This is a genomic window from Porphyrobacter sp. AAP60 (assembly GCF_001296025.1).
GTDB lineage: Bacteria > Pseudomonadota > Alphaproteobacteria > Sphingomonadales > Sphingomonadaceae > Erythrobacter.
The window spans coordinates 230,687-682,849 of record NZ_LJHV01000008.1; the positions used below are offsets into that span (position 1 = coordinate 230,687).

At 63.6% G+C, this 452,163-nt stretch carries 436 protein-coding genes and 3 tRNA genes (2 of these 439 only partly in view); 204 read left to right on the top strand and 235 right to left on the bottom strand.

Annotated elements, in window-relative coordinates; all coding sequences use genetic code 11:
• The 3 genes in view from IP79_RS07030 to IP79_RS07040 are tightly spaced (at most 41 nt apart) and all read right to left on the bottom strand, a layout consistent with a single transcriptional unit that may run on beyond the window.
• A protein-coding gene (locus tag IP79_RS07030) for an alpha/beta hydrolase (protein WP_054118550.1) crosses the window boundary here: on the bottom strand, positions 1-415 show its 5' portion. 569 nt of this gene lie to the left of the window's left edge; only the first 415 of its 984 coding nucleotides appear in the window; it begins with the start codon at positions 413-415; its stop codon lies beyond the left edge, outside the window.
• Positions 416-446: 31 nt separating this feature from the next.
• Complete coding sequence (locus IP79_RS07035; protein ID WP_054118551.1) at positions 447-1,316, bottom strand: sterol desaturase family protein; 870 nt, start codon at positions 1,314-1,316, stop codon at positions 447-449.
• Between the two features lie 41 nt (positions 1,317-1,357).
• Complete coding sequence (locus IP79_RS07040) at positions 1,358-1,783, bottom strand: EF-hand domain-containing protein (protein WP_054118552.1); 426 nt, start codon at positions 1,781-1,783, stop codon at positions 1,358-1,360.
• A 169-nt stretch (positions 1,784-1,952) separates the two neighbouring features.
• Here IP79_RS07040 and IP79_RS07045 point away from each other — a divergent pair, with 169 nt between their 5' ends.
• The 8 genes from IP79_RS07045 to IP79_RS07075 all read left to right on the top strand — a co-directional run bounded on the left by IP79_RS07045 (position 1,953) and on the right by IP79_RS07075 (position 12,266).
• Entirely contained in the window at positions 1,953-2,681 is a 729-nt protein-coding gene (locus tag IP79_RS07045; RefSeq protein WP_054118553.1) for a response regulator, read from the top strand.
• A 17-nt stretch (positions 2,682-2,698) separates the two neighbouring features.
• The gene (locus IP79_RS07050; protein ID WP_197273768.1) at positions 2,699-4,054 is read left to right on the top strand and encodes an ATP-binding protein; all 1,356 of its coding nucleotides are present in this window, start codon (positions 2,699-2,701) and stop codon (positions 4,052-4,054) included.
• 1,128 nt (positions 4,055-5,182) lie between these two features.
• On the top strand, positions 5,183-5,737 hold the full coding sequence (locus tag IP79_RS07055; protein WP_054118555.1) for a DUF4402 domain-containing protein: 555 nt from the start codon (positions 5,183-5,185) through the stop codon (positions 5,735-5,737).
• Positions 5,738-5,808: 71 nt separating this feature from the next.
• Complete coding sequence (locus tag IP79_RS15205) at positions 5,809-6,315, top strand: DUF4402 domain-containing protein (RefSeq protein ID WP_197273769.1); 507 nt, start codon at positions 5,809-5,811, stop codon at positions 6,313-6,315.
• Between the two features lie 321 nt (positions 6,316-6,636).
• On the top strand, positions 6,637-7,134 hold the full coding sequence (locus tag IP79_RS07060) for a DUF4402 domain-containing protein (protein WP_197273770.1): 498 nt from the start codon (positions 6,637-6,639) through the stop codon (positions 7,132-7,134).
• 74 nt (positions 7,135-7,208) lie between these two features.
• Positions 7,209-7,739 carry a DUF4402 domain-containing protein gene (locus IP79_RS07065; RefSeq protein WP_197273771.1) on the top strand — a complete coding sequence of 177 codons (531 nt, stop codon included), beginning with the start codon at positions 7,209-7,211 and terminating at the stop codon, positions 7,737-7,739.
• A gap of 76 nt (positions 7,740-7,815) precedes the next feature.
• Positions 7,816-8,805 carry a hypothetical protein gene (locus IP79_RS07070; RefSeq protein WP_054118558.1) on the top strand — a complete coding sequence of 330 codons (990 nt, stop codon included), beginning with the start codon at positions 7,816-7,818 and terminating at the stop codon, positions 8,803-8,805.
• Complete coding sequence (locus tag IP79_RS07075; RefSeq protein ID WP_197273772.1) at positions 8,802-12,266, top strand: hypothetical protein; 3,465 nt, start codon at positions 8,802-8,804, stop codon at positions 12,264-12,266. The genes IP79_RS07070 and IP79_RS07075 overlap by 4 nt, the downstream gene beginning before the upstream one ends.
• Positions 12,267-12,669: 403 nt before the next feature.
• Here IP79_RS07075 and chrA read toward each other — a convergent pair whose 3' ends face one another.
• The 13 genes from chrA to pepN all read right to left on the bottom strand — a co-directional run bounded on the left by chrA (position 12,670) and on the right by pepN (position 27,338).
• Positions 12,670-14,001: a chromate efflux transporter gene (gene chrA, locus IP79_RS07080; protein WP_082337074.1), complete on the bottom strand. Its 1,332-nt coding sequence runs from the start codon at positions 13,999-14,001 to the stop codon at positions 12,670-12,672.
• A 38-nt stretch (positions 14,002-14,039) separates the two neighbouring features.
• Entirely contained in the window at positions 14,040-14,462 is a 423-nt protein-coding gene (locus tag IP79_RS07085; RefSeq protein ID WP_054118560.1) for a Na+/H+ antiporter subunit G, read from the bottom strand.
• Positions 14,459-14,728: a K+/H+ antiporter subunit F gene (locus IP79_RS07090; protein WP_054118561.1), complete on the bottom strand. Its 270-nt coding sequence runs from the start codon at positions 14,726-14,728 to the stop codon at positions 14,459-14,461. Before IP79_RS07090 ends, IP79_RS07085 begins: the two co-directional genes overlap by 4 nt.
• Positions 14,725-15,210 carry a Na+/H+ antiporter subunit E gene (locus IP79_RS07095; protein ID WP_054118562.1) on the bottom strand — a complete coding sequence of 162 codons (486 nt, stop codon included), beginning with the start codon at positions 15,208-15,210 and terminating at the stop codon, positions 14,725-14,727. Before IP79_RS07095 ends, IP79_RS07090 begins: the two co-directional genes overlap by 4 nt.
• On the bottom strand, positions 15,207-16,733 hold the full coding sequence (locus tag IP79_RS07100) for a monovalent cation/H+ antiporter subunit D (RefSeq protein ID WP_054118563.1): 1,527 nt from the start codon (positions 16,731-16,733) through the stop codon (positions 15,207-15,209). The genes IP79_RS07095 and IP79_RS07100 overlap by 4 nt, the downstream gene beginning before the upstream one ends.
• Complete coding sequence (locus IP79_RS07105) at positions 16,730-17,116, bottom strand: Na+/H+ antiporter subunit C (RefSeq protein ID WP_054118564.1); 387 nt, start codon at positions 17,114-17,116, stop codon at positions 16,730-16,732. The genes IP79_RS07100 and IP79_RS07105 overlap by 4 nt, the downstream gene beginning before the upstream one ends.
• On the bottom strand, positions 17,113-19,956 hold the full coding sequence (locus IP79_RS07110; protein ID WP_054118565.1) for a monovalent cation/H+ antiporter subunit A: 2,844 nt from the start codon (positions 19,954-19,956) through the stop codon (positions 17,113-17,115). Before IP79_RS07110 ends, IP79_RS07105 begins: the two co-directional genes overlap by 4 nt.
• A 143-nt stretch (positions 19,957-20,099) precedes the next feature.
• On the bottom strand, positions 20,100-20,651 hold the full coding sequence (locus IP79_RS07115) for an adenine phosphoribosyltransferase (protein WP_420705621.1): 552 nt from the start codon (positions 20,649-20,651) through the stop codon (positions 20,100-20,102).
• A 97-nt stretch (positions 20,652-20,748) separates the two neighbouring features.
• The gene (locus IP79_RS07120) at positions 20,749-21,606 is read right to left on the bottom strand and encodes a cytochrome c1 (protein WP_054118566.1); all 858 of its coding nucleotides are present in this window, start codon (positions 21,604-21,606) and stop codon (positions 20,749-20,751) included.
• A 56-nt stretch (positions 21,607-21,662) separates the two neighbouring features.
• Entirely contained in the window at positions 21,663-23,039 is a 1,377-nt protein-coding gene (locus IP79_RS07125) for a cytochrome b (RefSeq protein WP_054118567.1), read from the bottom strand.
• A gap of 67 nt (positions 23,040-23,106) precedes the next feature.
• Entirely contained in the window at positions 23,107-23,685 is a 579-nt protein-coding gene (gene petA / locus IP79_RS07130) for a ubiquinol-cytochrome c reductase iron-sulfur subunit (protein WP_054118568.1), read from the bottom strand.
• 232 nt (positions 23,686-23,917) lie between these two features.
• Positions 23,918-24,670, bottom strand: a complete 753-nt coding sequence (gene pgeF / locus IP79_RS07135) for a peptidoglycan editing factor PgeF (RefSeq protein ID WP_054118569.1) — start codon at positions 24,668-24,670, stop codon at positions 23,918-23,920.
• A gap of 1 nt (position 24,671) precedes the next feature.
• Positions 24,672-27,338 (bottom strand): aminopeptidase N, encoded by a 2,667-nt coding sequence (pepN, locus tag IP79_RS07140; protein ID WP_054118570.1) that lies wholly within the window; start codon positions 27,336-27,338, stop codon positions 24,672-24,674.
• 52 nt (positions 27,339-27,390) lie between these two features.
• Between pepN and IP79_RS07145 the strand changes: the two genes are divergently transcribed.
• Positions 27,391-28,185: an epimerase gene (locus IP79_RS07145; RefSeq protein WP_054118571.1), complete on the top strand. Its 795-nt coding sequence runs from the start codon at positions 27,391-27,393 to the stop codon at positions 28,183-28,185.
• Positions 28,186-28,293: 108 nt separating this feature from the next.
• On the opposite strand, the gene IP79_RS07150 is transcribed toward IP79_RS07145, so the two are convergent.
• Complete coding sequence (locus tag IP79_RS07150) at positions 28,294-29,241, bottom strand: DMT family transporter (protein WP_054118572.1); 948 nt, start codon at positions 29,239-29,241, stop codon at positions 28,294-28,296.
• Positions 29,238-30,257 carry a threonine aldolase family protein gene (locus tag IP79_RS07155; protein WP_054118973.1) on the bottom strand — a complete coding sequence of 340 codons (1,020 nt, stop codon included), beginning with the start codon at positions 30,255-30,257 and terminating at the stop codon, positions 29,238-29,240. Before IP79_RS07155 ends, IP79_RS07150 begins: the two co-directional genes overlap by 4 nt.
• Positions 30,258-30,322: 65 nt before the next feature.
• Between IP79_RS07155 and IP79_RS07160 the strand changes: the two genes are divergently transcribed.
• Positions 30,323-30,640 carry a GNAT family N-acetyltransferase gene (locus IP79_RS07160; protein ID WP_054118573.1) on the top strand — a complete coding sequence of 106 codons (318 nt, stop codon included), beginning with the start codon at positions 30,323-30,325 and terminating at the stop codon, positions 30,638-30,640.
• On the opposite strand, the gene IP79_RS07165 is transcribed toward IP79_RS07160, so the two are convergent.
• Both IP79_RS07165 and IP79_RS07170 read right to left on the bottom strand, forming a co-directional pair.
• Positions 30,586-32,163 carry a PH domain-containing protein gene (locus IP79_RS07165; RefSeq protein ID WP_054118574.1) on the bottom strand — a complete coding sequence of 526 codons (1,578 nt, stop codon included), beginning with the start codon at positions 32,161-32,163 and terminating at the stop codon, positions 30,586-30,588. The two genes, IP79_RS07160 and IP79_RS07165, sit on opposite strands and share 55 nt — an antisense overlap.
• 10 nt (positions 32,164-32,173) lie before the next feature.
• The gene (locus IP79_RS07170) at positions 32,174-32,704 is read right to left on the bottom strand and encodes a PH domain-containing protein (RefSeq protein WP_054118575.1); all 531 of its coding nucleotides are present in this window, start codon (positions 32,702-32,704) and stop codon (positions 32,174-32,176) included.
• 129 nt (positions 32,705-32,833) lie between these two features.
• Between IP79_RS07170 and IP79_RS07175 the strand changes: the two genes are divergently transcribed.
• The 3 genes from IP79_RS07175 (at position 32,834) to IP79_RS15670 (ending at position 35,793) form a co-directional block, all read left to right on the top strand.
• Positions 32,834-33,481: a glutathione S-transferase family protein gene (locus tag IP79_RS07175; RefSeq protein ID WP_054118576.1), complete on the top strand. Its 648-nt coding sequence runs from the start codon at positions 32,834-32,836 to the stop codon at positions 33,479-33,481.
• 360 nt (positions 33,482-33,841) lie between these two features.
• Positions 33,842-34,291: a hypothetical protein gene (locus IP79_RS07180; protein WP_156318172.1), complete on the top strand. Its 450-nt coding sequence runs from the start codon at positions 33,842-33,844 to the stop codon at positions 34,289-34,291.
• A gap of 32 nt (positions 34,292-34,323) precedes the next feature.
• Complete coding sequence (locus IP79_RS15670; protein ID WP_054118578.1) at positions 34,324-35,793, top strand: lipase family protein; 1,470 nt, start codon at positions 34,324-34,326, stop codon at positions 35,791-35,793.
• Here IP79_RS15670 and IP79_RS07190 read toward each other — a convergent pair whose 3' ends face one another.
• The 4 genes from IP79_RS07190 to IP79_RS07205 all read right to left on the bottom strand — a co-directional run bounded on the left by IP79_RS07190 (position 35,794) and on the right by IP79_RS07205 (position 39,464).
• Positions 35,794-36,285 (bottom strand): hypothetical protein, encoded by a 492-nt coding sequence (locus IP79_RS07190; protein ID WP_054118579.1) that lies wholly within the window; start codon positions 36,283-36,285, stop codon positions 35,794-35,796.
• 124 nt (positions 36,286-36,409) lie between these two features.
• Complete coding sequence (locus IP79_RS07195; RefSeq protein ID WP_054118580.1) at positions 36,410-37,066, bottom strand: hypothetical protein; 657 nt, start codon at positions 37,064-37,066, stop codon at positions 36,410-36,412.
• Between the two features lie 431 nt (positions 37,067-37,497).
• Positions 37,498-38,571 (bottom strand): hypothetical protein, encoded by a 1,074-nt coding sequence (locus tag IP79_RS07200; RefSeq protein ID WP_156318174.1) that lies wholly within the window; start codon positions 38,569-38,571, stop codon positions 37,498-37,500.
• Between the two features lie 71 nt (positions 38,572-38,642).
• Positions 38,643-39,464, bottom strand: coding sequence for a PAN domain-containing protein (locus tag IP79_RS07205; RefSeq protein ID WP_233994150.1), 822 nt, complete (start codon positions 39,462-39,464; stop codon positions 38,643-38,645).
• Positions 39,465-39,853: 389 nt separating this feature from the next.
• Between IP79_RS07205 and IP79_RS07210 the strand changes: the two genes are divergently transcribed.
• Positions 39,854-41,587, top strand: a complete 1,734-nt coding sequence (locus tag IP79_RS07210; protein ID WP_054118583.1) for an alpha/beta fold hydrolase — start codon at positions 39,854-39,856, stop codon at positions 41,585-41,587.
• A 99-nt stretch (positions 41,588-41,686) separates the two neighbouring features.
• Here the strand turns inward: IP79_RS07210 and IP79_RS07215 are convergent, their stop codons facing one another.
• The 3 genes from IP79_RS07215 to IP79_RS07225 all read right to left on the bottom strand — a co-directional run bounded on the left by IP79_RS07215 (position 41,687) and on the right by IP79_RS07225 (position 45,116).
• Positions 41,687-42,946 carry a dicarboxylate/amino acid:cation symporter gene (locus tag IP79_RS07215; protein WP_054118974.1) on the bottom strand — a complete coding sequence of 420 codons (1,260 nt, stop codon included), beginning with the start codon at positions 42,944-42,946 and terminating at the stop codon, positions 41,687-41,689.
• A gap of 102 nt (positions 42,947-43,048) precedes the next feature.
• Entirely contained in the window at positions 43,049-44,353 is a 1,305-nt protein-coding gene (locus tag IP79_RS07220) for an MFS transporter (protein ID WP_054118584.1), read from the bottom strand.
• On the bottom strand, positions 44,325-45,116 hold the full coding sequence (locus tag IP79_RS07225; protein ID WP_054118585.1) for an SDR family NAD(P)-dependent oxidoreductase: 792 nt from the start codon (positions 45,114-45,116) through the stop codon (positions 44,325-44,327). Before IP79_RS07225 ends, IP79_RS07220 begins: the two co-directional genes overlap by 29 nt.
• Before the next feature lie 131 nt (positions 45,117-45,247).
• On the opposite strand from IP79_RS07225, the gene IP79_RS07230 reads away from it, so the two are divergent.
• From IP79_RS07230 to IP79_RS07240, 3 genes are all read left to right on the top strand, one after another.
• The gene (locus IP79_RS07230; protein ID WP_233994116.1) at positions 45,248-46,561 is read left to right on the top strand and encodes an aromatic ring-hydroxylating oxygenase subunit alpha; all 1,314 of its coding nucleotides are present in this window, start codon (positions 45,248-45,250) and stop codon (positions 46,559-46,561) included.
• A gap of 199 nt (positions 46,562-46,760) precedes the next feature.
• Positions 46,761-49,205, top strand: coding sequence for a TonB-dependent receptor (locus IP79_RS07235; RefSeq protein WP_197273773.1), 2,445 nt, complete (start codon positions 46,761-46,763; stop codon positions 49,203-49,205).
• 143 nt (positions 49,206-49,348) lie between these two features.
• A complete protein-coding gene (locus tag IP79_RS07240; protein WP_054118587.1) occupies positions 49,349-50,578 on the top strand; it encodes an aromatic ring-hydroxylating oxygenase subunit alpha in 1,230 nt (409 codons plus the stop codon).
• A gap of 90 nt (positions 50,579-50,668) precedes the next feature.
• On the opposite strand, the gene IP79_RS07245 is transcribed toward IP79_RS07240, so the two are convergent.
• Complete coding sequence (locus tag IP79_RS07245; RefSeq protein WP_156318176.1) at positions 50,669-51,151, bottom strand: hypothetical protein; 483 nt, start codon at positions 51,149-51,151, stop codon at positions 50,669-50,671.
• Between the two features lie 198 nt (positions 51,152-51,349).
• Here IP79_RS07245 and IP79_RS07250 point away from each other — a divergent pair, with 198 nt between their 5' ends.
• Positions 51,350-52,216, top strand: a complete 867-nt coding sequence (locus IP79_RS07250; protein WP_054118976.1) for a sterol desaturase family protein — start codon at positions 51,350-51,352, stop codon at positions 52,214-52,216.
• On the opposite strand, the gene IP79_RS07255 is transcribed toward IP79_RS07250, so the two are convergent.
• The 4 genes from IP79_RS07255 to IP79_RS07270 form a co-directional block, all read right to left on the bottom strand.
• The gene (locus IP79_RS07255; RefSeq protein WP_054118589.1) at positions 52,197-53,633 is read right to left on the bottom strand and encodes a glutamate synthase subunit beta; all 1,437 of its coding nucleotides are present in this window, start codon (positions 53,631-53,633) and stop codon (positions 52,197-52,199) included. The genes IP79_RS07250 and IP79_RS07255 overlap by 20 nt on opposite strands.
• A gap of 22 nt (positions 53,634-53,655) precedes the next feature.
• Complete coding sequence (gene gltB, locus IP79_RS07260) at positions 53,656-58,296, bottom strand: glutamate synthase large subunit (RefSeq protein WP_054118590.1); 4,641 nt, start codon at positions 58,294-58,296, stop codon at positions 53,656-53,658.
• Positions 58,297-58,562: 266 nt separating this feature from the next.
• The gene (locus IP79_RS07265) at positions 58,563-59,477 is read right to left on the bottom strand and encodes a hypothetical protein (protein ID WP_054118591.1); all 915 of its coding nucleotides are present in this window, start codon (positions 59,475-59,477) and stop codon (positions 58,563-58,565) included.
• 7 nt (positions 59,478-59,484) lie between these two features.
• A complete protein-coding gene (locus IP79_RS07270) occupies positions 59,485-60,747 on the bottom strand; it encodes a TIGR04063 family PEP-CTERM/XrtA system glycosyltransferase (RefSeq protein WP_054118592.1) in 1,263 nt (420 codons plus the stop codon).
• 90 nt (positions 60,748-60,837) lie between these two features.
• Here IP79_RS07270 and IP79_RS07275 point away from each other — a divergent pair, with 90 nt between their 5' ends.
• The 5 genes from IP79_RS07275 (at position 60,838) to IP79_RS07295 (ending at position 64,855) form a co-directional block, all read left to right on the top strand.
• The gene (locus IP79_RS07275) at positions 60,838-61,077 is read left to right on the top strand and encodes a hypothetical protein (RefSeq protein ID WP_054118593.1); all 240 of its coding nucleotides are present in this window, start codon (positions 60,838-60,840) and stop codon (positions 61,075-61,077) included.
• On the top strand, positions 61,077-62,459 hold the full coding sequence (locus tag IP79_RS07280) for a DUF5935 domain-containing protein (protein ID WP_054118594.1): 1,383 nt from the start codon (positions 61,077-61,079) through the stop codon (positions 62,457-62,459). Before IP79_RS07275 ends, IP79_RS07280 begins: the two co-directional genes overlap by 1 nt.
• A 113-nt stretch (positions 62,460-62,572) precedes the next feature.
• Positions 62,573-63,022 (top strand): MaoC family dehydratase, encoded by a 450-nt coding sequence (locus IP79_RS07285; protein ID WP_054118595.1) that lies wholly within the window; start codon positions 62,573-62,575, stop codon positions 63,020-63,022.
• Between the two features lie 70 nt (positions 63,023-63,092).
• Entirely contained in the window at positions 63,093-64,274 is a 1,182-nt protein-coding gene (locus IP79_RS07290) for an acetyl-CoA C-acyltransferase (RefSeq protein WP_054118977.1), read from the top strand.
• 62 nt (positions 64,275-64,336) lie between these two features.
• Positions 64,337-64,855, top strand: coding sequence for a pyridoxamine 5'-phosphate oxidase family protein (locus IP79_RS07295; RefSeq protein ID WP_054118596.1), 519 nt, complete (start codon positions 64,337-64,339; stop codon positions 64,853-64,855).
• 77 nt (positions 64,856-64,932) lie between these two features.
• On the opposite strand, the gene IP79_RS07300 is transcribed toward IP79_RS07295, so the two are convergent.
• The 12 genes from IP79_RS07300 to IP79_RS07355 form a co-directional block, all read right to left on the bottom strand.
• A complete protein-coding gene (locus IP79_RS07300) occupies positions 64,933-65,835 on the bottom strand; it encodes an SDR family oxidoreductase (RefSeq protein ID WP_054118597.1) in 903 nt (300 codons plus the stop codon).
• A 13-nt stretch (positions 65,836-65,848) separates the two neighbouring features.
• Positions 65,849-67,057 carry an acyl-CoA dehydrogenase family protein gene (locus tag IP79_RS07305; protein WP_054118598.1) on the bottom strand — a complete coding sequence of 403 codons (1,209 nt, stop codon included), beginning with the start codon at positions 67,055-67,057 and terminating at the stop codon, positions 65,849-65,851.
• Between the two features lie 25 nt (positions 67,058-67,082).
• Positions 67,083-67,838 carry a ThuA domain-containing protein gene (locus IP79_RS07310; RefSeq protein ID WP_054118599.1) on the bottom strand — a complete coding sequence of 252 codons (756 nt, stop codon included), beginning with the start codon at positions 67,836-67,838 and terminating at the stop codon, positions 67,083-67,085.
• A 1-nt stretch (position 67,839) separates the two neighbouring features.
• Positions 67,840-68,628: an SDR family NAD(P)-dependent oxidoreductase gene (locus tag IP79_RS07315; RefSeq protein ID WP_233994117.1), complete on the bottom strand. Its 789-nt coding sequence runs from the start codon at positions 68,626-68,628 to the stop codon at positions 67,840-67,842.
• Complete coding sequence (locus IP79_RS07320) at positions 68,625-69,788, bottom strand: thiolase family protein (RefSeq protein ID WP_054118600.1); 1,164 nt, start codon at positions 69,786-69,788, stop codon at positions 68,625-68,627. The genes IP79_RS07315 and IP79_RS07320 overlap by 4 nt, the downstream gene beginning before the upstream one ends.
• Positions 69,785-70,222, bottom strand: a complete 438-nt coding sequence (locus IP79_RS07325; RefSeq protein WP_054118601.1) for a Zn-ribbon domain-containing OB-fold protein — start codon at positions 70,220-70,222, stop codon at positions 69,785-69,787. Before IP79_RS07325 ends, IP79_RS07320 begins: the two co-directional genes overlap by 4 nt.
• Positions 70,223-70,246: 24 nt before the next feature.
• Complete coding sequence (locus tag IP79_RS07330) at positions 70,247-71,329, bottom strand: acyl-CoA dehydrogenase family protein (protein WP_054118602.1); 1,083 nt, start codon at positions 71,327-71,329, stop codon at positions 70,247-70,249.
• A gap of 5 nt (positions 71,330-71,334) precedes the next feature.
• Positions 71,335-72,576 (bottom strand): cytochrome P450, encoded by a 1,242-nt coding sequence (locus tag IP79_RS07335; RefSeq protein WP_054118603.1) that lies wholly within the window; start codon positions 72,574-72,576, stop codon positions 71,335-71,337.
• Positions 72,577-72,674: 98 nt separating this feature from the next.
• Positions 72,675-73,052: a nuclear transport factor 2 family protein gene (locus IP79_RS07340; protein ID WP_054118604.1), complete on the bottom strand. Its 378-nt coding sequence runs from the start codon at positions 73,050-73,052 to the stop codon at positions 72,675-72,677.
• On the bottom strand, positions 73,049-73,840 hold the full coding sequence (locus tag IP79_RS07345) for a ThuA domain-containing protein (RefSeq protein ID WP_054118605.1): 792 nt from the start codon (positions 73,838-73,840) through the stop codon (positions 73,049-73,051). The genes IP79_RS07340 and IP79_RS07345 overlap by 4 nt, the downstream gene beginning before the upstream one ends.
• Positions 73,840-74,850 carry an NADP-dependent oxidoreductase gene (locus IP79_RS07350; RefSeq protein ID WP_054118606.1) on the bottom strand — a complete coding sequence of 337 codons (1,011 nt, stop codon included), beginning with the start codon at positions 74,848-74,850 and terminating at the stop codon, positions 73,840-73,842. Before IP79_RS07350 ends, IP79_RS07345 begins: the two co-directional genes overlap by 1 nt.
• Positions 74,851-74,965: 115 nt before the next feature.
• Positions 74,966-77,104, bottom strand: coding sequence for a molybdopterin-containing oxidoreductase family protein (locus tag IP79_RS07355; RefSeq protein WP_082337078.1), 2,139 nt, complete (start codon positions 77,102-77,104; stop codon positions 74,966-74,968).
• Between the two features lie 121 nt (positions 77,105-77,225).
• Here IP79_RS07355 and IP79_RS07360 point away from each other — a divergent pair, with 121 nt between their 5' ends.
• The gene (locus tag IP79_RS07360) at positions 77,226-78,230 is read left to right on the top strand and encodes an NADP-dependent oxidoreductase (RefSeq protein ID WP_054118608.1); all 1,005 of its coding nucleotides are present in this window, start codon (positions 77,226-77,228) and stop codon (positions 78,228-78,230) included.
• A 90-nt stretch (positions 78,231-78,320) separates the two neighbouring features.
• Here the strand turns inward: IP79_RS07360 and mobA are convergent, their stop codons facing one another.
• From mobA to IP79_RS07375, 3 genes are read right to left on the bottom strand one after another with little or no spacing between them, the layout of a single operon-like run.
• Positions 78,321-78,884 carry a molybdenum cofactor guanylyltransferase gene (mobA, locus tag IP79_RS07365; RefSeq protein WP_324608184.1) on the bottom strand — a complete coding sequence of 188 codons (564 nt, stop codon included), beginning with the start codon at positions 78,882-78,884 and terminating at the stop codon, positions 78,321-78,323.
• A complete protein-coding gene (locus IP79_RS07370) occupies positions 78,847-79,188 on the bottom strand; it encodes a putative quinol monooxygenase (RefSeq protein WP_054118609.1) in 342 nt (113 codons plus the stop codon). Before IP79_RS07370 ends, mobA begins: the two co-directional genes overlap by 38 nt.
• Positions 79,189-79,193: 5 nt before the next feature.
• Positions 79,194-79,604, bottom strand: coding sequence for a nuclear transport factor 2 family protein (locus IP79_RS07375; protein ID WP_054118610.1), 411 nt, complete (start codon positions 79,602-79,604; stop codon positions 79,194-79,196).
• Between the two features lie 89 nt (positions 79,605-79,693).
• Here IP79_RS07375 and IP79_RS07380 point away from each other — a divergent pair, with 89 nt between their 5' ends.
• On the top strand, positions 79,694-80,539 hold the full coding sequence (locus tag IP79_RS07380; RefSeq protein ID WP_233994118.1) for an SDR family NAD(P)-dependent oxidoreductase: 846 nt from the start codon (positions 79,694-79,696) through the stop codon (positions 80,537-80,539).
• Positions 80,540-80,637: 98 nt separating this feature from the next.
• Here IP79_RS07380 and IP79_RS07385 read toward each other — a convergent pair whose 3' ends face one another.
• Positions 80,638-81,414 (bottom strand): SDR family NAD(P)-dependent oxidoreductase, encoded by a 777-nt coding sequence (locus IP79_RS07385; protein ID WP_054118611.1) that lies wholly within the window; start codon positions 81,412-81,414, stop codon positions 80,638-80,640.
• 196 nt (positions 81,415-81,610) lie between these two features.
• On the opposite strand from IP79_RS07385, the gene IP79_RS07390 reads away from it, so the two are divergent.
• The 3 genes from IP79_RS07390 to IP79_RS07400 are packed head-to-tail and all read left to right on the top strand — an operon-like array spanning position 81,611 to position 84,159.
• On the top strand, positions 81,611-83,236 hold the full coding sequence (locus tag IP79_RS07390) for an FAD-dependent oxidoreductase (protein WP_054118981.1): 1,626 nt from the start codon (positions 81,611-81,613) through the stop codon (positions 83,234-83,236).
• A 21-nt stretch (positions 83,237-83,257) separates the two neighbouring features.
• Positions 83,258-83,791 carry a carboxymuconolactone decarboxylase family protein gene (locus tag IP79_RS07395; protein ID WP_054118612.1) on the top strand — a complete coding sequence of 178 codons (534 nt, stop codon included), beginning with the start codon at positions 83,258-83,260 and terminating at the stop codon, positions 83,789-83,791.
• On the top strand, positions 83,788-84,159 hold the full coding sequence (locus tag IP79_RS07400; protein ID WP_054118613.1) for a hypothetical protein: 372 nt from the start codon (positions 83,788-83,790) through the stop codon (positions 84,157-84,159). Before IP79_RS07395 ends, IP79_RS07400 begins: the two co-directional genes overlap by 4 nt.
• Positions 84,160-84,334: 175 nt before the next feature.
• Here IP79_RS07400 and IP79_RS07405 read toward each other — a convergent pair whose 3' ends face one another.
• Positions 84,335-85,927: a fatty acid--CoA ligase gene (locus tag IP79_RS07405; protein WP_054118614.1), complete on the bottom strand. Its 1,593-nt coding sequence runs from the start codon at positions 85,925-85,927 to the stop codon at positions 84,335-84,337.
• 85 nt (positions 85,928-86,012) lie between these two features.
• On the opposite strand from IP79_RS07405, the gene IP79_RS07410 reads away from it, so the two are divergent.
• Positions 86,013-86,417, top strand: a complete 405-nt coding sequence (locus IP79_RS07410; protein WP_054118615.1) for a PaaI family thioesterase — start codon at positions 86,013-86,015, stop codon at positions 86,415-86,417.
• A gap of 136 nt (positions 86,418-86,553) precedes the next feature.
• On the opposite strand, the gene IP79_RS07415 is transcribed toward IP79_RS07410, so the two are convergent.
• Together IP79_RS07415 and IP79_RS07420 are read right to left on the bottom strand one after the other, a co-directional pair.
• On the bottom strand, positions 86,554-87,093 hold the full coding sequence (locus tag IP79_RS07415; protein WP_054118616.1) for a nuclear transport factor 2 family protein: 540 nt from the start codon (positions 87,091-87,093) through the stop codon (positions 86,554-86,556).
• Positions 87,090-88,091 carry an NADP-dependent oxidoreductase gene (locus IP79_RS07420; protein ID WP_054118617.1) on the bottom strand — a complete coding sequence of 334 codons (1,002 nt, stop codon included), beginning with the start codon at positions 88,089-88,091 and terminating at the stop codon, positions 87,090-87,092. The genes IP79_RS07415 and IP79_RS07420 overlap by 4 nt, the downstream gene beginning before the upstream one ends.
• A gap of 146 nt (positions 88,092-88,237) precedes the next feature.
• Here IP79_RS07420 and IP79_RS07425 point away from each other — a divergent pair, with 146 nt between their 5' ends.
• A complete protein-coding gene (locus IP79_RS07425) occupies positions 88,238-89,185 on the top strand; it encodes an SDR family oxidoreductase (RefSeq protein ID WP_054118618.1) in 948 nt (315 codons plus the stop codon).
• Positions 89,186-89,272: 87 nt separating this feature from the next.
• Here IP79_RS07425 and IP79_RS07430 read toward each other — a convergent pair whose 3' ends face one another.
• The 5 genes from IP79_RS07430 to IP79_RS07450 all read right to left on the bottom strand — a co-directional run bounded on the left by IP79_RS07430 (position 89,273) and on the right by IP79_RS07450 (position 92,725).
• On the bottom strand, positions 89,273-89,659 hold the full coding sequence (locus IP79_RS07430) for a nuclear transport factor 2 family protein (protein WP_054118619.1): 387 nt from the start codon (positions 89,657-89,659) through the stop codon (positions 89,273-89,275).
• Positions 89,656-89,889, bottom strand: coding sequence for a biotin/lipoyl-containing protein (locus IP79_RS07435; protein ID WP_054118620.1), 234 nt, complete (start codon positions 89,887-89,889; stop codon positions 89,656-89,658). The genes IP79_RS07430 and IP79_RS07435 overlap by 4 nt, the downstream gene beginning before the upstream one ends.
• On the bottom strand, positions 89,890-90,876 hold the full coding sequence (locus IP79_RS07440) for an alpha-ketoacid dehydrogenase subunit beta (protein WP_054118621.1): 987 nt from the start codon (positions 90,874-90,876) through the stop codon (positions 89,890-89,892).
• Positions 90,876-91,844: a thiamine pyrophosphate-dependent dehydrogenase E1 component subunit alpha gene (locus tag IP79_RS07445; RefSeq protein ID WP_082337080.1), complete on the bottom strand. Its 969-nt coding sequence runs from the start codon at positions 91,842-91,844 to the stop codon at positions 90,876-90,878. The genes IP79_RS07440 and IP79_RS07445 overlap by 1 nt, the downstream gene beginning before the upstream one ends.
• Positions 91,845-91,960: 116 nt before the next feature.
• Entirely contained in the window at positions 91,961-92,725 is a 765-nt protein-coding gene (locus tag IP79_RS07450) for an SDR family NAD(P)-dependent oxidoreductase (RefSeq protein ID WP_054118623.1), read from the bottom strand.
• Between the two features lie 205 nt (positions 92,726-92,930).
• Between IP79_RS07450 and IP79_RS07455 the strand changes: the two genes are divergently transcribed.
• Positions 92,931-93,773 carry a 23S rRNA (adenine(2030)-N(6))-methyltransferase RlmJ gene (locus IP79_RS07455; protein ID WP_054118624.1) on the top strand — a complete coding sequence of 281 codons (843 nt, stop codon included), beginning with the start codon at positions 92,931-92,933 and terminating at the stop codon, positions 93,771-93,773.
• Positions 93,774-93,824: 51 nt separating this feature from the next.
• Here IP79_RS07455 and IP79_RS07460 read toward each other — a convergent pair.
• Positions 93,825-93,899: transfer RNA gene (locus IP79_RS07460), tRNA-Thr, on the bottom strand.
• An 87-nt stretch (positions 93,900-93,986) separates the two neighbouring features.
• Here IP79_RS07460 and IP79_RS15210 point away from each other — a divergent pair.
• The 9 genes from IP79_RS15210 to IP79_RS07500 all read left to right on the top strand — a co-directional run bounded on the left by IP79_RS15210 (position 93,987) and on the right by IP79_RS07500 (position 101,999).
• The gene (locus IP79_RS15210; RefSeq protein ID WP_156318177.1) at positions 93,987-94,160 is read left to right on the top strand and encodes a hypothetical protein; all 174 of its coding nucleotides are present in this window, start codon (positions 93,987-93,989) and stop codon (positions 94,158-94,160) included.
• Between the two features lie 55 nt (positions 94,161-94,215).
• Positions 94,216-94,902: a 2,3-diphosphoglycerate-dependent phosphoglycerate mutase gene (gpmA, locus tag IP79_RS07465; protein WP_054118625.1), complete on the top strand. Its 687-nt coding sequence runs from the start codon at positions 94,216-94,218 to the stop codon at positions 94,900-94,902.
• A complete protein-coding gene (purE, locus tag IP79_RS07470; protein WP_156318226.1) occupies positions 94,902-95,393 on the top strand; it encodes a 5-(carboxyamino)imidazole ribonucleotide mutase in 492 nt (163 codons plus the stop codon). The genes gpmA and purE overlap by 1 nt, the downstream gene beginning before the upstream one ends.
• Positions 95,393-96,460, top strand: coding sequence for a 5-(carboxyamino)imidazole ribonucleotide synthase (locus IP79_RS07475; protein ID WP_054118627.1), 1,068 nt, complete (start codon positions 95,393-95,395; stop codon positions 96,458-96,460). Before purE ends, IP79_RS07475 begins: the two co-directional genes overlap by 1 nt.
• 10 nt (positions 96,461-96,470) lie before the next feature.
• Positions 96,471-96,974, top strand: coding sequence for a dihydrofolate reductase (locus tag IP79_RS07480; RefSeq protein ID WP_054118628.1), 504 nt, complete (start codon positions 96,471-96,473; stop codon positions 96,972-96,974).
• Positions 96,974-97,909 (top strand): bifunctional riboflavin kinase/FAD synthetase, encoded by a 936-nt coding sequence (locus IP79_RS07485; RefSeq protein ID WP_054118629.1) that lies wholly within the window; start codon positions 96,974-96,976, stop codon positions 97,907-97,909. The genes IP79_RS07480 and IP79_RS07485 overlap by 1 nt, the downstream gene beginning before the upstream one ends.
• Before the next feature lie 145 nt (positions 97,910-98,054).
• Positions 98,055-101,060 (top strand): isoleucine--tRNA ligase, encoded by a 3,006-nt coding sequence (locus IP79_RS07490; RefSeq protein ID WP_054118630.1) that lies wholly within the window; start codon positions 98,055-98,057, stop codon positions 101,058-101,060.
• Entirely contained in the window at positions 101,057-101,593 is a 537-nt protein-coding gene (gene lspA, locus IP79_RS07495; protein ID WP_054118631.1) for a signal peptidase II, read from the top strand. The genes IP79_RS07490 and lspA overlap by 4 nt, the downstream gene beginning before the upstream one ends.
• Positions 101,586-101,999 carry a DUF3035 domain-containing protein gene (locus IP79_RS07500; protein ID WP_054118632.1) on the top strand — a complete coding sequence of 138 codons (414 nt, stop codon included), beginning with the start codon at positions 101,586-101,588 and terminating at the stop codon, positions 101,997-101,999. Before lspA ends, IP79_RS07500 begins: the two co-directional genes overlap by 8 nt.
• A 116-nt stretch (positions 102,000-102,115) precedes the next feature.
• Here the strand turns inward: IP79_RS07500 and IP79_RS07505 are convergent, their stop codons facing one another.
• A complete protein-coding gene (locus IP79_RS07505) occupies positions 102,116-103,423 on the bottom strand; it encodes a hemolysin family protein (protein WP_054118633.1) in 1,308 nt (435 codons plus the stop codon).
• Positions 103,424-103,616: 193 nt separating this feature from the next.
• Between IP79_RS07505 and IP79_RS07510 the strand changes: the two genes are divergently transcribed.
• Positions 103,617-104,312, top strand: a complete 696-nt coding sequence (locus IP79_RS07510; protein ID WP_054118634.1) for an OmpA family protein — start codon at positions 103,617-103,619, stop codon at positions 104,310-104,312.
• Positions 104,313-104,450: 138 nt separating this feature from the next.
• Here IP79_RS07510 and IP79_RS07515 read toward each other — a convergent pair whose 3' ends face one another.
• Entirely contained in the window at positions 104,451-105,227 is a 777-nt protein-coding gene (locus IP79_RS07515; protein WP_054118635.1) for a 3'(2'),5'-bisphosphate nucleotidase CysQ, read from the bottom strand.
• A gap of 126 nt (positions 105,228-105,353) precedes the next feature.
• Between IP79_RS07515 and sucC the strand changes: the two genes are divergently transcribed.
• The 4 genes from sucC to IP79_RS07535 all read left to right on the top strand — a co-directional run bounded on the left by sucC (position 105,354) and on the right by IP79_RS07535 (position 109,452).
• On the top strand, positions 105,354-106,553 hold the full coding sequence (gene sucC / locus IP79_RS07520) for an ADP-forming succinate--CoA ligase subunit beta (protein ID WP_054118636.1): 1,200 nt from the start codon (positions 105,354-105,356) through the stop codon (positions 106,551-106,553).
• A 166-nt stretch (positions 106,554-106,719) separates the two neighbouring features.
• Positions 106,720-107,466 (top strand): electron transfer flavoprotein subunit beta/FixA family protein, encoded by a 747-nt coding sequence (locus IP79_RS07525; RefSeq protein WP_054118637.1) that lies wholly within the window; start codon positions 106,720-106,722, stop codon positions 107,464-107,466.
• A gap of 108 nt (positions 107,467-107,574) precedes the next feature.
• Positions 107,575-108,504: an electron transfer flavoprotein subunit alpha/FixB family protein gene (locus IP79_RS07530; RefSeq protein WP_054118638.1), complete on the top strand. Its 930-nt coding sequence runs from the start codon at positions 107,575-107,577 to the stop codon at positions 108,502-108,504.
• A 72-nt stretch (positions 108,505-108,576) separates the two neighbouring features.
• Complete coding sequence (locus IP79_RS07535; RefSeq protein WP_197273774.1) at positions 108,577-109,452, top strand: energy transducer TonB; 876 nt, start codon at positions 108,577-108,579, stop codon at positions 109,450-109,452.
• A gap of 53 nt (positions 109,453-109,505) precedes the next feature.
• On the opposite strand, the gene IP79_RS07540 is transcribed toward IP79_RS07535, so the two are convergent.
• The 8 genes from IP79_RS07540 to IP79_RS15445 all read right to left on the bottom strand — a co-directional run bounded on the left by IP79_RS07540 (position 109,506) and on the right by IP79_RS15445 (position 118,462).
• Positions 109,506-109,994: a hypothetical protein gene (locus IP79_RS07540; RefSeq protein WP_054118640.1), complete on the bottom strand. Its 489-nt coding sequence runs from the start codon at positions 109,992-109,994 to the stop codon at positions 109,506-109,508.
• Positions 109,995-110,003: 9 nt separating this feature from the next.
• Positions 110,004-111,038, bottom strand: a complete 1,035-nt coding sequence (locus tag IP79_RS15775) for a hypothetical protein (protein ID WP_054118641.1) — start codon at positions 111,036-111,038, stop codon at positions 110,004-110,006.
• 104 nt (positions 111,039-111,142) lie between these two features.
• Complete coding sequence (locus IP79_RS07550) at positions 111,143-112,450, bottom strand: DUF445 domain-containing protein (RefSeq protein ID WP_082337084.1); 1,308 nt, start codon at positions 112,448-112,450, stop codon at positions 111,143-111,145.
• 63 nt (positions 112,451-112,513) lie between these two features.
• Complete coding sequence (locus IP79_RS07555) at positions 112,514-116,065, bottom strand: efflux RND transporter permease subunit (RefSeq protein WP_054118642.1); 3,552 nt, start codon at positions 116,063-116,065, stop codon at positions 112,514-112,516.
• 78 nt (positions 116,066-116,143) lie between these two features.
• The gene (locus tag IP79_RS07560) at positions 116,144-117,334 is read right to left on the bottom strand and encodes an efflux RND transporter periplasmic adaptor subunit (RefSeq protein ID WP_054118643.1); all 1,191 of its coding nucleotides are present in this window, start codon (positions 117,332-117,334) and stop codon (positions 116,144-116,146) included.
• Positions 117,335-117,529: 195 nt separating this feature from the next.
• Positions 117,530-117,796: a GlsB/YeaQ/YmgE family stress response membrane protein gene (locus IP79_RS07565; RefSeq protein ID WP_054118644.1), complete on the bottom strand. Its 267-nt coding sequence runs from the start codon at positions 117,794-117,796 to the stop codon at positions 117,530-117,532.
• A gap of 139 nt (positions 117,797-117,935) precedes the next feature.
• The gene (locus IP79_RS07570; RefSeq protein ID WP_054118645.1) at positions 117,936-118,235 is read right to left on the bottom strand and encodes a DUF1153 domain-containing protein; all 300 of its coding nucleotides are present in this window, start codon (positions 118,233-118,235) and stop codon (positions 117,936-117,938) included.
• On the bottom strand, positions 118,232-118,462 hold the full coding sequence (locus tag IP79_RS15445) for a hypothetical protein (RefSeq protein ID WP_156318179.1): 231 nt from the start codon (positions 118,460-118,462) through the stop codon (positions 118,232-118,234). The genes IP79_RS07570 and IP79_RS15445 overlap by 4 nt, the downstream gene beginning before the upstream one ends.
• Positions 118,463-118,799: 337 nt before the next feature.
• Here IP79_RS15445 and mnmA point away from each other — a divergent pair, with 337 nt between their 5' ends.
• Entirely contained in the window at positions 118,800-119,981 is a 1,182-nt protein-coding gene (gene mnmA / locus IP79_RS07580) for a tRNA 2-thiouridine(34) synthase MnmA (protein ID WP_054118983.1), read from the top strand.
• Between the two features lie 117 nt (positions 119,982-120,098).
• Here mnmA and IP79_RS07585 read toward each other — a convergent pair whose 3' ends face one another.
• Positions 120,099-120,449, bottom strand: a complete 351-nt coding sequence (locus IP79_RS07585; protein ID WP_082337086.1) for a hypothetical protein — start codon at positions 120,447-120,449, stop codon at positions 120,099-120,101.
• A gap of 48 nt (positions 120,450-120,497) precedes the next feature.
• Between IP79_RS07585 and IP79_RS07590 the strand changes: the two genes are divergently transcribed.
• On the top strand, positions 120,498-121,643 hold the full coding sequence (locus IP79_RS07590) for a serine hydrolase domain-containing protein (protein WP_054118647.1): 1,146 nt from the start codon (positions 120,498-120,500) through the stop codon (positions 121,641-121,643).
• Here IP79_RS07590 and IP79_RS07595 read toward each other — a convergent pair.
• Positions 121,634-122,449 carry a PhzF family phenazine biosynthesis protein gene (locus tag IP79_RS07595; RefSeq protein ID WP_054118648.1) on the bottom strand — a complete coding sequence of 272 codons (816 nt, stop codon included), beginning with the start codon at positions 122,447-122,449 and terminating at the stop codon, positions 121,634-121,636. The two genes, IP79_RS07590 and IP79_RS07595, sit on opposite strands and share 10 nt — an antisense overlap.
• A gap of 8 nt (positions 122,450-122,457) precedes the next feature.
• A complete protein-coding gene (gene pdxH, locus IP79_RS07600; RefSeq protein WP_054118649.1) occupies positions 122,458-123,114 on the bottom strand; it encodes a pyridoxamine 5'-phosphate oxidase in 657 nt (218 codons plus the stop codon).
• Positions 123,115-123,252: 138 nt separating this feature from the next.
• Here pdxH and IP79_RS07605 point away from each other — a divergent pair, with 138 nt between their 5' ends.
• Genes IP79_RS07605 through fabI form a run of 3 tightly spaced genes read left to right on the top strand, consistent with a single transcriptional unit; the run spans position 123,253 to position 125,940 of the window.
• Positions 123,253-124,236, top strand: a complete 984-nt coding sequence (locus IP79_RS07605; RefSeq protein ID WP_054118650.1) for a DnaJ C-terminal domain-containing protein — start codon at positions 123,253-123,255, stop codon at positions 124,234-124,236.
• A 15-nt stretch (positions 124,237-124,251) separates the two neighbouring features.
• Positions 124,252-125,133, top strand: a complete 882-nt coding sequence (locus tag IP79_RS07610; protein WP_054118651.1) for a YihY/virulence factor BrkB family protein — start codon at positions 124,252-124,254, stop codon at positions 125,131-125,133.
• On the top strand, positions 125,134-125,940 hold the full coding sequence (gene fabI / locus IP79_RS07615) for an enoyl-ACP reductase FabI (RefSeq protein WP_054118652.1): 807 nt from the start codon (positions 125,134-125,136) through the stop codon (positions 125,938-125,940).
• A gap of 20 nt (positions 125,941-125,960) precedes the next feature.
• On the opposite strand, the gene IP79_RS07620 is transcribed toward fabI, so the two are convergent.
• Positions 125,961-127,601, bottom strand: a complete 1,641-nt coding sequence (locus IP79_RS07620; protein WP_233994119.1) for a beta-3-deoxy-D-manno-oct-2-ulosonic acid transferase — start codon at positions 127,599-127,601, stop codon at positions 125,961-125,963.
• Complete coding sequence (locus IP79_RS07625) at positions 127,594-128,424, bottom strand: inositol monophosphatase family protein (protein ID WP_054118653.1); 831 nt, start codon at positions 128,422-128,424, stop codon at positions 127,594-127,596. The genes IP79_RS07620 and IP79_RS07625 overlap by 8 nt, the downstream gene beginning before the upstream one ends.
• A gap of 239 nt (positions 128,425-128,663) precedes the next feature.
• Between IP79_RS07625 and IP79_RS07630 the strand changes: the two genes are divergently transcribed.
• The 5 genes from IP79_RS07630 to IP79_RS07650 are packed head-to-tail and all read left to right on the top strand — an operon-like array spanning position 128,664 to position 134,135.
• The gene (locus IP79_RS07630; protein WP_197273775.1) at positions 128,664-129,710 is read left to right on the top strand and encodes a KpsF/GutQ family sugar-phosphate isomerase; all 1,047 of its coding nucleotides are present in this window, start codon (positions 128,664-128,666) and stop codon (positions 129,708-129,710) included.
• Between the two features lie 17 nt (positions 129,711-129,727).
• Positions 129,728-130,537, top strand: a complete 810-nt coding sequence (locus IP79_RS07635) for a 3-deoxy-manno-octulosonate cytidylyltransferase (protein WP_054118654.1) — start codon at positions 129,728-129,730, stop codon at positions 130,535-130,537.
• Positions 130,538-130,567: 30 nt separating this feature from the next.
• A complete protein-coding gene (locus IP79_RS07640; RefSeq protein WP_156318182.1) occupies positions 130,568-132,163 on the top strand; it encodes a glycosyltransferase in 1,596 nt (531 codons plus the stop codon).
• Positions 132,160-132,927: a DUF5672 family protein gene (locus IP79_RS07645; RefSeq protein WP_233994120.1), complete on the top strand. Its 768-nt coding sequence runs from the start codon at positions 132,160-132,162 to the stop codon at positions 132,925-132,927. The genes IP79_RS07640 and IP79_RS07645 overlap by 4 nt, the downstream gene beginning before the upstream one ends.
• The gene (locus tag IP79_RS07650; RefSeq protein WP_054118656.1) at positions 132,924-134,135 is read left to right on the top strand and encodes a glycosyltransferase family 4 protein; all 1,212 of its coding nucleotides are present in this window, start codon (positions 132,924-132,926) and stop codon (positions 134,133-134,135) included. The genes IP79_RS07645 and IP79_RS07650 overlap by 4 nt, the downstream gene beginning before the upstream one ends.
• 21 nt (positions 134,136-134,156) lie before the next feature.
• Here IP79_RS07650 and IP79_RS07655 read toward each other — a convergent pair whose 3' ends face one another.
• The 3 genes from IP79_RS07655 to IP79_RS07665 all read right to left on the bottom strand — a co-directional run bounded on the left by IP79_RS07655 (position 134,157) and on the right by IP79_RS07665 (position 137,905).
• Positions 134,157-135,602: a right-handed parallel beta-helix repeat-containing protein gene (locus tag IP79_RS07655; RefSeq protein WP_054118657.1), complete on the bottom strand. Its 1,446-nt coding sequence runs from the start codon at positions 135,600-135,602 to the stop codon at positions 134,157-134,159.
• Positions 135,603-135,645: 43 nt separating this feature from the next.
• Positions 135,646-136,890 (bottom strand): polysaccharide biosynthesis/export family protein, encoded by a 1,245-nt coding sequence (locus IP79_RS07660; RefSeq protein ID WP_233994121.1) that lies wholly within the window; start codon positions 136,888-136,890, stop codon positions 135,646-135,648.
• A 271-nt stretch (positions 136,891-137,161) separates the two neighbouring features.
• The gene (locus IP79_RS07665) at positions 137,162-137,905 is read right to left on the bottom strand and encodes an acyltransferase (protein WP_197273776.1); all 744 of its coding nucleotides are present in this window, start codon (positions 137,903-137,905) and stop codon (positions 137,162-137,164) included.
• Positions 137,906-138,317: 412 nt separating this feature from the next.
• On the opposite strand from IP79_RS07665, the gene IP79_RS07670 reads away from it, so the two are divergent.
• From IP79_RS07670 to IP79_RS07680, 3 genes are read left to right on the top strand one after another with little or no spacing between them, the layout of a single operon-like run.
• Entirely contained in the window at positions 138,318-139,430 is a 1,113-nt protein-coding gene (locus tag IP79_RS07670; protein WP_054118660.1) for a hypothetical protein, read from the top strand.
• 14 nt (positions 139,431-139,444) lie between these two features.
• The gene (locus tag IP79_RS07675) at positions 139,445-140,260 is read left to right on the top strand and encodes an ABC transporter permease (protein WP_233994122.1); all 816 of its coding nucleotides are present in this window, start codon (positions 139,445-139,447) and stop codon (positions 140,258-140,260) included.
• Positions 140,257-141,003, top strand: a complete 747-nt coding sequence (locus tag IP79_RS07680) for an ABC transporter ATP-binding protein (RefSeq protein ID WP_082337092.1) — start codon at positions 140,257-140,259, stop codon at positions 141,001-141,003. Before IP79_RS07675 ends, IP79_RS07680 begins: the two co-directional genes overlap by 4 nt.
• 48 nt (positions 141,004-141,051) lie before the next feature.
• On the opposite strand, the gene IP79_RS07685 is transcribed toward IP79_RS07680, so the two are convergent.
• The 6 genes from IP79_RS07685 to IP79_RS07710 are packed head-to-tail and all read right to left on the bottom strand — an operon-like array spanning position 141,052 to position 155,422.
• A complete protein-coding gene (locus IP79_RS07685; protein WP_054118661.1) occupies positions 141,052-142,185 on the bottom strand; it encodes an NAD-dependent epimerase/dehydratase family protein in 1,134 nt (377 codons plus the stop codon).
• Positions 142,186-142,233: 48 nt separating this feature from the next.
• Complete coding sequence (locus IP79_RS07690; protein ID WP_156318184.1) at positions 142,234-144,153, bottom strand: GSCFA domain-containing protein; 1,920 nt, start codon at positions 144,151-144,153, stop codon at positions 142,234-142,236.
• A gap of 17 nt (positions 144,154-144,170) precedes the next feature.
• Positions 144,171-147,695 (bottom strand): tetratricopeptide repeat protein, encoded by a 3,525-nt coding sequence (locus IP79_RS07695; protein WP_054118662.1) that lies wholly within the window; start codon positions 147,693-147,695, stop codon positions 144,171-144,173.
• A gap of 22 nt (positions 147,696-147,717) precedes the next feature.
• Positions 147,718-149,943, bottom strand: a complete 2,226-nt coding sequence (locus IP79_RS07700; RefSeq protein WP_054118663.1) for a glycosyltransferase family protein — start codon at positions 149,941-149,943, stop codon at positions 147,718-147,720.
• A gap of 26 nt (positions 149,944-149,969) precedes the next feature.
• Complete coding sequence (locus IP79_RS07705; protein ID WP_054118664.1) at positions 149,970-151,523, bottom strand: hypothetical protein; 1,554 nt, start codon at positions 151,521-151,523, stop codon at positions 149,970-149,972.
• Complete coding sequence (locus IP79_RS07710; RefSeq protein ID WP_156318189.1) at positions 151,520-155,422, bottom strand: hypothetical protein; 3,903 nt, start codon at positions 155,420-155,422, stop codon at positions 151,520-151,522. Before IP79_RS07710 ends, IP79_RS07705 begins: the two co-directional genes overlap by 4 nt.
• Before the next feature lie 140 nt (positions 155,423-155,562).
• Between IP79_RS07710 and IP79_RS07715 the strand changes: the two genes are divergently transcribed.
• From IP79_RS07715 to IP79_RS07725, 3 genes are all read left to right on the top strand, one after another.
• Positions 155,563-156,294 carry a hypothetical protein gene (locus IP79_RS07715; protein WP_054118666.1) on the top strand — a complete coding sequence of 244 codons (732 nt, stop codon included), beginning with the start codon at positions 155,563-155,565 and terminating at the stop codon, positions 156,292-156,294.
• Complete coding sequence (locus IP79_RS07720) at positions 156,287-157,366, top strand: GSCFA domain-containing protein (protein ID WP_082337093.1); 1,080 nt, start codon at positions 156,287-156,289, stop codon at positions 157,364-157,366. The genes IP79_RS07715 and IP79_RS07720 overlap by 8 nt, the downstream gene beginning before the upstream one ends.
• A gap of 191 nt (positions 157,367-157,557) precedes the next feature.
• Complete coding sequence (locus IP79_RS07725; RefSeq protein WP_156318191.1) at positions 157,558-158,601, top strand: hypothetical protein; 1,044 nt, start codon at positions 157,558-157,560, stop codon at positions 158,599-158,601.
• Between the two features lie 309 nt (positions 158,602-158,910).
• On the opposite strand, the gene IP79_RS15450 is transcribed toward IP79_RS07725, so the two are convergent.
• Together IP79_RS15450 and IP79_RS15455 are read right to left on the bottom strand one after the other, a co-directional pair.
• Positions 158,911-160,233, bottom strand: coding sequence for a tetratricopeptide repeat protein (locus IP79_RS15450; protein WP_156318193.1), 1,323 nt, complete (start codon positions 160,231-160,233; stop codon positions 158,911-158,913).
• Positions 160,234-160,383: 150 nt separating this feature from the next.
• Positions 160,384-160,623 carry a hypothetical protein gene (locus tag IP79_RS15455; protein ID WP_156318195.1) on the bottom strand — a complete coding sequence of 80 codons (240 nt, stop codon included), beginning with the start codon at positions 160,621-160,623 and terminating at the stop codon, positions 160,384-160,386.
• Between the two features lie 357 nt (positions 160,624-160,980).
• Between IP79_RS15455 and IP79_RS07735 the strand changes: the two genes are divergently transcribed.
• Positions 160,981-161,697, top strand: a complete 717-nt coding sequence (locus tag IP79_RS07735) for a hypothetical protein (protein WP_054118669.1) — start codon at positions 160,981-160,983, stop codon at positions 161,695-161,697.
• Between the two features lie 81 nt (positions 161,698-161,778).
• Entirely contained in the window at positions 161,779-162,615 is an 837-nt protein-coding gene (kdsA, locus tag IP79_RS07740; protein WP_054118991.1) for a 3-deoxy-8-phosphooctulonate synthase, read from the top strand.
• Positions 162,616-162,853: 238 nt separating this feature from the next.
• Here the strand turns inward: kdsA and IP79_RS07745 are convergent, their stop codons facing one another.
• Positions 162,854-163,438: a sterol desaturase family protein gene (locus IP79_RS07745; protein ID WP_233994123.1), complete on the bottom strand. Its 585-nt coding sequence runs from the start codon at positions 163,436-163,438 to the stop codon at positions 162,854-162,856.
• A 231-nt stretch (positions 163,439-163,669) separates the two neighbouring features.
• Between IP79_RS07745 and IP79_RS07750 the strand changes: the two genes are divergently transcribed.
• Positions 163,670-164,449 carry an SDR family NAD(P)-dependent oxidoreductase gene (locus IP79_RS07750; RefSeq protein WP_054118671.1) on the top strand — a complete coding sequence of 260 codons (780 nt, stop codon included), beginning with the start codon at positions 163,670-163,672 and terminating at the stop codon, positions 164,447-164,449.
• Here IP79_RS07750 and IP79_RS07755 read toward each other — a convergent pair.
• Positions 164,429-165,919: an LTA synthase family protein gene (locus IP79_RS07755; RefSeq protein ID WP_233994124.1), complete on the bottom strand. Its 1,491-nt coding sequence runs from the start codon at positions 165,917-165,919 to the stop codon at positions 164,429-164,431. The genes IP79_RS07750 and IP79_RS07755 overlap by 21 nt on opposite strands.
• A 265-nt stretch (positions 165,920-166,184) precedes the next feature.
• Here IP79_RS07755 and IP79_RS07760 point away from each other — a divergent pair, with 265 nt between their 5' ends.
• From IP79_RS07760 to IP79_RS07770, 3 genes are read left to right on the top strand one after another with little or no spacing between them, the layout of a single operon-like run.
• A complete protein-coding gene (locus IP79_RS07760) occupies positions 166,185-167,387 on the top strand; it encodes a capsule biosynthesis protein (protein WP_233994125.1) in 1,203 nt (400 codons plus the stop codon).
• A gap of 24 nt (positions 167,388-167,411) precedes the next feature.
• On the top strand, positions 167,412-167,738 hold the full coding sequence (locus IP79_RS07765; RefSeq protein ID WP_082337138.1) for a hypothetical protein: 327 nt from the start codon (positions 167,412-167,414) through the stop codon (positions 167,736-167,738).
• A 59-nt stretch (positions 167,739-167,797) separates the two neighbouring features.
• Positions 167,798-168,811 (top strand): NAD-dependent epimerase/dehydratase family protein, encoded by a 1,014-nt coding sequence (locus tag IP79_RS07770; protein WP_054118672.1) that lies wholly within the window; start codon positions 167,798-167,800, stop codon positions 168,809-168,811.
• 9 nt (positions 168,812-168,820) lie between these two features.
• Here the strand turns inward: IP79_RS07770 and IP79_RS07775 are convergent, their stop codons facing one another.
• Entirely contained in the window at positions 168,821-169,369 is a 549-nt protein-coding gene (locus IP79_RS07775; protein WP_054118673.1) for a hypothetical protein, read from the bottom strand.
• Positions 169,370-169,548: 179 nt separating this feature from the next.
• Between IP79_RS07775 and IP79_RS07780 the strand changes: the two genes are divergently transcribed.
• Positions 169,549-170,826, top strand: a complete 1,278-nt coding sequence (locus tag IP79_RS07780; protein WP_054118674.1) for a nucleotide sugar dehydrogenase — start codon at positions 169,549-169,551, stop codon at positions 170,824-170,826.
• Between the two features lie 121 nt (positions 170,827-170,947).
• The gene (locus tag IP79_RS07785; RefSeq protein ID WP_054118675.1) at positions 170,948-171,967 is read left to right on the top strand and encodes a phytanoyl-CoA dioxygenase family protein; all 1,020 of its coding nucleotides are present in this window, start codon (positions 170,948-170,950) and stop codon (positions 171,965-171,967) included.
• 54 nt (positions 171,968-172,021) lie between these two features.
• Here the strand turns inward: IP79_RS07785 and IP79_RS07790 are convergent, their stop codons facing one another.
• From IP79_RS07790 to IP79_RS07825, 8 genes are all read right to left on the bottom strand, one after another.
• On the bottom strand, positions 172,022-172,543 hold the full coding sequence (locus IP79_RS07790; RefSeq protein ID WP_054118676.1) for a demethoxyubiquinone hydroxylase family protein: 522 nt from the start codon (positions 172,541-172,543) through the stop codon (positions 172,022-172,024).
• A gap of 22 nt (positions 172,544-172,565) precedes the next feature.
• On the bottom strand, positions 172,566-173,018 hold the full coding sequence (locus IP79_RS07795; RefSeq protein ID WP_054118677.1) for a disulfide bond formation protein B: 453 nt from the start codon (positions 173,016-173,018) through the stop codon (positions 172,566-172,568).
• A gap of 10 nt (positions 173,019-173,028) precedes the next feature.
• Positions 173,029-174,390 (bottom strand): S41 family peptidase, encoded by a 1,362-nt coding sequence (locus IP79_RS07800; RefSeq protein WP_054118678.1) that lies wholly within the window; start codon positions 174,388-174,390, stop codon positions 173,029-173,031.
• Between the two features lie 132 nt (positions 174,391-174,522).
• Entirely contained in the window at positions 174,523-175,755 is a 1,233-nt protein-coding gene (locus tag IP79_RS07805; RefSeq protein ID WP_054118679.1) for a murein hydrolase activator EnvC family protein, read from the bottom strand.
• A gap of 5 nt (positions 175,756-175,760) precedes the next feature.
• Positions 175,761-176,186, bottom strand: a complete 426-nt coding sequence (locus tag IP79_RS07810; RefSeq protein WP_054118995.1) for a 23S rRNA (pseudouridine(1915)-N(3))-methyltransferase RlmH — start codon at positions 176,184-176,186, stop codon at positions 175,761-175,763.
• Between the two features lie 136 nt (positions 176,187-176,322).
• Complete coding sequence (rsfS, locus tag IP79_RS07815) at positions 176,323-176,676, bottom strand: ribosome silencing factor (protein WP_054118996.1); 354 nt, start codon at positions 176,674-176,676, stop codon at positions 176,323-176,325.
• A 174-nt stretch (positions 176,677-176,850) separates the two neighbouring features.
• Positions 176,851-177,519, bottom strand: a complete 669-nt coding sequence (locus IP79_RS07820) for a nicotinate-nucleotide adenylyltransferase (protein WP_054118997.1) — start codon at positions 177,517-177,519, stop codon at positions 176,851-176,853.
• 5 nt (positions 177,520-177,524) lie between these two features.
• The gene (locus IP79_RS07825) at positions 177,525-178,814 is read right to left on the bottom strand and encodes a glutamate-5-semialdehyde dehydrogenase (protein ID WP_054118680.1); all 1,290 of its coding nucleotides are present in this window, start codon (positions 178,812-178,814) and stop codon (positions 177,525-177,527) included.
• A 232-nt stretch (positions 178,815-179,046) separates the two neighbouring features.
• On the opposite strand from IP79_RS07825, the gene IP79_RS07830 reads away from it, so the two are divergent.
• Both IP79_RS07830 and IP79_RS07835 read left to right on the top strand, forming a co-directional pair.
• Positions 179,047-180,219 (top strand): M23 family metallopeptidase, encoded by a 1,173-nt coding sequence (locus tag IP79_RS07830; protein WP_324608179.1) that lies wholly within the window; start codon positions 179,047-179,049, stop codon positions 180,217-180,219.
• Positions 180,220-180,232: 13 nt separating this feature from the next.
• Entirely contained in the window at positions 180,233-180,598 is a 366-nt protein-coding gene (locus IP79_RS07835) for a bactofilin family protein (protein WP_054118681.1), read from the top strand.
• A gap of 6 nt (positions 180,599-180,604) precedes the next feature.
• On the opposite strand, the gene IP79_RS07840 is transcribed toward IP79_RS07835, so the two are convergent.
• The 6 genes from IP79_RS07840 to IP79_RS07865 form a co-directional block, all read right to left on the bottom strand.
• Positions 180,605-182,266: an AMP-binding protein gene (locus IP79_RS07840; RefSeq protein ID WP_054118682.1), complete on the bottom strand. Its 1,662-nt coding sequence runs from the start codon at positions 182,264-182,266 to the stop codon at positions 180,605-180,607.
• A gap of 121 nt (positions 182,267-182,387) precedes the next feature.
• Positions 182,388-183,131, bottom strand: coding sequence for a DUF1013 domain-containing protein (locus IP79_RS07845; protein ID WP_054118683.1), 744 nt, complete (start codon positions 183,129-183,131; stop codon positions 182,388-182,390).
• Positions 183,132-183,234: 103 nt separating this feature from the next.
• Positions 183,235-184,314: a glycosyltransferase family 4 protein gene (locus IP79_RS07850; RefSeq protein WP_197273788.1), complete on the bottom strand. Its 1,080-nt coding sequence runs from the start codon at positions 184,312-184,314 to the stop codon at positions 183,235-183,237.
• Positions 184,315-184,331: 17 nt separating this feature from the next.
• A complete protein-coding gene (locus tag IP79_RS07855; RefSeq protein ID WP_082337097.1) occupies positions 184,332-185,237 on the bottom strand; it encodes a UDP-2,3-diacylglucosamine diphosphatase in 906 nt (301 codons plus the stop codon).
• Between the two features lie 118 nt (positions 185,238-185,355).
• Entirely contained in the window at positions 185,356-186,015 is a 660-nt protein-coding gene (locus IP79_RS07860; RefSeq protein WP_233994126.1) for a glutathione S-transferase family protein, read from the bottom strand.
• Positions 186,008-187,030, bottom strand: coding sequence for an NAD(P)H-quinone oxidoreductase (locus tag IP79_RS07865; RefSeq protein ID WP_420705622.1), 1,023 nt, complete (start codon positions 187,028-187,030; stop codon positions 186,008-186,010). The genes IP79_RS07860 and IP79_RS07865 overlap by 8 nt, the downstream gene beginning before the upstream one ends.
• Positions 187,031-187,130: 100 nt before the next feature.
• Between IP79_RS07865 and IP79_RS07870 the strand changes: the two genes are divergently transcribed.
• From IP79_RS07870 to IP79_RS07880, 3 genes are all read left to right on the top strand, one after another.
• Entirely contained in the window at positions 187,131-187,334 is a 204-nt protein-coding gene (locus IP79_RS07870; protein ID WP_054118684.1) for a DUF1192 family protein, read from the top strand.
• Between the two features lie 131 nt (positions 187,335-187,465).
• The gene (gene clpA, locus IP79_RS07875; RefSeq protein WP_054118685.1) at positions 187,466-189,820 is read left to right on the top strand and encodes an ATP-dependent Clp protease ATP-binding subunit ClpA; all 2,355 of its coding nucleotides are present in this window, start codon (positions 187,466-187,468) and stop codon (positions 189,818-189,820) included.
• Positions 189,821-189,979: 159 nt separating this feature from the next.
• Positions 189,980-190,987, top strand: a complete 1,008-nt coding sequence (locus IP79_RS07880) for a ligase-associated DNA damage response exonuclease (RefSeq protein WP_054119003.1) — start codon at positions 189,980-189,982, stop codon at positions 190,985-190,987.
• Positions 190,988-191,012: 25 nt separating this feature from the next.
• On the opposite strand, the gene IP79_RS07885 is transcribed toward IP79_RS07880, so the two are convergent.
• Positions 191,013-191,321, bottom strand: a complete 309-nt coding sequence (locus IP79_RS07885) for a hypothetical protein (RefSeq protein WP_054118686.1) — start codon at positions 191,319-191,321, stop codon at positions 191,013-191,015.
• A gap of 98 nt (positions 191,322-191,419) precedes the next feature.
• On the opposite strand from IP79_RS07885, the gene IP79_RS07890 reads away from it, so the two are divergent.
• The 4 genes from IP79_RS07890 to IP79_RS07905 are packed head-to-tail and all read left to right on the top strand — an operon-like array spanning position 191,420 to position 194,537.
• A complete protein-coding gene (locus IP79_RS07890; protein ID WP_054118687.1) occupies positions 191,420-193,018 on the top strand; it encodes a cisplatin damage response ATP-dependent DNA ligase in 1,599 nt (532 codons plus the stop codon).
• A gap of 51 nt (positions 193,019-193,069) precedes the next feature.
• Entirely contained in the window at positions 193,070-193,582 is a 513-nt protein-coding gene (locus IP79_RS07895) for a DUF1993 family protein (protein WP_054118688.1), read from the top strand.
• Position 193,583: 1 nt separating this feature from the next.
• The gene (locus tag IP79_RS07900) at positions 193,584-194,225 is read left to right on the top strand and encodes a YoaK family protein (RefSeq protein ID WP_054118689.1); all 642 of its coding nucleotides are present in this window, start codon (positions 193,584-193,586) and stop codon (positions 194,223-194,225) included.
• 12 nt (positions 194,226-194,237) lie between these two features.
• Positions 194,238-194,537, top strand: coding sequence for a (2Fe-2S) ferredoxin domain-containing protein (locus tag IP79_RS07905; protein ID WP_054118690.1), 300 nt, complete (start codon positions 194,238-194,240; stop codon positions 194,535-194,537).
• Here the strand turns inward: IP79_RS07905 and IP79_RS07910 are convergent.
• The 6 genes from IP79_RS07910 to IP79_RS07935 form a co-directional block, all read right to left on the bottom strand.
• Positions 194,534-195,109: a gamma carbonic anhydrase family protein gene (locus IP79_RS07910; RefSeq protein ID WP_233994127.1), complete on the bottom strand. Its 576-nt coding sequence runs from the start codon at positions 195,107-195,109 to the stop codon at positions 194,534-194,536. The genes IP79_RS07905 and IP79_RS07910 overlap by 4 nt on opposite strands.
• The gene (locus tag IP79_RS07915; protein ID WP_054119005.1) at positions 195,106-195,654 is read right to left on the bottom strand and encodes a GNAT family N-acetyltransferase; all 549 of its coding nucleotides are present in this window, start codon (positions 195,652-195,654) and stop codon (positions 195,106-195,108) included. The genes IP79_RS07910 and IP79_RS07915 overlap by 4 nt, the downstream gene beginning before the upstream one ends.
• Before the next feature lie 74 nt (positions 195,655-195,728).
• The gene (locus IP79_RS07920) at positions 195,729-197,951 is read right to left on the bottom strand and encodes a spermidine synthase (RefSeq protein ID WP_054118691.1); all 2,223 of its coding nucleotides are present in this window, start codon (positions 197,949-197,951) and stop codon (positions 195,729-195,731) included.
• Positions 197,952-197,984: 33 nt separating this feature from the next.
• The gene (locus IP79_RS07925) at positions 197,985-198,581 is read right to left on the bottom strand and encodes a GNAT family N-acetyltransferase (RefSeq protein ID WP_233994128.1); all 597 of its coding nucleotides are present in this window, start codon (positions 198,579-198,581) and stop codon (positions 197,985-197,987) included.
• Positions 198,556-199,551 carry a porphobilinogen synthase gene (gene hemB, locus IP79_RS07930; protein ID WP_054118692.1) on the bottom strand — a complete coding sequence of 332 codons (996 nt, stop codon included), beginning with the start codon at positions 199,549-199,551 and terminating at the stop codon, positions 198,556-198,558. The genes IP79_RS07925 and hemB overlap by 26 nt, the downstream gene beginning before the upstream one ends.
• A 45-nt stretch (positions 199,552-199,596) precedes the next feature.
• Positions 199,597-201,363 (bottom strand): M23 family metallopeptidase, encoded by a 1,767-nt coding sequence (locus IP79_RS07935; protein WP_054118693.1) that lies wholly within the window; start codon positions 201,361-201,363, stop codon positions 199,597-199,599.
• 210 nt (positions 201,364-201,573) lie between these two features.
• On the opposite strand from IP79_RS07935, the gene IP79_RS07940 reads away from it, so the two are divergent.
• The 7 genes from IP79_RS07940 (at position 201,574) to IP79_RS07970 (ending at position 207,977) form a co-directional block, all read left to right on the top strand.
• Positions 201,574-204,315, top strand: coding sequence for a helicase-related protein (locus IP79_RS07940; protein WP_054118694.1), 2,742 nt, complete (start codon positions 201,574-201,576; stop codon positions 204,313-204,315).
• Positions 204,312-204,677, top strand: a complete 366-nt coding sequence (locus IP79_RS07945; protein WP_233994129.1) for an RNA-binding S4 domain-containing protein — start codon at positions 204,312-204,314, stop codon at positions 204,675-204,677. Before IP79_RS07940 ends, IP79_RS07945 begins: the two co-directional genes overlap by 4 nt.
• A 10-nt stretch (positions 204,678-204,687) precedes the next feature.
• On the top strand, positions 204,688-205,026 hold the full coding sequence (gene fdxA, locus IP79_RS07950) for a ferredoxin FdxA (RefSeq protein ID WP_054118695.1): 339 nt from the start codon (positions 204,688-204,690) through the stop codon (positions 205,024-205,026).
• 59 nt (positions 205,027-205,085) lie between these two features.
• Complete coding sequence (locus tag IP79_RS07955; RefSeq protein WP_054118696.1) at positions 205,086-205,883, top strand: YihY/virulence factor BrkB family protein; 798 nt, start codon at positions 205,086-205,088, stop codon at positions 205,881-205,883.
• A 221-nt stretch (positions 205,884-206,104) separates the two neighbouring features.
• A complete protein-coding gene (locus IP79_RS07960) occupies positions 206,105-206,638 on the top strand; it encodes a CarD family transcriptional regulator (protein WP_054118697.1) in 534 nt (177 codons plus the stop codon).
• A 123-nt stretch (positions 206,639-206,761) separates the two neighbouring features.
• A complete protein-coding gene (locus IP79_RS07965; protein ID WP_054118698.1) occupies positions 206,762-207,604 on the top strand; it encodes a head GIN domain-containing protein in 843 nt (280 codons plus the stop codon).
• A gap of 121 nt (positions 207,605-207,725) precedes the next feature.
• Positions 207,726-207,977, top strand: a complete 252-nt coding sequence (locus tag IP79_RS07970) for a hypothetical protein (protein ID WP_324608180.1) — start codon at positions 207,726-207,728, stop codon at positions 207,975-207,977.
• On the opposite strand, the gene IP79_RS07975 is transcribed toward IP79_RS07970, so the two are convergent.
• Positions 207,974-208,903 carry an L-threonylcarbamoyladenylate synthase gene (locus IP79_RS07975; protein ID WP_054118700.1) on the bottom strand — a complete coding sequence of 310 codons (930 nt, stop codon included), beginning with the start codon at positions 208,901-208,903 and terminating at the stop codon, positions 207,974-207,976. The genes IP79_RS07970 and IP79_RS07975 overlap by 4 nt on opposite strands.
• A 73-nt stretch (positions 208,904-208,976) precedes the next feature.
• Here IP79_RS07975 and IP79_RS07980 point away from each other — a divergent pair, with 73 nt between their 5' ends.
• Both IP79_RS07980 and IP79_RS07985 read left to right on the top strand, forming a co-directional pair.
• Positions 208,977-210,731, top strand: coding sequence for an acyl-CoA dehydrogenase (locus IP79_RS07980; RefSeq protein WP_054119007.1), 1,755 nt, complete (start codon positions 208,977-208,979; stop codon positions 210,729-210,731).
• 1 nt (position 210,732) lies between these two features.
• Positions 210,733-211,563 carry a DUF815 domain-containing protein gene (locus IP79_RS07985; protein ID WP_054118701.1) on the top strand — a complete coding sequence of 277 codons (831 nt, stop codon included), beginning with the start codon at positions 210,733-210,735 and terminating at the stop codon, positions 211,561-211,563.
• On the opposite strand, the gene IP79_RS07990 is transcribed toward IP79_RS07985, so the two are convergent.
• Positions 211,560-213,038, bottom strand: coding sequence for a PQQ-dependent sugar dehydrogenase (locus IP79_RS07990; RefSeq protein WP_054118702.1), 1,479 nt, complete (start codon positions 213,036-213,038; stop codon positions 211,560-211,562). The two genes, IP79_RS07985 and IP79_RS07990, sit on opposite strands and share 4 nt — an antisense overlap.
• Before the next feature lie 77 nt (positions 213,039-213,115).
• Between IP79_RS07990 and IP79_RS07995 the strand changes: the two genes are divergently transcribed.
• Positions 213,116-213,616 (top strand): GAF domain-containing protein, encoded by a 501-nt coding sequence (locus IP79_RS07995; protein WP_054119008.1) that lies wholly within the window; start codon positions 213,116-213,118, stop codon positions 213,614-213,616.
• A 150-nt stretch (positions 213,617-213,766) separates the two neighbouring features.
• Positions 213,767-214,648, top strand: coding sequence for a hypothetical protein (locus tag IP79_RS08000; protein WP_054118703.1), 882 nt, complete (start codon positions 213,767-213,769; stop codon positions 214,646-214,648).
• Positions 214,649-214,709: 61 nt separating this feature from the next.
• Here IP79_RS08000 and IP79_RS08005 read toward each other — a convergent pair whose 3' ends face one another.
• The 6 genes from IP79_RS08005 to IP79_RS08030 all read right to left on the bottom strand — a co-directional run bounded on the left by IP79_RS08005 (position 214,710) and on the right by IP79_RS08030 (position 220,741).
• Entirely contained in the window at positions 214,710-215,687 is a 978-nt protein-coding gene (locus IP79_RS08005) for a ParB/RepB/Spo0J family partition protein (RefSeq protein WP_054118704.1), read from the bottom strand.
• A complete protein-coding gene (locus tag IP79_RS08010) occupies positions 215,684-216,460 on the bottom strand; it encodes a ParA family protein (protein ID WP_054118705.1) in 777 nt (258 codons plus the stop codon). Before IP79_RS08010 ends, IP79_RS08005 begins: the two co-directional genes overlap by 4 nt.
• Positions 216,461-216,518: 58 nt before the next feature.
• Positions 216,519-217,145, bottom strand: a complete 627-nt coding sequence (gene rsmG, locus IP79_RS08015) for a 16S rRNA (guanine(527)-N(7))-methyltransferase RsmG (protein WP_054118706.1) — start codon at positions 217,143-217,145, stop codon at positions 216,519-216,521.
• Positions 217,142-219,004 carry a tRNA uridine-5-carboxymethylaminomethyl(34) synthesis enzyme MnmG gene (mnmG, locus tag IP79_RS08020; protein ID WP_054118707.1) on the bottom strand — a complete coding sequence of 621 codons (1,863 nt, stop codon included), beginning with the start codon at positions 219,002-219,004 and terminating at the stop codon, positions 217,142-217,144. The genes rsmG and mnmG overlap by 4 nt, the downstream gene beginning before the upstream one ends.
• A gap of 183 nt (positions 219,005-219,187) precedes the next feature.
• On the bottom strand, positions 219,188-220,483 hold the full coding sequence (mnmE, locus tag IP79_RS08025) for a tRNA uridine-5-carboxymethylaminomethyl(34) synthesis GTPase MnmE (protein ID WP_054118708.1): 1,296 nt from the start codon (positions 220,481-220,483) through the stop codon (positions 219,188-219,190).
• A gap of 6 nt (positions 220,484-220,489) precedes the next feature.
• Positions 220,490-220,741 (bottom strand): DUF6489 family protein, encoded by a 252-nt coding sequence (locus IP79_RS08030; protein ID WP_054118709.1) that lies wholly within the window; start codon positions 220,739-220,741, stop codon positions 220,490-220,492.
• A gap of 110 nt (positions 220,742-220,851) precedes the next feature.
• Here IP79_RS08030 and IP79_RS08035 point away from each other — a divergent pair, with 110 nt between their 5' ends.
• From IP79_RS08035 to IP79_RS08045, 3 genes are read left to right on the top strand one after another with little or no spacing between them, the layout of a single operon-like run.
• Positions 220,852-221,550: a dienelactone hydrolase family protein gene (locus IP79_RS08035; protein WP_054118710.1), complete on the top strand. Its 699-nt coding sequence runs from the start codon at positions 220,852-220,854 to the stop codon at positions 221,548-221,550.
• Positions 221,547-222,137, top strand: coding sequence for a hypothetical protein (locus tag IP79_RS08040; RefSeq protein WP_054118711.1), 591 nt, complete (start codon positions 221,547-221,549; stop codon positions 222,135-222,137). The genes IP79_RS08035 and IP79_RS08040 overlap by 4 nt, the downstream gene beginning before the upstream one ends.
• 13 nt (positions 222,138-222,150) lie before the next feature.
• Positions 222,151-222,552, top strand: coding sequence for a nuclear transport factor 2 family protein (locus IP79_RS08045; RefSeq protein WP_054119009.1), 402 nt, complete (start codon positions 222,151-222,153; stop codon positions 222,550-222,552).
• Here the strand turns inward: IP79_RS08045 and IP79_RS08050 are convergent.
• The 4 genes from IP79_RS08050 to hemE all read right to left on the bottom strand — a co-directional run bounded on the left by IP79_RS08050 (position 222,549) and on the right by hemE (position 225,919).
• Positions 222,549-222,941 carry a BLUF domain-containing protein gene (locus IP79_RS08050; protein WP_054118712.1) on the bottom strand — a complete coding sequence of 131 codons (393 nt, stop codon included), beginning with the start codon at positions 222,939-222,941 and terminating at the stop codon, positions 222,549-222,551. The genes IP79_RS08045 and IP79_RS08050 overlap by 4 nt on opposite strands.
• A gap of 51 nt (positions 222,942-222,992) precedes the next feature.
• A complete protein-coding gene (gene rho, locus IP79_RS08055) occupies positions 222,993-224,258 on the bottom strand; it encodes a transcription termination factor Rho (protein WP_054118713.1) in 1,266 nt (421 codons plus the stop codon).
• Between the two features lie 196 nt (positions 224,259-224,454).
• Positions 224,455-224,898, bottom strand: coding sequence for a CopD family protein (locus IP79_RS08060; RefSeq protein WP_054118714.1), 444 nt, complete (start codon positions 224,896-224,898; stop codon positions 224,455-224,457).
• Positions 224,899-224,902: 4 nt separating this feature from the next.
• On the bottom strand, positions 224,903-225,919 hold the full coding sequence (gene hemE, locus IP79_RS08065; protein WP_054118715.1) for a uroporphyrinogen decarboxylase: 1,017 nt from the start codon (positions 225,917-225,919) through the stop codon (positions 224,903-224,905).
• Between the two features lie 322 nt (positions 225,920-226,241).
• On the opposite strand from hemE, the gene IP79_RS08070 reads away from it, so the two are divergent.
• The 10 genes from IP79_RS08070 to IP79_RS08115 all read left to right on the top strand — a co-directional run bounded on the left by IP79_RS08070 (position 226,242) and on the right by IP79_RS08115 (position 232,842).
• Positions 226,242-227,087 carry a pyruvate, water dikinase regulatory protein gene (locus tag IP79_RS08070; protein ID WP_054119010.1) on the top strand — a complete coding sequence of 282 codons (846 nt, stop codon included), beginning with the start codon at positions 226,242-226,244 and terminating at the stop codon, positions 227,085-227,087.
• Positions 227,084-227,674, top strand: coding sequence for a Maf family nucleotide pyrophosphatase (locus tag IP79_RS08075; protein WP_054118716.1), 591 nt, complete (start codon positions 227,084-227,086; stop codon positions 227,672-227,674). Before IP79_RS08070 ends, IP79_RS08075 begins: the two co-directional genes overlap by 4 nt.
• Positions 227,671-228,552, top strand: a complete 882-nt coding sequence (gene aroE / locus IP79_RS08080) for a shikimate dehydrogenase (RefSeq protein WP_054118717.1) — start codon at positions 227,671-227,673, stop codon at positions 228,550-228,552. Before IP79_RS08075 ends, aroE begins: the two co-directional genes overlap by 4 nt.
• Positions 228,549-229,148, top strand: coding sequence for a dephospho-CoA kinase (gene coaE / locus IP79_RS08085; protein WP_054118718.1), 600 nt, complete (start codon positions 228,549-228,551; stop codon positions 229,146-229,148). Before aroE ends, coaE begins: the two co-directional genes overlap by 4 nt.
• 60 nt (positions 229,149-229,208) lie before the next feature.
• Positions 229,209-229,919 carry a DNA polymerase III subunit epsilon gene (gene dnaQ / locus IP79_RS08090; RefSeq protein WP_054118719.1) on the top strand — a complete coding sequence of 237 codons (711 nt, stop codon included), beginning with the start codon at positions 229,209-229,211 and terminating at the stop codon, positions 229,917-229,919.
• A 53-nt stretch (positions 229,920-229,972) separates the two neighbouring features.
• A complete protein-coding gene (gene hpf, locus IP79_RS08095) occupies positions 229,973-230,539 on the top strand; it encodes a ribosome hibernation-promoting factor, HPF/YfiA family (RefSeq protein ID WP_054118720.1) in 567 nt (188 codons plus the stop codon).
• 162 nt (positions 230,540-230,701) lie between these two features.
• Positions 230,702-231,163 (top strand): PTS sugar transporter subunit IIA, encoded by a 462-nt coding sequence (locus IP79_RS08100; protein WP_054119011.1) that lies wholly within the window; start codon positions 230,702-230,704, stop codon positions 231,161-231,163.
• Between the two features lie 12 nt (positions 231,164-231,175).
• Positions 231,176-231,667 carry a PaaI family thioesterase gene (locus IP79_RS08105; protein WP_420705623.1) on the top strand — a complete coding sequence of 164 codons (492 nt, stop codon included), beginning with the start codon at positions 231,176-231,178 and terminating at the stop codon, positions 231,665-231,667.
• Positions 231,667-232,002 carry a DUF1491 family protein gene (locus tag IP79_RS08110; RefSeq protein ID WP_054118721.1) on the top strand — a complete coding sequence of 112 codons (336 nt, stop codon included), beginning with the start codon at positions 231,667-231,669 and terminating at the stop codon, positions 232,000-232,002. The genes IP79_RS08105 and IP79_RS08110 overlap by 1 nt, the downstream gene beginning before the upstream one ends.
• 198 nt (positions 232,003-232,200) lie before the next feature.
• Positions 232,201-232,842 (top strand): cell wall hydrolase, encoded by a 642-nt coding sequence (locus IP79_RS08115; RefSeq protein WP_054118722.1) that lies wholly within the window; start codon positions 232,201-232,203, stop codon positions 232,840-232,842.
• 103 nt (positions 232,843-232,945) lie between these two features.
• Here the strand turns inward: IP79_RS08115 and xth are convergent, their stop codons facing one another.
• From xth to IP79_RS08130, 3 genes are all read right to left on the bottom strand, one after another.
• Complete coding sequence (gene xth, locus IP79_RS08120) at positions 232,946-233,740, bottom strand: exodeoxyribonuclease III (protein ID WP_054118723.1); 795 nt, start codon at positions 233,738-233,740, stop codon at positions 232,946-232,948.
• Positions 233,741-233,867: 127 nt separating this feature from the next.
• Complete coding sequence (locus tag IP79_RS08125; protein WP_054118724.1) at positions 233,868-234,200, bottom strand: HesB/IscA family protein; 333 nt, start codon at positions 234,198-234,200, stop codon at positions 233,868-233,870.
• 53 nt (positions 234,201-234,253) lie between these two features.
• Entirely contained in the window at positions 234,254-234,685 is a 432-nt protein-coding gene (locus tag IP79_RS08130) for a CBS domain-containing protein (protein WP_054118725.1), read from the bottom strand.
• Between the two features lie 158 nt (positions 234,686-234,843).
• Between IP79_RS08130 and IP79_RS08135 the strand changes: the two genes are divergently transcribed.
• Entirely contained in the window at positions 234,844-235,155 is a 312-nt protein-coding gene (locus IP79_RS08135) for a hypothetical protein (protein WP_054119013.1), read from the top strand.
• On the opposite strand, the gene IP79_RS08140 is transcribed toward IP79_RS08135, so the two are convergent.
• The 5 genes from IP79_RS08140 to IP79_RS08160 all read right to left on the bottom strand — a co-directional run bounded on the left by IP79_RS08140 (position 235,152) and on the right by IP79_RS08160 (position 240,392).
• Complete coding sequence (locus tag IP79_RS08140; protein ID WP_054118726.1) at positions 235,152-235,565, bottom strand: (2Fe-2S) ferredoxin domain-containing protein; 414 nt, start codon at positions 235,563-235,565, stop codon at positions 235,152-235,154. The two genes, IP79_RS08135 and IP79_RS08140, sit on opposite strands and share 4 nt — an antisense overlap.
• Positions 235,562-237,721: an alpha/beta hydrolase family protein gene (locus tag IP79_RS08145; protein ID WP_233994130.1), complete on the bottom strand. Its 2,160-nt coding sequence runs from the start codon at positions 237,719-237,721 to the stop codon at positions 235,562-235,564. Before IP79_RS08145 ends, IP79_RS08140 begins: the two co-directional genes overlap by 4 nt.
• A 39-nt stretch (positions 237,722-237,760) precedes the next feature.
• Positions 237,761-238,267: a DUF2497 domain-containing protein gene (locus tag IP79_RS08150; RefSeq protein WP_054119014.1), complete on the bottom strand. Its 507-nt coding sequence runs from the start codon at positions 238,265-238,267 to the stop codon at positions 237,761-237,763.
• Between the two features lie 62 nt (positions 238,268-238,329).
• Positions 238,330-239,793 (bottom strand): TolC family outer membrane protein, encoded by a 1,464-nt coding sequence (locus IP79_RS08155; RefSeq protein WP_054118728.1) that lies wholly within the window; start codon positions 239,791-239,793, stop codon positions 238,330-238,332.
• Complete coding sequence (locus IP79_RS08160) at positions 239,790-240,392, bottom strand: protein-L-isoaspartate O-methyltransferase family protein (protein WP_054119015.1); 603 nt, start codon at positions 240,390-240,392, stop codon at positions 239,790-239,792. The genes IP79_RS08155 and IP79_RS08160 overlap by 4 nt, the downstream gene beginning before the upstream one ends.
• 225 nt (positions 240,393-240,617) lie before the next feature.
• On the opposite strand from IP79_RS08160, the gene fumC reads away from it, so the two are divergent.
• The 3 genes from fumC to IP79_RS08175 all read left to right on the top strand — a co-directional run bounded on the left by fumC (position 240,618) and on the right by IP79_RS08175 (position 244,175).
• On the top strand, positions 240,618-242,024 hold the full coding sequence (fumC, locus tag IP79_RS08165; RefSeq protein WP_054119016.1) for a class II fumarate hydratase: 1,407 nt from the start codon (positions 240,618-240,620) through the stop codon (positions 242,022-242,024).
• Between the two features lie 119 nt (positions 242,025-242,143).
• Positions 242,144-243,427: a sensor histidine kinase gene (locus tag IP79_RS08170; RefSeq protein WP_054118729.1), complete on the top strand. Its 1,284-nt coding sequence runs from the start codon at positions 242,144-242,146 to the stop codon at positions 243,425-243,427.
• Positions 243,420-244,175, top strand: a complete 756-nt coding sequence (locus tag IP79_RS08175) for a LytR/AlgR family response regulator transcription factor (protein WP_054118730.1) — start codon at positions 243,420-243,422, stop codon at positions 244,173-244,175. Before IP79_RS08170 ends, IP79_RS08175 begins: the two co-directional genes overlap by 8 nt.
• 152 nt (positions 244,176-244,327) lie before the next feature.
• Here IP79_RS08175 and IP79_RS08180 read toward each other — a convergent pair whose 3' ends face one another.
• Complete coding sequence (locus IP79_RS08180) at positions 244,328-244,642, bottom strand: UrcA family protein (protein ID WP_233994131.1); 315 nt, start codon at positions 244,640-244,642, stop codon at positions 244,328-244,330.
• Positions 244,643-244,893: 251 nt separating this feature from the next.
• On the opposite strand from IP79_RS08180, the gene IP79_RS08185 reads away from it, so the two are divergent.
• The 3 genes from IP79_RS08185 (at position 244,894) to IP79_RS08195 (ending at position 246,261) form a co-directional block, all read left to right on the top strand.
• Positions 244,894-245,166 carry a hypothetical protein gene (locus tag IP79_RS08185; RefSeq protein ID WP_054118732.1) on the top strand — a complete coding sequence of 91 codons (273 nt, stop codon included), beginning with the start codon at positions 244,894-244,896 and terminating at the stop codon, positions 245,164-245,166.
• A gap of 7 nt (positions 245,167-245,173) precedes the next feature.
• Positions 245,174-245,953, top strand: a complete 780-nt coding sequence (locus IP79_RS08190) for a metallophosphoesterase family protein (RefSeq protein WP_082337102.1) — start codon at positions 245,174-245,176, stop codon at positions 245,951-245,953.
• Between the two features lie 65 nt (positions 245,954-246,018).
• Positions 246,019-246,261, top strand: coding sequence for a hypothetical protein (locus IP79_RS08195; protein ID WP_233994132.1), 243 nt, complete (start codon positions 246,019-246,021; stop codon positions 246,259-246,261).
• Positions 246,262-246,322: 61 nt separating this feature from the next.
• On the opposite strand, the gene rpsI is transcribed toward IP79_RS08195, so the two are convergent.
• The 5 genes from rpsI to IP79_RS08220 form a co-directional block, all read right to left on the bottom strand.
• The gene (gene rpsI / locus IP79_RS08200; RefSeq protein WP_054118733.1) at positions 246,323-246,838 is read right to left on the bottom strand and encodes a 30S ribosomal protein S9; all 516 of its coding nucleotides are present in this window, start codon (positions 246,836-246,838) and stop codon (positions 246,323-246,325) included.
• On the bottom strand, positions 246,838-247,317 hold the full coding sequence (gene rplM / locus IP79_RS08205; protein WP_054118734.1) for a 50S ribosomal protein L13: 480 nt from the start codon (positions 247,315-247,317) through the stop codon (positions 246,838-246,840). Before rplM ends, rpsI begins: the two co-directional genes overlap by 1 nt.
• Before the next feature lie 185 nt (positions 247,318-247,502).
• Positions 247,503-248,246 (bottom strand): hypothetical protein, encoded by a 744-nt coding sequence (locus tag IP79_RS08210; RefSeq protein WP_054118735.1) that lies wholly within the window; start codon positions 248,244-248,246, stop codon positions 247,503-247,505.
• A 51-nt stretch (positions 248,247-248,297) separates the two neighbouring features.
• Positions 248,298-248,663, bottom strand: a complete 366-nt coding sequence (gene cutA, locus IP79_RS08215; RefSeq protein WP_054118736.1) for a divalent-cation tolerance protein CutA — start codon at positions 248,661-248,663, stop codon at positions 248,298-248,300.
• Positions 248,663-249,760, bottom strand: a complete 1,098-nt coding sequence (locus tag IP79_RS08220) for a COX15/CtaA family protein (RefSeq protein ID WP_054119018.1) — start codon at positions 249,758-249,760, stop codon at positions 248,663-248,665. The genes cutA and IP79_RS08220 overlap by 1 nt, the downstream gene beginning before the upstream one ends.
• Positions 249,761-249,939: 179 nt before the next feature.
• Here IP79_RS08220 and IP79_RS08225 point away from each other — a divergent pair, with 179 nt between their 5' ends.
• The 4 genes from IP79_RS08225 to IP79_RS08240 all read left to right on the top strand — a co-directional run bounded on the left by IP79_RS08225 (position 249,940) and on the right by IP79_RS08240 (position 252,335).
• Positions 249,940-250,341, top strand: coding sequence for a MerC domain-containing protein (locus tag IP79_RS08225; RefSeq protein ID WP_054118737.1), 402 nt, complete (start codon positions 249,940-249,942; stop codon positions 250,339-250,341).
• Between the two features lie 70 nt (positions 250,342-250,411).
• Positions 250,412-251,389 (top strand): sulfur carrier protein ThiS, encoded by a 978-nt coding sequence (thiS, locus tag IP79_RS08230; protein ID WP_054118738.1) that lies wholly within the window; start codon positions 250,412-250,414, stop codon positions 251,387-251,389.
• Between the two features lie 177 nt (positions 251,390-251,566).
• A complete protein-coding gene (locus IP79_RS08235; RefSeq protein ID WP_054118739.1) occupies positions 251,567-252,079 on the top strand; it encodes a hypothetical protein in 513 nt (170 codons plus the stop codon).
• A gap of 13 nt (positions 252,080-252,092) precedes the next feature.
• Positions 252,093-252,335: a ribbon-helix-helix domain-containing protein gene (locus tag IP79_RS08240; protein WP_054118740.1), complete on the top strand. Its 243-nt coding sequence runs from the start codon at positions 252,093-252,095 to the stop codon at positions 252,333-252,335.
• Here IP79_RS08240 and IP79_RS08245 read toward each other — a convergent pair.
• Positions 252,329-252,565 carry a hypothetical protein gene (locus tag IP79_RS08245; RefSeq protein WP_054118741.1) on the bottom strand — a complete coding sequence of 79 codons (237 nt, stop codon included), beginning with the start codon at positions 252,563-252,565 and terminating at the stop codon, positions 252,329-252,331. The two genes, IP79_RS08240 and IP79_RS08245, sit on opposite strands and share 7 nt — an antisense overlap.
• A gap of 59 nt (positions 252,566-252,624) precedes the next feature.
• On the bottom strand, positions 252,625-253,905 hold the full coding sequence (gene murA, locus IP79_RS08250) for a UDP-N-acetylglucosamine 1-carboxyvinyltransferase (protein ID WP_054118742.1): 1,281 nt from the start codon (positions 253,903-253,905) through the stop codon (positions 252,625-252,627).
• A 136-nt stretch (positions 253,906-254,041) separates the two neighbouring features.
• On the opposite strand from murA, the gene IP79_RS08255 reads away from it, so the two are divergent.
• Entirely contained in the window at positions 254,042-254,932 is an 891-nt protein-coding gene (locus IP79_RS08255) for a UTP--glucose-1-phosphate uridylyltransferase (RefSeq protein ID WP_054118743.1), read from the top strand.
• A 107-nt stretch (positions 254,933-255,039) separates the two neighbouring features.
• Here the strand turns inward: IP79_RS08255 and IP79_RS08260 are convergent, their stop codons facing one another.
• The 8 genes from IP79_RS08260 to glnE form a co-directional block, all read right to left on the bottom strand.
• Positions 255,040-256,863, bottom strand: a complete 1,824-nt coding sequence (locus IP79_RS08260) for a flotillin family protein (protein ID WP_082337104.1) — start codon at positions 256,861-256,863, stop codon at positions 255,040-255,042.
• A 12-nt stretch (positions 256,864-256,875) separates the two neighbouring features.
• The gene (locus IP79_RS08265) at positions 256,876-257,505 is read right to left on the bottom strand and encodes an OB-fold-containig protein (RefSeq protein WP_054118744.1); all 630 of its coding nucleotides are present in this window, start codon (positions 257,503-257,505) and stop codon (positions 256,876-256,878) included.
• A 117-nt stretch (positions 257,506-257,622) separates the two neighbouring features.
• Entirely contained in the window at positions 257,623-258,915 is a 1,293-nt protein-coding gene (locus IP79_RS08270; protein WP_054118745.1) for a cytochrome P450, read from the bottom strand.
• A complete protein-coding gene (locus IP79_RS08275; protein ID WP_197273789.1) occupies positions 258,912-260,453 on the bottom strand; it encodes an acyl-CoA synthetase in 1,542 nt (513 codons plus the stop codon). The genes IP79_RS08270 and IP79_RS08275 overlap by 4 nt, the downstream gene beginning before the upstream one ends.
• Positions 260,454-260,721: 268 nt before the next feature.
• Positions 260,722-261,465, bottom strand: a complete 744-nt coding sequence (locus IP79_RS08280; RefSeq protein ID WP_054118747.1) for a M23 family metallopeptidase — start codon at positions 261,463-261,465, stop codon at positions 260,722-260,724.
• Between the two features lie 95 nt (positions 261,466-261,560).
• Entirely contained in the window at positions 261,561-262,364 is an 804-nt protein-coding gene (locus IP79_RS08285) for a ferritin-like domain-containing protein (RefSeq protein WP_054118748.1), read from the bottom strand.
• Between the two features lie 6 nt (positions 262,365-262,370).
• Positions 262,371-262,844: a peroxiredoxin gene (locus tag IP79_RS08290; RefSeq protein ID WP_054118749.1), complete on the bottom strand. Its 474-nt coding sequence runs from the start codon at positions 262,842-262,844 to the stop codon at positions 262,371-262,373.
• Positions 262,841-265,600, bottom strand: coding sequence for a bifunctional [glutamate--ammonia ligase]-adenylyl-L-tyrosine phosphorylase/[glutamate--ammonia-ligase] adenylyltransferase (gene glnE, locus IP79_RS08295; RefSeq protein ID WP_054118750.1), 2,760 nt, complete (start codon positions 265,598-265,600; stop codon positions 262,841-262,843). Before glnE ends, IP79_RS08290 begins: the two co-directional genes overlap by 4 nt.
• 132 nt (positions 265,601-265,732) lie before the next feature.
• Between glnE and IP79_RS08300 the strand changes: the two genes are divergently transcribed.
• From IP79_RS08300 to IP79_RS15860, 3 genes are read left to right on the top strand one after another with little or no spacing between them, the layout of a single operon-like run.
• Positions 265,733-267,448: a M28 family metallopeptidase gene (locus IP79_RS08300; RefSeq protein WP_054118751.1), complete on the top strand. Its 1,716-nt coding sequence runs from the start codon at positions 265,733-265,735 to the stop codon at positions 267,446-267,448.
• Positions 267,449-267,455: 7 nt separating this feature from the next.
• On the top strand, positions 267,456-268,448 hold the full coding sequence (locus IP79_RS08305; RefSeq protein ID WP_054118752.1) for an agmatine deiminase family protein: 993 nt from the start codon (positions 267,456-267,458) through the stop codon (positions 268,446-268,448).
• Positions 268,449-268,483: 35 nt separating this feature from the next.
• Positions 268,484-268,618 carry a hypothetical protein gene (locus IP79_RS15860; RefSeq protein ID WP_267886206.1) on the top strand — a complete coding sequence of 45 codons (135 nt, stop codon included), beginning with the start codon at positions 268,484-268,486 and terminating at the stop codon, positions 268,616-268,618.
• A gap of 23 nt (positions 268,619-268,641) precedes the next feature.
• On the opposite strand, the gene IP79_RS08310 is transcribed toward IP79_RS15860, so the two are convergent.
• Together IP79_RS08310 and thrS are read right to left on the bottom strand one after the other, a co-directional pair.
• Positions 268,642-269,046, bottom strand: a complete 405-nt coding sequence (locus tag IP79_RS08310) for a DUF305 domain-containing protein (protein ID WP_082337105.1) — start codon at positions 269,044-269,046, stop codon at positions 268,642-268,644.
• Positions 269,047-269,048: 2 nt separating this feature from the next.
• The gene (gene thrS / locus IP79_RS08315) at positions 269,049-271,052 is read right to left on the bottom strand and encodes a threonine--tRNA ligase (protein WP_054118753.1); all 2,004 of its coding nucleotides are present in this window, start codon (positions 271,050-271,052) and stop codon (positions 269,049-269,051) included.
• A gap of 334 nt (positions 271,053-271,386) precedes the next feature.
• Here thrS and IP79_RS08320 point away from each other — a divergent pair, with 334 nt between their 5' ends.
• The 3 genes from IP79_RS08320 to IP79_RS08330 are packed head-to-tail and all read left to right on the top strand — an operon-like array spanning position 271,387 to position 272,350.
• Positions 271,387-271,563 carry a hypothetical protein gene (locus IP79_RS08320; RefSeq protein ID WP_156318197.1) on the top strand — a complete coding sequence of 59 codons (177 nt, stop codon included), beginning with the start codon at positions 271,387-271,389 and terminating at the stop codon, positions 271,561-271,563.
• Positions 271,560-272,150 carry a hypothetical protein gene (locus IP79_RS08325; RefSeq protein ID WP_054118755.1) on the top strand — a complete coding sequence of 197 codons (591 nt, stop codon included), beginning with the start codon at positions 271,560-271,562 and terminating at the stop codon, positions 272,148-272,150. Before IP79_RS08320 ends, IP79_RS08325 begins: the two co-directional genes overlap by 4 nt.
• A complete protein-coding gene (locus tag IP79_RS08330; protein ID WP_054118756.1) occupies positions 272,147-272,350 on the top strand; it encodes a helix-turn-helix transcriptional regulator in 204 nt (67 codons plus the stop codon). The genes IP79_RS08325 and IP79_RS08330 overlap by 4 nt, the downstream gene beginning before the upstream one ends.
• On the opposite strand, the gene IP79_RS08335 is transcribed toward IP79_RS08330, so the two are convergent.
• On the bottom strand, positions 272,335-273,999 hold the full coding sequence (locus IP79_RS08335; protein ID WP_054118757.1) for an alkaline phosphatase D family protein: 1,665 nt from the start codon (positions 273,997-273,999) through the stop codon (positions 272,335-272,337). The two genes, IP79_RS08330 and IP79_RS08335, sit on opposite strands and share 16 nt — an antisense overlap.
• A gap of 96 nt (positions 274,000-274,095) precedes the next feature.
• On the opposite strand from IP79_RS08335, the gene IP79_RS08340 reads away from it, so the two are divergent.
• The 5 genes from IP79_RS08340 to IP79_RS08360 all read left to right on the top strand — a co-directional run bounded on the left by IP79_RS08340 (position 274,096) and on the right by IP79_RS08360 (position 282,886).
• Positions 274,096-274,830: an alpha/beta fold hydrolase gene (locus IP79_RS08340; RefSeq protein ID WP_054118758.1), complete on the top strand. Its 735-nt coding sequence runs from the start codon at positions 274,096-274,098 to the stop codon at positions 274,828-274,830.
• 7 nt (positions 274,831-274,837) lie between these two features.
• Positions 274,838-275,701: a tetratricopeptide repeat protein gene (locus tag IP79_RS08345; protein WP_233994134.1), complete on the top strand. Its 864-nt coding sequence runs from the start codon at positions 274,838-274,840 to the stop codon at positions 275,699-275,701.
• Positions 275,701-276,696, top strand: coding sequence for an LLM class flavin-dependent oxidoreductase (locus IP79_RS08350; protein WP_054118759.1), 996 nt, complete (start codon positions 275,701-275,703; stop codon positions 276,694-276,696). Before IP79_RS08345 ends, IP79_RS08350 begins: the two co-directional genes overlap by 1 nt.
• Positions 276,697-276,825: 129 nt before the next feature.
• A complete protein-coding gene (locus IP79_RS08355) occupies positions 276,826-281,532 on the top strand; it encodes an NAD-glutamate dehydrogenase (RefSeq protein ID WP_054119022.1) in 4,707 nt (1,568 codons plus the stop codon).
• A 106-nt stretch (positions 281,533-281,638) separates the two neighbouring features.
• Entirely contained in the window at positions 281,639-282,886 is a 1,248-nt protein-coding gene (locus IP79_RS08360) for an NAD(P)/FAD-dependent oxidoreductase (RefSeq protein WP_054118760.1), read from the top strand.
• Here IP79_RS08360 and queG read toward each other — a convergent pair.
• Positions 282,870-283,931 (bottom strand): tRNA epoxyqueuosine(34) reductase QueG, encoded by a 1,062-nt coding sequence (gene queG, locus IP79_RS08365; RefSeq protein WP_054118761.1) that lies wholly within the window; start codon positions 283,929-283,931, stop codon positions 282,870-282,872. The genes IP79_RS08360 and queG overlap by 17 nt on opposite strands.
• Before the next feature lie 46 nt (positions 283,932-283,977).
• Here queG and IP79_RS08370 point away from each other — a divergent pair, with 46 nt between their 5' ends.
• The 4 genes from IP79_RS08370 (at position 283,978) to msrB (ending at position 288,280) form a co-directional block, all read left to right on the top strand.
• The gene (locus IP79_RS08370; protein ID WP_054118762.1) at positions 283,978-285,000 is read left to right on the top strand and encodes an ABC transporter ATP-binding protein; all 1,023 of its coding nucleotides are present in this window, start codon (positions 283,978-283,980) and stop codon (positions 284,998-285,000) included.
• Positions 284,997-286,259 (top strand): ABC transporter permease, encoded by a 1,263-nt coding sequence (locus tag IP79_RS08375; RefSeq protein WP_054118763.1) that lies wholly within the window; start codon positions 284,997-284,999, stop codon positions 286,257-286,259. The genes IP79_RS08370 and IP79_RS08375 overlap by 4 nt, the downstream gene beginning before the upstream one ends.
• Positions 286,260-286,362: 103 nt before the next feature.
• Positions 286,363-287,703: a cytochrome P450 gene (locus tag IP79_RS08380; RefSeq protein ID WP_054118764.1), complete on the top strand. Its 1,341-nt coding sequence runs from the start codon at positions 286,363-286,365 to the stop codon at positions 287,701-287,703.
• Between the two features lie 79 nt (positions 287,704-287,782).
• The gene (gene msrB / locus IP79_RS08385) at positions 287,783-288,280 is read left to right on the top strand and encodes a peptide-methionine (R)-S-oxide reductase MsrB (protein ID WP_054119023.1); all 498 of its coding nucleotides are present in this window, start codon (positions 287,783-287,785) and stop codon (positions 288,278-288,280) included.
• 10 nt (positions 288,281-288,290) lie between these two features.
• Here the strand turns inward: msrB and IP79_RS08390 are convergent, their stop codons facing one another.
• Positions 288,291-288,932, bottom strand: coding sequence for a PilZ domain-containing protein (locus IP79_RS08390; RefSeq protein WP_054118765.1), 642 nt, complete (start codon positions 288,930-288,932; stop codon positions 288,291-288,293).
• Between the two features lie 145 nt (positions 288,933-289,077).
• Positions 289,078-289,159: transfer RNA gene (locus tag IP79_RS08395), tRNA-Leu, on the bottom strand.
• A gap of 73 nt (positions 289,160-289,232) precedes the next feature.
• On the opposite strand from IP79_RS08395, the gene IP79_RS08400 reads away from it, so the two are divergent.
• A complete protein-coding gene (locus tag IP79_RS08400; RefSeq protein ID WP_233994135.1) occupies positions 289,233-290,930 on the top strand; it encodes a cation:proton antiporter in 1,698 nt (565 codons plus the stop codon).
• 258 nt (positions 290,931-291,188) lie between these two features.
• Here the strand turns inward: IP79_RS08400 and IP79_RS08405 are convergent, their stop codons facing one another.
• Positions 291,189-291,467, bottom strand: coding sequence for an integration host factor subunit beta (locus IP79_RS08405; protein ID WP_054118766.1), 279 nt, complete (start codon positions 291,465-291,467; stop codon positions 291,189-291,191).
• Between the two features lie 211 nt (positions 291,468-291,678).
• Positions 291,679-292,017 (bottom strand): GntR family transcriptional regulator, encoded by a 339-nt coding sequence (locus tag IP79_RS08410; protein ID WP_054119025.1) that lies wholly within the window; start codon positions 292,015-292,017, stop codon positions 291,679-291,681.
• A gap of 172 nt (positions 292,018-292,189) precedes the next feature.
• Between IP79_RS08410 and IP79_RS08415 the strand changes: the two genes are divergently transcribed.
• From IP79_RS08415 to IP79_RS08435, 5 genes are all read left to right on the top strand, one after another.
• The gene (locus IP79_RS08415) at positions 292,190-293,755 is read left to right on the top strand and encodes a peptide MFS transporter (protein WP_054118767.1); all 1,566 of its coding nucleotides are present in this window, start codon (positions 292,190-292,192) and stop codon (positions 293,753-293,755) included.
• 90 nt (positions 293,756-293,845) lie between these two features.
• Positions 293,846-295,267, top strand: coding sequence for an amidohydrolase (locus IP79_RS08420; RefSeq protein WP_233994136.1), 1,422 nt, complete (start codon positions 293,846-293,848; stop codon positions 295,265-295,267).
• Entirely contained in the window at positions 295,264-296,583 is a 1,320-nt protein-coding gene (locus tag IP79_RS08425) for an amidohydrolase family protein (RefSeq protein ID WP_054118768.1), read from the top strand. Before IP79_RS08420 ends, IP79_RS08425 begins: the two co-directional genes overlap by 4 nt.
• Positions 296,583-297,095, top strand: coding sequence for an FKBP-type peptidyl-prolyl cis-trans isomerase (locus tag IP79_RS08430; RefSeq protein WP_054118769.1), 513 nt, complete (start codon positions 296,583-296,585; stop codon positions 297,093-297,095). Before IP79_RS08425 ends, IP79_RS08430 begins: the two co-directional genes overlap by 1 nt.
• A gap of 29 nt (positions 297,096-297,124) precedes the next feature.
• Positions 297,125-297,799, top strand: a complete 675-nt coding sequence (locus IP79_RS08435; RefSeq protein WP_054118770.1) for an NnrU family protein — start codon at positions 297,125-297,127, stop codon at positions 297,797-297,799.
• Here the strand turns inward: IP79_RS08435 and IP79_RS08440 are convergent.
• Both IP79_RS08440 and IP79_RS08445 read right to left on the bottom strand, forming a co-directional pair.
• A complete protein-coding gene (locus IP79_RS08440) occupies positions 297,796-298,590 on the bottom strand; it encodes an alpha/beta hydrolase (protein ID WP_054118771.1) in 795 nt (264 codons plus the stop codon). The two genes, IP79_RS08435 and IP79_RS08440, sit on opposite strands and share 4 nt — an antisense overlap.
• Positions 298,591-298,594: 4 nt before the next feature.
• Positions 298,595-299,392 (bottom strand): crotonase/enoyl-CoA hydratase family protein, encoded by a 798-nt coding sequence (locus IP79_RS08445; RefSeq protein ID WP_054118772.1) that lies wholly within the window; start codon positions 299,390-299,392, stop codon positions 298,595-298,597.
• Positions 299,393-299,561: 169 nt separating this feature from the next.
• On the opposite strand from IP79_RS08445, the gene IP79_RS08450 reads away from it, so the two are divergent.
• Complete coding sequence (locus IP79_RS08450) at positions 299,562-300,482, top strand: VacJ family lipoprotein (protein ID WP_233994153.1); 921 nt, start codon at positions 299,562-299,564, stop codon at positions 300,480-300,482.
• Here IP79_RS08450 and dxs read toward each other — a convergent pair.
• From dxs to rpe, 7 genes are all read right to left on the bottom strand, one after another.
• Positions 300,479-302,407 carry a 1-deoxy-D-xylulose-5-phosphate synthase gene (gene dxs / locus IP79_RS08455; RefSeq protein ID WP_054118774.1) on the bottom strand — a complete coding sequence of 643 codons (1,929 nt, stop codon included), beginning with the start codon at positions 302,405-302,407 and terminating at the stop codon, positions 300,479-300,481. The two genes, IP79_RS08450 and dxs, sit on opposite strands and share 4 nt — an antisense overlap.
• Before the next feature lie 112 nt (positions 302,408-302,519).
• Positions 302,520-303,002 (bottom strand): Fur family transcriptional regulator, encoded by a 483-nt coding sequence (locus tag IP79_RS08460; RefSeq protein WP_054118775.1) that lies wholly within the window; start codon positions 303,000-303,002, stop codon positions 302,520-302,522.
• An 80-nt stretch (positions 303,003-303,082) separates the two neighbouring features.
• A complete protein-coding gene (gene msrA / locus IP79_RS08465; RefSeq protein WP_054118776.1) occupies positions 303,083-303,766 on the bottom strand; it encodes a peptide-methionine (S)-S-oxide reductase MsrA in 684 nt (227 codons plus the stop codon).
• Positions 303,766-303,954, bottom strand: a complete 189-nt coding sequence (locus IP79_RS08470) for a hypothetical protein (RefSeq protein ID WP_054118777.1) — start codon at positions 303,952-303,954, stop codon at positions 303,766-303,768. The genes msrA and IP79_RS08470 overlap by 1 nt, the downstream gene beginning before the upstream one ends.
• Positions 303,955-304,299: 345 nt before the next feature.
• A complete protein-coding gene (gene purH / locus IP79_RS08475) occupies positions 304,300-305,898 on the bottom strand; it encodes a bifunctional phosphoribosylaminoimidazolecarboxamide formyltransferase/IMP cyclohydrolase (RefSeq protein WP_054118778.1) in 1,599 nt (532 codons plus the stop codon).
• 9 nt (positions 305,899-305,907) lie between these two features.
• Entirely contained in the window at positions 305,908-307,788 is a 1,881-nt protein-coding gene (locus IP79_RS08480) for a heparinase II/III family protein (RefSeq protein WP_054118779.1), read from the bottom strand.
• Positions 307,788-308,450, bottom strand: coding sequence for a ribulose-phosphate 3-epimerase (gene rpe / locus IP79_RS08485; RefSeq protein WP_054118780.1), 663 nt, complete (start codon positions 308,448-308,450; stop codon positions 307,788-307,790). The genes IP79_RS08480 and rpe overlap by 1 nt, the downstream gene beginning before the upstream one ends.
• Positions 308,451-308,683: 233 nt before the next feature.
• Here rpe and IP79_RS08490 point away from each other — a divergent pair, with 233 nt between their 5' ends.
• A complete protein-coding gene (locus IP79_RS08490; RefSeq protein ID WP_082337144.1) occupies positions 308,684-309,241 on the top strand; it encodes a DUF2141 domain-containing protein in 558 nt (185 codons plus the stop codon).
• Between the two features lie 6 nt (positions 309,242-309,247).
• Here IP79_RS08490 and IP79_RS08495 read toward each other — a convergent pair whose 3' ends face one another.
• From IP79_RS08495 to IP79_RS08505, 3 genes are all read right to left on the bottom strand, one after another.
• Positions 309,248-310,162 (bottom strand): hypothetical protein, encoded by a 915-nt coding sequence (locus IP79_RS08495; RefSeq protein ID WP_054118781.1) that lies wholly within the window; start codon positions 310,160-310,162, stop codon positions 309,248-309,250.
• Entirely contained in the window at positions 310,159-311,208 is a 1,050-nt protein-coding gene (locus IP79_RS08500) for a diacylglycerol/lipid kinase family protein (protein WP_054118782.1), read from the bottom strand. Before IP79_RS08500 ends, IP79_RS08495 begins: the two co-directional genes overlap by 4 nt.
• Before the next feature lie 162 nt (positions 311,209-311,370).
• Positions 311,371-311,447, bottom strand: a tRNA-Arg gene (locus IP79_RS08505).
• A gap of 169 nt (positions 311,448-311,616) precedes the next feature.
• Between IP79_RS08505 and IP79_RS08510 the strand changes: the two genes are divergently transcribed.
• From IP79_RS08510 to IP79_RS08570, 13 genes are all read left to right on the top strand, one after another.
• On the top strand, positions 311,617-312,003 hold the full coding sequence (locus IP79_RS08510; RefSeq protein ID WP_054118783.1) for a hypothetical protein: 387 nt from the start codon (positions 311,617-311,619) through the stop codon (positions 312,001-312,003).
• A gap of 31 nt (positions 312,004-312,034) precedes the next feature.
• Positions 312,035-312,538, top strand: a complete 504-nt coding sequence (locus tag IP79_RS08515; RefSeq protein WP_054119028.1) for an MmcB family DNA repair protein — start codon at positions 312,035-312,037, stop codon at positions 312,536-312,538.
• Positions 312,539-312,610: 72 nt separating this feature from the next.
• Complete coding sequence (locus IP79_RS08520; protein ID WP_054118784.1) at positions 312,611-313,387, top strand: sterol desaturase family protein; 777 nt, start codon at positions 312,611-312,613, stop codon at positions 313,385-313,387.
• Entirely contained in the window at positions 313,384-313,824 is a 441-nt protein-coding gene (locus IP79_RS08525) for a DUF2141 domain-containing protein (protein WP_324608182.1), read from the top strand. Before IP79_RS08520 ends, IP79_RS08525 begins: the two co-directional genes overlap by 4 nt.
• A 95-nt stretch (positions 313,825-313,919) precedes the next feature.
• Positions 313,920-315,656, top strand: a complete 1,737-nt coding sequence (locus IP79_RS08530) for a hypothetical protein (RefSeq protein ID WP_054119030.1) — start codon at positions 313,920-313,922, stop codon at positions 315,654-315,656.
• Between the two features lie 63 nt (positions 315,657-315,719).
• Positions 315,720-317,087: a M48 family metalloprotease gene (locus IP79_RS08535; RefSeq protein WP_054118785.1), complete on the top strand. Its 1,368-nt coding sequence runs from the start codon at positions 315,720-315,722 to the stop codon at positions 317,085-317,087.
• Positions 317,088-317,124: 37 nt separating this feature from the next.
• On the top strand, positions 317,125-317,838 hold the full coding sequence (locus tag IP79_RS08540; RefSeq protein WP_054118786.1) for a DsbA family protein: 714 nt from the start codon (positions 317,125-317,127) through the stop codon (positions 317,836-317,838).
• A complete protein-coding gene (locus IP79_RS08545) occupies positions 317,835-318,881 on the top strand; it encodes a hypothetical protein (protein ID WP_233994138.1) in 1,047 nt (348 codons plus the stop codon). The genes IP79_RS08540 and IP79_RS08545 overlap by 4 nt, the downstream gene beginning before the upstream one ends.
• Before the next feature lie 74 nt (positions 318,882-318,955).
• On the top strand, positions 318,956-320,176 hold the full coding sequence (locus IP79_RS08550; RefSeq protein ID WP_054118787.1) for a sensor histidine kinase: 1,221 nt from the start codon (positions 318,956-318,958) through the stop codon (positions 320,174-320,176).
• Entirely contained in the window at positions 320,173-320,979 is an 807-nt protein-coding gene (locus tag IP79_RS08555) for a LytR/AlgR family response regulator transcription factor (protein ID WP_054118788.1), read from the top strand. The genes IP79_RS08550 and IP79_RS08555 overlap by 4 nt, the downstream gene beginning before the upstream one ends.
• Positions 320,980-321,106: 127 nt before the next feature.
• Positions 321,107-321,982, top strand: coding sequence for a carboxylating nicotinate-nucleotide diphosphorylase (gene nadC, locus IP79_RS08560; protein WP_054118789.1), 876 nt, complete (start codon positions 321,107-321,109; stop codon positions 321,980-321,982).
• A complete protein-coding gene (locus IP79_RS08565; RefSeq protein ID WP_054118790.1) occupies positions 321,979-322,425 on the top strand; it encodes a hypothetical protein in 447 nt (148 codons plus the stop codon). Before nadC ends, IP79_RS08565 begins: the two co-directional genes overlap by 4 nt.
• Before the next feature lie 115 nt (positions 322,426-322,540).
• The gene (locus tag IP79_RS08570) at positions 322,541-323,224 is read left to right on the top strand and encodes a ribonuclease T2 family protein (RefSeq protein WP_054118791.1); all 684 of its coding nucleotides are present in this window, start codon (positions 322,541-322,543) and stop codon (positions 323,222-323,224) included.
• Positions 323,225-323,328: 104 nt separating this feature from the next.
• Here the strand turns inward: IP79_RS08570 and IP79_RS08575 are convergent, their stop codons facing one another.
• Positions 323,329-323,784 (bottom strand): nucleoside deaminase, encoded by a 456-nt coding sequence (locus IP79_RS08575; protein WP_233994139.1) that lies wholly within the window; start codon positions 323,782-323,784, stop codon positions 323,329-323,331.
• A gap of 21 nt (positions 323,785-323,805) precedes the next feature.
• Positions 323,806-324,051, bottom strand: coding sequence for a hypothetical protein (locus IP79_RS08580; RefSeq protein ID WP_054118792.1), 246 nt, complete (start codon positions 324,049-324,051; stop codon positions 323,806-323,808).
• Positions 324,052-324,302: 251 nt separating this feature from the next.
• Between IP79_RS08580 and rpmB the strand changes: the two genes are divergently transcribed.
• Positions 324,303-324,590: a 50S ribosomal protein L28 gene (gene rpmB / locus IP79_RS08585; RefSeq protein WP_054118793.1), complete on the top strand. Its 288-nt coding sequence runs from the start codon at positions 324,303-324,305 to the stop codon at positions 324,588-324,590.
• Between the two features lie 69 nt (positions 324,591-324,659).
• Here the strand turns inward: rpmB and IP79_RS08590 are convergent, their stop codons facing one another.
• The 4 genes from IP79_RS08590 to xseA are packed head-to-tail and all read right to left on the bottom strand — an operon-like array spanning position 324,660 to position 328,215.
• Entirely contained in the window at positions 324,660-325,619 is a 960-nt protein-coding gene (locus IP79_RS08590) for an esterase-like activity of phytase family protein (protein WP_054118794.1), read from the bottom strand.
• 1 nt (position 325,620) lies between these two features.
• Positions 325,621-326,490 (bottom strand): M23 family metallopeptidase, encoded by an 870-nt coding sequence (locus IP79_RS08595; protein ID WP_054118795.1) that lies wholly within the window; start codon positions 326,488-326,490, stop codon positions 325,621-325,623.
• Positions 326,491-326,499: 9 nt separating this feature from the next.
• Positions 326,500-326,703 carry a DUF2093 domain-containing protein gene (locus tag IP79_RS08600; protein WP_054118796.1) on the bottom strand — a complete coding sequence of 68 codons (204 nt, stop codon included), beginning with the start codon at positions 326,701-326,703 and terminating at the stop codon, positions 326,500-326,502.
• Positions 326,704-326,727: 24 nt separating this feature from the next.
• Positions 326,728-328,215: an exodeoxyribonuclease VII large subunit gene (gene xseA, locus IP79_RS08605; protein WP_054118797.1), complete on the bottom strand. Its 1,488-nt coding sequence runs from the start codon at positions 328,213-328,215 to the stop codon at positions 326,728-326,730.
• Between xseA and purD the strand changes: the two genes are divergently transcribed.
• Positions 328,214-329,503, top strand: coding sequence for a phosphoribosylamine--glycine ligase (gene purD / locus IP79_RS08610; protein ID WP_054119033.1), 1,290 nt, complete (start codon positions 328,214-328,216; stop codon positions 329,501-329,503). The genes xseA and purD overlap by 2 nt on opposite strands.
• Positions 329,500-329,940, top strand: a complete 441-nt coding sequence (locus IP79_RS08615; protein ID WP_156318199.1) for a hypothetical protein — start codon at positions 329,500-329,502, stop codon at positions 329,938-329,940. Before purD ends, IP79_RS08615 begins: the two co-directional genes overlap by 4 nt.
• 134 nt (positions 329,941-330,074) lie before the next feature.
• On the opposite strand, the gene IP79_RS08620 is transcribed toward IP79_RS08615, so the two are convergent.
• Positions 330,075-331,076, bottom strand: coding sequence for an adenosine kinase (locus IP79_RS08620; protein WP_054118799.1), 1,002 nt, complete (start codon positions 331,074-331,076; stop codon positions 330,075-330,077).
• Positions 331,077-331,201: 125 nt separating this feature from the next.
• Between IP79_RS08620 and IP79_RS08625 the strand changes: the two genes are divergently transcribed.
• The 3 genes from IP79_RS08625 to IP79_RS08635 all read left to right on the top strand — a co-directional run bounded on the left by IP79_RS08625 (position 331,202) and on the right by IP79_RS08635 (position 333,305).
• Positions 331,202-331,888, top strand: coding sequence for an EI24 domain-containing protein (locus tag IP79_RS08625; protein ID WP_054118800.1), 687 nt, complete (start codon positions 331,202-331,204; stop codon positions 331,886-331,888).
• Complete coding sequence (locus tag IP79_RS08630; RefSeq protein WP_054118801.1) at positions 331,885-332,283, top strand: hypothetical protein; 399 nt, start codon at positions 331,885-331,887, stop codon at positions 332,281-332,283. Before IP79_RS08625 ends, IP79_RS08630 begins: the two co-directional genes overlap by 4 nt.
• Positions 332,284-332,354: 71 nt before the next feature.
• Positions 332,355-333,305 (top strand): hypothetical protein, encoded by a 951-nt coding sequence (locus IP79_RS08635; RefSeq protein ID WP_054118802.1) that lies wholly within the window; start codon positions 332,355-332,357, stop codon positions 333,303-333,305.
• A 6-nt stretch (positions 333,306-333,311) separates the two neighbouring features.
• Here IP79_RS08635 and IP79_RS08640 read toward each other — a convergent pair whose 3' ends face one another.
• The 14 genes from IP79_RS08640 to IP79_RS08705 all read right to left on the bottom strand — a co-directional run bounded on the left by IP79_RS08640 (position 333,312) and on the right by IP79_RS08705 (position 343,016).
• Positions 333,312-333,722: a hypothetical protein gene (locus IP79_RS08640; RefSeq protein WP_054118803.1), complete on the bottom strand. Its 411-nt coding sequence runs from the start codon at positions 333,720-333,722 to the stop codon at positions 333,312-333,314.
• A gap of 42 nt (positions 333,723-333,764) precedes the next feature.
• Positions 333,765-334,130 carry a HesB/IscA family protein gene (locus IP79_RS08645; RefSeq protein WP_054118804.1) on the bottom strand — a complete coding sequence of 122 codons (366 nt, stop codon included), beginning with the start codon at positions 334,128-334,130 and terminating at the stop codon, positions 333,765-333,767.
• Positions 334,130-334,606 carry an SUF system Fe-S cluster assembly protein gene (locus tag IP79_RS08650; RefSeq protein WP_054118805.1) on the bottom strand — a complete coding sequence of 159 codons (477 nt, stop codon included), beginning with the start codon at positions 334,604-334,606 and terminating at the stop codon, positions 334,130-334,132. The genes IP79_RS08645 and IP79_RS08650 overlap by 1 nt, the downstream gene beginning before the upstream one ends.
• Before the next feature lie 5 nt (positions 334,607-334,611).
• Positions 334,612-335,838 carry an aminotransferase class V-fold PLP-dependent enzyme gene (locus tag IP79_RS08655; protein ID WP_054118806.1) on the bottom strand — a complete coding sequence of 409 codons (1,227 nt, stop codon included), beginning with the start codon at positions 335,836-335,838 and terminating at the stop codon, positions 334,612-334,614.
• Positions 335,835-336,590, bottom strand: a complete 756-nt coding sequence (locus IP79_RS08660) for a SufD family Fe-S cluster assembly protein (RefSeq protein ID WP_054118807.1) — start codon at positions 336,588-336,590, stop codon at positions 335,835-335,837. Before IP79_RS08660 ends, IP79_RS08655 begins: the two co-directional genes overlap by 4 nt.
• Positions 336,587-336,973 (bottom strand): hypothetical protein, encoded by a 387-nt coding sequence (locus IP79_RS08665; RefSeq protein WP_054118808.1) that lies wholly within the window; start codon positions 336,971-336,973, stop codon positions 336,587-336,589. Before IP79_RS08665 ends, IP79_RS08660 begins: the two co-directional genes overlap by 4 nt.
• On the bottom strand, positions 336,973-337,728 hold the full coding sequence (gene sufC, locus IP79_RS08670; RefSeq protein ID WP_054118809.1) for a Fe-S cluster assembly ATPase SufC: 756 nt from the start codon (positions 337,726-337,728) through the stop codon (positions 336,973-336,975). Before sufC ends, IP79_RS08665 begins: the two co-directional genes overlap by 1 nt.
• Positions 337,728-338,249 (bottom strand): hypothetical protein, encoded by a 522-nt coding sequence (locus IP79_RS08675; protein WP_054118810.1) that lies wholly within the window; start codon positions 338,247-338,249, stop codon positions 337,728-337,730. Before IP79_RS08675 ends, sufC begins: the two co-directional genes overlap by 1 nt.
• A complete protein-coding gene (locus IP79_RS08680) occupies positions 338,246-338,806 on the bottom strand; it encodes an endonuclease domain-containing protein (protein ID WP_054118811.1) in 561 nt (186 codons plus the stop codon). The genes IP79_RS08675 and IP79_RS08680 overlap by 4 nt, the downstream gene beginning before the upstream one ends.
• Positions 338,803-339,105, bottom strand: coding sequence for a hypothetical protein (locus IP79_RS08685; RefSeq protein ID WP_054118812.1), 303 nt, complete (start codon positions 339,103-339,105; stop codon positions 338,803-338,805). The genes IP79_RS08680 and IP79_RS08685 overlap by 4 nt, the downstream gene beginning before the upstream one ends.
• The gene (gene sufB, locus IP79_RS08690; protein ID WP_054118813.1) at positions 339,102-340,598 is read right to left on the bottom strand and encodes a Fe-S cluster assembly protein SufB; all 1,497 of its coding nucleotides are present in this window, start codon (positions 340,596-340,598) and stop codon (positions 339,102-339,104) included. The genes IP79_RS08685 and sufB overlap by 4 nt, the downstream gene beginning before the upstream one ends.
• Positions 340,595-341,035 carry an SUF system Fe-S cluster assembly regulator gene (locus tag IP79_RS08695; RefSeq protein WP_054118814.1) on the bottom strand — a complete coding sequence of 147 codons (441 nt, stop codon included), beginning with the start codon at positions 341,033-341,035 and terminating at the stop codon, positions 340,595-340,597. The genes sufB and IP79_RS08695 overlap by 4 nt, the downstream gene beginning before the upstream one ends.
• A gap of 96 nt (positions 341,036-341,131) precedes the next feature.
• A complete protein-coding gene (locus tag IP79_RS08700) occupies positions 341,132-341,977 on the bottom strand; it encodes a helix-turn-helix domain-containing protein (RefSeq protein WP_054118815.1) in 846 nt (281 codons plus the stop codon).
• A gap of 118 nt (positions 341,978-342,095) precedes the next feature.
• Entirely contained in the window at positions 342,096-343,016 is a 921-nt protein-coding gene (locus IP79_RS08705) for a helix-turn-helix domain-containing protein (protein WP_054118816.1), read from the bottom strand.
• A 277-nt stretch (positions 343,017-343,293) separates the two neighbouring features.
• Between IP79_RS08705 and IP79_RS08710 the strand changes: the two genes are divergently transcribed.
• The 3 genes from IP79_RS08710 (at position 343,294) to IP79_RS08720 (ending at position 348,080) form a co-directional block, all read left to right on the top strand.
• Positions 343,294-344,337: a quinone-dependent dihydroorotate dehydrogenase gene (locus IP79_RS08710; RefSeq protein WP_054118817.1), complete on the top strand. Its 1,044-nt coding sequence runs from the start codon at positions 343,294-343,296 to the stop codon at positions 344,335-344,337.
• 11 nt (positions 344,338-344,348) lie between these two features.
• Positions 344,349-346,067: a gamma-glutamyltransferase gene (gene ggt / locus IP79_RS08715; protein ID WP_054118818.1), complete on the top strand. Its 1,719-nt coding sequence runs from the start codon at positions 344,349-344,351 to the stop codon at positions 346,065-346,067.
• Between the two features lie 144 nt (positions 346,068-346,211).
• Positions 346,212-348,080 (top strand): AMP-dependent synthetase/ligase, encoded by a 1,869-nt coding sequence (locus tag IP79_RS08720; protein ID WP_233994140.1) that lies wholly within the window; start codon positions 346,212-346,214, stop codon positions 348,078-348,080.
• Here IP79_RS08720 and IP79_RS08725 read toward each other — a convergent pair.
• Positions 348,077-348,574, bottom strand: coding sequence for a hypothetical protein (locus tag IP79_RS08725; protein WP_054118819.1), 498 nt, complete (start codon positions 348,572-348,574; stop codon positions 348,077-348,079). The genes IP79_RS08720 and IP79_RS08725 overlap by 4 nt on opposite strands.
• A 56-nt stretch (positions 348,575-348,630) precedes the next feature.
• Entirely contained in the window at positions 348,631-349,221 is a 591-nt protein-coding gene (locus IP79_RS08730; protein ID WP_054118820.1) for an NADPH-dependent FMN reductase, read from the bottom strand.
• A 134-nt stretch (positions 349,222-349,355) separates the two neighbouring features.
• On the opposite strand from IP79_RS08730, the gene IP79_RS08735 reads away from it, so the two are divergent.
• Entirely contained in the window at positions 349,356-350,102 is a 747-nt protein-coding gene (locus IP79_RS08735) for a helix-turn-helix domain-containing protein (protein ID WP_054118821.1), read from the top strand.
• Positions 350,103-350,280: 178 nt separating this feature from the next.
• Here IP79_RS08735 and phbB read toward each other — a convergent pair whose 3' ends face one another.
• The gene (gene phbB, locus IP79_RS08740) at positions 350,281-351,003 is read right to left on the bottom strand and encodes an acetoacetyl-CoA reductase (RefSeq protein ID WP_054118822.1); all 723 of its coding nucleotides are present in this window, start codon (positions 351,001-351,003) and stop codon (positions 350,281-350,283) included.
• A gap of 238 nt (positions 351,004-351,241) precedes the next feature.
• A complete protein-coding gene (locus tag IP79_RS08745) occupies positions 351,242-352,000 on the bottom strand; it encodes a hypothetical protein (RefSeq protein WP_054119035.1) in 759 nt (252 codons plus the stop codon).
• Positions 352,001-352,381: 381 nt separating this feature from the next.
• On the opposite strand from IP79_RS08745, the gene IP79_RS08750 reads away from it, so the two are divergent.
• From IP79_RS08750 to IP79_RS08770, 5 genes are all read left to right on the top strand, one after another.
• Positions 352,382-352,813 (top strand): DUF3576 domain-containing protein, encoded by a 432-nt coding sequence (locus tag IP79_RS08750; RefSeq protein WP_054118823.1) that lies wholly within the window; start codon positions 352,382-352,384, stop codon positions 352,811-352,813.
• 41 nt (positions 352,814-352,854) lie between these two features.
• A complete protein-coding gene (leuS, locus tag IP79_RS08755) occupies positions 352,855-355,374 on the top strand; it encodes a leucine--tRNA ligase (protein ID WP_054118824.1) in 2,520 nt (839 codons plus the stop codon).
• Positions 355,374-355,886, top strand: a complete 513-nt coding sequence (gene lptE / locus IP79_RS08760; RefSeq protein ID WP_054118825.1) for an LPS assembly lipoprotein LptE — start codon at positions 355,374-355,376, stop codon at positions 355,884-355,886. Before leuS ends, lptE begins: the two co-directional genes overlap by 1 nt.
• Positions 355,883-356,947: a DNA polymerase III subunit delta gene (locus tag IP79_RS08765; protein ID WP_054118826.1), complete on the top strand. Its 1,065-nt coding sequence runs from the start codon at positions 355,883-355,885 to the stop codon at positions 356,945-356,947. The genes lptE and IP79_RS08765 overlap by 4 nt, the downstream gene beginning before the upstream one ends.
• Positions 356,948-357,055: 108 nt before the next feature.
• Positions 357,056-358,459, top strand: a complete 1,404-nt coding sequence (locus tag IP79_RS08770) for a sugar transferase (RefSeq protein WP_054118827.1) — start codon at positions 357,056-357,058, stop codon at positions 358,457-358,459.
• A 32-nt stretch (positions 358,460-358,491) separates the two neighbouring features.
• Here the strand turns inward: IP79_RS08770 and IP79_RS08775 are convergent, their stop codons facing one another.
• From IP79_RS08775 to IP79_RS08790, 4 genes are read right to left on the bottom strand one after another with little or no spacing between them, the layout of a single operon-like run.
• Positions 358,492-359,061 carry an LptA/OstA family protein gene (locus IP79_RS08775; protein WP_054118828.1) on the bottom strand — a complete coding sequence of 190 codons (570 nt, stop codon included), beginning with the start codon at positions 359,059-359,061 and terminating at the stop codon, positions 358,492-358,494.
• Positions 359,058-359,729: an LPS export ABC transporter periplasmic protein LptC gene (gene lptC, locus IP79_RS08780; RefSeq protein WP_082337111.1), complete on the bottom strand. Its 672-nt coding sequence runs from the start codon at positions 359,727-359,729 to the stop codon at positions 359,058-359,060. Before lptC ends, IP79_RS08775 begins: the two co-directional genes overlap by 4 nt.
• A gap of 25 nt (positions 359,730-359,754) precedes the next feature.
• Complete coding sequence (locus IP79_RS08785; protein WP_054118830.1) at positions 359,755-360,375, bottom strand: ribonuclease D; 621 nt, start codon at positions 360,373-360,375, stop codon at positions 359,755-359,757.
• Between the two features lie 23 nt (positions 360,376-360,398).
• Positions 360,399-361,190: a hypothetical protein gene (locus tag IP79_RS08790; RefSeq protein ID WP_054118831.1), complete on the bottom strand. Its 792-nt coding sequence runs from the start codon at positions 361,188-361,190 to the stop codon at positions 360,399-360,401.
• An 82-nt stretch (positions 361,191-361,272) separates the two neighbouring features.
• Here IP79_RS08790 and ung point away from each other — a divergent pair, with 82 nt between their 5' ends.
• Entirely contained in the window at positions 361,273-361,959 is a 687-nt protein-coding gene (ung, locus tag IP79_RS08795; RefSeq protein WP_054118832.1) for a uracil-DNA glycosylase, read from the top strand.
• A gap of 73 nt (positions 361,960-362,032) precedes the next feature.
• The gene (locus tag IP79_RS08800) at positions 362,033-364,084 is read left to right on the top strand and encodes a GMC family oxidoreductase N-terminal domain-containing protein (RefSeq protein ID WP_054118833.1); all 2,052 of its coding nucleotides are present in this window, start codon (positions 362,033-362,035) and stop codon (positions 364,082-364,084) included.
• Here the strand turns inward: IP79_RS08800 and IP79_RS08805 are convergent.
• Complete coding sequence (locus tag IP79_RS08805; protein ID WP_054118834.1) at positions 364,081-365,328, bottom strand: polyhydroxyalkanoate depolymerase; 1,248 nt, start codon at positions 365,326-365,328, stop codon at positions 364,081-364,083. The two genes, IP79_RS08800 and IP79_RS08805, sit on opposite strands and share 4 nt — an antisense overlap.
• A 182-nt stretch (positions 365,329-365,510) precedes the next feature.
• Here IP79_RS08805 and IP79_RS08810 point away from each other — a divergent pair, with 182 nt between their 5' ends.
• From IP79_RS08810 to IP79_RS08830, 5 genes are all read left to right on the top strand, one after another.
• Complete coding sequence (locus IP79_RS08810) at positions 365,511-367,373, top strand: ABC transporter transmembrane domain-containing protein (protein ID WP_054118835.1); 1,863 nt, start codon at positions 365,511-365,513, stop codon at positions 367,371-367,373.
• 139 nt (positions 367,374-367,512) lie between these two features.
• Entirely contained in the window at positions 367,513-369,717 is a 2,205-nt protein-coding gene (locus tag IP79_RS08815; protein WP_054118836.1) for a M13 family metallopeptidase, read from the top strand.
• Between the two features lie 55 nt (positions 369,718-369,772).
• A complete protein-coding gene (locus IP79_RS08820) occupies positions 369,773-370,567 on the top strand; it encodes an undecaprenyl-diphosphate phosphatase (RefSeq protein WP_054118837.1) in 795 nt (264 codons plus the stop codon).
• Positions 370,568-370,637: 70 nt separating this feature from the next.
• Complete coding sequence (locus IP79_RS08825; protein ID WP_233994141.1) at positions 370,638-370,922, top strand: hypothetical protein; 285 nt, start codon at positions 370,638-370,640, stop codon at positions 370,920-370,922.
• 95 nt (positions 370,923-371,017) lie between these two features.
• A complete protein-coding gene (locus IP79_RS08830) occupies positions 371,018-371,287 on the top strand; it encodes a hypothetical protein (protein ID WP_054118838.1) in 270 nt (89 codons plus the stop codon).
• Between the two features lie 81 nt (positions 371,288-371,368).
• On the opposite strand, the gene phhA is transcribed toward IP79_RS08830, so the two are convergent.
• Positions 371,369-372,259, bottom strand: coding sequence for a phenylalanine 4-monooxygenase (phhA, locus tag IP79_RS08835; RefSeq protein ID WP_156318234.1), 891 nt, complete (start codon positions 372,257-372,259; stop codon positions 371,369-371,371).
• A 104-nt stretch (positions 372,260-372,363) separates the two neighbouring features.
• Here phhA and ppk2 point away from each other — a divergent pair, with 104 nt between their 5' ends.
• Positions 372,364-373,137 (top strand): polyphosphate kinase 2, encoded by a 774-nt coding sequence (ppk2, locus tag IP79_RS08840; protein ID WP_054118840.1) that lies wholly within the window; start codon positions 372,364-372,366, stop codon positions 373,135-373,137.
• A 121-nt stretch (positions 373,138-373,258) separates the two neighbouring features.
• On the opposite strand, the gene IP79_RS08845 is transcribed toward ppk2, so the two are convergent.
• The 7 genes from IP79_RS08845 to IP79_RS15680 form a co-directional block, all read right to left on the bottom strand.
• On the bottom strand, positions 373,259-374,119 hold the full coding sequence (locus IP79_RS08845; protein ID WP_233994142.1) for an FAS1-like dehydratase domain-containing protein: 861 nt from the start codon (positions 374,117-374,119) through the stop codon (positions 373,259-373,261).
• Positions 374,120-374,129: 10 nt separating this feature from the next.
• Positions 374,130-375,356, bottom strand: a complete 1,227-nt coding sequence (locus tag IP79_RS08850) for an acetyl-CoA C-acetyltransferase (RefSeq protein WP_054118841.1) — start codon at positions 375,354-375,356, stop codon at positions 374,130-374,132.
• 90 nt (positions 375,357-375,446) lie between these two features.
• A complete protein-coding gene (locus IP79_RS08855; RefSeq protein ID WP_054118842.1) occupies positions 375,447-376,688 on the bottom strand; it encodes a CoA transferase in 1,242 nt (413 codons plus the stop codon).
• Positions 376,689-376,819: 131 nt separating this feature from the next.
• The gene (locus IP79_RS08860; protein WP_054119038.1) at positions 376,820-378,022 is read right to left on the bottom strand and encodes an acyl-CoA dehydrogenase family protein; all 1,203 of its coding nucleotides are present in this window, start codon (positions 378,020-378,022) and stop codon (positions 376,820-376,822) included.
• A 77-nt stretch (positions 378,023-378,099) separates the two neighbouring features.
• Complete coding sequence (locus IP79_RS08865) at positions 378,100-378,321, bottom strand: hypothetical protein (protein ID WP_054118843.1); 222 nt, start codon at positions 378,319-378,321, stop codon at positions 378,100-378,102.
• Positions 378,322-378,333: 12 nt separating this feature from the next.
• On the bottom strand, positions 378,334-378,621 hold the full coding sequence (locus tag IP79_RS08870) for a hypothetical protein (RefSeq protein WP_054118844.1): 288 nt from the start codon (positions 378,619-378,621) through the stop codon (positions 378,334-378,336).
• A gap of 14 nt (positions 378,622-378,635) precedes the next feature.
• The gene (locus IP79_RS15680) at positions 378,636-378,806 is read right to left on the bottom strand and encodes a hypothetical protein (protein ID WP_197273793.1); all 171 of its coding nucleotides are present in this window, start codon (positions 378,804-378,806) and stop codon (positions 378,636-378,638) included.
• Here IP79_RS15680 and IP79_RS08875 point away from each other — a divergent pair.
• Entirely contained in the window at positions 378,805-379,725 is a 921-nt protein-coding gene (locus IP79_RS08875) for a right-handed parallel beta-helix repeat-containing protein (RefSeq protein WP_233994143.1), read from the top strand. The genes IP79_RS15680 and IP79_RS08875 overlap by 2 nt on opposite strands.
• 171 nt (positions 379,726-379,896) lie before the next feature.
• On the opposite strand, the gene IP79_RS08880 is transcribed toward IP79_RS08875, so the two are convergent.
• Together IP79_RS08880 and IP79_RS08885 are read right to left on the bottom strand one after the other, a co-directional pair.
• Positions 379,897-380,556 (bottom strand): response regulator, encoded by a 660-nt coding sequence (locus IP79_RS08880; RefSeq protein ID WP_054118846.1) that lies wholly within the window; start codon positions 380,554-380,556, stop codon positions 379,897-379,899.
• A 70-nt stretch (positions 380,557-380,626) separates the two neighbouring features.
• Positions 380,627-382,501, bottom strand: coding sequence for a sensor histidine kinase (locus IP79_RS08885; protein ID WP_054118847.1), 1,875 nt, complete (start codon positions 382,499-382,501; stop codon positions 380,627-380,629).
• A 242-nt stretch (positions 382,502-382,743) separates the two neighbouring features.
• Here IP79_RS08885 and IP79_RS15460 point away from each other — a divergent pair, with 242 nt between their 5' ends.
• From IP79_RS15460 to IP79_RS08900, 4 genes are all read left to right on the top strand, one after another.
• Positions 382,744-382,896 (top strand): hypothetical protein, encoded by a 153-nt coding sequence (locus IP79_RS15460; protein WP_156318201.1) that lies wholly within the window; start codon positions 382,744-382,746, stop codon positions 382,894-382,896.
• 51 nt (positions 382,897-382,947) lie between these two features.
• The gene (locus tag IP79_RS08890) at positions 382,948-383,922 is read left to right on the top strand and encodes a hypothetical protein (RefSeq protein WP_156318203.1); all 975 of its coding nucleotides are present in this window, start codon (positions 382,948-382,950) and stop codon (positions 383,920-383,922) included.
• Positions 383,923-384,026: 104 nt separating this feature from the next.
• Positions 384,027-384,788 carry a copper resistance protein CopC gene (locus IP79_RS08895; RefSeq protein WP_054118849.1) on the top strand — a complete coding sequence of 254 codons (762 nt, stop codon included), beginning with the start codon at positions 384,027-384,029 and terminating at the stop codon, positions 384,786-384,788.
• A 105-nt stretch (positions 384,789-384,893) separates the two neighbouring features.
• Positions 384,894-385,217, top strand: a complete 324-nt coding sequence (locus IP79_RS08900) for a hypothetical protein (RefSeq protein WP_156318205.1) — start codon at positions 384,894-384,896, stop codon at positions 385,215-385,217.
• A gap of 269 nt (positions 385,218-385,486) precedes the next feature.
• On the opposite strand, the gene ribA is transcribed toward IP79_RS08900, so the two are convergent.
• Positions 385,487-386,626 carry a GTP cyclohydrolase II gene (ribA, locus tag IP79_RS08905; RefSeq protein WP_082337113.1) on the bottom strand — a complete coding sequence of 380 codons (1,140 nt, stop codon included), beginning with the start codon at positions 386,624-386,626 and terminating at the stop codon, positions 385,487-385,489.
• Positions 386,575-387,363 (bottom strand): exodeoxyribonuclease III, encoded by a 789-nt coding sequence (locus IP79_RS08910; RefSeq protein ID WP_054118851.1) that lies wholly within the window; start codon positions 387,361-387,363, stop codon positions 386,575-386,577. The genes ribA and IP79_RS08910 overlap by 52 nt, the downstream gene beginning before the upstream one ends.
• A gap of 122 nt (positions 387,364-387,485) precedes the next feature.
• On the opposite strand from IP79_RS08910, the gene IP79_RS08915 reads away from it, so the two are divergent.
• Complete coding sequence (locus IP79_RS08915) at positions 387,486-388,910, top strand: alkaline phosphatase (protein ID WP_054119040.1); 1,425 nt, start codon at positions 387,486-387,488, stop codon at positions 388,908-388,910.
• Positions 388,911-389,263: 353 nt separating this feature from the next.
• On the opposite strand, the gene IP79_RS08920 is transcribed toward IP79_RS08915, so the two are convergent.
• From IP79_RS08920 to pabB, 5 genes are all read right to left on the bottom strand, one after another.
• Positions 389,264-389,932 (bottom strand): LolA family protein, encoded by a 669-nt coding sequence (locus IP79_RS08920; RefSeq protein ID WP_054119041.1) that lies wholly within the window; start codon positions 389,930-389,932, stop codon positions 389,264-389,266.
• Between the two features lie 84 nt (positions 389,933-390,016).
• Positions 390,017-390,184: a 50S ribosomal protein L33 gene (gene rpmG / locus IP79_RS08925; RefSeq protein WP_017664380.1), complete on the bottom strand. Its 168-nt coding sequence runs from the start codon at positions 390,182-390,184 to the stop codon at positions 390,017-390,019.
• Between the two features lie 153 nt (positions 390,185-390,337).
• Positions 390,338-390,766: an alternative ribosome rescue aminoacyl-tRNA hydrolase ArfB gene (arfB, locus tag IP79_RS08930; RefSeq protein WP_054118852.1), complete on the bottom strand. Its 429-nt coding sequence runs from the start codon at positions 390,764-390,766 to the stop codon at positions 390,338-390,340.
• Complete coding sequence (locus tag IP79_RS08935; RefSeq protein WP_054118853.1) at positions 390,759-391,418, bottom strand: RluA family pseudouridine synthase; 660 nt, start codon at positions 391,416-391,418, stop codon at positions 390,759-390,761. The genes arfB and IP79_RS08935 overlap by 8 nt, the downstream gene beginning before the upstream one ends.
• Positions 391,415-393,232: an aminodeoxychorismate synthase component I gene (pabB, locus tag IP79_RS08940; RefSeq protein WP_054118854.1), complete on the bottom strand. Its 1,818-nt coding sequence runs from the start codon at positions 393,230-393,232 to the stop codon at positions 391,415-391,417. The genes IP79_RS08935 and pabB overlap by 4 nt, the downstream gene beginning before the upstream one ends.
• A gap of 121 nt (positions 393,233-393,353) precedes the next feature.
• On the opposite strand from pabB, the gene IP79_RS08945 reads away from it, so the two are divergent.
• Complete coding sequence (locus IP79_RS08945; protein WP_082337146.1) at positions 393,354-394,940, top strand: helicase HerA-like domain-containing protein; 1,587 nt, start codon at positions 393,354-393,356, stop codon at positions 394,938-394,940.
• 118 nt (positions 394,941-395,058) lie between these two features.
• On the opposite strand, the gene IP79_RS08950 is transcribed toward IP79_RS08945, so the two are convergent.
• From IP79_RS08950 to IP79_RS08965, 4 genes are all read right to left on the bottom strand, one after another.
• Positions 395,059-395,454 carry a cupin gene (locus tag IP79_RS08950; protein WP_054118855.1) on the bottom strand — a complete coding sequence of 132 codons (396 nt, stop codon included), beginning with the start codon at positions 395,452-395,454 and terminating at the stop codon, positions 395,059-395,061.
• The gene (locus tag IP79_RS08955; RefSeq protein WP_054118856.1) at positions 395,451-395,840 is read right to left on the bottom strand and encodes a VOC family protein; all 390 of its coding nucleotides are present in this window, start codon (positions 395,838-395,840) and stop codon (positions 395,451-395,453) included. Before IP79_RS08955 ends, IP79_RS08950 begins: the two co-directional genes overlap by 4 nt.
• 82 nt (positions 395,841-395,922) lie before the next feature.
• Positions 395,923-397,539: a hypothetical protein gene (locus tag IP79_RS08960; RefSeq protein ID WP_054118857.1), complete on the bottom strand. Its 1,617-nt coding sequence runs from the start codon at positions 397,537-397,539 to the stop codon at positions 395,923-395,925.
• Positions 397,540-397,569: 30 nt separating this feature from the next.
• Positions 397,570-399,402, bottom strand: coding sequence for an aminopeptidase P family protein (locus tag IP79_RS08965; RefSeq protein WP_054118858.1), 1,833 nt, complete (start codon positions 399,400-399,402; stop codon positions 397,570-397,572).
• Positions 399,403-399,532: 130 nt separating this feature from the next.
• Between IP79_RS08965 and IP79_RS08970 the strand changes: the two genes are divergently transcribed.
• Both IP79_RS08970 and IP79_RS08975 read left to right on the top strand, forming a co-directional pair.
• Positions 399,533-401,749 (top strand): S9 family peptidase, encoded by a 2,217-nt coding sequence (locus IP79_RS08970; protein ID WP_054118859.1) that lies wholly within the window; start codon positions 399,533-399,535, stop codon positions 401,747-401,749.
• Between the two features lie 88 nt (positions 401,750-401,837).
• Positions 401,838-402,236: an acyl-CoA thioesterase gene (locus tag IP79_RS08975; RefSeq protein WP_054118860.1), complete on the top strand. Its 399-nt coding sequence runs from the start codon at positions 401,838-401,840 to the stop codon at positions 402,234-402,236.
• Between the two features lie 128 nt (positions 402,237-402,364).
• On the opposite strand, the gene IP79_RS08980 is transcribed toward IP79_RS08975, so the two are convergent.
• Entirely contained in the window at positions 402,365-404,113 is a 1,749-nt protein-coding gene (locus IP79_RS08980; protein ID WP_054118861.1) for a diguanylate cyclase, read from the bottom strand.
• Positions 404,114-404,322: 209 nt separating this feature from the next.
• Here IP79_RS08980 and IP79_RS08985 point away from each other — a divergent pair, with 209 nt between their 5' ends.
• From IP79_RS08985 to IP79_RS08995, 3 genes are read left to right on the top strand one after another with little or no spacing between them, the layout of a single operon-like run.
• Positions 404,323-405,384: a substrate-binding domain-containing protein gene (locus IP79_RS08985; protein ID WP_054118862.1), complete on the top strand. Its 1,062-nt coding sequence runs from the start codon at positions 404,323-404,325 to the stop codon at positions 405,382-405,384.
• A gap of 50 nt (positions 405,385-405,434) precedes the next feature.
• On the top strand, positions 405,435-406,589 hold the full coding sequence (locus IP79_RS08990) for a DUF2157 domain-containing protein (RefSeq protein WP_054118863.1): 1,155 nt from the start codon (positions 405,435-405,437) through the stop codon (positions 406,587-406,589).
• On the top strand, positions 406,586-407,146 hold the full coding sequence (locus tag IP79_RS08995) for a GDYXXLXY domain-containing protein (protein ID WP_054118864.1): 561 nt from the start codon (positions 406,586-406,588) through the stop codon (positions 407,144-407,146). The genes IP79_RS08990 and IP79_RS08995 overlap by 4 nt, the downstream gene beginning before the upstream one ends.
• Before the next feature lie 11 nt (positions 407,147-407,157).
• Here the strand turns inward: IP79_RS08995 and IP79_RS09000 are convergent, their stop codons facing one another.
• The 6 genes from IP79_RS09000 to IP79_RS09025 form a co-directional block, all read right to left on the bottom strand.
• A complete protein-coding gene (locus IP79_RS09000; RefSeq protein WP_054118865.1) occupies positions 407,158-408,072 on the bottom strand; it encodes a sugar-transfer associated ATP-grasp domain-containing protein in 915 nt (304 codons plus the stop codon).
• 1 nt (position 408,073) lies between these two features.
• Positions 408,074-409,261 (bottom strand): 7TM domain-containing protein, encoded by a 1,188-nt coding sequence (locus IP79_RS09005; protein WP_054118866.1) that lies wholly within the window; start codon positions 409,259-409,261, stop codon positions 408,074-408,076.
• Between the two features lies 1 nt (position 409,262).
• Positions 409,263-410,177, bottom strand: coding sequence for a hypothetical protein (locus IP79_RS09010; RefSeq protein ID WP_054118867.1), 915 nt, complete (start codon positions 410,175-410,177; stop codon positions 409,263-409,265).
• Positions 410,178-410,336: 159 nt separating this feature from the next.
• Complete coding sequence (locus tag IP79_RS09015) at positions 410,337-412,700, bottom strand: TonB-dependent receptor (RefSeq protein ID WP_054118868.1); 2,364 nt, start codon at positions 412,698-412,700, stop codon at positions 410,337-410,339.
• A gap of 259 nt (positions 412,701-412,959) precedes the next feature.
• The gene (locus IP79_RS09020) at positions 412,960-415,383 is read right to left on the bottom strand and encodes an FtsK/SpoIIIE family DNA translocase (protein WP_054118869.1); all 2,424 of its coding nucleotides are present in this window, start codon (positions 415,381-415,383) and stop codon (positions 412,960-412,962) included.
• A gap of 191 nt (positions 415,384-415,574) precedes the next feature.
• On the bottom strand, positions 415,575-416,132 hold the full coding sequence (locus IP79_RS09025) for a thiamine phosphate synthase (RefSeq protein ID WP_054118870.1): 558 nt from the start codon (positions 416,130-416,132) through the stop codon (positions 415,575-415,577).
• Here IP79_RS09025 and IP79_RS09030 point away from each other — a divergent pair.
• Positions 416,131-416,793: a YggS family pyridoxal phosphate-dependent enzyme gene (locus tag IP79_RS09030; protein ID WP_054118871.1), complete on the top strand. Its 663-nt coding sequence runs from the start codon at positions 416,131-416,133 to the stop codon at positions 416,791-416,793. The two genes, IP79_RS09025 and IP79_RS09030, sit on opposite strands and share 2 nt — an antisense overlap.
• The gene (locus IP79_RS09035; protein ID WP_054118872.1) at positions 416,790-417,260 is read left to right on the top strand and encodes a hypothetical protein; all 471 of its coding nucleotides are present in this window, start codon (positions 416,790-416,792) and stop codon (positions 417,258-417,260) included. The genes IP79_RS09030 and IP79_RS09035 overlap by 4 nt, the downstream gene beginning before the upstream one ends.
• Positions 417,261-417,316: 56 nt before the next feature.
• On the opposite strand, the gene IP79_RS09040 is transcribed toward IP79_RS09035, so the two are convergent.
• From IP79_RS09040 to IP79_RS09050, 3 genes are all read right to left on the bottom strand, one after another.
• On the bottom strand, positions 417,317-419,650 hold the full coding sequence (locus IP79_RS09040; RefSeq protein WP_054118873.1) for a TonB-dependent receptor: 2,334 nt from the start codon (positions 419,648-419,650) through the stop codon (positions 417,317-417,319).
• Positions 419,651-419,753: 103 nt separating this feature from the next.
• A complete protein-coding gene (locus tag IP79_RS09045) occupies positions 419,754-422,513 on the bottom strand; it encodes a [protein-PII] uridylyltransferase (RefSeq protein ID WP_054118874.1) in 2,760 nt (919 codons plus the stop codon).
• A gap of 20 nt (positions 422,514-422,533) precedes the next feature.
• Positions 422,534-424,249, bottom strand: a complete 1,716-nt coding sequence (locus tag IP79_RS09050; protein ID WP_054118875.1) for a class I adenylate-forming enzyme family protein — start codon at positions 424,247-424,249, stop codon at positions 422,534-422,536.
• A gap of 200 nt (positions 424,250-424,449) precedes the next feature.
• On the opposite strand from IP79_RS09050, the gene lgt reads away from it, so the two are divergent.
• From lgt to IP79_RS09065, 3 genes are read left to right on the top strand one after another with little or no spacing between them, the layout of a single operon-like run.
• Positions 424,450-425,346, top strand: a complete 897-nt coding sequence (lgt, locus tag IP79_RS09055) for a prolipoprotein diacylglyceryl transferase (protein WP_054118876.1) — start codon at positions 424,450-424,452, stop codon at positions 425,344-425,346.
• Positions 425,250-427,514: a class I SAM-dependent methyltransferase gene (locus IP79_RS15890; protein ID WP_324608183.1), complete on the top strand. Its 2,265-nt coding sequence runs from the start codon at positions 425,250-425,252 to the stop codon at positions 427,512-427,514. Before lgt ends, IP79_RS15890 begins: the two co-directional genes overlap by 97 nt.
• A 38-nt stretch (positions 427,515-427,552) precedes the next feature.
• Positions 427,553-427,933, top strand: coding sequence for a DUF2147 domain-containing protein (locus IP79_RS09065; protein ID WP_233994144.1), 381 nt, complete (start codon positions 427,553-427,555; stop codon positions 427,931-427,933).
• 113 nt (positions 427,934-428,046) lie between these two features.
• Here the strand turns inward: IP79_RS09065 and IP79_RS09070 are convergent, their stop codons facing one another.
• Together IP79_RS09070 and IP79_RS09075 are read right to left on the bottom strand one after the other, a co-directional pair.
• Positions 428,047-429,585: an ABC transporter permease/substrate-binding protein gene (locus tag IP79_RS09070; RefSeq protein WP_054118878.1), complete on the bottom strand. Its 1,539-nt coding sequence runs from the start codon at positions 429,583-429,585 to the stop codon at positions 428,047-428,049.
• Positions 429,585-430,367, bottom strand: a complete 783-nt coding sequence (locus IP79_RS09075; protein WP_054118879.1) for an ATP-binding cassette domain-containing protein — start codon at positions 430,365-430,367, stop codon at positions 429,585-429,587. The genes IP79_RS09070 and IP79_RS09075 overlap by 1 nt, the downstream gene beginning before the upstream one ends.
• A gap of 125 nt (positions 430,368-430,492) precedes the next feature.
• Here IP79_RS09075 and IP79_RS09080 point away from each other — a divergent pair, with 125 nt between their 5' ends.
• The 8 genes from IP79_RS09080 to IP79_RS09115 all read left to right on the top strand — a co-directional run bounded on the left by IP79_RS09080 (position 430,493) and on the right by IP79_RS09115 (position 436,861).
• Positions 430,493-431,659, top strand: coding sequence for an isovaleryl-CoA dehydrogenase (locus IP79_RS09080; protein ID WP_054118880.1), 1,167 nt, complete (start codon positions 430,493-430,495; stop codon positions 431,657-431,659).
• Entirely contained in the window at positions 431,656-432,273 is a 618-nt protein-coding gene (locus tag IP79_RS09085) for a hypothetical protein (protein WP_054118881.1), read from the top strand. The genes IP79_RS09080 and IP79_RS09085 overlap by 4 nt, the downstream gene beginning before the upstream one ends.
• A gap of 37 nt (positions 432,274-432,310) precedes the next feature.
• Entirely contained in the window at positions 432,311-432,616 is a 306-nt protein-coding gene (locus IP79_RS09090) for an alkylphosphonate utilization protein (protein ID WP_054118882.1), read from the top strand.
• 34 nt (positions 432,617-432,650) lie between these two features.
• On the top strand, positions 432,651-432,935 hold the full coding sequence (locus IP79_RS09095) for a hypothetical protein (RefSeq protein ID WP_054118883.1): 285 nt from the start codon (positions 432,651-432,653) through the stop codon (positions 432,933-432,935).
• Positions 432,932-434,581: a carboxyl transferase domain-containing protein gene (locus tag IP79_RS09100; RefSeq protein WP_054118884.1), complete on the top strand. Its 1,650-nt coding sequence runs from the start codon at positions 432,932-432,934 to the stop codon at positions 434,579-434,581. Before IP79_RS09095 ends, IP79_RS09100 begins: the two co-directional genes overlap by 4 nt.
• A 107-nt stretch (positions 434,582-434,688) precedes the next feature.
• On the top strand, positions 434,689-435,303 hold the full coding sequence (locus IP79_RS09105) for a 1-acyl-sn-glycerol-3-phosphate acyltransferase (RefSeq protein ID WP_054118885.1): 615 nt from the start codon (positions 434,689-434,691) through the stop codon (positions 435,301-435,303).
• Positions 435,296-436,093: a DUF1295 domain-containing protein gene (locus IP79_RS09110; protein WP_054118886.1), complete on the top strand. Its 798-nt coding sequence runs from the start codon at positions 435,296-435,298 to the stop codon at positions 436,091-436,093. Before IP79_RS09105 ends, IP79_RS09110 begins: the two co-directional genes overlap by 8 nt.
• Positions 436,094-436,219: 126 nt before the next feature.
• Entirely contained in the window at positions 436,220-436,861 is a 642-nt protein-coding gene (locus tag IP79_RS09115; RefSeq protein ID WP_054118887.1) for a hypothetical protein, read from the top strand.
• Between the two features lie 4 nt (positions 436,862-436,865).
• On the opposite strand, the gene IP79_RS09120 is transcribed toward IP79_RS09115, so the two are convergent.
• The 5 genes from IP79_RS09120 to IP79_RS09140 all read right to left on the bottom strand — a co-directional run bounded on the left by IP79_RS09120 (position 436,866) and on the right by IP79_RS09140 (position 442,829).
• Complete coding sequence (locus IP79_RS09120) at positions 436,866-437,390, bottom strand: nuclear transport factor 2 family protein (RefSeq protein WP_054118888.1); 525 nt, start codon at positions 437,388-437,390, stop codon at positions 436,866-436,868.
• 47 nt (positions 437,391-437,437) lie between these two features.
• Entirely contained in the window at positions 437,438-438,220 is a 783-nt protein-coding gene (locus IP79_RS09125; protein ID WP_054118889.1) for a M50 family metallopeptidase, read from the bottom strand.
• A gap of 5 nt (positions 438,221-438,225) precedes the next feature.
• Positions 438,226-439,368 carry an AI-2E family transporter gene (locus tag IP79_RS09130; protein WP_054118890.1) on the bottom strand — a complete coding sequence of 381 codons (1,143 nt, stop codon included), beginning with the start codon at positions 439,366-439,368 and terminating at the stop codon, positions 438,226-438,228.
• An 18-nt stretch (positions 439,369-439,386) separates the two neighbouring features.
• Entirely contained in the window at positions 439,387-441,906 is a 2,520-nt protein-coding gene (gene gyrB, locus IP79_RS09135; protein ID WP_054119044.1) for a DNA topoisomerase (ATP-hydrolyzing) subunit B, read from the bottom strand.
• 173 nt (positions 441,907-442,079) lie between these two features.
• Positions 442,080-442,829 (bottom strand): PIG-L deacetylase family protein, encoded by a 750-nt coding sequence (locus IP79_RS09140; RefSeq protein WP_197273780.1) that lies wholly within the window; start codon positions 442,827-442,829, stop codon positions 442,080-442,082.
• Between the two features lie 82 nt (positions 442,830-442,911).
• On the opposite strand from IP79_RS09140, the gene IP79_RS09145 reads away from it, so the two are divergent.
• Entirely contained in the window at positions 442,912-444,474 is a 1,563-nt protein-coding gene (locus IP79_RS09145; RefSeq protein ID WP_082337115.1) for a class I adenylate-forming enzyme family protein, read from the top strand.
• Positions 444,475-444,566: 92 nt separating this feature from the next.
• Here IP79_RS09145 and IP79_RS15465 read toward each other — a convergent pair whose 3' ends face one another.
• Both IP79_RS15465 and IP79_RS09150 read right to left on the bottom strand, forming a co-directional pair.
• On the bottom strand, positions 444,567-444,737 hold the full coding sequence (locus tag IP79_RS15465) for a hypothetical protein (RefSeq protein ID WP_156318209.1): 171 nt from the start codon (positions 444,735-444,737) through the stop codon (positions 444,567-444,569).
• 509 nt (positions 444,738-445,246) lie between these two features.
• Positions 445,247-445,570 (bottom strand): UrcA family protein, encoded by a 324-nt coding sequence (locus tag IP79_RS09150; RefSeq protein WP_054118892.1) that lies wholly within the window; start codon positions 445,568-445,570, stop codon positions 445,247-445,249.
• 268 nt (positions 445,571-445,838) lie between these two features.
• Here IP79_RS09150 and guaA point away from each other — a divergent pair, with 268 nt between their 5' ends.
• The 3 genes from guaA to IP79_RS09165 all read left to right on the top strand — a co-directional run bounded on the left by guaA (position 445,839) and on the right by IP79_RS09165 (position 449,319).
• Positions 445,839-447,440, top strand: a complete 1,602-nt coding sequence (gene guaA, locus IP79_RS09155) for a glutamine-hydrolyzing GMP synthase (protein WP_054118893.1) — start codon at positions 445,839-445,841, stop codon at positions 447,438-447,440.
• A gap of 113 nt (positions 447,441-447,553) precedes the next feature.
• The gene (locus IP79_RS09160) at positions 447,554-448,207 is read left to right on the top strand and encodes a YceI family protein (RefSeq protein ID WP_054118894.1); all 654 of its coding nucleotides are present in this window, start codon (positions 447,554-447,556) and stop codon (positions 448,205-448,207) included.
• 137 nt (positions 448,208-448,344) lie between these two features.
• Positions 448,345-449,319 carry an NAD(P)H-dependent flavin oxidoreductase gene (locus IP79_RS09165; RefSeq protein ID WP_054118895.1) on the top strand — a complete coding sequence of 325 codons (975 nt, stop codon included), beginning with the start codon at positions 448,345-448,347 and terminating at the stop codon, positions 449,317-449,319.
• Between the two features lie 65 nt (positions 449,320-449,384).
• On the opposite strand, the gene IP79_RS09170 is transcribed toward IP79_RS09165, so the two are convergent.
• The gene (locus IP79_RS09170) at positions 449,385-449,852 is read right to left on the bottom strand and encodes a hypothetical protein (RefSeq protein ID WP_054118896.1); all 468 of its coding nucleotides are present in this window, start codon (positions 449,850-449,852) and stop codon (positions 449,385-449,387) included.
• A gap of 69 nt (positions 449,853-449,921) precedes the next feature.
• Positions 449,922-450,170 (bottom strand): zinc-finger domain-containing protein, encoded by a 249-nt coding sequence (locus IP79_RS09175; RefSeq protein WP_054118897.1) that lies wholly within the window; start codon positions 450,168-450,170, stop codon positions 449,922-449,924.
• Between the two features lie 72 nt (positions 450,171-450,242).
• Here IP79_RS09175 and IP79_RS09180 point away from each other — a divergent pair, with 72 nt between their 5' ends.
• Entirely contained in the window at positions 450,243-451,199 is a 957-nt protein-coding gene (locus IP79_RS09180; protein WP_054118898.1) for an ABC transporter ATP-binding protein, read from the top strand.
• A 381-nt stretch (positions 451,200-451,580) separates the two neighbouring features.
• Positions 451,581-452,163 carry the 5' portion of an L-aspartate oxidase gene (gene nadB, locus IP79_RS09185; RefSeq protein WP_054118899.1) on the top strand. Its footprint extends 1,019 nt past the window's final position, so the window shows 583 of its 1,602 coding nt (coding positions 1-583); the start codon lies at positions 451,581-451,583; its stop codon lies off the right edge, out of view.

A 452,163-nucleotide genomic window follows, 5' to 3' on the forward strand; every position in this document is an offset into this window, starting at 1 on the left:
TATCGCCGCTGAGCCGGTAATTGATCGAGACGAAGTTGATACCTGCGGCGGTGATCTGCGGGGCGATGGCGGCCACGAGCTGGTCCTGTTTGTCGCCGAGAATGAAACCGCCGCCGTGGACATAGAAGACCGTGGGACGCGGGGCGGTGCAGGTGGCTTGGGGCTGGTAGATATCGAGCAGCAGGTCGACCTTGCCGGTCGTGGTCGCGCCTTCGCCGTACTTGATGTCCTCTAGCAGCCTCGCGCTGGTCGGGGTGGGCGTCGGGGTGGGCGTGGGCGTTGGGGTCGGCGTGGGCGTGGGGGTCGGGGCGGGTGCGACGGCAACCGGCGCGGTGGTCTCGTCGCCGCCGCACGACGACAGGGCAAAGGCAGCGACGATGCACAGCAGGCTATGCGGGCGAAGGGTGGGGGTCATGGTGGTTCTCCAGGTTTTGCGTGTGGGGTGATCAGGCGGGGGTAAGCGCCTGCTGCGGGGGATCGGAAAGCGGTCTGCCGAGGGGCGCCGCGGGCCGCCCGAACAGCGCACGCCATGCGCTGTGCACCGAGCGCGCCTGCTTCAGGTCGCGCCACAGGTTCGCCCATTCGTGAAAGGCGATCACGAAGGGGTTGTTGCTGGTGACCGGCGTGGTCAGGCCGTAGCGCACTGGCTCGTCCGCCCGCTCGGCTACGAAAGTGCCGAACAGGCGATCGAACACGATCAGCACGCCGCCGAAATTGGTGTCGAGATAGGTGGGGTTCGAACCGTGATGCACCCGGTGATGCGAGGGCGTGTTGAACACCCATTCCAGCGGGCCGAGCTTGCCCACAGCCTCGGTATGCAGGAAATACTGGTAGCGCAGGTTCACCGCCATGAGCGTCGCGATCACCACGGGATGAAAGCCCATCAGCGCCATCGGCAGCAATACCACCCACGCGCCCGAGATCGTCCCGGTCCAGCCAAGCCGGACGGCAGCGGGCAAGGTGAATTCGTTGGGCGAATGGTGCACCGCATGGGACGTCCACAGCCAGCGGATCGTGTGGCTGAAACGGTGCTGCCAGTAATAGAAGAACTCCAGCACGATGAAACCGGCCGCCCAGGTGCGCCAATCATCCAGCGCCCATTGCACAGGCGCTAGCGCGAACACCGCGAACATCGCGGCGGTCACCACGCCGCCATTGATGAGCTTGGAAACGAATTGGCCCACCATCACGCCGAGGCTGGCACCCAGCGAACCAAGATCATACCCTCGCCCTGATCGCCTGCGCCAGACGAACTCGGCCAGCGCGAAGAGGGCGACGACAAGGACGAAGGCAATCGGGGGCTGATCGGTCAGCATGGTGTGCTCCAGCGGATCGGGTGATGGTGGGCCGGCCGGGCTCAGCGGGGCGAACTGAGCGCGGCGATCTCGGTGCGGCTGAGGACATTGTCGCCATTGGTGTCACCGGCAACGAAGGCAGGCGCTTCGCCGTTGGCGAGCTCGGCGCGCGAAATCCGCCGGTCACCGTTTGTGTCCAGCGACGAAAGCATGCGGTAGGCCTGATCGAAGCGCTCGCCGAACATCCGGGGGCGGTCCTTGCTGTCGACATAGCCGTCACCATTGCGATCGAGGCGCGCGAACATCTCGGCGCGGACCCGATCGAATTCGGCGCGGGTGATCTCGCCATCGCCATTGGTGTCGGCACGTTCGAGCAGCTTCCGCATTTGGTCATGCGATTGCGCGTGGGCCGGGACGGCAAGGGTCAGCGCGAGGCCGATCACAAGGCTCGCCACAAGAACGGGGAAATGAATTGAAGTCTCGGTCATCGGGGGTCTCCATCAGTTGCGATGGAGAGAGAATGACCGCGCCGCTTTGCCCTCATTTGCCTGGCACGACACAATTTGTGACGAAATGTTGCCACAGCGCGCGTGTCCAGACACAAATGGTTGCAAAATGGCTCTGGAGCCAAGTCCGGCGGGTGCCTATCATTGCCCCGTGCAACAGGGCCCAACCATCCTCGTCGTTGATGACGATCCCGAGCTTCTGGCCCTCGTTGCCGGGGTGCTGGAACGCAGCGGGATGCGCACCCTGACGGCGCATTCAGTGGCCGAAGCCGAAGCGCCAATTGCAGAGGCGCGGGCCGATCTTGTGGTGCTCGACCTGATGATGCCGGGCGAAGACGGCCTCAGCTTCTGCCGCCGCTTGCGGGCGACCTCCAATATCCCGGTCATCATGCTCACCGCCATGGCCGAGGATATCGACCGGATTGTCGGGCTGGAAATCGGCGCGGATGATTATCTGGGCAAGCCGTTCAACCCGCGCGAGCTGGTCGCCCGGATCAAGGCGGTGCTGCGTCGCCGCGACACTGATACTGCCCCCGCTCCGGCCCCACCGCCGACGCGCGTCTGGCGGTTCGAGGGGTTCACCGTTCTGCCTGATCAACTCGCCCTGAAGGACGCGCGCGGAAACGAAGTCGCGCTGACATCGGGTGAGTTCGCGCTGCTGCTGGCGCTGGTCGAACGCGCGCCGCGGGTGCTCTCGCGCGAGATGCTGCTTGATCTGTCGCGCGGGGTGAACACCAACCCCTTTGACCGCAGCATCGATTCGCAGATCAGTCGCATCCGGCGCAAGATCGAACCGGATCCCAAGCAGCCGCTCTTCATCAAGACCGTGCGCAATCTTGGCTATGCCTTCTCGGCCCCGGTGACGCGCGAAGGGCTGTAAGCAGGCAGATGGGCGGCGTGTTCAACTCGATCTTGGCGCGGGTGCTGGCGCTGACTTTCGGACTGCTGGTCCTGACTCTCGCCGGGCTGATCGTGATCATGCAGACGCCGCTATCGAGCCGCATTTTCGATCGTGCCATCACCGAGAGCGCCGACAGCATTGCCGAACTGGTGTGGCTGATCGAGACCTCACCGCCGGAAGCCGAAGGGGCGATCCTGTCGACCTATGCGAGCCGTTCGCGGATTGCCTGGATCGCGGACGGCTTTTCGGGCGAACTCGCCTCGGATCGCGCCCGGCAGGCGCTGCTGACCGGGACCGACAATGCTGTCGCACAGCGGCTACGGGAGCGGGACATTCGCTTCGATGAAGTCGGCGCGCTTGAACTTGCCCGGCGGAGCGGAGCAAACCCCGACATCTTCTACAACACGTCGAGCGCGCTCCAAATGGCCGTTGCTCTTGAGGATGGCAGAGCGCTCAACATCTGGCTGGCGCCTTCGATATTCTACACCGAGGCAGCCTATGCCCCCTATTTCTTGATCGCGGTGGTGCTGGTGGTTACTGTGCTGCTGGGCTTTGCGCTCCATGCGGTTATCATGCGGCCGATCCGCGTGTTGGAGCATGATGCCGAACTTGTCGGGCTTGCGGAAACCGCGGTGCCCGTCTCGGAAACCGGCCCGCGTGAGCTGCGCCGTCTGGCGCAGGCGCTCAACCGGATGCGGCTGCGGCTCGACGGGCTGATCCGCGAGCGCGAACAGATCATGGTCGCGATTGCGCACGATATTCGCACAGGACTCACGAAACTGCGCCTCAGGACCGATGGCAGGGAGAATGTCCCGGTCGCCGAGATCGAACCCGATCTGGCCCAGATGGAGCGTCTGCTGTCGGACATGATGGCCTATGCCCGCGCCGAACATCCGGTCGCGGAGCACGAATTGATCGAACTGCGCTCCTTCATCGCCGCCCTCGCCAAGGCTTCGCCGCAGATGATTGATGTCACGCAGGACAAGGCGTCGGACCCGTTCATGATTGCCGGGAGCCGTTTGGCAATTGCTCGGATGTTCGAGAACCTGTTCGAAAACGCAAGGCGGTACGGCAAAGGATGGGTGGGCCTTTTCGTCGAGCGGGGCGCTGCAGGGCTGACGATCGCAGTGGAGGACAACGGTCCCGGCATCCCCGAACACCAGCTGGGGCGAGTGTTCGAGCCGTTTTTCCGCGGCGAGGCATCGCGCAACAAGGCGACCGGCGGCACCGGCTTGGGGCTCGGCATAGCCCGCGCCATCGCCCATACCCACGGCGCGCAGATCCGCTTGTCCAACCGCTCGCAAGGCGGCTTGCGGGCCGAAGTGGTTTTTCCGGCTGCGATGGGCATGTAAACGCTCTGGCCGGACTGGGCAGATTTCCGGGACAGTTCGGGGTGGACGAAGATCAACGCGATTAGTTGGGCCGCGGATGATCGCTTGTCGATAGACCGGTTCTTGGCGCATGCTGCGAAGACTCCGATCCGAAACCGGCCTTTCAGCAACCCGCCCAGTTGCTGTAATCATGCCGATCTGGACAGATGAACGCTGGTTGTTCGCTCGAGGCGGGACCTGCCGCTAGACACATCGCAGGGGAACGACCGCAAAGTCTGGGAGCCCGCCTTTCGAGCCGACTGGGCAAGCAGGTCCGCTCTTAGGCGACCAGCTATGACTTACATGGGGCGCAAAGCGGACACCTGAATTCGTCTGACAACCCTGCGCAGGGCGATCCCACCCCCTAGTCTACGCGAAATGTCGATTTCCGCGTCGAGCTTAGAGATTGGTCTCGATCTGTTAAGCTCGAGACATAGGCACACCGTACGCGACGGGTCGCAAGTATATCACGCTGATTTAAAACCTGAAAACGGCGAAAAATGGATGTGGCAGCTTCTCAATCAAATCCGACTAGCCAATCGGATTCGATAATTTGGACACTATATGTCTGAAAAGGCCACACAAATCTGCCAAGCTCGGTCATCCGAATCTGATTGACGATTCCTAACTTCGAATCCGAACCGGACTGTCCCAAGTTTTCCACATGCATCCAGCAAATTTGGGATGCCGGTTGGGGGCCAGAGAGATTTCATAGTCAGAATTTAGCCTTTGATATCCATTAATTAAGCCAAAATTTGGCTTCCCGCTACCCGCTCCACAATTCCCGAGCTGCCGTTGATCGCAGCCGATTAATGCGTCGCCTGTCGCCCCAGACACAGTCGCTCCCGAACATCGGCGATAATGTCTGCTCCCGCCGAAAACCACATGCAGCTTTCGCAATCGCGCCGGATGCATCAGATTTTTATTGGGACCGGGTCTTTCCTTCGACATGACCTGCGAACCGCCCCATTGCGGGAAGACTGCAAAGATCGATGTTGTGTATCAGTTTTCGTTGCGTGGCATTTCCGCTATGCTTTGCTGACAGAACATTCTGTAGACTGCGATATGTTAAGAGCCCTGCTCTGCTGACGAGGAGCCAGATTCGACGCTATGTGCAAGCCCGTCGGCAGCCACGCAATTGTCGCGATGTGCCTTGCGGTGTCATGGCTGATAGCTACGCCAGCAATTGCAAAACCGCAGGAAGTGCGTGTGCGCAGCCAAAGTGAGCTCAGCTTTGGGACATTTATGGTCTTCGGCAGCGGCTCTCGCAGTGTAAGCGCGTCGGGAGCGGTCATTGATTCGGCGATCGTAACGCTGGACGGCCGCCAGCCACGCCCCGCCCGCTTCACGATTGAATATGATCGCGGGAACGAAAGCAAACATGTGCTGGACGTTACGATCGAACTTGTGATGTCGGCCCCCAGCAGTTTGCTGTTCGGAGGCGTCAATGCGCGGTTGTCTGCTTTTGAAACGGACTTACCCGGTCATTCACGCGTCGCATCGGGCGAAGCGATGACCATTCGTCTGACGGGATGCCGCACAAGAGTCTGCTCAAGAACTTTCACCGTTGGCGGACGGCTGGATATCTCACGCAATTTCGGTGGGGCCAGGGTCGATATTCCGATAAGCATCGACGCCAGAATCACGGGAAGAGATCGGCTGTGAGATCGGCAAGGGTGCTTCGTGCCATAAGATTTCCGCTGCTGTTTGTGGCGCGATCCCTACCGATAGTCGTGTTGACCTTTGCACCAACTGCCTTTGCGAAAAATGGCGCGACCACATTAGGCCGCGCTGAAGCCGAAGTGGTGATCCCGATCCGCGCCGTCCCGTTATCCGATCTCTCTTTTGGCTCGATCGTGGTCGGTTCTGCTGGGCGGGGGTCAGTCGAAGTTGCTCCGGATGGATCGCCGCCGCGCTACATCAATACGGCAAGATCGCTGTGTCCGAGCCAATCGGACTGTATGCCGCACCGGGCAAGCTTTGGTGTGTCTGGCGAACCAAGCAGAAGTTACCGCGTCTCCTGGCCCGGACAGATTGTCGCATATGGTGTCAGGACCGGGGCCAGTCTGACCGTTGTCAGTCTGGAAGTGCGCAGTTCCAATGCCCCTTCCGCCATGGGCGAAGGACGTCTCGACATTGCGGGTCGCGATAGTTTTTTCGTGGGCGGAACGCTGCAAGTGCCTGCCGGAACCCGGCCTGATGTGTTCCGCGCCGAACTGCCGGTCATCGTTTCCTACAACTAATGTCAAGGCGCCAAGGTGCTAACGCATAACGCGCTGATGATGCCAGAGCGCAGTAAGGGCTGGGCAAAGGGGCGGTGAGCGAGGCTCATCGTCCCTTCGTGTATCCGGCTACCAAGCGCGCCTTTGGCGTGGTTACACAGTTTCCCGCGTCGTCAATAGTGCGGGCCATATTGGTTAACTAATCACGAATTCGCGATAAGTAAGTTTTTAATCGAACCAGGGTAATTACGGTTTTGACGGGAACGGATCGCTAACCGTGTTTCCCGTTGGCCGTTGAAGACCAGATTCGGCCGAGACCAACGAATTCGAAGGGGAATTACCTTGAAGAAGCTCATCGTTCTGGCTGCCACCGCAGCTTTCATCGCGACTCCGGCTGCCGCTGCTCCGGGCGATACCTCGACCGCACAGGGTGCCGCTACCGCCGAGGTGGTCGCACCGATCACGCTGGTGCACGTCAATGGCGCGTCGCTGAACTTCGGCACTTTCACCACAGGTGATGCCGGCGGCACTGTGACTGTCGATCAGGCCGGTGTCGGCACCGCCGCTGGCGAAGTCACGCTTCTCGGTGGCTCGGTCGAAGCGGCTGACGCCTTTACCGTAGCAGGTGACGCGAACCGCGCTTTCACCATTGCCACCGCCGGTGGTTCGGTGACCAACGGCACCGACTCCATGAACTTCACCACCAGTGCCGCGACCGCCGGCACGCTTGACGCTGCTGGCGCAGCAGCGTTCTCCGTCGGCGGGACGCTCAGCGTCGCTGGCGGCGAATCCGCCGGCACCTATACCGGTTCATACGCCGTCACGGTTGCTTACAACTGAGCCTAGCTAGTGGGCGCGGGTCGCGGTTCGAAGAGCCCCGGCCTGCGCCCCTCATGCCCGCTCAGGAGGTAACCATGCGCTTTTCCAAAATTTTTATGGGGGCTTGCGCCCTCACTGCATCCCTTTTGGCTGCTCCAGTATCTGCGGAACCTGGCGATAGCTTTCAGGGAAGCGGAACAGCCGCAGCCGAAGTTGCCGACCCGATCACGATCCGGCGCATCTCCGATCTGCGTTTCGGCCGCTTTGCCTCACCCGGCAATGCGAGCACGATCCGGGTCAACGTCGATGGCACTTTCAACGCTACGGGCGAAGTGGTGTCGTCAACGAATATGGCACAACCTGCCGGTGGGCGCGGCCCAGCGCAGTTTACTGTCGATCAAGCAGGCAATTTTGGTGGCACGGTGTTCATTCCGAGCACTGTTATCATTACCAACGGCACCGCCAACATGACGGTCAACGCTATTGCAGGGCGGTTGGTTGTAATATCCGGCGTGGGCCGCAACCGCGTCTATCGGTTGGACATGGGGGGCACTCTGCGCATCAACGGGAATCAAGCTCCCGGAGCCTATCGCGGCGAATTCGACGTCACGATAATCTATAACTGATCGCTGACATCCTTACCGAATATTAACCACGTTTACCGTAGAAGAACCTAGGTTTCAAAGGTTCTCAGGCGGTAAAATGACGCACAGAAAATACATTTTCGGCTCGAGCAATTTGTCCGGGGCGATCGGGCTATTGGCATTATGCTTTGCTGCGCCGCTTCTGGGGCAAAGCCTTGCTCTCGAAGCGGCTGAGGACGTTGCCGAAGTGGCTGAAGCCCCTGCCGAACTGCCGGAGGTGAAAGCGGGCGAGGTTCCCGATGGCTCTGTTGGCGGGATGGGCGACATTAACATCTATCCGCGCCGGATCGTGATGGACCAACGCCAACGTGTTGCCTCGGTTGGTCTTTACAACAAGATGCCGTTCGAAGGCGAATACGAGATCTCGGTCGCCAATATGATCATGACTGATCGTGGTCAGATCATTCCATTCAGCAACCTGCCCGCTAACGTTGATGCCAGTGAGGTGAAGACAGCAAGCGACATGCTGCGCTGGTCACCGCGCCGCGTGCTTTTGCTGGGCAGTGAGGCTCAGACCGTCCGCATCATGGCAAGGCCGCCGGCCGACCTGCCTGATGGAGAATATCGTGCGCATTTCACAGTGGTCTCAGTCCCCAGCGACATCAACGATGGCTTCTCGATCGACGATGCGCTCGGCGGCGGCAATCAGGCCGCGGGCAACGTGGGCGTTACGATCCGCCCGCGTTTCGGTATTTCGATCCCGGTGATCGTTCGCGTTGGCAGCACCACGCTTGAGGTTGGCCTTGCGGACTTCAGCATCTCTCCGGGCGATGGCGGCCCACAAGTCTCGCTCACCATTTCGCGCAGTGGCACGAGATCGGCCTATGGCGACCTGATCATCACGGCGCCCGGACAGGAAGCACCGCTCGTCGTGGCCCGCGGGATCGGGGTCTATCCCGAAATCGATGCCCGCAAGGTACAATTGGCCATCAATCCCGAATTCGACATCAGCAAATTGACCTCGGGCATGACCGTCACCGCAACCTTCGTTGATGACGATGTCGCCCCCGGTGACACACTGGCCAAGCAGACCTTTGTCGTGCCGTGACCATTTTTCGCAAGATCGGCGTTCTTGCAGCAATTGCCGCTCTTCCAGGATTGCTGGGTGGGCCGCTCATGGCTCGGCCATGGGATAACGCCGGGGCAAGCGTGCCTGCGCAGCTGGTCGTTACTGCGTCCACTGCCCAGGACACGGTGCCGGTTGCGCGTCTACTGAAGGTCGTGCCGGACCTTCGGCAACCGCCCGAAATCAAGGCCATGCCCCGCCATAGTGCTGTGCCAATGACAGCTTCTCAGCCCGACCGTTTGATCCGCGCCGCCTTTCAGGCACAGCCCGCGGCCGGACGCGCGGCGGTGGGCGTGCAGCCATCAGCAACCCTCGTTACCCCAAAGGTCCAGAAATCGACCGGGTCAGGCGTCGCTCAACTGGCCCCCTGGACCTTTCGCCTCGACAATTCAGACGCCCTGATCGCGCCCGGAGCCTCTGGCCCGATGGTGCGCGGGCCATATGATCGTCTAGCGCCCGATTTTGTTGCCGTTCCCCCGCTTACCGACCGGACGGCTGAAAGTGCACACGATCATCGCATGGGCGATCCACAACCGGCGTCAGCGTCGATTCCGCAGAACGCCGCGGTTTCGGCTGCCGCGCGGCCAATGCCCGCTTCCGATACCGCTCCCGAGAACGACCGGAGTTTGGCGCCGCAGGAATTGTTGGCCAAGGCTGACGCAAGTCCTGCCAGGATCCGAATGATCGAGGCAGGCGCTGCGCTTGCCGCCGCTGTTCCGATCAAGCCCGTTGCCCGGCCGATTGAATCGGCCAGTCCGGCAAGTCTGCCAAATGGCACAGCACCAACGGAACTGGCGGCCCAGCAGCAGCAAAATTACGACATTCGTCCCGGCACCCAAACATTCCCTGCCGAAGAACGCAAACCGGCCTTTACGATTGATGACGAACTGATCTTGCAGCTGAAGATTAAGGGCTTTGATGCCACTGATACGGTGGTTGCCTATGGCACGCGTGAAGCGGTCTTCCTGCCGGTTGGCGAGATTGCGCGCATTCTTGATCTCGCGATCCGGGTCAGTGACGATGGCAACTATGCTAACGGATGGTTCCTGGACGAAGCGCGAAGCCTCACCATCAACCTGCGCGAGCAAACCCTGATCACGCCCGAAGGCATGCGACCGCTGAGGCCTGGCGAGGCCCAAGCCTTTGATGGCGAAATGTTCCTGCGCAGCGAGCTGTTCGGCGAGATTTTTCCGCTTGAGTTGAAGCCGAACCTGAGAGCGCAGGCAATCTATCTTGCCACGCTGGAGCCTTTTCCTTTCGAGGAACGGATGCGGCGCGAGGCAGAGCGGGCGCAGCTGGGGGCACGCGAGGGAAGACCGCAGCAGGCGGCCTGGCCACGGCAGGAAACGCCATGGCTGGCCGCATCAATGCCGCTTGCCGACGTTGAAATGCGCGCGGTTTCGGATTCCCCGATGGGTTCGCGGCTTGAAGGCGATCTGCGGCTTGGCGGGGATTTGGCATTCATGACCGCCCAAACCTATTTTTCCGCCTCGACCAGGGACGGCCTGGTGGCATCCCTCATCCAGCTGGGACGCAGCGATGCGGAAGGCAACCTGCTCGGCCCGCTGGACGCCACCGATTTCCAGTTCGGCGACGTCGCCACATCCTCGATGCCTTTGGGGCTGCGCGGGCAAGCCGGGCGCGGCGCATATATCACAAACCGGCCATTCCAGAACGCATCCGTGTTCGAACAAATCGATCTGCGCGGGATCCTGCCCAATGGATATGAAGTCGAACTTTACCGCAATGATGTTCTTGTGGGCTCGATCGCCAGCGCGGCAAATGATCAATACGAATTCCTCGAAGTGCCGGTCGATTACGGGCTCAACGTGTTTCGTCTGGTGTTCTACGGGCCGCAAGGGCAGCGCCGCGAAGAAATCCGGCGCGTCACAGTGGGCGATGGGCGGCTGGCGACGGGGCAGTTTGAATATGATGTCGGCCTGGTTCAGCGCGGCGAAAACCTGCTGGCTGTTCGAGGCCCGAACTTCAATCCGATCGAAGGTTTTGGAAGTTGGCAAGCTGCCGCAAGGCTGTCTTACGGACTGAACTCAAAGCTCACTGCCGTTACAAGCCTCGCCTATTTCGAAGAGGATGATGGCACCTTGTCGGTTGCTACGGCCGGACTGCGAAGCGGCTTTGGCTCGCTCGCCTTTCGTGCCGACGGGGCCCTTGGAACCGATGGGAGCACTGCAATAGGTGCCGGGATCGGCGGACGCCTGATGGGCGGCGCGTTCTCGCTGTCCCACTTTGAATATGGCGGCGGTTTCCGGGACGAAATCAGGGTCAACACCCGCGATCCCCTACGCCGCGCGACCGAGCTCGATTTCAACGGTAACATCAAGCTGCCTCGACAAGCCATCCCGATCGCCGCCCGCATTCGCCACGTTGAATTCGAGAACGGGCGATCCGATACCAACGCCATCTTCCGAAGCTCCTTTCGCCTGCCCGGCGTGGTGGTGTCGAACACGATGGAATATTCGCGCAACACCAACCCAGACGGCACAGGCTTTTCCCAACTGATCGGCAATTTCGACCTTGCCACTTTCAAGCGCTCACGGGTGCAGATGCGCGCATCGGTGGGCTATGCGCTGTTGCAAGGCCCTGAAATTACCAATGGTTCTGTGCAACTTGCCTATCAGGTCGATGATCGCACCTCGGTCAGCGGGCAAGCCTTCCACTCATTCCAGACGGGCGAATTTGGGCTTGGCGCCTCTGCAGTGCGTGAATTCGACAAGTTCACCGTAGCGATTGACGGAACCTATGCCTTCGAACAGAAAAGCTATTCGGTCGCGCTGCGGCTTGGGTTGAGCTTCGGCCGCGATCCTTACAAGCGCAATGTCTTCGTCGCGCCACCGGGGCAGGCTTCATCGGGGGCAGTCAGCCTGAGAGCATTTCAGGACATAGATGGCAACGGCACCTTCAGCGCAGGCGATGTTCCGCTCAGGGACGTGAATTTCAACGTGTTCAACAACACCGCAACAACCGATGAACAAGGGATGGCCCTGCTCACGCGGCTTGGCAATGGCAACCCGGTTGCAGTTCAAGTCGATCCTGCAAGCCTGCCCGATATCATGATGGCCCCGGCCTCCCGGGGAATTGAGATCGTGCCCCGCGCCGGACGTTTTCACGTGATGGACTTCCCGATTGTTGCTCTGAGCGAGATCGAGGGGACAATCACCTTTGAAGGCGCAGACACAGCGCGCGGGGTTTCCGGACTGCGGCTGCTGCTGCTGGACGACAAGGGCGACGTCGCCGGATCGACGCGGACCGAGCGCGGCGGCTCTTATTTCTTCGAGCAAATCAAGCCGGGTCGGTTCAGGCTCGCGCTAGAACCGGAACAGGCGAAGCGGCTCGGCATCTGCATGGCGGGAAGCGCGACGATTACGGCCGCGCCGACTGGCGACATTTACACGCTGGACGCAGTCATCCGAGAATGTGCGTAGAGGCCTTCGCCGGTCTGGCATTTTGGTTTATCGCTGCCGTATGGACTGACCGTCTCGACCAGGTGTCCGTTTAGGGCGCGCTAGCTGGGCGGCCGCTTTTGTCAGAACCCGAGAAATCTGCCGAACGCGTTCGGCAGATGTGCCAGCGAACACGAACGGTGCAAGCGTTTGTTTTGCTCTTTGGGGCAAAATGGGGAATCGAACCGGTGCCAAAAGCTGGTCCTAGACCTTCTCCCACAGCGGGATAGAAACGCCTTCGCAGACCCAACAACCTGCGGTTTTCGAGATCATGGAAATGTGGCGCCGATTCCCGCTACGCGCTCCAGCCTCCAAATCACTGAAAACCAGATCAAATCTGGCCCTCAGCGGGCAGTATCGCGATTTTGAGCGCTGGCGGCGGCTTTCATGTGGCCCACGCCAGCGCAACTCCGCCCGCCGCGCTGAGCGCCAGAATGCTCAGCACTGACCAGCCGAACCGGAACGCCAGCAGCACAGCAAGCACCGCCAGCACGGCGGCACGCCAATCGAGGCTGGCAATATCGGGCCAATCAAGCCGCACCGGGCCGAAGCTTCGTTCCCCTACCCGCGCGAACAGAACGTGCAGTGCGAACCATGCGGTAAGGTTGGCGATCACGCCCACCACCGCCGCTGTTACCGCTGCCAGACCACCCTTCAACCGCGCCGCATGGCCCAGCCGGTCAATCCACGGCGCCAACGCGAAAATCCACATGAAGCACGGCGCAAAGGTGACCCAAGTCGTCAGGATGGCCCCCAGCAAACCGGCCACCAGCGGCGTGAACGGATCGGGCGCGCGGAAGGCGGCGAGATAGCCGACGAATTGCGTGACGAGGATCAGCGGGCCGGGTGTGGTTTCGGCCAGTCCCAGCCCGTCGGCCATTTCGCCCGGCCGCAGCCAGCCAAAGCTCTGCACCGCTTCCTGCGCCATATAGGCCAGCACCGCGTAGGCTCCGCCAAATGTCACCACAGCCAGCTGCGAGAAAAACACGCCGATGTCCCAAAACACGTGATCGCGGCCCAGCGTGAGCGCAATCAGCACCATTGGCGCTGCCCAGACCGTGCCCCACAGCGCCGCCGCACCGATGGTGCTGCGCCACGGAGGGCGGGACGGGGCAGAGGGCGCCGCAGCGGGCTTCAGCGCCAGCCAACCGGGACGAAACGCCGCCGCGATCACGCCAATGGCGCCTGCCCCCAGCACGATCAGCGGAAATGGCAGGTCAAACAGGAACAGGCCCAGAAACGCACCCAGCGCCAGCCCCCGTTTGAGCGGCGTATCGAGTGCGCGCCCTGCAATGCGCATCAACGCCTGCACCACAATCGCCAGCACCGCCGCCTTTACGCCCAGAAACACCGCCGCGACCCATGCCAGATCAGCCGCCACTGCGTAGAGCATCGACAGCGCAAGGATGATCACTGCGCCGGGAATCACGAACAACAAGCCCGCTACCAACCCGCCGCGCATGCCGTGCAGGCGCCAGCCGATCCAAGTGGCAAGCTGCTGTGCTTCGGGACCGGGTAGCAGGTGGCAGAAATTGAGCCCGTGGAGGAAATCCGCCTCGCCGATCCAGCGCCGCTTTTCCACCAGTTCGTGGTGCATCAGGGCGATCTGTCCCGCTGGCCCGCCAAAGCTCAGCACGCCAATGCGAGCAAACACGCTCACCATTTCGCCAAAACGGACACCCTCGCCCTGCATCGGTACGGTCGTGTCAGGCGACATCTTGTTCACCCTGCCGCTGTGCGTTGGCGCATAGCGCCTCAATCGCCTTCAAGATCGCCCGGCGTGCCCAGTTGGGGGGCTTCATGCGTTGCCCAGTCCACTCCGGCAGCGGGCGGCAAAGGCTCGCCTGCGGGACCACCCGGCTCTGACGCATCGCCCTGGCGAAGCCGCAGCAGATGCACCTTGGCAATCATGTTGGCGCTGATCGGCGCGGTGACGAACAGGAACACGGACACCAGCAATTCGTGCGTGGTCCATTCCCCGCGGACGAACTGGAACCACACGATCGAGGCAACCAGAATCCCACCCAGCCCCAGCGTGGTCGCCTTGGTCGGCCCATGAAGCCGTTCCATCAGCGAAGGCAGGCGCACCAGCCCCCAGCTGCCGATCAGTGCAAACGCACCGCCAAGCACGATCAGCGCGCTGACGACCACCTCGGCCAAGGACACACCGCCGGTCATTCGATGATATCCCCGCGCAGGAGGAACTTGGCATAGGCGACCGTGCCGACAAAGCCGACCATCGCCAGCAGCAGCGCTGCTTCGAAGGAGGTGCCGCTGTTGCCCGCAATTCCGGCAAGTACGATCAGCCCGATCACGTTGATCACCATTGTATCGAGCGCGAAGATGCGATCGGCCACGCCCGGCCCTTTGAACAACCGCCACAGGTTCATCGCCAGCGCCAGACCGAGCGCACCGAAGCCGAAGGCGAGCGCATAGCCGATCATACGAATATCCTCATCAGCCGGGATTCATACCGCGCCTTGACCTTGGCAACCTCGGCCCCTGGCTCAGGCGCGTGGAGGGCATGCACCAGCAGATATTTCCCGCAGGCCGAAACATCCGCTGATACCGTGCCAGGGGTCAGGCTGATCGTGCCTGCAAACACAGTGATCGCTTCGGGCGTGGTCAGATCGAGCGGTACGGTCAGCCATGCCGGGCGCAGATCACGGTTCGGCTTGAACAGGATGATCGCGGCAACTTCGAAATTGGCAATTATGATATCCCACAGCACCAGCCCGACATAGGCGATGCCTGGTGCAAATCGCACGTGGGGTCGCCCCGGCCACCAAGGCGCGGTGAACAGCGGAACCACTATGCCGATCACAATGCCAAGGAATAGCGAGCCGAAGGAGATGTCGTTGACCATCACCATCCACATTGCCACCAGCAGCGCGCTGAGACCGGGGTGTGGAAGCAGGCGGTTCATGACGCGCCCCCTTGCAGCAGCACCACCGCCGCGCTCTGCGTCGGATCAAGCACCTGCGCGGCGGCGGCGTTGGCATAGGCGCTTGCCCAGCCTGCCCCGACCGAAAGTGCCACTAACAGCGCAAGGGCAATAACCGGTGCGGCAAAATCGGCGCGGCTGGTGCCCGGGACTGGCTGTTGGGGCTCAGCAGCGGCAGCCTTCCAGAACACCGCGCTGCCTACGCGCGCAAAACCGATCACACCGATAAAGGTCGTCACCAGGATCACTGTCCATCCCGCCCCCCAGTCCGGCAACGGGGCGAGCGATTTGAGGATCAGCAGCTTGCCGATAAAGCCCGATAGTGGCGGCAATCCGCAAACGGCAATGGCGGCCACCATAAACAACAGTCCGGCGCCTTGCCGATCCGCGAAATCGGCTCCGGGGCTGGCGCTGTCGCCATAACCCCTGCGGCGGCGCGCGACCACATCTGCCACCAGAAACAGCGCAGCAGCCGCAATGGTGGAATGAACGAGATAATAAAGCGCGGCACCAAGGCTTTCGGGCGTCCAGCCTGCAACCGCAATCAGCAGCGTGCCGGTTGATCCGACCACTGCATATGCGGCCTGTTCCGAAAGGCTGCGGGCCACGAAAACCCCGGCAAAGCCGATCACGGCGCTCACTATCGCGGCAGGCAGCAAATAGGGCGCTGGCACCCACGCAGCAGCTCCCGCGCCATCGCCAAACACCTGCGGCACCACCCGGATTATCGAATAGACACCAACCTTGGTCATGATCGCAAACAGCGCTGCAACTGCCGGAGTAGAGACGGCATAGGTGCGCGCCAGCCACAGGTGGAGCGGTGCGACTGCGGCCTTCAGCGCGAACACGCTCACCAGCAGCAGCGCGGCAATCCGCAGCAAGCCCTGATCGGCAGGGGCAATCTCTGCCACACGCAGGCCCATATCGGCCATGTTGAGTGTGCCGGTGAGTGAATAAAGCAGCCCCAGCGCAATCAGGAAGACCGACGAACCGACAAGGTTCACCACCACATATTGCACCCCGGCCTTCAACCGGGCCGAACCCTGCCCGTGCAGCATCAGACCGTAGGATGCGATCAGCAGCACTTCGAAAAACACGAACAGGTTGAACAGATCGCCGGTCAGGAACGCACCGTTCAATCCCATCAGCTGGAACTGGAAAAGCGGGTGGAAATGCCAGCCCTTGCGATCGGCGCGGGTTACAACCGCGTGCAGCAGAGCAATCAGGGCCAGTGTAGCGGTCAGCACCAGCATCATCGCGGCCAGCCTGTCGGCCACAAGCACGATGCCGAACGGTGCGGGCCAATCGCCCATGGCATAGGAAATGATGGTGCCATCGATCACCCGTGCCATCAGAGCCAACGCTGCGCCAAGCATGGCCAGGCACGAGGTCAGCGCTATACCAACGCCCAGTGCCCGCCGCCGCCGCATCACCAGCAGCGCGAAAGGTGCGGCCAGCGCGGGGATCGCCACTGGCAGCACGGGCAGATGTTCGGCCAGGATCACGGCTGATCGCCCCCGCCTTTGTTGCCGCCCAGCCCGTCCTGCGCGTCGCAGGGAACGGTATCGCCATCGACATGGTCGCTGCCGGTTTCAAGGAAGCTGCGCAGGCTGAGGATCACTACAAAGGCGGTCATGCCGAAGGTGATCACGATCGCCGTCAGCGCCAGCGCCTGCGGCAGGGGATCGGTGTATTCGGCAACCGCCTTGTCCCAAATCGGCGGGCGCCCCACCACCAGTCGCCCCGATGCGAACAGGAACAGATTGACCGCGTAGGAGATGAGCGTGAGGCCCAGCACCACCTGAAAAGTGCGCGCACGCAGGGCAAGAAAAATGCCGCCTGCCACCAGCACGCCGATCGCACTTGCGACGAGGAACTCGTAGGTCATGCCCCGGTCTCCCGTTCATGCTGCTCGACCGTCGCACGCGCGGCGCGCTGGGCAATGTTGCTGAGCTTGGCCAGCGCCAGCATGACCGCGCCGAATACGGCGAGGAATACGCCGATATCGAACATCATCGCGCTTGCCAGTTCGAAAGTTCCGATCAGGGGAAGCGTGAAGTATTCGAAGGTCGAAGTCAGGAAATTGGCACCGAAAAGCAGGGAACCGAGACCCGTCGCTATCGCTGCAAGCACACCCCATGCAATCATCTTGTGCTCGCTGAACCGGCGCCGCTCATCAGACCAGTCGAAGCCCGCGGCAAGATATTGGACAAGGAAGGCAATCGCCACCACCAGCGCGGCAATGAAACCGCCGCCAGGCTGGTTATGCCCGCGCAGGAACAGGAATATCCCCACCGTCAATGTCAGCGGCAACACGATGCGGCTCGCCATCACCAGCATCATCGGATGGCGTTCGGGCGACAGGACAGTGTCCATGCGCCACGCCCGCAGCCGCGCACCTGCTGCGCCGACCACAGCGGTATCCAGCAGCGCGAAAATACCCAGTCCGGCAACCCCGAGAACGATAATCTCGCCCAGCGTATCGAAGGCGCGGAAATCGACGAGGATGACATTGACGACATTGGTGCCGCCCCCGCCCGATTTGGCATTGGCAAGGTGATAGGCGGCGATGGTGGTGCCGACATCTCGCGTCAGCATGGCCCATGCGATCCCGCCAACCAGCACGCCGCCGGCAACCGCCAGCGCCCCGTCACGCCACTTGCGCGGCGCGGATGATAGCAGTGGCGGGCTTTTCGGCAGCAGGTTCAGCGCCAGCAGCAACAGCAGGATCGTGACCACCTCGACCGAAATCTGCGTAAGCGCGAGATCGGGCGCGGAAAACTGCACGAAGGCGAGGCTGATCACGAGGCCGATGACGCTGATATAGATCAGCACCCGCAGGCGGTTGCGCGAATCATTCACCACCGCAGCCGTGGCCGCGATCATCAACACCCATGCGATGATGCCGGGCGCAGAAGCGGGCAGACCCGGACGGGCGCCGGTCAACACTCCGCCGCCGGTCACCACCCCATCGATCACTAGGGCCACAATCACGCCGAACGTCGCCAGCAGCATATTTTGCAACGAGGGCGCGTGGGACGCCACGATCGCCTTGCGCGTCCAGCGATCGGCAAAGGCGATCGTGGCTTCAAACATCCGTTTGGCATCGGGCCAGCGCACGCGTTCCCACAGTGCCAGCAATGTTTGGTGCTGCCATAGCAGCAGAGCGCCGCCGGCAACCGCGATCAGGCTGAGGACAAGCGCAAGGTTGACCCCGTGCCACAACGCAAGATCAAACTCTGGTGCAGGCGCACCGGTCACCGCGCCCGTGACTGCGCCTACCAGCGGCGCGGCGAGTGCCATAGGGATCAGTCCCAGCAACACCGCCAGCGCGGTCAGCAGGGCGGGGCCGCCCCACATGCCAGCGCCCGGATCATGCGCGCGGGCAAAAGGTTCAGCCTCGCGCGGCTTGCCTAAGAACAGATGCCCGGCCAACCGCAGCGAATAACCGACCGAGAAAGTCGCGCCCAACGTGGCCAGTACCGGCAGCAGCCATGGCAGGCCCAACAACGCGACCTTTGGCGTTTCGTAGAGCATCAGCTCTTTCGATATGAACCCGCCCAGCGGCGGTAGGCCCGCCATAGATGCGGCGGCGAGTGTCGCAATGATTGCGGTAATCGGCATCGCTTTGGCCAACCCGCCCAAACGCCGGATATCGCGCGTGCCGGTTTCGTGTTCGACGATCCCTGCGCTCATGAACAGCGCAGCCTTGAAAGCTGCGTGGTTGAGTATGTGCAGCACCGCAGCCAGCGCCGCCGCCTTGAGCGAAAAGCCCAGTAGCATCACCAGCATGCCGAGCTGGCTGATGGTCGAATAGGCAAGGATGCTTTTCAGGTCATGCCGGAACAGCGCCACGCCCGCGCCCAGTATCATCGTGATCAGGCCAACGCTGGTAACGATCAGCGTGTAAGCTTCCGTCCCGGCCAGCACCGGCCATAGCCTTGCGAGCAGGAACACCCCCGCCTTCACCATGGTGGCAGAGTGGAGATAGGCGCTCACCGGGGTGGGGGCTGCCATTGCGTGGGGGAGCCAGAAATGGAACGGGAACTGCGCCGATTTGGTGAAGCACCCCAGCAGGATCAGCCCCAGCAGCACCGGATAGTGCGGAGAGGCGCGAACAATGTCACCGCGTTCAAGGATAGTCGCCAGATCGAACGATCCCGCCACCACGCCCAGCAGCAGCAGGCCGCCAATCAGCGCCAGACCGCCTCCGCCTGTCACCGCCAGTGCCATGCGCGCGCCCTGCCGCCCTTCGGCCTTGTGCTGCCAGAACCCGATCAACAGAAACGAGGCGAGGCTGGTCAACTCCCAGAACACCAACAGCAGCAGCACATTGCCTGCGATCACGATGCCCAGCATCGCGCCCTGAAACAGCATCAGGCTAGCAAAGAACCGTCCTGTCGCCTCGCCCGCGTAGAGATAGAAATGGGCAAAGATTACCACCAGCAGGCCAATGCCTAGGATCAGGCCAGCAAACATCAGGCCCAGCGGATCAACCATCAATGCCAGATCAAGTCCGAGCGTTGGCACCCAGTCCCACCGCGCTGTCGGCACTTCGCCCGCGATCACCGGGCCCGCCAGCGTAGCCAGCAGCGCGAGGCCGACGGCGCTCGCTCCGCCAGCAATGCCCGAATGCACGGCACGGCTCGCCCCCGTCACCAGCGCAATGGCCAGCGCGGCAAGGAATGGCAGCGCCACCAGCGTGAGAAGCGTCAATGGTATGGCCATTGGCGGTCTGGCGGTCCCTTGTTACGAAATTGCCCTGTCGAATGCGCTGCTTGCGCTTGCCCGCCATAGACGAGGTTACAGCACCAGCACAACCTGACGCAGCAACCCTGTTTAGGGCCGGTTTGTTCCTCGGTCCGCGCCGGTTACTCGCCTTCGAATGCCATCAGCGCGTTCACAGTAATACCGGCATCGCGCAGCCGCGCTGCGCCGCCGAGGTCTGGAAGATCGATCACGAATAGCGCCTGTTCGATCACAGCGCCCGCGCGGCGCAGCAACGCGGCCGAGGCGAGCGCAGTGCCGCCAGTAGCGATCAGATCATCAACCATCACAACCTTCTGCCCCGGCTCGACCGCGCCCGGATCCATTTCGAGCCGGTCGGTGCCGTATTCGAGCGCATAATCGATGCCGATCGTATCGATGGGCAACTTGCCGGGCTTTCTTACCGGGACAAATCCCACCCCAAGCTGCACCGCCACCGCTGCGCCGAAGATGAAGCCACGCGCTTCCATTCCAGCGATCTTGTGCGCGCCTGCCGCATCCGCCAGCCGGGCGAGGTGATGCACGCTGGCCGCCATGCCCTGATCATGGCCGATCAGCGTGGTGATATCGCGGAACTGGATGCCCGGTTGCGGAAAATCCGGCACGGTGCGCACCAGCGCCTTCAACTCGTCGGGTGACAAATGCGGTGCGATCATGGTGGAAGCGGCCCCTTTCACGGGTCTGAATGCACAAGCACCCCGCCATCCGCAAGGGGATGGCGGGGCGCCTGAAGCTTTCGGGTAATCGGAAAGCTTACTTCTTCTTCGGCTTCATCCCGGCCCAGACCTGCTTGTAGCTAAGGAAAGCCAGCACAGTCGCGAACAGCAGGAACCCGAGCACGAACCAACCGGTCTGCTTGCGTTCGATTAGCGAAGGTTCTGCCGTCCAGGTCAGGAAGGCAGCGACGTCCTTCGACATCTGCGAGACCGTCGCTTCGGTGCCATCGGCATAGGTCACCTGCCCGTCAATCGCGATGGGCGGGGCCATTGCAATGTTCACATTGGGGAAGTGCTTGTTGAAATAGAGGCCCAGCGGCGTTTCAAAACCGACCTTCGCGGCCTTCTCGGGATCGGGCTCGCCATAACCGGTCAGCAGATCGTAGACGTAGTTCGATCCGTCGTGACGCGCCTTGGTCATCAGCGAAAGATCCGGCGGGATCGCGTTGTTGTTGGCAGCCGCTGCGGCGATCGAATTGGGGAACGGCATCGGGAAGTAATCGGTCGGCATCCCGGGACGGGTGGTCGTCTCGCCCGTGTCCGGATCGATCCCCGGCACTGTCCAGCTCTTGGCTTCGGCATCGACTTCAGCCTCGGTGTAACCGAGTTCGCGCAGGTTGCGGAACGCGACAAACTTCAGGCTGTGGCAGGCCGAGCAAACTTCCTTGTACACTTGGTAGCCGCGCTGCAGCTGGCCGTAATCCCACTTGCCGAAAGCGCCATCGAACGAGAAACCGCCCGCCGGGCCTTCGCCATGTTCGTAGAATGCGTAGGAAGGCTGCTTTTCCGGCGCCGGGCCGAACGCAAAATTATAGACGCCGGGCGCAAGCGACCAAAGCACCAGCACCAGTGTGATGGCGAGGCCTGCAATGATGCCTCCGAAACGAATAGACATGACTGAACTCTTTCTAGTTATCGGTTCAGATTGTTTGGGAAGATGCTTCCGGCCGATTACTCGGCCGGTTGCAGCGAACCATCGGTAGCGGTGCCGGGACGACCATCGACCACACTGTCAGGATCGATCTTGCCTCCGCCCGACGTGGTGCCGGGCTTGTCGGAACCAAGCACCCCTTCGGTAATCGAGAAGGGCAGCGGCTTGGGCACTTCAATCTGGCTGATGATCGGCAGGATCACCAGGAAGTGCATAAAGTAGTAAGCTGTGAAGATCTGGCTGAGCATGATGTACGGCTCTTCAGCGTGCGCACCGCCAAGATAGAACAGCGCCGCCATGGTCGGCATCAGGCCAAACCAGAAGAACTTGCGGAACAGCGGGCGATAATGGCCCGACCGCACCGGGCTCTTGTCCAGCCAGGGCAGGAAGAACCACACGAGGATCGCACCAAACATCCCGATCACACCGAGCAGCTTGGCCGGGATTAGCACGATGCCGGTGAACGGAATGGTGAGGTCACCGGTGAAGGCCCGCAGGATCGCGTAGAACGGATAGAAGTACCATTCCGGAACGATCAGCGCCGGTGTCGAAAGCGGGTTGGCTTCGATGTAGTTATCCGGGTGGCCCAGCACATTGGGCAGGAAAAACACGAACAGGGTGAAGAAGATCAGGAACACGCCCAGACCGAACCCGTCCTTGGATGTATAATAAGGGTGGAATGGAACCGTGTCCGATTCCTGCTTCACTTCCACGCCGGTCGGGTTTGACGAGCCGGGAATATGCAGCGCCCAGATGTGCAGGATCACAACGCCCGCAATCACGAAGGGCAGCAGGAAGTGCAGCGAGAAGAAGCGGTTCAGTGCGGCGTTATCCGGCGCGAAACCGCCCAACAGCCACACCTGCAGCGGCTCACCAACCAGCGGGATCGCGCTGAACAGACCGGTGATCACCTGCGCGCCCCAGAAGCTCATCTGGCCCCACGGCAACACGTAACCCATGAAGGCAGTCGCCATCATCAGCAGAAAGATCACAACACCCAGCAACCAGATCATCTCGCGCGGGGCTTTGTAGGAGGAATAGAAGAACCCGCGGAAAATGTGCAGGTAAATCACAATGAAGAAGAAGCTCGCGCCGTTGGCGTGCGCATAACGCATCATCCAGCCATAATTGACGTTGCGCATGATGTGTTCGACTGTGCCGAAGGCAACAGCCTGGTTGGCGGCATAATGCATCGCCAACACAACCCCGGTGACGATCTGGATCATCAGGCAGAACCCGGCGAGCACGCCGAAATTCCACATGTAGTTGAGGTTGCGCGGCACCGGATAACCGGCGCCGACCGCGTTGTACACGAGCCGCGGAAACGGCAATTTCTCGTCAATCCACTTGGTGAATGCGGATTTTGGCTCGTACTGCTTTGCCCAGGCGAAACTCATAGCGTTCTCTCGAAATGATCGATGTTACGGGTCGGGTCGATTATCGTTGTCAGTCAGTTACGCAAGATCAGCCGACACGGACGACGGTATCAGAGCTGAACGCATATTCCGGCACGAGCAGGTTGGTTGGCGCGGGGCCTTTGCGGATGCGACCTGCCACGTCGTAATGCGATCCGTGACACGGGCAGAAATAACCGCCGAACTCGCCCTTGTTCTCGCCTTCTGCAGCGCCCAGCGGCACGCAGCCGAGGTGGGTGCAGACACCCATGGTGATGAGAATATCCTCGTGCCCTTCCTTGGTGCGCGAGGCCAATGTGGCCGGATCGCGCATGTCGGTGGCGTCATCGGCCTTGGCCGCTGCGATTTCCTGCGGCGTCAGGCGCTTCACGAACAGCGGTTGCTTGCGGAAAGTGGTCTTGATGCTCTGACCCGGCTGGATCGCGCTGACATCGATATCGGTGCTGCTTGCGGCAAGCACGTCGGCCGAAGGCGCCATCTGGCTGACCAGCGGGAACAGTAGCGAAGCCCCGCCAACGCCGGCAGTGCTCAGCGCAGCGATGTGAATCCAGTCACGGCGGCGAACGCCGTCTCCGGTTTCCGGTTCAGAGGCAACTGCCGGAGTGGTAGCACCGCTCATCTCAGCCATCGTCAAATACCCTGCTCGTAGTGCCGCGCTGGTGAAACGCCCGGCGCGGCGTGGTGTTCCTGTATCGAAGGCGAATGCCTCCGCTGTGATCCGTCGGATTGAACCCTGCCCCGATCAGCCTGCGCTTCTGTCACGCAGCCCGCCCGGAGCTTGCGGGGGGCAATTAACGGCAATTATTGCAAAAACCAACCGTGTTTTGATCAAGCCCCATTCGCCCACGTGCAAGACAGCCTTACGGCAGCGCGATCATGCTGATCTGGCGGCCATAATTCGCCTCGCCCGCTTGCGTCGAGCGTCGATGCGAATGGTAACGCGCGACCTGCGATAAAGTATCCCGACCAATATCCGCAATTTTGCCGAGGCCTGCACTGGCCAGCCTTGCGACAATGAATCCAGGAAGATCGAAATGCCAGCGCGGGGTACCCTCCCGTTCCGGAGCAGGGCTGAAAAATCTCTCAGCATCCGCGCCGAAATGCGCGCGGAAAGGTGTGTTGACCTCGTAACTGGATTGCGCAATCGTAGGGCCGATCGCGGCGGCGATGTTGTGCCGGCTGGCGCCAAGCGCCTCCATTGCGGCGATGGTGTTTTCCAACACCCCCTCCACCGCCCCGCGCCACCCGGCATGGGACGCGCCGATCACGCCCGCATGCTGGTCAGCGAACAACACCGGTGCGCAGTCAGCAGTGACGATGCCGAGCACCACGCCCCGAGTGGCGGTGACGACCGCGTCGGCCACCGGACGACCTGTGGCGGCATCGTCCCAAGCCGCAGTCACATGCACCACATCGGGTGAGTGGACCTGATGCGGCGCGGCAAGCGCGCCGTCAGGCAGAATTGCATCTGCCGCAGCAGCGCGCAAGGCGCGCACATACTCCGAATCGCCCGGCCCGCCGAAGCCGAACTGGTGCGCCCCGCCCGCGCTGCCGAAAAAACCATGCGGAACCCCGTCCAGCAGCGGTGCGCGGTCGATCTGGAATGCGGCCACTTTACCCCTCCAGCGAGCGGCTGACCTGCTCGAAGGTGTCGCGTGACAGATTGCCCGCCGCCATGATCCGTTCCAGTTCGCCCTTCATCAGGCTCGCGCGCACCGGCTCGATCCGGCGCCACCGTCCGAGTGCTGGCACGAACCGGGCCGCAGTTTGCGGGTTGATCGGATCAAGCGCGAGGATCACGTCGGCCACCATCCGGTAACCTTCGCCGCTCGCGGCATGGAAGCCCTTGGGGTTGCCCGCAAATGCCATGTGCAGCGATCGCACGCGGTTGGGGTTCTTCATGGTGAAATCAGGGTGTTCGGCCAGATCGCGCACGTGCTGGATCACATCGGAGTGAAGCGAAAGTGCCTGCAAAGTAAACCACTTGTCCACCACCAGCGGATTGTCACTGTAGCGTTCGTGAAACGCCGCCAGCTTTTCGGCCCGCGCCGGATGGTCGAGCCCGCACAGCACCATCAGCGCGCCCTGCCGGTCGGTCATGTTGTCTGCCGCATCATATTGTGCCGCCGCCAGCGTGGCGGCACGGGCGGGATCAGCTGCCGCAATCAAGGCAAGGGCGAGAGTTTTGACCTTGCGCGCGCCGCGTCCGGCCGGATCGTCCAGCATCACCGCCGATGCCCGGGCGTGGAGAGCCTGCAATTCGTCCGCGAGCGCCGCGCCGATGGCCGATTTCAACCCCTCGCGCGCGGTATGGATCGCGCCCGGATCGGCTTTGCGGGCCCCGCTGGCCATGACTTCGAACAGGTAGGTTTCGCTGGGAAGCACCATCAATTCGCCGCGCATGGCATCTTCGAGCGCCGCATCGGCAAGGCTGGAACGGAAAGCGTCGATAATCGCAGCCTCGCCCGCAGCCTGTTCGGCGGCGGAGAATTCGCCGCTCGCTATGCCGACCAGATGGCTGACGGCAAGCTCCTGCAAGGCTTCGGAACGGGCGAAGGGATCATTGTCCTGAGCGGCGAGGAACACGAGGTCTTCGCTTTGCAAGGCCCGCTCGATCACCACCGGAGCAGTGAAACTGCGATTGATCGACACCACCGGATCGGGGCCGTCCAGCGGCAAGGTGAAGGCTTGCTCGGCATCGGCAAGAATGATCAGCTTTTCATCGCCGAGGGTGCCGTTTGCGCGTGAATGCACCGCAACCCGCAGCGGAACCGGCATCGGCAGCTTGTCAGGCTGGCCGGGAGTGGCAGGCACGTGCTGGTTGAGGGTGAGAACAAGGCTATCGCCCTCCACCGCTTGACGCACGGTGACACGCGGCGTGCCGGCTTGCGAATACCAGCGGCGGAACTGCGTCAGGTCAACCCCTGCTCCGTCCTCGATCGCGGTGATGAAATCCTCGCAGGTCGCCGCCTCGCCATCGTGACGATAAAAGTAGAGATCGGTGCCGGCGCGGAATCGCTTCTCCCCGACGATGCTGCGCATCATGCGGATGACTTCCGCGCCCTTGTTATAAACGGTGGCGGTATAGAAATTGCTGATCTCGCGGTAGCTGTCGGGCCGGATCGGGTGGGCCAGTGGCCCGCCATCTTCGGGGAACTGGGCAGCGCGCAGGATCCGCACGTCCTCGATCCGCTTGACCGCCTCGCCCCGCATGTCCTGCGAGAACAATTGGTCGCGCAGGACGGTGAAGCCCTCCTTCAGCGATAGCTGGAACCAGTCGCGGCAGGTGATGCGGTTGCCCGACCAGTTGTGGAAATATTCGTGCGCGATCACGCCTTCGACCGCGTCAAAATCGGCATCGGTGGCGGTGTCGGGATCGGCCAGCACATATTTGGTGTTGAAGACGTTGAGCCCCTTGTTCTCCATCGCCCCCATGTTGAAATCGCTGACGGCGACAATGTTGTAGAGATCGAGATCATATTCGCGGCCGAACACGTCTTCATCCCACTTCATCGAACGATGGAGCGATTCCAGCGCGTGGTCGGTGCGTTCGAGGTCTTCGGCGCGAACCCAGACGTTGCATTCGACTTCGCGGCCCGAGCGGGTCGTGAAGGGCTTGGAGTTCGCCACCAGATCGCCCGCTACCAGCGCAAAGAGATAGGACGGCTTGGGCCAGGGATCATGCCACTCGGCCCAATGCGTGCCGTTTTCGCGCACGCCCTCTGCCACCTTGTTGCCGTTGCACAGAAGAATCGGGAAGGCCGAGGGATCGCCCTCCATCAGCACCTGATAGACTGACAGCACATCGGGCCGGTCGGGGAAGAAAGTGATCCGCCGGAACCCTTCCGATTCGCATTGAGTGCAGAGCATCCCGTTCGAAGCATAAAGGCCCATCAACTGGGTGTTGGCGCTGGGCTTTATGCCGTTGAGGATGCTCACCTCGTGCGGCGCGGCGCTGAGGGGAATGACGAGATCGGGGCCGTCCATCTCCCAGGCGTCTGTGTCTTCGCCGTCAACAGTCACCGCAAGAGGCGTAATCCCGTCGCCGTTCAGACGCAGCGTGGCGGCCGCTTCTGCCGCCGGGTTCGGTTCGACCTTGAGCGTGGCGGAAACGCGTGTTTCCTCCAGGCCGAGAAAGAAGGCCAGCTTCGTCGACGGCACCAACCAAGGGAAGGGCTTGTAATCCTCACGCCGGATTACCGGGGGATCTTGCGGGGTCGGGGCGGCATCCGCGATTTCCGGGTTGCCTTGGGGGTTCGTCGGGGTGGTTGCGATATCCATGCCACCCGATTTAGGTTGATTTGCGCGCCAGTCCAGCGGCAGGGACATCTGCATGGCGCGATTGTTCATCTTTGGCCTTGGATACACCGCGAGCCGGATTGCCGGTGCGCTGGAAATGCGCGGGTGGCAGGTCGATGCCACCGGCAGCGCGGGCAATATCGACTTTGACGATCCGGATGCCGTTCGCGCGGCGCTCGATGGCTGTATCCATGTGCTGTCTTCCGTCCCGCCTGCGCGGCAATCCGGGGCCGATCTGGTGCTTGAACGCTATGCGGATGATATTGCAGGAAAGCGGCTCGGCTATCTTTCTTCCACCGGGGTTTACGGCGACCGGCAGGGCGCATGGGTCGACGAAGCAACCCCGACCATCGCGCAATCCGGTGAAGGCCGCAGAAACGCCCGCGCCGAGGCTGACCTCGCATGGCTTGGCATGGATGCGCGGGTGTTTCGCCTGCCGGGCATCTATGGGCCGGGCCGCAGCGCATTGGACCGGGTGCGAGAGGGCAAGGCGCGACGGATCGATCTGCCGGATCAGGTGTTCAGCCGTATCCATGTCGATGATATCGTCAGCGGAGTGGTTGCCGCGCTGGTACAAGACGCAGCCCCGGGCGCCTATAATCTCGGTGACGATCTGCCAGCGAGCGGGAACGCCGTTACCGAACACGCCTGCCGTCTGCTCGGGCTGGAGCCGCCGCCGCTGGAAACGCTGGAGGAAGCCAACCTGTCGGAAATGGCGCGCGGGTTCTACATGGAAAACCGCCGGGTCGCCAATGGCAAGGCCAAGCGGGTGCTGGGCTGGCGGCCGCAATTTCCAACCTATGACGAAGGGCTAGCGGCGCTCGTTTAATAATGGCGCGACGGCCCGCAGGGCCGCAAGGGCGACCGCCCGCCCGCAGCGGGCGCAGTTTTGCTGCGCGTCGAGCGAGGACCGTGCGCCGGAGGGCGCACGGAAAATCTAACGCCGCAGCGCACCGGATTGCTGCACCTGCACCGCCTTCACCCGTCTTGCCCGAAGGGCCAGCCCCATGCCGATCAGCGCGAGCGCCATACCGCCTATCGACAGCGCATCCCATTTGAAGCCTTCGAACAGCGTCGACAGCAGCATCGCCACGCAGACCGTGACGATCGCATTATAAGCCGTTTTCCCCGCGCCAATCTCGCGCACCAGATTGTAATGCAGCGGGAAGGTGACGACCGATCCGATGATCGCGAGATAGGCCGTTCCCGCCCAGAATTGCCATGCCGCCGGCAATGCCGGCGGGCCGGCCGTTACGAAGGCATAAACAAAGTCGAAGATCGTCCCGTAAAGCATCGCCCATGCGAGCAGGCTGACCATCGGCACGCCGCGCCCGGTGGGGTTGGCCTGCACCACGTTGGCAATGGACGCAGCCAGCATCCCGCCGATGGCCAACGCAATGCCGAGGCCCACATTCCCGTCCAGCGGGGCGACGCGCCATTCGTGCACCAGCAGCATGGCTACGCCCGCAATCGCGACTAAGCTCCCGCCAATGAAGCCCGGCTGCACCTTTTCGCCGATGAAGACCTTGGCGAAGATCGCATTAGGCACCATCAGCAGCGCGAACATCACCGCGACAATGCCCGATGTGATGTGCTGTTCGGAATGATAGACGAACAGGAAATTGCCGCTGAACTGCGCAATGCCTACACCCAGCGCGAGCAGATGTTCGGGCCGGTTCAGGCGCAGCCGGTTGCCCATGATCACCGCGAGCACGAACAGTGCAGGCGTCGCCAGCATGAAGCGATAAAATACGCTCCACGCCGCAGGCACATCGGCAATCTGGCCGGTGATGACAAACCAGGTCGACCCCCAGATCGTGCCAGTTAGCATAAAGGGGATCAGCACTTTCGCGCTAAGCATCGACGGCGCGGATACGGTTGTCATAGGGCGGTGATGGCCTTGCCGAGTGCGACGGCGTCTTCGCTGCGGGTGTTCCAGGCAGTGACGAACCGGGCGGAATCGGCGCCCCAGTCATAAAAGGCGAAATCCTGCGAGCGCAGCGCGTCACGCTCCGCTGGGGTCAGGCGCACGAACAGCTCGTTTGCCTCGACCGGGTGCAGCAGGCGGTCGGCGCAACCCGCCGCCACTTCCTGCGCCGCCGCGTTGGCATGAGCCGCGTTGGCGAGCCACAGTCCGTTATCCAACATCGCCAGTATCTGCGCGGCAAGATAGCGGCCCTTGCATTGCAGGTGTCCGGCACGCTTGCGGCGGTAACGCACCTGCATCGCAGCCTCAGGGTCAAACATGATCACCGCCTCGGCCCCCATGCCGCCGTTCTTGATGAAGCCGAAGGCGAGGCTATCGACCGGGCCGCTGGCGCTGCGTGCCGCCGTTTCGGGTGATCCGCCCAGAAACGCAGCCGCATTGGCGAACCGCGCCCCGTCCATGTGCAGGCCCAGCCGGCGCTCCTTCGCAAACGCCCCCAGCGCGCCGAGTTCATCGGGCGAATAGGTGCAGCCATATTCGCTCGCCTGCGTGATCGCGATGGCATGCGGCTGCACCTGATGCACATCATTGCGGATCGGGTCGATCACAGCGGCGATACCCTGCGGCGTCAGCTTTGCACCTTCGCCATCAGCGTGCATCAGCTTGGCACCGTGGAGATAGAACCCCGGTGCGCCGCCTTCATCGACCTCGATGTGTGCTTCGGCATGACACACCACGCCGCCATGGGGGGCGCACATCGTGGCAAGCGCCAGGCAATTGGCCGCAGTCCCCGTCGCCACCCACAAAGCGGCGCATTCCCGGCCGAACAGCGCGGTGAAATGCGCGTCAAGCTCGCCCGAAAGCGCGTCTCCGTCGTATGGATTGTCCGGTTCGTCGGCCTTGCGCATCGCCTCCCACAGCTTGGGGTGGACGGCAGCGGCGTTGTCGGACAGGAAAGGTTTCGCGAGTGTCATCGGCATTCGCCTCTAACCGCCAACGCCGCCAATACAAGCAGCCAAACACCACGGAGCGACCGCAGATGAGCAACGAACCGGCACAGGTGACAATCACCCACCACGTCGCAGGACAAGGCGGACGCTATGTCGCGGTGGTCGAAGGCGAGACCGAGGAAGGCTATCTCGAATGGGAGCCGGGCACGGCACGTGACGGCAAAGAGGTGCGGATCGCCGCGCATACCATCGTGCCGCGCGCGATCGGCGGGCGCGGTGTGGCGGCAGCGCTGGTGGAACGGCTGGTCGAAGACGCAGGCCGGCAGGACTTCCTGATCCGCCCCGATTGCAGCTATGTTGCCGCCAAGTTTTCCGAAAACCCGGATTGGGCCGCGCTGAAAGCCTGATCGCCAGCTTCTTCCAGCGCCCCATCTTCCAACGGCGCATCGAGCCGCGAATAATCGGTCGCCGCAATCGTCTCCAGCACCTGTGCCCGCAGACTGCGCGCTTCGGCCAGAGGCACGCCGGGAATGGCAAAGGTTCCGCCCGCCAGCCCCAGATGCACCGTGGCATAGCCGCGCCAGCGCGCCAGCGGCCCCTGCGCGATTTCGACTGAATGGAGTTTCAGCCGCGTCGCGATCCGGCTGGTGGGTGACATCAGCCCGGTGGTCGAAAAAATCTGCGCCTTGTCGAGTGCAAAGCGCCGGAATTCCCACGCGTAGAGATTGGCCGCCACCGCCACCACGGCCAAGCCCAGCGGAATGAAGGCAAAGCCGAACGGCGCAAAGATCGCGACGGGGATCAACGCAAGCGCAAAGGGCAACGCATCAAGCACGGCCTTGTCAGTGCGCTGGCGCTTGCTCGCGTGCTGCCATCGCGTCGTGTCGTCTGGCAGGTGGAACCCTGCCGCGCTGACAATCGGGGCGATTTCCTCCATCTTTGCAAACGGCGCGACCTCGTGACTTTCGCTTTCGGCATCCTGCGCGAGGCTGACAAAGCTGAGGCCGTGCCAACCGAACCGATACCGCAATAGACCGGTGCCGATCACGATCCCCTGAACCCGGTGCGCGGGCATCACCACATCGGTGCGGGTCAGCAATCCGCGCTGACGCCGGAATCCGCGCGATGACCGGGTCAGCGTGAATCCCCAATCGCGTAAAGCGGTGCGCACCACACCGGTAGCAATGCCGATGAACACCAACCCGATCAGCCCGGCGGCCGCCCCTGCCACCTGCGCATAGCGGCCTAGGCTGGCCAGAAAACTGCCCTGTTCTTCCAGCCAGCCGCGCCACAGATCGACATTCCAGATATCGAGATCGGAGACGGTATCGACATATTGCAGCAAGCCGCCCAGCACCGCGAACACCGCGAGCGAGAATTCGAACAGGCCGAAGGTGAGCAGCCGGCGCGGAGAGATGGCATAAAGCACTTCGCCATCGGCTTCGGCTTCCACCGCAGCGCCGCTGCCAGAGGTTGATGCCGCTTCATCCTCGCGACGTTCCCGCACCAGTTGGCGCAGGCGTTCACCCTCGGCGCTGGCAAGGTATTCCAGTGCGAGATCATCGCCCCCGCCTGCACCGGTTTCAAACTTGACCGAAACCAGCCCGAACAGGCGCGGCAAGGGCTTGGCTTCAAGGCTGACATCCTGAATCCGCTCGAACGGCACAGACCGCGCCGCGCGGCTGAGAATACCGCTTTCCACCCGGATATCGGTTTCCCCAATGGTGTAGGTCAGCCGCCGCCAGCCGATATAGCTGACCGCCATGCCAATCACCGCCGCTGCCAGCCCGACACTAATCGCGACCACAATCCGGCCCGAACCGCCAATGCCGGAAAAAGCGATCGCAATCGCCGGAATGATCGCGCTGCGGATACTGGCAATCGCGCCGAGGACGACGCTGACCGGCGCAGTGCGTTGCGGCTCGTTCATCAGACGAACCTCACATTGACTCGCGGCGGATATGCGCACGGATATCTTCGCGCATCTCGCGCGCCAACGGCTCGCCCAGGCCGGGCAGGGCTACGCTGGAATTATGGTTGCCTGCGGTGTGCAAGGTCAGCGTGGCGATGCCGAAGAACCGGTCGAGCGGGCCCTGGTGCACATCGATGTGCTGCACCCGCCCGAACGGCACCACTGTGTCCGACCGGAACAGAATGCCGCGCACCACCCGCAGCCGGTCGGCACTGATCTGGTATCCGCGCGCGTGATATCGGCGGCTGGGAATGCGGATGATCAGCGCCAGCGCGATCAGCAGCACCGGCCCGGCGATCACTCCGGGCGGAAACAGCGCCTGATCGCGCAAGGCCGTTTCCAGCACCAATGCGCCGATCAGGAACGGGATTGCTGTAAAGGTGGTACGCAGCCGCAAGGCGTGGGCATAATTGGGATGCAGCTTCGTCAGCGCCTCGTCATCGTCAAGCGGCCCGGTGGCGGAGGGGGCAGCGGGCGCGAGGTCGGTCGTTTGATCCATGGTGCATTACTGGCGCAATACAGTGGCTTCGTGCAAGCGATTTTCCTGTCTGGCCTAGCGGATTTATGAGGGCGACGGGTGGCCCGCGCGCCACTAGAACCGCTGCCAGACCATTCGGGAGAGACACGCATGACCATTCTGCATTCCAGCCTCGGCCCCAACCCGCGTCTTGTGCGGATGTTCATGATCGAAAAGGGGCTGGAAGAGGGGAAGGATTTCCAGCGTGTCCACTATGACATCATCTCCGGCCAGAACCGGCAGGATGCGGATTACGTGGCGAAAAACCCGCTCGGCACCACGCCCACGCTGGAGCTGGATGATGGCACCTGCCTGACCGAAAGCTGGCCGATCTGCGAATTCATCGAGGAACATCACCCGGAGCCCAACCTGTTCGGAGAAACTCCGGTGGAGCGCGCCATGGTGCGCAAGTGGGCACGCCTGTTCGATCAGGAGGTGGTGGTGCCGATGACGATGGGCTTCCGCGCCGGTGCAGGCCGTCCGATGTTCGAACCGCGCATGGCAGTCGTCTCGCCCGAAGCGGGCGCGGAACTTTCCTCCATGGCGGACGCAAAATGGCGGATGTTCGACGGGTTTCTAGGGAGCAGAAACCACATCGCGCTGGGCCGGTTCACCTTTGCCGATCTGCTGATCTTCGCTTTCGCCAATTTCGGTTTCACCGTGGGCTGGAAGCTGCCCGAAGGCACCGACAACCTCGCCCGGTTTGTCGAAACGCATAACCGGCGGGCATCTGCCGCCGTGTGGAAAGACGCCGAGTAGCAGCAGGGCTTCAAAGCGACACATTGCCTTTGAAACCGGGCAATCCACAACATTAGCGCCTTTTCCGGTCGACCTGCCCCACCCTGTTCGGCGAAGATCGCGATCATCTGCGCCTGCTTGTCTGCGGCGCCCACCGACCACGCGCGCAAAAGCCGCAGCGAAATGTGTCGCCTAAGTCATATGGTGTATGCGGGGATCGCTTTCGACCGATAAAGCCAAGGCAACGCAGTGGGATGGCTGAAGGGTCATTCTCTCCGTCAACCCGGTGGCACGGTCAGCGACGCTTTGTGGCTCTGATCCTTGTGCGGCCCAAAACGGCGTGCCCCGGCACTCACCCATGGACGTTGCAAGGAGATTGGGATGCAACCGACCGCACAATACCGCACTCATCGCAGGGTGCTGACGCTCAGTGCGCTAGTGATCATGGTTGCCCCGGGGCTTGCTCCGCCCGCCCATGCGCAAGGCCTGTTCGGCAGGATCGGCCGCGCGCTTGAGCGCATCGAGCAGAAAGCCACAGATATCGAGAGCTCGGCTGCGAGCCTCGAACGTTCGGTGACACAGGTCAGACAGGTGGCCGACGGGATCGACCGCACAGCCGATAGAGCCAGCACCATTCTCGGAACCGGCCAACCCGATGATGATCCGACTGACGCGGGTTTGGATGGCAGTCCCATGTCTGCGACGACGGATTGGGAAGCGGAAAGTGCAGGGATGCTGCCAGACCACCCTAACATGGCTGACCCGAATGAGCCGATGCCGATGATGCCCGATGCCCCTGTTCCGAACACCACGCAGACCCCGCGCCGCTGACATAGCCGGGCCACAATCTCTGGGAGAAGCAGATGCATGATTTTCTACAGCCGGTCGCTGCTGCGGTTTGCGTTGTCGCCGCCGTAAGCGCCGCGCCCGTGGCGGCACAGCAATGGCAGGGTGCCTGGGATACGCCCTATGGTCAGCTGCGGCTGGTCCAGAACGACGACCATGTTTTCGGCGATTACAGGGACGGCACCATCGAGGGTATCATCGATGCCTCAACAGGCCGGGTACGGGCGGTTTTCGTCAATCCCGATGGGAATATCGGCTATGCCGAATTCAGGCTTGATCCTGACAACCGCCGCTTCGCCGGGGCGTGGGCGTGGGAATCTGCGCCCTTGCCAGCGCATAATGCAGGGGCTGCCGATCGTCGGTGGACCGGTACGCGCACCGCCGACACCCCACCGCCAATCATCAATTTCCGCCTGCCGGGCAACCGCTCGCGGTTCATCAACGGTGCACCGGCCAAGTATCGCCAGTGGATCACCGGCTTCAGCCGGCCCGCTGCTGCCAGTTCCGCCGCAGGTTCAGGGGCTGGGGCCGATACCAGCCACGGGCTTGTTCATGGACGCGATCTGACCCCTTCGAAAATCGCCACCGCATTCGAAATGCAACGCCACGTCCGGGCCGTCTCGCAAAGGGGCGATCGCCAGACCAGCGGTGATGTAGCTGCTGCGCGGGAATATCAGCGCATGGGCTGGCAATTGCTGGGACGGGGAATCATCAACGATGGCGGTTTGCGCGATTCACTGTTGCGCGCGGCGGTCGCGAAAAAGGGCAATGCCATTGTTGTCGCCTTTCGCGGAACCAAAGGCGATTCGTTCCGTGACACGGTTACAGCTGGAGTGCTGCTGGATGGTAACATCAGGCAGGTCCAGCCATCCTTCATTCCGGCAGCGCAACGCGGTCAGGCCCTGGTCCATGCCGGATTCCAGGGAAGCTATCTCAAGCTTCGCTCGCAGGTGCTACAAGGGCTGAGCGGCCAGACAGGCGTTCACCTGTACATCACCGGTCACAGCCTGGGCGGCGCGATCGCGCAGCTGATGGCCTATGATATGGCCGTGAACCGCGGGGCTGATTTCGCCAGCATCACCGTCATCACATCAGGCGCGCCGCGGGTCGGCAATCCCACCTTCGCCGATGCTTTCGAACGCGCAGTTCCCGATAATCTTCGGATCGTGGTCAATCATGATCCGGTGCCGGCTGTTCCCTATGTCGGCGGCCTGTATCGCCATGCCGGGCGGCTCCTCGTCATCGGGCGTGACGACGGTGTTCTGCTCCAGCATGACGACATGGACGTACGCGGCAATGCGGTCCAGTTCGGCTATCACAAGAACGAAGATTACTTCACCGCAGTGCAAAAACTGCGCGACCGGGCCCCGCGTGCGCGCGCCCTCAACCCCAACGGGAATGCCTGGGCAAGCGCAGCGGCGGACCGCGAGGTTACGCTGTCCGCCCGCCCGCTTGCCGATGGCGTGGTGAAACGGTTGCGGCGCTGATCACCCCGGCCCCGCATAAGTCAGCGCGACATTGACCATGCCTTCTGGCTGGTAGCCCGAGCTGATATTCGCCTGAAAGCCGATATCCACACCGGGTTCGGGCGATTTCACGAAAGTGATCGAGCGCGACTGATCGGACGGCGTATCATCCTGCTTCAGATCAAGTCCCGCAGTCTGGGCCTTGCCGATGTAGAAGCGGGCGACCTCGTCAATGCTGGCCTTGGCCGTATAAGAAATGATCCCCTTGGTGGGCGAACGATCATTCACCATCACCTGCTGAACAGTGCCGCCAGGAAAGATCGGAGCGAAATCAGGCAGATTGTCCGGCGGAGTCATGCCCTTGCCGGTTGTGTCGGTCGAAATTGCGGTGCCATCTTTCATGGTGAAATCGGCGCTGCCATCGGCTGTATCGAGATCAACCGGCGCAGCGCCGCCGCAAGCGGCGAGCAGTGCAAGGATGGTGGGTGCGGTGAAAAGGATCGTACGAGGCATCGGGGCTACTCCTGGTCATTGCTGAAACGGGGCTGGGACCGCCTGACGATCGGCGGGATGCGGCGGCGGCCCCTATCTTCCTTGGCGCGCCGCCGTTCCGCGGCAGCATGGCGGGATACACCCGTCAACGGGCGAGCTGAATGCTGCCATACAGCTCGAAAGTCTGGCCGAACGGACGATAGAGATCGCGGGTTCCACCCGTGTCCGAGGTGTTGAATTGCCAGCGACCCCGTTGGGTGCCCGAGATGCCGCCCTGCGACTGATTCAACCGCGGCAGCTGGTCGAGATAGATCTTGGTCGAGCGATAGCCGAAATTGGTGTCGCGCCGGGCGATGGGCCCGCGCCGTTTCAGGTTTGTCTGGATCTGGATCGAGATCCGGCCATTCGCCAGGCAAGCGCGATCATAGACGAAGCGCCTAGTGCCGCGATTGCCCGAAAGCAGGGATTGCGCGTTGGTGGTCGCCTGCTCGCGCTTGAGGTTGAGGATCTGGTTGGGCGGGGATCCAAACGGGGCGAGTTCGCGCGCGCCGTTTGCGGTTTCGCAATAGGCATAAATCCCCATCTGACCGTACAGCGCGCGCTCGGCGATCTGCAACTGCCCCAGCGCCTTTGCATCATTGATGTGAACGTCGATGAACTTCGGATCGAAGGTCGGCGACATATCGGACGGGAAGGGCCAGCTTTGTTGCGCTGTGGACGCGGTGTTTTGGGCGGCAACCTGGGTGCTCGCGATAACAGCCAGGGCAACGACAATGGCAGAAAAATTTTGGGAAAAAGTCATAATTTTATCCTTCGACTAATTTTCACTTAAATGAATTGGTTCACCGGAGTGAATTACCTTCGCTGTACGTTTGGCTACGCAAATCCAATCAAATTAAAATCAGAATGAAACCAACTGGGTAGTCGACCAATTTTGAGAATTTCGACGAAAGTGCATTCACAGGCGCGAAGTTCTCTATCCATTTTGCGATACTTCTCTGGTGCATTGTTGATGAGGCCCGAGCGATTGGGCGAAGGACTGGAGTTCCTAACAGCCGGGCGCCCCGTTGCTGCTGGCGCATTCTCCTGCGTCCCGCTCGATCTCCGATCCGTGGCGCCTGCGTCATGGCGGGGTGGCGATGATCGCAGTCGCAACGCAGACAACAGCGGCAGTGGGTTGAAGGTATCCGTTCATCATTGACTTCCCGATGTCGCTCAACACTGCGCAAATCATCACAGACCTGACGCGGCGCATTGATCCGAGCCTTGCTGACCCAGAACCCAAGCACGCTGGCTGACACCGATCGCGTTCCACATATCGGCAAAGTGGGTTCCGTCCTGATCGACGGAGGTCAGCGTCGGTGCATCGCTTGCCTTGCGGGTGCCGCGCCAGTTGATGGCGCTGCCTGCGCGTGGCAGGCCGCTGCTGGTCCAGGTCCACTGCCCTTCGAAGAGATCATCGTTCAGCCGGAACTCGATGAAGCCATGCTTGCTGCGCGGGCTGAGGTACTGGAATGTGCCCCGCAAAGTCTGGCCGCTATTGTGCACGCAGCCTTCGAAGAACCCGCGCGCGGCATAATCGCCGAACACCCGGTTCCCGATCTGGATCAGGCGGATATCGCCGTGATTGGTCGAGAATGTGCCCATCCACGGGCCACCGGGAGCGGCAATATCGGTGTAGGCTCCATCGTCGTAGCTGCCGGTGTCGTAGCCATCGTCCGTGTCATCGCCTGCGTCGGCGCCGTCGACATATGTGAACTGGCGGTCTTCGGCTTGATATTCGGCACTCTCCTCGCCGAAATCCTCCATCGCAAAGCTGCCGTCTTCTTCTGCGGGAACACCGGCAAACGACCAGTCGTGCGCCGCGCTGCCGGCGTCTGTCCAGAAATCCGCCCAGTGTTCATCGCGGCCCACAGCGTAGCGGAGCTGCGGTAAGGCCGCGCTTTTCAGGCTGCCTTTCCAATTGCCCTTGGACGCATCGACCGGGCCGCTGCGCGCCCAGTTCCACCCGCCGGTGAAGCTGCTGCCGCTCCGCCTGAATTCGATGTAACCATTGCTGGTGCGGGGGGAATTGTACTGGAACGTGCCGCGCAGGCGCGTGCCATCCTGGGAAACCCGGCCCTCGAAATAGCCCCGCTCGGCATAGTCGCCGTAAACCCGGCTGCCTTCCTGGATCAGCCGCAATTCGCCGTGCTGGCTGTTCCACGTGCCGGTCCAGCTTGCGTCTTGGGCTTGCGCGCTGCCTGCTGCGGCGAATGCGACAAAGGCCAGCGCAGCCATGACTATGGCGCTCAAGATACTACGCATGATGATATTCCCTTTGTGAATGTGCTCGCCAAAACCCGGCTGTGAGGCGCTGTTGCAGCGGGGATGCCTGCTCACTTTTCCCGCGAAGGATCCTTTTCGCCGGGAGAGGTCATTTCGCCCGGGAAGTTCATTTCGCCGGGAAATTCGGTTCCGCCCGTCTGCGGTGCCGGAGTATTGCCGGGAGGCGGGGCGACAGGCGGCTTGATCGCCGGGCGCGCACCAGTAGCGCGCTGCGCGGGCAGATCGCGCGCGGGAACAGCATCGCGGGCAGCAGGCGGCACGGCGGCGCGTGGACGCGCCGGCGCCGCCAGCGCGCCGGACTTCACCCCTGACAGCGCACCGGCCTGCGGCGTCTGCTTGCCCGCCGTCTTGTGCAGGGTGCACATCGCCTCGGCCGCGCGGCCAGCCGTCCTGCGCGGCGGGTTATAGGTAAACGCCTGACAACCGGCATCGCGCGAACACAGGTCGGAACATTCGACCGGATCATTCGCACGCGAAGGCACATTGCGCAGCAGGGCTGCTCCGGTCAGGCTGGTATTGCCGTAAAGCGTGATCTTGTGGACATCCTTGACGTAGGAAATCCTCGTGCCCGATACTACCTGCGCATAGCCATGATCGCGGCGCGCACCGCCGGGCAGAGCGATCAGCCGCAAATGACAGACCGGCTTTCTGTTGGGCGCAGTCTGGGTGTAGCTGAAGGCTCCGCATTCGCTATTGGCGTCGCAGGCCTTTCGGCAGGTGTCGGCATTCTGCCCGGGATTGCTCATCGTGATCGTTTCGATGATGTTGCCGGGGCGCAGCAGATTGCCTTCCTGCACATAGCCGCTCTGCAGCATGCCGATCTGTTGCGCCAGCGCCGCGCCTCCCAAGCTGGCGCACACCAGTGCAACCACGGCCAAGACTTTCCTTCGCATCATCTACTCCACGCATCAGATCGGTCGCAGCGGGGTGTGCTGCCTGTCGCCCCCGGCGGGCGTCTCCGATTCGATAAGCGCGACAGATTTTCCGCGCATAGGTCAAATGACTGATGACCCGGCGGGAGATGAAATCTTAAGGCAAATCAACAAACCCAAGCCGGATGCCCGGCCATTTGAGCTTCCTCATCGATGATTGGACGAACAATTCGCGCAAGCCGAAGCGGATCTATGATGCCTTTGGGGGGATCGAGCTGATCTAGCGCCTGATTGCCTCCTGCTTCCAACCCAAGGACATTTGCAGACTGGCTTGGTCAGAGAAATTATGTAGGCTGCTTGCGTCGACATCCTCGGCGCAGGGGCGGTGCATGCGTTCATATCAGGGGCCGGGCGGCAAGCAGCCGCCCCAACCGGACGGGCAGCCGGAGCTGCCACCCAATCTTTCGGACGATGAGCTTGAAATCGTCGAGGCATCCTATCGGGTGCTGGCAGAACCGCAGGCCTTCGATGCGCTGGTCGAAGCCTGGCGCCAGCGCATCCTCGGGTTTGAACGCTCCAAATCCACACCGCTGGAAAACGGCGCGCTTGAACGGACGAGCGAGGCCGTTGCCGCCATTTTTGCGCGCCTGCCTGCGCCGCAAACAGGCAAGAACAGCATTGAAGCCCATGTCGCCGATCTTGATGCGCCGGCGCTGGTGATGAGCCTTTCCGATCAGGTGATTGCCATCAACGCAGCAGCGGCAGATCGCTTCAATCTGGCAGTGGGGCGCAAGACCGATCTGGACTGGATCGATCCCGACAGTCTGGGCGAGCTTCATGCCTTGCGCCGGTCGGCACGGCTTGGCGGCAATCGCGCGCTGGCCTTGCTGAAGATCCCCCGTGAACGCGGCATTTCCGATCTTGCCGAAGCCGAACTGATTAGCCCGGAAACGGGGCCCGGCGTGATGATCGTGATCCGCGTGATGACTGCCCCGTGGAACCCGCGTGTCGGGCGCTTGCTGCGCGAGGCATTCGGGTTGACCGAAGCCGAAGCCGCTGTCGCAGAAGCCTTGTACAATGATCCCGATCCGGCGCGGATCGCGGCGGACCGCGGCACCAGTATTCGCACGGTGCGCACCCAGTTGCAGTGCATTTTTGACAAGACCCAGGCCACTGGCCAGGTCGAACTGATCCGGCTGATTGCTCTGGTTTGCGCCAATCACACCGGCGCTCCATCGCCCCAGGCGCGCTGGCGTGATCCCTTGGGCCGCGAGCGCTTATGCTTCGATGATGCAGGCCGGGCGATTGCCTATAGCTGGATGGGCAAGGAAGGGGGCCGCCCGGCATTGCTATGCCACGGTCCGCTGACAGGTTATGTGCTGGCACCCGCCATCCAGGAAGCGATCCACGCGGCGAATATCCAGCTCTTCACGATCTGTCGTCCCGGCTTCGGCAATTCGGATATGGGTGACGGGACCGCGCTGGATGACGGCGCGCACGCCATTGTCACCCTTGCCGAGCATCTGGGTCTGCAAGGTTGCACCGGCATCGGACTGGTGAACGGGATCGTGCCCCTGATCGAAGCCGCCGCGCGCAAGCCGGACCGGTTTGCCCGCCTGCTTGGGATCGGTTCGAGCATTCCCATGGATTCCGCCGGGATGCGCCGCTTGCCGCCGATCCAGCGCACTGTGTTTTCGCTGGCACGCGATGCACCCAAGGCGCTGAATGTGGTGGTGGCCGCCGGGTTCCACCTGGCCCGCAAATCCGGCGCCGAATTTGCCCTTCAGCGCATGTATGCAGGATCCCCGGCTGATATTAAGGCGGTGTTCGATCCTGCAAATTTTGCGCTGGTGATGGCGTCGGCATCGATGGTTCTGGCACAGGACGGCAAGGCTTTCGCCAAGGATCTGGCGCTTGTGCATCACGATTTTCGTAAATCGCTGCGCCCGGCCTGCCCGCTGCACTTTCTGTCAGGGCGACTGGACCCCATTTTCAGCGTTGAACAAGTCGATCAATTCGCGAGAGAGGGTTTTTGCACTTACTCGATTTTTGAAAATGCGGGCCAGGCTGTGCATTGTTCGGCGCCTGATCTTGTGGCCAGCGAAATCCTGAAATTCGTCTGAGGTTGGCGTGCAGGGCAGCCCATTGCTGACCTTGCTGTCCGTTAGACGCCGGTTCGCCGCAAGTGGCGCCTGTTTCGATTATCCCGGACAATTGTGCAGTCACACCTGCGGTGCCTCTGCAGACTGTGGTGCCTCGTCCAGTTCACCCTCCATCGCTGCAACGCTGGTAGCCACCGCAAGATCGCCGGTGACGTTGATGACTGTGCGCCACATGTCGAGAATGCGGTCAAACGGCAGCAGAAAGGCGATCACAAGCGCAGTCTGTTCGGGCGTGATGCCGATGACATCGAGAACTGCTGCCATCAGGAACAGCGATGCCGAAGGCACCGATGCCGTGCCGATCGACACCAGCACTGTGGTGAGCGCGATCGTGGCATAATCGCCGACGCCGAGCGGCACGCCGAAAATCTGCGCGGCAAAAACGGCCACTGCCGCCACATACAGGGCCGTGCCGTCCATGTTGATCGTGGCCCCCAGCGGGATGACCGAGGATGCGACGGCAGGGCGGATATGCAGACCTTCCTTGGCTGCGGAAAGAGTCAGGGGAAGGGTCGCGGCGCTCGAACTGGTCGAGAATGCCAGCAACTGCGGCGCACGCGCGACGGCAAAGAAAGCGAGCGGTGAACGACCAGCAAACAACCGCACCATCCCGCCATGCACCAAAGCCATGTGGGCAGCGCCGCCCAGATAGATGACCAGCACCAGCGCAAACACCGTGACGAAAGCCGAGACGCCCTCGCTCCCCATAACCGATGCGACCAGCGCGAACACGCCGATCGGCGCAACCTCCATCACGATATGCGTGACCTTGAGCATCACTTCCGAACCGGCAGCGAACAGGCGGGTGAGCGGCCTGCCCGCCTCGCCGGCCATCAGCAACCCCGCACCCAGCAGCACGCCGAAAAATATGATCGCAAGGATGTCGCCCGCGGCAAATGCGGCAAAGACGTTCTCGGGCACGATGCCCATGAGGCGTTCGCCCAGCGGCACGGGTGCAGCCAGCGCATCGGCTGAAGACCCGCCGTCGAGTGTGACTCCGCGTCCTGGTTGCAGGATCAGCGCGCCTGCCAGCCCGAACAGGATCGCAACAAAAGTCGTCGCCATATAGAGCGCCATCGCTCTCAGCCCGATCGAGCCAAGCTTGGCAGGCGCCGCCATCGACGCCACGCCGGAAACCAGCGTCACGAACACCAGCGGCACGATCAGCATACGGATCATGCGGATGAACAGATCGCCGATCCACTGCAATTGCGCAGCCGCCGGGCCCAAAAGCCAGCCAGCAAGAGCGCCGAGCGCCAGTGCGCCGAGAATACGCTGCCACAGGGGAATGCCGAACCAGATCGCTGCAAGATTTTTCATATGCGGCATCATACACAAATTGGCCGGTCACTCTCCCCGATCGCGCTTCAATGGGGAAAAAATCAGCCAGCAGCCCCGTGCCAGCCCGCGCTGAAGGGGAGTTTAGCCCCCGCGCATCTTCGCCAGATAGCCGCTTGGCCCCATCTGCGCGGCGGTCCACAGGAAAATCGCCAGTGATGCCACCCCTGCGACAAGGCACACCCCGAACACCGCTATCGCCAGCGCGCTTGTCCCTTGCGTCGGGCCAAGCCCATCGCTCAGCGCGCCGATAACGCCGAGGCCCAGCATCTGGCCGATGAGGTTGTTGAAGAACAGCGCAATCGCCACCGCGAACCCCCGGCTCGCAGGCTCCACCGCTGCCTGGATGCCCGAAAGGATCCCCGCCTGACTGGCGACATAGATCGCATAGGCCAGCCCGAACCAGCCGAGAAAGGCACCAAAGCCGCTCGACGTCAGGCTCATCCCCAATGGCACCACGCAGCCGAGGCTCACCACCCCCGGCAACCACGCCCGCCAGCGTTCATCGCGCAGGCACAGCCAGTGGGTGATATATCCGCCAAGGATCGGCCCCGGTATCCCGCCCAGAAAAAAGGTGAATCCGAGATACAGGCCCACATCCCCGGTCGAGATCGGGAATTGCCGCAGCATCACCGCCGCCATCCAGAAGGCGAGGCCATAGCCGATCATGATCTGCACCGCCCAGCCCATTGCCAGCCCCATGAACACGCGGTTGGTCAGCAGGCTGCGGATCGTCTGCCCCAAGGGCAATTGCGCCATATCCGTGCCGACGGGAGCATAGCGCCCGCGCAAGGGCTCGCGCACGGTGAAATAGATCACCGCGCCCAGCAGCAGGCCCGGCAGGCCCATCAGCACAAACGCCCAGCGCCAGTTGAATATCTCCGCCAGCTGCCCGCCGATGATGAGGCCGCCCGCCGTCCCCATGCTCGCGCCGATGGTCAGGAACCCCATGGCCTTGGCCAGTTCGGCGCGGGAAAAGTAATCTGCGACAAGGCTTTGCGATGAAGGGCCGGAACAACCCTCCCCCACGCCCACCCCGGTGCGGGCAGCAAACAGCGTCCAGAACCCTGTCGCCAGCCCGCAAGCAGCGGTCATCAGGCTCCAGAACCCGATCGCCGCCGCAACGATATTCTTGCGGGTCGACCGGTCGGCGAGCCGCGCTGCGGGGAATCCGGCCAACACATAGACGAGGCTGAAGGCCAGCCCGCCCAGCAGCCCAAGCTCGAAATCCGAAAGGTCGAACTCGGCCTTGATGTCCTCGACCAGAATGCCGAACACCAGCCGGTCAGCTACGCTGAACGCGCTGGTGAGTGTCAGCAGCCCCAGCACGTACCAGCGGTAGGCGCCCGGCGCGGGGGCCTCAGTGATGGGGGCGGGCGTAGAGGCCATTGTCCACCGGTATCGTCAGGCCGTTGAGAAACCGGGCTTCGTCACTGGCAAGGAACAGCACGCAGCCCGCCACATCACGGGGGTGCCCCAGCGCATCGGCAGCGAGCGGGCCTTCGGGGATATCCATCGGCTTTTCCCCGCCGCGGCCCGAAATGCCCATCACCATCGGGGTTTCGATCCCACCAGGCGCCAACGCATTGACGCGGACGCCGTAACCCTTGTCCTGAAAATCGACCGCAAGGCTGCGGGTCATTCCGGCGATCGCGGCCTTGGACGCAGTGTAGGCCGGGATATTGCCGTAACCCATCAGCGCCGCGGTCGAAGCCATGTTGATGATGGATGATCCGCCCCCGCCGATTGTCTCGTGCCGGTGCTTCATCAGCGGCAGGGCATATTTGCAGCCGAAGAAGGTGCCGACCACGTGAATATCGAGATGCAGGCGGAAATGCGCGGTCGAACATTCCTCGATGCTTTCGAAGATCACATTGCCGGCATTGTTGACGAGGATATCAAGCCCGCCGTGGCGTTCCTGCACAGCGCGCATCACCTCGGCCCATTGGTCTTCGTCGGTCACGTCGAGCGCCAGCGCATCGCCGCCGATGCTGTCTGCCACCTGATGGGCGAGTTCGGCATCGCGGTCTGTGACGATCACCTTGGCCCCTTCGCGCGCCAGCGCCTCGCAATCGGCCTTGCCCAGCCCCATTGCCCCGCCCGTGACGAGCGCAATCTTGCCCGCGACCCTGCCTGACGCTCCCAGATTCATGGTGCTCTCTCCCAAAAGCCTTGTCTTGTCCGGCCAGCCTAGGCGGCGGGTTGGCGCGTGCCACTGTCGAAAGCGCGAGGCCGCTTGCAGCATCGCGCGATGTATCCTCGCACCAGGAGGAAGCGGCGAGCATGATGGACGCAAGCGAAATCGCGCGGTTGAAGGCGCTGATGGATTGGGAAGGCACGCGCACCGCCCCGCCCGAAGGTTTCCCCGCGCTGCCCGACATGCCCGCCGGGCGATACACCTCGCCCGAATATTTTGCGCTCGAACAGGCGCATGTGTTCCGCAAAAGCTGGCTGTTTGCCGGACATATGGACGAGATTCCCGAACCCGGCTGCTACATGCGCTGGCACAATGCCGGAGATCCGATCGTGATCGTGCATGGCATGGACGGGGTGGTGCGGGCGTTCCACAACACCTGCCGCCATCGCGGCGCGCCGGTGGTGACCGAGGATCGCGGCAAATCATCGCGCCTGATGTGCGGCTATCACAACTGGACTTACAAGACCGACGGCAGGCTGGTGGGTGTGCCGGAAAGGCGCGATTTCCCCGCCGGTTTCGATATGGGCTGCCGCGGCCTGCTGCCGGTGCGCTGCGAGCTGTTCGGCAAGGTGATCTACGTCAATTTCGACATGGCGGCGATGCCGCTGCTCGACTGGCTCGGCCCCATCGCGCGCGAGTGGGAAGAGTTCGCGTTTGACCGCATCCGGCTGGCGGCGCGGCACACCTTCGATCTGCAATGCAACTGGAAGGTAGCGATGGAGGCCAACATGGAGGTCTACCATGTGCCCTTTATCCACCCCGACACCGTCGCCCCGCTGGTGGATAGCCAGCGCAATCTCAACACCATGTACCCCAATGGCCACGCCCGGATGCTCGCCCCGCCGCCGCGCACGACCGACCGCGAGCACGTGCGCGCAATCGAAAGCCCGCCTGGCTGGCAGCAGATCGAGACCGTCGGCGAATTGGGGCGCACCTGCACCCAAAGTTATACGCTGTTTCCCAACTGGGTTTCGCCGCTGTCGAACTATTTCGTGCCGCCGCTAGTGTTCTGGCCGACTTCGCTGACGACGACGCGGATAGAACTGGTGACGATGGCGCCCGACTGGGGAGACGAGCCCGCGCCCGATCTGTGGACGGTCGCCGACACCAGCCAGCCGAACGGACGGCAGATGAGCCCGATCATTCTGGAAGACACCCAGTTCGGCGAAGCAATCCAGCAATCGATGCTGGGATCGGCGTTCCGGTCTGTGCCGCTGTCCTATCAGGAAGCGCGGATTTATTCGTTCCACCAAAGCCTCGATGCGATGATCGGGGAAGCCAGCGTACCGCCGGAACTCAGGGTCGATCCGGTGATCGGGCCGGAGTGGGTGTGGCCGCATGATCCGCGCGACGCGCAGATGGAACGTGATGCATCAAACGCACGACAAGCGGCAGAGTGACGTTACGGCATCGTGCTTTAAGGAGCCATGTGACGTTTTTGTCGCAGTTTGTGCAAGTCACTATCGCTTTTGCGGATGGTGCGCGCGGCGGGGGATCATACACCTGCACCACATACCGAAAGGCGTGAAGGAGACACGCCCCGGAGGTTGGGAAAACAGGGCACGCGGGAGAGCCGCGGTCCGATGGGGAGAGAGGACCATGACTATGCTTCATGCTCGAATTGCATGCCTTGCCCGCTCAGGCGGATTCCGGCGCGCGCTGCTGTGCGGCGCTGCCTTCAGCGGCATGGCAGCAATGCCAGGCGTCGCCTTTGCGCAGGATACCGAAGGCGCCGAACAGGCCCCCGAAGACCGCGTAATCGTGGTGCAGGCGCGCCGCCAGAATGAAACCCTGCAGGAAGTGCCGGTCACCGTCACCGCCATCGGCGGCGAAACGCTGCAACGCTATAACATCGATCAGGTGGCCGACATTACCAGCCGCGTGCCGACATTGAACGTGCAGGTCGGCGGTTCGGGTTCGGGCGGCCAGCTCAGCTTGCGCGGCGTGGGTTCGTCGAACATTTCGGCGGCGTTCGATTCTGCCGTGGCGTTCGAATATGACGGCGTCGTCGTGTCGACCATGCGGATGGTGCAGGCCGGTTTCTTCGATGTCGAACAGGTCGACGTGCTGCGCGGCCCGCAATCGCTGTTCTTCGGCAAATCGGCCACGGCAGGCGTGCTGTCACTGCGCTCTGCCAACCCGACCCCGAACTGGGAAGTGGGGATGCGCGGGTCCTATGAATTCGAGGAAAAGGGCTACCTCGTCAGCGGCTATATTTCCGGCCCGCTCAGCGATACGCTCGGCATCCGCGTGGCCGCGCAGTTCAATGATATCGACGAATTCATGCTGATGCAGGACAACACGCCTGCGGTGAACCAGAAGCGCGGGCTGACCGATTTCATCGGCCGCCTGACGCTAGATTGGCAGCCGTCGGACAGGTTCCGGTCCAACTTCAAACTGCAATATACCAAGCACGAAAACGACGGCGCGCTGGGCACCGGCGAAGTGTTCTGCGGTGCCAATGGCGTGGCGGATTCGATTTTCCTGCTGGGCGGCGCAGTCAATCTTCCGGCGGGTTACGATTGTAACGCCTTTGACCAGCGCTATTACACCACAGATTCTGCAGGGCCGCTGGCGGGCGGTGTGCCAACGCCGTCAAAGGCGGCGGGTCGCAACGGCGTGCCCTTTGGCGAAACCGACATCTGGTTCGGCCGCCTGCAATTCGAACTCGACCTGTCCGACACGCTTAGCCTCACCTCGGTCTCGGGCTTGGTCAGCATGGATGCGGTCGATTTCGAGCCCTATTCCTATGGCGGGTTCATCCCCGGCCCCAACGGCACCCGCCTGCCGGGCGGTGCAGGGTCGTCCGATCCGATCAACAAGCTGGAACAATATACCCAGGAAGTGCGGCTTGCCTCGGACTTCGACGGTGCCTTCAACTTCATGCTGGGCGCGTTCTACGAGGACCGCACCATTACCTTTGATACCTCGCAACAGGGCGTCAACATCTCGTTCCTCGGCCCCGATCCGGCCACCGGCTTCACTTATGACTGGGACAAGACCCATCTTACCAAGACCGAAGCCCTGTCATTCTTCGGCAGCGTGATCATCGACCTGACCGATCAGCTCGAACTTTCGGGCGGGGTACGCTGGACCGATGAAACCAAGGTGCAGACGATTGCGGTGCCTTACGTTCACACCTTCCTGCAAGGGCCGGGCTTCGTGCAGCCGGGCTTCTTCTCCGGCCCGATCCCCTTCAAGGATGACAATTTCTCGCCCGAAGCGACCCTGAAATATCAGGCCAGCGACGACATCAACATCTTCGCCTCGTTCAAGACCGGCTTCAAATCAGGCGGGATCGATAACTCGGCGCTGCCGTCCAACAGCCTCAGCCAGGCTGCGACCAGCGGCGATTTCAGCTCGCTGATCTTCCAGTCGGAAGAAGCCATCGGCGGGGAAATCGGGCTTAAATCACAATTTGCGGATCGCACCGTCACCTTCAACGCGACCGCTTACCAGTACGTGTTCAAGAATCTGCAGGTGCAGAACTTCAATGCCCAGACAATCCAGTTCGTCACCAGCAATGCAGGCGAACTGACCACCAAGGGCGTTGACATCGAAGCCGGTTGGCGCACGCCGGTTGACGGGCTGCGGATATCGTCCAACCTGTCATACCTCGATGCCAAGTACACCGATGACTTCTTCCAGCCGGGCGGTCAGGGCGGGCTGATCAACCTCAAGGGCCGGCGCGGCAGCCAGGCTCCGGAATGGTCGGGCAATATTGCGGTAGATTGGACAGTGCCGCTCAGTGACACTCTCGAACTGTTCATGTCGGGCAACGCTGCCTACAATGATGGCTACATCACTGATGAAACCTCGTTCGACGACTATGAGCAGCCCAGCTTCTGGACGCTGGACACCAACGTTTCTGTCGGTCACCCCGATGGCAACTGGAAGCTGTCGCTGGTGGCGACCAATCTGACCGACAAGATCTTCGTGATCACATCGGGCGGGCGTCCGTTCCTGCCGCCGGGGGGAGATGACCTCATCCTCACCCAGAACCGTGGGCGTCAGGTGTTTGCGGAAGTCAGCTTCCGGTTCTGACCGGCTGCAACAACGGGAATATGGAGGGGCGGGCCAGCAATGGCCTGCCCCTTTGCACGTGGTCCATTTGCTTTTGCCAAAAGTGATCATTGCCGCAGACGCGGCGAAGGCGGATGCTTCGGGCAACACTCGGGAGAATGAGCATGTCACGCGAGACCCTGGTCGAAATGACCCGCAATCTTGTCGCCCACGGCGCGGCCGATACGATGGAATATGCCGATGATGTCGTGCGCGTTCCCGCCAGCGCCTATACCGACCCTGCCCTGTTCGATCTGGAGAAAAAGCAGATCTTCCGGCGCCTGCCGCTGATGGTCGCGCCATCGTGCGAACTGCCCAACCCCGGCGATTTCAAGGCGATGGATATCTGCGGCGTGCCGCTACTGCTCAGCCGCCAGAAGGATGGCAGCATGGGCGCCTTCCTCAATATGTGCACCCATCGCGGGAACCCGCTGGCCAATGGCTGCGGCAATGCCAGCCGCTTCACCTGCGGCTATCACGGCTGGACATTCAAGGCGACCGGTGACCTGATCGGGGTGGCCGACGCGCAGGATTTCGGAAAGATCGACAAGAGCCAGCATTGCCTGACCAAATTCCCGGTTTACGAGAATGCAGGCCTGATCTGGGTGACGCTCGATCCCGCGTCGAAACTGTCGATCCCCGATTATCTGTGCGGCTATGACGAACTGCTAAAGGCGTTCGAATTCGATGGCTGGACGCTGTTTGCCAGCCGCGTGCTCGAAGGGCCGAACTGGAAGACGGCTTACGACGGCTATCTCGATTTCTACCACCTGCCGGTGCTGCACAAAGACACCTTCGGAGCCGATTTCTACAACCGCGCAAATTACTTCGCCTTCGGCCCGCACCAGCGCCTGTCGACCCCGTCGCAATTCGCGATCAAGGTGCAGGGGGACGATGATCAGCAGATGGATCTGGCCGCGATGGCAGATGATGATCTGCCGCAAGAAGTGCTGGTGCAGGGCGTGTGGACGATCTTCCCGCACATTTCGATCGCCAGCTTTTACGGCGGCGGGCAGCGCGGGGCGCTTATCAGTCAACTGTTCCCCGGCGCGGATGTCGGCACCAGCTACACCACCCAATTCTATGTCATGGAAAACCAACCCGAAACGCCCGAGCAGGTGCAGGCCGCGCATGACCAGTTCAACTTCCTTGAAGTGGTGGTGCGCGATGAAGATTATGCGACTGGCAAACGCCAGCACCAGGCACTGCAATCGGGGCTGATGAAAGAGGTCTTGTTCGGCCGCAATGAAAAGGGCGGTCAGGTGTTCCACGGCTGGGCCGAGCGCCTGGTTGCAGCGAGCGACGATGAACTGGTCGACATTTTTGCCCATGAGCAACGGCAGGCGGCGGAATAGGCTTTTCCCCCCGCAGACGGAGCGGCTGCTTTTGGGATTGCCGGGCTTTGGGCTGAATGGTTGGAGCTGGGCGGTTTCCTGCGGTCGCTGTCAATCTTCTGACGAGTGATCAGGTGCGTGCAATTGACCGCGTGACAAGCATTTTGCTTCGAGCAGGGAGAAAACGACACCGCTCGCGAAACCTCCGATGAGATAGATGGCGGTTGGGAGCGGGTCAAACCTCACTCCTTGCAGGCCGATGCCAAAGCCACGCGACCAATATTGAGGAAGCAGTGCCACGACCAGCGCAATGCTGATCACACCTATCACAACATTTGTGGCCACCCCGTGTCCCGCGCCAACCATTCGTGCCGATATAATGAAGGCGCCGAAGAGGAACGCGTAGGACAGCTTCGCGGCCGGCGAAACCTCGTCCGCAACCCGGAAGGTATCAAGGAGCAGGTTTCCACCCGACGCGAGCGGCGAGAGCGATAGCAGCGTGATGGCAAGGCTTGGCAGATAGACGGCTGTTGCCCAGGCCAACACCCAAGCGACAAAAAAGCATTTTGCTGAGTTCTGTCGTGCCGATGGCATGGCGTAGTTCTACCAAATTCGATCAAAGAGTCGATCACGCGGAGCGATTGTTACCGGGTCGCATCCCGAACGCCTGCTTTCGTCCGGTTGCGTTCGATAGCCGATATCGCTCACACCTCGACCCCTTACGCATAATGGCGTATTCTCCGTGTCCGGGTGGCAGCCTTACAGCGTGAGGCGAACATGGGGTGTGATCCGGTGAAACAATTGCTCATCAACCTTCTGCCGCCAGCGACTGTCGCGGCGATCTGGGCTTTCTGGGCCTTTGCGCCCGCTGCGTGGGTCGATGCGCCATGGATGATCATTGTTGTCGGGCTGGCCACCATAGCGTTTGTGCAATTGCTCGAACTGGTGTTCGAACGCCACGAAGGCTGGCGGATCAACAGGCGCGAACTGGCGACGGACATCTTTTACGTCGCGTTTGGTTACGGGGTTATCGGTTTCCTGTCCGATATGCTGGTCAACGGCCCGCTGACCGACCTGAAGCAGGCCTGGGGCATCGGAACTCCGTGGCTGGCCGCCAGTCCTTTCCTCGTGCAGGTACTGGCAGTCATGCTGTTGTTCGAATTCGGCCAGTACTGGATGCACCGCGCGATGCACAACTGGACGCCGCTGTGGCTGACCCACGCGCCGCATCACCACATCACCCAGCTCAATGCGATGAAGGGCTTTGTCGGCAACCCTGTCGAGCTGTTTCTGATCAGTCTCGGCGTGATCGCGCTGCTCGATGTGAACCTCAACGCGTTGTTTGCCTCGATTACATCGGCCGGCGCGATTGCCACCTTTGCCCACGCCAATGTTCGCGCCGATCCGCCGATCTGGTACGGCTTTCTGTTCACCACCATCCGCAATCACAGCCTGCATCACACGGCGCTGAGTTACGAAGACACACGCTGCAACTACGGCAACAGCGTGATCCTGTGGGACCGTGTGTTCGGCACCTATCGCGAAGGCGAATCCGCCATCGTCGGGCAGGATGATCGCAAGCGGTTGTCGATCAGGGAGCAGTGGCTGTTTCCGCTGCGCCCGTGGCTCGAAAAGCGCTCTAGCGCGGAAGTTCGCTGACTCCCATCAGCGCCTGATCCACTGATCTTGCAGCCTGCCTGCCTTCGCGGATCGCCCAGACGACCAGGCTTTGCCCGCGCCGCATGTCGCCGCAAGCGAACACGCCGGGCTCGCTGGTGGCGTAGCTTTCGGTGTCGGCATCGACATTCCCGCGCCCGGAGAGCGAAACGCCCGCCTGTTCGAGCAGGCCTGCCTTTTTCGGCCCGACAAAGCCCATCGCCAGCAGGATCAGATCGGCCGGGATCGTGAATTCGCTGCCCGCCATTTCCTGCATTTGCCCGCCCAGCCATTCGACCCGTACGCATTCGAGGCCGGTGACCTTTTCGCCATCGCCGATGACGCGCTTGGCCAAGACGGCCCAGTCGCGCTCCACGCCTTCCTGATGGCTTGACGACGTGCGCAGTTTCATTGGCCAGTCGGGCCAGGTCAGCGCCTTGTCTTCCTTTTCGGGCGGCTTCGGCATGATTTCGAGCTGGGTGACGCTGAGTGCGCCCTGCCGGTTCGATGTGCCGACACAGTCGCTGCCGGTATCTCCGCCGCCCAGCACCACGACATGCTTTCCGGTGGCGGTAAGGCTGCCGCGCGGCGCGGCGCGCAGTTCATCATCGCCCGCCACCCGCTTGTTCTGCTGGGTCAGGAACTCCATCGCCAGGCGCACGCCCGGCATTTCTGCGCCGGGGATCGACAGCGGGCGCGCATCTTCTGCGCCGCCTGCCAGAACCACCGCGTCGAAGTTTTCCTGCAAGGACTTGAACGAGATATCGACGCCGACTTCCTTCGAGGTTTTGAACGTCACCCCTTCGGCTTCCATCTGCTGGGCACGGCGATTGATGAGATGCTTTTCCATCTTGAAATCGGGGATGCCGTAACGCAGCAAGCCGCCCAGACGGTCGCTCTTTTCAAACACGGTGACAGAATGCCCGGCGCGCGCCAGTTGCTGCGCGCAGGCGAGCCCCGCCGGGCCGGAGCCGATCACCGCTACCGATTTGCCGGTCTTTTTCGCTGGCACCTGCGGTGTGACCCAGCCTTCCTTCCATCCGCGATCAATGATTGCGCATTCGATCGATTTGATCGTCACCGGCTGATCAATGATGTTGAGCGTGCACGCCGCCTCGCACGGGGCGGGGCAGATGCGGCCGGTAAACTCGGGGAAGTTGTTGGTGGAATGGAGCATGTCGAGCGCTCGCTTCCAGTCCGCCTCATAGACGAGGTGGTTCCAGTCCGGGATCAGGTTGTTTACCGGACAGCCATTGTGGCAGTAGGGAATGCCGCAATTCATGCAGCGCGAGGCTTGGCCCGCCAGCGTGCCTTCATCCGGCTGGATGATGAATTCGCGGTAGTTCTTCAGCCGTTCCTGCGGATCGAGATAATCCCGCTCGCGGCGGTCCAGCTCGAGAAATCCGGTTTCCTTGCCCATTTTACTGTCTCGTTCCTGAAATCTATTCGGCTGCGACGCTGGCGGCTTCGTGGCGCTCGGCCTCGAGCCGTTTCAGGGCTGCTGCATAATCGCGCGGCATCACCTTGACGAAGCGGGTCAGCGCTGCGTCCCAATCAGCCAGCAGATCGCCCGCCAGCTTGCTGCCGGTGTGAAGCTGATGGCGTTCCACCAGAATGCGCAGGCGTTCGGCGTCGTGACGCAGCATGTCGCCCATGCCGAAATCATTGACGCTGCGCGGACGCTGCGACGGACGGCCCGTTCCTTCATCGGCATCGGGATCCGCCGAAATCGGCAGCAGATCGACCTGCGCATGATTCACCAGCGCATCAAAAGCGCCTTCCGGATCATAGACATAGGCGACCCCGCCGCTCATGCCCGCCGCAAAGTTGCGCCCGGTCTTGCCGAGCACCACCACCACGCCGCCGGTCATGTATTCGCAGCCGTGATCGCCGGTGCCTTCGACCACTGCGACGGCGCCCGAATTGCGCACCGCAAACCGTTCACCTGCAACGCCGTTGAAATAGGCCTCGCCCGCGATCGCACCATAGAGCACGGTGTTACCGACGATGATGTTGTCCTGCGCGTTGCGGGGCGCAGTTTCGGGTTGACGCACGATGATACGCCCGCCCGAAAGCCCCTTGCCGACATAGTCGTTGGCATCGCCCACCAGATCCAGCGTCACGCCGTGGGCCAGCCACGCACCGAAGCTCTGCCCGGCAACCCCTGTCAGGTTGATGCGGATCGTGTCAGTCGGCAGGCCCTCGTGTCCGTGGGCCTTGGCCACCTCGCCCGAAAGCATCGCCCCGACAGTGCGGTTCACGTTGCGCACTGCGTATTCCAGCTGCACCGGCTGCTTTGCGTCGATCGCATTGCGGCAATCGGCGATCAGCTGGTTGTCGAGCGCGCCGTCCAACCCGTGATCCTGCACGCTGCGCTGGCGCAAGGACGCGCCGTCTTTCAGGGTAACTTGATGCAGGATGCGGCCAAGATCGATCCCGCGCGCCTTCCAGTGGCGCTCCATCCGGTGGGTATCGAGCAGGTCGACCCGCCCGACCATCTCGGCGACGGTGCGGATGCCCATTTCCGCCATGATGGCTCGCAGTTCTTCGGCGACGAAGAACATGTAGTTGACCACGTGTTCCGGCTGACCGGTAAAGCGCGCGCGCAGCACCGGGTCTTGCGTAGCCACACCGACGGGGCAGGTGTTGAGGTGGCACTTGCGCATCATGATGCACCCGGCCGCAATCAGCGGGGCGGTGGCAAAGCCGAACTCGTCTGCGCCCAGAAGCGCGCCGATGGCAACGTCGCGGCCCGTGCGAAGGCCCCCATCGACCTGCACCGCAATCCGTTCACGCAGATCGTTGAGCAGCAGAGTCTGCTGGGTCTCGGCAAGGCCGATTTCCCACGGCGAACCCGCGTGAGTTAGCGACGTGAGCGGAGAAGCGCCCGTCCCGCCGTCATAGCCCGCAATCGTCACGTGGTCCGCGCGCGCCTTGGACACGCCCGCTGCCACCGTACCGACGCCGACTTCGGACACCAGCTTGACCGAAATCCGCGCGACCGGGTTCACGTTCTTGAGATCGTGGATCAGCTGCGCCAAATCTTCGATCGAATAGATGTCGTGATGCGGCGGGGGCGAGATCAGGCCAACGCCCGGCGTCGAGTGCCGCACCGCGCCGATGCGCTTGTCGACCTTGTGGCCGGGCAGCTGGCCGCCTTCACCGGGCTTGGCCCCCTGCGCCATCTTGATCTGGATATCGTCCGAATTGACGAGATATTCGGTGGTCACCCCGAACCGGCCCGAGGCGACCTGCTTGATTCGGCTGCGCATCGAATCGCCATTCGCCATCGGGGTGAACCGGAACGGCTCCTCCCCGCCTTCACCCGTGTTCGAACGCCCACCGATGCGGTTCATAGCAATCGCCATGGTCGAATGCGCTTCGTGGCTGATCGAGCCGAGGCTCATCGCCCCGGTCGAGAAACGCTTCACGATCTCTGCCGCTGGTTCAACTTCGTCCAAGGGGATCGGGGTCGCCGCCTTCTTGAATTCCAGCAAACCGCGGATCGTCAGCAGCCTTTCGGACTGTTCGTTGATGCTGGCTGCAAATTCGGCGTAGTTTTTCGGGTCATTGCCGCGCACCGCGTGCTGCAACTGGGCGACGTTCTGCGGCGTCCAGGCGTGTTCTTCACCGCGCAAGCGGTATTGGTAGATCCCGCCGACATCGAGCATCCCGTCATACAGCGGGTTGTCGCCATAAGCCTGACCGTGGCGGCGAAGGGCCTCCTCGGCGACTTCGGCAAGGCCGATGCCCTCGATGGTGGTGGCGGTGCCAGTGAAATACTTCTGGGTGAAGGCAGTAGACAGGCCGACTGCGTCGAAAATCTGCGCGCCGCAGTATGACTGGTAGGTCGAAATGCCCATCTTGGACATGACCTTGCGGATGCCCTTACCCACACCCTTGATGAAGTTCTGCTGCACCTTGGCGGCAGGCAGATCGGCGTGGCGCTTGACCCGCAAAGCCTCGATCGTCTCGAACGCCAGATAGGGGTTGATCGCTTCCGCGCCGTATCCTGCCAGCACGCAGAAGTGATGCACTTCGCGCGCTTCGCCGGTTTCGACCACCAGGCCGGTCTGCATCCGCAGGCCCTGGCGGACAAGGTGATGATGCACTGCTGCCGTAGCGAGCAGCGCCGGCATCGGCACGCGGGCCTCGCTCTGGCTGCGGTCGGACAGCACCAGAATGTTGTGATCCTGAAGCACGGCCTCGGTCGCGGCCCAGCACATTTCCTTGATCGCCATGTCGAGGCCATCAGCGCCTGTGTCGGCGTCCCAAGTCATGTCGATGGTGGCGCAGCGGAAGGCACCATCCAGCGCTTCCTCGACCGAGCGGATCTTGGCCAGATCCTCGTTGGTGAGGATCGGCTGATGCACTTCCAACCGCTTGTGCGTGCCGGCATCGCGGCCCAGCAGGTTCGGCCGCGGACCGATCATGCTGGTCAGGCTCATCACCAGTTCTTCGCGGATCGGATCGATCGGCGGGTTGGTGACCTGTGCAAAGTTCTGCTTGAAATAATCATACAGCAGCCGCGCACGATCGCTCAAAACCGCGATCGGCGTGTCAGTGCCCATCGATCCGATCGGATCATCGCCGTCCACCGCCATGGGCTCAAGAAAGCGGGCGATATCTTCCTGCGTGTAGCCGAACGCCTGTTGGCGCTGCAGCAGAGAGGTTTCCTCTGCCGGAATTGCCCCCGGCTCTGGCACCACGTCAGTGATATCTTCCAGCTTGTACTGCGCTTGGCGCAACCACTGGGCATAGGGCTGGGCCTGCGCCAGATCGGCCTTCAACTCGTCATCCTCGATGATGCGGCCCTGATCGAGGTCGATCAGCAGCATCTTGCCGGGCTGGAGCCGCCATTTGCGCACGATGTCCTGTTCGGCAAAGGGCAGCACCCCGCTTTCCGAGGCGAGGCAGACGATATCGTCTTTCGTGACGCAGAAGCGGGCAGGGCGCAGGCCGTTGCGGTCCAGCGTCGCGCCGATCTGGCGACCATCGGTGAAACACACAGCTGCCGGGCCGTCCCACGGCTCCATCAGCGCGGCGTGATATTCGTAAAAGGCCCGGCGGGCGGGGTCCATCAGTTCATTGCCGCTCCACGCTTCGGGGATCAGCATCATCATCGCATGGGCAAGGCTGTATCCGCCCGCGATCAGCAGTTCGAGCGCGTTGTCGAGGCACGCAGTGTCCGATTGTCCGTGCGGGATGATCGGCCACATCTTGTCGAGATCGGGGCCGAGCAGTTCGCTTTCCATCGTGCGGCGGCGTGCGTTCATCCAGTTGACGTTGCCGCGCACGGTGTTGATTTCGCCGTTGTGGGCGATGAAGCGGTAAGGATGCGCCAGCCGCCAGCTGGGAAAGGTGTTGGTTGAAAAGCGCTGGTGCACGAGGCCGAGCGCCGACACGCAGGCCGGGTCGCGCAGATCATTGTAGAAGCTGCCCACCTGGGTTGCCAGCAACAGGCCCTTGTACACCACCGTACGGGTCGAGAAGCTGGGGATGTAGGTTTCGGTCACGCCCGGCAGGTCGTGCTTTTCGGCCAGCTGTGCGAGCGGGTTTTGCACCTGCTTGCGGATGGTCAGCAACTTGCGTTCGAACGCGTCCTGATCGGGACAGTTGGGCCCGCGCCCGATTACAGCCATCCGGATTTCCGGCATCGAATCGATAACGGCCTGGCCGAGACCATCCATCGTGACCGGCACATCGCGCCAACCGATGAAGCGTTGACCTTCCTTGACAGTAAAAGCCTCCATCCGCGCCTTGACGAAGGCACGCGCGGCATCATCGCGCGGCAGGAAGCACATGCCGATGGCATAGTCACCCGGTGCAGGCAGATCATGGCAGTTGGCTTCGGCCCAGCGGCGAATCAGCGGATCGGGAATCTGGATCAGGATGCCGGCCCCATCCCCCAGCAACGGATCGGCGCCGACCGCACCGCGGTGATCGAGCTTTTCGAGAATCTCCAGCGCCTGCGCGATAATCGCGTGGCTTTTCTCGCCCTTGATGTGCGCAACCATGCCGACGCCGCAGGCGTCATGTTCGTTGGCGGGGTCATAAAGACCCTGGGAGGAGGGGTATCCCATGGCGTAGGTCCGATCTGTCAGATGCCACCATCCGCACTGTGGCTGTAACAGCCTGACAGGCGCACGGCGGCGATTAATCCGGACAAGGGCTGCCGCAGGCGGCGTGCCTCACCCGATTTCGGCCCCCTCATGCCGACAGGAAGCGGGTTTGGCAATGGGTTTGCGCGAAGCATTATTTCTCGCAGAGGTATTCAAACTATCGATAGATTGCGCTGCATTCATCATCCAGCCGGGTCGGTTGCAGCTTTTGCGTGACTGGCTATGGGTCAGGCCGCTCCGCGCACGCCTTGCAGGCTGGCCAGCGCATCGCGCAGCGGCTCGTCCCGCTCTGCTGCTGCGGACTGTCCAGAGTGTCCGGTCAAGGCGGCGAGCGCCTTTAACGCTTCGGCCAGTGCCGCTTCGCGGGCGGCCAGATCGCGGCGGCCGGGCGCCTTGTCGGGCCCGACTTCGCGGTGTTCGTGCAGTGCGCCTGCGAACCGCTCTACCATTTCGGCAAGGCTCAGCTGTTGTGGCGGGGTGGCGCGCAGGCGTGCCAATGCGGCTGCGCTCGGGTTCACGGCCGCCGGAACAGATCGCAGGGCAACCGGCTCTGGCGGCATTTCGACAGGGGCGGCCGAAGCTGTTTCAGGGGCGTCTTCGACCCACACCGCGTTGCGGCCCGGCAATTGGGCGAATTCCGACAGATCGAGCGCACGCGGCGGCGGCGCTTCCTGAATGGCGGGCTCTTCCTGAATAGCGGGCTGGGGCTGAACCGGCTGCTTCGGCGCAAACGGCACATCGGCAATCGGCTCGTCGAAGCTGGCACTGCCAAGGTCGCGCTGCGGATCGATGGCGTGCACCTGCCGCCTTGCCATGGCAACGAGAGAGGGCGCATCGACACTGCGGCGCCCTTCACGTTTCCCGCCGCCGGCCAGCAGATACATCACCCCGCCCAGCAACAATGCCGCGAGCCCAGCGAGCACGACCTGCGCCTGATCGCCGAGCAGCATCAGACCTGAACCACTGGCCACATTTGCTACGAGGCTGGCGGGCAGCACCATGATCGAAAGCCCGGCAAGCGCCGCGCCCCACAACCCCAGCATCGGAGCGAAGGCCCGATGTTCGGACAATCTCTGCGGCTTGCGCGATGCGGCCCATGCGCCCTTGCGCTTCGGGATGTAATCCTGCTGCCCGATTGTCATTGCCCTGTTATCCCGTTGTTGCCTTGGCAGCGTCTGCGCCCCGCAGGTGCCCGCCTTCGTTTCGGGTTAACAAAATATGGTAAACAGAAAGATAATCACGAGCATTGGCAGCCCAGTCGTGGCGGGCGCGGACATGGGCTTCGGCGCGGATCCGCATCGCATCCCAACCTTCACGATTCGCGAGCAGCCGGGCCAGCGCGGCGGCGCAGGCGGCGGGATCATCCGGCGCAAACAGCGTGCCGGTATCGCCATCGGTGATGAGTTCGCGGTGCCCGCCGACACTGGATGCGGCGACCAGCCGCCGCTGCGCCATCGCTTCCAGCGGTTTCAAGGGCGTGACCAGATCGGTCAGCCGCTGGCCCTTGCGCGGATAGGCAAGCACATCGACCAGCGAATAATAGCGTTCGACCTCGGTATGCGGCACGCGTCCGGTGAAAATCACTGCCGCCGGATCAGGCAGGGCCTTCGCCGCAGCGCGCCAGCTTTCCGTCATCGGCCCTGCGCCTACCAGCAGCAGTCGCGCATCGGGGTGTGACTGGCGCAGCAAAGGCATGGCCGCAATCAGATCATCAACGCCTTCATAGGCATAGAAGCTGCCGATATAGCCGATAACAGGCGCGCCCGGAGCAATGCCGAGTGCCTGCGCCAACGCGTTGTCACGCGGCACCGGCTCGCCGAACATTTCGAGATCGACCCCGTTGCGCATGATCCCGATCTTGCCTTCAGGAATACCGCGCGCGGCCAGATCCTGTTTCAGACCTTCGCAGATAGCAAACAGCGCATCCGCCGATTTCGCCACCCGCGTTTCCAGCGCGCGGGTAAGGCGGTATTTGATGCTGCCTTCGGTGCCGGTCAGATTGCCGACCGCCGCATCTTCCCAGAAGGCGCGGATTTCATAGACAAACGGAATGCCGAGCGTGCGAGCCGCGCGTTGCGCTGCCGCGCCGCACAGGGCAGGCGAATGGGCGTGGATGATATCGGGCCGCCATTCCAGTGCCACCTTGCCGATTGCATCAGCCAGAGCAGCGATCTCACCGATCTCGCGCAAAGCTGGCGGGCCCGAGGGCGTTCCCGGAGTGCGATGGAACATCAGCCCGTCGGCTTCCTCGGGCGAACCGTTCAGCGCCGCTTCGCAATTGTGGCGCTGACCGGTAATTCCGCGCACTTCCAGCCCCAGCCCTTGCTGTGCCTTGAGAATCGCTCGGGTGCGGAAGGTGTAGCCGCTGTGGAGCGGCAGCGAATGATCGAGGACATGGAGCACGCGGGTCATGACAGGGTGCTTATCGCAAGCGTGCTTAACGCCGCGTCAACTGCATGGCGCTATCCTTGCGCATCCCGCCCGGCCCGGAGCCTTTGACCCATGATCGATTATTTCGCGCTTGCCCTCGGCCATGGCCTGCTGGCCATTGCGCTGCTGCGGCTAGTGATGCGCGAAGGGCTGGACGAAGATCCGCTGATCGGCAGCATCAAATCCGAGACCGCCGAAAACCGCAAGGCGACCAGCATGGCGGGCCGCAATGCCGCGCGCCGCGCGCGCCAGTCAGGCGGGCATGACGATGGCGCTGAAGGCGCTGCGCCAGAAGGAGCCGGGCAAGGCTGATGCTCGACCTCGTTTTCCTTGCTTTCATCGGATACGTGCTGGTGCTCGGCCTGCGCCGCCCGTTCCTGTGGGTGCTGCTGTATGTCTATATCGACATTCTTGCCCCTCAGCGGATTGGATATTCGCTGATCGCCAGCCTGCCGGTTTCGCTGATCGCCTTTGCCGCTGCCTTTGGCGGGTGGATCGCGCTCGACCGCAAATCGGGCGCACGCTTCACGGTGCGTCAGGGGATGATGCTGGCATTGCTGCTCTATTGCGGATGGACCACCGGTAACGCCGATTTCCCTCTGGATGCTGCGACCAAATGGGACTGGGTGTGGAAGGCGCTGCTGTTTGCGATTTTCCTGCCGCTGACGCTGACCACCCGCGCCCGGATCGAAGGGCTGGCGCTGGTGCTGCTGCTGTCGATCGCTACCATCGTAATCGGCACCGGGATGAAGACGGTGCTGGGCGGCGGGGGATATGAAAACCTCAAATTCTTCGTCAACGACAATAGCGGAATCTATGAAAGTTCAACCTTGGCGACAGTCGCCATCGGGTTGATCCCGATGCTGTGGTGGTTTGTGCGCCACGGCACGATCTTCCGCCCGCACTGGTTGGTCACGGGTTTCGCGGTGGCGCTGACCTTTGCGTGCCTGCTTGTACCGATCGGCACCGAAGCGCGCACCGGGCTGCTGTGCATCGCTGCGCTGGGCGCGCTGACGCTGCGTTACACCAAGCGGCGGTTTCTGTTCATCGCGGGGGCTGGACTGCTGGGCCTCGCGGCGCTGCCGTTCCTGCCGCAAAGCTATTACGAGCGCATGGCAACCATTGCCGCACCGGGTGGGGACGAGAGCGCCTCGACCCGGGTGGCGGTGTGGAAATGGACGCTCGATTACGTGGGTGAAAAACCGTTCGGCGGCGGGTTCGATGCCTATCGCGGCAACCGGTTTGCCTATGTCATGCCGGTCAAGGAGGTGAACGGAAACACCACCAGCGTGGAATATCGCGAAGTGGTCGACAAGGGCCGGGCTTACCACTCGTCATTCTTTGAAATGCTGGGAGAGCAGGGCTGGCCCGGGCTGATCATCTGGGTGGCGCTGCACCTGTTGGGCTTGTGGCAGATGGAACGCGTCCAGCGCCGTTGGCGCGGCGAGGAGGACGAGGCGACCCGCTGGATCGCGCCCTTCGCGGCTGCGTTGCAGATGGGCGCGGTGGTCTATCTGGTCGGGGCGACCTTCCAGGGGATCGCCTATCAGCCGGTCATGCTGATGCTCGTCGGATTGCAGATTGCTTTGCACACCTATTGCCTGCGGATCGATTCGGCCCGCAGTTTGCTGGGGCGCAGCGAAGTGCGCAAGCAGGCCATCACAGGCAAGATCCGCGGTGCCGTAACGGCATAGCGCCCCCTCCGTCAGAGACGTTGCGCTCCCTGTGATCATCCGCCATGAAGCCGGTCGATAGAGGCGCGGCGGACACGGGATTTCGCCTGCGCGATACAAGGAGGAGGAAGCCTATGACCCCGCAGGAATTGGCCGCCAAGGTTGGCGAAACCATCGGCACCAGCGAATGGGCCGAGATGAGCCAGGAACGCATCAACCAGTTTGCCGAAGCAACCGGTGACCACCAGTTCATCCACGTGAACGAAGAGATGGCGAAGATGACCCCGTTCGGCGGCACCATCGCCCACGGCTTCCTGACCTTGTCGATGATCCCCTATCTTGGCGCCCAAGGCGGCGCGCCGCGCATTGATGGCGTAAAAATGGGCGTCAACTACGGCGGTAACAAGACCCGCTTCATCGCTCCGGTCCGCGCCGGCAAGCGCATCCGTGGCCACTGGAAGCTCACCGAAATGGTCGAAAAGCGCCCCGGCCAGTGGCAGCAGACCTGCGAGATCACTATCGAAATCGAAGGTGAGGAAAAGCCCGCCCTGATGTGCGAGTGGATCACGCAGTACTTCGTGTGAGCTCCCCTTTTCGCCGCCCTGGCACGTGTCGGGGCGGCGGCTGACAAACGACAACAAGGATACCCTAATCATGGCACGTGAAGCCGTAATCGTTTCCACCGCCCGCACGCCGATTGGCCGTGCTTACAAGGGCGCTTTCAACGCCACTCCCGGTGCCACCCTCGGCGCGCTTTCCCTCACCCCGGCCATCGAACGCGCCGGGATCGAAACGGGCGCGATTGATGATGTGGTGTGGGGCGCTGTGCTCACGCAGGGCACGCAGGCCGGCAACATCGCCCGCCAGGTCGCGCTGCGCGCCGGTTGCCCGGTGGGCGTATCGGGCCAGACCATTGACCGCCAATGCTCATCCGGCCTGATGGCGATTTCGACCGCGGCCAAGCAGATCATCGTCGACAACATGGATATCGTCGTCGGCGGCGGTCAGGATTCGATCTCCATGGTGCAGACGCCGGAGATGCGCGTGTCGATGGACAAGTCGCTGCTCGCCATGCACGGCAATGTCTACATGCCGATGCTGCAAACCGCCGAAACGGTGGCCAAGCGTTACAACATCAGCCGCGAAGTGCAGGATGAATACGCCTACCAGTCGCAGATGCGCACTGCTGCCGCCCAGCAGGCCGGCAAGTTCGACGACGAAATCGTCCCCGTCACCACCACCATGAACGTGATGGACAAGGAAACGAAGGAAGTCAGCCAGCGCGAATTCACCCTGACCAAGGATGAAGGCAACCGCCCCGAAACCACCCTGGAAGGCCTCCAGAGCCTGAACCCCGTCATGGGCCCGGGCATGGTCATCACTGCAGGCAATGCCTCGCAGCTTTCGGACGGTTCCTCGGCAAGCGTGCTGATGGAAGCCAAGCTGGCCGAACAGAAGGGCCTCCAGCCGCTTGGCCGCTATGTCGGCATGGCGGTTGCCGGCACCGAGCCTGACGAGATGGGCATCGGCCCGGTCTTCGCGATCCCCAAGCTGCTCAAGCAGACCGGCCTCAAGATGGATGACATCGGGCTATGGGAGCTGAACGAGGCATTTGCGGTGCAGGTGCTCTACTGCCGCGATAAGCTCGGGATCGATAACGACATCCTCAACGTCAACGGCGGCTCGATCTCGATCGGCCACCCCTACGGCATGACCGGCGCCCGCTGCACCGGCCACGCGCTGATCGAAGGCAAGCGCCGCGGCGCCAAGTACGTGGTCGTCACCATGTGCGTTGGTGGCGGAATGGGGGCAGCTGGTCTCTTCGAGGTCTACTAATACGGAACTTTCTGCCCGCCCGGTGTCTTGCGCCTCCCGATCACAAGAAATGGGAGACGACCATGACGAACGAAGCGGAAATGCGGACGAAGTTCTGGGAAGCAGTGAAAAGCGACATGACCATGTTCCTCGGCATTGTCGGCGAGGAAGATGGTCATGCGCGCCCCATGACTGCGCAGCTTGACGAAAATCTTTACAAACGCGGCGAGTACCACGGTCCCGTGTGGTTCTTCACCTCGACTGACAACGCGCTCTACCAGATGATCCAGCAGGGCGAACTTGCCGGCCAGGGCAAGCGTGCCAATGCGCATTTCGTATCCAAGGGGCATGATCTGTGGGCGGCGATCCACGGTTCGCTGACCACGACGCGCGACCGGGCTGTGATCGACAAGCTCTGGAACCGCTTCGTGGCCGCATGGTATGAAGGCAAAGACGATCCGAAGATCGCTCTGATCCGGCTTGATGCCGAGCTTGCGCATGTGTGGATCGACGCGTCATCGGTGGTTGCGGGAATGAAGATGCTGCTGGGGATCGATCCCAAGGAAGATTACAAGGACAAGGTCGCCGAAGTGCAGCTTTGATCCAGCGATAACGCGTACACGCAAACGGCGCGGGAGCTTGCCTCCCGCGCCGTTTGCTTGTCTGGCGTGCAGGGCATTCAGCCGACAGCGCGGTCGGCTTTGTCCTTGTCGTTGGTGCCCTTGATCATGGCGCGCATCTGATCCCATTCGGCATCGCCCAGCGCGTGGAGCATCGGATAGAAGGTGCCGCCATTGGCCTGGAAACCCGCCCCGTCGATGGCGATGGTCTGGCCGTTCACATATTCCGCCCCCGACCCCATCAGGAACACCGCGAGGTTGGCCAGTTCGTGCATCTCGCCTGCGCGGCCCATCGGGTTGAGGTCGTTCTTGGAGTTGCCACCCTGCCCGCCCGGCGAAAGGCGCGAGCTCATCCCCTTGGTCGGGAAAAGGCCCGGAGCAATGGCGTTGAAGCGCAGGCCATAGCGGCCCCATTCGGTCGCAAGGCTCTGGGTCATCGCGTTGATCGCGGTCTTTGACATGGCAGACGGCACCACAAAGGCGCTGCCTGACCAGACCCAGGTGGTCAGGATCGAGAGGAAGCTGGCCTTTTTCTTCTCCGCAATCAACCGCTTACCGATGTCGAGCGTTACGTAAAACGTGCCGCGCATCACGATGTCTGCGATGGCATTGAACCCGTTCACCGAAAGATCCTCGGTGCGGCTGATGAAGTTGCCCGCTGCATTGTTGACCACGCCGGTCAGCGCGCCGCCATCGGCCCAGATGCTATCCACCATCGCATGGATCGCATCCGCATCGCGGATGTCGCAGGCGTGGCCGACAATCTTGCCACCGTGGAGTGCGGCGAGTTCCGCAGCCGTCTCATCCAGCTTCACCTGTCGCCGCCCGCAGATGTAAACGGTCGCGCCCAGCTTCAGGAACGCTTCGGCCATTTCGCGGCCCAATCCGGTGCCGCCGCCGGTGACGAGAATGCGCTCGCCCGTCATCAAGCCTTCGCGGAACATCAGCTTCGATACGTCCATGAGTCGTGTCCTCTCAGAGACCGAGCACGGTCTTGGCGATGATGTTTTTTTGCACCTCGTCCGATCCGCCGAAGATCGTCGCGGCGCGGTTGTTGAGATAGCGGCCCATCGCAGTCTGGGCATATTCGCTGCCGACCGGTTCGGGCGCTTCATTGCCGTAAAGCGGGCGTTCCAGCGGTAATTGCAGCGCGTCCGGCCCCAGCAGTTCCAGCCGCAGCACATCGACCTGTTGGCCGATATTCGAACCCAGTAGCTTGACCAGCGAGGTCTGCGGCCCCGGCGCGCGGCCCTTGGCCAATTCCGCGAGGATGCGCAGTTCGGTGACCTCAAGCGCCTCGGCTTCAAGCCGCACGCGGGCTAGCCGGTCACGGAAACGCGGATCGTGCGCAATCGCGCCGTTGACGCCCGAAGGCTGGGTTTGCGCCAGCGCTTCCAGCCGCCCGATACTCTGGAGCAGGCGGGGGGCATAGCATGATCCGCCGCGTTCGTTCTCCAGCAGGAACTTGGCGATGGTCCAGCCCGCGCCTTCGGTGCCGATCAGGTTTTCGGCAGGCGTTCGCGCGTCGGTGAAGAATACCGCGTTGACCTCGTGATCGCCCGACATCGAATGGATCGGCGTGACGCTGACGCCCGGCTGATCCATTGGCACCAGCAGAAAGCTGATCCCGGCCTGCTTTTTCACCGTGGCATCAGTGCGCACCAGCGCAAAAATCCAGTTGGCGTGGTGGGCGTGGGTGGTCCAGATCTTCGATCCGTTGATGACATATTCGTCGCCATCAAGCCGGGCTGACGTTTTCAGCGAAGCAAGGTCGGAACCGCTGCCGGGCTCGGAGTAACCCTGACACCAGTAATCCTCGCCCGCCAGAATGCGCGGCAGGAACCGCGCCTTTTGTTCGGGCGTGCCGAACGCGCAGATGACCGGGCCGACAAGCCGCAGACCGAGGATTGCGAGCGCAGGCGCGCCCGCCAGCGCGCATTCCTTTTCAAAGATGAACTTTTGCGTTGGTGTCCAGCCTGTGCCGCCATCGGCCTTGGGCCAGTGCGGCGCGACCCAACCTTTGGCATAGAGGATGCGGTGCCATTCCATCCCGATATCGGGCTCGACAAACACGCCCGGCGTACGGCGCGCGCCATCGCGCAGCCGCTCGGGCAGATTGTCATGCAAGAAGGCGCGCACTTCTTCGCGGAAGGCGATGTCCTCAGGCGAAAACTCCATGTCCATGTCAATCGGATCCCGTTTGTCGCAATCAGTTCCCGTCTCTCATGGCCCAGCGGATCGTGCGCCGCAGCAGGTCATAATAGACATCGTAATTCCAGGCGCACATTTCCTTGTGCGGGTAGAAATCGGCCATGCCGGGCAGATCATAATGCCCGCGGCAATGGCCCAGCGCATTGTAAACGATCTGCCCGGCGCCGATATCCCTCGTATAGAGGACAGGTACGGTTGTCGGCCCCCACTGGCTTTGCGTGAAGCCGGTCGCCTCGCCTTCGAATGTCGTCTGCATCAGGGTTTCGATCGGCGCGGTGGTCTTGGAGAGGTAAAGCTCGTCCACCACCTCGAAATCTTCGATGCCTTGGGTCAGTTCATGGTCCTTGTTCACCACCTCGACCGGGAACTTGCCAATCGGCGGGTGCGCCACGAACTGCGTGCCGAGCATTTCCATCACGTCCGGACGATCATCTGGCGCATCGACCAGACCATCTGCGGTGAAGACGAGGATCGAATTGGTGCCATGCAGCGCCATCCACTTGCCGCCTTTTTCCATCCACGCCTTGATCTGCGCGGCCTGCTCGGGCGTCGGCATCAGATCACAGGTATATGTGATCAGGAAGCGGCACTGATCGAGCCGTTCCAGCCCCGAATAATCCGCTGCCACGGTGGTGCGGATATGCGGGTGTTCTGCCAGCAGTTTGAGGATCTCGATCCGCGGAAAGTCGATGTCGTGATATTTGCCCGCAGCGATGAAATGCGCGTCGATACGGGTGGCGGGTTGCTCTGCCATGTCAGCTCCTGATGCTTCCGCCGCCATCGACGGTGAAATCGCAGCCCGTGGTAAAGCTGGCCTCGTCGCTGGCGAGGAACACCACCGCGCGGGCAACTTCCTCGGGCTCGCCGATGCGGTTCATCGGGTGGGTGGCGGCGAAGTTGGTCTCGATATTCTCCGGCGTATCGGCGCCTGAGAACTTGTAGCGGTTATACATCGGCGTGCGGATTGCGCCGGGGTGCACAATGTTGGCGCGGATCGGCAGGCCGCGTTCGGCCAGATCGAGCGCAACGCTTTGTGTAAGCCCTCGCAGGCCGGTTTTGGATGCAGAATAGGCTGCGACGAACGAAGCGGGGCGCATCGCGATCATCGATCCGATGTTGACGATGGCGCAGGCCTCTCCGCTCGCCTCCATCGCCGGGATCGCGGCGCGCATTCCGTAGAACGGCCCGTGCAGGTTTATGTCGATGGTGCGATGCCACACGTCGAGCGTCCCGTCGGGCACGTTGCCGGGTTCGGAAATACCCGCGATGTTGCACAGCACGGTCAGCTTACCGAAGCGTGCTTGTGTGGCCGCCACAGCGGCTTCCCATTGGCTGAGTTCGCGCACATCAAGCGGGCAGGCCGCCGCGTGGTCACCCAGTTCAGCGGCGAGCGCTTGTGCTTTTTCCAGCTGCACATCGCCCAGCATCACGCTGCCGCCTTCGGCGATGATCAAGCGCGCGACCGCAGCGCCGATCCCCTCGGCCCCGCCCGAAGCCAGCGCGACCTTGCCCTGCATACGCCCCATGTTTTCCGTCCGGGTCATTCGCGCTCCAGGATCGCAACGCCCGAAAGGCCGGGGGCGCCATAGACATGGGAGTAGCCGAAGCGCGGTGTGCGCCCATTCTTTTCGGGCACCTGTCGCTCGCCCGCGCGGCCGCGCAGTTGCGTCACGTTTTCATACACCTGCCTGAGGCCTGACGCGCCGACCGGCTCCCCGCAAGCAAGGCATCCGCCATCGGTGTTGACCGGCAGCTTCCCGCCGATCTCGGTCCAGCCATTGGCGAGCCATTCTTCCTGATCGCCATCCTTGCAGAAGCCGTTTTCGGCCATGTGCATGATTTCCGCGCCGCTTTCGGTGTCCTGCAACTGCGCTACGCCGATGTCTTCAGGGCCGATCCCGGCGCGCTCGAACGCGGCCTGCGATGCGAGTACTGTGGGCTTGCCGCCCTCTTCGATGCTGATGCCGGCCTGGAACACCTCGAAGGAATTGGGCGGGCGGGTTTTCACAGACACGGCGCGGATCTTCACACCGTCCGCGCCGAGTTCCTTCATCTTCTTCTCGCTGGCCAAAATAAGCGCCACTGCGCCCTCGGCAGGTGAGCAGAACATGTATTTGGTCAGCGGATCGTTGATCATCGGCGCGTTCATGATCGTTTCGAGATCGACCGGACTGCGCCGCCATGCATGGGGCGTCAACGTGCCGTTGCGAAACGCCTTTTCCGCCACCCGGCCCAGCGCTGTGCGGCTGATCCCGTGCAATTGCATGTAACGCTGGATCTTCAGCGCGAAAAACTGCGTGGTCAGCATCATGCCGGTCTGGCCGTACCATTCGGGCAGGCCGTAATCGGCAGGCTTGGCGTTGAAGGCGCCGCGCGGGTGCTTGTCGAACCCGACCGCTAGCGCAAGGTCATACATGCCGCTGGCGATGGCCTGCTGCGATGCGGCGAGCGCGCTGCCGCCTGTGGCGCAGCCGTTCGCCACGTTGGTAAAGGGAAGCGAAGTCAGCCCCAGCTCGTTCACCATGATATCGGCATTGCCTGCCGCAGCGGAGCCGCCATAGGCGCATTCGATATCGGGCCATTCCAGCCCTGCATCGGCCAATGCCTCACGAACGGCATAGACCCCCTGTTCGCGGCCTGACCGGCCGTCTGTGCGCCCGAAGGGGTGGATGCCCGCACCGATGATATAGACATTCTCGCTCATGCGGCCCTGAACTCCTCTGCGCTTTCTGCTGCGGCAACGGGACGGAAGGCGAAGGTATCGTGCACCGCGTTGAACGGCACGATGCAGAATTCCAGATCCATGCCCAGATGCAGGTCTTCCAGCCGCGCATCCACGATCCGGCTTTCGACGATTACCTCACCGGGTAGTTCGACATAGCCGATCAGGTAGGGCTGGAAATCAGGCGGGCCTTCTCCGGGGCCGGAGCCGGGGCCTTCATAGGGTTCCTTCGGCAGAAAGCCTTGGCTGGTCCACGACCACAGCTTGCCCCGGCGCGAGAGCTTGTAAGGCTCCACGCCCTGCGCTGCATCGCCTTGCGGCATCGGAAAGACGATCTGGCCCGAAGGCAGGCGTCCGCCCATCAAATGCGGCTCAGCCCCGTCGCTCCAAAGATTGGGGTCGATCTTGTCGCCCATATTTCAGTCCCCTCCAGCAGGCCGTCAGGCGGCCAGCGCGTATTCTGCCAGCACGGTGTCGATGTCACCGAACAGGCGGGTCAGCACCAGCACACGCTTGAGCGCATGGCCGATCGCGAGTTCATCTGTGATCCCCATCCCGCCATGCATCTGCACCGCTTCGCGCGCGATGGCATCGACATTCTCGCCGATAAAAGCCTTCGCACCGGCGGCAGCGCGTTGCCATTTCGCGGCATCGGCGCGGTCAGTCAGTGCGGCACGATACAGCATCGAGCGCGCCTGTTCCTCGCGCGCGTAGCAATCGACCAACCGGTGCTGAAGCGCCTGAAACGATCCGATTGCCACGCCGAATTGTTCACGTTCCTTCACATAGGCCAGCGTGTCATCGAGCAGGCGTTGACCTAGGCCTACCATCTCGGCAGCGGCGTAAAGACGCATGTCGGCCGCGATGGCATTGAGCCCGGCGGCATCCAGCGTCAGCCTCGCGGCAGCAGGCGTGCGGGTCAGCTTGATCTCGCCCGCGATGCTGCCATCGGCCAGACGATAGGCACGCACCTCCAGCCCGGCAGCATCGCGCGGGACGAGGAAGCAGGCGGTCTCTCCGTCAAGGTCGGCGGTGACGATGAACAGGTCGGCGATCAGCGCGCCCATCACCATCGTCTTTTCGCCGGTGAGGGCGAAGCCGTCCGCGCCCTGTTCCGCCTTCATGCCCTTGGCTGTGAGACTGTAACGTTGCCCGCGTTCAGTCCAGGCGAGCGTGGCGATAGTGGTGCCTGCCAGCACGCCTTCGAGCGCCTGATGCGCGCCGCTGCGTTCAAGCAGCAGCGCAGGCAGCACCCCGTGTTCCAGCAGCGGATCAGGCGCATTGGCCTTCCCCAAGGCCTCGGCCACCAGCGCGAGATCAACCGCCGATCCGCCCATTCCGCCCGCAGCCTCGCTCACCGCGAGCGCGATCAGACCCAGTTCGGCCAATTGCTGCCAGCGCGCGCGGTCATACCCCGTCGGCGACAGGCGCAGCTTGCGGCGCGCCTCGACATCCACCGGCGCGGCGAACCGCTCCACCGAGGATACGAACATTTCCTGTTCTTCGGACAGGTCGAAATTCATTGTGCTCAGGCTTTCCGGGTGAAAGTGATAGGCAGGTGGGTGACGCCGCGCAGCAGGATGTTGGGCAGGATTCGGATTTCGCTTTCGTCGGCCACTGCGAAATTATCGAGCCGTTCGAGCAGCTCGTCGAAGGCGACCAGCATTTCCTTCCGGCTCAGCATGTTGCCCACGCACATATGCGGGCCCTTGCCGAAGCTGAGGTGCGTGCGGGCATTGGTGCGGTCGATGTCGAAGCGGTCGGGATCGGGGAAACGCTTCGGATCGCGGTTGGCCGCGGCATAGCGCAGTTGCACCACCGCGCCTGCGGGGATCGCCACGCCGCCCAACTCGGTATCGGCCTTCACGATGCGCCACATGCCCGCCGTGGGCGTTTCGTAACGCAGCGCCTCTTCCACCAGATTGCCCAGCACCTTGGGATCGCGGCCACCGGCTGCCGCCTTGGCCTTGGCCATCTGATCGGGATTGCGGATCAGCTGGAGCAATCCGCCCGCCAGTGTTGACGTGGTGGTTTCGTTCCCCGCCACCATGAACTGCTGCATCAGCGACATGATTTCGGGATCTGTCAGCGGGGTTTCACCCTCGATCCGCGCTTGGACCAGATCGGTCAGCAGATCATTGCCGCCATTGGCGCGGCGATCATCGATCAAGCCTTTCATGTAATGCTGGAATTCGACGAGGCTGCGCGCGCATTCCAGCTTGCGGTCGTGATCGACCATCTGGCTGAACCGGTCGACCGCCGCATCGGACCAGCGTTTCACCCGTTTGGGATCATCATCCAGCCCGATCTGGCCTGCAATCATCGCGACCGGCAGTGGCACGCCGAATTCCTCGACGAACTCGCATGCGCCCTTGTCGGCAAAAGCTTCGATCAATTCGATCGACTTCTGGCGCATATCGGCTTCGATCGCATTCACGCGCGGGGCGGAAAAGGCGAGGTTTACCAGCTTACGGTTGCGGGTGTGGACGGGGTGATCGGCGGTCAGCAGAGTGGGAAGATCGGGCCAGCCTTCGGCCAGGATCGCCTGGATATCCTCGTCCGCCTCGCGCCCCATCAGCGCGGTGAAATCGTTCGAGAACACGTCCGGCTTGGCCGCCGCCTCGCTGCACAGATCATAGGAATAGACCACCCAGGTGTTCATGCCTTCAAGGTGCTCGATCGCGATTCCGGCATCGTGGATGGCACGGTAATAGTCGAACGGATCGATCAGTGTTTCAGGCGCGAACACATTGCCTTCAGGCTTGTTCATGGCAGGTGGCTCCAGACCCTTGGAAATTATGCGGAGAGCCTAGCCATGTCGCCCCCCCCGATGCGATGCACGTTTGTGTTAGGGTTGCATCCTCCGCATCAGCCGCCTGCGAATTCGCGCTGGAACTCTTGGCTGTCGAAATAGTCGCGCCAGGCGGTGATCAGACCGTCCTGACCGATTTCAAAGGTGCCCATCACGCGGATCGCGGCCCGGCGGCCGTCGGAGAAGGTGAAACCATCGGAGCGCTCGGTCAGCACGGTGTTGCCGTTTGCCGCGATGGCATGGAGCTGCCATTCGCAGCCGGCAATATCGCCATTGAACCCGTCGACCGCGGCGCGAAACGCAGCCTTGCCCGATACCGGCTCCATCGGGATATTGTGCCACACCACATCCTCGGCGCAGAGCGCATACATCGCCTCCATATCGCCGCTGTTCCAGTGGCCGATAAAGGCCTCGACGGTCGCTTGCGGGGTCATGGCGTTTCTCCTGAGGTGTAATCGAGCGCGTTTGCCAGCAACCGGCGCACGTGGGGGTTGGCGTAGGTTGCGGGGCCATCGCCGCATTGCAGATAGACCAGCGGGGCGGGACAGGTGCGGCTTTCCCACGCAATGCAATTGCTGCCCTGCGGATGGTCCCATCCTTCGCGGCTGAACATCGCACCGGCGACGGCATTGGCAGCGGAGTAGAAATTGGCGGGCGTGAATGCGAAGCCCTCGGCGCGGGCGAGCGGGATGATCGCGGCCTCGTCAATCGGGCAGAGGTAAAGCTCGTCAGTCACCGGGAACCGTTCCGGAACGCCGCTTGTTACCGGGTGATCGGCGACAATCCGCGCTTCAAAGGCGACATCGTGACGATAGCCGGAGTCCGGCCAAGCCTCGCCCTGCCAGTCGCCTGGCTGATACAGGAACCCGCCGCCAAGCCATTCATGCCACTCCGGCCAAAGCGCCCAGCCCGCCAGCGCATGGTGCAGCGCCACTGCGCCTTTTCCCGCCGCAAAGCGCGCCGTAATGGCAGCGCGGTAAGCCTCCGACGGCGCACGCATCCTTACCGCGCCATCGGCAAAGGTGTATCCCGCCATGTCGTAAAACAGCAGCGCGTCGGCTGCGACGATCACAGCTTCCGCATCGGCCTCGCCGCCTTCGGGGTGGACGAGATGGGTGACGTCCCATTCGCCCAGATTGCCGATCAGCGCCGCAAATGGCTCGGCCTCGTAAGGATGCCCCCCGGACAGCACAAGCAGTGAGCGCCGGACAGTCTGGGCCATCAGGCGATCTTGAGGATCATTTTGCCATCATTGGTGCCCGCAAACAGCCGCATGAAGCTGTCGAAGGCGTTTTCCAACCCTTCGTCGATATGCTCGTCGATGGTGAGTTTGCCTTGCGCCGCCCACACGCCCATCTGTGCCGCGCCCTCGGCAAAGCGGGGGACGTAATCAGCCACAAGCAATCCGCGGATATGGGCGCGCTTGACGATCAGCTGCCACAAGTTGCGGATGCCGCGCGGCGCGGTGTTGTATTCGCTGATAAGGCCGCACAGCCCGACGCGGGAATGCAGGTTCAGGTTCATCAGCCCGGCATCCAGAATGATCCCGCCGACATTTTCGAAAATCACGTCCACGCCATCGGGGCAGGCCTCGGCAATCGCGGCGGTGAGCGCCGCTTCATCCTTGCCGCGATAGTCGATGGCGGCGTCGAAGCCGTATTTCTCGATCAGGCGCGCGCATTTGGCCGGGCCGCCCGCGATGCCGACTGCGCGACAGCCGTGGATTTTCGCGAGCTGGCCTACCAGTGAACCGACCGCCCCCGCCGCGCCCGATACCAGCACGGTTTCGCCCGCCTTGGGTCGGCACACTTCGAGGAAGCCGAAATAGGCCGTCATCCCCACCGCGCCGAAGATCGACAGGTAATTGGTGACGCTCGGCACCAGCGAAGGATCAATCGGCTGGGTGAAGCCGCCGACGGCGCTGACCGAATAGTCCTCCAGCGCGTTGAGGCCCATCACCCACTGGCCGGGCGCAAAGCCTTCTGCACGGCTTTCCTCGACCACGCCGATGGTGCTGGCGCGCACCGGATCGCCCAAGGGAATCGGCGGCATGTAATTGCCCTCTGCATCCATCCAGCCGCGCATCGCCGGATCCAGCGAGGCATAGTGGTTGCGGATCAGGAACTGGCCTTCCTCCAGCGCGGGGGTGGGTTCGGTGACGAGTTCGAAGTCGTCTTTGACGGGCGTGCCATCTGGGCGGCGCTGGAGCAGGAAGCGGCGGTTGGTGGGCATTACTGGATATCTCCATTCCGTTCGCCCTGAGCTTGTCGAAGGCCCGCACTTCTCTTCGGGAAAGGAAGATCAGGGCTTCGACAGGCTCAGCCCGAACGGATTCAGGGGTTAGGAATCAGGCCGGTTCCAGCTTCACCGGAATGGCGCTTTGCAAACTCTGTCCGGTGATCGGATCGTAATCGACCACTTCGCTCACCAGCCGGTTGGTGGATGATCCGCGTTCCCGCACATCCTCCTTGGTCGCATCGGCATCGCCGTAAGCATGGGCCATCGACACAAGCCCGCGCCGCACCTTGTCGCTCGCCTTCACCACGCCGTGGATCGTGGCGTGGGGCGATGTGATCGCGACCAACCCACCTTCCGCCAGCCCCAGCGCAGCGATGTCATCGGGATGGATATAGGCCGGGTTGGTGGTGGTCTTGTCCTGCAATTTCTTCAGCGGGTGGCCGATCGAATTGAACCGCGTCTTCGACCGACGGCTGATCAGGCGGAAGTCAAACCCCTCGCGGCTCGCCGGATTATCGGCATATTTCAGGATCTCGGAAGGCATCGCGCCGACCGCCAGATCGAAGCGGTGGAATTCGCTTTCATCCAGCGGTTCAACCTTGGGATGCACCTCGGGATAGATCATCGCCGCGCCGCCATTGGCCTGACAGTCCTTGCGCACGTCGGATGGTTTCATCAGGCTGCCGGTCACCATCAGATCGAGGAATTCCTGCTTCGATGGCTTGCGATCCATCGGCAAAGGCCCGCCGTTCAGCACCATCGTGATCCCGAGATGATGGGCGAGCGTCCAGAACATTTCATATTCGTCGATCACGTCGCCGGGCGCAGCCACCACGGGTTCGACATAGCGGGCGTAAGGTTCCTCGTGCCACCATTCGGAAAGGTTGGTGATGTCTTCGCGTTCCAGACATTGCGAGGGCGCAAGCACCACGGTGGCGCGCTTGGCGCTGGCGCTCATCCACGGGTCGATCTGTACGAAGAGTTCCAGATCATCCAGAGCCCGCACCATCTTGGCCTGATCGGGGAAGCCGACCACCGGATTGCCGCCAACCGAAATCAGCGCCCGCACCTGCCCTTCGCCCGGAGTGAGAATTTCGTCCGCCAGCACGTTGCAGGGCATCTCCCAGCCGAGATGGCCCAGGCCCCGGAAGCGCGATTTGGGCATGCCTTCGGCGCCGAACATCGGCACCGGCGGCGCAACCTGTGCGCGGCGCGCGTCCTGATAGGGGCTGAATACGCCGGGGATCGCGGCCTTTTCGCCTTCCTGTTTGAAGCGGGCGCAGATCGTGTTGAGACAGGTGACGAGATATTCGGTGAGCGTGCCGTTGCCCGCCATTTCCGGCCCGGTGCCGGTGGTGGCGCAGCCTTTCGACCCGCCTGCAAACATCCGGGCAGCGGCGACGAGCTGATCTGTGTCCAGCCCGGCACGTGTCGCCGCGACTTCGGGCGGGAAGGCCTTCACGGCTGCTGCCAGTTCATCGAAGCCATCGACATGGGCGGCAACGAAATTGCGATCATACAGCCCTTCGGAAATGATCACATTGAGCATCCCCGCCAGCATCGCAGGGTCTTCTCCTGGCTTTACCGGCAGATAGATATCCGCGAGCCGCGCCACATCACTTTCGCGCGGGTCGGCGACGATCAGCTTCAGCCCCTTGGCCTTCTGGTCGCGGATGCGGCGCGAGGGGCTGAAGGGCGGCACGCCGCCGACCGGCGCATAGTGCGACACGATCGGGTTGTTGCCGATGAACAGCGCGACGTCGCTCTCGGAAAAGGTGTTCGGCCCGGCCATCCACTTGCCGTAACGCTGGGTGGTGAAGACCTTGGCAGGCTGATCGAGCGTGACCGAGGTGTAGAAATTGCGGCTGCCCACCGCCTGCGCGAAAGATAGCGAAGCGGCCATTGCGGCAGAGTTCTGGAACCCGCCCGATCCCATGAACACCGCCACCGAATGCGGGCCGTGCTCGTCAATGATCCGGCGCAACTCGCTCGCCACATGGGCCAAGGCTTCGGGCATCGGGGTGGAGACGAATTCGCCCGCCTCATTGCGGACAAGGCTATGATGCAGGCGGTTTTCCGAATTGTGCGAATCCGGCAGCTCGCGCCCCTTCATGCAGGTATAGCCGCCATAGGCCGGATCATCGGGATCGCCGCGCACCTCGATCACCTTTCCGTCCGCGACATCCACTTCCATCGCGCAGTTGGCATGGCAGAAACGGCAGAAAGTCTTGTGAGTCGACAGGCCCATGATGCTCTCCCTTTGGACAGGAGATTACCACAGGGCCAAAACCGCTCGACTGATACTTTTGTCCGTGGAGGCGCGCGGGTTGCGCCCGCAATAGGGCAGACGATTTTCAGGAGATTGACCGATGCCCACCACCACCCGCCAATGGCTTCTGAACGGTCACCCGCGCGGTCGCGGGATCGCAATCGACAATGATTTCAAGCTGACCACAACCGAATTGCAAGATCCGGCCCAAGGCGAAATGCTGCTCAAGCTGCATTATCTCGGCTTCGATCCGGCGCAGAAGGGCTGGATGGAGAACATTGCCGATTACGTCGCACCCATGGCGATCGGCGATGTGATGCGCGGCAGCGGGATTGCCGAAGTGGTCGCGAGCAATGGCGGCAGGTTCGCGGTGGGCGACATGGTGTTCGGCACCACCGGCTGGACAGAATATCTCGTCACCGATGGCAAGGAATTGACCAAGGTTGAAACCGATCTGTCGCCCACCGCTGTTCTGTCGGTGCTGGGGACGACCGGGCTGACCGCCTATTGCGGGCTGTTCAAGGTCGGCAAGCCCGTGGCGGGCGATACCGTGCTGGTCAGCGGCGCGGCGGGCGCGACGGGCAGCATCGTCGGCCAGCTTGCCAAGCTCGCCGGTTGCCGCGTGGTCGGCATCGCGGGCGGACAGGACAAGTGCGACTGGCTGGTGCGCGAGGCGGGTTATGACGCCGCGATTGATTACAAGGCCGATAATGTGAAGGCGCAGATCAGGGAACTCTGCCCGCGCGGGGTCGACGTCATCTACGACAATGTCGGCGGCAAGATCTTGAACGATATGCTCGCCTGCATTGCCACCAACGCCCGCGTGGTAATCTGCGGCGGGATCAGCCGTTACGAGACCGGCAGCCTGCCCGCCGGGCCGGAGAATTACTTCAACCTCGTGTTCCGGCGCGGCACCATGACAGGCTTCATCGTGCTCGACTGGGCGGCCGAGTTCCCCGGCATCCGCAAGCGGCTCGAAGGCTTCGTCAAGGACGGCAGCCTGACCTATCAGGAAGACATCCAGCACGGTTTCGAGAATGCGCCACAAACCTTGCAGCGCCTGTTCAGCGGCCAGAACCGCGGGAAGCAGTTGCTGAAGCTGTAAGACACTTTCCCCGTTTTCCCTGAGCTTGTCGAAGGGCCGCACTTCTTCTTTCTTGCGACGGTGCAAAGAAAGGACAGGGCTTCGACAAGCTCAGCCCGAACGATTTTTAGATTGCTCCAAATCTTCGGGCGTGTTCACATTCATCAACGTGGCCGGAAGGTCGATCTGGCGCGCAGCTATCGCGTCGGCAAAGCGGTAGAGCGAGCGCCCGCCGCTGCCCAGAAACGCCTCCAGCGCAGGCAAAGCCGCTACCGGCCACAGCCCCACCACCGGCTGGCTCTCGACAATCGCGGCGCCCTCGCCTGCGAGAATAGCGGCCAGATCACGCGGCAGATCGGGTGCATCGACCCCCGCAGACAGCACATGGGTAAACCCGCCCGCCCCGGCATGGCGCAGCGCTGCAGCCAGCCCGCCAAGCGGGCCGAGACCCGCCTCCGGCCAATCGGCTATGCAGGTGAACCCCGGCTCGTCACGGCCGCACACCACCACCGCATCGCATTGCGCCGACAGCGCGGCCGCCACGCGGTCGATCAGCCGCTCGCCTTGATACAACGCGTGGGCCTTGTCGCTGCCGAACCGCCGCGCCTGCCCACCGGCGAGGATCGCTCCTAGCAGCTTAATCGAACGCCTCTGTCGCCTGTCCTTCGGCGTTATAGACCGGGCCTTCGGCGTCCACGCGGTATTTGGCGCTGACCGCGCCCGTGATCCCGAACTGGCCAATATGATCGCGCATTCCGGTATAGGCGGGATCGCGGAAATGCGCGGCGAGGGCTTCCTCGCTCTCCCATTCCTCGAACACGTTGACCCGCGCCGGATTCATCGAACAGGCGCTCCAGTCGTAATGGATGCAGCCCTTTTCCGCGAGCGCGGCTGCGATATGCGGACGGGCGGTGCGCAGCGCCTCGTCACGCTGCGCGGGATCGAGATCGATCTGCGCGGAAATCAGGATTTTTGCCATGTCGATTACCCCTCCACACCGAATTCGGCGATGATTTTGAAGATGCGGCTGGTGAACACCCAGCGCCCGTCCACCTTGGCCAATTCGTCTTCATACAGCCCGCCCACATGGCGCGCTTTGCCATCCTTGGGCTTGAGGATTTCCTGCGTCTGCACCCGCGATGTCGCCGTGTTTCCGGTGACTTCGATCATGCAGGGCACGCATTGGAAACTCACCGCCTGCAATCCGCCCATCGCCCCGTTCCAGAAGGCGACAATCGCGTCTTTCCCCTTGGTCTTGTGGCCCATCAGATCCCAGTCGGCATCGTCCGCCCACACGCTGCCCCAGGTATCGGCGTCGAACCGCACCACCCCATCGGCATAGGTGCCGTTCAATTCGGTGATCGCGACGCGATCTTCCAGCGGTCCTGTAAACATGTTCGCGCTCTCCCACTCTGTTGCACCGGCTATCCGCCGCACCGCGCGCGCAAACAATGGACACTTTTGGGAAGGGTGGGGCAGCAGTGATGCGTGGTAGTCCCGCCAGCCAGAGGAGAGACATGATGGGACAATTGCAGGGCAAGACCGCGGTGGTGCTGGGGGCGGCATCGCAAGGCAATATGGGGCAGGTCATCGCCCGCCTGTTCGCAAGCGAAGGCGCAAAGGTAATGGTGGCAGGCCGCAAGGAAGCCCAGCTCGCCGCGCTGGCCGAGGATATCGGCGGAGCCTATGCGCTGTGCGACATCACCAGCCGATCCCAGGTCAACGCCATGGCTGACAAGGCCCGCGACACCTTCGGACGGGTCGATATCGCGATCAACACCACCGGCTGGGGGCTGCTCGCCAGCCTTGAGGAAATCACCGAGGAACAGCTCGACCAGATTGTGGCGCTGCAGTTCAAGGGCGTGCACCATTTCCTGCAGGCCTTCGTTCGGGTGATGAGCGCGCAGCAGCCGACCGGCGGATCGCTGATTTCGCTGTCTTCTGCCACCACCAAGGCGATCATCACTAACCACGCCGCCTATATCGGCACCAAGCGCGGCAGCGAGGCGTTGATCGAGTGTGTCGCCAATGATTACGGGCACTTGGGGATCAAGGCCAATACCGTCTCGCCCGCCTTCACCGATAGCCCGATGACGCATGACAGCTTTGCCGTGCCCGGCCTGACCGACGCATTCCTGCCGCGTTACCCGATGGGGCGTTTGAATACGGTCGAGGATGTCGCCCATGCCTGCCTGTGGCTCAGCACCGATCAGGCCTATGTCACCGGGGCGAATATCCAGCCCAATGGCGGGGTGATCATGCGCGGCAATCCGCAGGCGGGCGATGTGGCGGCAGCCGTGGGCGCGGCGATGGCGAAGTTGCAGGGGTAAGCGCAAACGGGAATGTTTCACGTGAAACATTCCCGCCGCCCGGATCAAGCCGGGGTCAAGGCAGGGTCAAGACGGCACCTAGCCCGGCCTAACCCGCATCAATATTGCGCCGTTCCGCCGTCAACGCTGATCTGCTGGCCGGTGATCCCGGCGCCTGCCTCGCTAGCCAGCAGGACTGCCACAGCCGCCACTTCCTCGACCGTATTGGGCCGCTTGATCGCCGAATCGGCAGCGAACATCGCGATCATCTCGTCCAGTTCCATGCCCATCGCCTTGGCAGTAGCGGGGCCGTTGTTCTTGATGATGTCAGTGATGACGATGCCGGGGCAGATCGCGTTGACGGTGACGCCCGACACGCCGACTTCGCGGGCGAGGCTTTTGGTCATACCGTTCACCGCATGCTTGGCGGCGGAATAGGCAGTCAGCACCGCCTTGCCGTGCTTGCCCTCCATCGACGAGATGTTGATCACCCGCCCGTCACCTTTTTCGATCATCGTCGGAAGCGCACGGCGCGTGGCCCAGAAGGTGGAATAGACGTTCCACTTCATCGCTTCGTCAAAGGCGTGATCGGACAGGTTCACCAGCGGCTGCAAATCGCCCGCTCCGCCCGCATTGTTCACGAGGATGTCGATCGTGCCGAAATGGGCGATGGTCTGGTCGATGAAGCCTTCGAGATCGGCCTGCTCCATCACGTCGCCTGCGATGAAGATGGCGCGGTCGCCTGCCTTGAGTTCCTCCAGCACTTTCGCGCCCTTGTCCGCATTGCGGGCGAACAGTGCGACCGTGCCGCCCTCGGCCAGAAACGCCTCGGCAATCCCGCGCCCCATGCCCGCCGTGCCGCCGGTAATCGCGGCGATTTTTCCTGCCAGTTTCATTCCCGTTCCTCTCGTCATTGCGAGGAGCCGCAGGCGACGCGGCAATCCATGGCCTGCCGTCGCTTTCTTGCGCAACCTCGGTCCATGGATTGCTTCGCCTTCGGCTCGCAATGACGAGTAGGGGAGACACGGACGAAGCGCACCTTGCCAAAATGAGCAATTGCCGCAGGCTCCCTCGCAGGCGTCTATGGCTGCCATGCAGGAAACCGACGTCATCATCCTCGGCACCGGCGCGGCGGGCATGGCGGCTGCGCTCGCGGCGCATGAAACCGGCGCGGAGGTGCTGCTGGTGGAACAGCACGACCGCATCGGCGGCACCTCGGCGATTTCGGGCGGGGTGATCTGGGTGGCGGACAACCCGCGGATGCGCGCCGCCGGAATGGACGATACACCCGAAGACGCGCTCGCCTATTTCCGCAGTCTGGATCACGGCGATCTGGTGGATGAAACGCTAGAGGCTTTCGTTGATCGCGGGCCCGAAGCGCTGGCTTTCCTTGAAAGCATCGACGCGCTGAAAGTGGCGGTGCTGCCGGGCTATCCCGATTACTATCTCGACCGCCCCGGCGCGAAACCCGAAGGCAGCCGCGCGCTCGACCATGATCTGTTCGCGCTGGCGGAACTGGGCGATTGGGCCGCGAAAATCTACGCCATCGAAGAACCCAAGCCGCTGATGCTGCGCGAAACCCCGCTGGGCGGTGCTGCGTCGCTGCCGCCTCCGCACGTGCTGGGGCAGCGCATGGAGCTGCGGCAATGCGGTTTCGGTCAGGCGATGGTGGCGCGACTGCTGAAGGCGTGTCTGACGCGCGGGATTGAGCCTATGCTGGGCGTGACGACCAAGCGCCTGCTGCGCGAGGGGGCACGGATCACCGGCATCGAAGCGGAACGCGGCAGCCAGCCGCTGACGTTGCACGCGCGGCGCGGGGTAGTGATCGCCACCGGCGGGTTCGAATGGGATGCAGAACTGCGCCAGACCTTCCTGCGCGGCCCCGTCACCGCTCCCGCCAGCCCGCCCACGGCCAGCGGCGGCGGGTTGAAGCTGGCCATGCAAGCAGGCGCGAAGCTGGGCAATATGACCAGCGCGTGGTGGGCGCCCACGCTGGTCACCCCCGATGCGCCATGGGCCAGCGGCGAGCAACGCGCCCAGATCATTCTGATCGAACGCACCGTGCCGCATTCGATCATGGTCAACCGCTCCGGCCAACGCTTCTGCAATGAAGCGGCCAACTATTCGGCATTGGGCGGCGTGTTCCACCAGTTCGATCCGGCGAGCTACGATTATCGCAACCTGCCCGCTTATCTGATCTTCGATGCGCAATATGCGGCGCGCTATCCGCTCGGCACGCGCCAGCCGGGGCAGCCGATCCCCGATTGGGTGATGCGCGCCGATACGCTGGAAGGGCTGGCGCAGCAGATCGGATTGGAAGGCGCGGTGCTGGCTGAAACCGTGGCGCGCTTCAATTCCCATGCCGATGCAGGCCATGACCCCGATTTCGGGCGCGGCACATCCGCCTATGATCACTTCTACGGCGACCGCAGCCGGGAAGGCACGGCGGTGACGCTGGGCACAATCCGCGAAGCGCCGTTTTACGCGGTGGAGATTCACTCCGGCTTGCTCGGCACCAATGGCGGGCCGCGCACCGATGGGCGGGCGCGCATTCTGGACCATGATGGGGCAGTCATCCCCGGCCTGCTGGGCGCGGGCAATGCCATCGCCTGCCCCACCGGCGGGATTTACGCAGGTGCAGGCGGCACGCTCGGCCCGGCGCTGACCTTCGGCTATATCGCCGGGCGGACGGCGGCCCGCGCCAATGCATCATCCTGACCCTTCAAGGAGAAAACGCCCATGTCCACCACCCCCCGCGTATCATCGGCCATTGCGGGCGAGCCCGCGCATTTCGGCTCGGTTCTGGCGCACCAGCCCGATATCGCCGCGAGTTTCGCCGCGCTTTACGGGCGGTTCTGGGGATCGGACGTGGTGCCTGCACGGATCAAGGAGGTGGCACGGATGCGCAACGCCCGCGTCACCGAATGCGGGTTCTGCCGCAATGTCCGCTTCGACAAGGCCGTGGCGCAGGGCCTGGGCGAGGATGTGGTTGACGATATCACCGATGGTTACGAGGCATCAGCGCGGCTGACCGATACCGAAAAGGCGGTGCTGAAATTCACCGATGCGCTGATCCACGATCCCGAATTGCTGACCGGCGACGCGCGGGCGGCGCTGCAACGCCACCTGACGCCTGCACAGATTGCCGAGCTGGGTCTGGGGGTGACGCTGTTCCTCGCGCTGGCCAAGGCGCTGATCACGATGGGGCTGGAACCGGAGGAAATGACCCGCACCGTGCTGCCCACGCCCGCCGTGCTGGAGGCAGCAGAGTGAGCGGCCCCGTCCACGCAGCGCTCGCCAGCGATCCGGTGCTGGCCGAACATTACGCCGCGTTTCGCAAGCGGGCAGAAAGCGCGCTCGATGCGCGGTTCGTGGCACTGATCCGGCAAGCGATTGCAGCGGTGCACGCGATGGAGGCTGCGGCGATCGATGACGCTGCGCTTGATGAAGGCACCCGCACAGCGCTCGCCTATGCGCGGCGCATCCCGTTCGAACACACCGCGATCACCGATGCCGAGGCAGCGCAAGTGATCGCCCATCTGGGCGAGCCGAAATTCGTCGCCTTTTCGGTGGTGGCCGCGCTGGCCGATGCCGAATGCCGCGCAGCGCTGGTTGATCTGCCGGGGCTGGCGGGGGGTTAGCCCTTGCACTCGTCATTGCGAGGCCGAAGGCCGCGGCAATCCATGGACAATTGGTTCCGGCCGGAAGGACTGGTCATGGATTGGTTGGCCCTTGGCCAGCTTCGCTGCCGCTTTGCTCGCAATGACGAAGTGAGAGCCTTCAAAAACTTCCGCGCCAGACCGTCGACAAAAGTCCCTAATTCACCGCCCGGTCTTTCCCCACCCAGTACGGCGCGCGCAGTTCGCGGCGCAGGATCTTGCCTGACGGATTGCGCGGAAGGGCGGGGATGAAATCGATCGACTTGGGGCATTTGTAACCGGCGATCTGCTGGCGCGCGTGGGCGATCAGTTCGGCTTCGCCCAGCTCCTCGCCCGGTTTCACCACCACGCAGGCCTTCACCGCCTCGCCCCATTTCGCGTCCGGCACGCCGATCACGGCCACATCCGCCACCTTGGGGTGCGAATAGAGCGCGTTTTCGACCTCGGCGGGATAGACGTTCTCTCCGCCGGAAATGATCATGTCCTTCACCCGGTCGTGGATATAGAGATAGCCGTCCTCATCCAGATAACCCGCGTCGCCGGTGCGCAGCCAGCCTTGGGCATCGATGGTGGCGGCGGTGGCATCGGGGTTGTTCCAGTACCCGCGCATGTTCTTGGATGACCGCGTGGCGATTTCGCCCACCGTGCCGGCGGGAACTTCGCAGCCACCCTCGTCGATAATCTTCAATTCCACGCCCGCCAGCGGCTTGCCCACGCTGCGCATCCGCGGGCTGCCTTCGGGCACGTGATCTTCGGGATCGAGCGCGACGATGGTGCCGCTGGTCTCGGTCATCCCGTACATCTGCACGAACCCGCAGCCCATCACCCGCATCGCTTCGCGCATCAGTTCGAGCGGAATCGGCGAAGCGCCGTAGGTGACGTATTTCAAGCGGCTGAAATCGACCTCGCCCACCTTGGGGTGGTTGAGCAGGATCTGGATCGCGGCGGGCACCAGAAAGATTTTCGAGATGTTGAAGTTCTGGATCAGATCGAGCGCTTTGGCCGGATCATATTCGGGCAGGACGATGGCATTGCTGCCCGCCACCATTGTGCCGATCCCGGTGCCGGTGCCGCTGATGTGGAAACACGGCATGGCCAGCAGCGTGACATCGCCGGGGACCGGTTCCTGCCAGGTGCGCATTTCCTCGCCCGATGTCTTGGCATCGCGGCTGGACAGGATCGATCCGTGGGTCATCACTGCGCCCTTGGGCTTGCCGGTCGTGCCCGATGTGTAGAGTTGCAGCGCATCATCCTCTGACCGCACGCGGTGCGCGGGCGCGCTCGCGGGGAAGCCGTCGCGCCAGATGCGGTAATTGGTGCCGGGATAATCGGGCGCGTCGATACCGATGACCTGTTCCAGCGCCGCACAATCGCCGCGGATGCTCGCCAGCACTTCGGCAAAGCCTTCGCCCAGAAACACCACGCGGGCCTGCGAATTGCCGAGAATGTAGGCGACTTCGGGCGGGGCGAGCCGCCAGTTGACCGGTGTCATCACCGCGCCGATCCGCGCCGCGCCCACCAATGCTTCGAAATAGAGCGGATGGTTCTTGCCGAGAAACGCCACCCTCTCGCCCGGCTTCACGCCGAGCGCGACAAGCCCGTTTGCGACCCGGTTTGCGCCTTCATCCAGTGCGGCGAAGCTGATGTCCTCGCCATCATAGGTGAAGGCAATGGTGTCCCCCTGCGCGCGCGCATGTTCGCGCACGACGTCGCAGAAGGATTCGGCGGCGACAGCGATGTTTTCTCCCATGCGCCGGGGAATAGACCCTGCGCGAAGGCCTGTCATTGGCACAATTCATAGCGGCGCGGATGCCGGCGGGCGTTAGGTTGGGGGGATGGATATTCCCGCAGGCTTTGAACCCGCCACCTTCACCCCCGGCTTTCTCGATCACGGCGGGCCTTATTATCTGGGCGCGGCGCTGGACGGGGTGCGGGTGGTCGGCTTGGCTGTCTGTCCGCACCACATCAACTATCAAGACGCAGCCCACGGCGGAGTGATCTCGACCTTCGCCGATGTCGCCCTGAGCCATGCGGTTTACGATGCCGAGCGCCCCCGGCTGACGCCTTCGACCGTGACGCTGACGGTCAATTACCTCAGCGCCGCCAGATTGGACGATTGGCTGGAAGCGCGCGCGCGGATCGACCGGCTGGGCGGGCGCACGGCCTATTGTTCGGGCGGCATCTGGCGCGGCGAGGAGCAGGTCGCGACGATGAGCGGGGTTTTTGCTTTCAAGCGCTAACGTCCCCCTCCCGCTAATCCCGCTTCGTCACCCTGAACTTGTTTCAGGTTCCATCCCTCCACACGCACCGCCGTTTTGGGGCGCGCGATGGATGCTGAAACAAGTTCAGCATGACGAACAAAGGGCAAATGCGGCCCTAGCCCAGCCACCGCGCCACCACCGCCGTCGAAGGATCGCGGACGTCGTGGTATCCCGCCGCGCCTTCCGGCGTGTCGCTGAGATCAACGCCCTCTGCGATCCGGAACTCGCGCCAGTCGTAAAGGCCCGTGCGCATGGCTATGCGCCATTCCCCATTCCGCTTTTCGAAGCGGTCGACATAGCGGCCCGCGACGATGGCGGAGTAGATCACGCCCTTGTCTGGAAACACCGCCGCCAAGGGGTATCCCGGCGGGATGGTGTGCATTGCGGTCATATAGGTTTCGGTGTGGCAGACGCTGTCACTTGCGAAGCCGAATTGCACCTGCCCCAACTGGTGCTGGGTGGCGAGGCATGGGTCGATCACGGCGCGCGCCTGTTCCACAAACCCGCGCCAATCGCCCTCGATCACGCCGAATTTGAACACCGCGTCATCGTGAAACAGGTGCTCCATCATCCCCCACCGCCGCCGGTCGATCGCGTGGGCATAGGCGGCGAGGATATCGCGGATGGCTTCGCGGTCTTCTATCGTGCCTGTCATTGCTCCAGCTCCACAATCACCTTGCCGATATTGGCGCCGGTAAAAAGCTTGGCATAGGCGGTCAGCGTGTTTTCCAGCCCCTGCGTCACGTCATAGGGCATCACCAGATCGCCCGCCTCGACCCATTCACGCAGGCGGCGGGTCAGGCTCGGGCCTTCGTGCATGAAATCGGGCGAGAAGAACCCCTCGATCCGCAATCGCCGCATCAGCACCTGATCGAACTTTTTCGGCGCGGTGCGGGTGCCAGCGGTGTAATCGGCCAGCAATCCGCACACCGCGATCCGGCCATAGTGGTTCATGCGGGTGAGCACCGCGTCGAGCAACGGCCCGCCGACATTGTCGAAATAGACATCGAATCCGCCAGCCTTGTCGAGCTGCGCGCCGACATCAGCAGCCTTGTAATCGACCGCGCCTGCGATCCCCAGTTCCTGCGTCAGGTAAGCGCACTTGGCCGCGCCGCCCGCGATGCCCCACGCCTCGCAGCCGAGCAGTTTGGCGATCTGCACCGCCAGAATGCCGGTTGCGCCCGCGGCGGCGGAGACCAGCACCCGCTCGCCCGGCCGGGCAGCGCCGGTCTGTTCCACGCCCCACAGCGCCGTCCACCCGTTCATCCCCAGCGGACCGAACCATGCGCGGCGATCCTCCACCGTTGGATCAAGCAGCAACGCGCCAGACATCACCGCATCGACCGTGCTGACATCGCTCCACTGCCCGAAGGCGCGCACCAGATCGCCGGGCGCAAAGCCATCGGCCCGGCTTTCCAGCACCTCACCCAGCACCAGCCCTGTCATCGGCCCGCCCACCGGAAGCGGCGGCTGATAGCCATCCTCGCGGCTCGTCAGCCACATGCGCGTGCCTGCGTCCATCGAAAGGTGCGTGTTGCGGATACGGATTTCGCCCATCGCCAACGGGGCGAGCGGTGCGTCCGCCAGCTCCAGCGCATGGGCGAAATCGGTGCCTTCGGGGCGACGGGCAATGCGCCAATAGCGGTTCGTCATGCCCGGCACTGTCCGGCGCACGCAACGCTACGGCAACCCCGCCTTTTCGCTAGGGGTGTCTGGCCCTGCGGCTATCACTTTGGCGCGGTGCGTAGGGACGATGCCCTTCCTAGTCTTCCGGTCAATCAGGATAGGGAGAGACACAAATGGCACTCGTCACAGTAATTGGCGCAAGCGGCAGGCAGGGCCTCGCTCAGGTGCGCCAGGCGCTCGCGGCAGGGTATGATGTGCGCGCAATCTCGCGCCGCCCGGACGCGCTGGAAGGCGCGCCGGTCGAAGGGGTGGAGCGTGTCGAAGTGCGGCCGATGGACCTGTACGACACCGCGACATTTCAGGACGCGCTCGAAGGCAGCGATTACATCTTCTACACCCACCCGCTTCAAGCCCGCGCAGACCGCGCCTACCTGATCGGCGAGGTCGGCAAGGTCGCCGCCCATATCGGGGTCAAGCGTGTCGTCTGGAACACATCGAGCTGGATTCCCGACAAGCCCGGCGATCCCTTCACCTATGGCGAGAACACCAAGGGCATCAACGCGCTGTGGCGCAGCGGCGCGCCGGGGACGGTCTTCGGTTCCGTGCTGTTCATGGATAACCTGCTGACCAACTGGGCGCGGCCCTTTATCGTGGGCGAAGGGCGTTATGTGTACCCGCACAACCCCGATCTTCAGGCCAACTGGATCAGCCTTGATGACGTAGCGCGCTTCATGCTCGCCAGCCTCGAACGGCCCGACATGGAAGGCGCGTGGCTGAATATCGGCGGGCCGGAGCGGCTGGTCGGCAAGCAGGTGACGCAGTACTTGTCTGACGCGCTGGGCAAGGAGATCAAATATGATCCCTGCACGCCGGAAGAATTCGGCCGCTATCTGGTCGAAGCCGCAGGCGACACCATGCCGCCCGAAATGCGCGATGATTTCGCCAAGGGGATTCAGGCGTTCTACGAATACAACAACGAAGCCCCGACCAGGCCCTTCGCGGTCGATATGGACCACGTTTATGAACGCTTCCCCGAACTGGAGGGCAAGCTGGAAAACCTTGGCGACTGGACCAAGCGGCAGGAATGGGGCGAAAGCAATTACCGGCCCGCTTTCGGGTAATCCGCACTCGTGTTCGTCGCCCCGTGTCTGACACGGGGTGACGACGGCGGGTCAAGGTCTCAAGCGGCCCGAAAGCTGGCTTCGGCCTCACGCACGCGCGGCGATTTCGGCGGCGTCGAAATAGTGGATGCGAAGCTCGCGCAGCAGCCCGTCCTCGAAACAACCCGCCTCGCAGATCGTCTGGGTGAAGGGCGCGCTGCCATCCTTGGGATGCATGGTCAGGCGGATCACCATCACCGCCCATGTCTCGCCCCCGGTGCAGTCTAGCATTTCGAGACTGGTATCGGCCCAGGTGCCATACATCGCGGCAGCGCAGCGTTGCAGCGCATCCTTGCCCCGCCATTCACCCGCAAAGGGCAGCGAATTGGCTTCGTAAAGCACGAAATCGGGGTGGATCAGCGCCTCGACCGCATCCCAATCGCGGGTGCCGGCGGTGGCATAGACCTTCGCCAGAAGTTCTCTGGGCGTGCTCACTCTTCGATGGTGCCGATCAAATCGCCGACCTTGTAGACCGCGCCTTCCTCGCCCGTCGGGTGGATGATCCCGCTGGCCTGGGCTTCGATCTCGGTTGTGCTCTTGTCGGTTTCGACGGTGTAGATGATCTCGCCCTTCTCGACGCGCTCGCCCTCGCCGAACATCCATTCGACGAGAGTCATTTCAACCGCGCTCATGCCGAGCTTGGGGATGCGGATTTCCGATGCCATTTAGTGCTTACCTACCGATGCTTTGATCTGGGCGATCATGTCAGACTTCTGCGGAATCCAGGCCTGCTCAAGATGCGAGGCAAATGGCACCGCCGAGAACGTCCCGCCGATGCGCCGGACGGGGCCCTTCAGGCTGTCCCAGCACTTTTCCTGGATATTGGCGGCGATTTCCGCGCCGGTGCCGAAGGGGCGCACCGCTTCGTGCAGGGTAATCGCACGGCCGGTCTTGCGAACGGAGGCCAGCACGGTTGCCTCGTCGTAAGGCGCGATGGTGCGCAGGTCGATCACCTCGACGCTGATGCCCTCTTTTTCCAATTCGCCCGCCACTTCGAGCGCATCGAGCACGGTGCGGCCATAGGTGATGATCGAGATATCGCTGCCCTCGCGCGCCACAGCCGCCTTGCCGAGCGGCACGCGGTAGCCCGGGCCAGGGTCTTCGGCTTTGAGGCCGTAACACAGGATGTTCTCGATGAAGATCACCGGGTCGTTCGCGTCGATGCTCGCGCGCATCAGTCCGCGCGCATCGGCGGGGTTCGAAGGCGTCACCACATGAATCCCCGCAACATGCGCGAACCACGCCTCCAGCATGTCCGAATGCTGCCCGCCGAAGCCGACGCCAACGCCGGTGGTGGTGCGGATCACCATCGGGCACGGGGTCTGCCCGCCCGACATGAAGCGCAGCTTGGCCGCGTGGTTGACGATCTGGTCCATGCACACGCCGACGAAGTTCATCAGCATGATCTCGGCAATCGGACGCTGTCCGGCGAGCGCCGCACCGACCGCCGCGCCGATGATCGCGGTTTCGGAAATAGGCGTCGCGCGGATGCGGTGCTCGCCGTATTTCTCGGTCAGGCCGGATGTGACCTTGAACACGCCCCCGCCCTGCTTGGCGGAGACATCCTCGCCAAGGCAGAACACGCCGGCATCTTCAGCCATCGCCTCGTCGATGGCGAGGTTCAGCGCCTGGGTCATGGTGATCTGGGCCATCAGGCGGTCTCCTCCAGCACGTCTTTGTAGATTTCATCGGTGTCCGGCAGCGGCGCATCAAGTGCGTGCTGCACCGCTGCATCGATCTGGGCATTGATATCGGCCACGATGGCGTCGAGTTCTTCCTCGGTGAACTGGTGATCCAGCATCACCTGCCGCAGCTTGGGCAGCGGGTCTTCGGCCTTCATTTCGGCGATGTGTTCAGGCGGCATGTAGCTGAAGTCGGCGCCGAAGAAGTGGCCCATCATGCGGTAACACATGGCCTCCACCAGCGTCGGCCCTTCGCCCGCCCGCGCCCGCGCAACGGCCTCCTGCATCGCAGGGTAAATCTGGTGGACGTCATTGCCGTCAACCGTCACGCCCTTCATCCCGTAGCCCGCGGCGCGGCTGGCAATGTTGGGGCTGTCGGTATGGTCGGCGTAAGATGTGTGTTCGCCGTAACGGTTGTTCTGGCACAGGAAGATCACGGGCAGCTTGTAGAGCTGGGCCATGTTCATCGCTTCGTGGAAGCCGCCGATATTGGCCGCGCCGTCGCCGAAGCTGACCACCGTGACCCTGCCATCGCCGTTGTTCTGGCTCGCCATCGCAAGCCCGTTGGCAATCGGCAGGCCGCTGCCGACCACGCCTGTCGTCACCATGATGCCGGTTTCCGGATCGGTGATGTGCATGGTGCCGCCCTTGCCCTTGCAGGTGCCGGTCGCCTTGCCGAGGCATTCGCCCCACCACTTTTCCATCGGAATGCCCTTGGCGGTCTGTTCGCCCTGCCCGCGATAGGTGCAGACGACGTAATCGTCCTTTTCCAAGGCCGCCATCGCGGCTGCCGAGACCAGCTCCTGCCCGCGCACGCAGTAATACATCACCGCCACCTTGCCGCCCATCAGCAGCTCGCGGAACTTCTCGTCCGTGCGGTTAACCTTCATCGTGCGGGTGTAGATGTCGAGCAGCTTGTCGCGGTCGATTTGCGCCATGTGTGTCACCTCATTGATCCTGTCCGGATCGCTTCATTGTTCCGTTCGTGTCGAGCGTAGTCGAGACACCTCGAGCTAGCCTCTCGACTACGCTCGAGGCGAACGGAGGTTGGTGTTTAGAACTGCACTCTTTGCGTGAACCCGCCATCGACGACGATATTCGCGCCGGTCATGTAAGGCACCGCCGGGCTGGCGACGAATACGATCGCTTTCGCCACCTCCACCGGCTCGCCAAAGCGGCCCGTGGGCATCTTGGCGAGGGTGGCGTCGTAGAGCGGCTTCATATGCTCCTCGATCACTTCCCAGTTGCCGCCCTTGTAATAGACCGCGCCGGGGCTGACCGTGTTCACCCGGATGCCCTGCGCCGCGAGCGCCTGCGACAATTGCGAGGCATAGGTGATCAGCGCCGCCTTCAGCGCGTTGAACGGGTTGGGCGCGATGAAGGTTTCGAGCGCGGCGGTGGATGAGAGCATCACGATGGAGCCGGTTTCCGATGCCTCGAGATAAGGCGTCAAGGTCTCGACCGCATAGGCCGCGCCCTTGATGTCCATATCAAGGCAGGCCTGCCAGTCCCCCGCCCCGCCGGTGCCCGAAGCGCTGGCGGTGTGGACGAAGATATCGCAGCCGCCCAGTTCCTGCGCGGCCTTTTCCAGCCACGCCTGATAGGCATCGGTGCCGGATGCCATGTCGAACACTTCGGCAAACACCTTGCCCGGCCCGGCGGCGTCGATTTCGGCCTTGGCGGCTTCGATCTTGTCTTCCTTGCGGCTGAAAAAGGCGACATCCGCGCCCTCGGCGGCGAACAGCTTCAATGATTGCAGGCCAAGGCCATGCGCCCCGCCGTTCATGATGACCTTCTTGCCCTTGAGTCCCAGATCCATAGCGCACCTCTCCCTGGTCGCGGTTGTGATCACAGGGGATAGCCGAGTGGGGGGGCGGGGCGTATCGTCAATTTTGGGGGTGGCTGCCTATGCCGCCTGACAGAGCCGAGGTGTGCGCGCCGCACAGGCTTGCAGACAGGGCGGCCTCGGGACGATAGGGACGCACAACGGCAAGACGGACAATCGCAAGGTTCACGCATCCCCCATGAATTACCGCCACTCCTTCCATGCCGGCAACAGCGCCGATGTGGTCAAGCACGCCCTGCTGATCGCGCTGGTACAGGCGTTGCAGCAAAAGCCTTCCGCGCTGACGCTGATCGACACCCATGCCGGCTGCGGGCTCTACGATCTCCAGAGCGACGCGGCGCAGCGCACGGGCGAGGCTGCGGGCGGCGTGATGCGCGCCTTTGCCGATGCAAATCCGTTGCTGGATGACTACCGCGCCGCCGTTCAGGCGGTGAATACGGGCGCAGCCATGCCCGCGGGCCTGCGTCTCTATCCCGGCAGCCCGCACATTCTGGCAGGGCTGCTGCGCCCGCAGGATGCGCTGATCCTCAATGAAAAGCATCCCGAAGACGCCAACCTGCTGCGCGCCGCGATGCGCGGCACCCCGGCGGCAGTGCACGAACGCGATGCCTACGAGCTGTGGCTGGCGATGCTGCCGACGCGCAGCCCGCGCGGTGTGGTGGTGGTCGACCCACCCTACGAGCAGACCGACGAGCGCGCCCGCATCACCGCCACGCTCGCTACCGCGCACCGCAAGTGGGCGCATGGCGTGACGGTCATCTGGTATCCGCTGAAGGACCGCGCGGCACATCTGCGCTGGAAGGACAAGCTGCGCCAGACCGGCATCGCGAAGTTCCTGACGGTGGAGCACTGGCTCTATGACACCGACCAGCCCGGGCTGTATAATGGCGCCGGGCTGTTCATCGTCAATCCGCCCTACGCCTTCACGCAAAGTCTGCCGCTGCTGCTGGAAGCCCTGCGCGCTGCATTGGCGCCCGAGGGGCACAGCGGTACAATCACGGCAGAATGGTTGCGCGCATAAGGCCGCATCTGCGTGGGCCGGTGCCATCGGGTGTGGGGGTGTCTCGGGCGATGGTGCTGCTGGGGAGGATTGAACTCCCGACCTCGTCATTACCAATGACGCGCTCTACCACTGAGCTACAGCAGCCCGGATCAGGCGGGCGCTATTGTCGCGCTTCCGCCACTTGTCAAGCCGGGCTTGATGCCAATCACAGTTAAGGCCAAGGCGTTGCTCATGAATGAAGTCTCCCGCAAGAATATGTCCCCGGCCCAGGCAAGGGAAGACCGGCTGGCGGCCAAACTGCGCGAAAACCTGCGGCGCAGGAAGGCGCAGGCCCGGGCGACTGCCGATATTGGTAGCGATTCGGAAACGACGCAGCCCCTTCCCTTTCCGCCCGGCGAGGGCTAACGCCGCGCGCTCTTGCTGGATACGCAACCGAGCCCAACAAACGCCCGGAGACACAATGCCCAAGCTTATCCTTGTCCGCCACGGCCAGAGCCAGTGGAACCTCGAAAACCGCTTCACCGGCTGGTGGGATGTCGATCTGACCCCGCAAGGCGTGGCCGAAGCGACAGCGGCAGGCGTGCTGCTGAAAGACAAGGGCGTGCTGCCCACCCGCGCTTTTACCTCGCTCCAGACGCGCGCGATCAAGACGCTGCATCTGGCGCTGGAATCGGCAGGGCGGCTGTGGATTCCCGAGATCAAGGACTGGCGGCTGAATGAACGCCACTATGGCGGGCTGACGGGCCTCGACAAGCAGGAAACCCGCGACAAGCATGGTGACGAACAGGTGCTGATCTGGCGCCGCAGTTTCGATGTGCCGCCGCCGGTGATCGAAGCGGGCAGTGCTTTCGATCTCGCGGCAGACCCGCGTTATGAAGGGATCGCGGTACCGCAGGCCGAAAGCCTGAAGCTGACGATCGAGCGGGTGCTGCCCTATTGGGAAAGCACCATCCTGCCGGTGCTGGCCAGCGGCGAGACGGTGATCATCTCCGCCCACGGCAATTCCCTGCGCGCACTGGTCAAGCACCTGTCGGGCATTTCGGATGCGGACATCACCGATCTCGAGATTCCCACCGGCCAGCCGATCATCTATGATTTCGATGCGGCAATGGTGCCGGGGGCGCGTTATTATCTGAAGGACGCATGATGGAAGCCACGGGGGGACGCGTTGCCATCGTCATGGGCAGCCAGTCGGACTGGCCGACCATGAAAGCCGCCGCCGAAGTGCTGGACGAGCTGGAAGTGCCTTACGAAGCGCGCATTACCTCGGCCCACCGCACGCCTGACCGGATGGTGGCTTTCGCCAAGGGCGCGGAGGGCGAAGGCTTCGATGTCATCATCGCCGGCGCGGGCGGCGCGGCGCACTTGCCCGGCATGATCGCCAGCATGACCCACCTGCCGGTGCTGGGCGTGCCGGTGCAGTCCAAGGCTTTGAGCGGCATGGATAGCCTGCTGTCGATCGTGCAGATGCCGGGCGGGGTGCCGGTCGGCACGCTGGCGATCGGTGAGGCAGGCGCGAAGAACGCCGGGCTGCTGGCCGCAGCGATCCTCGCGCTGGGGGACAAGGATTTGTCCGAACGCCTGCAGGATTGGCGCGCTGCCAAAAGCGCTGCCGTGGCAGAGGCTCCGCAAGACTGATGCTGCCCGCAGGCTCCACCATCGGGATTTTGGGCGGCGGCCAGCTTGGCCGGATGATGGCCGTGGCCGCCTTGCAGCTGGGCTACAGGGTGATCGGCTTTGCGCCTGAAGGCGACAATGTCGCAGCCGAAGCCTGCTCCGCCTTCATCACCGCCGATTGGGACGACAGCGCTGCGCTGTCGGAATTGGCGGCGCGCTGCGATGTGGTGTCATGGGAGTTTGAAAACGTGCCGCTGGCCACGGTCGCCGCCCTGCCGCAGGCGCTGCTTGCCTGCCCCTTGCGCGCGTTAGAGGTTGCGCAGGACCGTTTTCACGAGAAACAATTCGTCGCAGACCTTGGCGGCGTGCCCGCGCCCTATGCCAGGGTTGAAAGCGGGGAGGACTTTGACGCCGCAATCATCCGCATCGGCACGCCCGGCATCCTCAAGACCGCGCGCGATGGCTATGACGGCAAGGGCCAGTGGCGGGTCGGCTCGGCGCTCGAAGCTGGCGGCGTGCGCTTTCCCGGCGCGCCTTGCGTGTATGAAGGCTTCGTCACTTACGAGACTGAATTTTCAGTGATTCTGGTGCGCGGCAAGGACGGGGCGATCAGGTTCTGGGATTCCACCGCCAACCTTCACGAAGGCGGGATGCTGGCCCGCTCGATCCTGCCCGCAGGCGCTCTGGTCGAGGCGCAAGTGCCCGCCGCGCGCGAGCTTGCGGCCCGCACTGCCGATGCGCTGGGCTATGTCGGGGTGCTGACGCTGGAGTTCTTCGCCACCCGCAACGGCCCCGTTTTCAACGAGATGGCCCCGCGGGTGCACAATTCCGGCCACTGGACGATCGAAGGCGCGGCCACCAGCCAGTTCGAAAACCATATTCGCGCCATTGCCGGTCTGCCGCTGGGCGGCACCAAGACCCGCTTTGCCGCGATCGAGATGCGCAATATCGTGGGCGATGCGTCCTTGACCGCGCACCAGATCCTGTCCGAGCCGGGCGAGCCGCACCTGCACCTTTACGGCAAGCGCGAAGTGCGCGAGGGGCGCAAGATGGGCCACGTCACCCGTGTGAGCCACGCCATTCGATGAGCATGGGCCGATGACACCCGAAATCGTTCTGATCTACGCCCGCGCCGCCAATGGCGCGATCGGCTATGACGGCGATCTGCCGTGGCGGCTGCCTGCCGACCTCAGGCATTTCAAGGCGCTCACCACCGGCAAGCCGATGATCATGGGCCGCAAGACCTTTGAAAGCCTGCCCGGCCTGCTGCCCGGCCGCCGCCATATCGTGCTGTCGCGCCGCGATGATTTTGCGGCCGCGGGCGCGGAAATGGCCGGATCGGTCAAGGATGCACTGGCGCTGGCGGCCAAGGACAATGATAGCGGCGAAATCGCGGTGATTGGCGGGGCGGCGATCTATGACGTGTTCATGCCGCTCGCCCACCGGATCGAACTCACGCAAATCCACGCCGACTATCAGGGCGATACCTTCATGGCTGAACCGGGCCGCGATTGGGTGCTGGAAGGGCGCGAGGATCACGCGGCAGAAGCTGCGCATCCGGCGTTCTCGTTCCTGACGTATCGCAGGGCGGTCGCGGTCTGATGCGCTGGCTCGATCACCGCGATCCTGTGCCTGATGCGCTGCGGGGTGCCATCATCGCACTCGGCAATTTCGACGGCTTTCATCGCGGCCATCAGGCGGTTGCGGGCGAGGCGATCCGCTGGGCGCAGGCCGAGGGCTGCCCTTCGATCATCGCCACCTTCGATCCGCATCCGGTGCGTTTTTTCAAACCCGATGTTCCGCCTTTCCGGCTCACCACGCTGGAGCAGAGGCAGGAATTGTATCTGGCCGCAGGCGCAACCGCGATGCTGGTGTTCCACTTCGATGCCGATCTGGCCGGCACCAGCGCCGAAGATTTCATCCGCGCCATCCTGATCGAACGCTTCGGCGCGCATGGCGTTGTGACCGGCGGCGATTTCACCTTCGGCAAGGGCGCCAAGGGGAACGTCGACCTGCTGCGGACGCTGGGCGGCGAACTGGGCCTGCAATCACGGGTGGTCGAACCAGTCGCCGACGGGGGCGAGGTGGTGTCCTCCAGCCGCATCCGCCAGGCCTTGCGTGACGGCGATCCGCAGCTAGCGGCGCAATGGCTCACCCGCCCCTTCGCGATTCGCGGCATTGTCGAACACGGCGACAAGCGCGGGCGCACCATCGGCTATCCCACCGCGAACCTCGCCATCGACAGCTATCTGCGCCCGAAATACGGCATCTATGCCGTGAAGGGGCGCATCCTTGCGACGGGCGAAGTGCTGCAAGGTGCGGCCAATATCGGCATCCGCCCGCAGTTCGAACCGCCCAAGGAATTGCTCGAACCGTTCTTCTTCGACTTCTCCGGCGATCTCTACGGGCAGGAGATCGAAGTCGCCTTTCACCACTTCCTGCGCGGAGAGGCGAAGTTTGACGGGCTCGATGCGCTGATCGAACAGATGGACAAGGATTGCGCCGAAGCCCGCCGCCTTCTCTCTTCGTCATCCTGAACTCGTTTCAGGATCCATTTGGCCCCAATAACCGCCGCTTGAAGCCGAGGAATGGATGCTGAAACAAGTTCAGCATGACGAGAAAGGGACGTTGTGCGCGCAAACACTTTATCGCAGGCTCCAATTGCCCTAACGGCGCGAGCCTATGTCTGACGAAACCAAGCGCGATTACCGGGACACCGTCTTCCTGCCGAAGACCGATTTCCCCATGAAGGCCGGCCTCCCACAGAAGGAGCCGGGCATTGCCGCGCGCTGGGAGCAGATCGGGCTGTATAACGCCCTGCGCGATGCGCGGCGCGGGCGCGAGAAGTTCATCCTCCACGATGGCCCGCCCTATGCCAATGGCGACATGCATATCGGCCATGCGCTCAACCATATCCTGAAAGACATGGTCTGCCGCACCCAGAACCTACTGGGCCGTGATGCGCCTTACGTGCCGGGCTGGGACTGCCACGGCCTGCCGATCGAATGGAAGGTCGAGGAACAATACCGCAAGAAGAAGCTGAACAAGGACGAAGTCCCCGCGGCGGAGTTCCGCGCCGAATGCCGCGCTTACGCCCAAAATTGGGTGGATGTGCAGCGCGAGCAGCTCAAACGGCTGGGCATCATGGGTGATTGGAGCAATCCCTACCTGACCATGGATCCGCAGGCCGAAGGCACGATTGTCGCCGAACTGCTGAAGTTTGCCGAGGCCGGAAACCTCTATCGCGGATCCAAGCCGGTGATGTGGTCCCCGGTCGAAAAGACCGCGCTGGCCGAGGCGGAGGTCGAATACGAGGACATCACCTCGACCCAGATCGACGTGGCCTTCGAGATCGTGGAATCGCCGATCCCCGAGCTGGTCGGCGCGCACGCGGTGATCTGGACGACGACGCCGTGGACGATCCCGGTCAACCAGGCTTTGGCCTATGGGCCGGAGGTTGAGTATTGCACTGTCGGCTTCGGTGTTGGGACAGTTGGATGGGGCCCACAACAACGACCCAGTGACTATCCTGTCCTAAACAATTTGATGGGCGCCCGCTTCCTCGTGGCCCGTCCTTTAATCCATGAACTTGCCAAGAGACTGTCTACTTATTTGACAAGCCTATTGGCTGAGAGTGGTGCAGGGACAATCACACTCGCACCGCACATTGAGATGTCTTTCAAAGGCGCAGACCTTGCCGGCACCCTCGCCCGCCACCCGATGCACCATCTCGGCGGGTTTTACGCCGCGCCGCGCCCGCTGCTCCCCGGCGACTTCGTCACCACCGACAGCGGCACCGGCCTCGTCCACATGGCGCCCGATCACGGCGAGGACGACTTCGACCTGTGCAAATCGGCAGGCATCAACCCCGTCTTCGCGGTGATGGACGACGGCCGCTACCGCGACGACTGGCAATGGCTGGGCGGTGCGGATGAGCGGCGCATGAGCGTCATCAACCCCAAGTTCAACGCGCCCGACGGGCCGATCTGTTCGGACCTGCGCGAAACCGGCGCGCTGCTCGCGGCGAGCGCGGACTACGCGCACTCCTACCCCCACTCGTGGCGCTCCAAGGCCAAGGTGATCTTCCGCTGCACCCCGCAGTGGTTTGTGCCGATGGACCGGGTGATGGAGTGGATCGAGCCCAAGACCCGTGCGGAAAAGGGCTGGGAAAACGAGGGCGGCGCAATCGACCCGACCGAGGAAACCCTCTGCGCCTCGCCCACCCTGCGCGAGCGTGCGGTGGAGGAAATCCAGCGCGTGGAATTCATCCCCGAAAAGGGCCGCAACCGCATCGGCGCGATGGTCGAGGGGCGGCCCGACTGGGTGCTCTCCCGCCAGCGCGCATGGGGCGTGCCGATCACGCTGTTCGTGCGGCCCGATGGCACCTATCTGCAAGACGCCGAGGTAAACCACCGCATTGTCGCCGCTGTCATGCAGGAAGGCGTCGATGCCTGGGACGAGGCGCGCAAGGCGGAATATCTCGGCGCGGCGCACAACCCCGATGACTGGGAAATGGTCACCGACATTCTCGACGTGTGGTTCGATAGCGGCTGCACCCATGCCTTCGTGCTCGAATCCGGGCGCTGGCCGGACCTGACATGGCCCGCCAACCTCTACCTCGAAGGCAGCGACCAGCATCGCGGCTGGTTCCAGTCCTCGCTGCTGCAATCCTGCGCCACGCGGGGCCGCGCGCCATACGATCAGGTGCTGACCCACGGCTTCACGATGGATGCCAAGGGCAAGAAGATGTCCAAGAGCCTCGGCAATACCATCAGTCCGGTCACGGTGATGGAGCAGACCGGCGCGGACATCATCCGGTTGTGGGCGCTTTCGGTCGACTTCACCGAGGATCACCGCATCGGTGACGAGATCCTCAAGGGCGTCGGCGACCAGTATCGCAAGCTGCGCAACACCTTCCGCTACCTATTGGGCGCGCTCGACGGGTTTGTGGGCGACATGAGCGACGGCGGGGCACTGCCGGAGCTGGAAGTCTATGTCCTCGCGCTGCTGAGCGAACTCGACGCGAAGCTGAAGGCGGCGGCGGAAAGCTACGACTTCAACCTCTACACCCGCCTGCTGGTCGATTTCTGCAATGAAGACCTCAGCGCCTTCTACTTCGATATCCGCAAGGATTCGCTCTATTGCGACGGGCCGGATAGCGTGACGCGCAATGCCTATCGCACCGTGCTCGATCTCCTGTTCCACGCGCTGATCCGCTACGCCGCGCCGGTGCTGGTGTTCACGGCGGAGGAAGTGTGGCTGACCCGCTATCCCGCAGATGGCGAGGCGGACGAGGACGGCCAGCGGGGCTCTGTCCACCTGCTCGAATGGCCCAGTGTTCTGGGTGTGCGCGCCGATGCCGCCAAGTGGGGAGCGCTGCGGGCGCTGCGGGATCAGGTCAACGAAGCCATCGAACCGCTGCGGCGCGACAAGACGATCCGCTCCAGCCTCGAAGCCGAAGTCGTGGTGCCAGCCAGCGCCGTGCCGGAAGGCGTGACAGACGCGGCTCTGGCCGAATTGTTCATCACCGCGACAGTGACGCGGGGGCAAGGCGAAGGCGTGACTGTAACCAAGACCACCCACCACAAATGCGGCCGCTGCTGGCGGCTGCTGCCCGACGTTGCCGAAGAGGCTGCGCTGTGCGGGCGCTGTGATGATGTGGTCGCCGTGCTGGATACAGCAGCATGAGCGGTCTTCTCACCCGCAACCGCTTGATCGGCCTTGCGCTCGCCGCCTTCATTGCGGTGATCGATCAGGTGGTGAAGTGGTATGTTACCGGCCCGCTGGCACTCCGCCAGGTCGGCAATATCGATCTGCTGCCCTTTTTCGATCTCACCTATACCGAAAACCGCGGAATATCGCTCGGCATGTTGCAGGCAACCAACATGGAAACCCGTTGGCTGCTGGTGCTGATGACGGGCGTGATCGCGGTGGTGGTGCTGGTGTGGATGATGCGTGAAAAGCGTTTGGGCGATATCACCGGCCTCGCGCTGATTCTGGGCGGGGCGATCGGCAATATCCGTGATCGCTATCTGTTCGGCTATGTCATCGATTTTGCCGACTTCCATATCGGCGATTTCCGCCCGTTCCTGATCTTCAACATCGCCGATGCCGCGATTACCATCGGCGTCGTCATAATCCTTGCCCGCAGCCTGTTCGTGCGCGACAAGGACGCAACCGAAACCGGGGATGTGTCCCGTGGAGAGCCCAAAGATGCGTAAGTTTGCACCCGTAATCCTGCTGGCCGGTGCCTCGGCAATGCTGGCTGCCTGTGGCGGCGGCGGCGGCGTGTTCAATCGTGAGCGTCCCGATGAATTCGCCGTGCAGCGGCAGGCGCCGCTGGTGGTGCCGCCCGATTTCAGCCTCACCCCGCCCGCCCCCGGCGCGCCGCGCCCGAACGAAGGTGCCGCATCGGAGCAAGCGCTTGAAGCCCTGTTCGGCGGCCCGGCAGCCCGCAGCCGGATCGAAGCGAGCGTGATCGACCGCGCCGGAAGTGCCGCGCCTGGCATCCGTAGCCAGGTGGGCGATACCGGCACCAACACGGTCGCCAAGGGCCGCGTCACCCGCGACATCATCGCCGCGCCGGAAGGTGACGGCCAGTCGGCTTCAACGGTTATACCTTCTTGATTTGCGCGCGCCCCTCCGGGCGCGCGACTTCCTCGCTCATGCGACCTTGCGGTCGCTGCGCAACCGTTTCTTGCACTGATCTGAGGTGTCGGAGACGAAGGCTGTTGAGCTCTACGCTAGTCCCCGCCCTCGGTAATCCCGCTCACCAGCAGCTTGTCGATCCGGCGGCCATCCATGTCGATGACTTCGAATCGCCAGCCCTGATCGGTGAAATGCTCACCTTCGGCCGGCAATTTCTTCAGCACCGACAGGGCATAACCTGCCGCTGTGCCGAATTCGCGATCCTCGCCATAATCCAGCCCCAGCCGGTCGGCCAGCGCATCGGCGGATAGTGATCCCGACACCAGCAAGGATCCGTCCTCGCGTTCCACCACCGAAGGCAGATCGCCATCATCGGAATCGCTGGCAAAATTGCCGACAATCGCAGTCAGCAGGTCGACCGGGGTAATGATCCCTTCGAAGTGGCCATATTCGTCGGTCACCGCCGCCATCGCCACTTCGGACGATTGCAGCACCCGCAGCGCGTCCATCGCGTCAAGCTGATCGGGCACCACCTCGACGCGGCGCATCATCGCGCGGATGGAAACCGGCGTGCCCGCCACCAGCGCCGCCAGCACATCGCGCACCTTGACCACGCCAAGGATCGAATCGGGCGAGCCTTCGCCCACCGGCAGCAAGGAATGCGAGCTGTCCTCGATCGTCTCGCGGATTTCAGCCAGATCGGCATCGGCCTCGATCCAGTCCACTTCGGTGCGCGGGGTCATCATTTCGCGCACGGGGCGCTCTGCCAGACGCACCACGCCGGTCAGGATCTGGCGCTGTTCATCCTCGATCACACCGGATCGGGTCGCTTCGGCAAAGATCATTTGCAGCTCTTCTGCGGTGACCGATGGCTCGCCCGTGCGGCGGATGCCGAACAGGCGGATGATCGCCGCCGAACTGGAATCGAGCAGCCACACCAGCGGTGCCGCCGCGCGCGACAGCAGCGACATCGGCAAGGCCATGATCATCGCCAGCGGCACCGCGTTGCGCAAGGCAAGCTGCTTGGGCACCAGTTCGCCCACCACAACACTGAGGTAGGTGGTCAGCGCGATGACAACGGCAAACCCCGCCTCGCTGGCATATTGTGCGGGCAAGCCCAGTGCCATCAGCCGCTCGCCGGTCGGCCCGCCCAGACTTGCCCCGGAATAGGCACCGGCAATAATCCCGATCAGGGTAATGCCGATCTGCACGGTCGAAAGGAACTTGCCCGGGTCAGCCGCCAGCCGGATCGCCATCCGCGCAGCGGCCGATCCGCCTTCCGCCTTTGCCTCAAGCGCACTGGTCTTGGCAGACACGATCGCCAGTTCGGACATGGCGAACACACCGTTTATCAGAACGAGTCCGACGATGATGAACAGGTCGGTTACAGGAAATGGTGTCACCCTTTTCCGCTAGCACAAACGCGCTATCTTGCCACCCAAACATCTATGGTAATGGAACATCCGTGAATGCGGCGACTTTGCGTTCATGCGAGGTGAAGGTGGCGAGGGCCATCAGCCCGTCGCACGCCCCGTTCACCCTGTCGCCGTTCAGGCGCCATGGCATGGTCGGCAATTGAAGATAGGGAGAATTATCATGACATTTTCACGGATTTTGCTGTCTGGAACAGCCGCGCTTGCGCTGCTTGGCACCAGCGCCTGCGTTACTGACCCGAACACGGGCGAAAAGAAGATTTCGCGCACTGCGATCGGCACCGGCCTCGGCGGCACGCTCGGCTATCTGCTCGGCGGCGCGATCGGCGGCGATACCGGGCGCATCATCGGCGCGGGCATCGGCGGTTCGGCCGGCGCAGTGCTTGGCAAGCAGTATGACGACCAGATCAAGGAACTGAAGGAACAGACCGCCGGCAGCGGCGTGGATGTGGAAGAAGTGGGCGATCAGGATGCGATCCTTGTCCGCCTGCCTGATGGCGTCACCTTCGCCACCGGCTCGGCTTCGATCAACCCCGGCTTTCTCGACACGCTCAACAACGTTGCCGAAAGCCTGATCCGTTATCCGAACAGCCTGATCGACGTTTACGGGTTCACCGACACGACCGGTTCGCCCGCTGTAAACCAGCGCCTGTCGGAACAGCGCGCGCAGGCAGTGGCAGATTACCTTGCCGCACGCGGCGTAGCCCGGTCACGCATGGCGACGCAGGGTTTTGGCGAGCAGTATGATTATCTGCGCGTGAAGACCGGCGACAATGTCAACGAACCGATGAACCGCCGCGTTGAAATCAAGATCATCCCGGTCAGCCAGGACGATGTAAACGCCGCGCGCGGGAACTGATGATTTCGGGGGCGCCCCCGCGCCCCCGATCCTCGCTCACGCGACCTGTCGTTCGCATCGCTGCGGGCGCGCGGTCGCGCTTGCGGGCTGCCCGAATGGGCAGCCCGTTTGCGTTCTGCACCAGACACCAGGAACGGATCAGCGCAGCGCCGCAGCCCGCTCCGCCAGCCGCGCCACCGCTGCAGCGTGGATCGCGGGCGAGCAGACCAGCACACCAAAATCCCGCGGATCATGCTTGTTGTAGGCCAGCGGCTGGCCGAATGCATCGCTGACCTCGGCGCCGGCCTCGCGCGCGATCAGGGCGGCAGCGGCGATGTCCCACTCGAACCCCCAGCGCAATGTCGCCACCAGATCGGCGCGGTTATCGGCGACCATCGCGATTCGCAGCGCAATCGAATTGGGCTGTTCGACCGCGACCAGATCGGAATCGTCCTTGGGCAGACTGTGGGTCGGCACGCGCGCGCCGGGAAAAGTGCTGCGCATGCTGGCGCGGATCGGCAGACCGTTGAGGGTCGCGCCCTGCCCGGCCACCGCCACCCATTCCTCCCCCCGCGCAGGCGCGGCAAGCATCCCGATCAGCGGTCGCCCTCCGCTGACCAGCGCGACCGACACCGCCCATCCGCTGCGTCCCGCAACGAAATCGCGGGTGCCATCGACCGGATCGACCAGCCAGATCAACCCGCTGGCGGTGCGCGTCTTGTCATCTGCGGTTTCTTCGGAAAGCCAAGCGGCTGACGGCAGCAACCGCGCCAGCTCGCGTTTGAGGAAGCGGTCAACCTCCAGATCGGCTTCGCACACCGGGTTGCCGGGGGTCTTGTCCCAGCTATGCAGATCATGCCCGGCACCCGGCCAGCGCGAATGGGCGATCCGGCCCGCCTCGCGGACGATTGTAAGAAGGCGATCACGGTCTATCATTTTTGGCAATCATCAAAGCCAAGCTGTTGCGCCAGCACACAGCACTTTTCAAGAGGGACGATCCGTGCTTAGGCCCCCCGCAAACAAACCTCTCCCCAGGATTTGAGAAGAAGGGATCGATACGCCATGAACGTCCATGAATATCAGGCCAAGGAACTGCTTGCCGAGCACGGGCTCGCCATCCCCGCCGGTCACGCCGCCTTGAGCGTCGAAGAAGCGGTGGAAGCTGCCAAGAAACTGCCCGGGCCGCTTTATGTGGTGAAGGCGCAGATCCACGCTGGCGGGCGCGGCAAGGGCAAGTTCAAGGAACTGCCGGCTGATGCCAAGGGCGGCGTGCGTCTTGCCAAGAGCCTTGAGGAAGTGGAAGCCCACGCCAAGGAAATGCTCGGCAACACGCTGGTCACCATCCAGACTGGCGATGCGGGCAAGCAGGTTAACCGCCTCTACATCACCGACGGTGTTGATATCGCCAAGGAATACTATCTCTCGCTGCTGGTTGACCGTGCCACCGGACGCGTCGCCTTTGTCGTTTCGACCGAGGGCGGGATGGATATCGAAACCGTGGCGCATGACACGCCTGAACTGATCACCAGCTTCAGCGTCGATCCCGCACAGGGCTTCCAGCCGCACCATGGCCGCGCCGTGGCCTTCGCGCTGAAGCTGACCGGCGATCTCAACAAGCAGGCGCAGAAGCTGGCCAAGCAGTTGTATGATGCCTTCCTCGCCACCGATTGCGAGATGCTGGAAATCAACCCGCTGGTCGAAAGCGAAGACGGCAAGCTGCTGGTGCTCGATGCCAAGATGAGCTTCGATGGCAACGCGCTGTATCGCCACCCCGCGATCGAAGCCCTGCGCGACGTGACCGAGGAAGATCCGGCGGAAGTCGAAGCATCGGAATATGACCTCGCCTACATCAAGCTTGATGGGAACATCGGCTGCATGGTCAACGGCGCAGGCCTTGCCATGGCGACGATGGACATCATCAAGCTGAACGGCGCTTTCCCGGCCAACTTCCTCGACGTGGGCGGCGGTGCGACCACCGAAAAGGTCACGGCTGCGTTCAAGATCATCCTGAAAGACCCGGCGGTGGAAGGCATCCTCGTCAACATCTTCGGCGGGATCATGAAGTGCGACGTGATTGCCAACGGCATCGTGCAGGCCGCCAAGGATGTGAACCTGCAGGTTCCGCTGGTCGTGCGTCTGGAAGGCACCAATGTGGCCGAAGGCAAGGCGATCCTGAACAATTCGGGCCTCGCCATCGTCAGCGCCGATAATCTGGGCGATGCAGCGCAGAAGATCGTGGCGGAAGTGAAGAAGGCCGCCTGATCAAGCCGGCCTTCTTCGGCATATTCATCCCGGGCGGGGCTGATCGCGTATCAATCTCGCCCGGCCTTATCGCGGCCCGCCTCGCTTGACGTTTACGTAAACGCAAGTTAGGCGGGCGGCCAAGGGCTCAAGCGGCCCATGATTCTTTGAGAGGAAGGAACGCCCCATGAAAATCCTCGTCCCCGTCAAGCGGGTGATCGATTACAACGTCAAGCCGCGGGTCAAGGCCGATGGCACGGGCGTTGACCTTGCCAACGTCAAGATGAGCATGAACCCGTTCGACGAGATCGCGGTGGAAGAAGCCATCCGTCTCAAGGAAAAGGGCGCAGCCACCGAAATCGTCGCCATCAGCGTCGGCCCGGCCAAGGCGCAGGAAACCCTGCGCACCGCGCTTGCCATGGGCGCTGACCGTGCGATCCTTGTCGAGACCGATGAAGATGCGGAGCCGCTGGCAGTGGCCAAGATCCTCAAGGCCATCGCCGATGAAGAAGCCCCCGGCCTCATCATCCTTGGCAAGCAGTCGATTTCGGACGATTCGAACCAGACTGGCCAGATGCTCGCTGCGCTGATGGGCCGTCCGCAGGGCACCTTTGCCAACACCGTTGAAGTCGAAGGCGATCACGTCACCGTGAAGCGCGAAGTCGATGGCGGCTTGCAGACCGTGAAGCTCGCGATGCCCGCAATCGTCACCACCGACCTGCGCCTGAACGAGCCGCGCTATGCCAGCTTGCCCAATATCATGAAGGCCAAGCAGAAGCCGCTCGCCGCCAAGACCGCTGCCGATTACGGCGTCGATCTGACCCCGCGTCTCAAGACCCTCAAAGTCGCCGAGCCGCCGGTGCGTCAGGCAGGCGAAAAGGTCGCCGACGTTGCTGCGCTGGTCGAGAAGGTCAAGGCGCTCGGCATCGCTTGAAGATTAACCCCGCCCCCGTTCGTGTCGAGCGGAGGGCGCAGCCCGTAGTCGAGACAGGCTTCTCGACTTCGCTCGAAGCGAACGGGTTTCAATTGAGAGGTAAGTTCAATGAAGACTCTGGTTCTCGTCGAACATGATAACACTGCGGTGCATGATGCGACCCTCGCGGTCGTCACCGCCGCCGCTAAGCTGGGCGAAGTGCACCTGCTGGTAGCCGGCCACAATTGCGGCAGCGTTGCCGAAGCGGCGGCCAAAATCGCTGGCGTGGGCAAGGTCCACGTTGCCGATGACGCCGCCTATGCCAACGGCCTTGCCGAAAACGTCGCCCCGCTCGCAGCGGAGCTGATGGGCGATCACGATGCATTCCTCGCCGCCGCCACCACGCAGGGCAAGAACGTCGCCCCGCGCGTTGCGGCGCACCTCGATGTGATGCAGGTCAGCGAAATCCTGTCGGTTGAAGGCCCCAAGACCTTCACCCGCCCGATCTACGCCGGCAATGCCATCGCCACGGTCGAATCGACTGATGCTAAGCTGGTGATCACCGTGCGCGGAACCGCGTTTGAAAAGGCTGCGACCGAAGGCGGTTCGGGCACCATCGAAGCCATCGGCGGCACGGGCGATGCCGGCACCTCCAGCTTCGTCAGCTCAGAAATCGCCAAGAGCGAGCGTCCCGAACTCACCAGCGCCAAGATCATCGTCTCGGGTGGCCGTGCGCTGAAGGATGCGGAAACTTTCGAAGCGACCATCACGCCGCTGGCGGACAAGCTCGGCGCGGCGATCGGGGCGAGCCGTGCGGCAGTCGATGCGGGCTATGTGCCGAACGACTATCAGGTCGGCCAGACCGGCAAGATCGTGGCACCGGAAGTCTACTTCGCCATCGGCATCTCGGGCGCGATCCAGCATTTGGCGGGCATGAAGGATTCCAAGGTCATCATCGCCATCAACAAGGATGAGGACGCCCCGATCTTCCAGGTCGCGGATATCGGCCTTGTCGCGGATCTCTACACCGCCGTGCCGGAACTGACGAACGCGCTGTAAGCGGTTCATCGCAAAAGACTTTAATTCGAAACGAACCTCCGGCAGTCTCGCATGACTGCCGGAGGTTTCTTTATGCGTCGCACCATCCTTGCCCTTGCCGCCCTCGCCATCACCGCCACGCCGGCATTCGGAGCGGAGCCTGTCGTCGTTCAGCCAAGCAGCGCTTGGAACCTCGATTACGCCGACGACAAGTGCATGCTCACCCGCCTGTTTGGCGACGGCGACAGCACGCACTTCCTCGCTTTCCAACAATATTGGCCCGCGCGCGAAGCCGGAGTGACGGTTGCAGGACCGTCCTTCAGCCGCTTCCGCAGCCTCGCGCGCACCGAAGTGCGATTTTTCGATGGCCACCAGCCGTTCCGAACCACCCCTTTCACAGGTTCGGTCGGAGGTTTTGGTACCGGGGTTATATTTTCGAACCTGCGGCCCGGTAGCGGTGAGCCGGAGGCCAACAAATTGGGAGAAACCGGCCAGCCGGGGCTGCCGCAGTTGGACGTGAATTTCGGCCAGCAAATGCAGTTTGTCGAGTTGCAGCAAGGCGGGCGCACGGTTCGGCTTCAAACCGGCGCGATGGACGAAGCATTCAAGGCGCTCAACCAGTGCACGCTTGATCTTCTCGGCGAATGGGGCCTCGATCCCGAGCGCCACTTGACTGCGCAAAGCAAGGCGCGCTGGCTCAACGAGGAGGCGCTGGTTCGCAAGATCCTCTCCAGCTACCCACGTGATGCACTCGCCCAGGGTGAACAGGCCATCATGCGCATGCGGGTGATAGTCACCGCTGAAGGGGCGGTTGAAAGCTGCACGCTGATCAAGGCCACCAACACCATCCGGCTGGAATCGTCCGTCTGCGACGTGATGCAGCGCGCCCGTTTCGAACCAGCCCGTGATGCCAATGGCCAGCCGTTCCGCTCACTGTTTGCGACGTCTGTCACCTACCGGATCGGGTAGGTCTGGCACGCACCTTCACAGCGCCCCCCTGGCGAATGGCAGCCACATTGCCGTCAGCCCGTGCTATTGCTCTCAAGGTCGCCTGAAAGACCGCGACATGCAGCGGGTGTCGCCGGAACATCGGGCACGCGGCCAACCGCGACCCACACGCCGTAAATACATTCATTGTATCCCCGCGCCTCCAGCTGCCGTCCGAAAACCCAGTGCGCGCCGAAGGGGAGCACGATCACGAAAGGCAGCACACATGCCGTCAGCACCAGCAGGCGCTTGATCGCATCGCTGCGCGCCCCATCGACGTTGGGCCCGTGATGGCGACCGATATACAGGGCGAGGGCCAGCGCGAGCAGCGCGATGGCGATAGGCAGGGCCACCCAGCCTCCATCATCCCACACAATGATCGCGGCTCGCCTCACATAGGCATCGGCAAATTCATAAATCGAGACAGCGGAGTAGCCCAACAGCACCACCCCCCAGATGCCGAATCCCCAGCCCAGAAGGCGGCCGGAATGCTGAGTGCCGCTAGCTTCAGACTTGCTGCCCACGCTGATCGCCTATCGCATCCACGGCAGGCGCGGGAGGCGCGGAACGCTCGGTAGGCTGGGGAGGCTCGGAAAGCTGGGGAGGCTCGGAAGACTTGGGAGTGTCGGAAGGCTCGGAAGGCTCGGGAGGCTCGGGAGGCTCGGGAGGCTCGGAAAGCTCGGGGTGCTAGGGCGGCGCGGCAGGCTTGGCGTGCTGGGCCAGTTCGGCAGCACGGGGAAATACCTGTCGATCTCGCGCAGGAAGCGGCGGCGCGCGCTTTCAGCGGCCAGATCGACCAGTTCGTCGAGCACTTCGGCCGCGCTCCGGATCGCGAACAACCTCGCATCGTCGCGAATTTCACGCAGCTTCGCGTTTACCGCGGCAATCTTGTCGTCGAGGAACCTCTGGAGCTTCTGGGTCCAGCCAAACTTGTTGTCGAGGTAATCCAGCGCCAGCGCCACGCCCACGCCAACAGCCACCGCAACGATCAGCGGGCCGAGGGCAAAGGCGCCGACTGCCGTGCCCACCACCGCTGCGCCGGCGATCGCCCCGACCGCTGCCGATGCCCCGATCTTGGCAATATCGGTCGCGGTCTGGCCGATGAACTGCCCCAGCGTCACGCTGTCGTTGAGAACATAATCGGTGATATTCCACGCGGTGACGAGAATGATCGAAAGAACGCCGCCCTTGCGCACGGCCTGCCGCACGCCCTTTTCGCCAATCCCAAGACTGACGACTTTCGCATTGGTGACACCATAACGCGTTCCCGTCAGGACTTTGCGCAGGCCAGCGTGGCCTTTGAAAATGACGTGCATCTTGCCGTTATAGGACTTGAAGGCGACTTGGCCGAGCGGGGTGCCGAGGTCTCTGGCGAGCCGCGTCAAGGTCAGCACATCACCCGCAGTGGCAAAATAGGTTGCCAGATAACGCGAGCCGCCACGGACGTAATCGTTCCAGAACCGGTTCGCTTCGGCTTGGTTCATGGCACCGCTATCGACCCGCGCTGTCAGCCACAGCCGCACCATCGATGCCTCGTCGAGAACGTAAACTTCCTGATTCTCGGCCACGCCAGCCCCCCGCAGTCCCAATCGATTCAATCGATATCACATATTCGGCTGATCCTGAACGCAGAACCGGCGACCCTGCGAATACACGGCAGGGCTGGCCCGGCTCACATCACCACCGTTGTGATAAAGTGCAGCGTCATGCCCACCAGGCCGCCCACCAGCGTGCCGTTGATGCGGATAAACTGCAGATCGCGGCCCACCGCGCCTTCCACACGATCGGTGATCGTGGTCGCGTCCCAGCGCTTGACCGTTTCCGACACCAGCCGCACGATCTGGTCGCCATAGCGGGTGGCAACGCCCACCATGGTGCGGCGGGCAAAGCGGTTGATCTGGTGTTGCAGCCGCTCGTCCGCTTGCAAAGCCCCACCGAGTTCAGCCAGCATGTTGCGCATTTCCTCGCCCATGCTGCTTTCGGGATCGCGGGCGCGGGTGATCAGGGAACGGCGGATGCGTTCCCACACGCCTGTCCACCACACCGCCACCGCCGGGTTGGCGATCAGATCGCGCTTCATATCCTCCACCTTGGCGCGGGTTTCGGGATCGTGCTGCAAATCCTGCCCCAGCTTCTGCAAGCCTTCCTCGATCTTGCCGCGCAGGGGGTGATCCGGATTCACCAACACTTCGGCGAGCAATTTGTAGAGCCCGTCGAGCACGCTGGAAGAAATGGTCTTGTCGATCCCCGCCCAGCGCAGCACCCCAGCGACGCGCTGGTGGATGATATCGCGGATCGTCTCCTCGTTATCTTCCAGCGTCAGACCCGCCCAGCGCACAAATCCATCGATCAGCGGCTGGTGGCGCTTGTCCGCCATGGTGGTTTCGATCATGCGCCCGGCCAGCGGGGCAATATCGAGCTTTGCCAACTGCCCTGCCAAACCGCTGCGCACCTGATTGCCGAGCCGGTCGGGATCGAGCGATTCGAGCACTTCGGCCAGCAATTCCGCCGCGCCGCTGGTAATGCGCGAGCGGTGATCGATGCCGCCCTGATCCGCGCCGCGTTCCGGCGAGGCCGCCAGAAATTCGCCCGCCGCCTTGGCCACGTTCATTCCCGCCATGCGCCGCGCCACCACGGCGGGGGTGAGGAAGTTTTCGCGCAGGAATTGCGCCATCGTCTCCGCGATCCGGTCTTTGTTCTCCGGAATGATCGCGGTGTGCGGGATCGGCAGGCCCAGCGGATGGCGGAACAGCGCCGTCACCGCGAACCAGTCTGCCAGCCCGCCCACCATGGCCGCCTCGGCAAAGGAATTGACGTAGCCCCACGCCGGGTGCCCTGTCACCGCCAGCGCATGGGTGGCAAAGAACATCACCGCCATGGCTGCCAGCATACCGGTCGCCGTCCAGCGCATCCGGCGCGCACGATCGGTGGTGAGCGGTTGCCCGCCCAACGTCAGAGGCCTCAGGGAAGGTGTCGCCATGGCTTGCCTCTAGCGCGGATCGGGCGTGCCAGTCACGCTATAACCGGCCACGCCCTTGACCCGTCACTCGGCCGGCTCGTGCCCGGGCGGCAGACGCCGCGCCGGAATGGGTGAAGCATTGCCGGGCAGACCGGGGAAAGGCAGATCAGGCTCACCTTCCCCATGCGGGCGCGTATCATCGCCCGGTTTATAGGTCAGCAGCCGGTTCCGCAGCCACGGGCCAACGCGCTTTTCAAAGCTGTCTGCCAGGCTGAAACCGGCTGGCACGATCAGCAGCGTCAGCAAGGTGGACAGCACCAGCCCGCCGATCACTACGATCCCCATCGGCTGGCGCCACGCGCCGTCACCCGTCAGCGACAGTGCCACCGGCACCATCCCTGCAGTCATCGCCACGGTTGTCATGACAATCGGCTGGGCACGCTTGTGGCCCGCATCCATGATCGCTTCGATCTGGGGCACGCCCTTGTTCATTTCCTCGATCGCGAAGTCGATCAGCAGGATCGAATTCTTCGACACGATGCCCAGCAGCAGCAGGATGCCGATATAGACCGGCATGGATTGCGGCTGGCCCAGCAGCCAGATCAGCACCACCCCGCCCAACGGCGCGAGCGCGAGCGAGGTCATGTTGACCAGCGGGCTCATCAACCGCTTGTAGAGCAGCACCAGCACCGCAAACACCAGCAGCACGCCCGAGATGATCGCGATGATCAGGTTGGTGATCAGTTCGGCCTGCCATTGTTCTTCACCCACGACATCGCGGATCACACCGGTGGGCAGTTCCTGAAGCACCGGCAGCGCGTCGATCTGCGCCTGCGCATCGCCCTTCAGCACGCCTGCGGCAAGGTCAGCCCCCACCAGCACGCGGCGGTTCTGGTTGTAACGCTGGATCGCGGTCGGGCCGGAACCGAAGCTGATGTCCGCCACCCGGCTCAAGGGCACCGATCCGCCATTGGCGGTAGGCACCGGCAGGTTTTCGATGGTGCGGAAATCGGTACGCGCCTGTTCGGACAGGCGCACCACAATCGGGATCTGGCGATCCGAGAGCGAGAACCTTGCGGCGTTCTGTTCGATCTCGCCCAGCGTGGCGATGCGGATCGTTTGCGAAAGGGCAGCCGTTGTCACGCCCAGTTCGGCAGCGATCTGGGTGCGCGGGGTGATGATGATTTCGGGGCGGTTGAGATCGGCGCTGATCCGCGGCGCAACCAGCGACCTGAGCCCCTTCATCTGTTCGACAAGCTGGGTTGCGGTCTGATCCAGCAGCACCGGATCGGAACCGGCCAGCATCACAGTCATATCGCGGCCCGAACCGAAACCGCCGCTTTGCGACTGGAACCGCACGCGGGCATCGGGGACTTGTGCCAGCACCGGCGCCAGTTCACGCTCGAATTCGATCGAGGTGCGCGCGCGATCATCCTTCAGCTTGACGAAGATCGACGAGGTTTCCCCCTGGCGGATGCGTTCCAGCAGCCGTTCGACTTCCGGCTCCTGCCGCAGCCGCGCGGCGACGCCGTTTACGATCCGCTTGGTATCGGCCAGCGTGGTGCCGGGCACCATCTCGATTTCGACACGGCTGTTTTCGTCGTCGATGCTAGGCTGGAACTGCGCCGGGGCCTGCCCGAACAGCAGGATCGTCATCAGGAACGAAAACCAGCCGGCGCCCAGCATCCAGATGCGGTGATCGTAGAACCGTGCTGTCATCCAGCGCATGCTGCGCGCAAACCGGCTGGAACCACCGGCAGGCAGTTCGATCAGGCGGAAGGTGAAATAGCCTGCAAGGAACGAAAGCACCGACGTGGTGAGCACGATCACGACTTCGAACACCTTGGCGACCAGCTTGTACACAAATGTGTTGCTGTCCGCAGAAACGGATGCGGCGATCTGCTTGTGCACATCCAGCCCGATCAACCCCTTCCACAGGCCGGTAACAGAGCCGCTGAAGACCTCGAACAGCACCAGTGCGGGCACGACCAGCAGCGTAATCACCACCAGCAGCAGGCCCAGCACATAGCCGAAACGGTTACGCGGCCCTTCCAGCCCGGCGCGCCGCGCGATCATTTTGCCCTTGTCGAGCGTCCACGCCAGCACGCGCATGTAGGATTGCACCATCGGCCCATCGCCATGTTCGGCAAGACCCTTGGCCTTCAGGAAATAGGCCGCCATCAACGGCGTGATCATGCGCGCCACAGCCAGCGACATCAGCACCGCGACCACCACGGTCAGGCCGAAGTTCTGGAAGAACTGGCCCGATACGCCCGGCATCAGGCCCACCGGCAGAAACACTGCAACGATGCAGAACGATGTCGCCACCACCGGCAGGCCGATTTCGTCTGCGGCATCGATGCTCGCCTGATAGGCCGATTTGCCCATCCGCATGTGGCGCACGATGTTCTCGATCTCCACGATCGCATCGTCCACCAGCACCCCTGCCACCAGCGCCAGCGCCAGCAGCGACAGGAAGTTGAGGTTGAACCCCAGCAGATCCATGAACCAGAAGGTCGGGATGGCAGACAGCGGGATGGCGACCGCGCTGATGAAGGTCGCGCGCCAATCGCGCAGGAACAGGAACACCACCACCACGGCCAGCACCGCGCCTTCAACCAGTGCCCACAACGACGACAGGTATTGATCGCGGGTATAGGTGGTGCTGGTCGAAAGCTTGATGAACTTCACGCCTTCGTTTTCGGCCTCGATCTTGTCCATCTCCACCAGCGCGGCATCATAGACGGCAAGGTCGGAAGCCCCGCGCGCGCGGTTCATCAGGAAGTTGACCACTTCCTTGCCATTGACCTCGCTGATCGAGGTGCGTTCGGAATAGCCATCGCGCACCTTGGCGACATCGGCCAGTTTCACAGTGCGCCCGCCGCCAAGCTGGATCTGGGTCTGCGACAGGGCGAAGGCGGTGTCGGAATTGCCCAGCACCCGCAATGATTGGCGCGTGCCGCCGATTTCCGCGAGGCCGCCGGCTGCATCAAGGTTCGATTGGCGCAGCACCGCGTTGATCTGCGAGGCAGTGACCCCCAGCGATTGCATCCGCGCCGGATCGAGGATCACCTCGATCTCGCGATCGACCCCGCCAAACCGCTGGACTTCGGCCATGCCTTCGATCTTCAGCAGCCGCTTGGCGACCGTATCATCGATGAACCAGCTGAGCTGTTCGATCGTCATGTCGTCGGCTTCGACGGCGGTGTAGCCGATCGGTTCGCCCACCACGTTGACCTTCTGCACCCGCGGTTCGAGAATCCCGTCGGGCAGGCTGCCGCGCACACTGTCGATCGCGGTCTCGACCTCGTTGACCGCTTCGATCAGGTTGGTGCCGATTTCGAATTCGACGAAGGTGTTCGAACTGCCCTCGCGCGCGGTCGACTGGATCGAATTGACCCCGTTGATCGAACGCAGCGCGCTTTCCACCCGCTGGGTGATCTGGTTTTCGATCTCGGTCGGCGAAGCGCCCGGCTGCGCGATGTTGACCACCACCGCCGGAAAATCGACATCGGGGTTGTTGGTAACGTCCAGCCGCATGAAGCTGACGATCCCGGCAAACAGCAGGCCGGTGAACAGCACCAGCGGAATCACCGGGTTGCGGATCGACCAGGCCGAGATGTCGCGGAGAGCCATAATTTATCTGCCTGTGCTTCGCGGGACTTGGATCTGAACCCCGTCAGTTACGCGGAACAGCCGCGCCGGGATGGATGGTTACTGCTTGAGCGGCTGCGGATTGACCGTTTCGCCCGGGTTGAGGAACCCGCCGGCGCGCAGCACGACCTGTTCGGTACCCGAAAGGCCCGAGGTGATGGCAATGCCGCTTTCCGTCACTGCGCCGGTTTTGACCGCGCGGCGCACGGCCTTGTTATCCTTGTCGATCACATAGACAAAGCTGCCTTCGTCATCGGCCAGCACCGCGCTTTCGGGCAGGATCGTTGCGGTAAAGGTGCCGCTGTTGATCCGCGCCGTGGCAAAACCGCCGGGCCGCAATTCAGGCGTGAACGACAGCGCGATCCGCGCCGTGCCCTGCCGGGTGGCCTGATCGATCACCGGCGCAAGCTGCCAGATCTGTCCGGAAAAGCTCTTTTCCGATCCGGTCGGCGTGACTGTCGCCATCGTGCCGATCGACAGCTTGGCAAGCTGTTCTTCGGAAAGCTGGGCGAGCATTTCCATCTCGCCGCCGCTGGCAATGGTGAACAGCGCGGGTGAACCGGCGCCCACGGTCTGGCCGGGCTCGACATTGCGGGCCAGCACGTAACCGCTCGCCGGGGCATAGATGTTGAGCCGCTGGTTGCGGGCGCGCTGTTCGGCCAGCTGCGCCTGGGCAACCTTGACGCGTGCGGCGGCGGCATCGCGGGTCGCGGTCAAGCGGTCGACATCGGCCTTGGATACAAACCCGCGCTCAACCAGCTGCAAGGCACGGTCAAGATTGGCCTGCGCCAGATTGGCATCGGCGCGGGCAACCTCGATCTGCGCCGATTGCGCTTCGGCCTGCTGCACCTGCACCGAACGATCGACCACCGCGAGCACCTGCCCGCGCTGCACCCAGTCGCCTGCATCCACAGTAACGCGCAGCACCTGACCGCCTTCTCCAACCACACCGACCGGCATCGGGCGCCGTGCGGCAAGCGTGCCGGGTGCTTCGATCTCGCCCGAAACGGAGGTTTTGCCCGGGGTGACAACGGTGACGGTTGCTGCCTGCGAATTGTCATCACCGACAGCGGCGGGCTCTCCGCCTGCCAGCGCGAACCACGCCGCAATCGCCAGCAGCAACCCGAATACGCCCAGGCCGCCAATGATCAGCCAGCGCGGAACCGCAGGCGCAGCCAGAGTGCGCGAACCGCTGAAATCGGTGCTGACGCCATCCGCCGCTTCGGCCCTGATCGTTGTTTCGTAATTCATCGCCATTCCCTCACTCGGACCGGCCGCGCGCAACGGACACTCCGGCCTCGAAGTGTATTACTCGGATAAGTCACCAACTGCAACGCCTGATAGAATGTCAGGCGCGATGCTGCAATGCACCCATCGACAGGTGACTTTCCGCCTAGACGAAGGGCGCAGCCCTACGGTTCCGAGCGAGGGAGCGACGTGTAGGAATTAACGCACTTTGCCGCGCTGGAACAGGTTGACGATCCCCAGCAATACAACTGCGCCAAGCAAGGCAACCAGAAGCCCGGTGATCGAGAATTCCTGCACGCTTCCGCTGATCCCCAGCAGGGGGCCAGCAATCCAGTTGCCGATAACCGATCCGATGCAGCCGACGATAATGTTCAACACGATCCCCATCGAGGCATCGCGGTTCATCACCTTACTTGCCAGCCAGCCGGCGATCCCGCCGACGATCAGTGCTACTATCCATCCCATAATCTATCTCCGTAACGGGACGGCACATGCAAAAAATCCCCGCGCCGCCCGGGCCGGATGGTGCCGCGAATAGCCGAAAGCCCGCAACGCCTTGATGGCGAAGCGGGCTTTTTGCAGGATGAACGGAAAATCGGGCGGGTCAGTACTTCAGCTGGCGCTCGTAAAGGTCGCGGTAATGCTGGATCTTGGTGACGCGCAATCCGTGCATCCCCGAACGATCGACCGCACGCTGCCACGAGGCGAATTCCTCCAGCGTCAGACCATAGCGGGCCAACGCCTCGTCAAGCGTCAGCAGGCCGCCATTGACGGCAGCCACAACCTCGGCCTTGCGCCGGACGACCCAGCGCTTGGTTTCGGGGGCTGGCAGATCCGCAATAGTCAGCGGCTCGCCAAGCGGGCCGATAACCTGTGCGGGACGGATATCCTGATTCTCGATCATTTCATTTCTCTCGCATCGCCCGGTGCTGCGCCCGCATTCTGGTCTGCTGCATCACCCGGACGGTTTGCTTCGCTTGAAGCGAACGTGACACCGAAGACTTTAGATTGCCCTAAAGCATCAGGGTTAATGTCCGGTTCGCTTTCATCAATCAGTGCGAAATAGCTGGCGGCGGCATCGCCGAAGCTGGCAGACGCGACTTCGATCTGCGCTTGCGATTCGTTGCGCATCAGCAGCCGCAAATCACGCGCGGCATTCAATCTTGCGGTGATTTCGCTCCATTCCACGGCCCGTAGGGCATCGCCGGCCCGCCGCGGGCCACGCGCTTCGAAGCGCCCGGCGGCACTTTCTCCATGACGGAAACCGCCCGCAAGAGCGCGTGACGAGGCGGAAACAGGATTCGCTTTTTCGAACATGACGCCGAGTCATAAGGCGCGCTCGTCAAGATCAGGTAAAACTGCCATTTACCCAAGCTTAGGAAAAGTGCTGTCCCGTTGGTCAGCCTTTCATTGGCGGCACTGGCGAAACCGGGCGGCAATCGCTATAGGCACAAGCATTCCCATGACCATGCCCACTCTTCTTGACGCCGGCCCACTGGCCGCGCTCTCCTCCGGACCTGCGCTCGATGCCGCCGCGCTGTTCGATCTGCCGCGTGCCGCAGCCGAATGCCGCATCGTCGTGGCGATGAGCGGCGGGGTGGACAGTTCAGTGGTGGCCGCGCTGGCCCATGCCAGCGGCGCGGAAGTGATCGGCATCACGTTGCAGCTGTATGATTATGGCGCAGCCACGGGGCGCAAGGGCGCGTGCTGCGCGGGCGACGATATTCGGGATGCCCGCGCCGTGGCCGACAGGCTGGGCATCGCGCATTATGTGTTCGACCATGAAAGCGCTTTTCGCGAAGATGTGGTCGAACAGTTTGCCGACGAATATCTCGCCGGGCGCACGCCGGTGCCCTGCATTCGCTGCAATATGGGGCCGAAATTTACCGATCTGTTCCGCATGGCGCGCGAACTGGGCGCGGATTGCCTTGCAACCGGGCATTATGTGCGCCGCGTTATGACCCCTGATGGCCCGCAACTTCACCGCGCCTTCGATCCGGCACGTGACCAGTCCTATTTTCTTTATGGCACCACCGAGGCGCAGCTCGATTATCTGCGCTTTCCGCTGGGCGGGATGCCCAAGCCGCAGGTGCGTGAGCTTGCCGAAGCAGCGGGGCTGAGGAACGCCGCCAAGCCGGATTCGCAGGACATCTGCTTTGTGCCCGATGGCAATTACGCCAAGATCGTCACCAAGGTGCGGCCCGAAGGCGCGGCGCCAGGCAATATCGTCCACGCTGCCACCGGCGCGGTGCTGGGTGAGCACAAAGGCATCGTCCACTTCACCGTCGGTCAGCGCAAAGGGCTGGAGATCGGCGGCCAGCCGGAACCGCTCTATGTCATCGGGCTTGATGCGGCATCACGCGAAGTGCGCGTCGGCCCCAAGCGGATGCTGGCAGTGAGCGCGGCGCGGGTGACCGAGACCAACCGCATCGGCCCGCTGGGCGATGAGCCGCTTACTGCCAAGGTGCGCAGCATGGCCAAACCGGTGCCGGTGACACTGGAAGGCACACCGGGAGATGGCGCGGCGGTCACGATCCGCTTTGCACAGCCCGAATATGGTGTCGCCCCCGGGCAGGCGGCGGTGATCTATGCCGGGGATAGGGTGATCGGCGGCGGATGGGTCGATTCGACCGAAAAAATGCCGGGTTAGACCCCCGCCAGGTCGCGCCAGACCCCGCTTAGACCCCTGCTTGCCTGCGCTTGACCCTGATGGGAGCAATGTTTCACGTGGAAGCGAAGCTCTACGAAGTAGAAACATTCGGGTGCTTTACCCCTCCCACTGCTCCAGCACGCAGCCGTAACCCTTGCGATAGGTGGCCGTCGCCCCGGCAACCAGGGGGAAGCGCGCAGTGACGCTTTTCGTCTCGGCATCCTCGACCAGCGTCACAGCTTCCATCCCGGCCAGCTTGTCCTTGGCGCAATCATCAAGGCTGCGCCCGGCGACAAAGCGGCACGAACACCCCACCCTTGCCGAATAGGCCGAAGCAATGCTGCCATAGCCGTTGATCGGCTCGCGGAAGGCCCACACGGCTGTGCCCAGCCCCAGCACGATGATTGCCAGCAGCCACAAGCCCCAGCGCGGGCGGCCGGTGGTTGCAGGAGAGTGCGATTTTGCCATTGCCAAGCCCCATTGCAAAACCCGACTGCATCGGGAATTGAGGGCGCGATGACCCTCAGACCCGCCGTCCTTAACCGCGCCATTGTGCTCGCGCCAGCCCTGTTCCTGATCGCCGGCTGCGGTGCTGCGCCGCCTGTCGAAGCGCCGCTGTCACAGGAGGCTTTGGCCGCCGTTACCGACAAGGCCGGTGCGCCAAAGGATCAGCTTGCGCGGCAGATCGATGATCTGTTCACGATCAAGGGCCTCGGCGAAACCCGCGCCGTGGTGGTGATGGCCGATGGCGAAATCGCCGCCGAACGTTACGGGCCGGGCTATAACAAGGACACGCGCTTCATCAGCTGGTCGATGGCCAAAACGGTCACCGCCGTGCTGATCGGGATGCTGGTGGCCGATGGCAAGCTGAGCCTTGATGCGCCCGCGCCGGTGCCCCTGTGGCAGCGCCCCGGCGATCCGCGTGCCGAGATAACCCTGCGCCACCTGCTCCAGATGCGCAGCGGTCTGCGGCACACCGAAGCAGGCGATCCGCCTTATGAAAGCAGCGAAGTGCGGATGCTGTTCCTCGACGGGCGCGACAACATGGCGCGCTGGGCCGAAGAACAGCCGCTTGAAGCAGAGCCGGGCAAGGTGTTCGAATATTCGTCAAACACCACGGTGATCCTCGCCGATATCGCCGCCCGCGCGCTGACCGATAGCGCGGCACCCGAAGCCCGGCGCAAGGCTGTGGCGGAATACCTGCAGGAACGGTTGCTCGGCCCGCTCGGCATGGAATCGATGGTGCTGGAATTCGATGCGAGCGGCACGCTGATCGGCGGCAGCCTGATGCACGCGACCGCGCGTGACTGGGCCAAGCTGGGCGAAATGCTGCGCCGCAAGGGCCGCAGTCCGGGCGGCGAACAGCTGGTGCCGCAGCGCTGGGTTGAAGCAATGGTCACGCCGAGCCCCGCCAGCCCGCATTATGGCCTGCAAACCTGGCTCAACCGCCCGATCCCCGGCACCGAACCTGCGCAGCACCCGCTGTTCCCCGACCGTGCGCCCGATAATCTGTTCAGCCTGATCGGGCACATGGGGCAATATGTGCTGGTTTCACCCGGTCAGCGGGTCACGCTGGTGCGGCTCGGCCATTCGGACAGCAAGGAACGGCCGCCGATGTTGCAGCAGGTAGCGGATATTCTCGAACTCTACCCTCAGAGGTAGAAGCTGCCCTCGACGACCGTGACGCACGGCCCGCCGAGCCATGCTTTTTCGCCCCGTTCGTCTTTGGCCAGCCGCAGCGTCAGATCGCCGCCCCGCGTGCTGGCCTGATGCGCGGTAAAGCTGCCGCGCCCCAGCCGTTTGGCCCAATAAGGCGTCAGCACCGCGTGGGCCGATCCGGTGACGCTATCCTCGTCCACCCCGCCGCCGGGGACGAACACCCGGCTGACAATATCGGTGCGATCCCCCGGCGCGGTAATGATGAACTGGTCTTTGCCCAGCCGCTCCAGCCCACGGATATCGGGCGCAAGGCCGCGCACCGCCGCCTCGTTTTCATAGAGATAGATGTTGTAGCCCAGTTCCGAACGCGCAATGTCCAGCGGCGCGGCCCCCAGCAGCCGGATCGCTTCCGCCTGATTGGCGGCGCTATCGGGCTGCGTGGCGATCGCGGGCAGCGCGAGTTCATAGGCATCGCCCAGGCTCGCCACCTCCAGCACGCCGGACTTACGGGTACGGAAGGTGATCCGCTCACCGCCGTCCCGCGCAAGCAGCACGTGCCCGCTCGCCAGCGTCGCATGACCGCACAGGGCGATTTCATAAGTCGGCGTGCACCAGCGCAGCTCCCATTCCGCCTCTCCGGTGGTGTCGCGCACCACGAAGGCGGTTTCGGCGAACAGGTTTTCGGCCGCGATGGCGACCAGCACATCATCGGGCAGCCATTCGTCCAGCACCATCACAGCCGCCTGATTGCCGCCAAAGGGCCGGGCGCTGAAGGCATCGACATGCCAATAGGGGATTTTCTGGGTCATTCCGGGCCTCACGGGTAGAGCAGTGTATCGGACCACGCCGCATCAGCAGCATCGCGGATAAATTCGCGCCGGTCATGCAACCGGTTGTCGCGATCGATCCAGAACTCGATCCGGCGCGGGCTGAGGGTGAAGCCGGTCCAGTGCGGCGGACGCGGCACCTTGCCTTCTTCCTCGTGCGCAGCCCACAATTCCTGCACCCGGTCGAGGTATGTCTGGCGTTCCGGCAAGGGGCGCGACTGGTCACTCGCTGCGCTGCCGACCTGGCTTTTATACGGGCGCGAATGGAAATAGGCGTCGGCAGCTTCGGGGCTGACTTCGGTCAGCGGGCCTTCGATGCGAATCTGGCGACGCAGGCTTTTCCAGTGAAACAGCAGCGCCGCCTGCATATTGGCGCGGATGTGCTGACCTTTCCGGCTTTCGGCATTGGTGAAGAATGTGAAGCCGCCGCCTGCGATCTGATCCTTGCCATGCCCCTTCAGCAGCACCATCCGAACCGAGGGCGCGGCATCGGGGGTGGCGGTGGCCAGCGCCATCGCATTGGGATCATTGATCTCCCCCACCTGCGCGGCCGCAAACCACTCCTCGAACAGGTCGAAGGGGTCAGCGCCTGCGGGCAGCACCGAGTCGGCCAGCTGGGCATCATCGAGGGGGGCGGCTTCGTTCATGGTGGGTGTCCTTGCTGAACCAGCGCCGGACATAGACACGCTTGCCGCCTGCGCAAAGTGCATCGCTCGCAATTTCGTCATGCACTTGCACCCAGCCCACGCTTGCGCATGGCGACTGTCTCACCTAGCTAATACGCCATGCGCGATCCCTACATCACCCTTGGCGTTGCCCGCACTGCATCCGAAGCGGATATCAAGAGCGCTTATCGCAAGCTCGCCAAGGAACTGCACCCCGATCGCAACAAGGATAATCCCAAGGCATCGGAGAAGTTTTCCGATGCTACCCGCGCCTATGATCTGCTGTCGGACAAGGCCAAGCGCGCCCAGTATGATCGCGGCGAGATCGATGGTGAGGGCAACCCCGCCAATCCTTTTGCCGGGATGGGCGGGCGACCTGGCTATGGCCGCGGCGGGACTTATGGTGCTGGCCCGGGCGGGGCTCAGGGTAACGGCGATTTTGGCGGGTTCGGCGGCGACGAGGTCGATCTTGGCGATCTGTTCGAAGGATTGTTCGGCGGCAAGGCGCGCCAGCAGGCCGGTGCCAAGCGCGGCTTCGGTCGCCAGCCGCCGCCGCCGCCGCGGCGCGGTGCCGATATCCAGTACCGTCTCGCCGTGCCATTCGTCGATGCCGCCGCCGGGCGCGACCAGCGGATCACGCTGGCCGATGGCAAGGCGATCAACCTGAAACTGCCGGCCGGGGTCGAAGACGGCACGATGATGCGCCTGAAGGACAAGGGCCACCCCGGCACCGGCGGGCACGGCGACGGAATCGTTATGGTCGAAGTCGGCACGCACCCGTTCTTCCGGCGCGATGGCGACAATATCCGAATGGACCTGCCGATCACCCTCGACGAAGCCGTGCGCGGCGCGAAGGTCAAATGCCCCACGGTCGATGGTGCGGTAATGCTGACAATCAAGCCGGGCAGCAGCAGTGGCACCGTATTGCGGCTTGGCGGCAAGGGCTGGACGCGCAAACACGGCAAGACCGCCGAAGGCAAGCCCGAACGGGGCGATCAGCTGGTGACGCTGGAAATCCAGCTGCCGGCCGATCTTGCGCCGCTCGAGGAACGGCTCGAAGGCTGGGTCGATATGGCGCGGCCGCGGGAGAAGTTCGGCCAATAGCCGGGCACATTTGTGATGCTTGCCCGGCTTGCCAGCAATTCCTCGCTCAGACACGCCGGACGCGTGGTTCGCCGCGTTGCAGTCGGCACGTTCAACGAAGGCTTTATCCACGCCGGCAATCTTGCCTACCTGTCGATGCTGGCGATCTTCCCGTTCTTCATTCTCGGCGCAGCGCTGTTCGATCTGATCGGCGGGCGGGAGAATGCCCAGACCATCGTCTTTTCAGTCGCCCGCGCAATGCCGGATTCGGTTGCTGCAGTAATTGTGCCCGTCGCCGAAAACGTCATCTACGCCCGGTCTGGCTGGTTGCTGTGGGCAGGCGCCGCGGTGGGCCTATGGACGGTGTCGAGCCTGATCGAGACGATCCGCGATATCCTGCGCCGCGCCTATGATACCAAGACCGGGCGCACCTTCTGGCAAAAGCGGCTGGTGTCGATCGGGCTGATCTTGGGCGCTGTCGTGTTGCTGATGCTGTCGCTGTTCGCACAAGTGCTGATCGGCGGCGCGCAGGAAGTGATTCAGGCGGTTGTGCCGCAGCTTGGCAACTGGATCGGCGCGCTGCGGTTGTCGCGCATCGTTCCCGGTCTGGGCCTTGCCGCATCGCTATGGGTGCTGTTCGTCACCTTGACCCCGCTGTCCTATCGCGGAAAACAGTGGCCCAAATGGCCCGGCGCTGTGTTCACCACGGTATGGTGGCTGGTGGTTGCCGCCGCACTGCCGGTGGTGTTGCGCAGCGTCTTTACCTATGATCTCACCTACGGCAGCCTTGCCGGAAGCATGGTGACGCTGTTGTTTTTCTGGCTCGTTGGTCTTGGCGTCGTTATTGGCGCAGAACTGAACGCGGCGCTGGCGCACGAGGCGTCGGCTCCCGGCGAGCCCCGCGAGGAGAAGGCATAAATGGACGGATTGATGGCAGGCAAACGCGGCCTCATCATGGGGCTCGCCAATGACAAGTCCATTGCCTGGGGCATCGCCAAAAAGCTCGCGGAACACGGGGCGCAGCTGGCTTTCTCCTATCAGGGCGATGCGCTGGCCAAGCGCGTGATCCCGCTGGCCGAACAACTGGGCAGCGATTTCACTTTTGAATGCGACGTTTCCAGCATGGAATCGCTCGATGCCGCTTTCGCTACGCTCAAGGAACGCTGGGACAGTCTTGATTTCGTGGTCCACGCGATCGGCTTTTCCGACAAGAACGAATTGCGCGGGCACTATGTCGATACCAGCCTCGACAATTTCCTGATGACGATGAACATCTCGGCCTATTCGCTGGTGGCGATCACCCAGCGTGCCGCCGCGATGATGCCCGAAAGCGGCGGAGCGATCCTGACGCTGAGCTATTACGGCGCGGAAAAGGTCGTGCCGCATTACAACGTGATGGGCGTGGCCAAGGCAGCGCTGGAAACCAGCGTCAAATATCTCGCCAATGATCTCGGACCGCGCAACATCCGCGTCAACGCGATCAGCGCCGGGCCGATCAAGACACTGGCGGCAAGCGGAATCGGCGATTTCCGCTACATCCTCAAATGGAACGAATACAACGCCCCGCTAAGGAGAAACGTCACGATCGATGATGTCGGCGGATCGGCGCTTTATCTGCTGTCCGATCTGGCATCGGGCGTGACCGGCGAAACGCATCACGTCGACGCGGGCTACCATGTGGTCGGCATGAAGCAGGAAGACGCGCCCGATATCGCTCTGGGTTGATTGCGGGGCGGGGTCGCAGTTCAGCGCCACCCCAGCAGCAGTTTTGCCCGGCCCAACAGCTCGCGAAACAGGATCCGGGGCGTACGGATGTGCGCCTCGCCCTTGTCGATCCGGCTTAGCAGCATTTCGGGCGAACAGGGCAGGCGCGTCACCGGGTCGAGGTAGCGCGGGTACAGGATAAGCGTTGCAGCAACGATTTCGTCGAGCGATCGCCGCCGCGACCGGCGCTCCGGCACAGGGCCAAGATCGCGCGTCAGCCCCCAGCCGGCATAGAACGGGACGCCGTGCGTCACCACTTCGCAGCCCCGCAGCAGGGCTTCGAAACCGGCCAGCGACGTGATCACATGCACCGCATCGACGCGGGCCAGCAATGCGGGCATCGAAGATGTGCGATCGATCGCGTTGGCGAATGCCAGCACCTTGTCATCCGGCACATGGCCCTTGCGGTGCCCGGCCTCGACATCGGGATGCGGTTTGAAGATGATCCATGCGTCCGGCTCCAGCGCGCGGGCATTTTGCAAAAGCGAAAAATTGTCGAGCCATGGGCCGCCGCACAGAACCGAGCGATCATCCTCCACCTGGCCCGCCACCAGCACAACGCGGCCACTTTCGCGGGGCTGGACGGGTGCAGCGTTACGATCCTGCCCGTATTTGCCGATCCCGCGCTGCACGACCTCTGCGCGCAGGCGCGCGGCGCGGGCGCACATGGCCGTATCAATATCCGCATTTTGCAGGATATTTTCCAGCTCGCTGGGCCGGGAAGGGTCGAAGTGTGGGCCGAGGGCATCGACCGCAATCGACAGGGGCGGCACGCAATTCGCGCCAAGTCCGCTTGACCGGATCATACCGTCTTCGATTTCGCCAACGGCAATACCCAGATCGGAAAGCTGCCCGACCGCGTGCTCGTCGGTTCGCGCAATCCACGCCAGCACGGTGTCGCCTGCCGCCAGTTCGCCCGGACGCAGGCTTGAGCGGTGCCGGATCGGGCCCGTGCCGTCCCACAGCAGCGGATCGGTGGTGACCCGTTTCCACCCGGCAACGCCAAAGATGGCAGCAAAGCGGCGGTTGGCTTCGATAAGCTCGCGCCATGCAGCCAGTTGTTCGATGGTTGCAAGCGCGCTTGCGGGCTGACGCGTGAACGGGTCGACGTAACTCCAGCCGTCCAGCACCTCGGCCTGCACGGCACGCTCCAGCCCTCCGGCTTGCGCGAGGTCATGGTATCGCCCCTTGCCCACGATAATGAGATCGCACCCCGCGAGCGCGCCGACGAGCGCCCACTCGTCATCGGCATGGGCGATGATGCAGCGCGCGCGGGCACAAAGCGTCCAGGGATCGCTTGCAGCGGAAAAGGACGGCAAATCCTCCCTGCCTTCACCACGCATCGCGGCACGGCCGATCAACCCTTCGGACTCGGCGGCGGCCAGCACCGCTTGGCGGCCCTGCGGCGTCGACGCACAGAGCAGGACATCGCGATCATCGGGAAGATCGGCGTCGCCAAGCCAGAAAGTCCCGCCCACGCGTGCCCGCCGCAGGGCAGCCACAATGTCACCTGCCGCCTCTTCACCAAAACCGGCACCGGCACCAGCACCGTCACGGGCGAGATCGGTGGATCTGCTGCGCGGAAAAGGGGGAATCCGCAGAAAAGGAATAACGTCAGGCAAGGTGCGCCCCCGCCAGCACCATGCCGGCCGCGTCGAGACACTGCGCGACTTCGTCCCATCGGCGCTGACAGCTGGCGATGACAAGGCCCGCGTCCGGATCGCCGCAATGGTAGGCCATGCCATCCTGCCGCCGCGCAACCCCGCCAGCCTCTTCAAGGAATACGACGCCGGCCGCATGATCCCAGGCTATGGTGCGGGTGAACAGGGTCGCATCATTGCCGCCCGCGGCAACCCGCGGATACTGGTCGGCGGCGCAGCGCGGACTGTCCACGACATCGAAGCGGCCGGCAAGCGCGGCGACAAGCGCATTGCGGCGCTCGGGCTGGGCAAACAGCCGGGTCACCGCGACTGTCGCCCGGTCGCCCTGCCATACGGGTGAACGGAAAGCCTGCCCATCGACCAAGGCTCCGCGTCCGCGATGCGCACTGCACATCCGGTCCGCGACGGGATCGTAGATCCATCCCGCAACCGGACACCCATGTTCGGCCAGGGCCACCAGCATTCCGAAGGGGGCAAGCCCTTTGGCGAAATTCCCGGTGCCATCGAGCGGGTCTATGATCCAGCAGGTTCCCTGGGAAAGCAGTTCCATCAATGCAGGCGCGAAGTGCACTGCCTCCTCCCCCACGACATGCGCGCCGGGGATCAGTGCGGCGAGCCGGTCATGCAGGATCTGCTCGCTCTCGCGGTCGGCTGCGGTAACCGCTTCGTCAGCAACCTTGAAGTCGGCATCGATCGGCCGCCCCGGCGTAAAGCGGGGCAGGATCGCGACCCGAGCCGCTTCGCGCAGAGCTTCACCCACGGCCTTGTCGAGACTTGCGTTCAAGCGTCTGGTTCCGATTGCCTGTTTGCAGGTTTGCATGTTGGGCGCGCTGGGCCCGTCCGGTCAGCTCCGTTACGCCCCTGCACCCTCGCCTGCGCCGCTGCAACCCTTCCCCGCGCTTGCGACAGGGCGCACCTTATGTGCGGCAACGCGAAGTTTCTTTGCGTGTCATGTAGTTGTAACGCCATTCGCAACCGTGCAATAGGCCCGACATTCGGCCAGGGCAATCGAAAGCGAAACCTATGGAAGCCAAGAAAACCGGTACAATCAGTGCTCCGGAAGTGACGCCCCTGGAAACCACCGTTTTGTTGTCGCATTCGGATAGCAAGGCGATCCTGGCGCGGGGCGCCGAAGTCGTGCGGACCGAGCGCGAGGCGCTTTCCATGCTCGAAGATTCGCTCGATGAAAGCTTTGTCGAGGCATGTCGGACAATTCTTGGCGCCAAGGGTCGCGTCATCGTCACCGGCATGGGCAAGTCGGGCCAGATCGGACGGAAGGCTGCGGCCACCTTCTCGGCTACGGGAACGCCTTCGTTCTATGTCCATCCGGGCGAAGCGGCGCACGGCGACCTCGGGATGATGGTGCCCGGCGATGTGCTGCTGGTGATTTCGAACTCAGGCAGCACGGCTGAACTGCAGGCGATCCTGTTCCGCGCCAAGGCGATCGAAGTGCCGGTGATCGGCATTGCCTCGCGCCGGCAATCGCCGGTTATGGGCAGCGCCAAGGTGAAGCTTTGCCTTCCCGCCGCAAGGGAAGCCTGCCGCTCCAACATCGCGCCGACCACGTCGACCACGCTCCAGCTTGCCTTGTGCGATGCGCTGGCAATGGCCGTGATGGACCTCAGAGGCTTTACGCATGAAGGCATGAAGATGCTGCATCCGGGCGGCGCGATCGGCATGCGCCTGCTGCCCGTAAAGGATTTCATGCATTACGGGATTTCCATGCCGCTTGCTCCGGCAGAAGCCCCCATGCACGAGGTCATTTCTGTCATGACCTCGCGCGGTTTCGGCATCGCAGGGATCGTCGACAAGGAAGGCTTTCTGCTCGGCGTAGTGACCGACGGCGACTTGCGCCGCCACTTCGATTCCCTGTCGAGCGTATCGGCCCGCGAAGTGATGACCGCGATGCCCAAGTGCCTCGATGGCGCGATGAGCGCAGAGGCCGCTCTCGAAGTGCTGAACGACCTGAAGATCACAGCGGCGTTCATTGTCGAGACCGACGCGGAAGGCCGCCGCAAGCCGCAAGGCGTTGTGCACATCCACGATTTCGTTCGCATCGGACTCGGCTGACCGATATAGGCAGACCCATGCCGACCTCCAGTTTCGCCATCATCATCCCGGCCCGCTACGCGTCGACCCGGTATCCCGGAAAGCCGCTGGTCTCGCTCCGGGGAGCCGGGGGCGAAGCGAAGACGCTGATCCAGCGCAGCTGGGAATGTGCCGCTGCAGTCGAAGGCTGCTCTGGTGTGTGGGTGGCGACCGACGATGATCGCATCGCCGATCACGTCGCCGGTTTCGGCGGCCAGGTTGTGATGACAGCCGAAAGCTGCGCCAATGGGACGGAGCGCTGCGCCGATGCGATTGCCCGCTTGGGCGATGTGGCGGACATCATCGTCAATCTTCAGGGCGATGCGCCGCTTTCTCCGAGCCACATCGTAAGCGATCTCGTCGCCCGGCTCGATTCCGAACCGGCGCTGACGATGGCCACCCCGGCGGTGCGGTGCTCGCGCTCGGTCTATGCCCACTTGGCCGAAGACGCCGCAAACGGACGCGTCGGCGGGACCACCGTGGTCGGCACCAGCAAGGATCGCGCGCTCTACTTCTCCAAGCGCCTCGTCCCCTACCTGCCCGAGAAGGATGCTCTGGCGGAGTTTCCGCCGATCAGCTTGCACCTTGGCCTCTATGCCTATCGCCCCGATGCGCTGCGGCTCTACAATGCCGCACCCGCCAGCCAGCTGGAACAGCTGGAAGGGCTGGAGCAATTGCGCTTCCTCGACCTTGGGCTCGCGGTAGGCCTCCTTCATCTCGACCCGCTGGCTTGGGACTCGATCGAGCTCAACAATCCCAGCGATGTTCCGGTGATCGAGCGCATTCTCGCCGAACGAGGCATCGCCTGAGGCGGTCTGGCGGGAAAATGGCTTCGTGAAATGAACCTGCCGCGACCGCTGCTGCGTGCGCTGGTGCACCTCGAAGCGCTGGCAGCCCGTCCCGGGGACTATCTGCAAGGCGTCGGCTGGCGCATTCGCGGGCTCAAACTGCGTTCGCGCCACCGGTTCTCGGCCTTGATGGGGCACACCCGCCACGCCTACGACTTGTGGATGGCAAGCCGCGAAGTCCAGCGCATCCGCACAATCCCCGCCGATCCCGGTGTGCCGCCAATCGTCATCGTGATCGATTGCCGCGCCAGCACCAGCGATCTGGCCCGAACCCTGGGCTCGATCGCCGAGACCCGTGCCGAGGCTGTGGATGTCGTGCTGCTTGGCCCTGTGACGTCCGAGGATTGCATTACCCTTCCCGACACCAAGGCACTGGGGCGCTGGCTCGGCGGGCGCCCAGCCTGCTGGCTGATCGCGGTCGAATGCGGCGACCTGCTCGCCCCGTGCGCGATCAGGGCCTATCGTGCAGCGCTGGAAGCAGAGCCGCATGGGCTGGTGTTCTACGCTGACGACGATCTTTGGCAGGAAGGACACAGGCAGTCCCCGCATCTCAAGCCGCTGTGGAACGCCGAATTGGCGCTGCATCACGATTTCGTGTCGCATTCCAGCCTGTTCCTGTGCGATGCCGCCATGGTCGGCCCGGACTGGCCGCGCGGCGCCTTGAATCTTGTCAGCCAGAAGTCTGTCCATGTGCCGCATGTGCTGCATCACCGCATGCGCAGGCCTGCCCCGGTGTTACCGCCCGCACAATTGCCGGAAGCATCCCTGCCGCACGTGAGCCTGGTTATCCCCACGCGTGACCATGTCGCGCTGCTGCGCACCTGCATGGCCGGAGTGCGCGCAACCGATTACCCGTCCTTGGACATAACGGTCATCGACAACGGCTCCAGCGATCCCGAAACCCTCGATTATCTCGAGCAGCTGGAGCGTGAGGGCGTGACCATCGAACGGCAGCCCGGCCCGTTCAATTATGCACGGATGCACAATAATGCCGTGCCCCGCCTTGCGGGCCCGCTGATCTGTTTCCTCAATAACGACATCGAGATGATTGCGCCCGATTGGCTGTCGTTTCTCGCCGCCGCCGCGATGCGCGAAGAGGTTGGCGCGGCAGGTGCGCGGCTGCTTTACCCTGACCGCTCGGTGCAGCACGCAGGCATCGTCATCGGCGTCGGCGGCGGCGCGGGCCACGCCCACCGGCTGCAAAGCGACGGCGCAGAAGGCTATTTCCGCCGTGTCCATCTGCCGCAATATGTCAGCGCGGTCACGGCCGCCTGTCTGGTGCTGCGCAAGGACCGGTTTGAAGCCGTCGGCGGGTTCAACGCTGGCGATTTTGCCGTGGCCTTCAATGATGTGGACCTGTGCCTCAAGCTGAACGAGCGCGGCTGGCAGAGCTTTTACGAACCACGCGCTTGCCTGATCCACCACGAATCCAAGTCCCGCGGGTTCGACCGCGATGGCCCGGGCAAAGCCCGCTTCGACGGCGAATTGGCGGCACTGAAGCGAATCTGGAAGACCGACCGATCGCTCGATCCGTTCCATCATCCCGAGCTGAGTCAGTTCGGCGAGCAGTTCGTGGTGCGATTGTGAGCGAGCGCCTCGCCCTGCCCGACGTCACACTATGCGCGGTTGCCAGTGTCAATCTTGCAGCAAGCCTTGCCGCGATGAAGCGCTGCCTGGCCGTGGCGAACTTCGGCAAGGCGCTGCTGTTCACCGATGCGGAAATCCCCGATTTGCCGCAGGGGATCGAAAAGGTTGCGATACCCCGCGTCGGATCATCATCGGAATATTCCCGCTTCGTGCTGCGCGATCTGGCCGACTGGGTCGGGACCAGCCATTGCCTGATCGTGCAGTGGGACGGGTTCATCCTCAATCCATCGGCATGGGATGAGGCCTTCCTCGCCTGTGATTACATCGGCGCTCCCTGGCCGCAGTTTGGCGACGGGCACGATGTCGGCAATGGCGGTTTTTCCCTGCGCAGCAAGCGCCTGATGCTCGCGGCGCGCGATCCGCAATTCGTGCATAGCGATGCGGCTGAGGATCTCGTCATCGCCCGGATCAACCGGCCACTGCTCGAACAGGGCAAGGGCTTGCGCTTTGCCGACCGGGCCGCCGCCAGCGCCTTTGCGTTCGAACGGGATCGCGATGTGGCAGCGCCCTTCGGCTTCCACGGAGTCTTCAATCTGCCCGAAGCTGTCGGCGTCGACGGGTTCTGGCACATTTATGCCTCGCTGGATGACAAGCGCACGGTATGGACCGATTTCTGGCCGCTGCTGCGCGCTGTGGCACGGGGCCCCAAAGGGATCAGGCGCGCGCTGAAACTGGCTTCGGACCGGATCGGCCTCTCCCGATGAGCCCCGTCCCGATGAGCGGTAACCGCCCCTATATTCTCGACGTCAGCCGGCTGATCTGGCGGTTGAACGGCGCCAGACTGCCGACCGGGATCGACCGGGTTTGCCTGGCCTATCTCACGGCCTTTGCCGATCGCTCGCTGGCTCTCGTCCAATGGAAATCGCTGCGTCTGGTGCTGCCCGCTGCGGAAAGCGATCAGCTGTTTGCCCTGTTGCAAGCGGAGCATGGCGCTGGCTTCAAGGCCCGCCTATGCGCCATCGTGCTGCGCGCGCTGATGCGCCGCCTTGCAGGAAAACCGCCAATTTCCGGCAAGATCCTGCTCAACGTCGGTCATACGGGCCTCAATGCGCCGGGCCTGACGGAATGGACACAGCGAAGCGGCGTTCGCCCGGTTTACCTGATCCACGACCTCATCCCGATCACGCACCCGCAATTCTGCCGCGAGGGAGAGGACGCCCGTCACCGGATGCGGATGCGGCAGGCCTTGCACAGCGCGCATGGGATAATTGCCAACTCGCAGGCAACCCTGGATGACCTTGCGCAATTTGCAGATGGCGAGGGACTTCCCATGCCGGAATCCCTTGTCGCCCATTTGGGTGTTGAGCCGCTCGAGGCCCACCCGAATGACGGCATCCACCCCAAACCCTATTTTCTGGCCACCGGCACGATCGAAGCGCGCAAAAACCACGCGTTGCTATTGCGGCTGTGGCCGCGTTTGCGGGACATCATGGGCGCCGGGACACCCGATCTGGTTTTCATCGGCCAGCGCGGATGGCTGGCCGACGATGTCTTCGCCGAACTGGGGCGGGAACAGCCCCGGCACGGGCGCGTCATCGAGTTGGGCCGCTGCGACGACGCGGCGCTGGCCAGCTGGATCGCAGGATCGCGGGCGGTGCTGATGCCGAGCCACGCCGAAGGTTACGGGCTGCCGGTCATCGAAGCGCTGGCGCTGGGCGCGCCTGTCATCGCCAACAGTCTGGCGGTTTATCGCGAGATCGCGGGCAGCGCCCCCTTGCTGATCGATGTGGCCGACGAAGATGCCTGGCTCAAAGCGCTGGTTGAATACAGCGGCAATTCACCGCAGCGACAACAGCGCGTCGCCGAGGCCGCAGGCCTTAGGCCGCTTGGCTGGCACGATCACATCGAAAAGGTGGAATTCTGGCTGAGCCACCGCCTTGGCCAGTGGCCGGTCGAAGGCACGCCGGTGTGAGCAATACCGGAGGTTCCGGCATCACCGCGGGGCGTGTTGGCTCACCGCTTCACAGCCGCTCACGCGAAGGCCTTCCAGCGAAACCCGCTCAGGGGTGCGGTTGAGCAGGCCCAGGGGGCAGTCCCGGCCGCCGCGCACGGTCACATTTTCAAGCAAAACGCCCGTCGGATAGGCCTTGGCGTGCTGCGCCGGGTTGCCCATGTCCAACTCGACCCCCGCACGCCCTTGCCCCCAAGGGCTCTGCATCGCACCTGCGAAAAATATCCGGCCCGGCTCGTCGATGCGCACCCGCCGGATCAGCGTGTCCCTCACAGGTCCGGAGATCACAACGCCGGCAATGCCTGCACGGCTGAAAACGCTGTCGACAAGCGAGACTGCGTGTGTCTGGTATCCGACCTTGACGGCGTAGTTGAAACTATCCGTGATCTCGGCATTGCTGAGAGCGATATTGTCGACATTGCCCATGTCGATCCCTTCCCAGGTATCGGAGATTCTCGCGTTCTCGATCTGGATGTTGCTGCTGGATTGGCCGACCCCCATTCCGTCGGTTTGCCAGGGAATATCGCCTTCGACAAAGCGTGCACGGCACCCGTCGATGCGCAAGTCGTCGATCAGCACGTTGCTCGAACCCTCGATCGACAGGCAGGTCAACTGCTCCTGCGAGCGCGTTCCGTAAAATCCGTTCTGCCGCGCGCCGCGATCGCCGGCCCGGCGGAACTCGCGGAGGGGAACGCTATTCCAGCCAATGTGCCGTGCCCTGTCCAGCAACAGCGGTGCATCGCCGAGATAGGGGGCCCAGACCATGTCGTGCAGCCACAGACGTCTGATCGTGATATCGGCGGAATCCACGATGATCACGCCATAGCCCTTTCCTGCCCCGGTCACCTCGACATCTTCGAGAACAAGATCCCGAGCATTGCCGATCCAGATACCGGCCGCGTCGCTGCGAGCGCCGGATTCGGGGCTGGCCCCGCGATCAACGGTGACATTGCGTAGCGAAACCTTGATGGGCGGCTCGCCCCGCTCGGGCCGGATCAGCAGGGTGCGGGTGTAGAGATAGGCATCAAGCCCGGCGGGAACCGGATCGGGCATGGCCGGATCCCCGCAATCGGCAAGCGCTTGAGCGTCCTTTTCTACCGGACAATCGCCCCGCATCCATGGCCGCGTGTCGAACGCCGCAACATCCTGCCTCAGGCGGGCATTGGCGAGGCAGAAATCGGCGGCGCCCCGCAAAGTTCCGCGCACCCGGTAGGTGCGCCCTTCGCCATCCAGACAGCGGCCGGAGGCCTGCCGAAATGCCTTTTGCAGCGCCTGCGTATCGTCCGCGCGGTCATCGCCCACGGCGCCGAACGAAGCAAGCGTCAGCGATTGGTCGTCAGCTGCTGTCGCCGGGAAAGGCGACAGCAGCATGAGGCAAGCGAGCATCGGCCGGATCACGCCCCGCGCCGCATAAGGTATATTCTCCATCAAACCGACTTGCAGTAGCCTCACGAAACCCTGGCTGAACCGATCAATTCCCCGGTGCAACGGCATTCGTGATGCCGATGAGCGAGAACGCGATCTGCGAAAGGATCGTCACGAACCTCTGCAAGTCCACGCCGGGTGCGTTCGACACGTAAAGAACGTCGCGATTGTGCATCTGGAAGCTTTGCATCAGGAAAACCCCGCGCGGATCCGAAAGGTCGATGCGATAGATGACCGGCAGCGTCCCGTCAGGCATCAGGCGCGCACCGGAGACAACCGCCGGATCGAGCCGGCTGGGGTCTTCGAGCCGGAAGACGAACACGCCCTTCACGTTTGCGCGGGTATCCTGCAGGCCGCTCACCCTGCCCATGGCCTGCGACAGCGTGATCCCCGTCGCTTCGAAATCCACTTCCGATTGCATGCCCACCGCGCCGAGAGCGGTGAAGCTATAGGGCTGGTAGAGCGCAGTGACGACGTCGTCGGGCTGAAGGCGGATATTCTGCCGCGGATCGCGCACGATGGTGTCCATCGGCATCGTCACGACCTGGTTGTCGCGGGTGATCTGGATCGAGGTCCGCTCCAGCCTTTCAGCCACGCCGCCCGCAACGGCAATCACATCGAGCAGGCGTTCCCCGCGGGGGGTGAGCGGGACACGGCCGTTCGTTACCACCTTGCCGACGACGTTCACATTCGCGCTGGCGTTGCGCATCAGCCCCACACTGACCTGCGGCTGATTGGCAATACCCCTCAACCGGGCAGTGATGTCGTTCTCCAGTTGGCGCGGCGTGCGCCCGGCTGCGGGCAGGCGACCGATGAATGGCAGCGACACAAGGCCGTCGGCATCGACCATCTGCTGGGGAAGGTCAGTCTCCTTGGCGAGCGTCGTATCGGTCGCCGCGGCGGCGCCGGTGGGCTGGCCGAACATTCCGAACAGCGCCGCAGGCGGGGCCTCCCAGACCGACACGTCGAGCACGTCACCGGCACCGATCACGGTTCCGACCGGCGCGCCATCGCCAAACGCCTTGGCGAAAGACTCGCTCCGCGCAGTTGCAGACAGGCCCTGCGCGACCTCGGGGGAGAGATCGACGACGCGGATATCGGCTCCCGCAAAGTCCGCGCCCTGCGCATCGCGGATCGCCCCGGCCGGCGGGCCGCTGCTGCCCAGCGAGGTGCAGCCTGCCAGCGCCGTGGCGAGCAGCAACGCGGCAACGAAACCCGACCTGCGGGTTCGTCTCGCCGCATGATGTGCGGATGCAGCCGGATTATCGAAGCTCATGCGTGTTCCAGTCATGATTCACAACGTCTTGGCCCGGTCGTGTGATCGGGAGCTTGTGGAGGGTTCCTAAAAATATCTTAAGCCATTGCATCGCCGCAGAAAAGCGGTCGCACCGATAATCCTGCGGCACGCAAACATGCCGCAATCCGGAGCCGCCGACCATTCCGATAGCCCAGTGGGGTCTGTGTTTCCAGACATTCGATAGCGCGATCGGATGCGACAGGTCGTTGTCGCACACGGCGGGAAGGACAAGCGGCGGTCTTGGGCTGTACAAAGTGGGCATCGCTCAGTCCGGTTCGTCCTGCACCGCGGCCGCTCGCACATCGGATGCCGCCATCGCCTCGGCACGCTCGCGTTCCGCACGGTTGATCCTGTCGATAGCCGTATCCGCGAACGCCGTGTGGCCGGCGGGGAACTGTGCCTCGAGCATGAACTCGTTCGCGACCCACTGCACCGAGCGTTTCACGACCCGCGCGGGATTTCCGGCGATCACGCAATGCGTTTCCTCGAAGCGCTTGGTCACGACACTGCGCGTGCCGACGATGCAGTCGCCCGGCAAGGTCACCGATTTGCCGATGAATGCCCCCTCGCCCACCCAGACGTGATCGCCGATGAAAATCCCGTCCGAGACATCAAGATAGGCACCGCTTTTCTGATCGAAGACGAGATGCGGATATTCCCCCCCGCGCACGACGATATTGCTGGAAAACATGCAGTTGTCGCCAATCTCGAGAAGGTTGCCCGAATTCGGCAGGATGAAGCGGCCCTGGCTGGCGATCGAGAAGCCGTCACCGATCCTCAACCGCGCGCGCGAGCACAGCCAGCGCGCGCTGCCGATCTCGATCCTCAGGTTCTGCAGAAACGATCCGGTGCCGATCAATATCTCGTTGTCATTCCCGAAAACATGAAGGTTGAGCGTTTGCGGGTTTTCGGTTGCCCCGATTCTGATAAAATTGCCCTGTCCCCTGATCGTCCCGGTCAGAATGATGTTGCTGCCGACTTCGATGTGGTTGCCTTCAACGTCGCCCACGAGTTCGACAATGCCCGGATGCGGGATCCCGGGCGATGCGGAATGGGCCTGCGCCGCCTCCGGATCGAGAGATGCGGCAATCGGCTTGGCCCGGACGGGCTGCCGACCATCCGCAGCACGATCCCGATCCTCCGCCAGGGGATAACCCCCCTTAAAAACAGCCGAAATCGCATTCCACGTCGATCGTAAACCCACTCTTCTCTGATCCTCGTAATTCGGTCCTGCGACTTACATTGCTAACCAAACACTGTCGAGTTGCAGCGTTCGGCCTGTCGCGCAGATGAACCGCAAGGCCGCATTGCAAGGGACTGGTGCCCGAGATTGGGTTTGCTTTCAGGGGCCTTTGAGGCCATGGGCATGATGTAATCACACGACCATCAGCATCAGGTGAGTTCAGAGGCCGTCACACCCCATGGCATTCAGGTTTTCCAATGGATTGAGGGGCCCGGCGTTCCTTTTCAATCTGCTCGTTGTCGCTCCCACACTCATCGCGGTCGTCTATTTCGGTCTGCTGGCCTCGGACGTCTACGTATCGGAGTCGAATTTCGTGGTGCGCAGCCCTGACAGGGGCGCGCCGACGGGGATCGGCGCCGCATTGGCCGGGGCCACCGGCCTGGGGGGTGCCAGCGACGAATCCTTTTCTGCTAAGGCCTATGTCGAGTCCCGTGACGCCTTGCGCGCCATCAACAGGAATGATGCTTTCAAGGAAGCCTACAGCAAGGACAGCATCTGGTTCGGCGAACGCTTCGGTGCCTTCGGCGTCAACGATTCCTTCGAGGATCTCTACAAGCATTATCTGAACAAGGTAAAAATCGAAACCGAGGTGACATCGTCGATTTCGACGCTCACCGTCCGGGCCTACACAGCCAAAGATGCCCATGCTTTCAACGAGCGGATCCTGCGGATGGCGGAAGGCACCATCAACCGCATGAACGAACGCAGCAGGGAAGACCTGATCAAGTTTGCATTGGCCGAGGTCGAAGACGCCAAGGAGCAGTCGCGTCAGGCCGGAGCGGCGCTGGCCAGCTTCAGGAACCGCAATGGCGTGGTCGATCCCGAAATACAGGCCACCGCGACGCTCGAAATGATTTCCAAGCTCCAGGACCAACTCATCACCGCGCGCACGCGGCTGCGGCAGCTGCGCCAGTTCACGCCGCAGAACCCGCAGATCCCCTCTATCGCGTCCCAGATCCAGACGCTCGAAGCGGAAATCAAGGCGCAGAACACGAGCCTTACCGGCAGCAACAAGTCACTCGCCGCCAATTCGGCGGAATACCAGCGGCTTTTCGTCGAGAACGAGTTCACCGACAAGCAGTTGGCTGTAGCGCTCGCCTCGCTTCAGGAAGCACGCAACGATGCGCGCCGCCAGCAGGTCTATGTGCAGCGCATCGCGCAGCCCAACCTCCCCGACTCACCGATAGAGCCGCGCCGCCTGCGCAGCATCCTGGCAACTTTCGCGCTGGGACTGGTCGCCTGGGGTATCGCATCGATGCTGGCGGCAGGCATTAAAGAACATGCGCAATAAGTTGAGACACCAGCGTGGCGAATGATCTCGTCCCCATAGGTCAGGACCGTCGCGCCTTCGTCCGACAAGTCACGGTTCAAGGGCGTGTGATCTGGGCGCTTGTCCTGCGTGAAATCATGACACGCTATGGGCGCCAGAACATCGGCTTTCTGTGGCTCTTCGTCGAGCCCATGCTGTTCACGCTGGTCATCGCCGCGATCTGGACGGCGACCAAGACGATCCACGGATCGGACCTGCCGATCATTGCCTTTGCCCTGACCGGCTATTCGGCGCTGTTCCTGTGGCGCAACCTTCCCAATCGCTGCTTCGGGGCGCTTGAAAGCAACAAGTCCCTGCTGTTTCACCGGCAGGTTCAGATTCCCGATGTCTACTGGGCGCGCATTATCCTCGAAGTCCTGGCGGGGACGACCAGCTTTGTCGTGCTGGGGATCGCCTTCTGGTCGGTCGAATTGCTGCTGCCCCCCGAAGACGCATTTCAGGTTCTTGGCGGCTGGCTTTTGCTGGCCTGGTTTGCTGTGGGTCTCGCCCTGGTGCTGGGGGGGCTGTCGGAAAAGTACGAAGTCATAGCCAAGCTTTGGCCGCCGATGACCTATGCGCTTCTGCCGTTCTCGGGCACCGCCTTCATCGCCGACGCCCTGCCGCCGGATGCGCGCGAGATCGTGCTCTATCTGCCGATGCTGAACTGCGTGGAAATCATCCGGGAAGGCTGGTTCGGGAGCAAGATGACGGCCTATTACGACGTCGGCTATGTCATGGTGTTCAATCTTCTGCTGACATTCGCCGGCCTTGCGCTGGTCCGACAGGTGGGTAAGGGGTCGGATCAGGAATGATCGAAGTCATCGACCTTGTTAAAGTGTACCCGTCGAATGCGGGGCCGCGCACCATCCTTGATGGCATCAACATGGTGGTGCGTCCGGCGGACAGGGTCGGGATACTCGGCCGCAACGGCGCGGGCAAATCGACCCTCGTGCGCATGATCGCCGGAGCCGAGGCGCCCACAAGCGGGATGGTCCGGCGCTCGATGAGCGTGTCCTGGCCACTCGCCTTCACCGGCGGCTTCCACGGGCGCCTTACCGGGCTGGACAACCTGCGCTTTATCTGCCGCATCTATGGCTCGGATTTCAACGCGCAACTGCCTTTCATCGAAGAGTTCACCGAGCTCGGCTCGTACCTGAACGAGCCGGTGATGAGCTATTCGTCGGGTATGCGCGCGCGGCTGGCCTTCGCGGTCTCGATGACGATCGATTTCGACTGTTATCTCGTCGATGAGGTCATGGCAGTCGGTGACGAAAGCTTCCGCGAGCGTTGCCAGTACGAATTGTTCGAGAAGCGCAAGGACAAAACCTTGGTCATGGTCTCGCACAGCCGCGGCTACCTGCAGGCCAACTGCAACCGGTTCCTGCTGCTGCGCGATGGCAAGATCGTCGAATATGCCGACCCGGACGAGGCCTATTGGGATTACAAGCGCATGCTGCTTGGGCCAAAGGCGCTCGAACAACGGGCGCTGGCCAAGGCAAAGGCCAAGGACAAACCATTGCTGGAAGCGCAAACGCACGACAGCGACGACATGTGACGCGCGCCCGGGGGCGGACGATTGCCCCCGATCTGGCCCCGATCTGGATCAGCCCATCAGATTGCGCGCTTTCAATTCCGCGTTGGCCTTGTCGAGCATGTCCTGCGGCACAGGCTGGGTGCGGACCCAGGCGCAAAAACGCTCCAGGCCTTCCTCCAGCGAAATCTCTGGGCGCATACCCGTCGCCGCCTCGAGAGCTGACAGGTCGGCATAGTTGTGGCGGATATCGCCGACGCGGTATTGTGCGCTGACGTGGGGGACGATGTCGGAATCCATGAAACGGGCCAGCAATGTCGCGACCTGCATGATCGACGTGGGCTTCCCATAGCCCACATTCGCCAACGCGCCCTGCGTTGCCGGAGCTTCGACGAAGCCCAGCACCGCGCGGGCAACATCCTCGACATGAACAAAGTCGCGCGTTTCCTCGCCGTCCTCGAACACCGGCAACGACAGCCCGAGACGCAGGCGGGTGGAAAAGATCGAGAGAATGCCGGTGTAGGGATTCTGCAGCGACTGCCCCTCGCCATAGACATTCTGGAAGCGCAGCACCGCATGGGACAGACCCTGCGAGGTGGCTGCGATGCGGATCATCTCTTCCTGCGCCAGCTTGGTGGCGGCGTAAATGGATGCCGGCGACAGCTTGTCATCCTCGCGCGTAGCGGTTTCCACTACGTCCGCTCCGCAATCAGGGCATTTCGGCGTCCAGTCATGCGCGGCGAGCTGCGCGGGTAGCCGCGCTCCGGGATAGCACCGCTTCCCCGCCGGATCGCACGCGTTGCACAGGTAAGCACCTTCGCCATAAACGGATCGGCTGGATGCCAGCACGATATTGCGCACATCTGTTTGCGCATTGGCCAGGATATCCAGCAGCGTGGCTGTGCCCTGCACATTGACCCGGTAATACCTGTCGATCTCGTACATCGACTGGCCGGTTCCGGTCTCGGCGGCGAGATGCACCACCGTGTCGACACCACGCAGCGCGCCTTCCATGTCCTCGCGCACTGTCACATCGCCCAGCACAAATTCCACACCGGGCGGCGGCGTGAAAGCGGGGTTCTCGCCGTGGATCTGCGGAGAGAGGTTGTCCAGCAGTCGCACCGAATGGCCCGCAGCGGCGGCGAGCCGGGTGAGATGCGTGCCGATAAAGCCGGCCCCGCCGGTGATCAGGATAGTCTTGGACATGCAAAATATGCTTTCAATTTTCTGCTTGGGTTTGGCTGTGGGGTGCCTTCACGGATCGAGGCTTTCCTCTTCGCAGACGACTTTCTGTTCCTCGTCCAGCTCGGCCGAGTGATCAGCCGTTCCAGCATCGAAGTTAAGCTGCGAATAGTGTTTCAGAAACACGCTCATGACATGGGCGACCCCCTCGGACTTGACCGAGCGCGCGTCCGCAGGATCGAAGTAGCTCGCTTCGAAATAGGGGTTGGCCACGATTTCGAAACTGGGGAAGTAAAAGACGGACGGATCGTTTCTGCAGACCTCGTCCGCAACACTGCGCAGGATTGCCTTGCTCGCGGTGGTCGAGACAAGCACGTGACGGTTCTCGAAGGTGGCGACTAACGGCACCGGTGATACGGTGAGCAGCACTTTCACGCCCGGGTTCACGCCGCGAAGCTGCGTCAGAAACGCATTCAGATCCTCGAGCACTTCGCTGTGGGTGAAGTTTACCGGCTCATAAGACCCGGCATCAACCTCGGGGGAAACCGCCATCGGGCACAGCGGGAATACCGCCCCATCGACAGTCGAATGCCAAGCCTCGGTCAAGCCGAGCGTGAACACCAGCACATCCACCTCGGCAAAAAGTTTTCGCACTGCTGCCAGGTGCTCCTGCCGTGATGCCGCGACCAGCTCAGGACTGGCGAACCCGTCCGGTTCGATCTCTGGCCGGAAGGGATCGACATAGCGCCCGTCCGGCCGGCGCCAGGTGTGATCCTCCGGCATCAAGCTCCCTTGGGCGCGTTCGAACAGCTGGCGCAGTTGGCGTGTGGTATAGACGTTGCCGTAACGCGCGGAATAGACACCATAGTTCCGGCGGGTGCGCTCGGCCGGATCGAGGCCATCGCCGCCTTCGGTGACGAGGTAATCATGACCGGAAGCCGCAAGCCGGCGGGCAATGTGCTGCGCAAAACAGCTTCCCGCGGTGCCGATCCGCGTGTCCGGCCCGATACGGAACCCCGGCTCGGCCACAGGGTCCAGAGCACCGTGGCCGGGTGCCAGTACCCCCCGCCGCCAGAACTGGTGATCGGGGAAAGAACGATAGGGGTTGTGGGATGGTCCGGTTCCGGCTGGCTTGCCTTCAAGCCCCAGCAGACCTTCTTCCGACAGCCGCGGATGACAGGTGCGGTCGAGCGCGATCTGGCGATAGGCGGCAAATGATCTGGCAATGAATTCATCCAAACCGAAGGTGCTTTCAGGCCTGGGCTTGAACTGGAACACATATTCGCCGCCAGCGACGCCGAAATGTTCGGCAATCTCGGGATAGACAGGCCAGACGATATTGCTCGCCAGCTCGTCCGGCATGAGGTTTTCAGGATAGCGAACCTCCGGTACGATACCCACCTTTGCAAGCAGCAGCCTGGCAAGCATGGCCATCACAGGCAGCTTGGGATGCAGCGTGCTGTGCATGAAGCACCCACCGGCCAGCAGGGGTGCAAGTTCACGTTCGTCCCACAGGCCGAGTTTCTCGAATTGCTTGCGCATGTGAGCATCGGATCCGGCGCGCGCGCGAAAATAGCCAAGCCGCTCGAAAACATCGTGACAAAACAGTGCTGCGGTTTGCGCTTCGTCGTAGCCGGAGAGAAAGCCGTGCAGGATCAGAGCGGAGTGATTGGACCCCATCGGTCCTTGCACCAGCACCTTGTCGACCTTGGGGCGTATCAGGTCGGGCTGGAAGCCTGCATGGACAATTGCCGGAAAATCCAGCGTATCGTGCCTTTGTCGCAGCCCCGCAATGGCATCGGCGAAGGACATCCCCGGATTCCCGACGAGCACCAGCCGCCGTTCCGGACCGCCTGTCTGCGACAACGGATCGACTTTGTCATTGTACCGCACGAAATCTATCGCGACACCCGGCAACATTCGGCGGAGGCAAGCGGCAAGCTGATCGCCCTGGCAGTTGCCAAAGACCGTGATCGCTTCGTATTTCTGCATCGCCACGACCCCTCCCGTCACACCGATGCGAGCTTCGTCTTGGTGAAGGTCTCGAAGTAGCGGTTGTATTCCTGCAGGTAGCGCTCGTTTTTCAGGCGGCGCTTGCCCTTGCCGGTCCAGACTAACGAATCGGCCGCAAAATCCCAGTCGAGCAGGGCCGTCGGCAGTTGCTTGACCTTGAGCTTGAGGCTCGGGTCCGACGGCGCCGCCTTCAACGCGTAACTCAGCGCGATCTGATCAAGAAACCATGCCACATGGCCGGTGTGGATCGCATCGAGGATGTAGCTTGCGGTGCGGTCCATGAAGTCGCGCGCGGATTCGCTGTCAGCCAGCATGATACCGCAGGCCGCCAATGCGAGGTGCGGTTCGATCGAGAAGCGATTGCGGATCAGGACATCGGCCTTCCACATCAGCGACCGGCAGACATTCAGGTCGCCGCGCACGATATTGTCCACGTCCATAACGAAGTATGTTCCGGGTGCAGCCCGCATCATCTCGGCCAGCCGCACGAAGCGGATCGAAGCGAAATAGGTTTTGCGTTGCTCGCTGTCGAACTTGCCGAGGCGAGGCTTCTCGATCCCGTGGCTGACGCGGTCCGGCCCCAGCAGTTTCTCGGCCGCCGCCAGACATTCGAGCGCGGCCTCGGCGGGATCGACGAGATGCACGTGGAGATTCGTATCAGGCGAATTCTTGGCGAGCGAGGCCGCGATGGTTCCCAAGTAAAGCAGGCAATAGCGGGTATCCATGCAGACGAACACAGTGACCCGATCCGCGGCATCCTTCGGCAAGGTGACTTCTGTTGTCTCGAACAGCCAGGGCTTGCGCGGAGCCTTGTCCTTGTCGAACTGGGCGAGCCAGAAGGTCCCGAGGGGATCGGGGCCATACTTGCGCGCCTGATCGATCGCCTTCGCGCCCCATTCGCTGAGGCCCGATCGGCCGATCGCGACACCGAGCGCTGAAATCAGCGCGGGTCTGGCCTCCATTTGAAGAGCCTGGGTCAATACCAGGCGGGCCTTGTCGAATTCGCCCCGCTCGGAATAGGCATTGGCGATTGTGAGCGCGGCATCGTGGTTCGCCGGGTCGCGCTCAAGCAAGGGTTTAAGCCGCTCGATCACCTTCACCATCTTGTCCTGGCAAGTCAGGATCTGCGCTTCCAGAACGACGATGTCGGGCCGGGTTTCGAACAGCGCCGGATCCTTGGCGACCAGTTCGTGCAAAAGCGATTCCGCCTGTTCCAGCTCATAGCATTCCAGCATGACCTGGGCCATGCGGACCGTCAGCTCGACCGGGTCGCCACCCGCCGCAATCGCCGCCCGGTAGGCAGACAGCGCCGGATCGAACCGGCCGCTGCGAAACTGCGAATCCCCGACTACGGTCAGAAGTTCGGCATTGCGCGGATGGCGGGCATGGATTTCGGCGATCAAATCGGTGATTTGACGATAGTCGTAGTCCGCCATCGCCAATTCGAGAGCGTTGCGGAAGAAGTTGACCGAAGGATCGGAGGCTCCCGATTGCTGCGCCTGAACCAGCGGATCTCCAATGGTCTCGGGCAGGGGAATGCCCAGTATCATGCACCCGAGGTACTCGCCGGCGTTCGCCAGGACCCGGCTCCAGTCGCCGCGCTCGCTGGGTGCCTGACGCAGGATCCGGGAATGCGGATACCACACGCAGGTCTCGCCCTCTGCAAGCCAGTGCGCAAAGGGCGAAGAAGGGACAAGGACGAAGTTGGGAATGCCAAGCCCGCCGGCAATGTGGGCAGTGGTGTGGCCGATGCAGACTACGACGTCCATTGCCGCAACGAGATCGCACATGCCCGCAAGATCATCGGTCCGGTCGATGCCCTGTACTTCCAGCACTTGGACCCCTGTGGCGTCGGTGGCCTGCGCAAGAGCCGCGGCGTGATCGCCATATTGCAGGTTGACGAGCGCCACTTCCGGAATGTCGAGGGCATCGAGCAAGGCTGGGAGCGGCACCGACTTCTCGTCGCCCACAAAGGGGTTGCTGGATGTCCAGGAAATCCCGACCAGCAAGCGCTTGCCCCCGCTCGCTTCGTCGAGCTGCGCGCGCAACTTCGCGGAGCGCTCGGCATCGTGGCTCAGAAACGGCTTGGATGAGACATAATCCGTCCGGGTGCGACGGAAGAAACGCACCAGGCTGCCGATCGGCATGTGGCATGCCACCTGCTCCATCCAGTCCCCGCGCTGCGCGTCCGGCGGGACCTGCTCGACCACCTCGATCTGCGGAAAGGCGGCGGCCATGACAGGTACCAGCCGGGCTTCGACCTCGAGCACCACATCGAGGCCGAGCGCCAGGACATCAGGGATGATGGAGGCATGCAACAGGTTCTGGCCGACGCCGAAATTCACCTCCGCCCAGATCAGCAGCTTTCCGCCCGGCTGCAGTTCGCCGCGCCACAGCGGCAGTCCTTCAGGGACGTTGTTGAGCCGTGCGAAAGTGGGTGTGAGCATGCGCCCCTTGTCCTGATCCGCAGCCTCGGCAAATTCGCCCGACAGCATCAGCGCCGTAGCGATCCGCTTGCGCACCAGCGGGGCCTTGGGGTCGCGCTTAAGCGCCTTGCGATAGAGTTCGATAGCCTCCTCGTAGCGCGACAGCCGAACGAGAACATCAGCCTTGATCTGCATCAGCCGGGTGTTGGTCGGTTGCCAGTCAAGCGCAAGGTCCGCCTCCAGCAGCGCCGCCTCGGGCTTCGAGAGGTTGAGGTTGAGCCACGCGATCGTTCCGGACAGGTCGGCGTAGTTCGGACTGCCCTCCTCGAGTACGCGCCGCAGGCGATGGGCCTCAATGAGCGCGCTCTCCCAGTCCTCCTCTCCGATGATCGCCTTGATCCGCCCGTTGCGGGCATCGAAGGCGGCCGGATCGAGCCGGATGGCCTTCTCGAACAGCGCGTCGGCTTCGGCATACCGGGCCAGCTTGAGCAGCACCTTGCCGGCAAGGGATAGCAGGCTATAAGTCTCGGGCATTCCGGACATTGCCTGTTCGGCCATGATCCCGGCCGCCTGCAGATCGTAGTAATCGGCCGCCGTGCGCGCTGCGAGCAGCAACAGGTGGTGATCCGCAAACAGGTCACGGCAATAGGTTTTTTGGAAGACGATATGCGCCACGCCCTGTTTCTGGCGCCGGATCAGAGTGGGCGTCCGGTCTACTTCGGCACGCAGGGTCTCGTTAAGGCAGAGCAGAGTGCCGTCGCCCGCGGCATCGACGTCGAGGATGATTTCACCATCGCCAACGGTCGCACCCTCACCGGTGGACAGGGCGAAGCGGATTTGTCGGCCCCATGCCCGCTTGGGCAGTTCCAGACAGAACGGGTGGCGATCAACGTAGCCGTTGCCTGCCAGCAGAACCTTTCCGGCGTAGTCCACAAAGACCGACGCGGCGCGCTCGCCATCGATCGCCAGGTGCACCAGATCACCCGCGCGGCCATCGGTAGGGACCGGCATCCACCCGCGCACCATCCCGGAGGTTACATAGCGTGACCCCCGCGGATCGATCTTCGCAACAACACCGCCGATGCCGGGCATCATCGTGGGCTACTCCCTGACCGCTTCATGCTGCTACCACACGCTGCGTCCGCACGGCATCGGTTGCTGCCGCTTCGAAAACGTCCAGTACCTGCGCGGTCAGACGCTCGAGGCTGTATCGCTCCCGCAGCTTGTGCTGTGCGGCCGAGACCTGCGCGAAACGCCGATCCGGGTCGCTCGCGAGCAGATTGATGGCGGCCGCCCAGTCGTCCATCGTCTCGACCAGGATGCCGCATCCATCGGCGCAGGCGGAATCATAGGCCGTGCCGCGACTGGCAATCACAGCCGCCCCGATCGAGGTGTAATCCACCCACTTCGTATCGGCCTTCACCAGGTTGAACGGGGTCTTCAACAGAGGGCAGAGGCCGATATCCCACCGCAATTCGCGAAATTTTGCCACAAAGGCATCGTAATCCCCGATCGGCGGCGTGGCCTGCACCCGGTCGCCAAAACCCTCCAGCTCGGGCGGTAACTGCATCGAGCCGAACAGTTCGAACCGCAGACGCGGGTGGCGTTCAAGCGCGGCGGCGATGACGGGGGCGAGCAGTGTCAACTCGGGCGTCTTGTCATTGCCCATAAAGCCGAGAATCCGGGCTTCGCGTTGTTCGGCGGGCGCGATGATCTCGCCCGAGCAGTAGATGTCGCCGGCAAACATATCGCGCGTGATGCCCAGTTCGCCGAACCGTTCGCGCAGCCGCCGGGTCGAACAGTAGACGACGTCGGCTGTGTCGATCAGGTGACGTATCGCCGCAGTGCGCTCTGACCGGTTATGTTCGAGGAACTTCTTCTCGCCGAGTTCGCGCGGGACGTTGAGAAGGTCGTCGTCGATGTGGAATACCACCGGCACGCCGGCCTCCCGCAGCATACCCGCCATGGTCTCCGCTTCCGGACCGCTATAGCGGCAGAAGACGGCAAGGTCGGGGCGCGCCGCCGCGATCCGCTGGCGGACGAAGGCGGACGTGGCATCCGGATCACCCGGCGATACGGAACGCGCCTTCAGGATGTCCTTTTCGGTGATGGTGAACAGGCGGGCCGCACCCGCGCGCTCCAACGCCGCAAGGGGCTTGATGAAACTGATATGCAGCGTGGGTATGATCCCGTTCGCTACCAGCAACACGCGCCGCGTGCCGCCATCGGGCCGCGCAAGCCGCGGCTCGGCAAAGTCATTTGAGCGGGCAAGCATGGCGTCCACCATGCCGAGGAGACGTTTCCTCACGACCTGTGGATCGGCATCGAGGCCGGTGCGGCGCAGAAAGCGCCGCTGCCGTTCGAGGAAAGGTGCGGGGTCGATGCTGGCTGCTTCGGCGAAGGCATCCCACTCCGCCACCGTGCCGACCTGCGCAAGTTCCGCATAGGCGGTGGTATCGAGCACGGCATCCTCATCGCGCCATACCGCCGTGGGGATGCCGGCCAGAACCATGTCGATGAGCACGGACGAAGGGGCGGAAATCCCGAACAGAAAACGCTCCAGATCGGTCTTGAACATCGGCTTGTTTGCCAAAACCACGTTCTGCGGCAACTCGATCTGGTTCTTCACGATGAACTGCCCGCCGGGATGCGGCCGCACCGCAACCTTGCGGCCGCGCCGGGCCTGATCGGCCGCAAAGGTCAGTAGCGTCTCAAGGTATGTTTGCTGGAAATTGCGCGTGGCCCGCATCCGGACGGAGTGCAGATTCTCACACACCAGCCCCGTATCGCGCGGGGTGCCGCCGGGCTGCCGGTCGAACAGACGATTGAGCACCAGCGGTGGACCCAGTTCGAGGTACTTGTCCCTTTCGGACACGCACAGGTGGCGCAGCTGCTCCCGCGCAACCCAGCCGCACAGCACGTCGGCCGCGAACCTTACCGAACTCCCGTGGCTCAAGGTCTGTTCGCGGTTCTGATCGAAGCCGACGCATTCGTAGCCGTGCTGGACGGTGACCCTCACGAAGCTGGCAGGGCTCGAAAGGAAAACATGATGATTGACCGCATGAGCCGCAAGGTTGGACTCGCTGGCCGAGAAGATGATGCCGCGGCGCTCCTGCAGGCGGCGAACCGCACTGAACGGATCTTCGAACCGCGACATGGTCGCCGCTGTCTCCCTGGCAAGTTCGTCCAGCTCTGCACGCCACAGCCATTGCTTGTCGCGCCCTTCGAACTGCCGGGAGACCAGGAACAGCAAATCGGCATCGTCGCGTTCATGCGCGATGGTGCGGATGATCGGGCGCAGGACATTGACGTCCTGGATAAGGTCGAAAAGAAATGCGATCACCGGACGCGAGGCTGCGGAAGAATCCCTCATTGCAACGCCGCCCCGCCACCCTGCGCCGCCCGGCGATCAAGGTGCGTCATTCCCATCAAGGGCGCTTCCAGTTCGGACCGGTAAATCCTCGAATCCCGAAACAGGCGACGCGCAATCCGCTCGATTGAGCCCATCACCCGCGCATAGTGCACCATCTGCCCTGCGCGAGACTTGACCATATCCGGACGCAAGGTGCGCAACGCCTCGCTGTCTGCATCATCCGCAGGCAGAGCGAGAATGAAGGGGTAGGGCCCTTCACTGTTTGCATCTTCCCGGACCAGCGGCTTCATGGAGGGTGCGATCATGTTGGCACCCTGCTTCGACATGCGGAGCTCGATCGGGCCGACACCGTCGCGAAAATCGAAGTGGAGGTTGAACTTGGGTGAAGCGGCGCAGAACGGCGTCCCGATCAGGGCGATACCGCGATCCTGGGCAAAGGCAATCACGGCATAGGGCGTGCGATTACCGTGGATTATGGCAGGGCTCGGACCGGTCGTGCCGTTGCTGCCACGGGAAGGCGAAACCGGAGGAAGTCCTTTCAGAAACTCCAGCAGCCGTCCTGCCTCGTTGGCCGGATCGGCAAGATCGTTCATGCATTCCTTCAGCGCAGGAAGCGTGTCCGGGCGCAGCCGCAGACTTCCTTGATCGAGGTCGACCAGCAGATCATTCGCATCGCGGTACCGGAAAGGCCCGATCGTTTCATAAAGGTCAAAGCCGGCCGAAAGGATCTGGGTCCCGCCAGTAAGAGCGGAAATGCCCCGGTTCAGCGATTTCGCGATGGAGAAATTCTGGTGGTTGACCGGGAGGAACGAAATCAGCGCCTCCTCCATCCCCCGGGCTTCGCCATCCTGGCTCCACTCCTCGACCGCCATGGGCAAGCCGACTGCACGCAGCCTTGCGAGATTCTCGGAATGCAGCGCCGACAGGTTGGTCAGAACCTTCAGCCTGACGTCGTACCCGGCGCGAGCGAACGGTTGCAACGCGCCTGCATAGGCCGCAAGATCGGTCAGGCCGACCGGGAAGACCGGGTTGTTGCCATTGCCGAACCACAGCACATCGATCCGCCTGTCAGCCCGCGCCCTTGCCGCCTTCTCCTCGAGCCGGCTGGCAAGCATCGGCTGGTCCAGCGTGTCGAACGGGTCATTCAAAACGTGGCAGGGCTTATCGGGCGCGAAGTCCGCCGCGACGCCGCGCATCCGCTCGGTCGAGCACAGGAAGAAATCGACCCGCGACGCCATCTCGCGCAGGAATTCGCGATGGCGATGGCAGGGGCTGATACCGGGGCTGAAATAGTCATCGAACATGTCCACCCCGACCATGATTCCGCGTTCGCGCAGGTAATCGGCCGCGTACAAGGCGCGGGCGTCGGTGCATTTGCTGAAGATCACCACATCTTCGTCGATCAGCCAGCGCGCCTCGAGGTTATCGATCTCGTCGACGATGATGCGTGCCCCCTGTCTTTCGAGGTGGGGGGAAATCCGGCGGTAGCGGATGCGGACGCCGGCGCGGTCTAACCACTGGCTCGACTGGACTAGGGCGCGAATCTTCACCGCCGCAGTTCCCTCACCACTGCGACCCGATCGAGCAGGGATTGCCAATCCGCCGGCCGAACCGACCGGTGAGCGAGCGGATCGGGGAAATCGGCGCTCAGGGCCGCCTCATCGACCGCCGCGCGGACGAGCGTCGTGCAGAGATTGGTGTGGCCCGCAGCGAGCGCGCGGAAGCCGAGATCGAGATCGTGCATCGCCATCGGGAAACGCCGCTGATCGAAACCGCCGAGGCTGCGGAACGTCGCCGCGTCGTAAAGGACGCATTTCGCATGGTTGGCGACGACCGGGAATGTCGCAGCGGGCATGATCCGGGCGATGTCGATCTGGTCGAAATCGAACACCGGTTCGCCATGCAGCGAAACCCGCGACGGGAAATAGCCGGCACTGTGCACCTTCGCATCGCCCTCGTCATGCAACTCGGTGACGAGCGCACAGGCAACTGAGGCGGTGGCGGGACGATCGGCCAATCGCGACAGCGCGGCCGCAGTGCGTGGATCGGACAGAAGGACGCCGGGCGCCAGGAACATCAGCCGGTCCGCCCCGGACAATTCGGCTGCGGCATTGAGTCGCCCGGCCAGCGTCAATTCCCGCCCGTCGATCGATCGGACCTGCAGCTCGCAAGGCGGAAGCGGCTGATCATCGGGCCAGCCAGCGAGAATCACGTCGAGGCTTTCGGCTCCGATCTGGTTCTCGAGTGCCGCGAGGCAATTGGCCATACCTTCGGGATTCCGGCCGGAATCGATGACGACGGTGATCGCCTTATCGATGCGGGTGCCCACTTCCACCGGCATCTCGCGATCGGGCGAAACCGGCATCAGCGGATCTGCTTGCCACGCCAGCTTGTTGTAATGGCGCACCGCGAGCGGGAATACCGGACCGCCCCTGCCCGCGTCCCGGTTTTCCGGAGAAAGGACGTGGGGCGCATGGGCAGGCATGTCCGGATGCTGGAACCGCGCAAGGTCTTCATCGAAGGGCAGCGAGACATCGGCGGTGGGGCGAATGGTGGCGGCATCGACGACCACGAAACGCGACAGCGCGGGATCGTGCGGCATCCGCCGGGCCACAAGCGCATAGATCGACGGCACTGCATCGCTGGGCAGCACGAGCACGCCGGTCGCGGTGATCCGCGCTGCGATCGTGCTTGCCTGCCCGGCCGGCTCGAGCATTGCTACCAGCTGATCGCGCTGGGAAGGGTACGAACCTTCGACGGCGCGAACCGGCATCCCGAAATGCCGCGCGATCGAAGACAGCACCGCTGGGCGGAAAATCGGTTCGGTTCCGCTGGCCCCGCGCATGTCGATCTCGATCCGGCCGATCGCATGCCGGTCGGGCCCTTGGTCCCAGCCCAGCCATTCCAGCGCCAGGGTCCGGCTGTATTCGGCGAGGCTCGCCATGCTGCCGGGCGCGGTTTCAAGCACTGCCAGTTCGCCGTAATGGAGACCGCCGCGCAGCAGCGAAGGGAAGGGCACCACCGCGCTGTCAACCAGAACGCCGTCACCCCTGGAGACCAGAACGAGAAGCGGGGCGAGCGGATCGACAGAGCGCACCTCCACATAGTCGGCCTCCCCGCCGCCCGTCACCGCCTCGGCAACACAGTGAAGGTGGCCATCACAATCGGCCTGGAACACGCGCGCTACACTCGACAGCCCGCCCGCCAGCCGCAGGGTCAGGCCGGACCGGCTGTCACACCATCCGTCTGCGAGCAGTTCCAGACCGCACCCGTGATCGGCGAGGATGACGTGCGGTGCCTCAGCCGTCGCCGGCTCGCCCGCCACCGTTACTGCGGCAGCAGCACCCGAACGCATGGCGGCGAACAGGGCGATGCGCGCGAAGGCCGGCCGGGGCGTCTCGCTGGCGAGAACGGCGACGATTTTGTCGCCCACCGCAATGGCACGCGCTTGCGGCTGCTGTCCGAGCCGGTCGAGCGGCATAATCGCAGAAAGCTGGTCCGGGCCGGAAGAGCGCAGGGCTTTCCAGCCGCCGATACGAGGCCGCCATGTTCCTTCCAGCTCGCTGGTCGCCGCCCTGACCTCGGGAGGCGGCGCCGCAACCTGCTCAAGCGCCCGTTGCGATTCCGATGTCGGCGCGGCCGAGGCCTCGGTCCGCGCGCTCGCAATCGTCGTGGAATCTGTCAGCGCGCGGCGACGGCGCCCCTCATCCCGCCCATGTTCAAGATAATGAACCAGCGGATTGAGGCCGCTCTCGCGAATGTCGGGGTATTCGCTCAGATACCATTTGCTGTTGAACGCCGGGCTGGGATGCCGGCCTTCGGCGCCGCCCGAAGAGATGAAGTGATCGAGCAGATCGACACCGGCAACAACCACATCGGGATAACGCGCGGCGTAGAAAGGGGCATCGAACATCCCGCTTTCCAGCACGAGCCGACGCTGCCGTCTGTGCTGCAGCATCTTTTTGCGCGCCTTCGGCTTCACATAGAGAAGCAGCGATTTCACCGATTGGCCGATTGACTTTGATGGGGCAACAATCGCCCGTCCAGAGCCACCCCTCGCCGCGCTTGCCAACTGCGCGTTATGCACACGCTCGATGGCAACTTCGCGCCGGCGCGCTTCGGCGAGCGACTTCTGAACCTCGTCGAATGACTTGCGCAGATCGTCCTGCGATTTACGGAGCGCGGCAACCTCAGAGCGCGCCGCGCCCAGTTCGGCCTTGCCGGCGATCTCCAGCAGACGCAGCCGCTCGACCTCTTTGGCAGCATTAGCGCGGCGCGTCTCGAGCGCTTCAGCCTCGGCCTTGAGCCGCTCGATCGCGGCCTGCAGCACACCATTCTTCTCGGTCAGGACTTCGGCTTCGTGAATCCGCCAACGGAACACCTTTTCCCACCGCGCTTCAGCCGTGCCCGGTTCACCGGCATCTGCGGGAGACGCGGCAGCGGGCCGATCAAGTTTCTCCCCGGGTCGGGCAGGCGGAGCGGACGACCGCATCGCATCAGACTGGCGCTGGAGATCGGCAAGCCGGGCAGAAAGGCCATCAGCCACCTGTTTCTGGAGCCGCAGTTTCTCGCCCATTTCAGCCACGGTCGCGAAAGCGAGGCCGAGCGGTTCGCGCGCCTCATCAAACACGGCGCGAAGTTCGTCCATCTGCGCACGCCCGTGATCGTCTTCGCCATCCTGCGCCCATCGCCACAGGATATCCTGCGCCGCCCGCACCCAGCGGTCGACCTGATCGGCTTGCGGGACCCTGCGAAGCGCCCGGTCATTGGCATCCTGTTCGTCCGGGATCAGTTCGCCTACGATTGCCTTGCGCACCCGCGCGGACCATGCTGGCCAGGTGATCCCGAGCGCCTGCGAAAGCCGCCCCAGCGCGGCTTCCCAGTCATCCAGCAAGGCCTCCCGCGTCAGGTGGGCGCGCACCATGCCGCGACTGGCATGTTCGCACTCAAGCACCCGGGCGAGCCATACCGCGCGGGCGGCACTCCCGCTCACGCCGGATAGCTGCGAAAACCCGCTGGCAAACCGTGCCGGATCGTCATGGTAATCGATGACAACGGCATCGACGCCGCAGGCTTCCAGCACCTTGCGCCAGAACGGTATCAATTGCGCGATTGCATGGTCTTTCAGGACGAACAGCGAAGACGAAGCAAACGCCGCTGATACCAGATCAACCGCACGCTCGTGGAATTCCGCGTGGCGCAGCGATGCATACCAACCGGCATGGAGCGGCTCGATCGAAAATTGGTCGAAACCGGCCGATTCCAGAATCTCGCGGTTGAGAGCCTTCAGCTTGCCGGGAAAATCATCGGGTTCGCCGGCCTGATCCACCCCGAGATGAACGAGGATGCGCGCCAGCCCATCCGCCCCGTCCCCGTGAACACCGGCAAACAGCACACATTGGCGACCGCCGGATGGGGCACCTCCCACTTCAGCCGTAACGGAAACCATATTGCCGCAGAATCCAGTCTATGTGGCTTGAAATATCACGCCAATGCCGCATCGGTGACAGGAGTGTCAATGACTATTGACGCCGCAAGGATGGGCAAGCAATAGCATTCGCCAACTGAAAACGGAGATCATGGAAAATCATGGCGGATCCCCCGCTCAGCGAAGTACCAGTCCTGATACTGGGAGAGAGCCATTCCACCGCAATTTCGCGCGCAATCGATGCAACCCATGATGACTCGTTAGTTAGTATCGATGTCCGGATCGGAAGCGACGCATCGAAGATTAACTTCGATTTATTTAAACTATACAATCCGAATAAGCTCGTTCTTGCATTCGGCGGCACCGAGCACAACATTATCGGCATGATCGAGGGGGAACCGAAGTTCGACTTCTTGTGGCCGCCATTCGAGGATTTCGACACGGAGCGCACCCTCGTTCCAGCCGCCGTGATCGAGGAAGTGCTCCGGTGGCGCATGCAAAGCGGTGTCATCCGCGCCTTGCGGGTCAGGGAGCATTTTGATTGCCCGGCTTATGTCCTCGCGCCTCCTCCGCCGTTTCTCGAGATCGACGGGAAAACCATTCTTCCTAAGGCCTTCTCCGAGCTTTTCGAGGCAGGGATCGCTCCTGCACCGATCCGCCGTAAGCTCTATGCGATGCAATGCACGCTGATGAAGTCGATCTATAAAGAACACGGTATCGCATTCATCACTGCGCCGCCCAAGACCCGCGACAAGGACGGGTTTCTCCATCGCAAGTTCTGGGGCCGCGACCCCACGCACGGCAACCAGCACTATGGCCGGATCCTCATCCAGCACCTGAACGATGCGCTTGAGCTGGATGCAAAATCTCCCGGAAAGAAAGCGAATGTCTAAGCGTCACCCCTATGTCGGCCAGCCCGATTACCAGTTCTGGCGCAAGGACCCTGGCCTGAAGGAGCCATCGCTGTTCGATCCGGTCGGCAAGCCGGCATTCAGTATAGACCCGCAGGACAAAGTGGTGACGGCAGGAAGCTGCTTCGCGCAACATGTCGCGCGCTACCTCGCGCAGTCCGGTTTCAATTTCCTCGTGACCGAACAGCCGCATCCACTGCTTCACGGGCAGGTGGCCCAGAAGTTGAATTACGGCCTTTTTTCTGCACGTTACGGCAATGTCTACACCACGCGCATGCTGCGCCAGTTGCTCGAACGTGCGTTTGGCGATTTCAAGCCAATCGACAGCGCCTGGCGGCGCGAGGACGGTCGCTGGGTGGATCCCTTCCGTCCGCAGATCCTGCCGGGCGGCTACGTCAGTTCGCGCGAGGTCAAGCTTGATCGCAGGACGCACTTCTCGGCTGTGCGCCGCGCAGTCAAGGAGATGAACGTCTTCGTCTTCACCCTCGGCCTTACTGAGACCTGGATGGACCGCAGGGACGGTGCGGTATACCCGCTCGCGCCCGGGGTGGCCGGCGGGGTCTATGACGAGGACATCCACACCTTTTGCAATTTCGACGTCGAAGAAGTGGCTGCCGACCTCCAGTGGAGCCTCGACTTCATCCGTTCGCTCAACCCTTCGGTGAAATTCATCATCACCGTATCGCCCGTTCCACTGAACGCGACCGCGCTGGATCGCCACGTGGCGGTATCGACGGCCTATTCCAAGGCGGTTCTGCGGATAGCGGCGGAAAAAATCTGCAACGCCAACGACATGTGCGACTATTTCCCGTCGTACGAAATCATCACCAGCCCGATAACCCGCGGCGCCTATTTCGAAGAGGATGCCCGCGAAGTGCGCGCCGAGGGCGTGCACCACGTCATGTCGCTATTCCTCAAACACTACGCAGGGATGCAGACCGGCGCGGGCAAGCCTGCGTCCCGGAAAAAGGCGAACAAATTGCCGGACCGGATGGAGCAGGCCGAAGCGTTGATGCAGGCGCTGTGCGACGAAGAAGCGATCGACAACACCTGAGTCAATGGCACCTTTCCGGTCCCGGCCACAGGAAAGATAGCTGACGCCGCCAATTCTCTCTTACCGATTGGCCGGTTTCCGGATCGAATTATCAGGCAGTGGATAAAGTGGCAAAGTTCATACTTCACATCGGTGATGCAAAGTGCGGCAGCACTGCCATACAAAACGCGCTATACCTGTCGCGCGAGCACTTGGCAGATAATCGCGTCTATTATGATACGCATTTCCCCAATTCGGGCCATACGGCGCTTACGCTTCTGTCAGGCCAGCGCAGCAGGGGGGGCAGCGAAGCGCGCGAGGCACGGGCTGCCAAAACGCTGAGGATGCTCCAGCTTGAAGCGCGAAACTTCGATTGGGTGATCCTGTCGGCAGAGAATTTCATCAATCTTTCGCCCGAGATCGTAGCCCGGCTTGCGGAAACCATTACAGCGCCGGTCGAAGCTTTCGAAGCGATTGCCTATGTCCGCAGCCCGGTCGCAATGTATGCGTCCAGCATCCAGCAGATCATCAAGGGCAGCCACCTTTTCCCGGCTCCCGATACCTACCATCGCCGCATCGATCGGAAGCTGGGGGATTGGCAGGAATTCATCGGGCAGGATCGGTTCCAGGTGCGGTTGTTCGAGCGGCAATCCCTGGGCGGCGGGGATGTGGTTACAGACTTCGCGAACTATCTATCCCACGTCACCAGCACCCCGATCAGCTTGCCTCCCGGTTCGTACAACACATCGCTCACTGCCGAACAGGCGCGGGTCATGCAGCAGTTCCGACTGGCCGTGTATCCAGACCAGCCCGGAGCGCTCCTGCCACGCAGCACGGCGCTGGCGAAGTTTTTTGAATCGCTCAACGCAATCAGACCAGTGGGCAGCCCGGTCGTGATTTCGGACCTTGCCCGCGATGTCATCCGTGCCCGCAACGCCGATGTCGTGCGTGCGCTCATGGAGACTTTCCCGAACCTGGCATTTCCCGACTTTACAGATACGGACACGCCCCTGCCTGAGGGGCCGTTCCCATGGACCGGCGATGACAGCATCGAAGCGGTGCTTTCCCGCATTGATGGAGGCGTTGTCGTGCAGCTCGCCAACCTTCTTCCGGAATTGAACGGCGGGCGCGACTTGGACGAACAGACCATGGCTGCCGCCATGTCCGGACTGGGTTTTCACGATCCGGCCGAGCGGCAGGCGGTCCGCGCAGCGGTTGAGGACTATGCGAAGGCGCGGTCGCTATGTCCCCGTTAAGGCTGTTCTCCGATCATGCCAGTTCATGGCGGAGTTATCCGGACAGCAGGACATCCGCAAAAGCCTTTCCCATTTGAGGCCGCGATCCGATTTGCTTGCTGCATCGGACGGAGAAAATTGTGGAACATGCCATTGAGAAAGCGACAATTATCGTCCGCAGGCCGCGCCCAGCGATCCCGCCCATGCGGCAGCAGCGGTCCGACAATTTCCACTCCGCAGCCGACAAGTCGTCGTAAGCGATGATTACTCCTCAAAAACAGTCTTGGATCAGAACATGGGCCGTTTGGGAATTCCTGTCGTCAACACGAACTAGTCACGCCCCCCAAGTGTCTTCCAATTTGCCTCTGTCGTTTTGTAGGCTAGCGAAAAGAGAGGTCTGACGCTTGCTACGGCAGCTTCGTGAGTGAAACAAACATCTGACTTATCAAGACGCAGAATTGATAACCCGGCGACACCTTCGGGCTGCAATATGGACGTATTGCTCGAGCTTTTTATCAACATTTTCAAAACGTCATTGAAACGTGAAGGTCCGAACATTGCGTCAATCGTGGTGTGGTTCTGAGGCAGTCCGTCAAATCTGAGGTTGCGGGTTTGTTTAACTAGCAACTTTATGAAATTGCATGTTGGGTAAGAGAGGAACAACCCATTTAATATCCAGGGTCTATACGCCCGAAAATAGAGCATGGTGTTGCCATGACGCATTGCAGTTCGAAGAATTTCAGCCGCTTCAGGTAGCGGCCACGCGTCGCTGTCAACATAGAGACACGGCTTTCTCGACGCATAAGCAATCCGAAAAATATCCGATTCCATCGCATAGTGGAAAGCTGACGCAAAGGCTTGGGAAAACTCGGGCGCGTGTTCAGCTATCCATGCAGAAGCACTGTCTTTGTTAAAAAGATTTACTTCGCCTAATCCTAGTTCCTTTGCTAATTTTTGCCATTGATTAAAAATGATTGACAAATCTTCAGGCAGCTCCCCCTGACTCCAATACTGGATAAATGTGACAGGAGAGAAATCTTGCTCTGATATCTTTGTGGTCGGCGCACTTCTCATTCCAAGGGCTGCCTCCCAAGACTGGACAAAAGGCGCTGCACGCTCTCGTAGCTCGCCCGTCCAGGCTTCAAAATTAACAGCTTTTTGCAACCCGGGATGAACGGGTTCATTTGTCAACGCATAGGTTCGTACGTCATCATCACGCCCCATGGCCAAATAAGTATGCAACTTAAAGTTGACCATTTTTATATCATCGGGCGATGATGACAAAATTTGTTCAGTAAAGGCTAGCGCTTGCGCCCAGCACCCATGCTGGAACGCGATCGCCCTTGCTGTCCGAAGCAAGCGAGCATCGTCCTGGTGGCGCTCAAGTGCGTCTCGCAAAATATCCAGCGCTTCCAGGGGCCGCCCCAGCCCTGTCATCGCTTCGGCTGCGAGCCTATACCAAAGGACATGAACTGTTTTTTGTTCAACAAATTTGATCGCTATGGAAAGTGCTTGATCAAATTCTCCCGCCGCCAGAAGTTTGCGAACCTCGAAAATTTGCAAATCTCTAGCCCTAGGGGTTTTTATTTCCATGTTGAATTTAAACCTTCGATTAGTCATATGGACTTTGATAAAATCGGCGACATTGTTCAATATATGGCATAACTTTTATTCATTCTCATTGAATTTCGTTGGATTATAATCGTCGTTATACCGAGAAATTCAAACGGGCTCGCGTGCGGGGGCCTGATACGAAAAAAGATTGAGGGTTGTCCGGCGACGCGCGTCAAGCGGTGATACTACTCAGATGTATGGCTTTTTTGCAATAAGCTCTAAATCGGCTGGCGGCCTGAACGAAGAAAATCGTTCATCAACAAGTGCACGAAGCTGATCGACGAGCTTAATGCCGACCACACCAAGGGCGAACTGGAGCCTACCGAGCTCACCCGGACGACCGAAAGCATTGCCTTTTACGACAGCATGGTCGTGTTCGAGAAAGGCAATGTCTGGTGGAAGAAGGGCTTCCGCACCGGGGAAGGCCACGCTCTTCGATGATCGGCTCCTGGATCGCCACGCGCCTGCGGTGCTCTTTGCGGTGGCAACAACAGCACCGCCCCGGTCCGGCTTGACGATGAAAGAAGGGACTTACCGGCTGGTGACGGCAGGATCATATCGGCGGCCCGACCCCGGCAATCTGCGTAGGTTGGTCGAGGTCGTGCATGATGATATCCTTGGCAAAATAGCCGGATATGCTTGACATCTTTACGCCTTGCCAGAGCCGGTGGCGCTTGCGGATGGGTCCGGAAGCCTGCTAGGCTCCCAAGTGGTGGGGCGTGTTGGCCCGGTGCACGAGAGCAACGGGCAGGCAATGGATTTCACCGGCGTTTCAAAAGGTTGAGCATGAGCGAGAATTCTCCCTTCAAGGTCTTTATCGGTTACGATTCACGCGAGGATATCGCCTATCAGGTTGCACGCCATTCGCTGCTGCGTCACAGCAGAGGTGACGTGACGGTTCATCCGATCCGCCAGCCTGCCCTGCGCGAACTGGGGCTCTACACCCGCCCGGTTGACGTGACCGCGACCACCGAGTTCTCGCTCACCCGTTTTCTAACGCCGTATCTGGCTGCGCAGCAAAGCGGCTGGACCTTGTTTACCGACTGCGATTTCCTGTTCACCACCGATATTCGCGGCGTGCTCGCCGGCCTGGACCCTGCCAAGGCCGTCTATGTCGTCCAGCACGAATATGATCCCAGTCATGACATCAAGATGGATGGCAAGAAGCAGACACGCTATCCGCGCAAGAACTGGTCATCGTTCATGCTGTTCAACAATGCCCACCCCGATGTAAAGGCGCTAACGCCGGATCTGGTCAATTCAGCCACGCCGGCGTTTCTGCACCGTTTCGAATGGGTGGCCGACCAATCGCAGATCGGCGCACTCGATCTCGACTGGAATTTTCTCGAAGGCGAATATCCCAAGCCCGCCAAGACGCCGCGCGTGATCCACTTCACCAATGGCGGGCCATGGTTTGCCGAGTGGGTGAATTGCGATTACGCCGATCTGTGGCTGGCAGAAGAAGCCGCCTATCGCGCCACGCCTGAGGCGCAGGCGGCCTGATCACCGCTTCACGGCATGCCACTGATGCTGCGCCCTGCCGGGTGCGGCCGTTTCCCGTTAAAAAACAAGCAAGGTTTCACCATGGACGTTACCCTTGATGGCAACATCGTCTTTTCCAACGAGCGCCCCTTCGTCCTGATCGGCGGGATGAACGTGATCGAGGACGAAGAGATCGTTTTCGAGGTGGCGCAGGCCTATGTCGATGTCACGGCGAAGCTGGGCATCCCCTATGTCTTCAAGGCTTCGTTCGACAAAGCCAACCGTTCATCCATCACCTCGTTCCGCGGCCCCGGTATGGAAAAGGGATTGCAGACGCTTGCCGCTGTCAAGGAACGGTTCGGCGTCCCCGTGCTGACCGACGTGCACGAGCCGTTTCAGGCAGGCCCCGTGGCCGAAGTGGCCGACATCATCCAGCTGCCGGCCTTTCTGGCGCGGCAGACCGACCTCGTGGTGGCCATGGCCCGCACCGGCGCAGTCATCAACATCAAGAAACCGCAGTTCCTCGCGCCGCACGAAATGACGCATATTATGCGCAAATTTGCAGAGGCGGGTAACGAACAGATCATCCTGTGCGAGCGCGGCAGCTCGTTCGGCTACAATAATCTTGTGGTTGATATGCTCGGCATGGACATCATGAAGCCGATGGCGCCGGTGGTGTTCGATGTGACCCACGCCTTGCAGAAACCCGGCGGTCGCATTGACAGCGCCGATGGCCGCCGCGCGCAGGTCGCCGCTTTGGCCCGTTCGGGCATGGCGCTTGGCATCGCAGGCCTGTTTCTTGAAGCGCATCCCGATCCGGACAATGCCAAATGCGATGGCCCTTGCGCCCTGCCGCTGGACGCGCTGGAACCGTTCCTTGCGCAGGTAAAGGCAATCGACGACGTGGCCAAGGCGCTGCCACCACTGGTCACAGGCTGACCATTCTCGCCGGGGCTGGGGAGCGGACAAGGCTCTCCGGCAGTGCTGATCATGTCCTGATGCGGGCCATAGCGGGCCGGGTTGGCGCTGGCGTGACGCCGGTCAGAGGCCGGTGGTCGCGCTTTCCAGCCTCCTGTGCCGGGCTAAACATGCATCGGATCTGAAACTGTCTTTACGGATCGCGACTGTGTGGCGGCGGATGCCCGCCTTGGCCGGCGGCAGCTTTGGCCGCGGCGCCTCAGACCTTGCTGTTCGAGGAGAGATAGGTCGAAAAGACCCGATCCCACAGCATGCCGGTGATCGCGTAATTGCCCTTCGCACGCAGATGGTGGTGGCGCATGTGGTGGGTCTTGAGCCGCCGGCCCAACCCCCCTTTCATCGGGAACTGGTGGCAAGCGTAGTGGACGAGATCATACAGCACATAGCCGGACATGAAGCCGAGCAAAATCCAGCTGCCCGCAGGCCCAGCTATGGCAATCGCAGCGGCCCAGATCAGCAGCCCCACCGGAATACTGACGATCGGGGGCATAAGATTGCGCAACGGATCATTCGAATCGGAATGGTGGTTACCATGAATGATGAAAACGGCACGCTGCAACAGCCGCGAGCGCGGTTCGAAATGGAAAACATGGCGGTGCAGCAGATATTCCGTCAGCGACCATACCAGCCAGCCAAGGCCGATCAGCGCCGGAGCCCACATGGTCGGCGCATAGCTTATCGCAACAAACGTAATCGCGGGCAACAGGATCGCCCACAGCACGACAAAACCCCGCAGCGAGACGACGGTCAGCCGCTCGAGTCGGTTACTTCGAAACAAGGTCACGCGTGGGCGAGAGGATAGAGACCCATCAGACATTTCGACGCTCTTCTTTGCTCCTTCGAAATTGTCAACGGCGTTACGATGTACGACACTGAAATTACGACGATTGGATGGAAAAAATACCCTGCCTGGTTATGAGCGGAGCACGTAGGCCAGCTTAGCTGAGGCGCAGGGCAACTTTTCACACGAAGGTCAATCCTTGACCGCGAGCGATGTTCCCGCCGTATAGCGGACATGACTGTAAAACCACCCTCAGGGCAGATACGTATCTTCATCACGGGCGCCTCAGGGGCCCTCGGGAGCGCGCTCGCGCTCAGGCTGGCCCAGCCGGGGGTGAGCCTGTCAATGTGGGGCCGGGACCGCACACGACTGGACGAGGTTGCAGCCTTGTGCCGCGAGCGCGGCGCGCAAGCCGAGATCCGCTCGCTCGATCTCTCCGATTGCGCAGCGGCGCTGGCTGCGTTGCAGGACGAGGATGATGCAGAGCCCCTCGATCTGGCGTTTCTTGTCGCGGGACAAGGCGATACGCTGCCGGCCGGTAGCATCGTCGAAGACCCGGCCCAGGTCGCTCGCCTGGCTCAGACCAATTTCGCGGCGCCGGCCGCGATGGCCGCAGCACTGGCCGCCCGCATGGCGGGGCGGGGTGAAGGGCGCATCGGCGTGGTGGGAACCGCCGCAGCATCGCATTCGCTTCCGTTCGCCGCTGCCTATTCGGGAAGCAAGGCCGGGCTCTCGCGCTATGTCGACGCGCTGCGGCTTGCGGTGAGGGGCCACGGGGTCACCGTCACCCTGGTATCGCCCGGCTTCTTCGCGGGGGCGGTGCAGCCCGGCGCGGTGCCATCGCGGCCCGGCGAGATATCTGCCGACGAGGTTGCCGAAAAGATGATCGCGGCGGTCAGGGCGGGCCGGGCCGAGCTGGTCGTACCCCGGCGGTTCCTGCTGCTGCGCTGGTTCGACCGGTTGCTGCCCCGCCCCTTGCGGGATCGGTTGCTGCTATCGCTCAAGGCCCCCTAGACGAATGGCATCCAGAATGGCGTGGTGGAGTTCGGCGGGGGTAAGGTCGCATTCCGCTCCGCTGCCGGGCACCGGCGTGCCATCGGCGGCAAAGCGGACCAGCACATAGGGCGTATGCCGCTCCGCACCCGGCTCGCTGGCCCCGGGGATGCTCGGCCGGTGATCGCCGAAAAAGCACAGGATGGTCGGCCGGCCGATGCGAGGCAGGGCGTCCATCAGGCGTTCGAGCATGGCATCGCTATGGCCAAGCAGCCTCAGGTAAGGGGCAGCATTGCGCGCCGCGTCAGCTTCATCCGGTGCCCAGGGGCCATGATTCTCGATCGTTACGGCATAGATCAGGCTCGCGCCCGCGCTGGACTGCTGCGCAAGCGCGATGATCCGGTCGGCAACTGCTGCGTCGGTGACATAGCGCCCCTCTTCCGGTGCCGGGGGAGCGAAAGCCTCGTCGCCGACAAGCTGATCGAACCCGGCTTCGGGCATGAGCCGGTCGCGTCCGTAGAAGCGCATGTCGTGAGGATGCACGAACCAGCTGGTCCAGCCGGACCGGTCAAGCCGCTTGGGAAGGGCATAGCTGGTCTCGCCGCGCGCAGTCAGGAAAGGGTCGAACCGGCGCGTGCCAAGCACCTCTTCACCGCGTCCGAACAGCACGCCGAATTCGGTCCGCATGGTGTAGGCCCCGAAGCCGGAAACCAGCAGCCGGCCGTGTTGCAAGGCACAGCTACGCGCCGCCTCCAGCCCGGGAAGCGATAGCGCGGGATCGCCGAAAACTGCGACCGGATCAGTGAAAGATTCGCATTGGACGATGACGACCAACTGGTCCGGCGCACCGGCAATCAGCGGCACGCGGCAGGGTTCGGGATCGGCGGTGCCGCGCCATGCGTACCAATGTGCAAGCAGGCTTGCCACCAGCCCGTGGCGCATCACGTCACTATCCGGATCCGGCACTTGGCCGGTACCGGGAAAACCGATGCGGCGCAGCGCGGCAGGCAGCCCCGCCCCCGCGCCAAGCCCCAGCCCGAGACCCGCCAGCCGCGGCGCCAGATCCAGGCTCGACAGCGAAGCCAGCACCACGACGAGGGCGGCAACGCCTCCCCCCAAAACCGCAACCTGCGCCGGACGCAATGCGGTGAGGTAGAATTGCGGGTGCTGGAAAACCGCCCCGATCAATGCGAAGTCACTGAAGACCAGCGGTTCTCCCAAGACCCTTCGCTTGATGTTCGAGATCAGCGCAAGCGCCCCGAAGAGCGCCACCACCACCACGCCCGACACCACAGGCGCGCCGGTCAGCACGAGCGCGAGCGCGAAAACCAGCATCGCAGCGAGCACCAGCACTGCCGTGCCGCCAAGGCTTCGCGGTAGTAAGGAAGTCCGCCCGCGAGGAAGCGCGAAGGCATCGGCAAGGATCGCGAACAGACCTGCCAATGGCGCCGCAAGGGCAAGTTCGCGCCATGCCTCGATCACGCGCGCCACACACAGGACGACGCGGGGCGTACCCCCCGGTGCGGAGCATCGCTCCCATGATGCGCAACCGTAATCATGACCGCTCGGCTAGCTGCGAACCACCATGGAAAGCAAAAACAAAATGCTGTTCCAGCATCGACAAACCAGTATCGGGAGGCCTACGGAGGATGCACGCAAACCCTGCACCTATCGAATGATCCTGCGATTTCCCGTGACCGCTCAACCGATCTTGCCGCCGACACATCCGCTTCTGCAATCGGGGAATCCGCGCCGCGTGCTGCTGCTGCAGGGTCTGATGGGACCGTTTTTCCGGAAGCTCGGGGAAGGTCTGCGCAAGTCCGGGCATGAGGTGTTCAAGGTCAACTTCAACGGCGGCGACCGTGCATTCTGGCGGCTGCCCAACGGGATCGACTTTCGCGGGACTCTGGACGAATGGCCCGCTGCCTTCACCCGGCTGGTTGACGACCACAATATCACCGACGTCATGCTGTTCGGCGATTGCCGCGATCATCACACGGCAGCGCTGGCGGTGTGCCGGGAACGCGATCTGACCGTGTGGGTGTTCGAGGAAGGCTATGTGCGCCCCGACTGGGTGACGATGGAGATCGGCGGCGTGAACGGCCACAGCCTGTTGCCACGCGACCCGCAATGGTACCGCACGGTCGCCGCCGAACTGCCGCCAGTGCCCGAACACCGCAAGGTGCCATCATCGTTCCGTCGCCGCGCGACCGAAGGGCTGTGGTACAATGTCGCCGATGTTCTGACGCGCTGGCGCTACCCGGGCTGGCGCACCCACAGGCCGTGGCATCCGCTGGTCGAAGGCATCGGCTGGGCGCGCAAGCTCAGCCGCCGCGAGGAACGGCGCGAACAGGGGGCAAGTCTGATCGCGCGGCTGGCGGAACAGGATGCGCCCTATTTCCTGTTCCCGCTGCAGCTCGATTCCGATGCGCAGATCCGGCTGCATTCGCCCTTCGCCGGTATTGTCGAGGCGCTGAAGGTGGTGCTGCAATCCTTCGCCGAACATGCACCGGCAGGCACGCGCCTAGTGGTAAAGGAACACCCGCTCGATAACGGGGTGCGCGACTGGCAACTTGAAACCGCCGATCTCGCAAAGCGGTTCGGGATCGAGGATCGGGTCGATTATCTGGCATGGGGCGACATCGAGGCGATTGCCGAGCGCGCGTGCGGGATGGTGACGATCAACAGCACCAGCGGGACGCTGGGGCTTGCGCGAGGCATTCCGCTGGTGGTGCTGGGCAAGGCGATTTACGACCTGCCCGATCTCACATTCCAGAACGGGCTCGATCGCTTCTGGACCGAGGCAACTCCCCCCGATGCGGAAACTTTTGCTGCCTTTCGCCGCGTCCTGATCGACCATTGTCTGATCCCCGGCGGGTTCTTCTCCGACGAGGCACTCGATAAGGTGGTCACCCATGCCATCGCCCGCTTCGAAGGGCGCAGGCTGTTGCCCGACTAAGCCGGGCGCAGGCACATGATCGACATGAGCCTTTTCGAACACGCAATTTTCGCGGTCGTGATCCAGATCATCATCCGTCTGCTCACCGGCAACTGGTGGGCGGGCGCGGCGCTCGCATCGGCCTATTTCATCGGGCGCGAGGTGGCGCAGGCAGAGTATCGCTGGATCGAACAGTTCGGCGAGGGCCTTCGCGCCAATATGCCATGGCACGCGGTGTTTGACCGGCGGGTCTGGCAGAATAGCGACCAGTTGGCAGACTGGCTGGGGCCGGTGATTGCCACCACCGGAATCGCTCTGGCAGCAAGCCACCGCAAACGACCCCAAAGCCCTGCAACGCCGCCGCGTCCTTGACCACGTGACGGTTCGCCCATAGCGCACGGCCCAGCAGAGCTTTCCGGAAGGATCCGCAAGTGAAGACCGTTCTCGTCACCGGCTCGGCCGGGTTCATCGGCTTCCACCTTTCCCAGCTGTTGCTGGCGGAAGGTTTCCGCGTTGTCGGCTTCGACGGGATGACCGATTATTATGACGTGCGGATCAAGCAGCGGCGTCACCAGATGCTGCTGCAACACCCGCATTTCACCTGCACGGAAGGGATGCTGGAGGATTTCGATGCGCTGCACGCGCTGGCGCTGGCGGAAAAACCCGATGTGATCGTGCATCTCGCCGCGCAGGCGGGGGTGCGGTATTCGCTGGAGAACCCCCGCGCCTATATCGATGCAAATGTGACCGGCACCTTCAACGTCATGGAATGCGCACGCGAACTGGCGGTCGATCACCTGCTGATGGCGTCAACCAGCTCGGTCTACGGCGCGAACACGCAGATGCCGTTCGATGAAGGGCAGAAGGTCGATACGCCGCTGACGCTCTACGCCGCGACCAAGAAGGCGAACGAGGCGATGGCGCATTCCTATGCGCACCTGTGGGATTTGCCGACCACCATGTTCCGCTTCTTCACGGTCTATGGCCCGTGGGGACGGCCGGATATGGCGTTGTTCAAATTCACCCGCGGGATCCTCGAAGGGACGCCGATCGACATCTACAATGATGGCGAGATGTACCGCGATTTCACTTACGTCGCCGATCTGGTGCGCGGCATCCGTTTGCTGATCGATGCAGCCCCGGTGCGGCCCGCCACGCCGGAAGACATTGCGCAGGGCGACAGCCTCTCGCCGGTCGCGCCGTTCCGCGTGGTCAATATCGGCAATGGCGACAAGGTGCGGCTGATGGATTTCATCACCGCGATCGAAGAAGAATGCGGGCGCGAGGCGATAAAGAACTTCATGCCGATGCAGCAGGGCGATGTGCCGGCGACCTGGGCCGATGCCAGCCTGCTGCAATCATTGACCGGCTATTCCCCGCAAACCCCTTTTCGCGAAGGCGTGGCGCGGTTTGTGGCGTGGTACCGGGAATATTATCAGGTTTGACGTGCCCGTTTATTCGGGCGGCGGCGGAAGTTCACCTTCGCCCGGCAGTTCGGCCTGCCGTTCGCGTTCAAGCCGCTCCATATATTCACGCTCGATCATCTCGACCCGTTCCTGCTCGGCAGCGGCATCGGCATCGATGGTCGAAAGACGTTCGGCCCGTGCTTCCTCGATCAGCAGACCGAAGCGGACACCGTCTGCCTGGGCGCGGTCCTTGTAGGCGGCTTCGATGAACTTCTGGGTGCAGCCGGTAAAGCCGCCCGCGCCCGCCGGATTGCAGCTCATCGCGCCGAAATCGCCGACATATTTGATCTCTTCCACCCGGTTGGCCCAAGCGTTGTTTTCCGGCGAATCGCTGTAACGCAGGTTCGACGGGATGCGATAGCGTTCGGCCTCGACCAGAATCTCGCACACCACCACTTCGCCGGGCTGCGCGACGGGGCATTCATCGGCGCTGTAGGCGATGACCATGTTGACCTTTTCGTTCGCGCTTTGTGCGGCCGCCGGACCGGCAGCAGCAAGAGCGGCAAGAACTGCGGCGGAAGCAAGCAGGTGTTTCATGGCGCGAGATCCTTTGTCGGTGCGCGGGGTGTCAGTGCGCGGAAGTTGGGCCAGCAATGCCCGCCACCGGTGCCGTTTGTCCAGCCCGCGTTACGTTACGTGGTCTGAACCCGTGGTGAAGCCGAAAGTTCACCGGCAGTTAGCGAAAAATTGAGCCGTGGCGGTCTAAGGCCGCGCGCATGAACGAGAATATTGCAGTCGTGGGGCTCGGCTATGTCGGCCTTCCTGTCGCCGTGGCATTGGCCGAGCGGTGCGGAAATGTCGTCGGATTCGACATTTCCGCCAGCCGCATCGCCGCGCTGCGCGAAGGATATGATGCCACGCGCGAGATCGACAATGCCCGGCTGGCGTCATGCGGCCTTGAAGTCTCGGGCGATCCGGCGGTGCTGGAGGGCGCGAGCATCATCATCGTCACAGTGCCCACGCCGATCACGGAAGAACGCCGCCCCGATCTCACGCCGCTGGAAATGGCGTGCGCCACCATCGGCCCACGCCTGCAAAAGGGCGCGTTGGTGGTGTTCGAATCGACTGTGTTTCCCGGTGTTACCGAAGACATCTGCGGCCCATGGCTGGCGGCGCATTCGGGATTGGAACCGGGCCGCGATTTTGCGCTGGGCTACAGCCCTGAACGGATCAACCCCGGCGATTCCGTCCACCGGCTTGAAACAATCACCAAGATCATCGCCGCCGATAGCGCGCCTGCCCTGGCACGGATGCGCAGTGTTTACGGGGCGATTGTCGATGCGGGTCTGCATGAAGCGCCCTCGATCAAGGTGGCCGAAGCTGCCAAGGTGATCGAGAACACCCAGCGCGATCTCAACATCGCGCTGATGAACGAAATCGCGCTGATTTTTGACCGCATGGGGATCGCCACGCGTGACGTGCTGGCGGCAGCGGGGACAAAGTGGAACTTCCTGCCCTTCACCCCCGGCCTTGTCGGCGGGCACTGCATCGGGGTCGATCCGTTTTACCTCACGGCAGCGGCGGAAAAGCTGGGCTACCGGCCCGAAGTGATCCTTGCCGGACGGCGGATCAATGACAGCATGGGCCAAGCCATCGCGCAAAAGCTGGTGAAGCTGCTGATCGCGGGCGGGGTTTCCCCCTGCCGTGCAAAGGTTGGCGTGATGGGGCTGACCTTCAAGCAGGACGTGCCCGACATCCGCAATTCCAAGGTACCCGATATCCTTGCCGAACTGCGCGAGTATGGCATCGCGGCGCTGGTAAGCGATCCGCTGGCCGAACCTTCGGCGGCCTTGCACGAATATGGGATCACCCTGAGCGCGGCTGACGATCTCAAAGACCTTGATGCGCTGGTACTGGCGGTGAACCACGCCGAATACCTCGAAAATCCGGCGGCGCTGACAGCACTACTGCGGCCCGGCGGCGTGCTGATCGACGTCAAAAGCGCGCTGGATCGCGGCCGGCTGCCCGAGGAACTGGTGTACTGGAGCCTCTGACTATCCCGCTGCGAAACGATGCGTTATTGCGGCGACAGGGGGAAAATCCGCTTGGACCCGCTATGTTCGGGGTCTAAGCCCGTCACCGGCAACGGACAGCTTCAGAGACAGACAGGACATCATGATCCGCAAGGCCCTTCTGGCGCCGATTTGGGCGCTTCAGCTGGCCACCGGGGCCAAGAGCTTCCTCGATAATCCGCTGATCGGCTCGCAGCGGCTCAACCGGCGCGGGCTGCATGTGGGCCGGGTGCAGCTGGCGGCAGCGCTGTGCGATTGGCGGCGGCGGCGGCTCGCCGCGAAAGTGAGGCCCGAGTGGCGCGAGGCTTTCGACCGTGACGGTTTCGTCGCCATCCCGGATATCATCCCTCCCGAAAATTTCGCCGCCCTGCGCGAGGCGGTGCTGAATTATGAGGGGCCAGCGCGCGAGATGCGGCAGGGCGATGCGATCACCCGCCGCATGGCGGTTGACCCCGCGATGCTGCGCGCCGTGCCAGCCCTGCAACACTTGCTGGAGCGCGAAGATATCGTCGCCCTGTTCCACTATGTTGCAAGCTACCGCATCGCCCCGCTCCACTATATCCAGACCATCGTCAGCAAGGCGGGCGGGAACGAGCCTGACCCGCAGGAAACCTTGCACGCCGACAGCTTCCATTCTTCGCTCAAGGCCTGGCTGTTCCTCAATCCGGTGGCGGTGGAGGACGGGCCCTTTACCTTTGTGCCGGGATCACACCGCTTCACGCCCGAAAGGCTGGCGTGGGAGCGTGCGCGCAGCCTTGCCGATCCGCGCGCGATCGACCGCCTTTCGGCACGCGGATCGCCGCGCATCGGCGCGCGTGAACTGGCGGCGATGAAACTGCCCGCCCCGCAGGCGCTGGCAGTGCCTGCCAACACCCTGGTGGTCGCCGACACGGTGGGCTTCCATGCGCGTGGCCCATCGCTGCGATCGGGCGAGCGGGTGGAGCTGTGGTCCTATGCGCGGCGCAACCCGTTCCTGCCATGGCTGGGCGGCGATCCGAGTAGCCTGCCGGGCATCGCCGAACGGCGCGTCGGGCTGGTGTGGAAGGTGCGCGACCGGCTGGCGAAACAGATCGGCCAGCCTTGGCAACCGGTGGGATCGAGAACGCCGGTAGAGCGGGACTGATCCGGGATCAGCAGCAGCAGCGGAGATTCGCCCGGACAAGCGCGGGCGCGAAAATCAAAGGCGTTCGCTCACTTTGATCGCAATCCGGCAACCCAGCCGGATCGCACCTGCCAGCAGCGGATAGGCGGGCGCCCGTTCCGCACCATTGGCCATGGCCGAATCAAGATGTTCGCGCTCCTCGGCGCGGAAGGTCTCGATCATTTCCGCGAGTTCGGGATCGGCGCCGGACGCTTCCAGCTTTTCGAGCTGTTCGGTGTAATGCTTGTCGATCTCGGTCTCGACCGCCGCGGTGCAGGCCATGGCCGCCTCCGGCCCGAGCAACGCCGTTCCTGCACCCAAGGCATAGCCGGCTGCCGACCACAACGGATGCAGCGCTGTCGGGCGCACGCCTCGCCGCGCCAGCAGCGCATCGAACTTTGCACGGTGTTCGGCCTCCTGCGCGGCCATGTGGCGGATTTCCGCCGAGTGCGGACCGCGGTCGCCCATCACGGCCAATTGGCCTTCGTAAATCCGGGTCGCGCCGAATTCGCCGGCCTGATCGACCCGGATCATGCGGTGGAGTTCATCGCGTTGCATTGTCTGCTCCTTTGCCCGGTGCTTACTTCTTATACGCGGACAAGGCCATAATGGCCGCACCACTCAGGCTGGAAATGAGGAAATTGAAGCCCGCAAGCGAAATGCCGAACAATGTCCACGGCGCAACATCGCAGCGGATCAGCGGGGCTGCGGCAGGATCCATCACGTCGATATTGGCAGGCAGGGTCGAACAGCCAGTGATCCCTTCCCACCAGCCATATTCCACGCCCGCATGAAACCCGCCGATCAGGCCAGAAGTCAGGATCGCCAATCCCGCCAGCGCCGTCCACACCTGCGCAGGCTTGAGCCAGAAGGCGAACAACCCCACGCCCAGCGCGGCAAAATGCGGGTAACGCTGCCACCAGCACATCTCGCAGGGCGGCAGGCCGAAAGCATATTGCGAAATATAGGCCCCGCCCAGCAGTGCGGCAGGAACCAGCACGGCAAGCCAGCGGGCTTTACCCGGATTGTCCATAGTCTGCGCCCTAACGCTTGGCCGGGCGCGTTGCCGGTCTTAGGGCTACCGTACTCTTGGTGGTGCGGCGCAGGGTTTCTGCAGCGTAATGCAGCTGGAAATCCTTCACGCCCTGTTCTTCAAGCTGCACGGCGGTGAGCTGGAAACGCGGATCGGCGATCTTGTCCGCCTCCATCTCCTCGTCCTTGATGCCGAGTTCGTTGATCAGGTGGCCGCGCAGATCGCTTTCGCGGGTCTGATATTTCTGGCGCAGCACATAATCGGGATCGGAGATCTGCGGCACCGCGATATCCGGCTTGATCCCGCCTTCCTGCACCGATTTGCCCGACGGGGTGAAATAACGCGCGGTGGTGAGCTTAAGCGCCGCATCCCTGCCGAGCGGCAGCAGCGATTGCACCGAGCCCTTGCCGAAGCTGCGTTCGCCCATGATCAGCGCGCGGCGGTGATCCTGCAAAGCGCCCGCCACGATTTCGGAGGCCGAAGCCGAACCGGCATTGATCAGCACGATCATCGGCACGCCTTCGGCCATATCGCCGCGATAGACGGTTTCGGCATCGTACAGCATCGTCTCGCCCCGCGCGCGGCCACGCTGGCTGACGATCCGGCCCGAAGTCAGAAACAGATCGCTGAGCGCGACCGATTCGTCGAGGCTGCCGCCGGGATTGTTGCGCAGATCGAGCACCAGCCCGTTCACGCGGCCACCGGGCGCATCTTTCTTGATCGCCTGCCACGCGGCAAACACATCTGCGCCGACATTGGCGGAAAATTCGTTGACGGTGATAACGCCGATATTGCCTTCGGAAACTTCGTGGGTGACCGGCTCCAGCTCGATCACGCCGCGCGTCACGTCCACCTCCAGCGGCTCCTCACGGCCTGGACGGAACACTGTGAGCCGGATCGACGTGCCCGAAGCCCCGCGCATCTGCGCCACCGCATCATCCAGACTGCCGCCGTAAATCAGCTTGCCATCAAGGTGCGTGATGAAATCACCGGCCTTCAGGCCGGCATTTTCCGCCGGGCTACCGCGAAACGGCGAGACGATCTTGACTGCGCCATCAGCCAGCACGACCGACAGGCCAAGGCCCGAATATTGCCCGTCGATCATCGTTTCCAGCCGTTGGAGATCACCGCCATCAAGATAGGCCGAATGCGGATCAAGCGCTGCCAGCATCCCGTCAATCGCACCGCGGATCAACACGTCATCCTCGACCGGCTCGACATAGCTGGCCTTCACCCGCTGGAACACTGCGAAGAGTTTGGCGAACTCCGGCCCGGCGCGGCCATCGACCTGCGCCATGGTGGCGGTGGTAGCGGGGATCAGTGCGACAGCGGTAACCAGTGCGGCGCTGCGCAGGAGAGCGGCGATTTTCATGGGTGCGAAATGCTCCTTTATCCTCCGATTGTATAGGTTCGCCGGTCTGAACGCCAGATGAGAGGTGCGCGGCATCGGGCAGCGTATCACGACGCGACAAAACGGCCCGGCAAACCGCCGGCAACTCTCGAATTATCGTAGAAACTGCAGCGGGTTGACGGGCGTTCCGTCGCGCCGAAGTTCGATCGTGACAGGGGTGTTGCCGCCATCGGCCACGCCGACCGGACTGCCGCCGATCACGCTGTCGCCCACCGCGACATCGATCCTTTCGAGCCCGGTGACCAGGCTGGTCCAGCCGCCGTCATGCTCGATGATAACGATTCGCCCGAACCCGCGGTAGGCGCCCGCAAATGCGATCCGCCCGCGGCCCGGCGCAACGATCTGCGCGCCCTTGCCCGGGGCGAGCGTCAGCCCGGTGCTGGCGAGCCCGCTGTCCCGTCTGGCGCCGAAACCGGTCAGCGTGCGTCCCTGCACCGGCAACTGGAAATCTCCCGGCGGGGGTGCGCTAGCCGCAGGCGAAGGCACGCCATCGGGTACAGCAGGCAGCGGCGCGGACAGATCGGCAGGGCGCAACACCGGGCCGGGCAAGGCAGACAGTTCGCGGCGCAGCGCGGCCACTTCGTCCAGCCGGTCAACCAGCCCGTCAAGATCGCGGGCTTCTTCGGCCAGCGCCAGCGCCCGTTCGCCCTCGCGCAGAGCCGCTCCGCGCGCGGTGCGAGAGGCGATGCGCTGGCGGTTTTCCAGCGTAGCAAGTTCGCCGCGTCGCTGGCGTAATGCGCCTTCGCTGTCGCGCAATTCATCGAGCGAGCGCGCCGCCTGCCCTTCCAGCGCGCGGCCGCGATCAAGTTCGCTGCGCAGCGCCGCAGTGCGGGCGCGTATCTGCGGAATTGCGCTGTCGAGCACGGCGCGCACATGCACCACATCTTTCAGTGACCCCGGCTGCAAGGCAGACAGTGCAAGCGGGCGGCGGGCGGCCGTCTGCAAGGCGGCGGCAAGGCGTGCGGTCGGTTCCTGCTTCCTGGCGAGCCGCGCCGTCAGCTTCGCGCGCTCGGCCCGCGCGATCGAATAACGGGCGCGGGCGGTTTCGATATCGGCTTCAGCCTGCTGGATGCGGGCGGCAAGCGCGGCGGCTTCGCTGGCAGTGCGCTGGACCGCTTCGGTTGCCGCCTCGGCGTCACGCGAAAGACGGGCGGCGCGGGCTTCGGCGCGGCGGCTTTCGCTGGTGGCACGGGCGAGCGCGGCCTCGGCTTCGTCCGGCTCCATCAGCAGGACAGCAGGCCGCGCCGCGGTGGGCGGCAGTGCCGCCACAAAAACAGCGGAAACTGCGGCCATGGCAAGTACAGTGAGGAGCGCAGGACGGTTCATCACCGCTACCCTGCCCGATGATAGGGATGCCCGGCAAGGATGGTCGTGGCGCGGTAAAGCTGTTCCATCAGCATCGCGCGCGCCAGCATGTGCGGCCAGGTGGCAGGGCCGAAGGCAAGCAACAGATCGGCGCCCTCCCGCTCGGCATCCGAATGGCCATCCGCCGCGCCCAGCATGAACCGCGTTTCTCGCACGCCTTCATCGCGCCAGCGGCCCAGCAGGTGGGCGAAATCTTCCGACGTCATGGCACGTCCGCGTTCATCCAGCAGAACGGTACGGAACGGGGTGAGCGCATCAGCCATCTTGCCAGCCCCGGTATCGGGCCATTCGGTGAGTTTGACGGGCCACTTCATGCGCTTGGCATAGCGATCCACCAGATCACCCTCGGGCGACCGGCCAATCTTCCCGCGCGCGATGATGTGGAGAAGGATAGAAACAACCTCCGAGAAACAGCGATTCCGGCGGCGCAGCCGCCGCAAGGCCGACCGGCCGCCCGCAGGCGCTCAAGCCCGCAGGGTTTGAAACAGCGCCGAGGACGAAGGCGCGGAGGCGCCTTCGAAAGGAAAGTCAGTTACGCCCCAGCATCGACGTTTCCGATCCCTCGAACGACCACATGCGTTCAAGGTTGTAGAAGGTGCGCACTTCGGGACGGAACAGGTGGATCACCACATCGCCCGCGTCGATCAACACCCAATCCGCTGCAGGCAGGCCTTCGACCCGCGCATGGCCGAAACCGGCTTTCTTGATCTCTTCGGCCAGCTTTTGCGCCATTGACGCGACCTGCCGCGTCGAGCGTCCGCTGGCGATCACCATGTGATCGGCAATCGAGCTTTTCCCTTCGAGCGGAATCGTCACGACTTCCTGCGCCTGATCGTCATCAAGCTGCTTCAGCACCAGTTCGTGCAAGGCTGCGGCGCTCATATCAGAGCGCGCCAGCGATTGGGCGGTGTTGGCAGCGGCTTGCACCGCGCCGGTCGGAATGGACGCGATAAACGCCTCGGTAATCGGCAATCGGGTATCTCCAGACTTCAGGGCGATGGGAACGGACAACACGCAACAGGACATGCAGGAGTGCCGAAACGCCGCAAATGCGCTTCATGCGTTCTCCCCTGACCGGATGCTGCGGAATGTCAGCTGATCACGTACCGGCACAGTTCGATCCGGCCCAAGCAAAGCTTCGGCCCACCCGGCATTGGCACGGCGAATGGCCGTGGCCGAGCGGTAATCCGGATCGAAACGCAATAACACCAGTGCCGGTGCGCTCCATTGCCCCCGTTTCCGAAAACTGGCGGCAGACGTTCGATATCGTCTGAACCAGGCCATGGCGGGGCTCGTCATAGCGTCGGCATCATAGCCGGGGCGGGCAATTACCGCAATCGGCATTGTCCGTGCGATCCGCCGCCAGTCTTTCCAGCGGTGCATCTCGGCCAGATTATCGGCCCCCATCAGCCATACGAATCGCTGTTTGGGATAGCGGCGCACCAGTTTGGCGAGCGTATCGACGGTGTAACGGGTTCCCAGTTGCGCCTCGATCGCGGTGGGCACAATCGGCGCGCGCCGGGCCTGCAACTGTGCTGACCGCAGCCGCGCGGCAAGCGGCGCCATCCCTGCCTTGGGCTTCAGCGGATTGCCGGGCGACACCAGCCACCACACCGCATCCAGCCCCAGCGCCTCGGCCGCGAACAGGCTGATCCGTCGATGCCCGCCATGGGCAGGGTTGAAGCTGCCTCCGAGCAGACCGATGGTATTGCGGCGCGAGTGCAAGGCGATCAGGGCCGCGCCTGGCCTTGCCCGCGCACCTGCCACTTGTAAGTCGTCAGCCCCTCCAGCGCGACCGGGCCGCGCGCGTGCAGCCGCCCGGTGGCGATGCCGATTTCGGCACCAAGGCCGAACTCGCCGCCATCGGCGAATTGCGACGAGGCATTATGCATCACGATGGCGCTATCGACCTCTGAAAGAAAGCGTTCGGCAGCGGCATCGTCTGCCGTCACGATCACATCGGTATGGGCCGAGGAATGGCGCGCGATGTGTGCCAGCGCATCATCCAGCCCGTCCACCACCGCGACCGACAGAATCGCGTCGAGATATTCGGTGTCCCAGTCATTCGCGCTCGCCGGAATCACGCGGCGATCAAGCGCCTGGGTGCGGCCATCGCCGCGCACTTCGCAGCCCGCGTCGATCAGGGCACCGACCAGCGCGGCGGATTGCGGAAAGGCCGAATCGATCAGCAGCGTCTCCATCGCACCGCAGATGCCGGTGCGGCGCAGCTTGGCATTGAGCGCGAGGCTGCGCGCCATGTCGGGATCGGCTGCGGAATGGACATAGGTGTGACAGATGCCGTCAAGGTGGGCGAGCACCGGCACGCGGGCATCGGCTTGCACGCGCGCAACAAGGCTTTTCCCGCCGCGCGGCACGATCATGTCGATCAGGCCAGCCGCCGCCAGCATCGCGCCCACCGCTGCACGGTCTTGTGTGGGGATCAATTGCACCGCCTCTGCCGGCACCCCGCCTTCGACAAGACCAGCCACCAGCGCGGCGTGGATCGCGCGGTTGGAATGCACCGCTTCGCTCCCGCCGCGCAGCAGCGCCGCATTGCCTGCGCGCACACACAGCGCGGCGGCATCGGCGGTGACGTTAGGGCGGCTTTCGTAGACGATCCCGATGGTACCAATCGGCACGCGAACGCGGGACAGCTGCAGGCCGTTGGGACGCGCGGCCGAATCAATCACCTCGCCTACGGGATCAGGCAGATCGGCCACAGCTGCCACAGCATCGGCGATGCCGGAAAGCCGCGATTCGTCGAGCGCCAGCCGGTCAAGCATCGCCGGAGCCAGCCCGTTCGCCTTACCCGCAGCAAGGTCTTGCGCGTTGGCTTCGAGCACCGCCGGCATCGCATCGCGCAAGGCCTGTGCAGCCAAATGCAGCGCGGCAGCGCGGGCGGCGCTCGGCATGGCCGCCAGCTGGCGCTGGGCCAGCCGGGCCGCTTGCGCGAGACCTGTTACAAGGGTTTGGGGATCGACCGAATCGGCCGGCGAGGCAGAGAGTGATGTTGCTTTCATGCCGCAGGTTCTAGCAGCGCAGCGGCGTGCTGTCAGGTCGTGCGAATCGGTCAATTTTGCGGGGAAACGGCAGCGGGTTCAGGCCGCCCTACGGAATGTTCCACAACCTATGTTCAATTCACCGCAATTCCATTTCGATTCAGCCGCCCCGGCAAGATGCGGATTCGACCCGCCCGATCGTCGCTGTTAGCGGCGGATCGGGATTATAAAAAAAGAAATATCGGGGCCGCCTTTGTCAGACACCAATACCGCACTCAAGTGGGGCGAACGGCTGCATCAGTGGTTCCCCGACCGAGAGTTTTTCATGCGCGCCGATGGTCAGGTGCGATTCATCAAAATTTCGGCGAAGCTGCAGATGCGCGTCGCGGCGGGTGTCGTGGCAGCGGCGCTGATGTGGCTGATCGCACTCGCGGTGATGGGCTGGGGCCAGTACCGGGCAGAGGCTGATCTGGCCTCCTTCGCCGAAGAAAAAGCCCGCGTCGCTACCGCCCGCGAAAGACTGAACGCCTATGGCGGCAATCTCGACAAGGTCGTTGTCGATCTGCAGGATCGCCAGAAGTTCCTCGAAGAAATGGCGCGGATGCTGCCCGAGGATATGATCGCGGCAGGCGAGGACAGCGGGACCGTCACCGATTCCACCGCAGAAGCGGCCAAGACCATCGACAAGGTCAGCGCGCTGATCCCGCAGGCCCGCGGCCTGGCAGAGATCGAAGCCCGCCAGCTTGCCTTTGTCGAAAAGCTCACCCGCTTCGCTGATGCCCGTGCGGTTCGTGCCGAGGCCGCGATGCGCAAACTGAACCTCGATCCCACGGTTCTCAGCCGCGAAACGCAGCAGGCGATGGGCGGCCCCTTCGAAGCTCTTACCGGCGGCAGCGCAATCGATCCGCGCTTTGAACGCCTTGGCCTCTCCCTCTCGCGCATGGCCGTACTGGAACGTGCGCTTGATGGCATTCCGCGGGTTGTGCCTGCTACGGTTGAGAACATCACCTCGGGCTTCGGCTATCGCCGCGATCCCTTCAACGGTCGCGGCGCGATGCATGCCGGGATCGATTTCAAGGGCGCGACCGGTTCGCCGATTTTCGCCGCTGCCGAAGGCCGCGTGACGTTTGCGGGATGGAAATCGGGCTATGGTCAGGCCATCGAGATCACCCATGGTAACGGGATGTTGACCCGTTACGCCCACTTGTCGCGCATCGGCGTCACGGTTGGCCAATCGGTGGATGCCGGGGCCACGATCGGCGGGCTTGGCAGCACCGGGCGCTCCACCGGGCCGCACCTGCATTTCGAAGTTCGCATCAATGACCGCGCAGTCAATCCGCGCCCGTTTCTGGAGGCCGCCCCCGATGTTCTCAAAGAAGTCCGCAGCCCCGGATCAGGGCGCCCAGCCGTCCCCGCGGCCCGTTAGCAGGAGCAATGTGATGGCTTCGGGTTCGACCTTTTCCGTGATCGGCGCCGATGTGGTGATCAAGGGCGATATCAGCGCCACCGCCGATCTGCATATCGACGGCACGATCGAAGGCGACATCAAGTGCGCTTCGCTGGTGCAGGGCGAAAAGAGCAGCATCAGCGGCGCTGTGACAGCGGAAAGCGCGCGCATGGCCGGCAAGGTCAGCGGATCGATCACCGCCCGCGAACTGGTGATCCTCAAAAGCGCCGTGATCGAAGGCGATGTGCACTATGATGCGCTGACAATCGAACAGGGTGCGCAGGTCGATGGCCGGTTCGCGCCCAATGCGCGCCAGACGGTCAAAGCTGTCCCGACGAGTATACAGGCAGCCGAATAACCCGCGTCAGAGCACCTCGGCGCGCAGCGTCTTGCGGTCGAGCTTGCCGATGATCGTCTTGGGCAGGCTTTCGCGGATCACCACCTGATCGACGCGTTCGTGCTTGCCGATCCGGGCGTTCAGCCAGGTTGCCAGCTGTTCGCCCGTGGCGGTGCCTTCCTCCTGCAAGGTCACGTAGGCGCGTGGCACTTCGCCCCGGTATTCTTCGGGCACGCCGATCACCAGCGCCTCCTTCACCGCAGGGTGTTCGAGAATCACATCCTCGACCACGCTGGGGAAGACCTTGAACCCGCCGACCGCGATCATGTCCTTGATCCGGTCGACGATTTCGAGAAACCCGTCCTCGTCCACGCGCGCAACATCGCCGGTGCGCAGGTAACGCTTGCCGTCGCGCTCCACGAAACATTCACCATCGCTTTCGGGCCGGTTCCAGTAACCGCGCATAACTTGCGGGCCGTGAACGGCAAGTTCGCCCGGCTCGCCTTCGGGGGCGAGCTTCGCGGGGTCTTCCTTGTCGAGCAGAATGACTTCGGTGCCGGGCACAAGCTGGCCGATGGTGCCGCGCTTGCGAGTACCGTCATAGGGGTTGGCCGAAACCACGCCCGCACTTTCGGTGAGGCCGTAACCTTCGACCAGCCGCACACCGGTGAGTTCTTCGAACCGCACATGGACAGGGCCTGGCATCGGCGCGCCGCCCGAAATGCAGATCTTCAGGCTGGAAAGATCGGTCTTGGCGAGATCGGGGTGATCGAGCATCGCCTGAAACATCGTCGGCACGCCGGGAAAGCCGGTGCAGCGGTATTTCTGGATCGTTTCCAGCACCTGTTTGGCCTCGAACCGCGGCACCATCGCAATCGAAGCGCCGGTAACGCAGGCGTGGTTGAGCAACGCGGTGTTGGCGAACACATGGAAAAACGGCAGCGCGCCCATGAACACTTCACTGCGCACATCGCCGAAGGGGTTGATCCCGGCGACCTGCTGCGCATTGATGCTCAACTGGTCATGCCCCAGCATCGCGCCCTTGGGCCGGCCTGTCGTGCCGCCGGTATATTGCAGCAGCGCCAGATCAGCTGCGGTCACGTCAACCTTGGGGGGCGCGGCTTGTGGCGTCATTTCGGCCCAGCGGCGAATGGCAGGGCCATAGGCCACTTCGGCGATCTGGCTGCGCTTGAGCAGCTTCAGCGCCATCCCTTTCACCCACGGCAGCATGTCCGAAAGACGGCCGACCACCAGTGTCTCCAGCGCCGATCCTTCGAGCACCTTGGCGGCTGTCTGGTAGAGTTCGGGCACATCCAGCGTCACCAGCACCCGCGTGCCACTGTCGCCGACCTGCCAGCTCAATTCCTCGACCGAATAGAGCGGCGAGAAATTGACCACGATCGCCCCTGCCATCATCGCCCCGTAATAGGCCGCGGCATAGATCGGGACATTGGGCAGGAACAGGCCGACACGGTCGCCCTTGACGATGCCTGCCGCGTGCAACCCTGCGGCAAAGCGCTGCGCATCGGCAAAGATTTCGCCGTAACTATATGTCCGCCCAAGAAAATGCAGGAACGGCGCATCCGGATTGGCGCGGACGCTGCGTTCCAGCATCGCGGGCAGGCTCATGCCTTCAAACCGGGTATCGAGCGGGGTGGGGTGGTGATAGGAAGTGCTACTGACAGTCATGTCAGTAATAGTGGCGGACAACGGCCCTGCGCACAAGCGAAACCCGCAGCCCGAACCGCGCTTTCTGACCCGTCATGACCGGCGGTTGCCGGGATGCGTGCTGCACCCCGGCCAAGCCAGATCAATCCTTGATGAACCCGCTTTCGGGGTCGATCTTTTCTTCTGCAGCTTCGGCAGCGCGGCGCGCGGCGAGCCAGGCTTCGGCCTCGGCTTCCTGCGCGGCCTTGCCTGCTGCCTGCACATTGGCATCACGCTCTGCGCGCAGTTCCGCGATCAGGTTGGCGCGATCATTGTTCTCGCTTCGCACCGGCGATTCGGCATCTTCGGTGATCCCGGCGCGCTTGGCCGCCTTGGCGACCATCGCATCCAGTTCGCGCTGCGAACACAGGCCCAGCGTGACCGGGTCTTTCGGCGTGATGTTCTGGATGTTCCAGTGCGAACGATCGCGAATCGCGCCGATGGTGTTGCGGGTGGTGCCGATCAGCTTGCCGATCTGCGCATCCGACACTTCAGGATGGCTGCGCAGGATCCACGCGATGCCATCGGGCTTGTCCTGCCGCTTGGACACCGGGGTATAACGCGGGCCCTTGGTGCGGGTCACTTCGACCGGCGCCTTGTGCATCTTGAGCGAATAGGCCGGATCGTTCTGACCCAGTTCGATTTCGCCCTGCGTCAACTCGCCCGAATGCACCGGATCGCGCCCGGTGTACTTGCTGCCAGCAAGATCATCGGCCATCGCCTGCACTTCGAGAATGTGGAGGCCGCAGAACTCGGCAATCTGCTCGAACGAGAGCGCGGTGTTGTCCACCAGCCAGGTTGCGGTGGCATGCGGCATCAGCGGCTTGGGCTGATCCTTGGTCGCCATTGGGGAAATCTCCGTTGAAAATGTAAAGGGCCGCCCCTTCCGGAGCGGCCACATTGGACGCCCAGATAGGCGAAGACGCGCCAAACGGCAAGCAAACCTTGATTCAGAATGCAGCGAGGGCTTGCAGCGACACGGCCTCGCCTTCTTCCAGCGCCGCCAGACCCGAAAGGAACTGCCGCGTTGCCGCCTCCCAGCTATAGCTTGCGCCATAGGCAGCGCAGGCGGCGCGGTCACAATAGCGGGCGGCATCAATCGCGCGGGTAAGGTCTTCGGACAGCGCGCCGACCGCATCGGTCACGATGTCGAGCGGCCCTGCCACCGGGAAGGCAGCCACCGGCGTACCGCAGGCCAGCGCCTCGATCATCACCAGCCCGAAGGTATCGGTGCGACTCGGAAAAACGAACACGTCGGCTCCGGCATAACAGCCCGCCAGCGCCGTGCCGGTCTTCTTGCCGAGGAAGCGCGCTTCGGGAAATTTCGCTGCCAGCGCGGCGCGGGCCGGGCCATCGCCCACCACCACTTTGGTGCCGGGATAGGGGCAGGCGAGGAAGGCCTCGATGTTCTTCTCCACCGCGACGCGGCCGACATAGAGCAGGATCGGGCCTTTCAGCCCGGCATATTCGGGCGGCGGCGGAGCGGCGGGGGAGAAACAGTCGAGATCAACCCCGCGGCTCCAGTGGGTCAGCTGCGTCAGCCCCTGTTCGCGCAACTGGGCGCGGATCGTTTCGGTGGCGACCATGATCGTTTTGGCCGGGCGATGGAACCAGCGGATATAAGGCCAGAAAATGCGCGCCGGCAGCCCGGTGCGGCGCGCAAGGTAATCGGGAAACTGCGTGTGGTAGGCCGTGGTGAAGGGAACCTTGCGGCTGAGGCAATACCGCCGCGCGGCAAAGCCCAGCGGGCCTTCTGTGGCGATATGGACCGCATCGGGAGCGATTGTCGCCAGCCGCCGCCCGACAGCACCGGGCGCGGTCAGCGCGAGCCGGATTTCGGGATAGGTCGGCGCCGGAATCGAAGGATATCCCTCGGGCGAGATCACCGTAACCTCGTGCCCCCATCGGCGCAGCACATCGCAGGTGGTGGAAAGCGTGCGCACCACGCCGTTGGTCTGCGGGTGCCAAGCATCGGTGACGATCGCGATGGAACGCGGCGCGATGGGCGCCGGTGCGCTGTTATCCGGCAGGATCGTGGTGAAACTGTTCACGCCGCCTCGCGCGCGGCATCGGCATCGGCAACGGCTGGCGTCTGGTCTGCTTCGCGGCGCTTGATCTCGTCCGGCCAGTGGAGGATTTCCATGCGGCCGTCGTGATGTTCCACCAGCGCGTTGCAACCTTCGACCCAGTCACCATCATTCCAATATTCGACCGGCTTGCCGTTGTGTTCGAACATCCGGAATTCGGCGGTGTGGATGTGGCCGCACACCACACCGTCAACCCCGCGCTCCCCGGCAGCACGGGCAACGACTTCTTCGTACTTGCCGATGAATTCCACCGCGTTCTTGACCTTGTGCTTGGCCGCTTTGCTCAATGACCAGTAAGGCTTGCCCAGCCAGCGCCGCACGGCGTTGACCGTGACGTTGAGCTTCATCATCAGGTGATAGGCATGATCGCCCACGAAGGCGAGCCAGCGGTGCGACAGCATGACGGCGTCGAATTCGTCTCCGTGCAGCACCATCAGGCGGCGTCCATCGGCGGTGTCGTGGAAGGCCGCGCGGCGGATCTCGATCCCGCCGAAGTTCAATCCGGTGAACTGGCGGAACATCTCGTCGTGGTTGCCGGGAATATAGACCACCCGCGTCCCGCGCCGCGCGCGTTTCATGATCCGCCACACGATGTCGTTGTGTGCGGCGGGCCAGTAGAACTTCTTCTTCAGCCGCCAGCCATCGATGATGTCGCCGACCAAATACATCGTCTCGCTGTCGACATTGTCGAGGAAGTCGATCAGCATTTCGGCGTTGCAGCCCTTGGTGCCCAGATGCACATCGCTGATCCAGATGGTGCGGAAGCTGCGCCGCTCGCCGCCTTCGGGCTCGGGAATGCGTGGGGGTGTGAGCGGAAAGCTCGAAATGTTGTCGCTGATGATGTCGGTGAGGTCGGCAGCCGTCATGGGAAATCCCCGGATGTCATGTCGCTGGCCCACGCTGTGGCAGCGAAATGTTACAGGGGACTCACAGGCCGGTGACAATTTCGGGTCAGTTTCCGGTCAGACCTGCGTCAATTTCGGATCAATCCATCTTCACGAAACCGGGCAGCGCCTGCATCCGTGCAATCCAGCGGACGATATGCGGATAATTGCCCAGGCCGAAACCGCCTTCCTCGGCGACGTGTGTGTAAGCAAACAGCGCGATATCGGCGAGCGTCACGGCGTCACCGCAGAAGAACGCGTGATCGGCCAGATGCCGGTCCATCAGATCCAGCGCCGCGCAGCCTGCCATGCGTTTGGCCATCATCTGCCCGCGCTGCTGTTCGGAAAGGTTGGCCTCGCCCACGAACCGCAGCCAGAACCGCAGCGTGGCGACATTGGGTTCGTGATTATACTGTTCGAAGAACATCCAGCGCAGCACATCCGCCTGCGCAAAGCGGTCCTCGGGAACCAGTGCGCTGCCATGCGCGAGATACCAGCAGGCAGCGTTGCTTTCGGGAAGGAAGCGCGCGCCCGAAGCGTCATCGATCTGCAGCACCGGAATGCGTCCGTTGGGGTTCACCTTGGACAGGAACTCGGTCGTCCGCGTGTCGCCCTTCATGATGTCATAGGCGCGGGTGGCCAGCGGAAGGCCGAGCAGCGCGGCGGTCAGCTTGATCTTGTAGCAATTGCCGCTGCGCGGGTCTTCGTGGAGGATGAGCGCCCCTGCTACTGCTCCTGCCACTGCGACTGCCTCAGCCACCGGCAACCTCCAGCACGATCTTGCCGACATGCTCGCCCGCTTCCATCCGCGCATGGGCGGCAGCGGCTTCGGCCAGCGGGAAGGTCTTGTCCATTATCGGCGAAAGTTCGCCATCCACGAACAGCGGCCAGGCATTGTCGGCGATTTCATCGGCCAGCGCCGCCTTGAAACTGTCCGAACGCGGGCGCAGGGTCGATCCGGTCAGCGTCAGGCGCTTCATCATCACCGCCGCCATGTTCAAATCCGCCTTGGCCCCGCCCAGCACGGCGATGGTGACGTGGCGGCCATCTTCGGCAAGGCATTTAAGGTTGCGCGCCACATAATCGCCCGACACCATGTCGAGCACCACATTCACGCCCTTGCCCCCCGTATGCGCCATCACCGCCTCGACAAAATCGGCCTCGCGGTAATTGATCGCCAGATCGGCGCCGATCCGGGTCGCGGCGTCGCATTTTGCCTGATCACCGCAGGTCACGATCACCTGCATCCCGAACGCCTTGGCCAGCATGATCGCCATCGTGCCGATTCCGCTCGTCCCGCCGTGAACCAGCACGCTTTCGCCATCGCGCGCCAGCCCGCGTTCGAACAGGTTGTGCCACACGGTAAACAGGGTTTCGGGAAGCGCGGCGGCTTCGGAGAGCATCATTCCTTCGGGCACCGGCAGGCAGTGCTGCCAGTGCGCGGCGCAATATTCGGCATAGCCGCCGCCCGGCGTGAGCGCGGCGACGAACTGCCCGATCATCTCGCGCGGAACCTCTGTGCCGACCGCGACGATCTCGCCCGAAACCTCCAGCCCCAGCAGCGGCGATGCGCCCGGCGGCGGCGGATATGCGCCCGCGCGTTGCAGGCAATCGGGGCGGTTGACCCCGGCATAGGCGACGCGGATCAGCACATCGTCAGGGCGCAGGCGCGGCAAGGGGGCGGTTTCGGGCCGCAACACATCGGGCCCGCCCGGCGCATCGAAGCCGATGGCCTGCATGTTTTCGGGCAAGCCCGCCACGTCCCGTGCCATCATTCTCCAGTTCCCCGATCCAACCAGTTAACCACCCTGGCCGGGGCGAATACAGTTCTCCCCGATTGACAGCAAGCCGCTTGGCTTGCGATGTTACCCTTGAATGGACGAACCAGACCGCCCGAGACCATCAGGAGATGCCGCGAGTCGCCTCGCTGCCGAGGATCTCGCGCCCTATTCGCAGGCCGAACTGGGCGAGCGCATCGCGCTGCTTGAGGCGGAAATCACCCGCGTTACCGCGCACCGCGACAAGGCGGCGGCCCACCGCACGGCAGCCGAAGCCCTGTTCGGAAGGCCTGCGGGATGATGCCTGCGCTTTTCCTGTCCGTTTTGTTACCGGCAGATTCGCAATTTGCCCGCTCTGCCCCATATAGTTCGGAAATGGCCTTCCCCGCTCATTCGCCACGAGCACTCACCGCCCGCTGAAAGGCCTCTCCCATGCCCAGCTTCGCCCAGAACCTCGAACGCACGTTGCACAACGCGCTCGGCAATGCGTCCGAACGCCGGCACGAATATGCCACGCTTGAACACCTGTTGCTGGCCCTGATCGGTGACGAGGATGCGGCTGCGGTCATGGCCGCCTGCGGGGTCGACCTGGGCGAGTTGGGCGAGGTCGTGAAACAGTATCTCGATCAGGAATACCAATCGCTCAAGACAGAGGACGGGGCCGATCCCCAGCCCACCGCCGGGTTCCAGCGGGTGATCCAGCGCGCGATCCTGCACGTCCAGTCGAGCGGCAAGGACACCGTCACCGGCGCCAACGTGCTGGTCGCGCTGTTTTCCGAACGCGATAGCTATGCGGTCTATTTCCTCCAGCAGCAGGACATGAGCCGGCTGGATGCGGTGAGCTTCATCAGCCACGGCATCGGCAAGGGCGGCCGCCAGATCGAGCCGAAGAACGCAAGCGGCACCGATAAGGCGGAAGAACCCGCGCAGACCAAGGATAGCGCGAGCAAGAAGGAAACCGCGCTCGACCAGTTCACCGTCAACCTCAACGCGCGGGCCGAAGCGGGCAAGATCGATCCGCTCATCGGGCGCGGGCCGGAAGTTGACCGGACGATCCAGATCCTGTGCCGCCGTTCCAAGAACAACCCGCTTTACGTGGGCGATCCCGGCGTCGGCAAAACGGCGATTGCCGAAGGGCTGGCGCGCAAGATCGTTGAAGGCAACGTGCCTGAAGTGCTGCTGGAAGCGGTGATCTATTCGCTCGATATGGGCGCGCTGCTGGCCGGCACGCGCTATCGCGGCGACTTTGAAGAACGGCTGAAGCAGGTCGTCACCGAACTGGAGGCGATGCCCCACGCGGTGCTGTTCATTGATGAAATCCACACCGTGATCGGCGCGGGCGCGACCAGCGGCGGGGCGATGGATGCATCGAACCTGCTCAAGCCCGCCCTGTCGAGCGGCGCGATCCGCTGCATCGGCAGCACCACCTACAAGGAATTCCGCAACCACTTCGAAAAGGATCGCGCGCTGCTGCGCCGGTTCCAGAAGATCGATGTGAACGAGCCCACGATCGAGGATACCATCGCGATCCTCAAGGGCCTGCGCAGCGCCTTTGAAGATCACCACAAGGTGAAATACACCCCCGATGCGATCAAGACCGCGGTCGAGCTTTCGGCGCGCTACATCAATGATCGCAAGCTGCCCGACAAGGCGATCGATGTGATCGACGAAGTCGGCGCGATGCAGATGCTGGTGCCGCCCAGCCGCCGCAAGAAGACCATCACCGCACGCGAGATCGAAATGGTGATCGCCACGATGGCGCGCATCCCGCCCAAATCGGTCAGCAAGGATGACAAGAAAGCGCTCGAAAGCCTCGAACGCGATCTGAAGCATGTGGTGTTCGGTCAGGATGACGCGATCACGCGGCTTTCCACCGCGATGAAGCTTTCGCGGGCAGGTCTGCGCGATCCCGACAAGCCGATCGGCAGCTTCCTGTTCTCCGGCCCGACCGGCGTCGGCAAGACCGAGGTTGCGCGTCAGCTTGCCAGCATCATGGGGATCGAGCTGAAGCGCTTCGATATGTCGGAATATATGGAGCGTCACTCGGTCTCGCGTCTGATCGGCGCGCCTCCGGGCTATGTCGGCTATGATCAGGGCGGTTTGCTGACCGATGCGATCGACCAGAACCCGCATTGCGTGCTGCTGCTGGACGAGATCGAGAAAGCCCACCCCGATCTGTTCAACATCCTGTTGCAGGTGATGGATAATGGCCGCCTGACCGATCATCACGGCAAGACGGTGGATTTCCGCAACGTGGTGCTGATCATGACCACCAATGCCGGCGCTGCCGACATGGCGCGCCAGGGCATCGGGTTTGGCGATGTGTCGAAGGAAGACGCGGGCGACGAGGCGGTGAAGAAGATGTTCACCCCCGAATTCCGCAACCGTCTGGATGCGATCGTGCCCTTTGCCTATCTCGGCAAGAACATCGTCGCGCGCGTGGTCGACAAGTTCATCCTCCAGCTGGAACTGCAGCTGGCTGAACAGAACGTCCACATCCAGTTCGACAGCGATGCCCGTGCGTGGCTTGGGGACAAGGGCTATGACAAGCTCTATGGCGCCCGGCCGATGGCCCGCCTGATTCAGGAAAAGATCAAGCAGCCGCTCGCCGAGGAACTGCTGTTCGGCAAGCTGGCCGAAGGCGGCGAGGTGCATGTCACCGTGAAGGACAACAAGCCGAGCTTTGAAATGACCCCGGCCCCGCCCAAGGTGAAGGCGGCGAAGAAAAAGGCTTCGGCAAAAAAAGCCCCCGCCAAAAAGCCTGCGCCTGAAGCTGACGAAGGCTGAGGCTTCAAAACTCGTCATTGCGAGCCGCTGGCGAAGCGATCCATGGACCAAGGCTGCACTTTGTGGCGCGGCTAGTCCATGGATTGCCGCGTCGCCCTTCGGGCTCCTCGCAATGACGATAGAATGGAACAGGCTGCGCACCTTTCCCGTTCCCTCACCATGACCGCGCCCTTTTCCTGGATCAGGCCCGAACCGTGGGGCATCCACATTGTCCCTGCGGACATCTGGGTTGACCCGTCACGCCCTGTGCCGCGTGCGCTCGTCACCCATGGCCATGCCGATCATGCGCGCGGCGGGCATGGTGAGACCATCGCCACCCCGGCCACGCTGGCGATCATGGAACTGCGTTACAACACCCGCGATGGGGCGGTGGCGGCGGCGTATGGCGAAACCATCGGTCTGGGCGGAGGGGTGAGCGCGACCTTCATCCCCGCAGGCCATGTGCTCGGCTCTGCACAGGTCCTGCTCGAACATGCGGGCGAGCGGGTGGTGATCACCGGCGATTACAAGCGCGCGCCCGATCCGACCTGCGCACCCTTTCAAGTTACCCCGTGCGACATCTTCATCACCGAAGCGACCTTCGGCCTCCCGGTCTTCACCCACCCGCCGATTGCCGAGGAGATCGGCAAGCTGCTGACAGCGCGCGCGGAAAACCCCGATGCCTGCGTGCTGGTCGGTGCCTATGCGCTGGGCAAGGCGCAGCGGGTGATCGCCGAACTGCGCGCAGCGGGCCACACGGACACGATCTGGCTGCACGGCGCGATGGAAGCGATGTGCCGCCTGTACGAGGATCACGGCGTGGCGCTGGGCGATCTGCGACTGGTCAGCGATGCGCCGTCAAAAGATGCGATGCGCGGCGCCGTCATCGTTGCCCCGCCATCGGCCCTGAACGACCGCTGGAGCCGCCGCCTGCCCGATCCGGTAACCGCCATGGCAAGCGGCTGGATGCGGGTGCGCGGACGGGCGCGGCAACGCGGGGTGGAACTGCCGCTGATCATCTCCGACCATGCCGACTGGAACGAACTTACCCGCACGATTCGCGAGGTGAACCCGCAGGAAACCTGGATCACCCACGGCCGCGAGGAAGCGTTGCTGCGCTGGTGCCAGTTGAACCAGCGCCGCGCCCGCGCGCTGGCGCTGGTCGGCTACGAGGACGAGGATGATTGATCTCCCCGCCCCCGCGCCCGAAACCTTACTTGATCGCGGCGAGATCAGCTTCGATCTTGCCCAGCACTTCTTCAGTGATCATCCCTTGCGAGAACGGGGCGAGCGACTTGAGGCTCAGAGCCTTGAACTGATCGTAGGCCGGGTGCTGATCGATGCCGGGGAGGTGCTTGGCGACGACGGCCTTGGCACGTTCGTCCGCCATCAGCGCTTCGATCGGCATGTCTACGGTGAAGGCCGCGGCGGTCGCGGTGGTGGCGGCGCTGTCTTCGGCAACAGCCGGAGCGGTGATGGCAACAGCAGCAAGGCCAAGAGCGGCAAGCGTAATGAACTTCATATGGGCGAATCCTTGTCAAAGACGCGCAGGTGCGATGCGTCGGATTCGCGCTCTAGCCGATTTGCATGGCACTGCAATGAACGAGCGGGCGGGGGCTGATGGAAGAATTCGCCGCCCTGCTCGATGCATTGGTCTACACCACCAGCCGCAACCGCAAGCTGGCGCTGATCGCGGCCTATCTGCGCGCCGCGCCTGACCCGGATCGCGGCTGGGCGCTGGCTGCGCTGACCGACGGGCTGGATTTCCCAGCGGTGAAAAGCAACACCATCCGCACCCTGATGAAAGAACGGGTGGACGAGGTGCTGTGGGCGCTCAGCCGCGATTTTGTCGGCGATACGGCGGAAACGGCGAGCCTGCTTTGGCCCGAACCGGAAGAACCCGCGCCGCAGGTCGATCTGCCGCTGGCCGAAGTGGTCGCCCGCCTTGCCGCTCTCACACGAAGCACCGCGCCTAAGGAACTGCCGGGCTTGCTCGACCGGCTCGATAGCAAGGGCCGCTATGCGCTGATCAAGCTGGCAACCGGCGGGATGCGGGTCGGCATATCGGCACGGCTCGCCAAGACCGCCTTCGCGCAGGCTTTTGCTGTATCGGTCGAGGAGGTTGAAGAATATTGGCACGCGCTCACCCCGCCCTATGCCGAATTGTTCGCTTGGGGGGCAGATGGCGGAGCGCCGCCCGATCTGGCCGACACACCGCATTTCCGCCCCTTTATGCTGGCCCATCCGCTAGAGGACGGCGAGGTCGATCTCGCCGATTACGCCGCCGAGTGGAAATGGGACGGTATCCGCGTGCAGCTCGTCCGTGCTGGCGGGGAAACCCGGGTCTATTCGCGCTCGGGCGACGATATTTCGGCGACCTTCCCCGAATTGCTGCAAGCACTGCCGTTCGATGCGGTGCTGGATGGCGAATTGCTGGTGCGCGGCGCGGCCCAAGGCGGAGAAGCGGGCGGCGCGGCGAGTTTCAATGCGCTGCAGCAGCGGCTCGGGCGCAAGACGGTCTCGGCCAAGATGCTGAAAGAATCCCCCGCCTTCGTGCGGCTTTACGATGTCCTGCTGGCCGAGGGGCAGGACTGGCGCGAACACCCTTGGAAGTCGCGCCGCGCAACTCTCGAAAGCCTGATGCCGCGCCTGCCGGACACGCATTTCGATCTGTCCGCGCTGGTCGAGGCCGAGGATTTCGCCGCGCTCGCCGCGATCCGCGACACCGCGCGTGACGAGGCGATCGAAGGCCTGATGCTCAAGCACCGGATGAGCCCCTATGTGGCCGGGCGCAAGGCGGCGCTGTGGTACAAGTGGAAGCGCGATCCGCTGCTGATCGATTGCGTGCTGATGTATGCCCAGCGCGGCAGCGGCAAGCGATCGAGCTTTTATTCGGATTACACCTTCGGCTGCTGGGCGGGCGATCCCGACGCGGGCGCCGAATTGCTGCCCGTCGGGAAGGCCTATTCGGGCTTTACCGACGAGGAGCTGAAAAAACTCGATCGCTTCGTGCGGCAGAACACCCTCAATCGCTTCGGCCCGGTGCGCGAGGTGAAACGCGAACTGGTGTTCGAGGTCGCGTTTGACAGCGTCCACGCCTCCAAGCGCCACAAGAGCGGCCTCGCCATGCGGTTCCCCCGTATCCACCGCATCCGCTGGGACAAACCCGCGCACGAGGCCGACCGGATTGAAGGGTTGCGGGCACTGGTAAAGGATTGACGCAGGCTGGTGCGCGGGCGATAAGTTGCAAATAGCAACGGGAGAGAAGCAATGTCCTATGCCGCCGCCGCTCTGGCGACCTATACCAACATGTTCGGTACGCTCGATCACCTTGTCGCCAAAGCCAGCGCGCACGAAAAGGGCGAGGCACTGTTGCAAGCGCGGCTGGCGCAGGACATGTTGCCGCTCCATACCCAGATCCGCTTCACACTCGATCAGGTGGTGACCGCGCTTAACCGGCTCGGCGGCAGCGGGCTGAAGACGGACGAAAGCGACATCACCAGCTTCGCCGATGCCCGCGCCCGGATTGCAGCCGCACAGGCGCAGCTCGCCGCCACTGATCCCGCCGCATGGCCAGATGCGCGTGACACCGTGGAGTTCACCCTCCCCAACGGTATGGCTTTCGCGATGCAGGCGCACGAATACTGCCGCGACTGGACAACGCCGCAGGTCTATTTCCACCTGATGGCAGTCTATTCCATCCTGCGCGCCGAAGGTCTGGCGATCGGCAAGGCGGATTATGTCGGCTACATGATGAAATATCTGAAGCAGCCCGAAGCCTAAGATGCACCGCTACGATCCCGCCCGGCAGCGTCTCGCATTGGGCCTCGCGGGCCTGGCGGGGCTGGTGGATGCGACGGGGTTTGTGGTCGCGGGCGGGTATTTCACCTCGTTCATGTCGGGCAACACCACGCGCATGGGGGTGGATCTGGTCGAGCGGCCCCTGCTCGCGCTTGCCCCGCTGGGGCTGATTGCCTGCTTTCTGGCGGGGGTGATTGCAGGCGCGCTGATCGGGCGGCGGGTGACAGGGCGGCACAAGAGGGTGCTGCTGGGGCTGGTCGCGATGGCGCTGGGCGTAGGCGCGGGGTTGCTGGCGGCGGGCCACCCCATCCCCTTTCTCGCCCTGTCGGCACTGGCGATGGGGCTAGCCAATAATGTTTTCGCACGCGCGGGCGAGGTAACTGTCGGCGTGACCTACATGACCGGGGCGCTGGTGCGCTTCGGCCAGGGGATCGCCGCAAGGCTTGCCGGCCGGCCGCTCGAGTCCACCCGCGGCTATGGCTGGCTGTGGTGTGCGCTGGCGGCGGGGGCGGCAGCAGGCGGGGCGCTGGCGCTGCATCGCCCTTTGGCCGGGGCGAGTGCTGCTGCCGGGCTGGCCGTGCTGCTGTGGATCGCCGCAGCATGGATCAAAACCGCGCCGGAATGACTTGTCCTTTCCATGAAAACGAAAGTCCGTTCCAATTGGTCGCACGCCGTGCTGGTGTGCAAGAAATGTTCGAAAAAGCTGGCGAAGAAAGGCCGCGGGTTCGGCCCCGATGACAAACGCCTGTCCGCCGCGCTCAAACGCGAACTTGGCGCAGGCAAGGGTCGCAAGGCCCAGGTCGGCGTGATCGAGGTGCCCTGTCTCGACATTTGTCCGAAAGGCGGCGTGGTCGTCATCGACAGCCGCCACCCGCAGGACTGGCGTATCCTGACACCCGATACGCCCATTGCAGAGGCCGCCGAGCCGCTGCGTTAGAGCGCGGCGGCGACAGCCTCTGCATGGTGTTTCGCGTTTTCCGCATAATGCGCAACGCCCATGCGCATTCCGGCAATCGCGGCGTCGTTCAGATCCTTCAGCTTCACCGCAGGCCGCCCCGCCCATAACTCGCGCGCGCCCATCACCTTGCGCTCGGTCAGCATCGCCCCTGCTGCCAGCATCGCATCGCTGGCGATCACCGCCTTGTTCATCACAATCGCGCCGAGGCCGACAAAGCCGCGATCATGGATCGTGCAGCCGTGTACCATCGCCATGTGGCCGATCAGCACATCATCGCCGATCACCAGCGGGCACCCGTCAGGATCGCCGGGGCGCGGCGGATCGCAGTGGAGGATGCTGCCATCCTGCACATTGGTGCGTTCCCCGATGCGGATCGAAAACACATCGGCGCGCAGCACGCAATTGTACCAGATCGAGGAACCCGCCCCGATCACCACATCGCCGATGATCGTGCAGCCGGGTGCGATGAAGGCGGTTTCGTGGATCCGCGGCGTCTTGCCGTGGATCGGGATGATGTTGACGCCGGGTCTTTCGCCCATTTTGTGGTTCATTGCTGGCTCTCCCATTCTTCGCGCGTGATCGCGTACTGGATAATCGGTTCGGGGTCAGCCGGATCGCTGAAATCGAGGTCTTCGCGGCGTTCCATGCCAAGCTTTTCCATCAATCGCCAACTGCCCACGTTGGGCTGGCAGGTCAGCGCGACCAGATGCGGCGCGGCGTGGACGGCGAAGCCCCAGTCCACCACAGCCCGCATCGCTTCTACCGCATAGCCCATCCGCCAGCGATCCTCGCGCACCAGCCAGCCGATTTCGAAATCCTGCGGGTTGGGCGCGAGCGGGTGGGCGACTTTGCGCAGCCCGCAATGGGCGACGATTTCGCGGCTCTCGCGTTCTTCGGCGAGCATGAAACCGTAACCATGCGCGGCAAAACTGGCGCGCGCGGCGGCGTGCTTGGCCGCGATCACGGCGCGTGGCTGCACCCCGCCCAGATGCCGCATCACCGCAGGCGTGTTGAGCAGCGTCATGTGCGCATCAAGGTCGCCATCGCCGATCTGCCGCAGCACCAGCCGCTGCGTGGTGAGCACCGCCGCCGTCATGCCGCCTGCCATGCACCACGGCAGGGTCGCGGGTTTCCGGAGAGTTTGATCATGTCGAAGCCCTGGATTGCGTTTCAGTCGACCAGTTCATGCCAGCGAAACTGCGGCAAAGTCGATGCATATTGATCGCTCCACACCGATGGCGCCGGCGCGACAGGCTTGCGCCATGTTGCGGGCGGGCTGTCTTGGGTGATCGCTGTCAGCGTGGTCTCCTGCGGTGCCATCACCACCCACACCGAATAGGTCAGCATCGAAGCGGTGTCCGGCGCATCGGCGCGCACGGCAGCGAACAGCCCGGCATCTTGCGCCAGTGCCGCCAGCACCGGTTCGAGATTGAAGAAGCGGTTGGAAATGTGGATCGCAATCGCCCCGCCATCCGTGATCGAGCGGCGATAGGTCTGCAGGGCTTCGCGGGTCAGCAGGTGCAGCGGGATCGAATCCGACGAGAATGCGTCCACCACAAGCACATCATATTGTCCGGCGGGCTCGCGTTCCAGCGCCAGCCGGGCATCGCCGATCACGGTTTCGCTATCCGGCGCGCAATCGGCGAGGAAGGTGAACTTGCCCGCGGCCGAAAAATCGAGGATCGCCGGGTCGATTTCATAGAAGCGATAGGTCTGATCAGGCTCGCGGTAACAGGCGAGCGTGCCTGTCCCCAAACCCACAACGCCAATGTCGGCGCCTTTGCCCATCACCTGCGATGTGCGGGCCAACAGCAGGCCGACCCCGGAATTGCGGCCATAATAGGCGGTCGGCTCGCGCCGCTTTTCGGGATGGAGGAATTGCCGCCCGTGATCGGTCGTGCCGCTCGCCAGAATGCGCAGGCCCAGCGCCGTGTTCGTGATGACGTTATAGACACCGAAATAACTGCGCACCCGTTCGCCGTGGGCATAGGTGCGGCCGTGTCCGACAAGACTGGTGGCCACCATCATGCAGCAGAACACTGCCACAAAGGCGAAGCGGTTGAAGGCCAGCACCAGCGCGATCGCAGCCAGCCCGCCATACAGCACGATCGCCCACAGCCCGACATCGCCCAGCGTGGCATAGAACAACAGCCACCCCAGCACGAAGGCAAGCAGCAGCCCGGCGCCGAGCAGCACAATCCGCATCGTGCCACCGGAAACAATCCGCGCCTGCCATGTGGCAAACCAGCGCAGCGGGATCAGCGCCGCTGCGGCGAGCACCAGCAGCGGATGTTCCCACACCCAGTCGAACAGCAGCGGTGCAAGCAGCGCCGTAAACAGTCCGCCAAGCACTCCGCCCGCCGACATCACGAGGTAGAACAGCGTCAGGCGCGAAGGATCGGGCCGCAATTCGTACATCCGGCTGTGCAGCGCGACCGCAATGACGAACAATAGCGCCACCGAAGCCGCCAGCAGCCACAGACCGCCGCCCGATTGCGAAACCATGGCCATTCCGCCCGCCAGTAGCACCACGACCGGCGCGGCGCGGGTGATCATTCGCGCCAGCCAGCGCTGCTGCGCAAAGGCCACGCTGAAGCTGAGCAGATACAACCCCAGCGGGATCACCCACAGCAGCGGCATGGCAAAGATATCGGTTGTCAGATGCGTGGTGGTCGACAGCATCAGGCCCGAAGGCACCGCTGCCAGCGCCAGCCACAGCACAATGCGCCGCCAGCCGACCGGATCGGCGGTGTTGGCGGGTTCCGCCTCACCATGTGCGGTGCCCTGCGCGGCGCCCTGTGTCTCACCATGCCAGCGCGCTGCGGCCACCAGCAGCAGCAACAGCAGCATCGCGCCGTAACCGAGGCTCCAGACGAGGCTTTGCTGGACCAGCGGCAAAAGCGGCTCGATCAGCAGCGGGTAACTCAGCAACCCGGCAAAGCTGCCGAGGTTCGAAGCGGCATAGAGCGGGTAAGGATCGCCCGCGTCAGGATCAGCCGAATACCAGCGCTGGATCAGCGGGGCCTGCGCGGAAATCAGGAAGAACACCGGGCCAACCGATGCAAACAGCAGGGCGGGCACCCAGAACACTTCCAGACCTGCGCCAAAGCCGGGCAAATCGGCCAGCGCCAGCGGCAAAGTAAGCGCGGCGAGCAAGAGCAGCCCGATGTGCAGCATCAACTGACGCCGCAACGCCAGTCTGCCAATCAGGTGGGCATAGGCGTATCCGCCAAGCAGCAGCGCCTGATATACCAGCATCGCGCTGTTCCAGACATTCGGCGTGCCCCCCAGCCGCGGCAAGGCGAGCCGCGCCATCAGCGGTTGCACCAGAAACAACAGGAAACTGCCCGCCAGAATGGCCGCAACGAACAGCGAGCGGCGGGGGGAGGTCATTATCGGTCGGTCCATAAGGGGCTATCGTCCGGCCTATCGCCCGGCAGCCCCTGCTTTCTGCCAAATCTGGCGGGCGATGGAATAGGCGATGATGCGCGGGTTTTCGGGATCGAAATCGGCGCTGTCGAAATCCAGATCCTCGCGCCGCTCCATCCCCAGCCGCAGCATCAGGCCCCAGCTGCCGGTATTGCCCTGCACCGTCAGCGCGATCACCTCGTCCGCATCGAACTGGTCGAAGGCGAGATCGAGCGCCGCGGCGGCGGCTTCTTTGGCGTAACCCTTTCCCCAGGCATCTTCGCGCAGCCGCCAGCCGACCTCCATCATTCCCTGCGGCCCGCCCGGCTGGTTGGAGCGTTTCAGCCCGCAAAAACCGAGCAGCGCGCCGTCCTCGCAGCGCTCGACCACCCAGAAGGTATGGCCGTGATCGCGCTGATAAGCTTCCAGCCGCGACCGGGCGGCTGTGCGGGTGGCATCATCTGCCACACCGCCCAGCCAGCGCATGACAGCAGGCGTGTTGGTGGTGCGCCAGAACTCCGGCCAGTCATCCTCGCGCCAATCGCGCAAGGCAAGGCGAGCGGTTTCGTGTCGGAACTCCGCCAAGGCTTCAGCCGCCGAGCAGGCGGGCGACATGCGCGGCGTGATAGGTCAGGATACCGCTGCACCCGGCACGTTTGAAGGCGATCAGCTTTTCCAGCACCAGCGCATCGCGATCCCCGATCCCGGCCGCCTGCGCGGCTTCGATCATCGCGTATTCGCCGCTCACCTGATAGGCGAACACCGGCACATCGAAGCGTTGCTTCACGCGGTAGATAATATCGAGATAGGCAAGGCCCGGCTTCACCATCACGCTATCGGCACCCTCGGCAATGTCGAGCGCGACTTCGCGCAGCGCCTCGTCGCCATTTGCCGGGTCCATCTGGTAGGTTTTCTTGTCGCCCTTCAGCAAGCCTCCGCTGCCCACCGCATCGCGGAACGGGCCATAGAAGGCGCTGGCATATTTCGCAGCGTAGGACATGATCTGCACATTGGCATGGCCGTGCATTTCCAGCGCACGGCGGATCGCGTGGATGCGGCCGTCCATCATGTCGCTGGGCGCAATGATATCCGCCCCCGCATCGGCCTGATTGACCGCCTGATCGACCAGCGCGGCGACCGTATCGTCGTTCACCACGTAGCCTGCATCATTCACCAGCCCGTCCTGCCCGTGAGAGGTATAGGGATCGAGCGCCACATCGGTCAGCACGCCGATGCTGTCGCCGCAGGCATCCTTGATCGCGCGGATCGCCTGGCACATCAGGTTATCGGGATTATGCGCCTCTGCCCCGTCATCGCTGCGAAGCTCGCGCGGGGTGTTGGGGAACAGCGCGACCACCGGAATGCCCAGCGCCGCTGCCTCTTTCGCCCGTGCCACAATACCATCGACCGACCAGCGCGACACGCCCGGCAAAGTCGCGATCGGTTCTTCCACGCCCTTTCCGGCGGTCACGAACAGCGGCCAGATCAGATCGGCGGGGGTGAGGATGGTCTCGCGGTGCAGCGCGCGGCTCCAGCCGGTGGCGCGGCTGCGGCGTAGGCGGGTGTTGGGATAGCTTCCGGTCATGGGGGCAAGGCTTACGCCCAATCGCGCGGGCGCGACAAGTCTTCGTTACAGCTTGCCCGCAGCAACGCTGGCCGTGGCCGGTTTGGCCGCGATGTCGATCTTCTCGATCTCGCGCACGGGTTCCCTGATCTCGTTCGGCAGCGGGGCGAGATCCTGCAATGCGGCGCCAACCTCGATCTCTTTCAGCTTGATCAGCTGGCGGCGGAAATCCAGCAGCTGGGTGCCCGAAAGCTCGGCCCGGGTGACGAATGCGACGCTGGCGGGGTTGATCGCCCGGCCGCCGCGATACATTTCATAATGGAGGTGCGGGCCGGTCGAAAGGCCGGTCGATCCGACATAGCCGATCACCTGCCCGCGCCGCACCTGCTGGCCTGCGCCCACCGCCATGCGGCTCATGTGGCAATAGCGGGTGGAGAGCCCGCCGCCATGCTCCAGCCGCACCGCGATGCCGCAGCCACCTGCACGGCCCGCCGCACTCACCCGGCCATCGGACGCTGCGACAATCGGGGTGCCGTGACGCGCCTTGAAATCCATGCCCGCGTGCATCCGGGTGTAGCCAAGGATCGGGTGGCGGCGCATCCCGTAATTCGACGAGATCGGCCCCGGCACGGGCGCCAGCAGGCCGCGACGCTGCTCGCCCACGCCCGAAGCTTCGTAGAACCGCCCGTCGCTGCCCCAGCGCATCAGCTGCGTGCGCGGCTTGCCCGCCCGGTCAACGCCTGCATACATCAGCTGGCCTGCCTGGCGTTCGCCGGTGGCGGCGCGGCGATAGCCGATGATGATATCGAATTCATCGCTCGCGCGCACTTCGCGCTCCATGTCGATCTGCGCATCGAGCGCTTTGAGATATTCCTGCACAGCACTGGCCGGGACACCTGCCTGCCGCATCGAACGGTAAAGGCTGCTGCCCACCATGCCGCGCACCCTGAGCGGGGTATCATCGACGCGGATGATGTTACGCTTCAGCGCCAGGGGCCCGCTTGGCAGCACCGGGGTGCCATCTTCGGCGGTCTCGCCCACACCGGGCCGGACGAGTTCCAGCTGCAGATCGAACCGCGCACGGAAGGCGAGGCTGTTGAGCGGTCGCGGCTCGCCCGGTGCGGGCCGGCGGCCCAGCAGCACATCCATCTGCGTGCCCGAAGCAATCTCGCCCACCGGCAAGGCCTGACCGACCAGCGCGGCAGCGCGATCGACATCGCCCGCCGACACGCCTGCGCGGCGCAGCATCGAGGTAAAACTGTCACCCGGCGCCAGTGTCACCACCATTGCGATCTGCGGGCGTTCCGGCGCGCTTTTGAGCGGGATTACCGCCTCGGTCGGCCCCATGCGGCGGCCCGAATCCGCGCCCAGTGCCAGCGGCAGGATCATCTGGCTGCGCAATTCGCTGTCGATCGCTTCGCCCTGCGGCATCGCGGGGCGCGCTTCGAGCGGGGTCAGGTCAGGCCAGAAAGCCAGCGCCAGCGCGCCCAGCGCCACCAGCGTTCCCAATCCGCGAAACCAGCGGCGGCTGCCGATGTTCTCGGCCAGATCAGGCGCCAGATCGAGCGCGTCGAACCGGCGCGAGACGCCAAGACGCCACTTGTCATAGCGTTCACCCACCCCGTTGATCCGCGCAACCATCCGGCGCTTTGCCTTTTGCGCCGGTGTCGGCGGGGCCAAGGCCCTGGCATTGCGGAAATAGGGCAGCAGGTCGCGCGCGGTTTCGGGATTGATCGGCACCAGCGCATTGGCACTCTCGCCCGCACGCGGTTCCGCATCAGAGCCGCTTTCCGGCTCCGGCAGATCGTTCAGGTTGCGCGCATGGTCCAACATCAATGCCTCGAAAGCGGCGCCCGTATGTTGCGAGGCTCACTGTCACACAAGGCCACCCCTTGTCGCATTTTGATGCCAGAACAAAGTAAATCCGGCGTTAACCAGCGACCAGCCGCACTGCGGATGCGATAAGGTGTTGTGCGTAGGTGGCAGCACGCCGGACCGCCGCCCTTGCCCGCTGCCCGCAAGCCTGACAGAACCCTGAAAGTCGTGAACAAGCCCCTTTCCCCCCGCCCCGGCGATGACAGCCGCGTGCGCGCCGTGCTTGGGCCGACCAACACCGGCAAGACCCACCTGGCGATCGAGCGCATGTGCGGCCATTCCAGCGGCATGATGGGCTTCCCCCTGCGGCTGCTGGCGCGCGAGGTTTATGACCGCGTGCGCGCCATCAAGGGGGACAAGCAGGTCGCGCTGATCACCGGCGAGGAGCGGATCGAGCCGCCGGATGCGCGCTATTTCCTGTGCACCGCCGAAGCCATGCCGCGCACCGTCGGCGAGGTCGCCTTTGTGGCAATCGACGAAGCGCAGCTGGGCGCAGACCCCGAACGCGGGCATATCTTCACCGATCGCCTGCTGCACGCGCGCGGGCGGGAGGAAACGATGATCCTCGGCTCCGCATCGCTGGAACCGATGGTCAGGGCGCTGATACCCAAGGCCGAAATCACCAGCCGCCCGCGCTTTTCCACCCTCAGCCATGCAGGCATCTGCAAACTTTCGCGCCTGCCCAAACGCAGCGCGGTGGTCGCCTTCAGTATCGAACAGGTTTACGCCATGGCCGAAGCGCTGCGGCGGTTTCGCGGCGGCGCGGCGGTGGTGATGGGCGCGCTCTCGCCCGAAACCCGCAACAAGCAGGTCGAACTGTTCCAGTCGGGCGAGGTCGATTACATCGTGGCCACCGATGCCATCGGCATGGGGTTGAACCTTGATCTCGATCATGTCGCCTTTGCTGCGCTGTCGAAATATGATGGCAGGCGCAAACGGCGGCTGACCCCGGCGGAAATGGCGCAGATCGCGGGGCGTGCCGGGCGGCACCAGCGCGATGGCACCTTCGGCACGCTGTCTGGCATGAGCACGGCGAGCCAGCAGGGTGAACCGCTCGCCTTCACCGATGAAGAAGTCTACGCGATCGAGGAACACAAGTTCGCGCCGCTGACGCATCTGTTCTGGCGCGATGCCACACCGCGGTTCGATAGCCTGCGCACGCTGATCGCCGATCTGGAAGCGCGGCCTGCCGAAACCGTGCTGCGCGGCGCGCCCGAAGCGATCGACATGGCGGTGCTGCGGCGGCTTTCGGAAGATTCGCTCGGGCAATCGGTGCGCGGGGCGGGATCGGTGCGGCGCTTCTGGGAGGCGTGTTCGCTCCCCGATTTCCGCAATCTGGGCGTGGAACAGCACGCAAGGTTTATCGCGCGGCTGTGGCAGGACCTGGGTCAGGGTTATATCGGCGCGGATTTCGTCGCTGCGCGCATCGCGGAACTTGACCGGATGCAGGGCGACATCGACACGCTGCAAGGGCGAATCGCGGCGATTCGCAGCTGGGCTTATATCTGCCAGCGGCCTGATTGGGTGCTGGCTCGAGACGAAATGGCGGCGCGGGCTCGCGCGGTCGAGGCGAAGCTTTCGGATGCGCTGCACGCGCGGCTGACCGAAAGATTCGTGAACCGAAGGACGACACTCTTGATGAAATCGCTGGGGCAGGATGCAAGCGCGCTGCCCGTCACACTCGAACCCGATGGCCAGTTGACGGTCGAGGGAGAAACCATCGGGCGGCTTGAGGGCTTCCGCTTCCATGTCGATCCCGATGCCGGCGTGGCTGATCGGCGGATGCTGCTGGCGGCCGGCGAAAAGGCGCTGCCCGCGCTGCTGGAGAAGCGTGCGGATTGGCTGCTGGGTGAAGGGCTGGCCGAACTGGAGATCAGCGGCGGCGCGATTCGCTGGCGTGGTCAGGGTGGCGGCCGCGCGCTGGCGGATATCACCTTCCCCGGCCACCCCTTCGGTGCGCCCAAACTCGCCCTGACCCGCGATGTGGTGCTGCTTTCGGAAAGTGCCAAGGCAAAGCTGGAGGCGGGCCTTGCCGCATGGCTCGACAAGCAGCTTGAACCGCTTGATCCCTTGCGCAAGCTGGCAGAGGCCGCACGCGATCCCGAGGCGGGGTCGCAGGCACGCGCGCTGGTGATCACCCTGATCGATGCACGCGGGGTGATTTCGCGCGAGGAAGCGGGTCTGGAGCACCTGCCCAAGGAAATGCGCCCCTATCTGCGCAAGCTGGGGATCACCTTTGGCGCGCTTGATATTTTCGCGGCCCCGCTGCTCAAGCCCGCGCCGCGCCGGTTGCTGCACGCGCTGGGGCTGGATACGCGCCCGCTTCAGGACGCGATGCTGCCGGTGCTGGCGGAAGGCAGCTGGGCCAAGGGGCGTCTGCCCGCCGGATACCGCTTTGCCGGGTCACAGGCGATCCGCGTCGATCTGGCCGAAAAGATCCTGCGCGCCGCCTTCGATTCCCGCGCCGTGGTGACAGCGGCCAAGCCGAAGGAGCGCAATCTCCCCTTCCGGCTCGATCTGGCGCTGGCAGTGTCGATCGGGCTGGAGGCGGAGAACGCCCGCCGCCTGCTCGGCAGTGCTGGCTTTCGCTGCGATCGTGCCCGCGTGCTGCCCGAAGGCGCGCAAGGCGCCCCCGCGCCCGATCGCTGGCACTGGCGCCCGCGCCGTCCGGACGAGAAGGGCGATAATGGGCGCGATCAAAGGCCTGCCCGCCGCAAGGGGCAGGACAGGTCGCAAGCCAAAAACCATCCAGCCAAGGGCAAGCTGGCCAACAGCAGGCAGCAGGGGGATGACAGGCGCGGCCAGCGCCCCGCCAGACCCGTCCAGACCCCCGCCAGGCCCCCGGTTGATACCGGCCCGGCCCGCGCTGGCGGCGCTTTCGACAAGTTGGCGGACCTGCTGAAAGGATGACAGCGGGCGGCGCGGCCGGATCGGTGCGGGTCGACCGTCTGCTGGTCTGCCTGCGTTTTGCCCGCACACGCTCTGCCGCGCTGTCACTGATCGAAACCCGCGCTTTGCGCCGGAACAGAAAGCATGTGCTGCGTGGCAGCGAGCAGGTGCGTATCGGGGATGTGCTGACCATTGCCATGGGCCAGCAGGTCAGGGTGATCGAACTGCTCTCCCTCCCCGAACGCCGCGGGCCGCCTGTCGAGGCGCGTTCGCATTATCGTGAGGTTGACGGCTCTGGACTTGACCCTAAAGGGCAAAACACCATAGGCGCGTCGCCGCCTGTGCCGGGCGTTCTGTCCGGCGATTCCGAAGATCGCTTTTGAAAGAGCCGCAATGACTTACGTCGTCACCGAAGACTGCATCAAGTGCAAGTACACCGACTGTGTGGAAGTGTGCCCGGTCGATTGCTTCTATGAGGGCGAAAATATGCTGGTGATCAATCCCAGCGAATGCATTGATTGCGGCGTGTGCGAGCCCGAATGCCCGGCCGAGGCGATCCTGCCCGATACCGAAGACGGTCTGGAAAAGTGGCTGGAACTGAACACCCAGTATTCCGCCCAGTGGCCGAACATCACCAGCCAGAAGGCGCCGCCCGAAGATGCCGATGCGCACAAGGGCGAAAAGGACAAGTTCCAGCTCTATTTCAGCGCAGAACCGGGCGAAGGCGACTGATCGGCCCCTGCCTGCGCCCGGCGATTGGAACAGGCCTGCGCCTACCCTGTTGAAAGGGTATGCAGTCTCTTCTTACCTCTCTCAGGGCCGGCTGGTCACGCGCTAGCGATAGCAATGCCGGCCTGATCGCCGCCGGAATCGCCTATTACGGATTTCTGGCGCTTGTCCCCCTGCTGGCAGCGGCATTTCTGACCTATGGTCTGGCGGTCGACCCGCAAACCATCGCCGCGCACGGCGAAAGCCTTACCCGGACATTGCCCGGCGCGGCGGGCGAACTGGTGGCGGGACAGCTCGACAACGTCACCGAACAACGCGGCGGGAGCAGCGGGCTGGGACTGGTCGTTGCGCTCGCACTGGCGCTGGTGGGCGCAAGAGTGGCAGCGGGCGCGCTGATCACCGCGCTCGACATGGCCTTTGCAGAGCAACCGGACCGCGGCTTTATCGCTGGTAACCTTCTCGCCTTGGCGATCACATTGGGCGCTGTTCTGGCGCTGGGCCTGATGGCGGGCATCACCGCGATGGTTTCGACCATATTTGCAGGATCGGGCGGGGCTTTTGCCAGTTACTTTTTGATGGGGGTAGCAGGATTCGCAGGGGCAGCGCTGGCCTATCGCATCGTGCCGCAGCGGCAAGCCGTAACCCGCGCCCAAGCCATGCGCGGCGGCGCACTATTTGCCACAGGCTGGATCGCGGCCAGTGCCGGCTTCGGTTTTTATACAAGCAATTTCGGCAATTACGACGTGACCTACGGATCGCTTGGTGCGGTGGTGGTGTTCCTGACCTGGATCTGGCTCAGCGCGTGGCTGCTGCTGCTGGGCGCGCACTTTGCTGCGGCGAGCCGGCTTATGAGCGATTGACAGGTTCGACTCGCAATTTTGTTGCGAGCGTGCTATATAATAATGCAACCGCGCAGGCCCGCAGCCCGCGCAGGCGATGAAAACCAGGAAGGCCGCACCACCAGCAACCCCCAAACCGGATGATCCGCTCCCGGCGCTTGCCCTCATCCGAGGTCGGGTCGCGCCGCCGGGATCGTTGTCCGCTCTCACACTGGCAGGACGGCTCACAGAAAGGATCTTGCATGGCAAGCACCGCAAACGCATTCACCGTCGGCGATTATGTTGTTTACCCCAAGCACGGCGTTGGCCGCGTTATCGAGCTCCAGAGCGAGGAAATCGCCGGAATGCAGCTCGAACTTTATGTCCTGCGGTTTGAAAAGGAGCGCATGACGCTCCGCGTGCCGACCAATAAGGTCGAAGCGATCGGGATGCGCAAGCTTTCGTCGGACAAGACGCTGAAGCAGGCGATGGAAACCCTCAAGGGCAAGCCCAAGGTCAAGCGCACCATGTGGTCGCGCCGCGCGCAGGAATATGAAGCGAAGATCAACTCGGGCGACCTGGTGTCGATTGCCGAAGTGACCCGCGATCTGTTCCGCCCCGAAGACCAGCCGGAACAATCCTATTCGGAACGCCAGATCTTCGAAGCGGCCTCCAGCCGCCTCGCCCGCGAACTCGCGGCGATGGAAGAAACCGACGAGCCGACCGCGCTGAACAAGATCCTCGATGTGCTGCGCGAACACGCGCCGCAATATTACGACAGCGCCGAAGAAGCCTGAGGCTTTTCCCGCGCAACGCGAACAAAAAGGGCCGCCCTTCGCCGGGCGGCCCTTTTTCATTGTGCGGCCCGCGTTGGTGTATTATGCGGGCAATACGCTTAAGCATTTCAGGAGAGGCATATCATGATCCAACTGACCGGCCGCCATGCCGCATCGGCCATCGCGGCGCTGGCCGCGCTGTCCACGCTCACCGCTTGCGAGGGCGCGGATATCGAGATCAACGGTCAGAAGGGCGTGCCGCTATCCGAGGTCGAGATCGCCGGGCCAGCCCCGTCGGAGGTGGTGCTCGCCTCGGGCGATACCGTGATCCTTACCGAAGGGGACACCTTTACGCTTAAGGTTGAGGGCAGCAACACGGATTCCCTGCGCTTCGTGCGCGACGACGAAACAATCGGCATCACCCGTGAAGATGGCTGGAACGGCAGCAGCAACGCCACCATCCTCATCACCATGCCCGCGCCCCGCGAAGTGACCATCGCTGGCAGCGGCACGATCAAAGCGGCGACGCTGGCAAGTACCTCGGAAATCTCTATCGGCGGGTCGGGTACGGTCGAATTCGGCACCGTTGCCGCTGAAAGGCTCGGCATCAATATCGGCGGGGCAGGCAAGGTCAGCGGTGCGGGCACCGTGCGCAATCTCGAAATATCGATCGGTGGCAGCGGTGATGTCGAAATGGCCGGGTTAAAGGCTGATACGGCGGAGATCGCCATCGGCGGCGCTGGCGATGTTGCCTTTGCCTCGGATGGCGAAGTGACAGCCAGCATTGCCGGTGCAGGTGACATCAACGTCACCGGCAATGCCAAATGCACCGTTAGCGCATTCGGATCGGGCACACTCACCTGCGCGCCCGGCGCCAGCGGCGCCACCGCTGCGATCCCTGCGCCGGTCGAAACACCGGAAACTTCTGGCGTTCCGATCGCACCCAAGGCTCCAACCGCCCCGATTGTCGCCAAGCCCGCAGAATAGGATTTGCTTTCGGGCGAGGCGTGGGTGAGATTGCGTGACTATGCGCACACCTGCCCTCCTCGGATTGATTCTTGCCGCTTGTACCTTGCAAGGGTGCCTTGCGCGCGCCGCGGCGGATGTCGTGACCCTGCCGGTGCGGGCCGTGGGCAAGGGCGTTGACCTTGCCACCACCAGCCAGTCCGAAGCCGACGAGAATCGCGGGCGCGAAATCCGCAAGCGCGAAGAACGGCTGGGCAAGCTGGAACGCGACTACGACAAGCAGATGGAACGCTGCGCCGATGGCGATGATGCGGCCTGCGACAAGGCCCAGGCGATCCGTGCCGAAATGAAGGCGCTGATGCCGGGCATTCCGTTAGAGCCGGAGCGGGATTAGGCCGCTGCCCGCCGCAACCGGTCATTGATCGCGCGGCCAATGCCCTCGTCCGGCACCGGGGCGACAGCGATGCGCGGCTGCGGGGCATCTGCGGCTTCGTGCAAGGCAGCGTAAAGGCGCGCAGCGGCCTCGGAGAGATCACCGCCCGCTGACAGCGTAACATCACCCGCCACCGCGCCGAAACCGATCAGGAACTCGTCCGGCGCGGCCTCCAGCGCATTCAGCCGCACCGGCTTTCCCGGCGCATAGTGGCTGGCGAGCTGGCCCGGAGCTTCTATCGTCGCTTCGATACCGCCGCCCGCCGCCTGCAACCCGATCTGTATCGGCCCGGGGCGCAGTTCTTCGATCCTGCCATCGGATCGCACCGCGACAATCGTCGATTCCACCCCCGCCATGGTCGCCCCGCCATCCAGCACCATGTTGATCCGCCCGTCGAGCGAGGCGAGCACATGCGCCGCGCAGGTGGGGCTGATAAAGCCGGAACGGTTGGCCGAAGGCGCGGCGAGCGGGAAATCGACTGCCTCCAGCAAGGACCGCATCGCCGGATGCGCAGGCGCACGCAAGGCGATGGTCGGCAGGCCCGCTGTCACGGCGTCAGCCACAATCGCACCGGCGCGGCGCGGCAGCACCAGCGTGAGCGGGCCGGGCCAGTGTTCATCCGCCAGCGCAACAGCTGCCGGTGAAAGATCGGCATATTCCGCCGCTTGGCGCACATCGCGCACATGCACGATCAGCGGGTTGAAATCGGGCCGCCCCTTCGCGGCATAAATCTTCGCTACCGCCCCCGCGCTGTCGGCGCGCGCGGCGAGGCCATAGACCGTCTCGGTCGGCACGGCGACGAGCCCCCCCGATTCGAGGATTTGCGCCGCCCGCGCGATCCCTGCGGCGTTTGCCAGCACCACTTCCGTAACGTTCTTGCCGCTCATGCTCCGGCGCTATATTCAAACCCCCGCCCTGCCAAGTGCGCAGCCCCTTTCCCGACGCAAGGACGCCCCCGAAGTGACCCCCTTTACCCCGCCGACCGCCGACCAATTGCTCGCCATCCGCATCAATGCCGGGATCGAGGAACTGGCGCAGTCCGAACGTTTCGCCCATGCCGAAGCCGATCTGGTCGAAGCCATCGTCGAAGGCGTGGGGCAATTTGCGGCTGGCGAATTCGCTCCGCTGAACCGCAAGGGCGATCTGGAAGGCGCGAAGCTGGAGAATGGCCGCGTGCGCCTGCCCGAAGGGTTCGATGCGGCCTATTCCGCCTATGTCGAGCAGGGCTGGAACGCGATTGCCAGCCCGGCAGAGCATGGCGGACAGGGCCTGCCCTTCACCCTGTCATGCAATGTGCTGGAAAACCTCGGCGCGGCGAACATGGCCTTCACCCTGCTGCCAATGCTGAGCGTCGGCGCGATCGAGGCGCTGGAGCATCACGGCTCCAACGATCAGAAGGCAATGTATCTGCCCAAACTCGTCAGCGGCGAATGGTCAGGCACGATGAACCTGACCGAACCCGCCGCGGGCAGCGATGTCGGCGCGCTGCGATCGACCGCCGAACCTGTCAACGAAGGCCCGCACGCGGGCAAATACCAGATCACCGGCCAGAAGATTTACATCACCTGGGGCGAACATGATCTGTCGGGCAATATCATCCACCTCGTCCTCGCCCGCCTGCCGGGTGCGCCGGAGGGATCGCGCGGGATCAGCCTGTTCGTGGTGCCCAAATATCACGTGAACGCCGACGGCAGCCTTGGCCCGCACAATGATCTGCGCTGCGTCAGCATCGAACACAAGCTCGGCATCAACGCCTCGCCCACCTGCGTGATGAGTTACGGTGACAATGGCGAGTGCATCGGTGAACTGGTCGGCCACGAGAACAAGGGTCTCGCCGCGATGTTCACGATGATGAACAACGCCCGCATCAATGTCGGCAACCAAGGCGTGCAGATTGGCGAGCGCGCCACGCAGCAGGCGCTCGCCTATGCGCGGGACAGGGTGCAGTCCGCCCGTGCCGGTTCGCCCGACAAGACGGCTGTTGCCATCATCGAACACCCCGATGTGCGCCGCATGATCCTGCGCATGAAGGCCCTAACCGAAGGCGCGCGCGCATTGCTCTATTACTGCGCAGGGCAGGTCGATCGCGGCAATCTGGGTGATGAAGCCGCCAAGGCGCGGGCCGAAATCGTGGTACCGCTGATAAAGGCATGGGGCACCGATATCGGCGTGGAAGTGGCGGGCCTCGGCATCCAGATCCACGGCGGCATGGGCTTTGTCGAGGAAACCGGCGCGGCGCAGCACTGGCGCGATTCGCGGATTGCCCCGATCTATGAAGGCACCAACGGCATTCAGGCGGCTGACCTTGTGACCCGCAAGCTCGGGCTGGAAGGCGGCGAAGCGATGGTGGCTTTGTTCGAGACCATCGCCCGCGAAGCCTCAGGCGCCAAAGAGAAAGGGCGCACCCTCGCCGCACTGGCGCAGGATTGCGCGGATATCGCCCGCTGGATGCGTGACGAGGCGAGCCTTGATGATCGCCTTGCCGGCAGCGTGCCCTTCTGCACCATGGCCGCCGTGTGCGTTGCCGGGTGGCAGCTGATGAAGCAGGGCGAAGCCGTGGCCGCAGGCGCAGCGCCCGAACTCGCGCAGTCCAAGCCGGTGACGGTCCGCTTCTTCCTCGACCGGGTCGTGCCCGAAGCCATCGGGCTGAAGGCCGGAGCCATCGCCGGGGCCGAAGGGCTCTACACCATCCCCGCCGCCGCCCTGGCCGGTTGAGATGGAACGGGGGGACGCGCTGGAACGGATCGCCGCCGCGCTCGAACGGCTAGCGCCCCCGCCCCCGCCGCCCACGGACTGGCAATGCGCTCCGGCCTATCTGTGGCAAGATGGTCAGGCACAGGGGCAGGCGGTGCCAGTGCCGGTGCTGGACGCGCTGCCGCTCGATACACTCCACGGGATCGACGCGCAAAAAGTCGCGCTGCGCAACAATTGCGCGCGGCTCGCAAGCGGCGCGGCGGCGCATGATGTGCTGCTTTGGGGCGCGCGCGGCATGGGCAAATCGGCGCTGGTGCGCGCCTGTGTGGCCGATGTGCAAAAAGATGCGCCGCAATCGCTGGCGCTGGTGCAGCTTGCCCCCGGCTCCCTTGGCAGCTTTCCCGCACTGATCGCCGCGCTGGCACAGCAACCGCGCAGTTTCCTGCTGTTCATCGACGATCTTGGCTTCGGCGCGAACGGGCGGGCCGAAATGCTGGCTCTGCGCAGCCTGCTCGACGGCGGCATCGCCCCGCGCCCTGCGCATATCCGCCTTGCGGTGACCGCCAACCGCCGCGCCATTGTCGAACGCGAGGATACCAGCGCCGCGATCCACGAACGCGACGAGCGCGATGATGCGCTGGCACTCGCGGATCGCTTCGGCCTGACGCTGGGGTTCCACCCGGCGGACAAGGATACCTACCTCGCCATTGTCTCCGCCTACCTCGCCCCGCCGGGCCTCGGCTTCGATGCAGAGGAAGCGATGGCTTTCGCGATCCAGCGCGGCAACCGTTCAGGCCGCACCGCGCTGCAATTCGCTACCGAAATCGCCGGGCGGGCGAGAAAGACCCTCTAGTTTGACCTTTGTCCGGCCTGTTCACGCAGGTAATCTTCCTCGAAAGCGGCGCGCGGATCGACCAGTTCGCGGGCGGGCAGGCGTTCGCTTGGCAGCGCCGCAATCGCCGCAGCAGGCGCTGCCGAGGGTGAACGCACGCGCCAGATGATGCCTGCGGTATCGTCCGACACCAGCAGCGATCCATCACCCGCCCATTCCACCCAGGTCGGGCGGCCGCGGGTGGTGCCATCGGCTTTCAGAAAGCCCGTCAGCACCGGCACCGGCTTACCCACCGGATTGCCGCGGGCATCGAAGTCCACAAACACCACGTCATAACCCGAAGGCGGCTTGCGGTTCCACGATCCGTGCCGCGCGATAAAGGCGCCGCTGGCGAATCTCTCGCCCATCCGGTCGCCTTCCTTGCTGAACACCATGCCCAGCGCCGCGACATGCGGGCCAAGCGCGAATTCGGGATTGCGCACATATTCCATCAGGAAGCGCGGCATCGGTGCGTCCACCCGGCGATCGCGGTTGGTTTTGTAATAGACCCACGGCCAGCCATATTGCGCGCCCACCGGCACGTTGGTGAGGTAATCGGGCACCAGATCGGACCCGAGCATGTCGCGTTCGTTCACCGTGGTCCACAATTCACCCGTCCAGGGGCTGAAATCGAGCCCGTTGGGATTGCGCAGGCCCGCTGCAAACTGGCGCTGGCGGCCTTCGGCAAGATCATATTCCCAGATCATCGCCCGGCCTTCTTCCACCGCCATGCCGGATTCGCCGATATTGCTCACCGATCCGACTGCAACATAAAGCCGCTGCCCATCGGGCGAGAGCTTGATGTTGCGCATCCAGTGGCCGCCGCCGCCGGGCAGATCCATCAGCTTGCGCGGAGCGCCGGTGACTTTGTCGCTGCCCAGCGCATAGGGGAAAGCCAGCAGGGCGTTGTGGTTGGCGACATATAATGTGCCATCATTCCAGCTCATCCCCGAAGGCGAATCGAGCCCTTCCTCAAGGATCACAATCGTGGTTTCGGCAGAGCCATTGCCATCGGCATCGCGCAGCAGCACGATCTGGTTGGGGGAATCGCCCGCCGATCCGGCCTTGGCGAACAGGATCCCTTCGATCCAGCCGCGCACCGCGTCCATCACCCCGCCGCCTTTGTCCTGTTTGGCCGGAGCGCGGGTCAGGGTTGCCAGCACATCGCCATTGGGCAGGGCATAAAGGACGCGCGGATGCTCCAGCCCCTCGGCAAAGCGCACCACTTCAAGCCCCTCGGCAGCATCGGGCTTTTCGCCAGCCGCCCAGCCCACCGGCTCGGCAATCTGCACCGTGGGGAAGGATTCCGGATTGGCTTCCTGCAGCACCGGATCGGTGCCGGCGACCTCCTCGACCGAAAGTTCGGCAGTGTCGCCGCGGCTGAGGAACCAGAAGGCACCCACGGCGATCACAAGAATGATCCCGATGGTGATTGCGATTTTGCGTATGATGGCCATGTGAGCGGGAATAGAGCCGGGCTGCGTCAGCGGCAACCGGCAAGATTTGGCGGATAGCAATGAAAGGCTCCCCCACCGTGTATGATTTCAAGCCCGCCGATGGTCAGGATGTGGCCGAACGTTACCGCGAGCTGCTGAACGCGGCCGACGCCTTGACGGCGGACGAGCCCGATGCGGTTGCCAACATGGCCAATGTTGCGGCGCTGATGTGGGAATTTCTTCCCGATCTCAACTGGGCGGGGTTCTACAGGGTGGCGCCCGCCAAGGTTAGCCCGGCGTTAGAACTGGTCTTGGGCCCGTTTGTCGGCCGCCCGGCCTGTATCCGCATACCCATGGGCACCGGCGTGTGCGGCACGGCAGCATCCAGCGGCGCGACCCAGCTGGTCGAGGATGTCCACGCCTTTCCCGGCCACATCGCCTGCGACGCGGCCAGCCAGTCCGAACTGGTGGTGCCGGTGCTGCGCGACGGGCAGGTAGTGGCGGTGATCGATCTCGACAGCCCGCACCCGGCGCGCTTCACACAGGCCGATGCCACCGGGATCGAGGCGCTGGCCGCACTGCTATCCACCCGGATCTGACAGCTTTTCGCCCCCGACTTCCTGGAAAAAGGCTCAAAACGGGCCCGAAACGGGACAGCGCCTACAGCATGGCTTGGGCGCGGGGGTTAGTCGGTGGTAAACCTCTTGCTAACCATATGCCGCAGGTTGCGGCCACAAGGGGGTTTTACCATGCGCCTGCCGCTTCGCACTCTTATCCGCTTTGGCGTTGCTCTGCCGGTCTTCGGCCTTGCCACTATGGCGAACGCCCAGAATTACAGCGACTTGCCGCCGCTCACGCCAATGACCGAGGCCGAGGTGCGCAGCCTTCCGGCCGAATATCGCTCGGCCCCCATGGCAGTACAGTCGGACGAGACGGTGACAGTGGTCAACGGGGTGGAGACAATCACCCGCACCCGCCGCATCGATCTTCCCCGCGCGCCCCTTCCCGCCGCGCAGCAGGGTTACCACTCGCAAGGCTATGCACCTCAGGGTTACGCGCATCATGGCTATGCCCCGGCCTATGCCGCGCCCGCAGTGTTCGAGCGTGACCAATGGATCGAAGAATGCCGCCGCCGCACCAAGGGCCAGAACAGGGACCAGACCGGATTGATCATCGGCGGCCTGCTCGGCGCGATTGCCGGCGGGGTCGCCGGTTACGAGATCGCCGGCGCGGGTGACCGCGTGCTCGGCACAGCGCTTGGCGTGGGCGGAGGCGGCTTGATTGGCGGCCTGATCGGCAGCCTGTTCGGCGGTGACAAGGCCAAGAACCGTTACGATTGTGAAGCCGCGCTCGACAGCTACCTTTCGCAATACGGCACCCCTGGCGGGCGAATCGCCAGCCGCGAGATCGCCTATGCGCCTCCCGCCTATGGTTACGGCTATCCCGGCGGCTACAGCTATGGTTACACCTATGCCCCGCCGCCGCAGATGGTGATGGTGCCGGTGCGCACCGAAGTGCAGCAGCAGGTGGTTGTGCGCGAGACCGAGCGGTTCGAGAGCTACACCGTTCCCGGCGCGGCGCGCGAAATCCCGCAGCGGCCTTCGCCCAAGATGATCAAGGGCGGGCGTTAAGCGCCAGTATCTACATGGGAATCAAGGGGAGTCGCTGCACGCGGCTCCCCTTTTTCCGTGTTCAGAACTCGCCGCCGGTAAGGCGCTGGCACAGCAGATCGAGCTGATCGAGCGTGGTGTAACGGATGGTGATCGCACCTTTGCGCGGATCGCCTTCCTGCTTGATCTTGACGCCCAGGCCAAGAAACTCCTCAAGGTGCTGTTCTACCGCTGAAATATCCGCATTCTCGGTGGTTTGCGACAGCGCCAACGGAGCCTGCGCCGGCGCAGGCGCATCCTTGCGCGACAGCTTGCGCGTCAGCAGCTCGATTTCGCGCACTGAAAGCCCTTCGGCCACCGCGATTTCAGCCACTTCCAGCGCATCATCCCGCCCGATCAGCGCGCGGACATGGCCGGTCGACAATTGGCCCGATTCGACCAGATCCAGCACCCGATCCGGCAAAGTCATCAACCGCATCATGTTCGCGACGTGGCTGCGCGATTTCTCGACCATCTTGGAGATGTCGACCTGGATCATCCCTTCCTGTTCGGACAGGCGGTGATAGGCGCGCGCTTCTTCGACCGGGTTGAGGTCTTCGCGCTGCAGGTTCTCGATCAGCGCCAGTGCCATGACCTCGCGGTCTGACAGATCGCGCACCAGCGCGGGAATTTCGTGCAACCGCGCCTTTTGCGCAGCCCGCCAGCGCCGCTCACCCGCGACCAGCTGATAACCGGTGCCTTCAGGGTGCGGGCGGACAATGATCGGCTGGATCACCCCGCGTGCCGCAATCGACGCCGCCAGTTCCGCCAGCGCGGTTTCATCGAAATACTTGCGCGGGTTGCCGGGCAGAGGCTTGATCTGGGCAAGCGGCACCATCCGCAGCGGCGATGCACCGGGGGCAGGTGGCTCGGCCGGAACATCATCGCGCCGCACCAGCGGCTCTTCGCGCCGGGTCTCGCCCAGCAATGCGCCAAGGCCCCGGCCCAGACGCCGCGGCTTATCGTCCCCGCCGCGTGAAGATGCTGCGATATCAGGGGTTTGCGTTACATCATCGCTCATGCGGCTTGTCTTTCTGCGGGGAATCGCCCGATCAATTCGCGCGCCAAAGCCATGTAGGCGCGGCTGCCGGTGCAATGCTGGTCATAGATCAGCGCCGGCAAGCCGTGGCTCGGCGCTTCGGACAGGCGCACGTTGCGCGGGATCACCGTATCGAACACCAGTTTGCCGAGGCAATCGCGCACATCGTCCGACACCTGATCGGTCAGCCGGTTGCGGCGATCAAACATCGTCAGCGCGATCCCGATGATGCCGAGCGCGGGGTTGAAGCGCTGCTGCACCTGATCCACGGTCTGCAGCAGCTGGCTCAACCCCTCCAACGCGAAGAATTCGCACTGCAACGGCACCAGCAGCGTATCGGCAGCGCACAGGGCATTCAGCGTCAGCAGGCCGAGCGAAGGCGGGCAATCGATGAAGCAGATATCGTGCCCCGCGTGGTTCGCCAAAGCGCGCTGCAACTTGTGCGTGCGCCCCTCCACCGCCACAAGCTCCACCTCGGCCCCCGAAAGATCGACGGTGGCAGGCACCAGATCGAGCCGCGGAATCGATGTGGGGATGATAGCGGTATCCAGCGCGACATCATCGACCAGCAGATCATAGCTGGAAACTTCACGTGCGTCGGCATGAACGCCGAGCCCGGTCGAGGCATTGCCCTGCGGATCGAGGTCGATCAGCAGCGTGCGCCAGCCCGTGGCGGCCATCGCGGTGGCGATATTGATCGCGGTGGTGGTTTTGCCCACTCCGCCCTTCTGATTGGCAATCGCGATGGTTAGCATGGTGGTGTCCCGTCCTTCCCGCAGGCGAATTCACGAGGAATCCGTGCGCTTTCGCGTGTCAGGCCTTCACGATGATCCCGGCTTCGGGATCGGTCAAGGAATGTTTCACGTGAAACATTGCCCGACTCGCAGGCTTCAATGTCTCTAACTCCTGCGCCGCTGACCGCCCCTTGGGCAAGACATAGGCGGTGTGCCTTGTGGAGAAGGGTGCGGACAAGGTGAGGAGTTTCGCCAAGGGGGCAAAGGCACGTGCCGAAATGGCCCGCGCGGGGAAGGGTTCGACCCGCTCAAGCCGCTGGCCTTCGACCCGGCATTTGGGCAGACCCAGCGCCGCGATACAGCGATTGAGAAACTCCACCCGCCGCGCGCGGGATTCCACCAGCACCACCGGCATATTCGGATGCAGCGCGGCGATCACTAAGCCGGGGAAGCCCGGCCCGCTGCCGAGATCGAGCCACGGGCCATTCGCATTGGCGCCGAATGTTTCACGTGAAACATTTTCCAGAAGCTGGGCGGAGTCGGCGATGTGCCGCTGCCAGATATGCGCCTCGGTCGCCTTGGCGATCAGGTTCTGGTGCTGATTCTCCTCCAGCACCAGCGCGGCGAAAGCTTCTATCCGCGCCATGCCTTCGGCGTCGGTCAACCCGGCGACATAGGCGCGGGCTTCGGTTTCGTTGGTGATCATGCCGCCTGCTGCCCGCCGGCAACCCGCCGCGCATGGACAAGCAAGGCCGAAAGCGCCGCGGGTGTCACACCCGCCACCCGTCCTGCCGCAGCCAGCGTTCCGGGGGCAGCCTTTGTCAAACGCTCGATCATCTCGTTGGAAAGGCCCGGTACCTGCGCGTAGGGAAAATCTGACGCCAGCGCCAAAGCCTCGCTCGCGCGCAAATCGCGCAGTTCGCTATCCTGCCGCGCCAGATAGGGCGCATAGGCCGCATCTTCGGCCAATTCCTCGGCCAGCAGCGGATCGCGCGCTGTGGCATCGCCCAGCCAGGGCGCAAGCGCAGCGGGCGTGACCCCGTCGTGGCGCAGCCATTCCGACAGCGGCTTTTCCCCCAGATCGCGGCGCACCGGAAGGCCAAGCGCAGCCAAATCGCGCGAGTGAACGCGCTGCGAATGTTTCACGTGAAACATCTTGCGGGTTTCTTCCCGCTGTTCCCACCATGCGCGGCGCTCGTCGCCCACACATCCGGCGGCGATGCCCAGCCCCGTCAGACGCGTGCCAGCGTTGTTGGCACGCAGACGCAGCCGGTATTCGGCGCGGGCGGTGAGCATCCGGTAAGGTTCGGACACGCCCTGCAAGGTCAGATCATCCACCATGACCGCGATATAGGAATTGGCGCGGTCCAGCGCGGGCGCGGCCTTCCCCAGCGCCGCAGCCGCAGCCGCAAGCCCGGCGACCAGCCCTTGCGCGGCGGCTTCTTCGTACCCTGTGGTGCCGTTGATCTGTCCCGCGCAATAGAGGCCGGGGATCGCGCGCAGCTGCAAATCGGGCGCCAGCGCACGTGGATCAATATGGTCATACTCCACCGCGTAGCCCGGTTGCGCGATCACCGCCCGCTCGCACCCCGGCATGGTGCGCACCACCACCTCCTGCACATCGGTGGGCAGCGAGGTGCTGATGCCATTGGGATAGACCATGTGCGTGTCCAGCCCTTCGGGTTCGAGGAAAACCTGATGGCCTTCACGGTCGCCGAAGCGGTGGATCTTGTCCTCTATCGACGGGCAATAGCGCGGCCCGGCTGCCGCAATCGCACCGGAAAACAGCGGCGAGCGGTGGAGGTTGGCGCGGATCGCATCATGACCCGCCTGCGTGGTGCGGGTCATCGCGCAAAACACCTGCGGGTTGACGCGGCGCGAGGTGAGAGCGGACATCGTCCAGGCCTCATCATCCGAGGGCTGTTCTTCGAGCACGGCCCAATTGATCGTGCGACCATCCAGACGGGGCGGCGTGCCGGTCTTGAGCCGCGCCATTGGCAGATCGGCCCCGCGCAATTGTTCGGCAAGGCACTTGGCCGCGTTCTCGCCGATGCGGCCACCTTCGTAACGTTCCTCGCCGCGAAACAGCACGCCGCCGAGGAAGGTGCCTGTGCATAACACCACGCGCGGCGCGTTCAGGATGATACCATCGGCCAATTCCAGCCCGGCAACCTTGTCGCCCTTGAGAACCAGTGCGGCGGCCTCGCCCTCGATCAGAGTTAGGTTCTCTTGCGCATGGACGATGCCCTGCACCGCCGCCTTGAACCGCACCCGGTCGGCTTGGACGCGCGGGCCCCACACGGCGGAGCCCTTTGATCGGTTGAGCATCCGGTAATGGATCGCGCCCGCATCCGCCGCGCGCCCGATCACGCCGTCAAGCGCATCGACCTCGCGCACCAGGTGGCCTTTGCCCAGCCCCCCAATCGCCGGATTGCAGCTCATCGCGCCGATTGCCGCGAGGTCGAAACTTACCAGAGCAGTGCGCGCACCCATGCGCGCCGCAGCGCAAGCGGCCTCGACCCCGGCGTGACCGCCGCCGATGATGATGACATCAAACTGGTGCATGGCCCGCAGATAGGGGTCCGCAGAGGAATCGTCAAAGCGGATTGTGGCGGGTGAGCGCTGACGAATGTTTCACGTGAAACAATTTGAGAGGTTTTATCGCCACCAATGTTTCACGTGAAACATTGGTTGCCAATTTTGAGCCGAAAATGTTTCACGTGAAACATTGCGCGCCAAGATGCGCCCTCACTTGCCGATGCAGAAGCGCCCGAACAGCGTGTCGAGCATATCCTCTGTCGTCGCACGGCCAATCAGACGGTCGAATGCCACGCGCACTCGCCGCAGTTCTTCGGCCACCAGCAATGGATCGCGCGGCGTCCCGGCTGAAACCAAAGCATCCGCCGCCTCTGAAAGACGGGCGTGCTGGCGCGCATTGAGTGCCACCTCGCCCGGCTTGGGCAGCGCGTCGCGGGCCAATTCCACCAATGCCAGCTTGAGTGCGCCAAGCCCCTCGCCGGTCTCGGCAGACAGCGTGAAACGTGCTGCCATCTTGGGCGCGAAGTCTGGAAGGTCAGCCTGCGCGGCGATTTCCCATGCACCTTCCGGGCCCTCGCCTTCCGGGCCCAGCCACAGCACCAGATCGGCCCGCGCCAATTCGGCTTCCGCACGCGCAATGCCGATAGCCTCGATCTGATCCGCCTCAGCCCCGTCCTTGACCACCCTTAGCCCCGCCGTATCGACGAAAGTGAACGGCACGCCTGCCACCGCGACCGAGCGCTCGATCACATCGCGGGTCGTCCCCGCAATTGGCGAGGTGATCGCCGCCTCGCTTTCGATCACCGCGTTGAACAAAGTGGATTTGCCCGCATTTGGCGGCCCGGCGAGCACCACGCGGAAACCCTCCCCCAGCCGCTCAGATCGCGGGCGGGCGAGCCACTCCCCGATTTCGGCAGCAAGGCTTGCAATGTTCCACGTGAAACATTCGGGCAGATCGGCGGAGTCTTCCTCGTCCGAAAAATCCAGCACCCCTTCCACCTCGGCCGACGACACAAGCACCCGCTCGCGCCAATCCTCGACCTGGCGTGACAAGGCCCCGCCCGCATTGGCAAGTGCGGCGGCACGTTGCAGATCGGTTTCGGCGGCTAGCAGATCGCCCAGCCCTTCGGCCTCGGCCAGATCGATACGGCCATTGGCGAAGGCCCGGCGGGTGAACTCGCCCGGCTCGGCCCGGCGCAGGCCGGGAAGCGCCGCCAGCGCGGCCTCCACGGCTGCGATGACCGCGCGGCCTCCGTGGCAATGCAGCTCCGCCAGATCCTCTCCCGTTGCGGTGTTCGGGCCGGGGAACCACAGCACCAGCGCTTCGTCCAGCAGCGCGCCGTCAACAGCGCGCAGCTTGGCCAGCGAAGCGCGGCGCGGCGGCGGAACCCTCCCCGCCAGCGCCAGTAACGCAGCCCCCGCCTGCGGGCCGGACACGCGGATCACCCCGACACCAGCGGGCGGCGCACCGCTCGATAACGCGAAGATCGTGGCCGCCGCGTTCATCAGTGCTTATTCCGAAGGCTTGGCGCCGGAAGCCGCTTTCATCCCGCTTTCGACAAAGCTCTGGAAAATCTTCAACCCCACCTGCCCCATCGGCGCCAAGGCCTGCGCATATTGCTGCAACTGATCGGGGTTGGACACGCCCTGCATCGCCTTGGTGATGTTATCGACATAGACCGAATTGGCCGCGCTCACATCGGGCAGGCCCATGAAGCTGCGCGCTTCTTCGGGCGTGCATTCGATTTCGATGTTGATCTTCATGGGACTGTTCTCCTCACGCCCTCGTGCCTCCTTCATTTGGGCTTGGCAGCCAAGCAAGGCAAGCGTTAGGGTTCGCCCCGCCCGCTCCCCCAATGACAGAGAGACCCCTGATGACCCTCAACACAGCAATCCCCACGCTTGAAGGCGACACGAAGTTCGGCGCCTATATTGCCCGCCCGCAAGGCACAGCGAAGGGCGCGATCATCGTGATCCAGGAGATTTTCGGGGTGAACCCCGGCATCCGCCAGAAGTGCGACAAGCTGGCCGCAGAAGGCTACCTCGCGCTCGCGCCCGATCTGTTCTGGCGCCTGCAGCCCGAAGTCACGCTCGATCCCGATGTCGAGAGCGAATTCAACACCGCGCTCGATCTGATGGGCAAGTTCGATCAGGATGCCGGCATCCGCGATATCCAGGCCGCCATCAACTTCCTGCGCGAGACCGAAGGCAGCGCCAAGGTCGGCTGCGTGGGATACTGCTTGGGCGGAAGGCTCGCTTACATGACCGCGGCGCGCACCAGCATCGATGCCAGCGTCGGTTATTACGGCGTCGGCATCGACGGGTTGCTGCACGAGAGGGAAGCGATCGCCCATCCGCTGTTGCTCCACATCCCGACCGAGGATGGCTTTGTTTCACGTGAAACACAGGCCGCCATGCACGAAGGCCTGGACGATCATCCGCGCGTGACGCTGTTCGACTACGAAGGTCTGGATCACGGCTTTGCGACCGAACACGGCAAACGCCGCGATGAGGACGCCGCAAACCTTGCCGACAGCCGCACAGCGGCGTTCTTTGCCGAGCATATCGGTTGAGCCTTCTCGCCCTCGCGCTGGCACTCAGCGCCCCTCCCGCCGCCGCGCAGGAGGGGCCACAGGCAGTGCTGGCCGAGGGCGAGCGCCTCGAAGTGGAAACCCGCGCCGATTTCGACGGCGATGGCTTGGCAGACCTCGCCTATGTAGCGGCCAGGGAAGAGACGCGCGAATTGCGGGTGGTGGTGGGCCAGACGGTCCAGACACTGACTCTCGCTCCCTTTCCGCTGGTGGACGCCACGCTGGCGTTCGAGGGCAAGGTACTCCTGTTTGATGAGCTGAACGGCGGCACTACCGCGGTTGCCTCCACCCGCCGCTTTCGCTGGGACGACAAGCTGGGCGCAATGCGGCTGATCGGCCTCGACGCGACATTCTACAGCCGCACATTTGCCCATGACGGCAAACAGGCCAGCTGGAACCTGCTGACCGGCGATTGGCATACCCACACCATGCGACTGCGGAACGACGATAGCGGCATTGCCTATGACGAGGTCGACAAACGCCGCAGGAAAAAACGAAGCAAGCCCCTGCGGCTGGAAGATGCGCCCAGCGGGGATGATCTGCTCGGGTGGCCGGGCGGTGGACGATAAGGGAGAACAGGGAATGACAACAGCACAGGCAGGCCTCGCCCGCTGGCACGATTACATGATGGGCGGGAGCGATCCGGCAGTGCTGTCAGCCCTGCTTGCCGATGATGCCGTGTTCCATTCACCGGTGGTGCACACGCCGCAAGCCGGCAAGGCGGTGGTGATGGCCTACCTCGTCGCCGCGTCGCACGTACTGGGCAATGATAGCTTTCACTACGTGCGCGAGCTGGTGGACGGGGACGAGATGATGCTCGAATTCGTCACCGAGCTGGACGGCGTGACCATCAACGGGGTCGATATCATCCGCTTCAACGAAGGCGGAAAGATAAGCGATTTCAAGGTTATGGTGCGACCATTGAAAGCAATCAACAAGGTCTGGGAAATGATGGCATCCCAGCTTGCGGCGGCCAAAACCTAATTCAGAACCGCGAAGTTCACGATCATCTTGCGCACATCGGGATCCAGATTGTCGGGCAGTTCCTGCTCCAGCATTTCGCGGCGACTGGCGATGCTTTCGGCGATCATCACCCGCTTCATCGCCCAATCCGGGCAGGCCCGCTGGTCGATCCCGCGCCGGTCAAGCACCGATACGCCGCTGTGACGCGGATCGGCGGTGATGGTGTCCATCAACGCCGCAACCTCGCTCTCCTCGCCCTCGAGCAGCTGGAGAAAATTGCGGCCATTGAACAGCAATAGCCCGGTGATCCCGCGAACCGGGTTATTCTGTGCGCTCGCCGAGAGGATAGCTTCCACTTCCTCGCGCGGCAGGGTCGGCGCGGTGCTGATATAGAGATACTGGCTGAGCACTATTCCCGTCCATCCGTCTGCGGCCCGACCCCTCGGCCCGTTGATTTCAACCTACTGGTTCATTGTGGCGAAGAAATCTTCGTTGGTCTTGGAATCCTTCATCTTGTCGAGCAGGAATTCCATCGCATCTACGGTGCCCATCTGCATCAGGATGCGGCGCAGCACCCACATCTTCGACAGGTTGTCCTTCTGCACCAGCAATTCTTCCTTGCGGGTGCCGGACTTGCCGACATCGAGCGCGGGGAAAATGCGCTTGTCGGAAACCTTGCGATCAAGCACGATTTCCGAGTTACCGGTGCCCTTGAACTCTTCGAAGATCACTTCGTCCATGCGGCTGCCGGTATCGATCAGCGCGGTGGCGATGATCGAGAGGCTGCCGCCTTCCTCGATATTCCGCGCTGCACCGAAGAAGCGCTTGGGGCGCTGCAATGCGTTGGCATCAACACCGCCGGTCAGCACCTTGCCCGATGAAGGCACCACGGTGTTGTAAGCCCGGCCAAGGCGTGTGATCGAATCGAGCAGGATCACCACATCATGTTTGTGTTCGACCAGGCGCTTGGCCTTTTCGATCACCATTTCAGCGACTTGCACGTGGCGATTGGCGGGTTCATCAAAGGTCGAGGAGATCACCTCGCCCTTCACAGAACGCTGCATGTCGGTGACTTCCTCGGGCCGTTCGTCGACCAGCAGGACGATCAGGAACACCTCGGGATGGTTGTCGGTGATTGCCTTGGCGATGTTCTGCAGCAGCACGGTTTTACCGGTGCGCGGCGGCGCGACGATCAGGGCGCGCTGGCCCTTGCCCTGCGGCGCGATGATATCGATCACCCGCGCGCTCTTGTCCTTCACCGTCGGATCGAGGGTATCGAGGCTTAGCTTCTGATCGGGATAAAGCGGGGTGAGGTTATCGAAATTGGTGCGCAGGCGGACCGCGTCGGGATCGTCGAAATTGACCTTGGCAAGCGTGGTCAGCGCGAAATAGCGTTCGCCTTCACGCGGGGCGCGGATCTCACCTTCAACCGTATCGCCGGTACGCAGGCCCCATCGGCGCACCTGGTTGGGCGAGATGTAGATATCATCCGGCCCGGCAAGGTAGTTCGCCTCGGGCGAGCGCAGGAAGCCGAAGCCGTCCTGCAGCACCTCGATGGTGCCGATGCCCATGATCTTTTCTTCGTATTCCTCGTCCTCGGCCAGTTCGCGCAGGATGCTGAACAGCAGATCCTGGCGGCGCATGGTCGAAGCGCCTTCGACGCCCAGTTCTTCCGCCATCGCGACCAGTTCGGCCGGGGTCTTTCGCTTGAGGTCTTTGAGATGCATTATGTATTTCCGAAAGTCAGGAGTGGCCGGATGGTCAGTACCGCCAGAAATGGCAGCGCCCCGTTATGGCGGGGCCGGGCTTGGAGAAAGCAGACCTGTGCGGAGCGTATGGCGCTCCGGTACCCGGATAGGTGATAGCGAAATAGGTGGGGTCGCCCGTCAGGTCAATCAGCGATTGCTGCAGGCCATCGCAAGGTCAGAACGGCTTCAGATAAACCAGCGCAACGATGACCACCAAAAGCAGCCCGGGCACCTCGCCGATCATCCGCAAGCGGGCCTCGGTCAGCGGACGCTCCCCGCGCGCCATCTTCTTCGTCTGCCCGACCAGCCAGCCATGATAGCCGGTCAGCACCAGCACCAGCGCCAGCTTGGCGTGAAGCCAGCCAAAGGCGAAATGCCCTCCGGAAATGGCCATCGACAGGCCCAGCACCCAGACGATGATCATGCTGGGGGTGAGGATGATCTTGCGCAGCTTGCCCATCCGGGTCGCCCACTTGGCCTCCCCTTCGGAACCGGGCGCATGATCGAGCATGTAGATGCACTGGCGCGGCAGCATGAACAGCCCCGCCAGCCAGAACACCATGAAGATCACGTGCCCCGATTTGAGGAACAGATAGATCGACAAAAGCGTGTCTTGCACCCGATTAACCCCTTAAAGCGCTGAGCAATTCCTCGACATGCGCGATCGGCGTGAACTGCCCGATCCCGTGGCCGAGGTTGAAGACATGCGGACGATCTTCAAACGCCGCGATGATGGTGCGCAGCCGCTCTGCCATGGCCGGGCCGCCGGCTTCCAGCAGCAGCGGATCGAAATTGCCCTGCACCGGCATTCCGGAAGGCAGGCTGGCATGGGCCCAGGCGGGATCAAGCGTTTCATCGAGGCCCACTGCATCCACGCCGGTTTCGCGGGCATAGGCCGGAAGCTTGGCGCCTGCGCCCTTGGGAAAACCGATGATCGGGGTATCGGGGTGCGATTGCTTGAGCTGCGCGGTGATCGCGGCATTGGGGGCCACCACCCACTTTTCGAACTGGTCAGGCGCAAGGCTTCCCGCCCAGCTATCGAACAGCTGCACGGCTTCGGCCCCGGCATCGATCTGGCCGCGCAGATAGGTGACGGAAACTTCGATGATCGCGTCGATGATCGCCTGCATGTGGGCCGGATCCCGGTAAGCCAGCAACCGCGCCGGGCCTTGATCCTTCGACCCCTCGCCAGCGATCATGTAGGTCGCCACGGTCCACGGGCTGCCCGCAAAGCCGAGCATGGTCACATCCGGCCCGATCAGGGCGCGGGTGCGGCGCACGGTCTCGTACACCGGATCGAACCGTTCAAACGCGGGGGTGAACGAATCGAGCCCTGCCTCCAGCAGCGTTGGTGCCAGATGCGGGCCTTCACCGGCCGCAAAGGTCAGCCCCTGACCCATCGCATGCGGCACGATCAGGATATCGGAAAACAGGATTGCCCCGTCAAAGCCGAACCGCCGGATCGGCTGCACAGTGATTTCGGCCGCCGCCTCGCTATCGTAAACCAGTTCGAGGAACCCGCCCTTTTCGGCCCGAAGTTCCCGATATTCAGGCAGATAGCGCCCCGCTTGGCGCATCAGCCAGACGGGGGCAACGTCCTGACGGACACCTTTAAGCGTATCGAGAAGCGGACCGGGCATAGGGTTCCTTTAAACAAAACAAATCAATTTATAAAAGGATTGATGGAGTCTGTTGGCCCTGTGGATAGTGGGAATTACCGGCTCTTGTCCGATTACCCCCAGCCCAGCCAGCCCCAAGCACCCCCCACCGAATCCGCACGGATTGGACGTCAAGCAGGCTTTATCCCCACTCTTCCCAGCCTGTCGACAACACTTGTCCCGTGTGGGCAAGTACCCTTGGAAAAAGCCTGCCAGCGGGCACGAAATTTGCTCCACTGCTTGTTAGCCGTGCTCTCCCGTGGTTTATGCCGCGTTCTGTCCACAGGCACCCGCGACCGGCACCATGAACCGACTCAACCTGCACCTTGTATCGGATTCGACCGGCGAAACGCTGGAAATGATCGCCAAGGCGGCGCTGGCGCAGTTCGATAATCCCGCAGTGAACCGCCATTTCTGGCCAATGGTGCGATCGCTCCAGCATCTTGACCGGATCGTCCCCGATCTCGCCGCCCATCCGGGGCTGGTGCTTTACACATTGGTGAACCCCGATACCCGCAAGCGGCTGGAGGAGCATTGCCGCCATCTCGGCCTGCCTGCGGTGCCGGTGCTCGATCAGGTGACCGCCGCGCTGGAATCGCAATTGGGGCAGGAAGCGCATGGCCGCCCGGGCCGCCAGCACATGATGGACGAAAGCTATTTCAAGCGCGTCGATGCGATCCAGTACACCATCGCCCACGATGACGGGCTGGCGCATGAAGATTGGGAGGAGGCCGACATCCTGCTCGCCGGGGTATCGCGCTCGTCCAAGACGCCGACCAGCATCTATCTCGCCAATCGCGGTTACAAGGTCGCCAATATCCCGCTGGTGGTGGAAAGCCCGCCGCCATCGGCGCTTTATCGCTTGCGCCATCCGCTGGTGGTGGGGTTGACCACTTCGCCCGAACGTCTCGTGCAGATCCGCCGCAACCGCTTGCTTTCGCTGAACGAAGCGACCGAGACGGCTTACGTCGATAATGACCGGGTGAAGGCCGAACTGCAATTTGCCCGCCGCATGTTTGCCGATAATGGCTGGCCGGTGATCGATGTCACCCGCCGCTCGATCGAGGAAACTGCCGCGGCGATCATCCGCCTCGCGCAGGAGCGCGATCGCAAACCGGCGAGCGAAGGCGGGGTGGGCAAACCGATATGAACAACCTGATTCTCGCCAGCAAATCCGCTTCGCGCCGGGCGATGCTCGATGCGGCAGGCGTTGCTTATGAAAGCATCCCTGCCGATATTGACGAACGCGCAGTGGAGGCGGGCCTCATAGGCGCCTCACCCGCCGAAGTGGCCGAGGCGCTGGCTGTCGCCAAAGCCGCAGCGGTGGCGGCGTTGCACCCGCAAGCGCTTGTTCTGGGATCGGATTCGCTGGTGGTTGCCGAAGGCCGCCGCTTCGACAAGCCGCGTTCGCCCGAGGAAGCGGGCGAGCATCTGCGGTATTTCTCGGGCAAGGTGATGGAACTCCACTCCGCTGCAGCTCTGGTGCAGGACGACGGGTGTCTGTGGAGCCACACCAGTATCGCACGCCTGCATGTGCGCGAGCTGTCGGATGAATTTATCGCGCATTATCTGGCACTTGAGTGGCCCGAAATCAGCCACACCGTCGGCGCGTTCCGCATCGAGGGCCCGGGAGTGCAATTGTTCGAGCAGATCGAAGGCGACCAGTTCACGGTGCTAGGCATGCCGCTGCTGCCCTTGCTGGGCGCTTTGCGCGAGGAAGGGGTGCTGCAGGCATGACCCTTCTCCTTCGACAGGGCTCAGGACAGGCCTATGCTGAAGTCATCGGCGATCCGATCGCGCAGTCGAAGTCGCCGAAAATCCACAATTTCTGGCTCGGCAAGCTGGGGATCGAGGCTGAGTATCGCGCCTGCCATGTCCGGCCCGCAGAGCTGGCGGATTATCTGGCCGCTCGCCGCGCTGACCCCGATTGGCGCGGTTGCAATGTCACCATGCCGCACAAGCAGGCGGTGATGCCGCTGCTGGGCCGGATCGAGGCTCCGGCTGACACGATTGGTGCGGTCAACACCATTCTACCGGGGGTCAAGACGGGCCTAAGCGGCACCAACACCGACGCAAGCGGGTTCCTGGAGCCACTCGAAAGCGTGCTGGCGGAAACGCACTATTTCCGCATGGCCCGCATCATCGGCACGGGCGGCGCGGCGCGGGCGATCATCACCGCGCTGGCAGGCCATGGCTTCACGCTGGTGGTGGCCGGGCGCGATCCTGCCAAAGCGCGCGCGCTGCTGGATGAACTCGCGCCCAAGGGGGAGCATCACGCGATTCATCTGTCGCATTTTGCCGATCCCACCACCTTCGCCTTCGATGACCGTGAGGAATGCTGCGATCTGGTGATCAACGCATCATCATTGGGGATGCAGGGGCAGCCAGCCCTCGCTTTCGACTGGAGCCATGCCCCGCCGGGAAGCATCGCCTATGACATCGTCACCGCCCCGCTCGACACGGCGTTTCTGCAAGGTGCGCAAGACAGGGGCTTTCGCACCATCGACGGCCTCTCGATGCTGATCGGGCAGGCGGCAGCGGCTTTCGAGATGTTCTTCGGTCAGCGAGCCCCGCGCCAGCATGATGCCGAATTGCGGGCGATCCTGGCATCATGACCCGCCCCACCATCATCGGCCTCACCGGCTCGATCGGCATGGGCAAATCCACCGTTGCGGCCATGTTTGCCGAGGCAGGCATCCCCGTGTTCGATGCCGATGCCGAAGTGCGCGCCATGCAGGGGCCGGGCGGCGAACTGGTCCCTGCCATCGAAGCCGCCTTCCCCGGATCGACCGGGTCGGACGGGGTTGATCGTGACCGGCTGGGCCAACAGGTTTTTGCCGACAAGGATGCGCTCGCGCGGCTCGAAGCCATCGTCCACCCGGCGGTCGCGGCCAGACGCGCTGAATTCCTCGCAGTGCATCACGACAAGCCCGCCGTGGTGTTCGATATCCCGCTATTGTTCGAACGCGGCGGGAACGCGGCGGTCGATCTGGTTGTCGTCGTCTCTGCGCCAGAGGCGGTGCAGCGCGCCCGCGTGCTCGCCCGCCCCGGCATGACGCCTGAAAAGTTCGAACATATTTTCGGCCTGCAATTGCACGATTCGGAAAAGCGCACCCGTGCCGATCACGTGATCGATACCGGCACCACTCTCGAAGATACACGGGCGCAGGTTGCCGCCCTGATTGCGGGGCTGCCGCCGCAAGCCGATTGATTCCGATCCGGTTGCAGCCAGCGCTTGCAAGTGCCCGAACATCGGAGGATAGTACCGAAAATGTCGGCAGCAGAACGCGAAATCATCTTCGATACCGAAACCACCGGGTTGGACCCCAAGACCGGGGATCGCATGGTGGAAATCGGCTGCATCGAAATGGTCGGGCGGGTGGAAACGGGCCGCACGTTTCACGCCTATTTCAACCCCGACCGCGATATGCCACCCGAAGCGGAACGGGTGCATGGCCTGTCCGCTGCCTTCCTTGCCACCAAGCCGCGCTTTGGCGAAGTGGCCGATGAATTGCTGACGTTTCTGGGTGATGCGCCGCTGGTGGCGCATAATGCCGGGTTCGATTTCGGGTTTCTCAACAACGAACTGCAATTGATCGGGCGCGACCCCGTCAGCATTGACCGGATGGTCGATACTGTCGCCATTGCGCGCAAACGGCACCCCGGTTCCAAGCTTAGCCTCGATGCCCTGTGCACCCGTTACGGGATTGATCGCAGTCACCGGGTGAAACACGGCGCGTTGCTCGATGCCGAGCTATTGGCGCAGGTCTATGTCGAACTGAACGGCGGGCGGCAGATCGGGCTTGGCCTGGTCGACAGCGATTTTACGCCCGCAACCACCACCACCACCAACGCGCCCTGGCACCGTCCGCCAAGCGACAAGCCGCGGCGTGACCCTCGCCCGCATGTTGCCAGCCCGGAGGAGCTGGAACGCCACAGCGCATTCATTGCCGGGATCGATAACGCGATCTGGAGCCGCTGACGGTTCAGCAGACCCGCGCCCGATCCCATCACCTACGGGAGGACACAGAGCTTATGGATATTCGCATTTCCGGCCACCAGATGGAAACCGGCATCGCCCTGCAGGAACACGCGGCTGACCGGCTGGGCGCCATCGTCGACAAGTATTTCGACCGTGCGCTTTCCTCCCACGTCACCTTCGGCAAGGCGCCCGCAGGCGCTTTTACCTGCGATATTGTCACCCATGTGATGCAGGGGCTGATCCTCAAGGCGCAAGGCAGCGCGCAGGATGCGCATGTCGCGCTGGATGATGCGGCGGCGAAGATCGAAAAGCAGTTGCGCCGTTACAAGCGCCGCCTGACCGACCGGCATCAGGAAGCCAGTCATACGCGCGCCGAAGAAGATGCCGCCTACACCATCTTCGCGATCGAGCAGGACGAGGAAGAAGAAATCACCGCCGATGCGCCGCTGGTGATTGCCGAAACCCGCGTCGATATCCCCACCGCCAGCGTCGCCGATGCAGTGATGATGATGGATCTGCGGAACACCAATGCGCTGTTTTTCAAAAACGCTGGCACGCAGCGGCATAATATGGTTTACCGGCGCGCCGATGGCTCGATCGGTTGGGTCGAGCCGAAATAGAGCCGGGACTTGGCCTTGCCCTAGGGTAAAAAGCCACTATCCCAAGGTTCAGACGGCGGTAGCAGGAGGGGCTGGCCGCCCCGGCCCGGCAATGCTTTTCAGGCATGTCCGGACCGGATTTTCGCCACTATGGGGGCGCACAATTTCGGGATCTGCAACATAATGGACGTTAACCTCGCACTTTCTCCGCAGGCGATTGCGTTTGCGCGGCTTGATACCAAGCCCAAGGTTCTTGCCCAGACCGCGCAGCTTCTGGCTGACGCTTACGGGCTCGACGCGGGCGAAGTGCTGGAAAGCCTTGAAGCGCGTGAAGCACTGGGCAGCACCGGGTTCGGGCGCGGCGTGGCGATCCCGCATTGCCGCAGCAAGACTGTGCGCCGCCCGTCGCTGGCGCTGATCCGGCTGGAGGCGCCGATCGATTTTGCCGCAGCGGATTCGCGCCCGGTCACGCTGGTGTGCGGGCTGGTCTCGCCCGAAAACGCCGGGGCAACGCATTTGCACGCTCTGGCAGCGATTTCGCGGCTGACGCGGGATGAAACGATGATGCAGATGCTCGCCGATGCACCCACGACCGAAGCGGTCTATGCGTTGCTCAACAATGAATTTGACCGCGACGCTGCCTGATCCGTCTGAAGCATGATGACCGGTCGTGAGGAAAATTCGCCCGCAACCGGGGCTGAACAGCATCATCGCGCGCTGGAGCGGCTCTATGTCTCGGCGCCGATCAACCGCAAGTTCACATCAAAGCTGCACATTCCGGGCGAAGGGCTTTCGCGCATTACCTTTACCGTGACGCCGGAAGATTACCACGCGGCAGGGGCGGCGCACGGTACGATCTATTTCAAGATGCTGGATGATGCGGCCTTCTATGCCGCGAACACACTGGCGACCGACCGTTTCCTGCTGACCACCAGCTTCAACCTGCACTTTTCCCGCCCGCTGCGCGCTGGCAGTGTCACCGCCGAAGGACGCTGGGTCAGTGGGCGGCGGCGCGTGTTTGTCGCCGAAGCGCGGCTGGTGGATGCCGAAGGCGAGGAGATCGGGCGCGGCACCGGCACCTTCATGCGATCGCGCATGGCGCTTTCCAGCCTGCCGGGATACGCGGCTGGCGGGCTATCGGGCCTGTAATGGATCAGGCCCGCCTGCCAGCCCACCTTGAAGCAGGCGCGATTTTACGTCTGGCCGAATCGCAGGGCGGGTTCGCGACGGTGCTGGCGAAGGGTGAACGCGATGCGGGGACGGTGATGATCGTTGCCCTGTGTCACGGTAAACATGGCGTGCTTTACGAAAGAATGCCGCAGGCCGATGGTTCGCGCACATTTATTGCTGCAAAGCGGCAAAATGCCGAAAATCCGCAGGAATTTGACGATTATCTGGCCCGCAGACGCGCGCAGGACAGCGATTTGTGGTTAATCGAGGTGGATATCGCGGATCCCGAACGGTTCATCGCGCAATTGGCCTGATTTGCTTGACCCCCGGCGCGGCGCAGCTAACGGCCCGCGCAATTCCTCGCGCAGGCTGGCACGGCGGCAATTCGGCCGTATCGACCAGCACGCAGACGGGGAGCGGCCGGCAGGCTTCTTCGAACCAGCACAATCTTATTGGTGCAAAAAGGTTCCATCCTGCGTCTGGGCCCGCTCACCGCCCGAATAGTGTAGTATATGAGTCGCAAGACTGCCACGATTGCTGCGATTGTCGGCCTGACATTCGCAACCACAATTCTTCCCGGCGGCGATGATGCCGTTGCAATGGCCCAAGACCAGCTTTCCGTTCCCGCAACGGTCGAACCTGAAGAGCTGGTGCCCGAAACCCCCATCACCTTCATCGCCGAGGAAGTGGTACAGCCGCTTCCCGCCAAGCCTGCTGCGCCGGTTGTGACCGAAGCCGGTTCGCTTTCGGAACTGGTGAGCATGATCGACACCGGCGAAGCGCTGTCCGAAGAGATGCGCTGCCTTGCCGGCGCGGTTTACTTCGAAGCCCGCGGTGAACCGCTGGCAGGCCAGCTTGCCGTGGCACAGGTGATCATCAACCGCACCGAAGATGGCCGTTTCCCGCGCAGCTATTGCAGCGTGGTCGCCCAGCCCAAGCAATTCTCTTTCATGCGTGGCAACCAGATGCCGGCGATCCGCACCGGATCAGCCGCATGGACCCGCGCCGTCGCCATCGCCCGCATCGCGCACCAGGGCATGTGGGAATCCGAAGCGGGCGACGCCGTATTCTTCCACGCCCGCTATGTCCGTCCCGGCTGGAGCCAGCGCAAGACGAAGCTGGCGCAGATCGACACGCATATCTTTTATCGCTGATCGCTGATCCTCGCCGCTGTTTCGCCCTTGCGGCGCTGTGCGCCGGTTGACGCGGTTCGCCCTCAAGTAGCGCAGCGGTAGGGCGAAAAAGACTCGGCGAGGACTAATCAGAAAGCTTTACCCACACAGGCGTGTGATCGCTGGCCTTCTCGCGCCCGCGATATTCCTTGTCGACGCCGCAGGCTTCGAGCCGGTCGGCGCATTCGGGTGACAGCAGAATGTGGTCGATCCGGAAGCCGTGATCGCGCTGCCATGCGCCCGCCTGATAATCCCAGTACGTCCACACCCCGCCGCGCGGGTTGTGGGTGCGGATCGCGTCGCACCAGCCATCGGCCAGCATCCGGCCATAGGCGGCGCGGCTTTCGGGCTGCATCAACGCATCATCCTGCATCGCTTTCACCGACCAGGTGTCGTCATCTTCGGGAATGACATTGAAATCGCCCAGCACCACGGCGGGCACTTCCTCGGCCCAGATTTCGGCCATGCGCGCGCGCAGTTTTTCCATCCACGCCAGCTTGTAGGTGAATTTCGGCCCCGGATGCGGATTGCCGTTGGGCAGGTACAGGCAGGCGATGCGCACGCCCGAAACATCCGCTTCCAGATAGCGCGCCTGTTCGTCGTCACCTTCATTGGGGCCGGGAATGCCTAGCCCGCGCTGCACTTCGGCAAGGGTATAGCCCGCCTGCGTGTCCACCAGAATGGCAACGCCATTAAAGCTTTTCTGCCCGTGCCAGATCGCGGAGTATCCCAGTGCCTCGAACTCGGCAGCGGGGAAGCCTTCGTCCTGCGATTTGATTTCTTGCAGGCAGGCGACCGCAGGCCGCGTTTCGGCAAGCCATTCCAGCAGACGCGGCAGGCGCGCCTTGATGCCGTTGATGTTGAAGGTGGCGATTTTCATGGGGCTACCTCGTCATTGCGAGCGGAGCGAAGCAATCCATGAACCGGCAGTGCCGTTTGAAGCGAGGTCGGATGATGGATTGCCGCGTCGCCTTCGGCTCCTCGCAATGACGAGGGAAGATATCAACCTAAATCCCGAAACTCGCGCCGCAGCCGCAACCGGCGGCGGCCTGCGGGTTTTCGACCTTGAACGCCGCACCGCCGAGCGATTCGACGAAATCGACCGTGCTGCCTGCGATCAGATCGAGGCTGACGGAATCGACCACCAGTTTCACTCCGTCGGTTTCGCTGATGCTGTCATCCGCATCCGGCCCATCGGCCAGATCGAACTTGTATTGAAAGCCCGAACAGCCCCCGCCTTCGACGGCAAGGCGCAGGATCGCAGGGCGTGCCTGTTTGGCCGCGATAAACGCCACACGCTTGGCGGCGGACGGGGTGAGGATCAGGGGCGCTGCGGTCATACGCATAACTTAGGGTGTGCTGGGCTGTTCCTCAAGCACTCTCACCCCTGCGATCAAACCGCCTGAATATAGTTGCGCAGCGCATCGGCCTCGTGCTGCACCTCGTCCATCTTGTGCTTCACCAGATCGCCGATCGAGATGAAGGCCACCAGCGCGCCGTTCTCCACCACCGGAAAGTGGCGGAAGCGCCGGCGGGTCATCATGGCCAGCGCTTCGTCAACCGTGGTGCCCGGTTCCACCGTCACGGCGGGCGAGGTCATGATCGCTTCGACCGGCAGATCAAGGCAGGTGCCACCGTGATCGGCAAGGCGGTAGATCACATCGCGTTCGGATACGATGCCGACCACCCGCCCTTCGCGCAGCACCGGCAGCGCGCCGATGCGTTTGGTGGCGAGCGTGCCAACCACCTGCGATACAGGCGTGGTCACATCGCAGGCGATAATGTCGGATGGGCCGCGCGCGGCAATGATTCTGGCAATGGTCATGGCAGACTCCTCTCTCCAGACCGCCAGAGTGACATGAGTAAGGACAAAAAGCGAATCCGCATGATCACGCGGATAGTGCGGTCTCTTGCATCACACGAACGGTCGCTTGCATGCTTTGGGCGTTGCCAAGTGCGCGCGGGAACCCCATGTCGGGCCGCATGGCCCGCAAATCCCCGCTCGACGACCCTGTGAATGCCGCCCATGCCTGGGCGCGTTATCGCCAGATCATGAAGCTGTTACTGGCGGTAACAGTGCTGACCGTTGCGATCGCAACGGCCATCCTGTTTGCCTATAACGGCATGATTTCCGTGCATTTCTACATCGCAGTGGCGCTGGGGATCAGCCTGACCATGCTGCTTGGCGGCGGGCTGATGGGGCTGGTGTTCCTCAGCAACGGCACAGGCCACGACGAATCGGTCGATAACCAGCTGCCCGGCAAGGACGAGTTCTGGTCGCCCAAGGATGATTAGGCAGGCGGGGTAAGGCGGTATTCCGCCACCGGCACGCCGCCTACCAGATGTTCCTGGATGATCCGTTCAAGCACGTCCGGCCCGCAGGAATGATACCACACCCCGTCCGGCCACACGACCGCAACGGGCCCGGCGGCGCAGACCTGCAGGCAATCGGCCTTGCTGCGCTGCACGCCGCCGCCTGACCCGCGCTTGCTTTCCTCGCCCCGCTGCGGGCCGACGAGCCCGAGTTCCTTCAGACGCGATTTGAGGAAGCTCCACGCTTCCTCGCCAGCTTCGCGCGAACAGCATTTCTGCTTGTCCGATACCGCGCACAGCATGATGTGCCGCGTGATCGCCGTGCCTTTTGCCGGATCGCCGTAACACTTGGCCAGCGCAGTTTGCGCTGACAGCAGTTCCTGTCGGCTCATTCAGGCGCTTCCTGCTTCAGCCAGCGATCCAGCCACGCGAACACGGTGCCGTGCCATTGCAGCGAGTTCTTCGCGCCCAGCACCCAGTGGTTTTCTTCGGGGAAGACCAGCAATTGCGCCGGAATATTGCGCTGGCGCAGGATGGTGTAGGCACCAAGGCCCTGCGTGTAAGGCACGCGGAAGTCCTTTTCCCCCAGCACCACCAGCATCGGGGTTTGCCACTTGTCGACGTGGTTGGCCGGATTCCAGCGTTCGTAGGTTGCGGCTGCCGCTTCATAGGAGCCGCCGAAATCCCAGTGCGGGAACCACAATTCCTCGGTCGAATGGGCAAAGGCGCGGGTATCGAACAGGCCATTGTGGTTGACGATGCAATCGAACCGGTCGGCCCATTGCCCCGCGATCCAGTTGACCATGTAGCCGCCGTAACTCGCCCCCATGGCGCAGGCGCGTTCCCCGTCGATCTGCGGGTCAAGCGCGAGCGCGGCTGCGAAGCCTTTTTGCAGGTCTTCCAGCGGCTTGCCGCCCCAATCCTCGCGGATCGCATCGGTGAAGGCCTGCCCGTATCCGGTGCTGCCGTGGAAATCGACCGAGATCACGGCATAGCCCTGCGAGGCGGTGACCCGCGGGTTCCAGCGGGTTGACCAGCTGTCGTTGAAACTGCCCTGCGGCCCGCCGTGGATGTAGAGGATCGCCGGGATCGGCCCGGTCTGCTCTGCCAGACGGGTAATCTGGCCCCACACCGTCGCCCCGTCCGCGCCGGTGAAGCTGAACCGGCGGGTGACGATATTGGCACGCTCCCCCATCAGCGTTGTGGCGACATCGGTCAGCGGGCGGGCTTGGCGCATACCGTCCGACAGGAAGAGTTCCGACGGATTGCCGAGCGAATCGCGCGTGAACAGCAGCCGCCCGCCCGGCAGGGGCGAAAGGTTGGTGATGTGCGCTTCGTTGCCCGCCATCAGGTTGAGTTCGGTTATCGCGCCGGTCTGCGGATCGATCCGGAAAGCGGGCGTATCCAGCACCTTTTGCGCGGTGGCGATCAGGTATTTGCCATCCGCGCTCCACGCAAGGCTGCCGAAGCTGAGATCGGTGGCGGCTGTGACATTGCGGCGCGTGCCGGTTTTCAGATCGAGCAGTTGCACCGCCAGCTTGTCCGCCTCGTAAGTCGGACGCGCCATCGCCAGCCACGCGAGATAGCGGCCATCGGGCGAAGGCACGGGCGCGGTGTCGGTCGCGGCATTATCCGCCGTCAGCAATGTGGGGGCCGCGCCGCTGAGGTCGGACACGTAGATATCGAGATTGGTCGAGGTCGGCTCGTCCGCATCGGCCTTGCGCGCGGTGAAATAGAGCGCGCTGCCATCTGGCGCGAAGGCGATTTCTTCCGCGCCGCCAAAGGGCATGGTGGGCGTGTCGGCAATCAGGCCGGTGGCAGGATCAATGCCATCGACGGGCACTTCGGCGCCTGCGACCTTTCCATCAGCCAGCGGAGCAACGAAGACGCGGTTGTAGGTGCCCGGGGTCTCCCAGCTGTCCCAATGGCGGACGAAACCGTCTGCGCTGTCATACAGCCGCCCGTTGCCGGGGCCGGGGAGGTGCTTTGGCTTGGCATCCGCGCAGCCGAAGGTCGGGCAATCGCGCGGGATGGCGGCCCATATGGCGATCGCCTTGCCATTGGGGGCGAGCTTGAAACCTTCGATCCCGGCAGCGGGAAAACCTGCGACCAGTTGCGGCGGACCGATTTTGCCAGCCTTGTCCAGCGTCACGCGCCACACCCGGCCTATTGCATCCGCGCCATCTTCGGGCGGGGCATCGCTCAGGAAATACAACTGCCCGTCCGGGCCGAAGGCGGGCGATGATGCCTTGACCCCGAAATTCAGCGCCACGGGCGCAGCGCCCGGCTTCGTGAGATCGAGCAGGTAGAACCCTGTGCTGCGCGCAAGGCTTTCGGGATCGGTGGTGGTGACACCATAGACCGCCAGCGTGCCGCCTGCATTCACCGACGGCGCTCCCAGACGCGGTAGAGTGACGAGATCGGCAGCGCTCATCGGCGGGGCGGTCACGCCCGGCACTGATGGGGCTTCAGGGGTTGTCTGCGCGGCCAGCGGCGCGGCGAACAGGGTTGCGGCGATCAATACGCCGGAAGTCATCGGTTTGTGCATGCGGCAGGGTTAGCCCGCCGCGCCGCGCTGCGCCAGCCTTCAGGGGCGCTTGCCGACAATCCGGGCGATTTCCGCCTGCACCAGCTTTTCGACCATGCCCGGCAGGTTGGCCTCCAGCCATTGTGCCAGCATCGGGCGCAGCAATTCGCGGGTGAGCCCTTCGAGCGAGGTTTCACCCGAACGCACGATCTGCGGGCGGGCACCGGGCTCTGCCAGCATGGCCAGCGCGGCGAGGTTTTCGTGCATCGCATCGCGCACGGTTTCAGCAATCAGCGGCGCATCTTCGGCCTGATCGGGCACGGGGCTTTCGGGCTCGGGCGCGCATTCCATATCGGCCAGATCGAGCACTTCTTCGCTCTCATCGCCATCATCTTCGTCGCGCACCATGTGGGGACGTGCGGGGTCAGCCTGCGGGGCGATCACGTGATCCGACACCGATTCGCGACGACGTCGCGTTTCCAGCGCGCCAGCGCGGTTATCGCGGGCGATCACTTTCTTGATCGATTCGAGGATTTCCTCGACCGAGGCTTCGCCATCCTGTGCCATCATGTGCCCCATATTCCCGCCCGATTACCTGTGCCCCGACCTGTCCCGAATCGGGAACGCTCTTACTCGCCGGGCAGCAGCTGCGGACCGATTGTTGCGTTGGCGGGCGGAATGTCAACGGTGCGCGTCGATTTCGCTTCGGCCTTGGGGTCGCGGTCCCAGTCCCACATCTTGCTGCTGACCCGGTCGGCGTTGATGGTGGGATCGTACAGGATGCTGCCTGTATCGAGGTTGAGATCGCGCGCTTCGGCGCGGCCCATCAGCGCCAGCAGGTTGAACCCCGCGACATAGGCATTGCGCCTTGCGGTCACCAATTGGGCGCGGGCGTTGACCAGTTCCTGTTCGGCGTTGAGCACATCGAGGATCTGGCGGTTGCCGATCGAGTTTTCGGCACGTACGCCTTCAAGGCTGAGTTCGGCGGCTTCCACCGCGGTCTGCGCGCTGCGGATCACGCCGTTTGCAGCCTGCCAGTTGGCATAGGTCGACCGGGTTTCGGCAATGATCTGGCGTTCGGCCGCGATCACATCTTCCAGCGCTGCAGATTCGCGCGCGCCTGCCTGGCGTTTCTGTGCGGCGGGGAGACCGCCCTGAAACAGCGGAATGGTAACCCGCACCCCGGCATTGGCGGTGGTTTCGCGCTGGACCAGGTCGTTGGCGAATGCTCCGCCCAGCGTTCCGAAGAAATCGCTGTAATCGCCGTTCACGAACAGGCCGACCGTTGGCAACCGGCCTGCACCTGCTGCCTTGGTGTCGAACCCAGCGGCCTGTGCGCGTTGCTTGGCGGCATCAAGGTTGGGGTTGTTTTCCAGCGCGCTGACAATTGCATCGCCCACAGTGTCGGGCAGACCGGGCAGCGGCGGCGGAGCAGCCAGTTCGCCCGGCGCATTGCCGACCAGCCGGGCGTAGGTCTCACGCGCGGCGATCAGGTTGGCTTCGGCGGACTGCAGATCGCCCTCTGCCACCGCGAGACGCGACCGCGATTGCGCGACATCGGTGATGGTGAGATCGCCGATCTCGAACCGGTCGCTGGTCGCTTCAAGATTGGTGCGCAATACGTCGACATTATTGGCTGCCAGCCCCGCCAGCGCCTCTGTCCGCAACACATCCATATAGGCGGCAACGACCTGGGCAAACAGCGTGCTTTCGGTGTTGCGCAGGTCAGCCTGCCCGGCCTCGACCCGTTCCTTGGCGGCGGCAATGCCGTTGCGCACCGCACCGCCCGAATAGACCGGCACCAGCAACGCTGCGGTCACACCCAGATTGCGATCGGGCGCGGTAAAGGCGTTGGCCGATTGCTGGATGAACTCGATGTGGGTCGCCGTGATATTGGCCGAAGGCAGGCCTTGCGAACGCTGGATCGGTACGCTTTCATCGGTGGCGCGCTGGTTGGCACGCGCGGCTTCGAGCGTCGGGTTGGTGTTATAGGCGCTCGCCAGGGCCTCACGCAGGGTATCGGCCTGCGCAGGTACAGCCAGCGCCAACAGGCTTGCCGATGCCGTCAGCCGCAGGGCGAGGGTGCGGATCACGCGAAAGTCCAGCCCTTGGGCACATCGAAGGCATGCAGCACCGGAATGCCGAGATCCTCCAGCGGCTGGAGCGTGACATTGCCGGCAACCTTCCGGCCCGATGCCAGCCGGGTGACCTGCCGCAGCAGCAGGCCGGTGACGATCCGGCCATCATCGGCAAGCTGCGCCGTCAGCGTATCGGGCAATTGTTCGATCGCACCGTCGATGACGATCAGCGAATATGTGGCAGCTGCCGCTGCATTCATGCCATCGGCGGCGTTTACCGTGGTAAGGTCAGCCACAAGCGGGCGCAGCAGTTCAGCGAGGTAGCCGGTGCCGCCTTCTACCACCAGCACGCGGTCTTGCGGGCCGGGCGCGGCTTCCATCAGCAGCTTGCCATAGAACAATGGTGCGGCAAGGTGGCCGTCAGCGCCGAGCGCAATTGCCCGGTCGATATAGGCGACCGAGGCCTTGTTGGCGGGGAGGAAATCCTCACGCGGGACGGCCAGCAACCGCGCCAGCACATATTCCTCGTTCACGCCGCTGGTGCGCAACTGGCTGTCAATCATCGCGCGGCGCGCAGTGGCAGTAAGGATAGGGGTGTGCGGCATGGTGGTCATATTGTTCACTTTGATGCTCCGCAAACTGTATTAGTAACACAATACAGTCCGTCAAGTCCTTCGTCGGCGCGGCCTTATACTTGCCGTGGCTTTGTTCCAAGGCTTTTGGCAGCCTGTCGGGATGGTGATTTCGGCCTTTGACCTCGCTTGCGCAGAGTGCTTAGGGGAGCCGCAATCCCCACGGGATTCTAATCGACTTATGCAGGGATGGCTTCGATGAGTGACATGACGGTGAGCGGACAGGATGTGCGGATCGAGACGGATTCGCTCGGCGAAGTGGCGGTTCCCGCGCATGTCCACTGGGGTGCGCAAACGCAGCGCAGCATCGTCAACTTCCCGATCGGCGGCGAAAAAATGCCGCCTGCGCTGGTGCGCGCCCTGGGCCTGCAAAAGCTTTCGGCGGCGCGTGCCAACATGAAGCTCGGCGTGCTCGATGCCAGGCTGGGCGAGGCTATCGTTCAGGCAGCGCGCGAGGTGATCGACGGAACGCTGGCCGACCAGTTCCCGCTGGTGGTGTGGCAGACGGGCAGCGGCACGCAATCGAACATGAACGCCAATGAAGTGATCGCCAGCCGCGCCAACGAGATTCTTACCGGCACCAAAGGCGGCAAGGATCCCGTCCACCCCAATGATCATTGCAACATGGGGCAATCGTCGAACGATACTTTCCCCACCGCGATGCACATTGCCGCTGCCGTCGAGGCGCTGGATCACCTGATTCCCGCGCTGACAAAGCTGCACGGCGCGCTGGATGCCAAGGCGCAGGAATTTGCCGATATCGTCAAGATCGGCCGCACCCACTTGCAGGATGCGACTCCGATGACGCTGGGGCAGGAGTTTTCCGGTTACGCCAAGCAGATCGAATACGGCATTGCCCGCGTGCAGGCGACTTTGCCGCGCGTGCTGGAACTGGCGCAGGGCGGCACGGCTGTGGGCACCGGGATCAATTCCAAGGTCGGCTTTGCCGAGGAATTCGCGGCGCAAGTTGCTGCCGAAACCGGCCACGCCTTCGTCACCGCGCCCAACAAGTTCGAAGCTCTCGCCGCCCATGATGCGATGGTCGAGATTTCGGGCGCGCTGAACGTGCTCGCCGTCAGCCTGATGAAGATCGCCAATGATATCCGCCTGCTCGGCTCCGGCCCGCGTTCGGGCCTTGGCGAACTCAGCCTGCCCGCCAATGAACCAGGTTCGTCAATCATGCCGGGCAAGGTCAACCCGACCCAGTGCGAGGCGATGACGATGGTCTGCGCGCAGGTGATGGGCAATAACACCACAGTGACGGTCGCCGGATCGCACGGGCACCTTGAACTCAACGTGTTCAAACCGGTGATGATCTACAACGTGCTGCAATCGATCAAGCTGATCGGCGATGCGAGCCATGCCTTCACCGATAACTGCGTGGTCGGGATCGAGGCGAACACGGGCCGGATCACCCAGTTGCTCAACGAAAGCCTGATGCTTGTGACGGCGCTCAACCCGCATATCGGTTATGACAACGCCGCCAAGATCGCCAAGAAGGCCCATGCCGAAGGCACTACGCTGAAGGAATCGGCACTGGCGCTGGGCCTGCTGACGGAAGAACAGTTCGCGCAGTGGGTGGTGCCGGCGGATATGATCCGGCCAAGGGATTGATTGCCGTTGGTCGGTGATGAACATCCGTTCATCATTCGACCAAGACTAGACCCCGCCCGACGACAAGCGCCCCTGCCAGTGGTCTTTGCCCGGCGGGGGCGTTATCGCTTCAAGCCATAATGACGACGACCCGTTCCAGCGATGTGTCCCCGGCAGGGGCTTCTGCCACCGTTCCGTTTCGCACGGTGCTGATTTCGATGCTCGTGCTGTGGGCGACCTATTTCGTCCTCACCACCTTCCGCAGTTACGTGATGGATTTCGGCCTCCAGTTCGAACTGGGGTGGCGACGGGCGACTGTGACCGGGGTGGGCGTGTTGTTCACGATGGTGCTGTGGCTGCTGTTGCGGCTGGTCGACACCAGAGCGATGTGGGTCAAGATTTTCGCCGCGCTGGTGCTGGCGATGCCGGTGGCGCTGGCGATCGGGCAGGTCAATTACTTCGTGTTCAAGGACATGGAGATCTTGCAGGAGCAGGCCTACGCCAAGAAGTACAATCTCAACTTGCGCCGTGACGAATCCGGCAACCTGCTGGTCGATGTGCCGATACGGCAGGTTTCCCCGGCAGGCGGCATGGCTGCTGGCGCCGCGGCGGACGACGATGTGATTGATTCGCAGCCGGTGATCATCGCGCCGGCGGAAACCAATGTCGATTTCTGGCGCAAGCTGCTGGATGTCGCGCTGGGGCGGTATTTCCTGCTGCTGGCCTGGGCTTCGACCTATTTTGCGTTGCTGGCAGGCGTGCAGGCACAGGCATCGCAGCGGCGCGAGGAACAGTTCCGTTCTGCTGCCAAGGCCGCCGAGCTGCGATCCCTGCGGTATCAGGTGAACCCGCATTTCCTGTTCAACACGCTGAATTCGCTATCGGCGCTGGTGATGACCGGCAAGGCCGACCGCGCCGAACGGATGATCCAGACCATCAGCCGTTTTTACCGCCACTCCCTTGCCAACGAGCCGACATCGGACGTGGCGCTGCGTGACGAATTCGACCTGCAAAAGCTTTATCTCGATATCGAAACGGTGCGGTTCCCGACCCGGCTGGTGACGGTGTTCGATTGCCCGGCCGATCTTGAAGAAGCGCGGGTGCCGGGCATGATCCTGCAACCGCTGGTGGAAAATTCGGTCAAATATGCGGTGTCGCCGGTTGCCCGTCCGGTCACGATCACGCTGGCCGCGCGCGAGGAGTTTGACCGGCTGGTCATCACCGTCAGCGATGATGGCCCCGGCCTGCCGCAGGGCGCCGATCACGGCTTCGGTATCGGCCTTGCCAATGTGCGAGACCGGCTGGAGGCCCGCTTTGGCCCCGACATCGGCTTCACCTCGGCCCCCGTGCCGGGCGGCTATCGCACCGAAATCCGCATTCCCCTGTCCAAACCCCTCGACCCGCAGGCATACCGCCATGGCTGACCGCGAAACCGAACCTACCCCGCTGCGCACCCTGATCGTCGATGATGAACCGCTCGCGGTGGAACGCGTGCAGGTGATCTGCGCCGAGATTCCCGCTGTACGCGTGGTCGGCACCGCCAGTGATGGCGCTGCGGCGCTGCGGTTGGCCGAAAAGCTCGAACCCGATCTGGTGCTGCTCGACATGACCATGCCCGAACTCGACGGGCTGGGCGTGGCGCAGCATTTCGCCGCGCAGGAACAGGCGCCGGTGGTGATCTTCGTTACCGCGCATGATCATTTCGCGGTTGAGGCTTTCGATCTCGAAGCAGTCGATTACGTGCTCAAGCCCGTTTCGGCTGACCGGCTGGAACGGGCGATCGAACGTGCTGCGGCGCGGCGCGGGCAGCGCCGTCAACGCGCCAGCCGCTATCTCGACGAGCTGTGGGTGCCGCACCGTTCGGAACTGCTGCGGATTGCAGTGAACGAGGTTCACCAGATCGATGCCGAGCGCGATTATGTGCGGCTGCATGTCGGCGGGCCCGAAGCGCAGCGTTCCTATCTGCTGCTCCAGACCATCGCCGGACTCGAAGAACGGCTTGATCCCGAACAGTTCATCCGCATCCACCGTTCCACCATCCTGCGGCGCGACAATATCCGCGGGCTGCGGCATGACGGGTTGGGCGTGTGGTCCGCCGAACTGCTCAATGGCGACGCGCTGCGGATCGGCCGCACCTATCTTGCCCGCGTCAAGGCGATGGCGGGGAGATAGGGTTTTTGTGTCTGTGCCACCTTTGGTGGCGCAGGCCCCCCTCCCAACAAAAAACCGGCCCGAACCCCAGGGACTGTAAGGGTTCGGGCCGTATCCGCTGCGCCGCCCATCATACTGCGGGGAATCGGGCGGTGCAGGCGAGCGTGAGCGGTTCAGCCGCCGCGTTGCTCGTTCCGGGAATAAAGGGCCGCAACCTGCTGCTTCACGTCTGAACGCGCCTTGGCGAGGCAGGCGCGGGTTTCCTGGGTCAGCACGCGCGATCCGGTGGTGAGGCTGGTGGTGCGACACACGGTGCGCACCGCTTTTTCCAGCCGCTGTTCGAGCCTTTTCTGGCCCTGCACCGTGGCAAGGTTGATATCGGCGGTGGGCACATTGACCGTCATCCTGTCGATGTTGCCTGCATGGGCAGGGCTGATCGCTGCGCCGGCAACGCCTGCGGCGGCCATACCGTAGGCAATTGTTTTCAAGATAGATTTTGCGGGGGTTTTCATCGGTCATCCTCCATTGGCAGGGTGCCTGTGATCGGGCGGGGTCCCGATGCGGGGGGTGTCAGACGTCCTGCTGGAATCATGAATATGCCGCTTGCCGGCGCCGCGCATTCACCGCTCGACCAACCCGCGCCGCGCATCCGACCGGTGTGGGGGGCACAAGACCAATCGCCCCAATTGGCGGACAAATGGCGGTTCCCAATCGACCGGCGCATCGCCATACTGGCGCCATGAACCTGGCGACGATCATGATCTTCATTCTGGGAATCGCCAATTTCGCGCTGAACCGGGCAGTGTTTCTGAGCGGACATCCGCTGTTGTCGCGCCTGCCCCGGTCAAGCCAGGTGCTGGGCCAGCGGGCAGCTCTGGTGAGCGAATTTGCGGTGCTGTTCTTTGCGCTGCTGCTTTCGGTTGAAGGCTGGCCGGTGTTCGCATGGGCTTACGGCGGCTATACGGCCTTCAATGCGGCCGCGGCTTGGCTCATCCTGAACGGGCGGGTATAGGCCTGCCATGACCACCCGGCTGTTCCATATCAGCGACGTGCATTTCGGGGTCGAAGATCGCGTTGCGCTTGATGCCGTGGCACGCGCGGTTGCGGCAGAGCGGCCCGATGCGGTGGTGTGCACCGGCGATCTGACCCAGCGCGCCAAGCGATCCGAATATGCCGCAGCGCAGGAATGGTTCGCGGCATTGGGCGTGCCGGTGGTGCTGGAGCCGGGCAATCACGACATGCCCTATTACAACCCGTGGGAACGGTTCACCGATCCGTTCCGGCGCTATAATCGTATGAATGCGGCAGTGGGCAGCGCGTTCGATTCGCCCGATGTGGTGTTGGTGCCGCTGCGCACAACAGTGCGGGCGCAAACCCGCATACCGTGGTCTGATGGCGTGGTGAAACCGGCTGCCTTGCGTGAAACGCTGTCCGCGTTGGCAGCGCTGGAAGGCGATCCGCGCACGATCATCGTGATTGCGCACCACCCTTTGCTGGGGCCGGAAGGCAAGCGCAAGAACCCGACTATCGGCGGCGACGAAGCCTTTGCCCGGATCGCCGATGCCGGCGCACATGCGATCATTTCCGGCCATGTCCACGTGCCGTTCGATCAGCAGCGCCGCTCTGCCAGCGGGCAGATAATGCGCACCATCGGCACAGGCACGCTATCCACCCGGCTGCGCGATGGCGCTGCGGCTTCCTGGCGTGAAATCATCTGCGGCCCCGGCGGAGAGATCACGGCGCAATTGCGCTTTGCCGTTCCGGAAGAGACCGCTGCGGGCAGGATAGGTGGTTCTTAACCTTTTCCCGTAGGCCCGCCTTAAGGAATTTTTGATGAAACCCTGCCGCACGGTGCGGGCTTGATGTGGCTGCCCGCAGCATGATCGGTGGCATCAACGGGGGCGGGGCGATGGACTTCATCAAGGCGCTGACATTCGGCGCGATCCTTTCGGCAGTGATTGCATTGGTTATCGGCTCGCAAGGGGTGAACAGCGGGCCGCTGGCGATCCAAGTGGTGAGTGTAGCCGAAGCCAAGGCCTATTGGTCGTGGCCGGTATTTTTCGGCGGCAGCGGATTGGCATTTGCACTCATGCTGCTGCAGCGCTGAGAAACGAAAAGGGAGGCTCCCGCGAAGGAGCCGCCCTTTCTGTAACCCTTGCGGGTAAGTCTTAGCGCTTCGAGAACTGGAAGCTGCGGCGGGCCTTGGCCTTGCCGTACTTCTTGCGCTCGACCACGCGGCTGTCGCGGGTCAGGAAGCCTTCTGCCTTCACGGCGGAGCGCAGCTCCGGCTCGTACTTGGACAGCGCCTGCGCGATGCCGTGCTTCACAGCGCCGGCCTGACCGGAAAGCCCGCCGCCGCGGACGGTGCAGACCACATCGTACTGGCCGCTGCGGTCAGTGATAGTGAAGGGCTGGTTGATCACCAGACGCAGCGTCGGACGCGCGAAATAGGTTTCCTGATCACGGCCATTGATCGTGATCTTGCCGGTGCCTGGCTTGACCCACACGCGGGCAACCGCATCCTTGCGGCGGCCGGTGGCGTAGGAACGGCCCTGCGCATCGACTTCACGGTCGCGCAGCGGCATCGAGACGCGGGCGATTTCGGCAGCATCGCCCTGCGGAGCGTCGCCGGCGATGTCCTTCAGATCGGCGAGATCGGACACGGTTGTGGTTTCATCAGCCATTATGCGGCGACCTTGTTCTTGCGGTTCATGGAAGCAACATCGAGCACGGCGGGCTTTTGCCCGTCATGCGGGTGTTCGGTGCCGACATAGAGGTGCAGGGCACGCATCTGCTGACGGCCCAGCGGGCCGCGCGGGATCATGCGTTCCACAGCCTTTTCCAGCACGCGCTCGGGGAACTTGCCGCCGAGCACCTTGTCCGGGGTGGTTTCCTTGATGCCGCCGGGGTGACCGGTGTGCTTGTAATAGACCTTGTCGCCCATCTTCTTGCCGGTGAACTTCACCTTTTCGACGTTGATGACGATCACGTGATCGCCGCAATCCACGTGCGGGGTGTAGGTCGGCTTGGTCTTGCCGCGCAGGATGTTGGCGATGATCGAGGCCAGACGGCCGACGACGAGGCCATCGGCATCGATGATGTGCCAGTTCTTTTCGACCTCGGCCGGTTTGATCGACCGGGTCTGCTTGCTGAGCGCCTTCATGGCATGTGTCCTTGGTTCAAAACTATCTTGCAGGGGATGCCTGCGAGAATCGCCCGCCGATCAAACAACCGGTGGGAGAAGAGCGGCGCAATTGTCGCCAGACCCCGCGAAAGTCAAGCAAAAGGGCGGTTTTTCGATAGGGTAAAATAATACCGTATAAGTTGCCGGCCCCGGCTCGCCGTCGTTCAGGGCTGGAGCGGCCCCAGAGTCCAGGCCTCGCGGGCGCGGCGTTCAAGCCCTTCGACGCGGGTTACGATCCGGCGTTCGGCCTGCTGCAGCCACGGCGCATCGGGCTGTGGCTGCGCTTCGTATTGCAGCGTGAAACTGCCCGTCAGCCCGCCCGGCAGGGCCACCGTCTCGGTGCGGTTCACAGGCTGCCTGGCCGGGAACAGCAGATCGGCGGGCATGGTATCAAGCTGCCCGCTGCCCGCCGTGTGTACCTGCGCCAGAAATGATCGAAAAGCTTCGCGCTCTTCTGCCGGAACCGGCTGGCTGGCGATCAGCGCTTCTGCCGAACGCAGGGCGGCGGCAACATCATCATCCGTGCCGGGAGCTGTGCCACCCGACAGGATGAGCCCGGCGTCGGACAGCATCATCGGAAACATCGTGGCGGGATCGCGCGCTTCTTCGAGCCGGGCGAACTGCGCCAGATGCGGCGGAGCGCTGACCTTGGCGGCGATCTGCTGTCCGGAAACGATAATTCCGCGGGCCTGCCGATCGAACTGCACCTGCCAGCTGCGCTCCACCGTGATCGCCGCGCCATCGCCAAGTCCGCGTTCAAGCATTCTGGCCAGCCGCAAAGGTGTGTCTGGCAGGCGCAGCGGAGCGGCAGGAGCGGCCTGCAGCGGGGGAAGGGGCAAGCGTAGGCAGCCCAGTGCGCCAGCCCCCAGCACCGCCGCCAGCATCCTGCGCCGGGTGGTTGCGATCATTGCCGTTTACTCTCCCCCGTTCCGGCCCCGACCATAAGGCGTGCAGGTGGCTTAGCCGTTCGCGCCGCCTTCGTCATCGGTAACGGGCGCGGAGCAACTTGCCGCCAGCCAGGCCAGCGTCGCCGGGTGCGCCGCATCGCAGCGCCAGCCGATGATCGCGGGTGTATCATAGGGATGCACACTGCCCAACCGTGCAACGCAATCGGGCAGCAGGACAGCGGTTGTTTTGAACAGCACGGCGGTTTCAGCGCTGCTCGCCCGCGTGCCTTCCCAGACGAAATGCGATTCGATGGTGCCGATGATATTGGCGCAGGCGACCAGACCTTCGTCCAGCAGGATGGCGATAGCGGTGCGGGCGCTGTCGGGATCGGGGAACGGGCACCAAGCCAGCGCGGCGGTAGTGCCATCCGCTGGCATCAGGGCGCCGCCTGCGCTTGCTGGCGTGCCAGCCCATAGCTGTGCCCATAGCTGTGCATCGCCCAAACGGTCGCCGCGACGGTCAGCGCGCCGACAAGCTGGTGCGCCGCCGCAATCCACAGGGAAACCCCGCTCATCACCGTGGCAATGCCGAGCAGCACCATCACCCCGAAGGCCGAGTGCACGGCAACCGAGGCAAAGCGATCGGTTTTGCGCACCTGCCGTGCCAGCCACACCAGCGCCGCCACGGCGACCCACGCCCACCAGCGGTGCAGGAATTGCAGCAGGAAAGGATCATGCGTCAGCGTCCAGACGATACCCTGCGACCAGTCCACTTCGGGCACCAGCCGCCCGTTCATCAGCGGCCAGTCATAGGCGGCATGTCCGGCATTCAGCCCCGCCACCCACGCGCCGAGCAAAAGCTGGACGAACAGCACGATCGCCACCACCCCTGCGCCCATCTTCAGCCGCGCAGGCGTGGCGGCAGGATCACGGGCGAGCTTGCGCAGATCGCGCGCCGTCCACACCAGCCCGGCGAGCAGGAACAGCGCTGTCAGCAGATGTGCCGAGAGCCGGAAATGGCTGACATCGGTGAGATCGGTCTCGCCCACGCCCGATGACACCATGTACCAGCCCAGCGCGCCCTGCCCAAGGATCAGCCCGAACATCGCGGAAAGCCGAATGCCATATCCCGCCGGGATCGCACGGCGCAGCGCGAACACGATCATGGGCAGCAGGAACGCCAGCCCGATCACACGGCCCAGAATGCGGTGGAACCATTCCCAGAAGAAGATGAACTTGAACGCTGCCAGATCCATGCCCGCCGGGCCGCTTTCGATCCGGTACTCGGCGGTCAGCTGATATTTGGCGAATTCGGCCTGCCACGCCGCTTCGGTCAGCGGGGGCAGGATACCCGAAACCACGTTCCATTCGGTGATCGAAAGCCCGCTTTCGGTCAGCCGGGTGATCCCGCCGACCAGCACGATCAGCACCACAAGCGCCGCGACAAACTCCAGCCAGCGCGCCAGTGCCAGCGGGCGGGCGCGGGTGGCGGGTTGCCCTGCAACTCTGTTCGAAACGGAGGCTGATGTGGCCATGACGGGCCGTTCTTTGTGCTCGCGCGCGCCCTTGCGCAAGCTTGTTTGCCGCAATTCCGGGTGCGCAGGGCGCAATCTGGTGGCGAGCGGGCGGCAGGCAAAACCGCAAAAAGAACAGGCGCGAGGCGGTGCATCGCCCCTTGCGCAATGTAACAACATTACATATGTGCCTTCGCGTAATGCCGCACAGCGCTCTTCCCCCCACGAGTCGGACGTCTTTCCGTCGCCGGCTCGATCATGTCGGGATCGGCCTCGCGGGCCTGTGCGCCGTGCATTGTCTTGTGACGCTGGTGGCGGTTTCAGCGCTCGGGTTTGGCGGCGCGCTGGGCGGACATTTCCTGCTGGACGAAAACATCCACCGTATCGGCCTGCTGCTGGCGCTTGTCGTTGGCGGGGTGGCGATCGGCTGGGGGCTGCTGCGTCACCGGCGCATGCTGCCCTTTCTGGTGGCGACGACAGGCCTCGCGCTGATGACCTGGGCGCTGGTGATCCCGCACGGTGCGAACGAGCTGCTGCTGACGCTGGTCGGGGTCACTCTGGTATCGGCAGGCCACCTGCTCAACATCCGCGCCGCACGCTGAGGCGCGCTGGCCGCTGCCTTCGCAAAACAGGCGGGTTGCAGCCTTGGCGTGAACGCCTATGTCTCGCGCCATGACCAAAAGCCTGACCCTGAACGGCGCGCCCCATCGCACGTCTGCCGACACGATTGCCGCGCTGGTTCGTGAACTCGAACTGGTCCCCGAAAAGGTGGCGGTTGAGCGCAATGGCGAAATCGTGCCGCGTTCGACGCTGGAGGAGGCACCCCTGGCGGATGGCGACAAGCTGGAAATCGTACACTTCGTTGGCGGCGGCGATCATGCCGCCGATACGTGGACGGTCGCGGGCCGCACCTTCACCTCGCGGCTGATCGTTGGCACGGGCAAATATAAAAGCTTTGAACAGAACGCGGCGGCGGTGGCCGCCTCAGGCGCGGAAATCGTTACCGTGGCGGTGCGTCGGGTGAATGTCAGCGATCCCAAAGCGCCGATGCTGACCGACTACATCGACCCTAAAAAGATCACTTACCTGCCTAACACGGCAGGCTGTTTTACCGGCGAGGACGCTGTGCGCACGCTGCGGCTGGCGCGCGAGGCGGGCGGTTGGGATCTGGTCAAGCTGGAAGTGCTGGGCGAGGCGCGCACGCTTTATCCCGATATGCGCGAAACCCTGAAGGCGACCGAGGTGCTGGCCAAGGAAGGTTTCCTGCCGATGGTCTATTGCGCCGATGATCCGATTGCCGCGAAACAGCTTGAAGATGCGGGCGCGGTGGCGATCATGCCGCTTGGCGCGCCGATCGGTTCGGGCCTCGGCATCCAGAACCGGGTGATGATCCGGCTGATCGTAGAGGGCGCCAAGGTGCCGGTGCTGGTCGATGCAGGCGTGGGCACGGCGTCGGATGCGGCAGTCGGCATGGAACTGGGCTGTGATGGCATCCTGATGAACACCGCCATCGCCGAAGCCAAAGACCCGATCCGCATGGCCCGCGCGATGAAACTGGCGGTCGAAGCCGGACGCGAGGCTTACCTAGCAGGACGCATGGCGCGGCGGATGTATGCCGATCCCTCAAGTCCGCTGGCAGGGTTGATCTAATTTCTTTCGCTCGCGGCCAGACGGCTGCGCCGTCGCCTCCGCGGGGGGCGGCCTACCGGCCGGCGCGCAGTCGCGCTTGCGGCCCGTCTGTTAGCGGGCCGACCATTCCTCCTTCTTACCTAACCTTAAATTAACCATCCCATGCGACGTTATCTCCGTCCGAAGGAGACATGCGCCATGATGATGTCGATTGCCGAAATGCGGGAATTTGCCGGGTTCGCTCCATGCGAGCAGCGCTATATCAAGCGCAGTCTCGACATCGGCCTGGCCCGCACCGATGCCTTCCGGCGCTGGGGTCGGAGCGAGGTGGAGAACATCGGAATCCGCCGGCAATATGTCGCCTATCAGGATCTGAAGTCGCTGCGTGCGCTGATCCCGCAGGAAGGCACCCCGTTCGAGGTCGAGCGCTTTCTCGGCAAGCTGGTTCGCGTTGCTGCTTTCGATCTGGAGCAGGAACGGCTGGAGAGTTTCTCGGCCTTCCGCTTCCTCTATGAACGGCTGCTCGGTGCCAAGGCGCGGCCCTATCTGCCTGCCGCCTTCTGTGCCGCGAGCGCGCTGCCGGTAATTCGGCCTGAGAGGCGCAAGCTGTTGCTGCAAACCCTGTCCGAAGCCGCCGCCACCGCGTCTGGCTGGTCGGAGCGGGAGCCGGGGTTCTACCCCGAATATGTGGACGATTTCGAAGCGGCCTAATACTGGTTCGGGGATGGAGACGCCCTCGCCTTACCACCCGCCTGTCAAACGATCGCTGTCGATCGCGGGACATGCGACTTCGATCAGCCTCGAACCGCTGTTCTGGGAAATGCTGCGCGCTGCCGCATCGCACGAAGGCGTGGCTATCGCCGCGCTGGTCGCCCGGATCGATGCCGAGCGGATCAAATCACCCACCCCACCCGGCCTTGCTTCTGCAATCCGGGTGTGGCTGGTGAAAAAGATTCAGGATCAATAGTTGCCCGGCGGGTCGCTGGCGGGAAAGCTTTCGTCGCTCGCCTGATCGGTTGCAGACCAATTCTGCCCGCTCGAATCGCGCATGGCATCGGGCCCCGCGTCGCGGACATCTGTGTGACTGCCGCTCGCCTGCCCTTCGGCATAGGCGGAATGAGCGGTTTTGCTGCGGTTGTTGAGGTAGCGCATACCGGCGTATCCGATGGCGCCGAAGGCTGCGAGTTTGAGTAGCATGGGTCGTTCCTGGTGCTGTTGGGTCAGGTACAAGTGGCCATGCCGCCCAATAGTTTCCTCTAGTCGTCCACCCGTTCGATATCCGCGCCGACCAGTTGAAGTTTCTCCTCCAGCCGCTCGTAACCGCGATCCAGGTGATAGAGCCGGCGCACGGTGGTCTCGCCTTCAGCGGCCAGCGCTGCGATCACGAGGCTCATCGAAGCGCGCAGATCGGTCGCCATGACTTCCGCGCCCGTCAGCAGGTTTACACCCTTGACGATTGCGGTGCGGCCTTCGGTGGTGATGTCCGCGCCCATGCGCGCCAGTTCGGGCACGTGCATGAAGCGGTTTTCGAAGATTGTCTCCTTCAGCACGCTGGCGCCTTCGGCCTTGCACAGCAGCGCCATCAGCTGCGCCTGCATGTCTGTGGCAAGGCCGGGATAGGGCGCGGTGGTGAGGTTGGTGGCTTTCAACGCTCCATAGGCCTTTACAGTTACGCTCTTGGCATCCCACGTCACTTCGCAGCCGATGGCTTGCAACGCATGGATCGTTGCCATCATGTCATCGGCCTTGGCGCCCTCAAGCCGCACTTCGCCCCCTGTAATCGCGGCGGCGCAGGCGTAAGATCCCGCCTCGATCCGGTCAGGCATCACGCGATAGGTCGCGCCGTGCAGGCGTTTGACCCCATGGATGGTGAGGTTCGACGTGCCGATCCCTTCAATCTCCGCCCCCATTGCGACGAGCATATTGCACAGGTCGACGATCTCCGGCTCGCGCGCGGCATTGAACAGGCGGCTGGTGCCACCCGCCAGCACGGCGGCCATCAGGGCATTTTCGGTCGCGCCCACAGAAACCACCGGGAAATCGAAATCGCCGCCGGGCATCCCGCCATCGGGCTGGATTGCTCGGACATAGCCCGCGGCCAGTTCGATTTTCGCGCCAAAGGCTTCGAGCGCTTTCAGGTGCAGATCGATCGGGCGGTTGCCGATCGCACAGCCGCCGGGCATCGACACGGTCGCCTCGCCGCTGCGGGCCAGCATCGGGCCGAGCACAAGGATGCTCGCACGCATCTTGCGCACCAGATCATAAGGCGCGACGTTGGAGGTGATCCGCGTCGCCTCCATGCTCATCACCCGGCCGAAATCTTCCGGACGCGTGCCCTGGATCACGGTGGTAACGCCGAACTGGTTCATCAGGTGCTGGAACCCGTCAATATCCGCGAGGCGCGGCAGGTTGCGCAGCGTCAGCGGTTCTTCGGTCAGCAGCGCGCAGGGGATCAGCGTAAGTGCGGCATTCTTTGCGCCCGAAATCGGGATCGAGCCGGAAAGGCGGTTGCCGCCGCGAATGATGAGTTTGTCCATCCGGCCAGCCTTAGCGAAAAGTGCTTTTGGCGCAACTCGCGGTGCAAGGTTCCGATCAGAGATTGACCTGCGTTATGGCGCAAGGCACGGAGACGCGCGACGCGAGGCAACCGAAAAGAACCATTGAGGGCACTGAATGTCTCCCAAGCCGATCCGTAAAGCTGTGTTTCCTGTTGCCGGGCTTGGCACCCGCTTTCTGCCTGCGACCAAGGTGGTGCCCAAGGAACTGCTGCCGGTCGTCGATCGGCCGCTGATCCAGTACGCGGTGGACGAGGCGCGCGAGGCGGGGATCGAACAGATGATCTTCGTAACCGGACGCGGCAAGACCGGGATCGTCGAACATTTCGACATCGCTTTCGAACTCGAACAGACGATGAGCGAGCGTGGCAAGGACTTGTCCGTGCTGGAATGCACCCGCGCCGTGCCCGGCGATGTAATCGCGGTGCGCCAGCAGGTGCCGCTGGGCCTTGGCCATGCGATATGGTGCGCGCGGGCGATCGTGGGGGATGAACCTTTCGCGATTTTCCTCCCCGATGAACTGATGGTCGCGCGCGAAGGTGGCAGCGGCTGCATGAAACAGATGGTCGAGGCCTATGAACAGGTCGGCGGCAACCTCATCAGCGTGCTCGAAGTGCCGATGACGCAGGTTTCTGCTTACGGGGTAATCGATCCGGGCGCGCAGGTTGCCTGTTCCGGGGCAACGCTGACCGAGGTGCGCGGGCTGGTCGAAAAGCCGCCGCAGGCCGACGCACCATCGAACAAGATCGTATCGGGCCGCTATATCCTCCAGCCCGAAGTGATGCGGGTGCTGGAAAATCAGGGCAAGGGCGCAGGCGGCGAGATCCAGCTGACCGATGCGATGGCCAAGATGATCGGCACCCAGCCGTTCCACGCGGTCACGTTCGACGGTGCGCGATATGATTGCGGCAGCAAGGTCGGTTTCGTCGAGGCGACGCTGGCGATTGCGCTGGCACGGCCCGATATGGGTGATCAGGTGCGCGCTATCGCGATTGATTTGTTGAAATAATGCACAAATAATTCCGTCCGGGCTGAGCTTGTCGAAGCCCTGCACTTCTTCTTTCCCGAGGGGGCAGAAGCAAAGGCAGTCCTTCGACAGGCTCAGGACGAACGGGCTCAGGAACTTGCGTTCGAATCTCCCGATTCGCCGCCCGGTACCGGAGCCGCCTCCGCGCCGTCCTGCGCCTTTACGGGCTTGGGCTGCTTTTTCACTGCAGGCTCCGGAGCAGCCGCAGCGGGCGCGGCCTCCGCATCGGCTGCGCCCTTGACCAGACCGGAGAGCGAGGAGCCATCCAGCCCCAGCTCCTTCATCAGCCCGTCCAGCACCGGTGCCTGCGCACGGTAGGCGAGTGCAGCGGACACGGCATCGGTGGCAAGGTTGCCCGATCCGCCGCCCGATCCGCCCGAGCCATTCCCGTCATTGGCCGAGCGCCCGCCACTGGTGAGGCCATCGACCTGTACGATCTTGATCGAATCGATCGCCTCCATCGGCTTGGCACTCTCGCGGATGACTTCGGGCAGCACTTTGAGCAGCGCCAACTTGGTCTGCAGGCTGATCTGGTCGTTCGACAGCAGGTTGGCAGCCTCGTTGATGGCGCGCTGGCCCGCGGCTTCGACTTCGAAGCGCACCCGCGCTGCTTCGGCGCGCAGTTTTTCGGCATCGGCCTCGCCCATGGCTTCAAGCTTGAGCGCCTGTGCGCGGTTGCTGGCTGCGTCCTTTTCGGCCTCGGCCTGCACCTTGACCCCGATGGCTTCACGCTCGGCCTGCTTGGCCGCTTCGATCAGTTCGATCTTCTTCTGACGCTCGGCAATCTCGCTTTCGCGCGCGGTGGCGACGCGTTCTTCGGCCTCGACTGCCTTGGCACGCGCATCATCGGCTTCGGCCTTGGCCTGGCTTTCCTCGCGGGACTTGTTCTGCACCGCGATCTGCTGTTCCTGCCGGGCAATTTCGAGCGCGCGCTGCTGATCGATACGGGCTTCCTCGACCAGACGGTCGGCCTCGATCTGCTGGGCATCGACCTGCTTCTTGGCTTCGATCCGCGCCGCATCGGCCTCGCGGTTGCGCTCGGCCTGCTCGCGGGCGATTTCGGCGGTCTGGCCCGCGCGCCGCACTTCGACTTCGCGTTCCTGTTCAAGCCGCGCATATTCCTGATCGCGGGCAATCTCGAAGCTCTTCTGGCTGGCTTGCAGGTTCTTGGTTTCGATCTGGACGCGGGTGTCCTGTTCGATATCGTTGCGCAGCTTCTTGCGCGCTTCGATTTGCTCGGTCAGCTTGGTCAGACCTTCAGCGTCAAACGCGTTGTTGGCGTTGAAGTGTTCGATGCTCGTCTGGTCGAGCCCGGTCAGCGAGACCGATTCCAGCTCCAGCCCGTTCATTGCCAAGTCGTTGGAGCTGACCTGTTGCACCTTTTGAACGAAATCTGCGCGCTGTTCGTGCAGTTCGTTCATGGTCATGCCCGCCGCAACCGAGCGCAGCGCGTCGACGAACTTGCCTTCGACCAGATCCTTTAGCAGGTCTGGCTGCATCGTGCGTTGGCCCAGCGTTTGCGCGGCCATCGCAATCGCATTCGCGTCAGGGCGGACACGCACGTAGAATTCGGCCTTCACGTCGATCCGCAGCCGGTCGAGCGTGATCAGCGCCTCGCTGTCGCGGCGCACCACTGGAAGCACCAGCGTGTTCATGTTGACCGGCATGGTTTCGTGGAACACCGGGAACACCAGCGCGCCGCCATTCATCACCACGCGCTCTCCGCCCAGACCGGTGCGCACAAAGGCGGTTTCTTTCGATGCGCGGCGATAGAGCCGGGCGAGAAACGCGACGGCGATGATGAAAAAGAGAAGCCCGCCGCCGCCGACAATTGCGTAGGTGATCAGGTCACCGCCCCCGCCGGCGATCAATTCCCCGGACGTGGTCAAATCTTCGGTCGTCGTCAAAGCCATCTGCGCTCCCCTTTAAATATCCAGCCCCAACAGGGGGCTTTCGTAATGCACGCCGTAGAAGGTCTGCCCTTCGCGGCGCACCAGCAGGACGGTATCGCCTGCGTTCAATGCGATTGTCTGGTCATGCGGTTCGACCATGACGAAATGGGCCTGCCCGTGCACGTCGATCACCTTGGCGCGCGCGGGCGATCCGGCGCGGGCGGTGCCGATCTGGATTTCGGCATCGCGCCGCACCAGATCATCCAGGCCAATCGCGGTGGTTTCATCCTTGGGCATGATCGCGCCGAGCGGGCGCATCGCGAGGCTGTTGAGCGGCAGAGCCGCCGCGCCCGCGGCCAGCGCCGCCCAACCGGCCGAAAGCGGCGCGCCAAGCATATTCGCCAGCACCGCCTGCCCGCCCACCCCGATAGTGGCGAACACGAACAACAATGCCGCCAGCCAGATCAGAAACGGCACCCGCCCCAACCCCAGCAGGGTGGTCAACGCCTCGCCAAATCCGCCCATTTCAAGGCCATCAGGCGAATCGAACTCACCCGCACCTTCGACCGCTTCGGACACGCCGGTGAGTTGCAGCAAGGCAATCACCGCCAGCGCCCCGAATGCGATCAGGAACGGCAGGTTGTGCGGTTCAAGCAGGCTCATACCGGCAGCCCCGGAGGTGCGCCTGAGAGTATCGGGCGAAACAGAAATCCCATGCCCCGGAAACTAAGACAGAGCGCGATGAAACAACAGGAAAATCGGACACTCCGATGCCGATTTTCAGGCTGGCGTCACCCGCAGCGGCAGGGTCTTCAATCCGCCCACGAAGGTACTGCTTGCACGCTTCGCCTCGCCCGCCGGTTCCACGCTGGCCACCCGGTCAAGCAGGGCTTCGAACAGGATTTTCATCTCCAGCCGCGCCAGATGCAAGCCAAGGCACTGGTGCGCGCCCGCGCCGAAGGCGAGGTGGCGGTTGGGGCTGCGGGCGGCATCGAACCGGCGGGGCTCTGCGAACTGCGCCGGATCGTGATTGGCCGCGACATAATTGATCATCAGCCAGTCACCCGCCTTGATGCTCTGGCCGCCCAGTTCGCAATCCTTGGCGGCGGTGCGCATGAAGTGCTGCACCGGCGTGGTCCAGCGGATCGCTTCTTCGACGATGCCGGGCAGCAGGCTGCGATCAGCCTTCACCCGCGCCCATTGCTGCGGATCATTCGCCAGCGCCTGCATTGCGCCTGCCGTGCTGGCCGATGTGGTATCGTGCCCGGCGGTGGCGACGATGATGTAATACCCCGCCATGTCGCGCGGCGGCAGTGGCTCGCCATCGACAGTCGCATTGGCGATCACGCTGGCGACATCATCGGTGGGGTTGCGGCGGCGGTCTTCGGCAATCTGCGCGAAGTAATCCTCGAAGGTCTTCACCGCGCCCGCGACGATCTGCACCACTTGCTCCGGTGTCATCTGATCCATGCCGCTGCCTGACAGATCCTTGTCCTGTCCGCCGAACAATTGCTGGGTGAGCATCTGCATCCGCGGCTCGTCCTCTGGCGGTACGCCGAGGATCTGCATCACCACGCGCAAGGGATAGGGGCCGGAGACTTCCTTCACGAAGTCCACTTCTCCACCCTGTTCCAGCATCCGGTCGACTGTCCGCGCCGCCAGCGTACGCAATTCGCCTTCCAGCCGGGCGAGGTTGCGCGGCATGAACCATTCCTGCGTCAGCTTGCGGTATTTCGGATGGATCGGCGCGTCGAACACCACCAGCGAATCGACCAGCATGTTCGAACCCGTCGCCGCCCGGCTGAATTCGATCGCCTGGTTGAAGCTGAACACCACCGGGCGCGGGTTGTTGAGGAAGCCGGCATTGTCCTTCGAAATGCGCATCACATCGTCATAGCCGGTGACCAGCCAGAAGGGATCGAACAGGCCCGGCGTATCGGGCTGCACCTTGGCCACCGGCGTTGCGGCGCGGATCGCGTCGAAGGTATCGAGCAGCCCGTCCCACTGCGCATAGGCATGGGGGTCGATCACCTTGCGGGCAAGCTCGCCCGAAAGCACAGCCTCCCCGTTCACGCGGCGGCTTCTTTCGCCTTCGCCGCATATTCATCGCGCAATTCGCGCTTGTAGAGCTTGCCATTCGCCTCACGCGGCAATTCGGGACGGAAATCGAACAGCTTGGGCATCTTGATCTTCGACAGGCTGGCGCTGAGGAAATCCCGCAATTCCGCCTCCAGCGCAGGCCCGGCGTCGCCCGTCTCCCTGGGCTGCACCACCGCAACCACCTTCTCGCCAAGATCGGGGCAGGGCGCACCGATCACCGCGGCGTCCATCACCTTGGGGTGGGTGACGAGCAGGTTCTCGATCTCCTGCGGGTAAATGTTCACCCCGCCGCTGATGATCATGTGGCTTTTGCGATCGGTCAGGAACAGGAAGCCGTCAGCGTCCAAGTGCCCGATATCGCCGAGCGTCATCCAGCCTTCGGGGTGCATCGCTTCGGCGGTTTTGGCCGGATCATTGTGATAGGTGGGCAGATTGTCGTTTTCGAAAAAGATCAATCCGTCCTGATCGGGGCCAAGTTCCTCGCCCTCCGGCCCGCAGACATGGACCTTGCCGTGCACCGCAACGCCGACCGTGCCGGGCTTGGCCAGCCAGTGTTCCGATTTGACCATCGTCATCCCGATCATCTCGCTGCCAGCGTAATATTCGTTCACGATCGGCCCCCACCATTCGATCATCGCGCGCTTGATCGGCACCGGGCAGGGTGCTGCGGCGTGGATGGCGCGTTGGTGGCTCGACAGATCATAGCGGCTGCGCAGTTCCGGATCGAGTTTGAGGAACCGCACGAAATGGGTCGGCACCCATTGGCTATCGGTCACCTTGTAACGCTCGATCGCCTTCAAGGCCTCTTCGGGATCGAACTTCTCCATCATCACCACCGTGCCGCCCAGCCGGTGAACGATCGAACACCAGCCGATCGGCGCGGCGTGATAGAGCGGCGCGGGGGAGAGATAGATCATCGATCCATCGGCGGGCATCCCCATGCCCATCGTTGCAAGACCAAGCAGTGGAACGGGCGCGGCGGGATCGGGATCTTCGGGCGGAGCAGGGCGGATACCCTTGGGGCGGCCAGTGGTGCCACTGGAATAGAGCATCAGCAGTCCGGCGCGCTGATCGGGGATCGGCGCGGGGCTTTGTGCGGCGAGTGCGGCCGCGAAATCCTCTGCATCGCCCGAGTCCATCACGAGGACTTCAAGCCCCGGGCATTCGGCGCGGATATCACCCAGCAGGCCGGTGAAACATCCGCTGGTGATCAGCAGCTTCGCCTGCGCGTCGCGGATGATATAGGCCGCTTCCGGCGCGGTCAGGCGCGAGGAGATCGGCACCAGCATGGTGCCGGCGCGCTGCGAGCCCCAGATCACGGTGAAATATTCGATGCGGTTTTCCAGCAGCACCGCAAAGGCATCGCCCGCCCCAATCCCGTGTGCACGCAGCAGGTGGGCAAAGCGGTTCGATTCCGCCTCCATCTCGCCATAGGTGATCTGCTTGCCCGATCCGGTCATGATGACAGCGGGATGATCGGGGCGGGTCGCGGCGTGCGCGATGGGGTGCATGGTCATGGTTCTCTCTCCCTTGCCGTATACGCCGCTTGCGGGCGCCGTTCGGCTTGCGGAGAAATTGAACCGCGCGGGGCAACCCCGCAAGCAAAAACAGTATGGGAAATGCTACCGAATCTGGCGGTGAGGGTGTGGCCGGATCAGTAGATTTGCGCAGACGCCGGACAAAAAAAGGCGGCGGGTAAACCCGCCGCCATAATCGGACACCCTCTCCAATGTCCGGCCCGTTTGCACGGGCAAACTCGTGAAGCAGATGAGCTTCGCCTTATTCGCCGCCCTGGCCAGTTAGCCGGGCATCGCGGGCGTAAGCAAGCTGTGCTTCGCTCTCTACCATATACGGAATCGGATTGACTGCAAGACCCTCTACACGGACTTCGTAATGGAGGTGCGGGCCGGTCGAACGGCCGGTCGATCCGACATAGCCGATCAGGTCGCCCTTCTTCACATTGTCACCGGCTGCAACCGCAAGGCGCGACAGGTGGGCATAGCGGGTTTCCATCGAAGCGCCGTGGTTGATGCTGATGTAGAGGCCGTAGCTCGAAAACCAGTCAGCGCGGCCGATCACGCCATCGGCGGTGGCATAGACCGGCGTTCCGGTCGGCGCGGCGAGATCGATGCCGGAGTGCTGGCGGCGGCCACCCAGTACGGGGTGGGTGCGCATCCCGTAGCTGCTGGTCAGCTGCGCGCCTTCCAGCGGCATACGCGACGGCACCGAAATGGCGCGCTGCGGAACCGGCGAGGAATAAGCGGTTACATCGGCGCCCGCACCCAGCGTCGGGCTGGTGCGTTCCATCGCAGTCCAGCTGGTGAACAGCGACTTGAAGCGCTGATCGCTGTTGGCACCGGCATCGCCCTGCGCATCACGCAGCGGTTCGACCATGTCGGCGCTGGAAGTGGCGGAAGTAGCGGAATTGGCGGTGTTGGCGAAGGCAGGCGAAGCGGCGGAAACCAGAAAGGCAGCGCAGGCTGAAGCAGCGACCTTGATTGCGTGGCGCACGACTAATTTCATAACTGACCCGGTTCCCGATTGCGGCTTTTGCCGTTGGAATTTCCGACACGTCTTGATGCGCGCCTTTGCTGGAATGTGGTTATCCGGGTGAGTCGTTAATGTGCAATCACTGCGTAAAAATCACGCGACAAACCGGCTGCAAGACGCGCCGAGTCGTTGAATGGCGGGCGAACAAACCCGTGAAAGTGCAGTTTCACTAAGGATTGCCAGTAGGATTCGGGGTTCTGCTGCGCCATTTCGGCACAGCGCAAAAAGTGCTTTGTGCCGAATCCGACGTGGCGAATTTCGTCGTCAAGAATGCGGCTGAGGATTTTGGCTCCGTTCTGGTCGCCCGCCGCGCGCACCCGATCAAGCGTGGCGGGGGTAACATCGAGCCCGCGCGCTTCCAGCACCATCGGCACAACCGCCAGCCGGGCGGCAACATCGCCGCGCGTGGCGTGGGCAGCCTCCCACAGCCCCGCGTGCGCGGGCAACGCGCCATAATGGCTGCCGAGCGATTGAAGCTTTCGAGCCAGCAGCGCGAAATGCATCGCTTCGTCTGCTGCAACGGCGAGAAAGTCGCTGACGAACTCGCGGCCCATCGTGCCCCCGAATCGTCCGGCCATGTCGAGCGCCAGATCGATCGCGACGAATTCGATATGCGCCAGGCTGTGCCACAGGGCGATTCGCCCGCGTTCGCTGCCGCCCTTGCGGCGCTTTGGCATCTGGCCCGGCGGCAGCAGTTCGGGCGCATCGGGCCATGCGGGTCGATCCGGCATGGCGACATCGAAATCCCATGCCAGCTTTTCCATGCGCCAGTCGCGCGCAACCTGACGCGCGGCAAAGCATTTGGCGCGCGGGTCGTCGGTCAGCAATGCTGCGCGAATGGCGCGGGCAATCGTGGCCTTTGGCGCGGTCATGCGATATTAAAGCGCTTTGGCAGCCGCCAGCACATCCTCGGCGTGGCCGGCGACCTTCACCTTGGGCCAGACCTGCGCGATTTTGCCGTCGGCACCCACCAGATAGGTGGCGCGCACCATGCCCATGTAGGTTTTGCCGTACATCTGCTTTTCGGCCCACACGCCGAGCGCATCGGACAGCCCGCCTTCTTCCGCATCACTGGCAAGCGGCGCGGTGAGCCCGTGCTTGGCGATGAACTTTGCGTGCTTTTTCGCCGGGTCCTTGCTGACCCCGAGCAGTTTCGTGCCCGCGGCTTCGAAATCCGCCTGCAAGGCCGAGAAATCCTTGTTCTCGGTGGTGCAACCGGGGGTGTCATCCTTGGGATAGAAGAAAATCACCAGCTTCGATCCGGCAAAGTCCGATGGCTTCACGCTGCCGCCTTCGGGGGTTTCCATCGCGATATCGGGGATGGCGTCACCTACGCCGGGGAAATTGCTCATGCCGGGTTCTCCTGTTCGGTTTCGAGAATGTTGGTGCCGAGGATTTGTTTCCATACGCCGGCGACCTTTTGCCGCGCCGCGTCAAAAGCCTCCAGCAGCGCGTCGTAACTTGCGCAACCGCAAGCCCGGGCCAGCGCGCGGGCGCCCGACGCCGGCGGTTCGCGGCCATCTGGGGCGAGCAGGCGGCCCGCAACCAGCATCCGGCTCATCAAAGCATGGGGTGCGGCCAGATCGGCGGGCAGCAATCCGGCGTCGGCCAGCCCTGCCAGCGCCGCCGCCAGATCGGGATCGAGCGCATGCGGCACTGCTTCTGCCAGCGGCGCGCCATCGGCCGTTTCGCCCTTGAGTTGCAGGTAGTGAACGAGGAATTCGATATCGACCAATCCGCCGCGGGTCAGCTTGGCATCGACCGGGCCGCCGGGGTGCTTGTGCCGGGCCATTTCGGATCGCATTCCCAACACTGCTGCGCGCAGCTCGGCCTTGTCGCGGGGCGCGTGCAGCACCTGCGCCAGCACCGCGTCCAGTTCGGCCCGCGCTGATGGCGAGCCATAAAGCACCCGCGCACGGGCAAGCGCCATGTGCTCCCACGTCCACGCCGCTTCGCGCTGGTACTTGCCGAAAGCCTCGCAGCTCACCGCTAGCGGCCCCTGATTGCCCTGCGGCCTGAGCCGCGTATCGACTTCATAAAGCGCGCCCTGCGCGGTCGGCACCGAAAGCGCAGCGCTGACCCGGCTGGCAAGCCGATTGTAATAGGTGGTTGCCCCCAAGGGCCGGTCGCCATCCGATTGCGCGGAAAAGTCGCCGGTGAACAGATAGACGATATCCAGATCGGAGGCATGGGTCAGCGCCCCGCCGCCCAGCCTGCCGAGGCCGAGGATCAGCAATTCGCTATCCGCGATCCGCCCGTGCTTGGCCGCAAACTCTTGCACCGTGGCATCCGCCGCCAGCGTCAGCGCGGCCTCTGCCGTGCGGGACAGGCTGCGGGCGATGGCGAGCGGATCGGCCAGGCCTTCGATCAGCTGGATACCCAAGGCAAAGCGGATTTCGCCCGTAATCACGCGGATCGCATCGAGCAGTGCTTCGTAGTCAGCGCGGATCGCCGCGCCGCGCATCCGCGCCATGATGGCCTGCGTGTCGCCCGGCAGATCAAGCGCATCCTTGTCGATAAGGGTATCGAGCAGTTCAGGCTTGCGCGCCAGTTCGTCCGCCAGCACCGGTGTGAGAGTGAGCGCGGCGACAAGGCGCGCGATCAGATCGGGCCGTGCATCGAGCAGGCGAAAAGTGGTGATGGCCGAGGGCACGTTTTCGATCACGCGTTCCCAGCGGGTAATGGCGCGCAGCGGATCGTCGCTTTGTGCCATTGCTGTGATGAGCGCGGGGGCAAGCCTGTCCCATGCTGCCACTGCCTGCGGTGAACGGATCGCGGCGTGCCGCCCATCGCGCCAGCTTTCGATGCGTTCAGCCAGCACTTCGGGTTCGTCAAAGCCCAGCGAGCCAAGCTGCTGCGCCATCGCGCTGGCCGGCATGGCCACGGGGACGGGGGCAGGTTTGCGCGCGCCGATCAGTTCTTCATAGATGCGCCCCGTGCGGGCGGTAAGCTCGGTCAGTTCATCCACCAGCGCCGCGCCGTCGGCCAGCCCGTCAAGCTGCGCGACATTGTCCAGCGCTTCGCCTTCGGGCAGGGCGTGGGTCTGGCGGTCGTGAACCATTTGCAGGCGGTGTTCGACCTCGCGCAGCCGGTCGTAACTTTCACCGAGTATTCGGGCGTTTTCCGCCGTGGTCCACCCTGCTGCCGCCAGCGCATCCAGCGCAGGCCGCGTGCCGCGCACCCGCAGCGACGAGTCGCGCCCGCCGTGGATCAACTGGTGGGTCTGGGCGTAGAATTCGATCTCGCGGATGCCGCCGCGCCCGCGCTTCACATCAAAGCCGGGGCCGGGGAGGGCCGGGCCTTCGTGGCTCTCGCGGATGCGCAAGGTGAGCGCACGGATTTCCTCGACCGCGCCGAAATCGAGCTGGCCGCGCCATACGAAAGGGCGGATGGCGGCGAGAAAGTTCTCGCCCGCCGCAATGTCCCCCGCTGCCGCCCGCGCACGGGTGAAGGCTGCGCGTTCCCACGCCAGCGCCGCGCCCTGATAATGCGCCAAGGCCGAGCCGACGGGAACGCAAAGCGGGCTGATCTCGCTTGCCGGGCGCAGCCGCAGGTCGACCCGCAGGGCATATCCCTCGGCGGTGCTGGTCGAAAGCAGCGCCACCACCCGCCGGGCATAACGCTGCGCTGCCTCGCCCGGATCGTCATTGGCGCGGCGGGCGAGGCGTTCGCGATCAAACAACAGGATCGGATCGATGTCGGACGAATAGTTGAGCTCGCCTGCGCCCTGCTTACCCAGCGCCAGCGCGATGAAGCCATCCGCCGCGTCGGACCCGGTGCGTTCGGCAATCGCGGTACGGATGGCCCGGTCGAGCGCGCGGTCGGCAAAGGCGGTAAGTTCGCCCACCACCTGCGTCAGCGGAAATGCGCCGGCCAGATCGCCCACTGCCAGTGCAGCGGCCAGTGCCAGTCGTTCGCGCCGCAGAGCAACTTCGGCATCCGCGCCATCCCCCTGCGCCCGCGCCCATTGCAGCGCGTTCTCAGCCTTGCCCGCCGCCAGCAATGCGGCAAGATCGGGCTGGCGATCCAGCGCCCGCGCCAGAAACGGCGCGTGGGTGCGGGCGCGGTGCAGCGCGCTGTCCCAATCGATACTGGTGCTCTGTCCCATCACCCCTTCTGTGGCGCTGCCTTGCTGTCCCCGCAAGGGGCGGTGTGCGTTGCGCCGCCAACCTTGCGCGGGCAGCGCACGTCTGCGAGGGAAGCGCTTCGGCTTCGCGTATTTCCGGGAGAGAACCTCGCCATGACGATTAAAGGCTTTGGCAAATATTCCGCGCTCGGCGCGCTGATCGCAGGCACGCTGGCGCTGGCCGCGTGCGACGGCTTGCCCGAAATGGGCGGCACGCCCGCCGCGCTCGACATTCCCGAGGTTGAGGCTGGCGAGATTTCCGAAGCCACGATGAAAGATGTCACCCGCATCCTTTCCAGCGACGAATTCGAAGGCCGGATGCCCGGTACCCCCGGCGAGGAAAAGACCATCGCGCTGCTGGCCGAACGCTTCGAAGCGGCGGGATTGCAGCCGGGCAATAACGGATCATGGGTGCAGGAAGTGCCGCTGATCGAAATCACCGGCAAGGATTACGCTCCGCTGACAATCGCGGGCGAAGGCACGGCGATGGCGCTGGAATTTGCCAAGGACTGGGTTGGCGTCACCTATCGCGAAGAAGCCAAGACCACTGTCGCCAACAGCGAAATGGTGTTCGTCGGCTATGGCATCAACGCGCCTGAACGCGGCTGGAACGATTACGCCGGGGTCGATGTGAAGGGCAAGACGGTGGTGATCCTCGTCAATGATCCCGACTGGCAGACCGATGGCCTCGAAGGCACCTTCGGCGGCAAGGCAATGACCTATTACGGGCGCTGGACCTACAAGTATGAAGAAGCCGCCCGCCAGGGTGCGGCCGGGGCGCTGATCGTCCACCAGACCGCGCCTGCTTCTTATGGCTGGAATGTGGTCGAATCCTCGTGGACCGGCCCGCAGGCCTATGCCCAGCGCGGAGACAATGCCCCGCCGCTGACGGACATGAACGGCTGGATCACCGAAGACGCCGCGCGCAAAGTGTTGAGTGCTGCCGGGCAGGATCTCGACACGCTGACCGCTGCGGCGCAGATGGAGGGCTTCAAGGCGGTGCCGCTGCCGCTCAAGGCATCCACCAGCTTTGCGAGTGATTTCCGCAGCTTCAAATCGCACAATGTCATCGGTATTCTGCCGGGCGCCGGAGCACCGGAGGAATATGTGCTGCACACCGCGCACTGGGATCACCTTGGCCGCTGCACGCCCGCGCCTGACGGGGACGATATCTGCAACGGCGCGGTCGATAATGCCACCGGCACCGCTGCACTGGTTGCGCTGGCTGAAGCCCACGCCAAGGCGGGCGCGCCGCGCCGCAGCCTGGTGTTCCTTGCAGTTACAGCCGAAGAATCCGGGCTGCTGGGTGCAAAATATTATGCCGAAAACCCGGTCTTCCCGCTGGCGCAGACCGTGGGCGGGATCAACATGGATGCGTTTCAGGTAGCTGGCCCGGCCAAGGATGTGACAGTCGTTGGCCCCGGCAAGTCGCAGCTGGATGCCTTTCTGACCTCCGCGCTCGATGCCGATGGTCGCACGATCACTCCCGATCCCAAGCCTGAAGCCGGGTATTATTACCGCTCCGATCACTTTGCCTTTGCCAAGCTGGGCGTGCCGATGCTGTATATCGATGGCGGTGAGGATCTGATCGAGGGCGGGCGCGATGCCGGGGCTGCGGTGGCCAAGGATTACACCGACAACCGCTATCATGGGCCGAAGGATGAATTTAACGAGGCGTGGGACTGGTCGGGCGTGATGGCTGATTTGCAGCTGTTTTACCGCATCGGGCGCACGCTGGCGATGAGCACGAGCTGGCCCAACTGGAACGAGGGTGACGAGCTCAAGGCGGTACGCGACGAGGCTTGCGCGGCTTCCGAAACGGGCTGCTAGGCAGGCAATGGCAGCGCTTATGCCGCCCGAATGGGCACCGCAGGACTGGCTGTGGATCGGCTTTCCGCATCTGGCCGATGAATGGCCCGGCTGGCTTGAGCCTGCGCAGGAGCAGATCGCGGCTTTCGCCTCTGCCGTGGCGGAAAGCGGCCAGCCGGTGCGCCTGCTGGTGCGAGATGAAGCCAACGAGGCGCGCGCGCGCTCGCTTGTCAGCGCCAAGGTAACGCTCGAACAGCGCGTCTATGGTGATGTCTGGCTGCGCGACACCGGCCCGCTGGTGGTATTCGAAGGGGATGGCACCCGCGCGGCGCGGCGGTTCGGCTTCAATGGTTGGGGCGGCAAGTATCTGATGCCGGGTGATCAGGAAATCGGCGCGGAATTGGCGCGTGACGCAGGGCTGGCGGTCACCTCGACTGCGATGATCCTCGAAGGCGGGGCCGTGGATGGTGACGGGACGGGTCTGGTCGCCACGACGCAGCAATGCCTGCTCAACCCCAACCGCAACCCGCAGATGAGCCGCGAGGCGATCGAAGCGCAATTGGCCGCGCAGCTGGGCTTTACCCATGTGTTGTGGCTGGGCGATGGCCTCATCAACGACCACACCGATGGCCATGTCGATAACCTTGCCAGGTTTGTCGGACCGAACCGGCTGGTCGTGCCGCAAGCGACCGGTAAGGATGATCCCAACGCCGCAATCTACGCCGATGCGACGGCGAGGGCAGAGGCCTTTGGGGTCGATGTAGTGCGCATCCCCTCGCCCGGCCTGATGTTGCGTGACGGTGCGATCGAACCGGCCAGCTATGTGAACTTCGCGATCACCAGCCATCTGGTGGTGGTGCCGACCTTCGGCAGCCCGCACGATGCCGACGGGGTAGCTGCGATTGCCGCGCTGTTTCCCGATCGCGCGACCATCGGCCTGCCGGGCGAAGCGGTGCTGGCGGGCGGCGGGGGCTTCCACTGCGCCAGCCAGCAAATGCCTGCGCTGGCGCGGCGGAATTAACCTGTCGTTAGGGAATTGGGGCGAGAGTGCGGGTCATGAACCGCGCCCTTTCTCTCGCCCTGCCATTCGCTGCTGCGAACCGCATCGATTCGCTCGATCTGGCGCGCCGCATGATCGTGATTGGCTGTGCTGCCGCGCTGATCGCGGCCGGGCAGACACTGCCGCTCTGATCTGAAAGGTTGTAGCAGCGCGCCTATTGCGCGCCGCGCGCCTTCAGCCAGGCTTCCATCTCGGCGATTTCTTCCTTCTGCGCAGCGATGACGCGGGTGGCGAGATCGCGGGCCTGATCGTCCTTGGCGTACTTCAGCGCGACTTCGGACATGGCGACCGCGCCCTGATGATGGGCAAGCATTCCCTGCATGAAGGCGACATCGGCATCGGCGGGAATATCGGCCATCCCGGCGTGCATTGTGTCGTTTGCTGCCTTGTAGGCGGCCTGTGCTTCGGTGAGTTCGGTTTTCGCTGCGCCGCCCATGTCGTGGCCGGAATGATCCATCGCCGAATGATCGTCAGCAGCGGTTTCCGCCGGCGTATCGGCTTCTCCCGAACAGGCGGCGAGCAGCAGAGCAGCAGGAAGGAGGGCGGCGGCCAGTTTCATTGTCAGTTCTCCGTTAAAAGATCGGGCGGGGTACCTCCGGCGCGCAGCATCGCGATGGCATCGGCCAGCGGCATCACTTTCTGGTGTTCCGCCCCCAGCGTACGCACGGCGACGGTGCCTTCCTCGCCCTCGCGCTTGCCGACCACCAGCAGCTGCGGAACCTTGGCGAGGCTGTGTTCGCGGACCTTGTAGTTGATTTTCTCATTGCGCACATCGGTCTCGACCCGGATGCCCGCCGCCTGCAATTGCGCGGCGACATGGCGGGCGTAATCATCCGCATCGGAAACGATGGTCGCCACCACTGCCTGCACCGGGGCGAGCCACGCGGGCATGCGTCCGGCGTAATGTTCGATCAGGATGCCGATGAAGCGTTCATACGATCCGAAGATCGCACGGTGCAGCATCACCGGGCGGTGCTTGTCACCATCCTCGCCGATGTAATGCGCATCGAGCCGTTCGGGCAGCACCCGGTCGGACTGGATCGTGCCGACCTGCCAGGTACGCCCGATCGCGTCGGTCAGGTGCCATTCCAGCTTGGGCGCATAAAACGCGCCTTCGCCGGGGAGTTCTTCCCATTCGAGGCCGTTTGCCGTCAGCGCATCGCGCAATTCCTGTTCGGCCTTGTCCCAATCGGCGTCGCTGCCAAACCGCTGATCGGGGCGCAGCGCCAGTTTGATGTCATAGGTGAAGCCGAAATCACGATAGACCGAATCGGCCAGCGCGATGAAGTCCTGCACTTCGGCCACGACCTGGCCTTCGGTGCAGAAAATATGCGCATCGTCCTGCGTGAACTGGCGCACGCGCATCAACCCGTGCAGCGCGCCGTGGGGCTCGTTGCGGTGGCAGCAGCCCATTTCGCCCAGCCGGATCGGCAGATCGCGGTAGGAGGTGATCCCCTGCTTGAAGACCATCACATGCGCCGGGCAGTTCATCGGCTTGATCGCCAGCCACTCGGCATCGTCGGCCACCTTGGGGGAGGCCGCGCCGCTGTCTTCATCCACTTCGGGCACCATGTCGGGCACCGCGAACATGTTCTGCGCGTATTTCCCCCAGTGGCCCGACTGCGTCCACTGGCGCACATCCATCAGCTGCGGGGTCTTGATCTCGCGGTAGTCCGCGCCGTCCATCTTGCGGCGCATATAGGCTTCCAGCTCGCGCCAGATGCGATAGCCCTTGGGGTGCCAGAAGACGCTCCCGTGGGCTTCTTCCTGCAGGTGGAACAGGTCCATTTCGCGGCCCAGCTTGCGGTGATCGCGCTTGGCGGCTTCCTCCAGCCGGGTGAGGTGGGCGTTGAGTTGCTTCTTGTTGAGCCAGCCGGTGCCGTAGATGCGCGTCAGCTGCGCATTGTTCTGGTCGCCGCGCCAGTATGCCCCGGCGACGCGCATCAGCTTGAAGGCGTCGGGATCGAGCTTGCCGGTGCTCGGCAGGTGCGGGCCGCGGCACATGTCGAGCCAGTCTTCGCCCGACCAATAGACCGTCAGCTCCTCGCCCTCGGGCAGTTCCCTGGCCCATTCGGCCTTGAAGGTCTCGCCCTCGCCCGCCCACTTGGCGATCAGTTGCTCGCGGCTCCACACTTCACGGCGCAGCGGCTTGTCGGCGCGGATGATGCGGCGCATTTCCTCTTCGATCGCGGGCAGATCGTCCATGCCGAACGGCTCGCGCGTGTCGGGCGCCTTCACGTCATAGTAGAAGCCGTCGTCGGTCGAGGGGCCGAAGGTGATCTGCGTGCCGGGGAACAGCGCCTGCACCGCTTCGGCCAGCACGTGAGCGTAATCGTGGCGCGCGAGTTCGAGTGCGTCGGCCTCATCGCGCGCGGTGACCAGCGCGAGGTTGGCGTCACCTTCGAAGGGCCGGTTAAGGTCGCGCAGCTCTCCGTCTACCCGCGCGGCAATCGCCGCCTTGGCGAGGCCGGGGCCGATTGCCGCGGCAATATCGGCCGGGGTCGATCCTGCCGGCACTTCGCGCACCGATCCATCGGGCAGGCTTATCTTGAGCAGTTCGGTCATCTTCGCAAATCCGTGTGGTTTGGCGCGCCTTAGGACAAGCAGCGGCGCACCGGAAGAGCGGTGTTGTGCGATTAACGGTCTGGGGAGAACACCGCGCCGCCCCGAACCGGGCGGCGGGCGTCAGGCCTAACCCGCGCGCCGCCGCCCCCGGATGGTAGTCCGGGTAGTGGTGGTGGTGCGGGTGATGGCAGACAGCGTGGTCATCTCCGCAGCCTTTAGCCTGCATGCCGCTGCGAGTCACGCGCAAGCTGATCGGCCATGATGGAAAGCCTCCTTGACAAAAATCACGACTCGAATGTAAAGCACGCTTGCCATTATGAAAAAGGAGCTTTCCATGTCTTCCACCCTCTATGCTCTGCTGATCGCCAGCGCAGCCATCGCTGTCGCGCTGCTGGCTGTGTTCGACATCATCCCTGCAACCGTCGCGCAATACGTGCCGCTTGCGGTGGTTCCCTTTGTGGTGGCGCGCCGCGGTGCCTGCACCCTGCGCCGCACGGCACGCGGCGCATGACGTCCGCCGAAACCCCCGCCGGGCGCGGGCCGCGGTTCTGGGGCGCGCTCTATGTCGGCTCGATTGCGATTATTGCCGTGCTGAGGATCACCGATGCGATCCCCACGCCGGTCGGGCTGATCCTGTTCGTCGGGGCGATGGGGCTGTTGATCCCCTTCGTCCGCTCCTCCGAACGCCGGAGTGCCGCCAACGGCTGCATGAATCCTGTGATCGTGCGTTACAACCGCCGGATCTTGGCCGCTTCGATGGGCTATGTCTTTGGCCTCGGCATCGCGCTCGCGCTCTGGAACACCTATGAGCTATCCGGCGCACTTGCCTTCGCCATAGCTCTCCTGCCGACCCTCCCGACCTTCGCAATGATCTGGGCGATGGGCCGCTATCTGGTCGAGGAGACCGACGAATATCTGCGTTACCGCATGGTGCGCGCGGCGCTCATGAGCCTTGGCATGGTGCTCGCCATCGGCATCTTCTGGGGCTTTCTGGAGACGTTCGAATTGGTGCCGCACATCTGGGCGTGGTGGGTGCTGCCGGTGTGGGCGATCGGCCTCGGCCTCGCGCAATTGTGGATGAAGGTGCGCGGCGAATGAACAACCGCCTCAAGGTGCTGCGCGCCGAACGCAATTGGTCACAGCAGGATCTGGCCGAACGTCTCGGCGTGTCGCGCCAAAGCGTCAACGCGATCGAGACCGGTCGTTACGATCCTTCGCTCCCACTCGCCTTCACCATCGCCGATCTGTTCGGCCTGCCGATCGAGGCGATCTTCAGCCGCGATCAGACCGAAAGCTGACCGGAGCCCTTGTCGGTCACGATCCGCTTGGTCCCCGCCAGCTTGGTCGAACGTTGCCTGATCCCGGTGCTGAAGCGGTATTCCGTTACCGCGCGGGCCGGGGTCAGTTCCACCACCATATAGCCGCGCTGCGCGGTATCGGCCCATTTGAGCTGGTCATTGGTGCTGACCAGCGCGCTCGCCAGATCCTGGGGCGGGATCGAGGTCAGGTAGGTCTCGAACCCCGGCGAGCTGACCGAACATACGCCCAGCTCCACGCCGACTTTCGCACCCTGATGACCCAGTTCGAACGCCCAACCATTGTGGGTATCGCCTGCCAGCACAAGCAGATTGGCGTCGGCTTCCAGCGCCGCTGTGAACATCCGTTCGCGCGCGGCGGGGTAGCCATCCCAGGCATCCATGTTGGAAGGCAGGCCGACCTGGCTCGCCATGACAGCCGCCATCAGCCGCTGGCGGATGTAATCGGGCAAGCCGCTGCTCAGCTGATCGGCAAGGCTGACAGGGGTCTTGAGATTGCCGATCAGCACCTGCTGCACCAGCACCTGCCACGCCGTGCCGCTGGCGGTGGAGGCGGCCATGCCCTTTGCCAGCCACTGTTCCTGCGCCTCGCCCAGCAGTTGCCGCGCGGGATCGGCCCATGCGCCGTCCTTGAATTTCGCCAAGGCCTCCATCGCGCCTTGCGGGTTGGACTGCCCCGCCAGCACCTTGCCAAGATCAAGTTGCTCCTCGCGCCCCTCCAGCCGGGTGTCGAGCCGGAACAGGGTCGCCAGATCGCCGACCTGATAGGCGGCGTAGGGTTCATCCGATACCGGCATCCACTCGCGGTAGGCCTGCTTGGCAGCGGCCTTGCGCACCGACCATTCGCCTTCGGTATCGCTCTGATGGTTCTGCGCGCCGTCCTTCCAGCTATCATTCGCGCTTTCGTGATCGTCCCATACGGCGACCATCGGCAGCACCTGATGCAGGCGCTGGCAATCGGGATCGGAGCGATAGGTGGCATAGCGCAGGCGATAATCGGTCAGCGCGACGATTTCGGTCTGCGGAGCCAGCACGCGCTCGGCCACGCCCTGGCCGGGGCTGGGGTAATTGTCCGCGCCATATTCGTAGATGTAATCGCCCAGATGCACCGCGAGATCGGCATCATTCGCTTCGGCCGCGTGACCATAGGCATTGAACCAGCCGAACCCGTAGTTCGAGCAGGAAAACACGGCGAGCCTGAACGAAGCTGTCGGCCCCTGCGGCAGGGTGCGGGTGCGGCCCACGGGCGATGTGGTGCCGGAGGGCGCGATGAAGCGGAAGAAATACCAGCGATCCGGCGAGAGGCCGGTGGCGATCCCCTTGGCGCACCAATCGCGGCTGGCCGAAGCGGTAACATTACCTTCAGCGACAGGGCGGGTGAAATCATCGGTCTCGCTCACCTGCCAGGTCAGCGCGGTATCGGCTTCGCCCACGTACCGCGTCCACAGCAGCACCGAATCGGTGCCCGGCTCTCCGCTGGCGACGGAATGGGTAAAGCCGGTGCCGAATGTACGCGCCGAGAGCGGGGTCGCGGCCAGCGCAGCGGAAGCGCCGGCGAGGGTGAAGAGATTGCGGCGGGTCAGCGCAGCGGGCGATGTGGCGGGCTGCGGGGCGTTATCGGTTTTGAACATGGGGCGGCGTCTATCCCTCTCGCGTTGCGCTGCTGTGACAGTCGCTGGCGATCACAATGGTTGCGTTTGCGTCCCCGCGCAAGGCATGGAAGGCGCATGACCGATCCGATGTATCACACCCTTTATGACGGCCGCCGCGTGGCCTTCCGCTACACTCACGGGGCGGAGCCATGTCTTGTGTTCCTGCCCGGCTACATGTCCGACATGAGCGGCAGCAAGGCCACTGCACTGTTTGAAGAAGCGCAAGACAAGGGCCGCGCCTGCCTGCTGCTCGACTATTCGGGGTGCGGGCAAAGTGACGGTGATTTTGCCGAAGGGATGCTGAGCGGCTGGCGGGACGAGGTGCTGGCGCTGATCGCATCCTATGTCAGCGGGCCGGTGCTGCTGGCGGGATCGTCGATGGGCGGGTGGCTGATGCTGCTGGTGGCGGAACACCTGAAGCACCGCCTCGCAGGCCTGATCGGTATCGCCCCCGCGCCCGATTTCACCCGCTGGGGCTATAGCGAGGAACAGCGCGCCAGCCTTGCCGCGGGCGAGACGATTTACGAGCCCAACCCCTACGGCCCCGAACCGACGCCCACCCATGCCAAGTTCTTCGCCGATGCCGAATGCCACCTGCGGCTGGACAGCGCGATCGACATCACCTGCCCGGTGCGGCTGATCCACGGCAAGGCGGACGCAGACGTTCCGTGGGACATCAGCCTCAGGCTCGAAGCGATGCTGCGTTCGGACGACATACAGGTTAGCCTGATAGAGGACGGCGATCACCGCCTGTCGCGGACAAGCGACATCGCCATTCTCAAGGCCATCGTGGCCGGTTTTTACAGGTAGAACGCTTTTGTCGATCATCCTTGCGCTGCTGCTTCAGGTGGGCCCCAATCCGCTGGCCGGGGGGATGGCGGGGGATGATCTGGTGCGCGATCGTCCGCCACGGCCTGACGGGGTGCAAAGCGAAAGCGATGCCACCAGCGCCTGGCTGGAAAGCTGTTTCGGCCAGCTGGAAGAAGACCCGGCGCGTGCCCATGCCATGGCGCAGATCCGCCGCAGCGAGACCAGCGGGACTGACCGCGTGCTTGCCAATCACTGTCTCGGCACCGCAGCGAGCGAGCTTGGCCTGTGGGATGATGCCCGCGCCGCCTTCATCGCTGCCCGCGACGAAACGCCCGCTGATGAGGACCGTACCCGCGCCCGCTTTGCCGCACTGGCGGGCAATGCCGCGCTGGCCAGCGGCGATGCGTCAGGCGCGCTCGATTTGCTGACACAGGCGCAGGCCGATGCCCGCGCCGCGGCTTCCGCGCCGCTCGAAGCGATTGCCGCGACCGACCGCGCACGCGCGCTGGTAACGCTGGGGCGCGCTGACTATGCGCTCGCCGCGCTTGACCGGGCGACCACGCTGGCGCCTGAACGCAGCGAAGGCTGGCTACTGAAAGCCACGCTGCTGCGGCGGCTCGAACGGCTGGCAGAGGCGCAGAGCGCGATAGAAAAGGCGGCGGCGCTGGCTTCGGGCAATCCCGAAATCGGGCTGGAGGCAGGCGTGATCGCCGTGCTGTCGGGCCGCGATGATGCGGCGCGGGCAAGCTGGCAATCGGTGATCGATCTGGCGCCGGAAAGCCCTGCTGCCGCCACCGCCAAGGGCTATCTTGCGCAACTGGGCGATGCAGGGGACACTGTGCCCGCAGCGCAGACCGAGGAGCCGCAGTGATGACCCGTTTTTCCGTGCTCGATCTGGTGCCGGTGCGCGAAGGCGGCACCTTGACCGAGGCTTTCGCCGCCGCAACCGACCTTGCCCGCGCTGCCGAAGCTTTGGGGTGTGACAGGTTCTGGGTGGCCGAACATCACGCGATGGACGGGATTGCGGGCGGGGCGACTTCGGTCGTACTCGCGCATATCGGCAACGCGACCAGCCGCATCAGGATCGGATCGGGCGGGATCATGCTGCCCAATCACACCCCGTTCCAGATTGCCGAACAGTTCGGCACATTGGACGCGCTGTTTCCGGGACGGATCGATCTGGGGCTGGGCCGTGCACCCGGCGCCGGGCCGGAATTGCAGCGCGCCTTGCGCAAGAACCTGCATCAGGCCGCCGAATATTTCCCGCAGGACGTGGTCGAACTGCGCGCATTGCTGACCGGCGACCTCGATCTGCCGATTGCCGCCACGCCGGGGCTGGGCGCGCAGGTGGAGCTGTGGATGCTGGGGTCGAGCCTGTTCGGCGCGAGCCTCGCCGCCAAGCTCGGCCTGCCCTATGCCTTCGCCGCGCATTTCGCGCCCGATCATCTTGATGCTGCGCTGGCTGTTTACCGGCGCGATTTCCAGCCCTCGGAAGCCCTGGACAAGCCGCACGTGATGGTCGCGATGAACGTCTTCGCCGCAGAAACCGAACCGCAAGCGCGCCTCCTCGCGTCGAGCCAGCAGCAAAGCTTCGTGAGGCTGCGCAGCGGCAGTCCCGGCAAGCTGCCACCGCCCATTGCGGATTACACCGGCACCCTGCCCGCCTCCGCGCAGGCGATGCTCGCCCATATCGGGCAGGCGGCGGCCGTGGGCACGCCGGCACAGGTACGCGAAGCGATCACCGCTTTCGCGGCGCGCACCGGGGCGGATGAAATCCTGCTGTGCGGGGCGACTTATGACGCCGATGCCCGCATTCGCAGCCTCGAGTTTACGCTGGACGCCTGCCAAACCGTGCCGGCGGCGTAATCTCCGCAATCATCACGCTTGCGCGGGATAGGGGTAAGGGCGTATCGCCTCAAACACGATTACAACAATCCGGCACAATATAATTACAGTGACGTGATGCCGGTAATGCAGGATGCGCAGGAGCCGTTTATGGGGTCAAAGTCTGCCGCAGGAGCGTCACCGAACGCTCTGATCAAAGCTCTTCGCCTTCATCTCGAAGCGTCCCAGCTGCCCGGTGATGCGCCGGCGGAAAAGGCCGCGCTTGACGAGGCTGCTGCCTTTCTGCTCGCCTCTGCACAGCCGCGCGCGCCGGGGCAGGCGCTGGTGCAGATCGAATCCGCCAGCGACGGGCGGCGGCACCTGCGGATTGCCATCATCAACGAAGACATGCCGTTTCTGGTCGATTCGGTCGCGGCGACGATCGCGATGCAGGGTGTCGGGATCGACCGGCTGCTGCATCCGGTGATTGCAGTAGAGCGCGATGCGCGCGGTGCGATCACCGCGCTCGCCAAGCATGGCGAGGGTGCAGCCGGACGGCGCGAATCGCTGATCTATATCGAAACCCCGCGCATCGATGCCCGCCAGCGGCGCGAGCTGCTTGAAGCGCTCGAAGCGACGCTTGGCGATGTCCACGCGGCGGTCAATGACTGGCCGAAGATGCAGGCGGCCATGGCGGCAGACCGCGCAATGGCCGATCCGGTCGATGCCGAAGCGGGCGCGCTGCTCGGCTGGCTGGGCGGCGGGATGTTGACGCAGCTGGGCCACCTTACCCGCCACCGCGACGGGACCACCACCGACGTGCTCGGCATATGCACTTCATCGTCCCGCGAATTGCTGGCCGAAGTGTCGCTGGAACGCGCTTTCGACTGGTTCGATCGCAACGATGCCGCCGGCACCCCGCGCGCCTTGCTGGCAATCAAATCGAACACCCAGTCCAGGGTGCACCGCGTCAGCCCGCTCGATCTGTTCATCGTGCCGGTGCGCGATGCGGGCAAGATTGCCGCACTGTCGATCCATGCCGGATTGTGGACGAGCGCCGCGCTCGCCTCGCGCCCGCAAGAAGTGCCCGTGCTGCGCGCAACGCTGAGCGGGCTGACCGAACAGCTCGGTTTCGATCCGGCAGGGCATAATGGCAAGGCGCTGGTGCACGCCTTCACCTCGCTACCCAATGACCTGCTGACCGCGTTCGATCCTGAAAAGGTGGGCGATCTGGTCACTGCCAAGATGGCGCTGATCGACCGGCCCCGCCCGCGGATGGTGATGGTGCGATCGACGCTGGAACGCCATGCCTTTGCTTTCGTGTGGTTGCCGCGCGATCAGCTTTCCACCGATGTGCGCCTGCAGATTCAAGCGATGCTGCTCGGCACGCCGGGCGCGGCGCTGCTCGACTGGAGCCTCGAGGTCGAAAGCAGCACGCTGGCGCTGCTGCGCTTCCTGATCGACGTGCGCGGCTGCGATGAATTGTCCGACGATACCGCGATCGAAGCGCAACTGGTTGATCTGTTGCGCGGCTGGAACGAAGCGGTTTCCACGCATCTCGCCGCTGACGGCGACGAAGGCCGCGCCGCCGCGCTGGCGACGCGATACGCCCCGGCCTTCCCGACCGGATACCGCCTTTCCTATGGCCCTGAAGAAGCCGCGCGCGACATTGCCCGCCTGCGTGCCTTGGCGCTGGGCGACGGGGAAATGCGTCATGATCGGGGTGTGCGGCTGTACCGCATGGCGAGCGACGGGGCCGATACGCTGCGGCTGAAGGTCTATATCCTTCAGGGCAAGCTGGCGCTGTCGGACGCGGTGCCTGCGCTGGAGAATTTCGGCTTCCGGGTTGCGGCGGAAATCCCGACATTCCTGACCGATCCCGAACTCGGATCGATCCACGATTTCCTGCTTACGGTACCCGCCGGGCTGGACGCGGGCGCGCTGCTGGAACGCGCCGCGCTGATCGAAGCCGCGCTGGCCGATGTGCTGAACGCGGCGGCAGAGGACGATTCGTTCAACCGCCTGACCGCCGCCACCGGCCTGGCCCCGCGTGAGGCGAACTGGATGCGCGCGATCTATCGCTATCTGCGCCAGACCGGGGTGAGTTATACGATCTATACCGTGGTCGATGCGCTGGTCGCCGCGCCGCATGTGACCCGCGCCATGGTGGCGCTGTTCGCTGCCCGCCATGATCCGGCCTTCAGCGGCGAACGCGACGAGGCGATTGCCGCCGCGCAGGCCGCTTTCACCCGCGGTCTGGCAAAAGTCACCGCGATCAATGACGATCGGTTGCTGCGGCTTTACCGTGCGGTGATCGATGCGGTGCTGCGCACCAACGCCTTTGCGCCCGCCGCTGCCGAAGCACTGGCGTTCAAGATCGATTCTTCATTGGTGCCCGGCCTGCCCAAGCCGCTGCCGTGGCGCGAGATCTTCGTTTATTCGCGCCGCGTCGAAGGCATCCACCTGCGGTCTGGCGCGGTGGCACGCGGGGGCCTGCGCTGGTCTGACCGGCGCGACGATTTCCGCACCGAAGTGCTCGGCCTGATGAAGGCGCAGCGGGTCAAGAACGCGGTGATCGTGCCGACCGGCGCGAAGGGCGGGTTCTATCCCAAGCAGCTGCCCTCGCCCGCGATCGACCGTGAAGGCTGGGCGGCCGAGGGGCGGGCCTCGTATGAAATCTTTATCCGCACGCTGTTGTCAGTCACCGATAACATCGTTGAAGGCCGGGTAGTGCACCCCGATGCGGTGCAGGTGCTGGACGGCGAAGACCCCTATTTCGTGGTCGCGGCGGACAAGGGCACGGCGACTTTCTCGGACATTGCCAACGGCATCGCCCAGGGCCGCGATTTCTGGCTGGATGATGCTTTCGCCAGCGGCGGTTCGAACGGATACGACCACAAGGCCATGGGCATCACCGCGCGCGGCGCGTGGGTTTCGGTGCAGCGCCACTTCCGCGAAATGGGCATCGACGTGCAGTCGGATTCCGTTACGGTGGCCGGCTGCGGCGACATGTCGGGCGATGTGTTCGGCAACGGGATGCTGTTGTCCAAGGCGCTCAAACTGGTCGCCGCCTTCGATCACCGCCATATCTTCATCGACCCCGCGCCCGATCCGCTGACAAGCTGGAAAGAACGCGCCCGGATGTTCGCCCTGCCGCGTTCGAGCTGGGAGGATTATGACGCGAAGCTGATTTCCAAGGGCGGCGGGGTGTTCCCGCGCTCGGCCAAGTCGATCAAGCTGTCCAAACAGGCACGCGAGGCGTTGGGTATAGAGGCAAAAGAGATCGAGCCCGAAGCGCTGATTTCCGCGATCTTGCGGGCTCCTGTCGACCTGCTGTGGTTCGGCGGGATCGGCACCTACATCAAGGCGCCGCATGAAAGCCACATCCAGGTCGGCGATCCGGCCAATGATGGCTTGCGGATCGACGCTGACGAGGTGCAGGCGCGGGTGATCGGCGAAGGCGCGAACCTTGGCACCACGCAGGCCGGGCGTATCGCGTTCTCGCTTGCCGGAGGCCGCATCAATACCGACTTCATCGACAATTCGGCGGGCGTCGATTGTTCGGATAACGAGGTCAATATCAAGATCGCGCTGGCCGCCGCCACCGCATCGGGCAAGCTGAGCGAGAAAAAGCGCAACACGCTGCTAGCCGCGATGACCGACGAGGTCGCCGCCATCGTGCTCGAAGACAACCGCTTGCAGGCGCTGGCGCTGTCGGTCGCGGAAAGCGGCGGTGCGGGCGCAAGTTCGGCCTATGTCCGTCTGATCGAGCGGCTGGAGGAAGTCAGCGATTTCGACCGCCGCACCGAAGGGCTGGCCGATGGCGAAACCTTCCTGCGCCGCGCTGCCGATGGGCAGGGGCTGACCCGTCCTGAACTGGCGGTGCTGCTGTCCTCAGCCAAGCTGGCCTTGCAGGACGCCATTGAAGCCAGCGCCTTGCCCGATGATCCGATGCTGGAACCGCTGCTGATCGCGCGCTTCCCCACGGCGATGCGCAAGGCCTATGCCGCCGAAATTCGCGGCCACCGGCTGCGGCGCGAGATGATCGCCACCAGCCTTTCCAACCGCATCGTCAACCGGATGGGCATGGTCCACCCGTTCGAACTGGCCGAGGAAGAGGGCGTCGGTCTGGCTGAAGTCGCCGCCGCGTTCGTGGTTGCTGAACGCCTGTTCGGGCTGGAAGCGCTGTGGCGCGAGCTGGACGAGGCCGCCATCCCGGAAGCTGCGCGTCTTGCCCTGTTTGACCGGCTGGCAGCAGCGGTCGGCAACCTGATGAGCGATGTGCTGCGCACCGCAGCGGGCAAGATCGCCGCTGGCGCGATGATCGATGCGCTGGCAGGCAGCGTCACTGTGCTGACCGCCGCGCGCGAGGAGCTGCTGACCGCCGAACCGCGTGCCCGGTCAACCGAATTGCAGCAGGGCTTTGTCGCTACCGGCGCGCCCGCAGCGCTGGCCGGAAAGGTCGCCAACCTGTTCGATTTCGATGGCGCGGTGGGTCTGGCGCAGACCGCGCTCGATACCGGAATCGATGCCAAGCTGCTGACCCACGCCTTCACCGATGTCGGCACCCGGCTGGGGCTGGACTGGGCGCAGGGCATCGCCGCGCACATGTCGCCTTCGGATGTGTGGGAACGCCTGCTGGTGTCGGGCCTTGCGCGCGATTTCCAGCAGATGCGGATCGAATTCCTGCGACGGCTGATGCGGCGCAAGGGCGGCAAGGATGATCCCGCCGGCGCAGTGGGTGAATGGGCGGAGCGCAACCGGCAGGCGGTGGCGCAGTTCCGCGCCATGATCGCCCGTGCGCAGGCCCGCCCGCCGGTCGGGGCAGCAATGCTCGCCCAGATCGCCAGTCAGGCGCGCAACCTGCTGGAACGCTAAGCTGAAATGCGGGGCGGTTGATCCGATACCCAAACCGCTAACTTGACCCTTCGGCGATTTGCGCCACATCAAAGGCCGAAAAGCGCCGGAGGGGCATAGCAAAGCCATGACAACATCCACCACTGACCACGCCGACGTCGTGATCGTCGGCACCGGCCACGGCGGGGCGCAGGCGGCGATCGCGCTGCGCCAGCACGGTCACGAGGATTCGATTTTGATGATCGGGCGCGACAATGCGCCGCCTTACGAACGCCCGCCGCTGTCCAAGGAATACCTTGCAGGCGACAAGGGGTTTGAAAGGATCATGATCCGGCCCGAAAAGTTCTGGGCGGAAAAGAATATCGGCCTGCGACTCGGCGCGGCGGTGACGGGGCTTGATCCCGCAGCGCATCGATTGACCCTGAGCGATGGCAGCCATGTGAGCTATCGCAAGCTGATCTGGTCGGGTGGGGGCGATCCCCGCCGCCTTCCGGTGCCGGGCGCGGTGTTGCCGGGCGTGTTCTACGTGCGCGACAAGGGCGATGCCGACGCGATGATGGCCGCGCTGGCGGGCGGGGCGAAACGCGCCGTGGTGATCGGTGGCGGCTATATCGGGCTTGAGGCCGCTGCGGTGCTGCGCAAGCTGGGCTGCGAGGTCACGCTGGTCGAAATGCTGCCGCGGTTGCTGGCGCGGGTGGCGGGGGAGGATCTTTCGACCTTTTATGCCGAAGAACACCGCCGCCAAGGCGTTGATGTGCGGTTGGAGACCGGGGTTCATGCCGTGCTGGGCGAAGATATGGGCCGGGTCACCGGCGTGCGGCTCGACAATGGCGAGGAAGTGCCTTGCGACATGGTTATCGTCGGCATCGGGGTGGTGCCAGCGGTTGCGCCGCTGATTGCGGCGGGCGCTGCCGGATCGAACGGGGTCGATGTCGATTTCTGCTGCCGCACCACGCTGGACGATGTCTATGCCATCGGCGATTGCGCGGCCCACGCCAACGACTTTGCCGATGGCGCCGTGATCCGGCTGGAATCCGTCCAGAACGCGCATGACATGGCGAACACGGTGGCCAAGGCGATCATGGGCGAGAAGGAACCCTATCACGCGCTGCCGTGGTTCTGGTCGAACCAGTATGATCTCAAACTGCAAACGGCGGGATTGAGCTTCGGCTTTGATGAGACCGTGCTGCGCGGCGATCCGGCAACACGCAAATTCACGGTGGTATATCTGAAGGATGGCAAGCCCATCGCCTTCGACTGCGTCGGCACGATGAAGGATTATGTGCAGGGCCGGAAATTGCTTGAAAACAAGGTGGGCAGGATCGATCCGGCGGTGCTGGCTGATCCTGAAGTGCCGCTCAAGGATTTGCTGTAAGCCGCACCAGTGCCCATTGCGCGGCTTCGGCCACCACCGGATCGGGATCAGCGATTAACGTTTCGACCTGCGGAACAAGTGCCTGATTGCCGCTGTTTCCGGCGGCATACAGGCAATTACGCACGAAGCGGTCGCGTCCGATGCGCTTGATCGGCGAGCCGGAAAACAGCGCGCGAAAGCCTGCATCATCCAGCGCCAGCAACTCCCCCAATCGCGGCGCGACCAGTTCGGCGCGGGGCAGGAATTCGCGGATGGTCTGCGCTTGGGATGCGAACTTGTTCCACGGGCACACAGCAAGGCAATCATCGCAGCCATAGATGCGGTTGCCCAAACCGGCGCGCAAATCCTCTGCCACCGGGCCTTTGTGTTCGATGGTCAGATAGGAAATGCAGCGCCGCGCATCCAGCTGGTAAGGCGCGGGGAAGGCATTGGTGGGGCAGGCATCAAGGCAGGCACGGCAGCTGCCGCACTGGTCGCGGTGGGGCTCTGCCGGGGCGAGATCCAGCGTGGTGTAGATTGCGCCCAGAAACAGCCAGCTGCCTTGCACAGCACTGACCATGTTGGTGTGCTTGCCCTGCCACCCGATCCCCGCGGCCTCGCCCAGCGGTTTTTCCATCACCGGGGCGGTGTCGACAAACACTTTCACCTGCGCTTCGGGTGCTTCGGCCACCAGCCAGCGGGCGAGTGCTTTCAGACGTTTCTTGACGACATCGTGGTAATCCTTGCCCTGCGCGTAAACCGAGATGCGGGCGTGGGTATCCGAACCTTCCAGCGCCAGCGGATCATGTGCCGGGGCGTAACTCATACCCAGCGCGATCACGCTGCGCGCTTCGGGCCACAGGCCTTGCGGCGAACGGCGATGCTCTGCCCGCGCCGCCATCCACTCCATGCTGCCGTGATGCCCTTCGCCCAGCCATTGTTCCAGCCGTGCTGCCCGCACCGGATCTTCTGCGGCGCTGGCAAAGCCGCAGGCCGCAAAGCCGAGTGCCGCCGCTTCGTCAGCAATGCGGGCGGCGAGGCCAGAGGTTGCGGGCGCTTTAACCATGTTTGGAGATGCTCCCGTTTAATCCAACCCGCTAACCGCGTAAGGCATGGATATGGCGGTAAGCGATCACACATCATCGGGCAATCACGGGACGGGTTTCACAGCCATTCCCGCCGACGCCCGCCCACTCGCGATCGAGGCACGCGGGCTGGTCAAAAGCTTTGATGGCACCCGCGCTGTGGACGGGGTGGATATTTCCGTGCCCGAAGGCGCGATTTACGGGATTCTCGGCCCTAATGGCGCTGGCAAGACCACGACGCTGCGGATGCTGCTGGGCATCATTGACCCGGACGCAGGCGTGCGCCGCGTGCTCGGGCATGATCGCCCGCATGATATTGGCCGGCTGATCGGCTATCTGCCCGAAGAACGCGGGCTGTATCCGGCAATGAAATGTGTCGAGGCGATTGCCTTCATGGGCGCGCTGCGGGGTCTGCCGCTGAAAGAAGGGCGCAAACGCGGGGCCGAACTGCTTGAACGGCATGGGCTTGGCTATGCCGCCGACCGCCAGATCAGGCAGCTATCCAAAGGCATGGCGCAGACCGTGCAGCTGCTCGGCACGCTGGTGCACCAGCCCCGGCTGGTGGTGCTGGACGAGCCGTTTTCGGGCCTCGATGCGATCAATCAGGGCAAGCTGGAAGTGATGATCCGCGCATTGGCCGATGACGGCGTAACGGTGATCTTCTCCACCCACGTGATCCACCATGCCGAACGCCTGTGCGAAGGCGTGGCGATCATTGCTGGCGGCAAGGTGCCTTACGCGGGGAGTGTCGAGGCTGCGCGTGACCGGATTCCGGCGCAGGTGCGGCTGGAGACGCGGGCGCGTGAAGGCGCGTGGCTTTCCGCCCTGCCCGCCGATGCCCGCCGCGACGGCGATTTCTTCCAGTTCCCGCTGCCTGAAAGCGGCATCGAACCCTTGCTGCGGCAATTGATCGAAGGCGAGGCGGGCATCCTCTCGCTCTCGATCGAACGGGCAGGATTGCACGATGCCTTTGTTGCCATCGCGGGCGAGGCCGCTGCCCGCCAGCTCGAAGCCGATTCGACAGCCAATCTCGGGGAAAGCCGCACATGAGCCAAACCGGTACCCCCACCCGTTCTCGCCTCAACCTGTTTCAGGCCTCGTGGGTGATCGCCCGCCGCGACTTCGTTGCGGTCCTGTTCAGCCGCGCTTTCCTGTTCTTCCTGTTGGGGCCGCTGTTTCCCGTGCTGGTCGGCGGGCTGGCCGGGAGCATCGGCAAATCGGTTTCCGATCAGGCGGTCAGCGTCGAGGTCGGTGTCGCGATGAGCGCTTCGGACAATGCGGCGATGATCGCTGCTGCCGACGTGCTGCGCCCGCAACTGGGTGGTTTCCTGCCGGCACTGCGCGAGGTCAAAGAGGCCGCGGGTGACAGCAATTTCGATGCCCGCGCCTTTCTGGATCAGCGGCGCGGCAATTATGCTGCGATTGTGACCGGCACGCTCGCCGCGCCGAAAGTAATCGGCACGCAGGGACAGGTCAGCCGCTGGTCCGGCCCGGCCGAACTGATCGCCGCCACCGCTGCCGGGGCATCCCCTTCGCAGCTGCCGCGCGCGACCAGCGAGGTTGTCACCACCAGCGCCGCATCCGAACGCACCAACCGCATCCGCACAGCCCAAGCCGCGCAGATGGTATTGTTCCTGCTGACGATGCTGCTCGGCGGCATGGTGCTATCCAACCTGGCCGAGGAAAAAGGCAACAAGATCATCGAAATCCTCGCCGCAGCCCTGCCGATGGACGCGGTGTTCATGGGCAAGCTGTTTGCGATGCTGGGCGTTTCGTTTGTCGGCATCGCGGTGTGGGGCGCGCTTGGCTGGGGCTTCTGGGCGATTGCAGAAGACGCCATCGTCACCGTCACCCAGACCAATTTCCGCGAACTGCCCGGCCCGGCTGTCGGCTGGCCGATGTTCCTGGTGCTGGGGATTGTCTATTTCACCATGGCCTATCTGCTGCTGGGATCGCTGTTCCTGACGATCGGCGCGATGGCATCATCGGTGCGCGAAGTGCAGACCTTGTCGATGCCGGTCACCATGCTGCAATTGATGGTGTTCTTCCTTTCAGCGGCCAATATCGGCCAGACCGGCACCGCGCTGGAGCTGTCTTCGATAGCGTTCCCGCTGTCATCGCCGTTTGCGATGCTGGCGCGCGCGGCAATGGAGGAGACGCTGTGGACCCATGCGCTGGCACTGGTGTGGCAGGTCATCGCGGTGTTCCTGCTGGTCAAAGGCGGCTCGCTATTGTTCCGCAAGCGGGTGATGAAATCGGGCGGGGCCGGACGCGACAAATCGCGCAAGCGCCCTCGTTTTGCCGCGTGATCAGTCCCGAATAGCAACCCACTATTGACATGCCTGTCAGTTAGGGCAGACTGCGACTCGGACAGAAGCGGCCGCAACAAAGGCCGCCTGACGGGAGACAGACATGGCCACCATCGCCGCCCCGGCACGCCCGCAAGTGCGCCGCGAACCGACATCCTATGACGCCCTGAAAGCCCATTTCGAGAGCCATCCCGAAGAACGCCCCAACCACCCCCATCCGTGGGACGTCAGCCGTTCGGACATCTATTCCGAAGACCGCTGGCAGCCGATCTTTGCCGAGATGCGCAAGGCGGGCCAGCTGCACTGGATTCCCGAAAGCCCGTTCGGCCCTTACTGGGCGGTGGTCGGCCACAAGGCGATCCAGCATATAGAGGCACTGCCGGAAACCTTCTCTTCAAGCTGGGAACATGGCGGCATCACCATTCTCAACCGCCTGTCCGAGGAAGAGGCTGCGGCAGCCAACATCGAAACGCGTGAGCTGCCGATGTTCATCGCGATGGATCGCCCGCAGCACACCGGCCAGCGTCGCACCGTCGCGCCCAAATTCACCCCTTCGGCGATCACCGACATGGAAGCCGAAATCCGCACCCGCACCGGCGAAGTGCTGGATCGCCTGCCGCGCGGGGAAGTGTTCGACTGGGTCGACACCGTCTCGATCGAACTGACCACCGGGATGCTGGCGATCCTGTTCGGTTTCCCCTGGGAAGACCGCCGCCTGCTGACCTTCTGGTCGGATTGGGCGGGCGATACCGAACTGGCCACCGTGCGCGAGCTGGATGAAACGCGCTGGGGAATCCTGAAGGAAATGGCGGCCTATTTCCAGTCGCTGTGGATCGAACGCACGATGGACAAGGAACCGGGCAGCGATCTCATCTCGATGATGCTGCACTCGCCCGCGATGAACCAGATGCGGCCCGAAGAATTCATGGGCAATCTGGTGCTGCTGATTGTGGGCGGCAATGACACCACCCGCAACACCATGAGCGGCATCATCCACGCGCTCGACAAGTTCCCCGACCAGCGCAAGCTCTACGAGGAAAACCCCGATCTGATCCCCAACGCGGTGCAGGAAATCCTGCGCATGCAGGTGCCGCTGGCCCATATGCGCCGCACCTGCACCGAAGATACCGAAGTCTTCGGCCAGACCATCAAAGCGGGCGACAAGGTGGTGCTGTGGTATATCAGCGCCAACCGCGATGAAGGTGTGTTCGAAAACCCGGACAAGCTCGACATCACCCGTGATAATGCGCGGCGGCATCTGGCCTTCGGTTACGGCATTCACCGCTGTGTCGGGGCGCGGCTGGCGGAATTGCAGCTGAAGGTGCTGCTGGAAGAAATGCACAAGCGCCGGATGCGGGTGCATGTGGCCGGTGATGTGGAGCGGGTGCGCGCTAACTTCGTCCACGGCTTCCGCAAGCTCGAAGTCGAAATCACCGAGTTCTGATCGGCGGGGCGCAGGGGCGCGCGTGAAACTTCCGGGGGGTTTCGGACGTATCTGGAACAACGACAACGGAGATTTGCCGATGCGCCTGCCCCTGATCCACCGCCGTACCGTGCTGGCCGCTGCCGGAATAGGTGTGGCCCTGCCGCTGCTCGCCTCGTGCGGGGCCGATCCGGCCGAGGCCAAGACCTTTCCCAAGGGCAAGACCGAAGCCCAGTGGCGCAAGGTTCTGACCAAAGACCAGTTCTATGTGCTGCGCGAGGAAGGGACCGAACGTGCCTTCACATCCCCGCTCGACAAGGAAAAGCGCAAGGGCACCTTCGTGTGCGCAGGCTGCGCCAACCCGGTCTATGCCTCGGCGCACAAGTATGACAGCGGCACCGGCTGGCCCAGTTTCTGGCAACCGATTGACAAGGGCGCTGTCGGCACCAGCACCGATTACAAGATCGGCTATGCCCGCACCGAAGTGCATTGCGCCGATTGCGGCGGGCATCTCGGGCACATTTTCGCCGACGGCCCCAAGCCCACCGGCAAGCGCCACTGCATCAACGGCATTGCGATGAAATTCATCCCCGCCTGACGCGGCCAGCTTATTCGCCCAGCAGTGCGGGCGCCTGAAGCCGGGCGGCCAGTCGTGCAAAATCGCCCAGCGTGAAGGTGTCATCGAACACGACGCCATAGTGCGAATCGCGCCGCCAGCGCACCTTGGCGCGCACTTCGCGCATTTCGTTGCCGATGCCGGGCGCTTCGATCCGCACGGTCTGGTCGATTGCGAGCTGCGCCTGGCTCACAATCCGCGCGCCCTGTTGTGACATGTTTTCCACCACACCTTCGAACCGCCCTGCCAGAGCGGTGATCGAGATCGGGAAACACAGGCCCAGGCGCAGGCCGCGCTTGGGATATTCACCCGATTCGTTGATCAGCTGCGGCACTTCGACCGGGCGAGCGAAGCGAAAGCCCGCCTCGTTATCGCGCTGCCACACCGGGATCACGTTATAGAATGCGCCGCCGGGCATGTGCAGTTCGAACCTCGGGCAAGCGGGCAAGGCATGGAACAGCCGCACGCTGACCCCGGTTTCCGATACATCGCGGATAACGCAGACAAATTCGCCCTGTGCCGACGCCAGCTTGGCAGCGCGGATCAGCAGGGTGAACCGCGGCGCGGCGCGCAGTTCAGCGTCCCCGGCTTCGGGACCGTTATGCAGCTTCTGGGTGCTTGCAGCGATTTCCATGCGGTTAAGATCCCAACCCGGCACCGCAGGCCCACACCTGCGGAACAAGGGTTCTGCCTGATTAACCCCAAGGCTTAGATACAAGGCGTTAATGCGCGGATAATGGCGACTTGGGGTAGAGTGGGGGCGCAACCGGCAGCCAATGTACGGGCGGCGGGACTCGAACCCGCACGAGCAAAGCTCAGGGGATTTTAAGTCCCCGGCGTCTACCATTCCGCCACGCCCGCATGTTTGCGCCCTTGCCACAAGTTGCAGGCAAAGCGCCAGAGCTTGCCAGCCGCATCGCCATCGCCCATTTCAATGGCCAAGGCGCAAGGCAGCAAGGAAACCGGCATGGCGGGCGATGTGGTGGAGACAATCCAGCCGGCAATCACGCTGCTGGGGCTGGGAATCGGTGCGGCGCTGGCCAGCCGAGCGCTGCGGCTGAACCCGATTGTCGGCTATCTCGGGCTGGGCCTCGGGCTTGCCAGCCTTGGCATGGCGGATGGTTTCAGCGGTTCGGTGGTGGCCGCGATGGCCGAAGCGGGCGTGATGTTTCTGCTGTTCAACCTCGGCCTGCATTTCTCGCTTGGGCGGATTCGCGCCGAGGCGGGGAATATTTTCGGCTTTGGCGCCTTGCAGATGCTGGTGGCGGGCAGCGCGTTTACCGCCGTGCTTGCCGCGTTCGGATTGTCGATCACCTTTGCTGTGATCGTCGGGTTCGGGCTTGGCCTGTCGTCCACCGCCGTGGTGATCGGGCTGGTGCGCGAACGCGGGCAGGAAGATTGCCCGGTCGGCCGCGCTGCGCAGTCGATCCTGATCTTCCAGGATATCGCCGCAATCCTGCTGCTGGTCACCGCAGGCGCGCTGGCGAGCGGGGGCGATCTGGCACCGGCGCTGGGGCTGGCGGGGATCAAGGCGCTGGTTGCTTTCGGGATTGCGGTACTGTTTGCACGCTACCTGACCGAGCCTCTGTTCGGTCTGATCGCTCGCGCCGGCACCACCGAGGTCTATACCGCCACCGCGCTGTTCATTGCCCTTGCGGCAGGCTGGGCGACCGGCATGGCGGGCCTTTCGCTGACGCTGGGCGCGTTTCTTGGCGGGATGGCGGTGGCCGATTCGCGCTATCGCATTCTGGTGCAGACCGAGATTGACGCCTTTCGCGGCCTGTTCCTCAGCTTCTTTTTCATCTCGGTCGGGCTCAGTATCGATCCGGCGCTGCTGGTGCGTGACTGGGCGCTGGTGCTGGGCGTGGCGCTGGGGATGATCGTGCTGAAATGCGCTGCCAATGTCGCTGCCGGGCTGGTCAATCGCTGGTCGGTGCCGGGATCGATCCAGCTCGGATTTCTGCTGGGGCAGGGGAGCGAATTCACGCTGGTGCTGCTGGCGTTGCCCGCCGTGGCCGGGCTGGCCGAGCCGCGGCTGGTATCCGCGCTGGTCACCGCGATCGCGATCAGCCTTGCGGTAACTCCGCTGATATCGAACATCGGGCGCAAGCTGGCCGGACGGCTGCGGCAGGGCCCGCCCGATACAAAGCTGGCGGGCGATGATGCGCCGGTGCTGATCATCGGCATGACAGCGGCAGGCCGCGCATTGGCCGATGCGCTGGAGTATAACGACATCGGCTATCTCGCGCTGGAGCCGGATCACGACCGGTTCCAGACCGCGCTGGCCGATGGATATCACGTCCACCGTGCCAACCCTGCCGATCCGCGCAGCTGGGACGCGATCGGGATGGAGCGGCGCGAGGTGCTGGTGATTGCCACAGGGCAGGTGCAGGCATCGCGCGATGTGACGCCGCTGGCGCGCGAACGCCTGCCCGATGTGACGCGGGTGATTGCTGTCCCCGATGCAGAAGCGATCGAAGAGTTCGGCGCGCTCGGCATGGTGCCGGTCGATATGAGCCAGAGCGGCGGGGCCGAGCGCTTGATCGAACTGGTGTTCACCGCGTTGGAGCGGACACGCGATCTGCCCGTGCCGGGCCTCGCGCATGACAAGGCGATGCCGCGGGCGGCGTAGCTTTTTATTCCCCATCGCCTCCGCGATGCGAATTCCTCGCTGATGCGACCTGAAGGTCGCGTCGCTGCGGGCGGCCGGTCGGCCTTGCGGCCCCTGCGGGCCCGAACAGCGGCAAACGCCGGCGGAGAGTGCGAGCAGTGGCTCGGTCGCGCAGCGACCGCGAGCGCACGCGCGCGAGCCGCAGGTGCCCGTAGCGTAGCGAAGGAATAGCACCGAGGACGAAGGCGCGGAGGCGCCTTCGCAACCCGGACGCCGCGCCTATTTGTTCAACCGCTCGCGGATTTCCTTGCCGGCCTTGAAATAGGGCACGCGCTTGGAAGGCACGTCCACCGTTTCGCCGGTGCGCGGATTGCGCCCACTGCGGGCTTCGCGGTCACGCGTCGAAAACGCGCCGAAGCCGCGCAGTTCCACCCGGCCCCCCTCGGCCAGTCGCTGGGCGATTTCATCGAAGAAGATATCCACGACCTGCTCGATTTCATCTGCGCGCAGTTCGGGATTGTCTTTATGCAATTCCTGCAACAATTCGGATCTGATCATAGTGATCTCCCGATGCCCATGGTCGGTCGAGCCGCCATATCACACCGCTATGCGGGTTGCCCCGTTGTTTCCTCAACTTGCCTCCGACCCGTGAGACGCCCCCATTAGTCGCGGCGCGGGGGATAATGCAATCCCGTCATGCACCAACATGAACAGACTGTCATAAAACGGGAAAGCAAGCAACCTTCAGTAATGTCAGTAACGTGGCCTGTTACGAGGTCAGGGCAAGATCCGCCGGGCTGAGACCGAGGCGCTGCATCCGCTGCCGGATTTCGGGCCATTCTTCGCGCAGGAAGGCCTCGCGTTCGGTGCTGCGCAACCGTTCCGCTGCGCCGCGCACGACATACATGCCAACCCCGCGCTGCACTTCGACCAAGCCATCATTCTGGAATTGCTGATAGGCTTTCGCCACGGTCAGCGGGTTCGCGCCCTGCTCTGCCGCCAGCGCCCGCACCGAAGGCAGCATCGCGCCTTCGGGATAATCGCCCGCGATAATCGCAGCGGCAATCTGGTCGCGCAGCTTGAGATAGACGGGCCGGTTGGGGTTCATGGCAATCAGGTGTCCCTTGCGAGGTGCATCAGTGCCATAATACAGCCATGCGGTCAAGGTGAGGGAGACATGGTTTCACTCGCAACAAAAGCTTCACATGACCGATTGAGGCGCTAGGTTGCCCCCCCATGGGATCGCGTCCGAGGGGCGCGCAGAAGGGATATCTGCTTACATGGCTACTGCTGAGCTTCCGCACGGGGACAGCGCCGGGACTTTCCTCGGCCACCCCAAGGGACTGTTCGTCCTGTTTTTCGCCGAGATGTGGGAGCGCTTTTCCTATTACGGGATGCGCGCGCTACTGATCTTCTACCTGACCAAGCATTGGCTGTTTTCCGATGGTGAGGCGGGGGTCATCTACGGCGCCTACACTGCGCTGGTCTATATCACGCCGGTTCTGGGCGGCTATCTGGCTGACAGGTATCTGGGGCAGAGAAAGGCCGTAACCTTCGGTGCGGTGCTGCTCACCTTCGGCCACTTCCTGATGGGCTTTGAAGGCAGCGGGGGGCAGGATGCCTCGGCCTTGAATGTTTTCTGGTTGGCGCTGGCTTTCATCATTGTGGGTTCTGGCTTCCTCAAGGCGAACATCTCGGTGATCGTCGGCCAGCTTTACCCGCGCACCGATGTGCGCCGCGACGGGGCTTACACGATCTTCTACATGGGCATTAACCTCGGTGCGTTCCTCGGTTCGCTGCTGTGCGGCTATCTGGGTGAGACCTATGGCTGGGCCTATGGCTTTGGCGCAGCGGGTTTCGGGATGTTGCTCGGCCTGCTGGTGTTCGTGGTGTTCAAGCCGCTGCTGCTGGGACGAGGCGAAGCACCTGCGCCGCTGAGCAAGGGCATGGAATGGGGCCTCTACGCCATCGGCGTCCTGGCTGTCGGCGTGTGCTGGTGGATGGTGCAGAACCAGTCGGTGGTCGGCACCTTCCTCGGCATCGCGGGTGTGGCGCTGCTGGCCTATGTGCTGTTCACCGCCGTGGTGAAACTCGAACCGCATGACCGTGACCGGATCTTCGCGGCGATGTTCCTGATCATCGGCTCGATCCTGTTCTGGGCGCTGTTCGAACAGGCCGGTTCTTCGCTCAACCTTTACACCGATCGCCATGTCGATCGCTCGATCTTCGGTTTCGAAGTTCCTGCATCGGTGTTCCAGTCGGTCAATGCGGCCTATATCGTGCTGCTCGCACCTCTGTTCGCGGCGGCGTGGACATGGCTGGGCCGCCGGGGTCTGGAACCGTCGGCACCGGCCAAGTTCGGGTTGGCGCTGATGCAGCTGGGTGCCGGCTTCCTGGTGCTGGTGGCAGGTGCGGCAAGCGGGAACCTTACCCCGGTGCTGTTCATCTTCCTGATCTATCTGCTGCACACCACCGGCGAGCTGTGCCTGTCGCCGGTCGGACTTTCTGCGATGAACCGTCTTGCGCCCGCGCACATGGCATCGCTGATCATGGGGAGCTGGTTCTTTGCATCGGCCACCGGCAACTTCGTGGCGGGTCTGATTGCTGCGGCCACGGGTTCCGAGCGGGCTTCGGGCGAAGGCGCGGGCAAGCAGGTGGTGCTGGATGTCTACAACCAGATCGGCTGGATTGCGGTTGCGGTTGGCGTAGGTGTGCTGGTGATCAGCCCGCTGATCAAGAAGCTGATGCATCTCGATACGCTAAAGGATGATGATCTTGCGGGCGATGCCGAACTGGCCGAGCCGCAGGCTGCGGGTATCCGTCCGGCCACCCGTCCGGCGGAATAGACCAAGCGGACACTCGTATCGTCCAAACGTATAGACACCCTTCGGATTTCCCGTCACACCTTGCGGCACGGAAATCCGAAGGGGCTATCGATGCTTTCAGAATACACGCTGCGGGCGCGCATGGGCGCGCTTGCCACTTTGGCCAGTGCTTTTGCGCTCTCGGCCTGCGCCACCACTGGCACGGCGGGCGATACCGCCAGCGCCTCTGACAGCAAGGCCAAGACCTTCGCCGCCAGGAGCGAAAGCGAAGGCGTCTTCCCCTCGACCTACAAAGCCTACCCCAACATCGCCACCGCGATCCGCGGCGCGACCATCTATGATGGCAAGGGCGGCAGGATCGAAAACGGCGTGGTTTTCATGTCGGGCGGCAAGATTACTTCGGTGGGCGGGCCTGACACCCCGATCCCCGCTGATATCGCGGTGTTCGATGGCACCGGCAAGTTCGTCACCCCCGGCATCATCGACATTCACTCGCACCTTGGCGATTACCCTTCGCCCGGCGTGCAGGCACACTCGGACGGGAATGAGGCGACCTCGCCCACCACGCCCGAGGTTTGGGCTGAGCATTCGGTCTGGCCGCAAGACCCCGGTTTCAGCCGCGCCATGGCCAATGGCGGGATCACGGCACTGCAGATCCTGCCCGGATCGGCCAACCTGATGGGCGGACGCTCGGTCACGCTCAAGAACGTGCCCGGCCGCACCGTGCAGCAGATGAAGTTTCCCGGCGCGCCTTACGGCATGAAGATGGCCTGCGGTGAAAACCCCAAGCGGGTTTATGGCGGGCGCGGGCGGATGCCTTCGACGCGGATGGGCAATTTTGCCGTCAACCGTGAAACATGGCTCGACGCGATCGATTACGCCAACAACGACAAGGCGAAGCGCGATCTCGGCAAGGAAACGCTGGTCGGCGTGCTGAAGGGCGAAATCCTGATCCACAACCACTGCTACCGCGCCGATGAAATGGCGCTGGTGCTCGATATGGCCAAGGAGATGGGCTACAAGGTCAGCGCCTTCCATCACGCGGTCGAAGCCTACAAGATCGGCGATCTGCTGCGCGAAAACGACGTGTGCAGCGCGATCTGGGCCGATTGGTACGGCTTCAAGATGGAAAGCTATGACGGCATTCTGGAAAACGCCGCCTTCCTGCAACGTGAAGGTGCCTGCGTGGTGATCCATTCGGATGACGCGAACGATATCCAGCGCCTCAATCAGGAAGCGCGCAAGGCGCAGAAGGCGGGCCTTCGCCTCGGCATCGACATCCCCGATGCGACCGTGATCCAGTGGATCACCTACAACGCTGCCAAGGCGATGGGGATCGAGGACATGACCGGCAGCCTCGAGGTCGGCAAGATGGCCGATGTGGTACTGTGGAACGGCGATCCGCTGAGCGTTTATACCCGGCCCGAAAAGGTCTGGATCGACGGCGCGCTGATGTTCGATGCGATGAACCCCAAGACAAGGCCGGTGAGCGATTTCGAGCTTGGCCAGCCCGGTGAAGGAGATGTGAAGTGAAGCGGATCCTTCAACTTGCGGTATGCGCGACAGCCCTCATCGCCGCCAACCCTGCCTTTGCGCAGGACGTGGTGATCGCCAATGCTCGTCTCGTGATCGGCGACGGTTCTGCCCCGATCGAAGGCGGAGTGGTCATCGTCGATGATGGCAAGGTGGTGTTTGCAGGCAAGCCTGCTCCCGGCCAGCGCTTCGAGACCGACATCGTGATCGATGCGGGCGGCGCGTGGGTCACACCCGGCCTGTTCGCGACCGTCACCACGCTTGGTCTGGCCGATGTGTCGGCAGTGGGCGAATCGAACGATATCACCGCGCGCGGATCGCCGTTCAGCGCTTCGCTCGATGCTTCGACAGCGATCAACCCGACCTCGCAGCACATCCTCGTCCACCGCGCCGCCGGAATCACCCGCGCCGCGACCACAACGATGCCTTCGGGCTCGATCTTCGCAGGCCAGGGCGCGATCATCGATCTGGATGGTGACAGCCGCCCGGTGATGCAGGCGCGCGCTTTCCAGATGATCAATCTGGGCGAAGGCGGGGCCGATCTGGCAGGTGGCAGCCGCGTTGCTGCCCACGTGCTGCTGCGTTCTGCCCTGCGCGAGGCGCAGGCGCTGTCCGGCAAAAGCGGCATTCCGCAGACCACCGAAATCGCCAAGGGTGATGACGTGCTGCTCAGCCGCTTCGATGCCGAAGCGCTGGTGCCGGTGGTGACAGGGCAGCAGAAGCTGTATGTCGCCGCCGATCGCATGGCCGATATCCGCGCTGTGCTGGCACTGAAATCGGAGTTTCCGCGGCTCGATCTGGTGCTGGTCGGCGCGACCGAGGGATGGCTGGTCGCGAATGACATCGCCGCTGCGGGCGTTCCGGTGATCGCCAACGGTCTGATCGACCTGCCCGAAACCTTCGAACAGCTCGGTGCAACCCAAAGCAATGCCGGAAGGCTTGCGCAGGCCGGCGTCAAGGTTGCGATCAACGCTGCGACCATGCAGGATCCGCGCCGCTTGCAGCAGGTGGCGGGCAACCTTGTGGCGCTGACCCGCGTGCCGGGCGCTGCCGGGATGGACTGGGGCAAGGCCTTTGCCGCCATCAGCTCCGTCCCAGCTGACATCAGCGGCATGGGCGGCAAGGCCGGCGTGCTGAAGGCAGGCGCGCTGGGCGATGTGGTCATGTGGGATGGCGACCCGCTCGAAGTCGGTTCGGTGCCGACGCGGGTCTTTATCGGCGGGGTCGAACAGGATCTCACCAACCACCAGACCCGCCTGCGCGATCGTTACAAGACGCTCGATGAAAGCGCGCGTCCCAAGGCTTACGACTGGTAATGCGCGTGTCGAACAGGGCGGTTGCCGCCGCATTGGCCAGCGCGCTGCTGATTGCCGCTCCACCCGTTCTCGCGCAGGACGGGGAGAGCGACGATGCAGCCCAGGGTAATGCGCAAGACCCTGCGTGGCACGCGCAGCAGCAGATCTATCTGCTGGGCCTGACCGCCGCAGACGGCTGGCATTTCGTCGATGGCGGGGTGCGCTGGCGCTGGCTCACCTATCGTGCGTCGGACCGCAAGCCGACCGTCGCTGACGAGGTCACCGTCCATTACGAAGGCCGCCTGCTTGATGGCACGGTGTTCGACAGTTCCTACGCGCGCGGCGAGCCTGCAACCTTCCCGCTTTCGCGGCTGGTGAGGGGGTGGCAGCTCGCCATCCCGCAGATGGGCGTGGGCGAGACCATCGAAATCGCGATCCCCGCAGACCTCGCTTACGGCCCGGTCGGGCGCGGGCCGATTCCGGGCAATGCGACGCTGGTTTTCAAGGTGGAACTGATCGGGATCGCAGACTAGGTTCGGCCAGCCCGGGGGAGGGGCGGGACATGAACGAAACTTTATGGATTCTGGTTGCGGCGAATATCGCCTTTGTCGGCACGCATTTCGCCATGTCGCACCCCTTGCGGGCGCCGCTGGTGAAGGCCTTGGGCGCGGGCGGGTTTCAGGCGGCCTATACGCTGGTCAGCTTTGCCACGCTGGCGTGGGTCTATTTCGCCTTCAAGGCCGCCCCGCCTGCCGATTTGCCGGGTTCGGGAGAAATCGGGTGGATCATTGCCACTTTGTTGACCCTGCCCGCAATGATCCTGCTGGCAGGATCGCTGATCGGCAATCCGGCGCTGCCGACACCCATGGCCGAAGCGCAGGCGCGGGCCGAACCCGGCGGCGTGTTTCTTGTCACTCGCCACCCGATGATGTGGGGGATCGGCCTGTGGGCACTATCGCATATCGTCCTGTGGTGGAGCACCCGCACGCTGGTGCTTGCGCTGGCGATGGGTTTTCTGGCGCTGGTCGGCGCGCATATGCAGGATCGCAAGAAGGCGGCGCTGATGGGCGATGCCTGGGCCGAATGGTCTGCCAAGACCAGTTACTGGCCGCGTTGGGGCAAGCTCTTCAGCGTGGGCGCTGTGCCGCTGATAGTGGGACTGGCGCTGTTCGCGGGCTTCAGCTGGCTCCACCTGTGGCTGGCGGGGATTCCGGCGGGCGTGCTGCGCTGGCTTTAAAGGCCCTGCGCTGACAGCCACGCCAATTGCGCGGCCTGAACGGCGGGGTCGAGCGAGATCATGTGATCGGCCCCCGGAACAGCGCGGAATGTCGCGCCCGGTGTCGCTTCGGCCAGCTGTTGGCCGAGGTCAAAAGGCACGACGGAATCAGCCGTGCCGTGGACAATCAGCACTGGTGTAGCCAGCGCGGGCAGTTTCGCCCGGTTGTCGAACCGGTCGCGCACCAGCCAGCGGGCAGGCACAAAAGGCATCGCGTGGGCGGCGGCATCGGGCACCGAAGTAAACGGCGCGAGCAGGATCAGCGCGGCGGGCGAAACCTGGCGTGCCATTTCGGTCGCGGTGCCGGTGCCGAGCGAATGGCCGACGATGATCGTTTGCGCGGGCGTGATGTTCCGGGCGGCAAGGAATGCCATCGCCGCGTGCCCGTCCCGATAGAGGCCCTGTTCCGAAGGCGCGCCCGGATTGCCGCCATATCCGCGATATTCCACCAGCAGCACGCCATATCCGCGCGCCGCATACCCTTGCGTTTCCTGCGCCGCCAGCGCCAGTGATCCGCCGTTGCCGTGGAAATAGGCGATGGTGGGCCTGCCCGCGTCAGGCTCGCGCCAGTGCGCCTGCAAGGCGAGGTCGTCTGTCGTGGTCAGCGTGGCCGTTGCAAAGCCCGGTGCGGGGTCGTGAAATTGCTGCGGCGCAGGATAGATCAGGCTGCGCTGCGCGAAAAACAGCGCCGCCACTATGGCGAGATAGGCGATCACAGCCCCGATCAGCAGGCGCCGGGCGAGTTTTGCCACCCGCCTATTCGCCAGTGAACACCGCGGCGCGCTTCTCGATCAATGCCGCCACCCCTTCGGCATGATCGGCGGTGGTGTGCATCATTGCCTGCGTGTTCGCGGCGAGTTCCAGCGCGGTGTCGTAACTGGTCTGCTGGCCTTGCCGCAGCAGGTTCTTGGTGTGGCGCAGCGAGTGCGGGGGCAGAAGGGCGATCTTCGCCGCCAGCGCGCGGGCTTCGACCATCAGCGCGTCTGCTGCAACTACGCGGCTGACGAGGCCCCAGTCTTTCGCGGTGGCGGCGTCGATCACATCGCCGGTGTAGAACAGTTCTGCCGCGCGGCTCATCCCGATCACGCGGGGGAGGATCCATGTCCCGCCATCGCCGGGGATGATGCCGAGTTTGAGGAAGGTCACGCCGAACTTCGCGGCTTCGGAAGCGATGCGGATATCGGCAAGGCAGGCGACATCGCAGCCCAGCCCGATTGCCGGGCCGTTGACCGCCGCGATCACGGGGACGCGCAGACCATATAATGCACGCAGCATCTGGTGGATATTGTCGCGGTAACCGTCAGAAATGGCAGGCGTGGTGCCGCCGAAAGTGCCGGTCTTGTCGCGCATCGCCTTGATATCGCCGCCCGCGCTGAAGGCCCGGCCCGCACCGGTCAGGATCACCACCCGGCATTCCATGTCGCGGTTGATCGCATTGGCGACCGCCACGAACTCGTCCCCGTCGCCCGGCGCGCCGAGCGGGTTCATGCTCTCCGCCCGGTTCAGCGTAAGGATGGTGACGGGGCCTTCGCGGGTGACTTCAATCAATGACATGGGAAACCTTGCACATTTGCGATTAAGACTTCACGCTGCGTATAGGTGGGGTAAGGCAAGGGCAAGGCTGACAGCCTGACCTGACCGCTATTGATAGGGGGCTTGATCGCGGAGAACCGTTTTGCCGACCCTTTCATTGCTTGCTGCCTCCCCTCCGCTTTTGAGCGCCGTGCTGTCCGTCACTTCGCCGCTGCCTCCGCCAGGCCCTGCTGATGCCCTTCCCCTCGCGCCGATGGTGTGGAGCCTCACGCCGCAAGATGCTGGCGTGCAAGGCACTCTTCCGGAAGAAGGCCCGCCCGAGGGCGAAGAGGGCAACGAAATCATCATCGAGGGCAGCTATGGTCCGCCCGCCAGTGATCCGGCCGAGCAGATCAATGCCGAAAGCTACCGCCTTACCCAGGCGATGGATAATGTGCTGATCGAGCCGCTGGCCTATGCCTATCGCGATGGCCTGCCCGAACCGATCCGCGATGGCTTGGGCAATGTGGTGCGCAACCTTGGCGAGCCCAGCAATGCGCTCAATTATCTGCTGCAAGGCAAGGTCGGCAAGGCGTTCGAGACGCTAGGGCGGCTGGCGATCAATTCGACGCTGGGGATCGGCGGGCTGATCGATATCGCCGAAAAGCCGGGGATCGGGCTGCCTTACCGCCGCAACGGCTTTGCCGACACTTTCGGATATTATGGCGTAGGGGCAGGCCCCTATCTGTTTCTGCCGGTGACGGGGCCGACCAGCTTGCGCGATTTTATCGGCAACACGCTCGATCAGTCGCTGCTGCCATTTGCGCTGGGCAAGCCATTCAATAAGCCCGAATATGCGGTGACCTATTTCGTGGTCAACGGGCTCGACCAGCGGCTGGCGTTCGATGCCGAACTGGCGGAGATCGAGGCGTCCGACGATCCCTACGGAATGCGGCGCGATACCTATCTCGAACGGCGGCGGCGCGAGATTGCGGCGCTGAAGGGCGAACCGATGGACGCGCCTGAAGACGCTGACGAAGCCGCTCCTGCGCAGGATATACCCCCGCTCAGCCGCCTTTCGCTGCCCGAACGGTTGCAAATCGCCGCCGGAACAGTGCCCGAAAGCCGTTAGGCCCGCGCTTCTTCGGTCGGAAGCCCCGCGCTGTTGTGCTTCAGCGCCTTCAGCACCGTATCCACGATCTGCGGCGCGTTCAGGCCCGCCTCGTCATACTGCTTCATCGGATCGTCGTGATCGATGAAGGTATCGGGCAGGCGCAGCGTGCGCACCTTGAGGCCGTTATCGGTCAGCCCGGTGTCGCTGGCGAAGGTCAGCACATGCGCGCCCAATCCGCCGATCGACCCTTCCTCCACCGTCACCACCACTTCATGCTCGCGCATCAGGCGGGCGATCAGGTCTTCGTCCAAGGGCTTGGCAAAGCGCATGTCGGCGACCGTGGTCGAAAGCCCCTTGGCCTCCAGCACATCGGCGGCCTTCAAGGCTTCTGCCAGGCGCGACCCGAGTGACAGGATCGCGACCTTGCTGCCTTCACGCACCACACGGCCCTTGCCGATTTCCAGCTTCACCGGAACTTCGGGCATGGGTACGCCGGTGCCGTTGCCGCGCGGGTAGCGGAAGGCGATCGGCCCATCGTCATACTCTGCGGCGGTATAGGTCATGTGGACCAGTTCCGCCTCGTCGGCGGCGGCCATCACCACCATGTTGGGCAGCGTAGCGAGATAGGTGATGTCGAAGCTGCCTGCGTGCGTCGCACCATCGGCCCCGACCAGACCGGCACGGTCGATGGCGAAGCGCACCGGCAGGTTCTGGATGCAGACATCATGCACCACCTGATCATAGGCGCGCTGGAGGAAGGTGGAGTAGATCGCCGCGAAGGGCCGCATGCCTTCCGCCGCAAGGCCAGCGGCAAAGGTCACCGCGTGCTGTTCGGCAATGCCGACATCGAAGGTGCGGCTGGGGTGCGCCTTGGCGAACTTGTCCACCCCGGTGCCCGAAGGCATGGCGGCGGTGATGGCGCAGATGCGGCTGTCGCTTTCGGCCAGCTTGGCCAGCGTCAGGCCGAACACATCCTGATAGGCAGGCGCACTCGGCGCGCTCTTGGCCTTTTCGCCGGTAACGACGTTGAACTTGGGCACGCCGTGATACTTGTCAGCGCTGTTTTCGGCGGGCGCGTAGCCCTTGCCCTTTTCGGTGACGACATGGATCAGCACCGGGCCTTCCGAAGTATCGCGCACATTTTCCAGCACCGGCAGCAGGTGATCGAGATTGTGCCCGTCAATCGGGCCGACATAGTAGAAACCCAGTTCCTCGAAGAGGGTGCCGCCCGTTACCAGACCGCGGGTGAATTCTTCCGCCTTGCCGATGGTGTCGTGCATCCGGCGGCTCATCTTTTGGATCACGCGGCTGGCGAGGCTGCGGATGCCGAGATATTCGGAAGACGACACCATGCGCGCAAGGTAGGCCGAAAGCCCGCCGACCGGCGGCGCAATCGACATGTCGTTGTCGTTGAGGATCACCACGAGGCGATTGCCCGCCTGCGCGGCGTTGTTCATTGCCTCGTAGGCCATGCCCGCGCTCATCGAGCCATCGCCGATCACCGCGATGCCGCGCCCGGCCTTACCCTGCAACTTGTTGGCGATGGCAAAACCCAGCGCCGCGCTGATCGAGGTAGAGGAATGCGCCGCGCCGAACGGATCATATTCGCTCTCGCTGCGCTTGGTGAAACCCGAAAGTCCCCCGCCCTGCCGCAGGGTGCGGATGCGATCACGCCGCCCAGTAATGATCTTGTGCGGATAGCACTGGTGCCCCACGTCCCACACCAGCTTGTCATCCGGCGTATTGAACACGTAGTGGATTGCAACCGTCAGTTCGACCACGCCGAGGCCGGAGCCGAGGTGGCCGCCTGACGTGCTGACCGCATCGATCATTTCGGTGCGCAGTTCATCGGCGAGTTGGCGGAGCTGTTCGGGCTTAAGGCGGCGCAGATCGCTGGGTGTGTCAACCAGATCAAGCAGAGGCGTGTGAGGCGATTGTGTCATAGCGCCCAGCTTTACACACGGAAATCCGGCCTGTCGATTGAAGGCTTGCGCGAGATCAAATGTGAGGTTTCGCCGGGGGTCGCTGCCCCTGTGCAGGCCGATATGCCGCCTCTCAGGCGCAGGCCTTGCACAGCCCGCGGATTTCCAGCACCGGCCGCATTGCCTTGAAATTGCGGTTGCTGGCAATGGCGCGCACCGCGCGGCTGACTGCCTCGTCATCGACATGGGCGGCTTCCCCGCATTCGTCGCACACCAGAAAGATGCAGTCATGTGCGCAGCCGGGGTGGGTGTTGGCGAGATAGGCGTTGGCGCTTTCCACCCGCATCGCAAGGTTGTTCGCCACAAACACATCGAGGATGCGATAGACCGAATTGGGCGCCACCCGCTTGCCGCGCGATGCCGAAAGGTTATCGGCTATGTCATAGGCGGAAACCGGGCGTTCGTGGCGGGCGAGTTCGGTAAACACCGCCTCGCGCATGCTTGTCCACTGTTCGCCCGCCGCGATCAGCGCGCGCGAAGCCTCTGCCACCAGCTCATCGCCGGTGAGTTCGTGATGGGGGCGGCCGTGCGCCGCCAGATGGGCTGAGTGTGGCATGGCGGCAGATATAAGCAGCGCGCACGGGGAAGTGAAGCCGTGCAAATAGTTAAGCCGCGCGCCGGTGTTCGGCCCGGCGTTCAGCCCCCGTCGCGCAGGAAGCTGGCGCGGTATTGCTGCGGGAACATCGTCTTCAAAGCCGCCACCTTGGGCGCATCCCAGCGCACGATATAACCCGAACGCGGGTTCTTGATCATGTAATCCTGATGATAGGCCTCGGCAGGGTAGAATGTCTTGTAGGGCTCGATCGCGGTGACAATCGGGCGCTTCCACAGCCCGGCCTTGCCCAATTGTGCAATGTAGGCCTTGGCCACGGCTGCCTGTTCCGCGTTCATCGGCACGATCGCGCTGCGATAATGCGCGCCGACATCGGGGCCCTGACGGTTCTTGAGCGTGGGATCTGCGACTACCGAAAAGTAGATGCGCAGCAGTTGGTCATACCGCACCACGGCGGGATCATAGGTGATCTTCACGCTTTCGGCATGATCGGTCATGCCGCTGGTGATGATGTCATACTTGGCGCTGGCAGCATTGCCTCCATGATAGCCCGAAACGGCGGCGGTCACGCCTTTGACATGGCTGAACACGCCTTCCACGCCCCAGAAACAGCCCCCGGCAAAAATCGCGGTCTTGAGACCTTTGGCCTCCTTGGCGGTGCGGGTGGCGGCGGGGGCGTTGACCGGCTCTTCAGCCGCGGTAGCCGGGCCGGCGCAGGCGCCCAGCGCCAGCGAACCTGCCGCAAGCAGCAGGGCAAGGGTGCGCATCACTTCGTTCCTTCGGGCGCAATCACGAAGTCTGCCGAAACTGCGGGCGCCTTGGGCATCTGTGCCGCAAGCGCCGGTGACGCCAGATCACCGCTCCAGCTTTGTGCATTCGCGCCGACCACCAGCACGGTGCCGACAACAAAGCCGATGCCGAAATTGCGGATGAGGTCAGTCGAAAACAGTCGCATGGTAATGGCTCGTGATTGTTGGTGTCCCGCGTATCCCTGCCCGATGCCGAATTGCAGCCGGATGAACATTGCGGTCAGGTGTGATTAGCGTTGCACACCCTGTTTAGTTACGTCGCCCCTGACAAATAGTTGCAAGGGCCGCGCAGCCGTGGCGGGCCGTGCAGGCCGCGCGACAGGATGGGTGGGGGCGCCGTTCCAACCCACCCGGCCCACAGGGCCGCAAGGCCGACCGGCCGCCCGCAGCTGCTCCGGAGCGAAGCGAAGGAAACGCAGCGAGGACGAAGGCGCGGAGGCGCCTTCGCAAAACAAAATCGTCCTCACGTAGCGAAGCGGTAGGACAACAAATCAATGCCGGAAATGCCGCATCCCGGTGAACACCATCGCAAGGCCTGCAGCATCGGCAGCGGCGATCACCTCGTCATCGCGGATCGATCCGCCCGGCTGGATCACAGCGGTCGCGCCTGCTTCGGCGGCGGAAATCAGACCGTCGGCAAAGGGGAAGAAAGCGTCCGAAGCCACCGCGCTGCCCACGGTGCGCGGCGCGGCCCAGCCGTGGGTTTCGGCGGCCTCCGCAGCCTTGATGGCTGCAATCCGCGCCGAATCGCGGCGGTTCATCTGGCCCGCGCCAATCCCGGCAGTCGCGCCGTCTTTGGCATAGACGATGGCGTTGGACTTGACATGGCGGGCGACAGTCCAGGCGAACAGGCAATCCTGCAATTCCTGCGATGTCGGCGCGCGTTTGGTCACGACCTTGAGATCATCGAGGCTGACCGATCCTGCATCCCGCGACTGGATCAGCATTCCGCCCGCGATGGTCTTCATCGTCAGGCCCGGACGGCGCGGATCGGGCAGTGTACCGCATTCCAGCAGGCGCAGGTTCTTCTTCCTGGCAAAGATTTCGCGTGCCTCGGCGCTGACCGAAGGGGCGATCACCACTTCGGTGAAGATCGCGCTGATCGCCTCGGCAGTGGCGGCATCCAGCTCGGTGTTCACGGCCACAATCCCGCCGAAGGCCGAAACCGAATCGCACGCCAGCGCCGCTTCCCACGCCTCCAGCAAGCTGCCCGACTGCGCCACGCCGCAGGGGTTGGCGTGCTTGACGATCACGACTGCGGGCGACTGTCCGGCAAACTCCGCCGCCAGTTCCAGCGCGGCATCGGCATCGTTGAGGTTGTTGTAGCTCAGTTCCTTGCCCTGCAACTGCGCCGCCTGCGGCACGCCCCTGGTACCCGCCACTTGCGGGACATAGATCGCCGCCGACTGGTGCGGGTTTTCGCCGTAACGCAGCGTATCGGCGCGCTTCAATGCGATGGGCAGCGTATCGGGGAAAGGTGTCGTCTCGCCTTCGGGATCACCAAAGGCGAACCAGCTGGCAATCGCGGAATCATAGGCAGCGGTGCGGGCATAGGCCTTGCCCGCCATGCGGGTGCGGAACCCTTGCGTGGTCGCACCGTCATTGGCGCCGAGTTCCGCCAGCAGTGCGGGATAGTCTGCCGGGTCGGTCAGGATGGTTACAAACCCGTGGTTCTTGGCGGCTGATCGCACCATCGAAGGGCCGCCGATATCGATATTCTCGATGATTTCCCCGCGGCTCGCCCCCTTGGCCACGGTCGCCTCGAACGGATAGAGGTTGACCACCACCAGATCGATCGCGCCGATGCCGTGGGCCTCCATCGCGGCGACGTGTTCGGGATTGTCGCGCAGCGCCAGCAGCCCGCCGTGGACGGTGGGGTGCAGGGTCTTCACCCGCCCGTCCATCATCTCGGGAAAGCCGGTGAGGTCTGATACATCCTTCACCGTCAGCCCCGCATCGCGCAGCGCCTTGGCGGTGCCGCCGGTGCTGACCAGTTCGACACCCCTTGCGGCCAGCGCCGCACCCAATTCAGCCAAACCCGCCTTGTCGGACACTGACAGCAGCGCCCGTTTGATCACACCGTTGCTCATTGCAAAAGCCTACCCTGTTTTTCGTAAGCGCCAGGAGAATTGCCCCCCGCTGCGCAATGCCAGTCCTTCGATCACCAGCTGTTCGGTGGCGTGCGGGCGGCCTTCGCCGTCAACCCACAGGCTGTCCTCGGCAGACAGGGTGATTGCGTCGGCACCCGCCCTATCGCCGCCGAGCCGGAATTGCCAGAGCCGACCGTCGGGCAGCAGCAGGCTCGCCCCGCGCTTGTCGGGCGACAGCTGCACCTCGACCCCGCGCCCGAGATGGAACCGCAGCGCAAAGCCGATCTTGCCGCGCTTGCCGGTCTTGGTGGAGGGCACAAGGATGTCTTCCCCCGCCAGTTCGGTGCCATCGCCCGCCAGCGTCAGAATGCGCTGGTGGGTGAGACCGTAGCGGCTGGCATAGCCATCATGTGCGGCCTCGATCCGGGTGGCTTCACGTCCCTTGCCAGCGACTATCCGGCGCTCCACCTCGACCGTCTCGACCCCCTTGCCGAGCTGGCCGTTAAGCAGCACCGCGGTGGAATTGGCGTTGTCCAGCACCAGTGTGGAAAAGGCCGCCGTTGCGCGCAGCCCCTGACCGATGCGTGCGGGCACCTGTCCGCCAGCCAGCGCTGCGCCGCCGCAATTGACGATAATCCGCTGCGGCCCGTCCGACAATTCAAACGCCAGCGTCGATGCGCAGCCCACCCGCGCATGGCGCGCACGCGGCGGCGGGGCGGTGTCGAACTGTAGCAGGGTCTCGCCAGTCTTGACGCGCTGATATCCCCAGCTGGCGGTGGTGACGAGCGGACGGGTGCGCACGCCGGAGGCTTCGATCACGGCATTCACACGGTCGGCACAGATCGCGCCCTGCCCCTGCCAGCTGCCCAGCATCCCGTCGCCATGCCGCAGCGCCAGCAGCGGGGGGACAAGCAGTTCGCGCATCACCGCCAGCGCGGCGGGGGGTGTTATCCCGGCCGCATCGTAACAGGCGATCAGATCGGTCAGCAGACGGATCGCATCCAGCTGCGCGGCAGGACAGCGCGACAACACGCCGCCATCCTCGCCCACCATATCGCCCAGCGCCTTCACCAGCCCCGCCTCGCCGAACAGGCGGCGCGGCCTGCCATTGGGGAGCAGCAGGCCTGCCGCCACAATCCCGGCCCAGCCTGCCACCTGCCCGAAACCGGCACTCTCGCGCGGTGCCTTGCGATCGAGCCATGCCGCCGTGTCGGCTATTGCGGCCAGCACGCGCGATTTCAGGCCCTTGTCATTGCCCGCCAGCACCAGCGGGGCATGGACGAGCCATGCCACCAGCCGCAATCCCGCAAATTCAACGTCCCACGCCTGCCCCTTGCCGGGCTCGCGGTTGCCGTGGAGCCATTGTCCGGTGATCCGTTCGGCCACGGCAGACCCATCGGCGCGCGGGGCGCTGGCGGCAAGATCGGCGAGCCAGCTGAAGCTGTGCAGCACCCGCTCCACCCCCGGCGCATGGCGCGCGGCAGGGGCGAAATCGATGCTGGCAATCGGCAGGCGTGCGCCGTGGACAAGGAAATGTCCGGCGCGCAGGGCCGTGCCCGCCGCACGATCACCGCGATTGGGGCTATCCACCGTCGCCAGCACCCGCAAAGGCGGCGGGCGGCGGAACGGCATGGCAAGCGCATGGCCCGGCACCCCGAGGCGGTAGGCAAGCCGGATCAGCGCTTCGCCGGGGCCGCTGCGGATCGCGATAGCATCGCTCAGCGCCAGGGCGCGCGAAGGTTCTTCGGCCAGCGGTTCAGCGGAAGGATCGGCACGCTGCGTGACGGCGGGTTCGGGGCGATCGGCAAGAAGCAGCGCCGGGCTATCCGCCACCCGCTCCACCAGCGCATCGGCCCGGCGGCCCGCAGGTGTGCGCAGCAGCGTCGCCATCATCGCGCCCCTTTGAGGGCGGCGATATTGGCGGCGTAGCAATCCGGCCCGCCCTTGAAGGTGGCAGACCCGGCAACCAGCACATCGGCTCCGGCCTCCACGCACATGCGCGCGGTTTCCGCATTGACCCCGCCATCGACCTCCAAATGGATAGTGCGCCCGGAACGGGTGATCATCGACCGGATGCGCGCCACCTTTTCGAGCTGCGAAGGGATGAAGCTCTGCCCGCCGAAGCCGGGATTGACGCTCATCACCAGGATCAGATCTGCCAGATCCATGAGGTTATCGAGCACTTCAACCGGCGTGCCGGGGTTTATTACCACGCCTGCCTTTTTGCCCAGCGCCTTGATCGCCTGCAGCGTGCGGTGGATGTGCGGCCCGGCCTCGGGGTGGACAGTGATGATATCGGCGCCCGCTTCGGCAAAAGCGGCCAGATAGGGGTCAACCGGGGCGATCATCAGATGGACGTCAAACGGCTTGTTCGTATGCGGACGCAATGCCTTGACCACGTCCGGCCCGATGGTGATGTTGGGCACGAAATGGCCGTCCATCACATCAATATGGATCCAGTCCGCGCCCGCTGTGTCAACGGCGCGCACTTCTTCGCCCAGCCGCGCAAAGTCGGCAGACAGGATCGACGGGGAAATCAAAGGTGCAGGCATGGCGCGGCGCAGGCCCTTTCTGACGCTTGCCCTGCCATACGGGAGCCGCGAATCGGGCGACAAGCATGTTTCTCGCCTTTTCCACGGTGGCGATTCGGCGATCCGCGCCGGAACGTGTATCAATTAAGCCGCAATTCATGCGCCGCCGTTCAAAAGGCCTTTCGAACCGAGCGGCCCCGATGCCGCGCCGCCTAGCGCGCACTGCTCCTTCCCCCTCATATTGCGAGATGCTCATGAACCGGTTTTCCTCTCCCTTGCCGCTGCCCGATTGGCTGAACACCCGCCGCAAGGCCGCTTTGCCGGTAGCTGTTGCGGGGCTGGTGCTGGGCGGAATCGGTCTGGCCGGGCCGCTGGCGGCACAAGGCTTCACCTATGGGCGCACCACCTCCAATGACATGAGCCAGTGTTCCGGCGGAAAGGGCCCGGCGGTGCGGGTTGCTGTCAGCGGGCTGAAATCATCCGAAGGCAACCTGTTCGTGCGCGCCTACCCCGCCAACGGCAACGACTGGCTGAAGAGCAAGCGCTATATCGTGCGGGTCGATGCCAAGCCGCAACCCGGCGGCATGACCGCTTGCGTGCCGCTGCCAGCGGCGGGCGATTATGCCATCGCGATCCATCATGACGTTAACGGCAACCGCAAATCCGATCTGTCCGATGGGGCGGGGATGTCGAACAATCCGAAGATCAAGAAGATCCTCGGCCTCGTGCCGCGCCCGCCATCGGTCGACAAGGTGCGCTTCACTGCCGGTCAGGGCGTCACCCAGATGGCGATCACGATACAGTATATGTGAGCCACACTAGGCGGCGTTGCGCTGGCGGCGGCGGTGTTCGCGCAGATCCCACAGCACCTGCGGCGCGGCCAGCAGCGGGTAGCGTTCGCGAAACGGCGTCAGCTTGACCGGCATTCCGGTGTGACGCTCGATCTTCCACGCAGCATAGCGCGCCGCGCCTTCGAAGGTGGTGCTGCCCTTGATCAACCGCACCAGATTGAGCGGTTTGCCCAGTCGCCGCCGCCGTGCCCACCAGCCCAGCACCCTGCGCCGCTCTGCAGGGGTAAGCTGCGGTGACAGGATCATGCCATCCTGCACGGCCTCTATGCCTGCCGCTTCCCACGCCAGCGGCAGCAGCCCGGCAAAATGTTCGGCATTGACGCTGAGAATATCATTCTCGCGTCCGCTTTTCTCGACCCGGAATTCGGCCTTGTAGGTCGCACGGAACAGGGCGCGCCAGTAATCCTCGGCCGTGCCGCTGTCCGGCCCGATGGCGGCGGCCAGCCTTGCGGCGGTAGTGGCGGCAGCGGCAATGGCAGCGATCACTTCGGCGCGGGCGGCATCATCTTCGGCCCAGATCAGCGCGCTTGGTTGCACGAAGCGCGCCCAGATGGTGGTGTCGGTGGAAACGCCGCTCGCCGCGCGGGCGAAGGTTGCCAGCCGCATGGTCGCCACCTTGGCGCGTAGCATTTCAGCCTCGTGCGGCCGTTCGTGATAGCTGATTGTCGGCCAGATCGCGCTTTCCTGTGTGCCGGGCAGCAGGACGTAGAAATCGAGCACCCCGTCCAATGATCCGGTGCGCAGGTTCGATCCGTAGAACAGCACAGCCCTTGCACCCGCCGCATGGGCCAGCGCCTCGGCAAAAGCGGCTACGGCAGGATCAATCGGGGCATCGAGGCGCGCGGCGATCCGCGCCGCCAGCGCACTGGAACCCGTCGTCATGGCGTGACGAAGGCGAGCTCCGGCCCCTGTTCGATCCGGTAATCGCCAGCCGGAAAAGCCTCGCCATCAAGGATGAACTGCCCATCGATCGACAGGCTGAACTGGCTTGCGGCAAGCTGGTGAATCCCGCGCTCCCGCAAGGGCCCGCGAACCTTGCCCATCAGAATCAACGGGATCAACGCCGTGGTGCGGCGCGAAATCTGGTCGACCGCCACCAGTTTCAACCCCTTCTTCAAAGCGCCGAAGGGGCGGATTCCGGCTGGCAGCCGTTCCAGCGTGGAAGCAAACAGCAATTGCCGCATGTCCGGATTGCCGTGTCCGCTATGCGCCATCGGTGCGTCAGCCGCGCCAAGGCCGATCTGCATCCGTGCACCCTTGCGCCACGGGTTGGCACGGCTGGCGAACACCGATTGCAGCAGCGCCCACAAGGCGGTTATCGCCACCACCATGCTGTTGAACGCGCCCAGCTTGTGCGCGCTCTGCCCGGCCTGGGTCGCTTTGGTGAAAGCGCCCGCGCCAAGAATGAAGCCTGCCACGCGCGAAACGCCCGCGCCGTTTTCACCATCATCGGCCGATGAAACCGCCATGGGCCGACGCGAGGTGCGCCCGCCATGATCAAGCGCGTCAATCGCGTCCTGCAAGGTCCAGTCGTCAGGAATGCCGAGGTCGACTGTCAGCGCATTGGTTTTGCCCTTGGGCAGCACTGCCACCGCGGGCCAATCATCGCCGAAGATCGTCTGTCCGCAGGTCAACACGTCGCGCACGGTCCCATCGCCGCCGTTGATGACAAGGAGATCGATCCCCTTCTCGGCGAATTCGGCCAGCGCGATGGGCAATTGCCCGCGCTCACGCGGTTGGGCGATGTGGACATGGGGACACACGCCGCAGTCGAAATCGGCACCCAGATTGCGATGGCTGCGCGGGTTGTAAATCACCCCGACCGTCGGCGATTGCCCGGCATCGCGCACGCGGCGCGTGCGGACGCGCGGCGGCGCGGCGGGATAAGCCCGCGGAATCTGCGCAAACTCGTAGATCGACGTCGCCATGACTGTCCTATAGTGGTCGGGGAATTAACTTACTACCGTCATCTTTACGCGGAACCGTAACAATGCTGCAGTGCAAAGTCGGCGCTGCCGCCCGGATAACAAGGGGCGAAGCGACGGAAGCGGGCAGGAAGACGCCAGAACGGGGAACCGGGAGGGCAACGCTGGCGCACCCGACAGGATTCGAACCTGTGACCTCTGCCTTCGGAGGGCAGCGCTCTATCCAGCTGAGCTACGGGTGCATGGTGCCATGCGATGCGGTGCATCATTACGTGCGGGCGGGCGCTTAGCAAGGGGCTGGGCGCGGCGCCAGTCAATTGTTGGGGCGCGTCGCCCGGACTCGGCTGGCCGCAGCACCGGCACGGGTGGGCTTAACCAATCGGCAAGGTGCCATGCCTAGGCTCCTATCCCATGGCCACGCTTCCGCCCGAAACGATTCTCTCTCCCGGTTCCGGCGAACGGCGGGGCAGCGCCGCGCGCGATCCGCTGGTGGCGGCGTGGACGGCGTTGCATGGCCAGGCGGCGCAACTGGCGCTGCTGGCCCGGATCGCTCTCGAGCCGCAGGCCGATGAAAACGCGATTGCAGCCGCGCTGGACGAAGCCAAGCCGTGGCAGCAAGCGCTTGTCGCGCAAGGGATCGATGATGTTGCCACAATGCTCGACACCGGGCTGAAAGCGCTCGGCACATTGTCGCGCCGGGGGCAGGATACGGCTGCGCCCGCGCTGACCCTGTGGCGTGAATTCCATGCCGCGCGCACGGCCTTGCTGGGCGTGTTGGGAGCCACCGCGGCGGCTTGACTGCGTTCGCATTATGTTCCAACCGGATGCCATGTCCGGTGTTGCTCCGTTACCAACTGATTCGCTTGTGCAGGCCAGCCTTTGCGCTGCCGATGTGGCGCGCGGGATCGGGCGGTTGTTTGCGCGCAACGATATCTGGTGCCTGCCCGAAGTGCCGATCCGCAATGGCCGCCGCGCCGATCTGATGGGGATCGACGCCCGCGGGCAGGTGGTGATTGTCGAAATCAAGGTCGCCCGGGCAGATCTGCTGGGCGATAGCAAGTGGCCCGATTACCTCGATTTCTGCGACCGGTTTTTCTGGGGTGTGCCGCCGGGACTGGATCGTGCTCCGCTGGAGGGCGAGGCTTACCGGCCGGAAACCTGCGGGGTGATCGTGGCGGATGGATATGATGCCGAAATCCTGCGCCCGGCCGCGCTCGCGCCGCTGGCGGCGGCGCGGCGCAAGGTGGAGGTCGAACGGCTGGCGCGCATCGCCATGCGGCGGCACACAGCGTTGATCGATCCGCTGTGCGCGGCGATCGATACGCTGGCCTGATCCCCTGGCCTGATTCGCACTTGCAGAGTTTGCGCTGTCGCCGCCCTGCGAATTGCGGCATAACCTGCGGCAATGCTTCCCGCTGATACCCCAGTCCCGCTTGCGCTGCTGATCGCCAGTCTGGCCGTCACGGCAATCGTCGCATTGCGGTATCTGCTGACGAGCGGATTGTTCGCCATGATCACCGCACGCCTGCGGCCAGGCCTGTATGATGGCAAGCGTGCGCAGATCACGCGCGAGGTGCGCTGGTCGCTGCTTTCCGCTGCGATCTACGGCGTCCCTGCGGGCATCGTGCTGTGGGGCTGGCGCCATCACGGGTGGAGCCAGATCACCGCCGATTGGGCCGCGCTGCCGCTGTGGTATCACCCCCTCTCGCTGCTGATCTACCTGTTCGTGCAGGACACCTGCTTTTACTGGAGCCACCGCTGGATGCACCGGCCGCGCTGGTTCAAGCTGGCCCATGCCGTCCACCATCAGAGCCGCCCGCCCACAGCGTGGACCGCAATGAGCTTTCACCCCGTAGAGGCTGTGACCGGCGCGGTGGTGGTGCCGGTGCTGGTGTTTATGGTGCCGATCCACATCGCGACGCTGGGCATGGTGCTGACCATCGCCACGATCATGGGCGTAACCAATCACATGGGGTGGGAGATGTTTCCGCGCCGGCTTGTTCACTCCCCGTTGGGAAAGTGGCTGATAACGGCCAGCCACCACGAACGGCATCACGAGGAATATCAATGCAACTTCGGGCTGTATTTCCGCGTATGGGACAGGCTGTGCGGCACGGACAAAGGCTTCTCGCGCCGGATCGTGGCCGAGGCCGGGCACGCGCGCGAACCGGCCGCATTGTGAAACTGGCCGCGCTTGTGCTGGCTGGCAGTGCGGCGGGGCTTGCGGCTGCAGCCCCTGCCTACGCGGGCGATGTGGTGATTACCGTCAGCGATATCCGGTCATCCAAAGGCGTGGTGCGCGCCTGCATGACGATGCGCGAGGACATTTTTCCCAAATGCATCAAGGATGCCACCGCGCATCGCACCGTCGTGCCGGCCAGCGGCACTGTCGAAATCCGCTTCACCGGGGTGAAGCCGGGCGAATATGCGATCGCGCTGCTGCATGACGAGAACAACAACGGCAAGGCCGACCGGGCGATGGGAATGATGCCCAAGGAAGGTTACGGCTTTTCGCGCGATGCCCCCGTCAAGATGGCCCCGCCCAAGTTCAAGGACGCGGTGATGAAGGTGGGCGAAGGCAGCAACCGCGTGTCGATCAAGATGCGGTATTTCCTCTAGAGCGTCCCCCGCAAATCCGCCTCGCGTTTAACGTGATGTTTACCACGCCGCGCCACAAAGGCGGTGTAACGGTCAAACAGGGGCGGATAAAAGCCATGGACACTCTGCGCGGCAACTTCGATCCCGATGATATTGCGGATCGGAGCTGGGACGCATCCGAAGAGGAAAGTGCCGAGCCGGCAAGCCGCCGCGATCTCCCGCCCGAATCGATCGGACAGGACGAACGCCGGATGCAGGTGCGCGCCTATAATCATTGGGCCGGACAGCTGGGCGAACGCATGTTCCCCAACATCGAAGACCTCGACCCTGTTCAGCTGCCCGATTTCGGCCCGCATTCGGTGCTGCTCGATTTCTCGTACGGGATCGATGATCCGGTGGTGCGCTTCCTCGGCGACAAGCTGGCGGACGAATGCAGCGAAAACACCAGCATCACGCGCCTTTCGGATGTGCCGCCGCGCTCGTTGCTGAGCCGCATAACCGATCATTACATGCAGATTCTCGCCAATCAGGCCCCGATCGGGTTCGAGGCCGAATTCGTCAACCATCGCGGCCAGGCGATCCTCTATCGCGGCATCCTGCTGCCCTATTCCAGCGACGACGAGACCATCGATTTCATCTATGGCGTGATCAACTGGAAAGAAATGGCCGACCAGCTGACGGCGGACGAATTGCTGCTCGAAATCGATCAGGCGCTCGATCTGGGTGCCGATGCCGAAGCCTCCGAAGAGCCGCGGTTGCGCGCTGCCGATCCGGTCACTGACTGGGCGGATTCGCCGGCGCACGAGGCTGACGCCGATCCAGCGCTGCCCGCAGATGATGATGCCGGTGATTTCGGCCCCGATGACTTCGGCAATGTTGCCCCGTTTGACGCAGCCGCCCCGGACCATGCCGGCAATAACGATCTGCCGCTGCCCGATTTCGGCCAATACAGCCTCGACGATGACGACGAGGAGTATGACGAGGACGAGGGCGAAGGCGAGAGCGCCGGATACAGCTTTGCCTCGCTGGCCGATTATATCGAAGCGCCTGTGAAGAAGGCGATCGACCCGGCGGCATTCACGCTCATGCCCGAGACCGAAGAAGCGAGCTTCGATCACGAAGACGCCGCAGCGGTTTTTGCGCCCGAGGCCGATACCCCGGAGGCCTATGTCCCCGCAGCCCCCGAAATCCGCCAGGCCCCCGTCGATGACGTGGTCGAAGACTTCGTGGCTGACGAACTGCCTGAAGATGCAGGGCTTTACGATTGCCTTGCTTCGGCGCGGGAATTGGCGCGCAACGCCGATAACACCGAAGATCGCAGCCGCAATGCGCTGTATGCTGCGGTCAGCCGCGCCTATGATTTCTCGCTCGCGGCGAAGGCCTCGCCCGAGGATTACGCCGAACTGATCGCGGAAAGCGGCCTGACAGTGCAGGAACGCGCACCGATGACCCCGGTGGTCAAGCTGGTGTTCGGGCATGATTACGACAAGACGCGCCTGACCGAATATGCCGCTGTGCTGACCCACGCCCACCGTCTGCGGCTGGAACGCGGGAGCCTGTCGGATTACCTCGCCGCGACCGAGGGCGGGGTGAAGGCCGTGGTCAAAGCCGAACGCAGCCTGCGCCGCGAGGAGCAGGGCAAGCCTGCCGTCGATGCCGCCGCCGTGCGCGAGGCGCTGGCCGAGCAACTGCGCGCGCTCGAAGCCATCACCCTTGAGGAACTGGACGGGGCCGGCCCGGAATTCGCGCTGGCGTTGATCCGCCGGGACGAGATCGGCTGTGCGGAAATCATCGCCGAACTGCCCGAGGATATCGCCCTGATCGAACGCGCGGCCCGCAAGCTGTTCGGGTAAGTCGCCCGGGCAGCCTGCCCGCTTCACTTTGCGTTCAGGCGCAAGTCCGGTAGGGTCGACGCGATGCGTGGCCGCCCTTCCCCCTTTGCCTATGTCCTCGCTTTGCTGGCAAGCGCGCTGGTCGCGCTGCAACCGGTTGCAGCGCAATCGATCCTGCGCGATGCCGAGACCGAAGAACTGCTCAAGGACATGGTCGCCCCGCTGGTCGAGGCAAGCGAGCTTGAAGCGGGCAATGTCGAACTGGTGTTGATCAATGACGGCTCGATCAACGCTTTCGTTGCGGGCGGTCAGGTAATCTACGTCCATACCGGCCTGATCAACGAGGCCGAAACCGCCAATGAAGTGCAAGGCGTGCTGGCCCACGAGCTGGGCCACATTACCGCGGGGCACGTGACCCGCTTTGCCGAACGCACCAAGGCGGCGACCGGGATCACCATCCTGTCGTTGCTGTTGGGCGTGGGTGCGGCGCTGGCCGGAGCGGGCGAGGCGGGAATGGGCGCGATCATGGCCGGGCAGCAAGCCGCGCTTGGCAGCTTCCTGTCGTTCAACCGCGATCAGGAAGCCTCCACCGATCTGGCAGGGGCCCGCTATCTTGCGGGCGCGGGGATCAGCGGCAAGGGCATGATCAAGTTCTTCGAACGCCTGCGCGGCAACGAAATCCGGCGCGGATACAGTCAGGCCGCCGAAGCTGCCTATGGCCGCACACACCCGCTATCGGGCGACCGTATCCAGACCTTGCGCGGGTTGCTGGATCAGGATCCGGCATGGGATGTCGAACCCGATCCGGCCTTGCAGGAACGTTTCGTGCGTGCCCGCGCCAAACTGTACGGCTATCTCGCCGAACCACGCCGCACGCTGACCTATTTCCCGCCGAGCAATACCAGCGTCCCGGCTCGCTATGCCCGCGCCTATGCCTATCACAAGGATGCCCAGGTGGAGAAATCATTGGCCGAGGCCGATGCGCTGCTGGCGGCAGAGCCGGACAACCCGTGGTTTCTGGAGCTCAAGGGGCAGGTGCTGCTTGAATCCGGACGTCCGCTGGAGGCGCTCGTCCCGCTGCGCCGCGCGACCGAGCTCACTCGCTCACATTCGCTGATCGCGGGAATGCTGGGGCACGCACTGATTGCGACCGAAGATGAGCGCTATTTCGCCGAAGCTGAAACCGTGCTGCGCGCCGCGGTTCAGCGCGATCGCTACAATCCCTTCGCGTGGTATCAGCTGGGCGTGGTCTATGCCGCGCGCGGCGATATCCCCCGCGCGCGGTTGGCCAGCGCCGAACAGCAGGTGATGAACAGGCTCTATCCGCAGGCACTCGCCAATGCGCAGGCTGCCGAGGCGAGCCTGCCTTACGGTTCGCCCGACTGGATTCGCGCACAGGATGTTGCGCTGGAAGCGCGCAGCGAACTGGAACGCCTGCGCGACAAGCGCTAGGCTTTGCAGCGTCCCACCTGTTGCCGACGGAAACTCCATGCCCGAAGAACCGATCCAAGACGCGCCCTCGACCTTGCGCCACACCCTGCTGACCGCGCTGCTGGCGCTGGTGTTCGGCTTTCTGGGCGCAGCGACATGGTCTTACTCCGGCCTTGCCGACAACCGCACCCGCGCCTTCCTGCTCGGCAATCCCGAAATGCTGCCGCAGATGGTGGCCGCCTACGAAGAACAGGAAGCGGCCGGCCGGCTGGCGGCGATGGGCGATGATGTGTTCACCGCTTTTCCCGGCGTGGTGCTCGGCAATCCTGCAGGCAACCGGGTGCTGGTCGAGTTCACCGATTATAACTGCCCCTATTGCGAGGCGAGCCTGAAGGATGTGAAGCGGCTGGTGGCCGAAGACCCCGATCTGAAGGTCGTGATCCGCGAGTGGCCGATCTTCGAAGGCAGCGACGTGGCCTCGCGCATGGCGCTGGCCGCCGGATTGCAGGGCAAATATGCAGCCTTCCACGAAGCGATGTTCGCTTCCGGTGATGCCGCAGCGGCGGCCAGGGCGGCGGGGCTGGACATGGCGCGGGCAGAGGCTGACGCGGCCTCGGATGCTGTCTCCGCAGAAATCGCCCGCAATCTCGAACTGGCGCGCTCGCTCGGCTTCACCGGCACGCCTGCGTGGATCGCCGGGCGCAAACCGTTGGGCGGTGCGGTGGGCTATGACAGGCTCAAGGCCGCGCTCGCCAGCGACGAGGCCGGATGATGCAGGCCCTGCGCTGGCGAGTTGGTGCCGCGCTGTGGCTTGCGCTGTTGTGCCCGCCGCTGTTGTGCCCGCCGCTGCTGGCGCAAAAAGGGCCTGTGGCCATCGATCCTGTCGCGATCGATTATGCCGCCGAACGCGCTGCCATTGGCCGGTTTCAGGATGCCGACCAGCGGTTGCAGGATGTGGGCTGGCAGTTGGCGCGCGGCAATGTCGGCTACTGCTCTAGGGTGGTGCCTTCGATCGGGCTGCAATTGCAGGACATGGCCAGCTACGGCGCGCCCGCGATTGCGCGCCGGGCGCTTGGCCTCAAGCGCGATTTCGCGGTGCAGACCGCTGCGCGCGGATCGCCTGCTGCACAATCGGGCGCCTTCACCCGCAACCGCGAAATTACCGCGCTGGAACGGTTCGATCCCAATGGCTGGTACGCTGGCCCGGCAATGGAATGGCAGCGGTTGGTGACCGCGCATGATCACATCGAGGCGATGCTGACCGAGCATGGCGGCATCGCGATCGGCTTTGCCGATGGCAGCGAAGCGCGCCTGCAACCGGTGGAAGTCTGCGCCACCCGGTTCGAACTGATGGGCGCAGGCGACAAGGCCGTGGCCGATGGCAACCGCGTGGTGATCGGGATCGAGTTTCCCGCCTTCGCCTATGACGAGCCGGTGTTTGCAGGGGTCGTCGCGCATGAACTGGCGCACAACGTGCTGGGGCATAGTGGCTGGCTCGATCGAAACGGGCGCAGCCGCAAGCACGTGCGCCGGACCGAGCGCGAGGCCGACCGGCTGATGCCGTGGCTGCTGGCCAATGCGGGCTATGATCCGGCGGCGGCCGCGCGGTTCATGGAGCAATGGGGATCGAAGCATGATGCCGGGCTGCTGATGCTGCGCAAGCATGATGGCTGGGACGAACGCGCCGAATTCATCACGGCCGAACTGCCCCTGATCGCCGATCTGATGGCACGCGAAGGCAGGGCCGACTGGACGCAGCAGTTCCGCCGCGAGATTGACCCTGATGGCGGCCTTCTGCCGGTGCGCAAGCGATGATCCGTGTTCCGCCAGCGGCGGCGGCTGCAAATTGCAGTGCCGTTTGCGACGAAATGCGTTAGACCTTCGGGCCTATGGCAGTGCTCCAGATCCAGGCGGCGCCGTTCTTTGCGAGCAAGAACCGGGCGTTCTGGAACCTCCAGCTGGCGGGCTGGGGTGCGGCTTTCCTGTTGCGCGCGGTCTCTGCGCTGGCGAACAAGCAGGACCTCGATGTGCTGGCGCTGATCCTCGTCACGACCATCACCGGCTTTTCGATCAGCCTGATCCTCTCGGTCATCTACCGCCAACTGATCCGCCAGCAACCGCTTGTGACATGGGGGCTGACCGCGTTTGTGCTGATCGTCGCCGTCGTTCTGCACGCTTCGATCGACGCCTGGGTGCAGGGGGTATACACCGGGGGAGGCCGCGATACCTTCGTGCAGCGCCTGATCGGTCTGCTCTATTTGCCCATGACCCTGCTGGGCGGGTGGAGCGCGCTGTATTACGCGATCAATTTCTTCCTCACGGTGGAACAGCAGGCAGACCGGCTGGAACGGCTGGAAGCGCAGGCCACCGCCGCGCAGCTGGCGATGCTGCGCTATCAGCTCAACCCGCATTTCCTGTTCAACACATTGAATTCGATCAGCACGCTGGTGCTGCTGAAACAGACCGAACCGGCCAATGCGATGCTCACCCGCCTGTCAGGCTTCTTGAGGCACACGCTGATTGCCGAACCGGGCAGCCAGGTGACGCTGGCGCAGGAGATCGAGACGCTGCAGCTTTACCTCGATATCGAACGGATGCGGTTTGAAGAGCGGCTGCGCACCCATTTCGAGATCGATGACGCCGCGATGGATGCGCAGCTGCCATCGATGCTGCTGCAACCGCTGGTCGAAAACGCGATCAAATATGCTGTCAGCCCGCAGGAGGAAGGCGCGCGGATTTCACTTACAGCGCGGGTGATCGGGGATCGCCTGCGGCTGACGATCGAGGATACCGGGCCGGGGGTGGATGAACCTTTGCGGTTCGAAGCGCGCGACCCTTCGGAATTGCGCGCGCCGCCGGTGCCGGGCCGACCCGTTTCGACCGGCGTCGGTCTTGCCAATATCCGCAACCGCCTGGCGCAAGCCTACGGCGACAAACATCTGTTCGAAACACGATCGGAAGCCGGGGGCGGCTTTGTGGTGCTGATCGAAATACCCTTCACCCGCGCCGATACCGTCGAAACCGTGCCTGCAACATTTGCTGCTGCTGGAACAATCGACGGCATTCTCGGCTTGAACCCCCCGCAAAGAAGTATCGGAACCCCCGCATGACGATCAGAACCATCCTTGTCGACGACGAGAAGCTGGCCATTCAGGGCCTGCAATTGCGCTTGCAGGCGTTTGACGATGTCGAGATTATCGATACCTGCGCCAACGGGCGCGAGGCGATCCGCAAGATCAAGACCGAAAAGCCCGATCTGGTGTTTCTGGATATCCAGATGCCCGGCTTTGACGGCTTTTCCGTGGTCAAGGGCGTGATGGAGATCGAACCCCCCCTGTTCGTCTTTGTCACCGCCTATGAAGAACACGCCATCCGCGCGTTCGAGGCCAACGCCGTCAATTATCTGATGAAGCCGGTTGACGAACAGAAGCTGGCTGACACCATCGAACGCGTGCGCCAGCGCCTTGCCGAAAAGAAATCGGCCGAAGACGCCGGGCAATTGCTCGATGTGCTCGCCGAAATCGCGCCCGACCGCGCCGCCGATTTCGTCGACACCGCTGCGCCTGCGCCGGACAACGCGGACCGCTTCGAAAAGCTGATCAACGTGAAGGATCGCGGCCAGATTTTCCGCGTCGAAGTCGACACGATCGAGAATATCGAGGCTGCGGGCGATTACATGATCATCTCCACCGGCGACAATTCGCTGGTGCTGCGCGAGACGATGAAGGATCTGGAACGCCGCCTTGATCCGCGCAAGTTCCAGCGGGTGCACCGCTCCACTATCGTCAACCTCGATCTGGTGCGGCAGGTGAAGCCCCACACCAACGGCGAATGCTTTCTGGTGCTGGAAAGCGGCGCCGAGGTGAAGGTTTCGCGGTCGTATCGTGACGTGGTGGCCAGATTTGTTCACTGATCCCCAACTCCGTTCGTGTCGAGCCCTTCGGCAGGCTCAGGGATGTACTGCCGACATTCTGTCGTCAGTCGAGACACAGGCCTGAGGCCTCTCGACTTCGCTCGAGGCGAACGGCTAGAGTGAAGGCATGAACACCTTCACCCTCGCCGGCTTCGACCTCGCCAAATTTATCCGCGAAACCCTCGCCGAAGACCTCGGCGAAGGCATCCCCGGCGGCGGACGCGATGTAACCAGCGAAAGCGTGATCCCCGCGGAGGCGCGCTTCACCGGGGTGATGGACAGCCGCGATGCGATCGTCGTTGCGGGCCTGCCGCTGGCCGAGGCGTTCTTCCGGCATCTCGACCCCGATTGCGTGATCCAGCCCCTTGTGCGTGATGGCGACAAGGTGCCTGCGGGCACCGACCTGTTGCGGATCGAGGGCAAGGCGCGGGCGTTGCTGACAGCGGAACGCAGCGCCTTGAACATCGTCCAGCACCTGTCCGGCATCGCCACCATGACGCAGGACTATGTCACCGCGATGCGCGGGGCAGATGGCAACCCAGCCTGCACGCTGCTGGACACGCGCAAGACCATTCCGGGCCTGCGCTTCCTCGAAAAATACGCCACGCGGCAGGGCGGCGCGCAGAACCATCGCATGGGGCTGTGGGATGCGGCGATGATCAAGGATAATCACGTGGCAGTGGCTGGCAGCGTGGGCGAGGCGGTGCGGCGCGCGCGCGATGCGGGGGTCGAAAAGATCATCTGCGAAGTCGACACCCTCGACCAGATCGAACCCGCGCTGGAAGCGGGCGCTCACCACCTGCTGCTCGACAATATGCCGCCTGAAACGCTGGCCGAGGCTGTGGCACTGGTCGCAGGCCGCGTGCCGACCGAGGCGAGCGGCGGAGTGAACCTTGAGACTATCGCGGCGAAGGCCGCCAGCGGGGTCGATTACATCTCGGTCGGCCGCCTGACGCAAAGCGCGTCCGCGGCTGACATCGGGCTGGATTTCAAGCCGGTATGATCCCGCTTTCGCGGCGGCGTCCGCGCAGCATTACCATCTTTGCTATCGCTTTTTTCGGTGCCTCTCTGCCGCAGTTTATTGGGGGGCTTTTCGATATTCCCGGCCAGCAGGCCTATCTGCAAAAGTTATTCCCACCGTTCAATTGGTCGCGCGAGTGGGTGATTGTCTGGCGCAGCGCATGGCTCTCGATTGCGCTGATTCCGATCGCGATGGTGTGGCTTTCCGCCGTACGCTTTGCTCGCTGGATGGTAACGGTGATGGCACTGTTAAAGCTCGGGGCCTTGCTGATGGTCTTGCCAACGATGCTAGAATACAGACTTATCAAGCCACTGGTGCTGGCGTCGACGATGCTGGACGTGTTCGCCGTGGCGCTGTTATTCACCCCCGCCAGCAACCGGTGGTTCGCACACAAGGGGGATGTTGACCCTGCGGTATTCGAATAGCCTAGTGGCCCCTCTTCGTCATCGCGAGGGGCGCAGCCCCGTGGCGACCCATGAACCGAGGGTCTGGCAGAGCGCATCGGTCCATGGATTGCTTCGTCGCCTGCGGCTCCTCGCAATGACGATGCTTCTGGTCACAACTGCGTCCACCGCCCACGCGCAGGCCTACCAATGCCGCGCCCCGCAGGTGACCAGCGTGCCCGCCATCACGCCCGACAGCCCGCGCCGCATCATGCCGGTGACGGGCTATACCCTCGCGCTCAGCTGGAGTCCGGAGTTCTGCAAGCTGCGGGAGGGACAGCGCAGCCATGCCGCGCAATGTTCGGGCAAGAACGGCAGCTTCGGCTTGGTCGTCCATGGCCTGTGGCCCGAAAGCGGGTCAAGCTGGCCGCAATGGTGCCCTCAGGGCGCTGCCCTCACCCCTGCCGAGGTGCGCGGCGCGATGTGCATGATGCCATCCGAACGGCTGGTCGCCCGTCAATGGGCCAAGCACGGCAGCTGCATGGTCAAACGGCCCGCCAATTACCTCAAGGTCACGCGCATATTGTGGGAGTCCTTACGCATCCCCGATTATGATCGCATCAGTCGCGAGGACAGCCTCACCGCAGGCCGCATCCGCGCTGCTTTTGCCGATGCCAACCCAGGCATCCCCGAAAGCGCCATTGGCGTGAAGCTGAATGATCGCGGCTGGCTGGAAGAAATACGATTGTGCTACGCCAAGACATTCCGTCCGGCCCGCTGCACGGCCTCGCGCTGGGGCGCCAAAGATAGCGCCGCAGCAAAGATCTGGCGCGGGCTCTAGGCCCGTCTTGGTGCCGCCTAGGCCCCCTTTAGGCCTGTCCAGACCCAGCCTTGCCAGTGCGATTGTCGGCTGGCACGCAATGTTTCACGTGAAACATTGCCGCCTCAGCGCCGCTCCCTGAAGAAGCCTCGCAGCAGTTCTGCTGCCTCTGTTTCGCCGATGCCGGCATAGATTTCGGGCCGGTGAAGGCATTGTTCCTGATCGAACACCCGCGACCCGTGTTCCACTGCGCCGCCTTTGGGATCGCTCGCCGCGTAATAGAGCCGGGCGATTCGCGCATGGGCAATGGCGCCTGCGCACATGGCGCAGGGCTCCAGCGTCACCCACAGCTCGCAACCCGTCAGGCGTTCATCGCCCAGCGCCTTTGCGGCGTGGCGGATCGCAAGGATTTCGGCGTGGGCGGTGGGATCGTGATCGGTACGGGGGGAATTGTGGGCCTCGGCGATGATCGTCCCATTCTTGACGATCACTGCGCCAATCGGCACTTCGCCCGCTGCTGCCGCGTTGCGCGCAGCAGCCAGAGCGCGGGGCATGAAGCTGCGGAAGCCCGCCTCGTTCATGCCCCGCGATCCTGTGAAGCGTTACTCGTTGCCGGTAACCGGCTCGCCTTCGGTATCGCCGGGCATATCGACGTCGACAGTGGGCACTTCAATCGTCTTTTCCTCGGTTCCGACATCGACATCGGCGGTTTCAACGTCGAATTCGGGCATCTGTCCGCCTTCGACATTAACTTCGGGCATTTCGCCTTCCTGCGTCTGGTCGACATCGCACGCGGCGAGCCCCAATGCAAAGGGAGCGATGAGGGTGGTGGCGATGATACGCTTCATGATATTTTCTCCATTTGGCCCGACAACGGGCAATGCGCCGCGCAGGTCTGGGCGGAATAGCCACAGCAAGGGCCGCGAAGTTCCATTGTCGCATACGGCAACGCGGGCAAGCGTGCTTCCTGTGGGACGGGCTGCAAAGCGCGGGGCCAGAGGCGCAACTTGCTTGACGATTCGGCATCGCCCCGTTATGCGCCCCGCTTTCCTTGTCTAGGCCCGAGCTTAGACCCGATTTTTACGAGAAGAGACAGACCATGGCTCGCATCTGCGAACTGACCGGCAAGGGCCGTATGACTGGCAACAATGTCAGCCACGCCAACAACAAGACCAAGCGCGTGTTCCTGCCCAACCTGCAGAACGTGACGCTGATGAGCGAGAAGCTGGAGCGCAGCTTCAAGTTCCGCGTTTCGACCCACGGTCTGCGTTCGGTCGAACACAATGGCGGACTGGATAACTGGCTCGTCAAGACCAGCGACGACAAGCTTTCGGCCAGCGCGCTGAAGGTGAAGCGTGAACTGCTGAAGGCATCTGCCGCAGCCTGATAGCTGCCGTCTCTGCGGGGACGAGGCGATTCGAAAAGGCGCTCGGGAAACCGGGCGCTTTTTCTTGTGTCAGGCGCCGGGATCGAACACCAGCTTCGCCAGCAAGGTGCGCTGCATGATCGAAAAGTTGTCGTCCGATATCACCCACACATCCACCCGCCCGTCATCGCGCGGGCGCAGGGTCAGGCCTTCGTAGTTTTCGCGCGGGATCACATCGTCGAGCCGCAGCGTAACAGCGGGCGCGAAGACCCCGCCCGCTGCCGGGGGATCACCAATTGCCAGCAGAGCGGAAAACGGTGGCCACGCAGCACGCGAAGGGCGGACCAGATCGCGCATCAGCACCAGCAACCGTCCATCGGGCAACTGCGCCATGTCGGTCGCGACATAGCCCTTGGCGGGTGAGCGGAAACGGAAGGTTTGCGGCTTGCCCCCTGCCACCGGATCGCGGGCGAAGATCAGCCCTTCGTTCCCCGTTTCCGGCACGATGATGAAGCGCCCGTCGGCGGTGCGCACCATCGCTTCGATCCCGCCATTCTCGGGCCAGTCGACCAGCTCGCGCAGATCGCGCACGCCATCGGGCGTGCTGGCAATGGTGTGGCGCAGGATTGCGTGGACCTGTTCGTAACCGATCCAGTAATAGCCGCCATCAGGATCGCGCGTGGCCGATTCGATATCGGTGAGATCATTCTCCCAGCCGGGCACGACGTGCTGACGGTTCATCGCGCCATCGGGATCTGGCAAGTCGGGTTCGGAAAAAGTCATGCGGAATCCGCGATCGGTGAAGGCACGCAAGCGTCCCGGGCCGAGCGCCAGCATCGCGGAGAATCCGCCGAACCGCAGCCCTTCGGCGCGGTATTGCCAAACCCCTGCCAAGGCCCAGCCGGTGGCATCGGTTGCGGCTGCCCGTGCCACCTGCGAAACGGCGACTTCCTGCGGTGGCGCAATATCGACATGGGAGCGCAGCCAGGTGCCCGGCGCGCACAGCAGGGTCACGGCCAGCGCCGCGATCAGTCGGCGAGCGCGCGGCATTTCAGTCCATCGGTCCGGTGAACAGGATCGGGTCGAGCCGCGCATGGCGCCACTTCAGGCTCCAGTGCAGATGCGGGCCGGTGGCACGTCCGGTCGCCCCGACATTGCCGATATGCTGACCCTGCGTCACGGGTTCGCCTTCACGCACCACAATCCGCGAGGCATGGAGGAAAGCGCTGTTCAGGCCATTGCCGTGATCGATGATGATCAGCGATCCTTCGAGGCTGAAACCGGTGCGCGCCAGCACCACCACACCATCGGCCGGGGCGACGAAAGGCACGCCTGCGCCCGGGGCGATATCAATGCCCGAATGGTAATCGGCCGGCTCGCCGCGAAAGACCCGCTGGCGGCCGAACCGCCCGGAAATCCGGCCTTTGACCGGCCAGATGAAATTCTGTTGCCATCCGGTCGCGCCGGTAACTTGCGCGCGCGCAGCATTGATCGCGTTCCATTCCGGTTCGCGGATTTTCCAAAAAGCTTCGCTGGTGCGCCCTCCGCGCTTGGCAGCATCCACCCGCTCGATCTGCCAGGCGCGCGGCACGATGGTCAGCGTTTCGCGGTGCACCTGCCCGCTATCGAGCTGCGCGGTGAGCAACACCGTTGAAGGACTGTCACGATCGAATGCGGCAAAGAAAGTGCCATCCGGGCTCAGTTCCAGCTGCGTGTCGCCCATCGTCACCCGCACCGTGCCATCCGGTGCAAGGCCGTTGATGAAGCCGCCCTGCGTCAGCGCGCCGCGCCACGAAAACCGGGTATTTTGCCCGTAGAAAGGATCGTCTTGCCCTGCGGCATTCGACGGGGCCGGATCGTTCGCCGCGCATCCGAACAGGGCGATTGCGCCCAGCACCCCCAGCGCCCGAAGGCTCAGCATCCCGCGCGCTCAATCCTGTCCGAGCAGGCGGCGTGTGGCGATCTCGCACGAGGCATAGGCCTCCTGCCGATCGGCACTCCAATACCGCAGTTCCGCGAGCGGGATCGCCTCGCCGGTGACAGCACACAACACGTGCGCGCCGGGACGCAGCACGCGGAAGCTCGAGGGGCCGTAATAGAGTTTGGCGGCCTTATCGGAAGAAGACATCAGCATGATGCCACTGATAGCACCGGAGCGCTATCCGAACAAATCATCTTGGGCAGGCGGCGGCGAGGCAGGTCGCGGCGGGCGTGATTTGGGGGCGGCGGGAGGCGGTGTGGCCGGTGTTGCGGGCGGCGCACCGGCGGGCACTGCATCCAGCCGTCCGTCACGGAACTGGACCACCAGCGCGGCTTCTCCCGCCGCTTCGGCGCGGGTGGTGAGCGCCTTGCCGTGGCTGTCGCGGATGATCGCATAGCCGCGTTCGAGCGGTTTTTCAGGGTGCAACTGGCTCATCACGCGGGTCAGCGCGGCAAGCCTGTCGGTGCCTGCGCGCAAGGGCCGTTCGATCAGTGAAGCGGACAGCCGGGCACGATCAAGCTGGCGTGCCGCTTCGGCTGCGCCTCGGGTCAGCAGGCTGGGGGAAAGCCGGGCTGCGACCCCCGCCAGCCGTTCGCGTCCACGCGCCGAACGTTCCCCCAGCCCTCGCCGCAGCCGCTCTGACAGATCGTCAAGCCGCTGGGCCTGGGGTTGCAGCAGGTTTTCGGGACGAGGCAGCATCCGCGCGCGCGCCGCCAGCCGTTCGCGCCCCAGTTCGACCGGGCGATAGACGGCGCGGCGTTGGCGGGCACCCAGATCGGCCAGCGTCAGCGCCAGATCGGCGCGCACCGGCACCGCCATTTCGGCAGCGGCGGTGGGCGTGGGCGCACGGCGATCGGCAGCGAAATCTGCCAGCGTGGTATCGGTTTCATGCCCCACTGCGCTGATCACCGGGATCGAGCATTCGGCGATGGCACGCACCACCACTTCCTCGTTGAAGCTCCACAGATCCTCGATCGACCCGCCCCCGCGCGCGACGATCACCACATCGGGGCGCGGCACCGGCCCGCCCGGTTCCAGCGCCGAGAACCCGCGCACCGCCGCCGCTACCTGATCAGCCGCGCCGTTGCCTTGCACCAGCACCGGCCAGACAATCACATGGGTGGGGAAGCGATCGGCAAGACGGTGAAGAATATCGCGGATCACTGCGCCAGTGGGCGATGTCACCACGCCGATCACCTGCGGCAGGTAGGGCAGACGGCGCTTGCGGCCCGCATCGAACAGACCTTCTGCTGCAAGCCTGGCGCGGGTCTTTTCCAGCAGCGCCAGCAGCGCCCCTTCGCCCGCCAGTTCCAGCGAATCGATCACGATCTGGTATTTCGAACGCCCCGGATAGGTGGTGAGCTTGCCGGTCGCGATCACTTCCAGCCCGTCTTCGGCACGGAAGTTCAGCCTTGCGGCATTGCCTTTCCACATCACCCCGTCGATCACCGCGCCTTCGTCTTTCAACGCGCAGTAGAAATGGCCTGAAGCCGCGCGCTTCACCCCCGAAAGCTCGCCGCGCAGCCGTACATAGCCGAAGCGATCCTCGACCGTCCGTTTCAGCAGCGCGGATATTTCGCTGATGGAAAGCGGCTCGGCGTTGTCGCCCTGCCTTCCACGCGCTACCAGCCCGGCATCGTCAATGTCATTCGGCGGAGGGGCCATGAATATCCTGCTTTTGGGGTCTGGGGGCCGCGAACATGCGCTGGCATGGAAGCTCGCGCAATCCCCTGCCTGCACCCGCCTTTACGCTGCCCCCGGAAATCCCGGCATTGCCGAGGAAGCAGAGTGCGTCGCGCTGGAGGTGACCGATCACAGCGCGGTGATCGCGTTTTGTGCCGGGAACGCCATCGGCCTTGTGGTGGTCGGCCCGGAAGCGCCGCTGGTGGATGGCCTGTCCGATAGCTTGCGCGCGGCAGGCGTACCGGTGTTCGGCCCATCGCAGGCCGCCGCGCAACTGGAAGGGTCCAAGGGCTTCACCAAAGACCTGTGCGCCCGCGCCGGGATCCCCACCGCCGGTTACGTGCGCACATCCTCGCTTGAGGAAGCCCGCGCCGCGCTCACCCGCTTCTCTCCGCCCTATGTGCTCAAGGCCGATGGGCTGGCAGCGGGCAAGGGCGTGGTGATCGCCGAAACCCTCGCCGACGCCGAGGCCGCGCTTGCCGACATGTTCGCCGGGGCATTCGGCGGCGCAGGCGCGCAGGTGGTGATCGAGGAGTTCATGCAGGGCGAGGAAGCGAGCTTCTTCGCGCTCACCGATGGTACCACAATTGTTCCCTTCGGCTCTGCGCAGGATCACAAGCGCGTGGGCGATGGCGACACGGGGCCGAACACGGGTGGCATGGGGGCATACTCGCCCGCCCCGGTGCTGACGGCGGAATTGCAGGCCCGCGTGATGGCCGAGATCATCGAGCCGACGGTCCGGACGATGCGCGAGGACGGGGTGCCGTATTCGGGCGTGTTGTTTGCAGGGCTGATGCTGACGGCGGAAGGGCCGAAGCTGATTGAATACAACGCCCGCTTTGGCGATCCCGAATGTCAGGTGCTGATGATGCTGCTGCGCGATAATCTGGCGCACATGATGTGGCTGTGCGCTACCGGCGCACTGGATGAACTGGACGAGGAATCGCCAGAATTCGAAGCCTGCACCGCGCTGACCGTGGTGATGGCCGCAAATGGCTATCCCGGCAGCCCGGACAAGGGCGGCGCAATCAATTTGGGAGGGCCGCACCATGATTTGGTGAAGATATTCCACGCCGGAACCGCACTTGTGGACGGCGCTCTGGTGGCCAGTGGCGGGCGCGTGCTGGCTGTGACCGCAACCGGCGCGAGCGTGACCGAGGCGCAGGCCCGCGCTTATGCCGCAGTCGACGCGATCAGCTTCCCCTCCGGCTTCTGCCGCCGCGACATCGGCTGGCGCGAAGTGGCGCGGGAGCAATCGGGCGAAATTTGATCATGATCAAGGACGGGGCGCTGGGAATGGCGCATAGGGTGAGCATGACCCAGCACCCCCTTCGCGCCATTGCCCTCATCGCCGCGCCGCTTCTTGCGCTCGCCGCCTGCCAGACGCCGGGGAGCGAGAATCCGCCGCCGATGGTGGGCAAGCCCACCTCGCCTTACGCCGATACCCGCGCGCCCGCCTTTATCGAGGCAGCCTGCGGCGGGTGCCACGCGGTCGAACCGCCGTTCCTTTCGGTCAATCCGGCAGCCCCCAGCTTTGCCTCAATCGCAAACCGGCGCGGGCTATCGGAAAAGTCGCTCGCCGATTGGCTTGCCGAGGCGCACAATTACCCCGAGGATATGGACTTCACCCTCACCCGCCCGCAGATCGACCAGATCGCGCGGTATATGGTGAAGCTGCGCAAGGCCGGATACGTCCCGGACGAGTGAGCGCCGGAAACCACACCGCCTTGCGGGCAACCCTCGGCTGCGGAGCAGCCGCAAGGGCGACCGCCCGCCCGCAGCGATGCGAGCGTAAGCTCGCGTGAGCGAGGATATCGCACCCGCGGAGGCGGGTGCGCAAACTACAACCGCTCTTCCATCAGCTTCAGCATATCCGCTTCGGGCCGCGGGCCGTAATGCGCGATCACTTCCGAAGCGCAGATCGCGCCGCGCTTCAGGCACCGCGTCAGTGGTTCGCCCCTGGCATAGCCTGACAGGAACCCGGCCGCGAACTGGTCGCCCGCGCCTGTGGTGTCCACCACCTTGATCACCGGCACAGCGGCGACTTCGGCCCGTTCGCCATGCGCAATCGCAACCGCGCCCTTTTCGCTACGGGTGGCGACCAGCACCGGCACCTTGTCAGCGACCGCAGCAAGGCCTGCTTCAAAATCATCCTCGCCAGTCAGGGTGGCGAGTTCGCTTTCGTTGACGAACAGGATGTCGATCACCCCGTCTTCGATCATAGCGCGGAAATCGTCACCGTGGCGGTCGATCACGAAGCTTTCCGAGGCGGTGAAGGCGATCTTGCGGCCCGCGTCACGCGCAACCTCGATCGCGCGGCGCATCGCGCGGCGGGGTTCTTCGGGATCCCACAGATAGCCTTCGAGATAGAGGATCGCACCGCTGGCGATCAGCTCTTCATCAAGCGCGGCGGCGGGCAGAAACTGGCCCGCGCCAAGAAAGGTGTTCATCGTCCGCTCGCCATCGGGCGTCACGAAGATCAGCACGCGCCCGGTGGCAGGCTCGCCTTCACGGGCTGGGGTGTCGAAATCGATCCCGGTGGCGCGCATGTCGTGGCGGAACACCTTGCCGAGCTGGTCGTCGGCGACCTGCCCGATGAAGGCGCATTCAAGGCCCAGCGTGGCAAGGCCCGCGAGCGTATTGGCAGCCGAACCACCGGAGATCTCGCGTGCGGGTGGCATCGCGTCATAAAGCTCGTCGGCCCGCGCCTCGTCGATCAGAGTCATCCCGCCGCGATTGAGGCCAAGTTCCTCGATCAGTTCTTCCTCGCAAGAGGCAATCACATCAACCACGGCATTGCCGATGGCGATCACGTCATAACGGGCGGGGGTGGGTTCGGGCACGGGGGAGTTCCTTGAATTGGTTATGCAGGCGCGCCTAGCCGCCTTCGCCGCTCGCGCCAAGCATCTGTGTGCGGGTGCAGCGCCGTGCGTTGACTTCGCAGCCCGTGCGCATCATCTCCCCCGCCATGTCTGCCGTTCCCACCGCTTTGGCCAAGGCCTTTGGCCAGCTTGCCGACCGCGCGGTGCTGCGCGTGGCGATCAAGAGCATCGCCATAACGCTGGTGCTGTTCGCCGGGCTGGGCGTGGGGCTTTACTTCGCGCTGGCCGAGCTGACGCAGCGGTACGGGTTGGACGAAGGCTGGGCCGGCGTGGCGGCGGTGGTGCTGGTGCCTGTGGCGATGTGGTTGATGTTCCGCGTGGTGGCGCTCGCCGTGCTGCAATTCTTCGCCGACGAAGTGGTCGCGGCGGTGGAGGCACGGCATTATCCGGCGCTGGCGGGCCTTGCCCGGCCGCTGCCGTTCCACCGCGATCTGCGCAATTCGGTGAAGGGCTTGCTGCGGGCGCTGGGTTACAATCTGCTGGCGCTGCCTCTGGCGGCGGTGCTGGCCTTCACCGCCATCGGCCCGGCGGTGGTGTTTCTGCTGGTCAATGCCGTGCTGCTGGGACGAGAGCTGACCGACATGGCATGGCTGCGGCATTGTTGCGGAGATGAGCGCGGCAATCCGGCTGGCCGGGCCGAGCGGTTGCTTATGGGCGGTGCGATTGCGGGGATGATGCTGGTGCCGCTGCTGGGCCTGATCGCGCCGGTAGTGGGTGCCGCGGCAGGCACGCATCTGGTACTGCGACGGCTGGAACAAGGAGAAGCGGCATGATCCGGACGCTCATCATGCTGGCCGCGCTTGGCGTTGCGATCAGCGGCTGTGCCGGGGGCAGCGCGCCCCGCTCTGCCGGGTCCGCGAGGCCCGCGACCGCGCCGCACAGCACCATCGTGGTCGTGCCAGAGGTCATGGCATCGGCTGGTCTGCAAGGCGTGATCGGATCGCCGGTGTCCGCGCTCACCCGCCGGTTCGGCACCCCGCGCATCGATCTGGCCGAGGGCGATGCCCGCAAGCTGCAGTTTGCAGGCCGGGCCTGCGTGCTCGACATTTTCCTCTATCCCCTCGGCGCAGGGACAGAACCGACCGCCACCCACGTTGAAGCGCGCATCCGGCAGGGCGGCGCGGCAGCCGACGCCGGGGCCTGCATCCGCGAAGTCGAGAGCCAATAGATAGGGCGGTAACCCCGTCTTAAGCCTGTTCGTGCCATGTCCGCCAAGGAAACATGGGAATTTGACCGGGCATGACCACGCAATTCATCGATATCGCGCAGCGCGCTGCGGCGGACGGGCAGATTACGGCCGAGGAACTTCTGGCACTGCGCCGCGAAGGCTGGGGCGATGGCATCATCACCCGCGCCGAGGCCGAAGCTCTGTTCGCCCTCAATAATTCGCTTTCGGAACGCAGCAATGAATGGTGCGATTTCTTCGTCGAGGCGATCGGTGAATTCGTATTGAACGCCGCGCCGCCGCGCCTGCAATGCAGCCTTGAGGAAGCCGGGTGGCTGATCGGCCAGATCGACCATGACGGCGTGGTCGAAAGCATTGTCGAGCTGGAAACGATGGTGCGGATCATCGAGCGGGCAGAAAACGTGCCCGACCGGCTCAAGAATTACGTGCTCGACCAGATCGAGCGCGAAGTGCTGACCGGCACCGGCCCCACCCGCTGCGGCGGCGCGCTTTCGGCAACGCACATCAGCAGCGCCGAATGTCGCATCATCCGGCGGGTGATCTTTGCATCGGGCGGTCACGGCCCCGCTGCGGTATCGCGCTTTGAAGCCGAATTGCTGTTCCGCCTGAAGGACGAAACCTTGGCCGAGGAAAACGCGCCCGAGTGGGACGATCTGTTCATCGACGGGGTGGCGAATTACCTCAAGGGCTTCACGCTTCAGAACGCGCAGGTCAGCCACGAACGCAAGCTGGAACTGGAAGCCTTTGTCGCTGATAACAGTGTTAGCGTCGGCCGTTTCATGGGCCGCGTGGCACGCGAGGCACCGCAAGTAGCAAACCACTTCGGCAAGGTGTTCGGCAAGAAGCAGGGCGCTGGCACCGGCACAGATTACACAGCGCTGGCTATCGCAGGCGAGGCGATCACCGATTACGAGAGCGAATGGCTCGAAAAGATGATCGATGCCGATGGCGAGGTCGATGATCTGGAAAGCCGCCTGATCGCAAGGCTCGCGGCGGAAGTCTGAGGCGGCCTAGCTGTCGAACTCGAGCGGGGCGGCAGCGCCACCCTGCTTGGGACGCGGCCCGCCGGGAGGAACCGCCGGAACCGCGAGTCCGCTTTCGGGCGGCTTGCGCTTCTTGCCGCCGCTGATCTGTTCGCGCAATTCGCGCAGGTGCACGATTGCGGCCTTGAACTCGATCCGCTTTTCGATCCGTGAGGTGCGTAGCATTCGACGGGACAGCCGCGACACTTCGAGATCGATCTGCTCGATCATGCACTGCGCCTCATCAGCCCTGCTCAGCCGAATACTATTCAGCTTTACGCCGTAGCTTTCGAGGGCCGCCTGCTGGCGTTCGAGCACGCGCTGGCTTTGCAGGTGCATCCGTTCGGCTGCACCGCGCATCAGGTTTTCGTAAAGTTCGCGACGATTGCGTTCGACCATGACGGTGCGTTACCACACCAACACAGCAAAAGCGAATCCACCTCACACCATGAAGCTCTCGCCGCAACCACACGCGCCTTTGGCGTTAGGGTTCTCGAACACGAAGCCGGCGGTGAAATCATCCTCGCGCCATTCCATCGTGCTGCCGATCAGGTAGAGCACCGATGCTCCGTCGATATAGAACACGCCGCCGGGGGTGACGATTTTTTCGTCGAACTTGGCTTCCTCGGTGACGTAATCGACCGAATAGGCCAGGCCCGAACAACCCCGGCGCGGGGTCGAGAGTTTCACGCCGATTGCGCCTTCGGGGGCCTTGCTCATCAGCTCGGCAATGCGCGCTTCGGCCGACGGCGTAAGGATCACGGCGGACTTGGGGGCGGGACGGGTGGTTGTTGTCGTTTCGGTCATTACAGCATCCCCAGTTCGAGCCGGGCTTCGTCGCTCATCTTGTGCGGGCCCCACGGCGGATCCCACACCAGCACCACTTCGGCATCGCGAATGCCCGGCACGGAAGCCACGCGCAGCTCGATTTCGCCCGGCATCGATTCGGCCACCGGGCAATGCGGTGTCGTCAGCGTCATGGTGACGGTGGCATCGCGTTCGTCATCAACCTCGACCCCGTAAATCAGGCCGAGATCGTAGATATTGACGGGGATTTCGGGGTCGAAAATCTCGCGCAGGGCGGCGATCACATCGGCCTGCAATTCGCTGCCATCACCGCCGACAGGCGCATCGGCGACCTTGGCGGCAAGGAAGCCATCAAGGTAATCGCGGGTGCGCGGCTCTGCGGAAGCGGGTGCGGTATCAGGATCGACCGCGTCTTCCACGCGGGCGCGGGGCGGCTTGTTCACGGTCATATCCGATTGGTCGGTCGAGCTGTCCATCGCTCTCATCCTTTTCCAAAAATGCGGCGGGTGCGGGCGATTCCGGTCATCAGCGCGTCGATATCGGCATCGGTCGAATAGAGCCCGAAGCTGGCGCGCGCGGTGGCGGGAACGCCGAGGTAGTCCATCAAGGGCTGGGCGCAGTGGTGCCCGGCGCGGATCGCGACATTCGCCTCGTCGAGGATCGTGCCGAGGTCGTGGGGGTGGATATCGTCGATGGTGAAGCTGACGATCCCTGCGCTATCGGCTGGGCCGAATAGGGTAACATCATTCATCGCCCCAAGTTCGCGGCGGAGCCGGGCGACCAGAGCGGCTTCGTCCGCGTGCATCTGGCCCAGCCCGATGGCGCTGACGAAATCCACCGCTGCGCCAAAGGCGATGGCCTCGGTGATCGCGGGGGTGCCCGCCTCGAACCGTTGCGGGCCGGAGGCGTAGGTGGTGCGATCAAACGTTACCCGGTCGATCATCGCGCCGCCGCCTTCCCACGGCGGCATCGCGGCGAGAATGTCGGCCTTGGCCCATAGCGCGCCGATCCCGGTCGGGCCGTAGAGCTTGTGGGCGCTGAACACGTAGAAATCGCAGCCCAGCGCGGTCACATCCACCGGCATGTGTGGCGCGGACTGGCAGCCATCAAGCAACAGCTTGGCGCCAACCTTGTGCGCCAGCGCGGCGGCGCGCGGCGCATCGAGCACAGAGCCCAGCACGTTGGAAACATGGCACAAGGCCACCAGCTTGTGCGCCTCTGTCAGCATCGCTTCTGCGGCGTCGAGATCGATCTGGTGATCGGCAGTCAGCGGACAGACATCGATCACCGCGCCCGTTTCTTGCGCGATCATCTGCCACGGCACGATGTTGGAATGATGCTCCAGCTGCGAAAGCATGATGCGGTCACCGGGTTTGAGGTTCGCCCGGCCCCAGGACTGCGCGACAAGATTGATCGCCTCGGTCGCGCCGCGGGTGAAGACGAGTTCATTTTCCGCTCCGCCGATGAAGCCTGCGACCTTGCGGCGCGCGTCTTCGTAAGCGAGCGTCATCTCGGCCGAGCGGGCATAGACCCCGCGGTGTACCGTCGCGTAATCCTCGCCCATGGCACGGGCCATGGCATCGATCACGGCGCGGGGCTTCTGCGCGGTGGCGGCGGTGTCGAGGTAATGCCAAGGCTTGCCCTCGGCCGTGTGCAGGCCGGGGAAATCGGCGCGCCAATCGCGGGTGATGGTGGCGGGAGCGTTCACAGCCGCGCCCCTTCCAGCGCGCCGAGGGCCGCATCGAGCAGCGTCTCTCGCTCCACCTCGTCTTCCAGCGATACGAAGGCATCGCCGATGAAGGCCTGCACCAGCAATCGCTGAGCCGTCGCCGGATCAAGGCCGCGCGCCATCATGTAGAACCGCGCACCTTCGTCCAGCGCGCCGACTGTCGCGCCGTGCGCGCACTTTACGTCATCAGCGAAGATTTCCAGCTGCGGGACGGCATTGGCGCTCGCGCCCGCCTCCAGCAGGAGACCCTTGAAATCCTGCGCCGCGTCGGTCTTTTGCGCATGGCGGGCAACCTTGATTTCGCCGAGGAAATTGCCGGTGCCGGTGTTCCAGTGAACCGCGCGGATGGTCTGGTTGCTGGTCGCATCCGGTTCGGCATGGACGACCTGCGTCACGAATTCGCGGGTCGCTTTACCGCCACCGATAGTGACGCCGCCGAATTCGAAATGGGCGCCCCTGGCAAGCCGCACTTCGATTTCCACGCGGGTGTAATCGCGGCCCGCATTGGTGACAAAAAACGCAGCCTGCGCGCCCTCGCCCAAGTTCACGCGAAAGCGGTAGATTTCAGGCGCATCAGAACCGACGATCATGCACCTTGTCACGTTGTCGCCAGCGGGAACGTCAATCGCCTGCCATGCATCGAGCGCGTCCACGCCAAGCCGCGCCACGCCGTCCATATCGGCATAGCGCCATGCTTCGTCGCGGCGGGTGGGGAGGGTTGCGATGCTCATGAACGCTTGCTCCTGCGCGCTGCCACCAAGGCGGCAATGCCGGCCTCACGCGTGGCAGTCAGGCAATCGCCGATGCCGGCATCGTTCAGCAACGTATTTGCCTGACGATTCAATTCGTCCTTCGGCAGCTTGCTGGCTTCGAGAGCGGTGAAGCGCGGCGCGATAGGCGTGAAGCATTGCACCATCGCATCACATCCGATGGCATCGATCGCCTTGTCGCCCGTGGAGCGCTTGGTTTTGCAGGTCATGACGCCCTTGCGCATCTTCCAGCTTCCGCGCCAATCGCGCAGTTTGTTGCCCATCACAACGATTTCGTTGTCGGCTGGCGGCGTCACCGCGGGCTGGGCGACGCTGATGGCCAAGGCTGCGACCAGTACTTCCATCACGCCATCACCGTGTCGTAACCCTCGGCCTCGAGCCGCAGCGCGAGTTCCGGGCCGCCGGTTTCGACAATCCGGCCATCGGCGAGGATGCTGACCTTATCGGGCTTCACCACATCAAGCAGGCGCTGGTAGTGGGTGATCAGCAGCACGCCCTTATCGGGTGAGCGCATGATCGAATTGATGCCCGCGCCCACGATCCGCAGCGCATCGATATCGAGGCCGGAATCCGTCTCGTCCAGCACCGCGAAGGCCGGATCAAGGATGCCCATCTGCACCATCTCGGCGCGCTTCTTCTCACCGCCGGAAAAGCCGACATTCACCTGCCGCTTGAGCATTTCCATGTCCATCTGCAGCAGTGCGGCCTTATCCTTGGCGAGTTTCAGGAACTCGCCGCCCGAAAGCGGTGCCTCGTCCCGGCTCTTGCGCTGGGCATTCAGGGCTTCACGCAGGAACTGCACGTTGGAAACACCGGGGATTTCGACCGGATATTGAAAGCCGAGGAACAGGCCTGCGGCTGCGCGTTCGTGCGGATCAAGCGCCAGCAGGTCTTCGCCCTTGAAGGTCACGCTGCCTGCGGTCACTTCGTAACCCGGCTTGCCGCCCAGCACGTTGGCCAGGGTCGATTTGCCTGCGCCGTTGGGGCCCATGATCGCATGGATTTCGCCCGCCTTGATCGACAGGGTCAGGCCCTTGAGGATCGGCTTTGGGTTGTCGCCGCCGCCGACGGTGGCGTGCAGGTTGTCGATGATGAGCATTATTGTCCGTCCTTGTTCCTTTCCGCCGGTGCGGCGGTCGCGTCGGTGCGGGCCTTGACCACGCTCGCGTCGCGCAATTCGATCACCAGCCCCTTGGGCCGGTTCGCTTCATAGTTGTTGACGGCAGCTTCGGCGCCGGCGAGGCGCGAGGTGAACTGCTGGTCGAGATCGCGCCCGCGCGCGACATGGATGCGGCCGATATTGGTGAACAGCTGTTCGACCTGTTCGGGCGGCATCGTGGTTTTCGCTCCGACCATCTCCGCGTTGGCTTCAGCCACCGAACTGGTGCGCGCTTCGGCACAGCGTGTCACATCGGCAGCGTGCTGGGCTTCGAAATCGGCTTTGCCCGCAATCCGCCGGTTAGTGACCGCAAGGCAGCGGCGATAGGCGGCGACCTGCGGCTGGATCAGGAGCGGATATTCGACGCTCCAGGTTTCGGGGTTGTCGTTCTTGATCGCAACCGGGGTTTCACCGGTGGCCTGCAGCGCCAGCAGCGGGGCGACGAGGGTGGCAAGCATCATGACCGGCTCCGGGGCTTGGAATTGCGATCATCGCCTTCAGATTTGGCGCGCGATTTAGGGCGATCGTAGCTTTGGTTCGGATTGGCAGCCTTGTGCGCGCGGGCGGCGGCTTTGCGTTCGGTGATCCGGTCACGCATCACGGTGGTGAGGCGTTGCAGCACGGCGTCGATATCGGCGAGGATATCGGTCGCCGCGATCCGCATCACCTTGATGCCGACGCTTTCGAGGCTCTTGTCGCGCCGCTTGGCGAGGGCATCGTTCTGCCCCTCCTCGTCAATTGCCAGTGCGAGGCCGAGGTTGTGGCAGTTGAAATCGACAATCGCGCTGCCGACCACCGCATGGCGTTTGAAGGTGTAGCGGCCCAGATCAGCCTTGCTGAACTTCTCGGCCAGCGCCTTGTGCGCATCGGACGAATGGCGCCGCATCTCGCGCGCCTGTTCGTGCAGCGCATCGAGCCGCGAATCCGAAATCTCCCACCCGCGGCCCTTCTTCTTGAGCGCGGGGGCTTCGCTGGCGGCAGCCTCGGGGTTGAGGGCGAGGGTTTTACGGGTGGTCATGCTGCTGCCTCTTCGCCAAACCACATCTTGTTCATGGCTTTGAGAAAAACTGGATCAGTTGCGGGGAACGGTGACGCATCGCCCAAAACAGAATCAATGCCGCATCCGGGGCACAGCGCCGTAAATGGGTCAGCGGACTTTCCATAGTTGCCACTCGTTTCCTCGATCCATTCTTCGATACTCGTCGGGGAAAAAACAGTTTCGCAATAGAAGCAGCCGCACTCCTTGCTCACCATCACCTCTTTGCGATGACAGGCCGCATGCTTGTGGGCGGTTTGGAGTGTCTGCGTGTCGATCACCCCACGCTCCCCTCAAGCGAAATCGCCAGCAGCTTCTGCGCTTCAACCGCGAATTCCATCGGCAGCTCTTTCAGCACGTCCTTGGCAAAGCCGTTGACGATCAGCGCCACGGCTTCCTCTTCGCCCAGCCCGCGCTGCATCGCGTAGAACAGCTGTTCGTCGCTGATCTTGCTCGTAGTCGCCTCGTGCTCGATCTGCGCGCTGGGGTTCTTCACCTCGATATAGGGCACGGTGTGCGCGCCGCATTGATCGCCGAGCAGCAGGCTGTCGCACTGGGTGAAGTTGCGCACGCCGCTCGCGGTCGGGCCGACGCGGACGAGGCCGCGGTAGGTGTTCGACGATTTGCCCGCCGAAATGCCCTTGGAGATGATCGTCGAGCGGCTGTTCTTGCCGTTGTGGATCATCTTGGTGCCGGTATCGGCCTGCTGGTAATTGTTGGTGACCGCGACCGAGTAGAACTCGCCGACGCTATCCTCGCCATTGAGCACGCAGGAGGGATATTTCCACGTCACCGCAGAGCCGGTTTCGACCTGCGTCCAGCTGACCTTGCTCCGGTCGCCCTGACACAGCGCGCGCTTGGTGACGAAGTTGTAGATCCCGCCCTTGCCTTCGGCATTGCCGGGATACCAGTTCTGCACGGTCGAATACTTGATCTCGGCATCGTCCATCGCGACCAGTTCCACCACCGCGGCGTGGAGCTGGTTTTCGTCGCGCATCGGTGCGGTGCAGCCTTCGAGATAGCTGACGTAGCTGCCCTTTTCGGCGATGATCAGGGTGCGTTCGAACTGACCGGTGTTTTCGGCATTGATGCGGAAATAGGTGCTGAGCTCCATCGGGCAGCGCACACCTTCGGGCACGTAGACGAAGGTGCCGTCGGAGAAGACCGCGCAGTTCAATGCCGCGAAGTAGTTGTCGCGCACCGGCACGACCTTGCCGAGCCACTTCTTCACCAGATCGGGATATTCGCGGATCGCCTCGGAAATCGAAAGGAAGATCACGCCTGCGCGCAGCAATTCCTCGCGGAAGCTGGTGGCGACGCTGACGCTGTCAAACACCGCATCGACCGCAACCTTCTTGGCGCCTTTCACCCCGGCCAGCACTTCCTGCTCGCCCAAGGGAATGCCGAGCTTGTCATAGATCCGCTTGATCTCGGGATCGAGGTCTTCGAGCGAGTCCAGTTCGATCTTCTTCTTGGGCGCGGCGTAATAATAGGCGTCCTGATAATCGATTTTCGGATAGCCGACCTTGGCCCAATCGGGCTCGTCCATCGTCTGCCACAGGCGAAACGCCTTCAGCCGCCATTCGAGCATCCATTCGGGCTCGTTCTTCTTGCCTGAAATGAAACGCACCGTGTCTTCGGTGAGGCCCTTTTCGGCGAATTCGGTTTCAATGTCCGATGACCAGCCATGCTCGTAATCGGCGGCCTTGGCGGCTGCTTCACGGGCTTCGACATCGGTTTCAGGAGCTTCGGGGCGGGTCTGAAGATCGGTCATGCCGGGATTTCCTCGATAAGCGGGATGGGCCGCGCCGCTGGCGGATTGCGCAACTGGGCAAGGGTGATCCCGGCCAGTGCGCCGCGCAGCGCGACGTTGATGATCGGCCAATGGGCGCGCATGTTGCACCCGGCCTCGAAATCGCAGGCGACATGATCGACGCAGGCGGTGAGCGCAATCGGGCCTTCGATCGCCTCGACAATATCGGCCACGGTTATCGCCGCCGCGGGACGGCCCAGCTGGAGGCCCCCATGCGCGCCGCGCACCGATCGCAGCAGGCCAGCGCCGGTCAGCTTGGAAACCAGCTTCTGCACCGTGGGCACGGGAAGCCCGGTTTCCGCCGCCAGTTCAGCCGCGCTCACCCGGCCATCACCACAATGCGTGGCGGCTTGGCACATCGTGATGACGGCATAATCGGCAAGGTTGGACAGGCGCATTTGCGAGCGGTTCTCAATTCGGACGGATTTGTTCCGATTTCCGAATTAGGAGCAATTCACTCGGATTACAACCGCGAATACGGCCGTTGCTTCGCTTTAGTCCTCGCCCGAATGCAGCACGGCTCCGGCATCGCCGTGAGCGGCAGGGTCAAGCATCCCGTTGCCGAGGGTCTGGCGGCGAAGTTGCGACGGCGTGCGCCCGGTGTAGCGCCGCATATCGCGGATCAAGTGGGCTTGATCGAAATAGGTCGCCATCAGCTCGTCAAACAGCTTCGCGCTGATGCCGGGCTGCGAAAGCACCATCGCCGCCCGATGCGCGCGGAACCGCTTGAGCACCTGTGCCGGGGCCGCGCCGAAAAAGCGTCGGCAAATCCGCTGAAGCTGACGCGGTGAAATGCCGACTTCCGCATGAAGATCAGCCAGTACCGGGTCAAACCCGCTCGCCAGCCAGCGCAACACCGATTCGACCACCGCGACATGATCGGCCCGCGGGGCAAAGCGCCCGGACGCGATCACTGCGGAAAGGTGCCTGCACAGCTCCTCCGGCGCAATCCGCCCCTCGCGGCAGGCGATGGTCGCGGCCTCCAGCGAAGCAATCTGTTCAGGGGTCAGAATGGAGGATGCGGGGATCAACTGGTCATGCACCTCGTCAGCCGGGAGATTAGCCAACTTCTGCCAGGCGATATGGGTCAGCGAAGCACCGACTTGCAGCACTGGCCCTTCCAGCACGGAGTCTGCGCTGCGCAGTTGCGGCGCGTTGATGGTGACGGTAGAAGATTGCGCGGTGCTGCCGTCGGCATAGGTGAAAGTTACCTGCCCGCGCACCATCAGGAAAATCTGCGCCGAGTAGGCCGGCACCGTCTCCGCGATCGATCCGCCACCGGTTTCGATCAGATAGAATGTATTGATCAGCCCGGTCTCGTCAGCGGGAGGCGGAATCATTTTCGTGTGGAATCGCAATCCGTCCTGCCCCGAAAGGCACCCCCTGAACCAATTTGGCGCGACCGCTGTTATGCGATGTCTTGCAAGACCTTCTCGTGCTTGTCGAGTGACCGGTTTATCAGCCCTGCAATTCGCGCAGGTTCCGCTGATCGATCATTTCAGCGAGATAGGGCGTTGTCTGATCGCTTAGCCGTGCGGGCGTGCGGCCGACGAAGTGCGCGATCTCGCGGATCATGTGCGACTGATCGAAAAATGCCTCGGCAAGCTCGGCTTCGTCTTCCATCGCCAAATGTGGTGCCGAAAGCAGCGCCGCCGCCCGCAAGGCGCGGTATTTGCGTGCCAGCGCGCGCGGGGTCAGGCCGAAATATTGTTCGACGAGGCGTTGCACCTGCCGGGCGGAATAGCCTGCCGTGCCCGCCAACTGGCTCACTTCCGGGTTGAACGACGCGCCGAGCCAGCGGCCTGTTGCGGCGATCAGTTCGAGGTGGCGCGGATTGATCGGCTGCAAATGGCGCTCGATAAACCCCGCGATGGCCAGCGCGCATTCGCCGCCCGTCATTGTCCCGTCGCGGTAGCCGCCGAGCAACCTCTCTCCCAGCACGCCAATTTCCGGGCCCAGTACTGAGCCTGCCGGGAGCAAACGGTCGCGGTTCTCGCCCGCGTGCAGCCCGGTCAACGCGGCCCACCCGACCGGGCTCAGTGCGGCGCCGAAGGCATGGAACGGCCCTTTCACCACGATCGGCGCGGCCCGAGAAAGCGGCGTCAGCAGCCCTACGGCATGGTTGGGGTCGCGGTGGCCATCGGCAAAATGCATTTCCCCGACACCGTGCGGGAACAGGCAGAGCTGGCCGACGGCGGCGGGCTGGATATCGCGAATCCACGGTTCATCGCAGCGGAAATGGTAAAGCGTGGTGATGAACGGCGCGAGGGCGGGCGGGGGCGCAATATAATCGACGATAATCAGCGCCGCCGAAGTCAGGCTGGCATCACCGACGAACGGGCTTTCCGGCGATTGCAGTGGTGATGAAGTCGCGTCCATAGGCGTTGGACACTTCTTGGCGCGATTTGTTCCAGCGGTCAAAAAAGAGGCGGCGCTTCCGAAGAAACGCCGCCTATCTAAGTTGAGGAACTCATTGCATCACTGCTCCGAGCCCTTCGGGTCGCAAGAGAGCCTATATCCTGCGATTCGCGTCACGGATTGTATGCAAGCGACAAGCAGTCCCCCGAGATCGCAGGAAGGCACGGTCATCGGCAAATGCGGCTTTGCGTTACCGATGCGCTCGACAGCGCAGGCGCACTGCCATAGTCGCGCAAATATGCTGTTCCGTTTGCTCAGACCCGCTCTCTTCGCGTTAGACCCCGAAGCCGGGCACCGCCTTGCCATTGCCGGGATGAAAGCGCTGCCCACCCGCACACCAATGCCGCTGCCGGGCGCACTGGGGGTCGACGTGGCGGGGCTGCGGTTCCCCAATCCGGTCGGTGTGGCGGCAGGGTTCGACAAGAACGCCGAAGTGCCCGATGCCCTGCTGGGCATGGGCTTCGGCTTTACCGAGGTCGGGTCGATCACGCCGTTGCCGCAAGCGGGCAATCCGCAGCCGCGCCTGTTCCGGCTGGTGGAAGATGGTGCGGTGATCAATCGCATGGGGTTCAACAACGAAGGCGGCGATGCAGCGCTGGTGCGCCTGCAGGCCCGTGCCGGACGATCGGGCATCGTGGGCGTGAACATCGGTGCCAACAAGGATTCAGCCGACCGCGTGGCGGATTATGCTGTGCTGGCAAAGGCAACGGCTCCGTTTGCGAGCTATCTGTGCGTCAATGTGTCATCGCCCAACACGCCGGGCCTGCGCGCGCTGCAGGATGAAGCCGCGCTGGCAGGGCTGATCGACGCTGTGATTGCCGCCCGCGACGAGGCGGGGGGAGAAACCGCGCCGCCGATTTTCCTCAAGGTCGCGCCCGATCTCGAACCGGCGGATGTTGATGCGATTGCCCGCATTGCGCTGGAAAAGCGACTTGGCGCGCTGGTGGTTTCGAATACCACGATCTCCCGGCCCGCACTGCGCTCGCACCATGCGGGCGAGAGCGGCGGCTTGTCGGGCGCGCCGCTGCGGGCGCTGGCACTGACGCGGTTGCGCGACTTCCGCACCGCGACCGGCGGAGCAATTCCGCTGGTGGGTGTGGGCGGCATTGCCACGGCGGAACATGCCTGGGAGCGAATCCGTGCAGGCGCTTCGCTGGTGCAGCTTTATTCGGCGATGGTCTATGAAGGGCCGGGCCTTGGCGCGCGGATCGTGCGCGGCCTGGAGGCGCTGATGAAGCGCGATGGCTTTGCAAGCATTGCCGAAGCGGTGGGAAGCGAATAGCTACCCTCGCCATGCGTATTTCCTATGCTCTGGTCGCCCCCTTCGCGCTCGTTCTTGCAGCCTGCGCCGATAATCCTGCCCCGCTGATTGCCGCACCGGGCGCCGATATCGCCGCCGGCGCGGTCAGCACCGCCGATCCGCGCGCGACCGGGGCGGGCGAGGCGATCCTGGCGCAGGGCGGTTCCGCCAGCGATGCGGCAATAGCGGTGATGCTGGCGCTGACCGTGGTCGAACCGCAAAGTTCCGGCATCGGCGGCGGCGGGTTTCTGGTGCGGGCTGATGGCACAACCGGCGCGCTGACCACCATCGACGGGCGCGAGACCGCTCCTGCCGCTGCCACGGGAACACGGTTCCTTAGCGATGACGGCAAGGTTCTGGGGCGCGAGGCACGGGTGTTTTCCGGTCTCAGCGTCGGGGTGCCGGGCAATGTCGCGCTCGCCGCAAAGGTGCATGCCGAACACGGCAAGCTACCATGGGCGAAGCTGTTCGAACCAGCCATCACGCTCGCCGAAGAAGGCTTCGTGGTGAACCGCCGCCTGCACGAATCGCTCAAGGGCAACAAGGGCAGGGCGGACAAGACCCCGGCGGCCAAGGCGGTGTTCTTCGGCGCCGATGGAGAGCCGCTGCCGGTTGGCGCAACCATTCGCGTGCCGCAGCTGGCCGCCACCTTCCGCGCGCTCGCCGCGCAAGGGCCGCAGGCGATGTATGGCAGCGCCGCCGCCGCAGACCTTGCTGCCTATGTCGCTGGCGAGACCCCGCAGGATGGGCGCATGGCTGCCGCCGACATCACAGCCTACCAGCCGAAGGAACGCGCGCCGGTGTGTGCCCGTTACCGCGTATACAAGGTGTGCGGCATGGGGCCGCCGTCTTCGGGCGGGATTGCGGTGGCGCAGATGCTCGGCCAGCTTGAACGCTTCGACATTGCCGCGCTGGGCCCGGACAGCCCGACCTTCTGGCACATCTTCATCGAAAGCCAGCGCCTCGCCTATGCCGACCGCGAGCTATATGCGGGCGATGCCGATTTCGTGGAAGTGCCGACCGGCGGCTTGGTCGATGCGGGCTACATCGCCAGCCGTTCGGCGTTGATTTCACCTGAAACAAGGATTGCCAAGCCGGAAGCCGGTGTGCCGCCGGGCGCGCCGCTGGCCCGCGGGGACGGGCCGGAGGAGCCGGAAAGCGGCACCACCCACTTTGCCGTGGTGGACGCAGGCGGCAACGCCGTCAGCTACACCTCGACCATCGAAGGCGCGTTCGGATCGGGGCTGCACTGGCGCGGGTTTTACCTCAACAACGAACTCACCGATTTCACGCTCACGCCCGACGCTGATGGCAAGCCGGTCGCCAACCGGGTGGAGGGCGGCAAGCGCCCGCGTTCGTCAATGGCGCCGACCATCGTGTTCGACGCATCGGGCAAGCCGGTGCTGGTGATCGGTGCGGCGGGCGGGCCGACCATCCCGGTGACCGTTGCCCGCGCAATCATCGGCGTGATCGACTTCAAACTCGGCGCGCAGGAGGCGCTGGCCTTGCCCTTTGCCATGTCGTTCGGCGACACGCTGCTGATCGAGGAAGGCAGTGCGCTGGCTACGATGCAGGAGCAGCTGAAAGCGCTGGGCCACACATCCATCCGCATCGCGCCCGCTCCAATCAAGGCCAATGCGCTGGGGCGGCGGCCCGACGGCACGTGGGAAGTGGCGACCGAGCCGCGCCTTGTCAGCGCCGTCACGCCCTGACCGGCGGTGCCTGACGCGCTGCGCATCCGGATGCTTGCCGCTACGGATTTGAACCTCTAATCTGTCCTCGCACGCGGGTCGCACCTTGCCTCGCGAACGATAACCCGAAGGGATCAGGAGCCTTTGCCAGTGCATGCCCCCACCTTGTCTCACGCTGCCCGCGCGGTTGCCAACCCGGCGGATCACCAGTTGTTGCAGGACATTGATAACGCGCAGAACCTCGTCGCGCTGTTCCTCAAGCGTGCGGATCAAAAGGGCGATGCGCCGTTCCTCGGTCACAAGACTGGCGGGCAATGGGTGACGCAAAGCTGGCGTTCGGCGGCAGAGCATGTCTGCCTGCTGGCCGAAGCCTTGCGTGCCATGGGCCTTGAAGATGGTGACCGGGTGGCGCTGATTTCCGAAAACCGTCCCGAATGGTGTCTTGCCGATCTGGCGATCATGGCCGCCGGGTGCATTACTGTACCGACCTACACCACCAACACCCGCCGCGATCATGCCCATATCCTCGACAATTCGGGTGCGCGGGCGGTGTTCGTTTCGAACGAGAAACTGCTCGCCCCGGTGGTCGGCGCGATCGGAGAGACGGGCCTGGTCGAACATCTGATCGGCATAGAGAACCTGAAGCGCCGGCAATCGGGCAGCTTCGAATATCACGCCTGGGACGCGCTAGTGACCGGCGATGCCGCTGCCGCGCGGGCCGCGGTGGACAAGCGGATTGCCGGGATCGCCCGCGAAGACACGGCCTGCCTGATCTATACCAGCGGCACGGGCGGCGCCCCGCGCGGGGTGATGCAGCACCACGGCATGATCCTGTGCAATGCGGCCGGCGCTGCCGAGGTGCTGATCAACGATTTCGGGCTCGACGACGAACGCTTCCTGTCGTTCCTGCCGCTGTCCCACGCTTACGAGCACACCGGCGGGCAATATCTGCCGATCGGGGTGGGCGCGGAAATCTTCTATTCCGAAGGGCTGGAAAAGCTCGCCAGCAATATCGAGGAAACCCGGCCATCCTTCATGGTGGTCGTCCCGCGTCTGTTCGAAGTGCTGCGCACGCGCATCATGAAGCAGGTCGAAAAGCAGGGCAAAGTCGCCAATTTTATGATGGATAGCGCGCTCAGGATCACCGAGAAATCGCGCGGCGGCAAAAAGCGGCTGCGCGACCGGCCGCTCGATTTCCTCGTTGAAAAGACCCTGCGGCCCAAGATCCGCACCAAGTTCGGCGGACGGATCAAGGCGATGGTTTCGGGCGGCGCGCCTTTGAACCCCGAAGTCGGCAATTTCTTCGACGCGATGGGGCTGACGATGCTGCAAGGCTATGGCCAGACCGAAGCGGGACCGGTGATCAGCTGCAACAGGCCTGCGGTGGGGCTCAAAATGGACACGGTTGGCCCGCCGCTGCGGGGCGTCGAGGTGCGGATCGCCGAGGATGGCGAGATTCTGGTGCGCGGCGAACTGGTGATGCACGGTTACTGGCGCAACGATGCGGAAACGGCGCGCACACTGCAGCCCGATCCGGAGGATCAAAACGGGGGGCCCTGGCTCCATACCGGCGATATCGGACATATCGACAGCAAGGGCCGGATCGTCATCACCGATCGCAAGAAAGACATGATCGTCAACGACAAGGGCGATAACATCGCGCCCCAGAAGGTCGAAGGGATGCTGACGCTCCAGCCCGAAATCGCGCAGGCGATGGTAACCGGCGACAAGCGGCCTTACATTGTCGGCCTGATCGTTCCCGATGCCGAATGGGCGCTGGAATGGGCGCGGGAAAATGGCGAGAAGTTCGACCTGAAAGCGCTGCAGGAACTCCCCGCCTTCAAGAACGCGGTGCGCGCGGCGGTGGACCGCACCAACGCCGATCTGTCGGTCATCGAAAAAGTGCGCCAGTTCGCCTTTGCGGATGAGGCCTTCACGATCGAGAACGAGGAAATGACGCCGTCAATGAAGATCCGCCGCCACAAGATCCGCGAGCGGTATCAGGAGCGGGTGGACGGGTTGTATCGGGGTTAGGGCTTGCGCAATTGGGCAATGACTTTCTTGTCATTGAGCAGATTCTGTACTTGATCGTGTATCGAGCGACCATCGTTGGATGCTATCCGAAGCACCTCGAGGCTTTCCTCGGCTGACCAAATCCGGTCGGGCGTCACGTCATCTTCGTCCCTTGGCAAGTGACGTGTAACGATAACAGCATTGCGGTTCTCGTCGAAAAGCACCCGAACCGTTGCGTGGGCAAGGACGTGACGGACAGGTCGCAGCGACTGCCACCGCTCGATCCGTTTTTCGAGATTTTTGCACCGGCGATCTTCCGCTTTGCTTAGGCGATTACGAAGTTCGTTGACGCTCCCCAGTGGACCGTTTTTGATTGGAAGGCTTACGCCGATACAAAGGCGTCCGATCGCCTGTTCGGCCTTTGCGAAATTTGTTAGGACTTGAGCGAGCCATTGATGTGCGACCGCTAGGTCGTCGTGGGCGCTGGCTTGGTGGATCGGCAGACTCTCGCTCATGATCTTTGGCTTACACACCAATCCCTTAAACCTTCGTCACCGCTAGTCCGCACCCCTCAATAAGGCACCGTCCCCTTCGCCCGCTGCGCCTTCGCCGCCGCCGTCCACCACGCCAGATCATCCGCAAACCGCGGGAACTGCTTCTCCAGCGCTTTGCCGCCGTCACCCACCGGCTCTCCGTCCTCGTCCAGCGTATCCTTCATCGGACCCACCGCGATGGTGCTTGACACCACCACCATCCCCATCTCGCCGAGGATATCGCGCCATGCCAGCGCTGCCCGCACCCCGCCGAAACGTCCGGCGGAATAGGAAGCAATCGCGGCGGGGCGCCAGAACCATTCTTCCAGAAAGTGGTCGGTGAGGTTCTTCAGCCCCGGCTGCACGCTCCAGTTATATTCGCCCGTCACGAACACAAAGGCATCGGCGTTGCGGATCTTGCCCGCCAGCGTCTCCAGCGCCTCCGGTGCCTCGCCTTCCGGGTATTCCTTGTACATCCGGTCGAGCATCGGCAGATCGAGCGCCTTGGCGTCGATCAACTCCACATCGGCCCCGCGCGATTCAAGCTGGCGCACGCAGTAGTCCGCGAGGCGGATGCCCTGCCGGTCGCGGCGGTACGAGCCATAGAATACGAGAATGCGGTCAGCCATGGAAACACTCCTTTGTGCCGGAGGCTAGCGCAAGGGGATGACAATGGCTTGTCGAATTCAGCCGCGCCGTGCCGCTTTTGCGATACGAAAAATTCGGGGTGGCCCGGCAGGACAGCGCATCCTAGACTCCGGGGATGATCACTGGCCTCGACGCTTTGACTGCAAAGGAAAAGGACGCGCTGCGCCTTCTTTTGCGCGGACATGATGCCAAATCCTCGGCACGCGAACTCGGTCTTTCGGTGCACACGGTGAACGAACGGCTGCGCGATGCCCGGCGCAAGCTTGGCGTCACGAGCAGCCGCGAGGCAGCGCGGCGGTTGTTGGCGGCGGAAGGCGAGACCCCCGAAACGCTGGGGGACAGGGCTTTGGGGGATGCGCTTGCGGGCACTGTCAATGCACCAGTGACGGCATCCGCTACCCGGCGGTGGGCGGGGTCTGGCCTTGCTCTTTTAGCCATTGGAGTGCTTGCTATGTCGTTATTTCTCTACGCTCTTCTCGCTGTTTGGAGCCCGCCGACCAGCGAAGCTGGCAAAGACCTTCCCCCCGCCTCGGTCAATCTTGACAAGGTTCAGATTGCCGCACGAGAGTGGCTTGCGCTGATCGACCGGGGCGAATGGCAAGCCAGCCATACAGCCAGTGGCTCTGCATTTCGCAGCGCTATCTCCGCCTCGGCATGGGGACAGGCGGCGGCCCAGGCGCGGCAACCGCTTGGCCGGGTGGTGAAGCGCGAACTGCTTGAATACGGATCGCAATCTGCACCGCGTGAGACGCGGATCGTGTTGTTCCGGACTGACTTCGCCAATCAGGCGGGCGCGACCGAAACCGTGACGCTGGAACGTGAGGGCGATCGCTATCGCGTGGTTGGCTACTGGATCAAGTGATTATGCCGAACGGTAAGCTACTCCGGCGCACCTAACAACCATTGTAACGAGTATTGTCGCGCGGCTGTGGTAATCCTGCGCCCGCGACCCGAGGGGCATTTGTCCCTGACTTCAGGCCCCCGCCTCCTTGGCGGGGGCTTTTTTGCACCTTCACAAGGCAGAGCTGACCTTGGCCGCCTCAATACATGTGCTGGCCGCCATTGATGCTCATCGTCGAGCCCGTTGTAAAGCCGCCGTTTTCGCTCGTCAGAAAGGCAACTCCGCGGGCGATTTCCTCAGCCATGCCGAGCCTGCCGACGGGGATCTTGGCGACGATTTTCTCCAGCACCGCGGGCGGTACGGCGGCGACCATGTCGGTGTCGATATAGCCCGGCGCGATCGCGTTTACCGTCACCCCGAACTTCGCGCCTTCCTGCGCCAAGGCCTTGGTAAAGCCGTGAATTCCGCTTTTCGCAGCGGCATAATTCACTTGCCCGTATTGCCCCGCCTGCCCGTTGATCGAGCCGATGTTGACGATCCGGCCCCAGCCTCTTTCGCGCATTCCGGGGAAGGTGGCCTTGGCCATGTTGAAGCACCCGCCAAGGTTGATGCGCATGACATCGTTCCAGTCGTCGAAGCTCATCTTGTGCAGGGTGCCATCGCGGGTGATCCCAGCGTTGTTCACCACGATATCGACCGGGCCGTGATCTGCCGCCACCTGGGCGCAGCCCGCCATCGTCGCTTCGTGATCGCCGACGTCCCACCTGTAGGCAGGGATGCCCGTTTCTGCCGTGAAGGCCCGGGCCTTTTCCTCATTTCCGGCGTAATTGGCGATGACCGTGTGGCCTTGCCGCTGGAGCCTTTTGCAGATCGCAGCGCCGATTCCGCGCGTTCCTCCGGTGACGATGGCAACCCGGCCCATGGTATTCTCTCCCTTGATGCAGCACGACTTTTCGCAGCCAGACTAGCGGGGTGCTTACCTAAGGGAAAGCGGGGAATAGCTATGCGCCGATTCGCGACAGAATCGGGGGTCTGGAGGGGGTCTAACCGGGGTCAAGCCGCAGCAAGGCAGGGTCAAGACGGCATCAAGGACGGGCAAGCGGGGGTCTGGACGCGGCTAGACGGGGTCTGGAGTTCCAACCGGACGCAGCCGACCGAAATCAGAACTTGATCTGGGTGCCCACGTAAACGGCCTGGCTGTCCTTCACCGAATTGGTCAGCGGATCGAGCCGTTCGCGTTCCTGCGAATAGCGCACGCCTGCCGTCACGTTGAGGTTGGGCGAAAGCGAGTAGCTGCCGCCCAGACCGACCGTCTGCTGACCGATCGCATCAAGCGTGTTGGGCGAGCGTCCGGCGATTTCGCGGTCTTCCAGCTCGATCCGCGGCTGCAGGCGGCTGGGCTTGTCTTCGGCGCGGGGGCGCGAAGGTTCGAACTGCGCCAGATCGGGCAGGCTCATGGTGTTGACGTTGGCGCTGAGATCGATGGTGCGGGCAAAGGTCTTGTAACCGCGTGCCGCACCCAGCTGGAAGCGGTTGCCCTCCATCCCGACCAGACCAAGCCCGCGGCCCGGCGCGGCTTCGATGCTCTTGCGCACCGAAATGGCGCGGGCGGTTTCATCATCCACCCGCACAGCCACCGTCACCGTGCGCTCTCCCGAAACGGGGGCGGCGCGAACGGGGGTAAAGCGGATGCCGCGAGCGCGGGCCTTTTCGGCCACGCGGGCGGCAAGCGCCGGATCGACCGAGGCCGGAGTGAACATGTCCATGCCCATCGCAGCGAATGATGCGGAACGCTGCTCGATGGGGCTGCCCACCAACGCAAATCCGGCCGACGGCAGGCCCAATGCCAGCACGCCGCACAGCGCCAGAAGCGGCAGCGAATGCTGCGCCTTGGCTGATCTGTTCGGCTTTGCGGCCATGGTGCTACCCGTTTCCTTCATTATGCCCTGATCGGGCCTTTTCCGAAGCCATACGCAACCTTAACCAAGGGTGAGTCGCATTGGGAACGTTCTTATCTGATAGGCTTGCGCCCGGTGCTTGCAACGATCTTGCTGCCACCCTTGCGGATTCAGCGCCGACCTGTGGCGCGATGCACACAGACTCGGCCACCCTATCCGGATCGCGGGCAGTTCAGGAAGCGTAAAGCGGCCAAGGTGCTGTTGTGTTCCATCCCGGAGGAAGGATGATGCTTGCCGCGCCGGGTGTGGGGGTTATAGAGCGTCACCAAGACAGATGATGAGGATAATCCGGCAGTGACACGCGCCCATACCGCCCTTTTCCGCCCGGCTTTTGCCCGCACCTTGCGTTCTGCAACGCGTTTTGCAGTTTTGGGCGGGGCGGCTGTCGCACTGGCCGCGTGCGGTGGCGGCGGGCGTCCGCGCACCGAATTGCAGGCTGCCCAGCTCAACACCATCGGGGTCAACGCCTATCTGTGGCGCGCGGCGCTCGACACGGTCAGCTTTGCGCCGCTGCTTCAGGCAGACAGTGCGGGCGGCGTGATCGTGACCGATTGGTACGCCAACCCCACTAACCCGAACGAGCGAGTGAAGGTCACCGTGACGATCCTTGATCAGGATCTGCGCGCCGATGCGCTGCGGGTGGCCGCCAGCCGTCAGGTCAGCGAAGGCGGCAACTGGGTCGAAGCCCCGGTGCAGGCTGCCACGGTGCAGAAGCTGGAAGACATCATCCTGACCAAGGCCCGCGATCTGCGTCGCCAGGCGATTTCTTCCTGAGTTCACGCCGCCGAGTTTCGGCCCTCCACGGATAGGCTTACATGACCGACACCCGTTTCGATCCGTCCCAATCCGACGGACGCTGGCAGCGTGCATGGGAAGAAGCGGGCACCTTCACCGCCGATTCCGATAGCCCCAGGCCGAAAAGCTACATCCTCGAAATGTTCCCCTATCCATCGGGGCGCATCCACATGGGCCACGTGCGCAATTACACGATGGGCGATGTGTTGGCGCGCTATCAGCGGATGCGCGGGTTCGAGGTGCTGCACCCGATGGGGTGGGACGCCTTCGGGATGCCGGCGGAAAACGCGGCGATGGAAAAGGGCGTGCATCCCGGCGGGTGGACGCGCCAGAACATTGCGCAGATGAAGGCGCAATTGCAGCGCATCGGCTTTGCATTGGACTGGACGCGCGAATTCGCCACCTGCGATCCCGAATATTACGGCCACGAACAGGCGCTGTTTGCCGATCTGTACGAGGCGGGTCTGGTCTACCGCAAGGAATCGACCGTCAACTGGGATCCGGTCGACATGACCGTGCTCGCCAATGAACAGGTGATCGACGGCAAGGGCTGGCGCAGCGGCGCCGAGGTCGAAAAGCGCAAGCTGAACCAGTGGTTCCTGAAGATCACCGACTTTGCCGATGATCTGCTCGACGGGCTGGGGAGCCTCGAGGACTGGCCCGAGAAGGTTCGCCTGATGCAGGAGAACTGGATCGGCAAGAGCCAAGGGCTGGAGTTCACCTTCGACCTGTCAGACGGAGGAAAGCTTCCGGTCTATTCTACCCGCCCAGACACGATCTTCGGCGCGAGTTTCTGCGCCATCGCTGCCGATCACCCGATTGCCCAAGGGCTGGCGGGCGATCCGGAAGTCGCCGCGTTCATCGACCAGTGCAAGAAGGGCGCGACCACGGCCGCAGCGCTCGAAACGGCGGAAAAGCTGGGGTATCGCACCCCGATTACCGCCAGGCATCCCTTCACCGGGGCTGCATTGCCGGTCTTCATCGCCAATTTCGTGCTGATGGAATACGGCACCGGCGCGGTGATGGGCGTGCCGGGGCATGACCAGCGCGACTTCGAATTCGCCACCAAATACGAACTGCCGATCCTGCGCGTGGTCGCGACCGATCCCGCGCGCGCCGACGAGCCCTTCAAGGGTGAGGCCGAGGCGGGCGACGGGGTGATCGTGAACTCCGGTTTCCTCGATGGCATGACGGTTGAAGCCGCCAAGGCGGAAGTCATCACCCGCGCCGAAAGCGGCGGCTGGGGCGAAGGGCGCACCGTGTGGCGGCTGCGCGACTGGGGCGTTTCGCGGCAACGCTATTGGGGCACGCCGATCCCCTTCATCCACTGCGATGCCTGCGGCGTGGTGCCGGTGCCCAAGGCCCAGCTCCCCGTCACCCTGCCCGAAGATGTCAGCTTCGACATTCCCGGCAATCCGCTGGAACGGCACCCCACGTGGAAGCACGTCGATTGTCCCAAGTGCGGCGCCGCGGCGCGGCGCGAGACCGATACGCTCGATACCTTCGTCGACTCCTCGTGGTATTTCCTGCGCTTCGCCAGCCAGCCTGCTGACCGCCCGTTCGACCCGGAAGAGGTCGCCAAGTGGCTGCCGGTGCAGCACTATATCGGCGGGGTGGAGCACGCGATTCTGCACCTGCTCTATGCCCGGTTCTGGACGCGGGCGCTGGCGCATATGGGCAAGATTGCGGTGCAGGAACCGTTTGCGGCGCTGTTCACGCAGGGGATGGTGACGCACGAGACCTATAGCCGGATCGACGAAGCCCGCGGTGTTCCGGTCTTCTTCGGCCCTGAAGAAATCAATCGCACCTCCGATGGCGCAACGCTGCTGGCCGATGATGGCTCTGTGGAAGTCGGCCGCGTCATCAAGATGTCGAAGTCGAAGAAGAACGTCGTCGATCCCGATGCGATCATCGCCCGCCACGGCGCGGATGCGGTGCGCTGGTTCATGCTCTCCGATTCGCCGCCGGAACGCGATCTGCCGTGGTCGGATGCCGGGATCGAGGGTTGTGCGCGCTTCGTGCAGCGGCTGTGGCGGTTGTTTTCGGCCTATGATGCTACAGCCGAGGGCGAGGACAAGGCGCTGGATCGCAAGACCCACCAGACCATCGCTGCCGTCGCCACCGACATCGAAGCGCTCGGCTTCAACAAGGCGGTGGCGCGCATTTACGAACTGACCGGCACCGTCGAAAAGGCCGCGCCGTCTGCCAGCCGCAGCGCCGCGATCCGGGCGCTGGTGCACCTCGCCGCCCCGATGATGCCGCACCTGGCCGAAGAGGTCTGGGCGGGCATGGGAGAAGGCCTGATCGCCGACGCACCGTGGCCCGCAGTCGATCCCGCGCTGCTGGTCGATGATGAAGTCACCATCGCGATCCAGCACATGGGCAAGCTGCGCGACACCGTGACCGCAAGCAAGGGTGCGTCGAAGGACACGCTCGAAGCGCTGGCGCTGGCTTCGGCCAATCTGCAACGCTCGGTCGATGGCGCGGCGATCCGCAAGATCATTGTGGTGCCCGACCGTTTGGTGAATATCGTTACCTGATGCGCACCATTTCTGCCTTGTTCGCCTGTCTCGCGCTTTCTGCCTGCGGCCTTTCCCCGATGTATGCGGGCGGCGGGTCTTCGGCGGTGGCGCAAGGGATTGCGGCGGTTGATGTTCCGGCGATCCAGGGGCGCGGTGGGTGGCTGGTCAAGAACGCGCTCGATGCGCGGCTGGGGGTGGCCAGAAACGGGGCGAGCCAGGTGACGCCGCAGTACCGGCTCGATGTGCGGCTGGACGATTCGCTGGAAGCGCTGGGAGTGCTCAATGATGACACCATCAGCCGCGAACGCCGGATTTTGCGCGCCCGCTATCAGCTGGTCGAACTGGCGACGGGATCGGTGCTGCTGGATGCCACCGCCGGGTCCGATGCCGGGATCGACGTGGTCAGTTCCGAATATGCCACCATCGCTGCCGAGCAGAAGGCGCTGGAAAATCTCGCCGTCGATATCGCCGACCGGATGGCGACGCAGATCGCGGTGACGCTGCGCAATCGCGCCGCTGCGGGCCAGTGAAAGCAAAGAACAGCGATTTCGCGCGCGGATTGCCGCAAGGCGCCCTGTCTGCCCGCATTTTCTTCTTCTGCGGCCCCGATGAGGCAGGGGCCAGTGCCGCCGCCGCCCGTGTGGCTGCCGCCTTGCCTGACGCGGGCGATCGGGTCGAAATCGCCGGGGCAGACCTCAAACGCGATCCCGCGCTGCTGGGGGACGAGGCGCGGTCATCCTCGTTGTTCGGCGGGCAGCGCCACATCTGGGTGCGCGCCAGCGGGGACGAGGCGCATGACGCGCTGCAAATCCTGATCGAAACCGGCGAGGCGGGCGCGGGCACCGCCGCCCCGGTGCTGGTGGTCGCCACGTCCGCCACCGACAAATCGCGCACCGCCAAGCTGCTGGAAAAGCGGAAAGATGCGCTGGTGGCGATGTTCCACCCGCCCGATCTCGGATCGGTGGCAAGCGCCGTGCGCGCCATGGCGGATACGGCGGGCCTCAGGCTGGGCGGGGATCTGGCCGAACGCATCGCCCGCGCCTCCGGGCTGGATGTGCGGCTGGCGCAATCCGAAGTCACCAAGCTGGCGCTTTATTGCGATGCCGATCCGCAATCACCCAAGCCCGCCACGCCCGAAGATCACGCTGCCATCGGCGCGACCACGGAGGAAGACGGGCTGGCCCCGCTGGTCAATGCGGTGCTGGGCGGGGAGCTGAACCGGATCGCGGGCGAGGTCCACCGCCTGCGCGAACTGGGGTTGAACCCGGTCGGCGTGGCGTTGGCGCTGGAACGGCGCGCGGCGCAATTGGCACAGATCACAGCGCGGATCGGTGCGGGCGGCAAGATCCAGGCGCTGGGGCCGGGCGAGAAAATGCAGCTTGGCATTTTCTTCAAGGAAGAACGCGCGATCACGCACCAGTTCGAGCGAATGAGCCAGCCCGCATCACGCGGATCGCGCGAAACCCGGCTTGACCGTGTGATCCCGCGACTCGTCCAGCTGCACCGCACATTGCTCGCCAACAGCCAGATTGCAGAGCTGCTATTGGCGCAGGAATTGGCCGAAATCGCGCGATTCGCCGCAAAGCGGTAACGAAATGTGACAAGCCGCTTTTCGCACTCGCACAAATTTGTCATACCTGTGTATTAGGACTTAGGTAGGTATCCTTAGGGGGTCGCACCTTTAGAGGGTAATTTTTCGATGAATCGTTTGACGCCGAAACTGCTGGAATCTGTCCGGCACGAGGCGGTCGAGAGCAAGATTGCGCCGTCACTCGAACGGCGCCGGCTGCGCGCCTACATCTTGATGCTGCTGCTTGATGGTGTGCTGTTCAATCTGAGCTTCGCGCTCGCCGCACTGGTGTGGGAGGCACGCTGGTGGGAACCGCGCTCGATGCTGGCGGCCCAGGCGATGCTGCCGGTCTATTTCACGATTGCTCTGTATAACAGCGCCTACGGGGTCAGGGCGCTTTCTGACTGGACCTTTGCTGCGCGCCAAGCTGTGATCGCTCTGGTAATTTCGGCCGGTCTGATCAACTTCGTCGGCTTCTACACCAAATCCAATCAGGATTTCTCGCGCGCGGCGGTTACGCTGGGCCTGTTGTTCACCGCCATCCTGCTGGTGGCCTTTCGCCGCCTGCTCGCGCTGCTTATCCGGAAGCGCTGGGGCGGGCGGGTGACGAACCGGCTGGTGATCGACGATGGCGGTTCGGGCTTTCCCATCGAAGATGCGGTGATCATCTCTGCCGCAGATTATAATCTTGATCCTTCCAGCCACGATCCCTTTGTGCTTGACCGGCTGGGCAAGCTGATGCGCAATCGGGATAAGGTGGTGGTCAGCTGCCCGCGTGAACGGCGCGGGGATTGGGCCTTCATGCTGAAATCGGCCGGTGTTTACGGCGAGATCGTGAGCGAGCCCGCCCATATGCTGGGCGCTGTCGGGGTGCATAGTTATGATGCGCTGGATCGCACCACGCTGGTGGTATCAACCGGCCCGCTTGGCCTGCGCGCACGCATTCTGAAGCGGCTGTTCGATCTGGCGGTGGCATCTGCCGGATTGCTGGCACTGTCGCCGGTGTTGCTGATCACCGCCCTGATGATCAAGCTGGAAGATGGCGGCCCGGTATTGTTCAAACAGCGCAGGCTGGGGCGCGGCAACCAGTTTTTCGATGTGTTCAAGTTCCGTTCGATGCGCCTCGACAAGCTTGATCACAATGGCACACGTTCAGCCGCGCGCGATGATGACCGGATCACCCGCGTCGGAGCCTTCATCCGCCGCACCAGCATCGATGAATTGCCGCAGCTGATCAATGTCTTCAAAGGCGACATGTCGATTGTCGGCCCGCGCCCGCACGCGATCGGCTCCACCGCGAACAACAAGTTTTTCTGGGAGGTGGATCGCAAGTACTGGCAGCGCCATTGCCTGAAGCCGGGGCTGACGGGGCTGGCGCAGGTGCGCGGCCATCGCGGCGCGACCGAGCGGGAAAAGGATCTGACCGACCGGCTGCAATCCGATCTCGAATATATCGCCGGATGGTCATTGCAGCGCGATATCGGCATCGTGCTACGCACCGTGATGGTGCTGAAACACGATAATGCTTTTTGACCGGGCCTTTTAATCGGGCTTTTTAATCGGGCTTACTGATTGCGGTTCTGCGGCACGCTGAAGCTGCCGGTCACCCGGCCGCCATTGCCTGCACTGCCCGATGCTCCGCCAGCCGCGCTGCCATCCACGCTGGAAAGCCCGCTGTTGAGATCGATCACCAGCCGCCCGCCATTCAGCGTATCGGTGCCGCGGCGCAGGCGCACATTGCCTGCCATGGTGATGATCCGCCGATTGACGTCATAGATCGCATCATTGCCGCTGGCGCGTTCATCGCCGCGCGTCACTTCGACCCCGCCGGTGGCGGTGATGCGCTGGATGCTGAGCGATCCGGCGTCGTTGAAGTTCACCAGCGTGCGGGCTGACCTGATCGACAATCCGGCCTGATCGATCACGACATTGCCCGAAAGGATCACGCGGTTTTCGCGGTCCTGCAATTCGATCCGGTCGGCAGCGTAATTGACCGGCGCGTTGGAATTGTGCGCGGCGATGCTCTGCGCGTGCAGCGCCATCCCGCCGGTCAGCGCTGCGGTGAGGGCAAAACCGCCAGCGGCCCAGATCAATGCCAGGCGCGTGACGGGAAGGGGGGAATTCGGTCGTGTCATCGCGGCATCCTCAACTGGCCGGGAACCATGGTCATGCGCGCATTGCCTTCCAGCGTCAGCGTGCGTGCGCCCAGATCGGCGCGGATCGAATTGGCGGAGAAGGTGCCTGCCGGAACTTCGCCCGACACGCCATCATCGCCGCGCATCATGCGGGTCTTGAGATCGACCGACACGCCGCGTGCGACCATCGCATAGCCATCATTAGCGACCAGCCGCACCGGGCCATTCACCGCAACGGTTTCGGCATTGATATCATAGGTGCCGCCATCGGCGCTCAATCGCGCGGGGCCATCGGTCAGCATCAATTGCGCGACCAGTTCCTGCATCCGCACCAGCCCTTCAATGCTGGAGCGCTGCACCGCTTCGCCCGCCATCAGCGAAAACGGCCGCCCCAGATCGTCGCGCCCGCGGTACATGGCATTATCGACACTCAGCCGTTCATCGATCAGCGCGACCTTGTTGCGATCGAGCAGAAAGCTGACCTCGCCGCGCGGGGAAAGCGGGGTGATGATCATCAGCGCCGCGATCACGCCGACGCCCATCGGCAGAGCGCGGGCCAGAAACCCGACCAGCCGGTCGTGCGATCCGCCCGGCGCGGCGAAATGCTGCCGCCGGCTGCGCAAGGCCTTGGCTTCGCTGGTTTCCATGCTCTGGTGGACGGGGGCCATGATGATCGCGCTGCCTGACCGTTGCTTACATATGGCTGAAGATGTCGTTTTCCGCCCATCCGGCGATGTCGAGCAGCGCGCGGGCGGGGAGGAAATCGAAACAGGCCTGCGCCAGATCGGTGCGCCCCTCGCGCTCCAGCCGCAGAGTCAACTCATCGCGAAGGCGGTGCAGGTAACGCACATCGGATGCGGCGTAATCGCGCTGGGCATCGGAGAGCACGGGGCCGCCCCAGTCGGAACTTTGCTGATGCTTGGAGATATTCTCGCCCAGCAATTCTTCGACCAGGTTCTTCAGCCCGTGGCGATCAGTATAGGTGCGCACCAGCTTGCTGGCGATCTTGGTGCAGAACACCGGCCCGGCCATCACGCCAAGGTAATGCTGGATCGCGGCCAGATCGAACCGGCCAAAGTGGTAGATTTTCACCCGCGCCGGATCGCCCAGCACTGCCTTCAGGTTCGGCGCATCATAGGCGCTGCCGGGGCCGAAGCGGACGAGGTGTTCATCGCCCGTGCCGTCGGACAATTGCACCACGCACAGCCGGTCACGCGGGGTGATCAGGCCCATGGTTTCGGTATCGACCGCGATCGCGCGATCATTCACCAGCACGCCGGCGGGGAGGTCTTCTTCGTGGAAATGAACAGCCATGGGCAGTGCCCTACGCGGATTGGTTAGGGAGGGGAAGGCCCGAGTGGCGGCTCTTCGCCGACCTTGCGAAAGTCCACCACGCCAAGCGGGCCATCGACCGCGAGAATGCCATCGTGAAAGGTGCCGTGCATTCCGGTGAGATCGAAGACGCCGATATCATTGGGCACGAATTCGAGACGCAGCGCCTGACCCGGCTGCCACCCCAACGCCGCAAGATCATATCGCGGCGAGGTTACGTTGTAATTCGATTGCTCGACCGTCACGGCAACGGGCGTGTCGCAGTCATCGGGGCTGTAGCCGTCGCGATAGGCGCCGCTGCCTGCGACGAAATCGTAAATCCGCGCGCCGTTGGCGCATTCGATCAGGGTATCGGCATTGGTGAAGGGGCGGCCGCGCGGGCCGGTGACGTTGACCTGCAGGATATGTTCGGCAGGCTCGTCCCCCGGCTCCAGCCGAACGAAGCGGAATTCGGGTGGCACAGGTGTCGGCCGGGTGGTGAAATGCACCGCGCCATCGCGCATCTCCCACACACCGCGCGAACGCAGATCGAGCCCGCCGACCGACAGTTCCCAGCCAAAGGTTCCGTCTGCGGCAATCTGCAGCCCCATGTAGGTTTCAAACGAGCTGCCACTATAGATTCCGGTGATGTCCGCTGGCTGCGGCTGCGCCGGCTCGTCGTTGGCCCCGTTGTTACCAAGGCAGGCGAGTGCCGCAACGCTCAGCAACACGCGCCTTATCGCGGTCGCGCGGGGCGGGCGGCGATTGGTTGCGAGGATCGGAGGAGCGAGGTTTGCTCGCAGAAATCGGGTGTCCATGACACCACGCTTATCCTGATCGGGGAAAGCGGGGAAGGCCGCAGTGGCGCGGTGGGCGCTACGGGGTGTAGGTTCCTGCCCCATGACTGCCGAAACCATCCCCGAAAGCTGGCGTGCCGCGCTTGAACCGGCATTGGCGACACCCGAAGCGAGGCAGCTGGGCGGCTGGCTGAAGGCCGAGGAAGCGGCAGGCAAACAGGTTTTTCCGCCACGCGGGACGCGGCTGGCCGCGCTGGCGCTGACGCCGCTGACCGACGTGCGCTGCGTGATTCTGGGGCAGGACCCCTATCATGGGCCGGGGCAGGCACATGGCCTTGCTTTCTCGGTGCAAGGCGGCACCCGGCTGCCGCCTTCGCTGGTGAACATCTACAAGGAACTGGAGGCGGATTGCGGTCTGCCGCGTGCCACCACCGGCGATCTGACGCCGTGGGCGCGGCAGGGGGTGTTGCTGCTCAACAATACGCTGACGGTGGAGGCGGGGCAGGCGGGTAGCCACGCGGGGCGCGGGTGGGATGCGATCACCGATGCCGCCGTGGCAGCAGTGGCAGAACGCGCGGAGCCGACGGTGTTCATCCTGTGGGGCAGCCATGCGAAGAAGAAGGCCAGCCGCATTTCGGCCTTGGGCCGCAATCCCGCGCATCTGGTATTGGCATCGGCCCACCCCAGCCCGCTATCTGCCCATAACGGCTTTTTCGGATCGCGCCCGTTCAGCCAGACCAATGCCTTTCTGGAGGCACAAGGGCGCGGCGCGATTGACTGGAAATTGTGATCGCAACCGACGCAAGCATACAATCATTTGCGGGCCTGCCAGCCTAGCGAGCAGTCTTCCGGGGGGTCGCATCATGCAGGAAAAGCCGTTCAATCCGTTTGTTGCCGCGATCTGGCGCAGGCTGGCCGAAACCATGCTGGCAGAGCCACACGAAATGGCCATCACCCCGCAGCAGGTGGTCGACAATCTGCAGGCCATGTTCGGCAACATGCGCGGCAGCACGCCGGGCAGCACCGCGCTTTCAGTGTTCGCCACCTGGGTGGTGCTGGGCGGGCCGGTGTGGCATTTCGCCCCGCGATCGTTCCGCATCATGCGGATCAGGCGGCGGCTGAAGCACAGCAGGGTCGATCTGTTTCAAGACATGGCCCGGATTCGCGGCATCGTTTACGCAGGCTATTACGGCCATTGGCAGACCGCCGCCGGGCCTGCTCCCGACCAAGCTGGCGAGGAAGACGCCAACCGCGATAATCCGGTGTTCGAAGCGATCGGCTTTACCCTGCCGCGCCACCGCACCCGGGCCGGTACGCCCGATGATCCCGCGATCGACGAATACACCGCCAACGATCTGCCGCCCTCGGTGTTCATCGGCGAGGACGCTCTTCCCGATTCGGTCGAAGTGGTGGTGATCGGATCGGGCGCGGGCGGGGCGGTGGCGGCATCCAACCTTGCCGATCAGGGCTACGAAGTCCTGATTGTCGAGGCCGGCCCCTATCTCCCCAGCAGCGTGATCACCCCGCACGAAGCGCGCATGTCATCCAGCCTCTACAAGGACGGCGCAATCCAGACCACGCGCGACCGTGATATCATCATCTTCCAAGGGCGCACCGTCGGCGGATCGACGGTGATCAACAACGGCATCTGCCTGCGTCTGGAACGCGAGGGCGAAACCCATCCCGATGCCAATGATGTGCTGGCCACGTGGGAAGGCCTGGGCGCGGGGGTTTCTGCATCGGCGCTGGCTGCATCCTATGACCGGATCGAGACGTTTCTGGGCATTCACGAGATCGACCGGCGGCTGGGGCGCAACAACGGCACACGTCTCCTCGCTGCATGGGATGCCTATCGCGCCGGTTCGGGCGATGCGATGGACCAGCGCGCCATTTCCGGCTGGTTCCGCAAGAACTGGGGCGCGAAAACGGAGGACAACCGCTGCAATTCCTGCGGCTATTGCAACACCGGCTGCCCTTACGGCCGCAAACGCGCCATGCCGGAAAGCTTCCTGCGGCGCGCCACGCTGGATGCGCCGCGCAAGGCACGGATTCTGGCCGATGCGCAGGTGATCGAAATCCGCTGGGGAACGCCCGCCGCCGATGGCAGACGGGTGGCCAGCGCGGTACACGTGCTGCTGCCCGATGGCCGCGCCAAGTGGGTCGGCATCACCAAGGGCGTGGTGGTGGCCGCAGGCACGATTGCCTCCAGCAACATCCTGTCAGCCAGCGGCGTTGCTGGCACCGGCAAGGACATATCGCTCAACATTGCCTGCCCCGTGCCCGCCCTGATGCCCGATCCGGTGCTGGCGTGGGATGAAGACCAGATGGCGACCTTCATCGATCGCGGCGATTTTCTGATCGAAAGCCATTTCCAGCCGCCGATGAGCATGGCGTCGCTGGTGCCGGGCTGGTTTGATGAACATTTCCGGCGGATGCACCACTATAACCGGCTGGCGTCGGCAGGCGCGCTGTTCCCCGCTGACCGGCGCGGGACAATCAAGAACGGCAAGCTCGGCTTCAAACTGAAAGAGGCCGATCTGGACGTGCTGCGCCGCGCGCTGGCGGTGATGACCAAGGTGCATTTCGCAGGCGGCGCGCTGGAGGTCTATCCGGCGCTGCTGCACGGCGAGACACTGCACGCAGGGATGAGCGATGCCGCAATCGACGCTTTCTTCCGCGACCACATCCACGAACCCGACGATGTGGTGTTGTCGTCAAGCCATCCGCATGGCGGCAACGCCATCAATGCCGATCCGGCCAAAGGCGTGGTCGATCTGGATCAGCGGGTCCACGGCACCACCAATGTGCTGGTGGCCGATGCCAGCGTCATGCCCAGCTGCATCCGCGTCAACGCGCAGCTGACCACCATGGCGATGGCCGACCGCGTGACTCACGGGCGGCGGGTATTCGCTTAGCCCGCGTGGGCGGCGATCCATTCTTCCACCACCGGGGCGACCTTTTCGCGCCAGCGGCTGCCGTTGAAGATGCCGTAATGGCCCGCGCCTTCGGCCATGTAGTACCGCTTTTTATCGTCGGGCAGGTTCGGCGTCAGCTTCAGCGCCGCCTTCGTCTGGCCGAGGCCGGAGATATCGTCCCGCTCGCCTTCGATGGCGAGCAGCGCGGTGTCGGTGATCTGCGTGATGTCGACCAGCTCGCCCTTGTGGCGGAATTCGCCCTTGGGGATCGAATGCTTCTGGAACACCTCCTCCACGGTCTGGAGGTAGAACTCCGCCGTCATGTCGCAGACCGAACGATATTCGTCGTAGAAGTCCTTGGTCGCCTGCGCGGATGCGTCACTGGCTTCGTCGCCCACGGTCAGGTGTTTGAACATCTCGTAATGGCTCATCATGTGGCTCGACAGGTTCATCGACATGAAGGCGTTCAGCTGCATGAAGCCGGGATAAACGCGGCGGCCCGCGCCCGGATATTTGTGCGGCACGGTGGCGATCACCGTCTGGCGGAACCATTCGATCGGACGCTTCATCGCCATGTTGTTGACGACCGTGGGGCATTCGCGCGTATCAATCGGCCCGCCCATCATGGTGAGCGTGGCCGGCGTCGCGGGTGATTTGTGGAGGTTCATCAGCGCGACAGCCGCAAAGGCGGGCACAGAAGGCTGGCACACCGCCATCATGTGGATGCGCGGGCCTGCGGCTTCCGCGTGAACATGATCGGTAAATTCGATCAGGTAATCGATATATTCATCAAGGTCGAAGCGGCCCGCGTCCTGCGGCACCATCTTGGCATCGGCCCAATCGGTGATGAACACATCGGCGCTTTCCAGCATCCGTTCCACCGTGCCGCGCAGCAGCGTGGCGTAATGGCCGCTCATCGGGGCGACGATCAGCAGGCGCGGACGGTCTGCCGGGGTGCCTTCGACGGTGAAGTGCAGCAGATCGCCGAACGGGCGCTTCAATGCGATGGTTTCGGTGACGGCTCGGGCCTTGCCGCCGATTTCCACTTCGGTGATGCCGAAAGCGGGCTTGCCATAAGGCGCGGTGGCGTGGGCGAACACATCAAGCGCGTGGCCTGCAATCGGCCCCAGCCCCAGATAACCGAACGGATTGGCAGGGTTCGAGAGCACGTTGGCGCTGATCGAAGCGAGCGCGCTGGCGCTGTTCATCCAGCTGCGTTGCAGCTCATAAGCATGGTAAAGCATTACGAAACCCTCAAGTAACGAACAGTCCGGCACCTCTGTCCCGCGGGCGCCTTGCCCAAGTAAATGGGCCTTTGCGGTCCATTGTGCAACGCACAATTACGAGAGGGGCCAGCAGGGGCTGCACAGGTGCATCGCTTTTTGCACGTGAATTTCGCGGCGTGTGCGTCTAGAGCGCGGTGACCATGCACGGGGAAACCACTGATCGCGTAACTCTTGATACTCAGCCCGATAGCGGGCCTGAGATCGCAGTCCTGTCGCCGGAAACTGTGCAAGAGGCTGAAACAGAACCCAAATCGCGCTCGCTTGCGCCCTTGCGGATGGTGTTCGACGCAGCGAGAAAATACCCGCGCCAGATCGCCTTGGCGCTGCTGGCGTTGGTGATCACCTCGGCGGCAACGCTGGCAATTCCGTGGCGGTTCAAGGTCATCATCGACGAAGCATTCGGTGGAGGTGCAACCCCCGAGGATATCGGCCGCGCATTCCAGTATCTGCTGATGATCGTGGTGATCCTTGGCATCGGCACCGCGCTGCGATTCTATTTCGTGAGCTGGCTGGGGGAACGGGTCGTAGCCGATATCCGGCTGAAAGTGCAGAACAATCTGCTGCGGCTGTCGCCCGGTTTCTACGAGGTCAACAGCCCCAAGGAAATCAGCAGCCGGATGACAAGCGATACCGCGATCATCGAGAACGTGGTCGGCACTACGGTTTCGGTCGCGCTGCGCAATTCGCTGACCGCAATCGGCGGGATCGGGTTGCTGATCTTTCTTGCGCCGTCGCTGACACTGGGCCTGCTGATCGGCATTCCGCTGGTGATTGCGCCAATCGTGTTTTTCGGGCGCAAGATCCGTGCGGTTTCGCGCACCAGTCAGGATCGTATTGCAGACGTTGGTGCCTACGTTACGGAAGTGCTCTCGGCGATGAAGATCGTGCAGAGCTTCGGGCAGGAGCGGCGCGAGAACGGGCGGTTTGCGGACGTGGTGGAGGAAACCTTCGCCACAGCGCGCAAGCGCATCATCCTGCGCTCGGCGATGACATCGGTGGTGATCCTGCTGGTGTTCGGCGCGATTACGCTGGCGATGTGGCGCGGCGCGCTGGCGGTTAATGAAGGCTCGATCACACCGGGAGACATGGGCTTTTTCGTCTTCACAGGTGTCATTGTGGCAGGCGCGCTGGGATCGCTCACGGAAGTTTACGGCGATCTGCTGCGCGGTGCCGGTGCGGCGAGCCGGCTGGCCGAACTGCTCGAAGCCCGGCCTGAAATCGCTCCGCCCGCCCGGCCTGAACGCCTGCCGGTGCCGCCGCGCGGCAGCCTCAGCTTCCGCAATGTCACCTTCCGCTATCCCGCGCGGCCCGAAACGGCGGCGCTGAAGGATTTCACGCTGGAGATCGAGCCGGGCGAAACCATCGCCATCGTCGGCCCGTCGGGCGCAGGCAAATCGACCATCTTCCAGCTGGTCGAACGGTTCTACGATCCGCAGGCGGGCACCATCCGGCTTGATGGCGTGCCGCTTACCGCCGCCGATCCTGCCGAAGTGCGCGCGCGGCTCGCGCTGGTGCCGCAGGACGGGGTGCTGTTCAGCGCCAATGCCCGCGATAACCTGCGTTATGGCAAGTGGGACGCGACTGACGAGAACATCTGGGACGCCGCCCGCGCCGCCAATGCCGAAAGCTTCCTGCGCGCACTGCCGCAAGGGCTCGACACATACCTTGGTGAAGGCGGCACGCAGCTTTCGGGCGGCCAGCAACAGCGCGTCGCGATAGCCCGCGCCCTGCTGCGCGATTCTCCGATCCTGCTGCTGGACGAGGCGACCAGCGCGCTGGATGCCGAAAGCGAACAACTGGTGCAGCAGGCGCTCGATACGCTGATGGCGCAGCGCACCACGCTGGTGATCGCCCACCGCCTTGCCACGGTGCGCAAGGCTGACCGGATCGTGGTGCTGGAAGATGGCCGGATTGTCGAACAGGGCACCCATGACGTGCTGTCGAACGCGGGCGGGCTCTATGCGCGCCTCGCCCGGCTACAATTCACCAACGCCGCAGCCTGAGCCCCGCCGCGATTTTCGACACCGCGCTTTTCGACAAAGCGCATCGATCGCCGGATGAAGAGCAACCTTTCCCCCGATGCTGCGTTAGTGTGACAATTGCAGGCATCGGCCTGCTCCAGAGCTTTCGGGGACTTCGCACATGATCCACAAGACCGCCGCGCTTTTCGGCGCAAGCCCTGCCGTGCTTGCTTTCGCAGCGCTCGCCTTTGCCGCACCTGCGTTCGCCAATGACCAGACGCACGACCATGCCGATGGCATCGAATTGCTGCTGGAAGACAGCGGCGCGGCATCTGTCCTCGCGCCCTCGCCCGCCATGCCGGGGATGAGCTTTGGCACATGGGGCGTCGATCCGGCGCTGCTCGCCACCGATGTGCAGCCGGGCGATGATTTCAACGCCTATGTCAACGGCCCGTGGATCGCCGCCAACCCGCTGCCGCCCGAATTCAGCCGTCTGGGTGCCTTCACCCTGCTCGGCGAACAGAGCACGGCCGATGTGAAGGCGTTGATGGACGATCTGCTGGCCAAGCCTGCCGCTAGCCTTTCTGCCGATGAAGCGCGGATCGTGGGCGCGTATCAGTCCTACCTCGATACCGCCGCGATCGAAGCGGCGGGCCTTGCGCCGGCCAAGCCGCATCTCGACAGGATCATGGGTGCCACCACCCTCGACGATCTTGCCATGCTGTGGGCCGATCCCGCCTATCCCAGCCCGATCGGCGCCAGCGTCAGCGTGGATGCCAAGCAGCCTGACCGCCACATTGCTTCGGTTAGGCTCGGCGCGCTGGGTCTGCCTGACCGCGATTACTATCTCGATACGACCGAGAAGGGCGTGGCGATCCAGACCAAGTATAAGGAATACCTCGCCTTCCTGCTGGGCGAAGCAGGCTACGCCGATGCCGCGATGGTCGAGAAGGTCTATGCCTTCGAAGACGCTATCGCCCGCAACGTGGCGTGGGATCGCACCGTGCGCCGCAACCGTGATCTGACCTATAACCTGCTGACCGCCGATGAATTGGCAGCGATGGGCGGCGATGTGCCGGTTGCTGCGATGATTTCCGCGCTCGGCATCGAAAGCAGCCCCGGTTTCGTCGTCAGCCTGATGCCGCCGACGCCCGAGGAAATCGCGCAGTACAAGCTGGACGAGGCGACCCTCGCCAAGATCGGCACCGGCCTGCCCGGCATGTTCGCGCTGCTTTCGGAAACCCCGGTCGAGGTGCTTCAGGCGTGGATGGTGAAGGAGTTCCTGTCGGGCCATGCCGCCGTGCTTCCCCAGCGGTTTGACGACGCCAGCTTCGCATTTTTCGGCAAGACCCTGCGCGGCACACCCGAACAGCGCCCCCGCTGGAAACGCGCCATCGGCGAATCCGAAGGCCTGCTGGGCGAGCTGATCGGCAAGGAATATGTCGCCCGCTATTTCCCACCCGAAAAGAAGGCGGCGATGGACGCGCTGGTGGTCAACCTGCGGATCGCGCTGCGCGAATCGATTGCCGAAATCGACTGGATGGGCGAGGCGACCAAGACCCAGGCGCTGGCCAAGCTCGACAGTTTCGATCCCAAGATCGGCTATCGCCCCAATCTTGAAACCTATGATGGTCTTGCGATCACAGCGGGCGATCCGATTGCCAACCGCATGGCGGCGGCCAAGTGGCGGCAGGCGGATAATGTTGCCAAGCTGGGCCAGCCGATCGACCGCACCGAATGGGGCATGCTGCCGCAGACCGTGAACGCCTATTACAACTCGGTGAAGAACGAGATCGTGTTTCCCGCAGGCATCCTGCAACAGCCGTTCTTCGCGCTGACCAATGATATCGCGGTCAACTACGGCGCGATTGGCGGCGTGATCGGGCATGAAATCGGCCACGGTTTCGACGATCAGGGTTCCAAGTCCGATGCCAGCGGCGCACTGCGCAACTGGTGGACCGATGAAGACCGCGCTGCTTTCGACAAGCTCGGCGATGCACTGGTGGCGCAGTATAACGGGTTCTGCCCGCTCGATAACGGCACCACCTGTGTGAACGGCCGCCTGACGCTGGGCGAGAATATCGGCGATGTCGGCGGGCTTTCGATGGCGTACCGCGCTTACAAGATCGCGACCAAGGGCAAAGATGTGCCCGTGATCGACGGGCTGACCGGCGATCAGCGCTTCTTTATCGCATGGGCGCAGGTGTGGCGTTCGGCCCAGCGCGAGGAAAACTACCGCAACCGCCTGCGCACCGACAGCCACAGCCCGGAAGAATACCGGGTCAACGGCGTCGTGCGCAATCTGGACGAATGGTACGACGCATTCGGCGTGAAGCCGGGCGATGCGATGTATCTGCCGCCGGAAGAGCGCGTGCGCATCTGGTAGGCGCTGCGCCTAAGCGGATTGACTTGGCCTGCGCCCCTGTCATGGAGCGCAGGCCATGACATTCTTCCAGCTACTGCTCATCGCTGTTGTGCAGGGAATCACCGAATTCCTGCCGATTTCGTCGTCCGGGCACCTGATCCTGATTCCGTTTCTGACGGACTTTCCCGATCAGGGGCCGATGATCGATGTCGCGGTGCACGTTGGTTCGCTGATGGCGATCGTCATCTATTTCTGGCGCGATGTGCTGGGGCTGGCGCGCGGCGGCTTTGCCACGATCGGGCTGGGCAATGATCCGCTCCAGCGGCGGCTGTTCCTGTGGGTGGTGGTTGGCACCATTCCCGCTGTGGCAGTGGGCTTGTTTCTCAAGCTGGGCGGCTATCTTGATAGTTTCCGCAGCACCGATCTGGTGGCTGTCAATCTGATCGTGTTCGGCGTGCTGCTGGGGCTCGCGGACCGGTTCGGGCGGCAGGAACGGCGGTATGAAGACCTGACCTTGCGCGATGCGCTTCTGGTCGGGATCGCGCAGGCCATGGCGCTGATCCCCGGTACCAGCCGGTCGGGCGCGACCATGACAGCGGCGCGCGCATTGGGATATGGACGGGTGGAGGCGGCGCGGTTTTCGTTCCTGCTGGCGATCCCGGCGGTGACGGGTGCAGGACTGCTTGCGGTGCTCGACCTGGCGGAGGCCAGCAGCCAGATGCAGCTTGATGCGCTGATTGCCGGGGTGATGACCTTTGTCGCGGCCTTCGCGACCATGGCGTTCCTGATGAAGTTCCTGCAACGCGCATCAATGCTGGTATTTGTGCTTTACCGCATCGCAATGGGCTGCGCGCTGCTCTACTTCTTCTGATCGTTGCCAGCGATAACAGGAACCGTTCGCAGTCCCGCTGGTTTGAGCCAGTAACCGGCGCGTACCGGTGGTGTTGGAGATCCTTTCGCTGATGGCCTTGCTGGTGCTTGTTCTGCTGGGTGCAACCCTGGGATGGCTGGCTTCGATCCTTGCCCGGACCGAAGGCCCGGCTGACATTCTGCGCCAGATTGCGCTGGGTCTGGTCGTGTCGGTGGTCGCAGGCGCAATCGCCAATGACGGTACGATGCTGGGCAGCCTGTCACTGCTGGGACTCGGGTTGGGTCTCGCCGTCAGCGCGGTGGCACTGGTGCTGTATCACGCGATGCGCAGCCGCAAGGCCGGATCGCGCGCCTGAATTATTTTTTTCCGGCGGCGGAACAATTCCGGCGGAGCGTTCTTATCATTGGCTTGGGAGGCGATTGGCTGCCCCCAGCAAATATGGAGAGCGCCATGAAGATCACTTTCAAGCATACCGCCACCGTGATGATCGCCGCACTGGGCCTTTCGGTCGCAGCCTGCGACGGCCCGAACGAAGAAGCGATGGAAGAACAGGGTGACGCCATGGTCGAAGGCGTCGAAGCTGAAGCCGATGCCATGGAAGATGCCGGCCAGATCACCGACGCGCAGGAAGATGCGATGGTCGAGAATGCCGAAGACAAGGCCGATGCCATGGAAGACAAGGGCGAAGCCATGGATGATGGCGCCGTCGTAGCAGAATAATCGCAGCCGCTCCCTGGTCAGCAATGGTCAAAGCGCGATCAGGCGGCCCGGAAGCGCATTCCGGGCCGCCTTTCTTATGCCTCAGACAGGAACAGCCCCGCTGCCGCGCCCGCCGCGCAGGTGGTATTCCTGCGTCCCGCGATGCAGCACATTATCGACATCGATCACCGCCGCATTGGCATAGGTGAACCCGGCGGGCAGGCTGCGATAGAGCCTGTCGAAATCGCGCTCCACTGTCTGGCGGTAGAGATCGGCGAAACTCTCGATGACGAAATAGGTCGGTTGCAGATCGCTGATCACGTAATCGGTGCGCATCACCCGGTCGACGTTCAGTATGATGCGGTTAGGGCTGGCCGCCTCGACCGCAAAGCGCGCTTCGGTGGGGCCTGACAGGATGCCCGCGCCGTAAGCGCGCACGCCGTCGGCCTCTTCGATCAGGCCGAATTCGACCGTGTACCAGTACAGCGCGCCCAGCGCCTTCAGGCGATTGTATCGCATCGCCTTCCACCCGGCGCGGCCATATTCCTGCATGTAATCGGCATAGGTGGGATCGGTCAGCATCGGCACGTGGCCGAAGACATCGTGGAACACATCGGGTTCCTCGATGTAATCGAATGTCTCGCGCGTACGGATGAAATTGCCGGCCGGAAAGCGGCGATTGGCCAGATGCCAGAAGAACACGTGATCGGGGATCAGCATGGGGACGGGCACCACGCTCCACCCCGTCAGCGCGCCCAGTTCTTCTGATAGAGTGCCGAATTCAGGGATGCCCCCGCGCCCCAGATCGAGCTTTTCCAGCCCCTGCAGAAAGGTGGTGCAGGCCCTTCCGGGAAGCACTTCCATCTGGCGGGCGAACAGATCGTTCCACGCGGCGTGGTCATCGGCGGTGTAGGCGGTTTGCGCCGGTTCCAGCCAGTCCTCCCCCACATGCGCAGGCTTGGCCAGCGGCGCGGTGAAGACATCGCCAGCCATGTCTGGCAGGATGGCATAATCGGGATCAAGTTCGGTGTGTATGGCCATATCGTTGCAAATGATACTACCACTGGCGGTCTGCAAGGACAAATCGGGAGACAGGCATGGGGATGAAGCGCAAGGATTATGAAGCGGCACTGGAACCGCTGACGCTCGAGCTGGTCAGCATGGCGCGCTGGGCCAAGGCGACCGGCGCGCGGATCGTGGTGCTGTTCGAAGGCCGCGACACCGCGGGCAAGGGCGGCGCGATCGGCGCGGTGCGCGAAAAGCTGAACCCGCGCCAGTGCCGCACCGTGGCGCTCACCAAGCCGACCGAGGCGGAGTTGGGACAATGGTATTTCCAGCGCTATGTCGCCCATCTGCCCACAGCGGGCGAGATCGTGCTGTTCGACCGGTCATGGTACAACCGTGCCGGTGTCGAACGGGTGATGGGTTACGCTTCGAAACCGCAGGTCGATGCCTTTCTCAAGGCCGTGCCGACTTTTGAAAAGCTGCTGGTGGATGATGGCATCCTGCTGTTCAAATACTGGCTGACCACCGATCAGCAGCAACAGGAGGAACGCCTGCGCGAACGGCTGGACGACCCGCTGAAACGCTGGAAGCTGTCGCCGATCGATCTTGCTGCACGCGAAAAATACGATGATTACACCGCCGCGCGCGAGGCGATGCTGAAGGCGACGCACACCGATCATGCGCCATGGACGCTGGTGGATTTCAATGACCAGCGGCGCGGGCGGCTGACGCTGGTGCGCGATCTGCTTTCGCGGGTGCCCGATACCCATGAGGAACCCGATGCGATTGATTTCCTCGATCTGGGGCACGAGCCTGTGGCGGAAAGTTACAGGGTGTTGAAGCCGATCGCGGATTTTGACCTTTAGTCGTCATCGCGAGGAGCGCAGCGACGCGGCGATCAATGGCCCGAGGTCTGCCTTACCAAGGTCCGGCCATGGATTGCTTCGTCCGGTCGAACAAGTTCGACCCACCTCGCAATGACGAGGCTTAGACGGTGGCCGACGCCGCCGTCACCTGCCGCCCGTCATCCGCAAACGCGGCCAGTTCGTACCCCTCGGCCATGGCGCGCATCACCAGATGCAGCGGCTCGCCCGCGATGGCGGGGGACAGGCCGCGGAATTGGAACGACCGCAGCCGGTTTGCGCCCAGCTCGGTAGCGGCGAGTTGCAGCAGCAGGCTTGCAGTAAGCGGGCCATGGACGACGAGCCCGCGATACCGCTCGACCTCGCTCGCATAGGGCGCATCGTAGTGGATGCGGTGGGTGTTGAAGGTCAGCGCCGAATAGCGGAACAGCAGCCGCGCATCGGGGGTGATGGTGCGGCTGGCCTCCCAGCCTGCCGGATCGAATTGCCCCGCGCCCAAAGCAGGCGGCGATAGCGGTGCATCGGCGCTGGCGGCATCACGATAGACCAGTGTCTGGGTTTCGGTCACGGACAACGTGCCGTTGGCGCGGGTGTAGTGTTCCACATCGACAAAGGCGAGGCGGCCCGATCCGCCCTCCTTCTCGCTGACCGAAGCAACGCGGCTCGTCCGTTCGATCACCGCGCCCATGGCGATGGGGGCGTTAAAGGCAATCTTGCTGGATGCCCACATGCGGCGTGGCCCAGAACCGAATTGGGGGAAGGGGGGCAGGAAGCTACCCTGCGTTTCGTCCCGCGCCGGATGCCCGTCCTCGCCCAGTGCGGCGGTGGGCGCTTGCGGGGTGCAGAGCGCGAAGTGGATGCCCTGCGGCATGATCGCCGGATGCGGGCGCGGCAAATCGAAGGTGGCAAGCCAGCGCGCCGCCAGCCCTTCGTCCAGCCGATCCATGGCGCGCTGTTCGCGCCCGATCCATGCCTCGTAAGTCACACCGTTTTCCTCATTGGGCGCGCTCGAACACAGCGGCGATGCCCTGACCGCCGCCGATGCACATGGTTTCCAGCCCATAACGCACCCCGCGCCGGTGCATTTCATGCGCCATGTCGGCCAGGATCCGCCCGCCGGTCGCGCCGATGGGATGGCCGAGGCTGATGCCCGATCCGTTGACGTTGAGCATCTCGCGGCGCGAATCGTCTTCGCTCCAGCCCCAGCCCTTCAGCACGGCGAGCACCTGCGGCGCGAAGGCTTCGTTGAGTTCGACCATGCCGATGTCGTCCCACGTATACCCGCGCCGCGCGAACAGGCGCTCTGTCGCAGGCACCGGGCCGATACCCATGCGCGACGGATCGCAGCCTGCCGCCGCCCAGCCGCCGAACCACAGCATCGGGGTGAGGCCCAGTTCCTCCAGCTTGTCCTCGGCCACCACAAGGCACGCCGCTGCCGCATCGTTCTGCTGGCTGGCATTGCCAGCCGTGACGATGGCTGCGGGGTCGCGCCTGCCATCGATGGGCGCAAGCTTGCCCAGCGTCTCCATGCTGGCATCGGTGCGGTAGCCTTCGTCGTGGTCGAAGATGACCGGATCACCCTTTCGCTGCGGGATCGTGACCGGCACCAACTGCTCGGCAAACTTGCCATCTGCCCAAGCCTTTGCCGCATTCTGGTGGCTGCGCACGGCGAAGGCATCGGCTGCCTCGCGCGAAATGCCGTAATCCTTGGCGAGGTTTTCGGCGGTTTCGATCATGCCGGTGATCACCCCGAAACGTTCGACCGGCTGGCTCATCACGCGCCCGCGGCTGAGGCGGTCGTAGAGCGTAATATCACCCATCCGCGCGCCGCCGCGACCCTGCAATGTGTAGTGCTCAACGTTGGACATGCTTTCCACACCGCCCGCCACGACCACATCGGCCATGCCGGTCTCGACCATCATCGCCGCCGTGGCCACCGCCTGCACGCCCGATCCGCAGCGCCGGTCGAGCTGGAAGCCGGGCACTTCGATGGGCAGGCCTGCCGCCAGCCACGCCCAGTGGCCGATCGCCGGTGCCTCGCCATTGCCATAGCCCTGGCTGAACACCACGTCGTCTACGCGGGTCGGATCGATCCCGGAACGCTCCATCAACGCCTTCAGGATCACCGCGCCCAATTGGCCGGCGTTCATGCTGGAAAGCCCGCCTAGGAACTTGCCCACGGGGGTGCGCAGCGGGGTGCAAATGGCGGCTCTTCTGGTCATAAATCTAAACTCCGTTCGCCCTGAGCTTGTCGAAGGGCCGTCCTTCTTTGTGCCCGAGTGCGGAAAGAAAAGTGCAGGGCTTCGACAAGCTCAGCCCGAACCGTTGGTGTGTTGATCCGAAAGCGCCACCGTCCCCGCATCGACCAGCTTGCCGATCGCGCCCGACGACAGGCCGAGTTTTTCGCTGAGTACTTCCTCGGAATGCTGGCCGAGGTAGGGCGCAGGTGCAGGATCGCCCGCCTCGCGGCCTGCAAAATTCGCGAAGCTGCGGGGGGCGGGATAGTCAAAGCCCGAAGGGTTGGCGGGCGCCGGGCCGAACAGCGGGTTATCCGCCACCAGCACCGGGTCGTTCGCGGCCTCGTATGCGGTGCGATAGCGTTCGAAGGTGCAGCCTTCTGCGGCCATGCGCGCTTCGAGTTCGGCATAATCCATCGTGCCCGCCGCGTTCTGGAACAGCGCGAACAGTTCCGCGCGGTGCTGAAAGCGCGGCGTGTCCCCGTCGGCAAAATGCACGCCGAATTCTGCTTCCAGCACGGCGATGCCGCCTTGCACCCCGAAGGCTTTCACCAATCCGCCCCATTGCTTGGGCGTCAGCGCGGCGACCATGAAGCGTACGCCGTCACGGCTGCGGAAATCGCGCCCGAACGCTCCCCAGATCGCATTGCCCAGCCGTTCACGGTCACCGCCGCGATAGAGCACTTCGGCCATCAGCCCCGCATTCGCCATGGTGCCGATCGCAACGTCGCCCAGCGGCAGGCGCACTTCATTGCCTTCACCGGTGCGGTCGCGGTGACGCAGCGCGGCAAGCATGGCAAACGCGCCGTAAGCCCCGGTGATGAAATCCCACGCGGGCAGCACCTGATTGACTGGCGGGGCTGTCGCCGGGTCCCAATCCTCCGGCCCGCACATCAGCGGATACCCTGCGGCGGCGTTGACGGTGAAGTCCATCGCCTGGCGCCCGTCATGCCAGCCCATCACGCGCAGGGAGATCATGTCGGCGCGCTTGGCGGCCATCGCGGCGTGGCTGAGGAAGCTGCGCTCCGGCAGGTTGGTGATGCACTGGCCGACGCTGGCGGCAAGTTCCACCAGCAGCTCACGCCCCTCGCCCGACTGGAGGTCAAGCGCGAGTGATTTCTTGGCGCGGTTGAGGTTTTCCCACGACAGGCTCCGGCCTTCGCGGGTCAGCATGTAACGGTTGTAATCGAGCCCGCCGGCCTTGTGATCGACGCGGATCACCTCCGCTCCCATCTGCGCGCAATACAGCCCTGCGGTGGGCGATGCGACAAAGCTGGAGACTTCGACGATGCTCAGGTCGTTGAGGAGATTATACATCGGTTGCTCAGGCCCACCCGGCTGCGACTAGCGAGCAAGCTCGCAAGTCTCGCGCCCCTCCCGCTTGCGGGAGGGGAATGAAGCTTGGTGAGCGCAGCGAACCTAGCTGCAATGGGGTGGGGATCCGCACGTCAGGCATTCTCTTTCCACTCGCGCAGCATGTGCTTGGCGATCTGGAGTTGCAGGATCTGGGTCGTGCCTTCGTAAATCCGGTAGATACGGGCATCGCGGAAGAAGCGTTCGGCGTCATATTCGGCAAGGTACCCCGCGCCGCCATAGACCTGCACCACGCGGTCCACCACGCGGCCGCACATTTCGCTGGCGAAGACTTTGAAGGCGGCGGCTTTCACAAGGATGTTCTCGCCGGCGTCGGCACGCGCGGTGACATCGCGCATCATCGCCTCAGCCGCGTAGATCTCGATTCCGCTGTCGGCCAGCATCGCTTGGATCAGCTGGAAATTGGCGATCGGTTCGCCGAAGGCCTTGCGCTCGTTGGCGTAGCGCAGTGCCGAATCGAGCGCGCGGCGGGCATAGCCTGTCGCCGCCGCGCCCACCGAAATGCGTCCGTTATCAAGGCTCTTCATCGCGAAGACAAAGCCCTTGCCGGTCTCCCCGCCGAGCAGCGCATCACCCGGCACGCGCACATCATCGAGCATGATGTCGGAAATGTGCGATCCGCTCTGGCCCATCTTGCGATCGGGCGATCCGGTCGAAACGCCGGGTGCATTCATCGGCACCAGAAAGGCGCTGACATGCGCGTTCTTGGGCAGCGCCTGCTTGTCAGTGCGCGCCATGATCAGTGCGACATCGGCGTGTGGGGCGTTGGTGATGTACCGCTTGGTGCCGTTGAGGATCCAGCCATTGCCTTGCGCGTCGGGCACGGCGGTGGTCTGCAATCCAGCCGAATCGCTGCCTGAGCCCGGCTCTGTCAGGCCGAAGCAGGCGATCTTGCCTGCGGCGATCTGCGGATACCATTCGGCCTTCTGGGCTTCGGTCGCGCCGTTCTTAAGCGCGCTAGAAAACATGCCGACATTGATCGAGAAGATCGAACGGTATGCGGGCGCGGCATAGGCCATGATGTTCACCACGCGGGCATATTGCGTCATGTTCAGCCCCGCCCCGCCATATTCTTCGGGCACCGACAGGCCGAACAGGCCCATCTCGCGCATCTCGTTCAGGATATCGTCCGGCACGCGATCTTCGGCGATCACCTGCGCTTCGGCGGGGATCAGCCGCTCGCGGACATAGCGGGTCAGCTGTTCGGCAAACTGCTCGAACACGTCCTCGTCCATTCCCGGATTGCTGACGGAAGGAAGCGTGGCAGGGGCATTCATGGCATTCATCGTCCTTGAGCGGGAGGCGCGCAGGCACAATTACGTGGCGCGCGGAATGGGTACTGGATGGCGCGGGCCTATTCGGCGTCTGGTGCGGCGGTGTCGCCTGTCAAATCGGCAGATTGCGCCTCGGGCGGCAGCGCTTCGGGCGGAAGGCGGCGTTCATCGAGCATCGATGCCGCCTCCTCCAGTGCCTTGGCCTCCCCTTCGCTCACCCCGCCGGGCGCGCTGGCGCCTTCGTTACCGCAGGCGGCAAGGGCGAGGGTGAGGCCAAGGCTGGCCGCGATCAACAGGCGCATCGCAGGCCTGCCTTACTGGCTCGGTGCATCAGCGGCAGCCGCGGCTTCGCTGGCGACTTCCGCCGCAGCATCGGCCGCATCTTCGGCGCTGGCTTCGTTTTCAGCCTCAGTTGCGGGCTCATCGGTGGCGGTGGCGGCGGGATCTTCGACGGGTTCGTCGGTGATCGCTGTCAGCGCTTCGTCAGCAGGCATCTCCACCGTATCTGCGGTCGCTTCGGTCGAGGCATCATTGGAGCTACCGCAGGCGGCGAGCAACAAAGCTGCACCAGTCAGGGCGAAAAGGGGGGCGATCTTGATCATGGGGTAGTCTCTCCTCAGGCGGTTCCAGTATCGGTATGCGCCACGGTGTAGCCAAGCAAAGCCGCGAACGCCAAGTGCCAAATGGGCACACCGCCGCCGCAATGCATGGCAGCGGCTACGGCGCGTGATACAATCGCATCCATGATGAAGATCGCACCATTCTCCCGCACCGCCGTTTTTGCCATGGCCGCCGCGCTCGCCTTGCCTGCCGTGGCCATCAAGGCCCAGCCCGTGCCCGGCGCCTTTACCGTGGTCGAAAGCGGGCAGACCTTTGCCACCCTGCAGGAAGCGGTCAACGCAGTCGGCAACAGCCGCGCCACGATCCGCATCGCGAACGGCCTCTACCGCCAGTGCGCGGTGCAGCAGCAGGGCGTGATCATCTACGAAGCGGAAGAACCGGGCAAAGTCACCTTTGCTGGCCGATCCTGTGAAGGCAAAGCCGCTTTCGTGCTGCGCGGCACGGGGGCAGAGGTGCGCGGCATCACCTTCAGCAATCTGGCGGTGGCCGATGGCAATGGCGCAGGCATCCGGCTGGAACAGGGCGCGCTCAACGTCGCCTATGCGCGGTTCGAAAACAGCCAGCAGGGCATCCTGACGGGCAATGATCCGGGCGGGCGGATCTACATCACCCGGTCAACCTTCACCGGGCTTGGCACCTGCGAGAATTCGTCGGGCTGCGCGCATTCGCTCTATATCGGCGATTACGGATCGCTCACCGTGCGCGAAAGCCGGTTCGAACGCGGCACCGGCGGCCATTATCTCAAGGCCCGCGCCGCCGAGGTGGTAATCGAAGGCAACAGCTTCGATGACGCGAACGGGCGCACCACCAATTACATGATCGATCTGCCCGCGGGCAGCACCGGACGGATTGCCGATAACTGGTTCGTGCAGGGGCGCGACAAGGAGAATTACTCGGCCTTCATCGCGCTGGGCGCGGAAGACCTGCTCCACCCGTCCGACGGGCTCAAGGTCGAGAACAACGAAGCCCGCTTCGTCCCCGGTCTGCAGCGCAACAGCGTGTTCTTCGCCGATTGGACAGGCACGCGCATCGCAATGCAGGGCAACCGGCTGGCAGCGGGGCTGAAGCAGTACGAACAGCGTTAGGGTTTGCGCTTCCGGAAAAGCGCACCAAATATCCGCTTTCAGGATGCCAAGGCCGTAGTGTTAATGGCTGCAAGTGGGTGGATTCCTGCCATCCCGTCAATCGTTGCCACGGCCTCCAACCGAATGGCTGGGCCCGCAATGGGTGCGTGCCTGCTATTTGACTATTTTAGTTCAGCTGCGGAATGCCTGCCGGATCGCGTCGCTGCGCGAATTGACCTCCAGTTTACGGTAAATCGCCTTGACGTGAGTGCCGACGGTGTGGGGCGAAATGTTCAGCGCGCGGGCGGCTTCCTTGTAGCTCTTGCCTTCGGCAAAGGCACGCAGCAGCTCAGTCTCGCGCTGGGTGAGCCGGGCGTCAGTCTCCGCAGAGGGTTGAAAGGGCGATGTGGGCGCAGGCGCACGCAGCAGATCAAGCAGATAGACCGCCGCTGCAGGACTGACTGGCGCACCGCCATCCAGCGTGATTGCAATGCCATCAAGGATTTGCTGCGGAGAGCTATCCTTGAGCAGATAGCCGTCAGCACCCGCCGACAAGGCCTTTACCACGGTGTCGCGGTCGCCAAAAGAACTGATGATCAGCACCTTGGCCGCGCAGCCCGCCTTGATTTCCGGCACCAGATCATAGCCGTTACCATCGGGCAGGCCGATATCCATCAGGAACAGATCGGGTGCCAGGCTGATCAGCCCGCGACCCGTTGCGAGGTCCGGGGCCATTGCAATCACATCGTGCCCTTCCGCCATTCCCATGATCTGCATGAAATAGCGGCGCACCGCCGGCTCATCTTCGATGATTGCGATGCGCACGGGCGCTGGGGCCGAAGGTGTGGTCATGCCGAAAATCTATCAGCGCCGCGCATCTGCGCCCATCCCACGCCGGGGCGAAAGTTATGGGATGCGCGCATCAGGCGGGCTGGAGCAGGGCAAGCGTGATGCGCGTGCCTTTGCCGGGTTCGGATTGCACCGCATAATCGGCCCCCACGGCCCTTGCGCGCACCCGCATATTGGCAAGGCCGCGCCCCGCGTCGCCCGTGCCCGCGCCGCCTGATCCGTTGTCAGCAACGGCGACCGTCACTGCGCCATCGCCGGTCGCCGAGACCTCGACCGCAATTTCGCTCCCGCCCGAATGTTTGAGCGCGTTGGTGACCGCTTCCTGCATGATGCGAAACACCTGCAAGACATCGCGCGGGCCAAGATCAGGCGCATTGAGCATGGCAGGCTGAACCCAGCGAAAGGCGAAGCCTGCCGCCTCGATCCTGGGCTGGATGCGCGCACGGAACGTGGCGAGCGCCGCTTCCAGGGAATCTCCCACCGAATCCATCGAATCGACCATCAGCCGCATCTCGTCGATCACGCTCTGCAAACCTTCGGCGACCTTGGGCGGATCGGCCTCGCCCAGTCTTGCGCTCAGCATCATCGTCATCAGTTGGCTGCCAAGGCCATCGTGCAGGTCGCGCATGATCCGGCGGCGTTCCTCGTCATGCGCTTGTGCGCGCACCAGCGCCTGTTCGCGCACAGCCGCCTCGGCCAGTTCGGCTTCGCGCCGGGTGACCTTCTCCTGAAGCATCGCGTTCAGCGCCCCTTGCGACTGGAACAGCCGGAAATTGCGGGTGAGGAACGCCGCCGTCATTGCCAGCAGCAGGAAGACCGCGGAATTTCCGACATTGTCCCCTGTCAGTTGCAGTTCGGGAAACCATTCCAGCGCGGCATCCATCAGCAATGCTGCCGCGATCACCGTCATCAGGGCGCTTTCCAGCAGGCGGTCTTCAGCTTGCGTGGCAAAGTGCCAGGCGAGCCGGGCGACCACCGCCACAGCCGATGCGCCCAGATACCAGATCCAGATCATCGCAGGCACATCGAAGCCTTCGGGCATCGGCACACGGTAAATATGCCAGGCAGTCACCACCATGGCACCCAGATAGATCGCCACCGTCATGGGTTGCAGCCATGGCACCGGCCTGCCCGTCCAACTATCGACGAAACACAGCATCGCGGCCGGGATCAGCTGGTAGATCGCAAAGAAGGCCACCATCCTTCCCCAGCCATCGACCGGCGGATCAAGCCACAAATAATAGCCCGCATTGGCCACAAATCCAGCGCACAGCAGGCTGAGCCAGGCCGCAAAGCGCCAGTCGTCCGAGCGAAACATCATGATCGTCGCAATCAGCCCGAGCAGGCCGAGCAACCCTCCGGTCAGAAGGTAGAAGGGCGACGCGAGGAACAATCTGCGCGCGGTGTATTGTTCCAGGGCAGCGTAATCGGCGATTTTAGGTTCGTACACGTCGGTATAGGGAAACCCATCGCGCAAGGTGATGAAGGTCAGTGTGTTCTTGCCCGGCTTAAGCAACCCCGAAGGCATCCGCACCAGCGTGCGCACCTGACCGTGAAAACTGCCATTGCCCGGCTCCATCCGCCCGCGCACGACAATCGGCGATCCGTTCAGCGCAAGCTGGAAGTTGTCAGTCTGCAAGTTGGGGAAAATCCCCAATCCCTCCGCAGGCACGCGATCAATCACGAAGGTCATTTTGACCGCAAACACGGCCGTGTCGCAGCAATATGTCCACGGCAGTTCGGCCGGTTCGAAACGTGCCTTTGCAGCCTCTGCAAAATCGGGCGCGGTCAGCCGGGCAACCGCGACATCGCTCACGGCTATAAGGCCCGGTTCCCTGCCCGGATCGGCATGGAACAGGGGCCGGTCGATCGCCAGCCAGTAAATCGCCTGCACCAGCACCACCGCGGCCAGCAGCTTGCCGAGCTGCGCCCAGTTGAAACGACCCATTATGCTTATGACACGGCCCCCCGATTATGGGCCTGCAATGCCGCAAAGCCATTTGTCTGAAAAGAGGCCAAATCAGGCAGTGGCGAGGGATGGGACAACAAGCGGGCGCACGCTTCACACCATGCCTGCCACTGGCGGGCAGCATCCCATGATATGGGAGCCATGGCGCGTGGGATGCCGCATCGCCGCCAACCCTTCTAACCCTGTTGCCACCGAACAAGGACGCAACAGGGGAGTGATCCGTGTCCCGCAATGAAAGCCGCAGCCGCCTGTTGATCGCCGCCGCACTCGGCCTTGCCAATATCGGGCTGGTTGCCAGCCTTGCGGCGGCCGGGCTTGGCGTATCTGCCAGTGCAAAGGCACCGAACCTCACATCCGCTAGCTCGGCCGACTGACTCCGGTTGCGACGGTCGATCCAGTCCGCGGGCTCAATGCGACCCGGCCCCGTGGAACACTGGCAGGGGCGCTGCCGCGACGCGGCGTCCCTGCGTTTTTATCCAGTTATCAAGCAGGCAACCAGCGCGATTGCATCAGCATGGGGGCCATCAGTTACCACGTTCAAATCAGGGGAAAATTCGATGCGTTCACTTTCATCCAAGACCATTCTCGCCGCTGCTGGGCTTATCCTGTGCGCCGCCAGTTCGCTGGCAACTGCCCCATCGGCTGAGGCACAGGGACGCACAACCGGGCGTCTGGAAATGCCATGGCAGAAGGGCAAATGCCCTTATGGATGGAATCGTGAGAAAGACTCTGCTTTCTGTGTGCCGTTTATGGCCGTCAAGCCAACGCCAGCGGTCTATGTTCGGCAGAACAAGACTGTTGCCTGCGATCAGGGCTATTTTGTCGATACAGTCAACGATCTGGTGTGCACCTCATATGACTTGTTGACCGCGCGTTTTGCCGACCGACCCGACGGCATCGCCAGGGCCGGCATCCTGAACCGCTGTCCCACCGGCTGGCAGGCATCGAACAACAACAAGCAATGCTTCACGGAAATCAAAAACGCGCCCGCTCCGCGCCTGAAGAACGGCAAGCCGTGTGCACCGGGCGAGCTGGATGATTGGGGCATCTGGTGCACATCGAGTTATGAGCACCTGTCTTATGCTGAAGTTGACCTCGCTTCAGTCAGGGACTTCAACACGATCTACGCCAACGCCATGAACGATGGGCTGGATTACAACTCGATTCCGTCAGGCTTGTCACCCGATGCCAAGGCCTTCTTCAAGGGTGCAGACAAGTCTTCGGACACATCCTCCGCTGCGTCGGCTTCGACAAGCGAACCTGCCACCAAGGCTGCTGAATGCACCACCGGATCGGACGTCGGTGCGGCGATTGGCGGTGCGCTGGGAGGCCGCACCGGCGCGGCCCTTGGCGGCGCGCTGGGCGGGCTTGGCAAGAAGAAGAAAAAGAGCGGCTGCTGAACAGACGGCGGCGCTGCCTGCGTCTGCATCCCCCCAGGTGGATGAGCCGATCAAGGCAGCGCCTCTGTTGCAGAATCAAGCCAAGGTAACCGAAGGAATTCAGAGTGAAGCGCCAATTTTCGATGATCGCAGTGGCAATGCTGACGGCGTTGATCGCCGCCCCCGCTGCGGCACAAAGCCCGCAATCCGCCAAGGTGATCCAGTCATTTCCGGCGAAGGACGACGTGCTGAAAGAACAGCCGCTCACCGCCGTGCGGCTGGAGTTCGATAAGCCGGTCGAACTGGTCCTCTTGAGCATCCGTGACCCGTCGGGCGAGAAGATCAACGTTTATCCCGCGGACGGCGATTTCTCAGAAACCACGGTGGCTGCCAAGGTTGTCGAGCTGCCGCTTCCTGCTGCGCTAACCGAAGTAGGCAGATACCAATTATCATACCTCGTGACCGGAGAATCCGTCAAATCGCTTAACGGCCACATCTATTTCGAATTGCAGGGAAAATACCCCCCGCCCAAGTTTTATGTGCAGATACCTTACAATGGTAGCTATCTGTCGGAACCGCTCACGCAGATTAAGATGAACCTGGATCAGGTCATTACTCTGCAAAGCCTTGATGTGGTGCGGATGGTGGAGGTCGATGACGGTGTCTCCGTTAAAACGGTCATGAAAACTATCGCTACGATTGTCGGTGCCGATACGCCGGTCACAAGCGAACTGACCGGGCAGGAGTTCAAATTTCCGGTTGATCCCAGCCTGACGCCTCCAGGAAAGTATGGCATCACATACAGGTTTACCGTGTCGCATCCCGACGGCAGCGTATCGGAGACGACCAGCACCGCCAAATTCACGGTCAGTTCTACCGATGAGTGAAAAGCCCCTGTTTTGGAAAGTGACGTAACCATGCCGAAGTTTTTGCCACTGGTGATGACAGCCTGCCTTGTTGCAGCGCCTCTGCAAGCACAGCCCCGCTACACAATGGGAAACGAGCCGGTCACGCTGAGCGCGTCCGAAACCGATCCGTGCAGCTACGGCGAGATTGTCGAACTCGCGCCGGAGACCACGATCAGCGTGTATCCGGGTGCCAGCGAGGAACTTGAACCCATTGGCGAGTTGGCAGAAGCCACCCCCGTCTGGGTCTGCGAAACCAGCAATGACGAACAAATGGTCGGCATCATCTATGCCACATACCAGGGCGAGGACTGCGAGGTATCGTCCCCGGTCGCAGAAGATACCGATTATTTCGGCCCATGCGATTCCGGTTGGGTAATGGCGCGGGATGTCAAACTCCTCGCCGGCTGATTGGCCTGACGCGCAAAGCTGCGCGGCAGCACGGACCGCAACTCGCGGCTTCGTCTGGCTGCTTCATGCCAAGCTAAGGCTATGTGCAAGCCAATCTGCCCCGCCACGGTCAAAAAAGAAGCTGCCGCTACCAACGGCACGCCAAAATCTTCGAAAGGCTCAATGACCGAAACGGGGTCGTTTCCAGAATGTCCGCTTTTGGGCGGAGAATGTGAAAATTGGACACAACCCTCCACCGGTTCACGGCCCGCCTGATCAGGCGACCGTCTTCAGATCAGCAGATGCCCTGACCGGTCGCGTTTGGTCGCCAGATAGCGGGCGTTGTGCGGATTGTCGGGGAGCTGGTGCGGCACGCGTTCGCTCACGGTGATCCCTGCCGCTGATAGCGCGGCGACCTTGGCCGGATTGTTGGTCAGCAGCCGGATCGTGCGCGCCCCCAGCAGTTCCAGCATCCGCGCCGCGACCGGGAAATCGCGGGCTTCATCGGGCAGGCCCAATCGCTGGTTCGCCTCGACCGTGTCGAAGCCCTGATCCTGCAGGCGGTAGGCGCGCAGTTTGTTGATCAGCCCGATCCCGCGTCCTTCCTGCCGCATATAGAGCAGCACGCCCCACCCGCCTGAGTCGCGCGCTTCATGCGCCATGGCGTGCAGCGCTGCGTCGAGTTGCGGGCCGCAATCGCATTTGAGGCTGCCGAGGATATCGCCGGTCAGGCATTCGGAATGCAGCCGCACCAGTGGCTGGCGATCACCGCTCTGCTTGCCGATGACCAGCGCGACGTGTTCGCGCAAATCGGCGGCGGAGCGGAAGGCGACGATCTCGGCATCCTCTGCGGCAGAGACGGGCAGGCGGGCGCGGGTGACGATCCTGAGCGCACCGGCTTGCGAATAGGCGGCGAGATCGGACACGGCCACCGGCACCGCCTCGCCCGCATCCACCGGATCGACGAGAAACGCAGGCAGGATCCCCGCAATCCGCGCCAGTTCCAGCGCGGCGGCGGCGGTTTCGGCCCAATCCAGCCCCGCCGCCTTGAACGGGCCTTTGAGCGGATTGCCGAGATCCAGCGCCGGATCGGCAATCGGCAGGGCATCGCGCAGGGTGAAAGCCTCACCGCCCGCAATCAGCACCGGCGAATGGGGTACGCCAGAACTTCGGGCGGCCTCGCGCTGGTTGGCGAGTTTCAGGGTCGCGGCGCGGGCGGCGGAAATCAGCATTCGCGGCGCGTGCACGCCTTGTGCAATGGCGGTTTCGACCGGCAGCAAGACCGGCCCGCCATCAAACGCCAGCGGCCAGCCGTGGCGCAGCGCATCGACCGCCTGCGCCGCACGGCGTTCGGGCGATGGGGCAGGCGACGGCGTGGTCAGAGATCGAACTCCGTCACCAGCGGCACGTGATCGGACGGCTGCGTCCATGCCCGCGCATCTTCCAGCACGCGGTGCGCGGTGACCTGCTTGGCGAGATCGGGCGAGGCCCACATGTGATCGAGCCTGCGGCCCTTGTCGTTCTCCTGCCAGGCCGGATTGCGATAGCTCCACCAGCTGTAATAGCGCGCCGGGTGGGGCACATGTTCGCGCCCGATATCGACCCAGCCGTGCGCGTCGCGGAATCTGCCCAGCGTCTCGACCTCGATCGGCGTGTGGCTGACGACCTTGAGCAGTTGCTTGTGGCTCCACACATCGCTTTCCAGCGGGGCGATGTTGAAATCGCCGACGATCAGCGTCGGGCGATCCAGCTTGCCCGCCCACTGTGTCATCCGTTCGAGGAAATCGAGCTTCTGGCCGAACTTGGAGTTCACGGCGCGGTCGGCCACGTCGCCGCCTGCGGGGACATAGACGTTCTCGACCAGCATATCCTTGCCCAGCACCTCTACCCCGATGTGCCGCGCCTCGCCATTGTTCTGCCAATCGTGGCGGGCGGCTTCGCGGATCGGCACGCGGCTGACCGTGGCCACGCCGTGATATCCCTTCTGCCCGCTCACCGCCTGATGGATGTAGCCGAGATTGGCGAGCGCTTCGGCGGGAAACAGGTGGCTCTCGCACTTGATTTCCTGCAGGCACAGGATGTCGGGCGCAGCTTCGGTAAGCAGCTTTTCGATCAGGCCGATGCGCAGGCGGGCCGAATTGATGTTCCAGGTGGCGACAGAGATCATGCGGGCGGACTTAGGGTGCTATAGCCTTAAAATCCAGCCACCGGCGATGCGGTCAATTCGCAAACCGTCACTTTACGGTCACCTTCGCACCCGATACCGCGGCCGATCAAGGAGAACCTGTGATGACCCCGTCCCGCGTGCTGATCGCTCTTGTCGCTGCTGCCCTTCCGCTGGGCGCTTGTGCAACCACTGCGGAACCCCGTCCGGCACCGGTCGCCCAGCTCGCCGCACCGGCCAAGGCGAAGAACGTGATCCTGTTCATCGGCGATGGCATGGGCATCTCCACCATCACCGCGGCGCGCATCTACGAAGCGCAAAAGCGCGGGGAGACGGGCGAGGAAAACAGCCTCAGCTTCGAAAAATTCCCTAATGTGGCGCTGGTCAAGACCTACAACACCAATGCCCAGGTGCCTGACAGCGCGGGCACGGCGACCGCGATGCATTCCGGGCTGAAGACGCGGATCGGGGTGCTTGGCATCGGGCCGGACGCCGAGAAAGGCGTGTGCACGGATGCGCTCGCCCACCCGTTGCCCTTGCTGGGCGAAGAGGTGAAGCAACGCGGTCTCGCGCTCGGTATCGTCACAACCACGCGGCTGACCCACGCCACCCCGGCCAGCGTCGTCACCCGCAGCGCTGACCGCGACTGGGAGGCCGATAGCAACATCCCCGCCGATCAGCAGGGGCAGGGCTGCAAGGACATCGCACTGCAATTTGCGGAAACGCAGTTCGATGTCGCGCTGGGCGGCGGCACTTCGGTGTTCTACGGCAAGGACAAGGAGCGCGCCGGCCGCCGCAGCGAAGCCGCTGCCGATCTGCCCGGTGCATGGGCCGCCAAAAGCGGCGGAACCGTGGTCAAGACCGCCGCCGAACTGGCTGCCGCGCCGATGGACAAGCCGGTGCTCGGGTTGTTCAATCCCAGCCACCTGACCTACATGGCCGATCGCAAGCCGGATTCGCCCGAACCCACTCTCACCGACATGACCGCTACGGCGATCACACGGCTTTCGGCTGACCCTGACGGGTTCTACCTGATGGTCGAAGGCGGGCGCATCGATCACGCGCACCACGGCGGACAGGCGGGCTATGCACTGGAGGAGGCGGTCGAGTTTGCCCGCGCGGTGCAATATGCGGTCGACAACACCGATCCGGCTGAAACGCTGATCATGGTGACGGCCGATCACAGCCACGTGTTCACCATCGCGGGCTACCCGCAGCGCGGCAACGATATCCTCGGGCTGGTGGTGCCGCCCGCCGGGCGCGGCGAGGATGGCGGGGATGGAACCTCGCCGGTGCTGGCACTGGACGGCAAGCCTTACACCACCCTCGGCTATGCCAATGGCCCCGGGGCGGTGCGCGGCGAACGGCAGGTGCCCGAAACCGGCATTGCTGCGCGCCAGCAGTCGCTTGTGCCGACCGGCGGCGAAACCCACGCGGGCGAGGATGTCGCCCTGTTCGCCACCGGCCCCGGCGCGCAGCGCGCACGCGGCGTGATCGAGCAGAACGTGATCTACAACATCATCCGCAAGGCGCTGGGCTGGGAGGAGTAGTTTAGAAGGCCGATCTTTGGCGTTATCCGGCGGGCGTAGCCACGCCGCAAGGCCGGCCGGCCGCCCGCAGCGATGCGCCCGTAGGGCGCGTGAGCGAGGATTTCGCAGCGCGGATGCGCTGCGGAACACAAATACCCCAAACAAAAACCCTCGACCCGGGGGCGGTGGGTCGAGGGTTCCATGGAGCGTTCGTCACGCTTGTTCAAGACAGGCCCACTTCGAAGGGTGGGCAACAGGGGGGAAACCTCCCTTCAGCCCGTCTTGCCTTCAATAATTAGCGGTTCGAGCCTTTCACGCAGATGAACGCGGGTGAAATTTTGTCGGTTCTATACAACCGTTCGTCGACGTCCGCCCTATCCCGGACGACGGGTCGAGCGGCGCGGATCCTTGAATGTGAAGGTGCTATCAGCCACCGCAACGCCGTAACGCTGGTTTGACAATGCCACGCGGGTGCGGTTGTTCTGGGCATCCAGCGCCACCCAATGGGTCAGCTGGAGGCCGCCGGGTGCCGCCGCGTTGCGCACGAAGATCATGTTGATCATCCCGAATTCGGGCTTCTTGGGATCGCGCACTTCAACGCTCAGCACATCGGGATTGCCGGTCGGCACCATCTTGCCGAACCGCTTCACATCCTTCTGCGGATCGAACAGCGCGCCCAGCGGCGAATTGCCGATCGGCCAGCGTTCGACCTGGTTGACCTCGTAATCGATCATGTAGAGCGACTTGCCGTTCGAAATGACGAGGAAATCGGCATCCTTGCCGTAATCGAAGCGGATCTTGCCAGGACGCTTCAGCGTCATCACACCGCGGATGGTGTTCCCCATCCGGTCGGTCTGGTTGAAATCGGCCTGCATCGTGCTGATTTCGCGCAATGCACCGACCACGCGGTCAAGATCGCCAGCCGACTGTGCAGCGAGCGGCGCGGTGACGGATGCGGGCGCGCCGGGAACGAGGCCAAGCGCAAGCGCGCCGGCACCAAGGCCGAGCAACGCTGCGCGAAACGGGATGTGGAGGTTTTTCATGCCGGGCGGACTAATGCCGCCGGCTTGAACTGTCGATGAATTATCGCGCCCGCCCTTATACATCAGGGGCGCGGCAAGCCGATCTTACTTGATCTTGGCTTCCTTGAATTCAACGTGCTTGCGCGCCACCGGGTCATACTTGCGGAAGCTCATCTTCTCGGTGATGTTGCGCGGGTTCTTCTTGGTCACGTAGAAGAAGCCGGTGCCCTCGCTCGAGACGAGGCGGATCTTGACGGTGGTTGGCTTCGCCATGGCGGGTTCCTGTAAACTGGGTGGCCCGGCGAATTGCTGCACGCAGGGCTGAAAAAGCAAATAGCGGCGCGCCCGGAAGGCCCGGCACACCGCCACATGGGCGCGCCATTCGCCGATTCACGGGGAAAAGTCAAGGCGGGTTGCGCCCGCGCCTTACCAGTCCGAACTGCTGGGCCGCCCGCGATTGGCCTTCACCGCGCCGCGCACCTTCTTGGTCTTCAGCCGCGCAGTCTTGCCGATGCGGTTGAGCCGTGTTTTGGCGCGCCGCTTGGGCACGGTCTGCGCCTCTTCCAGCAGCGCGGTCAGCTTGACACGGGCATCGGCGCGGTTGGCTTCCTGCGTGCGGTGCGCCTTTGAATTGATGATGAGATCACCGTTCCCCGCCAGTTTCGATCCCGCCAGCGTGCGCAGCCGTGCAAATACCGGCGGGGACAGGCGCAGGGCGTAGATATTCACCCGCAGCTCAACTTCGGTGGCGACCTTGTTGGCGTTCTGGCCGCCGGGGCCGGAACCAGCGAGGAAGCTTTCCTCTGCCAGACGCACCGCGCGCGCTGCTAACGGTTCGGGCGCGTCGTCATCCATCCATCGCCCCCAGCGCGGCGAAATCGGCTGGCAAGCGCGCGCGGGCTTTGATCGCGGGTTTACCGGAGCGGGTGACCGTGAGCGATTCGGCGTGGAGCATGGTGCGCTTCGCACCCGCCACCGATCCCGCGCCATAGACCGGATCACCCAGCAAAGGCGCACCCAAGCCTTTAAGCGCGTGCACCCGCAACTGGTGCGTGCGGCCGGTTTCAGGCCGGAAGCGAATCAGGCTGTGCGGCCCCAGTTCCTGCACCAGTTCCCAGTGCGAGATGGCAGGCTTGCCCTTCTTGGCGGCGATCATGCGCCAGCCTTTTTCGGCGGAGCTGATCTTGGCGAGCGACAATTCGATCGTGCCGCTCGCCTCCGGCGGGTGCCCGGCGAGGATCGCGAGGTAGGTCTTGCCCACCAGCCGTTCCTCGAACGCCTTGTTGAACCGGGCCAGCGCCTTGGGATTGCGGGCGAGCAGCAGGCAGCCCGATGTGTCGGTGTCCAGCCGGTGAACCGCCACGGGCGGGCGCTGGAAGCCCAGCTTCAGCTGTTCGAGATGATCGTCGAGACATGCGCCGCCCTTGCGCGGCCGGTCGACTGAAAGGCCCGCGGGCTTGTCGATCACCAGTGCTTCGCCGTCTTCGTAAAGGATTGTAATGTTCATATAAGTTCTGCCCGCATCAGTCCGCGCAGGGCATTGCCGAGCCAGAAACCGTGTTGAAGATCATCGAGAGTAAGGTCTGCCTCGCGCGCTTTTCCGCCTCCGAGCAGGTGTTCGCGCAGCACGCCGGGCAGCAGGCCCAGCGTGACGGGCGGGGTCAGCAATATGCCGCCGGGCGCTTCGGCGAAGACGCAGGTGAAGCTGCCCTCGGTCACCAGCCCGTCTGCCCGCACCAGCAGGGCCTCGTCCGCGCCGAAGCTGCGCGCCGCGGCGAGCGCGTCTTCGTAAAAGCCGCGATCCGATGTCTTGTGCGCCAGTCGCCAGTCGGACGGGTCGAGCGGATTGGGCAGCGCCGCGACTTTCACCGGCTCGCCCAAAGGCGCGGGCAGCGGCGCGGTTTCGAGCGCGCTTGCTCCGCTGCGAGCGACCAGCAGCCGCACCCGCGCAGGCGCATCGAGCTCGAAACACAAGGCCTGGATCTGGTTGCGCACCGCGTGCCGATCAAAGGCGAAACCCAGCGCCGCCGCGCTCGCCTTCATCCGCGCAAGGTGCCCTTCGAGCAGCGCGATGCCGCTATCGGGCGTGAACTTCATCGTTTCGATCAGGTCGCATTGCGGTGCAGCCAGATCCGGCGCGGCGCGGCGCAAAAAGCCCGCCTTGACCTCGCATTCGCGCCGTTCGGACAGCGGATCGCTATCCGCCACAATCGCCGATCCGATGCCGAGCACCGCTGACCCTTGCCCGTTTTCGATGGGGGTGAGGCGCAAGGTGCGGATCGCAACATTGAACGCCGCGTTGCCATCAGCATCAATCCGGCCAATCGCGCCGCAGTAAGGCCCGCGCGCGTGACGCTCTGCCGAAGCGAGCAATTCCATCGCCCGGATCTTGGGCGCGCCGGTGATCGAACCGCACGGGAACAGCGCCCGCACCAGATCCATCGCGCCCTTGCCGGGGCTGAGCCGCGCGCGCACGGTCGAGACCATCTGGTGCACCGTGGGGTAGGTTTCGACCGCGAAGGGCGCGTCCACCGCCACGCTGCCCGCCTCGGCCACGCGGGCCAGATCATTGCGCATCAGATCGACGATCATCAGGTTTTCGGCGCGGTCTTTGACTGAAGTGGCAAGGTCTTGCGCCAATGCGCGATCGGCCACAGGATCGGGGCTGCGCGGACGCGTGCCCTTCATCGGTTTGACCTTGGCTTCGGCCCCGGCGACGGCGAAAAACAGCTCGGGCGAAAGGCTCAGCAGCCAGTGCGAGCCATCGAAGATCAGCCCGCCATAACCGGCATCGGCGGCGGGGCGCAGCGCGGCATAAAGCCCCACCGGATCGCCGCGGTACGATCCGGCGAGTGGATAGGTGAGGTTGGCCTGATAGATATCGCCCGCGTGGATCGCCTCGCGCATTGCGGCGAACGCCCGTGTGTAGCCCCCCGGCGACAATTGCGGCGCCATCGGGCCAAGCGTGCCCGGCCCCTCTGCCCGCGCGGCCAGCCATGCGGGCACATCGGCAGCCGCAATCCGCTGTGGCGCGGCGCCGAACAGGCCGAGCCACACCAGCGGCCCCGCCGCGCCTGATCGTCCTGCGGCCAAGCCCGCCAGCTTCGGTTCGAGCGCCAGTCCGGCTTCGTAAGCAATATAGCCTGCCAGCGATCCGCCGCTTGCCACCCGCGCTGCCTCTGCTGCGGCCAGCACGCCATCGACCTGATCCGGCCGATGCGCGACGAACACCGCCTGCGGCGCTTCGTACAGCAGCGCATCCGCCGCCGCCGTTCCGGCGCGGGCGTCATCGAGCAGGACGAATGGCACTGGCTGACCCATGGGCCGATCCTTAGCCCAATTCGCCGCCAAGTCGAGAACTTGACCGCCGCCGCGTGCCCCTGCATTCAGGCGCGGAACGGTGACTACGGGGCCAAAACGGGGCCAAAGCGGGGGGCGCATGATGACGGAAATGGCGGGCGATATCTATCTGGGTCTGGGGGCAGACGGGTCGCGGCAGGCGCTCGCGCTTAGCCGGTCGAACCGTCACGGGCTGATCGCAGGGGCGACCGGCACCGGCAAGACAGTGACCCTGCAAGGCATTGCCGAAAGCTTTTCTGCCGCCGGTGTTCCGGTGTTCGTTGCCGATGTGAAGGGCGACCTTTCAGGCATCGCAATGGCCGGATCGTCCACTTTCAAGCACGCCGCCAGCCTTGAGGCGCGGGCCAAGGAACTGGGCATCACCGATTATGCCTATACCGATAATCCCGTGATTTTCTGGGATCTGTTCGGCGAACAGGGCCACCCGATCCGCACCACTATCAGCGAAATGGGGCCGCTGCTGCTCGCCCGCCTGCTCGATCTCAACGAGACGCAGGAAGGCGTGTTGCAGATCATCTTCCGTTACGCTGACGAGAACGGCCTGCTGCTGCTCGATCTGGCCGATCTCACCGCGCTGCTGCAATGGGCGAACACCAACGCTGCCGAACTGTCGGGCAAATATGGCAATGTCACCAAGCCTTCGGTCGGTGCGATCCAGCGGCAATTGCTAAGCTTCGAAGCCCAGGGCGCGGAGCATTTCTTTGGCGAACCGGCGCTGGAGATCGACGATTTCCTGAAGGTGGACGAACAGGGCCGCGGCTATGTCAACGTGCTGGCCGCCGACAAGCTGATGCGCAGCCCCAAACTTTACGCCACCTTCCTGCTGTGGCTGCTGGCCGAACTTTTCGAAAGCCTGCCCGAAGTGGGCGATCCGGAAAAGCCCAAGCTGGTGTTCTTCTTCGATGAAGCGCACCTGTTGTTCGATGATGCGCCCAAGGCCTTGCAGGACAAGATCGAACAGGTGGTGCGCCTGATCCGGTCCAAGGGGGTGGGCGTGTTCTTCGTCACCCAGAACCCGATCGACATTCCCGAGAAAGTCGCAGGCCAGCTTGGCAACCGGGTGCAGCACGCGCTGCGGGCTTTCACCCCGCGTGACCAGCGGGCAATCAAGGCAGCGGCAGAGACGTTCCGGATCAACCCCAACCTTGATGTCGAAACCGCGATCACCGAGTTGAAAGTGGGCGAGGCGCTGGTGTCCACCCTTGATGAAAAGGGCGCGCCAACGGTGGTGGAGCGCACCCTGATCAAGCCGCCGCGTTCGCGGCTGGGGCCGGTGACGCCGAAGGAACGCGCGATCATCCAGTCGATCAGCCCGCTCGAAGGCAAGTATGATACCCGCATCAACCGCGAGAGCGCCGAAGAAGTGCTCGCCGCCAAGGCCATCGATGCCGCCGCCACCGCCGAAGAAGTGGCTGAAATGGGCGAGGAGGAAGTCGGCAAACGGTCGCGCAAGAGCACCAGTCTTTGGGGCAAGGCAGTTTCGCGCGGAACGCAGGTTGCCTTGGGCGGGGCGGCGGGCGTGGCTGCGTCGAAGATGCTGGGCAAGAAAAGCCGGGCCAATCCGATCGCCTCGGGCGTCACCTCTGCCGCAGGGTCGATCGCCACCGATCTTGCCGGACCGATTGTGGGCCGGTTCGTGCGCAACCTGATCGGCGGCCTGATGCGCTGATGTCTGCCCGCCAACTGCAATGTTTCACGTGAAACATTGCAGCGCGGCGCAGCAAGACGGCAGCAAGCGGGGGCAAGCGAGGGTCTAACCGGGGTCTAAGCCGCGTCTTGCGCGGGCCTTAGCGCGGGCGGTGGGTGGTGCCTTCGCCAGCGGTGATGAAAATCGCGGTCGCCGCTTCGGCCACATCGGCAGTGTGCCACACCCCCGGCGGATTGATCGCATACTCCCCCGCCGTGAGCGCCACGCTCTCGCGCCGCCCGTCCGGCCATTCCTGCACCAGCACCATCGCGCCCTGCGTGCAGATCACCACTTCCGCACCGGCGGGGTGCATTTCCCACGCGGCCCAATCTTCGGTGAAGGTGTATTGCGACACCAGCCGCCCCTCCGCGCCATCGGCAGCGGCCCGCGCGCCATAGGCTTCGTACCATTCCATCCCGGTGAAGGGCGGCAGCACCTCTGCCGCCGCCCCCAGTCCAAGGTGGATGAACCGTTCGTCCAGCCGGGGCGCGGTCATGCCGGAGTTTCGGCAGCGATCATGCAGAAGGCATTCAGTTTGTTGCCATCGGGATCGCGGAAATAGGCGGCGTAGAACCCGTCTTCGCCGCGCGGGCCGGGTGCGCCTTCGCACGAACCACCATGCGCCATCGCGATATCATAGACCGCGTGGACAGCTTCGGGCGCTTTCACTTCGAGCGCGACCATCACCCCGTTGCCGACCGTGGCGGCCTGCCCGTCAAACGGCAGGGTGGCCGCAATCCCCGGCGCGCCGCCCCATTCGCCCCAGGCGATGAAGGCTTCGGTATCCATCATCCGCCCGAGGCCGAAATGCCCGGCCAATGCATCGTAAAACGCCGCCGCGCGCGGCAGATCATTGGTGCCCAAAGTGACGTAACCGATCATGTGATTTCCTCCCGTAACTGTGCGACTCGCATGCAGAACAATACAGGAACAAAGTCACCCTCACAAGCGGGCAGGTGACGCCCTAAATGCCGCCCAGCTTGAGCACGGCGTCGGCCATGCCTTCGAACCCGCGCCTGATGCCGCTGCGCCCGGCGAGCGGGGCTTCCTCGATCAGCACCACGCCATCGCCCGCTTCCAGCCGGTCTTTCAGCAGCACTTCGCGCCCGAAGAAATAGGGCCAGAAGGTCTCGCTGCGGATCACCGCATAGGCCAGCCCGGCGGAAAAGCCGATCAACTGCCCTTCGCCCACGATCCGTCCGCGCGCCGCCGGTTCGATCCGCACCCCGCGCCCGCCTTTCACCACCAGCCGCGCCGGGCCGTGAAAGGCAAGGTAACGCCACTGCCAGGTCAGCAAAGCGGGCAGCGAGAAAATCCGCCAATGACTGGTTATGCGCAGCGGCTGGCCTGCGGACTGCACCACGCCTGCCAGCGCGCTGGGGCGCAGCACGCAGGCCGCGCCTTCCGGCACCGCCAGCACCGCCAGTTCGGCAAAGGGGTCTTTTACGGCGGAAACCGTCACCCGCTCGCCCGCTCCGCGCACGGCGGTGAGGAACCGCATCCCGCTGGCAAAGCTGGTGAGCGGGTGGCCCCAATCCAGCAGCCAGCGGGTGCGTTTTGCGCCGGTGAGCGAGGAGGATTGCAGATAGTCCTGCCGCACCAGCGCCTCGTCATCCGGCCCCAGCGTGATGGTGGCCGACACCGCCGACTTTTCGTTGCCCGGCGTGGGCGGGGCGGTGCCAGCGGCGCCAAACCGCATCGGCGGCCAGCGCGCCGCCATCGGCGCAAGCACATGATAGGCGATCACACGGTAGGCGAACGGGATCAGCGTGGCGGCGATCAGCCAGGTAAACGCCTCGATCAGAATATCGCGCAAGGTTACGCGGCCCGCATCGCCGATCAGGTTTTCGGCCAATGGCTCTGCTTGAACCGCAGCCAGCGCCGCCTGCGCTGCCGCCATCTGTTGGCGGGCGGCCAATGCCGCATCGCGGCGGGTTTGAAGGGTGTCGGCCAGCTCGCAGCTTTGCGCGGCGGCCTCTGCCAGTTCCGTGCGTTCCTGCCGGATGACCTCGCGCAGGCCCTGTTCGATCCGCCACTGCGCCTTGAATGCTTCCAACCGCTGGCGTGCCGCGGCGCACCGCGTGCGCGCAGCGGTGATCGCGCCTGCCGTCGGCATGGTCGGGTTGGCGGCGAAAAACCCCTGCGCCTGTTCGATGCTCTTTCGCGGGGCTGCAATGCTGCCGAGCGCTGCCAATTCGCTTGTCATCGCGGCGATTTCGATGTCGGCCCGCGACCGGGCAATGATTTGCGAGGGGCGATAGGCGGAGAACCACCCCGATTCGGCAGCATCGCGCCGCTTTTCCGCCGCCTCCAGCGCCCGCTGGCGCTGTGCGATATGCTGTTCGAGCGTGCCGGATGGCAAAGCCTTCGCTGCGGCCACGCGCTGCGGCAGCGCTTGCTGTTGCGCGGCGAACCCGGCCTGCAATTCGCCGGTGATTTCGGCGTAGCTGCGGTTCTCGCTATCGAGCAGCTGCATCATTTGTCCTGCGCCGGGCCATGCCAGCGCAAGGAATGCGGCCACGGCGACCAGCAGCGCATAGAGCAGCGCGCGGTTCCACAACCAGTTCAGCAGACGGGTCATTCCTTTGGGATAGCCGCCGCGCAGCCTGACCTAGAGCGCCGCCGTTTCCCGTTCCAGCCACGCCAGATCATCGCCGGAAAGCTGCGGGGCGATAAGTGCGCGCACCTTGGCGTGATAGGCATCGACCCAGGCGATTTCGCTTTCGGTGAGCAGGGTCTTGTCGATCAGCTTGCGATCCAGCGGCACGAAGGTCAGCGTTTCAAACCCGAGATAGCGGCCTTCCATCCCTTCAATCTGCCGTTCTTCCACCAGCACCAGATTCTCGATCCGGATGCCGAAGGCGTTCGCTTTGTAATAGCCCGGCTCGTTGGAAAGGATCATGCCTGCGAACAATTCCTGCCCGGTGCCGGCCTGCCCGCCCGAAGGCTTGGCAATGCGCTGCGGGCCTTCATGCACGCCAAGGAAGCTGCCGACCCCGTGGCCGGTGCCGTGGGCGTAATCGACGCCTGCCTCCCAAAGATATTGCCGCGCCAGCACATCGAGCTGACCGCCAACGGTGCCTTGCGGGAACACGGCGCAGTCAATCTGGATGTGGCCTTTCAGCACGCGGGTGAAGCGATCGCGCATTTCCGCCGTAGGTTCTCCCATGCCATCTGGCGTCCCAACCCACACGGTGCGGGTGATATCGGTGGTGCCGCCGCCTTGTCCGGCGGCATATTGTCCGCCCGAATCGACGAGGTAGATCGAACCCGGCGGGATCGGGATATTGCTGTCGTCATCCACCTTGTAATGCGGCAGCGCGGCGTGGCCGGCGGCGGCGGAGATCGTATCGAAGGAAAGGTCACGCAGGGCCGGGTCTTCGGCGCGGAAGGCTTGCAGGCGCGCGGCGGCGGCAAGTTCGTCCACGCCGCCCTTCGGCGCTTCCACTTCCAGCCAGCGCAGGAAGCGGCTTACCGCTGCCCCGTCCCGCGCCTGCGCATCGCGGTGGCCCTGCTGTTCGACCGGGTTCTTGACCGCCTTGGCAAGGATCGTGGGATCCTGTTTGAAGACGAACTTCGCGCCCCCGCTGCGCAGGGCCTGCGCAATGCCGACCACAGCGAATTCGGGATCGAGCGCAACGCTCTTGCCCGCAAGTTCGCCCGTCAGCGCTGTCTCGAACGCGGCGCGATCCCGCACGGTTACCGCATTGCCCAGATGGCGGACGAGTTCAGGCGTCACTTTTTCGGGCGCGATGAACAGCTCGGCGCTGCCATCCTTGTGCGCGATCACATAGGACAGGGCGACGGGCGTGTGTGCGACATCATTGCCGCGGATGTTGAGCAGCCAGGCCACCGAATCGAGCGCCGGGATCACCACCGCGTCATGGCCTTCGCGGGTCAGCCAATCGGCCACCGCCGCGCGCTTTTCGGCCGAGGATTGTCCTGCCTGGCGATCATCGTGGACCATGGCAACCGCTGCCGAAGGTTCGGGCTGGTCGGCCCAGACTGTGTCTATCGGGTTGCTGTCCGCAGGCACCAGCGTGATGCCCTTGGGGTTAACGCGGCCCTCCAGCGCTTCGACCCAGGCCCAGGTGTGCAGCCACGGATCATAAGCCACCTTGGCCCCGTCGGCGCACACTTCGGCCAGCCACCCACCCAGGGTATCGGCAGGCACGCTCTTGTAATCGAACAGCTTTTCATCGACCTGATCGCGCACCTGCACGGTGTAGCGCCCGTCAACGAAGATTGCGGCATGATCCAGCGTGACAGCGGCAAAGCCCGCCGATCCGCCGAATCCCGTCAGCCAGCGCAGCCGCTGGGCATAATCGCCGACATATTCGCTCATATGTTCATCGCTGATCGGGATGATGAAACCATCCACCCCGCGCCGCTTCAGCTCCTCGCGCAGGGCGGCAAGGCGGGCTTCGTGGGTTTGCATCAGCATTTCAATGATCCTCGTCTGGCGGCGTCGGGCTGTATGGGCACTTGCCGCGCAGGAATGTGTCAGTAGAACCGCCAACATAGGCCCAAAGCCTGCATCTTTCCACCCGGACGCATTACAGGGACAACCGCATATGACCCGCCCGATCAGCATTCTGGCCCTTGCTACCGCACTTGCCGCCACCACCTTTGCGCCAGCCGCCGCGAACACCACTCGAGAGGATTCAACCCGCGTGACCACATCTGCCGCCGCTGTTTCTGCTGCATCTGACATCAAGCCTCCGGTCGCGGAAAAGCGCCCGCATTCCTACACCCACCACGGGATCACCATCGAAGACCCGTACGACTGGCTGTATGACAAGTCCTATCCGGTGGTGGATGACGAGGATGTGCTCGATTACGTAAAGGCCGAAAACGCCTATTTCGAAGCCAAGATGGCCGCGCAGGAGCCGCTGACCGAGGCGCTGTTCACCGAAATGCGCGCCCGCATCAAGGAAGACGACAGCACCGTTCCGCAGAAAGATGGCGAGTTCCTCTACTGGAGCGAGTTCGAGGAAGGCGCGCAGTATCGCAAGCACTGGCGCAAGCCCGTTGCCGGCGGCGAAGACGAGTTGCTGATCGACGAGAACCAGTTGGCCGAGGGACAGGAATATTTCCGCCTCGGCGCGGCCTCGATCAGCCAGAACGGCAGGTATCTCGCCTATTCGACCGATACCAGTGGCGGCGAGCGTTATACCGGGCGGATCAAGGATTTGCAGACCGGCGAGCTTCTGCCCGATGTGCTGGAAAACCTGCGCGGTGATCTGGTTTGGGTCGCGAATGACACCGCGCTGGTCTACGGCCCCTCGACCGAGGAATGGCGCACGCTGGAGGCCAAGCTGCACGTGATCGGCACGCCGGTGGAAAGCGACGTCACGCTTTACAAGGAAGAAGACCAGTCCTTCGGCGTCGGCACCGGGCTGACCGCGCAGGAAGACTGGCTGGTTATCGCCACCGGCGACAACGAGACAAGCGAAGTTCGCCTCGTGCCTGCCGCCAACCCCACCGCTGAACCGATTCTGGTGAAGGCGCGCAAGAAAGGCGTCGAATATTCGGTCGATGTCCGCGACGGGGAATTGTGGGTGTGGACCAATGACGACCACATCAACTTCCGCCTCGCCAAGGCGAAGCTGGAAACGCCGGGCGACTGGCAGACCGTGATCGCCGGGTCGGACGAATTCTATCTGACCGGGTTTGATCTGTTCAAGGATTTCTACGTCACCGAAGGGCGGTTGAACGGGCTCGACCAGATCCAGTTGCGCCAATATGGCGATCCGGCGAAAATCACGCCGATCACCTTCCCCGAGGCCAGCTATACTGCGGGTCTTTCGAACAATCCCGAATATGACATGAAAAAGCTGCGGCTGTCGTACCAGAGCATGGTCACGCCCGGCACGGTGTTCGATTACGACGTGGCGACCAGCGGGCTGGAAACCCTGAAGACGCAGGAAATCCCCAGCGGTTACGACGCCAATCTCTACACGACCGAACGCCTGACCGTTCAGGCACGTGACGGGACGATGGTTCCCGTCAGCATCGTAATGCGCAAGGATCGCGCCGAAATCCTGAAGAAAGCCGGGATCGAAGGGCCGGGGCCGCTGCATCTTTATGCTTACGGCGCCTATGGCTATGCCATCCCGCCGGGCTTTTCGACCTCGCGGCTCAGCCTTGTGGATCGCGGGTTCGCCTACGCCATCGCGCACATCCGCGGCGGCGATGATCTGGGGCGGCGCTGGTATCTGCAAGGCAAGATGTTCGAACGCACCAACACCTTCAACGATTTCGTCGATGCCGGGCGCGGATTGATCGCGCAGGGCTACACTGCCGAAGGCATGGTGACGGCCAGCGGCGGATCGGCCGGCGGCGAGCTGATGGGGGCGATCATCAATCAGGACCCCGCGCAATATGGCGCGATTGTTGCCCACGTGCCGTTTGTCGATGTGCTGAACACCATGCTCAACGAAAAACTGCCGCTGACGCCGGGCGAATGGCAGGAATGGGGCAACCCGATCACCGACAAGGCGGCGTTCGCCTATATGCTGTCCTATTCGCCCTATGATCAGGTGGTGGCCAAGGATTACCCGCCAATGCTGGTGACCGCAGGCCTCAACGATCCCCGCGTGACCTATTGGGAACCGGCCAAGTGGGTCGCCAAGCTGCGTGATGTGAAGACCGACGACAACCTGCTGCTGATGAAGACCAACATGGGCGCAGGCCACGGTGGGCAGTCCGGGCGCTGGAACAGCCTCAAGGAAACGGCGGAGGAATTCGCCTTCATCCTGTGGCAGATGGGGATGGCGCCGAAGGAGTGACCGAGCCCCTCGCGCCCCGTTCGTGTCGAGCGTAGGCGAGACACCCTTCTCGGCCTCTCGACTTCGCTCGAGGCGAACGGAGACACCTATGACCCACCGCTTCACCCGCACCTACGTGGCCGAGCCGCAGCACATCGACGCGCTCGGCCATGTCAACAATACCGTGTGGGTGCAGTGGATTCAGGACATGGCCACCGCGCATTGGGACACGGCGGCGCGGCCCGAGGATCGCGCTGCGTTCTTCTGGGTCGTGGTGCGGCACGAGATCGATTATCGCGGCAATGTGTCCGAGGGCGAAAGCGTCACCGCCACGACATGGATCGAAGGCCCGGCGATGGGCGCGAAGTCGCTCCGCCGCGTGGAATTCGCCGATGCGAGTGGCAAGCGCCTCGTCAGCGCGGCGACCACCTGGGCGATGCTCGACAAGGCGACCGGACGGCTGGCGCGGGTGCGGCCCGAAGTGCTGGCGCCGTTTTTGGGCGAATAGCTTGATCCCGTTCGTCCTGAGCTTGTCGAAGGACTGCCGTTCCTTTCGCGACGTGCGCCCGACATCGAAGTGAAGAACAGCCCTTCGACAAGCTCAGGGTGAGCGGAATTGGGTTAAATCTCCCAGATCTAAGCCGCGCGTTCCCGCTTGCGTTCAGGCGGGGCCTTGGTGAACACGGTCAGGCGTTCATAGGCGAGACGGTTCCGGCCGCTCGCCTTGGCTTCATACATCAGCGCATCGGCGCGGGCGTAGAATTCGGCGAAGGCCATCTTGTGGCGGCGCGCTTCGGACAGCATCACCACGCCCATGCTGGCGGTAACCGGCAGATCGAGACCCGGCACCTGCTTTGACACCCGCATCGTGATTGCCTGCCGCAGCGCTTCGGCCCGTTCCAGCGTGCGTTCGCCGCGCAGCAGCACCACGAATTCCTCGCCCCCCAGCCGCACCGCAATCGAATCGCGGTCGGTTCCGGCCCTGATCGCATCGGCGCACGCCACCAGCGCGGCATCGCCGACCTGATGGCCGTGCAGATCGTTGATCGCCTTGAACCGGTCGAGATCGACCAGCGCGAAGGTATCGAAGCCCTGCGCCACCAGCTCGTCGAACCGCGCCTCGATAGCGCGGCGGTTCATCAATCCGGTCAGCGAATCGCGGGTGGAAATCTGCTCCAGCATCCGCGCCTCGGTCAGCGCGGCGTCGCGTTCGTGGCGCAGCGCGAGGAAGCGGTCGGCAATCGCAAGGCTGATCACGATCACCTCGATCCCGACCGCGACGTACAGCATCTGGTCAAAGCTCTGCGGCGCGACATGCCAACCCAGCCCGCGCAGCAGCCGTTCGACCGAAGCGATGATGATCGGCGCCCACGCCACTGCGATGAAGCGGGCGGAACGGCTGCCATGCACCAGCGCTTCGATCAGCGCGGCGGTGATCACCACGATGAAGGGGATATAGGTGACGAAATAGGCCCAGTCGTCAAACGGCTGGGTCATATCCAGTTGCAAGGCGAAGAACCCCGGCACCGCGATGGTGAAATATCCGGTCGCCAGCGTCAGCCGCCGCATCAGCCGCGATTGGGCACCGTGTTCGAGGAAATGGGCGAGGAACAGCGCCGATAGCCCGCCGCCAAATGCGTACGACAGCGGCGCCATCACCGCCATCACCGCTATCGGGACAGAGGCGATGGTCGAAACCAGCCCGCCTGCAAACAGCACATAAGTCATCATCGCGCCGACGATCCCCGCGTGCAGCACCACGAACCTGTCGCGCAGCACGAGGAAGAAGCTGATGTCGAACAACAGCGGCAACACCAGCATGCCCATCACGAAGGCCAGCAGCACCAGGCTGATCTGCGGCCATTGCGCGCGGCGGCTGTCATGGGTGATGCGCGCCTCGGTCAGCAGCGGCACCGAATGGGGCGCTTCGATCCGGACGAGCAGCATCGCGGTATCGGGCGTGATCCGAGGCAGCGCCATGCCGAACACCGGCCCTGCGGCAAAGGGCATGCCATCGGCCTCGGTCAGGCGCAGGCTGCGGGTGGTGCCATCGCGGTCAACCGCATGGAAAGTGATCGTTTCAAACCGCGCAACGCGGCTGAAGAATTGCCGGGGCAGCTCTTCGCCCTGCCAGCTACCGGAATCGAACCGCAGCCACGCCGCAGGCACGCCCGATTGCCAGCCTTTGGCCGAACAGGTCCACACGGGTTGCGTAAGCATGTCCTGCAAGGTGCGATCCGCCCCGGTGGAAGCGTGGCAGACAGGGGCGAAACTGGGCAGCGCCCCGTCAGCCGCATCGTCAGCCGCAGCGGCAGGCCGGGCGACAAATATCGCCAGCAGCAATATCGCCGTGCATAACCGGATCAGAAGGCGCAACCGTCCCATGCGAAACAGATTACAGGCAAGCCCTTACGATGCTGTTAAGCCGGAAATCTCCATTTTGGAGGAAATCCTATCCAAGTCAGATGCTTGATCGAGTTGTTGCGAATGTTGCAACCCACGAAATTTTCCTCCGGCCACAGTTGCTGAATTCGTCACATTCCTGTCATGAATAACGCCTAGCGCGCCAGTAATCTGCATGATCGGGGTCAACCATGTCTTACCGCACCACCAAGCCTTCTGTCCGCATAGCCGCGCTCGCGCTGGCAAGCCTTGCCCTTGCTGCCTGCGATGGCGGCGGCGGCGGCGCGCGCACTTCGGTGCATGCGGTGGGGTCATCGACGGTCTATCCCTTTGCCAAGCTGGTGGCGGAAAACTTCGCCCGGTCGAACACAGAAAGCCGTTCGCCGCTGATCGAATCCACCGGCACCGGCAATGGAATCAACCTGTTCTGTTCGGGCGTTGGCCCCAACACGCCTGACATGGCCAACGCATCGCGCCGGATGAAGGAATCCGAATTCGATGCCTGCGCAGCCAACGGGGTGACCGAGATTGTCGAACTGCAAGTCGGCCTTGATGGGATCGCCTTTGCCTCGCGTCAGGGCGGGATCATGCTCAACCTGTCGCCCGAAACGGTCTACAAGGCACTGGCCGCCAAGCCGTTCGGCAAGGACCAGACCGCCAAGACCTGGAAGGATGTCGATCCGGCGCTGCCCGCTGAACCGATCCTCGTTTATGGCCCGCCCAGCACTTCGGGCACCCGCGATGCGCTGAAGGAACTGGTGCTGGAAGTCGGCTGCAACACCGATCCGGCCATGAAGGCGCTGAAAGACAGCGACGAAAACCAGTACAAGCAGGTCTGCACCGAAGTGCGCAATGATGGCGGCTATGTCGATCAGGGCGAACAGGATAACCTGATCGTGCAGAAGATCGTCGGCAATCCCAAGGCGGTGGGCATTTTCGGCTTTTCCTACCTCGAAGGCAATCTTGACAAGGTTCAGGGCCTGCCGATGAACGGGGTTGATCCGACGTATGATAACATCACCAGTTTCGCCTATCCGGGCGCGCGGGCGATGTATGTCTATGTCAAGAAGGCGCATATGCGCGCGATCCCGGGCCTTGGCGCGTTTCTGGGCGAATGGGCCAAAAGCTGGGACAAGGATGGCCCGCTCGCCAAGATCGGGATGGTCGCCATGCCCGCTGACGCGATGGCCGCCAACGCCGCCAAGGTGACCGAACTGCCGCTGCTGACCAAGGCCGATCTCGCCGCGAAGTAAGCAAGTAACGCCGATTGCGCCTTGGGAGACAAGCGGATAGCGTGCCGGCCATGAGCGCGCGCAAGATTGTCTCCTGGCACGAAGCCGGCCTGATCGACGCTGTCACGCGTGACCGGCTGATCGCTTACGAAGCCGCCCATGCGCGCCCGCTGGCGCTGTGGGCAGTTTCCGGCATCGGCGCATTGGCGATCGGGCTGGGGCTGGTATCGGTGATCGCTGCCAATTGGGAAGCCATTCCGGGCCACGTGCGGCTGGGCGTGCATTTCGCGTTGATCGTCGCTGCGCTGCTGGCGCTGGCCTGGCGCGAGGCGCGCATCGCTGCGGCATCGCCGTGGGCGGTGGAAGCGCTGCTGTTCACCGCCGCCGCGCTGGGCCTCACCTTCTTCGGGCACCTCGGGCAGGTTTACCAGACCTCCTCTCCGCTGTGGCAGCCGCTGGGGCTGTGGCTGGCGCTGTTCGCGCCGCTGCTGCTGGTGATGGGGCGCAGCTGGCCCGCCGCGCTGGCCGTGCTGGGCGGGGCTGTGTGGTGCGCGTGGGAATACACCACCGCCATGACCGGTTATGGCAGGGTGCGCGATCCGGGTTTCGTGTGGCAGATGTGGCTCGGCTTTGTCATCGCCCTTCCGGTGGCCTTTGCACCCTTTGCCGCATGGCTGCGCGCCCGCAGCCAGCGCCCCGATTTCTGGCGGCGGCTGGAGCAATTGGCGCTGGCCTATGCGGTTGCCGGGGCATCCTTCGCCTGCGCGCTCGCCAGTGTCGGCGGGTTCGGTGATGGCGGCATCTTCAACAGCGGCATTATCACTCTGGCGAGCGGCAGCACCGCGCTGCTGACCGGCATTGCGCTTGTGCCGGTGCGGCCCGGCACATCGGGGCGCATGGCGGGCGCGATCATCGCAGGCGCCGGGCTTGTCATGCTTCTGGCGCCTGTCACCGACGATCTATCCGTCCTCGCCGCCGCGCTGTTCATGGCGCTGTGGATCGGCATCGCCGCCGCCGCGCTGGTGGCGGGCTGGCGCGGGGTCTTCCAGCTGAGCGTGGCGGTGATCGCGCTGCGGCTGATCATCCTCAGCTTCGAACTGGCAAGCGATCTGCTGCTGAGCGGGTTCGGCCTGATCCTTTCGGGCGTGCTGATCCTTGGCGTGGCATGGGCTGCGCTGCGGGTATCCAAGACCTTTGCTCCGCCAAACGAAGGGGAGGAGGCATGAACAGGATCGTCCGTCTCGCCGCCTTTGCCGCGCCGGTGCTCGGCCTTGGGATGCTGTGGGCGCTCAGCGAGCGCACCTATCATCAGGGCACCGAATGGGATGTCCCGATCCAGGGCTATGACCCGCGCGATTACCTGCGCGGGCACTATGTCGAGTTTACCTATGACTGGCCGGGGATCGATGCGTTCCGCGATTCACCCCCGCTGGCGCTGTGCATGGTGGGCGAACGCCCCAATCTGGCCCGCGTGCGGGCGCTGGACAGCGAAGCCAGGATCGCCGCTTGCGACCATCCCGTGCGGGCGCGTTCAGACGGTGTCTACGGGTGGGACGGCCTGACCCGCGGCCGTCTTTATATCGGGCAAAATCGCGCCGCAGCGCTGGAAGAACGGCTGCGCAACCGCGACCAGCGCGGGATCGTGACGATCCGCCAGCGCAAGGATGGCAGCTTCACCCCCATCTCCATCCGGTTCCGTCCGCTAACGCCCGGCGAAATCGCCGATCGTGATGCGCAGGCCAACCGCCCCTTCATGCCGCCTGCGATCATGGATGTGCCCTGAGGCATAGCGCTTCAGCGAAAGTCCTCGCCCGTTGCCGCAATCCGGGCCTTCAACCCTTCCTGGCAGATGTTCTGGATTTCGATCCCCGGATGGGCGTTGACCTCGATCACCAGCGGGCCATCATTCACATCCAGCACGATATCCGCCCCGCAATAGCCAAGCCCCACAGCAGGCCCGCATTTCGAGGCGAGTTCCAGCACCCGTTTCCAGCCCGGGATCTCGAACCCGATCAGCAGCACGCCGGTATCGGGGTGGTGGGTGATCGGGGTGCCTTTCACCACGGCGCGGGTGATCTTGCCGGTTTCCATGTCGATGCCTGCCCCGATCGCGCGCTGGTGCAGGTTGGCCTTGCCGTCGCTTTCCAGCGTCGGCAGGCGCACCATCGCCATCAGAGGAGTATGGTGCAGGCTGATAACGCGCAGATCCGGCAGGCCTTCGGGCACGATCCGCGACAGGGCCGGATCAGCGATGATCAGCGGTTCGATCAGCGCGGCGTCTTCAGCGGCGGAATCCCCTGAAAAGCCGCCATCGACCACCTTCTGGATGTGATGCATCACCATGTCTTCAGGCAGGGGCGCGCCCGATCCCTTGAACCACGTATTGCCCTCGCGCCGCACCGCCAGCAGGATGCCATCGCCCTGCGATCCGCGTGCAGGCTTGATCGCCCAGGCATCGGGCATGTCGCGGCGCGGCTTGAAATTCGCCAGCTTCTGGTGATCGTCGATCACCGCGACCGTGCCGGTGCAGGCGATCCCGGCGTCCTCCAGTGCGACTTTCGCCGCCACCTTGTCCCGCGCGCGTTCGATCGCACTGCGCGGATTATATTTGGCAATCAGCGCATTACGCATGTTGATGCCGAGGATTTCATCCATCGGATCGAAGGATCGCGCGCTTGTGCCAAACATCTTGCGGACGTTCATGAACATCTCACACGTCCTCGACCTTGCGGATCACCCAGGCATTGTGGATCGGCGGCCGCGCTCCGGTGGGGCTGGCGGCGGATGCAATCACGCGAGGCTCGAACTGAGCCTCGCGGTTCGGGGTGATCTGCGGAACGCGGCGGCGCGTGTCCGGGATGAAGTCGTCAGGCGAATCGATGACCCAAAGCCCGGCCAGCGGCGGCGCAGCCCCCGCAATGGCTGCGGCGACCAGCGGGCTGTGGCGCGGCAACCGCGTGAGCCTCGGCGCGCGGTAGGTTGCGCGGCGGCGCACAGGCTCGGGCAGCGACAAGGGCAATGCGGTAGGTAAGGGGGCAGGCTCGGCATCGCGGCGGGTATCGGGCAGGCCGACACGGCGATCTTCCTCCACCCCTTCGGGCAAGGTGACAACCTTCGCCTTGCGCCGACGTTCCAGCCAGATCGGGGCGAACCGGTGGATTTCCGAAAGACGCAGGCCGCGATACCGGCCCAGAAAACCGGTGGCGACCGCAGCAAAGGCGGGCATCAGCAGCGGCGACCAATCGATCAGCGCCATCGCAAAATCCGATACCATCACGAATTCGATCACGACGGCCAGCAGGAAAGTGTTGAACGCCATCTTGGCCGCCGGCTTGGCGCCATCCTTGCCCCACTGTTTCCACCACCGTTCCACGCACAAGGCGCAGACGATCACAGGGAAGGCATCGACCTGCAGCTTGATGTCGAAAATCAGCTGTAATGCGACCAGCACCAGCACGATCAGCGAAATCAGCACGCCGAGAAATCCGACGCGGGTCATCCGCAGTTTGAGCAGGCTGGGTGTCACGATCATTCCGACCAGCACCGAAGAACACAGAACTACCGGACCCATCACCGGGCCGATCTGCAAAAACGCAACCGCGATCAGCATCGGGGTGAACAGGCCGAAGGCCTTCAGCCCGATAAAACTGCGCGCCAGCACCACCAGAAACGCGCCCAGCGGCAGCACCATCAGCAACTTGGACGGCTTCAGCCCCCAGATCGCCTGCGATGTTGCCACCCCTTCGAGCGACGATGGCAGCACGAAAAAGCTGCCGGTATTGGCAATCCCGAGGCCGACCAGCACCGCCAGCACAAAGCCGACGGTGATCCCGACATAGAACGGGCGCTTGACCTGCGGGGTCGCGCGCTCCCAGATTTTGCCGACCTTGGCGATCACGTCAGAATACACGCCCGACAGACAGCGTCAGCCGGTAACCCTGCCGCTCGCGGGTGGCCTCATTGCTGTTGAAGAACACATATTTGGCCTCGGCCTCGACGCGCCATTTGCCGGGCCACCACAGCAGTTCGACTTCGGGCACCACCTGCCGGTCGCGGCGCAGCGCGCCGTTATCGGCGATGCGCCCGTCGAACCGGGTCTTGATCACCTCGATCGCGGGGCGCACCCGCAAATCCTTGGTGACGGGGCGGGTATAGGCAACCCCGGCGGAATCGCGCTCGTAACCGCGCGCCGGATCATCCGAGCGGATGTTTTCGGTGCGCAGATCGAAGGCGAGGTAGTGATAGCGGCCGAAGCGGTGGCGGTATTGCGCATCGATGCGGGGGCCTTCGCCGGTGGTCGCGGGTCTGGCGCCGTTATCATACTGGCGATCCCGCCATGTGCCTTGCAGCCGGAAACGGTTGGCGCGGGTCGGTTCGAAACTGATCCGGGCCGAGCCTTGCCATTCATCGGTATCGGCCGATTCCACTGTGACAACATCATCATAGTGCCGCGCCTGCAATTGCACTTCCAGCGCTTTGCTGACGTCGTGCTGGACGGTGGCAGTGAAGCGATCGCGCGAAAGATCGCGGCGGCCTTCGCCCAGGCGGAACACTTCGATCCGGTCAGCTTCCAGCCGGAAACGGGTCGCATCACTGTTCAGCGCCAGCCCGATCTGGCCGCGCAGGCTGATGGCCTCGCCATCGATCACCAGATCCTCGTCACGGGTGGTGGTCTGGGCGCTGACAGCCTGCACCTCGATGCGGGCATCGGGCTCCAGCCGCCAGCCGCCATCCTGCGCCGCCGCCGCCTGTGCGGTCAGCAGCGCAAGCGCAGCAGCCAGCAGGCGGCTGCCTGTGCGCATTGCAAAAATCATCGATTTGGCCCCCGTTATCTTACGTAGGGCTAACCCAAGTTGGTTTACGAATTGCTAACCACAAACAGAAACCATAAGCCCCGGTGAGACGGCGCACGAAAAGGGGCGGGAAGCAGCAATCTGCCTCCCGCCCCCTCGCCAAGATTTAACCGGGCAAAATCAGAACCGTGCGGTGACCTGCACGCCGTAGAAGCGCGGTTCGGCCGGGATGAAGGTGGGGATGGTAAAGGCCCCGCCGGTATTGCCCGCGTCCAGCAGATAATCTTCGTTGAAGGCATTGCGGATGAACCCGGCGACTTCGTAGCGGTCATCGGCAAAGCTCACGCCGGCGCGCGCGTTGACCAGCGTCACCGCTTCCTGGCTGATCAGCGGATTGTTGGGCACTTCAAAGAAGATGCGGCTGCGGTGGGTTACGCTGGGCGTGGCGAAAAACCGCATTCCGTTACCCATGTCCTTGTTGACGGTGAACCCGGCTGCGGCCTGGAATTCCGGCTGCAGGCGGAAGCGCGCCCCCGAAAAGGCGGGCGAAAACGCGCCGTCTTCGTCAATCCCGCCGTCGATATAGCCGAAATTGCCGAACACGTTCAGCCAGTCGGTCAGCTCCACGGCCAGTTCCGCCTCGACGCCCAAGTTGCTGGCGCTGCCCGCACTGGCGGTGACAAAAGCGCCGGTCGGGTTGCCCTGCGCATCAAGCTGGGCGACCGAAACCTGGAAGTCGTTGTAAACCTGATAATAGACGCCGAGCGAGCCCGAAATCGCGCCGCTGGCCAGCTTGATCCCGCCTTCGTAGTTCCACACCACTTCTTCCGCGATGGTGTTCACCCCGGGCACCACAGCGCCATTGGCGCGCGCGGCGTTGACCTGCACCACCGGCGAGCGGCGGCCCTTCGACACGGTGGCGAACACGTTCACATCATCGGTGATCCGGTACAGCGCGTTGAAACGCGGCAGCCATGCATCGAAGCTTTGCTGCGCGGTGAAGACCTGCCCGGCGGTGTCGATTTGCCCCGGGATCAGCGGCGCACCGCTGAGCACGGCGTTGGGCACATCCGCGAAGAAGCCCGACCGGCGCGATTCGTTGAGGAAGCGGATGCCCGCTGTCAGTTCGAACGCGTCCGATACCAGCCATGTGGCATCGGCGAACACCGAATAGGTTTCGTTGCGGCCCTGGTTCTCGAAGACCGAAGCATAGGGAATCGCGGCGATCGCGCCGCCCGTGGCAAGGCCGGTGACCGCTGCGGCAGGCACGCTGCCATCGGGCGCGACGCAGGGGATGCCGGGGATCAGCGGCGCACCGAACAGGGTGGTGAGGCATTGCAGGAAGATGCCTTCTTCGGTCGAGAAAGGCACGTTCTGGCGGCCATCTTCGACAAACACGTTCCACCCCGCGCTCGCCCGCAGGCTGTTGCCCGCATAGCTGAAACGGCCTTCATGGCTGATCTGCCAGCCTGTCGCGATTTCTGCGAATTCGAGGAACGGCGCGGCCGTACCATCGGCATCAAACACCTCGGCGCTGTCGAACTCGCGGTAGCCGTTGACCGTGGTGAAGGTCCATTCGTCGCTCAGGCTATATTCGGCGGTGAGGTTGAGATCGTAAACCTCGCGGTCGAGGCCGAGCTGATCGTCGCCCAGTGCTGCTGCCCCGGCCGGATTGCCGCCGAGATTGGCATCGACAAAGGCATTGGCCGGGCCGCCCGGCGCGCCGGCAAAGGCAGGGAAGCGGGCCGAGATGAACGGGGTGCCGCCGTTGCGCTGCTGATCATAGGTGGCGGTCAGATCGAGCGTGAAATCGGTGCTTGGCGTATACCGCAGCGAGGCGCGCACGCCGAGCTGGTCCTGCGCGTAGAGATCCTTTTCCTGATTGGGCGAGAGATTCTTCACATAGCCATCGCGCGTGCGCCATTCGAACGCGATGCGGCCAGCCAGCACATCCGATCCGGCATTCAGGAACCCGCCCAGCAGGGTCTGGTCGAAATTGCCGTATCCGCCGCGCACTTCGCCCGAAAAGCCTTCGCGGGGCTTGGCCGAGACAAGGCTGATCGCGCCCACCGCCGATGCGGTGCCGAACAGGGTTGCCTGCGGGCCCTTGATTACTTCGACGCGTTCAAGATCGTAGATCGCCTGATAGGAACCGCGCGAGCGCGAGATATCGACGCCGTTGTAATACAGCGTGACGCGCGGGCCTTGCTGCGCCGATCCGCTGTCCGAGGTGATACCGCGGATCACGACACCGGGGTTGTTGGCGCTCTGTTCCTGGATCAACAGGCCGGGGACGTAATTGGACAGTTCATCAAGATCGGTGATGCCCAGTTCCTCGATCCGCTGGCCGGTGGTGGCGGAGATGGTGATCGGCACATCCTGCAGGCGCTGTTCGATCTTCTGCGCGGTGACGATGATCTGGTTGCCGGAAGCAGCGGTATCGCCGGCAGGCTCGCTGTCCTGCGCGAAGACGGCCTGGGGGACGGCGGCGAGGGTCGCGGCAAGCGCGATTTGCGAGACGCGCGAAGAAGGTGTGCGGAACATCGGAAAAGCTTCCCTGTTGCTGGAGAGAGGCCTTGCCCGTGGCAGTGCATGGTGACGTTGAAGCGACGACTGCGTGACGCTGGCGTTACCGCTGATTTACAGTTTCGGGACGTTGCAATTATGCATCTTTGTTGGCGGCCACCTGACGGTGGCGCAGACCACCCACCCCGCCTCCCCGCCCGGCCACCACAGCATAGTGGTACTATTGGTGGCCGGGCGGGGAGGCGAGCCGGACGGTCTGCATCGCGCACCAGCGTGATTACAAAGGGTTCCCGTCGCGATCGCGGTAGATTTCGCGGCGGCCGACGTGGTTGGCCGGGCCGACGAGGCCATCTTCCTCCATCCGCTCGATCCATTTGGCCGCCGTGTTGTACCCCACGCCCATCTGGCGCTGGAGCCACGATCCCGATGCCTTCTGGTTTTCGATCACCACCTGGCAGGCCTGACGATACTTGCGCTCTTCGGGATTGTCCGACGCGGTCATATCGTCCTCGAAGCCGAACCCGCCGCCGTCCTCGGGCTCTTCGGTGACGGCATCGACATATTCGGGCGCGCCTTGCGAACGCCAGAAATCGGCGACGGCTTCCACCTCCTCGTCCGACACGAACGGGCCGTGGACGCGCACCATCGCGCCGGTGTTGGGCTTATACAGCATATCGCCCTTGCCCAGCAGCTGTTCGGCGCCCTGTTCGCCAAGGATGGTGCGGCTGTCGATCCGGCTGGTCACCTTGAAGCTGATGCGGGTCGGCAGGTTGGCCTTGATCACCCCGGTGATGACATCGACCGAGGGGCGCTGCGTCGCCATGATCAGGTGAATGCCCGCCGCGCGCGATTTCTGGCTGAGGCGCTGGATCAGCACTTCGATTTCCTTGCCGATCGTGACCATCAGGTCGGCGAGTTCGTCGACGATCAGCACGATCTGCGGCAGCGGCTGGTAATCGAGCTGTTCTTCCTCGAACAATTGCTCGCCGGTTTCGGGGTCGAACCCGGTCTGCACCCGGCGGCCCAGCGGCTTGCCCTTGGCAATCGCGGCGCTGACCTTCTCATTGAAGGAGTGGATGTTGCGCGAGGAAATCGCGCTCATCATCCGGTAGCGCCGCTCCATCTCCTCGACCGCCCATTTCAGCGCGCGCACCGATTTGTGCGGTTCTGTCACCACCGGCGAAAGCAGGTGCGGGATATCGTCGTAGGTTTTCAGTTCCAGCACCTTGGGATCGATGAGGATCAGGCGCAGTTCGGTGGGGGTGAAGCGGTAGAGCAGGCTCAGCAGGATCACGTTGAGGCCGACGGATTTACCCGATCCGGTGGTCCCCGCCACCAGCAAGTGCGGCATGGCAGCCAGATCGGCGATGATCGGTTCGCCTGCGATATCCTTGCCCAGAATGATCGGCAGGCTGCCCTTGGCATCGGCAAAATCGGCGCAGGCGGCCAGTTCTTTCAGCATCACCACCTGGCGATCCTGATTGGGCAGTTCGATACCCATCACCGTGCGTCCGGGAATGGGCGAGACGCGGGCGCTGATCGCGCTCATGTTGCGGGCGATGTCTTCGGCAAGGCCGACCACGCGGCTGGCCTTGATGCCGGGGGCAGGCTCCAATTCGTACATCGTCACGACCGGGCCGGTGCGCACGGCGGTGATTTCACCCTTCACGTTGAAATCATCAAGCACGTTTTCGAGCAGTCGGGCGTTGCGTTCCAGCGCCAGCTTGTCGAGCTTGGGCCCCTTGTCGACCGGCGGTTCGGCCAGCAGATCAAGGCTGGGGAGGTTGAAGGCGGCGAACATGTCGCCTTGCGCGGTCTTGGCAGGCGCGGCGCGTTTGGGCGGGGCGCTGGGATCGCTGATTTCAGGCGCACGGCGCGGCGCGGGTTCGAACGGCACAGGCTCGCCCCCCTTTACGGCGCGGCGCGGGCGGGCGGCGGGCGCATCTTCGGCGTCCTCGTCCCCGGCGAAGGTGAGTGCAGGCGCGGCGCTGCGGCCCGGCAGCGGCAGGCGGCGCATCAGGCCCGACAGCGATCCGCCGCCGAGAAATTCCGGCAGGCTCAACAGCACGCGCCAGTCGATCGCAAAGATGCGGGTCAGCAGGCCGACACCGACGGCAAGACTGAGCAGCGCCGCGCCGAGGATTATCCAGCCTTGCGCCTCATCGCCGAACCGCGCCGCCACCGCCTCGATTGCGCCCGCACCCAGCAGGCCTGCCAACCCGCCCGCCTGCGCCGGCAGCGTGCCGCCCGGCCCTGCAAAGGCGAGCGCCAAGACGGTGGCAATCAGCGTCATCGCCAGCAGCAGTAAAGCGGTGGGCAGCCACCACGGCGTGGTTTCGGGCGTGTCGCCATTCTCGACATCGCGCCACAACTTGCGCGCAGAGATATAGAGCAGCGGCAACAGCAGCACGCCGGGCAGGCCGAAGATCAGCAACACCCGGTCAGCCGCCCACGCGCCGCTGGTACCCATCCAGTTGGCAACCTGCGCCGGATCGGCCGCGGTCGACGGGCTGGGATCGGTCTGGGTGTAGCTTGCCAGCGCCAGCGCGAGGAACACCGCCGCGCCAAACAGCACGCCCGCGCCGGTCATCTGCGCAAGGCGGCGCAGCGTGCGGCGCAGGCCTGCGCGCCATTCGGCATCGGATCGGCGAGCGGAGGTCTGGCGACCGGGTTTGACGGTTTGGGCCGCGCGGCTGGCCATCGGGGTGTCTCCTGTGCGGAACAAATTATGAATCCTTGCGGTACTCCGGTCAAGGAAAGAGCGACATCGGGGGTTGCTTCACGTGTGCTGCGACTCGGCCCAAAGGGCCGCAAGGCCGACCGGCCGCCCGCAGAGATGCGACCTTCAGGTCGCGTGAGCGAGGATTTCGCAGCCCGAACGGGCTGCGGCTATCAAGAAAGCCCGTCAATCGCCGCCCAGCGCGGCCAATCAAGCGCCTGCGCGCGTTCTGCCGTCATGCCGCCAAGCGCGATGACCGGCATTTGCGCCAGTGCGGCGAGTTCCTGAAAGCGCGCGGGGCCAAGGCTCGCACCGCCCGGATGGCTTCGCGTCGGGAACACCGGAGACAGGAACACGCCATCCGCTGCGACGCGGTTGGCCAGTTCGATCTCTCGCGCATCATGCGCGGTGGCCAGCCGCAACAGGCCGGGCAAGGTGCCCAATTTGTGCGGCGGGCCATAGACCCCGTCCGCGCCCCAGGCCTGCGCCAAGTCAGCCGGACCGGACAGGATGACGCAATGCCCCCGCGCACGTGCCGCAGCAGCCAGCGTGTCAAACCGCTGGCGGCGGGCATCCCCTTCAAGGTGGTAATGCCGGAAAACGAAGCCGCTGCCGCACGGCAAGGCGGCGAGTGCGCGCGCCAGCACGGCGTCATTGCGCGCATCGCTGATGAGCCACAGGCAGGGGAGGGTCTTTGCGTCCGGCACGCAGCCGCTATAGAGCGCGGCCATGGAAAATGCAGCCAGTCGCCTCGCCGCCATCCGCAACAACATTGCCCGCGTGTGCAAGCCTGCGCGGCGTGAGCCCGATGATGTGACGTTGATTGCGGTCAGCAAGACGCATGACGCGCCCGCGATCCAGCCGCTGATCGATGCCGGCCAGCGCGTGTTCGGCGAAAACCGCGTGCAGGAAGCGCAGGGCAAATGGCCCGCGCTGCGCGAGGCCCACCCGGATATCGAACTGCACCTGATCGGCCAGCTGCAATCGAACAAGGCGGAAGAGGCCGTGGCGCTGTTCGACGTGATCCACTCGCTCGACCGGCCGAGCCTGCTGACGGCGCTTGCCAAGGCGATGGACAAGGCGGGCAAGCGGGTGCCGTGTTTCGTGCAGGTCAATATCGGGGACGAAGCGCAGAAGGGTGGCTGCCCGATCAGCGAACTGCCTGCATTCCTCGCGGCGGCCCGTGCCGCCGATGTGCCGCTGGCGGGGCTGATGTGCATTCCGCCTGCCGATACCGAGGCTGCCCCGTTCTTCGCGCTGCTCGCCAAATTGGCGGCAGATCACGGGCTGGAAGGCCTCAGCATGGGGATGAGCGGCGATTACGAAACCGCGGTGATGCTGGGCGCAACCCACGTGCGCGTCGGCACCGCGCTGTTCGGGGCGCGTGGGTGAGCGCGTCGCTTGCCCGGCTCGATGCGTTTTTCGAAGGCTGGAGCGAGCGGCTGAACGCGGGCCGGGCCACGGTGACTTTCGCTGCGCAGCCGCTGGATGGGCCGCCCGGCCTACACACCGCCTGCGTCGATAGCTTCGTGACGGGTCTGGGTTATCAGCCCATTGGCGGAAACTGGGAACTGCTCGATGCCGAGGGCGATGCAGGCGCCCCCCGGTCGGCCCGCGCAGCGCTGGTCGATGCTTTCAGCCATGACATGGTATTCCCGCAAGAAGCGTGGCTGGGCGATGCAGGCGCACTGGTGCTGGCCCAAGACTTCATCGCCTGCTTCGATCCCGGCTCCCTGCAAGTAGTGACCAACCGGATGTATTTTGGCTGGAATCCGATCACTGCGGCAACCATCGAATGGGCCTTCGTCGCGTTCGATAGCAGCGCCATAGCGCTGCTGCTGGCCACCGCAGAGAACTGAATGAAAAAGGGCGCCCCGTTGCCGGAGCGCCCCAATTCGTTTGCATTTGAGCTAAATCAGAACTCGAAAAGCGCTTCGATACCGATGTTCCGGCCGCGCATCAGCGGCGAGAAGGTGCCGGCGGTCGGGTTGTCGGCGAAGGGACGACGCACGCCGGTAGAGTTCGGACCGGCGAAGGGAACCTGCGTATCGCCGCCTTCCTGCACCTGATCGAGCAGGTTGCGACCATAGAGCGACAGCGAGAGGCCTTCGACCGGGGTTTCCCAGGTGATGTTGGCTTCAAGGTTGCTCAGTTCGTTCAGCCAGCCGAGGTTGTCATCGGTATAGGCTGCCTCGTCACGGTACTGGTAGTTGATCCGGGTCAGGATCGAGCTGTTGCCGAGATCCAGTTCGTGGATCGCGCCAAGGCCCACCGTGATCGGGGGAACGCGCGGCAGGCTCAGATCCAGATCGGTATCGTTGATGACGCCGTCACCCGAAATATCGAACAACACGTCATCATACTTGGCGTCGATGATCCCGATATTGGCGGTGAAGGCCAGCGAATCCGATACCCGCATGCGGGCTTCGGCTTCGAAGCCGGTGATCGTGGCGTTGGCGGTGTTGAGGATGTTCTGCACCACGCCCGCACCCGGATCGGCCAGGTTCACTTCGCGCTGCATGTTGTCGACCTTGGTGATGTAACCCGCCACGTTCAGCGTGAACGAACGGTCATCGGTCTGGAACTTGCCGCCGATTTCGTAATTGTCGACCTTCTCTTCGTCAAAGGCGAGCGAGTTGGTCGCCAGGAAGGCGCGGTTGAAGACGGGGATGTTGGTGATGCGGAAGTTGTATCCGCCTGAACGGAATCCGCGGCTCCAGTGACCATAGACCTGGCTGTTGGCGAATTCGTACTGCAGACCAACCTTGGGTGACAGGTTGCGGAACCGCACCCGGTCGGTGAAGCCGTTGGTTTCGGTCGCCGGGTTGAAGGGCGCGGTACCGGTCGGGCAGGTGCCGGCCTGCACCGAACATTCCGGACGGGCAACGATGTAGGTTACGCCTGCATCCTTGGTTTCCTGGTTCCAGCGGAGACCGGCGATGATCGAAAGATTGTCGACCAGTTCATACTGCGCGTTGGCAAACACGCCGATCACTTCGTGGTTCTGCGAACCGCCGCCGAAGAACGCGGGCGGACGCAGGTTGACCGGAAGGTCGCGGCGCAGCTCGCGGTTTTCGGTGTAGGCCAGATCCTGTTCGAACCAGAAGCCACCAACGGTCAGGTCAAGCCGATCGGTGGAGATCGCATAGCGCAGTTCGTTCGAGAACTGCTCTTGCGTGGTCAGGGTGTTCGAGTGAAACAGGAACAGCGGGGTGGCGTCGATATCGCCGCGGGTGGCGGCTTCATAATCGCGGTAGCCGAACACGTTGGTCAGCGTGCCGGGGCCGATGTCCATCGTCGCGGTGAGCGATCCGGTCCAGATTTCGTTGGCGTAGAAGCCCGGCTCGTCGATCGCAAAATCGAACGTATTGCGATCGAAGAACGCGCGGTTCTGGCCGGACGGGCCATCGCCGTCGCTTTCGAAGTAATCGAGCTTGCCCAGCAGGGTCAGGCCGCCCAGGCGGGCTTCAAGCGCGCCGCGGAAAATCTTGGTTTCCGCCGCGCCATGGTTCGAATTGTCGAACAGGTTGGTGAAGTAACCTTCATCCTTGTTGTAATAGGCACCAACCTTGAACAGCAGCACGTCTTCCACGATCGGGCCGGAAACCACGCCGCTGACGGTGTAGTTTGCGCCGCCGCGGCCGCCATCGACTGCCGGGCCATCAACCGACGCGCGGAACTTGCCGCGGAAATCTTCGGTCGGGTTGCCGGTGTTGATCACCACTGCGCCGCCGGTCACGTTGCGACCGAACAATACGCCCTGCGGGCCGCGCAGGATTTCGACAGAATCGAGGTCGAACAGATCGAACACCACGCCGCCGTTGATGCCGAGATACACGCCGTCAACGAACACGCCGACGGTGGGGTCGATCGAGGGGATCGACGAGTTGATGCCAAGCCCGCGCACGGTGAAGTTGGCGGTGCCGCGGCTGGTGCCGACCTGATCGAGGCTGACAGTCGGCGCCTGGAACGACAGGCCGGAAATGTCGCGGATCTTGAAGGCTTCCAGCGTGCCCGCGTTGAACGCGGTGACTGCGATCGGCACGTCCTGCACGTTTTCGGCATCCTTGGTCTTGGTGCCGGTGACGAGGATTTCGTTGATGCTGTCCAGCGTGCTGGTGCGGTCTTCAGAGACGGGCTCTTCAGCATCCTGCGCCGAGGCAGCGAAAGGGGTAAGGGCTGCGGCCGAGGCGAGCAGCGCCAGCTTGCCGAGCCTTAGGGGGCTCCGCAGCGAGGTAGCGGTCGTCATGTTATAACTCTCCCTGAGTTGAGGATCGCCGGATTAGCGGTAAGTCACAAGATTGCAACCTATCCCGCCCGCCCGCCGGCGAGAGGGTGTCAGGGTGTTGCAATTATGCCTTTTCGAGCTGCTGCTGGCGGTGATCGCTTGCCGCTTCGAGCAGCGCCGCTTCGATTTCGGCGAGCCGTTCGGGCGCCTTGATCTTGGCCGATGTCAGATCGGTCACGTAGAAAGTATCCGCCGCTGCCTCGCCATAGGCGGTGATGTGCGCCGAATGGACGATCAGGTTGGCTTTATAAAGCGCATGGGCCAGCCGGTTGAGCAGCGCCGGACGGTCGCGCGCGGTCACTTCGATCACGGTGAAGTTGTTCGACGCGTCGTTATCGAACCCGACGCGGGGCGCGACATCGAAGGCGCGGGCACGCGAATGGGAAAGTGGGCGCGCGGCCAGTTTGGGCACCAGTTCGATCCGGGCGAGCAGCGCGTCGCGGATGCCCTTTTCGATCCGCGCCATCTGCGCGCGCTCGCGGAACGGCTGGCCGTTCTGATCCTGCACCAGGAAATTGTCGAAGGCATAGCCGCTTTTGGCGGTGTGGATGCGGGCATCGATGATGTTGGCTCCGGCCACGTGAATGCCGCCTGCCATGCGGTAGAACAGGCCGGGGTGGTCAGCCGCGATCACGCTGATCCGGGTTGCGCCGCGGGCTTCGTCAACCTCGCAATGGATCGAAAGCTGATCCTTGCTGGCGATCGCGGCGTCATATTGCACAAGGTTGCTGGCGATGATGTCCTCGGGCTCGGCGATCCAGTAGGCATCGCCCAGCAGCGCACCGATGCTGTCGACCAGATGATCGGCATCGCCCAGCAGCCGCGCCGCCGCGTCTTTCTTCGCAGTGACCCGCGCCTTGCGGCCATTGCCCTTGTGGCCCAGCCGCAGGCGTTCCTGCGCGGCATCGTAGAGCTCGCCCAGCAGCTGCCCCTTCCAGCTGTTCCACGTGCCTGGCCCGACCGCGCGGATATCCACTGCGGTAAGGATGGCGAGATTGCGCAGGCGTTCAAGGCTTTGCACCTCGCCCACGAAATCCTCGATTGTCTTGGGATCGGTCAGGTCGCGTTTCTGCGCGGTGCGGCTCATCAGCAGGTGTTGCAGCACCAGCCAGGCGACCAGACCGGTTTCCTTTTCGTCGAGGCCGAAGCGCGGGCACAGCTTGTGTGCCACATCCGCCCCCAGCACCGAATGATCGCCGCCACGCCCCTTGGCGATATCATGCAGCAGCACCGCGACATACAGCGCCCGGCGCGAGGCAAGCTTGGGAAATTCGCGGGTTGCACGCGGGTGATCGGCCACCAGCAGCCCGCGCTCGATCTGGCTGAGCAGACCAATAGCGCGGATCGTGTGTTCATCCACGGTATAGTGGTGATACATGTCGAACTGCATCTGCGCGTTGACCCGGCCGAAATCGGGCACGAAACGGCCAAACACGCCCGCCTCGTTCATCCATCGCAGCGCGGTTTCGGGATCCTTGCGGCCTGCCAGCAGATCAAGGAACAAGGCATTGGCGCGCTTGTCGCGGCGCACCTTGCCGTCGATCAGCTTCGCATCGCGCCCGGCTTGGCGCATGGTTTCGGGGTGGACTTCCAGCCCTTCGGCCTCGGCCAGCTGGAACACTTCGACCAGGCGGACGGGATCGGCCCGGAACCAGTCATCGCCCGGCGCCCGCAGTCGCCCGCCTTCGACGCTATAGCCCTTGAACATCCGGGGCCGTTGTTTCCAGCCCGCGAAGAACCCGGTGCGCGGGCGTTTGCGGGCCATTTCCTCGTCAAGGTGCGACAGGAAGACGCCGGTCAGGCTGCCGACGCGTTTCACCTGCAGGAAGTAATACTGCATGAAGCGTTCGACCGCGCTTTTGCCGGGGCGGTCGGCAAAGTTCATGCGTTCGGCCACGGTGCGCTGCAGATCGAAGGTCAGGCGGTCTTCGGCGCGATCGGTGATCAGATGCATGTGGCACCGTGCTGCCAGCAGGAACCCTTCGGCACGGCGGAAACTGCGATATTCCGCCCCTGTCAGCAGCCCGACATCGACCAGCTGCGATGCGCTGTCGACGCGGTGGACATACTTGCCGATCCAGTAGAGCGTTTGCAGATCGCGCAGGCCCCCCTTGCCTTCCTTGACGTTGGGTTCGACGACATAGCGGCTATCGCCCATCCGCTTGTGCCGCGCATCGCGTTCGGCCAGCTTCTGAGTCAGAAACAGCCGTTCGCTGCCTTTGACAACCTCGTTCCAGAACCGGCCGCGCAGCTCTTCGTAAAGCGTCTGTTCGCCCCACACCAGCCGCCCTTCGAGCAGCGCGGTGCGGATGGTCAGGTCTTCCTTCGCCATCCGCATCGTATCGCTGACGGTGCGGCTGGAATGGCCGACTTTCAGGCCCAGATCCCACAATAGATAGAGCATCGCCTCGATCACCTGTTCGCACCACGGGGCGCGGCGCATCGGGGTGATGAAGGCGATGTCGATATCCGAATGCGGCGCCATCTCGGCGCGGCCATATCCGCCGACTGCTAGGATCGCGAGCCGTTCGGCCTGCGTGCGATTGGGCACAGGGTAGATATGCGTGGTGACGTGATCGTGGATCACCCGCAACAGCTGGTCCATCAGGAAGCTGAAGCCCGCGGTGACATCATGCCCGGCCGAAGGCGTTTCGGCCAGCCGCCGGGCCAGTTCGGCGCGCCCCTGATCCAGCGCAGTGCGCAACGCCTTGACGATATCGCCGCGCGCAGCCTCGCCGCCCGCGCCGTGCAGCGCGGCGATCTCGTCCGCCAGCGTGCGACGGTCGATAATCGCCCGCTGGCCGGGAACGCGCCTAGGGCTCATGATGGCGGCTCACGTTATGGTCACGCGGTCACGGCTGCGCTGGCGTAACGGGTCTTGACCGATCGCTTGTCGATTTTCTGAGTGCCAAGCCGCGGCAGGGCTTCCTCGGTCAGCCAGATCTGGTGTTCCAGCGGCACCTTGAACGGGGCGATGCGTTCCAGCAGGAAGGTGCGCAACTGCGCCGGCGTGATCGCGGCGTGGCCTTCCTTCATCGCATAGACCGCTGCAGGCACTTCCCCGAAACGTTCGTCGGGCAGGCCGAACACCGAACATTCGCCGATGGCGTCATGCGCGTAGATCGCGTCTTCCACCTCGATGCAGGAGATATTCTCCCCGCCGCGGATGATGATGTCCTTCTTGCGATCGACGATGAACAGGTAACCATCTTCATCGAGATAACCGAGATCGCCGGTGCGGAAGAATCCGGTTTCGGTGAAGGCGGCCTCGGTTGCCTCGTCATTCTTCCAGTAACCGCGGAAATTGGCGACAGAACGGATGCACACCTCGCCCACCTGACCCTGGGGCAGTTCATATCCCTGATCATCCAGAATGCGCAGATCGACCATCGGAAGGCTCGGCCGCCCGGTCGAACCCGGCTTGGCGAGGTAGTTTTCGTTGAAATTGCCGCAGCCCACCGCATTGGTTTCTGTCAGGCCATAGCCCAGCAACGGGAATCCGCCGGGGAAGGCTTCCTTGATGCGGGTGACGTGTTCCACCGGGCGCGGCGCGCCGCCTGCGGCAAAGCTCTTGCAGGCTGAAAGGTCATACTTGTCACGGTCAGGATGGTTGGCGATTTCATAGCTCATCAGCGGCACGCCGACGAAATAGCTGACCTGTTCCTCGGCCATCAGCCGGATCGCCAGACCTGCGTCCCACTTGGGCATCAGCACCAGCTTGCGCGCAATGGCGAAGCTTTGCAGGAACAGCGGCACTTCGCCGGTGACATGGAACAGCGGCACGGCCACCAGCGCGCAGGGCTGCGCGGTCATCGGGCCTTCCTGGCTTTCGACATGCACCTTGGCCATCGCGGACTGGGCGACATAGTTCATCACGCCGTGCACCACGCCGCGGTGATCCGACCATGCGCCCTTGGATTTGCCGGTCGAACCGGAGGTATAGAGGATAGTGGCGATATCATCCGGCCCCAGTTCGCCCAGCAGCGCGATCGCCGCAGGCGTGCCTTCGGGCGCGCGCCACACAGCGGCGAGGCCTTCTGCGGGCGCATTGCCGTGGGTGAACAGTACCACCTTGGCCGGGTGTGCGTGGCCTTCCAGGCGGGCGGCGCGGCCTTCATCGGCCAGCAGCAGCGAAGCCTCGGCCAGATCGATCCCGTAGGCCAGTTCATCGCCCGAAGAAAACCCGTTGAGCAGCGTGGCGCAGCCCCCCGCCATCAGGATACCCATGTAGGCGATCATCCAGTTGGCCGAATTGCGCGCGGCCAGCGCCACACGGTCGCCCTTGGCGATGCCGTGATCGTGCACCAGACTTTCCGCAACGCAGGTGGCAGCCGCGTAGGTTTCGCCAAAGGTCAGGCGGATATCGCCATCGACCAGAAAGGGCAAATCCTTGTTCTGATTGCAAAAATGCGCGAAATAATGCGCCAGCGTCGGCGGGGCGGCGGCAAAGGCGGGCATGGTGATGCCGTCGCGCACGAATGGCACCGTGGCAAACGGCTGACCTTCGGCGGTCAGGCCGGCGATGATCGCTTCGAGCGAATTGTCCAGCTGGGTGGGCATCCGGTAATTTTCCTCTCTCGTTGTTCTCGTGAAGTCCGGCTGTGCGCGCAGGCGCAGTATCCGTGCTTCGTGTCCCAGGCCTGTCCGGCGATCCCGTGCCCCTTCCCCTGCCTCGCCCGCTGTGCCAGAAGCGCCAGCGAAACAAAGGCCACCTCAGGCCCGCCGATACGGCATCTCATTGTCATTAAGGGGTTCGCTCCGTGCTGTCACTACTTGCCGCAAGCCTTGCTGCCGATCCGATCTACTGGACCGATCTGGGCCTCAGGCCGGGGATCGATCTGGGGTTCTTTACCCTGCGCTATTACTCGCTTGCCTATCTGATCGGGGTGATCTTTGCCTATTGGCATACCTCGAAGATGCTCAAGCAGCCCGGCGCGCCGATGGCGCAGCGCCACGCCGATGATCTGTTCTTCTACTGCACGCTGGGCGTCATTCTGGGCGGACGGCTGGGCTATGCCGCGTTCTACACCGGCGGGGCGACGGGCATTCCATCAGCCTTCACCGATTTTTCAGGCGATGGCTTTGTTTCATGGCGATTGCTGCGCCTGTGGGATGGCGGGATGAGCTTCCACGGCGGATTGCTGGGGGTGACGGCGGCGATGTTCTACGTCGCATGGCGCGACAAGCTGAACTTCATCCGCGTGGTCGATTATGTCTGCGTCGGCGTGCCGATGGGGATGCTGCTCGGGCGGCTGGCGAATTTCGTCAACGGCGAATTGTGGGGCCGGGCGAGCGATATGCCATGGGCCATGGTGTTTCCGGGGGCCGATGATCTGGCCCGTCACCCCAGCCAGCTGTATCAGGCTGGTCTTGAAGGGCTGGCGCTGCTGGTGATCCTGCTGCTGCTGTTCTGGAAAACCCGCGCGCGCTATCGCCCCGGCCTGCTGGCGGGGGTGTTTACGCTGGGCATGGGCATTTCGCGCTTCGTGAACGAATTTTTTCGCCAGCCCGATGCACAATTGGCTGACTTTGCGGCCCGGACAGGGCTATCGATGGGGCAATGGCTGACTTTACCGCTGATCCTGACTGGGTTGATTGTCGTGCTCTTCGCGCTGCGGAAGCCGCCGCTGGCGTCGGGGACGACCGCGCCGGCCTAGACGATGCGCCCGGCGTGTGGCGCAGCAAGCTCCGGCTGATCGATCCCGAAGAAGAAAATCCCGCCGCGGCGACTGCTCGCGCTGAAGACGAGGCGCGGCTGAAGGCCGAGGCTGCGGCACGCGCTGCCAAACAGGCTGCCCGCGATCTGGCCGCTGCCGAGGCGGCAGAACAAGCCCGCATCGCCGCCGAAGCCGCCGCCGCTGAAGCCGAAGCTCAGGCGCAGGCCCGGGAGCGCGCCAGAGCCGAGGCACGGGCGCGGGTCGCTGCTGAGGCTCAGGCCAAGGCCGAAGCGCTCGCCCGCGCCAAGGCCGAGGCCGAGGAACGCGCCCGCGCTCTGAAGGAAACCCGCGCCCGCGAAAAGGCTGAAGCCGAAGCCCGCGCCACAGCCGAACGCGAGGCCCGCGAAGCTGCCGCTGCCCAAGCGCGGGCAAGGAAGCAGGAAGAAGCCCGCGCCCGCGCCGAAGCTGAGGCCAAGGCCCGCGCCGAAGCGCTCGAAAAGACCCGCCGCGAAGCCGAGGAACGCGCCCGCGCCAAGGCCGAGGCCGAAGAACAGGCCCGTCTCGCCGCAGAAGCCAAGGCGAGGGCCGAAGCGGAAGCCAAGGCGCGCCGCGCTGCCGAAGCCGCCGCCAAGGCCGCCGCTGCTCAGCAGGCGCGCAAGGAAGAAGAAGCGCGCAAACAGGCAGAAGCCGCAGCCAAAGCTCGCGCCAAGGCGGAGGCAGAGGCAAAGGCGCGCGCCGAAGCCGAGGAACTGGCCAGGGCAGAAGCCGAAGCAAAGGCCAAGGTCGAAGCCGAGGCCAAGGCGCGCAAGGAAGCCGAAGCGAAAGCTCGCGCCGAGGCCAAAGCCAAAGCCAAGGCCGAAGCGGAAGAACAGGCGCGCCTCGCGGCCGCAGCCAAGGCAAAAGCCGCAGCCGAGGCCAAGGCCAAGGCAAAGGCAAAGGCCGAAGAAGAGGCCCGCATCGCAGCCGAAGCGGCAGCCGAGAAAGCTGCAAAGGAAGCCGCCAAGGAAGCCAAGCGCCTCGCCGCCGAAGAGAAGTCCCGCAAGGAAGCCGAGGCCGCCGCCGAGGCAGAAGCCGCCGCCGCTGCCGAGCAGGCGCGGCTCGAAGCCGAAGTGCTGGCCCGCGCCGCCGTCGATGTGCCAGCGGTGCTCAAACGCCTGATCCGCGAAACCGGCCCGATCAGCGTCGCGCAATTTATGGGGGAGAGCAACGCGCGCTATTATGCCAGCCGCGATCCTCTGGGCGAACAGGGCGATTTCATCACCGCGCCGGAAATCACGCAGGTGTTCGGCGAATTGATCGGGGTGTGGTTTGCCGATCTCTGGTCGCGGATGACCCGCCGCAAGCATATCCACTATGTCGAGCTTGGGCCGGGGCGCGGCACGCTGGCCAGGGATGCGCTGAGCGCGGCGGCGCAGCAGGGCATGACGCCCAAGGTGCACTTCGTCGAAACATCGGCCACCCTGCGCAAGATCCAGCGTGAGGCTTTCCCCGATTGCATCCACCACCACGATATCTCGACCCTGCCCGATGATGCGCCGCTGCTGATCGTCGCCAACGAGTTCTTCGATGCCCTGCCGGTGCAGCACCTGATCCGTTCGACTGACGGGTGGTATGCGCGGATGGTGGGGCTGGAGGACGATCAGTTCGCCTTTGTCACGGGCAAGGAGCGGATGGATCACCTTGTCCCGCCCAGCTGGGTCACGGCTTCGCAGGGCACCCTGATCGAGACCAGCCCGGCATCGGTCGCGCTGATGGCCGAAATTGCGCGGCGGCTGAAGGAACAGGGCGGCGCGGCGCTGATCATCGATTACGGCCACGAAGAGCTGCGTTCGGGATCGACTTTGCAGGCGCTGAAGTCTCACCAGATGGTCGATGTCTTCGCGCACCCCGGCGAGGCCGACCTGACCGCGCATGTCGATTTCGAGCTGCTGAAACTGGTGGCTGAACGTCACGGCGCCGATGTGATGGGGCTGCAATATCAGGGCGAATGGCTGATCCAGATGGGGATCGACACGCGCATGGAGATGCTCCGCCGCCGCGCGCCATACGAGAGGGAAAAGTTCCAGCGTCAGCGCGACCGGCTGGTGAAGGAAAGCGAGATGGGGATGCTGTTCAAGGTGCTGGGCATGTGCGGGCGGCGCTGGCCGTTCGGGGCGGGGTTTGATTGATGGCGCGGCTGCGATTGCTGGCGTTCGGCGCCTTGCTGATGGCAACCACCCCCGCTCTGGCCGCCGATGCGGTTGCAGGGCGCTGGGTGACGGCGGAGAAAGACGGCGTGATCCTGATCGCGCCCTGCGGTAAAGCGCTATGCGGCACGATCGATCGCTTTCTGGTGCCGCCGCCGGAAGGCGTGGGACAGCGCGATGTCAACAATCCCGATGCCAAGCTGCGCAGCCGCAAGCTTTTGGGCATGCCGATCCTGTCGGGCTTCACTGCCGATGGCAACCTGTGGCGCGGGCGGATCTATGATCCCAAAAGCGGCAAGACCTACCGTTCGATCATCCGCCGCAAGGGGCCGAATGTGCTTGAGGTAAAGGGTTGTGTCGGCCCGTTCTGCCAGACGCAGGAGTGGAAGCGGGTGTCTTGATTTGCGCGCGCCCTCTGGCACGCGATGTCCTCGCTCACGCCGCCTGAAGGCGGCGTCGCTGCGGGCGCGCGGTCGCGCTTGCGGTCGCTGCGCGACCGTTCCAGCGCGATACTCTATATTCCGATGGTCTTCGCCAACTCCGCCGCTGCGGCCTTGGGCGTCAGCTTTTCCGCATCCTCGCGATCAACCGCAAGGTTCGCTTCGCGCATCGCCTCCACGCTGATTGCGCCGATCAGCGGTTCGAGCGCGGCGATGACCCCAGCATCCCCCGCGATCCGGGGGGAGAGCATCAGCATCGCATCATAGCTCGGCAGGGCGCCTTCGGGGTCTTCGAGCACCACCAGCTTGTCCGCCGCGATCCGCCCGTCCGAGGTGTAGGCGCTGATCACGTCGGCCTCGCCCGATTGCAGGGCATTATACATGAAGGTCGGCGCGAAATTGCGGTTGCGGGCAAAGCGCAGGCCATAGGCATCGCGCACAGCGACCCATTCGGGCCGCTCGAAGAATTCGGGATCGCCGCCGACGGTCAGTTGCGGGGCGACACCGCCCAGATCGGTGAGGGAGACAATGCCGAGTTCCCCCGCCCGGTCGCCGCGCATGGCAAAGGCATAGGCATTTTCGAACCCAAGCCGCCCCAGCACCCTGACGCCATTCTCGCGCATTTCCCAGTCGCGGATCGTTTCATACATCGCCTCGCGGCCGGGATTGTCTTTACGGTTGAGGTAATTCGTCCAGATCGTGCCGGTGTAATCGACCGAGATGTCGATGGCGGATGAAGCCACCGCAGAATGCACCACCGCACTGCCCAGCCCGTCCCGATATTCGACCGAATAGCCAGCAGCCTCCAGCCGCGACCCGATCAATTGGGCGAGGATGTATTGTTCGGAGAAGGATTTGGAGGCGATGATGATGCGCCGTTCACCGGTCCCCGCGCCTTGCGCCCACAGAGCGGCAAGGATGCCCAGCATCACCACCGCGATCCCGCCCAGGGTCATCCAGCGCGATCGCTTGGCGAGGCCCACTTCGATCACCCACAGCAGATTGTCCGCCGCCAGCGCCAGGCCTGCGCTGGCAAAGCACCCCGCCAGCACCAGCGCCCAGTTCTGGGTCTGTAATCCGGCAAAGATCGGATCCCCCAGACTCGTCTGGCCGATGGTGGTGGCGAGTGTTGCCGCGCCGATGGTCCAGACGCTCGCGGTGCGGATTCCGGCCATGATGAAGGGGGCCGACAGCGGCGCTTCCACCAGAGTCAGCTTCTGCCACTTTGTCATGCCGACGCCGTCTGCGGCTTCAAGGATTTCGGGGTCGAGATTGGCCTGCGCCGTCACCGCATTGCGCAGGATCGGCAGCAGCGCATACAGCGTCAGCGCCATCAGCGCGGGCAGGAAACCCAGCGTCGGCAGGCCTTCACCGAACACTGCACGAAGGCTTAAAAGCAGCGGGAAGAACAGCGCCAGCAGCGCAAGCGCGGGGATGGTCTGGACGAGGCTCGCCAGCCCCAGCGCCACCCGCGACACCGTGGGGGAACGGCTGGCCCACACCGCCATCGGCAGGGCGATCAGCATGGCGAGACCGATGGCGCTGGCCGATAACACCACGTGGGCGGCCAGCTTGTCGCCAAGGCCGGGCAGGATGTCCCAGATATCGCCCATCAGCTGCGGCTTTCCCCAAGGCCCTCTAACGCGGCGAGGCGTTCGGCCTGCTGGCGCGGCACGGCAACAAGACCCTGCGCCACATCGCCGCCCGCCCCGCCAAGCAATGCGCACGGGCTTTCATCGGCAACGATGCGCCCGGCATCCATCACCAGCACCCGGTCGGCCAGCAACAGCGCTTCGGCCATGTCATGCGTCACCATCACCGTGGTCAGGCCTAGCCGCTCGTGCAGTTCGCGCACCTTGTTGCCGAGCGCATCGCGGGTCAGCGGATCGAGCGCACCGAAGGGTTCGTCCATGATCAGCAGTTCCGGCTCGCCCGCCAGCGCCCGCGCCACGCCGACGCGCTGGCGTTGCCCGCCGGACAGCTCATCGGGCATCCGGGTCGCCATCGCAGGATCAAGCTCGACCAGTTCGAGAAGCTGCGCGATCCGTTCGGCACCGAGTTTCTCGCCGGTCAGACGTGGGCCGATAGCGATGTTTTCGGCGACGCTCATATGCGGGAACAGGCCGATCCCCTGAAATACGTAGCCGACCCGGCGGCGCAGACGGGCTGGCTTGAGGCTTGCCACATCCTCTCCGGCGAACAGCACCCGGCCTGTCGTCGGCTCCACCAGCGTGTTGACCGTTTTCAGCAGCGTCGATTTGCCCGATCCCGAAGCGCCCACCAGCGCCACGAAGCTGCCCGCCGTAATGTCGCATGACACTCCGCCAACTGCGGTGATCTCGCCAAAGCGGCAGATCACCCCGTCGAACCGGAGCAGGGGTGAAGGCATCGTCATCGGCAGGTTGATTAGCGAGGTTGGGCGCTGCGCGCCAGCGCCTCGGATCGACCCAATGATTGGCCTTTTCCGGCTGGCTTGCTATGCGCTTGGCCAGAACAATCATTACACCCGCAGGACATAAAATGCGCGCCACCCCCGATTTCGATTTCCACCTTGGCGAAGCGGCCGAGATGATCCGTGACACCACCGCGCGCTTCGCCGACGAACAGATTGCGCCCTTGGCCGAACGCACCGACCGCGAAGACCGCTTCCCGCGTGAATTGTGGGAGCCGATGGGCGCGCTCGGCCTGCATGGCATCACGGTCGAGGAAGAATGGGGCGGCCTGGGCCTCGGCTATCTGGAGCATGTGATCGCGGTCGAGGAAGTGTCGCGGGCGAGCGCCTCGGTTGGCCTCTCGTACGGCGCGCATTCCAACCTCTGTCTCAACCAGATCCGCCGCTGGGGGAATGACGAGCAGAAGGCGAAGTATCTCCCTAAGCTGATCAGTGGCGAACATGTTGGCTCGCTTGCGATGTCCGAGGTCGGCGCGGGGTCGGACGTGGTTTCGATGAAGCTGAAGGCCGAGGAAGTTCAGGGCGGATACGTCCTCAACGGCACCAAGTTCTGGATCACCAACGCGCCGGAGGCCGATACGCTGGTGGTCTATGCCAAGACCGATGGCCACGCCGGATCGCGCGGCATCACCGCCTTCCTGATCGAGAAGGGCGATGACGGTTTCGCCATCGGCCAGAAGATCAGCAAGGTCGGCATGAAGGGCTCGCCCACCGCAGAACTGGTGTTCAACGATTGCTTCATTCCCGAAGACCGCATCATGGGGCCGCTGAACGGCGGGGTCGGCGTGCTGATGAGCGGGCTGGATTATGAACGCGTGGTGCTGGCCGGATTGCAGCTCGGGATCATGCAGGCGTGTCTGGACACGGTGATCCCCTACCTGCGCGAGAGGAAGCAGTTCGGAAAGCCGATTGGCTCGTTCCAGCTGATGCAGGCCAAGGTCGCCGACATGTATGTCGCCCTGCAATCGGCCCGCGCCTATACCTATGCCGTGGCGAAGGCCTGTGACGCCGGGCAGACGACGCGCTTCGATGCGGCGGGCGTGATTCTGCTCGCGTCGGAAAACGCCTTCAAGGTCGCGGCGGAAAGCGTGCAGGCGCTGGGCGGCGCGGGCTATACTACCGATTGGCCGGTGGAGCGCTACATGCGCGATGCCAAGCTGCTCGACATCGGCGCAGGCACGAACGAGATAAGGCGGATGCTGATCGGGCGCGAATTGATCGGGGCGGCGGGGTGAGGTTTGGCACGTTCCTTTGCGGAGTTGTCGCGCTCTTCGCTGCGGCGGCAGCAAACGGGCAAGACACTGCTGACGCTTGGACTGACGAGGCAATCTGGGTCACCGTCGCCGAAACATATGGGTTCGAACAGAGGCTTCGAGGCATCGCCTTCGACAATCAGGATGTGCGGCAACAAATACGGCGTGCGGGTGTGATGCCTGCCTGCCGCGTGATCGCAGATTTCATTGACCGAAAGGCAGATGCTGTCAGCAGCAGTTACCGTATCCTGATTGTCGCCGAAGCGCGGATTATGGTGCCTGAGGGCAGGGCCTTCCAAGAGCAGGTCAGCATTCATCCATCAGGCCATCGGTTCGGCCGGTTGGTTGAGAGAGTAGAGCGTAGGGCACCCGAAATCTTCGCCGACTTGCCGACGCAGATCGAGTCAGAACTGGTCGCCGAATTGGCCAAGCTGCCAACAACAGTAGGTGAATGGCGGGTGCCCGTAGCAGACTGGAATTTCAATGGCTCCAACCAGTCTGTTTGGGCAACCGCATGCATGATTTCAAATTTGCGCGACCCAAGCAATGCCAAGGGCGCTTTCGATGGATTTTACAGAGAGCGTCCCGCGCAATGACCGGCCCCATCGTCACCCCGCAACGCAGGAGTCCCCAATGAGCACCGAAGAAGACTACGTCTATGACGAGGCGAGCGGCGAGTGGATGGCTGCATTGGAACTCGCGGCCAAGCAGGCGGCGGACGACGTCGTGGAAGTGCGCGATGCGGTCGGCAACATCCTTGCCGATGGCGATGCGGTGACGCTGATCAAGGATCTCGAGGTCAAGGGCGCAGGGCAAACGCTGAAGCAAGGCACGCTGATCAAATCGATCCGGCTGACCGGCGATGCGCAGGAGATCGACTGCAAATATCCCGGCATCAAGGGCCTGGTGCTGCGGGCCGAGTTTGTGCGCAAGCGGTGATCGTCGGGCGAAATCTCTGTAGGAAAGCGCCACGATGAGCGACACCTTGCTGACTGTTTTGCAGTATTATGGCGCAGGCGCGGGGCTGATTGCCGCGCTGATCGTGTCGCTCAATCTGGGCACCCGGCCCACCGGCTGGGGGTTCGTGATTTTCGTTACATCCTCGATCGCGCTGATCGCATGGGGATTTTTCCAGACCGATTCCGAAGGGATCGGCTGGCAGAACATCGGGCTTCTGGCGATCAACATCGTCGGGGTTTATCGCTACCTCCTGTCGGACAAGACGTCCGATGACAAAGACAAAGACCAGACAGCATGACCGCACCCGTTCTCACCACCAAACTCGACCGCGAAAGCCCCGAGGCCAAGGCGCGGTTTGCGTATAACCAATCGCTCGCCGCCGATCTGCGCGCACGCGTGGCCGAGGCGGCGTTGGGCGGCACGGAAAAGTCGCGCGAGCGCCACGTGTCGCGCGGGAAGCTGCTGCCCCGCGAGCGGGTGGAGCGGCTGCTTGATCCGGGTTCGCCCTTTCTGGAAATCGGGCAGCTGGCCGCGAACGGCATGTACGAAGGCGACGTCAACGGCGCATCGATCATCTGCGGCGTGGGGCGCGTGTCCGGTCGCCAGTGCATGATCGTGTGCAACGATGCGACCGTGAAGGGCGGCACCTATTACCCGATGACGGTAAAGAAACACCTGCGCGCGCAGGAGATTGCGCAGGAGAACCGCCTGCCGTGCATCTATCTGGTGGACTCCGGCGGGGCGAACCTGCCGCATCAGGCGGAAGTCTTCCCCGATCGCGACCACTTCGGGCGGATTTTCTTCAATCAGGCCAACATGTCCGCGCTCGGCATTCCGCAGATCGCCTGCGTGATGGGCAGCTGCACCGCGGGCGGCGCTTATGTGCCCGCCATGTCGGACGAGAGCGTGATCGTGCGCAATCAGGGCACGATCTTCCTCGCTGGCCCGCCGCTGGTGAAGGCCGCGACGGGCGAGGAAATCACCGCCGAGGATCTGGGCGGCGGCGATCTGCACGCCAAGAAATCGGGCGTGGTCGATCACCTCGCCGAGAACGACGAGCACGCGCTCACCATCGTGCGCGATATTGTCTCGCACCTCAATTCCCCGTTCGGTTCGAGCGCAGTCGAGAACCGGGGGCTGGGCAGTGTCTCGACGACGCTCGACACGAACGGGTTGAAGGAGCCGATGCCCCCGAAATTCGATGCTGAAGACCTCTACGCCCTGATCCCCGATGATGTGCGTGCGCCCTATGATGTGAAGGAAGTGATCGCGCGGCTGGTGGACGGCAGCGAGTTTCACGAGTTCAAGGCGCATTACGGCTCCACGCTGGTCTGCGGGTTCGCCCACATCTGGGGGATGCCTGTGGCGATCCTCGCCAATAACGGCGTGCTGTTCAGCGAAAGCGCTCAGAAGGGTGCGCATTTCATCGAACTCGCCTGCCAGCGCCGCATCCCGCTGCTGTTCTTGCAGAATATCAGCGGCTTCATGGTCGGCGGGAAATACGAGGCGGAAGGCATCGCCAAGCATGGCGCAAAGCTGGTCACCGCCGTGGCGACCGCGACCGTGCCGAAAGTCACCGTGGTGATCGGCGGCAGCTTTGGCGCGGGCAATTACGGCATGTGCGGGCGGGCCTATTCCCCGCGCTTCATGTTCACCTGGCCCAATGCGCGCATTAGCGTGATGGGCGGAGAGCAGGCGGCATCCGTGCTCGCCACCGTCCACCGCGATGCCGATAGCTGGGACGAGGCCGCGACCGAGGCCTTCAAGGCCCCGATCCGCCAGAAATACGAAGACGAAGGCAACCCCTACTACGCCACCGCCCGCCTGTGGGACGACGGCGTGGTCGATCCGGTGCAGACCCGCGATGTGCTGGGGCTTGCGCTGGCGGCGTGTCTGGAGGCTCCGATTGCGGAACGACCGGCGTTTGGCGTGTTCCGGATGTAATCTGAAACCCCCGCCCGCCCCCTTGCGTATCTAACCCAAGTTAGGCCACAAGCATCCGGCCTTTGGGAGGGGCGCACCGCTTGCACACACCACTGAACCCTGCGCTGATGCGCAAGCCCACGTTGCTTTCGCGCATCGTGCGCCGGATCATCCTTGCGATCTGGTATGTGCGCGGGTGGAAGATCGATTCCCCGCTGCCAAAGCATCTCAGGAAGTTCGTGATCGCGGGTGCGCCGCATACCACCAACTGGGATTTCGTGTTCTTCACCGGCGCGACCCATGAAGAGGGCGTGAAGCCCAATTTCATGGGCAAGCACACGCTGTTTACGGGGATGATGAAGAACTTCATGCTCGATATGGGCGGCATCCCGGTCGATCGCCGCAGCCGCCTCAACGCCACCGAACAGGTCGCCGCCGAATTTGCCGCGCGCGATGAACTGGCGCTGGTGATCGCCTGCGAAGGCTCGCGCAAAAGCGACGGCAAGTGGCGTTCCGGCTTCTACCACATCGCCCGCGCCGCCAACGTGCCGATCGTCCCCGCCTTTGCCGATAATGCTGCCAAGATCATCAGCTTCGGCCCGCCGCTGCTGCCAACCGGCAATTACGGCGAGGATCTGCTGAAAATCGCCGAATGGTTCCGATCGAAGCTGCCCGATTACGAACGCTTCAAGGTGCTGGAACAACAGGCGCGGGATATTATTGCCGGGAAGAACGATGTTTGAACTGCTTGCCCTGAATGCCGCGATCCTGATCGTGCTGGTGCTGATCCAGTGGGCGATCAGCGTGAAGATCAATGATGTCAGCTTCATCGATGCCTTCTGGGGGGCAGGGATGGGCATTCTGGCGGTGGCAAGCTGGCTGCACGTGCCCGGCGGCGCGGGCGCATTGGGCACGCTGATCATGGTGATGACCGCGGCCTGGGGCTTCCGGCTGGGTGGTTACCTGTTCCTGCGCTGGCGCAAGGAAGGCGAGGACAAGCGTTACAAGATGATCCTGAAAAAGGATCGCGAGAAAGGCAATTTCGCCCGCGCCGCGCTCACCCGCGTATGGCTGATGCAGGCGGTGCTGCTGTTCATGGTGTCCAGCCCCGCGCAGGTCGGCATCCTTGCCAGCCCCGAACCATCCCCCATCCCGCCGCTGGCATGGGCCGGTTTTGCGCTTTGGAGCATCGGCGTGTTTTTCGAATGGGTGGGGGATTGGCAGCTGACCCGGTTCAAGGCCGATCCGGCCAATCACGGCAAGGTATTGGACACCGGACTGTGGCGTTACACCCGCCATCCCAACTATTTCGGCGATTTTGCCGCGTGGTGGGGCATCTGGCTGGCCTGCGCGGCGGCGGGCTGGGGCTATGCTGCCGCGACCGTGATCGGGCCTTTGTTCCTCAGCTTCACGCTCACCCGATGGTCGGGCGTGACGCTGCTGGAGAAGGGCATGGACAAGTCGAAGGGCGACAAATACGCCGATTACAAGCGTCGCACCTCGGCGTTTTTCCCGCTGCCGCCCAAGAACTGAACCACCCTCGTCGTGGCGACTATTCGACCAACCGCGCTGCTGCGCCGCACAAAAAGCGCGGGCGCACCCTTTAAGCCCGCGCCCGCTTGGCCTATGTTGCGTGCAATCAAGGAGGCGCGCGTACCCATGGCTCTCAACCCGACCTTGCGCGAGCAGGAACGTGAGCGGATCGCGCAGCATGTGCTCGATCTGGTCAAGGAACGCGGATCGGAAATCCCGTGGACGGTGGCGATGGCCGAAAGCGGGCTGACACGCGCGCGGTTCGAAGCGCTGTTCGCCGATTATGACGACATGTTCGATGCGGTCGCGCAGACCTGGCTTGCGCCGCAACTGGCGGTGATGGAGGAAGTGCTCGCCACCAACCTGCCGCCGCAGCGCAAGATGTACGAATTCTTCCGCCGCCGCTTCGTGATTTCGCAGGAACGGTTCCGAGCCGATCCGCACTTTTTCAGCATCCTGTGCGAAATGGGCGCCGCCAATTTCGAACGGGTGCGTTCCTACGTCGATCTGGCCGATCACTACCTGTGCGAACTGATTGCCGAAGCGCAGGCCGAAGGCTTCTTCGCCGGGCTGGAGATTGACGAGGCGCTGTCGCTGATCAACCAGATGATCTCCAATTACACGCTGCCCGATGCGCTGATCTATCTGGGCGACAAACTGTCCGAGGCAAAGCTGGCGCGGATCGTGGACACGATGTTCATCGGCCTGTCGGGCGAGGCAGGGGCCGATGCTTCGGGCGTGAACACGCTGAAGGTCGCATCGTCCTGAGCGGTTAATCCCGCTCCCACCACGCGGCAGCCGGATCTTCCGCCCCGCGTGCGCCGCGCCGCTGCAAGCCATCGAACAATCCGCCCGCCAGTTGCATCGTTGCAGGCGCAGTGCGGTTCCAGTCCATCACATATAATCGCTCGGCAATCAGCCAGCGGCCTGCGTGTTTTGTCAGCGTGTCGAGATAACGCCCGCCGACGACGAGCTCGCTTTCAGGCAGTTCCGGCTCGCCCTCGGGTGCGGGGATCAGGTGCAGCGCCACGCAGTTTGTCTCGGCCTTGGCGGAGTTCCCACTGATGCGCATCACGGTGTTGCTGATATTATGCTGCGTCAGCCGCATCGCGCCAAGGCCCGCAATCAGGCCGGGGATGATGGCGGCAACGGGTTTCGCTCCATCGCCGTAGTCAATCCGGGCATCGGGCGTGAAAGCGGCGGCGAGCTGTTTGGCATCGCAGCGGTCGATGCCGCGGCAATAGAGCGCGAGAGTTTCGGCAATCGCCAGCCGGTCAGCGATCTCGGTCAGTTCCATGGGGCCAGTCTAACGCGCGCCGGCGGGCGGCGGGACTGGCACTTGCATCAATGCCGGGTGCGCTTGAACTGCAAGACATTGGCCGGGCGTGACGGCGGCGGCGGGCGCAGGCGTTTTTCGGCGAGCGCATATTTCAGCGCCGCTCCGGTCATCACAGCGGATAGCAGCACGATCACCCCGGCCCACAGCCAGTGCGGCAGACCCACCACGGCGGCGATCTGCCCGGTGTCCGACAGGATCGCCCGACCGTTGATCACGGCTTCCTCGGTGAACAGATAGTTCCAGTCACGCAGCATGCTCATCGCGCCGAGCACGCCGAGAAATTGCAGGCTGAAGCGGGCAAAGCCGGGCTTGGCCCGCCATGCGATCAGACCGAGGATGGCGGCCACCAGTGGCAGCGTCCAGTACCCCGTGGGCGATCGCACCCAGATGAAAACGCTCGCCAGAATCGCCGCAGCAGACAGCCACAGCACCGGCCGCCACAGTTTCGGATGCGCGCTGGCAAGGATCAGCAAGGCGCCTGCCGCGCTTGGTGCCAGGGGGCCGCCCGCCGCAATCGCGCCAAGCGTAAAGCGCGAGGCATCGGCATCGACCACGCTCTGTGCCACGCCCGATCCGTTGGGAAAGATCATCAATTGTTCGAAATGCTGCCCCAGCGCCAGCGCGGTCAAGCCGTGGCCCATTTCGTGGAACCACGTCGTCAGGATCGCGAAGGGATAGATCAGATAGGCGCCGAACGGCAGCGCGGGCAGCATGACCACCACCAACCCTGCCAGCACCAGCCGGCCGATAGCTTCGCCCTGCGAGCCGGGAGTTGTTAACGATTGCACGGGCGTCAGCTTGCCTTGGGATGATCGGAAGAGCGACCATGCGCGTCGACATTGATGCCATTACTGTCGTCAAAAGCCAGATCATCATGTTCGCGCTGTTCGCGCAGGATCGACCAGCTGGCAAGAAACAGCCCGGCCACCAGCGGCCCCAGCACAACCCCCGAAAAACCGACAAAACTGATCCCGCCCAGTGTGGTGACCAGGATGATCCAGTCGGGAATGCCGGTGTCGCGCCCCACCAGAATCGGCCGCAGGACATTGTCGGCAGACGAGATGACGATGGCACCGGTCGCCAGCACGAACAGGCCCTGCCACACGTCGCCCGACAGCAGCAGCCAGACACCGACCGGCCCCCACACCACCACAGTGCCGATCACGGGAACAAGCGAAAAAATACCCATCACGACGCCCAGCAGCAACGCCGATGGCACGCCGACGATGGTCAGCATTAGCGTGCCGAGTGCGCCTTGCACCACCGCGACCACCCCGGTTCCCTTGATCGTGGCCCGCACGATCCCGAGAAACCGTTCTGCAAGACGATCGGCAATCGAACGTTCGACCGGAACGGCACGCAGAACGTGGCGCCCGATCCGTTCGCCATCGCGCAGCAGGAAGAACATGACATACAGCGCCACACCGAATGACAGCACGAAGCTGAGCGCACCGCCGCCGATCGATACTGCCTGACCGGCGATAAAGCCGGCGCTTTCGGTCAGAAGCTCCTGAAGCCTGGTCTGGATATCCTGCACATCGGCCCAGCCATTGCGGTCTGCCGCTTCGCGCGCTGCTTCGGGCAACATCCCGATGCCGCGATCGAACAGCGCTGCAAGATCGACGGGCTGCGCCTGAAGCGCTGTGACGAGGAAGATCGCTTCTTCGACCACCATGGTCGCGATCCACAGTGCGGGCACCATCACCAAGAAGAAGATCACCAGCAGCGAGGCAATCGCCGCCTGATTCCTGCGCCCGCGCGTACCACGCAGCATCCAGCGATACAGCGGCTGGAACATGATTGCCGCCAGCGCAGCCCACAGCAGCGGTTGGGCAAAGGGCAGCACGATCACCGCCATCATGACACTGACGACGGCGAGGATCAGGAGAAAGCTGGCATGCTGCAATTCGTCAGTGCGATGGGGCTGGTGGTCCATGCGGGTCTTTCGGAGTGGCTAGACGTCGAGGTTCGCCACGTTGAGGGCATTGTCCTGAATGAATTCGCGGCGCGGTTCGACGATATCGCCCATCAGGCGGGTGAAGATTTCGTCGGTCACATCGGCATCCTCGACCTTCACCTGCAACAGCGCGCGGTTTTCGGGATCAAGCGTGGTCTCCCACAATTGTTCCGCGTTCATTTCGCCAAGGCCCTTGTAACGGGCGATGGACAGACCCTTGCGCCCGGCAGCGAAGATCGCGTCGAGCAGCTGGGTCGGGCGGCTGATCCCGTCATCCTGCGGCAGGGGCGGAGGGGCGGCGGCCTGTTCGGCCTCGCCTGCAAGGATGTCGTCATTGACCGGCTCGGCCTCAGGCTCCTCGGCAGCGGCATCATTGGCGCGCACCAGCCGCACCGGCGTGGTGAAGGTATCGGCCTGCGCTGCGGCCAGCCCGTGCAGCTTGTGCGCTTCGGTGCTGGACAGGAACCGCGCCTCGATCTCGTGCACGTCTTTCACGCCGCGCCACAGGCGTTCGAACACCACCGCGCCGTCGTCGCGCTGATAGGCGCTCCAGCGGGCTTCGCGGTCGCCTGCGCCCAGCCGCCCGGCAGCGCGGTTCAGCGCGGCCGTCAGCGCCTCGCCCGCAAGCCCCGGTTCGAGCGCGCCGACCAGAGCCATCTGCTCCACAATTCCGCTGTCATAGCGGCGCGGCACGAAGGCGAGCAGGTTCTTAAGACGCAGCGCCGCTTCCACCAGCGCGCGCAAATCCGGCCCGCCGCGCGCGCCTTCGGCCGTTTCCAGCACCCGGCCCTGAAGTCCCGCATCGACCAGATAGCGGTCCAGCGCGGGTTGATCTTTCAGGTAAACCTCGCTGCGTCCCTTGGCGACCTTGAACAAAGGCGGCTGGGCGATGAACAGGTGGCCGGCGCGAATGATGTCGGGCATCTGGCGATGGAAGAAGGTCAGCAGCAGCGTGCGGATGTGCGCGCCATCCACGTCAGCGTCGGTCATGATGACGATCTTGTGGTAGCGCAGTTTCTCAAGGTTGAATTCATCGCGGATCCCGGTGCCCATCGCCTGAATGAGGGTGCCGACTTCCTTGGACGAGATGATCCGGTCAAACCGGGCGCGTTCCACATTCAGGATCTTGCCCTTCAGCGGCAGGATCGCCTGCGTCTTGCGGTCACGCCCCTGCTTGGCAGAGCCACCGGCGGAGTCCCCTTCGACCAGAAACAGTTCGGACTTGGCCGGATCGCGTTCCTGACAATCGGCCAGCTTGCCGGGCAGGCTGGCGATGCTCATCGCGCCCTTGCGGCTCATTTCGCGCGCGCGGCGCGCGGCTTCGCGGGCGGCGGCGGCATCGATCACCTTCTGGATGATCGACTTGGCATCGGCGGGGTTTTCCTCAAGCCATTCGCTCATCTTGTCGCTCATCAGCGACTCCAGCGGAGAGCGCACTTCGGAGCTGACCAGCTTGTCCTTGGTCTGGCTGGAGAACTTGGGATCGGGCAGCTTGACGCTGACAATCGCGGTCAGGCCTTCGCGCATGTCCTCGCCCGACAGGCTGACCTTTTCCTTCTTCAACATGCCCGAACGCTCGGCATAATTGTTAAGCGTGCGGGTCAGCGCGGCGCGGAAGGCGGCGAGGTGCGTGCCGCCATCGCGCTGCGGGATGTTGTTGGTGAAGGCGAGCACGTTTTCGTAATAGGAATCGTTCCATTCCAGCGCGACATCGATCCCGATCCCGTCCTTTTCGGCCGATACGGAAATCGGTTCGGGGATCAGCGGCTGCTTGTTGCGGTCGAGATACTTCACGAAAGCGGCAATACCGCCTTCGTAGTAGAGATCGTGTTCCAGCACTTCCTCGTGCCGCAGATCGCGCAGCTTGATCCGCACGCCCGAATTGAGAAACGCGAGCTCGCGGTAACGGTGTTCGAGCTTCTCGAAGTCATATTCGGTGACGTTCTTGAAAGTATCGTGGCTGGCCTTGAAGGTGACGCGGGTGCCCTTTTTCAGGCCATTGTCATCGCCGTTGCTCGCCACGGCAGGTGCATCGCCGGTCACGACCAGCGGGTTCACCGCATCGCCGTGCTCGAACCGCATCCAGTGCGCCTTGCCTTCGCGCCAGATTACCAGCTCCAGCCATTCGGACAGGGCATTGACCACCGACACGCCCACGCCGTGAAGGCCGCCGGAAACCTTGTAGGCGTTGTCGTCAGAGGTGTTTTCGAACTTCCCGCCCGCGTGCAGCTGGGTCATGATCACTTCGGCGGCGGATACGCCTTCCTCGGTGTGCATGCCGGTGGGAATCCCGCGGCCGTTATCTTCGACCGACACCGAACCATCAGGGTTCAATTCGATCAGAACGAGATCGCAATGCCCCGCCAGCGCTTCGTCGATCGCGTTGTCGCTGACTTCGAACACCATGTGGTGCAGGCCCGATCCATCGTCGGTATCGCCGATATACATGCCGGGCCGCTTGCGCACGGCGTCGAGGCCCTTGAGAACCTTGATCGAATCCGCGCCATATTCGCCCATCTGGCGGACTTTTTCGGGCAGCGCGTCGGGGGTCTGATCGGGCGTTGGTGAGGTGGTGTCGTTCATGACCATCATATAAGCGCTCGGGCGCAGAAACCCAACTGCGGGAGGGCCACAAGGGTCGCTTTTCCACCAGTCTGCGAACGTTTGCGGTGAAGGGGCCGGATGGCGCTTTAGAAAGCGGGCCGGAAATGCACCTTGCCGCGCCACATGGTCGCATCGAACAGCGGTATCATGCCTTGGCGGGTGGCCTCGTCAAACTGGGTCACGTGGCAGGCGGCGGCGGCCTTGGCAGCTTCGAGATCGGCGGGGGTGTAGGGAACCGTTTCGGTCAGCAGGGCAGGGTCTGTTACGGCCCAATCCGCCAGTTCGGGCACGGGCGGCAATGTGCCCGCCGGGATGCCGACATAGAGCAATCCTGGTCGCGCCCCGGCGGGCATAGCCTGCACGATCTGCGAAGTCAGCGCGCTCACCATGCGGTGATCGGCATGGCCGTATCCGCCATCCGGCCCCCATGTCAGCACGGTGTCGGCCTCGCCGATGCGATCAGCCAAGGCAGCGACCAGTGAGCTGTCGCGCACATGATCTGCAAGCATTCCGTCCCCGAAGCCAAGGTTGACCACCTCTGCCACGCCCAGCGCGCGCCCTGCGCATTGCGCTTCGGCGCGGCGGGTCGCGGCCAGATCTTCGCCTTTGGCCATTCCCGACACGCCCGGCCCGGCATCGCCCGGCGTTGCGTGGATGATGCTGACAAGCCGACCCTCACGCGCCAGAGCCGCGATGGCTGGGGCCATCGGCAATTCATCATCGGGGTGAGCCAGCACCACCACCACGGTTTCGGTTTCAGCCGAAACCTCGCGTGCCTGCGTTGCCGCAGCCGACGCCAGCACTGCCAGCGCGATCATGCCCATTCTGCGGATCATTTTCCCTCTCCTCACCAACCACACTGCCACTTGTGCGAGCGCCCTTGCAAATCCTTTGCGCATGGCCTCGCCATGATTATGCATGGCGGCCATGAACACCGAAATGATGACCGCCCGTCTCGCCGAACCCTTTGGCAGCTTCCCCGACATCCTGATGGAATGGTCGCGTATCAAGGGCGATGACCTTGCCTTGGTGGACGAAACCCGCGAGGTTTACTGGGCCGAACTGGTCGGGCTCGTCGAACGACTAGCGGCGCGGCTGGTGGAGACCGGATTGCAGCGCGGGCAATCGGTGGCGATTCTCGGCACTTCTACCGCCAATTATGCGCTGGTGTTCCTTGCCGCGATGCGTGCGGGCGGGGTGGCCGCACCGCTGACCACCAGTGCCTCGCCCGAGCAGCTTGTCGGCATGGCGAAAGACTCGGGCGCAGCGCACCTGTTCATCGATGCAGCCAAGGCGGACGAACTCGGCCCCGATTTCATGGCCGATCTGATTCGCGTGCCGCTGGAGAGCATCGACCAGTGGATGGCACCCCCGGGCAGCCGCGCCCCGGACTTCGTGCCGGAGCCGAAAGACCCGTTCAACATCATCTATTCCAGCGGGACGACCGGCATCCCCAAAGGCATCGTCCATTCGCACCAGATGCGTTGGCGGCAGTTTGCTTCAACCGCGCTTTCCTATCTGGGTGCCGGACTGGAAGTGCGCTCGCTCGCTTCGACTCCGCTCTATTCGAACACCACGATGGTCGCGTTTCTGCCGGTGCTGCTGGCGGGCGGCTGCGTGCGGGTGATGGGCAAGTTCGATTGCGGCAAGTGGCTGGCCCATGCGCAGGCTGACGGCACCACCATCACCATGCTGGTGCCGGTGCAATATCAGCGGCTGATGGATTTCGCGGATTTCGACACCTTCGATCTGTCGAGCCTGAAGCTCAAATATTGCACATCCGCGCCCTTCCCCGCCGAATTGAAGCGCGAGGTGCTGGCGCGGATGCCGGGCGGGTTGATCGAAATCTATTCGATGACCGAAGGCGGGGTGGTGTGCCTGCTGCCGTGCCACGAATTCCCTGAAAAGCTCCACACGGTAGGCCGCCCCGCGCCGGGCAGCGAGCTGAAGGTGCTCGACGACGAAGACCGCGAGGTGCCACCGGGCACGCCCGGCAACATGGTCGGCCGTAGCCTGACAATGATGAGCGGCTACAAGAACCGCCCCGACAAGACTGCCGAAGCGCAATGGATCGACCCTGCCACGGGCGAGGCATGGATGCGGATGGGCGATATCGGGCGGGTGGATGCGGAAGGCTTCGTCGAACTGGTGGGCCGCGCCAAGGACATGATCATCTCCGGCGGGTTCAATATCTACCCGTCCGATCTGGAAGCCGAATTGTGCAAGGAATCCGGCGTTGCCGAAGCCGCGGTCGTGGGGATGCCATCGCGCAAATGGGGCGAGAGCCCGGTCGGCTTCGTGGTGCTGAAAGATGGCGCGGCCCGGCCTGCGGCAATCATGGCGGCGGTCAATGAACGGCTCGGCAAGACCCAGCGGCTTGCGGCATTGCATCCGATTGCGGAGATGCCGCGCAGCCATATCGGCAAACTGCTCAAGACCGACCTGCGCGAGGAAGCGGCGCGGCTGGGCGGGGTGGAGTAGAATCAACACGGCCCGGCTCTCCTGATGGAAGGCCGGGCCGGTTATGGCTTTCGCCGTGCCTTCGGCGTTACACGATACCCGAGGCAGAGGCCTCAGACGATGAACGTGGTGAACGCGGTGCCGCTGATGGCGATGGAGAGGATGAAGGCGACAGCCTTTTCGCTGAACATGCGCATGGTCCAATTTCCCTGTTTTGTTGTGGTTTGGGAGCCCGGCCGATCAGAGGGGGGAGAGAGGGATGATCGCCCGGGCTTGCGCATCATATAACAAGCGCCGCGTAATAATCAATCAACGTTGAGGCGTAAAAATACGCATCACGGCAATCGAAAAATGCAATCACAGGACATGAAAAACGCCGCATACGGCAATGCAGGCGGCTCGAGACGCGGCCACCATTCAAGGGGGGGAGGGGAGGTGGCCGCGTCTCTTTCGCTGCTTGCCCGGGCGCGGAGGCCGCGGGCGGAGACAGGGCAGAGCAGCCTGGCGAGGGGGAGAGCCGGGCGCTGCTGCCGGTCAGGCAGGCTGGCAATCGGGCCGTGTTCGGCCTGCAATCGCCGGGCGATAACCTCGTTCAGAGGAAGCCGGGATGAGAGAGAGGGGCCCGGCAGATCATCGCTTGCCTTGCCAGATGGTGTTCGATTGGATCGAACTCAAATGCGAAAATGCCAAATTTGATTGCGTGTTTTGCAACAATGGCTGGCACGCAAACAAACGACCGCCGGATCGCTCCGGCGGCCGCCTGTAATTGTAGGAGAATCCTTGCGGGAAGGCCTCAGTTGGCGGCAATCGCCCGGCCGTTGCGGGCTTCAAGCGCAGCAACGCGTGCGACTTCGGCCAGCGCCACGGTGCGGGCATCGGCCACGCACTTGTCGTCGATGATGCTGCGACCATAGGTATAGCGGCCAGCGGCCGCGATGGTGCAGGCCTTGCGCAGCTTGGCATCAATGCGCGCTTCAATCGCGGCGCGGCCTTCGGCGCTGGTCACATCGACATCATCATATGCAATCCGCACGGTGACGGTTTCTTCGGCGGCCGGGGCGGCAACGGCCGGGGCAGCAATGGCGACGAGGGCGATCAGGGGGAGAGTGAAACGCATAGGAAATACTCCGTGATTGAGAGAGGGTGTCAGGGAATCGATGCCGTTGGCCGACATTCGGTTGCTGTTTGAAACTATGGTGCAGTGCACAAGAATAATGTGCAAATGCGAAATGCGTGAAATTGGTTCCGAAGTTTGCAACTGACCCCGTGCAATTTATCAGGAACCCGATGAATTATAACGCCAAGTTTTACGCTGCATTGCAAAAAAAATAGCGCCTGCGCAGCGGTGCTGGACAGCGCTGGGTGCCCTGCCGTAATCGCCCGGTATGAGCGCGCACCCATCCAGCCCCGCCCCCGGCGATTCTGCCGTCCCGGATTCTATCCTGATTGTCGATTTCGGATCGCAGGTGACCCAGCTGATCGCCCGCCGTGTGCGCGAGGCCGGGGTCTATTCCGAAATCGCGCCTTTCACGCAGGCCGAAGCCGCGTTCCACCGGATGCAGCCCAAGGGGATCATCCTGTCCGGATCGCCCGCCAGCGTGCCCGACGACGGCAGCCCGCGCGCCCCGCAGTTGCTGTTCGATGCGGGCATCCCGATTCTTGGCATCTGTTACGGCCAGCAGGTGATGACGCACCAGCTGGGCGGCGAAGTGCGCCCCGGCCATGAAACCGGAGAGGGCGGCGAATTCGGCCGCGCGTTCCTGACCGTCACAGGCGAATGCGCCTTGTTTGACGGGCTGTGGGACATCGATTCGCGCCATCAGGTATGGATGAGCCACGGCGACAAGGTGACGCAGTTTGCCCCCGGCTTCGAAATTGTCGCCACCTCCGACGGCGCGCCCTTTGCCGTGATCGCCGACGAAGCGCGCAAGTTTTACGGCACCCAGTTCCACCCGGAGGTCGTCCACACCCCCGATGGCGGCAAGCTGATCGCCAATTTCGTGCGCCATGTCTGCGGGCTGACGGGCGATTGGACGATGGCCGAGTTCCGCAAGACCAAGATCGCCGAAATCCGCGCCCAGGTGGGCGATGGTCGCGTGATCTGCGGCCTTTCCGGCGGCGTCGATTCGGCGGTCGCGGCAGTGCTGATTCACGAAGCGATCGGCGATCAGCTCACCTGTGTTTACGTCGACCACGGGTTGATGCGCCTCAACGAGACCGAGCAGGTCGTCACCCTGTTCCGCGATCATTACAATATCCCGCTGGTTGCGGTCGATGCCGAGGAAACCTTCCTCGCCGGGCTGGCCGGGCTCACCGATCCCGAAAAGAAGCGCAAGTTCATTGGCGGCGCCTTCATCGACCTGTTCGAGGCGGAGGCGAAGAAGATCGGCGGCGCCGATTTCCTCGCGCAGGGCACGCTCTATCCCGATGTGATCGAGTCTGTGTCCTTCACCGGCGGGCCAAGTGTCACGATCAAGAGCCACCACAATGTCGGCGGCCTGCCCGAACGCATGAATATGCAACTGGTCGAGCCGCTGCGCGAACTGTTCAAGGACGAAGTGCGCGATCTGGGGCGCGAACTCGGCCTGCCCGATGCCTTTGTCGGCCGCCACCCCTTCCCCGGCCCCGGCCTTGCAATCCGCATTCCCGGCGAAGTCACGAAGGAACGCTGCGATATCCTGCGCAAGGCCGATGCGATCTACCTTGAGGAAATCCGCAACGCCGGGCTGTATGACGCGATCTGGCAGGCTTTCGCGGTGCTGCTGCCGGTGAAAACCGTGGGCGTAATGGGCGACGGGCGCACTTACGACAACGTCTGCGCCCTGCGCGCCGTCACCTCGACCGACGGGATGACCGCAGACGTGTTCCCCTACGACGCCGGGTTCCTGACCCGCGTGGCCACCCGCATCGTCAACGAGGTCAAGGGCATCAACCGGGTGGTGTATGATTACACCAGCAAGCCCCCCGGCACGATTGAATGGGAGTGAGGCGAGTGGGAGTGAGGCTGGCCGCAACGCCTCTTTCAGACCCTCTTCCGGCAGGGCCTGAAATCGCATATTCCCCGGCTCCAAGCTATCCGCCTGAAAGGTTGCTCCGCACCATGCCTAATCTGTGCCCGTCCGTCCGTTTTGGTGCCCTTGCTGCGGTTCTCGCGCTTGGCCTTGCTGCCTGCGCCGAACCTGCGACGAACGCGCCAGCGGATGCGGGTGGTGATGCGGTTTCGGTGACCGAAGGCGCCTGGACGCTGGAACCTGCGACTTCGCGGCTGTCCTATGTCAGCATCAAGGCGGGCGAGGTGGCCGAGGCCAATCGTTTCGACAGGCTTTCCGGCACGGTCGCCGCCGATGGCACCGCCACGATCGAAATCGATCTTGCCTCGGTCAACACCGGCGTGGACATACGCAACGAACGGATGCGCGATATCTTCTTTCAGGTGGTCGATAATCCCACCGCGACCGTCACGGCAAAGCTCGATCCGGCAGCTTTTGCCGCACTGGCCGTGGGCCAGTCGATCTCCCGACCTCTGAAGGGCACCGTGTCGATCAAGGGCGCGCAGAGCGACATCGAGACCGATGTTCTCGTCACCCGTGTCTCGGCTGATCGCGTCACCGTGGTGCCGACCGCGCCGGTGATCATCTCGACCGACATGTTCGAACTGACCGACGAGCTGGGCGAACTGCGCGCGCTGGCGCAGCTGCCTTCGATCACGCCTGCCGTGCCGGTGACCTTCACGCTTTCGTTCAGCCGTTCCTGATCGCGCCAGCCTGACGCTACGGCGACGGGCGTGCGGGCGCGGGCGGGCGCGTGTCCCATCAAAAGCGGGCTTGAAAGCGCGGCGCAAGTGGGCTTGTCTTGCGTTCAAACACGCAATTCAACGGGAGAACACACGCCATGAAGACCGCGATCACCGAAATGTTCGGCATCCAGCACCCGATTATCCAGGGCGGGATGCACTATGTGGGCTTTGCCGAAATGGCCGCGGCGGTCTCCAACGCGGGCGGGCTGGGGATTATCACCGGGCTGACGCAGGGCACGCCCGAAAAGCTGGCGAATGAAATCGCGCGCTGCAAGGACATGACCGACAAGCCCTTCGGCGTGAACCTCACCATCCTGCCGACCCTGACCCCGCCGGATTATCCGGGGTTGGTCAAGGCGGTGATCGATGGCGGTGTGAAGGTGGTCGAGACGGCAGGGCGCAATCCGGTCGACCTGCTGCCGCCGCTGAAGGATGCCGGGATCAAGGTGATCCACAAGTGCACTTCTGTGCGCCACTCCCTCAAGGCGCAGGATATCGGCTGCGATGCGGTAAGCGTTGATGGCTTCGAGTGCGGCGGCCATCCGGGCGAGGATGATGTGCCCAATTTCATCCTGCTGCCGCGTGCAGCGGACGAGCTGGAAATCCCCTTCGTCTCCAGCGGCGGGATGGCTGACGGGCGCAGCCTTGTCGCCAGCCTTGCGATGGGCGCGCAGGGGATGAACATGGGCACGCGCTTCATTGCCACGAAAGAGGCACCGGTGCACGAAAACGTGAAGCAGGCAATCCTGGCGGCGAGCGAACTCGACACCCGGCTTGTCATGCGGCCGCTGCGCAACACCGAACGCGTGCTCACCAACGAGGCGGTCGAACGTCTGCTGGTCAAGGAGCGGGAACTGGGTGACGCCATCACCATTCAGGATATCCTGCCCGAAGTGGCGGGCGTCTATCCCAAGATCATGTCGGAAGGCACGATGGATGCAGGCGCGTGGAGCTGCGGCATGGTCGCCGGGTTGATCCACGATATCCCGACCTGTCAGGAACTGATCGACCGGATCATGCTGCAGGCCGAGGAAATCATCGCCCGGATGCAAGCCATGGCGCGCGGCTGAACCCGGCTATGCTGCCAGATCCGTGCCCGGCCTTACGCCGCCGGGCCGGATCGGCAAGCCTGCCATTAGCCGTCGCTGGAAGTACCGTCCTTCACGCGGGTGTAGGGCACGAAATCTTCGAAAAACACCGCGCCGGTGAAGATGCCGGTGACCGGATCAACGGTAGTCATCATGTCAAGCTTGCACAGCTCGCTCGCGATGAAGCGGCGTGAAACGAGCGCGTCACTATCATCGATGCTGCCGGGATCGCGGGTGCGCTGGACATAGATCGTGCTGCCCGAACCATAGACATAAGCCGTGCGATCGATGGTCTGCAGCCGCTGGTTGGGCATGGTGCGGATGCAGCGCTGCGGCTCGCCCGCCACGCGCCCCTCGAGCAGCTTGGCGAGGCGTTTTTCACCCTTGGTTTCGGGAGCAGCTTCGGCCGTGGTTTCAACGTCGCTTTGTGCAGCGGCCGGCAGCGCAGAGCCAAGCGCGAGTGCGGCGGCGATGCTGCCAGCAACGGCGCGGGATAGAGCAGGTACACGGTTCATGACACGGTTCTCCTAGCGAACATTGGCCGCTTCAATGCCACACCGCGCCTTAACCGGCCCTGAGCGGTGTCAGCTTGCCCCGGCGGAAATATCCGGCAGGCTTGCCTGATCCGCGCCATCGGCGATCCCGCCGCGCAGCACGAACCGCCGGTCGCAATAGCCGCAATCGACATAGCCGTGCTCGTCGATTTCAAGAAACACGCGGGGATGGCCCAGCGCGGCGGGGCGATAGCCTGCGCCGCCGCGGATGCCGCTGGCGCCGTCGCAGCTGACGCGCCGCGTATCGACCAGCAGGGTTTCGGGAGGAGGAATGTTCATGGCCGCTGCCGATACAACCCGCAGCGGTGCAGCGCAATTGCCTTTGGCGTGGCGCTTGCCTAGGGCAGGGCCATGCCAGCAGAGCCCGCCATCCGCATCGATAACCTCGCCAAACGCTATGCCCCTGCCAAGGGCGCGAACGGCACGGTGACCGATGGCAAGCTGGCGCTGGGCGGGGTCAGCTTCGATGTGCCCGAAGGTTCGATCTTCGGGCTGCTCGGCCCCAACGGCGCGGGCAAATCGACACTGATCAATATCCTCGCCGGGCTGGTCAACAAGACTTCGGGCAGCGTCGATATCTGGGGCTTCGACATAGATCGCGACCGGCGCAACGCCAGCCGTTCGATCGGAATCGTGCCGCAGGAAATCGTGTTCGATCCGTTCTTCACCCCGTTCGAAGTGCTGGAGAATCAGGCCGGATTCTACGGCATCGCCGCCAAGCTGCGCCGCAGCGAGGAATTGCTCGAAGCGGTGCGGCTGGCCGACAAGCGCAATGCCTATGCCCGCACGCTTTCGGGCGGGATGAAGCGGCGGCTGCTGGTGGCCAAGGCGATGGTGCATTCGCCGCCGATTCTGGTGCTGGATGAACCCACAGCCGGGGTCGATGTCGATCTGCGCCGGCAATTGTGGGAACTGGTCAGCGAACTCAACCGCGAAGGGGTGACGGTGGTGCTGACCACCCACTACCTCGAAGAGGCCGAGGAATTGTGCGATCGTATCGCGATCATCAATCATGGCCAGCTGATCGCCAACAAACCGACCCGCGAGTTGGTGGACATGGCGCGCGAGAAGATCGTCGCGGTCACCGCTGCTGCCGATCTGACCGCTGCGCCTGCCCACGAGGCTTTCGTGCGGGCCACCTGGGATGGCGCACGCGGGGTCGAGGTGACCTATGACAAGGATCGCCTCAGCGCCGGACAGGTGCTTGGAATCTTGCAGGATCAGGGCCTCGTGATCGAGGATGTCATCACCCGCGAGGCCGATCTGGAAGATGTGTTCGTGCAGCTGACTGGCGGCGGCGTGGATTAACCCTTGCGCTTGCGCCAATTGTGGCGGGCGCGGCGTTCGATGGCAGCGCCGCAATGGCGGCAGTGGCCGGTATAGGTCAGGCCATCCCATGTGACATCACGTCGCAAAGGCCGGTGGCGGCCGATAAGGCATCCTAAATTCGGTAGAAACGACATGGCAGGACGCATCCGGGATAGAGGATCAGGATACTCGGGTTATTATCTTGCGACCTTCGCGCATATTCAGGCAGAACCGGAAACGCGATCCTGCGCGAGCTAACACTATATTGCACCGCAACCAAGGGAAATTACCTACGTCATTTTCCTTAAAATGGTGTGACGCAGGCGCGCCCAAAATAGCGATATGCTTGCCCGTCGCCCGATTGCGCGGCATGGCTGATCAATGGCGAATATTGATGCAGCGCGGCAGGCGCATGATGTGGTCATCATCGGGTCAGGCGCTGCCGGGCTGACAGCGGCGCTGGCGCTGGCGGAAACGCGCAGCGTGCTGGTGCTGGCCAAAGGCTCGCTCACTGGCGGATCGACTGCGTGGGCGCAGGGCGGGATCGCCGCAGTGCTCGATACCGGCGACACTTTCGACAATCACGTGCGCGATACGATGGTGGCGGGCGCGGGCCTGAACGACCTGGCCACGGTCGAATTCGTGATTGAACGCGCACCGCAATCGATTGACCGGCTGTGCGAGTTGGGCGTGCCGTTCAACCGCGATGCGGACAGCCTCCACCTGACCCGCGAGGGCGGCCATTCGCACCGCAGGATCGTGCATGTCGATGATGCGACCGGCTGGGCGGTGCAATCGGCGCTGGTCAAGGCGGCGCAGGATCACCCTAACATCACCTTGCTGCCGGGCCGCACCTGCATCGATTTCATCACCGATCGCCACCGCGATCAGTTCTCCGCCGCCGGGCGTGTGTGGGGCGTTTATGCGCTGAACGAGGCAAGCGGTCGGGTCGAACGGCACATTG

Excerpts from the sequence above, each read along its gene's own strand:
- xseA (WP_054118797.1), bottom strand. The coding sequence starts at position 328,215 with ATGGCCCCTCCGCCGAATGACATTGACGATGCCGGGCTGGTAGCGCGT.
- arfB (WP_054118852.1), bottom strand. The coding sequence starts at position 390,766 with ATGGATGACGACGCGCCCGAACCGTTAGCAGCGCGCGCGGTGCGTCTG.
- IP79_RS08445 (WP_054118772.1), bottom strand. The coding sequence starts at position 299,392 with ATGTCATTGATTGAAGTCACCCGCGAAGGCCCCGTCACCATCCTTACG.
- IP79_RS07925 (WP_233994128.1), bottom strand. The coding sequence starts at position 198,581 with ATGTCGCCCGCCTGCTCGGCGGCTGAAGCCTTGGCGGAGTTCCGACAC.
- IP79_RS08460 (WP_054118775.1), bottom strand. The coding sequence starts at position 303,002 with ATGCCACACTCAGCCCATCTGGCGGCGCACGGCCGCCCCCATCACGAA.
- IP79_RS07270 (WP_054118592.1), bottom strand. The coding sequence starts at position 60,747 with ATGACCCGCGTGCTCCATGTCCTCGATCATTCGCTGCCGCTCCACAGC.
- ggt (WP_054118818.1), top strand. The coding sequence starts at position 344,349 with ATGCGTATTTCCTATGCTCTGGTCGCCCCCTTCGCGCTCGTTCTTGCA.
- IP79_RS07595 (WP_054118648.1), bottom strand. The coding sequence starts at position 122,449 with ATGACCCAGAAAATCCCCTATTGGCATGTCGATGCCTTCAGCGCCCGG.
- IP79_RS07655 (WP_054118657.1), bottom strand. The coding sequence starts at position 135,602 with ATGGAGAATATACCTTATGCGGCGCGGGGCGTGATCCGGCCGATGCTC.
- IP79_RS07070 (WP_054118558.1), top strand. The coding sequence starts at position 7,816 with ATGACGCACAGAAAATACATTTTCGGCTCGAGCAATTTGTCCGGGGCG.
- IP79_RS08935 (WP_054118853.1), bottom strand. The coding sequence starts at position 391,418 with ATGAACATTACAATCCTTTACGAAGACGGCGAAGCACTGGTGATCGAC.
- IP79_RS07680 (WP_082337092.1), top strand. The coding sequence starts at position 140,257 with ATGATCGAAGTCATCGACCTTGTTAAAGTGTACCCGTCGAATGCGGGG.
- lptE (WP_054118825.1), top strand. The coding sequence starts at position 355,374 with ATGCGCACCATTTCTGCCTTGTTCGCCTGTCTCGCGCTTTCTGCCTGC.
- IP79_RS09050 (WP_054118875.1), bottom strand. The coding sequence starts at position 424,249 with ATGCCCACCCAGCTGGACAATTCGCTCGAAGCGATCATCGCCGGCCTG.
- IP79_RS09115 (WP_054118887.1), top strand. The coding sequence starts at position 436,220 with ATGGCTCTCAACCCGACCTTGCGCGAGCAGGAACGTGAGCGGATCGCG.
- IP79_RS07825 (WP_054118680.1), bottom strand. The coding sequence starts at position 178,814 with ATGAAAGCAACATCACTCTCTGCCTCGCCGGCCGATTCGGTCGATCCC.
- lspA (WP_054118631.1), top strand. The coding sequence starts at position 101,057 with ATGAGCGGTCTTCTCACCCGCAACCGCTTGATCGGCCTTGCGCTCGCC.
- IP79_RS08830 (WP_054118838.1), top strand. The coding sequence starts at position 371,018 with ATGAAGATCACTTTCAAGCATACCGCCACCGTGATGATCGCCGCACTG.
- IP79_RS07895 (WP_054118688.1), top strand. The coding sequence starts at position 193,070 with ATGTCCTATGCCGCCGCCGCTCTGGCGACCTATACCAACATGTTCGGT.
- IP79_RS07390 (WP_054118981.1), top strand. The coding sequence starts at position 81,611 with ATGCAGGAAACCGACGTCATCATCCTCGGCACCGGCGCGGCGGGCATG.
- IP79_RS07290 (WP_054118977.1), top strand. The coding sequence starts at position 63,093 with ATGGCACGTGAAGCCGTAATCGTTTCCACCGCCCGCACGCCGATTGGC.
- IP79_RS08135 (WP_054119013.1), top strand. The coding sequence starts at position 234,844 with ATGGCCCGCAAATCCCCGCTCGACGACCCTGTGAATGCCGCCCATGCC.
- IP79_RS07195 (WP_054118580.1), bottom strand. The coding sequence starts at position 37,066 with ATGACTTTTTCCCAAAATTTTTCTGCCATTGTCGTTGCCCTGGCTGTT.
- IP79_RS08320 (WP_156318197.1), top strand. The coding sequence starts at position 271,387 with ATGTCTTCCACCCTCTATGCTCTGCTGATCGCCAGCGCAGCCATCGCT.
- IP79_RS07175 (WP_054118576.1), top strand. The coding sequence starts at position 32,834 with ATGACCATTCTGCATTCCAGCCTCGGCCCCAACCCGCGTCTTGTGCGG.
- IP79_RS08980 (WP_054118861.1), bottom strand. The coding sequence starts at position 404,113 with ATGGGACGGTTGCGCCTTCTGATCCGGTTATGCACGGCGATATTGCTG.
- IP79_RS08600 (WP_054118796.1), bottom strand. The coding sequence starts at position 326,703 with ATGCTGATGTCTTCTTCCGATAAGGCCGCCAAACTCTATTACGGCCCC.
- IP79_RS07630 (WP_197273775.1), top strand. The coding sequence starts at position 128,664 with ATGGAAGCCAAGAAAACCGGTACAATCAGTGCTCCGGAAGTGACGCCC.
- IP79_RS08705 (WP_054118816.1), bottom strand. The coding sequence starts at position 343,016 with ATGGACGCGACTTCATCACCACTGCAATCGCCGGAAAGCCCGTTCGTC.
- IP79_RS08105 (WP_420705623.1), top strand. The coding sequence starts at position 231,176 with ATGATGACCGGTCGTGAGGAAAATTCGCCCGCAACCGGGGCTGAACAG.
- IP79_RS07340 (WP_054118604.1), bottom strand. The coding sequence starts at position 73,052 with ATGACCCCGCAAGCGACCGTCGAGGCCTTTATCGGCCACTGGAACAGC.
- IP79_RS09120 (WP_054118888.1), bottom strand. The coding sequence starts at position 437,390 with ATGGAACTGACCGAGATCGCTGACCGGCTGGCGATTGCCGAAACTCTC.
- IP79_RS08745 (WP_054119035.1), bottom strand. The coding sequence starts at position 352,000 with ATGGCCGCAAAGCCGAACAGATCAGCCAAGGCGCAGCATTCGCTGCCG.
- xth (WP_054118723.1), bottom strand. The coding sequence starts at position 233,740 with ATGAAAATCGCCACCTTCAACATCAACGGCATCAAGGCGCGCCTGCCG.
- IP79_RS08880 (WP_054118846.1), bottom strand. The coding sequence starts at position 380,556 with ATGACCACACCTTCGGCCCCAGCGCCCGTGCGCATCGCAATCATCGAA.
- IP79_RS07920 (WP_054118691.1), bottom strand. The coding sequence starts at position 197,951 with ATGACCTCCCCCCGCCGCTCGCTGTTCGTTGCGGCCATTCTGGCGGGC.
- clpA (WP_054118685.1), top strand. The coding sequence starts at position 187,466 with ATGCCCAGCTTCGCCCAGAACCTCGAACGCACGTTGCACAACGCGCTC.
- IP79_RS08790 (WP_054118831.1), bottom strand. The coding sequence starts at position 361,190 with ATGGACACCCGATTTCTGCGAGCAAACCTCGCTCCTCCGATCCTCGCA.
- IP79_RS08265 (WP_054118744.1), bottom strand. The coding sequence starts at position 257,505 with ATGAGCCTGCTTGAACCGCACAACCTGCCGTTCCTGATCGCATTCGGG.
- IP79_RS07405 (WP_054118614.1), bottom strand. The coding sequence starts at position 85,927 with ATGGGAGAAAACATCGCTGTCGCCGCCGAATCCTTCTGCGACGTCGTG.
- IP79_RS07380 (WP_233994118.1), top strand. The coding sequence starts at position 79,694 with ATGCGTGGTAGTCCCGCCAGCCAGAGGAGAGACATGATGGGACAATTG.
- IP79_RS07320 (WP_054118600.1), bottom strand. The coding sequence starts at position 69,788 with ATGAGCGAGAATGTCTATATCATCGGTGCGGGCATCCACCCCTTCGGG.
- IP79_RS08415 (WP_054118767.1), top strand. The coding sequence starts at position 292,190 with ATGGCTACTGCTGAGCTTCCGCACGGGGACAGCGCCGGGACTTTCCTC.
- IP79_RS07345 (WP_054118605.1), bottom strand. The coding sequence starts at position 73,840 with ATGGCCCAGACTGTCCGGCGCTCACTGCTTGTGCTGTCCGGGGGGCAT.
- hpf (WP_054118720.1), top strand. The coding sequence starts at position 229,973 with ATGGATATTCGCATTTCCGGCCACCAGATGGAAACCGGCATCGCCCTG.
- IP79_RS08785 (WP_054118830.1), bottom strand. The coding sequence starts at position 360,375 with ATGGCTGTTCATTTCCACGAAGAAGACCTCCCCGCCGGCGTGCTGGTG.
- IP79_RS07585 (WP_082337086.1), bottom strand. The coding sequence starts at position 120,449 with ATGGCAAAATCGCACTCTCCTGCAACCACCGGCCGCCCGCGCTGGGGC.
- IP79_RS08850 (WP_054118841.1), bottom strand. The coding sequence starts at position 375,356 with ATGACCAGAAGAGCCGCCATTTGCACCCCGCTGCGCACCCCCGTGGGC.
- IP79_RS07965 (WP_054118698.1), top strand. The coding sequence starts at position 206,762 with ATGATCCAACTGACCGGCCGCCATGCCGCATCGGCCATCGCGGCGCTG.
- petA (WP_054118568.1), bottom strand. The coding sequence starts at position 23,685 with ATGGCTGAGATGAGCGGTGCTACCACTCCGGCAGTTGCCTCTGAACCG.
- IP79_RS07375 (WP_054118610.1), bottom strand. The coding sequence starts at position 79,604 with ATGTTTACAGGACCGCTGGAAGATCGCGTCGCGATCACCGAATTGAAC.
- IP79_RS09180 (WP_054118898.1), top strand. The coding sequence starts at position 450,243 with ATGCCAGCAGAGCCCGCCATCCGCATCGATAACCTCGCCAAACGCTAT.
- queG (WP_054118761.1), bottom strand. The coding sequence starts at position 283,931 with ATGGTTAAAGCGCCCGCAACCTCTGGCCTCGCCGCCCGCATTGCTGAC.
- IP79_RS07605 (WP_054118650.1), top strand. The coding sequence starts at position 123,253 with ATGCGCGATCCCTACATCACCCTTGGCGTTGCCCGCACTGCATCCGAA.
- IP79_RS08260 (WP_082337104.1), bottom strand. The coding sequence starts at position 256,863 with ATGGCTTTGACGACGACCGAAGATTTGACCACGTCCGGGGAATTGATC.
- IP79_RS09090 (WP_054118882.1), top strand. The coding sequence starts at position 432,311 with ATGAGCACCGAAGAAGACTACGTCTATGACGAGGCGAGCGGCGAGTGG.
- IP79_RS07510 (WP_054118634.1), top strand. The coding sequence starts at position 103,617 with ATGACATTTTCACGGATTTTGCTGTCTGGAACAGCCGCGCTTGCGCTG.
- IP79_RS08900 (WP_156318205.1), top strand. The coding sequence starts at position 384,894 with ATGGGAAACGAGCCGGTCACGCTGAGCGCGTCCGAAACCGATCCGTGC.
- IP79_RS07160 (WP_054118573.1), top strand. The coding sequence starts at position 30,323 with ATGAGCAACGAACCGGCACAGGTGACAATCACCCACCACGTCGCAGGA.
- IP79_RS08000 (WP_054118703.1), top strand. The coding sequence starts at position 213,767 with ATGCGCCTGCCGCTTCGCACTCTTATCCGCTTTGGCGTTGCTCTGCCG.
- IP79_RS09165 (WP_054118895.1), top strand. The coding sequence starts at position 448,345 with ATGAAGACCGCGATCACCGAAATGTTCGGCATCCAGCACCCGATTATC.
- IP79_RS08380 (WP_054118764.1), top strand. The coding sequence starts at position 286,363 with ATGGCCACCATCGCCGCCCCGGCACGCCCGCAAGTGCGCCGCGAACCG.
- IP79_RS08985 (WP_054118862.1), top strand. The coding sequence starts at position 404,323 with ATGTCTTACCGCACCACCAAGCCTTCTGTCCGCATAGCCGCGCTCGCG.
- IP79_RS08070 (WP_054119010.1), top strand. The coding sequence starts at position 226,242 with ATGAACCGACTCAACCTGCACCTTGTATCGGATTCGACCGGCGAAACG.
- IP79_RS07370 (WP_054118609.1), bottom strand. The coding sequence starts at position 79,188 with ATGGCAAAAATCCTGATTTCCGCGCAGATCGATCTCGATCCCGCGCAG.
- thiS (WP_054118738.1), top strand. The coding sequence starts at position 250,412 with ATGACCAAAAGCCTGACCCTGAACGGCGCGCCCCATCGCACGTCTGCC.
- IP79_RS08500 (WP_054118782.1), bottom strand. The coding sequence starts at position 311,208 with ATGGCGACGTCGATCTACGAGTTTGCGCAGATTCCGCGGGCTTATCCC.
- IP79_RS07695 (WP_054118662.1), bottom strand. The coding sequence starts at position 147,695 with ATGATGCCCGGCATCGGCGGTGTTGTTGCGAAGATCGATCCGCGGGGG.
- IP79_RS07295 (WP_054118596.1), top strand. The coding sequence starts at position 64,337 with ATGACGAACGAAGCGGAAATGCGGACGAAGTTCTGGGAAGCAGTGAAA.
- IP79_RS08805 (WP_054118834.1), bottom strand. The coding sequence starts at position 365,328 with ATGCTTTACCATGCTTATGAGCTGCAACGCAGCTGGATGAACAGCGCC.
- IP79_RS07355 (WP_082337078.1), bottom strand. The coding sequence starts at position 77,104 with ATGGGCCTGTCGACTCACAAGACTTTCTGCCGTTTCTGCCATGCCAAC.
- IP79_RS08555 (WP_054118788.1), top strand. The coding sequence starts at position 320,173 with ATGACGATCAGAACCATCCTTGTCGACGACGAGAAGCTGGCCATTCAG.
- IP79_RS08580 (WP_054118792.1), bottom strand. The coding sequence starts at position 324,051 with ATGAAGCGTATCATCGCCACCACCCTCATCGCTCCCTTTGCATTGGGG.
- IP79_RS08520 (WP_054118784.1), top strand. The coding sequence starts at position 312,611 with ATGCTTCCCGCTGATACCCCAGTCCCGCTTGCGCTGCTGATCGCCAGT.
- IP79_RS07415 (WP_054118616.1), bottom strand. The coding sequence starts at position 87,093 with ATGACAGGCACGATAGAAGACCGCGAAGCCATCCGCGATATCCTCGCC.
- IP79_RS08175 (WP_054118730.1), top strand. The coding sequence starts at position 243,420 with ATGGCTGACCGCGAAACCGAACCTACCCCGCTGCGCACCCTGATCGTC.
- IP79_RS07795 (WP_054118677.1), bottom strand. The coding sequence starts at position 173,018 with ATGGACAATCCGGGTAAAGCCCGCTGGCTTGCCGTGCTGGTTCCTGCC.
- IP79_RS08820 (WP_054118837.1), top strand. The coding sequence starts at position 369,773 with ATGACATTCTTCCAGCTACTGCTCATCGCTGTTGTGCAGGGAATCACC.
- gltB (WP_054118590.1), bottom strand. The coding sequence starts at position 58,296 with ATGGGATACCCCTCCTCCCAGGGTCTTTATGACCCCGCCAACGAACAT.
- sucC (WP_054118636.1), top strand. The coding sequence starts at position 105,354 with ATGAACGTCCATGAATATCAGGCCAAGGAACTGCTTGCCGAGCACGGG.
- IP79_RS08100 (WP_054119011.1), top strand. The coding sequence starts at position 230,702 with ATGGACGTTAACCTCGCACTTTCTCCGCAGGCGATTGCGTTTGCGCGG.
- IP79_RS07275 (WP_054118593.1), top strand. The coding sequence starts at position 60,838 with ATGATCGATTATTTCGCGCTTGCCCTCGGCCATGGCCTGCTGGCCATT.
- IP79_RS07115 (WP_420705621.1), bottom strand. The coding sequence starts at position 20,651 with ATGATCGCACCGCATTTGTCACCCGACGAGTTGAAGGCGCTGGTGCGC.
- chrA (WP_082337074.1), bottom strand. The coding sequence starts at position 14,001 with ATGTCGCCTGACACGACCGTACCGATGCAGGGCGAGGGTGTCCGTTTT.
- IP79_RS08680 (WP_054118811.1), bottom strand. The coding sequence starts at position 338,806 with ATGACCACCCGTAAAACCCTCGCCCTCAACCCCGAGGCTGCCGCCAGC.
- IP79_RS07515 (WP_054118635.1), bottom strand. The coding sequence starts at position 105,227 with ATGATAGACCGTGATCGCCTTCTTACAATCGTCCGCGAGGCGGGCCGG.
- IP79_RS07990 (WP_054118702.1), bottom strand. The coding sequence starts at position 213,038 with ATGGCCATCATACGCAAAATCGCAATCACCATCGGGATCATTCTTGTG.
- phbB (WP_054118822.1), bottom strand. The coding sequence starts at position 351,003 with ATGGGCCGGGTTGCCATCGTCACCGGAGGAACGCGCGGAATCGGCGCT.
- IP79_RS08125 (WP_054118724.1), bottom strand. The coding sequence starts at position 234,200 with ATGACCGCAGCGCCCCTGATCCTCACCCCGTCCGCCGCCAAGCGTGTG.
- IP79_RS07245 (WP_156318176.1), bottom strand. The coding sequence starts at position 51,151 with ATGCCATCGGCACGACAGAACTCAGCAAAATGCTTTTTTGTCGCTTGG.
- IP79_RS08630 (WP_054118801.1), top strand. The coding sequence starts at position 331,885 with ATGATCCGGACGCTCATCATGCTGGCCGCGCTTGGCGTTGCGATCAGC.
- IP79_RS08650 (WP_054118805.1), bottom strand. The coding sequence starts at position 334,606 with ATGGACAGCTCGACCGACCAATCGGATATGACCGTGAACAAGCCGCCC.
- IP79_RS08150 (WP_054119014.1), bottom strand. The coding sequence starts at position 238,267 with ATGGCACAGGATGGCGAAGCCTCGGTCGAGGAAATCCTCGAATCGATC.
- IP79_RS07435 (WP_054118620.1), bottom strand. The coding sequence starts at position 89,889 with ATGGCATCGGAAATCCGCATCCCCAAGCTCGGCATGAGCGCGGTTGAA.
- rpsI (WP_054118733.1), bottom strand. The coding sequence starts at position 246,838 with ATGGCTGATGAAACCACAACCGTGTCCGATCTCGCCGATCTGAAGGAC.
- IP79_RS09070 (WP_054118878.1), bottom strand. The coding sequence starts at position 429,585 with ATGGGCGATATCTGGGACATCCTGCCCGGCCTTGGCGACAAGCTGGCC.
- IP79_RS07240 (WP_054118587.1), top strand. The coding sequence starts at position 49,349 with ATGTCACGCGAGACCCTGGTCGAAATGACCCGCAATCTTGTCGCCCAC.
- IP79_RS08960 (WP_054118857.1), bottom strand. The coding sequence starts at position 397,539 with ATGACCCGTCTGCTGAACTGGTTGTGGAACCGCGCGCTGCTCTATGCG.
- IP79_RS07935 (WP_054118693.1), bottom strand. The coding sequence starts at position 201,363 with ATGTTGGACCATGCGCGCAACCTGAACGATCTGCCGGAGCCGGAAAGC.
- IP79_RS07750 (WP_054118671.1), top strand. The coding sequence starts at position 163,670 with ATGACTGTAAAACCACCCTCAGGGCAGATACGTATCTTCATCACGGGC.
- IP79_RS07570 (WP_054118645.1), bottom strand. The coding sequence starts at position 118,235 with ATGATCGAGAATCAGGATATCCGTCCCGCACAGGTTATCGGCCCGCTT.
- IP79_RS08145 (WP_233994130.1), bottom strand. The coding sequence starts at position 237,721 with ATGCACAAACCGATGACTTCCGGCGTATTGATCGCCGCAACCCTGTTC.
- IP79_RS08240 (WP_054118740.1), top strand. The coding sequence starts at position 252,093 with ATGGAGACGCCCTCGCCTTACCACCCGCCTGTCAAACGATCGCTGTCG.
- IP79_RS07905 (WP_054118690.1), top strand. The coding sequence starts at position 194,238 with ATGAAAACGAAAGTCCGTTCCAATTGGTCGCACGCCGTGCTGGTGTGC.
- IP79_RS07035 (WP_054118551.1), bottom strand. The coding sequence starts at position 1,316 with ATGCTGACCGATCAGCCCCCGATTGCCTTCGTCCTTGTCGTCGCCCTC.
- IP79_RS09175 (WP_054118897.1), bottom strand. The coding sequence starts at position 450,170 with ATGAACATTCCTCCTCCCGAAACCCTGCTGGTCGATACGCGGCGCGTC.
- msrB (WP_054119023.1), top strand. The coding sequence starts at position 287,783 with ATGCGCCTGCCCCTGATCCACCGCCGTACCGTGCTGGCCGCTGCCGGA.
- IP79_RS07550 (WP_082337084.1), bottom strand. The coding sequence starts at position 112,450 with ATGGCGACACCTTCCCTGAGGCCTCTGACGTTGGGCGGGCAACCGCTC.
- leuS (WP_054118824.1), top strand. The coding sequence starts at position 352,855 with ATGACCGACACCCGTTTCGATCCGTCCCAATCCGACGGACGCTGGCAG.
- IP79_RS07235 (WP_197273773.1), top strand. The coding sequence starts at position 46,761 with ATGACTATGCTTCATGCTCGAATTGCATGCCTTGCCCGCTCAGGCGGA.
- IP79_RS07280 (WP_054118594.1), top strand. The coding sequence starts at position 61,077 with ATGCTCGACCTCGTTTTCCTTGCTTTCATCGGATACGTGCTGGTGCTC.
- IP79_RS08370 (WP_054118762.1), top strand. The coding sequence starts at position 283,978 with ATGGATATGGCGGTAAGCGATCACACATCATCGGGCAATCACGGGACG.
- IP79_RS08855 (WP_054118842.1), bottom strand. The coding sequence starts at position 376,688 with ATGTATAATCTCCTCAACGACCTGAGCATCGTCGAAGTCTCCAGCTTT.
- IP79_RS08550 (WP_054118787.1), top strand. The coding sequence starts at position 318,956 with ATGGCAGTGCTCCAGATCCAGGCGGCGCCGTTCTTTGCGAGCAAGAAC.
- IP79_RS09010 (WP_054118867.1), bottom strand. The coding sequence starts at position 410,177 with ATGATTTTTGCAATGCGCACAGGCAGCCGCCTGCTGGCTGCTGCGCTT.
- IP79_RS07765 (WP_082337138.1), top strand. The coding sequence starts at position 167,412 with ATGAGCCTTTTCGAACACGCAATTTTCGCGGTCGTGATCCAGATCATC.
- IP79_RS07715 (WP_054118666.1), top strand. The coding sequence starts at position 155,563 with ATGGCGGATCCCCCGCTCAGCGAAGTACCAGTCCTGATACTGGGAGAG.
- IP79_RS09145 (WP_082337115.1), top strand. The coding sequence starts at position 442,912 with ATGGCGGCCATGAACACCGAAATGATGACCGCCCGTCTCGCCGAACCC.
- IP79_RS07800 (WP_054118678.1), bottom strand. The coding sequence starts at position 174,390 with ATGAAAATCGCCGCTCTCCTGCGCAGCGCCGCACTGGTTACCGCTGTC.
- IP79_RS08285 (WP_054118748.1), bottom strand. The coding sequence starts at position 262,364 with ATGACCGCGCCAAAGGCCACGATTGCCCGCGCCATTCGCGCAGCATTG.
- IP79_RS09110 (WP_054118886.1), top strand. The coding sequence starts at position 435,296 with ATGTTTGAACTGCTTGCCCTGAATGCCGCGATCCTGATCGTGCTGGTG.
- IP79_RS07530 (WP_054118638.1), top strand. The coding sequence starts at position 107,575 with ATGAAGACTCTGGTTCTCGTCGAACATGATAACACTGCGGTGCATGAT.
- hemE (WP_054118715.1), bottom strand. The coding sequence starts at position 225,919 with ATGCCCGGTCCGCTTCTCGATACGCTTAAAGGTGTCCGTCAGGACGTT.
- IP79_RS08185 (WP_054118732.1), top strand. The coding sequence starts at position 244,894 with ATGAACCTGGCGACGATCATGATCTTCATTCTGGGAATCGCCAATTTC.
- IP79_RS07735 (WP_054118669.1), top strand. The coding sequence starts at position 160,981 with ATGAGCGAGAATTCTCCCTTCAAGGTCTTTATCGGTTACGATTCACGC.
- IP79_RS08420 (WP_233994136.1), top strand. The coding sequence starts at position 293,846 with ATGCTTTCAGAATACACGCTGCGGGCGCGCATGGGCGCGCTTGCCACT.
- fabI (WP_054118652.1), top strand. The coding sequence starts at position 125,134 with ATGGACGGATTGATGGCAGGCAAACGCGGCCTCATCATGGGGCTCGCC.
- rpmG (WP_017664380.1), bottom strand. The coding sequence starts at position 390,184 with ATGGCGAAGCCAACCACCGTCAAGATCCGCCTCGTCTCGAGCGAGGGC.
- IP79_RS08330 (WP_054118756.1), top strand. The coding sequence starts at position 272,147 with ATGAACAACCGCCTCAAGGTGCTGCGCGCCGAACGCAATTGGTCACAG.
- ppk2 (WP_054118840.1), top strand. The coding sequence starts at position 372,364 with ATGGGGATGAAGCGCAAGGATTATGAAGCGGCACTGGAACCGCTGACG.
- IP79_RS08565 (WP_054118790.1), top strand. The coding sequence starts at position 321,979 with ATGATCCCGCTTTCGCGGCGGCGTCCGCGCAGCATTACCATCTTTGCT.
- IP79_RS08290 (WP_054118749.1), bottom strand. The coding sequence starts at position 262,844 with ATGAGCAATTTCCCCGGCGTAGGTGACGCCATCCCCGATATCGCGATG.
- rsmG (WP_054118706.1), bottom strand. The coding sequence starts at position 217,145 with ATGATCACCAACGAAACCGAAGCCCGCGCCTATGTCGCCGGGTTGACC.
- IP79_RS07200 (WP_156318174.1), bottom strand. The coding sequence starts at position 38,571 with ATGCGTAGTATCTTGAGCGCCATAGTCATGGCTGCGCTGGCCTTTGTC.
- IP79_RS07590 (WP_054118647.1), top strand. The coding sequence starts at position 120,498 with ATGACCCTCAGACCCGCCGTCCTTAACCGCGCCATTGTGCTCGCGCCA.
- IP79_RS08915 (WP_054119040.1), top strand. The coding sequence starts at position 387,486 with ATGACCCCGTCCCGCGTGCTGATCGCTCTTGTCGCTGCTGCCCTTCCG.
- IP79_RS07610 (WP_054118651.1), top strand. The coding sequence starts at position 124,252 with ATGCTTGCCCGGCTTGCCAGCAATTCCTCGCTCAGACACGCCGGACGC.
- IP79_RS07535 (WP_197273774.1), top strand. The coding sequence starts at position 108,577 with ATGCGTCGCACCATCCTTGCCCTTGCCGCCCTCGCCATCACCGCCACG.
- IP79_RS08870 (WP_054118844.1), bottom strand. The coding sequence starts at position 378,621 with ATGATCAAGATCGCCCCCCTTTTCGCCCTGACTGGTGCAGCTTTGTTG.
- IP79_RS15680 (WP_197273793.1), bottom strand. The coding sequence starts at position 378,806 with ATGGCAAAAACGGCGGTGCGGGAGAATGGTGCGATCTTCATCATGGAT.
- IP79_RS08885 (WP_054118847.1), bottom strand. The coding sequence starts at position 382,501 with ATGGGTCGTTTCAACTGGGCGCAGCTCGGCAAGCTGCTGGCCGCGGTG.
- IP79_RS07350 (WP_054118606.1), bottom strand. The coding sequence starts at position 74,850 with ATGCCCACCAACCGCCGCTTCCTGCTCCAGCGCCGCCCAGATGGCACG.
- IP79_RS07095 (WP_054118562.1), bottom strand. The coding sequence starts at position 15,210 with ATGAACCGCCTGCTTCCACACCCCGGTCTCAGCGCGCTGCTGGTGGCA.
- IP79_RS07985 (WP_054118701.1), top strand. The coding sequence starts at position 210,733 with ATGGAACGGGGGGACGCGCTGGAACGGATCGCCGCCGCGCTCGAACGG.
- IP79_RS08665 (WP_054118808.1), bottom strand. The coding sequence starts at position 336,973 with ATGGAAGTACTGGTCGCAGCCTTGGCCATCAGCGTCGCCCAGCCCGCG.
- IP79_RS08335 (WP_054118757.1), bottom strand. The coding sequence starts at position 273,999 with ATGTTCAAAACCGATAACGCCCCGCAGCCCGCCACATCGCCCGCTGCG.
- IP79_RS07330 (WP_054118602.1), bottom strand. The coding sequence starts at position 71,329 with ATGAATTTCGACCTGTCCGAAGAACAGGAAATGTTCGTATCCTCGGTG.
- IP79_RS07845 (WP_054118683.1), bottom strand. The coding sequence starts at position 183,131 with ATGGCGACCAAGGATCAGCCCAAGCCGCTGATGCCGCATGCCACCGCA.
- IP79_RS07285 (WP_054118595.1), top strand. The coding sequence starts at position 62,573 with ATGACCCCGCAGGAATTGGCCGCCAAGGTTGGCGAAACCATCGGCACC.
- IP79_RS07790 (WP_054118676.1), bottom strand. The coding sequence starts at position 172,543 with ATGCAACGCGATGAACTCCACCGCATGATCCGGGTCGATCAGGCCGGC.
- IP79_RS07125 (WP_054118567.1), bottom strand. The coding sequence starts at position 23,039 with ATGAGTTTCGCCTGGGCAAAGCAGTACGAGCCAAAATCCGCATTCACC.
- IP79_RS07560 (WP_054118643.1), bottom strand. The coding sequence starts at position 117,334 with ATGAATTACGAAACAACGATCAGGGCCGAAGCGGCGGATGGCGTCAGC.
- IP79_RS07210 (WP_054118583.1), top strand. The coding sequence starts at position 39,854 with ATGCGTTCATATCAGGGGCCGGGCGGCAAGCAGCCGCCCCAACCGGAC.
- mnmE (WP_054118708.1), bottom strand. The coding sequence starts at position 220,483 with ATGAACGCGGCGGCCACGATCTTCGCGTTATCGAGCGGTGCGCCGCCC.
- IP79_RS07670 (WP_054118660.1), top strand. The coding sequence starts at position 138,318 with ATGGCATTCAGGTTTTCCAATGGATTGAGGGGCCCGGCGTTCCTTTTC.
- IP79_RS07885 (WP_054118686.1), bottom strand. The coding sequence starts at position 191,321 with ATGAAGTTCATTACGCTTGCCGCTCTTGGCCTTGCTGCTGTTGCCATC.
- IP79_RS09170 (WP_054118896.1), bottom strand. The coding sequence starts at position 449,852 with ATGAACCGTGTACCTGCTCTATCCCGCGCCGTTGCTGGCAGCATCGCC.
- IP79_RS08190 (WP_082337102.1), top strand. The coding sequence starts at position 245,174 with ATGACCACCCGGCTGTTCCATATCAGCGACGTGCATTTCGGGGTCGAA.
- IP79_RS07145 (WP_054118571.1), top strand. The coding sequence starts at position 27,391 with ATGGCGCGATTGTTCATCTTTGGCCTTGGATACACCGCGAGCCGGATT.
- IP79_RS08730 (WP_054118820.1), bottom strand. The coding sequence starts at position 349,221 with ATGGCTGACCGCATTCTCGTATTCTATGGCTCGTACCGCCGCGACCGG.
- pepN (WP_054118570.1), bottom strand. The coding sequence starts at position 27,338 with ATGGATATCGCAACCACCCCGACGAACCCCCAAGGCAACCCGGAAATC.
- IP79_RS07890 (WP_054118687.1), top strand. The coding sequence starts at position 191,420 with ATGGAAGAATTCGCCGCCCTGCTCGATGCATTGGTCTACACCACCAGC.
- IP79_RS07360 (WP_054118608.1), top strand. The coding sequence starts at position 77,226 with ATGCCCACCACCACCCGCCAATGGCTTCTGAACGGTCACCCGCGCGGT.
- IP79_RS08725 (WP_054118819.1), bottom strand. The coding sequence starts at position 348,574 with ATGAGCGAGAGTCTGCCGATCCACCAAGCCAGCGCCCACGACGACCTA.
- IP79_RS07805 (WP_054118679.1), bottom strand. The coding sequence starts at position 175,755 with ATGAACCGTCCTGCGCTCCTCACTGTACTTGCCATGGCCGCAGTTTCC.
- IP79_RS08490 (WP_082337144.1), top strand. The coding sequence starts at position 308,684 with ATGAACCGGTTTTCCTCTCCCTTGCCGCTGCCCGATTGGCTGAACACC.
- dnaQ (WP_054118719.1), top strand. The coding sequence starts at position 229,209 with ATGTCGGCAGCAGAACGCGAAATCATCTTCGATACCGAAACCACCGGG.
- IP79_RS08210 (WP_054118735.1), bottom strand. The coding sequence starts at position 248,246 with ATGATCGCAACCACCCGGCGCAGGATGCTGGCGGCGGTGCTGGGGGCT.
- IP79_RS08045 (WP_054119009.1), top strand. The coding sequence starts at position 222,151 with ATGACAACAGCACAGGCAGGCCTCGCCCGCTGGCACGATTACATGATG.
- IP79_RS07490 (WP_054118630.1), top strand. The coding sequence starts at position 98,055 with ATGTCTGACGAAACCAAGCGCGATTACCGGGACACCGTCTTCCTGCCG.
- IP79_RS07335 (WP_054118603.1), bottom strand. The coding sequence starts at position 72,576 with ATGAACAAGCCTGAAGGCAATGTGTTCGCGCCTGAAACACTGATCGAT.
- IP79_RS08375 (WP_054118763.1), top strand. The coding sequence starts at position 284,997 with ATGAGCCAAACCGGTACCCCCACCCGTTCTCGCCTCAACCTGTTTCAG.
- IP79_RS09130 (WP_054118890.1), bottom strand. The coding sequence starts at position 439,368 with ATGGACCACCAGCCCCATCGCACTGACGAATTGCAGCATGCCAGCTTT.
- IP79_RS15210 (WP_156318177.1), top strand. The coding sequence starts at position 93,987 with ATGAATGAAGTCTCCCGCAAGAATATGTCCCCGGCCCAGGCAAGGGAA.
- IP79_RS07915 (WP_054119005.1), bottom strand. The coding sequence starts at position 195,654 with ATGACGGCGGCGGTGCTCACCACGCAGCGGCTGGTGCTGCGGCAGATC.
- glnE (WP_054118750.1), bottom strand. The coding sequence starts at position 265,600 with ATGGGACAGAGCACCAGTATCGATTGGGACAGCGCGCTGCACCGCGCC.
- IP79_RS08530 (WP_054119030.1), top strand. The coding sequence starts at position 313,920 with ATGGACACTCTGCGCGGCAACTTCGATCCCGATGATATTGCGGATCGG.
- pdxH (WP_054118649.1), bottom strand. The coding sequence starts at position 123,114 with ATGAACGAAGCCGCCCCCCTCGATGATGCCCAGCTGGCCGACTCGGTG.
- IP79_RS08710 (WP_054118817.1), top strand. The coding sequence starts at position 343,294 with ATGCTGTTCCGTTTGCTCAGACCCGCTCTCTTCGCGTTAGACCCCGAA.
- IP79_RS09025 (WP_054118870.1), bottom strand. The coding sequence starts at position 416,132 with ATGGCCGCGCTCTATAGCGGCTGCGTGCCGGACGCAAAGACCCTCCCC.
- mnmG (WP_054118707.1), bottom strand. The coding sequence starts at position 219,004 with ATGCACCAGTTTGATGTCATCATCATCGGCGGCGGTCACGCCGGGGTC.
- IP79_RS07480 (WP_054118628.1), top strand. The coding sequence starts at position 96,471 with ATGACACCCGAAATCGTTCTGATCTACGCCCGCGCCGCCAATGGCGCG.
- IP79_RS07840 (WP_054118682.1), bottom strand. The coding sequence starts at position 182,266 with ATGACTGTCAGTAGCACTTCCTATCACCACCCCACCCCGCTCGATACC.
- IP79_RS08405 (WP_054118766.1), bottom strand. The coding sequence starts at position 291,467 with ATGATCAGATCCGAATTGTTGCAGGAATTGCATAAAGACAATCCCGAA.
- IP79_RS07065 (WP_197273771.1), top strand. The coding sequence starts at position 7,209 with ATGCGCTTTTCCAAAATTTTTATGGGGGCTTGCGCCCTCACTGCATCC.
- purE (WP_156318226.1), top strand. The coding sequence starts at position 94,902 with ATGGAAGCCACGGGGGGACGCGTTGCCATCGTCATGGGCAGCCAGTCG.
- IP79_RS08005 (WP_054118704.1), bottom strand. The coding sequence starts at position 215,687 with ATGAGCGATGATGTAACGCAAACCCCTGATATCGCAGCATCTTCACGC.
- IP79_RS07485 (WP_054118629.1), top strand. The coding sequence starts at position 96,974 with ATGCGCTGGCTCGATCACCGCGATCCTGTGCCTGATGCGCTGCGGGGT.
- IP79_RS08570 (WP_054118791.1), top strand. The coding sequence starts at position 322,541 with ATGACGATGCTTCTGGTCACAACTGCGTCCACCGCCCACGCGCAGGCC.
- IP79_RS08625 (WP_054118800.1), top strand. The coding sequence starts at position 331,202 with ATGTCTGCCGTTCCCACCGCTTTGGCCAAGGCCTTTGGCCAGCTTGCC.
- IP79_RS08245 (WP_054118741.1), bottom strand. The coding sequence starts at position 252,565 with ATGCTACTCAAACTCGCAGCCTTCGGCGCCATCGGATACGCCGGTATG.
- cutA (WP_054118736.1), bottom strand. The coding sequence starts at position 248,663 with ATGCCAGCGGATGGCACTACCGCCGCGCTGGCTTGGTGCCCGTTCCCC.
- IP79_RS15860 (WP_267886206.1), top strand. The coding sequence starts at position 268,484 with ATGAACCGCGCCCTTTCTCTCGCCCTGCCATTCGCTGCTGCGAACCGC.
- rsfS (WP_054118996.1), bottom strand. The coding sequence starts at position 176,676 with ATGAGCGCCGCAGCCTTGCACGAACTGGTGCTGAAGCAGCTTGATGAC.
- IP79_RS08970 (WP_054118859.1), top strand. The coding sequence starts at position 399,533 with ATGACCCGCCCGATCAGCATTCTGGCCCTTGCTACCGCACTTGCCGCC.
- pabB (WP_054118854.1), bottom strand. The coding sequence starts at position 393,232 with ATGGGTCAGCCAGTGCCATTCGTCCTGCTCGATGACGCCCGCGCCGGA.
- thrS (WP_054118753.1), bottom strand. The coding sequence starts at position 271,052 with ATGACCGAACTGCTCAAGATAAGCCTGCCCGATGGATCGGTGCGCGAA.
- IP79_RS08130 (WP_054118725.1), bottom strand. The coding sequence starts at position 234,685 with ATGACCATTGCCAGAATCATTGCCGCGCGCGGCCCATCCGACATTATC.
- IP79_RS08035 (WP_054118710.1), top strand. The coding sequence starts at position 220,852 with ATGACCCTCAACACAGCAATCCCCACGCTTGAAGGCGACACGAAGTTC.
- IP79_RS08110 (WP_054118721.1), top strand. The coding sequence starts at position 231,667 with ATGGATCAGGCCCGCCTGCCAGCCCACCTTGAAGCAGGCGCGATTTTA.
- ung (WP_054118832.1), top strand. The coding sequence starts at position 361,273 with ATGACTGCCGAAACCATCCCCGAAAGCTGGCGTGCCGCGCTTGAACCG.
- IP79_RS07305 (WP_054118598.1), bottom strand. The coding sequence starts at position 67,057 with ATGGACATGGAGTTTTCGCCTGAGGACATCGCCTTCCGCGAAGAAGTG.
- IP79_RS08340 (WP_054118758.1), top strand. The coding sequence starts at position 274,096 with ATGACCGATCCGATGTATCACACCCTTTATGACGGCCGCCGCGTGGCC.
- IP79_RS07385 (WP_054118611.1), bottom strand. The coding sequence starts at position 81,414 with ATGAAACTGGCAGGAAAAATCGCCGCGATTACCGGCGGCACGGCGGGC.
- IP79_RS08430 (WP_054118769.1), top strand. The coding sequence starts at position 296,583 with ATGCGCGTGTCGAACAGGGCGGTTGCCGCCGCATTGGCCAGCGCGCTG.
- IP79_RS08955 (WP_054118856.1), bottom strand. The coding sequence starts at position 395,840 with ATGATCGGTTACGTCACTTTGGGCACCAATGATCTGCCGCGCGCGGCG.
- IP79_RS07710 (WP_156318189.1), bottom strand. The coding sequence starts at position 155,422 with ATGGTTTCCGTTACGGCTGAAGTGGGAGGTGCCCCATCCGGCGGTCGC.
- IP79_RS08865 (WP_054118843.1), bottom strand. The coding sequence starts at position 378,321 with ATGCGCCTGTTGATCGCGGCCAGCCTTGGCCTCACCCTCGCCCTTGCC.
- IP79_RS07105 (WP_054118564.1), bottom strand. The coding sequence starts at position 17,116 with ATGACCTACGAGTTCCTCGTCGCAAGTGCGATCGGCGTGCTGGTGGCA.
- IP79_RS07880 (WP_054119003.1), top strand. The coding sequence starts at position 189,980 with ATGACCGCGCCCTTTTCCTGGATCAGGCCCGAACCGTGGGGCATCCAC.
- IP79_RS08735 (WP_054118821.1), top strand. The coding sequence starts at position 349,356 with ATGATCACTGGCCTCGACGCTTTGACTGCAAAGGAAAAGGACGCGCTG.
- IP79_RS09160 (WP_054118894.1), top strand. The coding sequence starts at position 447,554 with ATGCCTAATCTGTGCCCGTCCGTCCGTTTTGGTGCCCTTGCTGCGGTT.
- IP79_RS08875 (WP_233994143.1), top strand. The coding sequence starts at position 378,805 with ATGGCCGCCGCGCTCGCCTTGCCTGCCGTGGCCATCAAGGCCCAGCCC.
- IP79_RS08030 (WP_054118709.1), bottom strand. The coding sequence starts at position 220,741 with ATGAAGATCAACATCGAAATCGAATGCACGCCCGAAGAAGCGCGCAGC.
- IP79_RS08235 (WP_054118739.1), top strand. The coding sequence starts at position 251,567 with ATGATGATGTCGATTGCCGAAATGCGGGAATTTGCCGGGTTCGCTCCA.
- IP79_RS07325 (WP_054118601.1), bottom strand. The coding sequence starts at position 70,222 with ATGGGCGACAAGATCGACCCCAATCTTTGGAGCGACGGGGCTGAGCCG.
- IP79_RS09105 (WP_054118885.1), top strand. The coding sequence starts at position 434,689 with ATGCGCAAGCCCACGTTGCTTTCGCGCATCGTGCGCCGGATCATCCTT.
- IP79_RS08675 (WP_054118810.1), bottom strand. The coding sequence starts at position 338,249 with ATGATGCTTGCCACCCTCGTCGCCCCGCTGCTGGCGCTGCAGGCCACC.
- phhA (WP_156318234.1), bottom strand. The coding sequence starts at position 372,259 with ATGGCTGGCGATGTCTTCACCGCGCCGCTGGCCAAGCCTGCGCATGTG.
- IP79_RS07955 (WP_054118696.1), top strand. The coding sequence starts at position 205,086 with ATGCAGTCTCTTCTTACCTCTCTCAGGGCCGGCTGGTCACGCGCTAGC.
- IP79_RS07475 (WP_054118627.1), top strand. The coding sequence starts at position 95,393 with ATGCTGCCCGCAGGCTCCACCATCGGGATTTTGGGCGGCGGCCAGCTT.
- IP79_RS07410 (WP_054118615.1), top strand. The coding sequence starts at position 86,013 with ATGGATATTCCCGCAGGCTTTGAACCCGCCACCTTCACCCCCGGCTTT.
- IP79_RS09045 (WP_054118874.1), bottom strand. The coding sequence starts at position 422,513 with ATGAGCCCTAGGCGCGTTCCCGGCCAGCGGGCGATTATCGACCGTCGC.
- IP79_RS09150 (WP_054118892.1), bottom strand. The coding sequence starts at position 445,570 with ATGCGTTTCACTCTCCCCCTGATCGCCCTCGTCGCCATTGCTGCCCCG.
- IP79_RS07835 (WP_054118681.1), top strand. The coding sequence starts at position 180,233 with ATGGCTTCGGGTTCGACCTTTTCCGTGATCGGCGCCGATGTGGTGATC.
- IP79_RS08645 (WP_054118804.1), bottom strand. The coding sequence starts at position 334,130 with ATGACCGAAACGACAACAACCACCCGTCCCGCCCCCAAGTCCGCCGTG.
- IP79_RS07220 (WP_054118584.1), bottom strand. The coding sequence starts at position 44,353 with ATGGCCTCTACGCCCGCCCCCATCACTGAGGCCCCCGCGCCGGGCGCC.
- rpmB (WP_054118793.1), top strand. The coding sequence starts at position 324,303 with ATGGCTCGCATCTGCGAACTGACCGGCAAGGGCCGTATGACTGGCAAC.
- fdxA (WP_054118695.1), top strand. The coding sequence starts at position 204,688 with ATGACTTACGTCGTCACCGAAGACTGCATCAAGTGCAAGTACACCGAC.
- IP79_RS07300 (WP_054118597.1), bottom strand. The coding sequence starts at position 65,835 with ATGGACGTATCGAAGCTGATGTTCCGCGAAGGCTTGATGACGGGCGAG.
- IP79_RS07960 (WP_054118697.1), top strand. The coding sequence starts at position 206,105 with ATGGCAAGCACCGCAAACGCATTCACCGTCGGCGATTATGTTGTTTAC.
- IP79_RS07910 (WP_233994127.1), bottom strand. The coding sequence starts at position 195,109 with ATGAACCACAAAATGGGCGAAAGACCCGGCGTCAACATCATCCCGATC.
- IP79_RS07425 (WP_054118618.1), top strand. The coding sequence starts at position 88,238 with ATGGCACTCGTCACAGTAATTGGCGCAAGCGGCAGGCAGGGCCTCGCT.
- IP79_RS07155 (WP_054118973.1), bottom strand. The coding sequence starts at position 30,257 with ATGACACTCGCGAAACCTTTCCTGTCCGACAACGCCGCTGCCGTCCAC.
- IP79_RS08310 (WP_082337105.1), bottom strand. The coding sequence starts at position 269,046 with ATGAAACTGGCCGCCGCCCTCCTTCCTGCTGCTCTGCTGCTCGCCGCC.
- IP79_RS08350 (WP_054118759.1), top strand. The coding sequence starts at position 275,701 with ATGACCCGTTTTTCCGTGCTCGATCTGGTGCCGGTGCGCGAAGGCGGC.
- IP79_RS08010 (WP_054118705.1), bottom strand. The coding sequence starts at position 216,460 with ATGCTAACCATCGCGATTGCCAATCAGAAGGGCGGAGTGGGCAAAACC.
- IP79_RS07055 (WP_054118555.1), top strand. The coding sequence starts at position 5,183 with ATGTGCAAGCCCGTCGGCAGCCACGCAATTGTCGCGATGTGCCTTGCG.
- IP79_RS07225 (WP_054118585.1), bottom strand. The coding sequence starts at position 45,116 with ATGAATCTGGGAGCGTCAGGCAGGGTCGCGGGCAAGATTGCGCTCGTC.
- IP79_RS07640 (WP_156318182.1), top strand. The coding sequence starts at position 130,568 with ATGAACCTGCCGCGACCGCTGCTGCGTGCGCTGGTGCACCTCGAAGCG.
- IP79_RS07265 (WP_054118591.1), bottom strand. The coding sequence starts at position 59,477 with ATGACAATCGGGCAGCAGGATTACATCCCGAAGCGCAAGGGCGCATGG.
- IP79_RS09100 (WP_054118884.1), top strand. The coding sequence starts at position 432,932 with ATGACCGCACCCGTTCTCACCACCAAACTCGACCGCGAAAGCCCCGAG.
- IP79_RS08515 (WP_054119028.1), top strand. The coding sequence starts at position 312,035 with ATGTCCGGTGTTGCTCCGTTACCAACTGATTCGCTTGTGCAGGCCAGC.
- fumC (WP_054119016.1), top strand. The coding sequence starts at position 240,618 with ATGACGGTGAGCGGACAGGATGTGCGGATCGAGACGGATTCGCTCGGC.
- IP79_RS07855 (WP_082337097.1), bottom strand. The coding sequence starts at position 185,237 with ATGACGGCTGCCGACCTCACCGACATCATCAGCGACAACATTTCGAGC.
- IP79_RS07720 (WP_082337093.1), top strand. The coding sequence starts at position 156,287 with ATGTCTAAGCGTCACCCCTATGTCGGCCAGCCCGATTACCAGTTCTGG.
- sufC (WP_054118809.1), bottom strand. The coding sequence starts at position 337,728 with ATGCTCATCATCGACAACCTGCACGCCACCGTCGGCGGCGGCGACAAC.
- IP79_RS07310 (WP_054118599.1), bottom strand. The coding sequence starts at position 67,838 with ATGGCAGAGCAACCCGCCACCCGTATCGACGCGCATTTCATCGCTGCG.
- IP79_RS07685 (WP_054118661.1), bottom strand. The coding sequence starts at position 142,185 with ATGTCCAAGACTATCCTGATCACCGGCGGGGCCGGCTTTATCGGCACG.
- IP79_RS15890 (WP_324608183.1), top strand. The coding sequence starts at position 425,250 with ATGGCTGACTTTACCGCTGATCCTGACTGGGTTGATTGTCGTGCTCTT.
- IP79_RS07945 (WP_233994129.1), top strand. The coding sequence starts at position 204,312 with ATGACAGCGGGCGGCGCGGCCGGATCGGTGCGGGTCGACCGTCTGCTG.
- IP79_RS07255 (WP_054118589.1), bottom strand. The coding sequence starts at position 53,633 with ATGGGCAAGGAAACCGGATTTCTCGAGCTGGACCGCCGCGAGCGGGAT.
- IP79_RS08660 (WP_054118807.1), bottom strand. The coding sequence starts at position 336,590 with ATGAGCATCGCAACCCTCCCCACCCGCCGCGACGAAGCATGGCGCTAT.
- IP79_RS07180 (WP_156318172.1), top strand. The coding sequence starts at position 33,842 with ATGCAACCGACCGCACAATACCGCACTCATCGCAGGGTGCTGACGCTC.
- mnmA (WP_054118983.1), top strand. The coding sequence starts at position 118,800 with ATGCCCACTCTTCTTGACGCCGGCCCACTGGCCGCGCTCTCCTCCGGA.
- purD (WP_054119033.1), top strand. The coding sequence starts at position 328,214 with ATGAATATCCTGCTTTTGGGGTCTGGGGGCCGCGAACATGCGCTGGCA.
- IP79_RS07395 (WP_054118612.1), top strand. The coding sequence starts at position 83,258 with ATGTCCACCACCCCCCGCGTATCATCGGCCATTGCGGGCGAGCCCGCG.
- IP79_RS07215 (WP_054118974.1), bottom strand. The coding sequence starts at position 42,946 with ATGAAAAATCTTGCAGCGATCTGGTTCGGCATTCCCCTGTGGCAGCGT.
- nadC (WP_054118789.1), top strand. The coding sequence starts at position 321,107 with ATGAACACCTTCACCCTCGCCGGCTTCGACCTCGCCAAATTTATCCGC.
- IP79_RS07865 (WP_420705622.1), bottom strand. The coding sequence starts at position 187,030 with ATGATGGCACGGGACGTGGCGGGCTTGCCCGAAAACATGCAGGCCATC.
- IP79_RS08300 (WP_054118751.1), top strand. The coding sequence starts at position 265,733 with ATGACGATTAAAGGCTTTGGCAAATATTCCGCGCTCGGCGCGCTGATC.
- rpe (WP_054118780.1), bottom strand. The coding sequence starts at position 308,450 with ATGCCTGCACCTTTGATTTCCCCGTCGATCCTGTCTGCCGACTTTGCG.
- rho (WP_054118713.1), bottom strand. The coding sequence starts at position 224,258 with ATGCATCTCAAAGACCTCAAGCGAAAGACCCCGGCCGAACTGGTCGCG.
- IP79_RS08220 (WP_054119018.1), bottom strand. The coding sequence starts at position 249,760 with ATGGCCACATCAGCCTCCGTTTCGAACAGAGTTGCAGGGCAACCCGCC.
- IP79_RS08635 (WP_054118802.1), top strand. The coding sequence starts at position 332,355 with ATGACCACGCAATTCATCGATATCGCGCAGCGCGCTGCGGCGGACGGG.
- IP79_RS08400 (WP_233994135.1), top strand. The coding sequence starts at position 289,233 with ATGGCCAAGGCGCAAGGCAGCAAGGAAACCGGCATGGCGGGCGATGTG.
- IP79_RS07420 (WP_054118617.1), bottom strand. The coding sequence starts at position 88,091 with ATGACGAACCGCTATTGGCGCATTGCCCGTCGCCCCGAAGGCACCGAT.
- IP79_RS07650 (WP_054118656.1), top strand. The coding sequence starts at position 132,924 with ATGAGCCCCGTCCCGATGAGCGGTAACCGCCCCTATATTCTCGACGTC.
- IP79_RS07120 (WP_054118566.1), bottom strand. The coding sequence starts at position 21,606 with ATGTCTATTCGTTTCGGAGGCATCATTGCAGGCCTCGCCATCACACTG.
- IP79_RS07525 (WP_054118637.1), top strand. The coding sequence starts at position 106,720 with ATGAAAATCCTCGTCCCCGTCAAGCGGGTGATCGATTACAACGTCAAG.
- dxs (WP_054118774.1), bottom strand. The coding sequence starts at position 302,407 with ATGACACAATCGCCTCACACGCCTCTGCTTGATCTGGTTGACACACCC.
- IP79_RS08510 (WP_054118783.1), top strand. The coding sequence starts at position 311,617 with ATGGCCACGCTTCCGCCCGAAACGATTCTCTCTCCCGGTTCCGGCGAA.
- IP79_RS15465 (WP_156318209.1), bottom strand. The coding sequence starts at position 444,737 with ATGATGCGCAAGCCCGGGCGATCATCCCTCTCTCCCCCCTCTGATCGG.
- IP79_RS08360 (WP_054118760.1), top strand. The coding sequence starts at position 281,639 with ATGACAACATCCACCACTGACCACGCCGACGTCGTGATCGTCGGCACC.
- IP79_RS08410 (WP_054119025.1), bottom strand. The coding sequence starts at position 292,017 with ATGAACCCCAACCGGCCCGTCTATCTCAAGCTGCGCGACCAGATTGCC.
- IP79_RS08325 (WP_054118755.1), top strand. The coding sequence starts at position 271,560 with ATGACGTCCGCCGAAACCCCCGCCGGGCGCGGGCCGCGGTTCTGGGGC.
- IP79_RS08975 (WP_054118860.1), top strand. The coding sequence starts at position 401,838 with ATGACCCACCGCTTCACCCGCACCTACGTGGCCGAGCCGCAGCACATC.
- IP79_RS08540 (WP_054118786.1), top strand. The coding sequence starts at position 317,125 with ATGCCCGAAGAACCGATCCAAGACGCGCCCTCGACCTTGCGCCACACC.
- IP79_RS07440 (WP_054118621.1), bottom strand. The coding sequence starts at position 90,876 with ATGGCCCAGATCACCATGACCCAGGCGCTGAACCTCGCCATCGACGAG.
- IP79_RS15670 (WP_054118578.1), top strand. The coding sequence starts at position 34,324 with ATGCATGATTTTCTACAGCCGGTCGCTGCTGCGGTTTGCGTTGTCGCC.
- IP79_RS08860 (WP_054119038.1), bottom strand. The coding sequence starts at position 378,022 with ATGAATGCCCCTGCCACGCTTCCTTCCGTCAGCAATCCGGGAATGGAC.
- msrA (WP_054118776.1), bottom strand. The coding sequence starts at position 303,766 with ATGCGCACCCTTGCCCTGCTGCTTGCGGCAGGTTCGCTGGCGCTGGGC.
- IP79_RS08920 (WP_054119041.1), bottom strand. The coding sequence starts at position 389,932 with ATGAAAAACCTCCACATCCCGTTTCGCGCAGCGTTGCTCGGCCTTGGT.
- IP79_RS07230 (WP_233994116.1), top strand. The coding sequence starts at position 45,248 with ATGATGGACGCAAGCGAAATCGCGCGGTTGAAGGCGCTGATGGATTGG.
- IP79_RS08255 (WP_054118743.1), top strand. The coding sequence starts at position 254,042 with ATGTCTCCCAAGCCGATCCGTAAAGCTGTGTTTCCTGTTGCCGGGCTT.
- IP79_RS09065 (WP_233994144.1), top strand. The coding sequence starts at position 427,553 with ATGGCAACCACCCCCGCTCTGGCCGCCGATGCGGTTGCAGGGCGCTGG.
- IP79_RS07785 (WP_054118675.1), top strand. The coding sequence starts at position 170,948 with ATGATCCGCAAGGCCCTTCTGGCGCCGATTTGGGCGCTTCAGCTGGCC.
- rplM (WP_054118734.1), bottom strand. The coding sequence starts at position 247,317 with ATGAAGGCGCTCAGCAAGCAGACCCGGTCGATCAAACCGGCCGAGGTC.
- IP79_RS08800 (WP_054118833.1), top strand. The coding sequence starts at position 362,033 with ATGCAGGAAAAGCCGTTCAATCCGTTTGTTGCCGCGATCTGGCGCAGG.
- IP79_RS07170 (WP_054118575.1), bottom strand. The coding sequence starts at position 32,704 with ATGGATCAAACGACCGACCTCGCGCCCGCTGCCCCCTCCGCCACCGGG.
- IP79_RS09000 (WP_054118865.1), bottom strand. The coding sequence starts at position 408,072 with ATGTTCATGAACGTCCGCAAGATGTTTGGCACAAGCGCGCGATCCTTC.
- IP79_RS08355 (WP_054119022.1), top strand. The coding sequence starts at position 276,826 with ATGGGGTCAAAGTCTGCCGCAGGAGCGTCACCGAACGCTCTGATCAAA.
- IP79_RS08575 (WP_233994139.1), bottom strand. The coding sequence starts at position 323,784 with ATGAACGAGGCGGGCTTCCGCAGCTTCATGCCCCGCGCTCTGGCTGCT.
- IP79_RS08995 (WP_054118864.1), top strand. The coding sequence starts at position 406,586 with ATGAACAGGATCGTCCGTCTCGCCGCCTTTGCCGCGCCGGTGCTCGGC.
- IP79_RS09040 (WP_054118873.1), bottom strand. The coding sequence starts at position 419,650 with ATGACGACCGCTACCTCGCTGCGGAGCCCCCTAAGGCTCGGCAAGCTG.
- IP79_RS08075 (WP_054118716.1), top strand. The coding sequence starts at position 227,084 with ATGAACAACCTGATTCTCGCCAGCAAATCCGCTTCGCGCCGGGCGATG.
- IP79_RS08390 (WP_054118765.1), bottom strand. The coding sequence starts at position 288,932 with ATGGAAATCGCTGCAAGCACCCAGAAGCTGCATAACGGTCCCGAAGCC.
- IP79_RS15445 (WP_156318179.1), bottom strand. The coding sequence starts at position 118,462 with ATGCGCAACGAATCGCAAGCGCAGATCGAAGTCGCGTCTGCCAGCTTC.
- IP79_RS08170 (WP_054118729.1), top strand. The coding sequence starts at position 242,144 with ATGACGACGACCCGTTCCAGCGATGTGTCCCCGGCAGGGGCTTCTGCC.
- IP79_RS09140 (WP_197273780.1), bottom strand. The coding sequence starts at position 442,829 with ATGATCCGCAGAATGGGCATGATCGCGCTGGCAGTGCTGGCGTCGGCT.
- IP79_RS07555 (WP_054118642.1), bottom strand. The coding sequence starts at position 116,065 with ATGGCTCTCCGCGACATCTCGGCCTGGTCGATCCGCAACCCGGTGATT.
- purH (WP_054118778.1), bottom strand. The coding sequence starts at position 305,898 with ATGAGCAACGGTGTGATCAAACGGGCGCTGCTGTCAGTGTCCGACAAG.
- gyrB (WP_054119044.1), bottom strand. The coding sequence starts at position 441,906 with ATGGGCGAATATGGCGCGGATTCGATCAAGGTTCTCAAGGGCCTCGAC.
- IP79_RS08775 (WP_054118828.1), bottom strand. The coding sequence starts at position 359,061 with ATGACACGACCGAATTCCCCCCTTCCCGTCACGCGCCTGGCATTGATC.
- IP79_RS08305 (WP_054118752.1), top strand. The coding sequence starts at position 267,456 with ATGGCAGCGCTTATGCCGCCCGAATGGGCACCGCAGGACTGGCTGTGG.
- IP79_RS08280 (WP_054118747.1), bottom strand. The coding sequence starts at position 261,465 with ATGAAATTAGTCGTGCGCCACGCAATCAAGGTCGCTGCTTCAGCCTGC.
- IP79_RS08990 (WP_054118863.1), top strand. The coding sequence starts at position 405,435 with ATGAGCGCGCGCAAGATTGTCTCCTGGCACGAAGCCGGCCTGATCGAC.
- IP79_RS08965 (WP_054118858.1), bottom strand. The coding sequence starts at position 399,402 with ATGCTGATGCAAACCCACGAAGCCCGCCTTGCCGCCCTGCGCGAGGAG.
- IP79_RS08815 (WP_054118836.1), top strand. The coding sequence starts at position 367,513 with ATGATCCACAAGACCGCCGCGCTTTTCGGCGCAAGCCCTGCCGTGCTT.
- IP79_RS07110 (WP_054118565.1), bottom strand. The coding sequence starts at position 19,956 with ATGGCCATACCATTGACGCTTCTCACGCTGGTGGCGCTGCCATTCCTT.
- hemB (WP_054118692.1), bottom strand. The coding sequence starts at position 199,551 with ATGACCGGAAGCTATCCCAACACCCGCCTACGCCGCAGCCGCGCCACC.
- IP79_RS09015 (WP_054118868.1), bottom strand. The coding sequence starts at position 412,700 with ATGTTCCGCACACCTTCTTCGCGCGTCTCGCAAATCGCGCTTGCCGCG.
- IP79_RS08695 (WP_054118814.1), bottom strand. The coding sequence starts at position 341,035 with ATGCGCCTGTCCAACCTTGCCGATTATGCCGTCATCACGATGTGCCAA.
- IP79_RS09095 (WP_054118883.1), top strand. The coding sequence starts at position 432,651 with ATGAGCGACACCTTGCTGACTGTTTTGCAGTATTATGGCGCAGGCGCG.
- guaA (WP_054118893.1), top strand. The coding sequence starts at position 445,839 with ATGAGCGCGCACCCATCCAGCCCCGCCCCCGGCGATTCTGCCGTCCCG.
- IP79_RS09020 (WP_054118869.1), bottom strand. The coding sequence starts at position 415,383 with ATGGCCAGCCGCGCGGCCCAAACCGTCAAACCCGGTCGCCAGACCTCC.
- IP79_RS08480 (WP_054118779.1), bottom strand. The coding sequence starts at position 307,788 with ATGGCGACGCTGCTGCGCACACCTGCGGGCCGCCGGGCCGATGCGCTG.
- IP79_RS07165 (WP_054118574.1), bottom strand. The coding sequence starts at position 32,163 with ATGAACGAGCCGCAACGCACTGCGCCGGTCAGCGTCGTCCTCGGCGCG.
- IP79_RS08910 (WP_054118851.1), bottom strand. The coding sequence starts at position 387,363 with ATGATCTCTGTCGCCACCTGGAACATCAATTCGGCCCGCCTGCGCATC.
- IP79_RS08810 (WP_054118835.1), top strand. The coding sequence starts at position 365,511 with ATGCACGGGGAAACCACTGATCGCGTAACTCTTGATACTCAGCCCGAT.
- IP79_RS07085 (WP_054118560.1), bottom strand. The coding sequence starts at position 14,462 with ATGACCGGCGGTGTGTCCTTGGCCGAGGTGGTCGTCAGCGCGCTGATC.
- IP79_RS08950 (WP_054118855.1), bottom strand. The coding sequence starts at position 395,454 with ATGACCGCGCCCCGGCTGGACGAACGGTTCATCCACCTTGGACTGGGG.
- IP79_RS07455 (WP_054118624.1), top strand. The coding sequence starts at position 92,931 with ATGAATTACCGCCACTCCTTCCATGCCGGCAACAGCGCCGATGTGGTC.
- IP79_RS08140 (WP_054118726.1), bottom strand. The coding sequence starts at position 235,565 with ATGAGCCGACAGGAACTGCTGTCAGCGCAAACTGCGCTGGCCAAGTGT.
- coaE (WP_054118718.1), top strand. The coding sequence starts at position 228,549 with ATGACCCGCCCCACCATCATCGGCCTCACCGGCTCGATCGGCATGGGC.
- IP79_RS07690 (WP_156318184.1), bottom strand. The coding sequence starts at position 144,153 with ATGCAGAAATACGAAGCGATCACGGTCTTTGGCAACTGCCAGGGCGAT.
- IP79_RS08115 (WP_054118722.1), top strand. The coding sequence starts at position 232,201 with ATGAGTCGCAAGACTGCCACGATTGCTGCGATTGTCGGCCTGACATTC.
- IP79_RS07900 (WP_054118689.1), top strand. The coding sequence starts at position 193,584 with ATGCACCGCTACGATCCCGCCCGGCAGCGTCTCGCATTGGGCCTCGCG.
- IP79_RS08590 (WP_054118794.1), bottom strand. The coding sequence starts at position 325,619 with ATGCCGCGCGCTCGCCGACTGATCGCGGCGCTGGCCGTGACCCTGCTG.
- IP79_RS07450 (WP_054118623.1), bottom strand. The coding sequence starts at position 92,725 with ATGGATCTGGGACTCAAGGGCAAGAAGGTCATCATGAACGGCGGGGCG.
- IP79_RS08945 (WP_082337146.1), top strand. The coding sequence starts at position 393,354 with ATGACGGAAATGGCGGGCGATATCTATCTGGGTCTGGGGGCAGACGGG.
- IP79_RS07190 (WP_054118579.1), bottom strand. The coding sequence starts at position 36,285 with ATGCCTCGTACGATCCTTTTCACCGCACCCACCATCCTTGCACTGCTC.
- IP79_RS07635 (WP_054118654.1), top strand. The coding sequence starts at position 129,728 with ATGCCGACCTCCAGTTTCGCCATCATCATCCCGGCCCGCTACGCGTCG.
- IP79_RS07040 (WP_054118552.1), bottom strand. The coding sequence starts at position 1,783 with ATGACCGAGACTTCAATTCATTTCCCCGTTCTTGTGGCGAGCCTTGTG.
- IP79_RS08275 (WP_197273789.1), bottom strand. The coding sequence starts at position 260,453 with ATGCACCCCATCGCGCACGCCGCGACCCGCCCCGATCATCCCGCTGTC.
- IP79_RS07780 (WP_054118674.1), top strand. The coding sequence starts at position 169,549 with ATGAACGAGAATATTGCAGTCGTGGGGCTCGGCTATGTCGGCCTTCCT.
- IP79_RS08640 (WP_054118803.1), bottom strand. The coding sequence starts at position 333,722 with ATGGTCGAACGCAATCGTCGCGAACTTTACGAAAACCTGATGCGCGGT.
- IP79_RS08700 (WP_054118815.1), bottom strand. The coding sequence starts at position 341,977 with ATGATTCCGCCTCCCGCTGACGAGACCGGGCTGATCAATACATTCTAT.
- murA (WP_054118742.1), bottom strand. The coding sequence starts at position 253,905 with ATGGACAAACTCATCATTCGCGGCGGCAACCGCCTTTCCGGCTCGATC.
- IP79_RS08545 (WP_233994138.1), top strand. The coding sequence starts at position 317,835 with ATGATGCAGGCCCTGCGCTGGCGAGTTGGTGCCGCGCTGTGGCTTGCG.
- IP79_RS09080 (WP_054118880.1), top strand. The coding sequence starts at position 430,493 with ATGCGCGCCACCCCCGATTTCGATTTCCACCTTGGCGAAGCGGCCGAG.
- IP79_RS08535 (WP_054118785.1), top strand. The coding sequence starts at position 315,720 with ATGCGTGGCCGCCCTTCCCCCTTTGCCTATGTCCTCGCTTTGCTGGCA.
- ribA (WP_082337113.1), bottom strand. The coding sequence starts at position 386,626 with ATGGACGCAGCCGTCCGATCACGTGCCGCTGGTGACGGAGTTCGATCT.
- kdsA (WP_054118991.1), top strand. The coding sequence starts at position 161,779 with ATGGACGTTACCCTTGATGGCAACATCGTCTTTTCCAACGAGCGCCCC.
- IP79_RS07775 (WP_054118673.1), bottom strand. The coding sequence starts at position 169,369 with ATGAAACACCTGCTTGCTTCCGCCGCAGTTCTTGCCGCTCTTGCTGCT.
- IP79_RS07975 (WP_054118700.1), bottom strand. The coding sequence starts at position 208,903 with ATGAGCGGCAAGAACGTTACGGAAGTGGTGCTGGCAAACGCCGCAGGG.
- IP79_RS09030 (WP_054118871.1), top strand. The coding sequence starts at position 416,131 with ATGGAAAATGCAGCCAGTCGCCTCGCCGCCATCCGCAACAACATTGCC.
- IP79_RS07500 (WP_054118632.1), top strand. The coding sequence starts at position 101,586 with ATGCGTAAGTTTGCACCCGTAATCCTGCTGGCCGGTGCCTCGGCAATG.
- IP79_RS07445 (WP_082337080.1), bottom strand. The coding sequence starts at position 91,844 with ATGGCGCAAATCGACCGCGACAAGCTGCTCGACATCTACACCCGCACG.
- IP79_RS07315 (WP_233994117.1), bottom strand. The coding sequence starts at position 68,628 with ATGACCCGGACGGAAAACATGGGGCGTATGCAGGGCAAGGTCGCGCTG.
- IP79_RS07150 (WP_054118572.1), bottom strand. The coding sequence starts at position 29,241 with ATGACAACCGTATCCGCGCCGTCGATGCTTAGCGCGAAAGTGCTGATC.
- IP79_RS08225 (WP_054118737.1), top strand. The coding sequence starts at position 249,940 with ATGCCGCACAGCGCTCTTCCCCCCACGAGTCGGACGTCTTTCCGTCGC.
- IP79_RS08435 (WP_054118770.1), top strand. The coding sequence starts at position 297,125 with ATGAACGAAACTTTATGGATTCTGGTTGCGGCGAATATCGCCTTTGTC.
- aroE (WP_054118717.1), top strand. The coding sequence starts at position 227,671 with ATGACCCTTCTCCTTCGACAGGGCTCAGGACAGGCCTATGCTGAAGTC.
- lptC (WP_082337111.1), bottom strand. The coding sequence starts at position 359,729 with ATGGCCCCCGTCCACCAGAGCATGGAAACCAGCGAAGCCAAGGCCTTG.
- IP79_RS08160 (WP_054119015.1), bottom strand. The coding sequence starts at position 240,392 with ATGACCACCATGCCGCACACCCCTATCCTTACTGCCACTGCGCGCCGC.
- IP79_RS08495 (WP_054118781.1), bottom strand. The coding sequence starts at position 310,162 with ATGACGACGGGTTCCAGTGCGCTGGCGGCGCGGATCGCCGCGCGCCTC.
- IP79_RS07870 (WP_054118684.1), top strand. The coding sequence starts at position 187,131 with ATGGACGAACCAGACCGCCCGAGACCATCAGGAGATGCCGCGAGTCGC.
- IP79_RS08770 (WP_054118827.1), top strand. The coding sequence starts at position 357,056 with ATGAATCGTTTGACGCCGAAACTGCTGGAATCTGTCCGGCACGAGGCG.
- IP79_RS07090 (WP_054118561.1), bottom strand. The coding sequence starts at position 14,728 with ATGATCGGCTATGCGCTCGCCTTCGGCTTCGGTGCGCTCGGTCTGGCG.
- IP79_RS09075 (WP_054118879.1), bottom strand. The coding sequence starts at position 430,367 with ATGACGATGCCTTCACCCCTGCTCCGGTTCGACGGGGTGATCTGCCGC.
- IP79_RS07660 (WP_233994121.1), bottom strand. The coding sequence starts at position 136,890 with ATGACTGGAACACGCATGAGCTTCGATAATCCGGCTGCATCCGCACAT.
- sufB (WP_054118813.1), bottom strand. The coding sequence starts at position 340,598 with ATGACCGATCTTCAGACCCGCCCCGAAGCTCCTGAAACCGATGTCGAA.
- IP79_RS08470 (WP_054118777.1), bottom strand. The coding sequence starts at position 303,954 with ATGCGACTGTTTTCGACTGACCTCATCCGCAATTTCGGCATCGGCTTT.
- IP79_RS07565 (WP_054118644.1), bottom strand. The coding sequence starts at position 117,796 with ATGGGATGGATAGTAGCACTGATCGTCGGCGGGATCGCCGGCTGGCTG.
- gpmA (WP_054118625.1), top strand. The coding sequence starts at position 94,216 with ATGCCCAAGCTTATCCTTGTCCGCCACGGCCAGAGCCAGTGGAACCTC.
- IP79_RS08595 (WP_054118795.1), bottom strand. The coding sequence starts at position 326,490 with ATGCTGAGCCTTCGGGCGCTGGGGGTGCTGGGCGCAATCGCCCTGTTC.